General features: G+C 64.4%; 411 protein-coding genes, 3 tRNA genes and 5 pseudogenes (2 of these 419 cut by a window edge). 204 read left to right on the top strand and 215 right to left on the bottom strand.

From position 1 onward, the window contains the following. From qmoC to aprB, 5 genes are all read right to left on the bottom strand, one after another. Positions 1–12, bottom strand: the beginning of a protein-coding gene (gene qmoC / locus AWY79_RS04215; RefSeq protein ID WP_066800722.1) for a quinone-interacting membrane-bound oxidoreductase complex subunit QmoC. Its footprint begins 1,260 nt before the window's first position; the window shows 12 of its 1,272 coding nt (coding positions 1–12); the start codon lies at positions 10–12; its stop codon lies off the left edge, out of view. A gap of 10 nt (positions 13–22) precedes the next feature. Beyond that, on the bottom strand, positions 23–2,305 hold the full coding sequence (locus AWY79_RS04210; protein ID WP_066800719.1) for a hydrogenase iron-sulfur subunit: 2,283 nt from the start codon (positions 2,303–2,305) through the stop codon (positions 23–25). 3 nt (positions 2,306–2,308) lie between these two features. Next, positions 2,309–3,589, bottom strand: a complete 1,281-nt coding sequence (locus AWY79_RS04205; protein ID WP_257721337.1) for a CoB--CoM heterodisulfide reductase iron-sulfur subunit A family protein — start codon at positions 3,587–3,589, stop codon at positions 2,309–2,311. Positions 3,590–3,707: 118 nt separating this feature from the next. After that, a complete protein-coding gene (gene aprA / locus AWY79_RS04200; RefSeq protein WP_066800713.1) occupies positions 3,708–5,705 on the bottom strand; it encodes an adenylyl-sulfate reductase subunit alpha in 1,998 nt (665 codons plus the stop codon). 65 nt (positions 5,706–5,770) lie between these two features. Next, positions 5,771–6,271: an adenylyl-sulfate reductase subunit beta gene (gene aprB, locus AWY79_RS04195; RefSeq protein ID WP_066800710.1), complete on the bottom strand. Its 501-nt coding sequence runs from the start codon at positions 6,269–6,271 to the stop codon at positions 5,771–5,773. 611 nt (positions 6,272–6,882) lie between these two features. Between aprB and sat the strand changes: the two genes are divergently transcribed. The 3 genes from sat (at position 6,883) to AWY79_RS04180 (ending at position 9,951) form a co-directional block, all read left to right on the top strand. Further along, complete coding sequence (sat, locus tag AWY79_RS04190; protein WP_066800708.1) at positions 6,883–8,169, top strand: sulfate adenylyltransferase; 1,287 nt, start codon at positions 6,883–6,885, stop codon at positions 8,167–8,169. A 263-nt stretch (positions 8,170–8,432) separates the two neighbouring features. Next, entirely contained in the window at positions 8,433–9,029 is a 597-nt protein-coding gene (locus tag AWY79_RS04185) for a tetratricopeptide repeat protein (RefSeq protein WP_066800706.1), read from the top strand. Between the two features lie 79 nt (positions 9,030–9,108). Further along, positions 9,109–9,951 (top strand): DMT family transporter, encoded by an 843-nt coding sequence (locus tag AWY79_RS04180; protein ID WP_066800703.1) that lies wholly within the window; start codon positions 9,109–9,111, stop codon positions 9,949–9,951. On the opposite strand, the gene AWY79_RS04175 is transcribed toward AWY79_RS04180, so the two are convergent. Continuing rightward, positions 9,890–12,571, bottom strand: a complete 2,682-nt coding sequence (locus AWY79_RS04175; protein WP_066800701.1) for a chemotaxis protein CheW — start codon at positions 12,569–12,571, stop codon at positions 9,890–9,892. The two genes, AWY79_RS04180 and AWY79_RS04175, sit on opposite strands and share 62 nt — an antisense overlap. A gap of 393 nt (positions 12,572–12,964) precedes the next feature. Further along, positions 12,965–13,402, bottom strand: a complete 438-nt coding sequence (locus AWY79_RS04170) for a glycine zipper domain-containing protein (RefSeq protein WP_066800699.1) — start codon at positions 13,400–13,402, stop codon at positions 12,965–12,967. Between the two features lie 256 nt (positions 13,403–13,658). Here AWY79_RS04170 and AWY79_RS04165 point away from each other — a divergent pair, with 256 nt between their 5' ends. From AWY79_RS04165 to AWY79_RS04150, 4 genes are all read left to right on the top strand, one after another. Then, on the top strand, positions 13,659–15,467 hold the full coding sequence (locus AWY79_RS04165) for a chorismate mutase (RefSeq protein WP_066800697.1): 1,809 nt from the start codon (positions 13,659–13,661) through the stop codon (positions 15,465–15,467). Continuing rightward, positions 15,436–15,741, top strand: coding sequence for a hypothetical protein (locus AWY79_RS04160; protein WP_066800694.1), 306 nt, complete (start codon positions 15,436–15,438; stop codon positions 15,739–15,741). Before AWY79_RS04165 ends, AWY79_RS04160 begins: the two co-directional genes overlap by 32 nt. Positions 15,742–15,874: 133 nt before the next feature. Further along, positions 15,875–17,797: an aconitate hydratase gene (locus tag AWY79_RS04155; RefSeq protein ID WP_066800692.1), complete on the top strand. Its 1,923-nt coding sequence runs from the start codon at positions 15,875–15,877 to the stop codon at positions 17,795–17,797. Between the two features lie 64 nt (positions 17,798–17,861). Further along, complete coding sequence (locus AWY79_RS04150; protein ID WP_066800689.1) at positions 17,862–19,763, top strand: SurA N-terminal domain-containing protein; 1,902 nt, start codon at positions 17,862–17,864, stop codon at positions 19,761–19,763. A 542-nt stretch (positions 19,764–20,305) separates the two neighbouring features. Here AWY79_RS04150 and AWY79_RS04145 read toward each other — a convergent pair. The 6 genes and pseudogenes from AWY79_RS04145 to AWY79_RS04125 form a co-directional block, all read right to left on the bottom strand. Beyond that, a complete protein-coding gene (locus tag AWY79_RS04145) occupies positions 20,306–20,731 on the bottom strand; it encodes a hypothetical protein (protein WP_233490998.1) in 426 nt (141 codons plus the stop codon). Positions 20,732–20,813: 82 nt separating this feature from the next. Then, positions 20,814–21,251: a hypothetical protein gene (locus AWY79_RS18640; protein ID WP_133987252.1), complete on the bottom strand. Its 438-nt coding sequence runs from the start codon at positions 21,249–21,251 to the stop codon at positions 20,814–20,816. 55 nt (positions 21,252–21,306) lie between these two features. Then, positions 21,307–22,584: pseudogene (locus tag AWY79_RS04140) on the bottom strand (RHS repeat domain-containing protein); the annotation flags it as partial. 311 nt (positions 22,585–22,895) lie between these two features. Then, the gene (locus tag AWY79_RS04135) at positions 22,896–23,465 is read right to left on the bottom strand and encodes a class I SAM-dependent methyltransferase (protein WP_078063612.1); all 570 of its coding nucleotides are present in this window, start codon (positions 23,463–23,465) and stop codon (positions 22,896–22,898) included. Between the two features lie 86 nt (positions 23,466–23,551). Then, on the bottom strand, positions 23,552–24,865 hold the full coding sequence (locus AWY79_RS04130) for a trypsin-like peptidase domain-containing protein (RefSeq protein ID WP_066806986.1): 1,314 nt from the start codon (positions 24,863–24,865) through the stop codon (positions 23,552–23,554). Between the two features lie 4 nt (positions 24,866–24,869). Further along, on the bottom strand, positions 24,870–25,718 hold the full coding sequence (locus AWY79_RS04125) for a zinc metalloprotease HtpX (RefSeq protein ID WP_066800681.1): 849 nt from the start codon (positions 25,716–25,718) through the stop codon (positions 24,870–24,872). 218 nt (positions 25,719–25,936) lie between these two features. On the opposite strand from AWY79_RS04125, the gene AWY79_RS04120 reads away from it, so the two are divergent. The 5 genes from AWY79_RS04120 to AWY79_RS04100 all read left to right on the top strand — a co-directional run bounded on the left by AWY79_RS04120 (position 25,937) and on the right by AWY79_RS04100 (position 31,785). After that, positions 25,937–27,268, top strand: coding sequence for an ATP-dependent 6-phosphofructokinase (locus AWY79_RS04120; RefSeq protein ID WP_066800677.1), 1,332 nt, complete (start codon positions 25,937–25,939; stop codon positions 27,266–27,268). Between the two features lie 115 nt (positions 27,269–27,383). Next, positions 27,384–28,697 carry a cytochrome ubiquinol oxidase subunit I gene (locus AWY79_RS04115; RefSeq protein WP_066800675.1) on the top strand — a complete coding sequence of 438 codons (1,314 nt, stop codon included), beginning with the start codon at positions 27,384–27,386 and terminating at the stop codon, positions 28,695–28,697. A gap of 24 nt (positions 28,698–28,721) precedes the next feature. Continuing rightward, positions 28,722–29,771, top strand: coding sequence for a cytochrome d ubiquinol oxidase subunit II (cydB, locus tag AWY79_RS04110; protein WP_078063611.1), 1,050 nt, complete (start codon positions 28,722–28,724; stop codon positions 29,769–29,771). A 205-nt stretch (positions 29,772–29,976) separates the two neighbouring features. Continuing rightward, on the top strand, positions 29,977–30,438 hold the full coding sequence (locus tag AWY79_RS04105) for a LexA family protein (RefSeq protein WP_078063610.1): 462 nt from the start codon (positions 29,977–29,979) through the stop codon (positions 30,436–30,438). A gap of 87 nt (positions 30,439–30,525) precedes the next feature. Next, positions 30,526–31,785 (top strand): Y-family DNA polymerase, encoded by a 1,260-nt coding sequence (locus tag AWY79_RS04100; protein WP_335343130.1) that lies wholly within the window; start codon positions 30,526–30,528, stop codon positions 31,783–31,785. Positions 31,786–32,065: 280 nt separating this feature from the next. Here the strand turns inward: AWY79_RS04100 and AWY79_RS04095 are convergent, their stop codons facing one another. Beyond that, entirely contained in the window at positions 32,066–32,635 is a 570-nt protein-coding gene (locus AWY79_RS04095) for a hypothetical protein (RefSeq protein WP_066800673.1), read from the bottom strand. Positions 32,636–32,943: 308 nt separating this feature from the next. Between AWY79_RS04095 and AWY79_RS04090 the strand changes: the two genes are divergently transcribed. The 6 genes from AWY79_RS04090 (at position 32,944) to AWY79_RS04065 (ending at position 37,181) form a co-directional block, all read left to right on the top strand. Further along, the gene (locus AWY79_RS04090; RefSeq protein ID WP_066800671.1) at positions 32,944–33,969 is read left to right on the top strand and encodes a hypothetical protein; all 1,026 of its coding nucleotides are present in this window, start codon (positions 32,944–32,946) and stop codon (positions 33,967–33,969) included. Positions 33,970–34,007: 38 nt separating this feature from the next. Next, positions 34,008–34,226: a hypothetical protein gene (locus AWY79_RS04085; protein WP_066800669.1), complete on the top strand. Its 219-nt coding sequence runs from the start codon at positions 34,008–34,010 to the stop codon at positions 34,224–34,226. Between the two features lie 20 nt (positions 34,227–34,246). Continuing rightward, a complete protein-coding gene (locus AWY79_RS04080) occupies positions 34,247–35,422 on the top strand; it encodes a THUMP domain-containing class I SAM-dependent RNA methyltransferase (protein WP_066800667.1) in 1,176 nt (391 codons plus the stop codon). 89 nt (positions 35,423–35,511) lie between these two features. Beyond that, positions 35,512–36,396, top strand: coding sequence for a DMT family transporter (locus AWY79_RS04075; RefSeq protein WP_066800663.1), 885 nt, complete (start codon positions 35,512–35,514; stop codon positions 36,394–36,396). A gap of 60 nt (positions 36,397–36,456) precedes the next feature. Beyond that, positions 36,457–36,666 (top strand): SlyX family protein, encoded by a 210-nt coding sequence (locus tag AWY79_RS04070; protein WP_066800661.1) that lies wholly within the window; start codon positions 36,457–36,459, stop codon positions 36,664–36,666. A gap of 8 nt (positions 36,667–36,674) precedes the next feature. Next, entirely contained in the window at positions 36,675–37,181 is a 507-nt protein-coding gene (locus AWY79_RS04065; protein ID WP_066800659.1) for a cupin domain-containing protein, read from the top strand. Positions 37,182–37,264: 83 nt separating this feature from the next. Here AWY79_RS04065 and AWY79_RS19275 read toward each other — a convergent pair whose 3' ends face one another. The 6 genes from AWY79_RS19275 to AWY79_RS04035 all read right to left on the bottom strand — a co-directional run bounded on the left by AWY79_RS19275 (position 37,265) and on the right by AWY79_RS04035 (position 43,048). After that, positions 37,265–37,573, bottom strand: coding sequence for a tail fiber assembly protein (locus AWY79_RS19275; protein WP_233490996.1), 309 nt, complete (start codon positions 37,571–37,573; stop codon positions 37,265–37,267). Between the two features lie 192 nt (positions 37,574–37,765). Further along, positions 37,766–38,659: a hypothetical protein gene (locus tag AWY79_RS04055; RefSeq protein ID WP_158509855.1), complete on the bottom strand. Its 894-nt coding sequence runs from the start codon at positions 38,657–38,659 to the stop codon at positions 37,766–37,768. A gap of 110 nt (positions 38,660–38,769) precedes the next feature. Continuing rightward, on the bottom strand, positions 38,770–39,786 hold the full coding sequence (locus tag AWY79_RS04050) for a hypothetical protein (RefSeq protein ID WP_066800650.1): 1,017 nt from the start codon (positions 39,784–39,786) through the stop codon (positions 38,770–38,772). A 3-nt stretch (positions 39,787–39,789) separates the two neighbouring features. Further along, positions 39,790–40,266, bottom strand: coding sequence for a hypothetical protein (locus AWY79_RS04045; protein WP_133987481.1), 477 nt, complete (start codon positions 40,264–40,266; stop codon positions 39,790–39,792). Positions 40,267–40,300: 34 nt separating this feature from the next. Next, positions 40,301–42,397 carry a phage tail protein gene (locus AWY79_RS04040; protein ID WP_066800644.1) on the bottom strand — a complete coding sequence of 699 codons (2,097 nt, stop codon included), beginning with the start codon at positions 42,395–42,397 and terminating at the stop codon, positions 40,301–40,303. A 393-nt stretch (positions 42,398–42,790) separates the two neighbouring features. Then, the gene (locus AWY79_RS04035; protein WP_066800635.1) at positions 42,791–43,048 is read right to left on the bottom strand and encodes a hypothetical protein; all 258 of its coding nucleotides are present in this window, start codon (positions 43,046–43,048) and stop codon (positions 42,791–42,793) included. 175 nt (positions 43,049–43,223) lie between these two features. Here AWY79_RS04035 and AWY79_RS04030 point away from each other — a divergent pair, with 175 nt between their 5' ends. Both AWY79_RS04030 and AWY79_RS04025 read left to right on the top strand, forming a co-directional pair. Continuing rightward, complete coding sequence (locus AWY79_RS04030) at positions 43,224–44,585, top strand: protoporphyrinogen/coproporphyrinogen oxidase (protein WP_066800632.1); 1,362 nt, start codon at positions 43,224–43,226, stop codon at positions 44,583–44,585. 6 nt (positions 44,586–44,591) lie between these two features. Beyond that, positions 44,592–45,659, top strand: a complete 1,068-nt coding sequence (locus tag AWY79_RS04025) for a M24 family metallopeptidase (RefSeq protein ID WP_066800629.1) — start codon at positions 44,592–44,594, stop codon at positions 45,657–45,659. A gap of 398 nt (positions 45,660–46,057) precedes the next feature. Here the strand turns inward: AWY79_RS04025 and AWY79_RS04020 are convergent, their stop codons facing one another. Beyond that, the gene (locus tag AWY79_RS04020) at positions 46,058–47,941 is read right to left on the bottom strand and encodes a potassium transporter Kup (RefSeq protein WP_066800626.1); all 1,884 of its coding nucleotides are present in this window, start codon (positions 47,939–47,941) and stop codon (positions 46,058–46,060) included. Between the two features lie 172 nt (positions 47,942–48,113). Here AWY79_RS04020 and AWY79_RS04015 point away from each other — a divergent pair, with 172 nt between their 5' ends. Together AWY79_RS04015 and AWY79_RS04010 are read left to right on the top strand one after the other, a co-directional pair. Beyond that, positions 48,114–48,356: a hypothetical protein gene (locus AWY79_RS04015; protein WP_066806975.1), complete on the top strand. Its 243-nt coding sequence runs from the start codon at positions 48,114–48,116 to the stop codon at positions 48,354–48,356. Between the two features lies 1 nt (position 48,357). Then, entirely contained in the window at positions 48,358–48,858 is a 501-nt protein-coding gene (locus AWY79_RS04010) for an acyl-CoA thioesterase (protein WP_066800623.1), read from the top strand. A gap of 582 nt (positions 48,859–49,440) precedes the next feature. Here the strand turns inward: AWY79_RS04010 and AWY79_RS04005 are convergent. From AWY79_RS04005 to AWY79_RS19270, 7 genes and pseudogenes are all read right to left on the bottom strand, one after another. Next, positions 49,441–50,298: a DMT family transporter gene (locus AWY79_RS04005; RefSeq protein ID WP_078063609.1), complete on the bottom strand. Its 858-nt coding sequence runs from the start codon at positions 50,296–50,298 to the stop codon at positions 49,441–49,443. Further along, a complete protein-coding gene (sfsA, locus tag AWY79_RS04000) occupies positions 50,295–51,035 on the bottom strand; it encodes a DNA/RNA nuclease SfsA (protein WP_066800620.1) in 741 nt (246 codons plus the stop codon). The genes AWY79_RS04005 and sfsA overlap by 4 nt, the downstream gene beginning before the upstream one ends. 71 nt (positions 51,036–51,106) lie before the next feature. Next, complete coding sequence (locus tag AWY79_RS03995) at positions 51,107–51,700, bottom strand: VOC family protein (RefSeq protein WP_066800616.1); 594 nt, start codon at positions 51,698–51,700, stop codon at positions 51,107–51,109. An 89-nt stretch (positions 51,701–51,789) separates the two neighbouring features. Next, complete coding sequence (locus tag AWY79_RS03990) at positions 51,790–52,215, bottom strand: hypothetical protein (protein WP_066800613.1); 426 nt, start codon at positions 52,213–52,215, stop codon at positions 51,790–51,792. Positions 52,216–52,278: 63 nt separating this feature from the next. After that, on the bottom strand, positions 52,279–52,653 hold the full coding sequence (locus tag AWY79_RS03985) for a hypothetical protein (protein WP_158509854.1): 375 nt from the start codon (positions 52,651–52,653) through the stop codon (positions 52,279–52,281). 495 nt (positions 52,654–53,148) lie between these two features. Then, positions 53,149–53,577, bottom strand: coding sequence for a hypothetical protein (locus tag AWY79_RS03980; protein ID WP_066800598.1), 429 nt, complete (start codon positions 53,575–53,577; stop codon positions 53,149–53,151). A gap of 242 nt (positions 53,578–53,819) precedes the next feature. Beyond that, positions 53,820–55,130 (bottom strand): annotated as a pseudogene (locus tag AWY79_RS19270) (RHS repeat domain-containing protein); the annotation flags it as partial. A 675-nt stretch (positions 55,131–55,805) separates the two neighbouring features. Between AWY79_RS19270 and AWY79_RS03965 the strand changes: the two are divergent. The 7 genes from AWY79_RS03965 (at position 55,806) to galE (ending at position 61,926) form a co-directional block, all read left to right on the top strand. After that, on the top strand, positions 55,806–56,348 hold the full coding sequence (locus AWY79_RS03965) for an epoxyqueuosine reductase QueH (protein ID WP_066800586.1): 543 nt from the start codon (positions 55,806–55,808) through the stop codon (positions 56,346–56,348). A 2-nt stretch (positions 56,349–56,350) separates the two neighbouring features. After that, the gene (locus tag AWY79_RS03960; RefSeq protein WP_066800583.1) at positions 56,351–56,707 is read left to right on the top strand and encodes a hypothetical protein; all 357 of its coding nucleotides are present in this window, start codon (positions 56,351–56,353) and stop codon (positions 56,705–56,707) included. A 3-nt stretch (positions 56,708–56,710) separates the two neighbouring features. After that, complete coding sequence (gene hemW / locus AWY79_RS03955; protein WP_066800581.1) at positions 56,711–57,940, top strand: radical SAM family heme chaperone HemW; 1,230 nt, start codon at positions 56,711–56,713, stop codon at positions 57,938–57,940. Positions 57,941–57,944: 4 nt separating this feature from the next. Continuing rightward, positions 57,945–58,580 carry a chromate transporter gene (locus AWY79_RS19265; protein WP_233490994.1) on the top strand — a complete coding sequence of 212 codons (636 nt, stop codon included), beginning with the start codon at positions 57,945–57,947 and terminating at the stop codon, positions 58,578–58,580. Beyond that, positions 58,502–59,095, top strand: coding sequence for a chromate transporter (locus tag AWY79_RS19260; protein WP_233490993.1), 594 nt, complete (start codon positions 58,502–58,504; stop codon positions 59,093–59,095). Before AWY79_RS19265 ends, AWY79_RS19260 begins: the two co-directional genes overlap by 79 nt. Positions 59,096–59,261: 166 nt before the next feature. Then, the gene (locus AWY79_RS03945) at positions 59,262–60,896 is read left to right on the top strand and encodes a methyl-accepting chemotaxis protein (RefSeq protein WP_066800578.1); all 1,635 of its coding nucleotides are present in this window, start codon (positions 59,262–59,264) and stop codon (positions 60,894–60,896) included. Between the two features lie 52 nt (positions 60,897–60,948). Further along, entirely contained in the window at positions 60,949–61,926 is a 978-nt protein-coding gene (galE, locus tag AWY79_RS03940; protein WP_066800576.1) for a UDP-glucose 4-epimerase GalE, read from the top strand. Between the two features lie 92 nt (positions 61,927–62,018). Here galE and AWY79_RS03935 read toward each other — a convergent pair whose 3' ends face one another. Continuing rightward, positions 62,019–62,765, bottom strand: a complete 747-nt coding sequence (locus AWY79_RS03935) for an SIR2 family NAD-dependent protein deacylase (RefSeq protein WP_066800571.1) — start codon at positions 62,763–62,765, stop codon at positions 62,019–62,021. 2 nt (positions 62,766–62,767) lie between these two features. After that, positions 62,768–63,220 (bottom strand): hypothetical protein, encoded by a 453-nt coding sequence (locus AWY79_RS03930; protein ID WP_066800569.1) that lies wholly within the window; start codon positions 63,218–63,220, stop codon positions 62,768–62,770. 265 nt (positions 63,221–63,485) lie between these two features. Between AWY79_RS03930 and AWY79_RS03925 the strand changes: the two genes are divergently transcribed. The 5 genes from AWY79_RS03925 (at position 63,486) to AWY79_RS03905 (ending at position 69,562) form a co-directional block, all read left to right on the top strand. Further along, on the top strand, positions 63,486–64,688 hold the full coding sequence (locus AWY79_RS03925) for an ammonium transporter (protein ID WP_066800568.1): 1,203 nt from the start codon (positions 63,486–63,488) through the stop codon (positions 64,686–64,688). Between the two features lie 15 nt (positions 64,689–64,703). Then, positions 64,704–65,042: a P-II family nitrogen regulator gene (locus tag AWY79_RS03920; RefSeq protein ID WP_066800567.1), complete on the top strand. Its 339-nt coding sequence runs from the start codon at positions 64,704–64,706 to the stop codon at positions 65,040–65,042. Between the two features lie 189 nt (positions 65,043–65,231). Further along, complete coding sequence (glnD, locus tag AWY79_RS03915) at positions 65,232–67,847, top strand: [protein-PII] uridylyltransferase (RefSeq protein WP_066800562.1); 2,616 nt, start codon at positions 65,232–65,234, stop codon at positions 67,845–67,847. Between the two features lie 64 nt (positions 67,848–67,911). Then, positions 67,912–68,517, top strand: coding sequence for a DsbA family oxidoreductase (locus AWY79_RS03910; protein WP_158509853.1), 606 nt, complete (start codon positions 67,912–67,914; stop codon positions 68,515–68,517). Between the two features lie 49 nt (positions 68,518–68,566). Further along, positions 68,567–69,562 carry an asparaginase gene (locus tag AWY79_RS03905; RefSeq protein ID WP_066800559.1) on the top strand — a complete coding sequence of 332 codons (996 nt, stop codon included), beginning with the start codon at positions 68,567–68,569 and terminating at the stop codon, positions 69,560–69,562. A 7-nt stretch (positions 69,563–69,569) separates the two neighbouring features. Here the strand turns inward: AWY79_RS03905 and AWY79_RS19255 are convergent, their stop codons facing one another. After that, positions 69,570–70,079 carry an HD-GYP domain-containing protein gene (locus AWY79_RS19255; protein WP_233490991.1) on the bottom strand — a complete coding sequence of 170 codons (510 nt, stop codon included), beginning with the start codon at positions 70,077–70,079 and terminating at the stop codon, positions 69,570–69,572. Between the two features lie 233 nt (positions 70,080–70,312). On the opposite strand from AWY79_RS19255, the gene AWY79_RS19250 reads away from it, so the two are divergent. Further along, positions 70,313–70,612: a hypothetical protein gene (locus AWY79_RS19250; RefSeq protein ID WP_233490990.1), complete on the top strand. Its 300-nt coding sequence runs from the start codon at positions 70,313–70,315 to the stop codon at positions 70,610–70,612. On the opposite strand, the pseudogene AWY79_RS19245 reads toward AWY79_RS19250, so the two are convergent. Further along, positions 70,516–70,761: pseudogene (locus AWY79_RS19245) on the bottom strand (HD domain-containing protein); the annotation flags it as partial. The gene AWY79_RS19250 and the pseudogene AWY79_RS19245 sit on opposite strands and share 97 nt — an antisense overlap. A gap of 405 nt (positions 70,762–71,166) precedes the next feature. On the opposite strand from AWY79_RS19245, the gene AWY79_RS03895 reads away from it, so the two are divergent. After that, positions 71,167–71,754: a phage connector family protein gene (locus AWY79_RS03895; protein WP_066800555.1), complete on the top strand. Its 588-nt coding sequence runs from the start codon at positions 71,167–71,169 to the stop codon at positions 71,752–71,754. 34 nt (positions 71,755–71,788) lie between these two features. Here the strand turns inward: AWY79_RS03895 and AWY79_RS03890 are convergent, their stop codons facing one another. From AWY79_RS03890 to AWY79_RS03880, 3 genes are all read right to left on the bottom strand, one after another. Then, complete coding sequence (locus AWY79_RS03890) at positions 71,789–73,063, bottom strand: transcription antitermination factor NusB (RefSeq protein WP_066800552.1); 1,275 nt, start codon at positions 73,061–73,063, stop codon at positions 71,789–71,791. 126 nt (positions 73,064–73,189) lie between these two features. Continuing rightward, on the bottom strand, positions 73,190–73,369 hold the full coding sequence (locus AWY79_RS03885) for a hypothetical protein (RefSeq protein WP_066800550.1): 180 nt from the start codon (positions 73,367–73,369) through the stop codon (positions 73,190–73,192). A 19-nt stretch (positions 73,370–73,388) separates the two neighbouring features. After that, positions 73,389–75,290: a molybdopterin-dependent oxidoreductase gene (locus tag AWY79_RS03880; protein ID WP_066800547.1), complete on the bottom strand. Its 1,902-nt coding sequence runs from the start codon at positions 75,288–75,290 to the stop codon at positions 73,389–73,391. Between the two features lie 196 nt (positions 75,291–75,486). Here AWY79_RS03880 and hisS point away from each other — a divergent pair, with 196 nt between their 5' ends. The 5 genes from hisS to AWY79_RS03855 all read left to right on the top strand — a co-directional run bounded on the left by hisS (position 75,487) and on the right by AWY79_RS03855 (position 81,481). Next, entirely contained in the window at positions 75,487–76,728 is a 1,242-nt protein-coding gene (gene hisS / locus AWY79_RS03875; protein WP_066800546.1) for a histidine--tRNA ligase, read from the top strand. A 276-nt stretch (positions 76,729–77,004) separates the two neighbouring features. Continuing rightward, the gene (gene aspS, locus AWY79_RS03870) at positions 77,005–78,825 is read left to right on the top strand and encodes an aspartate--tRNA ligase (RefSeq protein WP_066800545.1); all 1,821 of its coding nucleotides are present in this window, start codon (positions 77,005–77,007) and stop codon (positions 78,823–78,825) included. 336 nt (positions 78,826–79,161) lie between these two features. After that, on the top strand, positions 79,162–79,659 hold the full coding sequence (gene def, locus AWY79_RS03865) for a peptide deformylase (protein WP_066800543.1): 498 nt from the start codon (positions 79,162–79,164) through the stop codon (positions 79,657–79,659). After that, complete coding sequence (gene fmt, locus AWY79_RS03860; protein WP_066800541.1) at positions 79,647–80,651, top strand: methionyl-tRNA formyltransferase; 1,005 nt, start codon at positions 79,647–79,649, stop codon at positions 80,649–80,651. Before def ends, fmt begins: the two co-directional genes overlap by 13 nt. Continuing rightward, complete coding sequence (locus tag AWY79_RS03855) at positions 80,642–81,481, top strand: DUF116 domain-containing protein (RefSeq protein WP_066800534.1); 840 nt, start codon at positions 80,642–80,644, stop codon at positions 81,479–81,481. The genes fmt and AWY79_RS03855 overlap by 10 nt, the downstream gene beginning before the upstream one ends. 1,335 nt (positions 81,482–82,816) lie before the next feature. Here AWY79_RS03855 and mobB read toward each other — a convergent pair. Further along, positions 82,817–83,356 (bottom strand): molybdopterin-guanine dinucleotide biosynthesis protein B, encoded by a 540-nt coding sequence (mobB, locus tag AWY79_RS03850; protein ID WP_066800532.1) that lies wholly within the window; start codon positions 83,354–83,356, stop codon positions 82,817–82,819. 183 nt (positions 83,357–83,539) lie between these two features. Between mobB and AWY79_RS03845 the strand changes: the two genes are divergently transcribed. The 4 genes from AWY79_RS03845 to pstA all read left to right on the top strand — a co-directional run bounded on the left by AWY79_RS03845 (position 83,540) and on the right by pstA (position 87,985). After that, positions 83,540–84,751 carry a molybdopterin molybdotransferase MoeA gene (locus AWY79_RS03845; protein WP_066800530.1) on the top strand — a complete coding sequence of 404 codons (1,212 nt, stop codon included), beginning with the start codon at positions 83,540–83,542 and terminating at the stop codon, positions 84,749–84,751. Between the two features lie 466 nt (positions 84,752–85,217). Next, positions 85,218–86,027 carry a PstS family phosphate ABC transporter substrate-binding protein gene (locus AWY79_RS03840; protein ID WP_066800526.1) on the top strand — a complete coding sequence of 270 codons (810 nt, stop codon included), beginning with the start codon at positions 85,218–85,220 and terminating at the stop codon, positions 86,025–86,027. 91 nt (positions 86,028–86,118) lie between these two features. Next, positions 86,119–87,042 (top strand): phosphate ABC transporter permease subunit PstC, encoded by a 924-nt coding sequence (pstC, locus tag AWY79_RS03835; protein ID WP_066800524.1) that lies wholly within the window; start codon positions 86,119–86,121, stop codon positions 87,040–87,042. A gap of 10 nt (positions 87,043–87,052) precedes the next feature. Continuing rightward, complete coding sequence (gene pstA / locus AWY79_RS03830; RefSeq protein ID WP_099093188.1) at positions 87,053–87,985, top strand: phosphate ABC transporter permease PstA; 933 nt, start codon at positions 87,053–87,055, stop codon at positions 87,983–87,985. 69 nt (positions 87,986–88,054) lie between these two features. Here pstA and AWY79_RS03825 read toward each other — a convergent pair whose 3' ends face one another. Continuing rightward, entirely contained in the window at positions 88,055–89,137 is a 1,083-nt protein-coding gene (locus AWY79_RS03825; RefSeq protein ID WP_066800522.1) for a glycosyltransferase, read from the bottom strand. A gap of 6 nt (positions 89,138–89,143) precedes the next feature. After that, on the bottom strand, positions 89,144–91,846 hold the full coding sequence (locus AWY79_RS03820; protein WP_066800520.1) for a bifunctional acetate--CoA ligase family protein/GNAT family N-acetyltransferase: 2,703 nt from the start codon (positions 91,844–91,846) through the stop codon (positions 89,144–89,146). Positions 91,847–92,087: 241 nt separating this feature from the next. On the opposite strand from AWY79_RS03820, the gene AWY79_RS03815 reads away from it, so the two are divergent. Both AWY79_RS03815 and AWY79_RS03810 read left to right on the top strand, forming a co-directional pair. Beyond that, on the top strand, positions 92,088–92,591 hold the full coding sequence (locus AWY79_RS03815) for a hypothetical protein (protein WP_066800518.1): 504 nt from the start codon (positions 92,088–92,090) through the stop codon (positions 92,589–92,591). 531 nt (positions 92,592–93,122) lie between these two features. Beyond that, entirely contained in the window at positions 93,123–94,937 is a 1,815-nt protein-coding gene (locus AWY79_RS03810; protein WP_066800515.1) for a hypothetical protein, read from the top strand. Between the two features lie 57 nt (positions 94,938–94,994). On the opposite strand, the gene AWY79_RS03805 is transcribed toward AWY79_RS03810, so the two are convergent. Together AWY79_RS03805 and AWY79_RS03800 are read right to left on the bottom strand one after the other, a co-directional pair. Beyond that, positions 94,995–95,357 (bottom strand): hypothetical protein, encoded by a 363-nt coding sequence (locus AWY79_RS03805; protein WP_066800510.1) that lies wholly within the window; start codon positions 95,355–95,357, stop codon positions 94,995–94,997. Next, positions 95,338–96,630, bottom strand: coding sequence for a terminase large subunit domain-containing protein (locus AWY79_RS03800; RefSeq protein ID WP_066800507.1), 1,293 nt, complete (start codon positions 96,628–96,630; stop codon positions 95,338–95,340). Before AWY79_RS03800 ends, AWY79_RS03805 begins: the two co-directional genes overlap by 20 nt. A 52-nt stretch (positions 96,631–96,682) precedes the next feature. Here AWY79_RS03800 and AWY79_RS03795 point away from each other — a divergent pair, with 52 nt between their 5' ends. Continuing rightward, positions 96,683–97,603 carry a tetratricopeptide repeat protein gene (locus AWY79_RS03795; RefSeq protein ID WP_066800504.1) on the top strand — a complete coding sequence of 307 codons (921 nt, stop codon included), beginning with the start codon at positions 96,683–96,685 and terminating at the stop codon, positions 97,601–97,603. A 2-nt stretch (positions 97,604–97,605) separates the two neighbouring features. Here the strand turns inward: AWY79_RS03795 and AWY79_RS03790 are convergent, their stop codons facing one another. Both AWY79_RS03790 and AWY79_RS03785 read right to left on the bottom strand, forming a co-directional pair. Further along, on the bottom strand, positions 97,606–97,818 hold the full coding sequence (locus tag AWY79_RS03790) for a hypothetical protein (RefSeq protein ID WP_066800496.1): 213 nt from the start codon (positions 97,816–97,818) through the stop codon (positions 97,606–97,608). After that, positions 97,815–98,222, bottom strand: a complete 408-nt coding sequence (locus AWY79_RS03785) for a hypothetical protein (protein WP_066800494.1) — start codon at positions 98,220–98,222, stop codon at positions 97,815–97,817. The genes AWY79_RS03790 and AWY79_RS03785 overlap by 4 nt, the downstream gene beginning before the upstream one ends. Before the next feature lie 298 nt (positions 98,223–98,520). On the opposite strand from AWY79_RS03785, the gene AWY79_RS03780 reads away from it, so the two are divergent. The 5 genes from AWY79_RS03780 to AWY79_RS03760 all read left to right on the top strand — a co-directional run bounded on the left by AWY79_RS03780 (position 98,521) and on the right by AWY79_RS03760 (position 101,976). After that, the gene (locus tag AWY79_RS03780) at positions 98,521–99,195 is read left to right on the top strand and encodes a CBS and ACT domain-containing protein (RefSeq protein ID WP_066800492.1); all 675 of its coding nucleotides are present in this window, start codon (positions 98,521–98,523) and stop codon (positions 99,193–99,195) included. Positions 99,196–99,489: 294 nt separating this feature from the next. Beyond that, positions 99,490–99,876 (top strand): hypothetical protein, encoded by a 387-nt coding sequence (locus AWY79_RS03775; RefSeq protein WP_066800488.1) that lies wholly within the window; start codon positions 99,490–99,492, stop codon positions 99,874–99,876. Positions 99,877–100,219: 343 nt separating this feature from the next. Then, on the top strand, positions 100,220–101,035 hold the full coding sequence (locus AWY79_RS03770) for a sugar phosphate isomerase/epimerase family protein (RefSeq protein WP_066800484.1): 816 nt from the start codon (positions 100,220–100,222) through the stop codon (positions 101,033–101,035). Between the two features lies 1 nt (position 101,036). Then, a complete protein-coding gene (locus AWY79_RS03765; protein WP_066800481.1) occupies positions 101,037–101,447 on the top strand; it encodes a PaaI family thioesterase in 411 nt (136 codons plus the stop codon). A 94-nt stretch (positions 101,448–101,541) separates the two neighbouring features. Further along, complete coding sequence (locus tag AWY79_RS03760; protein WP_066800479.1) at positions 101,542–101,976, top strand: thioredoxin family protein; 435 nt, start codon at positions 101,542–101,544, stop codon at positions 101,974–101,976. Between the two features lie 74 nt (positions 101,977–102,050). Here the strand turns inward: AWY79_RS03760 and AWY79_RS03755 are convergent, their stop codons facing one another. Then, entirely contained in the window at positions 102,051–102,692 is a 642-nt protein-coding gene (locus AWY79_RS03755) for a TetR/AcrR family transcriptional regulator (protein WP_078063605.1), read from the bottom strand. 127 nt (positions 102,693–102,819) lie between these two features. Here AWY79_RS03755 and AWY79_RS03750 point away from each other — a divergent pair, with 127 nt between their 5' ends. From AWY79_RS03750 to AWY79_RS03720, 7 genes are all read left to right on the top strand, one after another. Further along, positions 102,820–104,073 carry an efflux RND transporter periplasmic adaptor subunit gene (locus AWY79_RS03750; protein WP_099093230.1) on the top strand — a complete coding sequence of 418 codons (1,254 nt, stop codon included), beginning with the start codon at positions 102,820–102,822 and terminating at the stop codon, positions 104,071–104,073. A 7-nt stretch (positions 104,074–104,080) separates the two neighbouring features. Continuing rightward, complete coding sequence (locus AWY79_RS03745; protein WP_066800474.1) at positions 104,081–107,206, top strand: efflux RND transporter permease subunit; 3,126 nt, start codon at positions 104,081–104,083, stop codon at positions 107,204–107,206. 172 nt (positions 107,207–107,378) lie between these two features. Continuing rightward, positions 107,379–108,572, top strand: a complete 1,194-nt coding sequence (locus tag AWY79_RS03740) for a cystathionine gamma-synthase family protein (protein ID WP_066800470.1) — start codon at positions 107,379–107,381, stop codon at positions 108,570–108,572. 40 nt (positions 108,573–108,612) lie between these two features. After that, the gene (locus tag AWY79_RS03735) at positions 108,613–109,671 is read left to right on the top strand and encodes a hypothetical protein (RefSeq protein ID WP_066800467.1); all 1,059 of its coding nucleotides are present in this window, start codon (positions 108,613–108,615) and stop codon (positions 109,669–109,671) included. A gap of 72 nt (positions 109,672–109,743) precedes the next feature. Next, entirely contained in the window at positions 109,744–110,322 is a 579-nt protein-coding gene (locus AWY79_RS03730) for a flavin reductase family protein (RefSeq protein WP_066800464.1), read from the top strand. Between the two features lie 6 nt (positions 110,323–110,328). Continuing rightward, complete coding sequence (locus AWY79_RS03725; protein ID WP_066800456.1) at positions 110,329–111,660, top strand: SH3 domain-containing C40 family peptidase; 1,332 nt, start codon at positions 110,329–110,331, stop codon at positions 111,658–111,660. Positions 111,661–111,774: 114 nt separating this feature from the next. Then, the gene (locus AWY79_RS03720) at positions 111,775–112,551 is read left to right on the top strand and encodes a hypothetical protein (protein ID WP_066800452.1); all 777 of its coding nucleotides are present in this window, start codon (positions 111,775–111,777) and stop codon (positions 112,549–112,551) included. Here AWY79_RS03720 and AWY79_RS03715 read toward each other — a convergent pair. Both AWY79_RS03715 and AWY79_RS03710 read right to left on the bottom strand, forming a co-directional pair. Further along, entirely contained in the window at positions 112,512–112,742 is a 231-nt protein-coding gene (locus tag AWY79_RS03715; RefSeq protein WP_066800450.1) for a helix-turn-helix domain-containing protein, read from the bottom strand. The two genes, AWY79_RS03720 and AWY79_RS03715, sit on opposite strands and share 40 nt — an antisense overlap. A gap of 12 nt (positions 112,743–112,754) precedes the next feature. Then, positions 112,755–113,150 (bottom strand): DUF5675 family protein, encoded by a 396-nt coding sequence (locus AWY79_RS03710; protein ID WP_066800447.1) that lies wholly within the window; start codon positions 113,148–113,150, stop codon positions 112,755–112,757. 156 nt (positions 113,151–113,306) lie between these two features. Between AWY79_RS03710 and AWY79_RS03705 the strand changes: the two genes are divergently transcribed. The 4 genes from AWY79_RS03705 to AWY79_RS03690 all read left to right on the top strand — a co-directional run bounded on the left by AWY79_RS03705 (position 113,307) and on the right by AWY79_RS03690 (position 115,969). Further along, on the top strand, positions 113,307–113,948 hold the full coding sequence (locus AWY79_RS03705) for a S24 family peptidase (protein WP_233490989.1): 642 nt from the start codon (positions 113,307–113,309) through the stop codon (positions 113,946–113,948). A 116-nt stretch (positions 113,949–114,064) separates the two neighbouring features. Then, the gene (locus AWY79_RS03700; protein ID WP_066800444.1) at positions 114,065–115,036 is read left to right on the top strand and encodes a HEAT repeat domain-containing protein; all 972 of its coding nucleotides are present in this window, start codon (positions 114,065–114,067) and stop codon (positions 115,034–115,036) included. Positions 115,037–115,044: 8 nt separating this feature from the next. After that, positions 115,045–115,446: a hypothetical protein gene (locus tag AWY79_RS03695; protein ID WP_066800440.1), complete on the top strand. Its 402-nt coding sequence runs from the start codon at positions 115,045–115,047 to the stop codon at positions 115,444–115,446. A gap of 331 nt (positions 115,447–115,777) precedes the next feature. Further along, the gene (locus AWY79_RS03690) at positions 115,778–115,969 is read left to right on the top strand and encodes a hypothetical protein (protein WP_066800438.1); all 192 of its coding nucleotides are present in this window, start codon (positions 115,778–115,780) and stop codon (positions 115,967–115,969) included. Between the two features lie 77 nt (positions 115,970–116,046). On the opposite strand, the gene AWY79_RS03685 is transcribed toward AWY79_RS03690, so the two are convergent. Then, positions 116,047–116,850, bottom strand: coding sequence for a 2-amino-3,7-dideoxy-D-threo-hept-6-ulosonate synthase (locus AWY79_RS03685; RefSeq protein WP_066800435.1), 804 nt, complete (start codon positions 116,848–116,850; stop codon positions 116,047–116,049). Between the two features lie 225 nt (positions 116,851–117,075). On the opposite strand from AWY79_RS03685, the gene AWY79_RS03680 reads away from it, so the two are divergent. Next, the gene (locus AWY79_RS03680) at positions 117,076–118,323 is read left to right on the top strand and encodes an EAL and HDOD domain-containing protein (protein WP_066800433.1); all 1,248 of its coding nucleotides are present in this window, start codon (positions 117,076–117,078) and stop codon (positions 118,321–118,323) included. A gap of 22 nt (positions 118,324–118,345) precedes the next feature. Beyond that, the gene (locus AWY79_RS03675; RefSeq protein ID WP_066800432.1) at positions 118,346–119,569 is read left to right on the top strand and encodes an amidohydrolase family protein; all 1,224 of its coding nucleotides are present in this window, start codon (positions 118,346–118,348) and stop codon (positions 119,567–119,569) included. A gap of 9 nt (positions 119,570–119,578) precedes the next feature. Here AWY79_RS03675 and AWY79_RS03670 read toward each other — a convergent pair whose 3' ends face one another. Further along, a complete protein-coding gene (locus tag AWY79_RS03670) occupies positions 119,579–120,448 on the bottom strand; it encodes a radical SAM protein (RefSeq protein WP_066800431.1) in 870 nt (289 codons plus the stop codon). Positions 120,449–120,611: 163 nt separating this feature from the next. On the opposite strand from AWY79_RS03670, the gene AWY79_RS03665 reads away from it, so the two are divergent. Beyond that, positions 120,612–123,029, top strand: coding sequence for a PAS domain-containing hybrid sensor histidine kinase/response regulator (locus AWY79_RS03665; protein ID WP_066800430.1), 2,418 nt, complete (start codon positions 120,612–120,614; stop codon positions 123,027–123,029). Positions 123,030–123,064: 35 nt separating this feature from the next. Continuing rightward, positions 123,065–123,433, top strand: a complete 369-nt coding sequence (locus AWY79_RS03660; RefSeq protein ID WP_066800428.1) for a response regulator — start codon at positions 123,065–123,067, stop codon at positions 123,431–123,433. Positions 123,434–124,413: 980 nt separating this feature from the next. Here AWY79_RS03660 and AWY79_RS03650 read toward each other — a convergent pair. Next, on the bottom strand, positions 124,414–125,091 hold the full coding sequence (locus AWY79_RS03650) for a CBS domain-containing protein (protein ID WP_066800422.1): 678 nt from the start codon (positions 125,089–125,091) through the stop codon (positions 124,414–124,416). A 79-nt stretch (positions 125,092–125,170) separates the two neighbouring features. Continuing rightward, a complete protein-coding gene (locus AWY79_RS03645; RefSeq protein ID WP_133987473.1) occupies positions 125,171–128,032 on the bottom strand; it encodes a hybrid sensor histidine kinase/response regulator in 2,862 nt (953 codons plus the stop codon). 279 nt (positions 128,033–128,311) lie between these two features. Here AWY79_RS03645 and AWY79_RS03640 point away from each other — a divergent pair, with 279 nt between their 5' ends. The 5 genes from AWY79_RS03640 to AWY79_RS03620 all read left to right on the top strand — a co-directional run bounded on the left by AWY79_RS03640 (position 128,312) and on the right by AWY79_RS03620 (position 134,541). Next, positions 128,312–129,016 carry a MotA/TolQ/ExbB proton channel family protein gene (locus AWY79_RS03640; protein ID WP_066803793.1) on the top strand — a complete coding sequence of 235 codons (705 nt, stop codon included), beginning with the start codon at positions 128,312–128,314 and terminating at the stop codon, positions 129,014–129,016. Positions 129,017–129,025: 9 nt separating this feature from the next. Beyond that, complete coding sequence (gene tolR / locus AWY79_RS03635; RefSeq protein ID WP_066800416.1) at positions 129,026–129,439, top strand: protein TolR; 414 nt, start codon at positions 129,026–129,028, stop codon at positions 129,437–129,439. 7 nt (positions 129,440–129,446) lie between these two features. Next, on the top strand, positions 129,447–130,895 hold the full coding sequence (locus AWY79_RS03630) for an alpha/beta hydrolase family protein (RefSeq protein ID WP_066800413.1): 1,449 nt from the start codon (positions 129,447–129,449) through the stop codon (positions 130,893–130,895). Between the two features lie 99 nt (positions 130,896–130,994). After that, positions 130,995–133,859: a sensor histidine kinase gene (locus tag AWY79_RS03625; RefSeq protein WP_066800409.1), complete on the top strand. Its 2,865-nt coding sequence runs from the start codon at positions 130,995–130,997 to the stop codon at positions 133,857–133,859. Position 133,860: 1 nt separating this feature from the next. Then, positions 133,861–134,541 (top strand): response regulator, encoded by a 681-nt coding sequence (locus tag AWY79_RS03620; protein ID WP_066800406.1) that lies wholly within the window; start codon positions 133,861–133,863, stop codon positions 134,539–134,541. Between the two features lie 86 nt (positions 134,542–134,627). On the opposite strand, the gene AWY79_RS03615 is transcribed toward AWY79_RS03620, so the two are convergent. The 3 genes from AWY79_RS03615 to AWY79_RS03605 form a co-directional block, all read right to left on the bottom strand. After that, the gene (locus AWY79_RS03615; protein WP_066800403.1) at positions 134,628–134,996 is read right to left on the bottom strand and encodes an Hsp20/alpha crystallin family protein; all 369 of its coding nucleotides are present in this window, start codon (positions 134,994–134,996) and stop codon (positions 134,628–134,630) included. Between the two features lie 10 nt (positions 134,997–135,006). After that, on the bottom strand, positions 135,007–135,420 hold the full coding sequence (locus tag AWY79_RS03610; protein ID WP_066800400.1) for an Hsp20/alpha crystallin family protein: 414 nt from the start codon (positions 135,418–135,420) through the stop codon (positions 135,007–135,009). Positions 135,421–135,552: 132 nt separating this feature from the next. Continuing rightward, positions 135,553–135,741, bottom strand: a complete 189-nt coding sequence (locus AWY79_RS03605) for a Trm112 family protein (RefSeq protein WP_066800397.1) — start codon at positions 135,739–135,741, stop codon at positions 135,553–135,555. 132 nt (positions 135,742–135,873) lie between these two features. Here AWY79_RS03605 and AWY79_RS03600 point away from each other — a divergent pair, with 132 nt between their 5' ends. The 6 genes from AWY79_RS03600 to AWY79_RS03575 all read left to right on the top strand — a co-directional run bounded on the left by AWY79_RS03600 (position 135,874) and on the right by AWY79_RS03575 (position 142,261). Continuing rightward, positions 135,874–136,734: a PHP domain-containing protein gene (locus tag AWY79_RS03600; protein WP_066800387.1), complete on the top strand. Its 861-nt coding sequence runs from the start codon at positions 135,874–135,876 to the stop codon at positions 136,732–136,734. A 37-nt stretch (positions 136,735–136,771) separates the two neighbouring features. Further along, the gene (locus AWY79_RS03595) at positions 136,772–138,178 is read left to right on the top strand and encodes a peptidase U32 family protein (RefSeq protein WP_066800383.1); all 1,407 of its coding nucleotides are present in this window, start codon (positions 136,772–136,774) and stop codon (positions 138,176–138,178) included. Positions 138,179–138,888: 710 nt separating this feature from the next. Beyond that, positions 138,889–139,602 (top strand): DUF429 domain-containing protein, encoded by a 714-nt coding sequence (locus AWY79_RS18955; protein WP_133987335.1) that lies wholly within the window; start codon positions 138,889–138,891, stop codon positions 139,600–139,602. Positions 139,603–139,612: 10 nt separating this feature from the next. Continuing rightward, positions 139,613–140,992 carry a ChaN family lipoprotein gene (locus AWY79_RS03585; RefSeq protein ID WP_078063871.1) on the top strand — a complete coding sequence of 460 codons (1,380 nt, stop codon included), beginning with the start codon at positions 139,613–139,615 and terminating at the stop codon, positions 140,990–140,992. Next, entirely contained in the window at positions 140,993–141,469 is a 477-nt protein-coding gene (locus AWY79_RS03580) for a hypothetical protein (protein WP_066800374.1), read from the top strand. Positions 141,470–141,535: 66 nt separating this feature from the next. Beyond that, entirely contained in the window at positions 141,536–142,261 is a 726-nt protein-coding gene (locus AWY79_RS03575; protein ID WP_066806966.1) for a DUF6125 family protein, read from the top strand. A gap of 308 nt (positions 142,262–142,569) precedes the next feature. Here AWY79_RS03575 and AWY79_RS03570 read toward each other — a convergent pair whose 3' ends face one another. Together AWY79_RS03570 and AWY79_RS03565 are read right to left on the bottom strand one after the other, a co-directional pair. Further along, a complete protein-coding gene (locus AWY79_RS03570) occupies positions 142,570–145,848 on the bottom strand; it encodes an efflux RND transporter permease subunit (RefSeq protein WP_066800371.1) in 3,279 nt (1,092 codons plus the stop codon). After that, on the bottom strand, positions 145,848–146,978 hold the full coding sequence (locus AWY79_RS03565; RefSeq protein ID WP_066800368.1) for an efflux RND transporter periplasmic adaptor subunit: 1,131 nt from the start codon (positions 146,976–146,978) through the stop codon (positions 145,848–145,850). Before AWY79_RS03565 ends, AWY79_RS03570 begins: the two co-directional genes overlap by 1 nt. 128 nt (positions 146,979–147,106) lie before the next feature. Between AWY79_RS03565 and AWY79_RS03560 the strand changes: the two genes are divergently transcribed. Continuing rightward, positions 147,107–148,060: an AEC family transporter gene (locus tag AWY79_RS03560; protein ID WP_066800366.1), complete on the top strand. Its 954-nt coding sequence runs from the start codon at positions 147,107–147,109 to the stop codon at positions 148,058–148,060. Between the two features lie 416 nt (positions 148,061–148,476). Next, the gene (locus tag AWY79_RS03555) at positions 148,477–149,259 is read left to right on the top strand and encodes a nitroreductase family protein (RefSeq protein ID WP_066800364.1); all 783 of its coding nucleotides are present in this window, start codon (positions 148,477–148,479) and stop codon (positions 149,257–149,259) included. A gap of 33 nt (positions 149,260–149,292) precedes the next feature. Here the strand turns inward: AWY79_RS03555 and AWY79_RS03550 are convergent, their stop codons facing one another. From AWY79_RS03550 to AWY79_RS03505, 10 genes are all read right to left on the bottom strand, one after another. After that, positions 149,293–149,958: an ATPase involved in DNA repair-like protein gene (locus tag AWY79_RS03550; RefSeq protein WP_066800361.1), complete on the bottom strand. Its 666-nt coding sequence runs from the start codon at positions 149,956–149,958 to the stop codon at positions 149,293–149,295. Next, entirely contained in the window at positions 149,959–150,234 is a 276-nt protein-coding gene (locus AWY79_RS03545; protein ID WP_233490988.1) for a hypothetical protein, read from the bottom strand. A 37-nt stretch (positions 150,235–150,271) separates the two neighbouring features. After that, positions 150,272–151,231, bottom strand: a complete 960-nt coding sequence (locus AWY79_RS03540; protein ID WP_066800354.1) for a metallophosphoesterase family protein — start codon at positions 151,229–151,231, stop codon at positions 150,272–150,274. Next, entirely contained in the window at positions 151,221–152,579 is a 1,359-nt protein-coding gene (locus tag AWY79_RS03535; RefSeq protein ID WP_066800352.1) for an AAA family ATPase, read from the bottom strand. The genes AWY79_RS03540 and AWY79_RS03535 overlap by 11 nt, the downstream gene beginning before the upstream one ends. Positions 152,580–152,582: 3 nt before the next feature. Continuing rightward, positions 152,583–153,488 (bottom strand): C-GCAxxG-C-C family (seleno)protein, encoded by a 906-nt coding sequence (locus AWY79_RS18130; protein WP_078063870.1) that lies wholly within the window; start codon positions 153,486–153,488, stop codon positions 152,583–152,585. Next, positions 153,488–154,249: a tRNA1(Val) (adenine(37)-N6)-methyltransferase gene (locus AWY79_RS03525; protein WP_066800350.1), complete on the bottom strand. Its 762-nt coding sequence runs from the start codon at positions 154,247–154,249 to the stop codon at positions 153,488–153,490. Before AWY79_RS03525 ends, AWY79_RS18130 begins: the two co-directional genes overlap by 1 nt. Further along, complete coding sequence (gene murJ, locus AWY79_RS03520; RefSeq protein ID WP_066800348.1) at positions 154,246–155,790, bottom strand: murein biosynthesis integral membrane protein MurJ; 1,545 nt, start codon at positions 155,788–155,790, stop codon at positions 154,246–154,248. The genes AWY79_RS03525 and murJ overlap by 4 nt, the downstream gene beginning before the upstream one ends. 249 nt (positions 155,791–156,039) lie before the next feature. Next, a complete protein-coding gene (mutM, locus tag AWY79_RS03515; protein ID WP_066800346.1) occupies positions 156,040–156,858 on the bottom strand; it encodes a bifunctional DNA-formamidopyrimidine glycosylase/DNA-(apurinic or apyrimidinic site) lyase in 819 nt (272 codons plus the stop codon). A gap of 155 nt (positions 156,859–157,013) precedes the next feature. Then, positions 157,014–159,149, bottom strand: a complete 2,136-nt coding sequence (locus AWY79_RS19240; RefSeq protein WP_078063603.1) for a methyl-accepting chemotaxis protein — start codon at positions 159,147–159,149, stop codon at positions 157,014–157,016. A 361-nt stretch (positions 159,150–159,510) separates the two neighbouring features. Continuing rightward, complete coding sequence (locus tag AWY79_RS03505; RefSeq protein ID WP_066800340.1) at positions 159,511–160,776, bottom strand: phenylacetate--CoA ligase family protein; 1,266 nt, start codon at positions 160,774–160,776, stop codon at positions 159,511–159,513. A gap of 199 nt (positions 160,777–160,975) precedes the next feature. Between AWY79_RS03505 and AWY79_RS03500 the strand changes: the two genes are divergently transcribed. Beyond that, positions 160,976–161,051, top strand: a tRNA-Lys gene (locus AWY79_RS03500). A 6-nt stretch (positions 161,052–161,057) separates the two neighbouring features. Next, positions 161,058–161,133: transfer RNA gene (locus AWY79_RS03495), tRNA-Glu, on the top strand. Positions 161,134–161,218: 85 nt separating this feature from the next. Here AWY79_RS03495 and AWY79_RS03490 read toward each other — a convergent pair. The 3 genes from AWY79_RS03490 to AWY79_RS03480 form a co-directional block, all read right to left on the bottom strand. Beyond that, on the bottom strand, positions 161,219–162,304 hold the full coding sequence (locus AWY79_RS03490) for a site-specific integrase (RefSeq protein WP_066800337.1): 1,086 nt from the start codon (positions 162,302–162,304) through the stop codon (positions 161,219–161,221). 28 nt (positions 162,305–162,332) lie between these two features. Further along, entirely contained in the window at positions 162,333–162,605 is a 273-nt protein-coding gene (locus AWY79_RS18945) for a helix-turn-helix domain-containing protein (RefSeq protein WP_158509852.1), read from the bottom strand. A gap of 139 nt (positions 162,606–162,744) precedes the next feature. Continuing rightward, entirely contained in the window at positions 162,745–163,704 is a 960-nt protein-coding gene (locus tag AWY79_RS03480) for an integrase domain-containing protein (RefSeq protein ID WP_066800331.1), read from the bottom strand. 814 nt (positions 163,705–164,518) lie between these two features. On the opposite strand from AWY79_RS03480, the gene AWY79_RS03475 reads away from it, so the two are divergent. The 3 genes from AWY79_RS03475 (at position 164,519) to AWY79_RS03465 (ending at position 166,773) form a co-directional block, all read left to right on the top strand. Continuing rightward, positions 164,519–165,007, top strand: a complete 489-nt coding sequence (locus tag AWY79_RS03475) for a helix-turn-helix domain-containing protein (protein WP_066800328.1) — start codon at positions 164,519–164,521, stop codon at positions 165,005–165,007. Beyond that, positions 165,004–165,732: a DNA-methyltransferase gene (locus AWY79_RS03470; protein WP_066800325.1), complete on the top strand. Its 729-nt coding sequence runs from the start codon at positions 165,004–165,006 to the stop codon at positions 165,730–165,732. Before AWY79_RS03475 ends, AWY79_RS03470 begins: the two co-directional genes overlap by 4 nt. Before the next feature lie 294 nt (positions 165,733–166,026). After that, entirely contained in the window at positions 166,027–166,773 is a 747-nt protein-coding gene (locus AWY79_RS03465) for a hypothetical protein (protein ID WP_158509851.1), read from the top strand. A gap of 85 nt (positions 166,774–166,858) precedes the next feature. Here the strand turns inward: AWY79_RS03465 and AWY79_RS03460 are convergent, their stop codons facing one another. The 12 genes from AWY79_RS03460 to AWY79_RS18625 form a co-directional block, all read right to left on the bottom strand. Then, positions 166,859–167,512, bottom strand: a complete 654-nt coding sequence (locus tag AWY79_RS03460) for a M48 family metallopeptidase (RefSeq protein ID WP_199533837.1) — start codon at positions 167,510–167,512, stop codon at positions 166,859–166,861. A 76-nt stretch (positions 167,513–167,588) separates the two neighbouring features. Continuing rightward, the gene (locus tag AWY79_RS19075) at positions 167,589–167,795 is read right to left on the bottom strand and encodes a hypothetical protein (protein ID WP_199533836.1); all 207 of its coding nucleotides are present in this window, start codon (positions 167,793–167,795) and stop codon (positions 167,589–167,591) included. After that, complete coding sequence (locus AWY79_RS03455; protein ID WP_199533835.1) at positions 167,780–170,761, bottom strand: type I restriction endonuclease subunit R; 2,982 nt, start codon at positions 170,759–170,761, stop codon at positions 167,780–167,782. Before AWY79_RS03455 ends, AWY79_RS19075 begins: the two co-directional genes overlap by 16 nt. Before the next feature lie 10 nt (positions 170,762–170,771). Then, a complete protein-coding gene (locus AWY79_RS03450; protein WP_158509850.1) occupies positions 170,772–171,542 on the bottom strand; it encodes an SMODS domain-containing nucleotidyltransferase in 771 nt (256 codons plus the stop codon). 31 nt (positions 171,543–171,573) lie between these two features. Continuing rightward, positions 171,574–172,095: an SLATT domain-containing protein gene (locus AWY79_RS18630; protein WP_133987325.1), complete on the bottom strand. Its 522-nt coding sequence runs from the start codon at positions 172,093–172,095 to the stop codon at positions 171,574–171,576. Between the two features lie 197 nt (positions 172,096–172,292). After that, the gene (locus AWY79_RS03445) at positions 172,293–172,520 is read right to left on the bottom strand and encodes a DUF2188 domain-containing protein (RefSeq protein WP_014322838.1); all 228 of its coding nucleotides are present in this window, start codon (positions 172,518–172,520) and stop codon (positions 172,293–172,295) included. 49 nt (positions 172,521–172,569) lie between these two features. Beyond that, entirely contained in the window at positions 172,570–173,394 is an 825-nt protein-coding gene (locus AWY79_RS03440; protein ID WP_066800315.1) for an HAD family hydrolase, read from the bottom strand. A 129-nt stretch (positions 173,395–173,523) separates the two neighbouring features. Next, the gene (locus AWY79_RS03435; protein ID WP_078063601.1) at positions 173,524–174,711 is read right to left on the bottom strand and encodes a restriction endonuclease subunit S; all 1,188 of its coding nucleotides are present in this window, start codon (positions 174,709–174,711) and stop codon (positions 173,524–173,526) included. Positions 174,712–174,713: 2 nt separating this feature from the next. Further along, positions 174,714–175,589 (bottom strand): DNA damage-inducible protein D, encoded by an 876-nt coding sequence (gene dinD / locus AWY79_RS03430; RefSeq protein WP_066800313.1) that lies wholly within the window; start codon positions 175,587–175,589, stop codon positions 174,714–174,716. Further along, positions 175,589–177,094 (bottom strand): type I restriction-modification system subunit M, encoded by a 1,506-nt coding sequence (locus tag AWY79_RS03425; RefSeq protein ID WP_066800311.1) that lies wholly within the window; start codon positions 177,092–177,094, stop codon positions 175,589–175,591. The genes dinD and AWY79_RS03425 overlap by 1 nt, the downstream gene beginning before the upstream one ends. A 10-nt stretch (positions 177,095–177,104) precedes the next feature. Beyond that, positions 177,105–177,557, bottom strand: a complete 453-nt coding sequence (locus AWY79_RS03420) for a restriction endonuclease subunit S (RefSeq protein ID WP_158509849.1) — start codon at positions 177,555–177,557, stop codon at positions 177,105–177,107. A gap of 61 nt (positions 177,558–177,618) precedes the next feature. Then, a complete protein-coding gene (locus tag AWY79_RS18625; protein ID WP_133987321.1) occupies positions 177,619–177,912 on the bottom strand; it encodes a hypothetical protein in 294 nt (97 codons plus the stop codon). A gap of 158 nt (positions 177,913–178,070) precedes the next feature. On the opposite strand from AWY79_RS18625, the gene AWY79_RS03415 reads away from it, so the two are divergent. From AWY79_RS03415 to AWY79_RS18620, 3 genes are all read left to right on the top strand, one after another. Further along, entirely contained in the window at positions 178,071–178,412 is a 342-nt protein-coding gene (locus tag AWY79_RS03415) for a helix-turn-helix domain-containing protein (protein WP_066800305.1), read from the top strand. Between the two features lie 8 nt (positions 178,413–178,420). After that, positions 178,421–179,671: a type II toxin-antitoxin system HipA family toxin gene (locus tag AWY79_RS03410; RefSeq protein ID WP_066800302.1), complete on the top strand. Its 1,251-nt coding sequence runs from the start codon at positions 178,421–178,423 to the stop codon at positions 179,669–179,671. Positions 179,672–179,767: 96 nt separating this feature from the next. Continuing rightward, complete coding sequence (locus tag AWY79_RS18620) at positions 179,768–181,885, top strand: hypothetical protein (protein WP_133987319.1); 2,118 nt, start codon at positions 179,768–179,770, stop codon at positions 181,883–181,885. 225 nt (positions 181,886–182,110) lie between these two features. Here AWY79_RS18620 and AWY79_RS18615 read toward each other — a convergent pair whose 3' ends face one another. Continuing rightward, on the bottom strand, positions 182,111–182,827 hold the full coding sequence (locus AWY79_RS18615) for a hypothetical protein (RefSeq protein WP_133987317.1): 717 nt from the start codon (positions 182,825–182,827) through the stop codon (positions 182,111–182,113). A gap of 712 nt (positions 182,828–183,539) precedes the next feature. On the opposite strand from AWY79_RS18615, the gene AWY79_RS03400 reads away from it, so the two are divergent. Both AWY79_RS03400 and AWY79_RS03395 read left to right on the top strand, forming a co-directional pair. After that, positions 183,540–184,523, top strand: coding sequence for a TRAP transporter substrate-binding protein (locus AWY79_RS03400; protein WP_078063600.1), 984 nt, complete (start codon positions 183,540–183,542; stop codon positions 184,521–184,523). 572 nt (positions 184,524–185,095) lie between these two features. Beyond that, complete coding sequence (locus AWY79_RS03395) at positions 185,096–186,163, top strand: linear amide C-N hydrolase (protein WP_158509848.1); 1,068 nt, start codon at positions 185,096–185,098, stop codon at positions 186,161–186,163. 153 nt (positions 186,164–186,316) lie between these two features. Here AWY79_RS03395 and AWY79_RS03390 read toward each other — a convergent pair whose 3' ends face one another. Further along, entirely contained in the window at positions 186,317–187,351 is a 1,035-nt protein-coding gene (locus tag AWY79_RS03390; protein WP_233491040.1) for a zinc-dependent alcohol dehydrogenase family protein, read from the bottom strand. 152 nt (positions 187,352–187,503) lie between these two features. Here AWY79_RS03390 and AWY79_RS03385 point away from each other — a divergent pair, with 152 nt between their 5' ends. Further along, complete coding sequence (locus AWY79_RS03385; protein ID WP_335343129.1) at positions 187,504–187,992, top strand: Lrp/AsnC family transcriptional regulator; 489 nt, start codon at positions 187,504–187,506, stop codon at positions 187,990–187,992. A 109-nt stretch (positions 187,993–188,101) separates the two neighbouring features. On the opposite strand, the gene AWY79_RS03380 is transcribed toward AWY79_RS03385, so the two are convergent. Then, on the bottom strand, positions 188,102–188,509 hold the full coding sequence (locus AWY79_RS03380) for a hypothetical protein (RefSeq protein WP_066800285.1): 408 nt from the start codon (positions 188,507–188,509) through the stop codon (positions 188,102–188,104). A 73-nt stretch (positions 188,510–188,582) separates the two neighbouring features. Between AWY79_RS03380 and AWY79_RS03375 the strand changes: the two genes are divergently transcribed. From AWY79_RS03375 to AWY79_RS03350, 6 genes are all read left to right on the top strand, one after another. Then, on the top strand, positions 188,583–189,917 hold the full coding sequence (locus AWY79_RS03375; RefSeq protein WP_066800282.1) for a LuxR C-terminal-related transcriptional regulator: 1,335 nt from the start codon (positions 188,583–188,585) through the stop codon (positions 189,915–189,917). A 115-nt stretch (positions 189,918–190,032) separates the two neighbouring features. Continuing rightward, a complete protein-coding gene (locus AWY79_RS03370; RefSeq protein WP_066800277.1) occupies positions 190,033–190,584 on the top strand; it encodes a TorD/DmsD family molecular chaperone in 552 nt (183 codons plus the stop codon). Positions 190,585–190,619: 35 nt separating this feature from the next. After that, on the top strand, positions 190,620–192,863 hold the full coding sequence (locus AWY79_RS03365) for a molybdopterin-dependent oxidoreductase (protein ID WP_199533834.1): 2,244 nt from the start codon (positions 190,620–190,622) through the stop codon (positions 192,861–192,863). 11 nt (positions 192,864–192,874) lie between these two features. Then, entirely contained in the window at positions 192,875–193,435 is a 561-nt protein-coding gene (locus tag AWY79_RS03360; RefSeq protein ID WP_066800274.1) for a 4Fe-4S dicluster domain-containing protein, read from the top strand. A gap of 2 nt (positions 193,436–193,437) precedes the next feature. Beyond that, complete coding sequence (locus AWY79_RS03355; RefSeq protein ID WP_066800271.1) at positions 193,438–194,229, top strand: dimethyl sulfoxide reductase anchor subunit family protein; 792 nt, start codon at positions 193,438–193,440, stop codon at positions 194,227–194,229. A 354-nt stretch (positions 194,230–194,583) separates the two neighbouring features. Continuing rightward, on the top strand, positions 194,584–196,593 hold the full coding sequence (locus tag AWY79_RS03350) for a methyl-accepting chemotaxis protein (protein WP_066800263.1): 2,010 nt from the start codon (positions 194,584–194,586) through the stop codon (positions 196,591–196,593). 203 nt (positions 196,594–196,796) lie between these two features. Here AWY79_RS03350 and AWY79_RS03345 read toward each other — a convergent pair whose 3' ends face one another. Next, positions 196,797–198,161, bottom strand: a complete 1,365-nt coding sequence (locus AWY79_RS03345; protein ID WP_066800260.1) for an aminotransferase-like domain-containing protein — start codon at positions 198,159–198,161, stop codon at positions 196,797–196,799. A 100-nt stretch (positions 198,162–198,261) separates the two neighbouring features. Between AWY79_RS03345 and AWY79_RS03340 the strand changes: the two genes are divergently transcribed. Then, complete coding sequence (locus tag AWY79_RS03340) at positions 198,262–198,855, top strand: LysE family translocator (RefSeq protein WP_066800258.1); 594 nt, start codon at positions 198,262–198,264, stop codon at positions 198,853–198,855. On the opposite strand, the gene AWY79_RS03335 is transcribed toward AWY79_RS03340, so the two are convergent. Continuing rightward, on the bottom strand, positions 198,852–200,252 hold the full coding sequence (locus AWY79_RS03335) for a class II fumarate hydratase (RefSeq protein ID WP_066800256.1): 1,401 nt from the start codon (positions 200,250–200,252) through the stop codon (positions 198,852–198,854). The genes AWY79_RS03340 and AWY79_RS03335 overlap by 4 nt on opposite strands. A gap of 26 nt (positions 200,253–200,278) precedes the next feature. Beyond that, complete coding sequence (locus tag AWY79_RS03330; RefSeq protein ID WP_066800253.1) at positions 200,279–200,929, bottom strand: Crp/Fnr family transcriptional regulator; 651 nt, start codon at positions 200,927–200,929, stop codon at positions 200,279–200,281. 103 nt (positions 200,930–201,032) lie between these two features. On the opposite strand from AWY79_RS03330, the gene AWY79_RS03325 reads away from it, so the two are divergent. Together AWY79_RS03325 and AWY79_RS03320 are read left to right on the top strand one after the other, a co-directional pair. Further along, on the top strand, positions 201,033–201,251 hold the full coding sequence (locus AWY79_RS03325; RefSeq protein WP_066800251.1) for a hypothetical protein: 219 nt from the start codon (positions 201,033–201,035) through the stop codon (positions 201,249–201,251). Between the two features lie 17 nt (positions 201,252–201,268). Continuing rightward, positions 201,269–202,270, top strand: coding sequence for an arsenic resistance protein (locus tag AWY79_RS03320; RefSeq protein WP_066800248.1), 1,002 nt, complete (start codon positions 201,269–201,271; stop codon positions 202,268–202,270). A 371-nt stretch (positions 202,271–202,641) separates the two neighbouring features. Here the strand turns inward: AWY79_RS03320 and phnE are convergent, their stop codons facing one another. The 10 genes from phnE to phnG all read right to left on the bottom strand — a co-directional run bounded on the left by phnE (position 202,642) and on the right by phnG (position 211,469). Then, positions 202,642–203,745, bottom strand: coding sequence for a phosphonate ABC transporter, permease protein PhnE (gene phnE, locus AWY79_RS03315; RefSeq protein ID WP_066800246.1), 1,104 nt, complete (start codon positions 203,743–203,745; stop codon positions 202,642–202,644). A gap of 2 nt (positions 203,746–203,747) precedes the next feature. After that, positions 203,748–204,632: a phosphonate ABC transporter substrate-binding protein gene (gene phnD / locus AWY79_RS03310; RefSeq protein ID WP_078063599.1), complete on the bottom strand. Its 885-nt coding sequence runs from the start codon at positions 204,630–204,632 to the stop codon at positions 203,748–203,750. Between the two features lie 63 nt (positions 204,633–204,695). Further along, a complete protein-coding gene (phnC, locus tag AWY79_RS03305; RefSeq protein WP_066800243.1) occupies positions 204,696–205,520 on the bottom strand; it encodes a phosphonate ABC transporter ATP-binding protein in 825 nt (274 codons plus the stop codon). 150 nt (positions 205,521–205,670) lie between these two features. Then, a complete protein-coding gene (locus AWY79_RS03300; RefSeq protein ID WP_066800240.1) occupies positions 205,671–206,831 on the bottom strand; it encodes an alpha-D-ribose 1-methylphosphonate 5-triphosphate diphosphatase in 1,161 nt (386 codons plus the stop codon). Between the two features lie 2 nt (positions 206,832–206,833). Next, positions 206,834–207,532, bottom strand: a complete 699-nt coding sequence (gene phnL, locus AWY79_RS03295) for a phosphonate C-P lyase system protein PhnL (RefSeq protein ID WP_066800238.1) — start codon at positions 207,530–207,532, stop codon at positions 206,834–206,836. 10 nt (positions 207,533–207,542) lie between these two features. Beyond that, positions 207,543–208,325 (bottom strand): phosphonate C-P lyase system protein PhnK, encoded by a 783-nt coding sequence (gene phnK, locus AWY79_RS03290; protein ID WP_066800234.1) that lies wholly within the window; start codon positions 208,323–208,325, stop codon positions 207,543–207,545. Continuing rightward, the gene (locus AWY79_RS03285) at positions 208,322–209,263 is read right to left on the bottom strand and encodes an alpha-D-ribose 1-methylphosphonate 5-phosphate C-P-lyase PhnJ (protein ID WP_066800231.1); all 942 of its coding nucleotides are present in this window, start codon (positions 209,261–209,263) and stop codon (positions 208,322–208,324) included. Before AWY79_RS03285 ends, phnK begins: the two co-directional genes overlap by 4 nt. Continuing rightward, entirely contained in the window at positions 209,260–210,381 is a 1,122-nt protein-coding gene (locus AWY79_RS03280; protein ID WP_066800228.1) for a carbon-phosphorus lyase complex subunit, read from the bottom strand. Before AWY79_RS03280 ends, AWY79_RS03285 begins: the two co-directional genes overlap by 4 nt. A 1-nt stretch (position 210,382) precedes the next feature. Beyond that, positions 210,383–210,979 carry a phosphonate C-P lyase system protein PhnH gene (gene phnH / locus AWY79_RS03275; protein WP_066800225.1) on the bottom strand — a complete coding sequence of 199 codons (597 nt, stop codon included), beginning with the start codon at positions 210,977–210,979 and terminating at the stop codon, positions 210,383–210,385. Positions 210,980–210,989: 10 nt separating this feature from the next. Continuing rightward, on the bottom strand, positions 210,990–211,469 hold the full coding sequence (gene phnG, locus AWY79_RS03270) for a phosphonate C-P lyase system protein PhnG (RefSeq protein WP_066800222.1): 480 nt from the start codon (positions 211,467–211,469) through the stop codon (positions 210,990–210,992). A gap of 85 nt (positions 211,470–211,554) precedes the next feature. On the opposite strand from phnG, the gene phnF reads away from it, so the two are divergent. The 5 genes from phnF (at position 211,555) to AWY79_RS19230 (ending at position 216,574) form a co-directional block, all read left to right on the top strand. Beyond that, entirely contained in the window at positions 211,555–212,274 is a 720-nt protein-coding gene (gene phnF, locus AWY79_RS03265) for a phosphonate metabolism transcriptional regulator PhnF (protein WP_066800219.1), read from the top strand. A 220-nt stretch (positions 212,275–212,494) separates the two neighbouring features. After that, complete coding sequence (locus tag AWY79_RS03260; RefSeq protein WP_066800216.1) at positions 212,495–213,136, top strand: LbetaH domain-containing protein; 642 nt, start codon at positions 212,495–212,497, stop codon at positions 213,134–213,136. Then, positions 213,133–213,843 (top strand): DUF1045 domain-containing protein, encoded by a 711-nt coding sequence (locus tag AWY79_RS03255; RefSeq protein WP_066800213.1) that lies wholly within the window; start codon positions 213,133–213,135, stop codon positions 213,841–213,843. The genes AWY79_RS03260 and AWY79_RS03255 overlap by 4 nt, the downstream gene beginning before the upstream one ends. Beyond that, a complete protein-coding gene (phnN, locus tag AWY79_RS03250) occupies positions 213,840–214,409 on the top strand; it encodes a phosphonate metabolism protein/1,5-bisphosphokinase (PRPP-forming) PhnN (RefSeq protein ID WP_066800210.1) in 570 nt (189 codons plus the stop codon). The genes AWY79_RS03255 and phnN overlap by 4 nt, the downstream gene beginning before the upstream one ends. Positions 214,410–215,464: 1,055 nt before the next feature. After that, positions 215,465–216,574: a DEAD/DEAH box helicase gene (locus tag AWY79_RS19230; protein ID WP_066800207.1), complete on the top strand. Its 1,110-nt coding sequence runs from the start codon at positions 215,465–215,467 to the stop codon at positions 216,572–216,574. A gap of 159 nt (positions 216,575–216,733) precedes the next feature. Here the strand turns inward: AWY79_RS19230 and AWY79_RS19225 are convergent. The 3 genes and pseudogenes from AWY79_RS19225 to AWY79_RS03225 form a co-directional block, all read right to left on the bottom strand. Next, positions 216,734–218,233 (bottom strand): annotated as a pseudogene (locus tag AWY79_RS19225) (PAS domain-containing protein); the annotation flags it as partial. 818 nt (positions 218,234–219,051) lie between these two features. Continuing rightward, positions 219,052–219,693 carry a DUF2959 domain-containing protein gene (locus AWY79_RS03230; RefSeq protein ID WP_066800198.1) on the bottom strand — a complete coding sequence of 214 codons (642 nt, stop codon included), beginning with the start codon at positions 219,691–219,693 and terminating at the stop codon, positions 219,052–219,054. A gap of 65 nt (positions 219,694–219,758) precedes the next feature. Continuing rightward, complete coding sequence (locus AWY79_RS03225) at positions 219,759–220,652, bottom strand: LysR family transcriptional regulator ArgP (protein WP_066800195.1); 894 nt, start codon at positions 220,650–220,652, stop codon at positions 219,759–219,761. 235 nt (positions 220,653–220,887) lie between these two features. Here AWY79_RS03225 and AWY79_RS03220 point away from each other — a divergent pair, with 235 nt between their 5' ends. Continuing rightward, a complete protein-coding gene (locus tag AWY79_RS03220) occupies positions 220,888–221,499 on the top strand; it encodes a LysE/ArgO family amino acid transporter (protein ID WP_066800192.1) in 612 nt (203 codons plus the stop codon). A gap of 80 nt (positions 221,500–221,579) precedes the next feature. Here AWY79_RS03220 and AWY79_RS03215 read toward each other — a convergent pair whose 3' ends face one another. Beyond that, a complete protein-coding gene (locus AWY79_RS03215) occupies positions 221,580–221,891 on the bottom strand; it encodes a hypothetical protein (protein ID WP_133987311.1) in 312 nt (103 codons plus the stop codon). An 88-nt stretch (positions 221,892–221,979) separates the two neighbouring features. Between AWY79_RS03215 and AWY79_RS03210 the strand changes: the two genes are divergently transcribed. The 8 genes from AWY79_RS03210 to AWY79_RS03175 all read left to right on the top strand — a co-directional run bounded on the left by AWY79_RS03210 (position 221,980) and on the right by AWY79_RS03175 (position 226,889). Then, entirely contained in the window at positions 221,980–222,453 is a 474-nt protein-coding gene (locus tag AWY79_RS03210) for a cereblon family protein (RefSeq protein ID WP_066800186.1), read from the top strand. A gap of 42 nt (positions 222,454–222,495) precedes the next feature. Continuing rightward, complete coding sequence (locus AWY79_RS03205; RefSeq protein WP_066800183.1) at positions 222,496–223,281, top strand: HD domain-containing protein; 786 nt, start codon at positions 222,496–222,498, stop codon at positions 223,279–223,281. 31 nt (positions 223,282–223,312) lie between these two features. Then, positions 223,313–223,924, top strand: a complete 612-nt coding sequence (locus tag AWY79_RS03200; RefSeq protein WP_066800181.1) for a YigZ family protein — start codon at positions 223,313–223,315, stop codon at positions 223,922–223,924. Between the two features lie 93 nt (positions 223,925–224,017). Next, positions 224,018–224,464 carry a hypothetical protein gene (locus tag AWY79_RS03195; protein ID WP_066800179.1) on the top strand — a complete coding sequence of 149 codons (447 nt, stop codon included), beginning with the start codon at positions 224,018–224,020 and terminating at the stop codon, positions 224,462–224,464. An 80-nt stretch (positions 224,465–224,544) separates the two neighbouring features. Next, positions 224,545–225,153 carry a LemA family protein gene (locus AWY79_RS03190; RefSeq protein ID WP_066800177.1) on the top strand — a complete coding sequence of 203 codons (609 nt, stop codon included), beginning with the start codon at positions 224,545–224,547 and terminating at the stop codon, positions 225,151–225,153. A gap of 4 nt (positions 225,154–225,157) precedes the next feature. After that, positions 225,158–225,928, top strand: a complete 771-nt coding sequence (locus AWY79_RS03185; RefSeq protein WP_066800175.1) for a TPM domain-containing protein — start codon at positions 225,158–225,160, stop codon at positions 225,926–225,928. A gap of 10 nt (positions 225,929–225,938) precedes the next feature. Continuing rightward, a complete protein-coding gene (locus AWY79_RS03180; RefSeq protein ID WP_066800173.1) occupies positions 225,939–226,571 on the top strand; it encodes a TPM domain-containing protein in 633 nt (210 codons plus the stop codon). A gap of 93 nt (positions 226,572–226,664) precedes the next feature. After that, positions 226,665–226,889, top strand: coding sequence for a hypothetical protein (locus AWY79_RS03175; protein ID WP_066800171.1), 225 nt, complete (start codon positions 226,665–226,667; stop codon positions 226,887–226,889). Positions 226,890–227,264: 375 nt separating this feature from the next. On the opposite strand, the gene AWY79_RS03170 is transcribed toward AWY79_RS03175, so the two are convergent. The 5 genes from AWY79_RS03170 to ilvN all read right to left on the bottom strand — a co-directional run bounded on the left by AWY79_RS03170 (position 227,265) and on the right by ilvN (position 232,009). Next, positions 227,265–228,485 (bottom strand): HDOD domain-containing protein, encoded by a 1,221-nt coding sequence (locus AWY79_RS03170; protein ID WP_078063596.1) that lies wholly within the window; start codon positions 228,483–228,485, stop codon positions 227,265–227,267. Between the two features lie 29 nt (positions 228,486–228,514). Further along, the gene (locus AWY79_RS03165; protein ID WP_066800169.1) at positions 228,515–229,390 is read right to left on the bottom strand and encodes a CheR family methyltransferase; all 876 of its coding nucleotides are present in this window, start codon (positions 229,388–229,390) and stop codon (positions 228,515–228,517) included. 110 nt (positions 229,391–229,500) lie between these two features. Continuing rightward, a complete protein-coding gene (buk, locus tag AWY79_RS03160; protein ID WP_066800168.1) occupies positions 229,501–230,598 on the bottom strand; it encodes a butyrate kinase in 1,098 nt (365 codons plus the stop codon). Then, positions 230,595–231,530 carry a bifunctional enoyl-CoA hydratase/phosphate acetyltransferase gene (locus tag AWY79_RS03155; protein ID WP_066800163.1) on the bottom strand — a complete coding sequence of 312 codons (936 nt, stop codon included), beginning with the start codon at positions 231,528–231,530 and terminating at the stop codon, positions 230,595–230,597. Before AWY79_RS03155 ends, buk begins: the two co-directional genes overlap by 4 nt. After that, the gene (ilvN, locus tag AWY79_RS03150) at positions 231,530–232,009 is read right to left on the bottom strand and encodes an acetolactate synthase small subunit (protein ID WP_066800160.1); all 480 of its coding nucleotides are present in this window, start codon (positions 232,007–232,009) and stop codon (positions 231,530–231,532) included. The genes AWY79_RS03155 and ilvN overlap by 1 nt, the downstream gene beginning before the upstream one ends. 154 nt (positions 232,010–232,163) lie before the next feature. Between ilvN and AWY79_RS03145 the strand changes: the two genes are divergently transcribed. After that, entirely contained in the window at positions 232,164–233,588 is a 1,425-nt protein-coding gene (locus tag AWY79_RS03145; RefSeq protein WP_066800157.1) for an SLC13 family permease, read from the top strand. A gap of 10 nt (positions 233,589–233,598) precedes the next feature. Then, positions 233,599–234,534, top strand: coding sequence for a universal stress protein (locus AWY79_RS03140; protein ID WP_066800154.1), 936 nt, complete (start codon positions 233,599–233,601; stop codon positions 234,532–234,534). Positions 234,535–235,029: 495 nt separating this feature from the next. Here the strand turns inward: AWY79_RS03140 and AWY79_RS03135 are convergent, their stop codons facing one another. Continuing rightward, positions 235,030–235,791, bottom strand: a complete 762-nt coding sequence (locus AWY79_RS03135; protein ID WP_066800151.1) for a TrmH family RNA methyltransferase — start codon at positions 235,789–235,791, stop codon at positions 235,030–235,032. Positions 235,792–236,027: 236 nt separating this feature from the next. On the opposite strand from AWY79_RS03135, the gene AWY79_RS03130 reads away from it, so the two are divergent. Continuing rightward, the gene (locus AWY79_RS03130; protein ID WP_066806949.1) at positions 236,028–237,617 is read left to right on the top strand and encodes a lytic transglycosylase domain-containing protein; all 1,590 of its coding nucleotides are present in this window, start codon (positions 236,028–236,030) and stop codon (positions 237,615–237,617) included. A gap of 173 nt (positions 237,618–237,790) precedes the next feature. Then, the gene (locus AWY79_RS03125; protein WP_199533833.1) at positions 237,791–238,387 is read left to right on the top strand and encodes a hypothetical protein; all 597 of its coding nucleotides are present in this window, start codon (positions 237,791–237,793) and stop codon (positions 238,385–238,387) included. Between the two features lie 579 nt (positions 238,388–238,966). On the opposite strand, the gene AWY79_RS03120 is transcribed toward AWY79_RS03125, so the two are convergent. Beyond that, positions 238,967–239,890: an HD-GYP domain-containing protein gene (locus tag AWY79_RS03120; protein WP_233491038.1), complete on the bottom strand. Its 924-nt coding sequence runs from the start codon at positions 239,888–239,890 to the stop codon at positions 238,967–238,969. Positions 239,891–240,198: 308 nt separating this feature from the next. Between AWY79_RS03120 and AWY79_RS03115 the strand changes: the two genes are divergently transcribed. Next, positions 240,199–240,963 carry a substrate-binding periplasmic protein gene (locus AWY79_RS03115; protein ID WP_066800142.1) on the top strand — a complete coding sequence of 255 codons (765 nt, stop codon included), beginning with the start codon at positions 240,199–240,201 and terminating at the stop codon, positions 240,961–240,963. On the opposite strand, the gene AWY79_RS03110 is transcribed toward AWY79_RS03115, so the two are convergent. From AWY79_RS03110 to AWY79_RS03090, 5 genes are all read right to left on the bottom strand, one after another. Then, the gene (locus tag AWY79_RS03110) at positions 240,960–242,291 is read right to left on the bottom strand and encodes a PAS domain-containing sensor histidine kinase (protein WP_066800139.1); all 1,332 of its coding nucleotides are present in this window, start codon (positions 242,289–242,291) and stop codon (positions 240,960–240,962) included. The genes AWY79_RS03115 and AWY79_RS03110 overlap by 4 nt on opposite strands. Continuing rightward, positions 242,257–243,426 carry an alcohol dehydrogenase-like regulatory protein ErcA gene (gene ercA, locus AWY79_RS03105; protein WP_066800137.1) on the bottom strand — a complete coding sequence of 390 codons (1,170 nt, stop codon included), beginning with the start codon at positions 243,424–243,426 and terminating at the stop codon, positions 242,257–242,259. The genes AWY79_RS03110 and ercA overlap by 35 nt, the downstream gene beginning before the upstream one ends. A gap of 96 nt (positions 243,427–243,522) precedes the next feature. After that, positions 243,523–247,023 (bottom strand): ATP-binding protein, encoded by a 3,501-nt coding sequence (locus tag AWY79_RS03100; RefSeq protein WP_066800134.1) that lies wholly within the window; start codon positions 247,021–247,023, stop codon positions 243,523–243,525. Between the two features lie 100 nt (positions 247,024–247,123). Then, the gene (locus tag AWY79_RS03095; protein WP_066800131.1) at positions 247,124–247,795 is read right to left on the bottom strand and encodes a VOC family protein; all 672 of its coding nucleotides are present in this window, start codon (positions 247,793–247,795) and stop codon (positions 247,124–247,126) included. Between the two features lie 15 nt (positions 247,796–247,810). Next, positions 247,811–248,752: a PhzF family phenazine biosynthesis isomerase gene (locus AWY79_RS03090; RefSeq protein ID WP_066800128.1), complete on the bottom strand. Its 942-nt coding sequence runs from the start codon at positions 248,750–248,752 to the stop codon at positions 247,811–247,813. Positions 248,753–248,936: 184 nt separating this feature from the next. Between AWY79_RS03090 and hcp the strand changes: the two genes are divergently transcribed. The 5 genes from hcp (at position 248,937) to murI (ending at position 255,112) form a co-directional block, all read left to right on the top strand. Next, the gene (gene hcp, locus AWY79_RS03085) at positions 248,937–250,544 is read left to right on the top strand and encodes a hydroxylamine reductase (protein ID WP_066800126.1); all 1,608 of its coding nucleotides are present in this window, start codon (positions 248,937–248,939) and stop codon (positions 250,542–250,544) included. Positions 250,545–250,704: 160 nt separating this feature from the next. Then, the gene (locus AWY79_RS03080; RefSeq protein WP_066800123.1) at positions 250,705–251,943 is read left to right on the top strand and encodes an HD domain-containing phosphohydrolase; all 1,239 of its coding nucleotides are present in this window, start codon (positions 250,705–250,707) and stop codon (positions 251,941–251,943) included. A 4-nt stretch (positions 251,944–251,947) separates the two neighbouring features. Then, positions 251,948–252,850, top strand: a complete 903-nt coding sequence (locus tag AWY79_RS03075) for an HD domain-containing protein (protein ID WP_066800120.1) — start codon at positions 251,948–251,950, stop codon at positions 252,848–252,850. 47 nt (positions 252,851–252,897) lie between these two features. Continuing rightward, complete coding sequence (locus AWY79_RS03070; RefSeq protein ID WP_233490986.1) at positions 252,898–254,154, top strand: EAL and HDOD domain-containing protein; 1,257 nt, start codon at positions 252,898–252,900, stop codon at positions 254,152–254,154. A 118-nt stretch (positions 254,155–254,272) separates the two neighbouring features. Then, positions 254,273–255,112: a glutamate racemase gene (gene murI, locus AWY79_RS03065; protein WP_066800114.1), complete on the top strand. Its 840-nt coding sequence runs from the start codon at positions 254,273–254,275 to the stop codon at positions 255,110–255,112. Between the two features lie 194 nt (positions 255,113–255,306). Here murI and AWY79_RS03060 read toward each other — a convergent pair whose 3' ends face one another. Together AWY79_RS03060 and AWY79_RS03055 are read right to left on the bottom strand one after the other, a co-directional pair. Beyond that, complete coding sequence (locus AWY79_RS03060; RefSeq protein ID WP_066800111.1) at positions 255,307–256,386, bottom strand: tyrosine-type recombinase/integrase; 1,080 nt, start codon at positions 256,384–256,386, stop codon at positions 255,307–255,309. A gap of 448 nt (positions 256,387–256,834) precedes the next feature. Next, the gene (locus AWY79_RS03055; protein ID WP_066800107.1) at positions 256,835–257,791 is read right to left on the bottom strand and encodes an integrase domain-containing protein; all 957 of its coding nucleotides are present in this window, start codon (positions 257,789–257,791) and stop codon (positions 256,835–256,837) included. A gap of 768 nt (positions 257,792–258,559) precedes the next feature. Here AWY79_RS03055 and AWY79_RS03050 point away from each other — a divergent pair. The 5 genes from AWY79_RS03050 to AWY79_RS03030 all read left to right on the top strand — a co-directional run bounded on the left by AWY79_RS03050 (position 258,560) and on the right by AWY79_RS03030 (position 266,221). Beyond that, complete coding sequence (locus AWY79_RS03050; protein WP_158509847.1) at positions 258,560–259,882, top strand: TolC family protein; 1,323 nt, start codon at positions 258,560–258,562, stop codon at positions 259,880–259,882. A 2-nt stretch (positions 259,883–259,884) separates the two neighbouring features. Continuing rightward, complete coding sequence (locus AWY79_RS03045) at positions 259,885–261,045, top strand: efflux RND transporter periplasmic adaptor subunit (RefSeq protein ID WP_066800103.1); 1,161 nt, start codon at positions 259,885–259,887, stop codon at positions 261,043–261,045. Beyond that, the gene (locus AWY79_RS03040; RefSeq protein ID WP_066800100.1) at positions 261,038–264,202 is read left to right on the top strand and encodes an efflux RND transporter permease subunit; all 3,165 of its coding nucleotides are present in this window, start codon (positions 261,038–261,040) and stop codon (positions 264,200–264,202) included. The genes AWY79_RS03045 and AWY79_RS03040 overlap by 8 nt, the downstream gene beginning before the upstream one ends. A gap of 98 nt (positions 264,203–264,300) precedes the next feature. After that, a complete protein-coding gene (locus AWY79_RS03035; RefSeq protein WP_066800096.1) occupies positions 264,301–264,978 on the top strand; it encodes a response regulator transcription factor in 678 nt (225 codons plus the stop codon). Then, positions 264,971–266,221 (top strand): sensor histidine kinase, encoded by a 1,251-nt coding sequence (locus AWY79_RS03030; RefSeq protein WP_066800089.1) that lies wholly within the window; start codon positions 264,971–264,973, stop codon positions 266,219–266,221. Before AWY79_RS03035 ends, AWY79_RS03030 begins: the two co-directional genes overlap by 8 nt. A 953-nt stretch (positions 266,222–267,174) precedes the next feature. Here AWY79_RS03030 and AWY79_RS03025 read toward each other — a convergent pair. Continuing rightward, positions 267,175–267,693, bottom strand: a complete 519-nt coding sequence (locus AWY79_RS03025) for a thermonuclease family protein (protein ID WP_066800086.1) — start codon at positions 267,691–267,693, stop codon at positions 267,175–267,177. Between the two features lie 59 nt (positions 267,694–267,752). Between AWY79_RS03025 and AWY79_RS03020 the strand changes: the two genes are divergently transcribed. Then, positions 267,753–268,583 (top strand): MBL fold metallo-hydrolase, encoded by an 831-nt coding sequence (locus AWY79_RS03020; protein WP_066800083.1) that lies wholly within the window; start codon positions 267,753–267,755, stop codon positions 268,581–268,583. Between the two features lie 63 nt (positions 268,584–268,646). On the opposite strand, the gene AWY79_RS03015 is transcribed toward AWY79_RS03020, so the two are convergent. The 7 genes from AWY79_RS03015 to AWY79_RS02980 all read right to left on the bottom strand — a co-directional run bounded on the left by AWY79_RS03015 (position 268,647) and on the right by AWY79_RS02980 (position 273,060). After that, on the bottom strand, positions 268,647–268,865 hold the full coding sequence (locus AWY79_RS03015; RefSeq protein ID WP_066800080.1) for a hypothetical protein: 219 nt from the start codon (positions 268,863–268,865) through the stop codon (positions 268,647–268,649). Beyond that, positions 268,865–269,134 carry a hypothetical protein gene (locus AWY79_RS03010; protein ID WP_066800077.1) on the bottom strand — a complete coding sequence of 90 codons (270 nt, stop codon included), beginning with the start codon at positions 269,132–269,134 and terminating at the stop codon, positions 268,865–268,867. Before AWY79_RS03010 ends, AWY79_RS03015 begins: the two co-directional genes overlap by 1 nt. 104 nt (positions 269,135–269,238) lie before the next feature. After that, positions 269,239–269,844, bottom strand: a complete 606-nt coding sequence (locus AWY79_RS03005; RefSeq protein WP_158509846.1) for a CPBP family intramembrane glutamic endopeptidase — start codon at positions 269,842–269,844, stop codon at positions 269,239–269,241. Positions 269,845–270,217: 373 nt separating this feature from the next. Further along, complete coding sequence (locus tag AWY79_RS02995) at positions 270,218–270,913, bottom strand: hypothetical protein (RefSeq protein ID WP_066800068.1); 696 nt, start codon at positions 270,911–270,913, stop codon at positions 270,218–270,220. A 49-nt stretch (positions 270,914–270,962) separates the two neighbouring features. Then, positions 270,963–271,484 carry a hypothetical protein gene (locus AWY79_RS02990; protein ID WP_158509845.1) on the bottom strand — a complete coding sequence of 174 codons (522 nt, stop codon included), beginning with the start codon at positions 271,482–271,484 and terminating at the stop codon, positions 270,963–270,965. A gap of 436 nt (positions 271,485–271,920) precedes the next feature. Continuing rightward, complete coding sequence (locus AWY79_RS02985) at positions 271,921–272,166, bottom strand: hypothetical protein (protein WP_066800062.1); 246 nt, start codon at positions 272,164–272,166, stop codon at positions 271,921–271,923. 60 nt (positions 272,167–272,226) lie between these two features. After that, on the bottom strand, positions 272,227–273,060 hold the full coding sequence (locus AWY79_RS02980) for a phage capsid protein (RefSeq protein WP_066800059.1): 834 nt from the start codon (positions 273,058–273,060) through the stop codon (positions 272,227–272,229). A gap of 206 nt (positions 273,061–273,266) precedes the next feature. On the opposite strand from AWY79_RS02980, the gene AWY79_RS02975 reads away from it, so the two are divergent. Continuing rightward, a complete protein-coding gene (locus AWY79_RS02975) occupies positions 273,267–274,361 on the top strand; it encodes a tRNA dihydrouridine synthase (protein ID WP_335343128.1) in 1,095 nt (364 codons plus the stop codon). Positions 274,362–274,372: 11 nt separating this feature from the next. Then, a complete protein-coding gene (locus AWY79_RS02970) occupies positions 274,373–275,008 on the top strand; it encodes a cyclase family protein (protein ID WP_066800056.1) in 636 nt (211 codons plus the stop codon). A 609-nt stretch (positions 275,009–275,617) separates the two neighbouring features. Here the strand turns inward: AWY79_RS02970 and mobA are convergent. After that, positions 275,618–276,223 (bottom strand): molybdenum cofactor guanylyltransferase, encoded by a 606-nt coding sequence (gene mobA / locus AWY79_RS02965; protein WP_066806945.1) that lies wholly within the window; start codon positions 276,221–276,223, stop codon positions 275,618–275,620. A gap of 84 nt (positions 276,224–276,307) precedes the next feature. Here mobA and AWY79_RS02960 point away from each other — a divergent pair, with 84 nt between their 5' ends. The 5 genes from AWY79_RS02960 (at position 276,308) to AWY79_RS02940 (ending at position 280,726) form a co-directional block, all read left to right on the top strand. Beyond that, positions 276,308–277,132 (top strand): alpha/beta hydrolase, encoded by an 825-nt coding sequence (locus tag AWY79_RS02960; protein WP_233490985.1) that lies wholly within the window; start codon positions 276,308–276,310, stop codon positions 277,130–277,132. Continuing rightward, positions 277,129–277,560, top strand: coding sequence for a DUF2784 family protein (locus AWY79_RS02955; RefSeq protein WP_158509844.1), 432 nt, complete (start codon positions 277,129–277,131; stop codon positions 277,558–277,560). The genes AWY79_RS02960 and AWY79_RS02955 overlap by 4 nt, the downstream gene beginning before the upstream one ends. A gap of 77 nt (positions 277,561–277,637) precedes the next feature. Next, the gene (locus AWY79_RS02950) at positions 277,638–277,901 is read left to right on the top strand and encodes a hypothetical protein (protein ID WP_066800046.1); all 264 of its coding nucleotides are present in this window, start codon (positions 277,638–277,640) and stop codon (positions 277,899–277,901) included. 615 nt (positions 277,902–278,516) lie between these two features. After that, the gene (locus AWY79_RS02945; RefSeq protein ID WP_066800043.1) at positions 278,517–279,563 is read left to right on the top strand and encodes a GGDEF domain-containing protein; all 1,047 of its coding nucleotides are present in this window, start codon (positions 278,517–278,519) and stop codon (positions 279,561–279,563) included. 74 nt (positions 279,564–279,637) lie between these two features. Beyond that, positions 279,638–280,726, top strand: a complete 1,089-nt coding sequence (locus tag AWY79_RS02940; RefSeq protein WP_066800040.1) for a hypothetical protein — start codon at positions 279,638–279,640, stop codon at positions 280,724–280,726. Here the strand turns inward: AWY79_RS02940 and AWY79_RS18940 are convergent. From AWY79_RS18940 to AWY79_RS02865, 16 genes are all read right to left on the bottom strand, one after another. Then, positions 280,714–280,878 (bottom strand): hypothetical protein, encoded by a 165-nt coding sequence (locus AWY79_RS18940; RefSeq protein WP_158509843.1) that lies wholly within the window; start codon positions 280,876–280,878, stop codon positions 280,714–280,716. The genes AWY79_RS02940 and AWY79_RS18940 overlap by 13 nt on opposite strands. A gap of 103 nt (positions 280,879–280,981) precedes the next feature. Then, positions 280,982–283,555 (bottom strand): methyl-accepting chemotaxis protein, encoded by a 2,574-nt coding sequence (locus AWY79_RS02935; protein ID WP_066800038.1) that lies wholly within the window; start codon positions 283,553–283,555, stop codon positions 280,982–280,984. Between the two features lie 178 nt (positions 283,556–283,733). Then, positions 283,734–283,961 (bottom strand): competence protein ComEC, encoded by a 228-nt coding sequence (locus AWY79_RS02930; RefSeq protein ID WP_066800035.1) that lies wholly within the window; start codon positions 283,959–283,961, stop codon positions 283,734–283,736. Between the two features lie 14 nt (positions 283,962–283,975). After that, complete coding sequence (locus tag AWY79_RS02925; RefSeq protein ID WP_066800032.1) at positions 283,976–285,400, bottom strand: DNA integrity scanning protein DisA nucleotide-binding domain protein; 1,425 nt, start codon at positions 285,398–285,400, stop codon at positions 283,976–283,978. Between the two features lie 280 nt (positions 285,401–285,680). After that, complete coding sequence (locus tag AWY79_RS18105) at positions 285,681–286,481, bottom strand: HAD hydrolase family protein (protein WP_078063590.1); 801 nt, start codon at positions 286,479–286,481, stop codon at positions 285,681–285,683. A 260-nt stretch (positions 286,482–286,741) separates the two neighbouring features. Then, the gene (locus AWY79_RS02915; RefSeq protein WP_066800029.1) at positions 286,742–289,954 is read right to left on the bottom strand and encodes an efflux RND transporter permease subunit; all 3,213 of its coding nucleotides are present in this window, start codon (positions 289,952–289,954) and stop codon (positions 286,742–286,744) included. A gap of 13 nt (positions 289,955–289,967) precedes the next feature. Beyond that, positions 289,968–291,071, bottom strand: a complete 1,104-nt coding sequence (locus AWY79_RS02910; RefSeq protein ID WP_066800026.1) for an efflux RND transporter periplasmic adaptor subunit — start codon at positions 291,069–291,071, stop codon at positions 289,968–289,970. 12 nt (positions 291,072–291,083) lie between these two features. Then, on the bottom strand, positions 291,084–291,710 hold the full coding sequence (locus tag AWY79_RS02905) for a TetR/AcrR family transcriptional regulator (protein WP_066800023.1): 627 nt from the start codon (positions 291,708–291,710) through the stop codon (positions 291,084–291,086). A 54-nt stretch (positions 291,711–291,764) separates the two neighbouring features. Next, positions 291,765–292,286: a DUF2867 domain-containing protein gene (locus AWY79_RS02900; protein WP_066800020.1), complete on the bottom strand. Its 522-nt coding sequence runs from the start codon at positions 292,284–292,286 to the stop codon at positions 291,765–291,767. Further along, positions 292,279–292,917 (bottom strand): TetR/AcrR family transcriptional regulator, encoded by a 639-nt coding sequence (locus AWY79_RS02895; RefSeq protein WP_066800017.1) that lies wholly within the window; start codon positions 292,915–292,917, stop codon positions 292,279–292,281. Before AWY79_RS02895 ends, AWY79_RS02900 begins: the two co-directional genes overlap by 8 nt. A gap of 208 nt (positions 292,918–293,125) precedes the next feature. Next, complete coding sequence (locus AWY79_RS02890) at positions 293,126–294,346, bottom strand: ABC transporter permease (RefSeq protein ID WP_066800014.1); 1,221 nt, start codon at positions 294,344–294,346, stop codon at positions 293,126–293,128. Next, on the bottom strand, positions 294,334–295,026 hold the full coding sequence (locus AWY79_RS02885; protein ID WP_335343127.1) for a DUF3431 domain-containing protein: 693 nt from the start codon (positions 295,024–295,026) through the stop codon (positions 294,334–294,336). The genes AWY79_RS02890 and AWY79_RS02885 overlap by 13 nt, the downstream gene beginning before the upstream one ends. 13 nt (positions 295,027–295,039) lie before the next feature. Next, positions 295,040–295,795, bottom strand: a complete 756-nt coding sequence (larC, locus tag AWY79_RS02880; RefSeq protein WP_066800011.1) for a nickel pincer cofactor biosynthesis protein LarC — start codon at positions 295,793–295,795, stop codon at positions 295,040–295,042. Then, positions 295,792–296,556, bottom strand: a complete 765-nt coding sequence (gene larB / locus AWY79_RS02875) for a nickel pincer cofactor biosynthesis protein LarB (protein WP_066800009.1) — start codon at positions 296,554–296,556, stop codon at positions 295,792–295,794. Before larB ends, larC begins: the two co-directional genes overlap by 4 nt. Further along, a complete protein-coding gene (gene larE, locus AWY79_RS02870) occupies positions 296,553–297,269 on the bottom strand; it encodes an ATP-dependent sacrificial sulfur transferase LarE (protein WP_066800006.1) in 717 nt (238 codons plus the stop codon). The genes larB and larE overlap by 4 nt, the downstream gene beginning before the upstream one ends. A gap of 76 nt (positions 297,270–297,345) precedes the next feature. Next, positions 297,346–298,743 (bottom strand): MATE family efflux transporter, encoded by a 1,398-nt coding sequence (locus AWY79_RS02865; protein WP_066806940.1) that lies wholly within the window; start codon positions 298,741–298,743, stop codon positions 297,346–297,348. Positions 298,744–298,926: 183 nt separating this feature from the next. Between AWY79_RS02865 and AWY79_RS02860 the strand changes: the two genes are divergently transcribed. The 3 genes from AWY79_RS02860 (at position 298,927) to AWY79_RS02850 (ending at position 300,546) form a co-directional block, all read left to right on the top strand. Next, positions 298,927–299,400 carry a MarR family winged helix-turn-helix transcriptional regulator gene (locus tag AWY79_RS02860; RefSeq protein WP_233490983.1) on the top strand — a complete coding sequence of 158 codons (474 nt, stop codon included), beginning with the start codon at positions 298,927–298,929 and terminating at the stop codon, positions 299,398–299,400. Between the two features lie 479 nt (positions 299,401–299,879). Next, on the top strand, positions 299,880–300,131 hold the full coding sequence (locus AWY79_RS02855; RefSeq protein WP_066800001.1) for a helix-turn-helix domain-containing protein: 252 nt from the start codon (positions 299,880–299,882) through the stop codon (positions 300,129–300,131). Between the two features lie 10 nt (positions 300,132–300,141). Beyond that, positions 300,142–300,546 carry a hypothetical protein gene (locus tag AWY79_RS02850; protein WP_066799998.1) on the top strand — a complete coding sequence of 135 codons (405 nt, stop codon included), beginning with the start codon at positions 300,142–300,144 and terminating at the stop codon, positions 300,544–300,546. A 145-nt stretch (positions 300,547–300,691) separates the two neighbouring features. Here AWY79_RS02850 and AWY79_RS02845 read toward each other — a convergent pair whose 3' ends face one another. The 3 genes from AWY79_RS02845 to AWY79_RS02835 form a co-directional block, all read right to left on the bottom strand. Further along, on the bottom strand, positions 300,692–301,987 hold the full coding sequence (locus AWY79_RS02845) for an ATP-dependent 6-phosphofructokinase (RefSeq protein ID WP_099093227.1): 1,296 nt from the start codon (positions 301,985–301,987) through the stop codon (positions 300,692–300,694). Between the two features lie 26 nt (positions 301,988–302,013). Continuing rightward, positions 302,014–303,027 (bottom strand): D-glycero-beta-D-manno-heptose-7-phosphate kinase, encoded by a 1,014-nt coding sequence (gene rfaE1 / locus AWY79_RS02840; protein WP_066799991.1) that lies wholly within the window; start codon positions 303,025–303,027, stop codon positions 302,014–302,016. Positions 303,028–303,192: 165 nt separating this feature from the next. Further along, complete coding sequence (locus tag AWY79_RS02835) at positions 303,193–304,110, bottom strand: ParB/RepB/Spo0J family partition protein (protein ID WP_066799988.1); 918 nt, start codon at positions 304,108–304,110, stop codon at positions 303,193–303,195. A gap of 93 nt (positions 304,111–304,203) precedes the next feature. Between AWY79_RS02835 and AWY79_RS02830 the strand changes: the two genes are divergently transcribed. Further along, positions 304,204–304,629, top strand: coding sequence for a hypothetical protein (locus tag AWY79_RS02830; RefSeq protein ID WP_066799985.1), 426 nt, complete (start codon positions 304,204–304,206; stop codon positions 304,627–304,629). Positions 304,630–304,689: 60 nt separating this feature from the next. Here AWY79_RS02830 and AWY79_RS02825 read toward each other — a convergent pair whose 3' ends face one another. The 6 genes from AWY79_RS02825 to AWY79_RS02800 all read right to left on the bottom strand — a co-directional run bounded on the left by AWY79_RS02825 (position 304,690) and on the right by AWY79_RS02800 (position 310,208). Next, positions 304,690–305,463 carry a ParA family protein gene (locus tag AWY79_RS02825; RefSeq protein ID WP_066799982.1) on the bottom strand — a complete coding sequence of 258 codons (774 nt, stop codon included), beginning with the start codon at positions 305,461–305,463 and terminating at the stop codon, positions 304,690–304,692. A 226-nt stretch (positions 305,464–305,689) separates the two neighbouring features. Continuing rightward, a complete protein-coding gene (locus tag AWY79_RS02820) occupies positions 305,690–306,694 on the bottom strand; it encodes an NAD-dependent epimerase (protein ID WP_066799979.1) in 1,005 nt (334 codons plus the stop codon). Between the two features lie 399 nt (positions 306,695–307,093). After that, positions 307,094–307,474: a hypothetical protein gene (locus tag AWY79_RS02815; RefSeq protein WP_148651017.1), complete on the bottom strand. Its 381-nt coding sequence runs from the start codon at positions 307,472–307,474 to the stop codon at positions 307,094–307,096. A gap of 310 nt (positions 307,475–307,784) precedes the next feature. After that, positions 307,785–309,011, bottom strand: a complete 1,227-nt coding sequence (coaBC, locus tag AWY79_RS02810; RefSeq protein WP_066799973.1) for a bifunctional phosphopantothenoylcysteine decarboxylase/phosphopantothenate--cysteine ligase CoaBC — start codon at positions 309,009–309,011, stop codon at positions 307,785–307,787. 4 nt (positions 309,012–309,015) lie between these two features. Next, positions 309,016–309,483 (bottom strand): hypothetical protein, encoded by a 468-nt coding sequence (locus AWY79_RS02805; protein ID WP_066799970.1) that lies wholly within the window; start codon positions 309,481–309,483, stop codon positions 309,016–309,018. Positions 309,484–309,533: 50 nt separating this feature from the next. Further along, on the bottom strand, positions 309,534–310,208 hold the full coding sequence (locus AWY79_RS02800) for a hypothetical protein (RefSeq protein WP_066806938.1): 675 nt from the start codon (positions 310,206–310,208) through the stop codon (positions 309,534–309,536). 157 nt (positions 310,209–310,365) lie between these two features. On the opposite strand from AWY79_RS02800, the gene queA reads away from it, so the two are divergent. From queA to AWY79_RS02775, 5 genes are read left to right on the top strand one after another with little or no spacing between them, the layout of a single operon-like run. Then, on the top strand, positions 310,366–311,448 hold the full coding sequence (gene queA, locus AWY79_RS02795; protein ID WP_066799967.1) for a tRNA preQ1(34) S-adenosylmethionine ribosyltransferase-isomerase QueA: 1,083 nt from the start codon (positions 310,366–310,368) through the stop codon (positions 311,446–311,448). A 43-nt stretch (positions 311,449–311,491) separates the two neighbouring features. Further along, positions 311,492–311,725 (top strand): 4Fe-4S binding protein, encoded by a 234-nt coding sequence (locus tag AWY79_RS02790; protein ID WP_066799964.1) that lies wholly within the window; start codon positions 311,492–311,494, stop codon positions 311,723–311,725. A 1-nt stretch (position 311,726) separates the two neighbouring features. After that, a complete protein-coding gene (locus AWY79_RS02785; protein ID WP_066799961.1) occupies positions 311,727–312,797 on the top strand; it encodes a 3-methyl-2-oxobutanoate dehydrogenase subunit VorB in 1,071 nt (356 codons plus the stop codon). After that, positions 312,798–313,568: a thiamine pyrophosphate-dependent enzyme gene (locus AWY79_RS02780; protein WP_066799958.1), complete on the top strand. Its 771-nt coding sequence runs from the start codon at positions 312,798–312,800 to the stop codon at positions 313,566–313,568. It begins immediately after the preceding gene. Continuing rightward, a complete protein-coding gene (locus AWY79_RS02775) occupies positions 313,568–314,110 on the top strand; it encodes a 2-oxoacid:acceptor oxidoreductase family protein (RefSeq protein WP_066799955.1) in 543 nt (180 codons plus the stop codon). Before AWY79_RS02780 ends, AWY79_RS02775 begins: the two co-directional genes overlap by 1 nt. A 323-nt stretch (positions 314,111–314,433) precedes the next feature. On the opposite strand, the gene AWY79_RS02770 is transcribed toward AWY79_RS02775, so the two are convergent. Continuing rightward, positions 314,434–315,603 (bottom strand): homocysteine biosynthesis protein, encoded by a 1,170-nt coding sequence (locus AWY79_RS02770; RefSeq protein WP_066799951.1) that lies wholly within the window; start codon positions 315,601–315,603, stop codon positions 314,434–314,436. Between the two features lie 365 nt (positions 315,604–315,968). Here AWY79_RS02770 and AWY79_RS02765 point away from each other — a divergent pair, with 365 nt between their 5' ends. From AWY79_RS02765 to AWY79_RS02725, 9 genes are all read left to right on the top strand, one after another. Next, the gene (locus AWY79_RS02765) at positions 315,969–317,267 is read left to right on the top strand and encodes a DnaA ATPase domain-containing protein (RefSeq protein ID WP_066799948.1); all 1,299 of its coding nucleotides are present in this window, start codon (positions 315,969–315,971) and stop codon (positions 317,265–317,267) included. Between the two features lie 147 nt (positions 317,268–317,414). After that, positions 317,415–318,584 carry a DNA polymerase III subunit beta gene (gene dnaN, locus AWY79_RS02760; protein WP_066799945.1) on the top strand — a complete coding sequence of 390 codons (1,170 nt, stop codon included), beginning with the start codon at positions 317,415–317,417 and terminating at the stop codon, positions 318,582–318,584. Next, the gene (gyrB, locus tag AWY79_RS02755) at positions 318,585–320,981 is read left to right on the top strand and encodes a DNA topoisomerase (ATP-hydrolyzing) subunit B (RefSeq protein ID WP_066799942.1); all 2,397 of its coding nucleotides are present in this window, start codon (positions 318,585–318,587) and stop codon (positions 320,979–320,981) included. A gap of 280 nt (positions 320,982–321,261) precedes the next feature. Further along, the gene (gene gyrA / locus AWY79_RS02750) at positions 321,262–323,709 is read left to right on the top strand and encodes a DNA gyrase subunit A (RefSeq protein ID WP_066799939.1); all 2,448 of its coding nucleotides are present in this window, start codon (positions 321,262–321,264) and stop codon (positions 323,707–323,709) included. A 7-nt stretch (positions 323,710–323,716) separates the two neighbouring features. Continuing rightward, positions 323,717–324,544, top strand: a complete 828-nt coding sequence (locus tag AWY79_RS02745) for a tetratricopeptide repeat protein (protein WP_066799936.1) — start codon at positions 323,717–323,719, stop codon at positions 324,542–324,544. 21 nt (positions 324,545–324,565) lie between these two features. Then, complete coding sequence (locus AWY79_RS02740) at positions 324,566–325,681, top strand: glycosyltransferase family 4 protein (RefSeq protein ID WP_066799933.1); 1,116 nt, start codon at positions 324,566–324,568, stop codon at positions 325,679–325,681. Further along, the gene (locus AWY79_RS02735; protein WP_066799930.1) at positions 325,678–326,271 is read left to right on the top strand and encodes a histidine phosphatase family protein; all 594 of its coding nucleotides are present in this window, start codon (positions 325,678–325,680) and stop codon (positions 326,269–326,271) included. Before AWY79_RS02740 ends, AWY79_RS02735 begins: the two co-directional genes overlap by 4 nt. After that, complete coding sequence (locus AWY79_RS02730) at positions 326,271–327,458, top strand: glycosyltransferase family protein (protein WP_066799927.1); 1,188 nt, start codon at positions 326,271–326,273, stop codon at positions 327,456–327,458. The genes AWY79_RS02735 and AWY79_RS02730 overlap by 1 nt, the downstream gene beginning before the upstream one ends. A 69-nt stretch (positions 327,459–327,527) precedes the next feature. Beyond that, positions 327,528–328,292 (top strand): enoyl-ACP reductase FabI, encoded by a 765-nt coding sequence (locus AWY79_RS02725; RefSeq protein ID WP_066799924.1) that lies wholly within the window; start codon positions 327,528–327,530, stop codon positions 328,290–328,292. Between the two features lie 596 nt (positions 328,293–328,888). Here the strand turns inward: AWY79_RS02725 and AWY79_RS18935 are convergent. Further along, the gene (locus AWY79_RS18935) at positions 328,889–329,062 is read right to left on the bottom strand and encodes a hypothetical protein (RefSeq protein WP_158509841.1); all 174 of its coding nucleotides are present in this window, start codon (positions 329,060–329,062) and stop codon (positions 328,889–328,891) included. A 424-nt stretch (positions 329,063–329,486) separates the two neighbouring features. Between AWY79_RS18935 and AWY79_RS02720 the strand changes: the two genes are divergently transcribed. Both AWY79_RS02720 and AWY79_RS02715 read left to right on the top strand, forming a co-directional pair. Further along, the gene (locus tag AWY79_RS02720; protein WP_066806936.1) at positions 329,487–330,368 is read left to right on the top strand and encodes a LysR family transcriptional regulator; all 882 of its coding nucleotides are present in this window, start codon (positions 329,487–329,489) and stop codon (positions 330,366–330,368) included. Then, positions 330,368–331,258, top strand: coding sequence for a LysR family transcriptional regulator (locus AWY79_RS02715; RefSeq protein WP_066799921.1), 891 nt, complete (start codon positions 330,368–330,370; stop codon positions 331,256–331,258). Before AWY79_RS02720 ends, AWY79_RS02715 begins: the two co-directional genes overlap by 1 nt. A 3-nt stretch (positions 331,259–331,261) precedes the next feature. Here the strand turns inward: AWY79_RS02715 and AWY79_RS02710 are convergent, their stop codons facing one another. Next, positions 331,262–332,143 carry a LysR family transcriptional regulator gene (locus AWY79_RS02710; RefSeq protein WP_066799918.1) on the bottom strand — a complete coding sequence of 294 codons (882 nt, stop codon included), beginning with the start codon at positions 332,141–332,143 and terminating at the stop codon, positions 331,262–331,264. Between the two features lie 180 nt (positions 332,144–332,323). Here AWY79_RS02710 and AWY79_RS18930 point away from each other — a divergent pair, with 180 nt between their 5' ends. Next, a complete protein-coding gene (locus AWY79_RS18930; protein WP_158509840.1) occupies positions 332,324–332,479 on the top strand; it encodes a hypothetical protein in 156 nt (51 codons plus the stop codon). Positions 332,480–332,945: 466 nt separating this feature from the next. Here the strand turns inward: AWY79_RS18930 and AWY79_RS02705 are convergent, their stop codons facing one another. From AWY79_RS02705 to AWY79_RS02680, 6 genes are all read right to left on the bottom strand, one after another. Then, positions 332,946–333,821: a cell division protein FtsX gene (locus AWY79_RS02705; protein WP_066799916.1), complete on the bottom strand. Its 876-nt coding sequence runs from the start codon at positions 333,819–333,821 to the stop codon at positions 332,946–332,948. Then, positions 333,818–334,528: a cell division ATP-binding protein FtsE gene (gene ftsE, locus AWY79_RS02700; protein ID WP_066806934.1), complete on the bottom strand. Its 711-nt coding sequence runs from the start codon at positions 334,526–334,528 to the stop codon at positions 333,818–333,820. Before ftsE ends, AWY79_RS02705 begins: the two co-directional genes overlap by 4 nt. Before the next feature lie 117 nt (positions 334,529–334,645). Beyond that, positions 334,646–335,146, bottom strand: a complete 501-nt coding sequence (locus tag AWY79_RS02695; protein WP_066799913.1) for a rubrerythrin family protein — start codon at positions 335,144–335,146, stop codon at positions 334,646–334,648. Between the two features lie 179 nt (positions 335,147–335,325). Further along, complete coding sequence (locus tag AWY79_RS02690) at positions 335,326–336,099, bottom strand: aminotransferase class IV (protein WP_066799910.1); 774 nt, start codon at positions 336,097–336,099, stop codon at positions 335,326–335,328. A gap of 64 nt (positions 336,100–336,163) precedes the next feature. After that, positions 336,164–337,162, bottom strand: a complete 999-nt coding sequence (locus tag AWY79_RS02685) for a helix-turn-helix domain-containing protein (protein WP_066799908.1) — start codon at positions 337,160–337,162, stop codon at positions 336,164–336,166. Positions 337,163–337,525: 363 nt separating this feature from the next. Next, positions 337,526–338,074 carry a hypothetical protein gene (locus AWY79_RS02680; protein ID WP_133987366.1) on the bottom strand — a complete coding sequence of 183 codons (549 nt, stop codon included), beginning with the start codon at positions 338,072–338,074 and terminating at the stop codon, positions 337,526–337,528. A 236-nt stretch (positions 338,075–338,310) separates the two neighbouring features. On the opposite strand from AWY79_RS02680, the gene AWY79_RS02675 reads away from it, so the two are divergent. Next, positions 338,311–339,288, top strand: coding sequence for a sensor histidine kinase (locus AWY79_RS02675; protein ID WP_078063588.1), 978 nt, complete (start codon positions 338,311–338,313; stop codon positions 339,286–339,288). A gap of 70 nt (positions 339,289–339,358) precedes the next feature. On the opposite strand, the gene AWY79_RS02670 is transcribed toward AWY79_RS02675, so the two are convergent. From AWY79_RS02670 to AWY79_RS02660, 3 genes are all read right to left on the bottom strand, one after another. Continuing rightward, positions 339,359–341,275: a methyl-accepting chemotaxis protein gene (locus tag AWY79_RS02670; RefSeq protein ID WP_066799894.1), complete on the bottom strand. Its 1,917-nt coding sequence runs from the start codon at positions 341,273–341,275 to the stop codon at positions 339,359–339,361. A 133-nt stretch (positions 341,276–341,408) separates the two neighbouring features. Next, positions 341,409–342,917, bottom strand: coding sequence for an ATP-binding protein (locus AWY79_RS02665; RefSeq protein WP_078063587.1), 1,509 nt, complete (start codon positions 342,915–342,917; stop codon positions 341,409–341,411). 1 nt (position 342,918) lies between these two features. Beyond that, a complete protein-coding gene (locus AWY79_RS02660) occupies positions 342,919–344,097 on the bottom strand; it encodes an MFS transporter (RefSeq protein ID WP_066799889.1) in 1,179 nt (392 codons plus the stop codon). 170 nt (positions 344,098–344,267) lie between these two features. Between AWY79_RS02660 and AWY79_RS02655 the strand changes: the two genes are divergently transcribed. Continuing rightward, positions 344,268–345,797, top strand: a complete 1,530-nt coding sequence (locus AWY79_RS02655; RefSeq protein ID WP_066799887.1) for a YifB family Mg chelatase-like AAA ATPase — start codon at positions 344,268–344,270, stop codon at positions 345,795–345,797. A 15-nt stretch (positions 345,798–345,812) separates the two neighbouring features. Here AWY79_RS02655 and AWY79_RS02650 read toward each other — a convergent pair whose 3' ends face one another. The 4 genes from AWY79_RS02650 to AWY79_RS02635 form a co-directional block, all read right to left on the bottom strand. Beyond that, on the bottom strand, positions 345,813–346,028 hold the full coding sequence (locus AWY79_RS02650) for a helix-turn-helix domain-containing protein (RefSeq protein ID WP_066799884.1): 216 nt from the start codon (positions 346,026–346,028) through the stop codon (positions 345,813–345,815). Between the two features lie 8 nt (positions 346,029–346,036). After that, positions 346,037–346,582: a DUF2975 domain-containing protein gene (locus tag AWY79_RS02645; RefSeq protein ID WP_066799882.1), complete on the bottom strand. Its 546-nt coding sequence runs from the start codon at positions 346,580–346,582 to the stop codon at positions 346,037–346,039. 168 nt (positions 346,583–346,750) lie between these two features. Beyond that, positions 346,751–349,258 carry a cytochrome ubiquinol oxidase subunit I gene (locus AWY79_RS02640; RefSeq protein ID WP_066799879.1) on the bottom strand — a complete coding sequence of 836 codons (2,508 nt, stop codon included), beginning with the start codon at positions 349,256–349,258 and terminating at the stop codon, positions 346,751–346,753. Between the two features lie 3 nt (positions 349,259–349,261). Then, the gene (locus tag AWY79_RS02635) at positions 349,262–350,305 is read right to left on the bottom strand and encodes a hypothetical protein (RefSeq protein WP_066799877.1); all 1,044 of its coding nucleotides are present in this window, start codon (positions 350,303–350,305) and stop codon (positions 349,262–349,264) included. A 188-nt stretch (positions 350,306–350,493) separates the two neighbouring features. Here AWY79_RS02635 and AWY79_RS02630 point away from each other — a divergent pair, with 188 nt between their 5' ends. The 5 genes from AWY79_RS02630 to folD all read left to right on the top strand — a co-directional run bounded on the left by AWY79_RS02630 (position 350,494) and on the right by folD (position 356,461). Further along, positions 350,494–352,698 (top strand): methyl-accepting chemotaxis protein, encoded by a 2,205-nt coding sequence (locus AWY79_RS02630; protein WP_066799875.1) that lies wholly within the window; start codon positions 350,494–350,496, stop codon positions 352,696–352,698. Between the two features lie 103 nt (positions 352,699–352,801). Next, the gene (locus tag AWY79_RS02625; RefSeq protein WP_066799874.1) at positions 352,802–353,572 is read left to right on the top strand and encodes a type III pantothenate kinase; all 771 of its coding nucleotides are present in this window, start codon (positions 352,802–352,804) and stop codon (positions 353,570–353,572) included. Between the two features lie 176 nt (positions 353,573–353,748). Further along, a complete protein-coding gene (gene eno, locus AWY79_RS02620) occupies positions 353,749–355,035 on the top strand; it encodes a phosphopyruvate hydratase (RefSeq protein ID WP_066799872.1) in 1,287 nt (428 codons plus the stop codon). A 68-nt stretch (positions 355,036–355,103) separates the two neighbouring features. Next, entirely contained in the window at positions 355,104–355,511 is a 408-nt protein-coding gene (locus AWY79_RS02615) for a hypothetical protein (RefSeq protein WP_066799863.1), read from the top strand. Between the two features lie 89 nt (positions 355,512–355,600). Beyond that, positions 355,601–356,461, top strand: coding sequence for a bifunctional methylenetetrahydrofolate dehydrogenase/methenyltetrahydrofolate cyclohydrolase FolD (gene folD, locus AWY79_RS02610; RefSeq protein WP_066799860.1), 861 nt, complete (start codon positions 355,601–355,603; stop codon positions 356,459–356,461). A gap of 79 nt (positions 356,462–356,540) precedes the next feature. On the opposite strand, the gene AWY79_RS02605 is transcribed toward folD, so the two are convergent. From AWY79_RS02605 to AWY79_RS02580, 6 genes are all read right to left on the bottom strand, one after another. Further along, positions 356,541–357,413, bottom strand: a complete 873-nt coding sequence (locus AWY79_RS02605; RefSeq protein WP_158509839.1) for a hypothetical protein — start codon at positions 357,411–357,413, stop codon at positions 356,541–356,543. Positions 357,414–357,796: 383 nt separating this feature from the next. Beyond that, the gene (locus AWY79_RS02600; protein ID WP_066799851.1) at positions 357,797–359,131 is read right to left on the bottom strand and encodes an HD domain-containing protein; all 1,335 of its coding nucleotides are present in this window, start codon (positions 359,129–359,131) and stop codon (positions 357,797–357,799) included. Between the two features lie 126 nt (positions 359,132–359,257). Next, a complete protein-coding gene (locus AWY79_RS02595; RefSeq protein ID WP_066799848.1) occupies positions 359,258–360,541 on the bottom strand; it encodes a dihydroorotase in 1,284 nt (427 codons plus the stop codon). 237 nt (positions 360,542–360,778) lie between these two features. Continuing rightward, positions 360,779–361,708, bottom strand: coding sequence for an aspartate carbamoyltransferase catalytic subunit (locus AWY79_RS02590; RefSeq protein WP_066799846.1), 930 nt, complete (start codon positions 361,706–361,708; stop codon positions 360,779–360,781). A 20-nt stretch (positions 361,709–361,728) separates the two neighbouring features. Then, positions 361,729–362,859: an amidohydrolase family protein gene (locus AWY79_RS02585; RefSeq protein ID WP_066799843.1), complete on the bottom strand. Its 1,131-nt coding sequence runs from the start codon at positions 362,857–362,859 to the stop codon at positions 361,729–361,731. 127 nt (positions 362,860–362,986) lie between these two features. Next, positions 362,987–364,009, bottom strand: coding sequence for an elongator complex protein 3 (locus AWY79_RS02580; protein ID WP_066799841.1), 1,023 nt, complete (start codon positions 364,007–364,009; stop codon positions 362,987–362,989). A gap of 65 nt (positions 364,010–364,074) precedes the next feature. Between AWY79_RS02580 and AWY79_RS19600 the strand changes: the two are divergent. The 7 genes and pseudogenes from AWY79_RS19600 to AWY79_RS02550 all read left to right on the top strand — a co-directional run. Further along, positions 364,075–364,845: pseudogene (locus AWY79_RS19600) on the top strand (Gfo/Idh/MocA family protein); the annotation flags it as partial. A 223-nt stretch (positions 364,846–365,068) separates the two neighbouring features. After that, positions 365,069–365,731, top strand: a complete 663-nt coding sequence (locus tag AWY79_RS19565; RefSeq protein ID WP_269465351.1) for an acyltransferase — start codon at positions 365,069–365,071, stop codon at positions 365,729–365,731. A gap of 243 nt (positions 365,732–365,974) precedes the next feature. Continuing rightward, positions 365,975–366,775 (top strand): glycosyltransferase family 2 protein, encoded by an 801-nt coding sequence (locus AWY79_RS02570; protein ID WP_066799839.1) that lies wholly within the window; start codon positions 365,975–365,977, stop codon positions 366,773–366,775. Between the two features lie 52 nt (positions 366,776–366,827). Beyond that, complete coding sequence (locus AWY79_RS02565) at positions 366,828–368,000, top strand: glycosyltransferase family 2 protein (RefSeq protein ID WP_158509838.1); 1,173 nt, start codon at positions 366,828–366,830, stop codon at positions 367,998–368,000. Further along, on the top strand, positions 367,997–368,797 hold the full coding sequence (locus AWY79_RS02560; protein ID WP_066799835.1) for an acylneuraminate cytidylyltransferase family protein: 801 nt from the start codon (positions 367,997–367,999) through the stop codon (positions 368,795–368,797). Before AWY79_RS02565 ends, AWY79_RS02560 begins: the two co-directional genes overlap by 4 nt. Further along, a complete protein-coding gene (locus AWY79_RS02555) occupies positions 368,791–369,570 on the top strand; it encodes a hypothetical protein (protein ID WP_066799833.1) in 780 nt (259 codons plus the stop codon). The genes AWY79_RS02560 and AWY79_RS02555 overlap by 7 nt, the downstream gene beginning before the upstream one ends. Further along, on the top strand, positions 369,567–370,514 hold the full coding sequence (locus AWY79_RS02550) for a sulfotransferase family protein (RefSeq protein WP_066799830.1): 948 nt from the start codon (positions 369,567–369,569) through the stop codon (positions 370,512–370,514). Before AWY79_RS02555 ends, AWY79_RS02550 begins: the two co-directional genes overlap by 4 nt. Positions 370,515–370,536: 22 nt before the next feature. Here AWY79_RS02550 and AWY79_RS02545 read toward each other — a convergent pair whose 3' ends face one another. From AWY79_RS02545 to AWY79_RS02480, 14 genes are all read right to left on the bottom strand, one after another. Beyond that, positions 370,537–371,868 carry a hypothetical protein gene (locus tag AWY79_RS02545; RefSeq protein WP_066799827.1) on the bottom strand — a complete coding sequence of 444 codons (1,332 nt, stop codon included), beginning with the start codon at positions 371,866–371,868 and terminating at the stop codon, positions 370,537–370,539. Positions 371,869–371,953: 85 nt separating this feature from the next. Further along, the gene (locus AWY79_RS02540) at positions 371,954–372,931 is read right to left on the bottom strand and encodes a hypothetical protein (protein WP_066799824.1); all 978 of its coding nucleotides are present in this window, start codon (positions 372,929–372,931) and stop codon (positions 371,954–371,956) included. Continuing rightward, complete coding sequence (locus tag AWY79_RS02535; protein WP_066799819.1) at positions 372,931–373,803, bottom strand: sulfotransferase family protein; 873 nt, start codon at positions 373,801–373,803, stop codon at positions 372,931–372,933. The genes AWY79_RS02540 and AWY79_RS02535 overlap by 1 nt, the downstream gene beginning before the upstream one ends. Positions 373,804–373,806: 3 nt before the next feature. After that, entirely contained in the window at positions 373,807–374,082 is a 276-nt protein-coding gene (locus AWY79_RS02530) for a hypothetical protein (protein ID WP_158509837.1), read from the bottom strand. A 79-nt stretch (positions 374,083–374,161) separates the two neighbouring features. Then, positions 374,162–374,776, bottom strand: coding sequence for a sulfotransferase family 2 domain-containing protein (locus AWY79_RS02525; RefSeq protein WP_066799813.1), 615 nt, complete (start codon positions 374,774–374,776; stop codon positions 374,162–374,164). Between the two features lie 55 nt (positions 374,777–374,831). Then, a complete protein-coding gene (locus tag AWY79_RS02520) occupies positions 374,832–375,827 on the bottom strand; it encodes a glycosyltransferase family 61 protein (RefSeq protein ID WP_158509836.1) in 996 nt (331 codons plus the stop codon). Positions 375,828–376,101: 274 nt separating this feature from the next. Continuing rightward, positions 376,102–376,986 carry a class I SAM-dependent methyltransferase gene (locus tag AWY79_RS02515; RefSeq protein ID WP_066799805.1) on the bottom strand — a complete coding sequence of 295 codons (885 nt, stop codon included), beginning with the start codon at positions 376,984–376,986 and terminating at the stop codon, positions 376,102–376,104. A 47-nt stretch (positions 376,987–377,033) separates the two neighbouring features. Further along, the gene (locus AWY79_RS18925; protein ID WP_066799802.1) at positions 377,034–377,717 is read right to left on the bottom strand and encodes a sulfotransferase family 2 domain-containing protein; all 684 of its coding nucleotides are present in this window, start codon (positions 377,715–377,717) and stop codon (positions 377,034–377,036) included. 32 nt (positions 377,718–377,749) lie between these two features. Continuing rightward, positions 377,750–380,569 carry a glycosyltransferase gene (locus tag AWY79_RS02505; RefSeq protein ID WP_066799799.1) on the bottom strand — a complete coding sequence of 940 codons (2,820 nt, stop codon included), beginning with the start codon at positions 380,567–380,569 and terminating at the stop codon, positions 377,750–377,752. 8 nt (positions 380,570–380,577) lie between these two features. Beyond that, entirely contained in the window at positions 380,578–381,747 is a 1,170-nt protein-coding gene (locus AWY79_RS02500) for a sulfotransferase family protein (protein ID WP_066799796.1), read from the bottom strand. A 46-nt stretch (positions 381,748–381,793) separates the two neighbouring features. Beyond that, the gene (locus AWY79_RS02495) at positions 381,794–384,274 is read right to left on the bottom strand and encodes a glycosyltransferase (protein ID WP_066799794.1); all 2,481 of its coding nucleotides are present in this window, start codon (positions 384,272–384,274) and stop codon (positions 381,794–381,796) included. Then, positions 384,271–385,299: a hypothetical protein gene (locus AWY79_RS02490; RefSeq protein WP_066799792.1), complete on the bottom strand. Its 1,029-nt coding sequence runs from the start codon at positions 385,297–385,299 to the stop codon at positions 384,271–384,273. Before AWY79_RS02490 ends, AWY79_RS02495 begins: the two co-directional genes overlap by 4 nt. Before the next feature lie 4 nt (positions 385,300–385,303). Then, positions 385,304–387,862: a bifunctional glycosyltransferase/CDP-glycerol:glycerophosphate glycerophosphotransferase gene (locus AWY79_RS02485; RefSeq protein ID WP_066799791.1), complete on the bottom strand. Its 2,559-nt coding sequence runs from the start codon at positions 387,860–387,862 to the stop codon at positions 385,304–385,306. Next, entirely contained in the window at positions 387,859–388,941 is a 1,083-nt protein-coding gene (locus AWY79_RS02480; RefSeq protein ID WP_066799790.1) for a glycosyltransferase family protein, read from the bottom strand. The genes AWY79_RS02485 and AWY79_RS02480 overlap by 4 nt, the downstream gene beginning before the upstream one ends. Before the next feature lie 305 nt (positions 388,942–389,246). Here AWY79_RS02480 and AWY79_RS02475 point away from each other — a divergent pair, with 305 nt between their 5' ends. From AWY79_RS02475 to AWY79_RS02460, 4 genes are all read left to right on the top strand, one after another. Continuing rightward, complete coding sequence (locus AWY79_RS02475; protein WP_066799789.1) at positions 389,247–390,902, top strand: NAD+ synthase; 1,656 nt, start codon at positions 389,247–389,249, stop codon at positions 390,900–390,902. Between the two features lie 375 nt (positions 390,903–391,277). After that, positions 391,278–391,763, top strand: a complete 486-nt coding sequence (locus tag AWY79_RS02470; RefSeq protein WP_066799788.1) for a hypothetical protein — start codon at positions 391,278–391,280, stop codon at positions 391,761–391,763. 4 nt (positions 391,764–391,767) lie between these two features. After that, entirely contained in the window at positions 391,768–392,937 is a 1,170-nt protein-coding gene (locus tag AWY79_RS02465) for a geranylgeranyl reductase family protein (RefSeq protein WP_066799786.1), read from the top strand. A gap of 70 nt (positions 392,938–393,007) precedes the next feature. Further along, positions 393,008–394,405: a sigma-54-dependent transcriptional regulator gene (locus AWY79_RS02460; protein WP_066799783.1), complete on the top strand. Its 1,398-nt coding sequence runs from the start codon at positions 393,008–393,010 to the stop codon at positions 394,403–394,405. Positions 394,406–394,884: 479 nt separating this feature from the next. On the opposite strand, the gene AWY79_RS02455 is transcribed toward AWY79_RS02460, so the two are convergent. From AWY79_RS02455 to AWY79_RS19210, 5 genes are read right to left on the bottom strand one after another with little or no spacing between them, the layout of a single operon-like run. Beyond that, positions 394,885–395,244, bottom strand: a complete 360-nt coding sequence (locus tag AWY79_RS02455) for a response regulator (protein ID WP_066799780.1) — start codon at positions 395,242–395,244, stop codon at positions 394,885–394,887. A 2-nt stretch (positions 395,245–395,246) separates the two neighbouring features. After that, entirely contained in the window at positions 395,247–395,621 is a 375-nt protein-coding gene (locus AWY79_RS02450; protein ID WP_066799778.1) for a NifB/NifX family molybdenum-iron cluster-binding protein, read from the bottom strand. Positions 395,622–395,650: 29 nt separating this feature from the next. Beyond that, complete coding sequence (locus AWY79_RS02445; RefSeq protein WP_066799776.1) at positions 395,651–396,520, bottom strand: ATP-binding protein; 870 nt, start codon at positions 396,518–396,520, stop codon at positions 395,651–395,653. After that, positions 396,513–397,376, bottom strand: coding sequence for an ATP-binding protein (locus tag AWY79_RS02440; protein ID WP_066799773.1), 864 nt, complete (start codon positions 397,374–397,376; stop codon positions 396,513–396,515). The genes AWY79_RS02445 and AWY79_RS02440 overlap by 8 nt, the downstream gene beginning before the upstream one ends. Then, entirely contained in the window at positions 397,373–398,314 is a 942-nt protein-coding gene (locus AWY79_RS19210) for a DUF134 domain-containing protein (RefSeq protein WP_233490982.1), read from the bottom strand. Before AWY79_RS19210 ends, AWY79_RS02440 begins: the two co-directional genes overlap by 4 nt. A 157-nt stretch (positions 398,315–398,471) precedes the next feature. On the opposite strand from AWY79_RS19210, the gene AWY79_RS02430 reads away from it, so the two are divergent. Continuing rightward, positions 398,472–399,230 (top strand): substrate-binding periplasmic protein, encoded by a 759-nt coding sequence (locus tag AWY79_RS02430; protein ID WP_233490981.1) that lies wholly within the window; start codon positions 398,472–398,474, stop codon positions 399,228–399,230. Positions 399,231–399,336: 106 nt separating this feature from the next. Beyond that, positions 399,337–399,972, top strand: a complete 636-nt coding sequence (locus tag AWY79_RS02425; protein WP_066799769.1) for a LysE family translocator — start codon at positions 399,337–399,339, stop codon at positions 399,970–399,972. Between the two features lie 418 nt (positions 399,973–400,390). Here AWY79_RS02425 and AWY79_RS02420 read toward each other — a convergent pair whose 3' ends face one another. Beyond that, a complete protein-coding gene (locus AWY79_RS02420) occupies positions 400,391–400,561 on the bottom strand; it encodes a helix-turn-helix domain-containing protein (protein ID WP_066799767.1) in 171 nt (56 codons plus the stop codon). A 164-nt stretch (positions 400,562–400,725) separates the two neighbouring features. Between AWY79_RS02420 and AWY79_RS02415 the strand changes: the two genes are divergently transcribed. Next, positions 400,726–402,144, top strand: coding sequence for an MltF family protein (locus AWY79_RS02415; RefSeq protein WP_078063582.1), 1,419 nt, complete (start codon positions 400,726–400,728; stop codon positions 402,142–402,144). A gap of 63 nt (positions 402,145–402,207) precedes the next feature. On the opposite strand, the gene AWY79_RS02410 is transcribed toward AWY79_RS02415, so the two are convergent. Next, complete coding sequence (locus tag AWY79_RS02410; protein ID WP_066806928.1) at positions 402,208–402,468, bottom strand: RNA recognition motif domain-containing protein; 261 nt, start codon at positions 402,466–402,468, stop codon at positions 402,208–402,210. A gap of 295 nt (positions 402,469–402,763) precedes the next feature. Between AWY79_RS02410 and purD the strand changes: the two genes are divergently transcribed. The 11 genes from purD to AWY79_RS02355 all read left to right on the top strand — a co-directional run bounded on the left by purD (position 402,764) and on the right by AWY79_RS02355 (position 413,332). Continuing rightward, on the top strand, positions 402,764–404,038 hold the full coding sequence (gene purD, locus AWY79_RS02405) for a phosphoribosylamine--glycine ligase (RefSeq protein WP_066799761.1): 1,275 nt from the start codon (positions 402,764–402,766) through the stop codon (positions 404,036–404,038). Positions 404,039–404,358: 320 nt separating this feature from the next. Further along, positions 404,359–404,841, top strand: a complete 483-nt coding sequence (gene purE / locus AWY79_RS02400; RefSeq protein ID WP_066799758.1) for a 5-(carboxyamino)imidazole ribonucleotide mutase — start codon at positions 404,359–404,361, stop codon at positions 404,839–404,841. 128 nt (positions 404,842–404,969) lie between these two features. Further along, positions 404,970–405,497, top strand: a complete 528-nt coding sequence (locus AWY79_RS02395) for a hypothetical protein (RefSeq protein WP_066799755.1) — start codon at positions 404,970–404,972, stop codon at positions 405,495–405,497. 1 nt (position 405,498) lies between these two features. Next, positions 405,499–405,996, top strand: a complete 498-nt coding sequence (locus AWY79_RS02390; RefSeq protein WP_066799752.1) for a hypothetical protein — start codon at positions 405,499–405,501, stop codon at positions 405,994–405,996. A gap of 9 nt (positions 405,997–406,005) precedes the next feature. Then, positions 406,006–406,761, top strand: coding sequence for a hypothetical protein (locus AWY79_RS02385; protein ID WP_066799751.1), 756 nt, complete (start codon positions 406,006–406,008; stop codon positions 406,759–406,761). Positions 406,762–406,794: 33 nt separating this feature from the next. Next, the gene (locus tag AWY79_RS02380) at positions 406,795–407,400 is read left to right on the top strand and encodes a glycosyltransferase (RefSeq protein WP_066799749.1); all 606 of its coding nucleotides are present in this window, start codon (positions 406,795–406,797) and stop codon (positions 407,398–407,400) included. A 100-nt stretch (positions 407,401–407,500) separates the two neighbouring features. Beyond that, complete coding sequence (locus tag AWY79_RS02375) at positions 407,501–407,920, top strand: universal stress protein (protein ID WP_066799742.1); 420 nt, start codon at positions 407,501–407,503, stop codon at positions 407,918–407,920. 22 nt (positions 407,921–407,942) lie between these two features. Continuing rightward, positions 407,943–408,785 (top strand): substrate-binding periplasmic protein, encoded by an 843-nt coding sequence (locus AWY79_RS02370; RefSeq protein ID WP_066799739.1) that lies wholly within the window; start codon positions 407,943–407,945, stop codon positions 408,783–408,785. A gap of 91 nt (positions 408,786–408,876) precedes the next feature. Then, positions 408,877–409,722 carry a DMT family transporter gene (locus AWY79_RS02365; protein WP_066799738.1) on the top strand — a complete coding sequence of 282 codons (846 nt, stop codon included), beginning with the start codon at positions 408,877–408,879 and terminating at the stop codon, positions 409,720–409,722. Between the two features lie 274 nt (positions 409,723–409,996). Next, positions 409,997–411,340 (top strand): glutamine synthetase family protein, encoded by a 1,344-nt coding sequence (locus AWY79_RS02360; protein WP_066799736.1) that lies wholly within the window; start codon positions 409,997–409,999, stop codon positions 411,338–411,340. Positions 411,341–412,132: 792 nt separating this feature from the next. Further along, positions 412,133–413,332, top strand: a complete 1,200-nt coding sequence (locus AWY79_RS02355) for an RHS repeat domain-containing protein (RefSeq protein WP_233490980.1) — start codon at positions 412,133–412,135, stop codon at positions 413,330–413,332. Positions 413,333–414,054: 722 nt separating this feature from the next. Here the strand turns inward: AWY79_RS02355 and AWY79_RS02345 are convergent. The 7 genes from AWY79_RS02345 to AWY79_RS02315 form a co-directional block, all read right to left on the bottom strand. Continuing rightward, positions 414,055–414,753 carry a cytochrome c biogenesis CcdA family protein gene (locus tag AWY79_RS02345; RefSeq protein WP_066799733.1) on the bottom strand — a complete coding sequence of 233 codons (699 nt, stop codon included), beginning with the start codon at positions 414,751–414,753 and terminating at the stop codon, positions 414,055–414,057. Between the two features lie 2 nt (positions 414,754–414,755). Then, a complete protein-coding gene (locus AWY79_RS02340; protein ID WP_078063581.1) occupies positions 414,756–415,160 on the bottom strand; it encodes a thioredoxin family protein in 405 nt (134 codons plus the stop codon). Between the two features lie 4 nt (positions 415,161–415,164). After that, a complete protein-coding gene (locus AWY79_RS02335; RefSeq protein ID WP_066799731.1) occupies positions 415,165–415,539 on the bottom strand; it encodes a putative zinc-binding protein in 375 nt (124 codons plus the stop codon). 22 nt (positions 415,540–415,561) lie between these two features. Next, positions 415,562–415,792, bottom strand: a complete 231-nt coding sequence (locus AWY79_RS02330; protein ID WP_066799729.1) for a thioredoxin family protein — start codon at positions 415,790–415,792, stop codon at positions 415,562–415,564. A gap of 14 nt (positions 415,793–415,806) precedes the next feature. Continuing rightward, positions 415,807–416,883: a permease gene (locus AWY79_RS02325; RefSeq protein WP_066799726.1), complete on the bottom strand. Its 1,077-nt coding sequence runs from the start codon at positions 416,881–416,883 to the stop codon at positions 415,807–415,809. A 71-nt stretch (positions 416,884–416,954) separates the two neighbouring features. Next, positions 416,955–417,257 (bottom strand): ArsR/SmtB family transcription factor, encoded by a 303-nt coding sequence (locus tag AWY79_RS02320; RefSeq protein ID WP_066799724.1) that lies wholly within the window; start codon positions 417,255–417,257, stop codon positions 416,955–416,957. Between the two features lie 87 nt (positions 417,258–417,344). Further along, entirely contained in the window at positions 417,345–417,803 is a 459-nt protein-coding gene (locus AWY79_RS02315; RefSeq protein WP_066799722.1) for a hypothetical protein, read from the bottom strand. A 187-nt stretch (positions 417,804–417,990) separates the two neighbouring features. Here AWY79_RS02315 and AWY79_RS02310 point away from each other — a divergent pair, with 187 nt between their 5' ends. The 3 genes from AWY79_RS02310 (at position 417,991) to AWY79_RS02300 (ending at position 419,944) form a co-directional block, all read left to right on the top strand. Then, positions 417,991–418,422: an MOSC domain-containing protein gene (locus AWY79_RS02310; protein WP_066799720.1), complete on the top strand. Its 432-nt coding sequence runs from the start codon at positions 417,991–417,993 to the stop codon at positions 418,420–418,422. Positions 418,423–418,506: 84 nt separating this feature from the next. Then, positions 418,507–418,968 carry an NfeD family protein gene (locus AWY79_RS02305; RefSeq protein WP_158509834.1) on the top strand — a complete coding sequence of 154 codons (462 nt, stop codon included), beginning with the start codon at positions 418,507–418,509 and terminating at the stop codon, positions 418,966–418,968. A gap of 16 nt (positions 418,969–418,984) precedes the next feature. After that, the gene (locus AWY79_RS02300; protein WP_199533831.1) at positions 418,985–419,944 is read left to right on the top strand and encodes an SPFH domain-containing protein; all 960 of its coding nucleotides are present in this window, start codon (positions 418,985–418,987) and stop codon (positions 419,942–419,944) included. A gap of 77 nt (positions 419,945–420,021) precedes the next feature. Here AWY79_RS02300 and AWY79_RS02295 read toward each other — a convergent pair whose 3' ends face one another. Continuing rightward, positions 420,022–421,974, bottom strand: coding sequence for a hypothetical protein (locus tag AWY79_RS02295; protein WP_133987372.1), 1,953 nt, complete (start codon positions 421,972–421,974; stop codon positions 420,022–420,024). Positions 421,975–422,137: 163 nt separating this feature from the next. Here AWY79_RS02295 and AWY79_RS18600 point away from each other — a divergent pair, with 163 nt between their 5' ends. Beyond that, complete coding sequence (locus tag AWY79_RS18600; protein WP_133987374.1) at positions 422,138–422,446, top strand: hypothetical protein; 309 nt, start codon at positions 422,138–422,140, stop codon at positions 422,444–422,446. 10 nt (positions 422,447–422,456) lie between these two features. Beyond that, positions 422,457–423,083, top strand: a complete 627-nt coding sequence (locus tag AWY79_RS02290; RefSeq protein ID WP_066799714.1) for a chloramphenicol acetyltransferase — start codon at positions 422,457–422,459, stop codon at positions 423,081–423,083. Between the two features lie 528 nt (positions 423,084–423,611). On the opposite strand, the gene AWY79_RS02285 is transcribed toward AWY79_RS02290, so the two are convergent. The 12 genes from AWY79_RS02285 to AWY79_RS02230 all read right to left on the bottom strand — a co-directional run bounded on the left by AWY79_RS02285 (position 423,612) and on the right by AWY79_RS02230 (position 443,558). Continuing rightward, positions 423,612–426,113 (bottom strand): CHAT domain-containing protein, encoded by a 2,502-nt coding sequence (locus AWY79_RS02285; RefSeq protein ID WP_066799712.1) that lies wholly within the window; start codon positions 426,111–426,113, stop codon positions 423,612–423,614. A 524-nt stretch (positions 426,114–426,637) separates the two neighbouring features. Beyond that, positions 426,638–427,861 carry a phosphopentomutase gene (locus AWY79_RS02280; protein WP_233490979.1) on the bottom strand — a complete coding sequence of 408 codons (1,224 nt, stop codon included), beginning with the start codon at positions 427,859–427,861 and terminating at the stop codon, positions 426,638–426,640. Continuing rightward, positions 427,858–429,192, bottom strand: coding sequence for a thymidine phosphorylase (gene deoA / locus AWY79_RS02275; RefSeq protein WP_066799710.1), 1,335 nt, complete (start codon positions 429,190–429,192; stop codon positions 427,858–427,860). Before deoA ends, AWY79_RS02280 begins: the two co-directional genes overlap by 4 nt. Positions 429,193–429,319: 127 nt before the next feature. Continuing rightward, positions 429,320–430,156, bottom strand: a complete 837-nt coding sequence (gene deoC / locus AWY79_RS02270; protein WP_233490978.1) for a deoxyribose-phosphate aldolase — start codon at positions 430,154–430,156, stop codon at positions 429,320–429,322. Between the two features lie 8 nt (positions 430,157–430,164). Then, positions 430,165–430,563, bottom strand: a complete 399-nt coding sequence (locus AWY79_RS02265; protein ID WP_066799708.1) for a cytidine deaminase — start codon at positions 430,561–430,563, stop codon at positions 430,165–430,167. Then, the gene (locus AWY79_RS02260) at positions 430,564–431,538 is read right to left on the bottom strand and encodes an ABC transporter permease (RefSeq protein ID WP_066799706.1); all 975 of its coding nucleotides are present in this window, start codon (positions 431,536–431,538) and stop codon (positions 430,564–430,566) included. Further along, a complete protein-coding gene (locus tag AWY79_RS02255) occupies positions 431,535–432,638 on the bottom strand; it encodes an ABC transporter permease (RefSeq protein ID WP_066799704.1) in 1,104 nt (367 codons plus the stop codon). The genes AWY79_RS02260 and AWY79_RS02255 overlap by 4 nt, the downstream gene beginning before the upstream one ends. Further along, entirely contained in the window at positions 432,638–434,212 is a 1,575-nt protein-coding gene (locus tag AWY79_RS02250) for an ABC transporter ATP-binding protein (protein WP_066799702.1), read from the bottom strand. Before AWY79_RS02250 ends, AWY79_RS02255 begins: the two co-directional genes overlap by 1 nt. A 1-nt stretch (position 434,213) precedes the next feature. Beyond that, positions 434,214–435,212: a BMP family lipoprotein gene (locus tag AWY79_RS02245; RefSeq protein ID WP_066799700.1), complete on the bottom strand. Its 999-nt coding sequence runs from the start codon at positions 435,210–435,212 to the stop codon at positions 434,214–434,216. A 113-nt stretch (positions 435,213–435,325) separates the two neighbouring features. After that, positions 435,326–436,318, bottom strand: coding sequence for a BMP family lipoprotein (locus AWY79_RS02240; RefSeq protein ID WP_066799698.1), 993 nt, complete (start codon positions 436,316–436,318; stop codon positions 435,326–435,328). Between the two features lie 215 nt (positions 436,319–436,533). Continuing rightward, entirely contained in the window at positions 436,534–437,322 is a 789-nt protein-coding gene (locus tag AWY79_RS02235) for a hypothetical protein (protein WP_133987376.1), read from the bottom strand. A gap of 113 nt (positions 437,323–437,435) precedes the next feature. Further along, positions 437,436–443,558 carry a vWA domain-containing protein gene (locus AWY79_RS02230; protein WP_066799694.1) on the bottom strand — a complete coding sequence of 2,041 codons (6,123 nt, stop codon included), beginning with the start codon at positions 443,556–443,558 and terminating at the stop codon, positions 437,436–437,438. Between the two features lie 283 nt (positions 443,559–443,841). Here AWY79_RS02230 and AWY79_RS02225 point away from each other — a divergent pair, with 283 nt between their 5' ends. The 3 genes from AWY79_RS02225 to AWY79_RS02215 all read left to right on the top strand — a co-directional run bounded on the left by AWY79_RS02225 (position 443,842) and on the right by AWY79_RS02215 (position 447,676). Continuing rightward, positions 443,842–445,686 (top strand): adenylate/guanylate cyclase domain-containing protein, encoded by a 1,845-nt coding sequence (locus tag AWY79_RS02225; RefSeq protein ID WP_133987378.1) that lies wholly within the window; start codon positions 443,842–443,844, stop codon positions 445,684–445,686. 27 nt (positions 445,687–445,713) lie between these two features. Then, the gene (locus tag AWY79_RS02220) at positions 445,714–446,127 is read left to right on the top strand and encodes a bacteriohemerythrin (RefSeq protein ID WP_066799690.1); all 414 of its coding nucleotides are present in this window, start codon (positions 445,714–445,716) and stop codon (positions 446,125–446,127) included. Between the two features lie 79 nt (positions 446,128–446,206). After that, complete coding sequence (locus AWY79_RS02215; RefSeq protein WP_066799689.1) at positions 446,207–447,676, top strand: MFS transporter; 1,470 nt, start codon at positions 446,207–446,209, stop codon at positions 447,674–447,676. Positions 447,677–447,840: 164 nt separating this feature from the next. Here AWY79_RS02215 and AWY79_RS02210 read toward each other — a convergent pair. The 4 genes from AWY79_RS02210 to AWY79_RS02195 form a co-directional block, all read right to left on the bottom strand. Beyond that, positions 447,841–447,916, bottom strand: a tRNA-Phe gene (locus AWY79_RS02210). Between the two features lie 75 nt (positions 447,917–447,991). Next, positions 447,992–449,746 (bottom strand): aldehyde ferredoxin oxidoreductase N-terminal domain-containing protein, encoded by a 1,755-nt coding sequence (locus AWY79_RS02205; protein ID WP_066799688.1) that lies wholly within the window; start codon positions 449,744–449,746, stop codon positions 447,992–447,994. After that, positions 449,739–450,170, bottom strand: coding sequence for a 4Fe-4S binding protein (locus tag AWY79_RS02200; RefSeq protein WP_066799687.1), 432 nt, complete (start codon positions 450,168–450,170; stop codon positions 449,739–449,741). Before AWY79_RS02200 ends, AWY79_RS02205 begins: the two co-directional genes overlap by 8 nt. Before the next feature lie 35 nt (positions 450,171–450,205). After that, positions 450,206–451,828 (bottom strand): glycosyltransferase family 4 protein, encoded by a 1,623-nt coding sequence (locus AWY79_RS02195; RefSeq protein WP_066799685.1) that lies wholly within the window; start codon positions 451,826–451,828, stop codon positions 450,206–450,208. A 249-nt stretch (positions 451,829–452,077) separates the two neighbouring features. Between AWY79_RS02195 and AWY79_RS02190 the strand changes: the two genes are divergently transcribed. After that, entirely contained in the window at positions 452,078–453,565 is a 1,488-nt protein-coding gene (locus tag AWY79_RS02190; RefSeq protein ID WP_066799683.1) for a sensor domain-containing diguanylate cyclase, read from the top strand. Between the two features lie 88 nt (positions 453,566–453,653). Here AWY79_RS02190 and AWY79_RS02185 read toward each other — a convergent pair whose 3' ends face one another. Next, positions 453,654–454,538, bottom strand: a complete 885-nt coding sequence (locus AWY79_RS02185; protein ID WP_066799681.1) for a universal stress protein — start codon at positions 454,536–454,538, stop codon at positions 453,654–453,656. 116 nt (positions 454,539–454,654) lie between these two features. On the opposite strand from AWY79_RS02185, the gene AWY79_RS02180 reads away from it, so the two are divergent. From AWY79_RS02180 to AWY79_RS02165, 4 genes are all read left to right on the top strand, one after another. Further along, complete coding sequence (locus AWY79_RS02180; protein WP_066799679.1) at positions 454,655–455,242, top strand: DUF4390 domain-containing protein; 588 nt, start codon at positions 454,655–454,657, stop codon at positions 455,240–455,242. Positions 455,243–455,254: 12 nt separating this feature from the next. Continuing rightward, a complete protein-coding gene (locus AWY79_RS02175) occupies positions 455,255–457,447 on the top strand; it encodes a sensor histidine kinase (RefSeq protein WP_066799677.1) in 2,193 nt (730 codons plus the stop codon). Between the two features lie 138 nt (positions 457,448–457,585). Next, entirely contained in the window at positions 457,586–458,560 is a 975-nt protein-coding gene (locus tag AWY79_RS02170; protein ID WP_158509833.1) for an ABC transporter substrate-binding protein, read from the top strand. Positions 458,561–458,673: 113 nt separating this feature from the next. Beyond that, on the top strand, positions 458,674–458,888 hold the 5' end (the start) of the coding sequence (locus AWY79_RS02165; protein WP_066799675.1) for a TIGR01777 family oxidoreductase. It continues 688 nt past the right edge of the window; 215 of the gene's 903 nt are visible here — the first part of the coding sequence; the start codon lies at positions 458,674–458,676; its stop codon lies beyond the right edge, outside the window.

Raw genomic sequence — 458,888 nt, 5'->3', positions numbered from 1 at the left:
GGTATTAGACATGCCGTACCTCCTAGTAACCCTTGAACGGGTTGGGGCCGAAGTTGGTGGTGATGTTCTCGACGAACTCATCGATCATGGCCGGCACCTTGTCGTACATGTCGATGGAGACCTCGTACTGCTCGACGCGTTCGGGCTCGACACCGAGGCGTCCCAGGGACTCCGCGATGTTTTCCTTGCGGCGGTTGCACAGCTCGGAACCCTTGACGAAGTGGCACTGGTAGTCGTCGCCGTACTTGCAGCCGAGCATCATCACGCCGTCAACGCCCTTGGACATGGCGTCGGCAACCCAGATGGCGTTGACCGAGCCGAGGCAGCGCACCGGCAGGAAGCGGACATACGGGGACCAGGACTTGCCGCGCATGGCAGCCATGTCCAGGGCCGGGTAGGCGTCGTTTTCGCAGCACAGGACGATGATGCGGGGACCGCCGGCGTCCAGGGTGTCGGGAACCTTCACTTCCTTGATGGCCTGGCCGATCTGGCTGATGCCGTAGTTGGCGAAGCTGATGACGCGCTCCGGGCAGGCACCCATGCAGGTACCGCAGCGGCGGCAGCGGGTCGGGTTCGGCAGCGGCGTTCCCTTCTCGTCGTCGTCCAGGGCGCCGAACGGGCATTCCTCGGTGCAGCGCTTGCACTGGGTGCAGCGCATGAAGTTGAACTCGGGGAAGCTCAGGTCGCCGGAGCGGGGATGCACGGCCATGCCGCGGTTGGCGGACTCGATGCACTGGATCGCCTTGAGGGCGGCACCGGCGGCGTCTTCGGCGGCGAGGCCGAGACCCATGGGCTGACGCACGCAACCGGCGGCGTAGACGCCCGTGCGGCGGGTTTCATACGGGAAGCAGATGTAGTTGGAATCGGCAAACCCGTCGAACAGCTCCAGATCCGGGAAGGCCGGGCCCTGGCGGTAGACGAAGTTCATGGTCGGGTTGGCGGCGGTGGTCGGGACGATGGCGGTGGGGACCACGACCATGTCGGCGATCAGCTCGACGTCGGCACCGAGCAGGGTGTTCTTGGCCTTGACGACCACGGCGGAACCGGCCTCGGACACGCCGGTGACGGTGCCCTTGGTCAGCATGACGCCCGGATCGTCCTGGGCGGCCTGGTAGTACTTCTCGTTGATGCCCGGGACCATCATGTGATCGTAGATCACGTAGGCCACGGCGTCGGGAGCCAGCTCGCGCACGTAGTTGGCCTGCTTCAGGGCGACCAGGGAGGTCAGCTCGGAGGAGTAGGCCAGGTGCTTGGCGGATTCCTTGTCGGCGTACTGGAAGGTCTCGCACGCTTCGGCGCATTCGGACTCGTCATCTTCCTTGCACGGCATGTCCTCGGGAGCCTCGCAGGCTTCGCCGCAGGCGCCGTACTTCACGCCCTTCATGAGCAGGGAGGTGTCGACGATGAAGGCCACGGAGGACGGGGTCTTGCCGTCGGCGGTCTTGATGCCGCCGTTGGCGGCCATGGCCTCGAACTCTGCGGCGGTGACCACGTTCTTGATGGTCCCGTAACCCAGCGGGGCCAGGAACTTGGTCTTGCCGGGAACCCAGCCGGTGGCCATGACCACGGCGCCGATCTCGTAGACCTCGCCAGCCACGGTGGCCTTGTACTGGGCCGGAGCGCCGGCCAGGGACTCGATGGTCGCGCCGGTGATGACCTTGATCTTGTCGTTGGCCTCGACCTTGGCGATCAGGTCCTTGATGTTGATTTCCTGCTCGCGGTCCGAGAAGGGAGCGCCCAGCGGGAAGGACTTGTACATGGTGGCAGCCTTGCCGCCCAGGGTGTCGGCCTTTTCAACCAGGATGACCGGGTAGCCGAGGCTGGCGGCGTTGAGCGCCGCGTTCAGGCCGGTGAAGCCGCCGCCCACGACCAGGATGGTCTTGAAGGCGTCGGGCAGTTCCGGCGCGGGAATCCGGCTGTTGGCCAGCTTGATGATTCCCATGTTGCAGTAATCCTTGGCGATGACTTCCATCTGGCCAGGGAATTGGGGATCTTCCTGGTAGGACCACACGCACTGCTCGCGCAGGGACACGCGTTCCACCTGGACTTTGTCGCCGAACTTGAAGACGTCCCACTTGGCGCGGGGGGAACAGGCGCAGCAAACCACGCCGTCCAGGCCCTGTTCAGCGATATCGGCCTCGATCATGGCCTTGCCTTCCGGGCTGCAGAGCACCGGGTTGGACTTGGCCACGGCAACGACGGAGGAGTGTTTGCCGTTGGCAGTGAACGCCGCCAGCGCGTCGACATCGAGATTGGCCCCGATGTCGCAGCCTCCACAGATATATACTCCAAGCTTTTCAGCCATTTGTTACCTCCCTACCACGGTTTGAATCGCCTTCATCGCGGCAGCGGTGCCGGACTGGGCGGTCTTCATGACGTCAAGGGGCTGCTTGGCGCAACCGGCGGCGATGATGCCTTCGCCGTCAATGACGAAACCGTCAGCGTCGATGGAACCGGCCGGGGCCTGCAGGCCTGCGCAGCTGGGCTGCATGCCGGTGGCCAGGACGACCAGGTCGTATTTCTCGTCGGTCTTGATGCCGGTGAGCGCGTTTTCCACGGTGACGATCGGGTTGCCTGCGGCGTCTTCGACGATGCCGGCGACCTTGCCCTTGACCAGGCTGAGCTTGTCGTCAGCCTCGGTGATGGACTTGAACTTGTCGTAGCGGCCGGGGGTGCGCAGATCGATGTAGTAGATCGTTGCGCTGGCGTCGGAACGTTCCCGGACGTAGCGGACATGCTTGAGCGAGGCCATGCAGCAGATGTAGGAACAGTAGTTCAGGTGGTTCTGGTCGCGGGACCCGGCACACTGGACAAAGGCGATCTTCTTGGGCTCGGCGCCGTCGGAAGGACGCTGGATCTTGCCGCCGGTGGGGCCGTTGGGGGCGCACAGACGCTCGAACTGCATGTTGGTGACCACGTTCTTCAGCTTGCCCCCGCCGAGGTTGGTCAGATTCGATGCATCATAGGGCTTCCAGCCGGTGGCCACGACGATGGCGCCGACGGCCAGGTCGATGGTCTTGGGCGCGTCGTCGGTGACGACCGCGTCGTACGGACAGGCGTTCTTGATGGCGGCCAGTTCGGTCTCGGACGCGTTTTCGGCGTCCACCACATAGCGCATGGGGAACATGAACGGATGGGTCTTGTAGGCCAGACCGCGGGTGCCGGTGCCGAAATCGAACTCGGAAGTGACCTTGGTGGAGGTGGCCTTCTCGCATTCGCCGCAGGCGGTACACCGCTCGTTCACGTAACGGGGACGCTGGGTGATCTTCACGTCGTAGTTGCCGGCGGAACCGGACACGGACGCGACGTCAGCCATGGTGATGACTTTGACTTTGGGGTTGTTTTTGATGCGCTGGAACTGAATCTCCAGACCGCAGGAAGGGGGACACAGCTTGGGAAAATACTGATTCAGCTGTGCAACCCGTCCACCGAGGTAGGGATTGGTTTCAACGATGTACACCTCGTAGCCGACTTCGGCGGCTTCGAGGGCGGCGGTGATTCCTGCGAATCCCCCGCCTACGACGAGAATACTGTTATTCGACATTCTCTTAACTCCTCCCGAATAAAGTTGAGGCTCAAGCCAAAAAATGGCCTAAACCCGGACCGGGAGCCCGTTCCCGGCCCGGATTCAGACCATTTTAGCCCCGGAAATTTGAAAGTGTCCGCGGGCCGGGGGCCCGCGGACACGGGGTGATCATTACCTAAGCTTAGGCGTCGGGGATGATCTTGACGTAGGGCTTCTTGAAGATGGTGGTCACGCCAGTGGCGGGATCGTACTTGGAGTTAACGAAGCACTTCCACTTGGAGTCGTCCAGGCCCATGAAGTCGCCGCGGTAGTAGAAGCCCGGGTAACGGGATTCCTCGCGGAACTCGATGTGCTGCATGTGCAGGCGGACGGTCCACAGGCGGTGGAACTGTTCCCAGCAGCGCATCAGTTCGTGCAGGTCACGAGCGGCGAGCTTGTGGGAATCTTCTTCCATCATGCCGAGCAGCCAGAAGCCGGTGTTCAGCAGAGCCTTGGAGGTCATGTACAGGGTGCCGACGCCGCCGCCGTATTCATCGGTGCACTTGATGAGGCGCATCATGAAGTTGTGCGGGGTGATGTAGGCGGGGTTCACGACGGGATCGGTGGAACCACCCTTGTTGGCCTCGTAGGTGTACCAGGGCTGGTAGATTTCCTTGGCCAGGTCGGCAGCGTTTTCCTTCAGGGTCGGGGTGAAGTCCTTGTGGTCGACAACCCAACGGACCATCTGCTTGCCGACGATGCGGCCTTCAGCGTGGGAACCGGAGGAGAACTTGTGGCCGGAAGCGCCGACGCCGTCAGCGCAGGTCCACAGGCCGTTAACGGTGGTCATACGGTTGTAGACCTTGCCGTTGTCGGCTTTGACCTTGTAGGACTCGGGGACCCAGGGCTCGTCCGGACCGGAAACCCAGATGCCGCAGCAACCGGAGTGGGAACCCAGGAGGTAAGGCTCGGTGGGCATGATCTCGGAACCGCGATCCTCGGGAGCGCAGTTGGTGGCGGCCCACAGGTTGGCCTGGCCGACGCACATGTCGAGGAAGTCTTCCCAAGCCTCGGACTCGAGGTGCTTCCACTCGGGACCGGACAGGTCGCCGTTGACGGTGGACAGCAGGGCGGTCTTGGTGTCCATGAAGATCGGGCCGCGGCCTTCACGCATTTCACGGAGCATCATGTGGTTACGCAGGCAGGTGGGGATGATGTGACCCTTGGCGTAGCCGCGATCCTCGTAAGGCTTCAGCATGGCGCGGTTGGTCTCGCAGTAGTCCTCACCCTTGTAGTTGGTGGCTTTGGCCTTGAACAGGAGGAACCAGGCGCCGACCGGGCCGTAACCGTCTTTGAAGCGGGCCGGGACGAAGCGGTTTTCCATCATGGTCATTTCGCCGCCAACCTGGGCAACCATGGTGTAGGTGGAACCAGCGTTCCAAACGGGGTACCAGGCGCGGCCCATGCCCTCACCAGTGGAGCGGGGACGGTACACGTTAACGGCACCACCACAAGCGACAACGGCAGCGTTGCACTTGTAGACGTAGACTTTGTTCTCACGGGTGGAGAAGCCGACGGCACCGGCGATGCGGTTGGGCTCGTTGGCATCCAGGAGCATCTTGACGATGAACACGCGCTCGACGTAGCGGTCTTCACCCAGGGCGTTCTTGGCGGCTTCAGCAACGATGCACTTGTAGGACTCACCGTTGATCATGATCTGCCAGCGGCCGGAGCGGACCGGAGCAGCGCCGTTGCGGATGGCGAGGCCTTCGGCCTTGGCCTTGGCGCCGTCGAGGTTCTTGCCGTCTTTCTTGACCCAAACGGGGAGGCCCCATTCTTCGAAGAGGTGGACGGAATCATCAACGTGGCGGCCCAGGTCGAAGATCAGGTCTTCGCGGACGATGCCCATGAGGTCGGTGCGGACCATGCGGACGTAGTCGTCGACATCGTTGTCACCGCAGTAGGTGTTGATGGCGGACAGACCCTGGGCAACAGCGCCGGAGCGCTCCAGAGCGGCCTTGTCGCAGAGTTCGATCTTGATGGAAGGATCGACCTTGTCGGCCCAACGCACGGCTTCGAAAGCGGCACCGCAGTTACCCATGCCGCCGCCGACCATGAGGATATCAACGGTTTTTTCGATGATTTCCGGCTCGGCGAGAGCAACACCCTTGGAAGCTTCTTTGATGGGAAGCAGAGGCATAATATTTCTCCTAGTATTTTACGTGATTCAAGTAGTCTAAACAGACAAGGTTACGCCGGCTGGTACTAGACCAGGGAGGCGTAGTCTTCCATCTTCCACTCTTTCTTCAGGTCGGCGTCGGTGACGGACGCCTCTTCCATGGCGGTAGCCTTGGGAGCGACCAGCTCGGACTCGGTGAACAGGAGCTCGGAGTCCAGATCGCCGGGTTCGGGCTTGCCGTCGAAGGGCTTGATGGAACCTTCAGCGGTGGTGCGGATGGGGAACTTGAAACGCTTCACGCTGCCATTACGGAATTTGATGGTCCACATGATGTCCTCAGCGGAACGCATCGGGATGGAGGTACCACCCATGGGGGCGAAGTCGGCGTACGGACGGGCTTCAATAGCGCCCTGGGGGCAAATCTTCACGCAAGAGTAACATTCCCAGCAGGCGGACGGTTCCTGGTTGTAGGCGCGCATTTCGGCCGGATCCAGGATCATCAGATCGTTGGGGCAAATGTACATGCAAGCGGTCTTTTCGCCACCCTTGCAGCCGTCACATTTTTCCGGGTTAACAAAGGTCGGCATAACTTCTCCTCCTAAATAGGGTTTTATTATTCACAATAACCGACATCCTCTACCTAAACAAAAATCCTCACCCGTTTAGCGCGGGTGGAAGTTGGGAATTAGCAAGACGAAACACCCTTGTCAACGTGAAAGTGAATTTTTTAACAAGCGCGTATCATCCCCCCTGGGCGGGAGTTTTGGGCCTTTTGCCGCGAAACCGCCGTGAAATGGCGGCTTTTCGCCGAAAATCGGCATTTCCGGCACCGAATATACGCCCAGTAAAACTCCTAAAGTTCTTATGGTAAACGAGCAATTAAATGCAAGCCTTTTTTCATTTATTTATGTTGTAATGGAAGGGTATGCCAACTCATTGAAAAAATTAGTGAATTGATATGTGCAAATGGCCCGATTCTCTAGACTTTTTCAGGATAAAATCTACCCTCCGCCCCCAACGGCAACGCGGTCCAAACTGTTGCGCAGTCGTCGGAAAAAAGCGCTTGACACGACTTTCACAAACGGACATTAAAGGCGGACCCTATAATTGGGAGACAATCATGGTTTTTCAAGTGGCTGACTAGGCTCGCCATGAATTAAGGCAATGGAATCACTGACAAAACATTTAGGAGGCTTACATGTCTAACCTCGTAGCACCTCACGGTGGAAAAGGTCTCGTTTGCTGCCTGCTCAAAGGCGCCGAGCTCGAAGCTGAAACCAAAAAGGCCGCTGGCCTGAAGACCCTCGACATCTCCGATCGCGCCAAGGGCGACCTGATCATGATGGGCATCGGCGGTTTCTCTCCGCTGAACGGCTTCATGGGCAAGGCCGACTGGGCCGGCGTTTGCGAGAAGTTCCTGATGGCCGATGGCACCTTCTGGCCCATCCCCATCACCCTGGACACCAACGATGAAGACGTCAAGGTCGGCGACGAAGTCGCTCTGAAGGCCAAGGACGGCATCGTTTACGCCACCATGAAGGTCGAAGAAAAGTACGAGATGACCGAGGCCGACAAGAAGTGGGAATGCGAGCTCGTCTACAAGGGCGAGGGCGAAGATTCCGCCGATGACAAATTCTGGGAAGTCGCCATGGAAGATCACCCGGGCGTCCAGATGGTCATGGCCCAGGGCAAGTACAACCTGGCCGGCCCGGTCAAGGTCCTGTCCGAGGGCGACTACGCCAAGCGTTTCCCGGGCGTCTACCTGACCCCCGCCCAGATCCGCGAAGAGATGGAGAAGCGCGGCTGGTCCAAGGTTGCCGCTCTGCAGCTCCGCAACCCCATGCACCGCTCCCACGAATTCCTGGCCAAGATCGCCGTGGAAGTCTGCGACGGCGTCGTGATCCACTCCCTGATCGGTAACCTGAAGCCGGGCGACATCCCGGGCGACGTCCGCATCAAGTGCATCCAGACCCTGATCGACAACTACTTCGTGCCCGAGAACGTCATCAACGCCGGTTACCCCCTCGACATGCGTTATGCCGGTCCCCGCGAAGGCCTGATCCACGCCACCTTCCGCCAGAACTACGGCATCAACAACATGCTCATCGGCCGTGACCACGCCGGCGTCGGCGACTTCTACGGCCTGTTCGAAGCTCAGGAAATCTTCAAGAAAATCCCCTACCAGGACGGCTGCTCCGCCGAGCCCGGCAAGGCCCTCCTGTGCCAGCCGATGAACATCGACTGGACCTTCTACTGCTACAAGTGCGACGGCATGGCCTCCATGCGCACCTGCCCGCACACCAAGGAAGACCGCGTCATCCTGTCCGGCACCAAGCTGCGCAAGGCTCTGTCCGAGGGCGCTGAAGTCGTCGACCACTTCGGTCGTGACGAAGTCCTCGAGATCCTCCGCGGCTACTACGCCGGTCTGACCGAGAAGGTCGAAGTCAAGATGCAGAAAGCCGCTTCCGGTCAGGACATGAAGTAAGTCCGCCGGTCGGTTTCCGCTGACCATTCAAGGGGAGGTTGCTCAGGCAACCTCCCCTTTTCGTTGGCCGAGCGGCGGCGCGGGAGAGCGGGCCTGTGCACAGAGGCAGCTCGGGGGCCGCGTCCCCGAAGGCGCTCCCTGGGGAGGGAGGATGAAAGGAAAGGCCTGCTTCCTCATTTCAGGAGGTAGGGAAGTGTTGCGGCCGATTGTCCAGACGGCTATCATTCAATCTATACAACAACTCAACCTCCGCCGAGAATACAATGAAAATACTGATTTTATGCCTGACGCTGTTGTTGCCCTGCTGGGCCACCGCCGGGGATATTCCCCAGGTCTGCCGGGAGGCCGAGGCGCTGTCAGGGATGCCCGATGCAAATGCTGAAAAGGAACTCGGGCTGTACGAGCAATGCCTGAAAACCGAGCTGCCCCCTTTGGTCCGCGCCTCGGCGTTGTTCAACATGGCTGTCATCTATCAGGATATGGGTCAGTGGCGCAAAGCGCTTGAGCACTACGAAGCCTCTGCGCACTCCAACCCGGAAGACTTCCAAGCCTACAGTAACATGGCCTGGATTCTGGCCACCTGCCCCGTCGCGTCCGTACGAGACAGCGAGCGGGCCCTCGCCCTCGCAGGCAAGGCCTGCACCCTCTCCGCAAATTTGGGGACACTGGATACCTACGCCGCTGCCCTGGCACGGGCCGGACAGTTCGATAAGGCCGCCTCCATGCAGCGGAAACTTGTCGATCAGGCTCGACAGGCGGACGGATTCCCGCCGGAGATCACGAAGGAAATGAAAGAACGGCTGGACCTCTACGCTTCGGGCTCACCTTATACGGAGACAATCCCTTCCGCGACCTACTAGCGCTTCGGGAAGGATTTCGACCGGTTCTCCGGATTTCCCGCTTGTCTTCCAAGGGTTTTTCCTGCACCAGGAAACGACCATGCCCGACAAGTCAAAGGCCATATTGCTCATGGCGGCCACGGCGCTGATCTGGAGTTCCGGGGGGCTGGCCATCAAGCTGGTGGAGTGGAACCCCATGGCCATCACCGGGGTGCGTTCCCTGCTGGCGGCCGCGACCCTGGCGGTGCTCTTCCGGGGACGGCTCCGGTTCCGGTTCTCGGGGATCGCCCTCGGCGCGGCGGCCGGGTATGCCGGGCTGCTGATCACCAATGTGGCGGCCACCAAACTGACCACCTCGGCCAACGCCATTCTGCTCGCCTACACCGCCCCGGTCTATGTGGCCCTGCTCGCGCCCCGGCTGCTGGGCGAGAAGACGCGCCGGTCCGACTGGCTGTTCATCCTGGTGACCGTGGGCGGCATGTGTTTGTTCTTCATGGACCGCCTCTCGCCGTCCGGGCTGTGGGGCAACATCATCGCCGTGGGCACCGGCATGTCCTACGCCGCGTTCACCCTGTGCATGCGCGCCCAGAAGGACGCCTCGCCCGTGGAGTCGGTGATCCTCGGCCACCTGCTGACCGGTGTGTGCGGGCTGCCCTTCCTGTTCTCCGCCGCGCCGTCCGGCAGCGGCTGGGCCGGGCTGCTCTATCTCGGGATCATCCAGCAAGGCGTGTCCCTGGCCCTCTATACCTGGGCCATAAAGCGGCTCGGCGCGCTGGAGGCGATTCTGATCATGATGCTGGAGCCGATCCTCAACCCCCTGCTCGTGGCCGTGGGCTACGGCGAGCTGCCGGGCGCGTGGGCGGTGACCGGCGGCATCGTGGTCATCGGCGCGGTGACGTTGCGGGCGGTTGGACCCGCTCTTCGTCTTCCGTCCCGTCCTTGACCCCGTTGCAGATCAGCGACTGGACCAGCCGGGTCGGGTCGATGACCACCAGCAGCTCCTTCTGGTCGCTGTGCAGCTCCGGCTTGATGATGCAATCCACATACCCCTTGCCCGAATCGAGCACCGAGTTGGCCTTGTCCACGCGGTCCATGCAGATCTCCGGGATTTCGCCCAGGGCGTCGACCACGATGCCGATGTGCGCCGAATCCGCCCGGACCACCACGATGGGCGCGTTGCGGTCGAACCGGACCTTGGGCAGCCGCAGCTGCGTGCGGATGTCGATGACCGTGATCAGCTCGTCGTTGTAGACGAACTTGCCGATGACGTAATCGGGGGACCCCGGAATGGTGGTCAACCCCTCGGAGGTCACGGCCTCGTCCACGTGCACGGCGTTGATGCCCAGCCACTTGTCGCCGATGTAGAAGGTGGCCAGCTCGATGCAGTCCGCGCCCGTGGCCCGCTTGTGGCTCACGCCCATGCCGATCTCGCGGCGGCGGACCACGCTCTTCTTGCGCTCCGAGACCTCGGCCAGGGGCACGAAGACCATGCCGAGCACGTCGTTGACGTACCCGTCGTCCACCTTGAACTCGCGATAGCCCGCGCTGACCTTGGCCCCCACCGCGTAGTAGGAGCCGTCGAACTCGATGATCCGCGAGGTCCCCCGGCCGTTGCGCAACCGCAGGAACTCGCCGTTCACGCCCAGGCTGTCCCCGGCCTCGAAGCGCGGGGAAGTGGAACTGATGATCCGCCCCTTGCGGTCCACGAACGCGCCGAAGCACCCGTCAGGGACGTCGCCCTTCTGGTCCCGGGGCAGGGAGTCCAGGAGCATCTCGCGGAACTGCGGCTCGGAGTCGAAGACGATGCCGATGCCGCCGACCACCCGGTCGGGCCGGGCTATGTCCGAGATGGCCGCCCCGTAGACGTAGGTGTGCCGTCCCTCATACAGCGGCGTGGCCTCGAAGGGCGAGACCGCATAGTCCTGGGAGTTGTCGAGCATCAGGGTGTGGTGGCTCAGGTCGTCGGTCAGCATGGTCCCGACCAGGCGCGACTGGGCCGGGTCCGAGACCGCCAGGATCTTGCCGCGCGCGTCGTACACGTAGAGGTTGGTGTACACCGTGTACAGCCCGTTGATGTAGACCAGGATGGAGCCGATGGTCTCGGCGTCCAGGGTGGAAATGTCGCGTTGGGACAGAATCTTGCGAAAGGCCGAGGTGAGCGCCCACCAGCGGCAGTCGTTGGCCCGCTCGTAGAGGTTGCGGTCCATGATGTCCACGGCCAGGGAGGCCTGGAACTCCACGTCGTTGAGGATGCTGCTGACCACGGTCTCGTGCAGGTTGCCGATGGACTGCTCGAAGACCATCTTGGTCCGCGCGCCCGCGTCCGAGATGTTCCACAGCAGGACCTTGGACTGGGCGTCGCTCTCGCGCACGTTGCCGTTCCAGACCGTGCGCTCCAGCTCGCGCTGGATGTGCTCGGCCTGGAGCGGAATGGAGCGCAGCTTCTCCGAGAACAGCCGGGGGTCGTTCATGACCGCCTCCAGGATGGCCGTGTCCACCCGTTGCCGCAGCTCGGTCCCCCCGGACTGGTTGAAGGCGTACTCCAGCGGAATCATCACGTGGCCGTACCAGCCCAGGCCGTGGAAACCCTGATAGCCCTTGGTGGCGCAGGTCTTGGCCAGATACTCCCGCCCGGCGAAACGCATGACCTTGAACCCGGCCTCATGGTCGAAGTCGAGCACCGCGCCCAGCGGGATGTGATACACGTCGCTGCTGGCGATGACCCTCCCGGAGCGGTCCAGGAGGGTGATCACCGACCAGCCGGAATCCCCGCCCAGGTTGCGGAACACCCCTTCCATCTCGTTCTGGAACCGGAAACAGAGGCAGAGCACCCCGAGGGGCGCGGACTCCGGGTCGTTGGACTCGGTCACGCGGTAGGCGTAGATCAGCGAATCGCCCTGCCCCTTGAGCAGGTCGCTTTCGCGGAAGACTTCCACGTACTCCCCGGCGGTGGACAGCGACTCTTCCACCAGCGGGTCGGTCGACCGTCTGATGTCGTTGGCCTGGTCGAGCTGGGCCACCACCTCGCCCTCGGTGTTCATCAGGATGATGTTGAAATACACGGAATACTTGGCCACGTATTCCTGGAACCGGGCCACGATCCGCTCCACCCGGGTGTCGAGCAGCTCCCCGATCTCCACGGCCTGGGCGGACTCCGGCTCCAGCGACGCCAACTGGCCGCCGAGATCGGCCGCCACCCGCAGACAATCCCGGATGTCGTCGTCCGTGGCCAGGAACCCGATGTCCGCAGTACGCTCGAACAGGTTGCGGATGACGATGTCCACCGCCACCTGGGCCTTGCCCGCGATCTCCTGGGTGGTTTTTTTCAAGGTCTCCAGCCCGAGCTGGCTCAACAGCTCGGAGGTCAGCACCTGGAACCCCTTCCGCGTGCCGGTCATGTCCGTGCCGGTCCCGCTCATCTGCCCAAGGATGGTCAGCAAATCCCACTGATTGCCGAGATTATGCAATTCATCCCGATACCCTTCCACATCCGCCATGTGGTTGATCAGGCCGACCAGCTCCGAAGGAATTTCAACATCCTTGTATTGCAATACGTCAGACATGCCACTGTTACCTTGTTTAAATTACAAAAAGGGTAATTTTTACCTTCAAAAATGAATCATCTTATACGCAATTCCCCAAAATAGTAATTCCGTCTAGCACTGTTCATCCATTCAGTCCATGCCCATATAGCTGTTTTGCGCACGGTTTTTCCCGCTGCCGCAGACGGTCTGGCCGGGCGGACCCAGAAAGGGATTCGGAACGAGGAACAGGTGCGGCCAGGACATGGACGCGGCCAGGACATGGACGCAGCCGGGGCGGGACGCGGCCGGGGCGGGACGCAGCCCGTCAGTGGCGAAGGAACCGGCGGGACCGGGAAAAGGGCTGGAGGGACAAAAAAAGGGGAACCGACGCTGTTGCGCGGTTCCCCGTGGGGTTCTTTTCGGATGGGGCGGCTATTCCTTCAGGTGCCAGACGCCCTTGTCGTCACGCCAGGCCTTGGCCATAATCGTGTCGCCGTCCTTTTCGTCCTTGATGTAGACGTCGCGGTAGACCTTGTTCTCGGCCATGTACGGCGGGCTGGGGGTGGCCGAATAGGACGCGCCGGTGTCCGGGTTGGTCCACTTCTGCGGCTGATCGGACTTTCCGGTCTCCAGGGTCCTCTGGACCTGGGCCTCGTCGTGCTTGTCCCATTCGTTGCCCACGATGTAGCCGAAGAGCGTGCCCACGCCCGCGCCCACGGCAGCGCCGAGGAGCTTGTTCTTGAACGTCAGCGCGCCGATGGTCGCGCCGGCCAGGCCGCCCACGGTCGCGCCCTGCTGGGCCTTGGTGGCGCAGCCGTAGCCCGCCGCCACAAAGCAGGTCAACACGGTCGCTATCAACAGTTTACGCATGGCGTACCTCCATGAAATCAGGTGCGTTATCGTCTTTTGCCGGGGCCGCCCGCCTCAACGGACGGTCGCGCGGAAGCGGTATCCGACTCTAGTACTCTGCCCCTTGCCGCCGACAATGTCCAGCGCAACCGCATGGTTCGCGCCATTCCGGGCCGGGAAGCCACGGGCCGCTTGCATATCGCGCGCTTTCGGGCTAGAGAAGCCTTTCCCCGTTTTTTCGGGGACCCATATCATTTATAAGGAAGACGGAAAGACGATGATCAAGATCCGCAAAGACGACAACGGCGGTCCCTACCCGGACCAGCGCCGCGAAGACGGCCGCCCGGCCGCCCGAACCACCTCTCCCGACAACAATGCTCCCGCCCGCCCGGTGCGCGACGACCGGCGCGGCCCGCGCAAGTTCGACAAGCGCGGCCCCAAGCGCGGCGGACGCGACTTCTTCGGCCGTCGGCCCGAGCCGACACAGGTCGACTTCGACGCGCCCGACAAGTCCGAAAAGGTCGCCGGACACCGCTTCGACGACATCTCCGACATCGACAACCAGATTCTCGGCCTGCTGGAGAAGCGCGCCTACCTCATCCGCAAGGAAGGGGCGTGGCGCAAGTCCCGGCAGAAATCCCTGGTGGACCCCAAGCTGGAGAAGCTGCTGCGCGGCTCCTTTGACCAGGCCGCGGGCCGCATGGGCCTGGACGCCAAGCTGTCCAAGCAGCTCTTCACCCTGCTCAACCAGTTCTCCCTGGCCGACATCCGCAAGAAATTCGAAGGCGAGGGCTACAAGCTCGCGCCGCGCGTGGAGCCCGTCAGCGCGGGCATCACCGGGCCGCGCTCCTTCCGCCACACCCGCATGATGCTGGCCATGGCCGCCAGCGCGGGCACGCCCATCACCCTGGCCCCGGTGACCATGAACGCCCCGAACAAGGATCTGGCCAAGGCCCTGAAGCAGGTGGACGCGCCCATCAACTGGGACGACGACTTCATCCGCAACGAGGGCGGCAAGACCCTGGAGTTCGAAGGCAAGATGGTCTTCGTGGGCGAGGACCCGTTCAACTTTTACATGCTGCTCTGCCTGGCCCTCGGCCATGCCGGACGGTGCAAGTTCACCGGCAAGCCCGGCCTGCAGCTCCTGGACGCGTCGGCCCTGAACAAGGTGCTGCCCTCCCTGGGCGCCCGCGTGGTGCCCATGAACCCGAACAACCCCGGCCTGCCCGTGCGCCTCGAATGCGGCGGCGTCATGGAAGAGTCCGTGACCCTGCCCGGCGGCCTGGACCCGGATTTCGCGGCCGCCCTGACCCTGGCCGCGTGGTCCTTCCCCGGCGGACTGACCATCGGCGGCCTGACCCGCGAGTCCCGCTCCCGCGTGGCCGAGGCCGTGGCCGTGCTGAGCGAGTGCGGCATCGAGGCCAAGCTCGGCAAGGACTCGGTCACCGTGCCCGACGGCATCCCGGCCATCGATCCGCAGCCGCTGCTGCCCCTGTCCGTGCGCCTCGGCTCCATGCTCCTGGCCCTGCCCGTGCTGAGCGGCGGCCGGATCAACGTGGACGGCGCTTGGCCCAAGTCCGAGCAGGCCGACGCCGTGCTGGAGCAGCTCCGCGCCCTGGGGCTGCGCGTGGACGTGGCCACCGAGAACCTGATCGCGACCATGGAGGGCGAGCTGCCCGAATCCGCGGACATCACCATCGGCGCCTACCCGGACCTCATGCCCCTGGCCCTGGCCCTGGCCCTCAAGGTCGGCAAAGCCCGGATCACCGGCGCGGACAACGAGGTGGCCCTCGAACTGCTCGACCGCCTGGGTGCGAGCTACGAGGTGGACGGCGACGTGGTGGAGCTGAAGCCCGGCTCCCGGCAGTGGGACGGCACCTGGTTCTCCCCGGACCCGGTCTGGTCCATGGGCTGCGCCCTGGCCGCCTACGCCGTTCCCGGCATCGTCCTGGAGAACCACGGCGAGGTGACCGCCACCTGGCCCGAGTTCTGGAACTTCTACAACTCCCTGCCCACCGGCAAGATGAAACCCAAACCGGAGCGCGAGAAGAAAGATGACACCCGCAGAAGAATCAAAATCCGGTGAAAAACGGCTGAGCGACGACATCAACGTCCTTGAGGCGGAGGTGGCCCAGCTCACCCTGGAACTGGAGCGGACCAAGCTGGCCGTGCGCGAGATGATGGCCGCCGAAGACCCCAAAAACGGCGTCTTCCACCACGAGGAAATCTTCCGGCTGCAGCAGGACAAGCTGCGGCTGGAAGTGGAAATCCAGTTCAGGACCAACAAGATCAACCGCATCAACCTCGGCATCTCGGACATGGAACCGTCCGAGGGCCTCACGAACGGCTTCCTGTTCTGATCAGACTTCGGAACGGCCCGTTTTCGGATAAGGATTGTCCCGCCCGAGGCGGGGTCCGGGGAATGAGAGCCCCGGACCGGAACCGCACGGACGGTCGTTGAGAGAGACCTTATTGCGTATTCCAGGAGAGAGCATGGGCAAGAACATCACCCGCAAGATCATCGAGAAACACCTTGTTTCCGGGGAAATGGTCCCCGGCAGGGAAGTTGGGTTGCGCATCGACCAGACCCTGACCCAGGACGCCACCGGCACCATGGCCTGGCTCCAGTACGAGGCCATCGGCATCGGCCGGGTCCGCACGGACCTGTCCGTCAGCTACGTGGACCACAACACCCTCCAGATGGGTTTCCGCAACCCCGACGACCACCGCTTCCTGCGCACCGTGGCCGCCAAGTCCGGCGCGGTCTTCTCGCCCGCCGGAACCGGCATCTGCCACCAGCTGCACCTGGAGAACTTCGCCAAACCCGGCGCGACGCTCATCGGCTCGGACTCCCACACCCCCACCGCGGGCGGCATCGGGTCCATGGCCATGGGCGCGGGCGGCCTGTCCGTGGCCCTGGCCATGGCGGGCGAGCCGTACTTCATCCCCATGCCCCAGGTGGTCAAGGTCGAACTGACCGGCGAACTGACCGGCTGGGCCCAGGGCAAGGACGTCATCCTCGAGCTGCTCCGCCGACTGACCGTCAAGGGCGGCGTGGGCAAGGTCTTCGAATACGCCGGTCCCGGCGTGGCCTCGCTGTCCGTCCCGGACCGCGCGACCATCACCAACATGGGCGCGGAACTCGGCGCGACCACCTCCATCTTCCCGTCCGACGAGACCACCCGCCTGTTCCTGGCCAAGATGGGCCGCGAAGGGGACTGGATGGAACTGATCGCCGACGCCGACGCCGAATACGACGACGTCATCACCATCGACCTCACCGCCCTGGAGCCGCTGGTGGCCCAGCCGCACATGCCGGACCAGGTCTGCAAGGTGAAGGAGCTGGCGGGCAAGAAGATCGACCAGGTGGCCATCGGCTCGTGCACCAACTCCTCCTACTCCGACCTCAAGAACACCGCCCAGATCCTGTCCGGCAAAATGACCCCGCCCGAGACCGACCTGCTGATCTCCCCCGGCTCCAAACAGGTCATGAAGATGCTCGCCCGCGAAGGGCTCATCGAGCCGCTGCTGGATGCGGGCGCGCGCCTGCTCGAATGTTCCTGCGGCCCGTGCATCGGCATGGGCGGCTCCCCGATCTCGGCGGGCGTGTCCGTGCGCACCTTCAACCGCAATTTCGAAGGCCGCTCCGGCACCCAGGACGGGCAGGTCTACCTGGCCTCCGCCCAGACCGCCGCGCGCCTCGCCCTGGACGGCGAGTTCACCGACCCCGCCACCTGGGGCCCGGCCCCGGAGCGCGTTTCCCTGCCCGAAGACGTGCCGTCCATCCGCGACCTGTTCGTGTTCCCGCCCGAGGACGGCTCCTCGGTCGAGGTCCTGCGCGGACCCAACATCGTGGCCCTGGAGGACTTCGACAAGCTGCCCGGAACCATTGAGGCCAAGGTCCTGCTCAAGGTCGAGGACAACATCACCACCGACCACATCCTGCCCGCCGGCGCGCAGATCACCGCGCTCAGGTCCAACATCCCGGCCATCAGCGAGTACATCTTCTCCCGCGTGGACGAAGGGTTCGTGGGCCGCATGAAGGAGCACGGCAAGGGCGTCATCCTGGGCGGCGAGAACTACGGCCAGGGGTCCAGCCGCGAGCACGCGGCGCTCGGCCCGCGCCACCTCGGCGTCAAGGCGGTCATCGTCAAGTCCCTGGCCCGCATCCACCGCGCCAACCTGGTCAACTTCGGCATCCTGCCGCTGCTGCTGGCCAATCCCGAGGACTACGACCGCATGGAGCTGGGCACCGACCTGACCATCCCGGCCTCGGAGATCACCCCCGGCGGGACCGTGAACCTCGTCACCGGCGACGGCGCAACCGTCCCGGTAACAAATGATTTGACCAAAAAGGAACTGGAGATTATCCAGGCAGGTGGTCTCCTGAACGCCGTTCGGGAAGGCAAGTCCTAACATCGGAACAACGGTGGCTCCCCGGGACGGGGAGCCGCCTTTCATCACAGCTATCGGAGCAGAAATGTTAGAAATAATGCGCGAGAATGCGTCCGGCTGGATCATCAAGATACTCTTCGCCGTCATCATCTTCATCTTCATCTTCGCCTTCGGCATGTCCGGGCTGAACTCCAGCGGCGACCCGGCCCTGGCCACGGTCAACGGCCAGGTCATCACCCGCGCCGAGTTCGAACAGATGTACCAGCGCGCGTCCGAAAACATCCGCCGCTCCAACCCGGACCTGGACCAGGCCCAGATCAAGACCCCCGAGTTCAAGCAGATGATCCTCGGCGAACTGATCAGCCGCAAGCTCCTGCTGGCCGAAGCCGAAAAGCTCGGCATCCGCGCCTCCGACGCCGAAGTCTCGGCGGGCATCGCGGCCCAGCCCATGTTCAAGGACGCCAACGGCGTGTTCAGCAAGGACGTCTACCAGTCGGCCCTGCGCGGCATCCGCATGACCCCTTCCCAGTTCGAGGCCGACTACCGCCAGGAACTGACCATCGACAAGGTCCAGGAAGCCGTGGCCGCCCCGGCCGACGTGTCCGAGGCCCAGGCCCGCCAGCTCTACGACTGGGTCGGCGAGCAGGCCACCATCGACTACGTGGCCGTGGCCCCCGCCGACTACTACGACCAGGTCCAGGTCTCCGACGCCGAGGTCGAGGAATACTTCAAGGCCAACCAGGACAAGTACATGATCCCGCCGCAGGTCACCCTGCGCTACGTGGCCTTCACCCCGGCTGCCCTGGCCAAGTACCAGACCGTTTCCAGTGATGAGATCAAGGCCTATTTCGAGGCCAACAAGGACAAGATGCAGGAGCCGGAGCAGGTCAAGGCCCGCCACATCCTGGTCATGGTCAAGGACTCCGACCCCGCCGAGGTCAAGGAGAAGGCCAAGGAGCGCATCGACAAGATTTACGCCCGAGCCAAGGCGGGCGAAGACTTCGCGGCCCTGGCCGTGGAGAATTCCGACGGCCCCAGCGGCCCCGACGGCGGCGAGCTGGGCTGGTTCGGACGCGGCGCCATGGTGCCCGCCTTCGAAGAGGCCGCCTTCGCCCTGAACAAGGGCGACATCTCCGAGCCGGTCAAGACCCGGTTCGGCTGGCACGTCATCCTGGTCGAGGACAAGAAGGAAGGCACCGTCAAGACCCTGGACGAGGCCAAGGACGAGATCAAGGGCTTGATCGCCGAGGAAAAGGCTTCCGAGAAGATCAACGAGCTGCTCGACCAGTCCATGGACCGCCTCGTGTCCGGCATGGACATCACGGCCATCGCCGCCGAGATCGGCGTGGAGCCGACCACCACCGAGCCCATGCCCGCCCAGTTCCTGGCCCAGATCCTGGGCATGACCCCGGAGGCCGCCAAGTCCGTCGAGGCCCTGGCCCCCGGCGCGGCCCAGAAGAGCCCCGTGGCCATCACCGGCGGCTACATGCTGGTGGAGAAGGTCGAGGACATCCCGTCCACCCTCATGGACCTGGAGCTGGTCAAGCCGTCCATCCTCAACACCCTCAAGGACCAGAAGGGCACCAAGCTGGCCGAGCAGGAGGCCGAGAAGATCGTCGCCGCCCTGACCGGCCCCGACGCCGAGGCAGCGGCCAAGACCTATGCCTCGCGCATCAAGACCTCCGAGCCCTTCGACCGCCAGGGCAACATCCCGGACCTGGGCCGCTCCGTGCCCCTGACCAAGGCCGTGTTCGAGGCCAAGGACACCAGCTGGCTCAAGTTCCCCTACACCATGCCCGGCGGCCTGGTCGTCGTCGCCCGCCTGAACAAGCACATCCCGGCCTCGGACGAGACCTGGAAGGAACAGCGCGAGTTCTGGCTCCAGCAGGCCAACGACAACTACCGCCGCGAAACCCTGGCCGCCTTCATGGACGACCTGAGCAAAAACGCGGACATCAACATCGCCCGCCCCGATCTGCTCCAGTAGCCGGGCGATCGCATACGACAACTAAAAAGGGCGCTCCAAACGGAGCGCCCTTTTTTGTTCACCTCCGGCGGCCAGGGGGGAACCCTTTGAAAATGGTTCCCCCCTGGACCCCCCTCCCAAACTTTTTAGCGCCGCTTGCGCGGGGTCCGCGAACGGACATGCACCCGAGTCCCGCTCGAAGGCCGCGCCACGACCCCGTCCGGGCGAATTTGGCAAGCTTCTGGAAACGCCTTTTTGGGCGATACAAACAACGGAAAAAAGAAAGGGCTGCCGAAGCAGCCCATTCCAACCAGACAAAGAAGGTAAAGCTCCCTCAGCCAGGCTTCAGGGACTTTTGTTTTGATTAGTCACTTTTCGTGCGGGATGGTGAACGGAAGACCCAAGCCAGAATAGGAATCGCAATACCTACCGCTGTCATTGCATAAGCCGCCAGTGGAAACATGGGAATTCCATACAATGTGTAAACCCCCGTTCGAATCATGGAAAGACCATAGAAAACCATGAGGATACTCAGAATCCATTCCCATATTTTTACACGCATTTCATCTCCGATTCTGTTTGTACCAATCATAAATCCCCTTGGTAAAAGCACCTGCGCCGCCGGCTGCACTTTGTGGGGGAGGGCCGTCTACAAGGCCATTGGCAAAGTCCGACGCAGCTTTCGAACCTGCTGCCAGCTTATCCGGATTTCGCATCACTGTCGCCGCACCCGCAGGTGCCGCCTTTGCCGCACCTGCTGCACTGACAATACCGGAATTGATCCCGATCACCTTGCCCATGGCATCATGGACGCCCACGGTGGCGGTCGGTTTGTCCTTGCCGTAATCCTTGTCGGTCTTTTTGCCGAGCCAATCAGTGGCCTTGGCCGCCAAGTATGATCCAGTGGCGCTGATGGCGGTAGCACCGGCCATGCCTGCCGCAAAGGGCAGGAGAAACGGCAACAGCCCCGCCGGGTCTGCCCCGTTCACCGGGTCATCCAGACAATACCCGTACCAGTCCGGGTCACCGCATTTCTCCCCGATGGGGTCGGGCGCGGTCTCATTACATGATTTATTCCAAATGTACCTCTGATGAGAAAAACATCGGTCGTTTCTTGATGCTATGTGCATTCAGCTCCTTGACAAGGTTGTTTTCCCTTGTGCTCAGGAGGTAATAGAAATTCAAAAAACCGGGGAGCACTATAATGACGTTTTTTACCGCCATGTCGGTGTAGCTCGCCTGCCAGACCCTGGCATAGCGAATGTCGTCAAAAGATATTGTCCCTTTTCCAAACAGGGACCGGCATTCAATACAACCGGGTCGATAGTACGTCGGAAGGACGATGCGGACAACAACACGAAATACAAAGAGGCCGACAGGGAAAAAAAGAATTGCAAAAATGGTTGTCGGCAATGAAATCAGCCCAAAGAAAAGACAACTCGCCCCGAAGGCAAAAAGAAATATCCTGAGAAACCACACTGAAAACAGGACGCGAATTCTTTCCTGCATTTGTCCTCCGAAGGCCGGGAGAGCTTTCTCCCGGCCTCTTTTCCTAACGGGTACCTCATTTTGTACCAAAGCGTTCGTCCATCCTTTTCCGAATCTGACCGTCATACCAATCGCCGAATTTTGAAAATGGGTTCCTGATGACGAGGCTTTTTTCTTGTTTTACATGCGTCTCCAGAGGCGGCGACCATCCTGCGCTTACTCCGACACTCGCTGATTTTCCGGTATAGCCTTCCCCCTTGACCGCTTCCCCGCCAATCTCCGGCTTAACTCCCAAAACGGGGGCGGCGATTTTCCCGCCTGCTTTGTTTGAGGTTCCTTCCAACTGGTCTATGTCTGCAGCATTTGTTTGCTGGTGAAAGGCTTCTCCTGACAGGTCCCATCCGGAAGACGCCCCATAGTCCAGGAAGAGTTCGACCCCGGATGCTCCTTTGTCGTCAGTAACATAGGCCGCCCCTCCTCCTATGCTTCCACCGAAGCCATCCAGAGATGCGGATATGCCGCTTCCCTTGGTTTCCAACCCCGCCGGGTCCACCCCGTTCACGGGGTCGTCGAGGCAGTACCCGTACCAGTCCGGGTCACCGCCTTTCTCCCCAATCGGATCAGGCGCGGTCCATCTGCCGGTCTTGACGTCGTAATCTCTCCAGCCGAAGCGGACAAAACCCAGGTCCCGGTCGTGCAGGCCGCCCGCGAAGCCGAGCGGGATGCGGAAGCCCGGGTTGGTGTCCTCGATGATCCCGCCGAACGGGTCGTACACGATTTCCTTTATCACGTTGTCGTGCATGTCCACAACCAGGCGCAGGGAGCCGACCTGGTCGTAAAACAGCCCGGCCACGGTCCCGTCGTCCCGGCGCATGGCAAAGGGGGTGCGCTCGCCGTCGCGGTAGGCGAATTCGTAACCGTGCTGGCCGTCGTGGAACCCGGCCAAGCGCACGAAATCGAGCCACTGGTACGCCTCCGCAAGCTCCCCGTTCAGGTACTTGGCCGTGCGCTGCCCGTCCTCGTCGTGGCGGAAGGTGAAGGCTTTGTCCCGGTCCTCCTCCTCGGCCTTGAGCAGCCGGTAGTCCGGCGCGTACTCGTACAGGGTGTACACGCCCCTGGCCGACCAAATGGACCTGAACCCGCGCTCGTCGTGGGAGTACTGGCCGGAACCCGCGCGCATCTGCCGGTTGTCCTGGGTGTACTGGTACTCCCGGTAGTTGGCCCCGGCGGTGGCGGGCAGGTAGTCCCGCACCCGGCGGCCTTCGCGGTCGTACCAGCACTGGCAGATGAGCCGACCGTCGAGCTGGGCCTTGGTCAGCCGCCCGGCCTCGTCGTACTCGTAGGTCCAGGTGGACTTGCGCTCCCGGACCGTCTCGGTTTACTCGACAATGCGGCCATCCGGGCCGCGCCTGGTTTCACAGAAATATGGCGGAGTCATGTTGACCTCCTCGGTTTCGTTCCCGAAGGTCGTCTCCGGGAATCCGGGCCAGCATGCCTCTGGTTTTCGCCAACACCCCGGTTTGTCGAAAAATGTCGCTTGAAAGCGGGCGATAAGCATAAAAAATCAACTTGACGGGGTGCTTCGTCCGGGGGGACCGCCGGAGGCGAGGGAGAGGAGAGCCGTCGCCGACGCTCCTCCCCAGAATCGTGGTCTGAATCCCACCGTTACGAAGGCATCTTCACCACGGCGTGAAACCCTTCCGAATGGTGCCCGTGCATGGTCTCGAAGATGTCCTCCTCAAAGGACAACGTCTCGAACCCGGAGAACAACGCCTCCATGTGGTTGCGGTCATGGTGCCGCAACACCCCGCCGTCCTCGACGTCGAAAATCCCGTAAATCCCGTACTTCTCCTGCCCGACCTGATAGCGGTCCAGATTCCGCCGGTCGCGGTTGAGCAGGAAGTCGCAGACGTACAGCACGCCGCCGGGCCGAAGCACCCGCTTGAGCTCAAGCAGGGCCTGGGCCTGCATCCGGGTCTCGGTCATGCAGGTGAACACGGCCATCATCAGCGCCGCGTCAAAGGTGTCGTCCGCATAGGGCAGGGGGCCGCCGGGATAGGCGTTCAGGTCCAGGCCGGGGTTCTCGGCCCGACCGCGCGCCACCAGCGGCTCGGAAAAGTCGATGCCGGTCAGGGCGGCGTATCCGGCCCGGTCCAACTCGACCATGACCCGGCCGTAGCCGCAGCCGAAATCCAGAACACGGCTGTTCCTGTCCGGGACGTGCTCGGTGAACACGTCGAGCCTGAACGGGGTGGTGAAGTTCTTGGCCGCGCATTTGTCGGTCCAATATCGTCGTTGGTCTGGGATGACCGGGCTCCTTGCTAGAGGGTCAGCTTGACGGTGTAGAGGTTGCGTCCCCGCTGGACGCGCATCATGACCGTCTTCTGCATGCGGTTGCGCAAAAAGGCGTTGAGCAGGTCGATGCCCATGGCCAGCCTGCGGTTGCCGATCTGGTGGATGATGTCGCCCTGTTGCAGGCCAAGCTTGGCGGCTGCGGAACCGGGGACGATCCGGGTCACTTCCGCGCCCGGCCCCTGGCTCCTGTCGGCCAGCTCGAAGCCCCAGCGGTTGACCACCAGCTTGAGGGCCATGCCCTTGTCCAGAACCTGCGGGCGCAGGTCCAGGGACCGCCGTTCGCCCTCGCGCAGGATGACCAGGGAGATGGACTCGGACTTGGTCACGCTGAACAGCCGGGTCAGGTAGTCGTCCTTGTTGGCCACGCGCTGGCCGTCCAGGGCGAGGACGATGTCCCCCGGCTTGACGCCCGCCTCGGCGGCCGGGGTGCCGGGATGGACCTCGGTGACGAGCATGCCCTTGAGGTCCTTGAGATTGAAATAACGGGCCGCCGTCTGGTCGATGTCCTGGCCGAAGAGGCCGAGCCAGATGGGGGAGACGTGGCCGGAGTCGAGCAGTTCGGCGACCACGTACTTGGCCTTGTTGATGGGGATGGCGAAGCCGATGCCCTCGGCGCGCGCCTGGATGGCGGTGTTGATGCCGATCAGCTCGCCGTTGATGTTCAGCAGCGGGCCGCCGGAGTTGCCGGGGTTGATGGCCGCGTCGGTCTGGATGAAGCTGCCGTAGGCCCCCTTGTCGGTCTTCATTGGCCGGTTCAGGGCCGAAACCACGCCGGTGGTCACGGTGTTGGAGTAGCCGAACGGGTTGCCGATGGCGATGACGGTCTCGCCGATGAAGATCCCGTCGGAGTCGCCCATGGCCACCTGGGGCAGGCCGGAGCCGTTCTCCAGCTTGAGCACGGCCAGGTCGAAGTCCGCGTCCGAGCCCACCAGGTCGGCTTTGAATTCGCGGCCGTCCTTGAGGCGGACCGAGATCTCGCCGCCCGAGGAGACCACGTGGGCGTTGGTCAGGACCAGCGCCTGGGGGCCGTCGATGATCACGCCGGAACCGAGGCTCTGGGTCTGGCGCTGGCGCTGGCCGTAGAACTCGTTGAAGAACTGGTCGAAGAACGGGTCGCTGAACGGCGAGCGCGCGCCCTCGGACTTGGAGACCACGGTGATGTTGACCACCGAGGGGGAGACCGCCTCCACGGCCAGGACCACCGGGGTGCGGCGGTCGGCGGCGTGGGCCGGGGCGGCGGACAGGAGCAGGAACAGGATCAGGAACAGGAGACGTTTCATCATGCTATCTTTCTTGCGCCATGGCGCGCAGCCTGGCGATGCGGTCTTCGATGGGCGGATGGGTGGCGAACAGCGAGGCCGCCCTGCGCCCGCTGAACGGATTGACGATGAACAGGTTCTCGGTGACCGGGTTGCCCTCGAGGGGTACCTGGCGGGAGGCGGAGTCGAGCTTGGACAGCGCGCCCGCCAGGGCCAGGGGATCGGACAGCCGGGCGCCGGTGGCGTCGGCCAGGTATTCGCGCGAGCGGGAGATGGCCATCTGGATCAGGGTGGCGGCCACGGGCGCGAGAAAGGCCATGAGCAGCGCGGCCAGGGGGCTGCCCCCCTCGTCGTCGTCGCGGGAGAAACCGCCGAAGATGGCGGTCCACTGGAGCATGTTGGCGATGAACACGATGGCCCCGGCCAGGACGGCGGCGATGGTCTGGATGAGGATGTCGCGGTTGGCGATGTGGCCCAGTTCGTGGCCGAGCACGCCCTTGAGCTCATTGGGGTCCAGCATGCGCACGATGCCGCGCGTGACCGCGACCACGGCGTTCTCCGGGTTGCGGCCCGTGGCAAAGGCGTTGGGCGCGTCCTGGGGGATGAGCACGATGCGCGGCTTGGGGATGCCCGCCTTTGCGGCCATCTCCTCCACCACCCGGTGGATATGCGGGGCGTCGCCGGGGGAGAGCGGCTGCGCCTTGTACTTGCGCAGGACTATCTTGTCGGAATACCAGTAACTTCCGACGTTCATCACCATGGCCAGGCCAAAGGCGAAGAACAGGCCGGCGCGGCCGCCCATGGCCCCGCCGAGAAGCATCAGCAGCCCGGTGAGCAACCCCAGGAGCAACATGGTTTTAATCTGGCTCGTCATGCAGGTGATTCCTCCACCATTATCAATGGTTCCAAAGGCAGTAGATAGGATTTACCGGGTAAAGGTCAAGACCCCATGCGTCCCTTCCAGGAGAGGGCCAATACCCTTTGGGGGAATGTTATAGTCTTGAGAAAAAACACAGATTCAGTTTGCCCGTGACCGAAAATCGATATAATACTGTGGGCAATGTCCAATCGCAGCAATCCAAGAGGTTCACAATGAAATCGTGCAACGACGATGGCGGAACGCCGAAAAGCACCGCAATTCCCACAGTGGGAACCGCCAAGATCAGCAACCCCATCAAATTCGGACGGTTCGTCGACGATGAAGAAGACGCGGTCCTGGTCAATATCTCCCGGAAAAAGGTGGAAGGGAACGCCAAGACCAAAAAGAAACCGACCCATATCTATTTCGAGCCCGCCGGCCCCCGGGAAAAGATCTACTACGATCCGAGCAAGACCAAATGCGCGGTGGTCACCTGCGGCGGCCTGTGTCCCGGGCTGAACGACGTCATCCGGGCCATCGTCATGGCCGCCCACCACGAATACAGGGTCCCGTCCGTGCTCGGCATCCAGTACGGCCTGGCCGGGTTCGTGCCGGAGCAGGGATACGACGTCATCGAGCTGACCCCGGATTTCGTGTCGCGCATCCACGAGTTCGGCGGCACGGTTCTCGGTTCGTCGCGCGGCCCCCAGGACCCGGAGGTCATCGTGGACGCCCTGGAGCGCATGAACGTCTCCATCCTGTTCATGATCGGCGGCGACGGCACCATGCGCGCCGCATCCAAGGTGGTGGAGGAGATCGAGAAACGCGGGCTGTCCATCTCCGTGGTCGGCCTGCCCAAGACCATCGACAACGACATCAACTACGTCTCGCCGTCCTTCGGCTTCGACACCTCGGTGGAGACGGCGGCCATGGCCATCAGGGGGGCCCACGTGGAGGCCACGGGCGCGCCCTGGGGCGTGGGGCTGGTCAAGGTCATGGGTCGGGACGCGGGATTCATCGCGGCCCAGAGCGCTTTGTCCTGCCAGGAGGTCAACTTCTGCCTGGTCCCGGAAGACCCCTTCGACATCGACGGCGAGAACGGGCTGCTGGCCGCCCTGGACGCGCGCATGAAGCGGCGCGGCAACGCGGTCATCGTGGTGGCCGAAGGCGCGGGCCAGGACATGCTGGAGGAGTCCGGCAAGAAGGACGCCTCGGGCAACGTCAAGCTGAGCGACATCGCCGCCCTGCTCAAGCGGGAGATCGTGGCCCACTTCAAGGCCCAGAACATCGACATCTCGCTCAAGTACATCGACCCGAGCTACATCATCCGCTCGGTCCCGGCCAACGCCAACGACCGCATCTACTGCTCGTTCCTGGGCATCCACGCGGTCCACGCGGGCATGTCCGGCCGCACCGGCCTGGTCATCTCCCGCTGGAACGGGCGGTACGTCCACATCCCCATGGATCTGGTGACCAAGGGCAAGAAGCGGATCAACACCTGCTCCAACTATTGGCGCGCCGTGCTGGAGTCCACGGGACAGCCCGTTTCCATGAAAAACACCTAACAGGAACAATAATTATTCTTGATTTGTTTCAACGACAGGGGTATGCACCTTTCAAGGTTGAGCTTTTTGAAAATAGTTTGAGGTATGTTATGGCAATATCCACAAGGGGGTTTGTATGGATGTGCTGATGCTTTCACGGCTGCAATTCGCTGCGGCCACCATGTTCCACTTCATTTTCGTACCGCTGACGCTGGGGCTTTCGGTCCTCATCGCCTGCATGGAGACGGCCTATGTCCGGACCGGCAACGAGGTTTACCGGAAAATGGCCAAATTCTGGGGCAAGATATTCCTCGTGAACTTCGCCTTGGGCGTGGTCACCGGCATCACCCTGGAATTCCAGTTCGGCACCAACTGGTCCCGGTACTCGGCCTACGTGGGTGACATCTTCGGTTCGCTCCTGGCCATCGAGGCCACGGCCGCGTTCTTCCTGGAGTCCACCTTCATCGGCGTCTGGCACTTCGGCTGGGACAAGCTCTCGCCCAAGGCCCACGCCATCACCGCCTGGCTGGTGGCCGGCGCGTCCAACCTGTCCGCGGTCTGGATTCTCATCGCCAACGGCTTCATGCAGAATCCCGTGGGCTACACCCTGCGCAACGGCAGGGCCGAGCTGACCGACTTCTTCGCGGTCATCACCAACAAATACGCGTGGCTGGAGTTCTTCCACGTGATCCCGGCGTCCCTGCTGCTGGCGGGCTTCTTCATCGTCGGCATCTCCGCCTGGCACCTGCTGCGCAAGAGCAACACCGAGTTCTTCCAGAAGTCCTTCAACCTGGGCATCTCCATCGCCCTGGTCTTCTCCGTGGTCACCGCGGTGGAAGGCCACATCCACGGCAACAACCTGTCCGACACCCAGCCCGCCAAGCTGGCGGCCATGGAATCCCACTGGGAGACCCAGCGGCAGGCGCCCATGTACCTGCTGGTCATCCCGGGCGAGGACGGCAACGCCCTCCAGGCCCTGCCCCTGCCCGGCGTGCTGAGCTTCCTGGCCTACAACGACTTCAACGCCGAAGTGAAGGGCCTCAACGACATTCCCAAGGAGGACAGGCCCCCCGTGGTCCTGAGCTTCCTCTCCTTCCGCCTCATGGTCGGCCTGGGCACCCTGTTCCCGCTGCTGGCCGCGTTCGGCTGGGTCATGCGCAACAAGCTGGACAAGTTCCCGCTCTACCTCAAGGCCATGCCCTACGTGATCCCGCTGCCCTACATCGCCATCTGGGCGGGCTGGACCCTGACCGAGGTGGGCCGCCAGCCGTGGATCGTTTACGGGCTGATGCGCACCAGCGACGCCGTGTCTCCGGTCGGAGCCGGGGAAGTGGGCTTCACCCTGGTGCTGATGACCGTGCTCTACGCCCTGCTCGGCGCCGTCGGCATCTGGCTGATGGTCAAGCTGGCCAAGAAGGGTCCCGAGGACCACACCCCGATCCAGGTCTAACTCAGCGAATAAAGGAGAAAATCTATGGAAACTTTGATGGAAACCGGTTCGCTGCACTACTACCTGGCGATGATTTGGTTCATCCTCTGGGGCGTGCTCTGGGCCGTATACTTCATTCTCGACGGCTTTGACCTGGGCGTGGGCACCCTGCTCCCGTTCCTGGCCAAAAACGAGACGGACAAGCGCGCCATCCTCAACTCCACCGGCCCCTTCTGGGACGGCAACGAGGTCTGGCTGATCGCGGCCGGCGGCGTGACCTTCGCCGCCTTCCCCTATGCCTACGCGCAGATGTTCAGCGGCCTTTACATGGCCCTGATGCTGCTCCTGTTCACCCTGATCGTGCGCGGCGTCTCCTTCGAGTTCCGCTCCAAGGTGGAGAGCGAGAGCTGGAAGAAAATCTGGGACACCGCCCACGCGCTCTGTTCCTTCCTGCCCGCCCTGCTGCTCGGCGTGGCCTTCGGCAACATCTTCCAGGGCATCCCCCTGGACGAGACCGGGTTCTCCCAGGCCGGACTGTTCGGCCTGCTCAACCCCTACGGCATCGCGGGCGGCATCCTGTTCGTGACCATCTTCATGATGCACGGCGCGCTCTGGCTGTGCATCCGCACCACGGGCGAGCTCAAGGCCCGGGCCGAGCGGATGGCCACCAAGCTGTGGCCCGGCGTGGTCGTGCTCACGGTCCTGTTCCTGGCCTACACCGCCGTGGCCACCCAGCTGTTCAGCAACTACATGGTCTACCCGATCCTGTTCGTCATCCTGCTCCTGCCGGTGGCCGGGCTGGTGCTCATGCGCACCTACCTCGGCGCGGGCAAGTACTGGATGGCCTGGGCGTCCAGCTGCCTGTACATCGCGGGCACGGCCCTGTTCGGCGTGGTCGGCATCTTCCCGGCGCTGATCCCGTCCAACCCGAACCCGGCCAACAGCCTGACCATCATGAACTCCGCGTCCAGCCCCCTGACGCTCCAGATCATGCTCGGCGTGGCCCTGGTGTTCGTTCCCATCGTCATCGCGTACCAGTTCTGGGTCTACAAGACCCTGGCCACGCCCCTGACCGAGGACGACCTCCACTACTAGGCCCAACCCGGAAGACTGACCAAGCCCGGCCCGGCATCCGCCCGGCCGGGCTTTTTCACGCCCGCCGTATTCCCCCGGCCCCGCGACTCCCTCGCCGCGCCCTGTCCGCCACGCCGCCATTTTCGCCAATTTGTTTTGTCAAGATTGACAATACCCGCTTTTTCTCGGAAAATGTTTTATCAAGATTAACAAATGAGGGTTATTCATGGATCGGTATGAACATGCGGACCTGCCTGCGCAGGGGTGGGTGAGTCTGGTGGCGCGGGCGGACGGCTTCCTCCGGCTGCCCCTGCCTTTGGCCGGGGAGTCGGTCCCGGCGGGGTTCCCGTCGCCCGCCGACGAATACATGGAACGGCGGCTCGACCTGAACGAGTACCTGGTGGCCCGTCCGGAGGCGACCTATTTCGTGCGCGTGTCCGGCGACTCCATGCTCGGCGCGTCCATCCACCACGGCGACATCCTGGTGGTGGACCGCTCCCTGGCCCCTCGGCCCGGCAACGTGGTCATCGCCCAGGTGGACGGCGAGTTCACGGTGAAACGGCTGCGCAAGACCCCGTCCGGGCTTGAGCTGGCCCCGGAGAACCCGGACTACGCGGTCATCCCCCTGACCGAGGAGACCGACTTCCAGGTCTGGGGCGTTGTCCTCCACGTGGTCCATAAGGTGTGACCTTCGGGCGGGAGAGCCGCTGTCGGATGCCTGCGGCATCCGATTCGCTCCAGGGGGGCGTTTTGGAATGGGGAACGGGAGGATTTCATGACCAGGCAATATGCGCTGATCGACTGCAACAATTTCTACGCCTCCTGCGAGCGGGCGTTCCGGCCGGAGCTGGTCGGCAGGCCGGTGGTGGTCTTGTCGAACAACGACGGGTGCGTGATCGCGCGCTCGGCCGAGGCCAAGGAGCTGGGCATCGAGATGGGAACGCCCTATTTCAAGTGCCGGGCCATGCTGGAGCGACGCGGCGTGGCCGTGTTCTCGTCCAACTACGCCCTGTACGGCGACCTGTCCGCGCGGGTCATGCAGGTGCTGACGCGCTTCTGCCCGTCGGTGGAGGTCTATTCCATCGACGAGGCATTCTGCGACCTGACCGGCGTGCCCGGCGGGGCCGAGGCCTATTCCCGGCGGCTGCGGGCCACGGTGCTCGCCTGGACCGGCATCCCGGTGTCCGTGGGCATCGGCCGGACCAAGACCCTGGCCAAGCTCGCCAACCGGTTCGCCAAGAAGCAGCCACGCAGCCGGGGGGTGTTCGACCTGGCCGCCAGCCCGGACCCGGACCGCGTGCTGCGCTGGACCGACATCGGCGACGTCTGGGGCATCGGCCCGAAGCACGCCAAGCGGCTGCGCGCCATGGGCGTGGCCAACGCACTCCAGTTCCGCGAGCTCGACCGCGACTGGGTGCAGAAGAAGATGACCGTGACCGGGCTGCACACCCTGCTGGAGCTGCGCGGCCTCCCCTGCATCGGCTTCTCCGCCGGGCCGCAGGACAAGAAGACCATCGTCTCGTCGCGCTCCTTCGGCCATCCCGTGACCCTGCGCGAGGACATGCTGGAGGCCGTGTCCCAGTACACCACCCGCGCGGCCGAGAAGCTGCGCCGCCAGCGGTCCGTGACCTCGTCCATCATGGTCTTTCTCCAGACCAACTCCTTCAGGCTCGGCCAGCCGCAGTATTCCAACGCCCTGTCCGTGCCGCTGGTGGTGGCCACCGCGCACACGCCCACGCTGATCCGGGCCGCCAGGGCGGGCATGGAGCGGATCTTCCGCGACGGCTACCAGTACAAGAAGTGCGGGGTCATGCTGGCCGGGCTGGAGCCGGAACAGGGCCGGTGGCTCAATCTTCTGGCCCTGCCCCCGGCCCACCGCCCAAGCGACGAACCGCTCATGCGCACGGTGGACGCCCTGAACAACCGCTGGGGCCGCGACACCGTGTCCTTCGCGGCCTCGGGCATCAAGCGCGGCTGGCGCATGAAACGGGAGATGCGCTCCCCCGGTACACCACGGTCTGGGACGAGCTCCTGACCGTGCAGGCCCGGTAGCCGGGGTGCGATCCGGGACGGGAAGGACGGGCGTACCGCGCCTTCGCCGCCCCGGACCGCGGGGGTTATTGACTGATGAAAAGCAAAAGGAAAGGAACCATGTGCCGCTTCCCCGAATTCCGACCCCGCGAAGCGGCATCAAGAAATTTCGGAAGGGAGAAGGGGTTGGGGGTCCAGGGGGGAAGGGGAAGAGGGAACGCCCTTTTCAACGGGTTTCCCTCTTCCCCTTCCCCCCTGGCGCGCCGCAGGCGCGTCCCGTCGGCCTAATCCAGGGAGACTTCGTCCCCCGCGCCCAGGACCAGGTCCGGCTGGGAGGCCATGGCGGTCCGGCTGAGGCTGAGCGGCCGGGAGTGCCGGGGCTGGGCCTCCAGGAAGGCCATGCGCCGCAGCTCCAACCGCTCGAACTGGACGCGACGCTGGCCGAGAAGGTTCTCGATGCGCTTGCGCCGGGATTCCGCGGACAGGGACATGTCCGCCGGGGTCCCGGGATCGGCGGCCGCCGTCACGTCCGCCTCGGCGACCATGACCGGCGCTTCCGGCCCGGCGGGCTCGGACTGGAGGTAGGCGGGCAGTTCGAACGCCTCGCCGCTGACCACGGCGTCGTACTTGTCTCCGATGACCTTGTCCGGGGTCTTGTCGTTGGCGGCGTACTCATAGGTGAACTCGCCGAGAGTGTACGCGGCGGACACGATCTGCAACGGCGGAAAGGCGATGCCTCCCGCGGTCAGGAGCGGCGAAACAACGGCGCAGCCGGGCAACGCCCCGGCCAGGAAAACCAGCAGAGAAATGGTCGAGACCGCCTTCAGGGAAAGGGTCCGTGCAACCTTTTTCATGGACACTCCAGTAGCAACGTACTGTCCACGCATGCCCCCCAGGCTTGGTAACACGCCGACACCATAAACCATTTTTTCTCGCCAGACAATATTTTCAAAACATTTTGGCAGGTTGGAAACGAACACGTCCGCCTGCCGGGAATTGAAGAATGATTTCAAGAGATTGTCTAGAAAAGCCAGGTGGCGGAAAACGGGCGAAAACGGGCGACAACGAAAAAAAGATGGCCCGGAATCATTGGCAAAACCATTTTTTCCCGGGCCAGAGGCTTCTTTACCTGGGCCAGGCAAAGAGGTATTTGACGGGGCGTATGGAACAGGAACAGCCCACGAACCGGAATCCGTCCAGGCTGGCGGCGGTGCCCCTGGCGGTGGCGTGCGCGGCGGTGCCTCTCGGCAGCCTGCTCGCCCGCTTCACCGGGCCGGGCCACGAAGTCTCGGCATTCCTGCCCTGGCTGCTGCTGGCGGCCCTGGGCACGGTCCGGGCCATCCTGTTCCGGCGGTCCGGATCGCGGCTGCGGCCGAAGCTCTTCCTGGAGCTGGCCCTGTTCGCCGGGCTGGCCTGGCTGATCGGTGTCCGGCACCGCGAACTCCTCTACCAATTGAGCTGGCTGGCCGACCTGACGCCCGAACTGGCCCCGGCGATCATGCTCGGCTTCTGCGGGCTGTGGGCCATTACCTTCGGGCTGCCCGACCGGGCGGATTTCCAGCGCTACGGCGCGATCCTGGGACTTTTGTGCATCGCGGACCTGGCCGTGGAGGGATTCATCTACCGGGCCGCGCCCCCGGTGCGCTGGATCGGGGACATGGACCTGCTGGCCGGGTTGCTGCTGGCCTGCCTCTGCGCCGGACTGAAGCCGGGCCTGCCGGAAGGCGGGCGATACGAGCCCGACCAGGGCCGGACCGTGTACCGCGCCCTGATCCTGGCCGGGATCATGGCCACCCTGTCCCGCACCGGCCTGTTCGGGGCCGGGTGGATATATCTCTGCTTCGGGCGGGGTTCCCGCCTGATCAGGACGGCGGTCGCGCTGGCCTGCTTCGGGCTGCTGGGGTCCTCCTTCCTGCTGCCCATGACCCCGGCGGACCTGGCCCGCTACGTGGACTACTGGCTGTGGGCCAAGTCCCTGGCCCTGTTCACGGCCGACCCGCTGGTGCTGCTCACCGGCCTGCCCGCCGACCAGGCCCTGCCGTTCACCTTCCCGCCGGAGATGATCCCGGTCTGGGACCGGGTCATGGACTCGCCCGCCCTGTTCGGCGCGCACCTGTCCCAAGTCCCGTCCTTCTGGCTGCGGGGCGTGCTCGGCTGGGGACTGCTCCGCCGCCCGCCGCGTTCCTGATCGGCCTGTTCATCCTGCTCTTTCGGCGGCTGACGCGCATGGGCGCGGGCCTGGCCGCCACGATCTTCGTCCAGGGCATGTCCACGCCGCTGCTTTACGACCCGTCCACGGGCGCGGTGGTCGGCCTGGCCCTGCTTCTGGCCCTTTCCGCTCCCGAACACGGCCCGAAGCCCGCCGCGACGCCGCGAACCGAGACGGAAACCCCAACCCCGACAGAGGCGGACCCGGCCCGCGAGTGGGACCTGCGTCCCCTCTAGCCCCGCCAGGCGAGAACCCCATGACCCATTTTTCCGACACCGGACCGATCCTGATCACCTGCCCCCTGGAAATTCCCCGCTACCTGAAGGGGGAGCTCGAAGGCCTGGGCTTTGCCGCCGCCGAGCCCCTGGACGCGGGCGTGGAGGTGCGCGGCACCCTTGACGACTGCATGCGGCTGAACCTCTGGGTGCGCACCGGCCACCGGGTGCTCTTCGAGCTGAAGCGGTTCCGGGCCTTCGACGGGGACGAGCTGTACCGCGAGATCAAGGAGCTGCCGTGGGAGGAATACATCCCCCGGGACGGCTACTTCCGCGTGGACGCCGCCATCCGCGACACCACGGTCAACGACTCCCGGTTCGCCGGGCTGCGGGTCAAGGACGCGGTGGCCGACCGGTTCTCCGAGAAATTCGGCTCCCGCCCGGACTCCGGGCCGGAGACGAGCGGGGTCTGCCTGTTCCTGTACTGGCGCGAGAACCGGGCGACCATCTACCTGGACACCACGGGCGACCCGCTGCCCCGGCGGGGCTACCGCAAGCGGCCCCACAAGGCCCCCATGCAGGAAACCCTGGCCGCGGCCTGCATTCTGGCTTCGGGCTGGCCGGAGCTGGCCCGCAGGGGCGGCCACTTCATCGCCCCCATGTGCGGGGCCGGGACCCTGGCCATCGAGGCCGCGCTCATGGCCATGAACGGCGCGCCCGGCCTGCTGCGCGACGACTTCGCCTTCAAGAAGATCATCGGCTTCGACCCGGCCCGCTGGGACGACCTGGTGGGCGAGGCCGAGGACGCGGAGATCCCGGAGATCAAGGGGCGGATCATCGCCACGGACCACGACCCGGCGGCCATCGAGGCGGCCCGGGACAACGCGCGGCTGGCCGGGGTGGGCGACTTCATCGAGTTCGCGGTCTGCGACTTCACGCAGACCGAGGTCCCGGCCGGGCCGGGCGTGGTCATGCTCAACCCGGAGTACGGCATGCGGCTCGGCGACATCGAAATGCTGCGCGCGGTCTACAGAGGGATCGGCGACTTCTTCAAGCAGCAATGCGGCGGCAAGGCCGGGTTCATCTTCACCGGCAACAGCGAGCTGGCCAAGTCCGTGGGGCTGCGCACCAAGCGGCGGCGCATCTTCTGGAACGCCAAGATCGAATGCCGGCTCCTGGAATACGAACTGTACGAGGGAACCCGGAAGGGGGACTGACCTATTCACCTTCGCCGATGGGGGGCATCGGGAAATCCCGCACCCCCGGGGTTGAAAAATACGACCGGGAGGCGTAAATCCTGCCGACCATGAAGCAATCACTTTCCTACACCTATTTCCTGCTGGTGGTCAGCATGCTGCTGTGGGGCGGGACCTGGGTGGCCGGGCGGGTGCTGGCCCAGTCCATGCACCCCATGTCCGCCGCCTTCCTGCGCTTCGCCCTGGCCTCCGTGATCCTGTTGTTCATGTGCTGGCGGGCCGACGGGCACCTGCCCCGGCTCAAGGCGAACCAGGTGCTGCCCGTGGCCTTTTTGGGCGGCACCGGCGTGTTCGCCTACAGCTATTTCTTCTTCACCGGGCTCCAGACCATCGCCGCCGGGCGCGCCGCGCTCATCGTGGCCTGCATCCCGGTATGCATCGCTGTGCTTTCCGCCATACTCTACCGCGAACGGTTCGGCCCGCTGCGGGTGGTCGGCACCCTGATCTCCCTGGTGGGCGTGTCCGTGGTCATCGCCGACGGCAATCCCCTGGCCCTGCTGGCGGGGGGCGTGAACCCGGGCGATTACATGATCCTCGGCTGCGTGGCCAGCTGGACCGCCTACACCCTGGGCGGACGCTCGGTGATGAAGACCCTGCCGCCGCTCAACTCCGTGGCCTGGTCGAGCTTCATGGGCACGCTGATGCTCCTGCCCGCGGCGCTATCCGGCGGGCTGGCGGGCGACGTGACCGCGGCCCGGCCCGTGGACTGGCTGTGCGTGATCTTCCTCGGCTTCCTGGCCACGGCCCTGGCCTATTTCTGGTACTACCGGGCCATCTCGGTCATCGGCGCATCGCGCGCGGGCATCTTCATCAACACGGTCCCGGTCTTCGCGGTGGTCCTCGGCTTCCTGCTCCTGGGCGAGCCCATCCACCTCTCCCTGGCCCTGGGCGGATTGATGGTCATCTCCGGCGTGTACCTGACCAACCGGCCCTGACCCAGCCATTGCAAAGCGCCCCCTCCGGGCGCATACTCCCCGCAAGGCCAAGGAGGTCCCATGGAAAAACGGCTTGAACGGCTGGAGAGTCTCATCGCCCTCCAGGACCGGACCATAGAGAAACTGAGCGACCAGCTCTACGAACAGCAGAAGCGGATCGACGGGCTGGAGCGATTGGCGGAACGGATGGCCGGGAAGCTCCGCACGCTGGGCGAGCAGGTGGACGCAAGCGGCCCCCTGGACGTGCCCCCGCCCCACTACAACGGCTAGGAGAGACCATGACCACGGCACGGGAGATCATCGACCGTCTCGGCCTGATCCCGCACCCCGAGGAGGGAGGCTGGTTCCTGGAGACCCACCGCGCGGACGAGTCCCTGGCGCGCGAGACGCTGCCGGGCCGCTACGACGGACCGCGCGTCTTCGGCACGGCCATCTTCTACCTGCTCACCCCGGACACATACTCCCACCTGCACCGGCTGGCGTCCGACGAGATTTTCCACTTCTATGCGGGCGGTCCCTGCGAGATGCTCCACCTCCACCCGGACGGCAGGGGCGAGACCGTGCTCTTCGGCGGCGATCTCCTGGCCGGGCAACGGCCCCAGGTAGTGGTCCCCAAACACGTCTGGCAGGGCATGCGGCTGCTGCCGGGCGCGGAGTTCGCGCTCATGGGGTGCACCGTGGCCCCCGGCTTCGAGTACGCGGACTACGTTCACGGCGACCGCGCGCAACTGACCGCCGACTATCCCGATTTCCGGGACCTCATCGAGATTCTGACCGCTCCCTAGAATAAAGAAGAGGGGGGTGCGCCCCCGAAGGAACGCACCCCGTGGGATGGGGAAGGTAGAGGGGATTTGAAAATCTCTGAAATCTACGCCTCCGGGATTGCCGGCCAGGACACGAACTCCGGGAACCCCACCTGCTGGGGAATGTCCCTGAGTTCCTGCCGGTACGCCGCCCAGGCCGCCTTCTCCGTCTCGTCCAGCGGGCAGTCCGCCAGTTGGGTCCAGTCGCTCAGGGCCAGCCGCAGGTCGCGCAGATCGCGCACCTCGCCGGCCAGGGCCGCCGTCTTCGCGCCCTCGTCCACCTCGGCGACGATCACCACCTCACGGTAAATGTGGTCCGCGTCCTTGACCCATTCGGTTCCGTAGGTGGTGTACGGCTCCCGCTCAAGCGGCACGGCGCGGTTATAGCCGAGCGCGTCAAGCGCGGCGTAGCCATCGGGCCGTGCAAGAAGAGCGGCCGTCCTTACGCGGACGAGGCAGCCGCTCCCGTCGCTCAAGGTCCTCGCTTCCTCCACATGGCGGGGCAGCAGCACACGCTGTTCGGGGTCTCCGTCCTTGATCCAGACAAATGTTTCCATGACGTCCTCCTAGGAAGTCGGGGTTGAGGTTGATTGCGTGGCGGTCAGGTCCCAGTGTTGCCCGTTGCCCGATACGTCCTGGCCGAGACCGGCGGGCTTGTACCCAACCCACTTCGTGATGGGCGACCGAAAGGTCCCGGTCATGCTGAAGGCCGTGCCCTGGGTGATGTGATCTCCGGAGCGATACATCCCCTGACCGGCATTCGTGGTCATGGACACGGACCTGGCCGAATAGACGCCGAGATAGTGGCCGTACTGGTTGTTCGGGACGGTCTGGGCGAAGGGAACCGAATGCCATCCTGCGGAGGACGATATGCTCAGGCTCTTGACGTTGACGGGTACGCCGGTGAACGGCCCGGTCTTCCTGTAGATGCAGATCTCGGAATCATCAGTGCCGTATCCGGCGGCCGTGTAGACGGAGGCGCCGGTGACCACCGTTCCGGCCGGGATGATATTGGTGGCGTCCAGGAAGGTGGTGTCGCTGGAGGACGCGTTAAGCACGATGTCGCCTGTGTCCCAACCGCCGGATTTGGCGATTTGGCCCGTGGCGTTCGGGTCGGCGAAGTCGTACCACGCCTTGAGGTTGCCTACCCAGATGTCCATGGAAAGGGGGTCGCGCGGCATGCAGCCGCGACCCGAGCCATACACGAACTTGTCTGAAGCATGCGCTCCGTTCCATACGGTGACGTCTGCCCAGGCCGAATACACCGAGGTGCCGTACAGCTGGTTCAGAGTCCATTTGAAGTTGGTCAACGTCCCGTTGTACAGGTATTCGCCGAGGTCGGTCGACGACTCGTTGTTCACCGTGACGTACACATGGAAGTTGGCCGATCGCACAATCCGCAGATGCACCCATTCGGTTTCCCCCGTGGGCAGGACCCATGCGGAGATGGTGTACGGCATATCGGGCACGGTCGCTTCGCCGCCCGACGAAGCCGATATGATCGCCGAATACGAAATGAGATAATGCGACCCGCCGACGCTGGATTCGGAGAGAGTCAGGGACATGGCCGTTACTCCACGTTTTCCAGAGAGACGACGGTCTGTCGGCCCTGGAATATCTCCAGGACCACCCTGATCTCGGTCGCCGCAGGATCGGGGTCCGGGACCCCGGGGGCGAGCTTGAGAGCGGTCGCGAGGGACAGTTCGTGACCATTGGGATACACGTGAAACACCAGCGTGCCGGTCCATCCGTTCTGCAATGCGTACCCGGCCCCGAACGACATGTCGTTGAACGTGCTGTCGCCGGTCAGCGCCCATTTGATATGATTCTTGGTCACATTGAGCGACAACAGGTCCGTTCCCGTATGTACGTGCAAGCTGCTTCCGAACAGCGCTTGCAGGACGTCCGGCGTGTCCGCCCTGAGGATGTCCGGGTCGGCGGGCTCGGCGCCCATGGTCTCAAGGACCTCGGCGGGCTCGTCGCACCCGGCCACGGTCAGCCCGGCACCGCCGAATCCGAGATTGAAGAGCGCTTCGGTGGGGTTGTCGGCGCCGGTGCCGCCCAGATGCACGGCAACGGGCGTGACCACCGCCCCCAGGTCGGAGACCGCGTAGTTGCCCAGGTCGCCCGCCTCGCCGGTCCAGCCGATGAGCCTTCCGACTCTGGGTTCGGGCATATTCACGCCCGTCACGGCAGAGGAGATGCGGAAGGTCACGGCCCGGTCCAGCTTCTCGGCCAGGGCCTGGCAGATCATGGTCAGCTTGTCCAGGGCCGCCTCGTGGGTGGCCGCCGGAAAGGCGTCGTTCTCCACGTAGTCCACCTCCTGGACCATGGCCGGTTCGCGCCGGATGACCAGGGTCTGCCCCGGCTCGGGCACAGCGGTCATGACGCAGGTCCCCCCGGTCTGCTCGCCCGCCCCGGCCAGTTGGTAGTCGGTGCCTTCGGACTGGAGGTACTCCCCGTCTTCGGCGTCCACGAGCACGACTTCGATGTCCTCGTTGCGCAGGAACATGAACGGGACCGCGAAGGTCGCGGTGGAGCCGTTGCCGCCGTAGATCACTTTTGTTTCCGTCGATGCGATGGTCATGGCTTAGTCCCTCCCGTAGATGCTGGAGCCCAGGGACAGGATGGACCGGTCGCCGGTCCCGCCCCCGTTGATGCGCAGCATGTTGGCCCTGGTGCGGGCATCGCGCAGGGCGCTTTGAGCGTTCATCTCGCCCTCGAAGAGGGTGTCCTCCTCGTCCTCCGTATCCTTGATGCGGCCCGCGTCGCGGACCAGCGCCTTGGACCCGGACATGGCCAGGTTGGAGCCGCCCCACCGGGTGTTGCGCCCGGCGCGGCCCTTTTCCCGTTCTTCGCGCAGCTCTGCGGCGTCCTTGACCGCCCTGCGGCGGATGTCCTTGGCATCGCCTTCGGCGTCGGTCTCCAGCAGCCGGGCCTTGGCCTCGGCGATGCCGGAGGACCGCCCGTTGTCCGACAGGTCGCCGAAGGCGCCTGAAACGTCGTCGAACAGGTCCAGCCCCTGTTGCAGCACGGCCATGGGTTGAAAGAGTGCACTGGTTCCCATCTGTTTCTCCTTTAGGGTCTTTCTGTGTTGAGCGTTATTCGTTGACCACGACCTGCGGCACGATGAGCAGCACCGACATGGGCAGGGGTTGCTCCTGCACGATGGTCAGCAGGCCGTCGCGGTCCCATCCGTTGGGAAAATTCACGATCTTGTCGCCCCGGAACGGGCCGGGAGCCCGGCCCATGGGCGTGGCCGGGGAGCGGAAGTAGACCGGCTCCAGCCGGGTCTCGTCCGGGCCGATGCGCCCGCCCAGGGTGTCGTAAAACCGGGCGGCCACCTTGGTGATCCGCTTGCGCTTGGTCTGGGCCGTGCCGCGCTGGCTGCCGGAATCGAGCCGCATGGGCTGGAGCCGGGAGCGGTAGAGCAGCCCGGCGTGGACGATGGAGGCAGGGCGGTCCAGGGTCAGGGTTCCGTCCGGGGACACCCGCCGGTCGCTCTGCACCGCGCCGTCGGCCAGCACGGACACGGTCCGGCCCGCCAGGTGGGGGAGTATCTGCAGGGTGTCCGAGGGCGCGCCCTCCCAGGTCACGCCGCTGTCCACGTAGAAGGCGTTCTCGATGCGCCCGTCGAACTCCCCTTCCAGGTACTCGACGTACCGACGGGGACGGCCGTTGACCGTGCGCACGACCACCACCCACAGCTCGGTCGCGGTGCGGTCCGGGTCGTAGACCGAGGCGGCCTGCTCCACCACGCCGTCGGTCAGGATGCGCGACCAGGCGACCACCTCCTGATCCGGCACGTAGGTCAGGGCTACCAGCACGCCGTCGGACCGCACCCCGTAGAGGATGGAGTCCGGCTCCTGGACGTAGGCCAGGCCGGTCAGCCCGCCCTCGGTGATGTGCTCGGACAATATGGTCAGGTCCTTGGACACGTAGGCGTCGGACTCGAACCGATAGGACATCTCGCGGATCTTGCGGCCCGCGCGCTGGACGTAGAGGGTGGCGAAACCCACGGCCTCGGGCCGGGTGGAGGACGCGCCGGAGGTCCCCTCGTGGGTGGCCTTGACGTTCTCCGGGGTGAGCGGGTCGCCGGACGAACCGGTCAGGGTCCACTCCCCGCCCGCGGTGCCGATCCACAGGGAGCGGCGCGGGACCACGAACTCGATGGAGTTGGCCTGACGACCCGACAGGGTGACCTCGATGGCGTCGTCGTCCAGGGGAGCGTCCCCGGCCGCCGCGTCGGTGCGGTCCCCGACCTCGAAGCATTCCCAGGCGTTCCCGTTGAGCTGGCCGTAGGGGTTCCAGATGGCTTCGAGCTGGTTGATGCCGGGGCTGTCGGCAAACATCAGGGTCAGGTCCGCGCCGTCGGCCACGTAATTCTTCTTGCCCTTGTACCGGTAGTAGCGGGTGGTTCCGTCCGGGTGCTGACCCTTGAGGGCGTCGCGGGCCTCGAACCCGTCGCCGTCGAGCAGCTTCACGGTGTCCCCGGCCTTGCCGCTGCGCACCCCGTCGTTGTTGCTATCCTTGATCTCGCGGGTCTCCCACCCTTCCAGGGGGACCTCCCGCGTGCGCAGCCGGAAGTCCGTGAACTCGCCCGTGCGGGAGAGCCAGATGGTGGCGGGCTGCTTCGGGGTCCCGGCCAGGACCATGCGCTGCTCGTGAAAGCACACGGAGGAGGGATAGTTTCCGGTGGCCCACTCGTCGGGGCGGCCCTCGAACGACATGGTCACCAGGGACCAGTCGTTGTCCGCCACGCGGGTTATCTCGCGGACGGGGTGGCCCGGATGAACCAGGATGAGCGAGGAGTCCGTCTGGGCGTAGCGCAACTTGTCGAAATTGGCGGCGGTGTACGGGGTGCTCCGGACATACTCCGCCGCCCCGTTCATCACCGCCTTGTGCCGGGTGAAGACGCGCATGCGGCCCTGGCCCGCGTCGTTTTCGCTGAACTCCAGCACATAGGTCCGCTTGGCGCTGAATTCATAGGGAATGAGCAGCACCGGCCTGTCCGGGTTCAGGGCCTCGGCCGCGAACCGGAAGCCGGATCGCCGGGAGGTGCCGCCGTGCGGGTGAACGTGGAAATTCTCCAGGACCCGGCAGCCGTTGAAGTATTTGGAGAGGTCGGTTCTCCCCTCCAGCCGGGGGCTGATCTCCCCGGCGGTGAAGTTGGTGATGGCTGGAGTGGCTATGCTCATGTTCGTTCGGCTCCTTGTGTTTCGGGGACGCGCCCCGGGCTTGCGACGAGCATAGACCCGGTTTTCGGGCCGGGGAGCGATCGGCTGCCGAGCGGAGCCGAGAGGTAGGAAAATACAGCTTGACGGGTTTTCGCGCCCCCGCGCAGGAAAGACCGTTTATCCTGCGAATTCGGCAGGAAGCGACGTTCCTCCGCGGTCGGGGCAGCCCACGCCAAAGGCGGCCCGGGAACGATCGGCTATCGAATGGCTAGCGATCGGCAGGCAACGGCAAACAATGGGGGGGCCGGGAGGCGGCGGGAGAGAAACGGGCCGGAGCCGAAAAAGGCGAAAGCGCCTGTATTCCGGTCCGGGACTCGGAATACAGGCGCTTTTCACGCCGTATGTCGGCCGATCCTAGTTGGCCACGGCCAGCATGGAGGACCGCCCGTCCTTCTCCTTGTTCAGGCGGATGACCTGGGTGGTGAAGGTGGTCTCGTCCGGGACGCAGCCGGGGCAGCCCTCGGACAGGATCACGCACCGTTCATCCAGGGTGGACGGGTCGATCTTGGCCAGTTTGAGCAACTTCGTGGTCATGCCGCGCCGCCAGAGGACAGGCTGGCCGCAGCGGTGACATTCCACATACAAGAGTTCGGGATCGAATTTCCTGGTCATGATTTCAAGGTAAGCCTCGGGCCGGGGATTGGCAAGGGGCCGGGGGGTTATATCGATTATTATCCGGCCCGGCGGGGGAAACCGGACGCCCGCCGGACAGGGGTTGGCCTGGTGGCATCAAACTTGATACAGCCCCCTGAGCAGGCAAGAACTTCCCCACGCAAGAGAGCGCATTGTGAAAACGAAATACCTGATCATCGGCGCCGGTCCCACCGGCCTGGGCGCGGCCCACCGGCTCATGGAGCTGGGCGAGCACGATTTCCTGATCCTGGAGCGCAACCCCCACGCGGGCGGTCTGGCCGCCAGCTTCCGGGACGACAAGGGATTCACCTGGGACATCGGCGGACACGTGGTCTTTTCCCACTACGCGTATTTCGACGACCTCATGGACTCGCTGCTGGGCCTTGATCGGCTGGAGCACGAGCGCGAGTCCTGGGTCCGGTCCAACAGCACCTGGGTCCCCTACCCGTTCCAGAACAATATCCGCCATCTGCCGAAAGACGCGCGCTGGGAGTGCGTGGAGGGGTTGCTGCCGGGCAACCGGCCCGAGGCCCGGCCCGAGAATTTCGGCCAGTGGATAGAGACCGTGTTCGGCCCCGGCATCGCCCGACATTTCATGAACCCATACAACTTCAAGGTCTGGGCCACCCCGCCGGAGCTGATGCAGTACGGCTGGATAGGCGAGCGGGTCTCGGTGGTGGACCTGAAAAAGGTCCTGCGCAACATCATCCTGGAGCGCGACGATGTGGCCTGGGGGCCGAACAACACCTTCAAATTTCCGCTCCACGGCGGCACCGGCGAGATCTTCCGCCGACTGGCCGCGCGCATGGCCGACCGCATCGAGTACGGCCAGTCCGTGGCCGAAATCGACGCCGCCAAGCGCACCGCCACCACCGGGCAGGGGCTGACCGTGGAATACGGGACCCTGCTCAATACCGCGCCCCTGGACCTGCTGGCCGGGAAATGGCTCGTCCAGCGCGACGAAACCATGGTGGACGCGGCCTCCCGCCTGACCCACAACTCGGTCCACGTGGCCGGGATCGGCCTGGACGCTGCCGACGTCTCCGAACGCAACTCCCGGTGCTGGATGTATTTCCCGGAATCGGACTCGCCCTTCTACCGGGTGACCAATTTCCACAACTATTCGCCCAACAACGTCCCCCGGCCCGGCGAGCAGCTGGCCTTCATGTGCGAGACCTCCTTCTCGGCCCACAAGCCGGAAAAAGTGGATGAACTGATGGACCGCACGGTCCGGGGTCTGGTAAACTCCTCCCTGTTGCGCGGGGACCGGGTGGACGACATCCTGACCCGCTGGGAGATCGCCGTGGACTACGGCTATCCCGTGCCGTGCCTGGAACGCGACGGCGCGCTGCGCACCCTCCAGCCGAGGCTGGAATCCATGGGCATCCACTCCAGGGGCCGGTTTGGCGGCTGGAAGTACGAGGTCGCCAACATGGACCACTCGGTCATGCAGGGCGTGGAATGGGCCGAACGCATGGTGCAGGGCACACCCGAAAAAACCTACACCCTGGATTAGAACCATATGAACAACGAAGTCTTCCAGAAACGACGCGAGGAACTCAAGCGGGAGATGGACGCCCGCGACCTGCCCGCCATGCTCGTCTCCCTGGCCGCCAACCGGTATTACCTGAGCGGCTTCGAACTGCACGACGCCCAGTGCAACGAATCGTCCGGCTGGCTGGTCATCACCCCCGGCGACGACTACCTGTTCACCGATCCGCGCTACGTGGATGCGGCCAAAAAGGCCTGGGACGAAAAGAACATCTGCGTGTACGCGGCCAAGAAGCACAAGGAGATCGCCGAATTCCTGAAAGGGCGCGGCGTGGACGCCATGGGCTTCGAACCCAAGGCGTTGCACCTCTTCGACTACGACAAGCTGGCCGAGGACTTTGCCCTCACCCCCACCGAGAACATCGTGGAAAGCCTGCGGATCATCAAGGACGACGAGGAGATCCGGCGTATGGACGAATCCATGCGCCTGAACCACGAGCTGTTCGAGTACATCCAGCCCGAGCTTATCCCCGGCCGCACCGAACGCGAGATCGCCTGGCTGGTGGAGAAATTCTTCCGCGAACACGGAGCCGAAGGGCTGGCCTTCTCGACCATCGTGGGCGTCGGCCCCAACGCGGCCCTGCCCCACGCCATCCCCGGCGACACCAAGCTCCGTGAGAACGAGCTGGTGCTCATCGACACCGGCTGCCGCTACCTGGGCTACAACTCGGACCAGACCCGGACCTTCTGGGTGGGCGACACGCCGTCCGACCGGTTCCGCAAGACCATGGACCAGGTGCGCGCCGCCCAGCAGGCGGCCATCGACATCATCCGCCCCGGCCTGCCCTGCATCGAGGCCTACCGCGCCGCCTGGAAAGTCTTTGAAAAGGACGGCGTGGAAGCCATGTTCACCCACGGCCTGGGCCATGGCGTGGGCCTCGAAACCCACGAGCCGCCGTCCCTGTCCCGCGTGGGCCAGGGCGAACTCAAACCCGGCATGGTCGTCACCGTGGAACCCGGCCTCTACGACCCCGCCTGGGGCGGCATCCGCTGGGAATACCAGATCCTCGTCACCCAAGACGGCTGCCGCGTCATGTAACGCGCCCCGGCATAGACACAACAAAAGGTCCTCGCCCCGCGATTGCGGGGCGAGGACCTTTTTTCATGCCTCCGGCGGCCAGAGGAGGAAACTTTCGAGAAAGTTTCCCCCTCTGGACTCCCCCTTCAAAGCTTTTTATCGCCGCTTCGCGGGGCGGTTCACCGTACTTTCTCCTCGTGTCCCGTCTCTTGCCCCTTCCCTCCCCAAAATGGAGCGATTCGGGTGCTTCAGCACCCGACAGCGGCTCTCCCCCCCCCGCGCTCGGAAGAGGCTTGGGAGAGTGGTGTGGCTGTGCATTTTCTCCGGGCCCCGTTTGACCGCAGCGTAGCCTTCTACGTGAGGATCAAACGGGGCCCGGAAAAATGTGCAGACGCGCCGCTATCCCAAGCCGCCCCCCGTCAAACCCTCAATCTAGCGCCCACTTCGATGACTTGGGTGGAAGGAATGTTGAAGAAGTCGGCGGGGTCCATGCCGTTGCGGGAGAGGAACAGGAAGAGATTGGCACGCCAGCGGGCCATGGCCGGGTCTTCGCCGATGGACAGCTTTTCGCGGCCCAGGAAGAAGCTGGCGTTTTCCGGGTCCACGGTGACGCCCTGGTCGCGGCACAGGGCGAATACGGTACTCACCGTGGGTTCCTCCATGTACCCGAAGTGGGCGATGATCCGAAAGATGCCGGAACCGAGCCGTTCCAGTTCGATCTTCTCGAAGTTGGGCACGCGCGGCAAATCCTCGGTGCGGATGTTCAGGAAGACGACCTCGTTGTGCAGCACCCGGTTGTGGCGCAGGTTCTGGACCATGGCCATGGGTACGATGTTGTGGCTGCGGGTCAGGAACACGGCCTGGCCCGGGATGCGCGTGGGCGGGTCGGCGTGGATGTCGGCCAGGAACCGGTCCAGGGGCAGGGTCAGCCCCTGGGCGCGCTCGGCCAGTATCTCGTTGCCCCGCTCCCAGGTGAGCATCACGGCCAGCACGAGCAGGGCGATGACCAGCGGGAACCACGCGCCGTGGAGTATCTTGGTCATGTTCGCGGCGAAGAAGGAGAAGTCCACGGTGAAGAAGAGCGCGGTGAGCAGCCCGGCCACGGGCAGGGACCAGTTCCATCGCTTGCGCATGACCACGAAGAACAGGGTGGCGGTGACGAGCATGCTGGCGGTGACGGCCACGCCGTAGGCCGCGGCCAGCTTGCTGGACGAGCGGAACCCCAGGACCAGCCCCACGGTGCAGGCCATCAGCACCCAGTTGACCGGGGCCACGTAGATCTGCCCCTTGTGGGTGACCGAGGTATGGGTCACGCGCAGCCTCGGCAGGTAGCCGAGCTGCACGGCCTGGCTGGTCAGGGAGAACGCCCCGGTGATGACCGCCTGGGAGGCCACGATGGTGGCCAGGGTGGCCAGCACGACCATGGGGATGATGGCCCAGGAAGGCACGATGGCGTAAAACGGATGGTAGGCGTCCCCGGGATGGTTGAGCAGATGCGCGCCCTGGCCGAAATAGTTGAGCAACAGGGCGGGCAGGGCCACCAGGAACCAGGTCAGCCGGATGGGACGGCGGCCGAAATGGCCCAGGTCCGCGTAGATGGCCTCGGCCCCGGTGGCCACCAGGAAGACCGCGCCCAGGACCACGAACCCGTGCAGCCGGTTGTGGATCAGGAACTGCAGCCCGTGCCAGGGGTCGATGGCGATGAGCACGGACGGCTCGCGGACCACCTGGACCAGGCCGAGCAGCCCCAGGGCGGTCATCCAGACCAGGATGACCGGGCCGAACAGGCTGCCCACCCGCGCGGTGCCGTGCCGCTGGAGCAGGAACAGGCTGACCAGGATGACCAGGGTGATGTGCACGATGTACGGCTTGAACAGGGGCGTGATGTGGCCCAGCCCCTCCACTGCGCTGAGCACCGAGATGGCCGGGGTGATCATGCCGTCCCCGTAGAGCAGGCAGGCCGCGAACAGCCCGAGGATGACAAGGACCTTGGCCGGGCCGCGCAAGGGGCGCTTCCTGGGCTTCACCAGGGTGGTCAGGGCGAGCACTCCGCCCTCGCCGTCGTGGTCGGCCCGCAGGACCATGGCGAGGTATTTGAAGGAGACGATGAGCATCAGCGCCCAGAAGATCAGGGACAGGACCCCGAGCACGTTGGCCCCGGAGACCTCGATGCCGTACTCGCCGTGGAAGCATTCACGGATGGCGTAGAGCGGGCTGGTGCCGATGTCGCCGAAGACCACGCCCAGGGCCGCCAGGGACAGGGCGGCCAGCCGTTTGCCGGAGAGGTGCTCGGATGCGTCCATCAATGCTCCCGTGGGTTTGGGCGCGCCGCCGGGAGGAGGCGTCCGGGATACCATACCCTCATCCGTTCCCCGATGCCACCCCCGGACGCACCCGGCCGGGAATACGGGTCTTGACCAGCGGGCCACGCTCTGTCATCAATTTGAATGACGCAATGAAAACCGGGGGGTGGACATGAGCAGAAAAGTACGCAGCGTGCGGGTACCCAAGGAACTGGAGACCCTGAATCTTTCGGCGGTCATCGCGGAGTGCGAACGGCACCTGCGCGACATCGAGTCCGCCACCCTGCTCAAGCAGCAGGGCAACCAGGAGGCCGCCGAGGCGCTGGTCAAGACGCGCCAGGCAGACCTGGGCCGCAAGATCGGCAAGCTGGTCTGGGAGGCCCGCGTTCAATACGGAAAATCCAGAGAGGAATAGCATGGAACCGAAATCCGCCGCAGAATCCGAGGTGGTCATGACCCACCTCGTGCTGCCCCAGGACGCCAACCCCGCAGGGAACCTGCACGGCGGCGTCATACTCAAGCACATCGACACCGCGGGCGGCGTGGTGGCCAAACGCCACTCCCGCCGCAACACCGTGACCGTGTCCATCGACCGCATGTCATTCAGGCAGCCCGCCTACATGGGCGAGCTGCTCATCTTCAAGGCGAGCCTGAACCACGTGGGCCGCTCGTCCATGGAGATCGGCGTGCGCGTGGAGGCCGAAAACCTGCGCACCGGGGAAGTCCGCCACACCAACTCCGCCTACCTGACCTACGTGGCCCTGGGCGATGACGGCAAACCCACCCAGGTCCCGCCCCTGAAGCTCGAAACCGCGACCGCCGAACGGCGCTACAAGGAAGCCGAGCTGCGCCGCGAAATGCGCAAAAAGGAACGGGAAATAGAAGAAGGCAAACACGCCCACAAGACGCAGAGCTAGATTCACCTCCGGGCCTCCAGCCGTTGGCGAGTCTTCGAGCCTTACGGGTGAGGACAGCATCAATCGGCCAGAGGGGGAAACTTTCGAGAAAGTTTCCCCCTCTGGACTCCCCCTTCCCAAACTCTTTGTCGCCGCCTTCGGCGGGGCCCATCAACCCAATTTCCCCCTGGAACGCCTTTGAGGCGCAGCCTCAAACAGTGGCTCTCCTACCCCGAAATCCCGCCCGAAGGCCGCTCTTCCATCTCCCTTCGTTCCGCCAAGCGGCACGCAGCGAGCCCTGTTCTGGACGCCTAGAAGCCGACCGCGAAGGGGCGGCGGCTCCGCTCCCGTGGCCCGGAAGTTTGTCTTAAAAGGGGTGCTCTCGTGGAGGCACGGACGATACTTTTGATCGGATGGAGCCGCCCCGAGCGGATCGGATTCTCAGCGGCCAAACTTTGGGCGGGGTGCTACCCCCCAAAGCATTTTTCTTTGGTTCTTTCTTTTTTGCTTTGGAAAAAGAAAGAACCCCGCCGGGAGGGCTCCAAAAAAACATGGAGGAGCGACAGCGACGGCTCTCTTCTCTCTTCTCTTCCCACAAAAAAACTACTTCACCTTCACCCGCGTCCGCGACCCGATATAAATCCCCACCAACGCCAGCCCCACCCCGGAAAGCTCGACAACATCCACCGGCTTCCCGAAGAACAGGATATCCCACACAAAGGACAGCGTGGGTTGCAGCAGCAGCACCAGCCCCACCAGCGCCCCGCGCACGTTCTGAATGCCCCTGGTGATCAGGAACCACCCCACGGCATGGCAGGCCAGGGCCAGGGTCGAGATGGCCGCCAGGGACTTGAGCGTCGGCACCACGAAGGACTGGCCCTCGACCGCCCCGATGGCCCCCATGATCAGCCCGGTGAACAGGGCGGCGGCGGACGCCAGGACCAGGGAATCGGCCTTGTCCTTGGCCAGGGCGTACTTGAGCGAGAGCATGTACAGGGCGTAGAAGAACGCGGTCATCAACCCGAAGAACACGCCCATGCGGTAGTCGGCGGAGAACCCGGACCAACCCACGCCGACCATCAGGTACAGCCCGGCCAGGGCCAGGGGGATGGCCGCGTACATGCGCGGGGGCATGCGCTCCTTGAAGAACAGGGCCGAGACCACGGCCAGGGGGATGACCTGGAAGTTGCCGAGCATGGTGGACAGCCCCGGCCCGACATAGGCGATGGACCGGTGCCAGAAGATGAAGTCGCCGGCAAAGAAGATAGCGGCCACGAACCCCCACTTGAGCACGTTGGGGGTGAACAGCCTGAGCCTGCCCCGACTGGCGAGCACCAGGAGCATGGCCACCCCGCCGCCGGTCAGCCGGTAGAACCCGGTCACCTCCGGCGGCAGCCCGGCCAGGACCACCATGACCGAGGAGAAGCTGATGAGCACCGCTCCGATCAACAGCGCGGTCACGGGCGCACCACCTGGAGCCTGCGGCCGAGGCTGATGCCCGTCCGGTCCACGTCGGCCACATAGGGCCAGGCCTCGACCCCGGCGTCCAGGGCCTCGTAAAACAGCGTTGCATAGTCGGGGTCGATGAAATCCGCCGGGCCGAAGCAATGGCCGTCGGGCCGCTGCACCAGGAAGAACAGGGCCACGCGCGCCCCGGACCCGGCCAGGTCCATGAGCTCGCGGAGGTGCTTCTGGCCGCGCTCGGTCACGGCGTCGGGAAAGCGGGCCACGTCGTCCTCCACCAGGGTCACGTTCTTGCACTCCACCCACAGCTCGCCGCGTTCGCCGGTCAGGTGCGCGTCCAACCGGCTCTGGCCCACCTTGGCCTCTTTCCGGAAATGTTCGTAGCCGTCCAGCTCGGGTACGGCCCCGGCCTTCCAGGCGGCGTGCAGCATGCGGTTGGGGGTCAGGGTGTTGACCCCGACCATGCCCGGGCCCATTGACCCGGCCAGCTCAAGGGCTTCCAGGGTGTACTTGAGCTTGCGGTCCGGGTTGGCGGCGGGCGAGAGCAGGGCGGTGGACCCCGGCCTGAGCAGGCCGAGCATGGACCCGGTGTTGTTGGTGTGGGCCTTGAGGATCGCGCCCCGGTCCGGGCCGTCCAGGGCCTCGGCCTCCACCGTGAACCGCTTGATGCGGCGCACGAAGGCGGCGCTCCGGCAGGGCGCGGGAAAGGGGATGCGGGCGACGGGTCTGGACACGGTGTTTCCTCGAAGCACCGGTCTAGGCCATTTCCTCCCCTTTTGCCAGCGCAAAACCCCGGGTATCGGGGCTACTTCTCCCCTTCCTCCAGGGCTTCGACGACCTTGTGTCCCTCGCCCTCGTAGACCGCCTTGTCCGCTTCCGGGGTCGGGTCGGTCACTTCGGGCCAGACGCCGGGCTGCGGCTCCGGCCCCTTGAGCCCCTCCGCGCTCGGCTCGGAGTCGACCATGACCGGGGTCTTGCGGATGTCCACGCCGGGCACGGTGGAGCTGAACTCGATGGGGATGTTGTTGGGGTCGAAGGCGTAGATGGAGTGGATGAACCCGTGGTCCACCACCTCGGAGCACCAGATGTCGGCGGCCTCCAGCTTGTCCTTGAGTTCCCACAGGTCGTCCTCGGACGCCACCCCGAAGGAGATATGGTCGAAGCCGACCTTGCCCTTGACCGGGAACCCGTGGTCCCGCTCGTCGAGCGGCTCCACGCCGGGCCACTCGAAGAAGGCGATCATGTCGTTGTCGGATATCTCGAAGAAGTAGTGCCGGTAGCCGGGATGCCCCAGTCCCACCACCAGCCGCATGCCGAGCAGGTCGCGCCAGAAGCGCACGGTGGCGTCCATGTCTCCGGTGACCATGGCCAGATGATTGATGCCGGTGTATTTCGCCATGAATGTCCTTTCCTTGTCTGGTTTCCGGTCAGGCTACCATGGGCCAGGATAGGAGAAAAGAAGAACCGGGAGAAAGCGGACCGGGTTCCTCAGTGCGTCTGGTATTTGTCCAGCATGGCGGACAGGTTGTTTTTCTGGTCGCAATAAACAAAATACAGCTGCCACGGCCATTTTCCCATGGCGACAAGTGCTTCCACTCCCGGCTTGCGTATCAGCCAGTTGCCCCCACCGCTGCGCCACAGGATTCGGGCCGTGGTCAGCTCCAGGGAGGACTGCCTCCAAAGATGGTGGAGGGTCAGCCGGGTTCCATCGCGTCCGATGGCCATGACATGGGCGTCCGAAATGAACAGCGCAACAACACCGATAAGCAGGCAAACCATCCAGAACGGGTCGTTGTCGATGTAATCATGATAACAGAACACGGCGGCGATGGCCGCCCACAGGATAAAAAGCAACTTTTCCACATAGAATTTTGTTATCGTAAAACCGGAGTTGTGGAGGAATTCCTCTGCCATCTTCGTTGCTCCTTTCGGGCAGGAGAGAGACGATCCCTCGCCCCTCTCCTGGAAACGGACCAGCTACCACAGGTCCGGATCATACTCTCTCTGTATTTTTGGGACCTTGAAGGTCCATGTCTTTTCGTGTTTCAGGCTACCTTTCACGGGTTTGGCGGGGGAATCGTAATCAGTGAATTGGGGACTCCAGGATAGGTTATGATTTTTCCTTTCATAATCGCTCCCTTTGACGTGCTCCAGCCCTACTCCGACCGAGCCGATCGGGGTGGGGGCCGCCACTTCCCCTCCAACTTTGGAGGATTTACCCTTCAACTGGTCCACGGACTTGGCATCCGTTTTCTGGTAGGTCCCGGTCGCACCGAAACCGAAGTCGTTGCTTGCGCCGTATTCAGCGCTGAACTCCAGGACCCGTTCACCGTTTTCGTCCTCGGAGACCATGGCATTGCCCCCTCCGGTGAGACCGAAACCGGACAGGTCGAAACCGAGCCCCAACCCGTTCGTCCACAGCCCCGCCGGGTCCACCCCGTTCACCGGGTCGTCGGGGACAAGAATCGTTACACTCTATTTCTACTGAAAAGGAGCTTGCCGGGCTGAAAAAAAGTCCGGCAAGCTTGTTCTAATTCAAGGTCAGAATCATAATCACCAAAACCGCACTCAGCGCCTCGTGAATAGTTATCTGCCGGACATTAAGCATTCCCGAGACAAATCGCTCCCAGAACGACCTGACTACCCACACACTGACGATTGCCCCCATGACAAAGAGTACCAGCATGAGCCCCATGCCATGAGGAAATCGTAATCAAAGAGCACGTCGATAAGCATATCCGGTTCGTTTTTATAGGACAAAAGCGACACCGTGAATTTTGAAACAAACCAAATGACGAACAATGCCGTGGTGTATGTCGGAGTTACCGTTTTTTTTGCATTCATGCCTTATTTCGCCTTCCCTTTCTGATTCCAGTCGGAATCCTCATCATCGTAATCGGATATCCCGTCGCCATCAGAATCCGAGGCCATCGAGTCCTTGTCCAGACCTTTACCATTCAGAAATCTGTCCACCCCCCGGAGAAAGGCGTTATCAGGTTTCTCCTCGGCACCCTTTTTACCTGCCGCTTTGATTCCTGCCTTTATTCCCTGGCGAAAGATCGGCTCCACCGCTTTCCCCATTAACCCCGCCGGGTCCACCCCGTTTACCGGGTCATCCAGACAGTAGCCGTACCAGTCCGGGTCACCGCGCCGATCTCCAATCGGATCAGGTGCGGGCCGACAGACCTTGTCACGAAACAACAACAGGCCCCTCTTTTTGGGGCCTGTGTCGTACACTTCATCAAGCTTCGAGTTGTGTGATATGCGTTGCGGCATCTTCTTCGTATCAGTCTGATTCCGGGCCCCTGCCCTTGCGTCCAACCTTGAAAATCAAACACAAGCCTCCGAAAAAGAGGGCGAGTCCCAGTATTGCGGGCAGAACCCACCAAAACGAGACCACGGGCAACCGGCCATATGCGTGATACGTCCCGAAGAAGCCACCAATAATGGCGTCCACGGCCATCCATAATCCACCGATGGTCAGTATGATCTCAAGGCCTTTCCAGAACCATTTCATTTTATTTCTTGCGGTTATAGAGTTGGTCTATCAATTTTGACGCCGCCGCCCCAATGTAGCCGGGCCGAGTCGGCGTAGGGGTGCCTGTCGGCAAAGCGGAACTGACGGCGTCCGTTGCAGCTTGAGCAGGATTTTGGGCAACATCGTTGATAGTTTCGTCAACGAAATCCCTTCCTGTTTCAACTCCCCGCTTTCCCCGCTTCACAAGCTCCTTCGCCACGTTCTTTCCCTGTCGGATCAGAGTCGGAGCCGCTTTGAGCACAGCCGGAGCCGCTTTTGTCGCACCTGCTGCACTGACAATACCGGAATTGATCCCGATCACCTTGCCCATGGCATCATGGACGCCCACAGTGGCGGTCGGTTTGTCCTTGCCGTAATCCTTGTCGGTCTTTTTGCCGAGCCAATCAGTGGCCTTGGCCGCCAAGTATGATCCAGTGGCGCTGATGGCGGTAGCACCGGCCATGCCTGCCGCAAAGGGCAGGAGAAACGGCAACAACCCCGCCGGGTCCACCCCGTTTACCGGGTCATCCAGACAGTAGCCGTACCAGTCCGGGTCGCCGCCTTTCTCTCCAATCGGGTCGGGGGCAGTCCATCTGCCGGTTTTGACGTCGTAATCTCTCCAGCCGAAGCGGACGAAACCCAAATCCCGGTCGTGCAGGCCGCCCGCGAAGCCGAGCGGGATGCGGAAGCCCGGGTTGGTGTCCTCGATGATCCCGCCGAACGGGTCGTACACGATTTCCTTTATCACGTTGTCGTGCATGTCCACAACCAGCCGCAGGGAGCTTACCTGGTCGTAAAACAGCCCGGCCACGGTCCCGTCGTCCCGGCGCAGGGCAAAGGGGGTGCGCTCGCCGTCGCGGTAGGCGAATTCGTAACCGTGCTGGCCGTCGTGGAACCCGGCCAAGCGCACGAAATCGAGCCACTGGTACGCCTCCGCAAGCTCCCCGTTCAGGTACTTGGCCACCCGCTGCCCGTCCTCGTCGTGGCGGAAGGTGAAGGCTTTGTCCCGGTCCTCCTCCTCGGCCTTGAGCAGCCGGTAGTCCGGCGCGTACTCGTACAGGGTGTACACGCCCCTGGCCGACCAAATGGACCTGAACCCGCGCTCGTCGTGGGAGTACTGGCCGGAACCCGCGCGCATCTGCCGGTTGTCCTGGGTGTACTGGTACTCCCGGTAGTTGGCCCCGGCGGTGGCGGGCAGGTAGTCCCGCACCCGGCGGCCTTCGCGGTCGTACCAGCACTGGCAGATGAGCCGACCGTCGAGCTGGGCCTTGGTCAGCCGCCCGGCCTCGTCGTACTCGTAGGTCCAGGTGGACTTGCGCTCCCGGACCGTCTCGGTTTACTCGACAATGCGGCCATCCGGGCCGCGCCTGGTTTCACAGAAATATGGCGGAGTCATGTTGACCTCCTCGGTTTCGTTCCCGAAGGTCGTCTCCGGGAATCCGGGCCAGCATGCCTCTGGTTTTCGCCAACACCCCGGTTTGTCGAAAAATGTCGCTTGAAAGCGGGCGATAAGCATAAAAAATCAACTTGACGGGATGTTTGGGCCGGGGGCGGGCGGAGGCTGGGAAACAGAGCCGTCGCTGGCGCTCCTCCAAGTTGTAACAGCCCTCCCGGCGGGGTTCTTTCTTTTTCCAAAGCAAAAAAGAAAGAACCAAAGAAAACTGCTTTGGGGGGACATCACCGCCCGAGTTTGGCCGCCAAGAATCCGATCCGCTCGGGGCGGCTCCATCTGATCAAAAGTATAGGGACAGTCTCCACGAGAGCGCCCATTATATGGAATACCTCCGGGTCACGGGAGCTGAGCCGCCGCCCCTTCGCGGTCGGCTTCCAGGCGTCCGGAACAGGGCTCGCTCACTGCTGCTTGACGGCACGGCGACGGAAGAAAAGAGGGCCTTCGGGCGGAGTGGCGGGGTAGGAAAGCCGCTCCCCGCCCCTCTCTCCACATACCTTTACAAATCCAGTGAAATCAGAGCAGAATGCGGGTGCTATGCCGAGACTGCTGTTGCACATCTGTTGCGGGCCGTGTTCGATCACCACGCTGAAGGCGCTGCTGGGCGAGGGGTTCGAGGTCACGGGGCTGTTTTACAACCCGAACATCCATCCGCTCACGGAGTACGTGAAGCGGCGGGACGGGTGTCTGGCCGTGGCCGAGCGGCTGGGGATCAAGGTCATCGTCAAGGACGACGAGTACCGGCCACAGGAGTGGTTCCGGGCCGTGGCACACCGCGAGAACAACCGCTGCTTCCACTGCTACGCCATGCGCCTGGAGCGTACGGCGCAGATCGCGCGCAAGGGCGGATTCGACTTCTTCACCACCACCCTGCTCTATTCCAAATACCAGAAGCACGACGAGATCGCGGCCCTGGGGCGCGACCTGGAAACCGCCAAGACCAAGTTCCTGTACCGCGACTTCCGCGAGGGCTGGAAAGAGGGCATCGAGACCTCCAAGGAGTGGGAAATCTACCGCCAGCAGTACTGCGGCTGCCTGTACAGCGAGAACGAGCGGTACAAGCGGGAGTTGATGGGCTAGGCATGCGCGCGCTGCTCGAATTCCTCTTCAACCGCCGCAACGTGCTGCTCGGCTTCCTGCTCATCAAGGCGATCGCCGCCGTGGCCAGCGGGCTGATGGCGGGCACGGCCGAGGTCTGGGTCATCGGCGTGCTGGCCGTGGCGGTCTATGCGGTCATCGCCCGGTTCGCCTATTCGGGCCGGATCATCTCCATCTGGGCCATCACCGTGCTGATGCTCTACGAAGGGGCCGGGGCGCTGCTCCTGGCGTGGTCGAGCCTGGCCTCGGCACCGGGCGTGGCCGTCGTCGCCCTGGCCGTGGCCCTGTACCTCGTCCTCGGGGCGCTGGCGGTCTTTTCCAGCCGCCGGGCGAACGGGTAGGCCATGGGCAAAATCTACGGCGAGAACGTGCCGGTGCGGGCCGCCTTCCCGGAGGTTGCGGGCAAGGGGGCCGGAACCGGCCCCGACGCCAAGGGGCTGCTGCTCTACATCCACGTCCCGTTCTGCGTGTCGCGCTGCCATTACTGCTCCTTCCACTCACAGTCCTTCAACCAGGTGACCTTTTCCTGGTATTTCAACTTGCTGCTCCAGGAAATCGAGCTGTGGGGACGGCGGCTGAAGCGTCCCCTCCTGCGCACGGTCTATTTCGGCGGCGGCACACCGAGCCTGATTCCCCTGGCAAATCTGGACCGGATCATGAAGGCCATCCGCGACGCCTTCGAGCTCGGTCCGGGCGCGGAGACGACCATCGAGGCCAACCCGGACTCGGCCCAGGACGTGAGCTATTTCCGGGGACTCCTGTCCATCGGCTTCAACCGGCTGTCGCTCGGCATGCAGAGCCTCAAGGACGCGGATCTGCAGGTCATGGGCCGCCCGCACTCGGTGGCCATGGCCTACCAGGCGTTCGACCAGGCGCGGCGGGCCGGGTTCGGCAACATCGGCCTGGACCTCATCTGGGGACTGCCCGGCCAGCGGCTGAAGGTCTGGCTGGACCAGCTGCGCATCGTGGCCGAGATGCGCCCGGAACACATCTCCGCATACAACCTGACCCTGGAGGAAGGCACGCTCATGGCCAAGCGGTGCGGCGAGGGCGGCGACCTGACCCTGCCGCTGGACCAGGAACAGGGACGCATGTTCGTGTACGGGGCGGAGTACCTGGAATCCGTGGGTTACCTGCACTACGAGGTCTCGAATTTCGCGCGCATGGGGTTCATGTCCGTGCACAACTCCGGCTACTGGGACGGGTCCGACTACCTGGGGCTGGGGCCGTCGGCGGTCTCCACCCTGGGGCGCAGGCGGTTCACGGTGCCGCGCTACATGGACGAATACGACGCCTATGTGCGCGGCGGGCTGGTGGGCCAGGACTTCGAGGAACTGACCGACGAGGACCTGCTGGCGGAGATGGTCATGCTCTCCCTGCGCACGGGCAAGGGGCTGGATCTCAAGGAGTTCCGCAAACGCGCCGGGTTCGACCTCATCAAGCGCCAGGAACAGCTTATCACCGCCCTGCACCGCGAGAACCTGGTGCGCATCAGCGGCGGCAGGCTGCGGCTGACCAAGAACGGCATGCTGGTGTCCAACGTGATCATCAAACGGCTCGCCTTCGGAGACTGATCCCATGAACCGCCCCGGACTGATCGAACTCTTCCTCTCCTTCCTCCGGCTGGGGCTGACCGCCTTCGGCGGACCGGCCATGGTGCCGTACATCCGGGCCTTGGCAGTGGACCGCAAGCAGTGGATCGGCGAGGATTCCTTCCGGCTGGGCACGGCCCTGACCCAGATTCTGCCGGGGGCCACGGCCATGCAGGTGGCGGCCTACGTGGGGCTGCGCTCGCGCGGCGGCCCCGGCGCGCTGGCCGCCTACGCCGGGTTCTCCCTGCCCGCCTTCCTGCTCATGCTCGGCCTGTCCGTCATCTATTTCGCGGCCCGCGACGTGGCCGCCATCACCGCCGCCTTCGCCGGGCTGCAACTGGTCATCACCGCGCTCATCGCCAACGCCGCCGTGAACTTCGCCCGCCGCTACCTGGACACCCCGGCGGCCTGGCTCCTGGCCGGAGGCGCGGGGCTGTGGCTGGTCTTCAAGGGCAATCCGATCCTGGCCCTTGCCGGGGTCTGCCTGCTGGCGGTCTTCCTGCTGCGCGACGACCAGGACACCGCCCCCTGGGCGAACACGCCGTGGGGCGAGGCCCCCTGCGCTTCGCCGGATGGCTCCTCCTCGGCCTGCTCGCCTTCCTGGCCGCGCTGTACGCGGTGAACCCCGCCCTGTTCCGGCTGGGGCTGCTGATGGTCAAGATCGACTGCTTCGCCTTCGGCGGCGGGTACGTATCCGTGCCGCTCATGCTCCACGAGGTGGTGGAGGTGCGCGGCTGGCTGTCCGGGCCGGAGTTCATGGACGGCATCGCCCTGGGGCAGGTCACCCCCGGCCCCATCGTCATGACCGGCGCGTTCGTGGGCTACGCCGTGGCCGGGCTGGTCGGGGCGGTCGTCGCCGCCGTGACCGTGTTCGCGCCCTCGCTGATCATCCTCTGCGCGGCCACGCCGTTCGCGGACCGGGTGGTCCATTCGGCGGTGGCCCGGCGCGTGCTGCGCGGCAGCCTCATCTCACTGGTCGGGCTGATGGGCGCGGTGGCCGTCCGTTTCGGCCTGGACATCGACTGGTCCGCGGCCCGCGCCGTGCTGGCCCTGGGCGCGTTCTACGCCCTTAACCGCAAGGTGGACATCCTGTGGGTGGTCCTGGCCGGGGCCGGGCTGGGCGCGCTGCTGTTCTGATCCCCCCGAAATCCGGCCCCATCCCCCTTCAGCGCGGAAAAACCCCCGGAACTTCCGCATATTGACAGAATCCGGCTGCGTCCGTACAGAATTTAAAGAATTTCTAGAAAACAGCCCGTTTCAACGGCCGCGTCAATGGCGCGTCCCGGCGGACAAGGGGGGCATCATGATTGATCCGAGGAAAGTTCCCTTCCGTATCAAGCTCATCATCGGCGTGGTGAGCATGGTCTCCCTGACCGCCGTGTTCCTGGCCGGGGCCATCATCTTCATGGCGGACAGCGCCCTGGGCGAGTTGCACATCGATCCCGCAACCCTGGCCGGCGTGGAGCGCCAGCTCCTGCTGGTGGCCGCGCTGGTCGTGGGCGTGGGCGTGGCCGGGTCCATAGCGGGCAGCTTCCTCCTGGTGCGCACCCTGATCAAGCCGCTGCAGCATCTTTCGGCCTACACCCACGAGGTGGCCGCGGGAAACTACAACCTGACCATCGATTACGCGGCCAAGGACGCCATCAGCGAGACCATCGACGCGGTCCGGAACATGACCGGCGAGCTCAAGACCAAGCTCGGCATGGCCCAGGGGCTGCTGACCGGCCTGACCCAGCCGTGCGTGGTGGTGGACACCGACGAAATCATCACCTTCCTGAACCAGGCCGAACTGGACCTGCTCCAGATCGACGAGCCGCCCTCCCGGTTCATCGGCATGCACATGGCCGAGTTCGTGTACGGCGACAAGAGCCGCCCCACCCTGCTCGGCGAGTGCATGCGCAAGGACAAGGTCATCGTGGGCCAGGTCACCGAGGGCAAGGGCCGCAAGGGCCGCCCCTACCACCTGCTGGTGGACATCTCGCCCATCAAGGATTTGGACGGCAAGATCGTGGGCGCGTTCACCATCCTGACCGAGACCACCCAGATCAAGGAGAGCGAGGCCGAGGCCCTGCGCCAGCACGAGATCATGGCCCAGGCCGCGCGCGAGGCCGAGACCATCGCCGGGGAGCTCGACGAGGCCTCCGTGGCCCTGGCCCGCACCGTGGACGAGGCCGGACGCGGGTCCGACATCCAGCGCGACCGCGCCGGGGAGACCGCCACGGCCATGGAGCAGATGAACGCCACGGTGCTGGAAGTGGCCCGCAACGCCTCCGACGCCTCGATCAACGCCGACGACATGCGCAACCTGGCCGACGAGGGCGCGGCTCTGGTCGAGCAGGTGGTCCGGGCCATTCAGGAGGTGGGCGAGCAATCCGAATCCCTCAAGGATTCCATGGCCCATCTCGACGGGCAGACCAAGAATATCGGGACGATCATGCAGGTCATCGACGACATCGCGGACCAGACCAACCTCCTGGCCCTGAACGCGGCCATCGAGGCGGCCCGCGCGGGCGAGGCCGGGCGAGGCTTCGCCGTGGTCGCGGACGAGGTCCGCAAGCTGGCCGAAAAGACCATGACCGCCACCAAGGAGGTGGACGCGGCCATCCGGTCCATTCGGTCCGGCACCCGCGAGAACGTGGTCGCCACCGAGTCCGCCGTGGAAGCCATCCAGGCCTCCACCGAGCTGGCCGGTCGGGCCGGCGAGTCCATCCGCAACATCCAGCAGAGCGTGATCCAGACCGCGGACCAGGTGCGCTCCATCGCCACCGCCGCCGAGGAGCAGTCCGCGTCCAGCGAGCAGGTCACCCGCGCCACCGAGCAGATCAACACCATCTCCAGCGAGACCGCCCACGCCATGGGCGAGGCCCGCGACGACCTGGAGCGGCTGTCCTCCCTGGCCTCCTCCCTCAAGGAGCTGATCGGGCGCATGCAGAGCTGACGCCCGCCCGCCGGGTCTTCTCTTTTGCCCCGGCTTGGAGTATCTTTCCGGGATGAAAAAGACACTCATCACCGGCGGTGCCGGGTATATCGGTTCCCACGCGGCCAAGGCCCTGTCCCGCCTCGGACGCGAGGTCGTGGTCCTCGACTCTCTGGTGGCGGGCCACCGCGACTTTCTCAAATGGGGTGAATTCGAGCACGGCGACCTGGCCGATCCGGCCTTTCTCGAATCCGTGTTCTCCCGGCACGACATCGGCGAGGTCCTGCACTTCGCCGCCTTCATCGCCGTGGGCGAGTCCGTGGAGAAACCGGACCTCTACTACGGCAACAACGTGCGCAACACCCTGAATCTCGTGGACGCCATGCTCAAGGCGGACGTGAAACGCATGGTCTTTTCGTCCACCGCCGCCGTGTACGGCGAACCGCAGACCGAGCTCATCGCCGAGGACCATCCGTTTTCGCCCCTCTCGCCCTACGCCTGGTCCAAGCGGATGATCGAGCAGATCCTGGCGGACTGCGACCGCGCCTACGGCCTGAAGCACGTCTGCCTGCGCTACTTCAACGCCGCCGGGGCCGACCCGGACGGCGAGATCGGCGAGCGGCACCAGCCCGAAACGCACCTCATCCCGCTCATCCTTCAGGCCGCGCTGGGGCTGCGCGACACCATCACCATCTTCGGCACCGACTATCCCACCCCGGACGGCACCTGCCTGCGCGACTACATCCACGTCACCGACCTGGCCGACGCCCACGTCAGGGCGCTGGACCACCTGGAATCCGGCGGCGGGTCCCGCGCCTTCAACCTGGGCAACGGCAACGGGTTCTCCGTGCGCGAGATCATCGACGTGGCCCGCGAGGTGTCGGGAAGGGACATCCCGGTCACCGAGGCCGGACGCCGGGCGGGCGACTCCCCGGCCCTGGTCGCGTCCTCGGCGGCGGCCCGCGACGTCCTGCAATGGACCCCCCGGTTCGACGACGTCCGCGACATCGTCCGCACCGCCTGGAACTGGCACACCAAGGATCTGGCGTAGGCCCGACGACGGGACCGCTGCGGCCCCGAACCAGGCCGCCGGGCGTTCCTCACCGCCGACGGGATCATCCCCGTGGGCACCCGCAAACCGGGCTAGCGCTCCAGGACGGCGCGCACGAGCTTCGGGGTCATGTCCCCGGCCCTGCCCTGGAGAAAGTAGTCCGTGGCGTTGTAGGTGTAGGCGGTATCGTGGAGATTGATCTCGATGAGCACGCCGCCCCGGTTCTTGACGATGTGCGGAATGCGGCAGGCGGGCATGACCTGGCCCCCGGTGCCGATGATCAGACAGACGTCCGCCTGCTTGGCCAGGTCCGTGGCGGCGGCGTGCACGTCGCTGGGGATGCCTTCGCCGAAGAACACGAAATCCGGCTTGAGCAGGCCGCCGCAGGACGGGCAGGGCGGCGGCAGGATGTCGAGGGAGATGGCTCCGGTGTCGAAGAAGGCGCGGCAGGACAGGCACTGCATGCGCCGGGTGGAGCCGTGGTACTCGTGCACGGTCCGGCTCCCGGCGTCCTGGTGCAGTGAATCGATGTTCTGGGTGACGATGCCCGCGAGCATCCCGGCACCTTCGAGTTCGGCCAGGGCGAGGTGCGCGGGATTGGGCCTGGCGCGGCCCAGGGTGTCGTAGAAGATCTCCTTGAGCAGCGGCCAGACCTCTTCGGGATGGCGCTTGAAGTATCCCTTCTCAAACTTGTCGGGATCGTATTTCGCCCACACGCCACCCGGCCCACGGAAGGGCGGGACGCCCGACTCCACCGAGATGCCCGCGCCGGTGAAGGCCATGGCGCAGCGGGCGTTCCTCAGGGCCAGGGCCGCGTTCTCCAGAGCGTGATTGGACATGGCTAGTGGCCGGAATAGGTCAGGTGGAGCCGCCCCGTGCCGTCTCGCTCCAGGGCGAAGATGGCGCTCCAGCGGTCGATGCACTGGTTGTCGGGCATGGCGGGCGGCAGGAGTATCGAGGAGTCCACCGGGATTTCGGCGTTGACCGCGTCGTTCTTCAGCAGCACGAGGCTCCAGGTGCGGTCGTTGGCGGCCTGGAGCCGGTAGGGGCGTCCGAGGATGGTCTTGAACTCCCGTTCGGACCCGGGCAGGACCACGCAGACGTGATCCCAATCGTAGTATTCCATGAAGGCGTCCAGGGAAAAGGACCCGGCCGAGTCCTCGGGCGCGGTCCGGACGGCCTCCAGGAACCGGTCGCCCACGTAGTGGTCCGTGTAGTCAAAGGCGAAGACCACGTAGAAGAGCAGGGCCAGGCCGATGGTCACGACCAGCGCGCTCTTGGTTCTCATCTTCACGGCGACACCCTCCCTGGCCGGCCCCCGGCCCGTTCAGCCACTTCCGTATGGAGCCTAGCGTTTCGGCCAGCTTCGGTCAAACCGGGAGGCCGCCCGCTTTCTCCCGTCCTGATTGGCTACATTTTATTTGCCAATTTTGGCATTTTTTTGCCGTTTTTTCCAGTTTTGTAAATGTAGATTCGAACTTTATTGTAGAAATCCCTGTATTCACGCGGTTTCTCTCTGGCCCCACTTTTGCATATCGAGGGGTTCGGAGGAATGAACAATGAATCTCACTGACAACGCTTTTATCCTGGTCTGCGCTGCCCTGGTCATGTTCATGACCCCGGGACTGGCGCTGTTTTACGGCGGGCTGGTCCGCTCGAAAAACGTGCTGGCAACCATCATGCAATCGTTCATCATGCTCGGGCTCATGTCCGTGCTGTGGGCGGTCATCGGCTACACGCTGTCCTTCGGGTCCGACATCGGCGGACTGATCGGCGGCCTGGACTTCGCCTTCCTCACGGGCGTGGGCATGGACAACGTCGGCTCCCCGGCGGAGAACCTGCCCCACCTGACCTTCATGATCTTCCAGTGCATGTTCGCGGTCATCACCCCCGCGCTCATCACCGGCGCTTTTGCCGAACGGATGAAGTTCGGCGGGTTCATGGTCTTTTCGGCCCTGTGGCTGATCCTGGTCTACGCCCCCATGTGCCACTGGGTCTGGGGCGGCGGCTGGATGGGCCAGATGGGCGCCCTCGACTTCGCGGGCGGGGCCGTGGTCCACATGAGCTCCGGCGCGGCGGCCCTGTGCTGCGCCATCCTCATCGGCAAGCGCAAGGGATACGGCTCCCAGCCCTTCATCCCGCACAACCTGCCCATGACCATCCTCGGCGCGGCCATTCTCTGGTTCGGCTGGTTCGGCTTCAACGCGGGGTCGGCCCTGGCAGCCGACGGGCTGGCCGCCAACGCCTTCGTGACCACCCACATGGCCACGGCCGCCGCGGCCCTGTCCTGGATCGTCGCGGAATGGATGCACGGCGGCAAGGCCACCACCCTGGGCGCAGCCTCCGGCGCGGTCGCCGGCCTGGTCGCCATCACCCCGGCGGCTGGCTTCATCACCCCCATGTGGTCCATCGTGCTCGGCCTGGGCGCTGGCGTGATCTGCTTCGGCGGCATCATGCTCAAGAACAGGCTCGGCTATGACGACGCGCTCGACGTGGTCGGCATCCACGGCGTGGGCGGCACCTACGGCGCGCTGGCCACCGGTGTGCTGGCCACGGTCGGAGCCGAGGGACTGATCGCGGGCAACGCCCACCAGCTGTGGGTCCAGTTCGTCTCCGTGGTCGCCACTTGGGCGTTCTGCTTCGTCATGACCTTCATCATCTTCAAGGTGGTGGACGCGACCATCGGCCTGAAGGCCACCCCCGAGGATCAGGACAAGGGCATGGACATTGCCGAGCATTCCGAGACCGGCTATCAGTGGTAGCAAGGAGTCAGCATCATGAAAAAGATTGAAATCATCACCCGGACCTTCAAGCTCGACGACGTCAAGACCGCCCTCTCCGGCATCGGGGTCAAGGGCATGACCGTCAGCGAGGTCAAGGGTTTCGGCCGCCAGGGCGGCCACAAGGAAGTGTACCGCGGCGCGGAATACCAGGTGGATTTCGTGCCCAAGATCAAGATCGAGGCCGTGGTCGAGGACGACTTCGCTCCGCAGGTGGTGGAGGCCGCGCGCGCGGCCGCCCGGACCGGCGAGGTGGGCGACGGCAAGATCTTCGTGTCCACCGTGGACGAGGTGGTCCGCATCCGCACCGGCGAGACCGGCGAGGAAGCCATCTAGCTCATCCTTTTACAGTCACACCCCCCGGCCCGGTCGTTCCGGGCCGGGTTTTCCGGGCCAGCGAGGAAAGAGAGTCCCTGCCCGCCCGGGCTTTCCAGCCCCATTCCCGGCAGGCGGCGGCCGGTTCACCCACCGGCCGCCGCCCTCCACCCCCTTGCCGGGGACCACGCTCTCCCCTAAAGTCGCACCATGCAGCCAGACAGCCACCTTCCCGAATCCGCCCGCAGGCTGAAACAGGCCAGGGCGCATCTTTGGGAACGCGCCAAGGCAGGTTCGGTGGGCGGATTCGCCTGGGAATACACCCATCTGGTGGACCACTATTTCGAGGACCGCGTCAGGGAGGCCGGGGTGCAGCGGTTCGGCTTCGCCCTGGTGGCCGTGGGCGGTTACGGGCGCGGCAGGCTCTGCCCCGGCTCGGACATCGACGTCCTGCTCCTGTTCCGCAGCCGCATCCCGTCCGGGGCGGACGCCTTCATCAAGGCGCTCCTTTACCCCCTGTGGGACCTGGGGTTGGACCTGGGCCACGGGGTGCGCACCATTACCGACTGCGTGTCCCTGGCGCGCAAGGACTTCCAGGTCCTGGCCTCGCTCATGGACGGACGCCCCCTGGCCGGTGACGCCGACGTCTTCGAGCACTTCCGCGCGACCTTCGAATCCAAGGTGCTGCGCAAATCGGGCGCGACCTTCGCCGAGAGCCTGCGCGAGCACAACGAGACCCGGCTGGTCCAGTACGGCGACGCCACGGGCATGCTCGAGCCGGAGCTCAAGAACGGCCTGGGCGGCCTGCGCGACGGCCAGCAGGTCGCCTGGTTGAGCCGCGTGCTGGCGACCATGGGGCGCGACCCGGTCTTCCTGCCCGAGGAGCTGTCCCGGCTGCGCGACGACCAGGCGTTCCTGAACCGCGTGCGCACCGCCCTGCACCTGTCCGCCGGACGCAAGACCGACCGCCTCTTCTTCGACCTCCAGCCGCCCACGGCGCGGCTCATGGGGTTTGTCCCCCGCACCGACTCCCCCGAGGACCGGGGGCTGGCCGTGGAGTTCTTCCTCTCCAGGCTGCACCAGGCCATGACCCGCATCAAGGCCATGCGCGAGGCGCTCTTCCAGGAGGGGTTCCCGGTGAAGAACGGCCGCGCCCTGCCCACCCCCTCCTACCGCAACGTCGAGGCCGGGCCCGCCGGGCTGTTCTTCCGCAGCCAGTCTGCCGTGACCCCGGACAACGTGCTCGGCGCGTTCCTGGAGTCCGCACGGTCCGGCCTGCCCCTGACCTGGGGCGCGCGGCGCATCGTGCGCAGCAACCCGGGCCGGTTCGCGGGCGGGCTGGTGGACCGGTCCGAGACCCTGTCCATCCTGGTGGAGATCTTCCTGGCCCCGTTCTGCGGGGTGGCCTGCGAAGGGCTGGTGGAGACCCGGCTGCTCCCGGCCATCTTCCCGGAATTCGGCGACGTGGAGCACCTCATCCAATTCAACGACTACCACGTCCACCCCGTGGGCAGGCACACCCTGGCCACGGTGGCGCTACTCTCCTCGTTCATCCGGGGCGACGGCGAGTGGACCGGCGAGATGGCCTCCGGGATCAAGGACCCGGTGCGGCTCATCCTGGCCGGGTTCTTCCACGACCTGGGCAAGGGCCAGCCGCACCATTCACGGACCGGAGCCGAGATCGCCCGCGAGGTCCTGGCCCGCTACGGCCGCAAACCCGAGCTGATCGGGGACGTGGCCTTCCTGGTGGAGCACCACCTGCTCATGCCCAAGGCCGCCACCCGGCACGACCTGTCGGACGAGCGCGTGCCCTCGGACGTGGCCGGGGTGGCCGGAACCCGTGACCGGCTCGATATGCTCTACCTGCTCTCCGTGGCCGACTCCATGGCCACCGGCCCCCGCGCCTGGAACTCCTGGACCCGGTCCCTGCTCGGCGAGCTGTATTTCAAGGCGCGCAAGCTCCTGCAACACGGGCCGCTGGCCGAGCCGGACGCGGCCAGGAAGCTGGCCGACACCCGGCAGGCCGTGCTCGACGCGGCCCGGGTCGACGGGTCCGGCCTGGACCCGGACTTTGCCGAGGCGGGCATGCGGGCCATGCCCACCCGCGCCTTTTTCGCCCTTTCGCCCGAGGCCATCGGGACCCACCTCCGGCTGGTCAAGCGCCTCTGGGACGCCGTGGCCGAGGACCGCATGCGCAAGCCGTCGTCCATCGGCGGCAAGGGGGTCAACCTCATCGAGGCCGCGCCCGGCAAGGCGGAGAACACCTTCGAGCTGACCATCGCCGCCGTGGACCAGCCCTACCTCTTCGCCACCCTGGCCGGAGCTATCTCCCTGCACGGGCTGAACATCCTGGCCGCGGACATCTTCACCTGGAAGGACGGCACCGTGGTGGACGTGTTCACCGTGGCCGAGCCGCCCGAGAACCTCTTTGCCGAGGAGGTCTGGGCGCGCATCTCCCGGTCCGTGCACTACGCCCTGACCGGCAAGCTCGACCTGGCCGCCCGGCTGGAGGAGCGCAGGCTCTCGCCCCTGACCAAAGGGCGCTCCGCCCCGAAACTCCGGCCCCTGGTGACCGTGGACACCGGGTCCAGCGACTTCCACACCATCGTGGAGGTGGCGGCCACGGACCGCACGGGATTCCTTTTCGATATGGCCCGCACCCTGGCCGAGCACTCCCTGTCCATCCATCTGGCCAAGATCACCACCATCAAGGGCCGCGCCGCCGACGTCTTCCACGTCCGCACCCAGGACGGGCAGCGGCTCCTGGACCCGGAACGCATCGAGCGGCTGCGCGCCGACCTGCTCGAAGCCGCCTCGCCCCGGTAAAAGCGCTTTACTTTTCGCCCTCCGCCCTTAGAGTGTGGGGCGAAAGTCGACCAAAGGAAACGCCGTGACCGTACAACTGACCATCTTTTCGGATTTCGCCTGCCCGTTCTGTTTCATCGGCAAGGGCATCGTCGATCACTTCCGGGACGAGTTCGGCCTAGAGGACCTCTGGCTGCCCCACGAGCTGCACCCCGAAACCCCGCCCGAGGGCCGGGACCTCGTGGAACTGTTCGACCGCTTCGACATCGACCAGGTGACCATGACCTGCAACCTGCGCGGCAAGCCCTACGGCATACGGTTCGGGGAGATGACCCGGCTGCCCAATACCCGGCTCGCCCTTGAGGCGGCCGAGTTCGCCCGGGACAAGGGCCGGTTCCGCGAGTTCCACGGACGCATGTACCGGGCGCTCTTCACCGAAGGGCGGGACATCGGCGATCCGGCCGTGATCCTCGCCGTGGCCGAAGCCTCGGGCCTGGACCCGGAGGAGCTGGCCCCGGCCCTGGCCGACCACCGCTTTGCCGCGCGCGTGGCCGAGGGGTCCGAAGCGGCCCGGCGGGCCGGGGTGACGGCCCTGCCCACCTTTGTCATCAAAGGGGGCCGGACCATCACCGGTGCCGTGGACGAGACCCAGTTCCGCAATGCTCTCCAAGAGGCCGCGAACAGCGATTGACCGGCGCGGACAGCAAACAACCGCAACGAACAGCAACAGTGGAGACGATATGACCAAATCTCCTGAAATAGTTATTTTCTTTACCGGTGGAACCATCGGAATGTCGCCGGTGGAAGGCAAGGAGGGGGTGGCTCCCGGAGGGAACTTCGAAGGGCTGCTCAACCAGCTCGCACCGCAGGAGTCCGAGGTCGTCCTGCGACCGGTCCTGTGGTCGGACAAGCCCAGCCCGCACATGACCCCGGCGGACATGTTCCGGCTGGCCCGCGACGTGGAGGAGGCGCTCATGGAGGAGTCGGTCCTCGGCGCGGTGGTCCTGCACGGCACCGATACCCTGGTGGAGACCGCCTACATGTGCGACCTGGTCGTCCACTCGGACAAGCCGGTCATCCTGACCGGGTCCATGCGCTACTACTCCGAGGCCGGGTACGACGGCATCCGCAACCTGGCCAACACGGTCCGCGCCTGCCTGCTTCCCCTGCCCCCGGGCATCGGGGCGTGCATCCTGATGACCGACCGCATCTTCGCCGCGCGCGAGGCGGTCAAGGTCAACTCCCTGAACGTGGACGCCTTCGAATCCCGCGAGGCGGGCGTGGTCGGGTACGTGGCCGGCGAGTCCGTGCTCCTGGCCCGCAGGCACTCCACCCCCAACCCCCGGCGCAAGATTTCCCCCCCGGCCATCGAGCCGAACGTGCCGCTTCTCACCGCGTATACGGGAATTGACCGGTCACTTGTCGATCATGCACGAAGCCGCGGCGCCAAAGGGATTGTTATCGAAGGGTTCGGAGCGGGGAATGTGCCACCAAGCATGGTGGAAGGGATCGAGGCGTGCCTGGAAGCGGGGCTGCCGGTGGTCCTGGCCACGCGCTGCATCGAGGGCGGGGTGTGGCCCATCTACGGCTATCCCGGAGGCGGCGCGGACCTGCACGCCAAGGGCGTCATCCTGTCCGGCAGGCTGGGCGGACCCAAGGCCCGCATCCGGCTGATGTGCGCCCTGGGGCTGACTTCGGACCCAGAGGAAATCCGGGCGCTCTTCGAGGAAGCGTGACCGGCGTCTAGCCGATCCCCCGCGCGAACCGCTCGAACTCCGACAGAGCCCGGCTCTGGACCATGGACCGGACCGCGTCGAGATGGTCGTGGTTGTCGATGACCAGGTCCACGATGTCCGCGTCCAGAAAACCCTTTTCCGCCATGGAGCGAAGCACGGCAAGGGCCTGTTCCCGGCTCATGCCCTTGCGGTAGGGCCGGTCCTCGGTGATGGCCGTGTGCACGTCCGCCACTTGCATGATCCGACTGCCCAGCGACAGTTGATCGGCGGTCAGCCCCAGGGGATACCCCTTGCCGTTGAGCCGCTCGTGGTGCTGGCAGGCCCAGTCCGCCACCTCGCCCAGACCGGGGATGGAGCGCAGCACCTCGGCGCAGACCGTGGCGTGATCCTGGACCCTGACGTACTCGTCCTTTTCCAGCGCGCCCGGCTTGTCCAGCAGCTCGGTGGGCACGGCCAGCTTGCCGATGTCGTGGAGGTTGCCCGCCAGCCGCATGCTCTTCTGCTCCTGTTCGTCCATGCCCGCGAACCGGGCCAGCCGGCTCTGCCACGCCTGTTCGTCCAGTGCCCGCGAACCGGGCCAGCAGGACCGCGCTCTCGGCCACGCCCGCGGTGTGGGTGGCCGTATGGCGGCTCCGGAAGTCGATGATCCGGGTGAAGAACCCGGAGAAGTCGATGAGCTGGTCCGGGGTGATGCGCACGTCCAGAAGCTCGCGGGAGAGCAGGTCCCTGACCGGCATCTCCTGATCCTCCATGAGCGCCCAGAAGATGCCGTTGTCGACCAGCTCGGTAAAGGCCCGCAGGGCTTCGGGGGCGTACATGTCCGAGGAGAACCCGGCCACGGTGCGCTCCACGTCCTTGCGCTCGTATTTTCTGGTCCCCACCCTGCGCAGGATGTCCACCCGGTCGGCCAGGTTGATGATGTTGGCCATGAGCAGGGTCTCGCGGTCGCCCTCCTGGCGGATGACGCGCAGGTCCCGCCAGCTGGTGTGGTGGTACAGGACCGCGCGAGAGGCGCGCTCCAGGAACGGGTGGTCCCGCAGCAGCCGGTAGCCGACCACGGCGTGTTCCTCCAGGTCCGAATCAAACCCCAGCCCGTCCAGGGGCCTGTCCATGGAGAAGGCCCCGATGTCGTGGAGCAGCCCCGCCAGGAGCAGGTCCACCAGGGAGGGCGCGGTGATGCCGAGATGGCTGCCGAACATGACCGAGGCCATGCCCACCCTGCGATGATGCCCGGTCACCGTGGGCGATATGTAATCCAGTGCTGAGGAAATTCCACAGGCCAAATCGATGAGGGAAACGTCTTCCATGACCATTTCAGTACCTTGAGAGCAAATATTTCGACGGCAGTGTCGCACGCCGTTCAATGTTCGGTGCGGCAGCACCCGCCGACAATTATATTTGGCGGGCGAAGGGAAAAATTACCACCCTTTCTCAGGATGTCAACAGACGGTGACAGGACATTTTTCAACCCCGTCAAGATGTTTTTTTAGGCTTTTCAGCCGCTTTTGCCTGCCAATCTCTCCCGTTCGCCGGTTTCGGATAAATCCCGTGGTACGCTCACCCCGAACCGGGTGCCGAACCCCCAACCGAACGAGGTACCGACTATGGCAACAAGCGTCATCGAAATCTGCAACAATGCCCTGCTGGACCTGGGGGAGGACGCCATCATGTCCCTGGGCGACAACTCCAAGGCCGCCGGGTTGTGCAACCACCGCTGGCCCGCCGTGCGCGACGCGGTCCTGCGCGCCCATCCCTGGAACTGCGCCATGGCCCAGGCCGAACTGGCCGCCGGGACCGCCGCCCCGCTGTGGAAATGGGAGTACAAGTACGTCCTGCCCACGGATTTCCTGCGCGTCATCCGGGTGGTGGGCGCGGACGGCACGGAGGTCCTGGAGTGGGAGATCCAGTCCGGGATCATCCTCTGCGACGAGGAACCCCCGCTGTTCATCTCCTACGTCCGCCGCGAGACCGACCCCAAGAAATACGACGCCCTGCTGGCCGAAACGCTCTCGGCCCGCATGGCCGCGACCCTGGCCTATCCCCTGTCCGGGTCCACGGCCTTGGCCCAGTCTTGCTGGAAGACCTATCAGGAAAAACTGACCGAGGCGCGCGGCGTGGACGCCCGCGAGGGCGTTCCCGAGTCCGTGGTTCCGGCCACCTGGCTGGGTGCGAAGATCGGCAGGCCGGCGTAGAGGCGAAGGGTCCGGCCCGCGGCCCGGGCCGGACCTATTCCACGGCCAGGGAGGCGGCGTAGAAGAATTCGTTCAGCACCGAATCCGACGGGGTGGTCCACTCCCGCTTGACCCTGACCTCCGGGTGGTCCTTGATGAACCGGGCCACCAGCCCCTGGTTCTCCTCCGGGTTCAGGGTGCAGGTGATGACCGCGATCAATCCGCCGGGCCGGACCTGGGCCAGCGCGTTCTCAAGGATTTCCCGCTGGAGCAGGGTCAGGTCGCCGAGGTCGGCGGGCCTGCGCTTCCACTTGGTATCGGGCCGCCGGGACAAAACCCCCAGGCCCGAGCACGGCAGGTCCAGCAGAACGGAGCCGGGAACGCGCGGGGGCACGGCCTCGGCCGCATTGGCGGCAAAGGTCTCGACGCCGGGCAGCTCCCGCGAGAGCGCCGCCAGGCGGCCCTTGTGCGGGTCCGAGGCGAACACGTCCAGCCCCTTTTCGAGCAGGATGCGGGTCTTGCCGCCGCGCCCGGAGCACGCGTCCCAGACCGGGCCGGTCCAGGTCTCCGGGTCCAGGGCCTCCACGGCCTGGCGTGCGGCAAAGGACTGGCGCGATATGGGCGGATTCGGTTCGCCCTCGAAGCCGGTCCCCGCAGGCAGGGCGAAGGACATGCCCTCGATGTCGATGAGCTCCGGCCAGGACGCGATCTCGGCGTACAGCTCGTCCGCCTGGGGATGGCCGAACAGGTTGAAACCCAGGGCCGGGGGCCGGATCTGGGCCTCCAGGTAGTCGGTGGCCGTCTTTTCGCCGTATTCGCGCCACCACATGTCCACCAGCCACTGGGGGCAGGAGTACCAGCGGGACAGAAATTCCGGCAGAGAGGCGTCCCTGCGGAAAAAGTCGGGATCGTGGGCCGCGTCGCCCAGCTCGGACACCCGCCTGAGCACGGCGTTGAACAGCCCGGCCAGCCGCGCGCCCGGCTTGGACTTGGAGAACTCCACGGCCCAATCCACCGAGGCGTAGGCCGGGATCTTGTCCAGGAAAAGAATTTCGTAGGCGGCGACGCCCATGGCCAGCCGCATCTTGGGGGTCAGCTTGCCCGGGTCCTTGAGGAACCGCGAAAGGATGTACTCGATGCGCCCCTTGAGGCGCAGGTAGCCGTAACACAGTTCCGTGGCCAGTCCGTGGTCGCGGGGGTCGTCAAGGCCACCGGCCAGGGCGGCGTCCAGGGCGGCCTGGATGTCCTGGCGGTTCATCAGGCAGCGGAACAGGGCTTCTAGGGCCACCCGCCGGGCCGGAGGCAGCGGTTTTGCGGAACTTGCTTGCATGCGTGCATGTTTACCCCCCCCAAACCCCGTTGGCAAGAGGGGTATTCAGAAGTCCCGGCGACAATACGCAAACAGGGGTGCGGCCGGAGCGTTCCGGCCGCACCCCTGGAATCGCCTCGGCGGCTGCTATTCGAAGAGCTTCTTGGCGGCTTCGCCCGCGTCCTTGGCCGCGTCGCCCGCATCCTCCATGGCCTGGTCGGCCTTCTTGCCGGCCTTTTCCATGGGCCCTTCCTCGCTGCATCCGAAGGCGGGCAGCATGACGGCCAGAAGGCAAAACATCACCAAGATCTTCTTCCACATCTGCATCTGAAACTCCTGTGTTCGATTATCGGTTCTCCAGTCTGCACGACTGGCTGTAATACGCGGTCCCGTGGGCCATGTCCGTGACCGACGGCGCGATGATGGCATTGGCCCCGTGGCCGTACTTCATCCATCCGCCCCGGCGCATGATCACCGTCCTCGGGTGCAGATCCTCCACGGTCTCCACCCGGACCTGCATGGCTCCCAGGTCCGTTGTCAGATATACGTCCATGGCCGGGTTCAGGCCACCAAAAGCCGGATTCTGTTTCGATATCCAGACCGTGGGCACCCCGCGCATGTTCTGTTCCGGGATCTGGGAGTGCAGGGACTCGCCGCGCACCAGGGTCAGGAGCTGGAGCGGGTAGTCCGGGTCGCGCGGAGGTTCCGGGTGCAGCGCTTCCGGGAACCGGTACAACCCGTCCAGATGGCCGAAGACCAGGTCCTCGAAGGCCACCACCGGGTGGTTCACGCGGGCGAACCCGTTCTCCTCCAACTCGTCCCAGGAGATGTTCGCGGCCTTGAGCCCCTCGCGCAGGCAGCGCTCCCTGTCCGGGAAGCGGACCGGCCGCCGCAGCCTCGCCCCAAGCTCGGCCATGATGTCGAAATCGTGTCGGGCGTTGCCGCGCGGGGGGACCACCTCGGCGCAGCGGTTCACGTAGTTGTGCACGAAGGAGCCGAGCACGTCCTCGCGCTCGAACATCAGGGCGGGCGGCAGGATGACGTCGGCCCGCATGGCCGTGTCGTTCATCACCGCCTCGACCGCCACCACGAAGGGCGCGGCCAGGGCATCGGCCAGGGCCAGCCCGTCCGGGATCTGGTTGACCACGTTGTGGCCGTCGATCCAGACGAAATCCACGGGCGGGTCCGCCTTGGCCAGCTCCGCGCCCAGGTCCTGAAGGAGCAGCCTGCGCCGCTCGCCCGCCGGGACCCCGCCCTCCACCAGATGCGACCAGTCGCCCAGGTTGCGGCCCGAGGAAATGTTGAAATAGGAGCCGCCGCCCCGGATGCCGATCTGGCCCGAGACCATGGCCACGGCGTTGATGAAGCGGACGTTCTCGCCGCCGTAGACGTGCCGCTGCAACCCCCAGCCCATGACCGTGGCCACCGCGCCCCGGTCCGCGTACCACTCGTAGACCATCTCCGCGTCCCTGGCCGGGACCTCGCAGGCCGCGCACAGGTCGCGGAACTTCAGTCCGTCCACCAGCCCGCGCAGGGCGGGCCAGTTGGCCGTGCGGGTCAGGACCCACGGGTTGAGGTCGCCCGCCTCCAGGAAGAGCTTGAGCACGGCGGCGGCCAGGAAGCGGTCCGTGCCGGGGCGGATCATGACGTTGACGTCGGAGAACTCCGGGGTCCCGTCCCCGCCGGGGGAGATGGTCAGAACCTCGGTGCCGTTCTTGCGCGCCTTCTGGACCAGCGCCAGCTGGTGGATGGAGCAGCGGGTCATGTCCCGGCCCCAGTTGACCACCCTGTCGGCGTTGAGGATGTCCTCGGGGTCGTTGTGGTTGAGCACGCCGAAGTCGCGGATGCACGCCTCGATGCCGGTGTCGTCGCACAGGCAGCCGTAATGGGTGGAAGCGCCGAGCTTCTCGAAAAAGACGGTGCTGGCCTTGCCCAGGATGCCCCGATAGCCGTGGCCGTGGATATGCAGGATGGACTCCGGCACGGAGCGCGCCGCGTCGAGCTTGTCCGCGACCAGGGCCATGGCCTCGTCCCAGGAGACCGGCTCGAACCCGGACCCGCGCCGGACCAGCGGCTCGGTGATCCGGTCCTCGGAGCCGATGCGCTCGAAGTAGCGCCCGCCCTTCTTGCAGCAGAATCCCTTGGTGAACGGGTGCTTCGGGTTGCCCCGGACGGTTTTCTTTTCGGTATCGACCACCAGCGAACAGGCGTCGCCGCAGTCCATGGTGCACGCGGTTGTGATTTTCATGCCCGGTCCTCCGGTCCAGAGAGTGGGGGATTCTACGCCGAGGGTCAAATCAAAAGACGCGATCAGGGGTATCGCCGGGGCCGAAGCCCCCGCCCGGAAGGATGACCCGCGCACAGTTTTTGACAATCATGCCCGTTTGGTCTAACCAGATTCGGTTCCACCGACCCGAGCATAAATTAAGGATATTAAACGCGACATGGCGAAAGTGCAAAAAATAAAGGGATTCGCGGACCTCTTCCCGGAAGAGGCCGCCAAGTACACCTTCATGGAATCGTGCGCCCGTGAGGTCTTCTCCCGCTACGGCTTCGGCGAGCTGCGCACCCCCATCCTGGAAAAGACCGAGCTGTTCCAGAAGTCCATCGGCGAGGACACCGACGTGGTGGGCAAGGAGATGTTCACCTTCCCGGACCGCAAGGACCGCTCCCTGACCATGCGCCCCGAGGCCACGGCGGGCGTGGTCCGGGCGTTCATCGAGTCCAAGACCCACCAGCCCGGCCTCATCTCCAAGTTCTTCACCTTCGGCCCCATGTTCCGGTACGAGCGGCCGCAAAAAGGCCGCCAGCGCCAGTTCCACCAGATCAATGCGGAGGTCTTCGGCGCGCCCGAGGGCCAGGCCGACGCCGAGCTGATCCTGATGCTGACCTCGTTCCTGAACCGCATCGGCCTCAAGAGCCTGACCGTGGAGCTGAACTCCCTGGGCTGCCACGAATGCCGCCCGGCGTACAAGCAGGCCCTGGTGGACTACTACAAGTCCAAGGACAAGGCGAATTTCTGCGAGGACTGCCGCCGCCGCATGGAGACCAACCCCCTGCGGGTGCTGGACTGCAAGGTCCCGACCTGCAAGGAACTGGTCAAGGACGCCCCGCTGATCACCGACCACCTGTGCGCCGACTGCGAGACCCACTTCGCGGACGTGCGGACCATCCTCGACGGGGCCGGGGTGACCTATACCCTCAATCCCCGGCTGGTGCGCGGCCTGGACTACTACGTCCGCACCTGCTTCGAGGTGACGAGCCTGGATATCGGGTCCCAGACCTCGGTGGCGGGCGGCGGCCGGTACGACGGGCTGATCCAGAGCCTGGACGGCCCGGACTGCCCCGGCACCGGCTTCGCCTGCGGCATGGAGCGTCTCGCCCTGCTGCTCGGCGACCGCGAGCTTCCCGGGCCGGACTTCTACCTGGCCGTGGTGGACGACGCGGCGGCCAACGAGGCCATGCTCTTCGCCCAGGCCCTGCGCGACAAGGGGCTGACCGGCGAGGTGAGCTTTTCCGGCGGGTCCATGAAGTCCCGCATGCGCGCGGCCAACAAGTCCGGCGCAAAGACCTGCCTGATCCTGGGCGGGGCCGAACTGGCCGACAAGACCGTCACCGTCAAGGACATGGCCGGCGACAAGGACCAGGAGACCCTGGACCGCGCCGCCTACCTGGCGGGACTGTAGAGATCAGGGGGAAGGGGAAGCCGCTGCGCGGCGGGGTCGGGTGACTTCGCCTCCGGCGGCCAAAGGCCGAGGCCTTTGGAATCCCCCGTGCGGCTTTGCCGCAAAAAAGTGCAATAAGGACCGTCATGGCGCGGACGGCGAATTTCGCCGCAGGCGCGCTAAAAAGTTTTGGAAGATTCTTAAGAAACCTTTTTCAAAAGGTTTCTTAAGCCGCCGGAGGCAAGCCCCCCGCAGGGGGTGCCGGAGGCCAATACATTACGAGACATCGGAGAGACAATGTCTGAGCAAGAGAGAGATTACGACGAGTTCCGCGTCATCGAGGACCTGGCGGGCTGGCGGAGAACCCACCACCTCAACGAACTGACCGCGGCCGACATGGACAAGGACGTCTGCCTCATGGGCTGGGTCCAGTTCCGGCGCGACCACGGCGGCCTGATTTTCCTCGACCTGCGCGACCGCGAGGGGCTGACCCAGGTGGTCTTCAACCCCGAGGACAACGCCGAGGTGCACGAGCGCGCCCACGCCATCCGCCCCGAATACGTGGTCGCCATCAAGGGCCGGGTCCGCCCGCGCCCCGAAGGCATGGCCAATCCGAACATGGTCACCGGCGAGGTCGAGATCGAGGTCACGGACTACAAGCTGCTCAACACCTCCGAGACCCCGCCGTTCCCCATCGAGGACCGCGTGGAGGTGGCCGAGAACCTGCGTCTCAAGTACCGCTTCCTGGACCTCCGCCGCCCCTCCCTGGCGCGCAATTTCATCATCCGCAACAAGGCCGCCCAAAGCGTGCGCCGCTACCTGGACTCCCTGGGCTTCCTCGAAGTGGAGACCCCGGTGCTGACCAAGTCGACCCCCGAAGGGGCGCGCGACTTCCTGGTGCCGAGCCGCGTCAACCAGGGCGAGTTCTACGCCCTGCCGCAGTCCCCGCAGCTGTTCAAGCAGATGCTCATGGTCTCCGGCATGGACCGCTATTTCCAGATCGTCAAATGCTTCCGCGACGAGGACCTGCGCGCCGACCGCCAGCCCGAGTTCACCCAGATCGACATCGAGATGTCCTTCGTGGACGAGGCGCTGATCCAGGACATGGCCGAAGGCATGGTCCGCACCCTGTTCAGGGAGACCATCGGCGTGGAGCTGCCCGACCCGTTCCCCCGCATGTCCTTTGCCGACGCCATGCGCGACTACGGCGTGGACAAGCCGGACCTGCGCTTCGAGCTGAAGCACGTGGACATCACCGACGTGTTCAAGAGCTCCGGGTTCAAGGTCTTCGCCTCCTCCGAGCTGGTCAAGGTCATGGTCGTGCCCGGCGGGGCCGAGCTGTCCCGCAAGGAGATCGACGAATACACCAAGTTCGTGGAGATCTACGGCTCCAAGGGGCTGGCCTGGATCAAGGTCAAGGAGGACGGCGAGTGGCAGTCCCCCATCGTCAAGTTCTTCTCCGAGGAAGAGATCGCCACCCTGCGCGAGCGCACCGGCTGCAAGCCCGGCGACATCCTCTTCTTCCAGGCGGGTCCGGCGGACATCGCCAACGCCGCGCTGGGCAACCTGCGCTGCGAGCTGGGCAAGCGGTTCGGCCTGATCAAGGAGGGCGAGTTCAAGCCCGTCTGGATCACCGACTTCCCGCTGCTCGAATACGACGTGGACGAGAAGCGCTACGTGGCCCGGCACCATCCCTTCACCTCGGCCCGCCCCGAGCAGATGCAGGTCCTCAAGGACGCGCCCGGCGAGGCCATCGCCCGCGCCTATGACCTGGTCATGAACGGCTTCGAGGTCGGCGGGGGCTCCATCCGCATCCACACCCAGGAGCAGCAGACCGCCATGTTCGCGGCGCTGGGCATCGACGAGGGCGAGGCCCGCGAGAAGTTCGGCTTCCTCATGGACGCCCTCAAGTTCGGCGCGCCGCCCCACGGCGGCATCGCCTTCGGCCTGGACCGGCTGATCATGATCCTGACCGGCTCCAAGTCCATCCGCGACGTCATCGCCTTCCCCAAGACCCAGAAGGCCACCTGCCTCATGACCGAGGCCCCGTCCGAAGTGCCCAACAAGCAGCTCCGCGAACTGGGCATCCGTCTGCGCGAGAAGAAGACAGAAGAATAGCAGGAAGATGCGAGAGGGAAACTTTTGAAGAAGTTTCCCTCTCGCGCTCTCCCTTCCAAACTTTTCATCGCCGCTTCGCGGGGGCAACCGTCCGCAAAGAACGGCCTTTGACCTGGCCGGTTTCGCGTAAGGACTGGCCTTTTGAATTTCCATCACTATTAAGATAATAGATCGTATCGATTCCGCCGCAAATCGGACCAAACGCTCCCCTCGATCCTCCCTGCGGCGCGACAAGAAGTTTAGGGAAAGGAGGGGATGGGGGTCTGGGGGAAGGGGAGGAAAACCCCTTTTCTCAAAGGGGTTTTCCTCCCCTTCCCCCAGCCGCCGGAGGCAACAATGAAGCTGGAAATATGTACCTGGCCCGATGAAGTGCTGGCCGCCAAGGCCGAGACGATCACCGAGGTCACCCCCGAGCTCCAGGAGCTCATAGAGAACATGGTCGAGACCATGTACGAGTCCGACGGAGTGGGTCTGGCCGCGCCCCAGGTGGGCGAGTCCATCCGGCTCATCTGCGTGGACCAGACCGGCCCCAAGATCCGGGGCGACCTGCGCGTGCTGATCAACCCGGAGATCACGGAATGCGACGGCGAGGTGGAGAGCGAGGAGGGTTGCCTGAGCTGCCCCGAGTTTAACGCCAAGGTCAAGCGCAAGGAGCGGGTCACGGTCAAGGCCATGGACCGCGAGGGCAAGGGGCTGTGCATCGAGGCCGACGGTTTCCTGTCCATCGTCCTGCAGCATGAGATCGACCACCTGGAAGGCGTCACCCTGGCCGACAGGGCGGGCCGGTTGAAGCAGGCCCTGTACCGAAAGAAGGCGATGCGATGGAAGAGCTAGGCAACACCACCCCCAGCTCCCCGGAATCCTGGGGCGCGGTGGATCTCAAACCGTTGCGCACGGTGTTCATGGGCACCCCGGACTTCGCGGCCGAGGCGCTCAACATCCTGCTCAAGTTCGACGCCGCCGACGTGGTCGCGGTCTACACCCAGCCCGACCGCCCGTGCGGACGCGGTCGGCAGTGCAAGCCGTCGCCGGTCAAGGAAGTGGCCCTTCAGAACGACATCCCGGTGTTCCAGCCGGTGAATTTCAAGGACGCCGCCGATGTGGAGGCCCTGGCCGCCCTCAAACCCGACGTGCTGGTGGTGGCGGCCTACGGGCTGATCCTGCCCCAGAGCGTGCTGGACGTGCCGACCAAGCTGCCGCTGAACATCCACGCCTCGCTGCTGCCCAAGTATCGCGGCGCGGCCCCGATCCAGCGGTCCATCGAGAACGGCGACGTGGTCACCGGCATCTCCATCATGAAGATGGAGGCCGGGCTGGACACCGGTCCGGTCATGGTCCAGCGCGCACTGCGCATCGGCCACAACGACCACGCCGGGACCATTCACGACGAGCTGGCCAAGCTCGGCGGCATCTGCATCTGCGAGGCCCTGGCCCGGCTCCAGACCGGGGCCTATGACCTGAAGCCCCAGGACGACGAGCTGGCCACCTACGCCAAGAAGCTGGAGAAGCAGGAAGGCGAGATCGACTGGAACCGCCCGGCCGAGGCCATCCACAACCAGATCCGCGCCATGTTCCCGTGGCCCGGCGCGTTTTTCGACTGGACCAATGCGGACGGCAAGGCGATCCGGCTGAACGTCGCCCCCGGCGAGGTGTCCGAGGAGTCGGCCCCCAAGGTCGCGCCCGGCACCATCCTGGGCGAGATCGACGGCAGGCTGGCCATCACCACCGCCGACCGCATCTACCTCACCCCGGAGGTCAAGCCCCAGGGCAAGAAAGCCATGGACGCCACGGCCTTTGCCTGCGGGTACATGAAGGAATGCAGATAGCGAACTCCCCGGACCAGCCCCGGTCCCTGCGCAGGGCGCGCAAGCGCCTCTTCGTCGGCCTGATCAGCGTCGCCTGCCTGGTCATGTGCGTGTTCCTGGCGCTCTTGTGGGTGGTGCCGTATATCGGCCTGGACAACATCCATCCAGCGGCCAAGTGGGTCCTGGGCGCGCTGGTCCTGGGGCTGATCGGCCTGGTCTGCGTGGCCTATTGGGGGCTGTTCCTGAACATCGTCACCAAGAAGCCCCTGCCCGGCTCCCGGCGCTTCCGGGGGCTGACCATCAAACTCTTCCTGCCGCTCATGGTCCTGCTGGGCCGCGCCTTCGGCATCGACAAGCAGCACATCATGCTCTCGTTCATCTCGGTGAACAACGAGCTGGTCCTGGCCGAGGCCGGGCAATACGCGCCCGAGGAAATCCTGCTGCTCATGCCGCACTGTTTGCAGAACTCCAAATGCGATCGGCGGCTGACCTACGACATCAACAACTGCGCCCGGTGCGGCAAATGCCCCCTGGCCGGGCTGCTCGGCCTGCACGACAAGTACGGCGTGAACCTGGCCATCGCCACGGGGGGGACCATCGCCCGGCGCATCGTGGTTCAGCTGCGGCCCAAGTTGATCATCGCGGTGGCCTGCCACCGCGATCTGTCCAGCGGCATCCAGGACACCTATCCCCTGCCGGTCTACGGCGTGCTCAACGAGCGGCCCCACGGTCCTTGTCTCGACACCACCGTGGCGCTGGATATCGTGGAGAATATGCTGCTGCGTTTCCTGGACCCCGCCAAGGCGGGCCAGGGAAGGACCATCTCCACCGGCCAGGCGGCCCAGGAATAATCCCTCTTTTCGAACGGATTGGGTCGGGAAAATCGCGGTGGTTTGGGCCGCGCGTCCGCGTCTGATGTACCCCTGTCGTGATGAGTCGTTTTGCGCTCTTACAGCGCCTTACTTTTTGGCTTGCGCCCCAAAAAGTAAGCAAAAAGTGCGCTTGCGGTGCGGCGGCGCGAAAACAGTGGCCAAGAGCCTGTAAGCGCCTTTCGCTGCCCTGACGGCATGTCTGCCGAGGCAGACTCAGTCGGGCTGCGCTTCGGCGCTTGAAACAGGCTCTAGGCCCCGGTTTCCGAATGACCGCTCTCCGGGCGAGGGATTGTCCGAGCGTGGGAGGGATGGTGGAAGAGGGAGGAGCGCGGTGGGTTTGGGCCGCGCGTCCGCGTCTGGGGTTTTTCCTGTTGCGGGAGACCGTTTTGCGCTTTTACAGCGCCTTACTTTTTGGCTTGCGCCCCAAAAAGTAAGCAAAAAGTGCGCTTGCGGTGCGGCGGCGCGGAAACAGTGGCCAAGAGCCTGTAAGCGCCTTTCGCTGCCCTGACGGCATGTCTGCCGAGGCAGACTCAGTCGGGCTCCGCTTCGGCGCTTGAGACAGGCTCTAGGCCCCGGTTTCCGAATGATCGCTCTCCGGGCCGGGATTTTCCGAGCGTGGAAGGCAGGCAGAAGAGGTGGAACGCACCCTGGCCGATTCTACTCCAAACCATCCCCTCTCGCGCCTTTGAGGCGCAGCCTCAAAAAGTCGTCACCCCCAAACCTCAGCCCTTAGCACCCCTGGAGCGCCTTGGGGCGCAGCCCCAACAGCGGCTCTCATCACCCACCCCCCACCCAACGGCCCTCCCATGGAACGCCTTTGAGGCGCAGCCTCAAACAGAGGCTCTTCTACTCCGAAGTCCCGTCCGAAGGCCCCTCTTCCTTCGCCCTTCGTACCGTCAAGCAGCAGGGAGCGAGCCCTGTTCTGGACGCCTAGAAGCCGACCGCGAAGGGGCGGCGGCTCCGCTCCCGTGGCCCCTCGGTATTCCATAAAAGGGGCGTTCCCGTGGAGGCTCGCACGCTACTTTTGATCAGATGGAGCCGCCCCGAGCGGATCGGATTCTCAGCGGCCAAACTCCGGGCGGGGATGTCCCCCCCCGGCGTTTCTTTGGTTCTTTCTTTTCGCCCGGAAAAGAAAGAACCCCGCCGGGAGGGCTCCAAAAAAACACGGAGGAGCGCCAGCGACGGCTCTCCTCTTCCTCTTTCTCTTCTCTTTTCTTTCTCCCCTCATCCCTCCCTCAAAAAGAAAAGAAAAGGAAAGGGGTGCGTTCCTCACCGGACCGCACCCCTCACCATCTCATTCAAAAAATCAAAAAACTAATCGTGCGTTGCCCACATCCCACTATTAACCCACCCAAAATATTTCCTCGCCACATGCGCCGCCACCTCATGGGCGTCGTCCAGCCCGAACTTCGGCACATCCGCATCCACGCCCCGGTCCGTGACCATGGCGATCAGCTTGCGATCGCCCTGGTTCCCCCGATCGCACAACGGCCTGTCATGCGCCTCGCGGCGGTAGACCTCGATCTTCGGATGCGGCGAGTTGAAATATCCCTCGGCCAGGACCAGGTCCTTGTCCCGGAACAGGTCCTCGGCCAGCTCCTCCAGGGTCTGCTCCCGTTTCACGGTCCGGATCATGGCCACGCGCTCGGGCGAGGACACGACCACGGTCTCGGCCCCGGCCTGTTTCAGCCGCCAGGAATCCTTGCCCTCGTGGTCGATCTCGAAGGAGTGAGCATCATGCTTGACCGCGCCCACGGACAGACCGAGCTTTCGCAGCTCCGGCAGGAGCTTCTCCATGAAGGTGGTTTTGCCGGACTTTTTCTTGCCGACGATGCAGAGTATATGCGGTGTCATCACTATTCCCCAAATGGTCTTTGAAAAGGGTTGAACTCGAGCCGCACACCCCCTCCACGGGGCGCGCGGGTCCAGATTCTATCATATATCAAGGGTATTGGACCCGCAATCCTTTACAACATCCCTGGCGGGTGCCAGTATGACGGGATAGAGCAACATTCAGCCCAGGAACCACGGCGCACCATGCCCACGCCCATCTCCCGGACCAAGGCGGTCCGCGATCTCCTTGCCCTGGCCAGACCGGCCGAACCCGTGACCCTCGCGCCCGTGGACGCGGTGGGACTGACGGCGGCCCTGGACGCCGCCGCCCTGTGCGACGTGCCCGAACGCGCCTGCTCGGTGCGCGACGGATACGCCGTTCGCAGTGCGGACGTGGCCGGGGCCAAGCCCCTGCATCCGGTCCGGCTGACGGTTGGCGAATGCATCCGGGCCGAGTCCCCGGACCCCGCCCTGGTTGTCGAGGGGGCGACCGCCCGCGTGCTCACCGGCGGCCTGGTGCCGCCCGGTGCGGATGCGGTGCTGGCCGAGGAGGACGTGGAGACCGACGGTGACGCGATCCTGGTCCGCGAGCCGGTGCGCAAAGGTTGGTTCGTCCGCGCGACGGGCGGTGAAATCCCGTCCGGCACGGTCGTGGCCAGGGAGGGACGGATCATCACCCCCCAGGCCGCCGCGGTCATGACCCGCACCCGCGTGACCGGCGTTTCGGCGCACCCGCGCCCCCTGGCCCGGATCATGGCGCTGGGCAGCGAGCTGACCGCGCCCGGCGGCCGGGAGACCGGCCTGGAGCGCTTCCCGGCGGACAACCTGATCCTGCTCCGGGGGCTGTTCGCCCAGGCGGGCGCGAGCGTGGAGCAGACCGGCGTCATCCCGGACAACTGCGACGAACTCGTCCGCTTCCTGTCCGGTCCGCTGCCCGAAATCGCCATCACCACCGGGGGCACCGGCAACAGCGAACGCGACTTTGCCTTCGAGGCCGCGACCAGAGCCGGGTTCACCGAGGTCTTCAAGCGCATCGACATCCGCCCGGGCCGGAACATGTTCGCCGCCCACCGCGACCGCACCCTGCTCTTCGGCCTGCCCGGCCCGCCCGCTGCGGTTCACGCCTGCTTCCACGCGGTCATCCTCTCGGTCATCCGCCGGTTGCGCGGCCTGCCCGACCAGGCCGAACCGCTCAAGGCGCGGTTCACCCAGCCGATCAACGCCCGCCCCGGCTCCGAATGGCTGGTCCAGTGCGAACTCGCCCTGAACGGCTCCACCCTCTGCGCCACCCCCTACGCGGGCAAAGCCGTGCCCCCCATGTTCGGCCTCTCCCAGGCCAACGGCCTCGCCATCCTCCAAGGCAACACCACCCTCGTTCCCGGGGACGAGGCCGAGATCCTGACGACGTTTTTCTAGCCTCCGGGCCTCCAGCCGTTGGCCAGTTTTCAAGGCTTACGGATGAGGACAGCAGCCTTCCCCCTGGACCCCCACCCCCATCTCCCCCCTCCAAGACTCTTTGTCGCCGCCTTCGGCAGGGCAGGGCAACGGACATCCCGCCCCTGAAGCACCCTGAGGCGCAGGCTCAAACTACCGTCACTCCCAAAGCCCCGCCGGGAGGGCTCCCAAAAAACCTCGAGGCGCGCCAGCAACGGCTCTTCCACGAATATACTTCCCAAAATCCTCCCTTCATGCAGTATCAACCCACACCCCCTCCTCCCTCTCGCTCTCTTCCCCCACCCCCATCTCCACCCTCTACCCCGAATAAACTGTAACTGACCTTTCGAAGTGCCGTCACGAAAACGTAACACGTCAGGACTATCACTAGCTCACACGTTAACGAGGACTGTCTTTTCCTACATAATTTTTAAGGAAGGTACTTCTGATGAAAAAACTGCTGATTGCTTTCGTGACCCTGGCTGTCCTGAGCGTCTCCGCTCTGTCCTTTGCCGCGGAAATCCGCGTCAAGGGCTCCACCACCGTGGACCCGGCCATGAAAAAGCTGGTGGCCGCCTACCAGACCGCCAACCCGGGCGTGAATTTCTCCATCTCCGCCACCGGCTCCGGTGACGGCGCCAAGGCGATCATCAACAAGACCGCCGACATCGGCATGATGTCCCGCGACATGAAGTCCGCCGAGGTCGAAAAGTGCAAGGCCAACGGCATCGAGCCGGTCCAGTTCGTCATCGCCCTGGACTGCCTGGTTCCCATCGTCCACCCCTCCAACCCGGTTTCCGCCGTGACCACCGCCCAGCTCAAGGACATCTACCAGGACAAGATCCGCAACTGGAAGGACGTCGGCGGTAGCGACGGCATGATCGCCCTGTTCTCCCGCGAGACCAACTCCGGCACCTACGAGGTCTGGCACGAGAAGGTCATGGAGAAGGAAGACGAGTTCGACCTGGTCTCCCGCATGCCCTCCAACGCCGCCATGGCCGCCAAGATCGCAGGCAACAGCAAGGGCATCGGCTACGTCGGCCTAGGCTTCCTGAACCCCAAGATCAAGGCCCTGACCGTCAACGGCGTGGTGCCCTCCGTGGCCACCGGCAAGGACGGCTCCTACCCCCTGTCCCGCGGCCTGAACCTGTACACCGGCGGCCAGCCCACCGGCGAGACCGCGAAGTTCATCGACTTCGTCATGTCCCCGGCCGGCCAGAAGATCATCGCCGAAGTCGGCTTCGTGCCCGTCAACTAGAAGAATTGAGAAGACTCAGCTGATTACAATCCTTCCCGCCGGGGCGTTCGACGCCCCGGCGGGATCACGCTTGAAAACGAGGCGCGACTCAATGCTTTCACGCTCCACCAAGGAAAAGGTCATCAGGACGGGCTTTCTGCTCGCCGCCAGTGCGTCCATCATCGCCCTGGGCCTGATCATGTACTTCCTCATCTCCGAGGCCCTGCCGACGTTCACGGGCTTCGACGCCATGGGCGAAAAGTTCCAGGGCATCGGCATCCTGGACTTCATCTTCGGCTCCCAGTGGAAACCGGTGTCCGAGAACCCCCAATGGGGCATCCTGCCCCTGATCATGGGTTCGGTCTGGGTCACCCTGATTTCCTCGATCATCGCCATCCCCCTGGGCATCATGACCGCGGTCTACCTGGCCGAGATCGCCCCCCGGAAGGTGCGCGAGATCATCAAGCCCATGGTCGAGCTGCTGGCCTCCCTGCCCTCGGTCGTCATCGGCTTCTTCGGCATGGCCGTGGTCGCGCCCATCATGCTCTCCCTCTTCGACATCCGGTTCGGCGTGAACATGCTCAACGCCTCGATCATGCTCGCCTTCATGGCCGTGCCGACCATCACCTCCATTGCCGAGGACGCCATCCACTCGGTGCCGGACGACGTGCGCGAGGGGTCCCTGGCCCTGGGAGCCACCCGGTTCGAGACCATCTGGCGCGTGGTTTTGCCCTCATCCCTGTCCGGGTTGTCCACGGCGGTCATCCTGGGCATGTCCCGCTCCATCGGCGAGACCATGGTCGTGCTCATGGTCGCGGGCGGCGCGGCGCGCATCCCGACCTCCATCTTCGACCCGGTCCGGCCCATGCCGGCATCCATCGCGGCGGAGATGGGCGAGACCAGCTTCGGTCTCGAAATGCACTATTTCTCGCTCTTCGCCATCGCCATGGTCCTGTTCCTCATCACCTTCCTCTTCAATCTCCTGGCCGACCACATCGCCCACAAGTACAAGCAGGTCGGCTCGGCCAGCCTCTAGGAAAAAGGACATGTCAGAAATGGTTAGCAACGAAATGGTCATGAACGGCTCCAACATCCCGGACACGCCCGGCATGCGGCTCCGGCGCAAGGCGACCCAGGAATTCTGGTTCACCATGTTCCGCATCGCCGTGGCGATCAACGGCCTGGCGCTGTTCATCATCGTCGGCTACATGGTCTATTACGGATTCCCGGCCATCAGCTGGGACTTCCTCACCGGCCAGCCCACCGAGGGCGGCCTGGCGGGCGGCATCTTCCCCTGCATCGTGGGCACCTTCTACCTGTCCATCGGGTCCATGGGACTGGCTCTGCCGCTCGGCGTGGCCGCGGCCATCTACCTGCATGAATACGCCACCCCCGGACCGTTCATGCGCATCGTCCGGCTATGCATCAACAACCTGGCGGGCGTGCCGTCAGTGGTCTTCGGCCTGTTCGGCATGGCCTTCTTCGTAGCCGCGCGCGATCTCGGCGGCATAGGCCTGGGCGTGTCCATCGCCTCCGGCTGCATGACCCTGGCCGTGCTCATCCTGCCGGTCATCATCGGCACCTCCGAGGAGGCGCTGCGCAGCGTGCCCAACACCTACCGCGAGGCCTCGCTCGGGCTGGGCGCCACCAAGTGGCAGACCATCTTCAAGGTCGTCCTGCCCTCGGCCATGCCCGGCATCCTGACCGGCTCCATCCTGTCCATCTCCCGCGCGGCGGGCGAGACGGCCGCCATCATGTTCACGGCGGCGGCCAGCTACAACCCGACCCTGCCGGGCTCCATCTTCGACGAAGTCATGGCCCTGCCCTACCAGATCTACTCGCTGTCGGTCTCCTCCACCGACCCCGAAGCGACCCTTCCCCTCCAGTACGGCACCTCTCTCGTGCTGGTGGCCCTGGTCCTGGGCATGAACCTCATCGCCATCCTGCTCCGCTCGCATCTGCGCAAGAAGCTGAGCTAGCGGGAACCGAACCGAAAGCCCCCTGCGTCGTCTGGCGCAGGGGGCTTTTCTTGTCTGAAAAGAGGGGAGCTACTGGCCCCGGTAGAGACGCATGTAGCCGGAGACCATGCGGTCCATGGTGAACCGCTTGCGCCCGGACTGGAACGCCTCCTGGCCCATCTGCCGGATCACGGGCCGCCGCGACAGGAGCCACAGGGCGGCCTGGACAAAGGCGTTGCGGTCGCCGGGCCGGACCAGCAGGCCGGTTGCGCGGTCCACGATCTGCTCCGGCACCCCGCCCACGGAATAGGCGACCACGGGCAGTCCCAAGGACATGGCCTCCAGGATCACCAGGGAGTGGTTGTCCGCCTTGGTGGGATAGAGGAGCACGTCCGCCGCGGCCATGAGCTGCGAGAGCTTGTTGCGGTCCACGTAGGGCCACAGGACCAAGTCGTCCTTGCGCTCCTCGCGGTCGCCGCCCACGGCGAAGCAGAGCAGGTCGGGCAGCTTGGCCTTGAGCCGCTGCCAGATGTCCTGCCAGGCGTCGCCGGACTTGTAGGCCGCGTTCATGCCGCCGTGGGCCGCGAACAGGATGACCCGCGCCGCCGGGTTGATCCCCAGCTGCTTGCGGGCCGCGTTCTTGGAGCGCACCGACGGGGGCCAGGGGATGCCGTTTGGGATAATCCGCACGGACCGCAGCAGGTGGAGCTTGGCCAATCGAGCCAGCCAGCGGGACGGGGCGGTGAGCACCGGGTTCAGCCGGATGACCTCGGCCAGCTTGGCCTTGCGCAGGGCTTCGGAGCCCGGGAAATTCCGCGGGCAGGGATCGGCGCAACCCCGGTCCAGGTTGGGGCAGTCCAGGGGATACGGACAGCCGCCGGTGAACAGCTCGCAGTCGTGCAGGGTGATGAAGGTCCGCGTCCCGTCGGGGATGGACGAGAGCAGCGCGGGCCAGTCGCCCGTGCAGTGGATGTGGGCCAGCGCGCCCTCGGGCAGCCTGCGGCCGAACTCCTCCGGCGCGATGGCCGTGCCGTCCGCCCTTTCGGAAAGCTCGAAGGACAGGGACGACTCGATCCGTTGCCGCTTGAGCCCGGCGATCAGGAGCCGGGCCACGCGGGTGGCGCCGCCGCTCATCTCCAGGCCGGTATGGTGAATGACCGGGGGAAGTTGCATTGAGCGCTATCCTTCGGCCTTCTCCAGGTCCAGGACCATGTCCACCAGGTCCGGGTCGTCCGGGTCCGGGGTGATGACGAAGCCGAACTTTTTGGCCAGCCCCTGCATGGCCTTGTTCTCGACCATGGTCTGCCCGGTCAGCTTGGCAGTGCCGCGATCGCGGGTATAGCGGATGCCCTTGTAGAAGAGCATGGACCCGAGTCCTTCGCCCTTCTGGTCGGAGCGGACCACGATGGCGAATTCGGCCTCGGAGTTGTCCGGCCGGGTGTTGGTGCGCATGACGCCGAGGGTCTCGGGGTCGCCGCGCTCGTCGAGCGCCGTGGCGATGAAGGCCATCTCCCGGTCGTAGTCGATCTGGGTGAACCGGGCGATGTCCTTGTGGTCGAACTCCCGCTGGACCACGCCGAAGAACCTGAGCCGCAGGTCCTCGTCCGACAGGTTGGCCAGGAAGGCGCGGTGGGTGTCCTCGTCCTCGGGCCGGATGGGCCTGAGCGTCACCTGGCGGCCCTTCTTGAGGGTCACGCACTCCTCCAGCTCGCGCGGGTAGGGCCGGATGGCCAGCCGCGACTCGCCCTCGCCCTCGAAGGGCGCGAGGTCGATCTTGGCGTCCAGGGCGAGCACCCCTTCGGGGTCGGCGTAGAGCGGGTTGATGTCGATGGAGGTGATCTGCGGCACGTCCACGATGAGCTGGGAAATCTGGATCAGGGTCAGGCAGATGTCGTCGATATCCGCGGCCAGGTGGGACGGGGTCCCCCGGAGCAGGGTGGAGATGCGCGTGCGGCTCACCAGCTCCTTGGCCAGGGACATGGACAGGGGCGGCAGGGTCAGGGCCTGGTCGCGGATCATCTCGCGGGCCATGCCGCCGTGGCCGAAGAGGAGCACCGGCCCGAAGACCGGGTCCAGATGGGCGGACACGGACAGCTCGTGCGCGCCGGGCCTGCGGCCCATCTTCTGGACCGTGAATCCCTCGATATAGGCGTCGGGCCGTTCGCGGGTGCAGCGGGCCAGGATGGAGGCCGCGCCCTCCCAGACGCGTTCGGGCGTCTCCAGGTCCAGGAGCACGCCGCCCACGTCGAAGGGCTGGGGAATCTGCGGGGAGCGGAGCTTGAGGGCCACGGGATAGCCCAGCTCGTCGGCGGCGATGACCGCTTCCTTGGCGGACACGGCGATGCGCGTCTCCACCACCGGGATGCCGTAGGCGGCCAGGATGTCCTTGGCCTCCGGCTCGGTCAGGGCGTCGCGCCCCTGGTCCAGGGCGTTGCGCACGATGTTCCTCGCCCCGGCGGTGTCCGGGAAAAAGTCGGTGGGCAGCGAGTCCGGGGTCTCGATGAGCATCTCCTGGTTGTGCAGGTACTCGGCCATGTACAGGAACGCCTGCACCGCCTGGGTGGGCGTCTCGTAGGTGGGCACGCCCGCGTTGCGGAAGACCTCGCGCGCCTGGCCCGCCTTGCCGGACCCGAGCCAGGCGGTCAGGACCATGCGCTTGACCCGCTTCAGGGCATCGCGGATGGCCTCGGCCACCTCCACGTCGGGCTGGGCGGTCCAGGGCACGTGCATGGCCAGGATGCCGTTGGAATTCTTGTCCTTGAGCAACAGCTTGAGGACATCCGAGTACGCCTTGCCGTCCGCGTTGAACGGGATGTCCACGGGGTTGGCCCGGGACCAGTTCTCCTCGCCGAGCACCTTGTCGATGGACTTGATGGTGTCCTCGTCCAGGGGGGCCAGCTCGCCGCCGCCGACCATCAGCCGGTCGGCCGCCAGGATGCCCGCCGAGGTGCCGTTGGTCAGGATGGCCAGCTTGCGGTCGTAGACCTGGCGGGGCGCGGACAGGGTCTGGGCCGCGTCGAACAGCCCGTCGATGTCCTCCACCCGGAGCATGCCCGCGCGCCTGAAGGCCACGTCGTAGACCTCGTCCATGGAGTAGCCCCACGCCGCCCTGCGCCGGGAGCCGGCCAGCACGGAGTCCAGGGCGTGGCCGGGCCGGATGACCAGCACCGGCTTGTTGCGCGAGGCCGCCCGGGCCGCGGACATGAACTCCCGGGCGTCCTTGATGGACTCCACGTAGAGCATGATGGACCGGGTCAGGGGATCGGAGCCGAGATAGTCCAGGATGTCGGCGAAGGTCACGTCGATGCGGCTGCCCAGGGCGACCATGTGCGAAAAGCCCACGCCCTTGTCGATGGCCCAGTCCAGGACCGTGGCGAAGAGCGAGTCGGACTGGGAAATGAAGGCCACCTTGCCCGGCTCCACCCTGGCGTGGGCCAGGGAGGCGTTCAGGTTCAGGGACGGGACCATGAACCCCAGGGATTTGGGGCCGAGGATGCGGATGTCCGGCGGGTTGGCGATGGACAGGATGGTGGAGCGGATGTCCTGGCTCTCCTCGGCGGTCATGGAGGCGAACCCCGCGCCCATGAGCACCGCCGCCTTCGTGCCGCGCTCCTTCAGGGAGTGAATGACCTCGGGGACTTCGTCCAGAGGGGAGCAGACCACGGCCAGATCCGGGGTCTTGGGAAGGTGCCGGACCGACGGGTAGGTGAGCACGCCCGCGATGGCCTCGGCCTGGGAGGAAACCGGCATGACCGGCCCCAGGAACCCGCCCGCCATGATGTTGCGCATGACGATATTGCCCGCGTTGCGCGGATCATTGGTGGCCCCGATGACCGCTACTGACCGAGGTTTGAACAGGTATTCGAGATTGATGACGCTCATGTGGCTCCTTCGGGCGAGTCGTGACGGGAACTGTTTCGGGCAAAGGATAGCCCGTTTCACCGTCCCGAGGCAACCGCAATCGGCTCGTCAAACGGTTCCGGCCCGGCCCGGGCGAGAGCCGTACCCGGGGTTCGGAATATTTATTTTTGTTAATAATTATTCACAACCATAAAGTTGTCTATGGAACATCCGATAAACAGTTCGAGGGGATGTCCATGACAGCCACAAAGGAGTGCGAACCATGGCAATCGAATCATTGATGCAGCAGGGGGCTGCCTTCGTCGACGCCCTGAGCCTCCGGCACGCGGCCACGGAGACGACCGAAAAGGAGGCCGCGCTCGAAGCCAAGACCCCGGAGCAGAGCGACACCGTGACCATTTCCGAGGAAGGCCGCGCCCTGGCCGCCGTGGAAACCTCCGGCGAATCCGAGAAGTCCGACGAATCCGACAACTCCCGATTGAAGCTGTCCGCCGGACAGGACACGAGCGAGGAAGACGAGATAGACCAGATCATCAGCATGCTCAAGCAGCAGATCGAACGGCTCCAGGAAGAGATCAAGGAGCTGGAGCAGTCCGACCTCCCCGAAAAGATCAAGCAGACCTCGATCCAGGACAAGCAGGTCATGCTCATGGAGCTGAACAAGCAACTCGCCAATGCCATGGAAAACAAGGCGAAGAACATCGGCCAGGCGGACGGCGGCGGCACCCGCGCCAACGGCCCCGGGAACTCGGCCGCGACCTTCTAGTCCGAGCCCGGCCCCCTTTCGCCGGCCCTGTTCCGGCCCCTTCCCTTCACCCGCGCAGGCGGGCGAATATACCCCTTGACGGCTTTTTCCCGCCTCGTATATTGTAGATATACGCCAGAAGGCCCCTTTGCGGGCGATTGCGGACCATGGAAGGCCCGCTCGGCGGGGAGCAAAATCCCATGTCAGTGGGAGTTACAGACTTCATCGTGGCAGGCCCTCCGGGCCAGGTCACCGCAGGCCCGGCAGGCTCGTTCCAGGCCAGGCCGGCCCCCCGGGGCAGGTCTCCATCGGCCAGCCCGGCCACGTCCCCATAGACACCACTCCGGCCCGCGTCATGATCGATACGTCCATGGCGCGCATTCCCTATGCCGCGCCTTCGGGCTCGGCCAGCGCCTTTGCGGGTGCCTCGGGCGCGGGCGGCGGGCTCAGCCCCGGCATGTCCGCCTCGCACATCGGCGGGGGCGGCGGAGGCGGCTCCGTGGGCGGCGGCTCCAGCGCGGCGCACATCGGCGGCGGGGCGGCGGCAGCCCGGTGGGAAGCGGGTCCGGCACCCAGGCCCCCATCGGCGGCGGCGGACCGGCGGGCGTGGGCAAGGACAACCTCGGCGGGGGCGGCGCGGCCCAGGCCACCGGCGGCGGCTCAAGCGGCCAGACCGGCAGCGGCAACCCCATAGACACCAAGACCACGGGCGGCGGCTCGGTCTCGGGCGGGGCCAACGTGCCCATCTCCACCGAGAGCGGCAAGCCCCCCACGGCATCGGCCACGGGCGGCGGCGGGAGCGGCCCCGTGGGCGGCAACCCCATCGAGCGCCCCGGTTCTCCCCCGGTGTCCACCACCGGCAACGTGGCCATCGGCCCGTCCCTGGGCGTGCAGCCCATCTCTCCGGCCGGGTCCGTGCCCATCGCGCCCACCTTCGGCTTTTCCATCCCCACCCTGCCCGGATTCGTGCCCATCACGCCGGGGTCCACGGTCCAGGCGTTCCGCATGACCCAGCCCCACGGCATGTTCTTCGGGCACACCCAGCACTGGCCCAACGACGTCTTCCACCACTCCCGGCATTCGTCCCCCTACGTGCACCCCACCGTGCCCATGGCCCCCTGGGTCCCCACGGCGGACGGCTATGCCGAGCCGTACTCCGCGCCCGAGGTGGATTTCGCCGAGGACATGGGACGCGGCGCGCCCATCGACATGCGCTCCGAGTACTCCATGAACATCGACCAGACCCAGGACATCGAGCAGCTCCGCCAGACCACCAACAACGAGTCCGTGGACCGCTCCCTGGACCAGTCCATGAACTCGGTCATCCACCGCTCGGACCGCTACCTAAACGACACCAGCTTCGACTATTCCACGAGCCGCGACCTGGACATGAGCACGCACCAGAGCAACGAGAACGTCCAGAACCTGACCCAGGTCACCAACCAGAACAACGAGACCAGCTTCGAGACCGACATCTCCAACGACCAGGACAACTCGCGGACCTTCACCAACGAGGAGTCGCGCCAGGTGACCAACGTCACCGAGAACACGGACGTGCGCAACGTGGACGCCGGGCAGACCGTGAACGAGCACCGGAGCACCGAGCAGCGGGACGTGGACAACAGCTCCGTGATCTTTGAAAACCGCCAGGACCTGACCCTGCAAAACGACAACTCCGTGACCCGCAACGAGGACCACTCGACCTCGACCACCAACGTCAGCCAGGCCGACTACAACCAGATCGACAATTCGGTCACCGAGCAGGTGGACAATTCCCGGACCGTGCTGGCGGACGAACGCAACTTCGAGCTGGCCTACAACGACACGCGGGTCAGCGAGGTGGACAACTCGCGCAGCGAGGTGGACAACTCGCGCAGCGAGGTCCAGTCCACCACCTACCACTTCACGGACCAGGACAACTCCGTGCACAACAACACGGACCAGAACATCACCAACCTGAACGAGGAGAGCCATCTCTCGTTCGCCTACAACTTCAGCGCGGAGAACAACTTCGACCAGTCCCGGAACGTGGACCAGTCCACGACCTTCAACTTCGTGGACCAGAACAACGCCCGGACCACCTATGTCAACGACAGCGACACCATCCTGGAGGAGCACCGCGAGGTGACCATGGCCTTCCCGGAGACGCGGCGCATCGAGAACGACAACTCCACCACCCTGAACCTGATCAACAATTTCGAGACCGTGGACCGAGGCGAAACCGTGACCAACATCGTGGACGCCCGGCAGACTTCGTTCGTGACCACCGAGGACCCGACCTACATCTTCGACAACTCCTCGCGCGTGTTCATGAACATCGGCGCGCCGGAGCGCATGGGCGGCGACATCGTGGTCGGCAACGCCTAGCCTGGCCGGAACGGAGAAGAGAACGGCGCGCCCCCGGACGGAGGCGCGCCTTTTTTGTCAATCCACGTTCATGGATGCGGTCTGGAACACGCAGGTCTCGGTGAACCCGAAGAGCCGGGCGAAGCGGAACAGGTTGGGGTCGAACCGCCCCTCGCCGTCGGCGCGCACGCCCATGATCTTCGGCAGCCCCAGCCGCCGGGCCTCGTCCTTGAACCACTCCAGGTCCCGGGCCACGACCCGGCGCACCCCCGGCCCCCAACGGGTCACGGTCAGGTGCAGCTCCAGGTATCCGGCCCGGGGCGCGATCGCGGCCACGCCGTACGGCCCGTTCCCGTCCTCCAGCCCCAGCCAGCGGTAGGTCCCGTCATCAGGAAAGGACGCCATGGGTTCGGGACGCGCATCAAGCTCTCTGACGGCCATGGTCCCTCCCGAACGGGTCGAAGTCGTTGGCCGTGCGCGCGGCCCTCGCGCCGGGCGCGGGCGGGCGGAAGCCCACGGCGAAGTAGCGGAAGCCGTCCGCCGCGTGGCTGGTCCAGTCGTGCACCGGCCGGGTCGAGAAATTGGCCGTGCGGTCGTTGAAGGAGCGGCGGTAGTGGCGCAACGCCTCGATGCCGGGCGCGCACCGCTCCCGGTCGAACCAGCAGCGCGGCAGGATGGTCCGCACCGCGTTGATGCCGTCCTGGATGGGGATGTTGGCCGCGATGTCGAACCGGATGCCCAGCGACCGGGCCACCTCCATGCGCGACTTGCCGGTACCCAGCTCGCGCACGCGGATGTCGTGCGGGGCCACGTGGGTCCCGTACTTGTATCCCTTGCGGTCCAGGACCTTGGCGTAGTGGTCCAGCCCCTCGCCGCTGGCCTCGTAGTAGTCGATGACGGCAAAGGTCCCGCCGGGCCGCGCCTGGACGAACCAGATGGCCGTGGAGTCGGACATGCCCAGGTCCCGGGCGGTGTGCACCGGCATGGACGGGTCGTGGGGAACCCCGGTGATCCGCCCCTCGCGGTCGGCGTCGGCCAGGAGCTGGCCGAAGTACGCGCCCCGGATGGCCGCGGTGAAGGAGCACTCGAACTCCTGCTCGTACTCCTCGGGCGACATCTCCCGGCCGCTGGCCGCCAGCTCCTCCTGCGGGATGATCCCGGTCTCGGAGGCGCGGTACATGGCCGCGAACCAGTCCGGGTCGGCCTGGGCCTTCTCCCATATCTCCCACAGGGCGTTCTTGCCGCGCGGGGTGCCGATGAACAGCGCCCACCCCCTGCGGTCGGACAGGGCGGGCCGGATGACCTCGGTCCAGACGCGCAGGGGCATCTGGGCCACCTCGTCGAAGACCACGCCGTCCAGGTACATGCCGCGCAGGGAGTCCGGGTTGTTGGCCCCGAACAGCCGGATGCGCGCCCCGTTCTCGAAGTCGGCCCGCAGTTCGGTCTCGTTGAACTTCACGGTGCAGTCGTCGCGGCCCAGGCCGCAATACCGCTTCAGCTCGTCCCAGACCACGGTCTTGGCCTGGCGGTAGAGGGGCGCGATGTAGGCCCCGCGCCAGTCGGACCGGCGCGTTCTCCGGGCCCGGCTGATGAGCCGGTTGACGGAGAGCACGGTCTTGCCGAACCGCCGATGGCAGACCAGCACCGAGAACCGGGCCAAACCCGCCTCGATCCTTGCCTGGTGGTCCCTGGGGACGTACAGATCACTGGACATTGTTTCCTCGCTTATGTTGACGGACGGCCCGGCGCGAGGGTATTCCCATGCCATGCGCCGATTCGCCCTGATTCTCTTTCTCGCCCTGACGTTCGCCGCCCCCGGTTGCGCAGGCAAGGACGCACCGCCGCCCGCCCCGCCGACCAAGGCCGAACTGGCCGACCAGGATCGCCGGGCGGACGCGGCAGAGGCCGTGGCCCAGGCCATGCAGCTCTTCTCCGACAACGAGTTCGTGGACCCCGAAGCCGCCCTCGAATACCTGGACAAAGGGCTGGCCCTGGACCCGGAGCTGGCCAACGCCCGCTATTACCGGGCCACCATCCTGCTGGGACAGGGGCGCACGGACCGGGCCCTGGCCGACCTCGACCGGGTCATCCAGGCGCGGCCCGACCACGTCCGGGCGCACTTCGCGCGCGGCACCGCCTACCTGGCCCTCGGCAACTACAAGGACGCGGCCCGCGACTTCACCCAGGTGACCGAAGAGGACCCGACCGTCGCCGAGGCGTTCCTGCGCCGCGGGCTGTGCTACGTGAACCTGAACCGGTCGGACGAGGCCGTGGACGACTTCACCCGCGCCCTGGCCATCAACCCCGCCAATCTCGAGGCCAACTACAACCGGGGCATGGTCCACCTGGCCCGCCAGGAGTACGAGGCCGCCCTCAGCGACCTGACCCAGGCCTATGTCCTGGACTCCGGGAACGTGCAGCTGCTCTCGGCCCGGGGCCAGGCCCTGCTCAAGCTCGGGCGCTTTGATCGGGCCGCCAGGGACTACCGCCGCGCCACCCAGCTGGAGCCGGGCCGGTCGACCCTCTACGGGCTGCTCGCCGAGGCCCTGGCCGGGGCCGGGGACATGGACGGGGCCATCCAGGCCGCCGAAAAGGCGTTCGCCCTGGCCCGCGCCCAGGGGGACGGGTTCCTGACCGGCCAGTACGCCGAGCAGATCCGGCAGTACCGGGACAAGTCCTACCCCTGACCTCATTTGAGGGCCTCGAAGACCACCCGGCCTCCCAGGGCCGCCACCCCCGCCAATCCGCCCCAGGCCAGCCGCTCCAGGAGCCGCAGCTTCTCATGATGGGCGGCGCACCGCCTGCTGTCGTTGATCTCCCGGATGGCCGACTGGATGGCCTTGACCCTCTCGTCGATGCGGACCAGGAGGTCCTGCAGGTCCTGCCGTTCCATGGCCGTCATTTGGAACCTCCCAGGGCGTCCTTCAGGCCGCGCACCGCGCCCGGCAGGTAGTCGCCGATCTTCTTGACCCCCAGCACGGCGGCCACGATCCAGAAGGTGATCTGAAGGAACCAGTCCGGCAGCGCCTCCCAGGAGCGGATGACCTCGCCCGCCCCCTCTGGGTCCAAGCCGGACCAGATGAAGAAGCCGATCCAGGCGAAGAAGAGCACGTCGTCCTTCCAGCCCGTGTTCTCCAGCTGCTTCATCTCCCAATCGTGATTGAACTCCCGGTCGGACCGGGCCAGCCGCATGCGGTTCTCCAGCACCGCCTTGCGCAGCTCCTGTTTGCCCTTGACGTGGTCGGTCACCCCGCCCACCACCGCGGACAGCAATCCTGCCACGGCCCCGATGATCGGTATCGCCATAATAAACACTCCCTTATTTCATGGGGTTGCACAGGCCGCCCCGGTCCGGGAGAGAGTATAGCCCCGGTTTTCGGGCCGCGGCCGAAATGGGCAAGAATGGCAGGGAAAAGCGAACGAGAGGTATGAAAAAACAACTTGACGGGCTGTGGACTCCGGGCTCCCCCGGCGAGCCGCGTCAGGCATCGCGAAAAACGCGGTTCAGGGCTAGCCAAATGGCTCAGGAACCGTTAAGAATAGCTCAGAATATCGATTGTATCCGGCCCCGTTCGGCCGGTTAACCCCAAGGAGGAACCCCCATATGCTGGTAGCGAACTGGATGACCACGGACGTCATCACCATCACCCCTGAGCGTTCCATGATGAAGGCTTCCAAGCTCATGAAGGACAAGGGCATCAGCCGTCTGCCCGTGGTTGACGCCGAAGGCCGCATCCTCGGCATCCTCTCCGACCGGGACATCAAGGACGCCTCGCCCTCCAAGGCCACCACCCTGGACATGCACGAGCTCTACTACCTGCTCTCCGAGATCAAGATTCAGGACATCATGACCAAGAAGGTGGTCACCATCCGCGACACCGAGACCGTGGAAAAGGCGGCCGTGCTCATGCTCGAAGGCAACTTCGGCGGCCTGCCCGTGGTCGACGAGCAGAACAAGGTCGTGGGCATCATCACCGACACCGACATCTTCAAGGTCCTGGTCGAGATATCCGGCATCTACGAGGGCGGCGCCCAGTTCTGCCTGCGGCTGTCCACGGCCCCCGGCAGCCTCCGCCCGGTGCTCGCCTTCCTCAAGGACAACGGCGCGCGCATCATGTCGATCATGACCCACAACGTCCCGGAATCCGAGGGATTCAAGAACGTCTACATCCGCATCCGCGACATGGACAAGCCGGACTTCAAGCGGCTCCAGCAGGGACTGGCCGAGAACTTCGAGGTCCTGTACTGGGCCATCGACTCGGCGCACACCGTGCTGTAACCCCGCAACGGACATGGGGAATCCGGGAAAATGCGACTTTTTTCGTTAAAATAACGATAAGTTTCTTGATCTATATCCCCCTGTAATATACTCATATCTTACCGACGATCTCTACCTATCGCTGTACAGGGAGGCCGCTTCGAAAGGAGCGGCCTCCCCGCGTTTTCGGCGTCCGGCGGCGAACCGCACCGATGCGGCGCGCCGCCGGACGCCCGCAACGCGCCGGTCCGCCTCTTAAGAAATTCCGAAACCGTCCGAAGAGACCGACAACGGGAAACGGAGGAAGGAGCGAGCATGGGAAGCGTGGTAGCGCTGGACGAATTCAGGCAGGCCCTCGGCAGACACGAGCCGAAGGGGGCTGCCGGGCCGCGCCCGGTCATCCGGGGCGGCGACATATGGGGCCGGGACTACACCCAGGTCGAGGCCATGGTCTTCGGTCTGCTCAAGGTCCGGGAGATCGGCCTCTATCACGCCGGAACCGGCGATCCCGAGCTGGACACCCTGTGCCTGGAGGCCCTGGACGCCGCCTACCGGGTGACGGACCTGGGCACGGCGCGGCTCAAGGCGACGATCAAGCCGCTCAAGGAGTGGCTTCTGGCCGCCATGACTGAGGACAACAAGCGGGATATCTCCTGGGCCCTGGTCCTCACCGACCTCATCGAAAAGTCCCCGTTGAAGTAACTTATCGCAAACTTTATTTATTGTTTATCAACACGAATTAAAAGCCACTTGGATCGACGATAGCTCCACATTCCCCCTGCCTGGCCGGTGCGCCGGCAGGGGGTTGTTCTTGGCGGGCCGGGTCCGCCGGGGCGGGCGTTGCCAGGGGGCCGGATAGGGGCCGGGCCGAGGCGCAGGCAAGGAGAGCCTTCCCGGGCCGGACCGGGGGCCGAAAACCGGTCCGCGCGCCATCAGGCAGGGCAAGATGCCGTGTTCGGCCTCGCCGCCTGCCGTTTACCAGCCGGAACATACCCTTCCCCGATTATTTGGTTGCCCCGCCGTCCGTCTGCCCTATGGTAGGATCATGGGAGACGAAGCGCTCGGCCCTGGCGGCCCCCCTATCCTGCTGTCGGCGGGTTGTCTGTTCCACCTGCCGCTCAAGCTCATTGCGCGCATCGGCCGGGAGGCCGGGTTTGCGGGCATGGAGCTGATCATGAACTCGCCCAAGCTCACACCCGAGGCCGGGCTGGAAAAGATCAACGAAATCTTGCCCATCCGTTCGCTCCACGCGCCCTTTCGCGACTGGGCGGCCTGGGGCGGGCACCTCAATTCGTGGAAGGCGACCACCGCCCTGGCCAACTCCCTGCCCCAGGCGGACCACATCACCATGCACCCGCCAGGCTCCAAGCTCGCCAACATGATCCAGAACCGCTGGTTCGAAAAGGCCGTGGACCTGCCGCTGCTCCTGGACGCCAAGGGACGCATCCGCTTCTCGCTGGAGAACATGCCCTGGGCCGAGGGATCGCCCTTCGGCAGGGACCCGCTGGACCGGCTCACGGCCCAGTGCCGGGACAAGAACGTGGGGCTGACCTTCGACGTCTGCCACATGGGGGTGTCCGGCCGCGACGTGCTCCACGCCATCGACAAGGTTCCCGTGGACCTGCTCTACAACGTCCACTTCTCCGACGCCGTTGGATTCACCGAGCACCTCACCCCCGGCGCAGGGGCCCTGCCGCTGGACGACTTCCTCAAGCGCCTTGGCAAACGGGGCTACGACCGCTACATTACCCTCGAACTGGAACCCTCCGCCTTCCCCGACGACATCGACAGGACCATCGAGGTCCTCGTTCGGCTCAGGCAGGATATGGAAACGCAGCTCCAACTCGGACGGGGAGCATGACATGCCCAAAGACTACCTCGACGCGGTCCGCCAGGCGGGCCAGACCGTCAACCCCCTCTTCGCCTTCCTCGGCATGGTCGTGGAGACCATCGAACCGGACCGGGCCGTGCTCAGGCTGCCCTTTCGGCCGGAGTTGATCCAGGGCGGCGGCGTGGTCGCTGGCGGCGTTCTGGCCGCCCTCCTGGACGAGACCATGGCCCACGCCGTGCTCGGCGGCAACAAGCCCGGCCACAAGACCACCACCGTCAACCTCTCCGTGAGTTACCTGCGTCCGGCCGGACCCGGGGCGGACCTGACCTGCGAGGCCCGCGTGATCAAACGCGGCGGGCGGGTCCTGTTCGTGGAGGCCGAGGCCCGCTCCGGGGACCTGGAGGCGGCCCGGGCCACGGCGTCGTTCCTGCTCCTGGCCTGACCCCGCCCGGTCCGGCTCGAACCCGCCCCATGCCCCTTGCCCCTCAGGCAGGGATGATTATCTTTCCTCCCATGTCACCCACGGAGGATATCCCATGACCACCGACAACAAACTCATCGTCTGCCCCAACTGCGGGGCCGTGAACCGCGTGCAGGCTGGCCGCGAGACCGAGGCCACCTGCGGCAAGTGCCGCACCAGGGTGTTCGAGCCCTCGCCCCTGGAGCTGATCGGCTCCACCTTCGACCGCCACGTGAACAAGACCGAAATCCCGATCCTGGTGGACTTCTACTCGCCCACCTGCGGTCCCTGCCTGATGATGGGGCCCCAGTTCGCCGAGGCCGCCAAGACCCTGCATCCCGCCGTCAGGCTGGCCAAGATCGACACCTCGCAGGAACAGACCGTGGCCGCCCGCTACGGCATCCGCGCCGTCCCCACCCTGATCCTGTTCAGAGACGGCCGCGAGATCGCCCGCCAGCCCGGGGCCATGAACGCGACCGATATCGCCGCCTGGGCGCGGCAAAACCTGTGACGCGGGCGCCCGTGCAAATCAAAGAGGGGAGCCTTGCGACAAGGCTCCCCTCTTTTTTTCGGACTGACCCGGAGTCAATGCTGGTCAGGCAGCGCGCCCTTGAGGAAGATATCGATACACTGCCGGAAATGGGCGATGCGCTCCTCGCGGCTGGCCCAACCGAAACCGCCCAGGGCGTCGAAGATGATGGACCCGCCAAAGGTGTCCAAGAGCATGTGCGCCGCCCGGTCCGTGTCCGCGATGGCGAGCCGCCCGTTGGCGCACTGGCGGTCCAGCCAAGCCTTGAGCTCGGCGCGGGCCTTGTACCCGCCCCGGCAGCGCAGGATTTCCTTGAGTTGCGGCTCGCTGAAGGATTCGACGTGGGCGGCGCGAAGGAACGCGGCCCGAAGCTCGTAGTCGCGCTGGTCCAGTTCGATCATGAATATCCTGGCCAGCGCCTGGTCCAGGGGCAGGTCGTCGTACCCGTCGCCGAGGTCGATAATGCGCATGCGGTGTGCATCGACCACGGCCCCGAACAGGTCGGTCTTGCAGGGGAATATGCGGTACAGGGTCTGCTTCGAAATCCTGCACCGGGCCGCGATCTCGCCCGTGGACGTGCCCAGGAACCCCTTGGCCGCGAACAGGACCTCGGCCTCGGCCACGATGGCCGCGCGCCGGGCCTCGTCGGTCATGGTCTTGGGGCGCCCCCGCCGGGGCTTGGTTTTCTCGTCCGCCATAGAGTCGCCTTTAATAAATTTTAACAACAATGATATTGACTACCGAGCCGATCATAAATAAAAGTACTGCCGCGTACCATAAATGACGCCGCATTTGCGCGTCAAGGAGGAATCAGCTTTGCTGAACATGAGATCCCACTCGAAATTCCTGCCGGGTTCCGCCCGGCGTTTAGCCGCCGCAGGGCTGCTCGCCCTGTTGTGCCTGCTGGTCCTGGCCGGTTGCCAGGACAAACAGTCCGAGGCCAAGGCCACCACGCCCCCGCCCGTCGAGGTCGGCGTCATCGCCCTGCACCCGCAGGCCGTGCCGCTGAACACCGAGCTGCCGGGCCGGACCACGGCCTCCCTGGTGGCGGAGGTCCGCCCCCAGGTGGACGGCATCATCCGCGAGCGGCTGTTCCGCGAGGGCAGCGAGGTCCTGGCGGGCGAGGTCCTCTACCGCGTCGCGCCCTCCACCTATCAGGCCGAGTACAGCAACGCCCTGGCCGCCCTGAAGCGCGCCCAGGCCTCCCTGCCCAGCTCCGAGAGCAAGGCCAAGCGCTATGCCGAGCTGATCGAGCAGGGGGCCATCTCCAAGCAGGACTTCCAGGATGCCCAGGCCGTGTACGAAGCCGACCTGGCCGCCGTGGCCTCGGCCAAGGCCGCCCTGGAGAGCGCCAAGATCAGCCTGGACTACACCGAGATCAAGGCCCCCATCTCCGGCCGCGTCGAGATGTCCGACCTGACCCCCGGCGCGCTGGTCACCGCCAACCAGAGCGCGCCCCTGACGACCATCCGCCAGCTCGACCCCATCAACGTGGACCTGACCCAGTCGAGCACCACCATGCTCAACCTGCGCCAGGCCATCGCCGCGGGCACGATCACCGTCGAGGGCAAGGCCATGACCGTCAAGCTCAAGCTCGAAAACGGGACCATTTATCCCTACGAGGGGACCGTGGAGTTTTCCGGGGCCAAGGTAGACGAGTCCACCGGAACCTACACCCTGCGCGCCGAGTTCCCCAACCCGGACCGCCTCCTGCTGCCCGGCATGTACGTCCGGGCCATCGTCCAGGACGGCGTGTTCCAGAACAGCTACCTGGTCCCCCAGCGGGCCGTGGGCCGTACTCCCAAGGGCGAACCCCAGGCCCTGTTCGTGAACAAGGAAGGCAAGGTGGAGAAGCGCATTCTCGACGTGCGCCGCAGCTACGGCCATGCCTGGCTGGTCGGTTCCGGCCTCAGCGACGGCGACCGGCTGGTGGTCCAGGGGTCCCAGTCCGTGCGTCCCGGCCAGTCCGTGACGGTCAAGGAAATGGTCCTGGACGACGCCACCGGCGAGCTCAAGCCCGCCCAGGAACCGGCGGCCGCCCCGGCGGCCCCTGCCGCCGCCGAAGGCAAGGAAGGCTAGACCCCGCATGTCCGATTTCTTCATCCGGCGGCCCATTTTCGCCTGGGTCATCGCCATCGTCATCATGCTCGGCGGCCTGCTGGCCCTGCGGACCCTGTCCATCTCCCAGTACCCCGAGATCGCCCCGACCACGGTCAGCATTACCTGCACCTACCCCGGCGCGGACGCCAAGACCGTGGAAAACTCGGTGACCAAGGTCATCGAGCAGGGCATGACCGGCATCGACTACCTGGACTACATGACCTCCACCTCGACCTCCACGGGCCGGGCGGAGATTTCCCTGACCTTCACCAACGCGGCCGACCCCGACGTGGCCCAGATGCAGGTCCAGAACAAGCTGCAGCAGGTCACCTCCCAGCTGCCCGACGTGGTCCAGTCCAACGGCTTGAGCGTGACCAAGTCCTCGGCCAGCTTCCTGATGGTCCTCGGTTTCGTCTCCATGGACGATACCATGACCTCCACGGACATCGCCGACTTTGTGGACAGCTCCCTGAACGATACCCTCAAGCGAGTGGAGGGCGTGGGCGACACCCGGTTGTTCTCCTCGTCCTACGCCATGCGCATCTGGCTCAACCCCGACCAGCTCAACGAATACTCGCTCATGCCGAGCGACGTGGCCAGGGCCATCGAGGCCCAGAACACCCAGATCTCCGCCGGCCAGCTCGGCGGCCTGCCCGCCGTCCAGGGCCAGCAGCTCAACGCGACCATCACCGCGCGCAGCCGGCTCCAGACGCCCGAGCAGTTCCGGGACATCATCATCAAGAGCTCCACGGACGGCTCGGTGGTCCGCATCCGCGACGTGGCCAGGGTCGAACTCGACGCCGAGAGCTACACCACCAGCACCACCTACAACCAGCACCCCACCGCGGGTCTGGCCATCCAGCTGGCCACCGGGGCCAACGCCATCCAGACCGCCGAGGCCGTGGTAAAGACCATCGACGAGCTGAAGCCCACCTTCCCGACCGGCGTCGAGGTCGTCTATCCGTACGACACCACGCCGTTCGTCAAGCTGTCCATCGAGGACGTGATCGAGACCCTGATCGAGGCCATCATCCTGGTCTTCATCGTCATGCTCCTGTTCCTGCAGAACCTCCGGGCCACGTTCATCCCGACCATCGCCGTGCCCGTGGTCCTGCTCGGCACCTTCGCGGTGCTCTCCGTCATGGGCTACTCCATCAACACCCTGACCATGTTCGCCATGGTCCTGGCCATCGGCCTGCTGGTGGACGACGCCATCGTCGTGGTCGAGAACGTGGAGCGCGTGATGGCCACCGAGGGCCTCGGCCCGCGCGAGGCCACGCGCAAGTCCATGAAGGAGATCTCCGGCGCGCTGGTCGGCATCGCCACGGTCCTGTCCGCCGTCTTCGTGCCCATGGCCTTCTTCGGCGGGTCCGTGGGCGTCATCTACCGCCAGTTCTCGGTGACCATCGTCTCGGCCATGATCCTGTCCGTTGTGGTCGCCCTGATCCTGACCCCGGCCCTGTGCGCGACCATGCTCAAGCCCGCGCACGGCGAAACCAAGAACCGCTTCTTCGCCTGGTTCAACCGGGTTTTCGACCGGGGAACCACCGGCTACCACGACGGCACCGCCTGGATGCTCCGGCGCATGGGCCGCTTCCTGCTGGTCTTCCTGCTCATCACCGGGATCATGGGCTGGATGTTCTACCGACTGCCCAGCTCCTTCCTGCCCTCGGAGGACCAGGGCATCCTGATCGCCATGGTCCAGCTCCCCACGGGCGCGACCCAGGAGCGGACCAAGCGGGTCCTGACCGAGGTCAGCGACCACTTCCTGAACAACGAGAAGGAGGCCGTGGAAGGCGTCCTCACCGTGACCGGGTTCAGCTTCAGCGGCGCGGGCCAGAACGTGGGCATCGGCTTCATCCGGCTCAAGCCCTTCGACGAACGCAAGGACCCGGCCCTTTCGGCCCAGGCCGTTGCCGGGCGGGCCATGGGCGCGTTCTTCAAGAACCGCGAGGCCCGGATATTCTGCCTGGCCCCGCCCGCCATCCACGGCATGGGCAACTCCAACGGCTTCGACTTCTACCTGCGCGACATCAACGGCGCGGGCCACGAGCAGCTGATGGCCGTGCGCAACCAGTTCCTGGGCATGGCCGCCCAGAGCCCGCTGCTGGCCAACACCCGGCCCAACGGCCAGGAGGACGAGCCGCAGTACCATATCGACATCGACCAGGAGAAGGCCAGCGCGCTGGGACTCTCCTTCTCGGACATCAACACCACCCTGTCCACGGCCTGGGGCAGCGACTACGTCAACGACTTCATCGACCGCGGCCGGGTCAAGCCGGTCTACCTCCAGGGCGACATGGACTTCCGCATGCAGCCGGAGGATGTGAACCGCTGGTTCGTGCGCAACGACAAGGGCGGCATGGTTCCCTTCGCCTCCTTTGCCAACGGCCGCTGGACCTACGACTCCCCGCGCCTGGAGCGGTACAACGGCTCCTCCGCCCTGGAGATCCAGGGCCAGGCCGCCCAGGGGGTCAGCTCCGGCGACGCCATGGCCGAGGTCAAACGGCTGGTCGCCCAGCTCCCGCCCGGCTACGCCATGTCCTGGACCGGCCTGTCCGCCCAGGAGGAGCTGTCCGGCAACCAGGCCGCGCCGCTCTACGCCATCTCGGTGCTCGTGGTCTTCCTCTGCCTGGCCGCCCTGTACGAGAGCTGGTCCATCCCGTTCGCGGTCATCATGGCCGTGCCCATCGGCATCTTCGGCGCCCTGCTGGCCGCCACCACCTTCGGCCAGAGCAACGACGTCTACTTCAAGGTCGGCCTGCTCACGACCATCGGCCTGACGGCCAAGAACGCCATCCTCATCGTGGAGTTCGCCGTGGCCGAACAGGCCGCCGGGCTGGGCGTGATCGAGGCCACCCTCAAGGCGGCCCGGCTCCGGCTGCGCCCGATCCTGATGACCTCCTTCGCCTTCATCCTCGGCGTCCTGCCCCTGGCCGTGGCCTCGGGCGCGGGCTCCGGCGCGCAGAACTCCGTGGGCATCGGCGTCATGGGCGGCATGCTCTCGGCCACCGTGCTCGGCGTGTACCTCATCCCGCTGCTCTACGTGGCGCTCAGGAAGGTCTTCAAGTACAAGCCCCCGGTGGAAGACGACGAGACCGGCACGGCCTAACGGACCGGCCGCAAGAACCGAAACCCCACAGGCCATGGCGGACCCCCGCCATGGCCTTTTTTCCGTCTTCGCTCCCGGCCGCCCCCCGCTTCCTTCAAGCCGCGCATCTTGTCCGCGCCCGGGGAGTCTGGTACTCCTCGAGGGACGATTTCAAAACGATCCGGGAGGATATATGGGCCAGGACAGGAAGCGCGCCATGGGGACCGAAGCGGTCTGGGCGGGAGAGGACCGGTTATTCGAGGGCAATGCCACGCAGGTGCCGGTGGTGCACAGCGTTTCCTTCGGCTACGACGACATGGACGAGTGGATGGACGTGGCTCTGGGCAACCGGCCCGGCCACATCTACAGCCGCAACACCAACCCCACGGTCTCGGTCTTCGAGGAGAAGATTCGCGTGCTGGAGGGCGGCGAGGCGGCCACCAGCGCGTCCAGCGGCATGGGCATCATCTCCAACGCCCTGTTCTCGCTCCTGGCCCCCGGCGACCGGGTGGTCTCGGTCAAGGACACCTACGGCGGCACCAACCGGATGTTCACCGAGTTCCTGCCCCGGGTGAAGGTGGACGTGACCCTGTGCGACACCATGGACCATGAGGCCATCGAGGCCGAAGTGGCCAGGGGATGCAAGATCCTCTACCTGGAGACCCCGACCAACCCGACCATCAGGATACTCGACCTGGAGCGGCTGTCCCGCGCGGGCAAGGCGGCGGGCGCGACCGTCCTGGTGGACAACACCTTTGCCACGCCCATCAACCAGAACCCGCTGGCCCTGGGCGCGGACCTGGTCCTGCACAGCGCCACCAAGTACCTGGGCGGCCACGCGGACGCCCTGGGCGGCGTGGCCGTGGGCAGCCGGGAGCTGATCAAGACCGTCTATTCCTACCGCGAGATCGTGGGCAACGTGCTCGATCCCATGGGCGCGTACCTCATCCTGCGCGGCATGAAGACCCTGGCCCTCCGCGTGGAGCGCCAGAACGCCAACGCCCTGGAGATCGCCCGGTTCCTGGAGGGCCACCCCGGCGTGGAGCGGGTCTTTTATCCCGGCCTCGAGTCCCATCCGGGACACGGGATCGCCCGGCGCCAGATGCGCGGCTTCGGCGGTATGCTGAGCTTCGTGGCCAGGGGCGGGACCTACGAGGACGCCTGCCGCATGCTGTCCAGGCTCCGGCTGGCCAAGCGCGCCGCCAACCTCGGCGCGGTGGAGACCATCGCCGGTCCCCCGGCCACCACCAGCCACGTGGAGTGCACCAGGGAGGAGCGGGCGGCCATGGGCATCCCCGAAAGCCTGATCCGCTACTCGGTGGGCATCGAGGACGCTGCGGACCTGATGGCCGACCTGATGGCCGACCTGGACCGCGCCCTGGCCTGAGTCCCTTGACGGGACCCCGCTTCCGGGGCGAAAACAGGCCATGCTGCTCGATGTCCCCTTCCTGCCCCGCGACGAATACGTCGCCTTCCTGCGCGAACGCGCGGACAGGCTCGCCTCGGTCCACTTCTCCCTGGCCGACCCGGCCCTTGCCGACGCCCGCCAGCGGTTGCGCCGCGAACCCCTTGACGACATCATCCGGGGGCTGAACCGGCTGCCGGGCGTGGACAAGTTCCTGCTCGTGAACGCCCGGCTCCACCGGTTCGAGCGGTACTTCGACCCGGACGGATTGCGCCGCGCGGCCACGGCCCTGGACCGGCTGACCCTGGAGGGAGGGCTGACCGGCGTGGTCTTCTCGGACGGCTACTATCTCCAGGCCCTGTCCGACGCCCACCCCGAGACCTGCGCCCGGCTGGAGGCCGTGCCGAGCATCAACACCATGCCGGACTCGCCGGGGAGGGTCTTCGCGCTGCTGGACCTGATCCGGGAGACCGCCTTCCGCGCACCCTCGCGGCTGGTCCCGGACCGCGCCCTGAACCGCGACCCGGCGGGGCTGCGGGCGCTCGTCCGCGCCGTGCGTGAGCGAAATCCGGCCATGCGCTTCCTGCTCATGGCCAACGAGGGGTGCCTGTACCAATGCCCGTACAAGCCCGCCCACGACGCCCAGGTGGCGCTGGTGGTGGAGGGGGTGTGCGGGGACCGGACCTTTGCGGTCAATCGGGAGTTCGGCTGCGTGCGGAGGATGCTCGCCCGGCCCGGGCTGATGCTCGCCTCGCCGTTCATCCGGCCCGAGGACGCCGGGCGGTACGCGGACGTGGTCCACGGCCTGAAGATCTGCGGCCGCAACCGGGGGAAAGCGTTCCTCATGCGCGCCGTGGACGCCTACCTGGACTCCTCGTACCGGGGCAACCTCCTGGACCTGATGGACGCCATGGGCGACCTGGCGGACCGGGTGCGCATCCCCAACGAAGCGCTTCCCGCCGACTTCTTCGACCGCGTGACCGGGTGCGCCAAGGAGTGCGGGCCGTGCGGCTGGTGCGCGGCCCTGGCCGAGCGGCTGGCCACGCGCACCGATCCCGGCCTGGAGCGGTTCGGGGCCTGACCGTTTGCATTCGCCGCGGATTGACGTAGACTGTCCGCCATACGCAAACAACCCGCCATCTCAGGAGATACCATGAAAAAATCCCTCGGCCCCAACACCTTGGCCCAGCCTACGCCCGTCTGGGCGGTGGGTTCCTACGACGAAGAGGGCAAGCCCAACGCCATGATCGCCGCCTGGGGCGGCATCTGCGGCTCGGACCCCGCCTGCCTGACCGTGTCCGTGCGCCCCGGCCGCCACACCTTTGCCGGGATCATGAAGCACCGCGCCTTCACCGTGTCCGTCTGCCCCGCGCCCCTGGCCGCCGAGGCGGACTACCTGGGCATGGTCTCCGGCAAAAAGACCGACAAATTCGCGGACACCGGCCTGACCCCGGTCAAGAGCGACTGCGTGAACGCGCCCTACGTGGACGAGTTCCCGCTGATCATCGAGTGCGAGCTGCGCGAAACCGTGGACCTCGGGGTGCACGTCATGTTCGTGGGCGAGATCCGCGACGTGAAGTGCGACGAGGACAAGCTGGTGGACGGCAAGCACCCGGACCCGGAAAAAATCCTCCCCCTGATCTTCTCCCCCGGCACCCGCGCCTACCACACCGTGGGCCAACAGGTCGCCAAGGGCTTCGACGCGGGCCGGAAGTACCTCAAGAAGGACTAGCCCGAAATGAACCGCGTCCTCCCCGTCCTTCTCCTCGCCCTGGTCCTGATCGGCGCGGGCTGCGCGCGCAGGAGCGCCGGGCCGGCGGAACTTGTTCCCCTGGCCCAGGACGCCGGGGCGTATCACGGGCTTGCGGACGACGCGCGGCTCATGGACGAGGGACGGCAGGCCGTGGCCTGGGAAGCGTTTCTCCAGCGCCTCTTCGATCCGTGGGAGCGGGCCGGGGCCGAGACCCCGGCCGATGACGCCTTCTGGGGGCTGAAGGCGTTCGCGGGCAAGCGGCTGTTCGGCGAGAACAGCCTGCCCGGCGATCCGGCCTGGCTCGACGCCATGGCCGTTGCCTCGCGGGTGGACGACTACCCGTCCCTGAACCGGCGGGCCATCGCCGTGGTCGACACGTCCATGCGCGCGCTGCCCTCGATCCGGCCCGTGTTCTACGACCCCGCCCTGCCCGGCGAGGGGTTCCCCTTCGATTACATGCAGAATTCCCTGGTCCTGGCCGGGACGCCGCTCCTGGCCGTGCACGAGAGCGCCGACAAGGCCTGGGTCCTGGTGGAGTCGCGCTTCACCTACGGATGGGTCCCGGCCACGGACCTCGCCTGGGTGGACGACGAGTTCGCCCACGCCTACCGCAGCGGCCTGTACGCGGCCGTGACCAGGGACCGCGTCCCGGTGGTGGACGAGGGGGGCGTGTTCCGGTTCGAGGCGTCCATCGGCTCCCTGCTGCCCCTGGCGGGCGAGGGGAGCGAGGGCGGCTGGACCGTGCTGGTCGCGGCGCGCGGCGCGGACGGCGAAGCGGTGCTGCGGCGCGCCCGCATCCCGAGCGATGACGCCGAGATTGCGCCCGTTCCGGCCACGGCCGGGAACTTCGCCCGGCTGGCCGACCGCATGCTCGGCCAGCCCTACGGCTGGGGCGGCCTGTACCGCAACCGCGACTGCTCGGCCACGACCATGGACCTCATGGCCGCCTTCGGCATCTTCCTGCCGCGCAATTCGAGCCAGCAGGCCAAGGTCGGCTGGGTGGTGCCCCTGGAGGGCGAGGACGACACGGCCAAGAAGGCGCGCCTCCTGGCCGAGGGCGTGCCGTTCCTGACCCTGGTGCGCAAACCGGGCCACATCATGCTCTACATCGGAAGGACCTCCGGCCCGTCCGGGGACGAGCCCGTGGTCCTGCACACCATCTGGGGGCTGCGGACCAAGGTCGGCGACGCCGTCGGCCGCGCGGTCATCGGGCGCACGGTGATCACCACCCTGGAGCCGGGCGCGGACCTGGAGACCCTGGACCGGCCCGACGGCGTGCTGATCAACGCGGTGCGCTCCTTCAACACCCTGCCCTGACCGGTTTTTGACGCCCCGGCGCAAAAGGGCGCCCCGCCGCGTGCTCAAGGCTTTGCAACGGGCTGATTTCCCGCGCCTTGCCCGTTTGGTAATGGCCCATGCATCAAACCGGGCATGAAACGAATCCCCCTGGCCTCCCTTTCGCTCCTGGCCCTGGCCGCGCTCCTGCCCGGCTGCCTGGCCGCCAACGCCGCCCTCGGCGTCATGGGGCTGTTCGGCCCGCCCGCCGTACAGCTGGTTGGGGCGGCCTATGCCGTGGCCGAGTACTCCTACGAATATTCCGTCAACGACCGCACCCCGGACGAGGTCATCGCCGCCAGGCTTTCGTGGGTCTTCCCGACCGACGACGGGCCGTCCATGACCGAATACGCCTCGGCCTTCCGCCGGACCGTGACCGCGGGCGACCCGCGCATCCCGACGGCGACCCTGCCGCAGGGCGCGACCGAACCCACGCTCACGGCCCTGGCTGCGCCGGAACCCGACCCCGCACCGCTATCCGCCCTGCGGGCCGTTCCCAAGCCCGCCTCAAGGCCGGTCGCCGTCCAAAAACCGGGTCTGCGCAAGTCGCGGACAGTTCCGGCGCAGGTTGCGCAGGCCGCTCGCCCCCAGGTCCGCAGGCCGGTCCTTCACGCCTACGTGGAACGCGCCGCCGATCCGCTCCTCGAACGCCTGCAGCGGATGGAGCAGGGGCTGCGCCAGGCCGAATCCCTGTACCTGGCGGACGGGGACGGCGGGCTGTTGCTGTCTGTCCCGGCCCCGGAGGCGGACCCCAGCGCCCAGGGCGTCAGCGGGTCCTGGTCCATCCGCCACCCGGTCATGAAGACCGTGCCGGGGCCGGTTCTCCGTCCTGTTCAGTCCACGGCGGACTCCAGCCGCTCCCTGAACACGTAGTTGCTGATGTGCCGGTCGCGCTGCTCGCGGATCCACCGCTGCAGATCCTCCGGCAGGGCGCGCCACGACCCCTTGTCGTCCCGCTTCCAGGCGGGCAGCCCCTTGTCCCTGACCAGATCCGTGATGTTGCGGGGGTTCTCCCCCACGGCCTCGCAGATTTCCTTGGCTCCCTTCAGGCAGATGTCCGACATGCGCGCACCCGCCTATTCCGTGATCTCGAATTCAAAGGAAGGGGCGTCCCCGCACAGCGCGAGGAATTCGCCCAGGGCCGCGCGGGAGTCGAGCACCGCCCGGTCGCGCCCCAGCCGACCGAACCGGCTGCCCAACAGTACGCACCCCCTGGTGTCCCCGGCCACGTTGCCCGCGTGGAACAGGATGTGGGACCGGCCCGGCACCCCGGTGATCTCGAAGGTCGACCCGAAGGCGGGCGACTCCACGCGCTCGCACCCGTACCGTCCCGCCGGGATGCAGGACACGTCCGGCCGGTTCCCCCGGTCCGGCGGCTCCATGGTCACACAGACCACCCGCCCCCCGACCCGGAGGACGCCGAAGGTCCCTTCCTCGCCTTTTTCCAAGCGAACAATATCAACTTTTTCCATGAATTATCCCTCCAATTTGCTTTCTGACCATTCCGGTTTCAGCGATTTATAGTCATTTGACTATTTGCAAGTCAACCAATTTTACCATTTCTCTTTAGACATTTGCCAAATTCTATGTATAAGTACGGGCAACCATTGCAGGGAAAAGGGGGAGAAATGGGATTCACCGACGACGTTCGCCGCGCGCTCATCGACCGCATCGGTCCCGGCAGACGCTATCCCAACAACAAACGAATGGCCGACGAACTGGGCGTGGACCCGTCGCAGCTCAACCGGTTCCTGAAACGGGAGCGCGGCCTGAACAGCGACTCCCTGGGACACATCCTGGACCGCGTCGGCGTGACCCTGACCTTCGGGGACGAGCCCGCGGACGCGGCCCGCGAGGTCTGCTTCAGGCCGCCCGGAAGGGCCGTGCCCGGCGGACCTGCCCCCAGGGGGGAAGACTACCTGGCCGTCCCCCTGGCCGAGCCCGCCCTGGTCGCCTCGCGGGGATTGATCCCCGAGGACCGGGTGCAGGGCTGGGTGCTGGTCTGGCGGCACCAGGAGTCCATCCGGTTCCGGACCAACCTGGCCGCCGTTGAGATCGCCAAGGGAGACCTGTCCATGGCCCCGGCGCTGGGTCCAGGCGACATCGTGGTGGTGGACCGCAACGACCGCGATCCCGGCCAGTCCGGCAGGCTGATGCTCGTCTGCCACCCGGACGGCGAGGCCCGCATCCGACGCGTGGGGACCCGGCGGCTCGACGACGACCTGGAGCTGATCTTCTACTCGGACGACAGCAGGGAACACCCCCCGTGACCTACCGCCTGAACCGCGACTACGACGGTGCGGTGGAGCGGGCCATCGGCGGCAGCGCGGTCTGGGCCTGGAGCGACATGACCAGGAAATAGCCGTTTTCACAACAAGGAGACGCCATGTTGGACTTTCGACACATTTTTGCCCGGTTCGCGCGGCTCGCCCCTGTCCTGCCGCTCCTGCTCTGCCTGGCCGTCCCGGCCCGGGCGTCCGGCCCGGACGGCGAGGGCATTGCGGCCCTGCTCGGCAGCCCGGACCCCGCCGAGCGGTCCATGGGGCTGTCCGTTCTTGCCGGTCGCGGCCAGGACGCCCTGCCCGGGCTGATCCGTGCCATGACCGACCCCTCGGCCCGAATCCGGCGCGGAGCGGTCATCGGGGTGGCCCTCCAGCCCGCTCCGGCCCTGGCGGACGACGGGTTGCTGCGCGCCCTGCGCGACGACGACGCCACCGTGCGCAGCCTGGCCGCGCACACCCTGGCGCGCATCGGCGAACCGGTGGCCGGGGATCTGGCCGCGCTCCTGGGCGACCCGGACGACAAGGTCCGCGTGGCCGCCGCCCTCGCCCTGAGCCGCATGGGAACCGGAGCGATCCCGGCCCTGTGCTCCGCCCTCGACTCCCCGGACCCGGCGGTCACGGCCAAGGCGGCCTGGCTCCTCGGCGCACTGGGGTCGGACGGCCTGCCCGCTGTCCCGGCCCTGACCCGGGCCCTGGGGACCAGCGACATGCGGCTGGTCCACGTCCTGGCCGAAACCATCGACCTCATCGGGCCGGCCCCGGCCATGGCCTGCCAGGAGCTGGCCCTGATCGGGCTGCGCACCGGCTGTCCCGTAACCCGCATCGGCGGCGGGGCCGCGCCCACCCTGGTCAAGCTGCTCGCCCGGCCCGGCACGCCGCTGGGCCACATGGCACTCTACGCCCTGGCCCGCATGGGTTCCGAGGCGGAACCCGCCCTGCGCGCGGCGCTGGCCACCGGCACCGAAGGGCAGAAGGCGGCCGCCGCCCTGCTGCTGACCGGCATCGACCCGACTCTGGCCCATTCCCTGCCCGAGGACCTGCGCAAGACGCTGGCCGGGACCATGCACATACAATAGGAGCAACAATGCCTGAACTGATCTATGCCCTGATCTGCTCGGATCTGATCATCGACAAGGAATCCAGCTCGACGTCCTTCATCCGGACCATCGAGCACGCGGTGGTGCCGGAACTTCCGGCCACCCTGCCGTCCATCTATTTCGCCAGCCTGTGGGACCTGGAAAGCGCGGGCGACACGCCCTTTTCCGTCTCCCTGATCCTGGTCCGGCCCAACGGCGAGGACGTCACCCTGGGGGTGCAGGAGATCAAGCCCGGCGGGACAATGCTGCACAAGATGAACTTCCAGCTGCCCGGCCTGCGCGTGGAACAGGAGGGCAAGCATGTCCTGGCCGTGGCCATGAAGACCGACGGCGACTGGGTGACGAAAGCCCGCCTCCCGCTGTACGTTTTCCAGAATCCAGGCACCTAGCCGACCGGAAAATACTTTGCAACAGGCCGCCTCATGCATAATCTACTTATGCATGAGGCGGCCTGTTGCATTTGCTGTTACGCAATTGCATCGCCTTTGCATTACTTTCCAATGCAACTTGCGAGAAAAAACCAATACATCTTGTTCAAAACTAAAACTTATTATTATAATTTAGTGTTTTTTCAAAGTAAAATAGGACATTAGATGCAAAAAATTGTGAGTTTTTACTGGACATTTGGCTTTCCCGTTCCTATCTTTGAATAGTCAATTCTATAGTTATTACATCATCTATTTTTGCCGTTCCGTGCGGTAAAAGGTCCAGGGGGAAGCAATGCGTTTGGTCGTGGTCATGAAGCCCGAAGAGGGGAGCGAGCTGCCCTCGGCGGAGGATCTGCGGCGGGCCGGGTTCGCCGTATCCGGAGCCGTGGGTCCGGCGCGGGAGGAGGGCCCGGCCCCCGGGCCGCACGATGGCCGGGACGAACCCGGCGAGGGCAAGCCCTGCGGCGGGGAGGCGCAGCCGTAACCCGAAGCCGCACCCAAACGACAAAGACCCCGGCGTCCTGGACGCCGGGGTCTTTGTCTGCGGAAAGCCGAAAAAGCCTAGAGGATGTCCTCGTATCCGTCGAGGGCCTGGTCCACCGGGGCGTCTTCGTGAACGATCCGGTTCAGGACCTCGACCAGCCGGGTGGGGTCGCGGTGCTGGAACACGTTGCGACCAACGGAGAGTCCCGCGCCGCCTGCGTCGATGGAGGTGCGGACCATGTCCAGGAAGGCGCGGGTGGAATCCATCTTGGCCCCGCCCGCGATAACCACCGGCACGCAGGCGCATTCCACCACGCGGGCAAAGGATTCGGCGTCGCCGGGGTAGTTGACCTTGACCACGTCCGCGCCCAGCTCGGCGCCCACGCGGGCGCAGTGGGCCACGACCTGCGGGTCGTACTCGTCCTGCACCTTGGGGCCGCGCGCGTAGATCATGGCCAGCAGCGGCATGCCCCATTCCGAAGCCGAGGCCGCGACTTGGCCCAGGTCAGTGAGCATCTGGCCCTCGGTCTCGTCGCCCAGGTTGACGTGGACGCTGACGCCGTCCGCGCCCAGCCGGATGGCCTCCTCCACGGTGGTCACCAACCGCTTGACGTTGGGGAACGGGGAGAGGCAGGTGCCGGCGGAAAGATGGACGATGCAGCCGAAATCGCGGCCCTGCATGCGGTGGCCGAGTTTGACCTGCCCCTTGTGCACCAGTCCGGCGTTGGCTCCGCCCGCCACCATGCTGGTGACCGTGTCGCGCATTTTTTCGAGCCCGGCGATGGGGCCTACGGTCACGCCGTGGTCCATGGGCACGATGATGGTCCGCATGGTGTTGCGGTTGAAAATCCTTTCCAGACGAATGGCTTTACCGATATGCATTGTTCACCTCGCTCCTGGCGGTTTTCGGTCGGATTCCGTGTCACGGTTCACATAATACAGTCGAGACGAAGAGGAAAGCGGAATTCCCGGCTTCGGCCAGGAGGCCGGACCTCCCTTTTGCGCGGAGTTGTTGACGAATGTGCTCCCACGGCCTATCGTCCATATCGTGCCGCCACTTTGCGAAGGGCGTGCCCGCGACCAGATCATCCGCACAAGGGGAGATAGATGAACGACGAGAAAACCTATGAATCCATCTTTGTAGCGCGCCAGCCCATTCTGGACGCCCAGAACTCCACCTGGGGCTACATGATGCTGTTCAGGGACAGCCTGGATGCGGACCGAGCCGTCTTCACCGATAATTCCGAAGCGACCATGAAACTGGTCTCCAACCTCCCCCTGTGCAACACCCCGCACAGCAGCAAGACGCGGTTCCTGATCCACTTCACGCCCGAGGCCGTGGTCCGGGGCATCCCGCACGCCATCCCGTGGAGCAACACCGTCATCATCCTCGAGGAGATCCAGGACCCGGACGAGACCCTGATCGTGGCCCTGGGCGACCTGCTCATTGACGGCTACGAGCTGGCCATCAACAATTTCGAGGGCAAGCCGGGGTGCGAACGGCTGGCGGAGCTGGCCGACACCCTGATCATCGACATGGAAGGCAAGGACGAAGCGGACCTGAACGCCATCGTCACCCGGGGCAAGAAGTTCGGCGCCTCCCGGATGATCGCCAAGCGGGTTGAGGACCTGGACGACCTGAACCGGGCCAAGAACGCCGGGTTCCACCTCTTTCACGGATTCTTCTTCAAGCGCCCCCAGACCGATTCCGGGCGCAAGATCAGCTCGGCCCAGGCCACCCGCGTGAAGCTCTTCGAGATCATCGAGAAGGACGAGCCGGACTTCGACGCCCTGGCCCCGGCCATCGAGGCGGACGTGTCCATCAGCTACCGGCTGCTCAACTTCCTCAACTCCGCCAACTTCAGCTTCGCCACCAAGGTGACCTCCATCAAGCAGGCCGTGGTCCTGACCGGGTGGAAACCCATCCGCAACTGGCTCAGGCTGATCATCCTGACCGACATGACCCCAACGGAAAAGAGCCTGGAGCTGGCCTACGTCTCGGCCCACCGGGCCAAACTCTTCGAGACCGCCGCCCTGGGCAGCGGCTACGAGGACGACTCGGACACCCTGTTCATCGTCGGTCTCTTCTCGCTGCTGGACGCCATGCTCGACACGGACATGAAGGACATCACCGAGCACCTGCCCGTGGACGACGAGGTCAAGGCCACCCTGTGCGGCAAGAAGACCCGGTTCACGCCGTGGCTCGACCTGGCCAAGGCCATCGAGGCGTCCGACTGGGACGAGGTGGGCGAGCGGGCCTCGACCCTGAACCTGCTCCCCGGCACCGTGGCCGTCAGCTACCAGCACGCCTTCACCTGGGCCAACGCCTTCTTCTCCTCCAAGACAAGTACCTAGCCCGCCAAGGGCCGAACCGCATATGCTCTCCCGGCGCGACTTCCTCACGGTCCTCGCCCGGGTCGCGCCGTTCGCCTGGGCACTTTCACCGGCAGGGCCGATTCCCCGCGCACTGGCCGGGCCGGACCGGACATCGCCCGGCGCAATCTTCGCCCTGGCCGGAACCGTGCTGCCCGGACGGGGCGATCCCCTGCCCGGCCACGCCGTGCTGATCCGCCACGGGCGCATCGAGGCTGTGGTCCCGGCCGGCCTCCCGCGGGACCGGCCCGTGGTCGCGCCCCCGGACGCCTGGATACTCCCCGGCGTGATCAACGCCCACTGCCACCACGCTCATACCCCGGAGGACCGGCGCAGGCTGTGGCTCGAATCCGGCGTCACCGCCCTGGGCGACGCGGCCTCTCCCCTGGCCGCCCTGCCGGACCTCCTGCGCTCCCCGGCCGGGACCACGGCCACGGCATCGGCCTGCGGCCCCATGCTGGCCCCGCCCGGCGGCTATCCTTTGAACGCCCACACCCGGGACATGGCCCTGGAGATCAATTCCCCGGCCCGGGGCGAGGATGCGGTCCGCAGGCTGGCCGACCTGGGAGCCGGGTCCGTCAAGATCGCCTTCGAACCGGGTAACGGCCCGGCCCCCCTGCCCCTGTTCGACGCGGCCACGGCGAGGGCCGTCTGCGACACCGCCCGGAGGCTGGGGCTGGGCGTGCGCGCCCACGTGCAGGACCTGTCCGGCCTGGAACCGGCGCTCAATGCCGGGGTGCGGACCATCGAGCACGTGCCGCACGTCCTGCGCACTCCGGACGGCCCGGCCCCGGTCCTCGACAAGTCCGGCGCGGTCCTGCCCGCCTACCGGACCCTGCTCGAACGCATGGCCCGCGACGGGGTGATCCTGACGCCCACCCTGGACGTGCTCTCTCGCACCCCCTGGGGCGGCCCGGCCCTCTTCGAGCCGGTGCGCACCTTCCACGCCATGGGCGGGCGCGTGGCCCTGGGCAACGACTACCCCTACCGGCGCACGGACGCGGGCATGCCCGCGCCGGAGATGCGGCTGCTGGCCGAGGCCGGGCTGCCCCCCGAAGCGGTCGTCGAGGCGGCCACCGCCAACGCGGCCGAGGCGTGCGGACTCCGCGACCGGGGGCTGATCGCGCCGGGCATGGCGGCCGACCTCCTGGTTGTCCGGGGTTTCCCGACGCCGGACGAGCTCCAAGACCCCCTGCACATCGTCAAGGACGGCGTGTTCATCCGCTGAAGGGAAAAATCAGAGACGCCGGGCCGACTCGGGCCTGAGACGCCCCTCGCCGCGCAGGGCACGGTCGAGCTTCGCCAGGGCCTCGCCCTTGCCGGACGGGAGCCGGACCTTGAGGGGCAGGTAGTTGGAGGCGTGATCGGCCAGGAACAGGCCGCGCGTCAGCTCGGTCCCGGCCAGCATCTCGCGCAGTTCGGCCAGGATGCCGTGGGCGTCGGGCAGGACGAACTCGCCGCGTTCGGCCCGCTCGTGCAGCGGGGTGCCGGGGACGAGCATCAGGCTCAGCGCGCCCACCTGGTCCGGGTCCATGGCCGTCAGGGCGCGGGCCGTGGCCCGGGCGTGGGCCAGGGACCGCTCCACCCCGCCCAGTCCGTTCAGGACCGTGACGTTGAGCTTGAGCCCGGCCGCCTTGGCGCGCCGCCCCTGCTTCACGATGCAGGCGGCGTCACCGCTCTTGCCCATGGCCCGAAGGATTTCGTCGTCGCCGGACTCCAGCCCCATGTAGACGATGCCCAGCCCCAGCTCCCGCAGCTCGCGCAGCTCGGCGTCGGTCTTGCGCTTCAGGGACTTGGCGTTGGCATAGGTCCCGACCCGCGTGACCCACGGCAGGTGGGTGCGGATCAGGGAGAGGATCTCGACCAGGCGCGGTTGAGGCAGGATCATGGCGTCGCCGTCGCACAAGAACACGCGCCGCTGGTCCGTGCAGTGCCGGGCCGCAAGCCGGACGTCCGCGAGCACGGTCTCCGGGTCCTTGATGGCGAAGCGCTTGTCCGGATACGCGCCGCAAAAGGCGCACTTGCCGTGGGAGCACCCCAGGGTGACCTGCAGCAAGATGGAACCCGCCTCGCTCGGCGGCCGGATGATCATGCCCTGATGGTCCATGCAACCTCCCTTTGGACAGGGGGACACGATACGGAAACACATGGAAATGGCAAGCCGCGCCACCCCAAATTTATAATAGTCCTGCGGGCGTTTCCCGTTGACCTGCCGGGCCTCGTTTCTTAATTAGAGTGTGACAGGTCAACCATATCACACACGATACTCCATGCCGTTCAAGAAAAAACCCGCCCGCCCCACCTCCTACGTCGCCCTGGACGAGACTTCCAGGGCTCTCATGGATTCGTCGGTGGAGTCCGCCTTCGTCATGGACGTGAGCGGCTACGTGCTGGCGGCCAACGAGGCGGCTGCGAAGCTCTTCGACCTGAAGCCTGGTCAGACCCTCCAGCGGTCCAACATCTACGAGCTGCTGCCCGCCGAGGCCGCCGAATCCCGCCGGGCCAAGATCGAGGAGGCCATCGAATCCGTCCGGTCCGTGCGCTTCGAGGAGGAGATCAACGGGCGGTCCCTGGTCCACTCCATCGTGCCCGTGGCCAACCCCTGGGGCGAGGTGGCGCGGCTGGCCGTGCATACCCTGGACCTGACCAAGCTCAGGCGCACCGACGAGGACCTCCGCCGCGAGCAGCAGCGCCAGATCTTCTTCATGGAGTCCCTGCCCGGCATCGTCTACCACCTCTATCCGGACCAGACCATCCGGTACGCCAACCGCTATTTCCGGCGCTACTTCGGCTCGCCCAGGAACCGCAAGTGCCGCGAGGCCCTGAACTGCTCCGGGACCTCCTGCTCGCTCTGCCCGCCCATGGAGGCCATGAACACGGACCGCGCCGTGGAGTGGGACTGGACCGACGGGCAGGGACGGACCTTCCACCTGCAGTGCAGTCCCATGACCGACTCCAACGGCGAGCGCATGATCATGGTGCTCGGCATCGACATCACGGCCAGGCAGCGGGCCGAGGACGCCCTGAAGAAGGCCCGCGACAAGCTCGAAGACCGGGTCCGCCAACGCACCAAGGAACTGGAAAAGGCGAACATCGCCCTGACCAGCAAATCCCAGCGGCTGGTCACCGCCATGGAGAGGGCCGACGCGGCCACCCGCGCCAAGTCCTCCTTCCTGGCGAACATGAGCCACGAGATCCGGACCCCGCTCAACGCCATCCTCGGCATGTCCGAGCTGGCCATGGCCTCCGGCGAGGAGACCCGCAAGGACCGCTACCTCATGCGCGTCATGGAAGCGGGCAACTCCCTGCTCTCCATCATCAACGACATTCTCGACTTCTCCAAGATCGAGGCCCACAAGCTGACCCTGGAGGAGATCGACTTCGACGTCCGCCGCGCCCTGGACGCGGCCCTGGACCTGCACCTCGTCTCCGCGGAGGACAAGGGACTGTCCCTCAAGGCCACCGTGGACGACGACGTCCCCCCGGCCCTGCTCGGCGACCCCTCGCGGCTGCGCCAGATCATCATCAACCTGGTGGGCAACGCCATCAAGTTCACCGAGACCGGCGGCGTGACCGTTGCCGTGTCCATGACCGAACAACCCGAAAGCACCGAGCCCGGCACCCCGCTCACCCTGCGTTTCGCGGTCAGCGACACCGGCGTGGGCATCCCGGCCAACAAGCAGAAGGACATCTTCCAGTCCTTCCTCCAGGCCGACGACTCCATCACCCGCAAATACGGCGGCACCGGCCTCGGCCTGGCCATCTGCAAGCTGCTCGTGGAGCTCATGGGCGGCGAACTGGGCCTGGATTCCGCCGAGGGCAAGGGATCGACCTTCTTCTTCACCACCCGGCTGCGCGTGGGCGACGTCCGCGCCGTCGAGGCCGAACAGCGCGCGGCCGAGGCCGTCTTCCCGGCAATGGAGCCCATCAACGTGCTGCTGGCCGACGACAACCCGCTCAACCGCGAGCTGGCCTCCACCCTGCTCACCGAGCAGGGGCACTCGGTCCTGGCCGTGAACAACGGCATCGAGGCCCTGAACGCCCTCAAGGAAACCGACTACGACCTGGTGCTCATGGACGTGCAGATGCCCATCATGGACGGCGTGTCCGCCACCAGGGCCATCCGCAACCCCAACTCCGGGGCGCTCAACCCGGGCGTCCCCATCGTCGCCCTCACGGCCCACGCCCTCAAGGGCGACCGCGAGCGGTTCCTCCAGGCCGGGATGAACGACTACATCGCAAAGCCCATCAAGATGCGGGACTTCTACAACACCCTCGCCCGGGTCATGAGCGGCCAGGCCGCCACCCCCGTCGATGTCGACGAGGAGCAGCCCCACGTCGCCGGGGGCCGCCCGTTCGACCGCGAGACCGCCCTGGACATGCTCGGCGGACAGCAGAAGCTGCTCTCCCGCATGGACGAGATTTTCCTCCGCGACGTGCCGTCCGAGATGAACGAGCTGGCCGACTTCTTCCGCCAGGGGGACTGGAGCAACGCCAAGCGGCTGGCCCACTCCATCAAGGGATCGGCGCGCACCGTGGGCGCGCAGCGGCTCGGCGCCATCGCCGAACAGATGGAATATCTCTGCAACCAGAAGGATGTTCCTTCGGCGCAGAAGGAACTTAAAATCCTTGAATCAGACGTGAAGTCCGCGCTAGAGTACATCTCCGGGCTTCGGGAACAGGCCTGAACCGAATCGTCCGTCCAACGCAAAGGAGCCTTGTGATGAAAACCATACTGGTCGTCGACGACGCACCCATGATCCGCGAATTGCTCAAATCCGTCCTCGAAGCCGAAGGGTATCGTGTGCTCGAAGCCGCCGACGGCGAAGAAGCCATCCAGATCTGCCACAACAACGCCATAGACCTGTCCATCATCGATATCTTCCTGCCCAAAAAGGGCGGGCTCCAGGTCATGGGCGAGCTGATCAAGGCCGACAGCTCCCACAAGTTCATCGCCATCTCCGGCGGCGAAGCCTTTAACCCCGAAGCCATCGTCGAACTCGCCAAGGTCTACGACGTGGTCGACACCTTCACCAAGCCCATCGACACCCGTCGCCTCGTGGACGTGGTCCGCACCGCCCTGGCTGATTAGCCGGGGTCCGCCTCCGGGCCTCCAACCGTTGGCGAGTCTTCGAGCCCAACGGCTGAGGGCAGCAGCGATCGGCCAGGGGGAAGGGGAAGAGGGGGGCACCTTTTGCAAAAGGTGCCCCCCTCTTCCCCTTCCCCCTGGACCCCCATCCCCATCTCCCCCCTCCAAAACTCCTTGTCGCCGCTTCGCGGGGGCAGGGCAACGCGCAGGCTGCTCTTCGGAGCGGTTTTTGGCGCTCCACAAGCGGCATACCCAAGCCCCGCCGATAGGCCTTCTTCGGGAACGCCCTTGAGCCGCAGCCTCATACAGCCGTCACCCCCCGCAGCCCCAACAGCGGCTTTCATACCCGGCCAATCCGTCCGAAGGCTCTCTTCGGGAACGCCTTTGAGGCAAAGCCTCAAACAGTGGCTCTCATACCCCGAAGTCCCGTTCAAAGGCCCCTCTTCCTTCGCCCTTCGTACCGTCAAGCAGCAGGGAGCGAGCCCTGTTCTGGACGCCTAGAAGCCGACCGCGAAGGGGCGGCGGCTCCGCTCCCGTGGCCCCTCGGTAATCCATAAAAGGGGTATTCCCGTGGAGGCTCGCACGTTACTTTTCATCAGATGGAGCCGGAAGGCTTCGCAGAGTGGGTCAGCTGTGCATTTTTCGAGGGGGGATTTGACCGCAGCGTAGCAATACTACGTGAGGATCAAATTTCCCCTCGAAAAATGTGCAGATGGCCCGCTATGCGAAGCCGCACCGAGCGGATCGGATTCTTGGCGGTGAAACTCCGGGCGGGGATGCCCCCCCGGCGTTTCTTTGGTTCTTTCTTTTCGCCCGGAAAAGAAAGAACCCCGCCGGGAGGGCTCCAAAAAAACTTGGAGGAGCGCCAGCGACGGCTCTCTCTTCCTCTCCCGCTTCTTCAAAAAAGAAGCCCTCCCGCACTACCGCCGGGAGGGCAAAAAAAGGAGGAGCACCATCAACGGCTCTCCTCTTCTCCAAAAAAATTACACCAGATCGACGGTAACCCCCTCCGCCACATAGAACAAAATCACATATTTTTTCTGAATAATCTCAACCACATCCTCAACACACTTATCCCCCATATCCGCTATGGAGACATAGGCGTTCCGCGCTCCCACGCGCCCCGGGTCAACCGCCGTGAACACGCTGGTGAACAACACTCCCTGCTTGCGCAGGTCGCACAACAAATCCGCCAGCAGGTTGTCGTCGCCGTTCAGCCGGATGCCGAACTGCGCCCCGCCCCGCGCGGACCCCGCCGACGCGCACAGGAACCGCAGCACGTCGGCCTGGGTGATGATGCCCACCAGCTGGCCGCCGTCCACCACGGGCAGCCCGCCCACCTTGTGCTTGACGAGTGTCTCGGCCACTTCGGTCATGGCCGCGTTGGAATGCACGGAGATGGGATCCAGGGTCATGATGTCCCCGGCGGTGAGGGTGTAGAGGCCGCCGCCCCGTTCGACCACGGCGTCGCCGGGAATGAACTTGGAGGGCATGGCGTCGCGGATGTCGCGGTCGGAGACGATGCCCACCAAGTCACCCCGGCTGTCGATGACCGGGAACTGGCGGATGTTCTTCTCATGCAGTATCTCGGCGGCGTCCAGCACGGACGAATTCACTCCCAGGGCGATGACGTTGACCGTCATCCAGTCTCTGACCAGCATCCTCCACCTCCTGTGTCCGGTTCCCGGATTGGAAACCGTCGATAATACCTACTCTGTCAGTCCGTAAAATGCAACGCCCTCAAAGTTTTGCGGCCTCGGCCTCCACCGCCCGGACCAGGCCGTCGAACCGGACCAGCAGCCGGTCGATGTCCCTGCCCGCAGCCTCCAGCTCGCCGCAGAAGCACCGCTTCTCCAGGGCGCGGGCCTCCTGGACCACGTCCATGGCCAGCACATGGCTGGAGATGTTGGTGATGGAATGCAGGGCCATGGCCGTACCCTTGGCGTCCCCGGTCTTTGCCGCCGTGATCAGAGCCTCGCGCTTGTTTTTCGCCTCCATGAGGAAGAGGTCCAGGATGTCCTTGAGCAGCTCCAAGTCGCCTTCGAAACGCGAGGTCAGGGACTTGATGTCCAGCCGCATCTCCTCCTCGGGCGGACCGGACCGGGTCGGCTCCTGGGTGCAGACCAGGCTCTCGCCCTCTTTCCGCCCGGCGGTGCAGCGGACGATGGCCTCGGACAGCTGGTGCATGTCCACCGGCTTGCTGACGTAGTCGTTCATGCCGCTTTCAAGCATCCGCTCCCGGTCGCCCTTCATGGCGTAGGCGGTCAGGGCGATGATCGGGATGTTGCGGTCGTAAAGCCTGCCGTCGGATTCGCGGATGGCGCGGGTGGCCTCTATGCCGCTCATCTCCGGCATCTGCACGTCCATGAGCACCACGTCGATCTCGCGCCCGTTTTCCCGGAGGAGCTCGAGGACCTCAAGGCCGTTCTCGGCGGTGGTCACGGTGTGGCCGAACATGGTCAGGAAGTGCTTCAGGTACTTCCTGTTCATGGGGTTGTCGTCGGCCAGCAGGATGTTCAGGTGCAGGGTGCTCGGCTTCCTGGCCTTGAGCGGGGCGGCTGCCGGGGTCTGGTCCCGGAGCACGCCGAACCAGGCGGTGAAAAAGAAGGTGGACCCCTGGCCCACGGCGGATTCCACGCCGATCTCGCCGCCCATCATGTTGACCATCTGGCGGGAGATGGTCAGTCCCAGGCCGGTCCCCTGGTGCTTCTTGCGCAGGGAGCTGTCCGCCTGGGTGAAGCTGTCGAAGACCGCGTCCAGCTTGTCCGGGGGAATGCCCACGCCGGTGTCCCGGACCTTGAACAGCAGGCAGACGCGGCTCTGCTCGCGGTGGGAAACCTCCACGGTCAGCTCCACCAGGCCTCGCTCGGTGAACTTCAGCGCGTTGCCGATGAGATTCCAGAGCACCTGGCCGAGGCGGTCCGGGTCCCCGTTCAGGCGCACTGGCACCTCGTCGGCCACGGAGTAGCGGAAGGCGAGATTGTTCAGCTCCGCCTGGGGGCCGAAGGAACGCACGCTGGTCTCCAGAGCGGAGCGCAAGGTGAAGTCCTCCAGCTTGAGCTCCATCCGGCCCGCCTCGATCTTGGAGATGTCCAGGATGTCGTTGACGATGTTGAGCAGGGACTTGGCCGCGTCGCGGATCATGTCCGTGTGCTCGCGCTGCTCCTCGGTCAGGCCGGTGGTGATCATCATCTCGGTCATGCCCAGGATGCCGCTGATGGGGGTGCGGATTTCATGGCTCATGTTGGCCAGGAACATGGATTTGGCCATGTTCGCATCCAGGGCGGCGGCCGAGGCCTCCTCGGCGGAGCGGTTGGCCTCGATCAGCTTGCCGCTCATCTCGCCGTAGTGGATGGCCGATCCGAAGAGGTTGGCGGCGAGCATCATGGACTCGATCTCCACCGGCAGCCAGTCGCGCTCGCGCCGGTGCTCGGACAACCCGAGGAACCCCCACCAGGCGTTGCCCGCGAAGACCGGGACGATCATGATCGACTTGGCTCCGGTGGATTCGAAGACCTCACGTTCCTCCTTGCGGAAATGCTTGACGTGGCCCGTGACCACCTTGCGCTTGAGCATGGCCCCGCGCCAGGTGTCGTAGAGAGGCGAGGTAGAGATCTCGAAGCCTTCCGGTCCCTTCGAAAGCGGGAAAAGGCCCTCGGCGGCCCACTCGTTGTGCAGGGTCAGGACCTCCTCGCCGCCGGGCCGGTCGGCCTTGCGGAACAGATAGATGCGGGTCACGTCCGCGACCTTGCCCAGCTTGACCAGGGCGTCGCTCACGCCCTCGTCCCAGTCGATCTTACGCAGGAACCGGCTGGCGAAGCTGGTCAGGACCTGAAGAATGGCGTCCCGGCGGAAGAGCAGCTCCTCGAATTCCTTTTGCAGGGAGACGTCGCGGGCCATGCCGTAGATGCGGACCACGTCCCCGGACGGGCCGAGTTCGACCTCCCGGTTCGCGTGCAGGTGGCGCACCTTGCCGTCCCGGTTCACGACCCGGTATTCGAAATCCAGGGGCCAGCCCCGGTCGAAGGTCGCCTCGTTGGCCCGGTCGAAGACCTCCAGGTCCTCGGGATGGACCATCTCGCGCAGACCGGAGAGCCGGACGCCCGGCACCATATCCTCGCCGAAGATGCGGTTCAGCCCCACGGACCAGCGGATGTCGCCGGTCTCGTCCCGCACCCAGCTGCCGATGGTGTCGGTGCGCTCCATCCAGGCGCGCAGTGCGCGCTCGGCGGCCAGCTCGCGGCGCAGCGCCACCTGCGCCTCCAGATGCCGGGCGCAGCGGTCCATGCACGCCTCGGAGTGCTCGTCGAGCACCCCGCTGTCGAAGGCCCCCAGCTCCAGGGCCCGGTCCACCAATCCGGGCTCGAGGAAGAGCACCGCCACCTGGCGGTCGTATTCTTCCCGGATGCGGTACAGGGCGCGTTCCCAGGTCGCGTCGTCGGGGTCCGGGACGAGCAGGACCAGGTCCGCGTCGTTCTTCTCCAGCCGGTGTACCCCCCGCGAGACCGTGGCGAGCTGCACGAAGGTCCGCTCGTGATCGTGGAAGAACGCATCCATTCTGTCCCCGTCCACTTTCTTGCCCGCCAAGATCAATACCTTCACGCTCGCCTCCGCTTCCCGGTCATGGGATGAGAATGATTTGTATGGGTTGTCGTCAACTCTTACGCCAGAAAGAGGGGGCTGGACAAGTCGTATGACCGGATTCCCCCGGGCCGGCTCGGCCGGAACCCACGCCGAGCGGGCATTGCCAACTGCAACCGTCTGAAAAGACAGTTCTTCCCCTGGCCACCCCCCCTTGCTTTCTCGCCCTTCGGGGTTTACACAGCTTGCAGGGGGATGTTTTCGCGCCCCCTGCCCAACGACAATCCCAAAGGTGCCACCATGAATTTTCTGCCTGACAACGACATCCTGACCCTGCTTTCGGGGGCGACCCTGGCCGTGAAGCTGGTGATGCTCTTCCTGGGCTGCATGTCCCTCTGGAGCTGGACCATCATCTTCATGAAATTCTTCACCATCGGCGCGGCGCGCAAGAAGGTCATGAAGGGCTACGAGGCGTTCATCGCGGCGGGCGATTTGTCCAAGGGGCTCAAGGGGCTGGGCGACAAGGACGACTCCCCCCTGGCCCGGGTCTCGTCCCTGGCGGTCAAGGAATTTCGGCTGCTGGAGAAGGCGGACGTCAACCGCGAGCGCAAGCGGCTGCTGGTCAAGGACACCCTCCGGCGCGTGCTCAAGCAGGGCATTTCCAAGGAGATGCGGTCGCTGACCCGCAACCTGCCGTTTTTGGCCACCTGCGCCAACGCGGCCCCGTTCATCGGGCTGTTCGGCACGGTCTGGGGCATCATGCACTCCTTCCACTCCATCGGCATGGCCCAGTCCGCGGCCCTGGCCACGGTTGCGCCGGGCATCTCCGAGGCGCTCATCGCCACGGCCATCGGTCTGCTGGTGGCCATCCCGGCGACCATTTTCTACAACTATTTCCTGGGCAAGCTGAACGAGGTGGAGACCGGCATGGTGGACTTCGCCGGGGCGTTCCTGAACCGCGCCGAGCGCGAGATCGCCTGGGCCGACAAGCCCGGCCGGGACTAGGGGTCGACCATGGCGATCAAGACCGGCGGCGGCTTCCTGAACGAGATCAACGTCACGCCCTTCGTGGACGTGATGCTGGTGCTGCTGATCATCTTCATGGTCACGGCCCCGCTCATGACCCAGGGGGTGGAGGTGGACCTGCCGACCACGCGCACGGTCAAGAACCTGCCGCAGGACTCCGAGCACCTGGTCCTGACGGTCAAGAAGGACGGCGCGCTGTTCCTGGACGAGTACCAGGTGGGCGAGGACGAGCTTGAGGACCATCTCAAGCGGCTGGTGGCCGGGCAGAAGAAGCAGCTCTTCCTGCGCGCGGACAAGGAGGTCGCCTACGGCACCGTGGTCCGCGTCATGGGCGAAATCAAGGCCGCCGGCATCGACAAGCTCGGCATCGTGGCCGAGCAGCCGCGCGAGGACAGGAAGTAGACGCGACATGAAGCGGGCGCTCAGCTGGACTCTCTCCATCCTCTTCCATGCCGTGGTGGCCGCAGGTCTGCTGTATTCCGTGGACCTGCCCCCGCTGCTGCCCGAGGAGCTGATGCAGGTGGACCTGACCCGCATCGAGGAGCCGCAGGTCATCACGCCCATGCCCGTGCCCGCGCCCGCGCCGCCCCCCGCGCCCGAGCCCCGGGCCGAGCCGGAACCGCTCCCGGCGGGCGCGCCCGCGCTGCCCATGGACAAGACCGTGGTCCTGGACGACAGCCCGCCCCCGCCCGAACCCGCTCCCGAGCCCGAGCCGCTCCCGGAACCCGACGTCGTCGAGATCAGCCCGGTCAAGACCCTGCCGCCCGAAAAGCCCGAGCTGGCCGAGGACGGGCTGCCCAAGAAAATCTACGTGCGCAACGACGGCACCGTGCACCGTGGGGCCGAGGCGCGCTTCGGCCGCGCCCTGATGGGCGACTACTTCTCCTACTCGCCCCAGGAGTTCTCCGGCCAGTTCCGGACGGCCGACGACCGCGTCATCTCCATCATCGACGCCCGCAACACCAAGTACGGGCGGTTCCTGATCTACGACTCCAAGAACAAGACCCTGCGGCGGCTGAAGCAGTCCTTCGGCAAGTACATCTACACCATCGGCCCGTCGGTCTACGCGGACGAGCCGGTGATCGGCACCGTGACCTTCCTGGCCAAGGACGACCGCATCGAGCGGTTCATCCTGGTCACGGACGACGACCGCATGGCCCACTATCCGCGCAAGGTCCACGTCCGCGAGGAGGAGGTCGTCTTCGACGGCCCCACCGGGGAGATCCGCGCCAACCTCTCGCGGCCGCCCTATGACGACGGCCACCCCGGCGCGGTGGTGGTCCACGGGCCGGACTGCGTGGAGCCGGGCATGGTCCAGGCCTTCACCCGCAGCCTGTCCATGCACGACCTGGCCACCCTGTCCTTCCCGCCGCGCGGCTGCATGGGCGAGGACCCGTCGCCCGCCTCCAATGCCGAACTGGTCTGGGACACGGTGTCCGCCTACCGCTACCTGGCCAGACTCCCGGCCATCGATCCCCGCAAGGCGGGCATCTGGGGCAACGGGCCGGGCGTGCCCGCGGCCATCCGCGCCGCCGGGCGGGTCTCCCCCGCCTTCCTGGTCTGCCTGGTCACGGACGGGGTCGCGCCGGGCGACGTGCCGGGCCGCGACCTGCTGGCCGGACTGGACTTCCCGGTGCTCTGGCTGATCACCGGTTCCGAGACCGGGCGCTGGACTCCGCTGATCCGCACCCTGGAAGACCTGCGCGACAACGGCGGGAGGCGGTTCACCGTCATCGTGGCCCCGCGCAGGACGAGCAGCGAGGTCCTCGACGCCGAGGGCGGCCGGTCCTCCTGGGTGGAGCAGGTGGCCGACGACCACGCAGCCCTGGCCATGTCCTGGATCGCCAACCTGAAGTAATCAACCGGACTACGGCTACCCGCTTTTCTTCGCACTGCAAATACGCTATTGTCTGCGCATTGTTGCGGCCCTGCCAGACACTTTCACGACGGACCCGACGTGACGCTCGACCAAGACCTGAACATCGTCCGCCCCGACCCCGAGACCTGCGACCGGCTGATCAACTCCGATCCGGGGCTTTTCCGGCGGCTCGTGGAGGCCTCGGGCATGGCCGTGTCCATCCACGACAAGAACCTCTTTCCCATCTGGGGCAACGAGGCCTACGCACGGCTCTGGGGCTACTCCGTGGACCGCATCCTGGAGCTGGAGCAGCAGATGGTCATGCCCCCGGAGACCGTGGCCATCTACCGCAACGAGGTCATGCCCAAGGTATGCGCCGGTCAACGGTGGGAGGGCGAATACGTGGTCCGCGCCGGAGACGGGTCCCTGCGCACGGTCAAGGGCTGGTTCGACCCCATCCTGGATGAAAGCGGCGAGGTCTCCCACGTCATCGCCATCAAGCAGGACATCTCGGACATCATCCGAACCCGCGAGGAGCTGGGGGTGGCACGGAAAAGCCTGAACTTCATCTCCAAATCAACCAGCGACATCTTTTTCCGGCTGAATCTGAAGACCGGGCTGTACGACTACCTCTCCCCGTCCGTGGAGCGGTTCTCCGGCTATTCCGTGGACGAGTACCAGCAGCACCCCATGCTCGTGCGCGAAATCGTCCACCCCGACTGGCACGGCTACTTCGACGATATCTACGAGGAGCTGATGGCGGGCGTGGTCCGGCCCGAATACGAATTCCAGTTCGTGCACAAATCCGGCGAGGTCCACTGGGCCAACCAGCGGGGCATCCTGATCTTCGACGAGAACGGCGAGCCCATGGCCATGGAGGGCATCGCCACGGACATCACCGCACGCAAGGCGGCCGAGGAACGGCTGCGGGGCAACGAGGAGAAGTACCGGTTTCTGGCCGAAAACATCTCGGACGTGGTCTGGACCGTGGACAACAACTACCTGCTGACCTACGCCACCCCGTCCATGCGGGACCTGCTCGGCTACACCTTGGAGGAACTGCAGGGCAGGAACATCCGCGAGCTGGTGGCGCCGGGTTCCCTGGCCGCCTTTGACCAGGCCTCCGAGCGGCAGCGGGAGGCCGACGCCCGGGGCGATTACGGCTTCATCAACCGGATGGAGCTGGAACATCTGCGCAAGGACGGGACCTCTGCCTGGGCCGAGACCGTGGCCCGGCGGCTTCTGGACGGCAACGGCCGGTCCTGCGGACTCCAGGGCGTGACCCGCGACGTGTCCGTGCGCCGGGAAATCGCGGCCGCCATGGCCGAGAGCGAGGCCCGGTTCCGCACCCTGTTCGAGGACTCCCCCATCTCCCTGTGGGAGGAGGACCTGACCCGGCTCAAGGCGTACTTCGACGAGCTCAAGGCGTCGGGAGTGACCGATTTCCGCACCTATTTCTACGCCCACCCTGACGCCCTGGCCAAATGCGCCACATTGGTCTCGGTGGTGGACGTGAACAAGGCCACCCTGGACCTCCTGGGCGCGTCCTCCAAGGAGGATCTCTTCGGCAACCTGGACCTGGTCCTGACCGAGAGCTCCATGGCCGCCTTCACCGAGGAGATGATCCTCCTGGCCTCGGGCGGGCACGAATACTGCGGCGAGATCACCCACCGGACCCTGGAGGGCGAGACCATCTGGGTCATGGTCCACTTCTTCGTGCCGGACGAATTCAAGGACACCCTGTCCCGGGTCATCGTCTCCCTGCTGGACGTGACCCCCCGCAAAAACGCCGAAGAAGCGCTCATGGACTCCGAGGAGCGGTACCGCGTGCTGGCCGAGAACTCCCAGGAGGGGGTCATCGTCATGCAGGCCGGGGAGGTCCGTTACGTCAACGAGAGCATGATCCGCATCACCGGCTACACCCTGAAGGAAATCGGCCTCCTGGACTTCGCGGCCATGCTCCACCCCGATGACCGCGCCACCCGGTCGGCCCAGCTCACCCGGCTCTCCACGGACGGCATGAACGACCTGATCGGCTCCTTCCGCATCCTCACCCGGAAAGGGGAGGTCAAGTGGGTGAACATGAACGTCAAGCCGATCATGTGGGGCGGACGCGAAGCCCAGATGCTCATCCTCACGGACATCACCCGGTACAAGTCCCTGGAGTCCGAACTGCTCACCGCCCACGCCCAGATGGAGAACCGCGTGCGCAAGCGGACCGCCGAGCTGTCCGAGGCCAACGTCCAGCTCAAGGCCGAGGCCGAGGAGCGGGGCAAGGCCCAGGAGCGCATCCAGACCCTGACCCAGCAGCTCATCCGGGTCCAGGAGGACGAGCGCCAGCGCATCGCCCGCGACCTGCACGACAACGTGGCCCAGGATCTGTCGTCCATCATGCTCAAGATGGAGACCCTGTTTGACGGCCAGGACTGCGTGGCCCAGGAGCTGTCCGCCCGGGGCGCGTCCGTGGCCGAAGTCCTGCGCGGCTGCATTGCCTCGGTCCGGGAGATCGCCTACGGGCTGCGCCCCCCGGCCCTGGACCAATTGGGCCTGGTCAGGGCGCTGCAAAACCTGTCCCAGGACGCCGGGGCCAGGTACGGCTTCGAAGTTGACTTTTTTTCCACAGGAATCGATAATGTTTCCTTGGACTTTGATGTGGAAATCAATCTTTACCGGATGGTCCAGGAGGCGGTCAGGAACATCTGTCGGCACGCCGAGGCGTCCAAGGCGACCGTCCGCCTCATAAAGAGTCATCCGGACATTCTCATCCGCATCGAGGACAACGGCCGGGGTTTTTCCATGGAGGAGAGGCTGGCCAGAGCGGACCAGGACAAGCGCATGGGCTTGCGGAGCATGGAGGAACGGGCGCGCCTCATCGGCGGCGTGATGGACATCCAGTCCCTGCCCGGAACCGGCACGCGCGTGGTCTTCAAGGTCCCGTTCGAAAACGCGAAAAGGCATGAATAAGATGGAAGCGCACACCATGGACGTCATGATCGTCGACGATCACCCCCTGTTCCGGGAAGGGCTCAAGACCATTATCAGCAGAGACGCCAACTTCTCGGTCTGCGCCGAGGCAGGCAACGGGAGCGAGGGCATCGCCCTGGCCCGCGATCTCCACCCGGACATCGTGCTGGTGGACATCTCCATGCCCGACACCAGCGGCATCCAGATGATCCGCGAGCTCAAGGACGACCTGCCCACCACCCGGTTCGTCATCATCTCCATGCACTCCGAGGCCGACTACATCGTCGAGGCCTTCCGGGCCGGAGCCACCGGCTACATCATCAAGGAATCCGCCGCCCACCAGCTCATCAAGGGGCTGAACACCGTGGCCCAGGGCCACCTCTTCCTGGACAGCGCCCTGTCCCAGGAGGTGGTCTTCAAACTGCTCCAGACCAAGACCGACGGCGAGGACGGCAAGGACGACCCGTACTCCACCCTGACCCCGCGCGAGCAGGAGGTCATGCGCATGCTGGCCGAAGGACTGACCGCCAAGGGCGTGGCCGAACAGCTGTTCATCAGCCCCAAGACCGTGGAAAATCACCGCACCAACCTGATGAAGAAGCTCGGCCTGAGGAGCTCGGTGGAGCTGATCCGCTATGCCGCCCGCCTCGGCCTCATCGATATCGAAACCTGGGCCACCTAGCCCGGCGATTCTTCCCCCGCAAAAGGAGAAGCCCCCCTGCACCGTGGTGCCGGGGGGCTTCCTTCATGATGGATCCACTGACAGAACTATTCGGCGGAAATGGTGATCCGCTTGGGCTGGACCTTTTCCACCTTGGGCAGGTACAGCTCCAGGACCCCGTTCTCCAGGGAGGCCTTGATCCGCTCCCGGTCCACGATGTCCGAGATGGAGATGGAGCGCACGTACTCGCAGTCGCCGAACTGCATCTCCACGAACTTCTCGCCGGGGTTGGGGTTGCGGACCGCGCGGCCGGTGATGGTCAATTCGTCCTCTTCGAGGTCGATGGCCATGTCCTCCTTCTTCACGCCGGGCAGGTCCATGTAGATGTGGAACCCGTCCTCGCGTTCCAGGATATCGGTGGCCGGACGGAAGCGGGCCAGTTCCTTTGCGTCCTCTTTCTTCATGACTTCGCTCATGACACCCTCCTTACTGCGCTTCGATGCTGATGGTGCGCGGCTTGATCTCTTCGGACTTGGGCAGGGTCACGGTCAGGACGCCGTCCTTCAGCGAGGCGGTGACCTTGTCCCTGTCCACGGGCACGCCGATGTTGACAACTCTGTGGAAAACGCCCTTGGGACGCTCCTGGCGGAAGTATTTCCCTTCGGGAGCGGTGCGCTCGCCCTTGAGGACCAGGGTCTTGTCGGTCAGGGTCAGCTCCACGTCGTCGATGGCCATTCCGGGCACTTCGGCGCGAACGTAAATGTTCGCTTCATCGTTGCTCAGATTGAGCGGGGGGTAGGCCAGACGCCTGTCGTCGCCCATGGGGGATCTCAGGAATTCCTCGAAGACACGGTCCAGCCGGGACGGGAAATTGTACAGCGTATTGAAATCGATAACCATGAACGGCACCTCCTTTTGATTCGTTCGAAATCAAAAATAGGCACCCTTTTTTCATCGTCAAGACCACCTGTGGAAAAAAATGTCCCGCCCCGGAAAACCGGGGCGGGACGCCTCTCCGACAGGGCCGGAGACCTATTTGGAACCGGTCCACTCCTTGTCCGGGACCGCCTGCTCCACCAGCATGATGGGGATGTCCTCCTTGACCGGATAGACCACGGCGCAGGCCGCACAGGCCAGGCCGTCCCCGGCGGGCAGGAGCTTCAGCCCCCCCTTGCACTTGGGGCAGGCCAGGATGTCGAGCAGTTCTTTCTTCAGGGTCATGGCGCTCTCCTTTGCTGACCGGACACTACCGTTCCGGACCGGAATTGGCAACAGTCCGCCAACCTCCCCCTTTACCTCCGGCGCGCGAGGCTGTACCTTCCGGGGATTGCATACCAACAATCAGGACGTGACATGAGCATAGATCTGCATACCCACACCACCGCCTCTGACGGCACCCTCTCGCCCACGGAACTGGTCAAGCTGGCCAAGGAATCCGGCCTGGACGCCGTGGCCATCACCGACCACGACACCTTCCAGGGCGTGGCGGAGGCGCTCGAAGCCGGAGAGAAATACGGCATCGAGGTCATCCCCGGCACCGAACTGAGCCTCGAATCCCCGGAAGGCGCGGGCTGGATCCACGTGGTCGCCCTGTGGCTGCCCGAACAGGCCGAGGAACTCCAGAAGGCCTTCGACTGGGTCCTGGAAGGCCGCGCCAACCGCAACCACGAGATCGTGGACAAGCTCCGCACCCTGGGCGTGAACATCACCTACGAGGCCGTGGCCGCCCGCGCCAAGGGCACCATCGGCCGTCCCCACTTCGCCCAGGAGCTCCTCGCGCTGGGCGTGTGCTCGTCCATGGACGAGGCGTTCAAGGTCTGGATCGGCGACAACGGGCGGGCCTACGTGCCCAAGCGCAAGCTGACCCCGGAACAGGCGTTCCCCATCCTGAACGACATCGGGGCCACCTCCATCCTGGCCCACCCCTTCGCCCTCAAGCTCAACTACAAGGCCACGGAAAAGGTCGTCCGCGACCTCATGGACCTCGGCCTGGACGGCATGGAAGTCTTCTATTCCGAACACTCCGAGGCCGACACCAAGGCGTACGGCGAGATGGCCGACCGTCTCGGCCTGCTCAAGTCCGGCGGCTCGGACTTCCACGGCGCCAACAAGCCGGAGATCCGGCTCGGCACCGGCCGGGGCAGCCTGGACGTGCCCACCGCGCTGCTCGAAGCCATGAAGCAGGACCGCCGGAGCAAGGGCCTCCCGGTCTAGGGCCGCACGCCCTCCCGAACCCGCCAGGACCGCCGCCATGCCCGAGAACCAACCCTTCCGGCCCGAACTCCTCGCCCCCGCGGGCGACATGGAAAAACTGACCACCGCCATTCTCTACGGCGCGGACGCCGTGTACCTGGGCGGCGAGGGCCTCAACCTGCGGGCGGGCGCGGGCGGCTTCGACCGCCAGGGACTGACCGAAGCCTTTGCCAAGACCGCCAAGGCCGGGGTCAAGGCGTACTACACCCTGAACGTCTACCCCCGGCAGTCGCACATGAAGGAGCTGCACGCCCAGATCGACATGCTCTGCGAACTCAAGCCCGACGCGGTCATCGCCGCCGACCCCGGCGTCATCCGGCTGCTGCGCCGCGAGCTGCCCGAAATCCCGGTCCACATCTCCACCCAGGCCAACACCTCCAACGTCGAGGCCGTGCGCTTCTGGCGCGAGAACGGCGCGCGGCGCGTCAACGTGGCCCGCGAGCTGCGTTCCGCCGAGCTGGGCGAAATGCTCGACGCCTGCCGCAAGCAGATGCCGAACATGGAGCTGGAGGTCTTCGTGCACGGGGCCATGTGCATGGCCGTCTCGGGCCGGTGCTACATGTCCGCCCTGCTCAACGACCGGCCCGGCAACCTCGGCCAGTGCTCCCACCCCTGCCGCTACGAATACCGGCCCACGGCCATCACCTTCGAGGAACGCACCCGGCCCGGCGAAAACCTCTGGGAAATCCGCGAACAGGGCGGCCCCGTCCAGGACCGCCCGGCGGACGAGGAATTCACCTTCGACGCGCCCGAGGAGTTCACCTTCTCCACCCCGGAGGAGGCCGGACAGCAACCGGTCGCGGACCCGGCCCTGTCCGCCGCCCTGGATACCGACGGCTGGACCAAGTTTTTCGCCGCCGAAGACCTCTGCCTGCTCCACTACCTCGAATGGTTCATGCGCCTGAAGGTCGCCTCCATCAAGATCGAGGGGCGAACCAAGAGCTCCGCCTACCTCGCCCAGGTGGTGGACGCCTACAAATCCGCGCTTCTCGCGGCCTCCACCGGCCGGTTCCACCCGGAAATCTTCCTGGCCGAACTGGTCAACGCCGCGTCCCGGCCCCTGACCACCGGGTTCTTCGATCCCCTCAACCGAGGGATCATCGCCCAGCCGCCCGATCCCGAGGAGAAACGGCCCGTCCTCGCCCGGCTCGTCACCCCCATCGCCGCCGGACGCTGGCTCGTCCAGACCAAGGCGCGCTGGGACACCTCCGAACCCGTCGAAGTGCTCATGCCCGGCCTGATCCGGCCCCGCCTCGCCGCCGAAGACTACGGACTCGAAGACGAACGCGGCACCGGAGTCGATATCTCCCACCCCGGACAACGCGGCGTGCTCATCTGCGACCACCCGGAACTCAAACCCGGCATGTTCCTCCGCAAACCCTGGAACCTGGACGACCTGGACTAGACGGCCAGGTCGGTGCGGGAGGGCCTCCGGCACCCCCTTCGGGGAGAGCCCTCGCCGGGCGGCGTCTCCGACGGCCAGGGCGCTGCCCTGGACCCGCTCAAGGCCGAGGGCCTTGAGAATCCCATAGCTCGCTTCGCTCGGGTCCGTGCGGACGCCTCCGCCGTGCCGGTTGGCGATTTGGGGCGGAGATGGCGGGTGAGGAACCGTGCGGCTTAACGCCACATCGCCCGCCGCCATCTCCGCCCCAAATCGCGGGTTTTTATTGGAAGAGTCTGATTCCACTCAGAACAATCTCTTTTGGTGACGCAGTCCTAAAACGCCGCGAAACCGGTTTGTCGTGTTCCGCCAAGCCCTTCCAGCGGCGTTGGGCAACCGTCCCTGAGGGTTCGCGCCGGGCGGCGCTCCGAGGCCCGTGGCCGTCCGGCGCGAACGCTCAGGGACACCGTCTGCCCGCACCCCAACCACCCATCCCGTGCAAACGCACCGACCTCCACTTCCCTTCTCCCCCTCCCGACTCCCCCAACTCCCCCCCCCGCGCCCGCACGCACTTGCCGAAGGCACCCAAAAAGTTTGGAAGGGGAGTCCAGAGGGGAAACTTTTTTAAAAGTTTCCCCTCTGGCCGCCGGAGGCATTCCCTCCCCCACCTCCCGCCATGTGCGGAAAGGTGCAGTTGGTTGCGGGGCGGGGCGGGGGGGCGTATAGGTGCTGGTATGAAGCGATTGGGCGTGGACGGGTGCAGGGGCGGCTGGTTTGCGGCCTGGTCTGACCGGGGGAGCTGGGACTTCGCGTTGTATGCGGATTTCGGCCTCCTTTGGGACGCGCACCGGGACGCGGAGTGCATCCTGGTGGACATGCCCATCGGCCTGGCCCGTGACGCGGTCCGCAGGGCGGACGTGGAGGTCCGCAAGCGGCTCGGTCCGCGCCGGTCAAGCGTCTTCAACTGCCCGGTGCGGGCAGCGGTGCACGCCCCGGACAAGGCCACGGCCAAGGCGCTCAATCGGAAAGCTGTCGGTAAGTCACTTTCCGAACAATCGCTGAATATTATGAAAAAGATACGGGAAATCGATCTGTTCCTCTCCAGCCATCCCGAAGCACAGGACAGACTCTTCGAATCCCACCCGGAACTGTGCTTTGCCATGGCGGCCGGGGGGCCGCTGACCCACCCCAAGCGAAAGGCGGCGGGCGCGGCGGAACGGTGCGAAGTGCTGGGCCGGTTCGTGCCGGAACCGGCCGGACTGGTGGCCCGGGTCCGGGAGGCGTATCCGGCCTCAAGGGTGGCGGGCGACGACGTGCTGGACGCGCTGATGCTGGCCGTGACGGCGGGAGGAGGGGCCGCGAACCTGCGCCCCGTTCCCGACCCCGTGGAAAAAGACGAGACCGGGCTGCCCATGGCCGTCTGGTACAGGGAATTCGACAATGCATGACGAGGACATCATGAATGAACATACCGCTGGAACCGCAACCTTCCGCAAACTGCCGCTCTGTCTGCTCTGCCTGGCGCTCGCGCTGGGCGCATGCGTGCGGACCGCGCCCGTGACCTTGCCCGTGACCGCGCCGGAGCCGGTGGCCACGCCGCCCCTTGCCGTGACTTTCCTTCCGCAAAAGGGCGACTTCATCTCCAAGTACGGTGATCGCGTTGCGCTGGCCGAGATCACGGCAATTGCAAAGGGTTACGATTACATCATCCTCGGCGAAGGGCACCGCAACCCCATTGACCACAAGGTACAGCAAGCCCTTCTGCAAGCCCTGTCCGAGTCCGGCGACGGCCTCTCCCTGGGGCTGGAGATGGTGGCCGTGGACAAGCAGCAGGAGCTGGACGATTTCTGCAAGGGCCAGGTCACCCTGGACGCCCTGCCCGGCGAACTGCAATGGGACGAGAAGTGGGGCTACGACTTCGCCATGTTCCGCGACCACTTCGCCATCGCCAAGCAAAACGGCGTGCCCGTGGCGGGACTGAACGTGCCGTCCGAGGTCACGCGCAAGATTTCGAGAGAGGGTTTGGAGGCGCTGACCGACGAGGAGCGGGCGCTGCTGCCGCGCGAGATCGTCCCGCCGTCCACGGACCAGAAGACGTTTCTGAACGCGATCATGGAGCTGCACCGGGACAGGGACGCGGACGACCCTGCGGCCCGGGAGCGGTTCTACCTGGTGCAGTCCATCTGGGATTCCAAGATGGCCGAGGAGGCCGTGGCCCTGCGCGCGAAGTTCGACTGGCCGGTGCTGGTCGTGGCAGGGTCCGCCCATGCCGAGTACGGCTGGGGCATCGCCAAGCGCATCCGCTGGATGGAGCCCGGGGCGCGGGTCCTGACCATCGTGCCGTGGCGCGGCGGCGGGTTCGACTCCGAAGAAGGCGACTATTTCTTCTACGCGCCCGACTCCTACCGCTCGCGCATGGGTATGACCCTGGCCGGGCAGATCGGCGGCGGCATCGTGGTGGAGTCCGTGGAGCGCGGGTCCCGCGCGGACCGTGCCGGGCTGCGCCCCGGCGATCTCCTGACCGACGCCTCGGGCGTACCCCTGGACGACCTGTACGACCTGCACATGGCCGGGACCAAGGTCCACGACGCGGACGAACCGCTGGTCTTCACGGTCCGGCGCGGCGGCGACACGCTGTCCGTGGACATGGGCAAGCTCGGCCAGGCCAAGCCCGGGACCAAGTCCGAAGAGGACACCCCCTCGCCCGAGATGAAGCCCGATACGGCGACGGAACCCGCTGTGCCCGCCGCGACCGAACCCGCTGTTGCCGAACCCGCTGTTGCCGAACCCGCTCTGGCCGAACCCGCCGGGCCGACTCCCGGCAAGGAGGCCCGCTAAATGCGCCGCCTGCTCCTGACCGCACTGTTCCTGTTCTCGCTCTGTTCCTCGGCCCACGCCGGGGAATTGGCCGGGCTGTTTCCGGAAACCGTGGGCGCCCTGCCGCGCGTGGAGCTGATCGCCGGCCCGGACGCCCAGGCCGAGGTGGACAAGCTGCACGGCAAGGCGCTGGCGGCCGAAGCCTCGGCCATCGCCCGCTACGCCGTCCCCGACTCGCGCCCGGCCGAGGTCTGGGTCTCCAGGGTCAGCTCCGAGGCCGAGGCGCGCCGCCAGACCGGACAGATGGTCCACAAGATGTTCGAAAACCCCAAATCGCCTTTCAAAAATCCCGCCCGCGAGGACCACGACGGCTTGGCCGTATACCGGTTCGACGGCATGGGCCAGGTCCACCTGATCTGGTTCTCCGGCGACCTGGTCTGGTGGGTCAGCTGCGCCCCCGCCGACAAGACGCCGTTCCTGGACGCCTTCGCGCGCTGATCGTTTCACCGCCTTGCCTTGAGGGCCGGTCAACGTGTAGTGGTGGGCCGAAACCGGGAGAACGACGTGGACCAAAGCCGAAACGAACGGGACGCAATACCGGGCCAGGAACTGGCCGAGATCATCCGCCAACTGGCGGCCCACTACGGACTGTGGCTGGCCGAAGCCGTCCATCAACTGGGGCTGGAAGGGGCGCTCGACGCCGAGGCCGAGGCCGGAGACCGGCTGGTCGCCATCCTGAGCGGCAAGCTGGAACGCGCCCTGGGGCGCGAATCCGGGGCCTTGTTTCAAGGCGTGGACCCGGCGGTCCTGGACGCGGCGGCCCAGGCGCTGCGCACGGGCTGGCTGGCCGCGGACGGGGTCTGGTTTCAGGCCGTGGAGCAGCGCGCGGGCATGGACGCGGCCAAGCGGGTCAACGACACCTGCTGGGCGCGGTTCGCGCCCCTTGAGGCGCGCCGGGCCAAGGCGCTCCTGAAGCTGCCGGACAACGGCGGTATCCCGGCCCTCAAGGCGGTCCTGGCCGAGCGCATGTACGGCCGGTTGAACCGCTGGGAGTTCGTCGAGGAGACCGACGCGTCCATTGTCTTCCGCATGACCGACTGCCGGGTCCAGACCGCCCGCAAGCGGCGCGGGCTGCCCGACTACCCGTGCAAGTCCGGCGGGACCACCGAATACACGTCCCTCGCCCGCGAGGTCGATCCCCGGCTGCGCTGCACCTGCGTGGGCTGTCCGCCCGACGACCATCCCGAAGAGTGGGTCTGCGCCTGGCGGTTCACCCTGGACGGGGAGTAGGTCAGGAAAGGGCCTCCGGCGGGCAGGGCGCTGCCCTGCACCCGTCGGGGCTCTGCCCCGAACCCCGCCAGGGAACCCTTTGAAAAGGGTTCCCTGGACCCTCCCAAACTTCTTGTCGCGCCTTCGGCGAGGACGTACGTTCGCGGGAAGGTGGTGTATTTGGAGAGTAAAATGTTTCAAGCCATTTTATTCTTCAAACAGTCCGCCCTCCCGCTTCGGCACGGACTTCGCGCAGCGACCCAAAAAGTTTGGAGAGTCCAGAGAACCTTTTCAAAGGTTCTCTGGCCGCCGGAGGCTTTCCCTTCCGATCAGTTCCGCTTCGCTGCTTCGCCTTGCGCACCCTCTTCCTTGCCGCCGTACAGGGCGTAGTAGCCGCTCGGCACCACCACCAGGGTGAACAGGGTGGAGGCCACCAGCCCGAAGATCAGCGCCCAGGCCAGGCCGGAGAAGATCGGGTCCAGGGTGATGGGCCACGCGCCCAGCGCGGTGGTCAGGGCGGTGAGCACGATGGGCCGCATGCGCACGGCCCCGGACTGGACGATGGCCTCCTTGAGCGGCTTGCCGTCGGCCACCTCGGACTGGATGAACTCGATGAGCACCAGGGAGTTGCGGATGACGATGCCGCCCAGGGCGATCATGCCGATCATGGATGTGGCGGTGAAGAAGACCGGGTCGCCGAACCCGCCCACGGTGCCGCCCGCAACAACGTTGAGCAGCCAGAATCCGGGCAGGATGCCGAGCAGGGTCAGCGGGATGGCGGACATGATCAGGGTGGGCATGACAAAGGAGCCGGTCTGGCCCACCAGCAGGATGAAGATGCCGATGAGCGCGGCCCCGAAGGCCAGGCCGAGGTCGCGGAACACGTCCAGGGTGATCTTCCATTCGCCCTCGCCCGCCCATTCGGCGGTCACGCCCGGCGGCAGCGGGTCGCTCTTGAGCATGGACATGAGGTCGATGACCCCCTCGCCCGGCGGGATGCCCGCCGTCTCTGCATAGACGTAGGCCACGCGCCGCAGGTTCTTGTGATAGATGGGCTGCTCCGCCGGGACCTCGCGGAAGGAACCCAGCTCGGCCAGGGGGACCATGGCCCCGGACGCGGTCTTCATGCGCAGCTCGCCCAGGGTGTCCGGGCCGGTGCGCAGCCGCACGGGCAGGACCACGCGCACGGGCAGGGGCTGGCGCTCGTGGGCCAGGTGCACGGACGCGGGCACCGAGCCGGACAGGGCGAGGCGCAACGTCTCGACCACGGCCGCGGTGGTCACCCCGTGCAGGGCGGCCTTCTCCTTGTCGAGCACGAAGTCATACATGGTCCGGTCGGTTTCGGAGGAGTCATCCAGGTCCACCAGACCCGGCAATTTCCCCATTGTATCCTCTACCTTGCGCGCAGAGTCGATAAGCGTCCGGTAATCCATTCCCGGCTGCCCGTATATCTCGGCGGTGAGGGTCGCGATGACCGGCGGGCCGGGCGGGGTCTCGATGAGCTTCATGCGCACGTGGTTGCGGTCCGCAATGGCCTGGAGGTCGTTGCGCAGCCGCAGGACGATGGCGTGGGACTGCATGTCGCGGTCGGACTTGTCCTTTAGGTTCACGCGGATGTCCGCGAGGTTGGGCTGTTCGCGCCAGTAGTAGTGGCGGACCATGCCGTTGAAGTCCATGGGCGAGGGCGAGCCCGCATAGGTGATGAAGTCGGTCACCTCCGGTACGGTGCGCAGGTAGGATTCGAACTCGCGCACGGCCCGGTCCGTCCGCTCCAGGGTGGTCCCCTCGTCCAGGTCCACGAGAATCTGGAATTCGTTCTTGTTGTCGAAGGGCAGCATCTTGAGCGGCACCAGCCGCAGGAGCACCAGCCCGGCGCACAATCCCAGCCCGGCCAGGATGCCGAGGAACAGGAGCCTGCGGTTGCGCGCCCTTTCCAGGAACGGGGTGATGACCGCGCCGTAGGCTCGGAGCAGCCGGGACGGGACCTTCTTTTCCGCCGCGTCGGAATCGGCGCCGGGGGACGCCTTCTTCGGCCCGCGATTGCGCAGCAGCAGGTAGGCCATCCACGGCACCACGGTCAGGGCGGCCAAGGTGGAAAACGACACGGTCAGCGGCACGTTGGCGGCCATGGGGGCCATGTACGGCCCCATCATGCCGGTGATGAAGAAGAGCGGGGCAAAGGAGACGATGATCGCCAGGGTGGACAGGATCACCGGGGGCAGGACCTCCTTGACGGCGGCCAGGGTGGCCTCCAGCGGGTCGCGCAGCCCCATGCGGATGTGGCGCTGGATGTTGTCCACGTTGGTGATCGGGTCGTCCACCACCAGGCCCAGCGAAAGGATGAGCGCGAACAGGGTCACGCGGTTGATGGTGTACCCCATGAGGTAGTTGACGAACAGGGCCAGGGAGAAGCTCATGGGCACGGCCAGGGCCACCACCAGCGCCTCGCGCCAGCCCAGGGTGAAGGCGAGCAGCGCGATGACCGTGATGATGGCGAAGAACAGAGAGGAAAGCAGGTCGTTGACCTTGGCGTGGGCGGTCTGGCCGTAGTCGCGGGTCACGGTCAGGGTCACGCCCTCGGGCAGCGCGTCGCGTTCGAGTTCATGGGCGCGCTCGATGACCGCTTCGGCCACGCCCACGGCGTTGACGCCCTTCTTCTTGGACAGGCCGATGGTCACGGCGGGCCGGGAGACGTTCTCCGGCTGCGCGCCGCTTCCGGTCATGTGGAGGTCTGAGAACCCGATGCGCGAATAGCTCTCCGGTTCCGCCGGGCCGTCGATGATCTCGGCCACGTCGCGCAGGTAGACCGGCTTGTCGTTGAACACGCCCACCACCAGGGACGCGGCGTCATCGGCGGAGAGCAGGAAGGACTGGCTGACCACCGGGGTCCGGACGTCGCCGGACACGAACGCGCCTGCGGCCAGGGCGCTGTCCGCGCCCTTGAGGGCGGTGAATATCTCCTGGGGCGAGACGTGGAACCCGGCCATGCGGTCGGGCTGGACCTCCACCCGCACCTCGCGCGGGCGGCCCGAATGCAGGGTCACGCGGGACACGTCCTCCACCTCGGCCAGCCGGTGGAACAGCTCCTCGGCCATGCGCCGCAGGTCGAAATCGGAATAGCGGTCCTCGAACCCGTTCGCGGCGTGCAGGGTCAGGTTGACGATGGGCACGTCGTCGATCTCCACCGGCTTGACCACCCACCCGGAGACGATGGCCGGGGCCAGGTCCTGGTTCTTGAGAATGGTGTTGTGGAGCTTGATGAGCGAGTCCTCGCGGTCCTCGCCGACAAAGAAGCGGACGGTCACGGCGGTCCGGTCCTTGGACGAGATGGAATAGACGTACTCCACGCCGTCGATCTGCCACAGGAGCCGCTCCAGCGGCGTGGTCACGAGCTTCTCCACCTCTTCGGCGGAGCTGCCCGGCACCTGGACCAGGACGTCGGCCATGGGCACCACGATCTGCGGCTCTTCCTCGCGCGGGGTGACCAGGATGGCGGCCGCGCCCACCAGGAGCGAGGCGAGCGCCAGGATGACGGACATCTGCGAGGTCAGGAAATAGCGGACGAACGCGGGCAGGACCCCGGTCACCCGGGACGGGTCGGGCTGCATCAGTTCCCTCCGTCACTGGCCAGGGCCACGGTCTCGCCGCCGGACAGGCCGGACAGGATCTCGACCTTGTCGCCCACGGTCTCGCCCGTGCGCACGTAGACCGGCTGCCAGCCCTGCTCGGACCTGACGGTCACGGTTTCAAGCTGGCCCACGCGCCGGACCGCCTCGCGCGGCACCAGCACGGCCTCCTTGTCGCCCAGGGGGACCATCAGCCGCCCGAACATGCCGGGGTAGATGCCGGGCCGCTCCGGCAGCCGGACCTTGACCAGGAAGGTGCGGGTCACGGGGTCGGCCAGGGGCTCGATCTCCTCGACCACGCCGGAGAGCGGTTCCTTTTCGCCCAGCGCAGAGATGTACACGGTCAGCCCGTCGCCGAGCCGCAGCCTGCCGATCAGGGATTCGCGGACCATGGCCTCCAGGTGCATGGACCCGCCGGTGTGCAGGGTGAGCAGCTCCTTGCCGGGGAACGCCAGGTCGCCCGGCTCGGCCAGCCGCTTGGCCACCTCGCCCGGCTCCTGGGCCGTGATGGTGGTGTAGCCCACGTCGATCTCGGCCTCCTGGACCACCTTGCCCGCCTCGCGGGCGCGGGCCTCGGCGGCGGCCACGCCCTGCTCGGCCTGGTTCAGCCCGGCCTTGGCCTGGAGATAGGCGGACTCTGCCTTCTCCACCTCCTCGGCGGTGACCACCTTCTGCTCGAACAACTGGCTCATGCGCTGCCAGGTGGATTCCGCCTTGTTGAAGGCGGCCTGGGCCGAGGCCAGGGCGTCGCGCGCCTGGGCGGTCATGCTCGATGCCGAGGCCTGGGCCTGGCGGGACCGCTCCAGCCGGGTCTGGGAGGCGCGGCTGTCCAGGACCACCATACGGTCGCCCTTGGCCACCTTGTCGCCGGGCCGGACCAGGACTTCCAGCACCCGGCCCGTAACCTGGGCCTCCACCCGGATGTCGGTCTTGGCCTGGACCGTGCCCACGGCGTCGTACAGGCGCGGCAGCACGGTCCGCTCGGCCTGGGCCGTGGCCCGCGGTTCGACGTTCGACGCCCTGCCGCCCGTGGCCGGGGGTTCGGAGCCGCACCCCGCGAGCAGGAGCGCAACCGTGACGAGTGACGATATGTTCAGGAAGAGTTTTCTCATGCCGGTATCGATAGCACGAAAACGGACCGGTCCGCCACGTTCATGTAGCCCGGTCCGGTCCCGCCCGTGTTGCCGCAGGGGCCGAAAGAGGGTATCGGGAAACGACCCCAACCGGCCCGGAGAACGTCATGGAACATTTCGCCGACACCCTGAACCAGGTCCTGCCCATCCTGCTGCTGATCATTCTCGGCAACCGGCTGCGGCGCTACGCCTTCATCTCGGAGCACACGGTGGAGGGGCTGAAGTGGCTGGCCCTGAACGTGGCCCTGCCCTCGGTGCTCTTCGCCTCCTTCCTCAACCTGGAGCTGAAGGTCTCCTACCTGGCGGTCATGGCCGTCATCTTCGGGTTGTGCGTGTTCATGTACGGGCTGGGCAGGCTCACGGCGCGCGTCCTGCGCATCACCCACCCCTATTTCCCGCTGCTGGTCACCGGGTTCGAGTTCGGCATGCTCGGCGTGTCCCTGTTCGGGACCTCCTACGGCATGGAGGCCATCGGGTACATCGCGGTCATCGGGCTGGGGCACGAGTTCTTCATCTGGTTCCCGTTCCTGTCCGTGCTGCTGATCATGCGCGACAACGTCCGGGACCCGCTCAGGCTCGCCGCCGCCTTCGTCAAGGCCCCGCCCATTCTCGCCATCCTGCTCGGCGTGACCCTGAACCTGCTCGGCGCGCGGGAGACCCTGTACACCGGCCCGGTCCTGGGCGGAATCATGGCCACCCTGGACATCCTCGGACGGATGACCATCCCCCTCATCCTGGTCATCGTGGGCTACGGGTTCCGGCTGGAGGCCCACGGCCTCAAGGACGTCGTCGGCACCGTGGCCTTCCGCATGGCCTGCCTCATCCCCCTGGCGCTCCTGCTGAACCGCCTGTTCCTGGGCGACCTGCTCGGCCTGGGCCACCCCTTCCAGGCCGGGCTGTTCACCATGCTCATCCTGCCCCCGCCGTTCATCATCCCCCTGTTCATGAAACCCGAGGACCACGAGGAGCGGCGCTACGTGAACAACGTGCTGACCGTGAACACGGTGGCGTCCCTGGCGGTCTTCGCCGTGTACCTGGCCTTCAATCCCACGCTGAACTAGGCCGGGGCCGGATCAGCCCGCCGCCCGGAAATAGGGCGCAAAAAAAGTGCGCTGTCCGGGTTTCCCGGCAAGCCCTGGCTGACGCCTCGGGGCCTATGCGCACACTACTGTTTTGCGGGTCGCGACTCGATTCGCTGATATATGGCTTTGAGAGGTTTAACGGTTCGCACCCTCCGCTAAGGTTGCTCGTCTTTATGTCATGGGCCGATCCCTTTCAGGTCTCCCTTGTGGCCAATGTCGGCACTATATAGATAAGCATCCCGGACGGGTTGTCCAGAGGGGCGAACGGCGATTCCCGGCGACAGGGGACGGTTTCCCGCAGGGAACCGGGACACCGCCTAGTGCCTTCTTGCCTTGCGCGCGCCAGGTGCTAGGGTGGGGGAAAATCAACAACCCGACACAGGAGACTGTTCTCGATGATCACCATCGATGCCCGAAAATGCGCCCGGGACGGACTCTGCGTCCAGGCCTGCCCCGTCAACCTGATCAGGATGGACGGCGGGGCCGTTCCCGAGGAAATCGGCGGGGCCGCCGACCGCTGCATCCGCTGCGGACACTGCGTGGCCGTCTGCCCCACCAACGCCCTGGACAACGCGTTGACGCCTGCCGAGGATTATCGCCCCGTTCCCGAGGACCGGCCCGATGCCGAGGCCATGGAGAACCTGCTCGTTTCCCGCCGCTCGGCCCGCGCCTTCCGCAACAAGCCCATCGCGCGGGAACAGCTGGAACGGCTGCTGGAAGCGGCCCGGCGGGCGCCCACGGCGTCCAACGCCCAGCAACTGTCCTGGACCATGATCCGGGACCCGCAACGGCTTGACCGCGTCCGGGAACTGTCGATCGAGTGGATGAGCGGCAACCCGGCGCGCTCACACTACGTGGAGACGGCCCGGCAGGGACGGGACGTGATCCTGCGCAACGCCACGGCCCTGGCGGTTGTCCACGGGCCAGCCGACTACCTCTGGACCGCCATCGACGGGACCATCGCCCTGACCTACATGGAGCTGCTGGCCGCGACCATGGGGCTGGGCACCTGCTGGGCCGGGCTGGTGACCGCCGCGAGCGCGGCGATTCCCGACCTGCTCCCGGCCCTGGGCGTGCCCGCGGGCAACAAGGTGGGCGGCGCGATCATGCTGGGACACCCCCGGCTGAAGCACCTTCTCGTTCCGCCCCGGAACGCGGCGCGGGTTACCTGGCTGTAAGAGATAAAACGGAGCGGGCCGCTATCGGGCGGGCTACTTGACGCGCTCGATCCTGGCCCCGGCCTCGCGGTCCGGCACCAGCTCGAAGATGCGGTCCGCGGACCCGGCGAAGAGGTCCAGGGGATGGTGGCTGATGACCAGCAGCTGCAGCTCCAGCCGGGCCGCGATCTCCTGGATCAGCTTCATGAATTTGGGGATCAGGCCGGGCTTGAGCCAGCAGTCCTGCTCGTCCAGGACCAGGAAGGGCCGATGGGACTCGCGGGGCAGCTGGGACAGGGCGATGAGCCGCAGCCCCACGGACAGGATGTTGCAGACCGAGCCGCCCTGGCCGGTCATGATGTCCTCGATCTCGTCCTCGCGCCCCTGGTTGCGGATCATGAAATGGATCTGGAGCCGGTTGGACTTGACCTCGCGCTCGGTGACCACCACCCGGTCCTGTCCCAGTATCTCGCGGATGGCGTGGGTCAGGTTGGCCTCCACCTCGTCCAGGATGCGCCCGAACAGGGTGGTGGACAGCTCCTCCAGGGTATCCCTGGCGCGCGGAGCCAGGTCCAGGAACCCGCGCACCTCGTCGAGCGACCGCCGCACCCGGCCGTGCTCGGCGTGCAGCTGCTCGCCCAGGGCGGACAGCCGGTGCAGCCGGTTTTCGGCCTGCCTGCGCGCGCGGCGCAGCTCCTTCAGTTCTTCGGACAGGGACACCTAATCGCCCTCCACCGCGTTCTCCACCCCGGCGAGGTCCGCCTGGATCTGTTGGATATGCTCGCGGTACGAAGTGACAACCGCTTCGTTTTTCTGTCTTTTTTCTTCAAGGAGTTGTTGAAGTTCCGCCAGGTCGCTGGTCCCGTATTCGGCCTCGGCCTGCTTCTTGAGGGTCTCCAGCTGCTGGGTCAGCTGGGCCACGGCCTCCTCGGCGCGCACCTTGCGGTCGCGCAGCTGCCCGTATTGGCGACGAAGCTCGTTAAGCTCCTGTTCCACCTGGGAATCCCTGCTTGTCCCTGTTTGGTTGGGGTTGTTATTCACCGCTCACGACCTCCTCGTATAAGTTCCAGATGAGCTTACCCTCCGGGGTTTCGCTGCTCAGGTTGTCCGTCAGAAATTGTTTCAGCCCGGTGCCTTCCTGGGTCCGCTGCCAGGCCAGCCGCTCCAGCCCCCTGATGAAATTGGACTCGCCTTCCAGCTCCTGCTCCTCCGGGGGCAGCTCCTGGTCAGGAAAGACCTGGTCAAAGGGCAGGTGCGGGACCACCCACTTGTCCAGCTCCGTGCAGCCCGGCTTCCAGACGGCGGCCGCGGGCTCCCGGACCATGGACCGCCGGGTGAAGGTCAGCCGGGTGATGTTGCCGGGGTTGGCCCAGGTGGTCTGTCCCTTGATCACCGTGGGCTGGGGCCGGTGGATGTGGCCGTTGACCACCCAGTCGATGCCGGGCAGCTCCTTGATTGAATAGGCGCGGTCGATGAACTCCGGGAACCGGATGTTGTGGTGGGTCAGCCAGATCACGGTCTCCGGGTCGCCCTCCGCCCGCTCGTACCCCTTGGGCAGGGGCGAGCCGTCCGGGCTGGCGCAGACCAGAACGTCGCCGTCCGGGGTCTCCAGCACGAACTGCGGGCCGTCCTCCTTCATCAGCACGACCGCGCCCGCGGTCTCCAGGACCGCAAGGGACACGTCGTCCGTGAACCGGGACTGGTACTTGTCGTGGTTGCCCACCAGCACCCGGACCCGTTGCCCGCCGGTTCGGGCCCCGAACAGCCGGATCAGGTCCACAAGCATCTTGTTGGAGTTGTCGCGCGGCCAGTGGAAGAGGTCGCCCAGGATCACCGGGGCCAGGGACAGCTCGTCCGCGCGGTCCAGGCAGGCGGCCAGCTTGTTCATGATCTGCTCAAGATATCCCTGGAGCCGCTGTCCCGGGGGATGGTCCGCCAGGTGCGGGTCCGCGACCATGAGCAGCCCGTTGGCGCGCACCCGCTCAAGCGTCATGGCGGCACCCGTGATCCAGAAATTCGGCGGTGGTCAGGTCGCCCCCGCACAGGGGGCAGCAGCCGAGCGCCCGGATGCGCTCGTCCATGGCGTCCACAACGGACCGCAAATCCTCCTCCAAACCCGAAAGCTCGCCCTGACGGGCCGTGAGGAGCGCGGCCAGGCCGTCCATGTCGGCCACGGCACCGCGGAGCCGGTCCAGGGGCTCCGGCGAGGGCGGTTCCGCAACGGACCGCAGGAGTTGGTCCAAGCGGGCGAACCGGGCGTCCCGGGCGCGCAGGGCGTACCACTCGTCCAGCAGCGCGGCCAGCCGTGCCGTGTTCTCGCACTGGGGCGGCTCGGCCAAACCGGCCAGCGCCCGGCTCCGGACCTCGGCCCCGCGCAGGACCCGCCCGGTTTCCGCCAGTCCCCGGACCGCGCCCTGAAGGGAGCCGGTGTCCTCGACGGCGGGCGGCTCACTCAGCCCGGAGAGCGCCCCGGCGGTGTCCACGGCACGTCCGATGCGCCGGGAAAGTCCTTGCAGCGCGTCCATGCGCGCCTTGAGTCCGGCCACGTCCTCGATCTCCGGGACCGGGGCGGTTTTTTCGAGCACCGCGCCAGCGGCCCGCGCCCGGCGGACCGAACCGGTCAGATGGCGGAACTCGGCCAACGCCGCCTCCAGGGCCGGGATCTCGCGCTCCAGCCGGTCGGCCTCGCGTTCCAGATCCCCGGCGACGTCCATGCGCAGCCCGATGGCGGGCAGGGGGTCAAGGCGGTCCAGCTTCGCTTCGGCCCTGGCCGCCTGCTCCTCCAGCCCGCGCTCCTCGCGCTTGGCGTCGCGCTCCTTGAGCTTCAGGAGGTTCTGCATGGCCAGCAAATGGGCGGACTCGGTGGACGCGGCAAAGAACTCGGCCATGACCGAGTCCGGCTGGTTGAGCAGGAACACCGGGTCGCGCTGGTTGCCGATGTGCACGTCCACGCCGTCCTTACGCGTCTCCAGGGCCACCTGGTCGAGGCGCAGCACGCGGGCCACGTCCTCCGGGACCTGCCGCTGGAGCTTGTGGTACTCCTCCGGCTCCTCGGCCCCCGGCGCCCAAAGCTCGTACTTGGCCCACCGCTTGGCGCGCACCCAGGCCACCCGGGTGCCGTCGTCCAGGACCACCTCCACCCGCGCCTCCTTGGCCCCGTGGCGGATGTACAGGGACGGGTTCGGGTTGCGGTCCGGGTTGGTGGCCAGGCAGCGCAACGCCTCCACCACGGCGGATTTGCCGGTGTTGTTGGAGCCGGTGAGAATGGTCACGCCGGGACCGAGCTCAAGCTCGGTGTGCTCGTGAGCCATGAAGTTATCGATGATGATTTTATTAATCATATCCTAAGGGTATCTCGGCTTATCCTTCACTTTCCGATACCAGGCCGCTGCGCCGCATTCGCGCATCCGGTCGTTGTTGCGCCGCCAGATTTCGGCCAGCGGGCCGGGCAGCCCGTGGGCGGCGCAGGGATACTCCAGACACTCGAAACAGTAGTCCGCGCCGTGGCTGCGCGCGCAGTCCGCAATGGTGCAGGCCTGAAACAGGCAGCCCTGTTCGCGGCAGCCGGTGCACGACCCTTGGGCCAGGAAGCCGAGCAGCTCGGCAAAGGCCGGGTAGTGGACGAAGACCGGGTTCATGGGCTCGAACCGGGCGGCGTACTCGGCGAAATTCTCGCCCAGCTCCCGGCGCAGCGTCTCGGCCGCACGCCGGATGGGACCGTCCGCAAAGGCCGCGCATTTGCCGCAGACCAGGCCGCAGGGCGCCAGGCGCGACTTGACGTGATCCGCCTCCTCCGCAAGGTAGCCGTGTTCTCGGAGAATGGAAAGGGCGGTCTCGGCGGCGAAGACCGCCATGCGGTAGCACTCCAGCCGCAGGTTTTCCTCGCGGTAGCGGGCCTTGTCCTCCGGCACGGTGAAGTCGCACTCGATGAGGTCATAGCAGTTGATGGCCCCGTACCGGTCGTAGAACCGGTCCAGGAACTCCTGCACCATGGCGTAGGGGACCTCGTGGTCCTCGCCCTCCTCCGCGCGCCCGGCGTACAGGCCGATGCCCATGATCGCGCCGGTCACGACCCCGCACTGGCCGCGCGTGCGCGACACGCCGCTGCAAAACCCGGTGGCGGCCCGGACCACGTCCGCGCATTCCCTGCCGCCCGCCTCGGCCACCACCCGGACCACGGTCTCGGCGCACAGGAACTTGTTGTCCCCGAACAGCGCCAGGACCCGGTCCCTGACAAATTCGCTCGCCATCATTCTCCCTCTTTGGGGTTACAGGCCAGATACGGGCAGAACGCCAACGCCTGCCCGGTGAGCCGGGTGTCCCGGCCCTCGCCTTCGTGCAATACCAGGGGCGGCTCGACCTTCAGCCCAGCGCCCGCAGCCTTGACCGATTCCAGGAGCACCATCCGCGCCTCCTGGTCCGCGCGGCCATGGACCAGCCGCATCCGCTTGGGGGTCAGCCCGGCCCCCTCCAGTTCGGCCAGCAGCTCGGGCAGCCGCTCCGGCAGATGGACCACCGAGAACCGCCCGCGCGTCTTGAGGGCCACCGCCGCGCACCGGGCGAACCGTGCGAAGGTCCCGGACTCCTCGAAGCGGGCCGTCAGGCGGTCCTCGCCCCGGCTCGCCCGCCCCTGGCCGAGCTTCCGGTACGGCGGGTTGGCGACCACGAAATCCACCACCCGGCCGGGCCGCCAGAGGGCCACGTCAGCCCCCTCAATCGTCAACTTATCGGTAAGATTTAAATTGGCCGCGTTTTCTGCCGCCGCCTCGACGGAACGGGGGTTCAGCTCCACGCCGGTGATCCTCAGGTCAGGCTGACGAAGGAGCATTCCCAGTCCCACGACCCCGCAGCCGCACCCCAGGTCGGCCCCGATCTGTCCGCGCGTGGCGCGGGCGAAGCAGGCCAGCAGCAGGGAGTCCAGGGAAAAGCGGTAGCCCCCCTCGGGCTGGACCAGGCCGCGCGGGAAATACTCCCGCCGCTCCCGCACGGTTCGGGGTTGCGCGAAGGTCATCGCCCCTTCCCGAGCCTGCGCCGCGCCCTGGACCGGAGCATGTCCGCGAAGAGCCGGGCTTCTTTGAGGTTCACGGCCAGGGCCAGGGCAAAATACACGGCCACCCAGGCCGGAATGAGCACCACCCACCACCAGCCCCAGCCCGCGCTGGCGTAAGCCCCGCCGCCGATGAGGGCGGACAGGACGAGCATCTTCAGGCAACCCCCGGCGGGCAGGATGGCGGTCCCGCGCCTGCGGGCCAGGAACCAGTGCAGGCAGACGAAATTGAGCAGGGAGGACAGGGACACGGCCAGGGCCAGCCCCACGTGGGCCAGGGGCCGCATGAGCAGCACGCCCAGGCCGATGTTCGCCACCAGGCAGAGCACCGCGATCTTGACCGGGGTGCGGGTGTCCTCCAGGGCGTAGAACCCGGCCACCAGGGGGCGCGACAGGGCGATGAACGGCAGCCCCACGGAATAGGCCACCAGGGCGTCCGCCGTGGCCCGGACCGCCTCCGGGGTGAACGCCCCGCGCTGGAAGAGCAGCCCGATGACCGGCTCGGCCAGGCCGATGAGCCCCGCAGCCGCCGGCAGGGCGATGAACAGGGTCAGCCCCATGGACGCGGACAACGCCTCGTCGTACTCGCCCATCTCGCCCTTGGCCGCCAGCCGGGCCAGGGACGGCAGGGCCGCCGTGGAGACCGCGATGCCGAACACGCCCAGCGGGAACTGGACCAGCCGGTCCGCGTAATACAGATAGGAGACCGACCCCACGGGCAGGAACGAGGCGAGCAGCGTGCCGAGCAGGATGTTCAGCTGGTACACGGCGGCCCCGAAGACCGTGGGCAGCATGAGCAGCCCCATGCGCGCCACGCCCGCATTGCGCCAGGACCACGGCCCGCGCCAGGAGAACCCGGCCTTGGCCAGGAACGGCTGCTGGAGCAGCCACTGGAACGCGCCGCCCACGAGCACCCCGTAGGCCATGCAGTAGGCCACGTTCAGCCCGAACAGGTAGCCGAACAGGGCCGCGCCGATGAGCGCCAGGTTCAGGGCCACCGGGGCCAGGGCCGGGGCCAGGAAATGGTTGCGGGAGTTCAGGATGCCCATGCACAGCGCCACCCCGCAGATGAGGATGACGTAGGGGAAGCAGATGCGCACCAGGTCCACGGTCACCGCGAACTGCTCGGCGTTGTCCAGGAATCCCGGTGCGATGGCCATGGTCAGCGGCCTGGCCAACAGTTCCACCGCCACGGTGATGCCGATCAGGATCGCGGCCAGCCAGATGGCCGCCGACCGGGCCATGGCCTGGGCCGCCTCCTCGCCCTCCTCCTCGCGGATGCGCGAGTGGATGGGGATGAAGGCCATGGTCAGCGACCCCTCGCCGAACAGCCGCCTGAGCAGGTTCGGAATGCGGAACGCCACGAAGAAGGCATCGGCGAACAACCCCGCGCCCAGGGCAAAGGCCACGATGATGTCTCTAACGAACCCCAATATCCTTGAGATCAGGGTCGCCCCGGCCACCACCGCCGCGTTTCTCGCTATGCTCCTGCCGTGTTCGGTCACGCTCTCTCCGCCTGAATCCGGCCCCGGATGGTTGTTTTATTCCACAAGACAATATCTAGAAATTCTTGAGAAAACGACTGCGACCACTGAATTCATTGACTCTTTTATCCAGCACACGGAACAGCCTTGAATCGTTGCCGTTGCGGGCCCTTTTCCACCGACATCGCGCCCCCGGTCCGGCCGCGTGATCACGGATGTTCATCACCTGCCCACCTTTTCCGCAACGAACTCCCGCGAACGGTGTCCACCTCACCGCTTGCGCTGGCACTTGGGACAGAAGGTGGAGGTCCGCCCGGCCACGGTCACGGCCTGCAGCTTCTCCCCACACCGCTTGCACGGCTCGCCCTTGCGGCCGTACACGTTGAAGCTGTTCTGGAACGCCCCGGCATCGCCGTGCGCGTTCACATAGTCCGAGATGGAACTGCCGTTCTCCTCGATGGCCTGCCCAAGCACGGACTGCAACTCCGCAAACAGCCGCACCGCCCGGTCCCGGCCCACCCGGTCACCCCTGGTCATGGGGTTGACGGACGCCCGAAACAGCGACTCGTCCGCATAGATATTGCCCACCCCGGCCACCACGGACTGGTTCAGCAGCAACGCCTTGATCGCGCACCGTCGGCCCGCGATCCGCTCGGCCAGCACCTCCGGCGCGGTCTCAAGCGGCTCCGGCCCGGCCTTGGCCAGGAAATCCCAGCACTCCAGCTCGCCCGGCGCAAAGGACCGCACATAGCCGAACTTGCGCATGTCCGCAAAGAACAACAACGAACCGTCATCGAGCGCGAACAGGATCCGGTCGTGCTTGCCCGGCCCGCGCATGGGACCGTGCACCACCCGGCCCGTCATCTTCAGATGAAAGGCCAGCGTGGTCCCGTCGTCCAGCTCCATGAGCAGGACCTTGGCGCGGCGATAGACCCTGACCACGGTCCGGCCCACCACCCTCGGCACCAGCGATTCGGCGGGCTCGCTCAACCGCGTCAGCCCCGGAACCGTGACGGACTCGATGGTCCGCCCGGCCAGGGTCGCGTCCAAACCGCGCGCAATCACTTCCACTTCAGGCAGTTCCGGCATGACTTGGTGAGTACCCGAAAACCGGGGAACTGAAAAGGACCGGGTGGGGTCTGGAACCCCTTCCGCAAGCAGCGCGGGACCCGCGCCAGGGAAAAGAAAAGGAGGGGAGAAGCGAACTTCCCCCCTCCGGTCATGCATCTGTTTCGGACGCCGGGCTAGAACCGCTCGAATTCGCCCGCATCGCCCGCGTCGTAGCCTATGGCCTGGGGGGACACCCCCTTACCATTGGGCAGGGCGGCGGGCCTGCTCCGCACCACGCGGGTGCTCGCGGCCTGGGCGCGGGTGTTGCCCACGTGGAAGAAGGCCATGACCTCCTGCAGGTGCCTTGCCTGCTGCGACAGCTCCTCGCTGGTCGAGGCCATTTCCTCGGAGGCCGAGGCGTTGCGCTGAATGACCGTGTCCAGCTGGCCGATGGCGGAGTTGATCTGCCGCGCTCCGGCGTTCTGTTCGTTGCTCGCGGCGGTGATCTCCTGGACCAGGGCCGCGGTCTTCTCGATGTCCGGGACCAGCCGGACCAGCATGCCGCCCGCCTTCTCGGCCACGTCCACGCTGCTGCTCGACAGCTCGCTGATCTCGGCGGCGGCGGTGCCGCTGCGTTCGGCCAGCTTGCGGACCTCGGCCGCGACCACGGCAAAGCCCTTGCCGTGCTCTCCGGCCCGGGCCGCCTCGATGGCGGCGTTCAGCGCCAGCAGGTTGGTCTGCCGCGCGATCTCCTCGACGATGGATATCTTCTCGGCAATGCTGCGCATGGACTCCACCGTCATCTCCACCGCGCCGCCGCACTCGCGGGCGTCGGCGGCGGCCTTGGTGGCCAGGGTGTCCGTCTGCTGTGAATTTTCGGCGTTCTGATCGATATTGGCGGCCATTTCGTCCATGGAGGAGGTCACTTCCTCGATGGAGGCCGCCTGCTCGGTGGCTCCCTCGGAGACCATCTGGGCCGAGGAGGAAAGCTCCCCGCTGCCGGAGGCCACGTTTTCGGACACGTCCTGGACCTCCAGGACCACCTTCTTGAGCTGCTCGGCCATGTCGGCCAGGGTCGCGGCCAGCACGCCGACCTCGTCCTTCTGGTTCACGTCGAGGCTGTTGTCCACGAAATCGCCCTTGGCCAGCTTCTCGGAAAAGGCCATGGCCTTGCGGACCGGAGCCACGATGGAGCCCGCCAGGAACCAGAGGACCACGGAGGCGGCCAGGGTCGCGATGAGGCTCGCCACGATGCCGATGAGCAGATTCTGCTGGGCGTTCTCATGCAGATACTCTTCGAGCTGGTTCACTTCTGCAAACACGATGTCCCGCTCCACCTCGATGAAGATGGACCACGGCGTACCCGTCCGGCCCAACTCCACCGGGGCGAGGACGCCGATCAGTTCGGCCCCCTCCTCCATGGCCACGAAGGAGGAACCGTCCTTGGTGCTGCTTGCGATCTTCTGCCAGTCGCCCTTGTAGACGTCCTTGAGCGGCTTGCCCACAAAGTCCGGGTTCTCGCTGTTGGCCACGACGATGCCCATGTTACTGATGACCCAGACCTTGGCCGCGCCGCCATACAGGGACTTGGCCACGGTCTGGCTCAGCTCCTGAAGGAAGTCGAGCCTGAGATCGGCGCCGCCGATGCCCAGAAATTTGCCGTCGATCTCGATGGGGGAGGACATGGTGGTGAGCCACTCCTGCCGCCCCTGGACGATATACGGGAAGGGGTCCTGGATGTTATCCTTGCGCCGCTCCCGGGGGAACAGGTACCAGCCGCCCTTGGTCACGCCGTTGGGGTGCGTTGACGCGTCCTCGTAGCCGACCAGGGCCTGGCGGGCCATGTTGCCATTCTTGTCGCGGTTCCAGTACGGGACGAACCGGCCGGTCTCGTCATATCCGTCCGCCTCGTCACCGGCGTATTGCGCATCCTTGCCGTCCAGTGCGTTGGGTTCCCAGGCGCTGTAGGTGCCGAGAAAATCGGGGTTGTCCTTGAGAATGGCGACCAGGATGTCATTGAAGGCCGTGCGCATGTCCAGCGAGGCCGCCGTTGCAGGATTCCCGCGCAACGCCTTGAAGGTCTGGCCGATGGTCCGGGCAAGGTCGAGATTGATCTCGAGCTTGGAGCGGATGAAGCCCGCTTCGCGCTGGGCCACGGCGAGCAGGCGCTGTTCGGTCTGGTTCGTGACCAACTGGCCGACCTGGGCCGTCACGTAGGTCTCGGACTTTCCCTGCGTGTAGGCCTGAATGAGCATCAGCACCAGCACGGTTGCCACCAGGCACAATCCGGCCATAACCACGATCTTCGTTTTGATAGACTTAAACTGCATGGGATCTCCCTTGATCACAATAATACCAAATCATTGACTGTCGCCACTCGCACAGGCCCCTGGGAAGGCCCATGCATCTCCTGTTGGACAACGTCTGGCGGGCAGCCTCGCGTTTTCCCTCGCATCGCCGACCTGAGGTTTCCGTGCCGACGATATCTCAGGAAGCAAAAATATGTAGCACTGTAATTATTGCCTATTATTATTTGGCATTTTTTACACCAGAAGTGAAAATACTAATTGGTCGTAATGAAAGGACAACCGATACGCGGTTGCGCCCGCCTGGGCGGCCGCCTTGCCGCGGCCGATAAAAAAAGCCCCGGTTCGGCGGATGCCGGACCGGGGCCTGCGGAGTGCGTGAGGGCTAATCCCAGGTGCGCTTGTCTTCGATGGGCCGGATCTGCGGAGGCAGGGTGCCGGGCGCGAGGACCTTGAGGATGGGGCGCAGCTTGATCTTTTCCCGGAAGAGGTGGAGCAGCTCGTCTTCCTGGTTGAACTGACCCGCCTCGATGGAGAGGATCATTTCGTCGATGCCGCCGGGGTTGGTGACTTCGATCTGCCAGCGCTTGACCTCTTCGAACCGGGCCATGACCTGCTCGACCTGGTGCGGGTAGACGAACATGCCCTTGATGCGCGCGGTGGTGTCCACGCGGCCGACGATGCCGCCGAGTCGCGGGGAGGTGCGGCCGCAGGCGCAGGGAGAGCGGTCGAGATAGCCGAGGTCGCCGGTGGCCAGGCGGATGAGCGGATAGGTGCGGTTGAACGCGGTGACCACGATCTCGCCGACCTCGCCGTCCTTGAGCGGGATGCCGGTATCGGGATGGCAGATCTCGACAAAGGCGCGGTTGGACAGGTGCAGGCCGGACTTGTGGAAGCATTCGTAGCCGATGCAGCCCACGTCGGCGGTGCCGTAACCCTGGCGCATGATGCAGTCGAACTTCTTTTCCAGGGTGGAGCGCATCTTCTCGGAGAATTTCTCGCCGGTGACGAAGGCGACTTCGAGGAACAGGTCCTTGCGCAGGGAGAGACCGGTTTCCTCGGCCTTCTGGGCCAGGTGCATGAGGTAGCTGGGCGTGCCGACGTAGCCGGTGACGCGCAGCTTCTGCATGATCTCGATCTGCGAGTTGGTGTTGCCGGGACCGGCGGGCACCACGGCACAGGCGAGGTTGCGCAGGGGTTCCTCGAACATCAGGCCCGCGGGGGCGAGGTGATAGTTGAAGGTGATCTGGGCCAGGTCGCCGGAACGGAAGCCCGCGGCGTAGAAACCCTCGGTCCAGCCCCAGTAGTCCTCGGAGCGGTCCTCGGGATCGAAGATCGGGCCGGGGGAGAGGAACACGCGCTGGAGTTCGCCCAGGTCCTTGGTCAGCAGCCCGCCGAGGCGGGGTCCCATGGACTGGAGGAAGATGAGCTCCTTCTTCTTGATGATGGGGATATGTTTGAGGTCGTTCAGAGTGCGGAACTTGTCCACGTTGAACTGGGCGCGGTCGAACCGCTTCTTGACGTCCTCGGAGTAGCGGTAGGCATAGGAGAGCAACTCCTTGAGCTGAAGCTGGCAGTATTGCCGGCGTTCGGACTCGTCGAGCACCTCGCGGCGGGAATAGATCCCTTCGGTACGGTCTTTTCGTGTCATATCTTGCTCCTTGGTGGCAAATTTCCGTTATTCACGGGGAGCGGGAGTATAGCACGAAGGAATTTTTTTGCAAGAAAAAGTTTAATTTTACCGATATTCCAAGCGCTTGGGGAGCGATTTTTGCAATAAAAGGAAGATTCAAAATGTGCTTGACAGCATCACCCCAAATCGATAGTTCTACCTTCCCTGATGGGTCATTGGGTCGTTAACTCAGTTGGTAGAGTATCTGCCTTTTAAGCAGAGAGTCACTGGTTCGAGCCCAGTACGACCCACCAGAATGCGTCCCCATCGTCTAGTGGCCTAGGACTCCGGCCTCTCACGCCGGCAACAGGGGTTCAAACCCCCTTGGGGACGCCAAGACAAATCAACGGGTTACGGTGAATGCCGTAACCCGTTTCTTGTTTGCGTGGCTCGTCCGCGTGGCTCGAGTGCCACGTCAGCATCACCGGACCAACTTCAGGGCGGGCGGTTCCCTGTCCCCGTCATCACGCCAGGCCGCGTCCAGGGCATCCACCGCGCCGGTGCTTTTCTTGACCTTGTGGATGTACCGCTGGGTCGTCGCAATGGACTTGTGACGCAGCAACTGCTGCACTTCCACGATAGTCGCCCCGTTATGGATGGCGATGCTGGCGGACAGGTGGCGGATTCCGTGATAACCGAAGTTCCTCACGCCAACATCGGCGCACAGCCGCCGCAGCCAGCGGTTATTGATGTCCAGAAGGCCTTCGAACCGGCTTCCGAACACCAGTTCCTCATCCCTGGATATCAACTTCCATTCGGCAAGGTGCGCCCTGAGCATGCCCGAGATGGGCAACTCATCGAACTCGGCATTCCCGCTTCTGCGCTTGTTGGTCCAGAAACCGATCATGCCCGTGGCCAGATTGACTTCCGACCACTTGAGCTTCCACAATTCGCCCCGGCGGGCAGCCGTGTGGAACGCCAGCAGAAGCAGTTGCCGTTGCAAGGGCGTTGCCACATCCACGACCTTGCGGAAGTCCTCAAGGGGCGGAACCCACCTCGGGTGGCGCTGCTCGGGGAACTTGTCCACGGACCGGAACGGATTCGTCTTGTCCATTTCCAGATACCGCGCACCCCACTTCCAGGCGGCGGCAAGGTTTTTCCTGTCCCGATTGGCCGTGTTCCCCGTGGTCTGCTTCTTGAGTCGGCTCAGATGGTTCAGGGCCACCACAGGGCTGATCTCATGAACCAGCTGTGTCGGCCTTGCCGTCATTTCGAACAAACGCCGAAAGGCAAGGCGCTTGTCCGAGCAACTTCCCTTGGACCATGTGGCCGTGGCGTAATCCATGTAGGCATTCGCCCAATCCCCGACCAGGACTTCCAGGCCCACGCGATGCATGTCCTTTCGTTTTTCCGCATCGGCGAGCTCCAAGGCTTCTCGGGTCTTGTTTTCCCATTTTTCCGCGTCTTTCATCTTGTCAAAGAGCTGGGTGCGCCTGATTTGAGGCGAACCGTCGGTGGGCGTAAAGCGCACGGCCCCACGCCACCGTTTTCCTTCCTTGTAAGGCATTGTCTTTTCTCCTTATAGGGAAGACCGCTTACCGGGATTCACGCTGCCATAGCTTGTGTTTGTCGGTCAAATTCTTCCGCTGCCGTTTTCTGGCCACAGGAACATCGGCTGGCTGATCTGAGGCTCCCACGGTGTTCAGTTCCTGGTAAGCTTCCACGTTTTCCCGGAGAAACCGGATTCCACGCGTTCCGACAATGAAGGCCTTCAAACGAACCTTCATATCGCGACGCCTTACAAGGCTTTCGGAAATTCCAAAAAGCTGGGCAACTTGTTTAACCGTCAACACATCATCCACGTTCACAACCTTCAACCGGTTTCGTCGAGCCGGACATCCTGACGCCCAACACACCAGTTCAACACTCCCGGCATGTGCAAAGTCAAACGGCTGGAGGGGGAAAAGAATAAAAAAACGACCCCGCCGGGAAATGGCGGGGCCGCATCTAATAGGAACTGCCCAGGTAGGCGTTCGATATGTCACGGCGACCGGGGGAATGCCCTGCCGCTTCCTCAATGGCGTCTCGCGCTTCGTTGTCGAGCCGGGGCCATTCGTCCCCGGCCGTTGCCTGGGCTGCCTCCTGGAACGCCTGCGCGCTCTCGTGCTGGTTGGGCGGTTCAAAGCCCGCGTGATTCAAATACATTTGATGAAACCTTTCGTGTCGAAGGCCGTGCAGGGTTCCTCCGGCATTTTTGCCCGCAAGGCCGTGTTTCCTGGCCGCATAATCCAGCCGGTGCAGCCATTCGTCGCCCATGCCCTCGGGCATGAGGTTGTGGAGACCCTTCCTGTCGGAGGGAGACACGTATTCCCCGGCCCGCTCAAGAGCCGCTTCCTGTTGCCGGGACAGACCATGCAGGGTCCGAGGCCTGCCGCCCTTTGTCCCGTACTGAACGAGCAGACTATGGTTTTCCCGGTCCCAATCGTTGGGCAGGTCCAGCTTGGCCGATTCTTCCCGGCGCAGCCCGAGCTCATACATCAGCTCGATCTGAACCGCCGCCCGGCCGGCATGCCGGAACGACGCGTCGTTCCGCATGCTGGCCAGGGATTCTTGAAAGGCTTCCGGGGCGACCGCGCGGGACGTCGCATTGGCGATGGACCCACGCCGCACCCCGAAGGTCGCGTTGCTATTGCTGATATTGTCGTTCTCGTAGGCACGGCAGACGTGGCGGGCAGCGGTGAAGACTTCGGCAATCCTGCCGTCGCCCACGCCGTCCGCACGCATGGTGTCCGCCACGCTCTGGAAGTGCCTGTTTGTCACCTTGGTCCACTTCTCGACCCCCATGTTCGCCTGGCGCAAAACATCGACGAAATGGCGGGCCGTCTGGCGGATTCGGTGTTGTTTCGATTTTGGCCCGGACAAGGTTGCCCGGTTCGCCGCAAACTTGAGGCTGTCGGATTTTCCCATTGGAATTCTCCTTCCGTTAAAGGTTCGGGGCAGCGCCCCGGGGCCAAGCAGGTTGGACTTTTCCCGTCATCCGGGAAAGACCTGCCTGTGGCGGTAAACCCGCCACGCATCACCAGCTAAGGGAAGAATGAATGCCCGTTTCCCATTGGAAGAAGATTCCGGAAGACCCAGTCAATAAGGGGTGCTGCCCCGCAAGCGCGAGTCTTGCGGATTGGATGGCAGCCGTAGGGGAAGTGCGGCAATGACAAGCGTAGATACTTGCCATTCCACCATCGGCGGGTGCTGCGTTACAGCCTGCGTTTGGATTTTGAAAAGGCCGTTTGTTTGGAAAACGGCGCGCGGATCGTTGAAGCCCTAGGCTTCTTCATGCGTCATCAGTTCAGACTAACGTCGTGAACTTATGACGCGCGGTAAGTGCGTTTCACCTCCTTTTGGTTACGGAATTATCCGGTGGATATGCCCCACTATATGACGCCGCAAAATCTTCGCGCAAGCTCCGGCGGCACGATTTCCTCCCCTCCCGCCGATTTTCCGCGAGCGTGACACAAGCAGCCGCCGGGGCAAGGCCAAGCCCTTCGGGCGCCCGGCTTGCCGGGCGGCCTTGCCCCGACGACTTTGCTTGCGTCGTGATTACCGCAGGCGACGGCGAGAGGGATGGCGGTTTCGACTCCGGCTCAAGGGATATCCTCAGGTCCCTGCTCACGCATCCACCTCAAAAAAAGCAACAAACCCCTTGCCAATGATTATCAACTTATTTATTAACAGAGTTAAACAATTAGTTGCTTAACCATGTTAATAAGGTAGTTGATTAACCATGGCTGAAGATGACGACGTTGACCTCACCCCTGTGAAGACCCCGGAACAATTGCTGAAGGAAGAAGTCGGGCTTTATCTGAAGATTGTCCGGGAGACTCAGGGCAAGCCCCTCAGATGGGTCGCCCAGAAGTTGGGGTGCACCAGCTCGTTTATATCCCAGATCGAAAAAGGGAACGCTTCGATTCCACTGGATCGGGTACTGGACTTTTCCCTTGCCTATGATCTTCCTGTGTCGGAGTTCGTTCGAATCGTTCTCGTCACCATGCACAACGACACGTATCGGGCGCTGATGAGCATACTGGAGAATGACCCGGAAATGGCTAATGCCGCCAGCAGTTGCCACACGACTGCAAATCCCAAAGAACGGGCCAAGCGGCGCAAAGCTCTCAACCCTGGGTTGAGTTCAAAATCGCTTAAACGAATGCGGGAATTCATCTTGGAAAACGAAAAGCCGGCTTATGGGGAACCGGTGGCAGGTGACTCGTGATTGATTTACGGAAACAAGACCATCTTGGGGCAACCTCGTCGTCTAAAGATGGCGACATTCACAACAATGACGCATTTCTATTTTTGGGGAATTGCCCTGCTCACAGGTACGAGGCCATAATCACAGACCCACCTTACGAGATCGGAATTGCCGGCAAGGATTGGGATTGCAAAAAGCTGCGGATCGACGTTCTGGCTTATCAATTCCATCGTGTTCTGAAACCTGGCGGCAATGTCTTTGTATTTTGCTCGGATTTTCAATTCGGCGATTGGTATCGGGAGCTTTCGCGCTACTTCCCTAAACTGCGCAAGTTTGCCTGGTGCAAGCCCGACTCTGTCGGGTTCAACAAGGGTATGTTTCAGGAGAGCTTCGAACTTGGGTTGCATGCGTGCTCGGAAGACTCATTTTTCGATGATCAAAAATACTACAAAAATCATATGGTCACTGGGAAAACATCGGGGAAAGAACGGCTGATGCCTGACCCCGACGAAGAGTGGTCAGAGAAAAAAGGCGAAAAAGCCCTTCATCCCACACAAAAACCACTGAAAGTGGTCGAAGATCTGGTTGCCGCATTGAGCAAAGAAGGCGACACCATTCTTGATCCCTTCGCTGGCACCGGAACGCTTGGGGTTGCAGCCAAAAAAATGGGCAGGAAATTCGAGATGGTCGAGTACGGATTCCGAAACCACATTGCAGCATGGGACAGGATTCTAGGGGAAAAGTAAATATTCTTGGACCATTTCTTCATGACCGGGCACAGCCATTGACTTGGATCTATTATTACGACTAACTGGTACTAATTTATGTTTCACGTGCCTCAGATTTGAGCGACACTCGCTATCGCCAATCGTCGGAAAGCCAATCTATTGCATTTTTGTGAGGGACCTATGGGAATGTTCTCCGATCTCTGGGATGGGATCAAAACGATCGGATCAGCAGTCAAGAAAGTCGTAAAAAAAGTCTACGAAATAATCTCTGATGAGAGAACTGTAATCGTATACGACCGATTAAAAAGGGTCATGGACGACTGCAGTGGGGACCCAAATAGCGATGCGTGTGCCCCTGATTTTGTCAACCTTCCCTCTGTCGACATGGAATCCAGACTATCTGAGCATGACGAAAGAATTGAAAAGAACGCAAAAAGTATTCGTGAATCCTACCAGTTGTTAGCTGTTCAAAGCGAAATAAACCGGATGAGGTTGTCTGCTGAAATCATCGATTCGTCAATGCGTAATGTTAAAATTCATGCTTCAAGCCTTTCCACCCATTACCAAAATATGCGCAATATTAATGGGCTCGTTAACGATGGGAATGCTATGCGATATGCATTGAAAAAACTTATGAGTGTGGTGAACTACAATGCCAACTTGATCGCAAATGGTGGGAATAATCCCATGAAAATAGAAGGGGTTGATATTGATAAAAAGGATGGCGCTGTCTCTATAGTGGCTGCTTTTGATGCGTTCGACCGGACAAGAGAGTTGCTGACGGATGAAGTTGTTTCTCTTTGTAACCTCTCAGAAGCTCACCTTCAGGACATCAAAAAATTGAAACGGGACGTGTCCGGCCTCAAGGGGGAAATTAAGCATAAAACAATTCAATTCCTCGAAAACATGGTGGAACCCAAATTCAAAGATGTTCACAGAGCTGCGAGAGAACTGCAATCAGAAGTGGCGCAGCTACCAGCCGGCGTTCGTGAACCGGATGGAAAATTTGTATTCGAAAACAATCAAATAAAAATGTACGTCCCTGGAGACAACTCCTAGGGATTAGACCATTAGGTAGTGCGATCTTTTCTACAACAACTGGGCACCTATTCGATATGTTAAATAGCGATCCGAATATTCTGCATCAATATTCGAGACGAAGCTCAACTGCCCGATTCAACTTCATCCTAAGGTGTTCCCATTTTGGGACGACTCGGGACAACAGCCTATAAAACGCTGCCGAGTGGTTCCTGACACGCAAATGGCAAAGTTCGTGGGAAATCACGTACTCGATGCAATCCTTCGGCGCTGCGACGAGCTCGGGGTTCAGGATGATCGTACCGCTATTGGTACAGCTTCCCCAACGCTTCAGCATCCGAAGCATTCGCCACTCTGGAACGGTTTTCATGCCAACCCCAGAGGCCCTTTCCACACACGATCCCATCAGGGAATGGAAAATCGCATCCGCCCGATCACGAAGCCACGCATCTACCAGTTTTTTGGCTACATCTGCGCCATCCTGGGCCAGGAGGGTCACTTCCAGATGCGCTCCTTTGAGCTTGGCCGAACGTTCGAGACCAACCAATAGCTTCAACCGATATTGTCGTCCCAGATACCTGACTTCCTCGCCGGAGATATATCGCCGGGCCGGGATGGCCGGGGGATAAGCCGCGAATATCCTCTGCTGCTTGAGGACCCAAGCTCCCCGGCTTTTTACCTTGGCCGCTATCTCATCGACAGTTGCCGTCCGAGGCGCATCCGTGACGACGGAACCATCAGGGAAGACATGGATGGCCAAGGTCTTCCTGGTCGCTGGCCGGATGGAGTAATCGATTCTGGTGGTCCCGTAATGCACGGAACCGCGGGCGGGCAAATCAGGCAAGGTCACGTCTCTTGGCAACAAGAATCAATTTGTCGATGACAGCATCTATCACTTCGCCGGGGAATGTCACACCGGATGATTCCGAAGCGTCATACAAAACGTCTTCAATATCGTTCTTCATTTCGTTTACAATATCAATATTGTCGCTCCAATCCCTGATTTTCCTGGATGTTACGGCATCATCTATGGATATCGCCATCTGGGGCAAGGAAGCTTCGGCGATCTGCCCTTCCAGCATTTCCCCAGAATCCCGAAGTAGACGGCGGCTTCGTCTCTGCCCTTGAGGGACGGAGGCAAGTTGCCACGTTCCCCCTGTTGCAAGTCATCCAGCAGCCCCCGCATCTTGCCGAGATATTCGGCATCGGAAAGCCGGTGCGCACGATGGCTGCTGATGGTTTCGTTGATAATTTCCGACAGGCGTTTGAAGAGGACCGGGTCCTCGTCCATCCGGACGGTGATCGTTTTCTTCACCCGGGCAGCGATGTGGTCGGCCTTGGCGGCATCCCCCTGGATCAGCTCCAACTGTTGCTCGAAGGCGTCTACGGCAAAGATATCCACCGGGGCGACCACCTCCTGCACGGCATCCGCTCCGATGTGCTTGCTGACCATGTTCTTGAGCTGCTGCTCGTAGGCCGAGTAATCCACGGCCTCGCCGAACCGATGCTTGACGGCGTTGCGAAGGTTCAGGAAATCCTTCAAATCGGCCTTGTACCGGTGGATCGTCTTTTCGGGCGTATTGTCGAGAAACCGCGCGCTGCTCAGTGCCAGTTGCAGGGTGTTGGCAAAGAGGCGCAGGGCGTCGTAAAACCGCTCCCGGATGTCTTCCGGTTCCAAGGCCAGTTGCATGGCTTCGATATCCGCCTTGTTGCCGACTTCCTTGAAAATTTCCCAGACATTGGCATGCCTGGCCTTGAGTTGTTCGATTTCGCCGCTGACGTCCAGAATGGTGTTCTCAATGTCGGCCCGGTCGAACCCTTCCTTCTCCAGGGCGGCATAGGTGTCGATGGCTTCATTCAAGGCTCCGAAGATGCCCCGGTAATCCACCACCAGGCCGTAATCTTTGCCGTCCCACAAACGGTTCACCCGAGCGATGGCCTGAAGGATGTTGTGCTCCTTGAGGTTCTTGTCCAGGTATAAAACGCTATTCCGGGGCGCATCGAACCCGGTGAGAAGCTTGTCGATGACGATCAGGATTTCGGGATCGTCATTATGGTTGAAGGCGTTGATGATGCTTTCGAGATACTGCTTCTCGTTGCCATACCGGCGCATCATGTCGTTCCAGAACACCTGCACCTCGGGTATCTTGGATTCATCGGTGGAGGTGTTGCCTTCTCGGCTGTCGGGGGAAGACATGACCACGGCCACGGAGACTTCGTCCTGTTCCTCGAAACACCGAAGGTAGGCCAGAGCCGCTGGGCGGCTGGCAACCGCGAACTGAGCTTTCTTGCCGGTTCCCTTGCAAAACTGCTTGAAATGCTGGGCGATGTCATAGGCGACTTCGGCGATACGCGACTCGGCGGAAAAGAGCTGCTCGGCCTGCCTGAACTTCTTTTTGAGGTCGCGTTTCTGCTCGGGGGTCAGCCCCTCGGTGATGCGGTCAAACCACTTGTCCAGTTCGGCATCGTCCCCGTGCAGCTCGCTCATGCGTCCTTCGTACCTGAGCGGGGCCACGGCCCGGTCCTGGACCGCCTGGTTCATGGTGTACTTGTGGATGAAGCCGCCGAACTGGTCGGCCGTGCTCTTCTCCTTCTTCAGGAGTGGTGTACCCGTGAAGCCGATATAGCAGGCGTTGGGGAAGACCACGCGCATTTTGGCATGGCTCTGGCCGTATTGGCTGCGATGGCTTTCGTCCACCAGCACGAAGATGTTCCGGTCTTCGTCCTTGGTGCGCTTGTTGGCCACGGTCTCGAATTTGTCGATGATGGTGGTGACGATGGAGGCGCGTTCCCCGGCAATGAGCTTGAGCAGGTGTTCCCCGGTCCGGGCCTGGACCACGTCCTTGCCGCACGCCTTGAAAGTCTTGGAAATCTGGTTGTCCAGGTCGATGCGGTCGGTGACGATGACCACCTTGGGATTCTTGATGCGGGGATCGAGCGCCAAAGCCTTGGCGAGCATGACCATGGTCAGGGACTTACCCGACCCCGTGGTGTGCCAGATGACCCCGCCCCGGCGGCGGCTGTCGCCCTTGGCGTCGGTGACCCGATCCACCGTGGCCTTGACCGCGAAATATTGCTGGTAGCGGGCGATTTTCTTGATGCGGCTGTCGTAGATGATGAAACCGTATATGAGTTCCAGAAGCCGCTCCGGGCGCAGGAGGGAATGCAGGGTCTTGTCCTGTGGCGTGGGGGTGCGGTGCCCGGAAGCAAGGATGCGCATCAGGACTTCCCGCTGTTCGTCCGTGGCCTCGGCCATGAGCCGGGACCGTTGCGCTTCGGCCAAAGGCGCGTTGACGATGGCGTCCAGGGCTTCATTTTGGCCGTCAGCGTCCTCTTCCTTCCAGATCGACCAGAACTTTGCATCCGTGTCCGTGGTGGCGTACATGGCCCGATTCTGGCTGATTGAAAGCAATATCTGGCTGTAGATGTACAGCTCCGGGATTTCCGTGACCCGCTGATTGCGCAGGTGTTGGCTGATGCCTTCCTTGATGGCCCCGCGCTGGTCAGGCCGCTTGCACTCGATAATGGTCACGGGAATGCCGTTGACGAACAGCACTATGTCCGGCCGGCGCACGGCATCGGAATGGCGCCGCTCAAACTCGAACTCGTCGCACATGTGGTAGACGTTGTTTTCCGGGTGTTCCCAATCGATGTATTTCAGGGAATGGCTTTTCACGGACCCGTCGATGGTTTGTTCCAGGCTGATGCCGAGGGTGAGCAGGTCATAGACCTGTTCGCTGGTGGCGATCAGGCTGTCGAACGGCACCTGCGCGATTTCCCGCACGGCCCGTGCGATATTGGCATCCGAGAACTCGTCCTCCTGCCCCTTGAAGGTGATGGAATTCATCTCCCGCAACCGGGTTTCCAGCACGTCCAGCAGGACCGGCATGGACTTGCGCCCCCCGCGCATAGACAAGGCCTTGGTGGGCGGAACGTACTCGTAACCGAGTTGTTCCAACAGAATCAGGGCGGGGGCATGGGATGCGGCGTATTCTTTAAACTCAGGCATTGTGACAGCCCTATCCGTTGATTGGAGGGATAACCTTCTTTATTTCTTTCAAAGCAAGCATGTCGTTACCAAGACCGTCGTATGCTTTGGCTTCCCTTATGTGATTTTGGGCACGCTCAAGAGCGTACCTACTTCTAACTGAGGAGGATAAACCTAAATCGAGTTCCCCAAATGCTGAATAAACATATTCTTTTACGTTTCTCGGTGAATTCCAAAAAAAGAACATGTCCACCACTTGTTTCTCAAGTTCAAAGGATTCAAAAGGATAGCCATTTTGCGCATTCCAATACTTCAGCAAACGAATAGTAGGCTTGGTCAAATTGGAATACATTTGATTTCGAGAAGTCAGGTCATCATTGAAATCATTTGGATCAGTTCCAATCCAATCTTCATAGTCAGTGGCCTTGGCTGGAATGTCATATCCAGACCAAAAGTGTTCAACGGCAGGGACAAGCTCAAATTTGATGTGGTTCATGTTCAACACGATTGTCGGGTGAGACTGATGAACCCTAGAAGCCTTATAGGTGTCCGCAACAAACCGTCGTAAACGATCTAGATATGTTTGAGGCCTATAACCACCGTTTGAAAACACAATCATGTAGTCAATGTCTGACCTTTCATCCAACCTTCTTGGCAATATTGTCCCGCGAGTTGACGAGCCGAACTGAAACTGCGCTTTGATCTCGTTGCCAAAATACTTCTTTAACTTGAGTTTAATAAACCCGATGGACCGCTGGATTTTCTCCTTTTCGGCTTCAGGCAATACTGCAACCCGAGACATGAACCGCAAATAATTAAGCGAAGACATGGCTTCAGCAGCCCTTCCCTACGTCAGCCCTGTGTAGACTTTCCCCCGCCTCAATAGCCTCTTTTGCATCTCGGTAAGCACTATTTGGAATGCTAGGGCTGATCGCATTCAGTTGATCGCGTTTCTTCGCAAATTCCTTGATCCGCTCCGTTGCAACTCCTAGGTTATCCATTTGAGGTAATTCCACTTCACGAAAGAGCCGTGTTTGGTTTCGAAGCGCAAGGAATTGATCGCCTGAAGACTTATGGCTTTCAGACTTCCTGCTTGGATTAAGGAAAGTTGCTACCGTTCCAAAGCCAGTGGATAATATGGCGAGGATGCCTGCAACCAGGGAAAAGTCTTTGAATGCAGAGCCGCTGGCAAGAGCTGCCAAAACAGCAGCCGGAATGCCAATCCATAGATGTCGTCGACTCCAGCTTGAACAAGCATTGTAATGACCTTTGCCGGAGTACTCTGCATCTTCTTCGATTCGTTTTGCTTCTTTCTCGATAGAAAGCCTAAGCTTTTCGTCTGCTAACTGTGCCATTTGTTCCCATTGTACCTAACATGAGCCGTCTTGAACTATACCGGACCGTTGTGTATGCTCCGCGTACGCTTACGGCGGAGGTCCGATGAACCTGCAACGGCTCGTATTCGAGCAGGTTGACCTCAAGGGCGGTCTGATGGTTCCAGCATCAGGCCGCTTTTCTTGTGGACTTCAATCATTTTCCTTCTCCTAGCCTGCTACCCTTTGGGCGGGTATGGGTCGTTGCCGTAGCTGTTTTTTTCACGGATTCTTCCATCCTTTCCGTGAATGCTGACCTCAAGACCTTCCCGTTTCCCCTGGTCAATGGCTCGTTCCCGAGCTTCGGCCTGGGTTTCGGCTTTGAAGGAAGCGCGCTTTGCGCCACCTTTCTTACCCTGCCAGCCGCCATCAGGATGGGGCGTGACATGCATGTCTTTACCACTCATTGATCTCACCTCCTTTGGTGCTCATTTTCCGGTTGCCCGGGTGCGTAATTTACAACTTCTTTGCCGCCCAATATGCCGCCACCTTGTCGATGATGGCATGAGCGATCTTGTCCATGTGCTTCCCTTTCGAATAGTCCGCCGGGGCCACATAATGAACCCGGCCTTCGCTCCTCAACTGCTCGGCAAGCTCCTTCGAAGTCTTCGGTTTATACACAGCGATGGAATGTCCCCCCTGCGCTTTGACAAGCCGCATACACGGGACATCCGTCGCCCCATCACCGATGAAAATCATATTGGTGAACGGCACTTCTCGTTGATCGGCCTCGATATACTGGTTGATTTTCTTGTTGTCGCAGATGTCCCGAACTCCCTTGTTGATCCGAAACAGGAACTGCGTCTTGGTCGTATAGTTGACGGCAAGCCCGGGAGCCTCGGCGACGCCATGTTGGTCGTACATAAACGACGAAGCGAACACGTCGGTAAATTTGTTGGCAATGCTCGTTCCCAAAAGCATTTCCCGTATGCCGGAGGAGATGATGTAATGTTGGGGAATCAGCCCTTTCTCTTTGGCGTAGTCGTCAACTCGGTCAAACCACCCCGATACCCCGGGGAACATCTCGATCCCCTTGGCGTATTGCTTGAAATCCTGCCGCGTGACCCTCATGTCATTTTCCCTGGCCTTTCGAAGCATGAGATACATGTAGGCAAGGATTTCATCCGCCTGCTGATCCTTGGCGCGCCTTTTTACCTCATTCCAGAACGTTTTACTGGTCAGCTTGAGTTTCGGGATGAAGTCGTATTCCTGCATATTACCGGGGGCAAGCGTGCCGTCGAAGTCGTAGACAAATGCAATTCTCTGTTTGCGAAAGCTCATGCGGCCCCCTTCAGAATTGTTTTTAGATTTTTTCTAGACTTCAAAATATACCCTCTTCGGTCGCCGAAGCCAAGCCTTCACGCTCTACGAACGCAACTGCCTTTTATGGTTGATTTTAATTTGTACGCGTTAAGATTTTACTCGCACTTTCCCGGTCAACAGCTGCTGCATGAGGCCCTTTTTCTGTTCCTTGAGGGCGGCGAGCTGGTTGCGGTGCTCGTCTATTTCCGCGACGGCGGCATTGAGGACTTTGGCGATTGCCTCTTGTTCCCTGGGCGATGGACACGGAACGTTAATCTTGAAAAAATCCTTCTTGTTCAGGTTCAAGAGACCGTCCGAGCGGGCTCCGCTTGTGATGTACCGCTTCAATTCCCTGGCGTGGTAATCGGCGACGAAGAAATGCTCATAGAAATCAGCCGAGACTTTATCGGACTTGGGACGAAAACTGATGAAGACATTCGGGACGGAAATCTCGTCCTGATCGCGCAAGAGGTAAGCGCAGCCGCATTGGTATTTCTTCGAATTGCCCTTGTTGTAGGCAAACTCGCCCTTCCGTAAATGGGTGTAGCTGGCATATTGCCGACCGGCGATATCCTTGCCCCATTTTTCGCGCTGAGAGACAAAACCGATTCCGGCGGAAATGCTATAGGGAGGAATATCCTTGTCGCCCACGGTATCCGTGACCGGTTCAAACAAAGTGCCCAAGGGAACTTCCTTCCATGCTTCCCCGGCAAATTCCCCGAACCGCACCTTGCCCGTCAGGAGCCGCTGCATGAGTCCTGCTTTCCGCCGCTCCTTGGCTGCGATGAGGGCCACGGTTTTCTCGATGGCACGGTCCCAGGTGGAAAGAGTCTGACTGATAGCCTGCTGTTCATCTAAGGTCGGAACAGGGACGACCTGATCTGCTATGTCGGCCTTTTTCACATGCAACAGGCTTGATTTAAACCCGTGTGCGCTGGCTTCTATCTTTGAAGTAATTACGCGAAGGGTAGAGTAAAGCCAGAAAGGATCTACTCCTTTTCGAGGCGTAATCTTATAAATATGCTGGTTTAATAGCCCCTTGGGGCCACTCCAAATTTTGGGACCAAACGAGACTCCCTTAACCCCAGCCCAAGCGAAAAGAAGTTCTCCGGGATTGACCACTATTTGTTCTCGGGGAGGAGGGCCGTCAAAATAGTTAAATTCACGAACCCCGTTGAGATTCTGAATGCGGATAATCGGCAGACCTCTCTCGCTCCAGTCCGAAGCCTTAAAACCATATCCGTTCCCAAAATCACACAATTCTCCAATCGGCTTACGGTCCCACTTGGCAAGCATAATTACTCCCCACCTTCCTTCTTCGCCCCAAGCGCTTTCTTCTCCGCGGCCTTCACGCGCCGAGCGACCTTCGCCAGATCTTCATCCGGCACGGGCAGTTCCTCGGGCATGGTTCCGCCCAGTTCCTTGATGGTCTGGCGGACCTTCTTGCCGACCTCGAAATGGGTCTGGTTGGCCGCTTGTTTGCCCCGGATGTTCTCGCGCCGGAGTTTCTCCTCGGTCTGCGTGGCGCGGAACAGGTTGGCGGCGAGTTCGGTGCTGCCCATGTTGTCGAGAATGTTCTGACTCTTTTTCAGCCCCTTGTGCCGATGGATGGCCTTGGCGTCGAGGCCACCGTACAAACCCTTGTAGCCGTGGTTCTGGAAGATGGCGAAATCAAGGCCGGATTCGACCCCGGCCTGCTGGGCTGCCTTCACCAGCTGCTTGTTGTGCTCCTTCATCTCCTCGCGCAAGAACAGCCGCTTCTCTTCTTCCTTGAGCTGCTGAAACGACTCGTCATCCGCCAGTTCCTGCCGACGGGTCTGGATGGCAAAATAGGTCTGCCCATTGGCGATGACCGGCTTCGAGGGATCGGCATTCTGCACGATCAGGTAACAGGCGTAGCGGCTGAGGGCATACGACTCCATGGCCCTCTGCCCCCCCTTGCCCAGGGCGATCATCTCGTGGACCTCCACGAAATGATCGGACACAGGCTGGCCGCTGTTTTCACAGCTCGTCTTGGCCTTCTCTATGACGGGAAGGAAGTTGCGGTATTCCCCGTAGCCAAGCACTTTCGATAACTGGCGGGCCAGCCAGAAATCATTCCCGTTCTCGTCCTGAAGCTTCAGTTCTTCAAAGGTCAGGTGGTGCGCCTTCTCGACGCTTCGTTCCCTGGTCATTACAGCACCCCCAATTCTTTCAGGTATCCGGCCATTTCCTTGCGGACTTCGGCCAGCTCCTTTTCCAGTCCTTCGATCTCGCCCTGCACCTTGGCGATGTCCACTTCTTCCTCTTCCTCGAAGGTGTCCACATAGCGGGGGATGTTCAGGTTGAAATCGTTCTCCTTGAGTTCATCCAACCCGGCCGCATAGGCATACTTGTCCACGAACTCGCGGGCCTTGTACGTGTCCACGATCTTCCGGACATCCTCGGGGCGCAGCTTGTTCTGGTTCTTGGCGTCGGCGTATTCCCGACTGGCGTCGATGAACAGGACATCCTTGTCGGGCCGGTTGCGCTTGAACACCAGGATGGCCGCCGGGATGCCCGTACCGAAGAACAGGTTGGCGGGCAGGCCGATGACGGCATCCAGAAGATTCTCCTCGATGAGCTGCTGCCGGATCTTGCCTTCCGCGCCGCCCCGGAAAAGAACACCGTGCGGCACGACCACGCCGACCCGCCCGGATTCCAGGGTGGTGGTCTCGATCATGTGCGAGATGAAGGCATAATCCGCCTTGGACTTGGGCGGCAGGCCGCGGTGGAACCGATTATGCGGATCGCTCTGGGCCGACTTGTAGCCCCACTTGTCCAGCGAGAAGGGCGGATTGGCCACCACCACCTCGAACTTCATGGTGGTGTCGTCCTCGATCAGCTTGGGTTCACGCAAGGTGTCGCCCCATTCGACCCTGGCCCGGTCCATGCCGTGCAGAAACATGTTCATCTTGGCGAGCGCCCAGGTCTCGCCGTTGATTTCCTGACCATACAGGGAAAAATCCTCGGACGTCCGGCGGACCCGATTGCCGCACTTGATGAGCAGCGAGCCGGAACCGCAGGCGGGATCGCAGATGCGCTCGCCCGGCCGGGGATCGACCAGTTCCGCGATCAGCTCCGAAACCTCCGGTGGGGTGTAGAATTCCCCGGCTTTCTTGCCCGCGCCGGCGGCGAAGTTGGCGATGAGGTATTCGTAGGCGTTGCCAATAACATCCAGATTGCCCACCCGCGACGGCCGCAGGTCCAGGCGAGGGTCGTTGAGGTCCTCCAGGAACTTCTTCAGACGGCGGTTGCGGTCCTTGGTCTTGCCGAGATTCGCCTCGGAATTGTAGTCGATATTACGGAAGACGCCCTGCAACTTGGCACGGTTCGCATCTTCGATCTTCTCGAAGGTGGTGTTGATGACCTCGCCCACATTGGTAGCGTTGCGCTGATCGAAAAGGTCATAGAAAGTGCACCCTTCCGGCATGACGAAACGCTCCCTGGCCAGACGGCGTCCGATGCGTTCCTTGTCACCCTTGAACTGCTGGCTCAGCTCGTCATACCGCTCGCGGTAGACGTCCGAGAGATACTTCACGAAAAGCATCGCCAGGATATAATCCTTGTACTGGCTTGCGTTGAGGATTCCCCGGAAGGTGTCGCACGCCTTGAAAAGGATATCGTTGATCTCTTTCTGGTTCACTTTGTTGGCGGTCATATTTTCTCCGTTAATTTTTCTCTTGTGATGCGGCATCCAGTATCTCGGACAACAGCAGTTCCCGCTGCTCCATGACCCGTTCCGTCAGAATTTTTTCTCGCAAAGCACATTGGTAGACCTTGGCTATCAGTGCTTGCCTTTCGAGAGACGGCACCGGAACCGGAAGCGCCTCCAACGTCCTTCGGGTGATATGCGGCAAGGCCGTCCCCGCCGCGCATTGCCCATAATATCGCTGGGCCTCCTTGCCGTTCAGGAACCAGGCCAGATAATCCGGGCGCACCAACGCGGGGTTGGCCTTGATAATGAAAAAATGCGGTGCGGCCACGGCTTTCTCGAGCGGCTTGTCGACCAGCGCTCCGAAAAACCGCATCCCCCGATTCACGAAAAGGATATCCCCTTCCTCCAGAAAGGTCGGGCGGCGGCGACCAGTCGGCACGACCTTGGGCAACCGTTTCTCGTTCACACCCAGGACAGGGTCCACATTCTTAAGCTGGACCACGGATATTGTACCTACCGGATCGTGCTCAATCCTGCCCCGAAATGGATGCCCGGCAAACAATTTCGCTACGCGCTTCAAGGGTGCCGATTGACATTTTGAGTGCACCAAGTTGTTTGTTTTTTCTCGAATCATGTGTTTCGATATAAGCAAGCGGGATCGGCTCGTCAAGTGCAGTTTGTGTTTTGATGCAAAAAATATTTCGGGGGTGCTTCGGAAAACCGAGCGAGGCTCCCATACCCCAGTTTGAGGCGTTAACCCATTGGTCGTTTCGCCGCGCAACAACACTGGGGCTCTCATCATCTCTGGACTTGTTTTCCACCCCAGAGATATTTCTAACCTCTTGCCGCCCCCCCTCGTGAAAGACCTTTTCACTTGGACAACGCTCTTTCCATTTTCAACTTGCACACTCGCAAAAACTAACATATATATTAGTCAAAACGATTTAAGCTAATATGTACGTTATCAAGCGAGGTGCATATGGGAAACACATCACTCGCAAGCAAAGCGTTGTCTCCCGATGCTGCAGAGATGTTGAAACGGTTGGGGGCGAACATCAAGGAAGCGCGTGTACGCCGGGGGATGACGCAAGTCGAACTGGCTACGCGGGCATCGACCAGTCACGCCGCTCTTGGGCGGCTGGAACGCGGCGAGCCGTCGGTGGGCATCGGCATTCTGGTGCAGGTCCTGGACGTGCTGGGGTTGGCCGCAGGACTTGGCCAAGTGGCCGACCCGGACATGGACGAAGTCGGGAAGTCACTCCAGCAGTTGAAGAGTCCGAAACGGGTCCGCGCCAAGAAGCGTGACGACCTTGATTTTTAGGAGGCCGCATGCCCACGGACAAAACCTACGTCTATATCCATCTTGGCGGCGAATTCGTCCCGGCGGGACTGCTGACCATGCACCAGGACGGTCGGGAGGTGGTCTCCGCCTTCGCTTATGGCCGCCGCTACCTGGAACGAAGGGACGCCGCACCCGTTGATCCGCTCCAGTTGCCGCTGGGGCAGGCCGAATATCATGCCGGAGGCGTGTTCCGGGCCTTCCAGGACGCCAGCCCGGACGGATGGGGCCGCCACCTACTGGATCGGGCTGCAGAACGGGACGGGGTCGTCCCCTCGGAATTCGACTACCTGACCGTCCTGAACCAGGAAGACCGCATCGGCGCGCTCGCCTTCGGCCCGGATTTGAATGGCCCGCGCCCGGCGACGCCTGTCTGGCGACCCGAGGAAATCCCCGGCGACCGCCTTAACCTGGCCTCCATGCTCCGGGACGTGGATGCGGTCCTCAACCACGAGGCCCTGCCCTCCGACCAGCGCCGCTTCCTGATCCGCGGCTCGTCCGTGGGCGGCGCACAGCCTAAGGCGGCCGTGGAGTACGAGGGTCGGCTCTGGATCGCCAAGTTTTCGCGGGAGCTGGAACAGTGGCCGACCTGCCGCATCGAGTTAGCGGCCATGCGGCTGGCCGCGCAATGCGGCATCCGGGTTCCCGAATGCCGGGTGGTGGACGTGGGCGGACGGGACGTCTTCCTGGCCGCCCGGTTCGACCGGGGCGGGAACCCGCCCATGCGCCACCACTTCCTGTCAGCCATGACGCTCACCGGGTCCGACGACATGACGGACGGAACCTACGGTGACATCGCCCTGGCCATCCGCCGATTCGGGGTGGCGGACCACCTCAAGGCCGACCTTGAGGAGCTGTTCCGCCGCATGGTCTTCAACATCCTGTGCAACAACTGGGACGACCACCTCAAGAACCACGGCTTCCTCTACGACACCTCAAGCGGCAAATGGCGGCTCTCACCTGCCTACGACATCGTGCCGCAACCCCAGCGCGACGGCGACGACGCCAGCCGCTTGACCCTGGGCATCGGCCAGCAGGGCCGGGTCGCCACGCTCGACAACGCGTTGTCACGGTGTGCTGATTTCGATCTCGATTTGCCCAAGGCCCGGGAAATCGCCCAGGGCATGACCGCATTGGTGCGCGAAAACTGGCGGGGGGAGAATGAGATGGCGGGTGTGCCGGAGGTGAAAATCCGGCTGATCGAGGAGGCGTACCGGTTCGCCATTGCAGGGAAGGAATAGACCCTGTTAGCTTAGGACTTTTATGAATGCATTGAGGTGATTCTCAACGCCTTTCTTCGTCTACACAATGTAGCTTACTTCAAGTATACAAATCGCATGGCTGGAAGCAATCAACACTATATTCCCCAATTCTTCCAAAAGGGATTCGCAGTCGCTGGCAGCGATGAGACCAAAATATGGAAAATAACTACAGCGAAGTGGTTGCCAACCAAACCCGGTCCAATCAAAAGTACGGCCTCCGATGATTCATTTTATTCCCGAACTGTTGACGATGAAATAACCAATCAAGAAAATGAGATGGCGAGAATTGTTCGGGAGCTTAGGGAGAAGCCTGTTGGAACAGAGGTTGATCCAGAAGTCGCAGCTGGGGTTTTAGCCCATTTTTCCCCTCGTACAGCGCACATAAGAGATGTTTTTGAATGGGGAATGCGGGAGGTTGTGACCGGAGCCGAACGGTTGTTCTCAGATGGCGAACAGGTAAAACGTCTGGCTGGCATCGACCAGCGTGAACCCAATGACGCGTTTCGCACTAATGTAATGAATTTGTTACGTGAAAACGAAATGTTTGCTTCGTTGCCATTGCCGAATTTCGTTGTCGAACGAATCGCATTTTATCTCGCCAAGGAACAATTCGAGACAAATTTCAACAACAATTTGCCTTCAATGAAAGGTGCCATTTCTCAACTTCTCGATAACGCCGGAGAAGCGGCAAGAAGTGGTCACAATAAAGCGTTGGCCAACCTGGATGGGCCAAACAAACGGCGTGCATTTTTAGAATCATTGAGCTGGAAAATTGTCGCAGGACCGCCAGAGGGCACCATACTGCCGGATTGCGTCGCCTTGGCTCTGGATCATACTGGAACTGTGACATCCTTCATGCTGGCCAAATTTGACGATTGCCTTGCTGTCATGATGCCGCTTGATAAAGACGTGTTGTTGCTCGGGACCAGCGAGGAAGGGGGCCTGCCATCAACGTTTGATTTCAATAAAGAAGCGGCTCGCGCAAGCCATAGCTTTTTTCTTTCATCAACAAAAAGCGATAGGATTGAAGCTCTTTGGCCCTTAATTGGTGAACGATCTACATGTATTGTGGATGAGGCGGTAAAATCTGGATTGGAGAGACACACTACCTCTCCCCTTGCTGCCGATTCAGAAGAAGACGGGGCAAGGGTGGCGCCAGGAAGTGACATTCAGCCGGCGACAACGCCTTCAAGGAGTTACCAGGTATCATTTATTGGCTGTGCCGATGAGACTACCGCCAAAATGATCGCAAGGGAGACGGAACAACTCGTCAAAGAGCTTGGGCGCTTTCTACCTCTTAACCGGTTGGACGGCATTACCTTTGCCGCAGACTATCCCGAAGCGTTGCAAAAAATCGATCGTGGAAAGCCTGGGCTGAAACAGCCAACAACGATTGATAGGGATGTTGGGATCGGATTTGGGCAGAATGTCTTGGTGGTTCGAGATGAAGTGGTCATGGGCCGAATAGTGACGGATTCCTCCATTGGCAATGCTATTATTTCCAAAAATGAACAGCAAGTTCTGTGGGCGATTGGCTTGATGTCAAAACTACTAGTCAATGTCGCTTTGACGGAAATGATCGATGTTGCTTTGCAAGGCCTTCTGCTCCAGCCAATTCCAGACCATGAAAACAATACATTTTACACCACTGTCGATGGCGTTGCCGAAGAATATATTTCGACCTATATGTGTGCGACGCTCGGTAATTCCAATGAAAAAACTGACGATCATCGTCAACTCCTCACTGAAGCCTTAATCGGGATGCGTGAAACGGTGCTGTCGGCTCGTCACGCCTATCGCTACGATGGCGATCTGGATATTTTATTGGAGATTACCCTATCGAAGATTCGGCATGTTCTATTTTTTGCTGCGGGGCTACTCGGACACACTGGAGGCCTTGGGGTCGAGGCTGTGCCTCCTAGAAGCGAGCTCGAGGATGCCTTGGTCAAGACGGGGCTGAAGTTATGGCTGCCGATCTATAAAGAGGATCTTGAAAAATTCAGGCTCAGGCTGGGGCGCTGGGAGTCATTTAATGAATTCGCGGCTTTTAATGTGCATATTGAGAGATTGATGTGGCAACTCGGAATGATCCCTTGGAAAACCGATGAAGGGATGCGAGTTGAAATCCCAATTGGGAGTGATGCCGAGGTGCTTATGGCCGATCTCACCGCATCTGGGCTCAAGGGGAAATAACGGATCAGAGGTGTGACCCAAAATGGTCAAATATCAAACGCGAAGCCACCCATTTCCCGTGGCTCCATATGTGCCAAACGTGCTTTTCGTGGCGTTTGCAACTGACTGAAACCACGTAGGCAAGCGGCCTTCCGTGGTTTTCAGTATCCCCCCTGAACCGCCATTCCTTGGGAGTTCAAATGCCTCACACACGAACAAGTTGTCCCCGTCTCGGCCCAGGCAAAATCAATTTGAATACTTGATGCTGTAATCGTTCAGCATCCTGGCAAACCGGGGAAAGTTCTCTTTTTTCCATTCCATGCACAAAAAGTATTTCCCCAAGGCGTCCTTATAATAACGCCGCCGTCCGTTGGCATCAAAAACCTTGAAGGGATCTGTCGTCAAAACCGGATGCCCCAAACCCAATACTTTTCGACAAAAGACATGGTCCTGCAAAAGACCAATATCCTTTGGTGAAAGTTTTTGAACCAACACACCCATGACACGAAACAAATAATCTTTACTTGTTTCATTGCACAAAGCAGTTGGCAACCTTATTCCCTTTATCTGAACATAAGGCTTTATTCTGCTTTTCCTGTAAATAGCGTGATTGACCTTGGAAACGGTTTCTTCATATTCATTATCATACTTCCCATGGCACTCCTTACACAAAAATGCACATGTTTCTGATATTGGATAATGTGACACCTCTATCAGATGAACCGTTTCCTCGATTTCTATAGAATATTCGGAACCTACTTTTTCAGAACGCTCCAAACATTCTTTTATGATATCATTTCTTTTTCTGGTCATCAGATGAGCAGATTGCAACGATCTTCCTTTCCCGCAACAATCACAAACGGCATGTTTCTTATATGGCCGGGTAGTTTCCTTGATATTATTACGTACCTTGGGACCCAAGAAAGACACAAAATCGTCATGAGAAATGGTGCAGGTGGCCATGTTAACCTCTTTTCTTTTATATTACAGTAGCATAAAGAATAAATGTCGTCAACAATTATTTGAAAGCCGATGGCCACGGCTGAGGTTGCAGGGGAGACCCATTTCCCGTGGCTCGTCCGTGGCTCCATACGTGCCAAACGTGCTTTTCGTGGCGTTGGCGGCGTTTGCAACTGGCTGAAATCACGTAGGTAAGCGGCCTCCCGTGGTTTTCAGTATACCCTCTCACGCCGGCAACAGGGGTTCAAACCCCCTTGGGGACGCCACAAGAAAAACAGGCACTTACGAAGTAATTCGCAAGTACCTTTTCTTTTTCTAATCTCATTTTCCAACCGTATTTCCAACCCTCAGAGCATTCTCCGTGCTCTCCACATACTGCAGTTGGTTGTTTTGCGCGTTCCTCTACAAATAGTACCTGTCTCGATTGATTACGTGAACAGAGGCTGTTAGGTTGAAGCCACCTAAATAGTCGGTCTTAATATTACGCCCGCAAAAACCTTATGAACTGTAAAGTGCCCGTCAAATAGGTCCATTGCAAAGTAGAGACTTCTGCCCCAAACTACGCCCAGGAGTTTCGTATGCGCTAATCGGGATTCAGCGAGCACCAGACCGTACGGATTCTGAAGTCCGTGGAAGGCGGACGGGCGGTCAAGGACGTCTGCCGGGAGCCCGGGCCCTCCTCACCGCAACCTCAAGCCGAAGGAAATGACATACCATGCGCGCATTGTTAGCTTGCCTCATTTTGGCCGTTGTCTGCTTCATCCAGTCCCCCGCCGATGCGCAGCCCCCAAAATATCTGATCGAGTTCGGACACGACCTCAATGACGACAGCCCGCAGAACCAGGCGATCACTTGGCTCAAATCAACCCTTGAAAGGCAGAGCCACCGCGAGATCGAGGTCGAAATCTACTCCGCCCAAAAGCTCGGCACCGGCCCCGAGATGGTCGAGAAGCTCCGGAACAACACCATCCAGATGGTGGCCGTACATACCTCAAACCTCCAATCCCTCCAGCCGGGCATGCAGGTCCTCGATCTGCCGTACCTGTTCCCCGACCGCATGAAGCTTCTTGCCAAACTCAACGGCCCTCTGGGCGAGGCCCTCTATAGTCCCTTGAAGGCAAAGGGCATCATCGGCCTGGCCTTCTGGGACGGCGGCGTCAAGGTAATCACCTGCGGCAAGACGATCCAAAGACCGACCGACCTCAAGGGCGTGAAGATCGGCATCATGCCGTCGCAGGTCATACGCGAGCAATACCTGGCAGTCGGCGCCAACCCTGTCCCCATCGACCAGCAGGGATTGTATACCGCGTTGCAGCGCGGGGAGCTGGACGGCGTGGAGACCTCGCCCATGAACATCGCAAGCATGCGTATCCACGAGGTGCAGCACTTCGTCACACCGACCAATCACGCCTGGCTCGGCTACGCGGTCATGGTCGGCAAGGAATTCTACGATTCCCTGCCGCCGGAATATCAGGAGCTGCTGAAGAAGACCGTCTCGGAGGCCACCCGGCAGCAATGGAGCGAAGCCGCCGCGCAGGAGGGCCGGGGGCGGGAAAAAGTCACGACTCTTTTCCAGATATACACCCCGCTGACTGCCGCTCAGACCGCTGAGTTCAGGGACGCCTTTGCCCCGGCTTACGACTGGTTCGTCAAGAACGTCGAGGACGGCCGGAAGTATCTCGACCTCGCCAAGGACTGACCTCATCCGGGAACACGAACGGACGCCTGGTTCTTGCCGTTGGAAGCCTTGTTCCCGGACCAAGGATTCCTGTTCACGGCAAGGCCGCCTTGTGATCTGAAATCGTCTTGAATCAGCTCACATTTGCCGTACCTGATTGTCGGGCAACCATGCCCGTCGACGAAACCGCAGCTCCGCCCGCCCAGTATGGTTTCCGCGACTTCCGCTTTCCGCATAGAGGCGCTTGTTCGCAAGAGTTCGGCGCGGCAATCGTGGAAGTCCTGTTTATTCTCACAACATTCGACAACCACATGACCCTCTCGAACTTCCATCGGCATCGGCCGCCCGTGGGGACTCGGGGATGATTATTGACGGGAGGCAATGGCACCGTTCGCGAAGCATGGAAATTTTCCATACGATGCCGGGCATGTTTTCTTGCCTTGTTCATAATATGCCGTAGTTTACTATTTTATGGACGGCGTCCCCGGATGCCGGGACATGCGCGGATGTTCACGGATGCCCGGGGGGTTCCGCCCGGGGCAAACTCTTTCTGCTGAAAAGGAAAGCAAATGAAAATCAGACCTCTTGCAATCTTGCTTGTTATTGCGACCGTCATGCTGGCGACGCCCTCGGCGCAGGCCTGCACCGGCATAACCCTGAAAGCGGAGGACGGGAGCGTCGTCAGGGGCCGCACCGGTGAATTCGGCACCCCGCTCGACATACGGCTCATCGTCATTCCCAAGGGGCTCCCGCTGGACGGCGGGGCCGTCAACGGCGCTCGGGCCAAGACCTGGACATCCAAGCATGCCGTGGCGGGCGTCAACGCCCTTGGCGGGTCCTACGCGCTTGACGGCCTCAATGATGCGGGCCTGTCGGTCGGTGCCTTCTACTTCCCCGACTATGCCGAATATTCAGAAGTTTCCGGTGCGGATGACGGGAACGTGGTCAGCCCCCTGTACTTCGTGAATTACGCCCTCACCCAGTTCGCCACCGTGGACGAAGTGCGCAAGGCGGTCGGCGACATCAAGGTCGCGGGCGCAAAGGAGAAGGAGTGGGGCGGAATGGTGCCGCCCTTTCACTGGGTCGTCTCGGACAGGTCCGGTGCATCGATCGTCATCGAACCCGTCGGCGGCGAGCTGGTCGTTCACGACAATCCCCTGGGCGTGATAACCAACTCGCCGACGTTCGACTGGCACATGACCAATATCCGCAACTTCATTTACCTGAACCCGCTCAACGTGCCGCCTGTGAAGCTGAACAAGGTCGAGTTCAAATCGCTGGGCCAGGGTTCGGGGCTTGCCGGCATGCCCGGCGACTTTACGCCCCCCTCGCGGTTTGTCCGGGCGGTCGTCTTCTCGCAGTCGGTGTTTCCCCTGGCGACCGGCCATGACGCCGTGTTGCAGACCTTCCACATCCTGAACCAGTTCGACATCCCCCGTGGCGCGGCCGCGGGAATGGTCGGGGGCAAGCGGGAGGCGGACATCACCCAGGCCACCGTGGCTGCTGACCTCAAGAGCCTCAAATACTATGTCACCAATTACAGCAGCCGCCGGATCAAGATGATCGACCTCAACCGCATCGATCCCGACCGCCGCGAGATCATCCAGATCGACCTTCCGAAGCGGGAAACCATCGATGATCTGACCCCGATCAAGGAATAGGGACGTCGCGGGCATCCGCGCGGATGCCGACCACGCTCCCCCCTATCGGACGCAAAATCAGGCACTTGCGAACTCTTCGCAAGTGCCTTTTTCGTCTCTCGCACGCAGCCGACACGCATTCCGGGCGCAGGGCCCTTGGGGAGCGGGAGGGCGTCAGATGTTGGGATCGATGACGGTGATGCCCGTTGCCGTGAAATTGTCCATATCCGTGAGCGCCGCCGCGCCCTGCTCCAGGTTGACGGTCTTTCCGACCAGCTTCCTCGGGTCCAGCCTGCCGTGCTCGATCATGCTCCACATGGCATCGTACCGATGGGCCTGGATGCCGTGGCTGCCGTATATCTCCAGTTCGTTGGCGATGACGCTGGACATGGGGATTTGCGGAGTGGCCTGCTCCCCGAGCATGAGCCCAACCTGCACGTGCCTGCCCCGTTTGCGCAGGTTCGCGACGGAGTTGAAACAGGTGGCCGGATTCCCCAGGGCGTCAATGGACACATGCGCGCCGCCGCCGGAGATATTCTTCACGGCCTCGACCGTGTCTTCCACCTTGGTGCTGTTGACGACCGCGACCGCGCCGAGTTCCCGGGCGAGCTTCAGCTTGTCTTCACCGATATCGATGCCGATGACGTTGGCTCCCAGGGCGTTGGCGATCATGATGGCCGACAGCCCGACACCGCCGCAGCCGTGCACCGCGACCCACTGTCCGGCGGAGGTCCGGGCCTGATCGACCACGGCCCGAAACGAGGTCACGAACCGGCAGCCGAGGCTCGCGGCGGTCGCGTAATCCAGGGACTCCGGCAGCCGCACCAGGTTCACGTCCGCGTATCGGATCGCCACATACTCGGCGAAAGAGCCCCAGTGGGTGAAGCCGGGCTGAAACTGATGGTCGCACACCTGGTGGTTGCCGCTGTCGCACTGGGGGCACCCTCCGCACCCGCAGACGAACGGGACGGTGACCCGGTCGCCTTCCTTCCACCGGGTGACGTTCCTTCCGGTCGCCACGACGACGCCCGCCAGCTCATGGCCCGGCACGTGCGGGAGCGCGATATCCGGATCATGCCCCATCCAGCCATGCCAGTCGCTCCGGCACAGCCCGGTGGCCATGACCTTGACGACCACCCCGCCGTCATCCGGCGTCGGGTCGGGAAGGTCGGTGATGACGGGTGTCTGCCCGAAGGCTTCGTAGTACATGGCGCGCACGGCAACTCCTCCTGGTTATCAAGGTCAACAGGCGTCTTGGGCGTTCATCGCCCAATGGATTGGATGATAGTCCCATACGGCCTGAATTGTCCTTGCAATTTTATCTGAAACGCCGAACAAAAGGGAAGAATCTTTCAATATTAATGAAAAAGCGAGTGAACATGTCGGTGAAAACACTGGATGAGAAAGATATTGGTGTTCTGCGGTTGCTGCAGGAGGACGGCAGGATGGCCAACGCCAAGCTGGCCGAACAGCTCGCCATGAGCGAAGCCTCCTGCTGGCGCAGGTTGAAACGGCTCTTGGACGACGGGGTCATAAAGGGCTTTCAGGCCCTGCTCAATCGCAAGGCGTTGGGATTCGGCGTGCTTTCCTTTGTCCAGCTGAGCTGCAGTCGGCACTCGGAAAAGACGACGAAGATCTTCGAGAACATCATCAAGGCGTCCCCGAATGTCCTTTCCTGCCACAACACCACGGGCGACGACGACTTTCTGCTGCAGGTCGTGGCCAAGGACATGGACGATTACAGCGACTTCATCGAGGGCGTCATCCGAAAGATCCCCGGCGTGGTGAACATACGCTCCAATATCTCGCTCCGAGAGATCAAGGCGTCGAGCCGGTTGCCTTTGGGATAGCGGATTTCCGGGCCAGGCGGAGACGGACAGCAGTCCCGGCCCGTTTGCCTTCGGTCCGCACGCGGTCCTCACCCGGGGAGGCCGCAGCCCTCTCCCCGCCCGCGACGGGCTATTCCGCAATCCGCAACTTCACCTCTTTCTCCAGGAGCGTCTTGGCGTTGACGCCGCCGCAGCTTGGCTTGCTGACCTCGTTGAGGATGAAGACCATGGCGTAGTCGCCGGGGCCGGGGAAGGTCAGGAGGGTCTCGGGATAGCCGGTCCGCACCCGGGGTTCCGGGCCGTCCGGGCGCTTGGTGAAGCGGACGTTGACCGAGGCGTAGGCCCCGGAGGGGAGGACATAGCCCTTGAGGTCGAAGAACGCCCGCACCGGGGTGCCCGCGCGCAGCTCGCCGGTGATGGCCAGTTCGGCGTCCGGGACCGCGCCGCCCGCAAAGGACGGGGCGGCGAGCAGGAGAAGCCAGAGGGCGGCGGCCAGCCCGAGCAGGGCCTGGCGCGCGTGGGGGTTGCTCGTCTTCATGCCTTGATCATAGGCCCGATGGCGTATATTGCAAGACATGGGTATCCATTGGGTAGATCGCTAAGGGGGAGCCATGAAGAGCCGTTCCGGGCAGCAGAAACACTATTGGGGCATGATCGGGGCCATGGAGAGCGAGGAGGAATACTTCCTCGAACGCTGGTCCGTGCGCATGGAGCAGGCGGGCTATCTGGAGCACACCACGGCCAAGCGGGCCGACTGCCTGATGGCGCTGAGCGACTTCCTCTCGCCCATGCGCCTGCACTGGAACAAGGGGCTGACCGATCCCGCCTTCTCCTGGCTCATCCGGCACGAGGACGACTGGGGCGGCCCCCAGATCGAATCGGCGCGCCGCCACCGCATGCGCGGCATCACGGCGGACATGTACCTCGGCTGTTTCAAGACCTTCATCCACAGCCTGGTGGACGTCATCGAGATCATGGACGGGTCTTACGAGAGCAAAGTCCAGGCCCGGCGGCACGTCAAGCTGTACGGCGACGCCCTGGAGGTCCTCTTCGTGCGCGACTGGACCCGAACCCTGCCGGACATCGCGGCCCGCAAGCTGGACGAGGCCAACCGGCTGCTGACCCTGGAAAAGTGCCGCTACGAGAACATTCTGGATTCCACTTCGGACCTCATCCTGGTGGTGGACAGCGGCGGCCTGGTCACCAAGGAGAACAAGGCGGTGCGGGCCGTGACCGGGAAGCGGAACCTGGTCGGGCTGCCCGTCTGGGAGGTCCTGGACATGGAGGGCCAGTCCATCGGGGACCTGCTCAAGTACTATCCGGTGGGAATCTCCTGCGAGACCAGCCCGTTCGACAACGGCTCGGTCTACCGCATGCAGATCACGCCCATCGGCAACGTGAGCATGGCCAGCGACGAGTACATGATCATGCTGACCAACGTCACGGCCCACGCCACCCAGCGCGAGGCCCTGGAGCGGGTGGTGTCCGACCGGACCGAAGCGCTGCGCAAGGAAAAGGAACAGCTCGAGGAGATGAACATCACCCTGCGCAACGTCCTGCAAAGCATCGACAGGGAGCGCGAGGAGCTGCTCCGGGAGGTCTCGGCCAAGGTCAACAACCAGGTGCTCCCCGCCCTGGACCGCATCGAGAGCGAGGAGGACCCGGCCATCCGCAAGGGGTACGTCACCGTGGCCAAGGACCAGCTGGCCCGCCTGGCCCCGGGCAGCTCGGCCACCGACCCGCTGCTCCTCAAGCTGACCCACATGGAGACCCGCGTCTGCCAGTTCATCCAGGCCGGGTATCCCTCCAAGGAGATCGCGGCCAGCCTGAACATCTCCATCGAAACCGTGCAGACGCACAGGAAAAACATCCGCCGCAAGCTCGGCCTGCACGGCAGGAGCATGAGCCTCTACGCCCACCTCAAGACCCAGGGGGTCCCCCTCTGACCGGGTAGAACCATCTACCCATTCTATCCCCTTTTTCCCGTCTGTAGTCTCCCCTCCCGACCGTAATACTGTGTCATCGTCGAATCAGTATCACGGCATCAGGAGGTGCCCGCCTATGGACAACACCCTTTTCACCGAACAGGCGCCCGCGCTCCGGGACTTCTTCGCGTCCGTGGACGCCAAGGACCTGCGCGAGGCCGCCGGCCGGATCAGCGCCCGTTTCGGCCTTCCCCTGGACCGGGAGACCGACTGGGTGGAGGTCGAGTACGACTTCAACCGGCTGTTCGTCGGTCCGGCCGCCGTCCCGGCCCCGCCCTATGCCTCGGCCTACCAGCCGGAACCGACCCTGATGGGCGAACCCGCCTTGGAGGTCCGGGAAGCGTACCGCGCCCTGGGACTGGAGGTCCCGGACCGCAACGCCACGCCCGACGACCACCTGGCGTACGAGCTGGACGCCGTGGCCGCCCTGGGCGGCGCGGAGGGCGACCCAACGGCTTCACAGGTCCGGGACTGGTTCATCAACGACCACATGCATGGCTGGATTCCCCGGTTCGCGGCCGCCGTCCGCGAGCAGCCCGTTGTCAGCGGCCCGATCCGCATGGCGGTGGACGCCCTGACGGCCTGGCTCGCATCGGCAAGGACCGAAACGGGAATCGATCAATCCTAGAGGGGTCTCTTAACCGAGACCGAGAGGAGAAGGATATGGCTTCCAAAAAACTGTTGAGCAGGCGTCGCTTCCTGCAAGGGGTCACGGCGGCAACCGCGGCCTCCATGCTGCCCTGTCGCCTGCTGGTGCCGGGAACGGCACAGGCGGCGGGCTTCGACCAGAACGAATTTCAGGTGTTCCGCAACGCCTGTCCCCGCAACTGCTACGACACGTGCAGCATCAAGACCTACGTCAAGGACGGGGTGATCCAGTTCATCGAGGGCGCGCCCGAGTCCACCTACACGGACGGCGGGCTGTGCGTGAAGGGATATTCCTACACCCGCCGCCCCTACAGCCCGGACCGCATCAAGTATCCCATGGTCCAGGACGGCCGCCGCACCGGCAAGTGGCGGCGCGTGTCCTGGGATGAGGCCATGGACCGCATCGCCGGGAAGATCATGGAGCTCAAGGAGCGGGACGGCAGCCTGCTCGGCTTGGGCATGACCAAATATTCCGGCAATTTCGGCATTACCAACTACGGCGTCGAGGGGCTCATGTCCTCCCTCGGCTACACCACCCGGTTCGTGGGCACCCCGTGCTGGCCCGCGGGCATCGACGCACAGAACTACGACCTGGGCAACATGTGGTGCAACGACCCGGAGGACATGGTCAAGGCCAGGTACGTCATCATCTGGGGCGCCAATCCGGCGTGGTGTTCGGTGCACTCCATGAAATACATCATGGAGGCCAAGCGGCGCGGGGCCAAGATCCTGGTCATCGACCCGGTCTTCACCCAGACCGCGGCCAAGGGCGACGTCTTCTGGCAGCCCAAGACCGCCAGCGACGGCGCGCTCGCCCTGGGCATGGCCCGGCACATCCTGGACAAGGGGCTGGTGGACCGCGCCTTCGTGGAAAACAACGCCCAGGGATTCGAGGAGTTCGCCGCCTACCTGCGGGAGAACGTCACCGTGGAATGGGCCGCCGAACAATCCGGCATCCCGGCCGAGGAAATCCGGGAAGTGGCCGAGGAATTCGCCCAGGCCGACCCGGCCACCATCTGGATCGGCTACGGCATGCAGCGCCACACCAACGGCGGCGCGTCCGTGCGCTCCATCGACGCCCTGGTGGCCATGACCGGCAACGTGGGCAAGGAAGGGGGCGGCGCACGTTACGGCCACCTCCAGACCTGGGGCTTCAACTACAACGCCTTCATCCAGAAGCAGCCCGAAGGGTCCGTGGGCTTCACCGGCCCGGCGGCCAAGGGCGAGTTCGACCTGACCGAGGGCAGGCAGGCCAGCTACTCCGACCGCACGGTGAACATCAACAAGACCGCACAGGCCATCCTGGACACCAAGGACCCTGCCATCCGCATGCTCTGGGTCTCCTGCAAGAACCCGTTCGCCCAGGACTTCGACCGGCCCAAGCTGGAAAAGGCGTTCGACACCCTGGAAATGGTCGTCTCCGTGGAGCAGTTCTTCACCGAGACCGTGGCCAACTCGGACATCGTCCTGCCGGTCACCACCCTGTTCGAGGAGTGGACCGTGAACGCCTCCTACTGGCACTACTGGCTGTCCATCAACGAGCAGGCCATCAAGCCCCTGCACGAGGCCAAGTCCAACCTGGAGATCGGGGCCGCGCTGTCCAGGAAGATGAACGAGCTGGCCCCCGGCTCCTGCACCCTGCCCACCGAGATCGACACCCGCGAGTGGACGGCCAAGGAGTTCAACCAGGGCATCTACGACCTCTTCGGCATCAACGACTGGACCGACCTCAAGAACGGCCCGGTCAAGGCCAAGCTGGCCTCCTCGGCGGCCTGGCACGACATGAAGTTCGGCACCCCGTCGGGCAAGTACGAGTTCCGCTCGGACCTGTGCGCCGAGCACGGCCACAAGGCGCTGCCGGAGTTCAAGAAGGGCCGCGAGAGTTACGACAAGTTCCGGCTGCTCACGCCCCACACCAAGTTCGGCATCCACTCCCAGTTCGTGAACCTGGACTGGATGAAGGAGTACAACAAGGAGCCCTTCGTCTACATGCACCCCAAGGCCGCCGCCGGAAAGGGCATCAACGATCTCGACATGGTCCGCGTGTTCAACAAGGTGGGCGAGCAGAAGGCCCGGGTCAAGCTGACCGACAACGTGACCGAGGACTGTTTGCTCATCTACGAGGCGTGGTTCGGGAAGGGGACGACCTTCAACGTCCAGAACCTGGTGGACGACGAGTCCGCCGACATGGGCGCGTACAAGGCCGGTGCGCCGGGCGTGGCCATCCATGACCAGTTCGCCGACATCGAAAGGGCGTAAGGAGCATGACAATGAAAAAGCAATACGCGTTTCTGGTCGATTCCGAGCGGTGCATCGGGTGCTTCACCTGCGCCATGGCCTGCCGGAACTACTACCATCAGGAAGAGGGCGTGGTCTGGCGGCAGGTTTATCCCCTGTCCGAGGAGATCTACCCCCACCGCGAGCGCGCCTTCCTCTCGCTGGCGTGCAACCACTGCGAAGACCCGGCCTGCCTCAACGTCTGCCCGGTCAACGCCTACACCAAGCGCGAGGAGGACGGCGTGGTCGTCCACCACCAGGAGAAGTGCATCGGCTGCGGCAACTGCATCCGGTCCTGTCCCTACGGCGCGCCCAAGTACAACCCGGTGGAGAAGCGGGCCGAGAAGTGCAGCTTCTGCCACGAACGGCTGGACGCCGGGCTGAAGCCCGCCTGCGTGCAGTCCTGTCCGACCAAGGCCCTGCAACTGGTCGACCTGGCCGAGATGCAGCAGACCAACCAGGTCCAATATCCGGCGGGATACCCGAAGATGGAGAAGCTCAATCCGTCCACCCGCTTCATCCTGCCCAAAACGCCGAAGATGGTGAGGAGGTAGACATGCAGTCCATGGAATTCCCGCTCGTCCTTTTCACCGTCCTGTCCCAGGCCGCCATCGGCCTGACCCTGATGCGCGCGGTGCGCACCACCTCCGGCGGCGAGGAAGCCGCCGGGCGCACGGAGTGGCTGCTCATCGCCGGGCTGATGGTCGCGGGGCTGCTCGGCTCCCTGTTCCATCTCGGCCATCCCCTGAGCGCGCCCATGGCCCTGACCCATCTCGGCACGGCGTGGCTCAGCCGCGAGGTCCTGTTCGCCGGGCTGTTCATGGGCGTGGCCGCCCTGGCCGTGGTGGCCGGGAACGTGGCCGGAAAACCGGCCCTGGCCTGGCTCGGCACGGCCCTGGGGCTGGGCGTGATCCTGTCCGCGGGCATGACCTACGCGCCCCCGGCCCTGCCCGCCCTGAACAACGCCCTGCCCGCCGCCTTCTTCCTGACCTCCGCCGTCCTCCTCGGCGCCGGGTTCGGCAGCTGGTTCGCGGACGAGGGGCTCAGGCCGCTCATGGTCCGCATCTTCACCGGTGCGGTGGTCGTGGGGCTGGTCCTCTACCTGGTGGCCCCCTGCGTCTGGCTGTCCGGCGGCGAGGTCATGCGCATGACCGGCCAGGCGTGGCTCGCGTCCGGCTTCTACTGGGCGCACCTCGGCGTGCTGGCGGTCGCGCTGGCCGTGGCCTGGAAGACCAGGGACATCCCGGCCTGGCTGCCGGTCCTGGTCCTCATCGGAGAATTGGTCGGCCGCGCCGGGTTCTTCGCCGACACGGTGCACACCGCAGCCAACATGGGCGGGCTGTACTAGCCGTCCCTTATCCCCCACCCTTTGGAACGGGCCGCAAGGCCCGTTCCTTTTTTCCGGCTGAAAACCCACCCCGAGCCCCCAATGCCCTGCGCCGACCCGAAGCGGTCATGGCCAACCAGATCGTCAACAGCGGCAGGCCCATCCGGGCCTGCCGCGCAATTTTCCGGACGGCCGGTTGCGCTGCCGCGAGCCCAGTTTCAAAATAGACTAACGACATTTATAACGTAACTATAATACCTCGCTCCTTATCCTGTGGCTACGCTTCCTGCGTGGGTATACGACAGCCCCGGCACGGGCCGGGCCGGGACCGCAGTGTCGGGACCGCAATCACTCAAGCGCTTTCGTGGAGGCAATATGTTCAAGAATCTGAAGTTGGGGCTGAAGCTCGGATTGGGGTTCGGGTGTCTCATTCTCATCGCCTGCGTGCTCGGAGGCGTGGCCATCTACGACATGCTCATGGTGAGCACCGATTCGCGGGAACTGGCCGAGGAATATCTCCCGGAGGTGGCCATGGCCAACGACCTTGAGCGCGCCGCCCTGCTGACCATGTACGCCATCAGGGGGTATTCCCTGAGCGAGGAGGAACGGTTCTGGAACGACGGCAAGAAGAGCCTGGACGAAACCCTGGCGAATCTCCGCCGGGCCAGGGAGCACGCCGACGCCCACCCCCGCCTGGTCCAGCTGAAAAAGGACGTCGAGGCCGCCTCGACGCGCCTTGACAATTACGCGTCCCTGGTGGCCGAAACCAACCGGATCATAGCCTCCATGGCCGCCATCCGTGGGAACATGGACGCGGCGGCCGGGAAATTCATGAAGAACTGCGAAGAGTTCCTGATCTCGCAGAACGAGGCCCTGGACCGCGAAATCCGACAGGGGAATTCCATGGAACGGCTCGTGGAGCGGCATCGGAAGATCACCCTGATCAACGAGATCATCGCCCTGGGCAACGCGAGCCGCATCGGCAACTTCAAGTCCCAGGCCACCCGCGACACGGCCATCATGCAGGAGGCGCTGGACAACTTCCCGCAGATCCGGGAGCGGGAGGACGCCCTGCGGGCCATCACCCGACAGCCCGCCAACATCGCCCAGCTGCAGGCCATCCGCGAGGCGGGCGACGGCTACGCGGGGGCCATGCAGAATTTCCTGAACAACTTCAAGGAACTGAATGATCTGAACAGGCAGCGCAACGACGTCGGCCAATCCGTGCTCGATGCGGCCAACAGCACGGCGCAGGCCGGGCTGGGAGCCACGCAGCAGCGGGCCAACGAGGCGGTGAGCGCCCTCGGCACCGCTTCCCTGATCATGGTCGTGGGCCTGGCTACGGCATTCCTCGTCGGCGTCCTCATCGCCTGGGGATTGACCCGGATGATCACCCGCCCGGTGCTTGAGGGCGTGGATTTTGCCCGGCGCATGAGCGAGGGCGACTTCACCCGGACGCTGGCCATAGACCAGCGCGACGAGATAGGCATCCTGGCCGGGGCATTGAACAACATGGTCATCAAGCTCCAGTCCGTGGTGTCCGACGTGGATTCCGCAACCAACAACGTGGCGGGCGGCAGCGCCGAGCTTTCGGCCTCTTCCCAGGCCCTGTCACAGGGGGCCACGGAGCAGGCCGCGTCCATCGAGGAGGTCTCCTCCTCCATGGAGCAAATGGCCTCGAACATCAGCCAGAACGCCGAGAACGCCAGGGAGACCGAAACGCTTGCCACCAAGGCCGCCAACGACGCCAAGGAGACCGGAGAGGCCGTGGGCCAGACCGTGGAGGCCATGAAGCAGATCGCCGAGAAGATCTCGATCATCGAGGAGATCGCAAGGCAGACCAATCTGCTGGCGCTGAACGCGGCCATCGAGGCGGCCCGCGCCGGAGAGCACGGCAAGGGATTCGCGGTGGTCGCGGCCGAGGTCCGCAAGCTGGCCGAGCGGTCGGGCACGGCCGCCGGAGAGATCAGCGACCTGTCCGTGTCCAGCGTGGAAGTGGCCGACAAGGCGGGTCGGATGCTGGGCCAGCTGGTGCCGGACATCGAGCGCACCGCTGCCCTGGTCCAGGAAATCACCGCGGCCTCCAACGAACAGAACGCCGGGGCCTCGCAGATCAACACGGCCATCGGCCAGCTGGACACGGTCATCCAGCAGAACGCCTCGGCGTCCGAGGAGATGGCCTCCACCAGCGAGGAACTGTCCAGCCAGAGCCGCCAGCTCCAGGAGACCATGTCCTTCTTCAACGTGGGCAACAACGGGTCGTCCGCCAAGAGGGTCCGGGTCAGCCAATCCCCGCGCGCGGCCCTGCCCGCCGGGTCCCCGGCCCCGGCCTCCGGCGGCCTGGACCTGAACATGGACGAAGGGGCCGACTTCGAACGGTTCTGACCCCCCGACACCAACACCAACAACAAAGGGCGTCTTCCAACCGAAGACGCCCTTTGTACATTCACACATCCCCATTCCCGCCCCGCGCTCCCCGCGAAGCGGCAACAAAAAGTTTTGGGAAAGGGAGGGAAGGGGGTCTGGGGAAGGGAGGGAAAAACCTTTCTCAAAAGGGTTTTCCCTCCCTTCCCCCAGCGCCGCCCCCCCTACGGCGTGCCGGCGAGGGTGTCGCGCAGGACGAGCAGTCCCTGGCGGAGCTGCTCCTGGGACTCGGTCCCGGTGAGGGAGATGCGCACGGCCCGTGGGGCCGGGCTTTCGCCGACCACGAACTTTTCCGCGCCGAAGACGTTCACGCCGCGTGCGGCGCAGGCCCGTTCCAGCGCATTGCCGGTCCAGGGCTCGGGCAGCTCGCACCACAGGTAGAAACCGCTGGCCTTGCCCCGGAAGCGCAGCCCGTCAAGCAGGTCACAGGCGAGCATGTAGCGGCGGGCGGCCTCGGCGCGCTTGGCCTCCACCACCCGGTCGGCGGTGCCGTCGTTGATCCACATGGCGGTCAGCTCCACGTTCAGCGGCGGGGCCATCCAGATGGTGTTCAGCACGGCCTGGGCCAGGGGCTTGATCAGGGGCGTGGGGGCGACAACGAAGGCCACGCGCAGCCCGGCGGCCAGGGACTTGGACATGCCCGCGATGTAGACGCGCCGATGCGGGGCGCGGTTGCCCACCGGCTCGATGCGCCCGGGGTCGGTCAGGTCGTAGGCGTCGTCCTCGATGATCAGGAAATCGTGGCGGTCGGCCAGCCGGGCGATCTCTTCGCGGCGGCCCTCGGGCAGGGTCACGGTGGTCGGGTTGTGCACCCCGGGCATGAGGTACACGCCCCGGATGTCGTCGCGGCGGCAGGCGGCGTCCAGTCCGTCGGGGATCATGCCCCGGTCGTCCATGGGGACCGGCACGAGCCGGATGCCGAGCATGGCGGCCAGGGTCTTCATGCCGGGATAGGTCAGGGCGTCCACGGCCAGCCTGTCGCCGGGCCGGAACAACCCGCTCAGCACGCAGGTCAGGGCGTGCTGCGAACCGGCGCAGACCACCACGTCCGAGGGATCGGCACCAACCCCGAACCGCTCGGCCCAGAGCGCGCCCGCCTTGCGGTGCTCGGCCTGGCCGCGCGGGTCGGAATAGCGCAGCAGCGAGGACGGGTCCCTGCGCCGGGCGATGCGCCGGAACCCATCGGCCACGTCCGGGTCCAGGTGATCCAGGGGCGAGACCAGCCCCAGCTCGATCATGCCCGGCACGCACGGCTCGAAGGAGACCAGCGAGGTGGAGGTGGCCGCGTCGGACGAGACAAAGGTCCCGCGCCCCACCGTGCCGGACACCAGCCCGCGCTTCCCGGCCTCGCGGTAGGCGCGCGTCACCGTGGACACGTTCAGCCCCAGGGCGTCGGCCAGGTCGCGGTGGGTGGGCAGCCGCTCGCCGGGCCGCAGGTTCCCGGCAGCCACGTCGCGTTCGATGGCGTCGGCCAACTCCTTGTACAGGGGACCGTCTCCCCGGACCATGACGGGCGCATATATTGTCATGCAGACAATATATTCATTGACTCCACACAATGTCAACCGTACCCCTCAATGACCGAAACCTTTCAGCGGGCCGCCAACGGTGCGGCCGGGGGATACCGCCATGAACATGGAAACATACGCCGCCTTCGTCCTTTTCGTCGTCGTCATGACCGGCACGCCCGGCGCGGGCAACCTGACCATGATGGGCATCGGCCAGACCACCGGGTTCCGGTCCGCGATCCCGTTCCTGGCGGGGACCACCGTAGGCATGGTCGCGCTGAACGTCCTGGTCTGCTTCGGGCTGGGGGGATTGTTCCTGGCCTCGCCGAACCTGGCCCTGGGCATGAAGGTCGTGGGCATGGGGTACATTCTCTACCTGGGCTGGAAACTGCTCTCCATGACCCTGGCCGAGCGCAGGGTGGACCGCCGGTTCACCTTTGGCGAGGGGGTCATCCTGCACCCCCTGAACCCCAAGAGCTGGGCCATGTCCGTGGTCGGGTTCAGCATGCTCGCCGACCCGTCGATCCCGCTGTGGCGGGAGATGGTCGTGTTCGTGCCCACCTTCCTGTTCTTCCAGGTCCTCTTCCACTCCACCTGGGGCGCGGCGGGCGCGGTGATCATGCGCACCCTGCGGTCCAGAGCCGTGCTCACCGGGGTGAACTGCGTGCTGGTGGCGGTCATGGTCGGGGCGACCATGTACGCGCTGTTCGTCTAGCCGTCGTCCCTGGGGCGGATCATCTTTTCCGGCACCACCACGCGGTCGAACTCCTCGGCCGAGACCAGCTCCAGCTCAAGGGCCGCCTGGCGCAGGGTCAGCCCCTCGGCGTGGGCGTGGTGGGCGATCTTGGCCGCGTTGTCGTAGCCGATGACCCGCGCCAGCGGCGTGACCAGCATGAGCGAATGGCTGACGTGGGCCGCGATCCGTTCCCGGTCAGGGGTCAGCCCGTCCAGAAGGTGGGTGGTGAAGCTGCGCATGCCGTCGGACAGAATCCGTATGGAGTGCAGCAGGTTGCGGATAATCAGCGGTTTGTAGGCGTTCATCTCCAACGCGCCGGAGGTGTTGCCCAGGGCCACGGCCTGGTCGTTGGCCATGGCCTGGAGCGAGACCATGGTCAGGGCCTCGCACTGGGTGGGGTTGACCTTGCCCGGCATGATGGACGACCCCGGCTCGTTGGCCGGGATGACCAGTTCACCAAGCCCCGCGCGGGGGCCGCAGGCCAGCAGCCGGATGTCGCAGCCGATCTTGTTCAGGGACCCGGCCAAGGTCTTCAGCGCGCCGGACAGCCCGGCCAGGGCGTCGTGGCTGCCCTGGGCCGCGAACCGGTTGGGAGCCGGAACGAACGGCAGCCCGGTGAGGTCCGCGATGGCCCGGACCGAGGCCTCGGCAAACCCCGGCCAGCTGTTCACGCCCGTGCCCACGGCGGTGCCGCCGAGCGGCAGCCGGTAGACCTGCTCCAATGCCGAGCGCAACCGCTCCTCGCCGTCGGCGAGCATGGCCGCGTACCCGGAAAACTCCTGGCCGAGGGTCAGGGGCGTGGCGTCCTGCATGTGCGTGCGCCCGATCTTGACGATGTCCATCCACGCTCCGGCCTGGGCCTCCAGCCGCTCCCGCATGGCTTGCAGCGACGGGATAAGCTTGAAAACAACTTCATGTGCTCCGGCCATATACATGGCTGACGGAAAGTTATCGTTAGTTGATTGACTCAAGTTGACGTGGTCGTTGGGATGGACCGGCCGCTTGGACCCCAGCGGCTCGCCCGCCAGTTGGGAACAGCGGTTGGCGATGACCTCGTTGACGTTCATGTTGAACTGGGTGCCGGACCCGGAGATCCACACCGGCAGGGGAAACATGTCCGCATGCTCGCCGTCCAGGATCTCGTCGCACGCCCGGATGATCAGGTCGCGCCGATCCGGGTCGAGCTTGCCCGCCCCGCCGTTGGCCAGGGCGCACCCCTTCTTGAGCACGGCGTAGGCCCGGATCAGCTCGCGCGGCATCAACTCCGCGTCGATGGTGAAGAGCTCCAGCGCCCGCTGGGTCTGCGCGCCCCACAGGACCGTCCCTTTCACCCGGACCTCGCCCATGCTGTCGGATTCCATGCGGTATTCAGCCATGATTCCTCCTGTTCCCGATACGATGATTACGCGCCCTCGCGGCGCAACAGCACGATGTCCCCGTCCTCCATGCGGATGTCCCCGTCGTCGGTCATCTTCCGCAGGGTGCGCGACAGCGCCTCCGGGGTGATGCCGATGATCTTGGCCAGCTCGCGGTGGGACAGGTCCAGGGTGATGCGGCCCTCCTGGTGGCGGCTCTCGAAATAGGCCATCAGCCTCGACGGAACCTGCTTCAGCGACAGGGAGTCGATCATGTCCATGGCCTCCTTCAGCCGCCGGGACATGACCCGCATCATGGTCAGCAGGATGGACGGGTCCTCCCGCACCAGCCGCTCGTACTCCTCGGGCCGGATAAACAGCACCCGGCTGTCCTCCAGCGCGCCCATGTTGGCGGGCAGCCTGCCGTCCGAAAAGGACGAGCACAGGCAGAACGGCTCGCCCGGCCCGAACACGAAGATGGTCTGCTCCTTGCCGTCCTCGCCCAGCTTGAAGAGCTTGACCCGCCCTTCGAGCAGCACGTGCAGCCCCTGGGCCGAGTTGTCCTCGCTGAAGAACAGCGACCGCCGGGGAAAGGCCAGGACCTCGGCCCGCTCCGCCAGCCGGTCCAGCTGCGCTTCCTCAAGCTTCGCGAACAGGGGGAACGCCCCGATCCGCCGCTTCAATTCCGTCTTTTCCATGAATATCCCGAAAAAATCCGTTTGTGTTGATCGAGATCAATGTGCCGCGCCGCCCCGAACCCTATGTTGGAGGCGAAAACGGGAAACCAACAAGGAGGCGGACATGAGCGCAACCATCCAATGCCCCTACTGCAACGCGCCCCGCATCACGGGCGGGTTCGACAACTACAGCCCCTTTTACGTCAATTGCCCGGAATGTTCCAGGCGGTACATCGTCGAGCCGGTGCGCAACGGGGTGGTCGTCTACCGCGACGGCGAAGCCCCCTGCTGCTCGGACCCGGACTGCCGGGCCACGGAAATGGCCGGATCGGGCCAGGAATAAGCCACCAAGGAGCCATCATGTTCAGACTGCTCGGAATGCTCACCAGAAACCTGATCTACGCCATCCCGGCCATGATGCTGGCCGGGTTCGCCTACGGGCTGCTGGCCGACACCGCCTGGCTCAAAGCCATGATCGTGCCGTTCACCTTCCTCATGGTCTACCCCATGATGGTCACCCTCAAGGTCCGCAAGGTATTCGAGGGGGGCGACGCCAAGGCGCAAATACTGACTCAGCTCATCAACTTCGGGCTGACTCCCTTCCTCGCCTTCGGCGTCGGCCTCCTCTTCTTCCGCCACAACCCGTACATGGCGCTGGGGTTGCTCCTGGCCGGGCTGGTCCCCACCTCGGGCATGACCATCTCCTGGACCGGATTCGCCAAGGGCAACATGTCCGCGGCCATCAAGATGACCGTCATCGGCCTGGTGGCCGGGTCCCTGGCCACCCCGTTCTACGTGGAGGCGCTCATGGGCGCGGCCATCCCGATGCAGCTCTCCGCCGTCATCAAGCAGATCGCGGTCATCGTGTTCCTGCCCATGGCCCTCGGCTACCTCACCCAGCGCTGGCTCGTGAGCCGCTACGGACAACAGCGGTTCCAGCGCGATCTCGGACCCAAGTTCCCCGGCCTGTCCACCGTGGGCGTGCTCGGCATCGTGTTCGTGGCCCTGGCCCTCAAGGCCCGCACCATCGCCGCCGCACCCGGCCTGCTGCTGGAAATCCTGCTCCCGCTCCTGCTCCTCTACGGGGTCAACTTCTTCGTCTCCACCGTCATCGGCAAGGCCCTGCTGCCGCGCGGCGACGCCATCGCCCTGGTCTACGGCTCGGTCATGCGCAACCTGTCCATCGCCCTGGCCATCGCCATCAACGCCTTCGGCACCCAAGGCTCGGACGCCGCCCTGGTCATCGCCATGGCCTACATCGTCCAGGTCCAGTCCGCCGCCTGGTACGTCCGCTTCACCCCCAAGGTCTTCGGCCTGCCCGAACCCGAGCCGGAGTCCAAGCAGGCCCCCCAGCCCGCCTGACGGCGGGCCGAGGAAGCCTCCGGCGGCCGGGGGAAGGGGAGGAAAAACCCTTTGAAAAGGGTTGTTTCCTCCCCTTCCCCCGGACCCCCATCCCCTCCTTTTCCCAAACTTTTTGACGCCGCTTCGCGGGGAGGGCAGCGGGAGGGGTTGCTTCTTGACTGAAATCATCACTGGTCGGGAAACCCGTAGATCAAGCAAGACAAACCCTCCGCAACCCTCGGACCCCGCGAAGCGGCGACAAAAAGCTTTGAAGGGGGAGTCCAGAGGGGGAAACTTTCTCGAAAGTTTCCCCCTCTGGCCGCCGGAGGCATTCAACACGAAAGGGGTGCGCGTGCGCACCCCTTTCGTGTTTGCAATGGCCCTTCGCTCGGCTAGACGAAGCGGCGGCGGAGGATGCCGCAGAGGTAGTCGATGATGGTGACGGAGACGATGACCATGATCATCATGGTACAGACTTCGCGGTAGAGGTAGCCGTTGATCTTGTCGAACATGAGGAAGCCGATGCCGCCCGCGCCCACGAAGCCGAGGATGGTGGCGGAGCGGACGTTGGATTCGAAGCGCAGCAGGGTATAGCTGACGATGAGCGGCATGACCTGGGGGATGACGGAGAAGGCCATGATCTGGGCAGGTCCCGCGCCGGACGCGGTGACGGCCTCCACCTGGCCGGGTTCGATCTGTTCGATGGCCTCGGAGAAGACCTTGCCGAGGATGCCGAAGGTGTGGATGGCGAGCGCCAGCACGCCCGCGTAGGGGCCGAGCCCGATGACGGCCACGAAGATCAGGGCCATGACGAACTCGTTGAAGCCGCGACAGAAGTCGAGCATGCGGCGGGCCGCGAACTGGCCGAACCAGCGGATGACGCGCTGGTGCACGCCGTCGCCCTGGACCATGAGTTCCAGGGTGTTCTTGGCCGCGAACATGGCCATGGGGATGGCGGCGACAAAGGCGATGAGGGTGCCCCAGATGGCGATGGCCACGGTCTCGATGAGCGCCTTGGTGTATTCCTTGAGGTGCGACCAGGCGGTTTCGGGCGGGAAGTATCCCCCGGCCCGCTCGTCGGCGATGCGGTCGTATTCGCTTTGGACCACGGCTTCGAGTTCGGCCGGGGTCATGTTCTTGAGGACGATGTCCGCCCGTTTGCGGGCCTCGCGCTGCATGGCCACGGGGTCGGTCTCGCGCCCGGTGGCGACGTATTCGGCCTTGACCTCCTGGTACGCCTCCTCGAAGGCGATGATCTCCGGCAGCCGCGCGGCCTGGTCCATGGCGGCCTGTTTGTCCGTTTCGCTCAGCTCCCGCCCGAAGAGGTATTCGAAGGCGTTCTGGCGCTTGTCGTAGAGCTTGAACGGGTCGATGTCCGTGGAGATGTAGGAGGCCACGAGCACCGCGAGGATGACGGCCAGCAGGCCCCCCAGGGCGAGCTTCTCGAGGAAGCTCTTCCTGGGAGTGACCTGTTCGAGTGTCAGATCATGGGACATCGTTACTTCTTCTTGGCCAGTTCAGCCTTGAGCCGCTTGAGATAGCGGATCATGTCGTAGTCTTTGTCGTTGGTGTGGCGGTAGCCGCCGTTCTGAAGGACTTGCAGGGCCTCGGGGTCGTCGTTGATGTTCAGCAGGGAGCCGGCGATGGCGACCTTCAGGCTGGCGGGCAGGTCCTTGCGCACGGCGATGGGCGCGCCGGGGATGAGGTCGGACCGCTTGATGACGTTGAAGTCGTCCAGGGAGGCGGAACCCTTCTCGATCATGCGGTCGAGGTCGATGTTGTTGGTGGCGGCCACTTCCACGGAACCGTTCTTGACGGCCAGGATGGACGCGCCGTGGGAGCCGGAGAACCGGATTTCCTTGAAGTACTTTTCGGGGTCGACCTTCATGTCGCGGGCGAAGATGACGTTGGGCACCAGGTAGCCGGAGGTGGAGTTGGGGTCGGTGAAGGCGAAGGTCTTGCCCTTGGCCTTTTCCATGTCGGTGATGCCGGAATCCTTCCTGGTGATGATGAGGCCGGTGTAGCCGGGCTGGCCGTCCTTGTTCAGCTCCATGACCACGGCGTCCGCATTGGCCTTCTCGGAGGCCTCCACGTAGCTCTTGGGACCGTAGTAGGCCAGGTCGATGTGGCCGTTGGCCATGGCGGTGATGATGCCGTTGTAGTCGGAGGCGGTGAAGACCTCGACCTTGACGCCCAGATCCTTCTCAAGCTGCTTGGCGATGGGCTGTGCGCGCTTGGCGGAGTCGGCGGCGCCTTCGGTGGGAATGAAGCCGAGCTTCAGCGTGGTGGGCCATTCCTTGGGACCGGCGTTGGCCACGCCGGGCAGGGCCAGGGCCAGCACCAGGGCGGCCGCGAGAAGCACTTTGGTCAGTTTGCCGAACATGTTCGAATCTCCTGTGGTTGTTGTGGTTGGTTGTGGTTCCGGGACCGGAAGGCTGAGACCGGGTTACGCGGCGGAGAGTTCCTCCAGGGCCTCTTCCGCCTTGTCGCCGTAGATGCACGACACGGTCTCCGGATCCAGGTCGCGGGCCGTGCCGTCGAAAATCAGTTCGCCCTTGGACATGCCCAGGATGCGCTTGCCGTAGCGCTGGGCGAAGTCGATGTGGTGGAGGTTGACCAGCACCGGGATGCCCTTGTCTTCATGGATCTGCGAAAGGATCTGCATGACCGTCTCGGAGCTGCGGGGGTCCAGCGAGGCGATGGGCTCGTCGGCCAGGAAGACCTCCGGCTCCTGGGCCAGGGCCCGGGCGATGGCCACCCGCTGCTGCTGCTGGCCGCCGGACAGGGCGTCGGCCCTGCGGAAGGCGAGGTCCGCGATGCCCACCTGTTGCAGGCAGTCGAAGGCGAATTCCCGCTCGCGGCGGGAGAACTGGCGGAACATGGACATGCACCGCTTCACCGGGTGGGCGTTGAAGCGCAGCCTGCCGACCAGCACGTTGTCCAGCACGGTCAGGCGGCGCACCAGGTTGAACTGCTGGAAGATCATGCCCACGCGGCGGCGCACCTGCCGCAGCTGGCCGCCGTTGACGCGGGTCACGTCCTCGCCGAACAGGGCCACGGACCCGGCCGTGGGCCGGATGAGCCGGTTCATGCACCGCAGCAGGGTGGACTTGCCCGCGCCGGACAGCCCGATGATGACGCAGAAGTCGCTGGAATTGACGGCCACGGACACGCCCTTGAGGGCCACGGTCCCGTTGGGGTAGACCTTGCTCAGTCCCGAGGTGCTGATCGCCTCGCGGTTCTTGCGGTTGCGAATGTCGATGGATTTCATTGGAGCCTCCCGATTCCGACCTGATTTCGGGGGGCGCGACGGAAGAACGTCCGCAGTTGCCCCCAACATCAACGGTCTACTCCACCCCTGCAACAGGGGTATTGTGACCGGGTGACGGTTTTACGAAATCAACCCTCGCGGCTGTAACATTCAGGCCGCGTTTTTCTCCGTTATTTCAGCATTCCCGGAACATCCCACGGACCAGGTCCGTAACACGGCGGGCACGCCTTCGATCTCCCGCACCCGGACCAGGTCCGCGCGCTTTCCCACCGCGATCTCGCCCCGGTCGGTCAGCCCCACGGCCAGCGCCGGGTTCAGGCTGATCTTGGCCACGGCCTCGGCCAGGGAGACGCCGAGGGTGCGGTGCAGGGTGAACGCCCCGGACGCCAGGCTCCCCGGCACGTAATCCGAGGAGAGCACGTCGAGGAGCCCTTCCCCGGCCAGCTCGCGGGCCGAGACGTTGCCGGAGTGGGACGCCCCGCGCACCAGGTTGGGGCCGCCCATGACGATGCGGATGCCCGCCCGCCGGGCGAGCCGCGCGGCCGCCAGGGTGGTCGGGAACTCGGAGATGGCGATGCCCTCGGCCACGGCCTGGGCCACGTGCTCCGGGGTGGTGTCGTCGTGGCTGGCCATGGGCAGGGAGCGCTCGCGGCACAGCTCGATGATCCGGCAACGGTTGTCGGCGGCGCACGCCTCCTGGGTGGCGAGCATGCGTTGCGAAAGTTCGGCGAACTCCTCGTCGCTCCATCCCTTCTTGTAATATTTTCGGTACTTGTCCGTGTCGGTGAACTGCCGCTGGCCCGGGGTATGGTCCATGAGCGAGACGAGCATGAGCACGGGATCATCGACGTGCGGCAGGAGCATGTCCACGACCTTGGGGTCCGAGAACTCGCAGCGCAGGTGCAGCCGGTGGTCCGCCTTGAGCACCCCGGTGGCGCGCGCCCGGTTGAGGGCCCGGATGGACAGGTCCATGATCTTCGAGCGGCTGGGGCCGTCGTGGTATTCGCCCAGTGACACCGCGTCGAGCACGGTGGTGATGCCCGCGCCCGCCATGGTGTTGTCGTGGGCCAGGACCGACGCGATGGGGTCGGGCCAGAACACGCCGGGTCGCGGCTCCAGCTCCTGCTCCAGGTTGTCGGTGTGCAGCTCCACAAAGCCGGGCAGCAGGTAGTCGCCGCCCAGGTCCTTCGCGTTGGTCACGTTGCACGGGCCGGAATCCACCGAAACCACGGTCCCGCCGGAGATCCGGACCGAGCCGGTGACGACCTCGTCCCGGAGCACCAGCCGCGCGTTCTTGAGCACGATATCCATAACTATGCGGCCTCCTTGAAGCTGCGCATCTCGAACAGTCTGTCGGCCACCAGGTCGCGGACCTCCTCGTCGTGGAAGATCCCGACCACGGCGGTGCCGCGGGCCTTGGCCTCGTTGATGAGTCTGACCACCACCCGCCGGTTCTCCGCGTCCAGGGACGCGGTGGGCTCGTCCAGCAGGAGGACGGGGTATTCCACGCTGAAGCCGCGGGCGATGTTCACCCGCTGCTGTTCGCCGCCGGAGAAGGTCGCCGGGGGCAGGTTCCACAGGGCGGACGGGATGTTCAGCCGCCGCAGGAGAAAGGTCGCCCGGTCGCGGGCCGAAGTGGCGTCGCCGGTCAGGGCCACCAGCGGCTCGGCCACCACATCCAGGGCGCCGACCCTCGGCACCACGCGCAGGAACTGACTGACGTAGCCCATGGTCCGGGCGCGGATGTCCAGCACCTGGCGCGGGGTGGCGGTCACGATGTCGACCATCTCCCCCTGGTGGCGGACGGACACGGCCCCGGACTGGGGCCGGTAGTTGCCGTACAGTGAGCAGATGAGCGAGGACTTGCCCGAGCCGGAGGACCCGGCCAGGGCCACGCACTCGCCCGCGCGCACGTCGAGGTTCAGGCCGGAAAAGACCGGGATGACCGTGCCGCCCTGGGTGTGCAGGGTGAAGGTCTTGTCCAGGTCGCGAACGGAGATCATGATCGTCATCAAGCGGCTCCTAGGCTTGCAGGATGGAAGAGACGAGCAGTTGGGTGTACGGGTGCTGTGGGTCGTCCAGGACCTGGTCGGTGAGCCCGGTCTCCACCACCTCGCCGCGCTTCATGACCATGAGCCGGTGGGCCAGGAGCCTCGCCACGGCCAGGTCGTGGGTGACGATGATCACGGACAGCCCCAGCCGGGCCACCAGGTTGCGCAGCAGGTCGAGCAGCCGGGCCTGCACGGACACGTCCAGGCCGCCGGTGGGCTCGTCCATGAACACGATGCGGGGCGAGGTGATCAGGTTGCAGGCGATCTGCAGCCGCTGCTGCATGCCGCCGGAAAAGGTCTTGGGGAAATGGTCGATGCGCTCGGCCTCGATCTCCACCTCGGCCAGCCACTTGAGGGCCTCGGCGCGGATGTTGCCGTAGTGGCGGGCGCCCACGGACATGAGCCGCTCGCCCAGGTTGGCCCCGGCGGTGACGCCGAGCCTGAGCCCGTCGCGCGGGTTCTGGTGGACCACGCCCAGCTCGGTGCGCAGCAGCTTGCGCCGGACCGGCTCGGGGCAGCCGTGGACGTCGATGGCGCCGAACTCGCGGGACAGGTAGCCGACCTCGCCCCCGGTGGGGTCGAGCCTGCCGGACAAACAGCCGAGCAGGGTGGACTTGCCGGACCCGGACTCGCCCACGATGCCCATGACCTCGCCGGGCCAGAGGTCGAAGGAGATGTCGCGGCAGCCGTACATCCCGCCGTATTTCTTGGTCAGGTTCCGGGCGCGGATCATCGGTTTCGGGGTCTGGTTCATGCCTCGTCCTCCCTGTGGGCGCGGGGTGTCCCCGCCAGCTCGGCGAATTCGTCGCGCCCGGCCATGGGGCCGAGATGCCCCTGTTCGCGGCGGGTGGCGCAGTAGTCGGTGTCCGAGCAGACGAACATGCGCTCGCCCGCGTCATTCAGGATGACCTCGTCCAGGTAGCTGTCCTCGGCCCCGCACAGGGCGCAGCACTGGTCCCAGGTCTCCACGGTGAACGGGAAGTCCTCGAAATCCAGGCTCCTGACCTCGGTGTAGGGCGGGATGGCGTAGATCCGCTTCTCGCGCCCCGCGCCGAAGACGTGCAGGGCCGGAGAGTTGTCGAGCTTGGGGTTGTCGAATTTGGGGATGGGCGACGGGGACATGATGTACCGGCCGTTAACCTTCACCGGGTACATGAAGTTGGTGGCGATGCGCCCGTGGCGGGCGATGTCCTCGTAGAGCTGGACGTGCATCACGCCGTACTCCTCCAGGGCGTGCATCGTGCGCGTCTCGGTCTCGCGCGGCTCCACCCAGCGCAGGGGTTCCGGGATGGGCACCTGGTAGACCATGATCTGGCCCTCGTTGAGCGGGAGCTCCGGAATGCGGTGGCGGGTCTGGATGACCGTGGCCTCGGCCGTGCGTTCGGTGGTCTTGACCCCGGTGACGCGGGCGAAGAACTTGCGGATGGAGACCGCATTGGTGGTGTCGTCCGCGCCCTGGTCGATGACCTTGAACACGTCTTCCGAGCCGAGGATGGAGGCCGAGAGCTGGATGCCGCCCGTGCCCCAGCCGTAGGGCATGGGCATCTCGCGCCCGGCGAACGGCACCTGATAGCCGGGGATGGCCACGGCCTTGAGGATGGCCCGCCGGATCATGCGCTTGGTCTGCTCGTTGAGGTAGCCGTAGTTGTAGCCGGTCTCGGCGGTGTTCGCGGCGGCGTTGACGGCGGTCATGCGGCCTCCTCGGTCTCGGTCTTGTCGTCCCCGGCGCGGGCGAGGATCTCCTCGCGCATGGCCCGGACCATGACCAGATCGGCCTGAAAGTCCACGTAATGCGGCAACTTGAGATGCTGGACGAACCCCTGGGCCTCCACATTGTCGCTGTGGGAGAGCACGAATTCCTCGTCCTGGGACGGGGCCGTGATCTCCTCGCCCAGCTCGCGGGCCTGGAGGGAGCGGTCCACCAGCGACATGGCCATGACCTTGCGCTCGTTGTAGCCGAAGGACAGGCCGTAACCGCGCGTGAACCGGGGCAGCTCGTCCTTGGACCCCTTGAAGCTGGTGACCATCTCGCATTCGGAGACGGTTATGTCGCCTATTTCGATTTCAAAACCGACTTCATCCGGTATGACGGAAACCGCCACCTCGCCCATGCGGATCTCGCCCGCAAAGGGGTGGTTGTCGCCGAACCCGCGCTGGGAGGAGTAGCCCAGCGCCAGCAGGAATCCCTCGTCGCCGCGCGCCAGGTTCTGGAGGCGCACGTCCCGGCTCGCGGGATAGAGCATGGGGTCCTTGGTGATGTCGCCCACGTCCGCGCCGGGGTCGTCCTCCGGCCGGTCCACCAGCCCTTCCCCGGCCAGCAGGTCCATGACCCGCGCCATGCCTGGGCGCTCGTTCCCGTCGCCATCCGCGAGGTCGGCCACGGCGGCGGGTTCGGGGCTCCCCTCGGCGGCCAGGGCGAAGTCCAGGAGCCGATGGGTGTAGTCAAAGGTCGGTCCCAGCACCTGTCCGCCGGGAATGTCCTTGAAGGTCGCGGAGATGCGGCGACGAACCTCCATGGCCGTGGTGTCGATGGGCTGGGTGTCGCAGAGCCGGGGCAGGGTGGTCCGGTAGGCCCGGAGCAGGAAGACCGCCTCCACCAGGTCGCCGCGCGCCTGCTTCACGGCCAGGGCCGCGAGCCAGGGGTCGTACAGCGCGCCCTCGCTCATGACCCGGTCCACGGACAGCCGCATCTGTTGAAGAATCTGATCCACGGTCAGTTCCGGGACGGTCTCGTCGCCCCGCCGCTCCTCGGCCATGAGCCGGTGGGCGTTGTCGATGGCCTGTTCGCCACCCTTGACGGCTACGTACACGTTATATCCCCACCCGGACCGTCCGCGGCAGCGAGACGATCTCCGTTTTGGTTGCCAGAATGACGTCATAGCCGAGCGGGAACCGCCGGCCGTTGCGTTGCAGGGCCAGCCAGAAATCGGCGTTCAGCCCGTCCACGTGGAGCCTGGTCTCGCCCTGGATGCCCGGCCCGCTCAGCCGGATGCCCCGTCCCACGTCCATGGACCGCACCTGGATGATCAGGGTGGCGGACCGGTCCGGGTATTCGAGGTCGCCGGGGTTGAACGCGTCCAGGTCGGGCAGTTCGAACCCGTCCAGGACCAGGCCGAAGGCCGCGTTCACGGGCTTGCGGGCAATGGCGCACCCGCAGTGGAAGCGGAGATAGGTCTGGATATCCAGGGGCGCGGCCGCGCCCGTCCACAGCGGCGTGTCCATGTCCACCAGGGCGAGGCAGACCGCGGCGGCGGCCGGGTGCAGCCCCTTGGGCGGCTTGGGCCAGTTGCCGAGCACCGTGACCGTGCCGGGGTGCGACATGGTCAGCAGGATGGCGCGGAAGATCCGCTGGTTGTCGTGGGCCGGGTCCCTGGGGTCCCTGGCCGTGTCCATTGCGTGTCCTTGCATGGTGTATCCCCTAGTCTTCGCCGCGGACCATGGTGAAGAAGTTCACCCTGGTGGCTGCGGTTTTGGCCGCCCGCTCGGCCCGGCTCCGGGCCAGCTCGCGGGCGATCGGGTCGATGACGGATCGGTACAGGGCGGGACCGTTCTGCGGGTCCTGGAGCAGGGCGTCGAACAGGGCCGCCAGTTCGGCGTGCCGCCGGTCGCGACCGGCCACGTACCCGTGGCCCACGCCGCCCCCCGCCAACCGGACGGAGCAGCGCGACAGGGTCATCTCGCCGAGGTTGAACCGCTCGCCCCTGGCCTCGGCCCTGGCGCGGACCATGGCCATGCCGATCTCGGGCGGGCGCAGGTGCAGGTACTCGGGACGGGGGTCGAGCGATTGGTAGGCCGTCTCCAGCCGGTCGGTCTCGGCGCGGGCGAGAATCCCCATCCAGTACTTTCTGGCCTCGGTTTGCCCGTCCTTGGGGGCCGTCATGTCACTATCGGGTTTCATTTCTGTGAAATCCTCGGAAGTTGTCTAGACAACCGCGGTTGCCTGTGGTCTCGGTGCTCGAAACAGGGGAAAAACGGAGGCGCGCATGCTCACGCGGGGAACCGGGGTCGCCCTGTGGCGACAGATCCACGACAGGCTGGAACGGGAGATCGCGTCCGGGCGCTACGGCCCCGGCGACCGGTTGCCGTCCGAAAGCAGGCTGTCCGCCGAGTACGGCGTGAACCGCCACACCATCCGCCGCGCCCTGTCCGGGCTGGAGGAGGACGGGCTGATCCGCGTGGAGCAGGGACGCGGCTCCTTCGTGCGCGAGCCGGTCATCCACTATCCGGTGTCCCGGCGCACCCGGTTCAGCGAGAACCTGTCCCGCCAGCGCCGCGAGCCGGGCAACGTCCTGCTCCTGGCCGTGGAGGCGGAGGCGGACCCGCGCGTGGCCGAGGCCCTGGCCATCGAGCCGGGCGACGTGGTGGCCCGGATCACCAGCGCGGGCGAGGCGGACGGGCGGCGCATCAGCTACTCCACTTCCTTTTTCCCCCGCACCCTGTTTCCGGGCATGGTCCGCGCCTACCGCGAATTCGGCTCCGTGACCCGCGCGCTCAAGCACTTCGGGGTGGCGGACTACTCCCGAAAGCGGACCCGGATCATCGCCCGCATGCCCACCACCGAGGAGGCCGAGGAGCTTCGCCAGCCCAGGACCCGCCCGGTGCTGGTCACCGAGAGCGTCAATGTCGACGGAGCGGGCGTCCCGGTGGAGTTCGGGGTCTGCCTGTTCGCCAGCGACTGGGTGCAAATTCTGGTGGAGCCTTGATGTACGCATGTCCTTGTCCCGTTTTCCGCGTCCGGCGAAGCTGCCGGCGCGACCATGGACAGGTGGTAGGGCAAGGCGCGCGGAGAGGCACTAGACAAGTTCGCGACTTGTCCATTTTGCCCCGTGATTTCAAATTGTTGTAACATAAGCGTCGCATTCGTCTCACAATTGATGCGCTTCCGTGCTTTTTCAAAACCGCGCCGCCTGTAAGTCAGAAGCCATGCACACGGACGAATCCAACGACCTGCGCCTGGGGGAGACGCCCCTGGTCCACCCCTCCGCCGACATCCGCGACTCCGTCCTGGGACGCTACACCGAGGTCCAGGAGAACTGCGCCCTGCTGGAGTCCTCCCTGGGCGACTACGCCTACCTCTCCCCCGGCTGCGACGTGGCCTACGCGGACATCGGCAAGTTCGCGTCCGTGGCCGCGCAGGTCCGCATCGGGCCGACCAACCATCCCATGTGGCGCGCCTCCCAGCACCATTTCACCTACCGCAGCGCGCGGTACGGGTTCGGGCCGGACGATCCGGGGCTGTTCGAATGGCGGCGCACCCAGCGGACCGTCGTCGGCTGCGACGTCTGGCTCGGCCACGCGGCCATCGCCCTGCCGGGCGTGACCGTGGGCCACGGCGCGGTGGTCGGGGCCGGGGCCGTGGTCAGCAGGGACGTGGAGCCGTACGCCATAGTGGGCGGGGTTCCGGCCAGGCCGATCCGGTACCGGTTCCCGGCCCCGGTGCGCGAGCGGTTGCTGCGCCTGGCCTGGTGGGACTGGCCTCACCATCGCCTGCGCCGGGCGCTGCCGGACTTCCGCGACCTGGATATCGAAGCTTTCCTGAACAAGTACGAGGGGGCCGGGCAATGAGCCTCGGACGGTACGGCGTGTATTACGCGCCCCCGCGCTGGAGCGATTTCGAGCGGTTCGGCACGGCCTGGCTCGGGCGCGACGCCGAGACCGGCGAACCGGTGACCCAGCCCGACCTGCCCGGTCTGGGCCGCGACGTGCTGCGCGAACTGACCGTGGAGCCGCGCAGATACGGATTTCACGGGACCCTGATGGCCCCGTTCGAGCCTGCGGAGGGGATCGGCGAGGCCACTGTCCTCGAACGGCTGGACCGGTTGGCCGCCACCCTTGCCCCGCTGCACATGGAACCCCTCGCCGTACGGGCCATAGGCTCGTTCCTGGCCCTGGTCCCGGCCTACCAGGACGGCCCGGCGGAGCTGGCCGAAGCGGTCCTGCGGGCCATGCACCCCCTGCGCGCGCCGGTCACGGAGGCGGACAGGGCGCGCCGCCGCGCCAACGGGCTGACCCCGGCCCAGGACCGGCTGCTGGAGCGATGGGGCTACCCCTACGTGCTCGGCGAATTCCGCTTCCACATCACCCTGACCGGCAGGGTGGCCGACCCCGGCCTGCGCGAGCGTATCGCGGGGCTGGCCCGCTGCCATGCGGCCACGGTCACCGGGCGGCCCCATCCGGTGCGCGAACTCTGCCTCTTTCACCAGCCGGACCGGGAGACCTCGTTCCGGCTCATACACCGGGCCAGGCTCGGCAACACATCGGAGACCTCATGACCCCAGGCACCCTGATCTACGTCATCGGCCCTTCCGGCTGCGGCAAGGACTCGCTCATGAACTACGCGCGCAGCCGCTGCCCCGGCGGCGAGGCCGCCTTCGCCCACCGCTACATCACCCGGGCCGCCGACGCCGGGGGCGAAAACCACGTTGCCCTGCTGCCCGACGAATACCAGGGGCGCCTCGACAGCGGGCTGTTCGCCCTGGCCTGGGACAGCCACGGTTGCCGCTACGGCGTGGGCGCGGAGATCGACCAGTGGATGGAGGCGGGGCTGAACGTGGTGGTCAACGGGTCCAGGGCCTACCTGCCCGAAGCGGCCCGCCGCTACCCCGGCATGCTCCCGGTGCTGGTCACCCTGGACCTCGACATCCTGCGCCAGCGGCTCATCCTGCGGGGCCGGGAGACCATGGATGAAATCGAGGCCCGGCTGGACCGCGCCGGGGCGTACTCGGTCTCGCACCCCGCCCTGGTCCGGCTGGACAACAGCGGCGAGCTCTCCGACGGGGGACGCAGGCTCCTGGAACTGGTCCGGCGCAGGCCCGCGCGCATGCGCCGGGCGGTCTGACCGGGCCGTCCGAAGGGACGGCCGAATCGCCGACCTTGACAATCCGGGAGCTTGGACTATGCTGTAAAAGCAACAACGTGAACTTCCACCGCTTCGCGGGAGCCCGGCCGCTCAGGCAAGGCAACCCCCCGAAGCCGGTTCAAGAGGGAACACGAACAGGCATCATCCCTTCCGGTCGACCAGCCCGGAGAGCCCAAGCCGCTCCTCCGCCAGACCGGTTCCACGCCGCATTCGACCCACGGTCGAAACCTTGTCCACCGGCTCCGGCAAGCACCGGCCCGTCCTCACCGGGTCCCCTGCCGCACCGGGACAAGTCCGCGCACCGCGGACCCCATGCCGCAATACCGGCCAGCGTGAAACGGATGCCTGTCCACCAAGCTCAAGGGGCGACGCCCCGACGCTTCCCGCCGAATGGCGACGGGAGGAAAGAGCACGCACAGGGCTACACCCGAGTCGAACCCGTCGCGGACCGTTCCGCAAGCCGTTCGACCCGCCCTCGGGCCGAGGCCACTCCGGCGCAAGCCGGACGCGACCGCCCGACATGCAACGCAACATTCATTGACTCGATCCCGGCCATCCCGCCCGGGGTCTTGCCGCATCACGGAGGTATCCCCATGGAATACGAATGTAAAAATTGTGACTGGTCCGGAACCTGGGACGAAATGATCCACGAAACCCTCTGCCCCTCCTGCCGCTCGGCCACACAGCCCGTGGACACCGAGGCGCACCCCCGCGTGGCCCCCGTCGTCCGCCTCTGCCCTCCTGACGCGCCGGGGGAATAGACAGCCCTGCCCGGCAGCCCCCCCATGCCGGGGGGGCTGGCCCGGTCCCTTGAAAATAACCCTTTACTTTCCCCGGCCGATGGACCATAGGTGGGGACTGCTCAGCGTGACTGGACGCACGATTACTTCTTGGCCCCACTTGGGCCGCACACGTTCCACACCTGTCGAACCAAGATTTACTCCCGTACCAGAGCACATCCGAAACACCCGGGAAACCGGACCCCGACCGCTGTCGCGCGCCGTCGAACAAACATCCTTCTACCAAAGGTTTATATGACTTTTTCCAACTTTTCCCTTGATTCCCGCATCGTCGCCGGAATCAAGGACTGCGGCTATGAAACCCCCACTCCGATCCAGCAGCAGGCCATTCCCCTGGTCCTGCAAGGGCATGACGTCATGGGCCTGGCCCAGACCGGCACCGGCAAGACCGCCGCGTTCGCCCTGCCCATCCTGCAACGGCTGCTGACCGGCAACAAATCCGAGCGGGCCATCCCCCGCGTCCTGGTCCTGGCCCCCACCCGCGAACTCGCCCTCCAGATCCTCGAAAACTTCCGGGACCTGGGCAAGCACGCCCGCGTGCGCTCCGCCGCGGTCATCGGCGGCGTGGCCATGAACCCGCAGATCCAGGCCTTCGGCCACAGCCAGGTGATCGTGGCCTGCCCCGGCCGGTTGGTCCGGCTCCTGAGCAAGGGCGCCGTCAACCTCAACCACATCGACACCCTGGTGCTGGACGAGGCCGACCGCATGCTCGACATGGGCTTCATGCCGGACATCAAGCGCATCCTGGCCAAGCTGCCCGCCCGCAGGCAGAACCTGCTCTTTTCGGCCACCATGCCCGCGGACATCCGCAAGCTCGCCGACAAGATCCTGAACAACCCCAAGACCGTGCAGGTGGCCAACACCAAGCCGGTGGAGAGCGTTGAGCACCGGTTCCTGAACACCCAGGGACACCTCAAGGGCGAGGTCCTGGGCAAGCTGCTCAAGACCATCGACCACCAGAGCGTGCTCATCTTCACCCGCACCAAGCACAAGGCCAAGAACCTGGCCCGCAAGCTCGCGGGCGCGGGCCACGCCTCGACCTTCCTGCAGGGCAACATGAGCCAGAACCAGCGCCAGCGGGCCCTCGACGGCTTCCGCGACGGGAAATTCTCCATCATGGTGGCCACGGACATCGCGGCGCGCGGCATCGACTGCGACCGCATCTCCCACGTCATCAACTTCGACATGCCCGACACCGTGGAGACCTACACCCACCGCATCGGGCGCACCGGCCGCGCCGGGCGCTCCGGCCAGGCCGTCAGCCTGGTGACCAGCGAAGACAAGACCCAGGTGCGCGACATCGAGCGCGTCATGCGCGTCAAGCTGCACCAGGACGTGATCTAGCCCCGCCGACCCCACGCAACGACAAGGGCCGCAGCTTCGAGCTGCGGCCCTTTTTTCGTCCGATACATCGGGGACCCCTGGATCAGAGGGGGGATTACCGCGCGGCAGGGTCACGCGGACCACGGTGCCGGTCTCGCCGGTATCCATGTCGATGGTCCCGCCGTGGGCCTCCACGGCCAGCCGGGCGCTGTAGGTCCCGAGCCCGGTGCCGCTGCCCTTGCCCGCCGTGGAATACTTGTCGAAAAAGTTCTGCCGGACCTCCGGGGGAACCGGTTGGCTATTGCGGATTTCCAGCACGCAGGGATCGCCGCTGCGCAGGTCCGCGCGGACCGGCTCGCCGCCGGACGCCTCCACCGCGTTCTTGAGCAGGTTGGCGACCATGCCGTAAAGCAAAGTCCCCTCGCCCTGGATGATCAGTTCCCGGCCGTCCCCGGCCTCGGCCCCGTCCAGGGTGACCTCCACCGGGCAGGCGGGTTCGCGCTGCATGCCGGTATCCCGCGCCGCGCGCCGGATGATGCCCAGCCAGTCCACGGGTACGGGCTGATGGTTGTAGGTGCCGGATTCGAGCTTGTACAGGGTCAGGGACTGGTTGATGAGGTCCATCATCTGCATGCCCGCCTCCTCGACCACCCGGAGCATCTCCTTCTGGCGGTCGGTGAGGTTCTCTTCCTCGCGCATCAGCCGGGGCAGGCCGATGATCCCCATGAGCGGCGACTTGAGGTCGTGACGGACGATGCGCTCCACGTCCTCCTTCAGCTTTTCCGCCGCCTTGCGCGCCGTGACGTCGACCCCGACGCACAGGATGCCGGACGGCCTGCCCATCTCGTTCACCAGGACCGAGATGGCCAGGGAGAGAAAGGCCTTGGTCTCGTTGCGGCGGAGCACCTCCACCTCGGTGAAAGTGTGGCCCTCGCCCTTTTCGGCCAGCCCCGCGAACCGGGCGCGCAGACCGCCCCCTTCCACGTCCTCCTCCGGCAACAGGAGACCGACCGCCTCGCGCCCCTTCAACTCCTCCGGGGCCGCGCCATAGAACCCCTGGCCGAACCGGTTTATGAAGAGCACCCGCCCCTCAAGGTCGGTCTCCAGGACGATGAAATGCGATTGCTCCACCAGGTCGCGGTACAGCCTGCGGCTCTCCCGCAGCCGGTTTTCGGCCTCCACCCGCTGGTCGATGATCCGGTTGGAGGCGCGGGTTCCCAAGAACTCGCCCCGGTCGTTGGTCACCGGCACGCAGCGATGGGATAGCCAGTGCTCCACCCCGTCCTTGGACACGATGCGGAAATCCATGGACACCGAGTCCGCGCCCTTGCGCTCCTGCATCAGGTGCGCGCGGATCAGTTGACGGTCCTCGGGATGAACCAGCTTGGTCAACAGGTGGGGGTCTTCCATGAATGCGGTCCGGGGATAGCCGGTGATGCGCAGGCAGGACGGGGAGGTGTATACGAACTTGCCCTCGGGGTCGCGCCAGTACTCCCAGTCATAGGTGAAGTCGGACACCGTGCGGAACCGCTCCTCGCTCCGGGCCAGCTCCTCGTTGGCCGCCTTCAACCGGCGAAATATGGGCCTTATCTGCAGGATGCCGAGCAGGATGATGATCGAGACCAGAAGCCCGATCAGCTCGAAGGCCAGGTCCGGCACGACCGCGCCCTGCCAGGACATGTACAGGGTGTGGACCCGGCGGTGGACCATGCCCACCAGACCGGCGGCGATGAGAATCCAGGACAGCCTGCGGCCCGTCTCGGGAATCAGGAAAAGCGCCAGGACCGCAGCCGCGAGCTGCAAGGCGATGGAGGCGATGATGATCAGGTCCATGCGTACCCCTGCGGTTGCAGTACAACCTCTTGGGTTACACCCTACCCCCGAATTGATCGATTGTGCAAACAGGAGTTCCGGGATGCCTCCGAGCCTCCGGCGGCCAGGGGGGAAAGGGGAAGAGGGGGACCTTTTGGAAAAGGTCCCCCTCTTCCCCTTTCCCCCCTGGACCCCCCAATCCCCATCTCCCCTCCAAAACTTTGTATGTCGCTTCGCGAGGCTCGAGGGTTAAATGAAAGCCTCTTCCTCTCCAAGTCCCGACACGCCGCCCTTGCAATTCCCCTTATCCCCCAAACTGCCCGGCGGCGTGGGCAACCGTCCCGAAGGGTTCGCGCCGGGCGGCTGACCGCGCGCCGCAGACGTCCGGCGCGAACCCTTCGGGACACCGCATTCCCGCCCCCGGCCAATCCCTCCGCGAAGCCGCACATACCTTCGCCCTCCTTCCCCTTCCCCAACACACACCCTCCCGCGCCCGCACGGACCTGCCGAAGGCACCCAAAAAGTTTGGGAGGGTCCAGGGAACCCTTTTTAAAGGGTTCCCTGGCCGCCGGAGGCGCCCGCCCGGCGAGGGCATCCGGCAAGGTAGTTCGGAGCGGAGCGGCGAAGCGCCCAAAAAAAGCGCCTGCGGGATTCCCGCAGGCGCTTGGAAGGCGAATGGCCGGCGGTTATTCCAGGGTCTTGATGAAGGCGTCGGCCTCGGCGATGGATTTGTCCATCTCCTTGATGAGGGAGTCCACGTCGGTGCGGATGGAGGACAGCTCGCCTTCGAGTGCGGCGATGGCCTTGGCGTTGAGGTTGTGCTTGAGGTAGAGGACCTGGTCCTCGAACGCCTCGAGCACGGGGTACATCTTCTTCTCGGCGTTGCGCATGGCCCTGATCAGACCGTTGTAGCGGCTCTTGGTGGCGGTCAGTTTCTGCTGGCTGGAGCGGCGCAGCTTGTCGCTGGAGTAGAGCTTGATCTCGTCGCTCCACTCGTCGAACAGGGCTTCGGCCACGTCCTCCACGGAGTCGATGCGGCTCTTCACTTCGTCCGCCTGGTCCTTGCAGTCCTCGTACTCGGCGTCGAGCTTCTCGTAGACTTCCTGAAGCTTGCCGCCGTCGAAATCGACCACGGACTTGAACTGTTCCAGGGCCGAGGCGAATTCTTCCTTGGCCTCCTCCTGGGACATGCGCGCCTTTTCCACGCGGTCGGACAGGATTTCACGCTTGTCGTAACCCATGGACTCCATGGTGGAATAGTAGGCCTTGGAGCAGCCGAGGGTGAAGAGGAGGGAAAGGGCGGACAGGGCCAGGACAAACGGTTTCATGCACAACTCCTTGGGGTGACGCGATTTTCGGCTTGAATACAACAAAGGGATTGGATGGGCAAACGCTAAGGCCGCTGGATCAGGAGCGAACGCGCCCCCCTGACTATGGCTTCGGTGAACCCGGCAAGCCGCCCTGAATCGAGATTCCAGCAATGCCAGTGCAAGCGCACGGTGAAGACGTGCCCGGGCAGGAGGTCGACGAACTCGCCCCGTTCGAGGTGCGGCGCGGCCTGCTGGTCCGGGAGCATGCCCGCCACCCGCCCGGTGGCGATGGTCGGCGCGAACCGCTCCGAAGACGGCAGGTAGAACCCGTTGCGCAGCTCCGGCCTCGCGCCCAGGGCCCGGCCCAGCAACACCTCGTGCATGACGTCCTTGCGGTTGAAGATCAGGATCGGGGCGGCCTCAGCCGCTTCCAACGTCTTGCCGTCACGGTAATATTTCATTTTGTATGACTTAGTCGCATACAATCTGTAATCCATATCCCCGAGATATGCGGCGCGGCATCCCTGGACCGGTTCGGCGCGGTCGGACACGCAGCCCAGAACCTCGCCCGCCTTGAGCAGTCCGAGAGTGGCGGCCTGGTCGTCCACGCTGAGATCGAGGAGTACGGCATGCGCGTCCAGGAAGGGGTCCACGGCCGGGAAGAACCAGGTGGCCAGGGAGTCGGCGTTGACGCCCACGGCCAGGGTGTCGAACCCCTGGCCGGGGGAGCCGAGCCCTTGGCCAAGGTCCGCTTCCAGCCGCTTCACCTGCCGGAAATGCTTGAGCATCTCCTGTCCCGCCGGGGTGGGCACGGGCGGCGTGGAGCGGACCAGCAGCACGCACCCGGCCTGCTCCTCCAGCAGCTTGACCCGCTGGGACACGGCCCCCTGGGAGAGATGCAGCGCCCGCGCCGCCTTCTCGAACCCCCCTTGGCCCAGAACCGAGGCGAACGCCTCCACCAACTTGTAATCGAGCATGCACAATCATTAGCAAATCTAATTAACCATGAAAACAATTAGTTTTACACCAACATCACCCCCCCGCTACAACCCTCCCCAACATCAACGACACCAACCCCCTTTCCCCCTCCCCGCGAAGCGGCAACAAAAAGTTTGGGAAAAGGAGGGGATGGGGGTCCGGGGGAAGGGGAGGAAAGAACCCTTTCCAAAGGGTTTTTCCTCCCCTTCCCCCGGCCGCCGGAGGCAAACACATATGACACCATTCATTCAGGGATACGCCATGGGCGGCGGGCTGATCGTGGCCATCGGTGCGCAGAACGCGTTCGTGCTGGCCCAGGGCGTGCGGCGCAACCATCATCTGGCCGTGGCCGCGTTGTGCATCCTGTGCGACGGACTGCTGATCGGGCTGGGCGTGACGGGCGTGGGGACCATGGTCGCGGCGAACCCGACGCTGGGGATGATCGCGGCCTGGGGCGGGGCGGCCTTCCTGAGCTGGTACGGGCTGACCGCGCTGCTGGCGGCCATGCGCGGCGGGTCGCTCACGGCCCGCAACGGGACGGAGCGGGACCTGCGCAAGACCCTGATCCTGACCCTGGCCGTGACCCTGCTCAACCCGCACGTGTATCTGGACACCGTGGTCCTCATGGGCTCGGTCTCGGGCCAGTTCCAGGGCGAACTGCGCTACCTGTTCGGGCTGGGCGCGTTCGCGGCCTCCGCCACCTGGTTCCTGGCCCTGAGCCTGGGCGGCCAGGCCCTGGCCCCGCTGTTTTCCCGCGACGTCACCTGGCGCGTCCTGGACGGCGCGGTCTGCCTGACCATGTGGTCCATCGCCGCGTCCCTGATCCACCGCACCCTGACCGCCTAGCCTGTCTCGAACCCTCCAAAACCCGTCGCATAGCTGGCTATATGAATATCTATCTTATCGGATTATAAGCATCTTCCAGATCAGCCCTTTTTCGGGTCGTCCGGCCTGCCGTGGAGGAAGAGGCGCTCCCAATCGAGCGGGACGAGGCTGCGGGCATTGCGCCATTGGAGGTAGGCCCAACCCTCGGCGGGGATGGTCCGGACCAGGACCTTGTTGACGAACTGTCTGCCGTCGTCGCCGCAACACTTGCAGGCCCAGCCGCAGATGTCGCAGGTGCAGCCGCCGGTCTTGATCATCTCCTTGTTGGTCCCGGAGTTGTCGCAACAGGCGTCGCACAGGCGCAGATGGGCGGGGCCGGGGCCGGGTGCGGAGGCGGGTATCGAAGGGCTCATCCAGATTAGGTAGGGACGCGGTCCGGCCCGGTCAACCCCGGCTTCCTTTTACGCGCCGGGCGGGGTAGGGTCCGGGCAGGAGCAAGCCATGACCGTGTGCAAGACCAAGCCGATCCGCGCCCTGCGCGAAGACACGGGCCGGACCCCGCCGCCGGGCCAAGGCTCGGACGGGAACGGCAGCGGGCCTGGGACGGAACGCGAGGGAACGGGCGACCGGCCGGAAACCGTGGCCGATGAGCCCGGCGGGGTGCTTGTCTGCCGGGGATGCCGGACCAAGATCACCAGCCCCTCCCTGGCCATGGCCGTGGACGGCAAACACCGCCACGTCTTCTTCAACCCCTACGGGCTGGTCTTCGAGCTGGGCTGCTTCGCCTCGGCCAGGAACCTGGTCGCGGAAGGGGTGCCCGTGGCGGAGTTCACCTGGTTTCCGGGGTACCGCTGGCAGCCCGTGACCTGTTCCGGGTGCCGTGCGCAGCTGGGCTGGAAATACCTGGGCGCGGACAGCGGTTTCTTCGGCCTGATCCTCAAGAACCTCCTGGACGCGCGCGGAACCTGGCCCTGATCCCCCTGGCAAGCGGTTGGACGATGGCGTACACTGCGCCGCATGGAACCGATTGAACGACACTGCCTCGAATGGCTGCTGGCCTTTGCCCGCGAACACCGCGACCGGACCGGCGGCGAGCTGCGCGGCCTCATCCAGCGCAAGATCACCCACACCATGCGCGTGCTGGCCCACGCCCGGCGCATCCTCGACGAGCTGCAACCGGCCCCCGAGCTGCGGCGCGCCGCCGAGATCGCGGCCATCCTGCACGACACGGCCCGCTTCCCGCAGCTGGAGCGCAGGGCGACCTTCGACGACCATGCCGGGTACAACCACGCCGTGGAGGGCGCGCGCATCCTGGCCGGGACCGACCTGCTGGCCCCGCTGGGCGAGAAGTGGCGCGCAGTGGTGCTGACCGCGGTCAGGCTGCACAACCTCGGCGTCCTGCCCGACGACCTGACCGGGGAGGAGCGGACCGTGACCGAACTGTTGCGCGACGCGGACAAGCTCGACGCCATCCGCAACAACCTGCGCCACATGGACCCCAAGACCCTGCACGGCAAGGCGCTCAAGAGCGGGCTGACCTGGCACGAGACCGAGGTCTCCCCGGAGGTGGTCCGGCTGACCCTGGACCGGCAGCTCATCCCGTTCCAGTCCATCAAGTGGTCCAATGATTTCATCCTGTTCCTGTGCAACTGGCTCCACGACCTGCACTTCCCCTATCCCTACCGGCACCTGGACCGGACCGGCCGGTTCGAGGAGCTGCTCGGCTGGCTGCCGGACAGCGGCCCGTTCCCGGAGATCAAGGCGCTGCTGCGCGCGGACCTTGCGCGGGCCGCGCGGGGTTGACCCCCTCCCGACCGCAGGGCTACACCGGACCATGGCCGACCGATACCCCATCCCCGCGAGCTTCCACCGGGTGGAAGAGACCATCAAGCGCAGCCGGTTCATCACCTCGCTGGGGCACGCCCCGGACCTGGAATCCGCCCGCGCCTTCGTGGCCGCCGTCAAAGAGGAATTTCCCGACGCCACCCACAACTGCTGGGCCTTCAACGCGGGGCCGCCTGGCGATACCGCGTTCGTGGGGCTGAGCGACGACGGCGAGCCGAGCGGCACCGCCGGCAAGCCCATGCTGACCGCACTGCTCCACTCCGGGGTGGGCGAGATCGCGGCGGTGGTCACCCGCTATTTCGGCGGCACCAAGCTCGGCACCGGCGGGCTGGTCCGCGCCTACACCTCCATGGTCAACCTCGGCCTGGAGACCCTGCCGACCAGGGACATGGTGATCACCGTGCGGCGCGCCCTGTCCATCCCCTATCCCGCCGTGACCCTGTTCAAACGGATGCTCCCGGAGTTCGAGGCCGAGGTGGCGGAGGAGACCTTTGCCGAGGACGCCGGTTTTCTGGTGGAGCTGCCCGAGGAGCGGGCCTCGGCATTCGCCGACGCCGTGACCCAGCTCACGGACGGACGGGCCGTTATCCGCGAAAAATGATGGGGCGACCGGTTGCGGTCGGCCCCGAAAATACGCTAGCCTAAAGTAGACTATTGATAATCCGGGGTAACAGCAAGGCTCAAAGCAGGTTCCATGTCCACACAGAAATTGCGCGCGATCTACAAGCAACTCAACGATAAGATTGACGATTCCAAAGAGAAAGCCCTGTTCGAGATCAAGGAGCTGAAGAACGACCTCAACGAACTCCAACGACATCTCTCCGGGCGCAAGAAGGAAACGGATATCCAGCCCGAGGACCTCATGCGCTCCGTTTTCGAGCTCGCCCAGCATCTGCGCGACGCCAAAAAGCGGGAAGAGGTCGTGGCCGACATGGAGTTCGTGGCCGCCGAGGCCGAGGCCGAGGAATACCTGCTCTCCAGGGGGGCCAAGCTCCTGACCCGCCCGGCGGGCTGGCATTTCCAGACCGCCAAGGAGCGATTCCTGCTCCACGAGTCCGACCCGGTGGAGGCCGCCGCCGAGCTGCGCAAGCTCCTGGCAGCGGGCAAACGGCTCAAGCGGCCCAAGAAGAAAAAGAGCTGAACCCTCCCCCTCCCCTTGACTTTTCGGGGATGGGCCGCATTTCTAAGCAGTTGCCAACCCCAACCAACGGGAACCAAACCATGCTCAAACGTATCGTCCCGGCCTTCCTGGCCCTAATCATGCTCCTGTCCCTCTCCGGCTGCGGCTACAACGCCATGCAGCAACAGGAAGAGGAAGTGTACGCCGCCTGGGCCAACCTCGAATCGGCCCTGCAACGCCGCGCGGACCTCATCCCCAACCTGGTGGAGACGGTCAAGGGCGCGGCCGCCCATGAACAGGGCACCCTGACCGCCGTGGTCGAGGCGCGCGCCAAGGCCACCCAGACCACCCTGTCCCCGGAAATGCTCACCGACAAGGCCGCCCTGGCCAACTTCCAGGCTGCCCAGGGCCAGCTGTCCTCGGCCCTGTCCCGGCTGATGGTCGTGGTGGAGCGGTACCCGGACCTCAAGGCCAACCAGAATTTCCTGGCTCTGCAACACCAGCTGGAAGGGACCGAGAACCGCATCAACGTGGCCCGCACGCGCTACAACGACGCGGTCAAGACCTTCAACTTCTCCATCCGCAAGTTCCCCAACTCCTTGACCAACTCCCTCCTGCTCCACCTGGAGCGCAAGGAGTTCTTCGAGGCCGATCCGGGCGCGAAGACCGCTCCCAAGGTCAACTTCGGAACCGAGGCCAAGGCGGAGTAGCCCGGTGCGCGCTTCCCTCTCCCGGCTGGCGGGCGCGGCCCTGGCGCTGCTCCTGATCCTGGGCGCACCCCTCTGGGCCTCGGCCCTGGACGTGCCGCCCTACACCACGCGGGTCAACGACCTGGCCAAGATGATGTCCCCGGCCACGCGCCAGGACATCGAGGCCCGGCTCGCCGACCTGGAGGCCACGGACTCCACCCAGGTGGCGGTGCTCACCGTGCCGTCCCTCGAGGGCGACTCCATCGAGGACTTCTCCATCCGCGTGGCCGAGGCCTGGAAGGTGGGCCGCAAGGACTTCGACAACGGCGTCATCCTGCTGGTCTCCAAGCAGGACCGCAAGATCCGCATCGAGGTCGGCTACGGCCTCGAAGGACGGCTGACCGACGTGCTCTCCGGGCGGATCATCGACAACGTCATCACCCCGCAGTTCAAGGCGGGCGACTTCGACCGCGGATTCAGCGACGGCGTGGCCGCCATCTGCGGCGCGGTGCGCGGCGAATACACCGCCCCGCAACCCAAACCCAAGAGCAAGATCAACATCCTGGCCATCCTCATCGGCCCCATGATCTTCATGATCCTGTTCACCGAGAAGTTCGGACGCCGCAGGTCCGACGTCACCGGCAAGGCCAACTCCGTGCGCCGCTCCGGCTCCGGCTTCATCTTCCTGCCCGGCCCGCGCATCGGCGGAGGCGGAGGATTCGGCGGCGGTGGCGGCGGGTTCGGCGGATTCGGCGGCGGCGGGTTCGGCGGCGGCGGCGCGTCGGGCGGCTGGTAGGAGCACAACCATGAGCAGCAAAGCGGAATCCTTCCTCACCCCGGCGGAGCAGAAGACCCTGGTCGATTGCGTCCGCGAGGCCGAGGCGCACACCTCCGGCGAGATCGTCCCGGTCATCGCGACCATAAGCCACGACTACCCGCGCGGCGGGCTGCTCGGCGCCATGGTCTGCGCGTCCCTCACCGCCCTCCTCCTGACCCTGACCCTCGGCCGCGACGACATGTGGGTCTTCCTCGGCCTGTTCCTCGCCCTGTACCTCTGCTTTTCCCGGCTGTTCGACGCCTTCCCGGCGCTCAAGCGCCCGTTCATCGCCAAACGGGAAATGGCCGAAGAGGTCGAAGAGGCCGCCTTCACCGCCTTCTACCGCCACGGGCTGCACGAAACCCGCGACCAGACCGGCATCATCATCTACGTCTCCATCTACGAGCGGTCCGTCCAGGTCCTGGCCGACAAGGGCATCAACGACCTCGTGGACCCCAAGGTCTGGAACGAGGTCGTCTCCCTGGTCACCTACGGCATCCGCAACAACAAGCCGGGCGAAGGGCTGTGCTCCGGCGTCAGGCGGTGCGGCGAAATCCTGGCCGAACAGTTCCCCATCAAACCCGACGACACCGACGAACTGCCCAACCTGATCATCGAATAGCCCGAAACGGCCCGATTTCACCCAAGGGTCACCTGTTCTCAATACTCCCGTAACAACGGTCTGATCTCCTGCAGTAACCCAAGGAGGTCCGTCATGTGCGCCGCCGTACCCGTGGCCGTGCTGCTGCTCGTCATCTTCGCCGCCCTGACCATCGTCAGGCTGACCGGCACCGGCTCCCCCAATGCCGACCTGCTGGCCGGTTTGCTCGGGGGTTGCGCCTGCGGCGCCCGGGGGGAAGGGGAGAGAGGGAACCCTTTGGGAAAGGGCTTCCCTCTCTCCCCCTCCCCCCGGCCCCCCCATCCCCTCTCACCCTCCTAAACTTTGTGTCGCCGCTTCGCGGGGCGGAGCGCGCGGGCACAGAACGCTTCTCGGAGGGATTGGCCGGGAGCGAACAAACGGAACGCAATAGCCTGATTGTGCGATTTTTTCCTACACCCTCCCAACCAAATTCAGCCCCTTCCGAACAACACCCCGCGATTTCGGACGGAAAAAACGGCGTGCCTCGTCCGATGAAGAGGCACGCCGTACCGTCCGTTCTTTCCGCCCGAAATCGCCCATCCGCACGCCTTCGAGCGAAGCGAGCGCCAAAAAGTTTTGGAGATTCTTAAGAACCTTTTTCAAAAGGTTCTTAAGCGGGTGCAGGGCAGCGCCCTGCCCGCCGGAGGCCTCTTTCGACCGCAACCCGTCCCTTCGCTAGAAGAACGCCCCCATGACGATATCGATCTGTTCGGCGTACTTGTTGACGATATTTTCCAGGGCGGATTCGGGGTCGAGACCGAGGAGGTTCCAGGCGTTCTCGTCGAGCCCGGGCATGACGTACATGCCGCCTTTGGCGATCTCCACGGCGTTGGTCAAGTTGTCCGCCACGTGGATGACGGCCGGCTCCAGGGGGTTGGGGAACTCCATGGGGTTGTGGTGGTAGTTGATCATGTTGGAGAGCCCTTCGGGGAACTTCCAGGCGGTGAGCAGCGGCTTGCTGATGTCGGTATGGCAAAATTCCATGACGGACATTTCGGCCTCGACCAGGGGGATGCAGTTTTCGCGGGCGAAGAGCATGGCCTCGGTGGAGGCGTAGGGCAGTTTCTTGAACAGGATGAGCCTGCCGACGTCGTGGAGCAGGCCGCCGATGAAGAACCGTTCAGGGGACAGTCCGGTCTGTGTGGCGGCGAGCATCTTGGCGAAGATGCCGCAGGTGATGGAGTGCCGCCAGAAGCTCTGCATGTCCACGAGTTCGGGCGGGATGTCCTTGAAGTAGTTGATGGCGGAGATGCCCAGGGCGAGGGTGGAGAGCTCCTTGCCGCCCACCAGGGCCACGGCGCGGGTGATGGAGTCGATGGTCTGGGGGAAGCCGTAGAGCGGGCTGTTGACGAGCTTGATGAGCTTGGCGGACAGGCTCATGTCGGTGCTGACGACCTTGGCGATGCGGTCGGCGGAGGCGGCCCCGTCTTCGAGGACCTCCTTGATGCGGAAGAAGATGTCCGGGAAGCTGGCCAGTTCGGTCTCGTGCTTGACGATGGTTCCGGGCGAGCCCATGCCCCGGATGAAGATGTCTTCGAGGTGTTCGACGCTGGTGGCGCGGCGCCGGTCGAGGTCGGGCAGTTCCCACCCCCCGGCCACGGCGCGGGCGGTGAGTTCCAGGGCGATGCGGTACATTTCGATGACCGGCGCGGAGTCCGGGTTGGCGTAGAGGAAGAATTCCCGGACGTATTCCTCGATTTCGCGCAGGGTGTCCTCGCTCAACTCGTCGAGGCCCGCTTCCACGTCGGCCTGGTTCACGCCCACGCGTTTGAGCAAGGCCAAATGACGCTCTTCGAGTTCGGTGCCGCCCTTGAAGAGCAGCCTGCCGTCCTTGGAGACCAGATCCGAGGCCAGGACCATGCCCGCCTTCAGCTCATCAAAGCCCTTGATACCCAAAACAACATCCTCCGATAGCGGGGTCTTCCCTACTCTTCCTTCTTGTATGCGATGGCGCCTGCGTGGTGAACCGGCTTGAACGTCTGGGAAACCTTGTGCAGGGACTCCGAATGGCCCACGAGCAGGTAGCCGCCGGGGAGCAGGTTGTCGTAGAACGCCTGCACCACCTTGCGCTTCATGGCATCGTCGAAATAGATGATCACGTTTCGGCAGAAGACGATGTGCGACCTCGGCACCCGTTTCAGGGCCAGGGGGTCGTTGAGATTCATCTGGGTGAAGTTGACCAGCCGCTTGAGCCGGGGGTCGATCTCCCAGCCCGCCGGGACCGGCTTGAAGTACCGTGACCGGATCTCTTCCGGGGTGGTCTTGAAGGCGTATTCGCCGTAGACGCCGCTTCGGGCGCGGTTGATCATCTCCTCGGAGAGGTCCACGGCGGTGATGTTGATCCGCCACCGGGCGTATTCCATCTTGAGGGTCTCCAGCAGGAGGATGGCCAGGGTATAGGGCTCCTCGCCGGAAGAGCACCCCGCGGACCAGATGTTCAGTTCATACCGTCCGGCCCTGCGCTGCTCTTCCAGCTTTTCCTTGAGGATGACCTCCTGGAAGGCGGAGAGCTGCTTCATGTCCCGGCAGAAACTGGTCTCGTTGGTGGTGACCAGTTCGAAGAGCTGCTTGAGTTCCTGGTTCTGGCGGTCGAGCTTGAGATACTTGACGTAGTCGGAAAAGCTGGTCAGCCCCAGCTCTCCAAGCCGTTTGGAGAACCGGTTCTCGAACAGGTACTTACGCTTGACGTCAACGAAAATGCCGCTCTTTTCATAGATGAAGTCGCGCAGCTCGACAAACTCTTCATCCGTGATCCGAACGCTTTTCCGCAACGTCGAGGATTTGGAAAACAAAGAACCCATGCAATCTTGTCCTTAAAAGATATATCCACCGCCCGTCACGCCCCTGAAACACTCCCCCTGGGCGGTTCACGGCACGCTAGCCCGATATGTTACAAATAACAACTGATTGCCTAGTCAATAACGTAGGCCTGAAGAGGGAGCCTCCCGGACAGGACACGAATCGCCCCGCCGGCCAGGGCGGCCATTTCGGCCTCGCCGGGGATGACCTCGATGGGCGCGAGCCAGGACAGGCGGCGGGTCAGGTCGTCCACCAGGGTCCGGCTGCGCGCCAGGCCGCCCGTCAGGACCACGGCGGCCAGGTCGAGCCCGCCTTGGTCGCCCGCCAGGGCGGGTCCCATGGACGCGATGCACCGGGCGATGTTGTAGCCCATGCTGCGGTAGACCAGCTCCGCCCGTTCGTCGCCGTCCTCCACCCGGGCCAGGACCTCGCGCAGGTCGTTGGTTCCCAGATGGGCGATCAGCCCGCCGTGACGCAGGATGGTCTCCTTGAGCTCCGCCGGGGTGCGCTCGCCGCGCGCGATCATGTCCAGGACCGGCACCAGGGGCAGGGAGCCGGTCCGCTCCGGCGAGAACGGACCCTCGCCGTCCAGGGCGTTGATCACATCCACCACCCGGCCGTGTCGGTGCGCGCCGATGGAGATGCCGCCCCCAATGTGACAGACGATGAAGTTCGCGTCCTCGTACTCGATACCGAGCCTGCGTGCAACCAGCCGTGCCGTACCCCGCTGGTTCAGGGCGTGGAACAGGCTGCGCCGGTTCAGCCCCGGCATGCCGGTCAGCCGCGCCTCGTCCATGAGCTCGTCCGTGACCACCGGGTCCACCACGAAGGCGGGCGCTCCCCACTTGCGGGACAGGGCCAGGCCGAGCATCCCGCCGAGGTTGCAGGCGTGCTCGCCATACGTTGCGTTCGCCAGGTCGTGGACCATTTCGTCGGACACTTCGTAAACACCGCCCGGCAGGGCGCGCAGCAGGCCACCGCGCACGGACAAGGCCTCGATGTCGCCGGTGTCCACCCCCTCGCGGTCGAGGAAGGCGGTCACGTCGCGCAAACGCAGGTCGAACTGGTCCGCCACCCGCTCGAACGGGGCCAGCTCCTCGCGCAGGTGCTGGACCTCGGCCAGGGCCAAAGGCTCGCCCACGGGCAGGGAATTCTCGAATAATGCCAGCTTGGTGGAGGTGGAACCGGGGTTGATGACCAGGATGCTCATGCATTCCTCCGGGCCAGGACCGAGGCCAGGGCGATGGAGTGGAACTTGGACGCATCCGAATCGCCGCGCGACGGGACCACCACCGGCACCCGGCTGCCCACCACCACGGCGGCCATGGTGCAGCCGCACAGGGTGGACAGCGCCTTGTAGAGCACGTTGCCCGCCTCGATGTCCGGGGTCACCAGGATGTCCGCGTTGCCGGCCACCGGGCTGTCGAACCGCTTGGTGGCCGCCACCTCGCGGGACACGGCCAGGTCCAGGGACAGGGGGCCGAGCACCCGGGCGTCGCCGAACTCGCCCTGGCGGGCCATCTTGGTCAGGATATCCCCATCCAGAGTGGCGGGCATGGCGGGATAATTGATTTTCTCCGTTGCCGCCAGGATGGCGCAACGCGGTTCGCGCAGGCCCAGCGTCCGGGCCACGTCCAGAGCGTTCTTGAGGATGTCCACCTTGCGTTGCAGGGTGGGGGCGATGTTCACCCCGGGGTCGGTCATGAGCATCAGCCGCTTGTCCACGGGCGATTCGAAGACCGAGACGTGGCTCAGGATGCGCGAGGGGTGCGGCACGCCGGTCTCCTTGTTGAGCACCGCCTTGAGCAGGGTGGCCGTGGAGACCAGCCCCTTCATGATCAGCTGGGCCTCGCCTTCGCGAAACAGCCGGACCGCCTCGAACACGGCCCCGGCGTCGTCGGTGACGTGGATCTGCCGGAACGGGGAGATGTCCAGCCCGCGCTCGTCCGCGATGCGCCGGGTCTCGTCCATGTCGCCGATGAGGATCGGCTCGGCCACGCCGCGCGCATGGGCGTCCAGCCCGGCCCGGAGCACGAACCCCTCGGCGGACCGGGCGATGGCCACCTTGGGCATGGGGCCGTCGTGGTCCAGGGCGGCCTCCACCAGCTCGTGCAGGCTGGCTATGGGTTTGAAATCGGCCACTATTCGTCCCCGCGCTTGAGAGCGATCATCCCGGACCGGCACATGGACTTGATGCCGTAGGGGATGAGCATCTTGATCAGCCCGTCCACGCGCTCCTGGTCGCCGGACAGCTCCACGGTGACGGTCTCCTGGCCCATGCCCACCACGTTGGCCCGGAAAACCTCGAAGATCTGCATCAACTGGCCGGTCCGGGCCGGGTCCGTGGCCACCTTGATCATGACCAGCTCGCGGTCCACGAAATCCTTGCGCGACAGGTCGTCGAGCTGGATGACCGCGTCCAGGGACGCCAGGTAGCGCCCGATCTCGTCGATGGCCCCGTCGTCGCCGTCCACGCAGAGCACGATGCGCGAAACCTCGGGGTTCTCCGTCTCCCCGGCGGCCAGGGAAAGGATGTTGGCGTCATATTTGCCGCATTCCATGGCCATCATGGCCAGGACGCCCGGCTCGTTCCTGCAAAGGGCGGACAGTGTGCGTTTCAAGGGATCGCTCCTCGTTTCGGTGTCGGAAGTGCGGGCAGTGCCGCGACGCGAACGATACCCTATCCGCGTCCCGTTGCAAACCGGGGTATTGTTCCGTCCGGGCCGCGCTTTCGGCTGGCAACAATCCGCGCAGGCGTGTATAGTCTCCGGTATCGTGATTCACTATCTACGCGAAAAACGCTGGTTTTTCTTCACCTTGGCCATCCAGGCCGCAATGATGCTCCTGCCCGCCCCGGAAGGGGTCACGCCGGAGGGCTGGCGCGTGCTCGTCATGACCGTGGGCGCGACCATCCTGTTCATTACCGAGCCCATCCCCCTGCCCGCCGTGGCCCTGCTCATCATCCTGGGCCAGGTCTTCCTCCTCGGCCTGGACTCCTCGCTGGTGGCCAAGTCGCTGATGAAGGACTCGGTCCTGTTCATCATGGGCTCGCTCATGCTCGCCGTGGCCCTGGTCAAACAGAAGCTGGACAAGCGGCTGGCCCTGCTCATCGTCTCGGTCACCGGCAACAACGCCTACTCCATCGCCTTCGGGCTCTCCATCTTCTCCGGCCTGCTCGCCTCGTTCATCGGCGAACACACCGTGGCCGCCATGATGCTGCCCGTGGCCCTGTCGCTCATCCAGCTGGCCACCGACGACGAGAACCAGCGGCGCGCCCTGGCCGTGCTCTTCCTGTTTTCCATCTCCTACGCCTGCGCCATGGCGGGCATAGGCACCCCGTCCGGCGGCGCGCGCAACGCCATCATGATCGACTACCTGCGCGATTTCTTCTACGCGCCCGACGACCCGGCCACCTACGGCTATTCCGTGTCCTACCTGCACTGGATGATCTACGCCTACCCCATCTTCCTCATCCAGCTGCCGCTCATGCACGTCATCCTGCGCTTCACCTTCAAGACCGACGTCACGAACCTCGGCTCCGCCGTGGACCAGCTCAAGGAGCAGGTGGGCAGCGAAGGCGCGCTCACCGGCCGCCACTACGTGGCCATCTTCCTCTTTCTCCTGACCCTGGTCGGCTGGGTGGGGTTCTCGTCCAAGGTGGGCATGGGCACCATCGCCCTGCTCGGGGCGGTCCTCTTCCTGGTCACCGGCCTGGTCCGCTGGCAGGACCTCAACTCCGGCGTGAACTGGGGCGTGGTCCTGCTCTATGCCGCAGCCATCTCACTGGGCGTCCAGATGCGCGACACCGGCGCGGCCGCCTGGGTGGCGGGCATGTTCATGGACGGCCTGGCACCGCTGGGCATGGACTCCGGCCTCGGCCTGCTGGCCGCGGTCATGCTCCTGACCACCTTCATCACCAACACCATGAGCAACGGCGCGGCCGTGGCCGTGCTCGGCCCCATCGTCCTGGCCATCGCCATGGGCACGGAGACCAACCCCCTGGCCGTGGGCATGGTCACCGCCATCTCCAGCGCGTTTGCCTACTTCACGGTCATCGGCACCCCGGCCTCGACCATCGTCTACTCGTCCGGCTACCTGCGCCCCTCCGACTTCATGAAAGTGGGCTGGCGCATGGCGCTCATGTCCTTTATCGTGCTCCTGGCGGCATCGAAACTGTACTGGCCCCTTATCGGGCTGTAAGGAGATAAACATGACTCCGGACGACGGCAGACTGCGCATCCTCATCTCCATCGGCGGCGGCCCCGAGGCCTACACCGGGCTGCGCTACGCCGTGCGTCTCAGCAAGCAGACCTGCGCCCACATCGCCCTGCTCTACGTCCGGCCCCTGGACAGCGGCCTCAACTCCGGCGGCCTGGAAGTCCGCGTGGCCCGCGAAAACATCCTGGACTGGGGGCTGGAACTGCCCGGGCTGCGCCAGCTCAAACGCGGCCGCGACATCCTGGTGGAGCTGGGCGAGATCGCACCCGGCACCAGCCAGGAATGGAAACACCGCGAACTGTCCGGCGACCCTGCCGGGGAATACGTCCGCGAATACGTCAACCCTTGCGGCGGGACCATCTCCCTGCGGCTGCGCACCGCCTCGGACGTGACCACCGCCGTGACCGACGAGGCCGAACGGTTCAACGCCGACATCGTCATCGTGGGCGCATCGCCCGAACCCATGACCGGGCTGAAGAAATTCTTCTCCCGCAAACCCCTGGCACTCAAGATCGCGGCCCACGCCAAATGCTCGGTCATCGTCGCCCGGCACCTCGACCCCGGTCGCGGACACATCGTCTGCGTCCAGGATACCGACCAGTCCCGGGACATGCTGCCCGAAGCCGTGCGCCATGCCCAGGCCTGCCAATGCCCGGTCACCATCCTTTCCGTGGCCCCCACCCGCGAAGGACTGCCCTCGGCGCACAACGCCGCGGACCACGCCGCCGCCTTCTTCCGCGAACACGGCATCAACCCCGTGGAAACCATCGTCGAAACCGGCGACATCGTCGAAACCATCATCACCATCGGCTACGACTACTCCCTCATCGTCGCCTCCGAATCCCTCAAACCCTGGTTCGCCAAAGGATTCAGCGTGTCCCACGAAGTCGCGGAAAAAGCCCGCAACTCCGTCATGATCGTGAAATAGGGATAATGAATGATGAATGATGCCTCCGGCGGTCGGGGGAAGGGGAGAGGGGAAACTTTTGGAAAAGTTTCCCCTCTCCCCTTCCCCCGAACCCCCAACCCCTCTCCTCTTCAAAACTTTTTGGGTGCCTTCGGCAGGTCCGTGCGGGAGCGGCAGGGCGAGTGTCGGAGGGGGGCTAAAGGTTGTTGGTCTTTGCGGCCTTTTCGGGCTCTGTCCTGGTGAGAAGCTCTGCTAACCGAGTTCAGACTCTTCCAATAAAAACCCGCGATTTGGGGCGGAAAAAACGGCGTGCCTCGTTCCGTGAAGCGGCACGTCGTGTGGTCCGTTTTTTCCGCCCCAAATCGCCAACCGGCACGGCGGAAGGCGTCCCGCGCGGCCCTTCCGCGCCGCACGCACCCGAGCGAAGCGAGCGATGGGATTCTCAAGGCCCTCGGCCTTGAGCGGGTCCAGGGCAGCGCCCTGGTCTCCCCGAAGGGGCCGCCGGAGGCTTTCCCCTTAGCCGAGTCGCCGCGCGAACTCCGACACGATGATGGCCCCGGCCTGGGCGACGTTGAGGGAGTCGAATTCGCGTTGAAAGGGGATGTGGAGGGAGTGGTGGGCGAACTTGGCGACGCCGGGGCGGACGCCTTTTTCCTCGTTGCCGAGGATGAGCACGGCGGGGGTTTCGAGGTCGGCGGTATAGACATTGTCGGAATCGGAGGTCATGCGGGCGCAGTAGAGGGTATAGTCGTAGTTGACGCAGTCCTTCATGGCATTGGCGAGGTTGCCGACCTTGGCCACGGGCAGTTGGGTGAGCGCCCCGGCGGAGGAGCGCACGGCCCCGGCCCCGATGTAGGCTCCGTGGTGCTGGCAGACGATGAGTCCGGCCCCGCCCAGGGCGTGGACGGTGCGGGCGAGCACGCCGACGTTGCCGGTATCCTGGACCTGGTCCAGGGCCACGATGAGCGGCAGGGGCGCTTCGGTTGCGATTTCGAGCAGTTTTTCGAGCGGCACGTAGTCCAGCGCGGCGCAGCGCGCGGCCACGCCCTGGTGGTTGCCCCGGTACATGTAGTCCAGGTCCTTGGGTCCCACGGACTTGTAGGGCACGTTTTGGGTCCGGCACAGCTCCAGGATTTCTTCCATGGCCTGGTCGCGGCGTCCCTTTCGGAAGGCGACAAAATCCACCTTCTGTGGACTATCCAGCAGGAGTTCCTTGACCGGCTTGTTGCCAACTACGTATATTTTCCCGTCTTTCTTGTCGCGGTCGTGATCTTGCATGAACTCGTCCTTGTGGGTATCACGGCAAAAAGTTGCACATGGTTGCGTTTGCCAAGGCGCTCTAGTAGGCGTTTATCGCTCCTATTGCAATCTATGGCAAGGTACGCTAGCTGAAGTTCACGCACGAGTACGGGTTGAGATTTTTTCTAGACTTTTCAATCTGAAACTAATCTGATAATGGTGTGCGGAAGTCGGAGGATGGCTTGAAAGCAATCAACTACGCAAAATTACTCGTGATGGGTCTGTTCATCGCGATGTTGGCCGCGGGCTGCTCGACCAAGACGGCGCCCGTGGACCCGGCTCCCGTCGAGGAGCAGGTTTCCGAGAACCAGGTGCCGGAGGATGCCGAGGCGCTTGAACCGGAGATCGCGGCCGCCCCGGAGGTGGCCCCCGGCGAGGACCTGACCCAGACCGAGCAGGCGGTGCTGAACCAGCGGTTCGGCCTGTTGTTCGACCTGGAGCCCCATGAGAATGAAGAGGTGGAACTCTTCTTCACCTATTACAACCACAAGGCGCGCAAGACCATGGCGCGGTGGCTGGAACGTTCCCAGCCCTACCTGCCCTATGTGCGCCGCGTCTTCACCCAGTACGGGCTGCCCCAGGACCTGGTCCTGCTGCCCTTTGTCGAATCCGGGTACAACGTCAAGGCCTATTCCTGGGCCGGGGCGGGCGGCATGTGGCAGTTCATGCGCGGCACGGGCCGCCTGTACGGACTGAAGTCCGACTGGTGGATCGACGAGCGCCGCGACCCCTACAAGGCCACGGACGCCGCCGCACGCCACCTGAAGGACCTGTACGACAAATTCGGCGACTGGTACCTGGCGCTGGCCGCCTACAACGCGGGCGAAGGCAAGATTTCCCGCGCCCTGAAGCAGGCCGGATGCGACGACTTCTTCGAGCTGACCGAGAAGAACCGCAAGCTGTCGCGGCGCATCCGGCTGAAGCAGGAGACCCGGCACTACGTTCCCAAGTTCATCGCCATTTCCAAGATCTTCCAGAACCTTGACACCCTCGGCTTCGAGCCGGTGTCCTGGGACATGGAAGACGAGGTCACCGAGGTCAAGGTGCCCGGCGGCACCGATCTCCTGGCCCTGGCCCGCGCGGGCAACATGTCCTGGAAGGAATTCCACGACCTGAACCCCGCCTTCCGCCGCCAGGTCAGCCCGCCGCACATGGAGGCCGTGGCCTACCTGCCCGCGGACAAGGCGGACAAGATGATCGCCTACCTGGCCGAGCCCGGCTCCCGGCCCTATGCGGGCTACACCCGCTACCGCGTGCGCTCCGGCGACTCCTGGTGGCGCATCTCCCGGCGCTACGGCGTGCCCATCAACGTGCTCAAGTCCGTGAACAACACCCGTTCCAACACCCTGCGCCCCGGCCAGTACGTGATGGTCCCGGGCAACGGCTCCAAGACCAGCGTGGCCGAGGCGTCCATGGTGTCCACCTCCACGGCCAAGACCAGGGCCATCGCCAACGAGCGCGGCAACTACGTGGTCCGTTCCGGCGACACCCTGTGGACCATCTCCCAGTCCTTCGGGACCACGGTGAACACCCTCAAGAAGGCCAACGGGCTGCGCTCCAGCCGCCTCAAGGTCGGCCAGAAGTTGTACATCCCCAACAGCTCCAACGCCGCCACCAAGCAGGCGGTCAAGGAAGCCGAGATGGTCAAGGCCCAGCTGGTCCACTACAAGGTCCGCCGGGGCGACAACCTGTACTCCATCTCCCGCAAGTTCGGAGTCAAGGTCTCCGACCTCTGCCGCTGGAACTCCCTCTCGGCCAAGGCCACCATCTACGCCGGGCAGAAGCTCAAGGTCTACGTCCAGTAGCCCGCCGACAAGACTACCCAAAAGGGGCGCTCCTGCTGAGCGCCCCTTTTTTTTGCCTCCGGGTCCCCATCGTCCCTCCCAAACTCTTTGTCGCCGCTTCGCGGGGCCGGTTGCGTATTGTTTGATGGGGGAAGAGCGGGTAGGGTACGGGAAAAGTGAACCGGGAGGGTGTGGTGGCCAAATATCCGCGTGTTTCCTGTACGTTGCTGTCCGGTGACGAGCCCATACAGATGGAGGGGCGTGCGTCCGGCCTGACCCTTCTCGACTTCTGGCGCTGGCAGGGCTCGCGTCTCCCGGACAACGCCCTTCGCGGATTGCTGGCCGAGTTCTTCGTCGCCCGGAGCCTGGGCTGTGCAGACCAGCCGAGGCTGGAGTGGGACAGCTGCGACTGCAGAACGGAAACCGGAGCCAGGGTCGAAGTCAAATCCGCCGCCTATTTCCAATCCTGGGACCAGGAGAAGCCCGCCGCCATCACGTTCGGCATCAAGCCCCGACGATCCTGGGAAGCCGCCACCAACACGCTCTCCGAGGCCGCTTCCCGCAATGCCGACGTCTACGTCTTCTGCCTGCTCTCCCACCGGGACAAATCCACCATAAACCCCCTGGACCTGGATCAATGGGATTTCTATGTGGTCGCCACCAAGCGCCTGGACACGGAGATCCTGAACCAGCAAACCATCACCCTGGCATCCCTGTTGAACCGCTTCGCGCCCCAACGCCTCGCGTACAAGGACCTGAAACAGGCCATCCTCGCGGCGGCCGACGAATAACCCCCTCTGTCCCGCCACGGAGCGTCATCGCCCTTTCTTTCGAAGCGTCTTTAGGGCGCGCCCCAAACAGCTGCTTTCATACCCCGCAGCCCCATCTGAAGGCCCTCTCCGGGAACGTCTTTGAGGCAAAGCCTCAAACAGAGGCTCTCCTACCCCGAAGTCCCGTACGAAGGCCCCTCTTCTTTCGCCCTTCGTACCGTCAAACAGCAGGGAGCGAGCCCTGTTCCGGACGCCTAGAAGCCGACCGCGAAGGGGCGGCGGCTCCGCTCCCGTGGCCCGAAGGTATTCCATAAAAGGTCCGTTCCCGTGGAGACTCGCGCTCTACTTTTGATCGGATGGAGCCGCCCCGAGCGGATCGGATTCTCAGCGGCCAAACCCGGGCGGTGGGCTCCCCCCAAGGCGTTTCTTTGGTTCTTTCTTTTCGCCCGGAAAAGAAAGAACCCCGCCGGGAGGGCTCCAAAAGACTCGGAGGAGCGACAGCGACGGCTCTCTCTTCCTCTTCCTTTTGACCAAAAAAAAGCGCCCTACAGGCGCATCGCAACAAAAAAAATCAAAAAAGCGGGCGCGGCCCGCCGGCCGCTAAATGATCTCCGCCCCGCTCAACACCGCCACAAACCGCTTGAAAATGTTCATATCCACATTCTCCCGCATTTCGTTGCGGATCAGCGACAACGCCTCATACGGCTGCATGGCCTCGGCGTACGGCCGCTCCGAAGTCAGCGCGTCATAGATGTCGGACAGGGAAATGATCCGCACCGGCATGGGCACGTTGTCCCCCTTGATCCCGGCGGGATATCCGGCCCCGTCCAGCGTCTCGTGGTGGAACAGGATGCAGTTGATGGTGTTCTGGGTCATGGGCAGGTGCGCGCACATGGACACCCCGTGCACCGGATGCTCCTTGATGATCTCGCGTTCCGCCTGGGTCAGCGGCCCGCGCTTGTTCAGGATGCGCTTGGGGATCTTGGCCTTGCCCACGTCGTGCAGCAGCGCGCCCAGCCCGTACTCGAAGACCTCGGTCTCGGTCATCTCGTAGGTGTGGAACAGGGCCACGGAATACACGAACACGTGCATGCAGTGGGTGTAAGTCTTGTAGTCGTGGGAGATGAACGGGGCCACGGCGGACAGGGAGTTGTCCTTGGCCAGGAACCGGATGGAGCTCTTGACGATGTCGGTGATGCGGTCGAAATGGCGGGCGCGAAGGGCGCTGGGCAGCTTGCGGTCGAACACGTCCTGCATGACCACGGTGGACGCTTCGAAGAAGATGCGCGACCGAACGTCGATGGGCAGGTTTTCGTCCAGCAGGATCTTGCCCAGGTTGTTCTCGATGTATTTTTCGTACTGGGCGCGCTCGGAGCCGAGGACATACACCTCCTTGACCCCGTTCTTGTACAGGGTCTGCCGGTGGCGCGAAGTGAATCGTTGGCCCGACGAGGTGTAGAGGACAAAGTCCCCTCCCTGCCAGAGGTAGACGGAGAAGTTCCCCAACGCCTCCGGGAAAAGCATCACCGGAGAGACGGGAAAGTAGGACGCCGGCCTCCCGGCGTGGGTATTCGCATCCATCACCCGAACCCATATAGTATTACCATGCGGAACGCTAGTAAAAATCGTGATATTGTCTAGAAGATAGAGAAAAACAACAGACTTGCGGTCGGTTGCGGATGGTTGCGGTCGGAATTTCCACCGTTCCGGGTCGCTCGGTTCACGCAACCGGCAGCGGGACGAACGCCCACGGTTCGAACGGAAGGACGCGCCGATTTCTTGAACAAAGGATGCAAACGGGTTAGGGTCCGCCATACCCGGAGGAGGGTCCCATGAAACGCATCCTGTTGAGCTGCCTGCTGGTGTTGGTCGCGGTCGTTCCCGCGTGGGCCGGAGAGTCCCTGCTCTTCTTGACGGACCAGGATTTCGCGCCCTATTCCATGATCGTGGCCGGCCAGCCGTCGGGCATCGACGTGGACGTCCTGAGCGAGGCGGCCAAGCGGTCCGGGCTGGACCTGACCATCAAGGCCGTGCCGCTCAAGTCCATGCTCGACGCGATCCGGAACGGAAGCTGCGACGGGGCGGTCTCCCTGTTCCGCTCCCCGGACCGGGAGCAGTTCGCCCTGTTCATGGAGGCGGTGCCGGTCCACCTGAGCGACTACGTGCTCTTCACCAAGGTGGGCAACCGCATTCCCTTTGCCGAATACCAGGACCTCAAGGGCAAGGTAATCGGGTACGTCGGCGGCGTGGACCTGGGACCGGATTTCGAGGCCGCCCGCAAGCAGGGCGACATGCTCGTCAAGGAATACAGGGACCTGCGGGACATGGTGGCCGGACTGCTCGGCGGCGAAATAGACGCCTTTGCCGGGAACATCGACGTCACCTACTACCGGCTCAAGGACATGGGGCTGACCAGCACCATCGTCTATCTGCCGCGCAAGATCCTGACCGGCAAGCCTTCCTACGCGGTCCTGTCCCGCGCCTCCGCGCTGAAGGGAAAGGACTCGGTGGCCCAGAAGCTGGAGAAGGCGCTGGACGACATGCACAAGGACGGGACCTACAACACCCTGGCCCGACACTACCTGATCCGTTTCTAGGAGGACTTCGGTCCCTGCACCCGTTGCACGGCCCCGAGGGCGGGCAGGGTGAAGATGAACTTGCTTCCCCGATCCACGCGGCGCTCGGCCCAGATGTGCCCGCCGTGGCCTTCGATGATGTGCTTGCAGATGGGCAGCCCCAGCCCGGTCCCCCTGGGCCGGTCGGACAGCCCGTCGCTGACCTGGGTGAACTCCTCGAAAACGGACTCCAACATCTCTTTCGGGATGCCGACCCCGGTATCGGCCACGCTGACGCGCACGCTGTTCCCCACCCTGCGGGCGGAGCAGGTGACCATCCCCTTGCTGGTAAACTTCACGGCGTTGGAGAAGAGGTTGACCATGACCTGGATGAGCCGGTCCATGTCCGCCAGCACAAGGGGCAGGTCCGGCTCCACGTCCAGCAGCAACACCAGCCGGGCGTCCTCGAACAGGGAAGAGGTGGCGTCCACGGACTTGGTGATGAACTCCTCGGGGCGGACCTCGACCTTGGCGTATTTGATCTTGTTGGCCTCCATCTTGGCCAGGTCCAGGACGTCGTTGATCAGGGAGGTCAGCCGCTGGCCTTCGCTGGCGATAATCTCCAGGTTCTTGCCGATGACCTCCATTTCACGGCCGAGCTTCTCGTCTTCGTTGCCCTGCAGGGCCGGGAACACGGTATCGGTGAGCTTTTTGCGGATGATCTTGGCGAACCCGAGGACCGCGGTCAGCGGGGTGCGCAGCTCATGGGAGACGATGGACAGAAATTCGGACTTGGCCCGGTTGGCCCGGTCCAGCTCCTTTGTCCGCTCGCGCACCCGCAGCTCCAGCAGGTCGTGGGACTGCTTCAGGGCCAGCTCGTTGCGTTTGCGCTCGCTGATGTTCCTGGCCACGATGATCGCCTGACGCTCGTCGCGGAAGGAGACCAGGGAGAGGGTCATGTCCACCGGGACGGGAATCCCGCCCTTGTCGCCCGGGCAGCGGAATTCGGTTTCCAGCCGGATGGTCTTGCTCTCGTTGTTGAACAGGTTGTCGGCGTGCCGCCGGATGTGATCGGGCAGGATGTCCTTGAACTGCATGCCCCGGATGGCGTCGCCGCTGCACCGCAGCAGGGTGTCCGCCGCCCCGGAGATGTCGATGACCCGTCCGGAATCGACGTCCACGACGAAGATGGCGTCGTTGACCCGGTCCAGAAGCGCGCGAAAGTGCTCAAGCTCGTCCAGGCGGCTCTTGAGCTCCGGGTAATAGCTCTTGCTGATGGACCGTTTGCCCAGGCCGATGAGCTTCTCGCGCTCGGAGGCCGGGTCCGGCTGCCGGTCAGCAGCTTTGCTTGAATATTTCGATGACGTCATCTGCGGTCGGTTGTTTCGGGTTGGTCAGCATGCAGGCGTCGGCCAGGGCGTTCCGCGCCAGCACCGGCAGATCCTCGTCGGTCATGCCCAGTTCGCAGAGGCCGACCGTCACGCCCGCCTCCCGCTTGAGCGTCCTGACGGCCTCGAGGGTCTTTGCCTTGACCAGGGCGGGGTCGTCTTCCGCACGGATGTCCGCGCCCAGGAGGCTCCCCAGGCGGGCGTATTTCATCGGTTCGGCATCGTAGTTGTACTCGATGACGTGATCCAGGAGGATGGCGTTGCACAGCCCGTGGGGCATGTCGAGCAGCCCGCCCAGGCTGTGGGCCATGGCGTGGACCGCGCCCAGGATGGCGTTGGAGAAGGCCAGCCCCGCATAGGTCGAGGCGAGCATCATGCCGGTCCGCGCTTCCATATTGTCCGGTTCGCGGACCGCGCGGAGCAGATGGAGCCGGATGAGGCGCATGGCCTCCACGGCGTTGAGGTCCGTGATAGCCGAGGACGCGTTGGAAGCAAAGGCCTCTGCGGCGTGGGTCAGGGCGTCCAGCCCGGTGTGGGCGGTCAGCTCCTCGCCCATGGTCAGGGTCAGCAGCGGGTCGATCAGGGCCAGGTCCGGGACCATGGTCTTGGACACGATGGCGATCTTCACCTTGCGGTCGGTGTCGTTGATGATGGCGAACTGAGAGATGTCAGCGGCGGTTCCGGCGGTGGTCGGGATGCAAATCAACGGCGGGCCGGGCCGTTCGACCCGGTCCACGCCCTCGAACTCGAGCACGTGGCGTTCGTTGGTGCAGACGATGCCGATGGCCTTGGCGCAGTCCATAGGCGAACCGCCGCCCACGGCCACCAGGGCGTCGCATCCCTCGCGGCGGAAGAGCTCAGCCCCGGCCATGACCTCGGCGTGGCGGGGGTTGGGGGAGACGTCGGAAAACACGGTGCAGGCCACCCCTTCGCGCCGCAGACTGTCCGCAACCATGCCGGGGAACCCCAAGGTCTCCAGCACCGGCCCGGTGACCACCAGGGCCTTCTTGATGGACAGGTTGGCGGCGTATTGCCCGGCGAGCATGGCCGCGCCCGCCCCGAAAACGAATTCCGGGGCCACGAATTTCCTGAGTTCGGAATAGTCCTGATCCTGCATGGACTTCCTCCCTGCTTTGGGGAGAATCCGCCCGGCGGCCTTCCCTCCGCGCGATTTTCACCTCATCTATCCGGCAGCTTAGAGCCGCAACTTATCTCAGTCCATGATTTTTCTCAGGGACTCCATCTCCTCGCGAACCCGATTCAGGGCGGGCGCGGGATCGTCCGCGCCGGAACAGGCCGCGACCAGGGCGGCGGCGGCCAGGGCGGCGGTGTTGGCCCCGATGGCCTTGCACACGGACATGACGGTGTCCGCAAGCTCCCCGACCAGAGCCCGGTTCTCTGCTGCGTGGGCCTGCTCCAGTTCGCCGATCAGGAGTTCCAGCTCGTTGCGCGAGGTTACCAGGAAATCGGCAAAGATGCCCTCGTCCACTCCCAGGTGCTCCATGGCCGCTTCCGGGGTGTAGGCGGGGACGGCGTCGGCGGGTAACGGCTCCGCCGCCTGGTCCGGCTCGGGTTCGGGCCGTACCGCGGGCTGCGGGATGGCCCCGATGAGCCGGTTGATGATCACGGCCAGCTCATGGAAGTCCACGGGTTTGGCCACGTAGTCGTCCATGCCCGCGTCCAGGCTCCTGTCCCGAAACTCCTTCAGGGCGTGGGCCGTGACCCCGATGATCGGGATTGACGGGTCCGGGATGGGGCCGCCCGGCACGGCGGCGCGGATCGCCTTGGTGGTGGAAATGCCGTCCAGCACGGGCATCTCGATGTCCATGAGGATGAGATCGAACCGCTCGCGCTTGAGCAGGTCGAGGACCTCCAGCCCGGTCTTGGCCACGGCGTAGGTGTAGCCCAGGTCCTCCAGCTTGAGGGTAGTGACCATGACGTTGACGTCGTTGTCCTCGGCCACCAGCACGCGCACGGGCCGCGACGGGCCTTCGGGCAGCTTTCGGCAGTCCTCTTCCGGGATGGGGCAGGAAAAGCCCGGCTCGAACCACACGGTGAAGGAGAAGACGCTCCCCTTGCCCACGGTGGAGTCCACCCGGATGTCGCCGTCCATGAGATTGATGAGCTGCTTGCAGATGGCCAGCCCCAGGCCGGTGCCGCCAAAGGCGCGGGTGGACTGGGAGAAGCTCTGGAAAATGGTGTCCAGGAAGTCGCGCGGGATGCCGATGCCGGTGTCCTCCACCTCGAAGCTCACGCCCACGGTGCGGGATTCCCCGGCCTGGCGGACGTTGCGATGGGCGGGCAGCACGCGGATGGAGATGGCCCCCCGGTGGGTGAACTTGATGGCGTTGCCCACCAGGTTGACAAGCACCTGGCGCAGGGACAGGGGATCGCCCCGCACGCAGCTCTGCACCGCGGGATCGATCTCAAGGACCATGTCCAGTCCCTTCTGCCGGGCCTGGACCTCCAGCCCCTTGATGGTGGTCCCCACGTGGAAGGGCAGGTCGAAGTCCACGTTGTCCAGCTCCAGCTTGCGGGCCTCGATCTTGGACAGGTCCAGGATGTCGTTGATGATCGACAGCAGATGCTGGGCCGAATCCTTGACGGTCCGCAGGTAGTCGCGCTGCTCCTCGTTCAGGTCGGTCTGCAGGGTGATGTCGGTCATGCCCACGATGGCGTTCATGGGGGTCCGGATCTCGTGGCTCATGGCGGCCAGGAACTCCGACTTGGCGCGGTTGGCGGCCTCGGCGTCCTCGCGGGTGCGCAGCAGGTCCTCCTGGGCCAGCCGGATGTCGGTGATGTCGTCCCAGGCCCAGATGACGCCCCGGTCCAGGTCGGCGGGGTCCACGGCCTTGGCGTACATCCGGCACCAGACCGTGGAGCCGGACTTGCTCCGAAACGCCTGCTCGGTGTCGAACTCGCCGCGCTCGGCCAGGGAAGTCTTGGCGGCCAGCACGAACTCGTCTTCGGTCTGATAGTGCCCGAGGAGCAGATCCAGCCCGCTGTTCAGGATCTCCTCCGGGGCGTAGCCGAATATCTCCGCGCCGCGCCGGTTGATGGTCACGATCCTGCGGCCCACGGACATGGCGATGCCCATCAGGGTGTTTTCCAGGATGGCCTCGAACTTGATGAGATCCTGGCGGATGGCGTTCTCGGACTCCTTGCGCGTGGAGATGTCGCGGATGTTGGCCAGCACGGCCTGTTCGCCCCGGTAGAGGATGCGGGTCAGGTGGACCTCCACGTCGAACTCGTTGCCGGTGAGGTAATGGCGGCCCCGCCACTCCAGGTGCTGCGGCCTGCCCGCCAGGGCCTCGGCCGTGATCGGGGGCATGGTGTCCAAGGGGCACCCCTGGCCCGAGAGGTCGTCGGCCAGGGACACGGTGACGGGGTCCACGTCCTCCAGCCCGAACATCTCCACCGTGCGCCGGTTGACCTCCAGGATGCGCCCGAGGGCGTCGTAGATGATGCTGGCGTCGTAGGAAAAATCGAAAATGTTGCGCAGGGTCTCCTCGGAGTCCCGCAGCTCGCTGGTGCGCTCCCGGACCCGCTCCTCCAGGGTCCGCTGGACGGTGCGCAGCTCCTTCTCGGCGTGCCTCCTGCGGCCGATGTTCAGGATCAGGGCGAGGATGATCAGGGTCTGCACGGTGGCGAGAGCGGCCACGGACAGGATGATGGCGGAATGCTCGCGGTAGAAGGAATCGGGCCGGTTGATGACCACGCTGTCCTCGGGCAGGTCGGCCAGGCGGATGCCGAACATTTTGAGCCTGAGGTAGTCGAACATGGGTTCGATGCCGGCGTCGGTCTGGATCGGAATGTTCTCCGGGTTGCGCCCGGCCAGGACGTGCAGGGCGATCTGGGCCATGGCCTGACCCTGGGAGTACGCCTTGGTCAGCAGGCCGCCGACGATGCCGTGGCCCAGGTCGGTCTCCATCAGGCCGTAGACCGGGACCCCGGACCGGACGGCCAGGGCCGAGGCCATTTCCGCCTTGTCGAAGAACTGCCCGCTGCGGTCGCGATTGAAGACGCTGAGCAGGATCAGGGAGTCCTTGGGCAGCGTTTCGGCCCGGGCAAGCACCTCCTGCACGTCCTCGTGGCCGGAGAAGACGATCTCTATGGCCGGGTCCAGCTCGTCCAGCTGGGTGCGGATGGTCTCGTGCACGGCCCGCCCGGTGGGTGTGTAGTCGTTGACCACGTAGATGCGCCGGGTCCCGGGATGGAGCTTCAGGGCGCACTGCACCGTGCCCCAGGCGTCCACGGTCTCGGCCACCCCGGTGAACAGCGGCAGCGGCCGGATCTGTTCGGCCTTGAAGAAGGAGACCCCGCCGAAGACCACGGGCACGCCGGGAAAGAGCTGGGCGTGGTTGCGACGCAGGAAATCGTAGGCGTTGTTGTCCAGGGCCAGGATCAGGTCCAGCCCGGCTTTCGAATATTTGTGCGCGTAGACGTTCAGGAGCTGGCGTTCGTACCGGTCGTTGAACTCCACGCGCTTGGTGTCCATGTACTCCACGTGCATGGTGATGCCGGTCTGGCGCGGACGCAGCACGTCCATCAGCCCCCGGGTCTCCTCTTCGCTCCAGGCGAACCCCTGGTGGTAGGAGTTGAAGAGCAGGATCTGCTTCTTTTCCCCAGACGCACGCGCGCCGGGAGGCGCCAGCAGCGCAAGCAGGACAAGGATGGACGCCAGCGCCCCGGGGAGGAACTTCGAAACAGCCATGGCAACACCTGATGGGAGAAGTTGTTCGTTCTCTATCAGATGGTTACGGATAAATAAAGGAAATACGGCGCTTTTCCCGCCCGTCCCCGGGAGACTCCGGTCAGCACGCCCCCGCGCCCGGCATGGACTCCAGCAATCGGACGCCTTCCGGGGTGTCGATGCGCGCGGTCATGCGCGGCAGCTCAAGCGGCGGCAGGGGATGCACCCGGACCAAATCCACCGAGCCGATGGCGTCCAGCCCCTCGCCCAGCCATTCGGGATAGGGATGGTGGATGTCCAGGGAGAGCAACCGGCAGCCGAGGTCCGGCATGGCCCGGGCCGGATGGTGCGGAGTGTCCCACTGGATGGCGTAGGGCAGCATGCCCCCGGCCAGGAGCCGACCGTCCGAGGGCAGGGCGAACCGCCAGCGCAGGTCTCCCCGGGTGACCGGGGTGGCGCGCCCCCAGGACATGGGCGCGGAGGCGAGCAGCCCGTCCATGTCGTCGGTGTTGACCACCCAGGCCAGGAAGGCCGGGGACCGGTCCAGCCGCGCCCGGACCGACGGGTCATCCAGGCCGAACCAGCGCGGCTTCAGGGGCGGCGGGCCGTCCGGGTTGATGGCGATGACCTCCAGAAACAGTTCCTCGCCCAGCCGCATGACGTGGTTGTGGGTGCCCATGGTCGTGTGCACCCCGCCGCGCGGCACCAGCACGCCCAGCGCCTTCTCGGCCCATTGCACGCCGCGCGCGATGTCCGTGGCCGCTATCACCAGATGGTCCACTCTCGTCCGCATTTCCCGCTCCCTGCTTTAGATTTCCCTCGCCGTGACCGTACCGCCGACCTCGTTCAGTTCGATCTCCATGCGCCCGGCCTCCACGGCCGTGCCGCCCACCTGCACCCGCACCGGCCCGGACTCGTCGCGGGCCACGGTGACCTCGATGACGCCTTCCCGGCCCATGGCCACGCCCTGCCTGCCCCGGTAGGCGAAGACAGGCTCCGGCGGCAGCACCCCGTACCGGGAGAGGTACGCGCCGCACGGGCCGTTGCCGTTGCCCGTGACCGGGTCCTCGTCGATGCCTATGGCCGGGGCGAACATCCGGCCGCTGGTCAGGCAGGGGTCGTCCGGCCCGTTCACGACGAAGACGAAATACCCGTTGCAGCCGATCCGTTCGCTCAACACGGCCAGCGCGCCCATGTCCGGGGCGAGCCGGTCCAGGGTCCGCACCGACCGGATCGGGACCATGACCTTGGAATGGCCGGTGGACACCTCCTGCACGGGCAGCCCGTCAGCCAGGTCGGCCGGGGCGAGGCCCAGGGCGGCAAGCAACGTTGCCCTCTCGGCCGGAGCCAGGGGCGGTTCGAAGGAGAGCGCGCCCTGGGTCATGATCACCTTCAGCCCGTCCGGCGAGGTCTCGACGTCCACGGGCAGGATGCCCGCGCCGGTCAGGATGCGGACCCGCCCCTCGGTCATGCCCAGCGACGTAGCGCGCAGGTGGTGGGAGGCGATGGTGGCGTGGCCGCAGGTGGGGACCTCGGCGGCGGGAGTGAAGTAGCGCTGCACCAGGTCGTACTCCGCGCCCGGAGGTGCGGGAGCCAGGAAGGCGGTCTCCGAGACGTTGACCAGGGCGGCCACGGCCTGCATGGCCGCCGGGGACAGGCCGGACGCGTCGAGGACCACTCCGGCGCGGTTGCCCTTGCCGGGGGTGGCGGTGAAGGCGTCGGCCAGTAAAACCGTAATTGTTCGCGTCATGCCGGGAGGATAGCCCCTCCTGCAAAGGACCGCAAGGCGCGGGCGCAGGGACGGCGGCGAGTTATTAATTCAAAAAAATACTCCACTTTTGTCGCCGTTTTTGACCCAAGTCATATTGGCGGGTCCAGGTTCCGTCTATACCGGACCAACCGAATCGAACAACACCGAAACAAAGGAGTGACCAATGTTTTGTTATCAATGTGAACAGACCGCCAAAGGCGGTTGCACCAAGATCGGCGTGTGCGGCAAGACCGATTCCACCGCTTCCCTCCAGGACCTGCTGCTCTACCTGTCCAAGGGGCTGTCCCAGGTGGCCTGCGCCGCCCGCGAACAGGGCATCGAGGACCCCGAGGTGAACCTCTTCACCGTCAAGGCCGTGTTCTCCACCTTGACCAACGTGAATTTCGACGACGCCCGGTTCGTCGCCCTGATCAACCGCTGCGTCGCCCTGCGCGACCGCCTCAAGGCCAAGGTCTCCGGCGTGGAGTTCGACGGCCCGACCGTGCTCATGCCCGCCCTGGACATCCCCGGCATGGTCGCCCAGGGGCGCGAGTTCGGGATCGAGAACGACCCCGAGCCGGACGCCGACGTCAAGTCCCTGAAGCAGACCCTGACTTACGGGCTCAAGGGCGTCTGCGCCTACGCCGACCACGCCGCCATCCTCGGCAAGGAGGACAACGAGCTGTACGCCAAGGTCCAGACCCTGCTGGCCGCCACCCTGGCCCAGGGGCTGACCGTGCCGCAGTGCGTGGAGGCGGGACTGGAATGCGGCCGCATCAACATCCGGGCCATGGAGCTGCTGGACGACGCCAACACCTCCACCTACGGCCACCCGGTGCCCACCGAGGTCAAGCTCGGACCCACCGCCGGCAAGGCGATCCTGGTTTCCGGCCACGATCTCAAGGACCTCGAGACCCTGCTCAGGCAGACCGAGGGCAAGGGCATCAACATCTACACCCACGGCGAGATGCTCCCGTGCCACGGCTACCCGGAGCTGCACAAGTACCCGCACCTGGCCGGTCACTACGGCACCGCCTGGCAGAACCAGAAAAAGGAATTCGCCGAGTTCCCCGGCGCCATCCTGATGACCACCAACTGCATCCAGGACCCCAAGAAATACATCGAGAACATCTTCACCACCGGCCTGGTCGGCTGGCCCGGCGCGGTCCACGTGCAGAACGACGACTTCACGCCCGTCATCGAGAAAGCGCTTGAGCTGCCCGGCTTTGCAGAGACTGTCGATAAGGGATCGGTAACTACCGGATTCGCCCGCAACGCGGTCATGTCCGTGGCCGGAACGGTCATCGACGCGGTCAAGTCCGGCGACATCCGCCACTTCTTCCTGGTGGGCGGCTGCGACGGCGCCAAGCCGGGCCGCAACTACTACACCGAGTTCGTGGAGCAGGCCCCGGCGGACACCGTCATCCTGACCCTGGCCTGCGGCAAGTTCCGGTTCTTCGACAAGAAGCTCGGCGACATCGGCGGCATCCCCCGCCTGCTGGACGTGGGCCAGTGCAACGACGCCTACTCCGCGGTCCAGATCGCCCTGGCCCTGGCCAAGGCCTTCGACTGCGGCGTCAACGACCTGCCCCTCTCCCTGGTCCTGTCCTGGTACGAGCAGAAGGCCGTGGCCATCCTCCTCTCCCTGCTGGCCCTGGGTATCAAAAACATCAAGCTGGGCCCCTCCCTGCCCGCGTTCATCACCCCCAACGTCCTCGACTACCTGGTCGAGAACTACAACATCGCCCCCATCTCCACCCCGGAGGCGGACCTCGCCGAGATCCTCGGCTAAAGGCAACCCAGGCCCGCCGGCAATCGTCGGCGGGCCTTTTTCCCACCCCCGCGCCGACCCGGCAGCGCGCCGCCCGTCGCCCCCGTCCGCCCCGAGACCATGTTGATTGATTTTTCTATTTGTTTGGGCGATATTTATTCATTAACCAAAGGGGGCGAACATGGGCTCGGCCAGGATATCCGACAGCGGGGAAGCGGTCCTCACGATTCTCAAGATCACCGAAGAGGTCAACCAGCTCAAGGACGTGGACACCATCCTTGACAAGATTCTCCACGAATCCAGAAAGTTCTCAGGGGCCGACGCGGGGTCCATCTTCCTGGTGGAGGACGACAAGCTGATCTTCAGCTACGTCCAGAACGACACCCTGTTCAAGAAGGAGACCGCCAACGCCGCCCTGTACCAGAATTTCGGCATCCCCATCAGCGAGCAGTCCATCGTCGGCTACGTGGCCAAGACCCGCCAGAGCCTGTCCATCGACGACGCCTACGAGCTGGACCCGACCCTGCCCTTCTCCTTCAACAAGTCCTTTGACCAGAAGTCCGGCTTCCGGACCACCAGCATGCTGACCATCCCGCTCATCGCCCAGGAGTCGCGGCTGGTGGGCGTCATGCAGCTGATCAACGCCAAGAGCGATTCGGGCGCGGTGGTCCCGTTCTCGGAAGCGGCCAAGACCTTCATCCCCCTGTTCTGCAACAACGCCTCGGTGGCCATCGAACGCGGCATCATGAACCGCGAGCTGATCCTGCGCATGATGCAGATGGCCGAGCTGCGCGACCCCTCGGAGACCGGGGCGCACGTCCAGCGCGTGGGGGCCTATTGCGCCGAGATCTACGGCACCTGGGCCGCGCGCCGGAACCACAGCGCCAAGGACATCAAGCGGACCCGCGACAATCTGCGCCTGGCCGCCATGCTGCACGACGTGGGCAAGGTCGGCATCTCCGACGCCATCCTCAAGAAACCGGCCAAACTCACGGACGAGGAATACTCGATCATGAAATGGCATACGATCTACGGCGCGAGGCTCTTCAGGAACCAGACGTCGGAGCTGGACCGCATGTCCATGGAGATCGCCCTGTGCCACCACGAGAAATGGGCGGGCGGCGGCTACCCGGCCGTGCCCCTGGCCAACGTCTGGGACGAGGACCCGGGCCTGGGCGGGTACGCCATGAACGGCGAGATCATCCCGCTCTCGGCGCGCATCTGCGCCGTGGCCGACGTTTACGACGCCCTGGCCTCGCCCCGCTCCTACAAGGACCCGTTCCCGGACGAAAAATGCCTCGGCATCCTGGAAAAGGATGCCGGGACCCATTTCGACCCCGAGGTTGTCGAGATATTCATGGAAATCTTCGACGTCATCAAAGCCATCCGCGACAAGTGGACCGAATCCTCCGGAAAGTAGCCGTATGAAGCCCATAGAAACGCAACTCTACGACTGCCTGGACCCGCTGGATTCCGAATGCGTTCGCCGCGAAACCGAGGACGTGCTGCGGGAGTTCTTCCCCGACTACGACGGAACACTCTTCCGCAAGGCCTTCGAGGACGTGGAGAAGCTCTTCAACGGCCGCTACCCGGGCTTCCGGGCGAGCAATACCCGGTACCACAACTTCGAGCACACCTGCTCAGTGGTCCTGGCCATGGTCCGCCTGATCTACGGCGGCATGGTCCGGGGCGACACCTTCACCGAGCACGACTGCCGCAAGGGGCTGCTCTCGGCCCTGTTCCACGACGTGGGGCTGATCCAGGACGTGGACGACACGCAGGGCACCGGGGCCAAGCACACCGTGGGCCACGAGGAGCGCTCCATCCAGTTCATGCGCTGCGACCTCGAAGGCCAGCTGTCCGATGAGGACATCGACGACATCGCGGACTGCATCCGCTGCACCATCCTGGCCATGTCCCCCTCCAAGGTGGCCTTCCGCACCGAGGCCATGCGCAAGATGGGCTACTTCCTGGGCAGCGCCGACCTCCTCGCCCAGATCGCGGACCGCTACTACCTGGAAAAGCTCCTCCTGCTCTTCGAGGAATTTCAGGAGGCCAAGCTGCCCGGCTACGACAACGCCTTCGACCTGGTCCTCAAGACCCGCAACTTCTACCAGGACGTGGCCCGGAAACGGCTCGACAACGAGTTCCGGGGGGCCGACAGCAACATGCTGTATTATTTCAGCAAACGCCGTGGGATTGACAAGGATCTCTACCGGGTGGCCATCGAGCGGAACCTCTCCTACCTGGACAAGATCCTGGCCGAATGCGGCGAGGACCTGGATATGCTCATGGCCAAGCTCCGGCGCGGCAACGTCCTCGAATAACGATAACATGCCAAGCCGCCCCGGCGGCCGACATCCCAGGAGTCCCTTTGGCCCCGCACAAGAGAATGCCCCTGTTCGAGGCGGTCTTCATTGCCCGGCAGCCCATCTTCCGCCCGGATGAATCCGTCTGGGGCTACGAGCTGCTCTTCCGCTCCGACGAGACCAACGTGGCCCACATCGACGACGAGGCCCTGGCCACGGCCTCGGTGGTTGCCGACGGCCTGGTCCTGGCGACGGAGGGCATGGACGCCAACGCCAGGATCCTCATCAACTTCCCGGAAAAACTGCTCATGGAGGACGGCGGGTTCGCCCTGCCCAAGGACCGGTGCGTCATCGAGATCCTCGAGAACGTCCGGCCCGGCGCCGAGGCCCTGGCCGCGGTCCGGCGGCTCAAGGACGCGGGCTACACCATCGCCGTGGACGACTACTTCGGCCAGAAGGATCTGTTGCCCTTCGTGGAGATGGCGGACATCATCAAACTCGACGTCCTGGCCATGGACAACGACATGGACCGCGTGGAGCGGGCGTTCCGGTCCCTGCCCGCAGGGGTCATCCCCCTGGCCGAAAAGGTCGAGCAAAACGAGACCTTCCGCCGGCTCCGCGACATGGGCTTCGCCCTGTTCCAGGGATTCTTCTTCAGCCAGCCGGAAATCATCCCCGGCCGCAAGCTCTCAACATCCGAAACCACCAAGCTCCAGCTCCTGGCCGAGCTGGCCAAGGCGGAACTCGATTCCAATAGGCTGGGGCTCATCCTCCAGTCGGACCCGTCCCTGACCTACCGCCTGTTCCGCTACGTCAACTCCGCGGGCATGGGCCTCAGGGAAAAGGTCAAGTCCGCCAAGCGGGCCATCGACATGATCGGCATGATCCACGTCAAGCAATGGCTCCGCAGTGCGCTCATCGCGGACCTCAACCCGTCTCCCAAGGCGGGCGAGCTGGCCTACCTGGCCGTGCACCGGGCCAAGTTCCTGGAATCCATCTGCTCCAGCTCCAACCGGACCGTCTGCGAACCGGATACCCTGTTCATGACCGGCCTCTTCTCCCTGCTCGACGCCATGCTCGGCCAGGAGATGCAGCGCATCCTCGAACTCCTCCCCCTGGAGAAGCCGGTCACCGATGCGCTCCGGGGCCAAGGCGAGCACTACGACCTCCTGCGGCTGGCCACCAGCTACGAGCGCGGCCAATGGGGCGAGACCGCGCAGCGGCTCCAGCGGCTCGGTCTCGACTCCTTCCAGGCGGAACTGCTCTATCTCCAGGCCCGCAGTTGGGCCCAGAAGATGCTCGGCTATTCCAAGGCCGAATAGGCCGCCGCCCCCCCCTCCGCCGGAGTCTAGACTCCCGGCGAATAGTTTAGACATTTTCTGGAAAATGTGTTGATTTCGGGGCGCGCGCTCCGTTGGGCCGCGCAAGGAGCCAGAAACGATGAAGAAAGAAGCGAAGCTGCCCATCGGCATGTTCGATTCGGGCGTGGGCGGGCTGACCGTGCTCAAGGCGTTGCGCGAGCGCATGCCCTGCGAAGACGTGGTCTATCTCGGCGATACCGCGCGGCTGCCCTACGGCACCAAGTCGCCCCAGACCGTCACCCGGTACGGGGTGCAGTGCGGCGCGGAGCTCATCCGCCGGGGCATCAAGCTGCTCGTGGTTGCCTGCAACACCGCCTCGGCCGTGGCCCTCGACGCCCTGCGCGAGGCCTACCCCGACGTGCCGGTCATCGGCGTGGTCGACCCCGGCGCGCGCGCCGCCTGCGCCGCCTCCCGCAACCGCGCCATCGCCGTCATCGCCACCGAATCGACCATCGCGCGCGGGGCCTACCAGCGCGCCATCCACGCCATCGATCCCCAAACGCGCATCATCGGCCACCCCTGCCCGCTCTTCGTGGCCCTGGCCGAGGAAGGCTGGACCGACGGACAGGTGCCCGAAGCCGTGGCCGCCCGCTACCTCGACCCGGTCTTCAAACCCGCATCCGGCACCGGACACCCCGACGTGCCCGACACCCTCGTCCTCGGCTGCACCCACTTCCCGCTGCTCGCACCCGCCATCCGCAACGTGGTGCCCGCCGGGACCACCATCGTGGACTCCGCCGCCACCACCGCGGAAACCGTCCATCAACAACTCCAGGAACTCCAACTCGCCCGGCCCGAAAACGGCTGCGGCGCCACCCGCTACCTGACCACCGACGACGCCGCACGCTTCGCCCGCACCGGCTCCCGCTTCCTCGGCACTCCCATCGCCGAGCACGACGTGGAACTCGTCGACCTGTAGGGGGGAGGAATGCCTCCGGCGGCCCCTTCGGGGAGACCAGGGTGCTGCCCTGGACCCGCTTAAGGCCGAGGGCCTTAAGAATAGTCACGTTCCTTGTGTGTGACTACCCGGTCTTTCTTTTAGTTTTCAGCGGTTTGCAGGTGGGCACCCGCAAGCCGCCTTGTCGGTGTGTGTGAACCGTATGTGTGAAGTTGTCAGGCGACCTTGTCATCATCCTTGCGGCTTTCCCTTTCGTAGACGTCCATGGCGTCTCGTTCCACGTCACGGAGTTTTTCCAGATAGATTTCCGTGCTCCGCCGGTCCGCGTGGCCAAGGATATGCTGGATGCCCGGAAGCAGGGCCCCGCTATTGTCCATCACGGATGCGCCCGATGCCCGGAAGCGGTGGAAGGTGTAGTAATCCACCCCGGCATCCCGACAGACCTTCTTGAGCATGGAATACCGACCCCGCTTGTAGGGGCCTTCTTCCATCCTGCCGGTCTTGGCGTTGTAGCTCCGAGTCCAGAACACCCATTCCTTGCCGGGATCGCGGTTGGCGTACTGGTCCGAAAGGACTTCGTACAGCTTGTCCGTCATCGGCACCTGGCGCAGCACCGGTTCCCGTTTTTTGTTCTTGCGTGTTTCCAGTTCGACATACCGTTCCTCGAAGTTGACCCGATTCCAGGTGAGTCGGTGGACCTCGATGCTCCGCGCCAAGGTTTCCCTGAGCACCCACAGGTAGGGGCGGTGCTTGGGCTGGGCTGCTTCGATCATCCGGTCCAGTTCGTCGACCCTGGGGGTCTTCTTCCGTTCGCTGGGCTTGTCGCTGGGGAACGTTTCCAGCCCCGCAAAGGGATTGTCCTGGATGAACCGTTGCCCCCGCTTCATGCCCCAGGAGAAAGCCGCTCGAAGCACCTTGAGGTCGTTGTTGCCAGCGACCGGGGTGCGTTCCTTGACCACGGCCATCAGGAATTCGTCGGCCTTCAGGCGGGTGATGGCGGAACACGGCACCTTGCCGAAGTAGTCCAGCAACCGCTTGGCCGCGAGCTTGGTCTTCTTGTAGTGCGACTCCGAGTACGCACGGTCCAGCAGGTAATCCAGCCGCAGGTTGAGCAGATCAAGCAAGGCCATGTCGCCCGTCGCTTCCATTTCCTGTTTCTTTTCGACGTCCTCCCTTCTTTTGACCTCGGCCGTTTTTGCGGCCTGCTTCCCCTTGAACCACGCCTTGGTGTAGCGCTTGCCCTTTACCATGAAATCGTACCGGTACCCTTTCCCGGCCTTGAAATAGACGGTCATAGATGTCTTCCTCGTTCGGAAAGAACCATGACCCACCACGTTTGACGCCGCCGACGTCTTCGGCATGGTCGTAGACCCAGTCCACGCTTTTGCCCAGGAACGCGGCAACGTCCTGGGCGCATAATACGCGGGTCTTCAGTTTGGTGTCAAAAGTCATGTGCCTTCCGGATTGTCTTCGTTCCCCATGGGGCGGTCTCCGAACCGCCCGCCAACTCGGCCAACCCTTAAGTCTGATCACGCCGGCACCTTTGACCTCAAGGAATCGAGATAGGGTATTTTCACTATTTTCGACTCGTTGCTCATGAAGGGCAACCGTCCTCTCTGCCCATCGGCCACAAGCCGATGGGCGGCGAGGACGGTTGCCTGGAGCTGAATCGCCTGAGCGATTCAGCTCCAGGCAACCTCACGCCCAAAAAGGGAAGCCCCGCCGAAAATGGCGGGGCTTCTTCTAACGGGAACTGCCAAGGTAGGCATCGGACACGTCACGGCGGCCAGGGGAATGGCCGGCAGTGACTTCGATGTCGTCACGGGCTTCGGCGTCGAGCCGAGGCCATTCGTCCCCAGTGATGTCCCGCGCGGCCTTCTGGAAGGATTCCACGGAAACATGCTGGTTGGGCGGCTGAAAACCGGTGTGCTCGACGTACATGCGATGGAACCGCTCATGACGATTGCTGTGCAGCGTCCACCCGCTTTCCTTTTTGGTGAAACCGCACAACCTGGCCGCGTAGGACAACTTTTCTTGCCATTTGTCCCCCATACCTTCAGGCATCAGGTTGTGGATCCCCGGCCTGTCGGATTGGCTGACATAGGGCAGAGCTCTCTCAAGAGCTTCCTGCTGCCGATCGGACAGATTGTGCAACGTCCGGGGGCGACCACCCTTCGTCCCATATTGGACATGAAGGGTGCGCCCTTCGCGGTCCCAATCGCTGACCAGATCGACTTTGGCCGATTCTTCCCGGCGCAACCCCAGTTCCCATTGCAGACGGATCTGAGCGGCACACCGGGGACCGTATTCATACCCATGCTCGTTTTCCAGCTTGTCGATTGCCCCCTGCACGAAACCGGGGGCAACCGCTTTGCTGCTGGCATTGGCTATGGTTCCACGGCGCACCCCGAACACGTCATTGGTAGGGCTGATGCTGTCGTTGCCATAGGTCTCACATAGGGTACGGGCCGCCGAAAAGACTTCGGCAATGCGCCCGTCCCCTACATTTTCGTCTTTCATTTGCTTGGCGACTTCCGCGAAATGTCTGTTGGAAATCTTGGCCCATTTCTGAACGCCAAACCCCGCGCGGCGAAGCCGCTTTGCAAAGGCTCGGGCGTTCTGGCGGACCCGATGTTGTTTGGAGCGCGGACCGGACAAAGTTGCCTTGTTCGCCCCCCATACCAGACTGATGGATTTCATATGGAATCTCCTTCCTGAAGTTCGGGGCAGCGCCCCGGGACAAAGCGAACCCACGGGTCCGCCTATGGCGCGAATGCGCCACACAACAACCGACACGGGACAAATCAATGTCCGTTTCCCACAGAAGGAAAAATCCTGAGAATCCATTCAATAAGGGGTGCCACCACGCAGACTCATTCGTCCTGCGCATAAAGCGGTGGCCGTGGGGGAATTTCGACAACGGCAGATTTCTAGATACCTGTCGTTTGTCCGGCGGGGGTGCTGTGCTTCAGCCTGGCGTTTGGATGTGAATGCGTGCCGTTTGGAAATGAACGGCAGCGAAGTGTTTGGTGTTACGGCACGTTAGTGCCAATTTAAGCGTTCATCAGTTTAGACTGCCGTCAAAACTTATGAACGCGCCTTGGGTACGTTTTACCTCCTTCTGGTTACTCAACCTGACTGGTTATGCCCTGTCGTATCACCCCGAGAAATCGCCGCGCAAGGTTCGGCGGAGGGGTTTCTGTCCTCCCGCCGATTTCCCCGCGAGCATGACGCAAGCAGCCGCCACGGCGAGAGGGATGGCGGTATCGACTCCGGCTCAAGGGATGGTGGAGCACTGCGACCTTTTCGTACAATCGCATGAAAACCTTCCTTCGTTAACAAACGTTAACCTTTTCTTAACCCCCGGTTCGATACTTGGGGGTCATGACAATACTCAATTCTGTTTCTGTTGCGCGGTTGGCGGCTGTCTCGGCCCTAACCCTTGTGCTTGTCGGGTGTGCCGCTCGCATGGATCTGACAGCCAAGAAAGCGGAGATTGAAGAGATGATGCCCGGTGCGTGGCAGACGCCTGCTTCCGACTCCGAGGTGGCGAAGGATATCTCCGGACTTATCGATACTCCCCAAATGCGGGCTCTTATAGCTGAGGCCCTGTCTGCCAATCCGGACCTTACGGCTACGGCCTATCGACTCAAGGCGGCAGGGTTGCTGTTAAGCGTAACATCCTCTGCCCGTCTTCCTGAATTGACTGTGGGAGGGAGTGGGGCCCGAACCAATTCTTCGGGGCGTCAGACGGCTTCTTTCTCTGTCCGGTCCGACGTCAGTTGGGAGGTGGATCTATGGCAGCGGTTGGCGGATCTCAATGATGCTGACGCGTTGGATGTGAAAGCCAAAAGCGGAGACTACATGCTTGCACGAAATGCTTTGGCGGCTCGGGTTGTTCGGGCCTGGATTGAACTCGCGGCCAATAGTCGGGCCGTGGCGATTGAGCGACGCCGCATTAAGGCTCTGGTTGATACCGAAGAGATCATTCTTGAGCGGTACAACATGGGTATTGGCAATCTGACCGATCTGGACGCGGCACGTACCAAGTCTGAAGCTGCACGGGAAGTGCTGGCCGGACGCGAGTTGGATTTGACCAAAGCCCGCCGCGTGTTGGAACTCCTACTCGGCCGGTATCCGTCCGGAACCATTGCCGGAGATGTGGAACTCCCCTCGGTCGCTCATCCTCTGGTCGGAATACCATCCGAAGTCTTGGCGGATCGCATTGATATTCAGGCCGCTTGGGATCGGGTTCGAAAGTCGGATTTGGACGTTGCCGCTGCCAACAAAGCGATGCTGCCGTCCTTCAAGATTACTGCCGACATTTCGAATACTTCCAAAACCATACACGATCTGACAACTGGGCAGGCCATTTGGAATCTCGTAGGGGCTTTGACTCAGCCCGTATTCATGGGAGGCCGCCTCAAGGACACGGCTGCCGCCAAATCCGAGGAGAGCAAGGCCGCATGGGAAGATTACCGCAAGGTTGTTCTTGAGGCCATGCAGGAAGTTGAAAACGGTCTGGACACTGAACGCGGATTGGCCCGCAGGCGGGAGCACTTGGAAAAGTCCCTGAGTCACGCCACGCAGAGCCGCATCAATTACGAACAACGCTACCGTGAAGGGCTTTCGGACATCATCGATTTGCTGACCGCAAAGGAAACCGAATTGAACACGGAAATCCAACTGCTGCAGGTCCGCGCCCTTCAACTGGGCAATCGCGCGCAGCTTGCGCTGGCCTCTGGCCTGAATGCCAATTTGAACACGGCAAAACTGACGACTGAGAAGTAACCATGAAAAAATATCTGCATATCATTTTAGCCTCATCGGTTTTGGGTGTGGCCATCCTCATTGCCTTTTGGCTGTTTTCCCAGCCGGTCACGGCCAGTGTGGAAAAGAAGGCCCGTATCGACATGCCGGTTTCCGTTGAGCCGGTGAAGGCCGGGACATATACTGCTTCGATTCAGGCTTTCGGCAAGGCTGTGCCGTACTGGAAAACGGACATCGTGTCCGCTGTGTCAGGCCGCCTTGTCGAACTGGCCCCGGCGTTTGATGCCGGACGAATTGTCCCCAAAGGGGACTTGCTCGCCAGGGTGGAAGATGTGGGATACCGCTCGGAGCTTGCGGCGCGCGAGAGGGAATTGGCCGATGCAAAGCTTGCGTATGTTCAGGAGCAACACCGAGTGAAGCAGGCGGAAAAAGACTGGAAACGAATGGGACAGGCCCGGCACCCCGCATCACCGCTGGTGTTGCGCAAGCCACAACTTGAAGCGGCCCTTGCGCAGGTGAAGGCAGCCGAAGGCGCGGTTGCCAAGGCTCGGAATGACTTTCAGAACACGTTGATCGTGGCTCCTTACGATGCGGCTGTTATCGAACGCAAGGTTGCTCTGGGAACATATGTGACTGCGGGTACAGTGGTTGGCAGTGTGTACGGGGCGGATCGGGTTGAAGTGCGTTTTCCCTTGACCGAACAACAGTGCTCATTGCTCAACCTCGACGCAATGGGCGAAGGATCTCGTTTTGGTGCCAAGGTCCCCATGACCTCGGTCACGGATTCGCGCGATACATGGGTGGGCACCCTTACGGGACTGGAATTGCAAATATCCGACACAACACGTCAACGCATAGCCATCGTCATGGTGGAGAATCCGTTGGATGGTAGCCAGCCTCTTTTGCCCGGCACTTTTGTGCGGGCCGAGGTCCCCGGTGCAATGGTAAAGGACACTTTTGCGGTGCCGGAAAGCTCTCTGACTCAGGCCGGTGATATTTGGTATACGGACAATGGGAACTCACTTCGTCGCATCAAACCTGAAGTCCGCTTCCGCCGAAACGGTAAAGTATTCATTCGGGCACCGGAGGACTTGAAAGCCATGAATGTCGTGGTCCGGCCATTGAATTCCTACCTGGAAGGCACTTCGGTCAGCCCCAAACAAAGCGAGCTGTCCCATGAATAAGAAAAATATGGGCGGCATGATCGCATGGTTCGTCCAGAACCCCATCGCAGCCAATTTGTTGATGTTGCTGGTGCTGTTTGGTGGCGTGTTCACATCCATGGATCGCCCCCTGCAGGCTTTTCCTCCGTTTCCGCCAAAAAAAGTAACCATCTCCACGGCATACCCCAGCAGCTCTGCCGAAGTGGTGGAAAGAGGCGTGACCGTTAAGATCGAGGAAGCGGTCAATGGTTTGACCGGCATCAAGGAGATCACCAGCACTTCGGATCGGAACGGCTCCACCGTCGTGGTAGAAACGAAACAAGGGTACTCGCTTGATAAAATGATGCGGGACGTCAAACGCAAGGTCGACGCCATTGCCACTCTGCCGAGCCTTGCCGAAAAACCGGTCATCTCGCAGGAAGAGTGGAACGAACATGTCATGTACGTCAGCATATATGGTCAGGTCAGGCATGATACGCTTCGTCAGTTGGCCGACAAGGTTCGGCAAAAGCTTCTTGCGCAGGGCAGCATCAACAAAGTCGAGTATATCGGGCGACGGGTTCGTGAGATCGCCATTGAGATTGATGAAGCCTCGTTGCAGGCATACGGATTGACCTTGCGGGACGTGGCAACGGGCATTGCCAAAGAGTCGATAAGCGATTCCGGTGGTGAACTGCGGACAAACATGTCGACCATTACCCTGCGGGCAGACCGTCAAGCATATGGTGAAGATGAATTCCGTAATATTGTCATCCTGACCACTGCGGACGGCGCGAATCTCACATTGGGCGATATAGCAACCGTCAGGGATACTTTTGAAGAAGACCTCGTCCGGACGAGGTTTCAAGGACAACCCGCTATTACACTTCAGATAGTGGACGCGGGCGGCACAGACGTGACCAAAGCGGCTATCGAGGCCCGGGAGGTGGTGCAGGGATTGGTGGACTCCGGCCAAATTCCGCAAGGGGTTGGGATCAAGCCCTGGTACGATCAAAGCCAATATATTCAGGACCGTGTTTCCCTGCTCTTCAGCAATGGCTTGAGCGGTATCCTGTTCATTGTTGCCATACTGGCCCTGTTCCTCAATCTTCGTCTGGCTCTCTGGGTCTCTTTGGGCATACCCATCTCCATTGCAGGGACGCTCATCATGATGGGAGATAGTTTCCTTAACTATACCATCAACGAAATGACGACCTTCGGTTTCATCGTGGTGCTTGGTATACTGGTAGATGATGCTGTCGTCATCGGCGAGAATATCTTCACCACTCGAAAACGGGAGGGAGATACCACGGCAGCGACCATCGCAGGGGTGTCTGAAGTGGCTACGCCTGCGACCTTCGGCGTGTTGACAACGGTTGCGGCGTTTATGCCTCTGGCGTTCATCAAAGGGGAGTTCGGCCAGATTTTCGGCCAGTTTGCTGTGGTGGTCGTTGTGGCTCTCTGTTTTTCGTTGCTGGAGTCGAAGTTCATCCTGCCTGCACACTTGAACCACGTGAACGTGAATTCTACGGCAAAACCTAATGTGTTGGTGCGCCCGCTGGCAAAACTCCAGGGGTGGGTGGCCCACGGGCTCGATCTGTTCAATGAAAGAATATACGTCCCGTTCATGCAGCGGGTGTTGAATATGCCCGGAGTGGCGCTGGCTGTATTTCTCGGTTTGCTCATTTGCGTCTTTGCCCTCGTTGGCAGCGGCAGAGTGCGTTCTGTCTTTTTCCCCAACATTCCAGGGACCCTGTTGACCGCATCCATCACAATGGATCAGGAAGCTGGCGAGGCCCTGGCAATGAGTAACGCCTTGCATATCGAGTCCGAACTCGTTCGCCTCAATGAGGAGTGGAAGGAAAAATATGGCATGGAGTCCGCACCTGTTACGGACATACAGACCAACCTCAGCAGCGCGACTTCCTTCACCGTAACCGGGAAACTCGATCTCGAGCCGGAGTCGGAGATCACGGCTGTGGACATGATCAAAGAGTGGAGCACGGCCGTTGGGCCTTTGGAAGGCGTGGATGTCTTTAACTACAACTCCACCGGCTGGGACATGGAAGATATCTCCATCAACATCAGCGGGCGTGAACAGGCTACGCTTCAGGCTGCCGCAACCAGATTGAAGGAACGGCTTCGTCAATACTCCGGCGTCAACAACGTCAGGGATGACAATAAGCCGAACCAGCCGCAGATTCGTTTTACCCTCAAGCCCGAAGCCCGCAATCTCGGCGTCACGCTCGACGATCTGACCTCGCAGTTGCGAGGAGGGTTCCAGGGGTACGAGGCGCAACGTTTCCAACAGGGACGCGACGAGGTCAAGGTACAGGTGCGCTATCCTGCGGACCAGCGTCGGTATATCGAAGACCTGAAGCGGACGCGTATCCGTACCGCTGCCGGTGCGCTTGTTCCCTTGAGCGTGGTTGCGGAACTCGAGCCCGGCTACGCGGCGGTGGAGATTCATCGTCGTGACGGCAACCGGGTTACCACCGTAGTGGCAGATACGGACAAGACCGTGACTTCTCCCAGTCAGGTGTTGGCAGATTTGCAGGAAAAACTATTCCCTCAGCTCCGCCGGGAGTTCCCGGATATCGGTTTTGCCTTCTCCGGCGAAGTACAGGAAGAGTCCGAAGCTTCATCATCCCTGTGGGGGGCGTTTGTCCTGACCATGGGCGTGATTTATGCCTTGCTTGCCGTGCCGCTCAAGTCCTACACCAAGCCACTGTTCATAATGGCAGCCATTCCGTTCGGGTTTATCGGTGCCGTCGGCGGGCATTGGCTTTTGGGCTACCCGCTTAGCCTGCTGTCTTTTTTTGGCCTTCTCGCCCTGTGCGGAGTCGTGGTGAACGACAGTCTGTTGCTTGTTACGGAGTATGGGGCTCAGCGTGAACGGGGACTTGGCGTGAATGAAGCCCTCCTTGCCGCGGGTGTGCGGCGCATGCGTTCCATCTTCCTGACATCCATTACCACCTTTCTAGGTTTGGTCCCGCTTCTGGCGGAATCTTCGGAGCAGGCTCAATATCTGAAGCCTGCCGCGGTTTCCATGGCTTACGGTATCCTGTTCGCCACGGTTATCACGTTGATTCTCATTCCCGCGCTCATCCGTTTCTCGGCCAACGTGAAGCGTACGGTCATAGGTAAAAGAGAAGATCGCACGCCCGCCGCTACCGTCCCGGTGATGAATGAGAACTAGGCCGGGGGGGGGGTTAATCATGGTGAAATCTACCCAAGAAAAGTTAGTAAAGCCCCATGGAGTCCATGGGACTTTTTACAATACGGAAGGATACTGAAATGTCTCTGACAACACTCTTGGTCGAGGACGACATGGACCTCGCCGCATCGTTGATCGATTATCTGGAGTTGGAGTCCATAAACTGTGATCATGCCTTCAATGGACTTCACGGCGTGGAACTTGCCTTGGAGAACGCCTATGACGTCATTTTACTGGACATCATGGTCCCCGGACTGGATGGCCTTGGGGTGTGCGAGAAGCTGCGCAGGGAAGGGATTGATACACCTATCCTGATGCTTACCGCGCGGGACACTCTTGATGATAAGGTCGCGGGATTCTCTGCCGGGACGGATGATTATCTCGTCAAACCGTTTGCCATGAAGGAACTCTTATTTCGCATCCGGGCTTTGGCTAAACGAAGAAGCAGTCAGGTGAAAATTTTTACGGTGGAAGATCTGGAAATTGACCTTCATGCCCATGAGGTGCGCCGAGGAGGGGCTGTTATTCATCTGACGCCTACCGAGTGGGAATTGATCAAGGAATTGGTCTCCAAGAGCCCGGAGATTGTGTCACGCCGATCCTTGGAGCGTGCTTTGTGGGGGGATGACGTACCGGAAAGCAACAGCCTGAATGTGCACCTTCACAAGTTACGGCAAAAAATAGATGGCTCTGCATCAGTGCAACTTATTCATACCGCGCCCGGAGTGGGAGTTTCATTGAGAGGCAGCGATGGATAACAAAAAAAGCATCAAGAAGACGATCATCGTGTTTGTGGTGAGTGCGAGTGGATTGCTCGTTTTTTTGTATTCTTTCTTATTGGACGATTATTTCATGACCGGATTGGATGTATCTGTTCAGTCTCGGATGCAATCTGAGGCGAGGGTTTACCAAGATGCTTACTTGGAGGATCCGGATACCCCTCTGCCGAGGTCGGCAAATTTTCGTGTTTATGTCGAGTGGGAGGGTGTCCCGGAATCGGTGCGTGAAAGATTCGTAGGAGTGGAATTGGTCGAAGGCGTTGCCGAATACAGTGAGTGGCGGGATGACGAAACGAACTATTGCATACTCCCCTGGAGTCGATCTGATGGTAACATGCTCTACTTTGTGCTCGAGATTAGTGATGATTTTGCGTCGTCGAACATAGACAGAATGTTCAGATGGCGCATGTATTTCCTCGTGATATCCGGAGTGGCAATCTTTGTCGGCATGGTCGGGATGTCGTTTTTTCTGTTTCGCCGGATCGTGTTGCCTGTCGAGGGCATCAGCCGATGGGCAGGTGAGTTGGACAAGGACAATCTGGATGCGCCGGTGGATTTTACCTATCGGGAATTGAATGAACTGGCTTTTCTCTTTCGGGATACCCTTCGCCGTCAGATGGCGGGGATTGAACGCGAACAAACCTTTCTCCGCAATGCGAGTCACGAGCTTCGCACACCGGTTGCCGTGTTGCAGAACAGTCTGGAGTTGCTTGAACGCCTCGGCGCGGACGATGATTCGCGTTTCAAGACTTCGATGGGCCGCATGAACAATGCCGTGACCAACATGCGTAACTTGATTACGACTTTGCTATGGGTCAGCCGGGAGCAGTCGGATCAATTGGAAAGCAACCACGTGGAGATCGAAAGGTTGGTTTCTTCGATAATCGAGGAGAACGCCTATCTGCTTAAAGGCAAGGGAAACCGGGTCCAGCAGGACTTGGCTTCCGTGTCGCTGGATGCGCCGGAAACCCCGCTGCGTATTGTTTTGAACAACATTATCCGCAATGCGTTTCAGTACACCTTTAGCGGTGTTATTCATATCCGTCTGACCGAGAGTGAATTCTCTGTCGTGAACGACACCCATGCCGAGAATGGCGGGCGGGCCCATAAAGGACATGGGGTCGGGCTGATGCTCATATCACAGCTTGTGGATAAGCTTGGCTGGGATTTGTTCATCGAGGAACAGGAGAAACTCTTTTCGGTCAGATTGAGTCTGAAATAAGCATACCCATGTAAAGTCCCCCATCTTAGGGCCAACTAATAATAGAGACTTCCTGCCGATGGAGATACCCTTTTTTTAGTTTCAGACCTAAGGATGTATTCCTCCAGGCCACCCGTCCCTTACCGCACAGCCGAAAAACCAGGACTTCCGGGCCTTCTCTTCGGCACCATTGAAATTTTTTCCTTACCTTACTTAAGCTGATAGTATTTGTTAATAGCACTATAAGTATCTGAAAAATTGGTGTATTTTTGACTCGACGTGTGTGAATAAATGTGTGATTTCCATTCCGAAATCACCGCAAGACCTCGAAGAACACCAGCTGCCAGCCAAAAGTAACCCCCTGCCATGTTTGAAAAACAAGGCAGAGGGTTACTTTTCAGAAACGTGGTGGGTACTTTTAAGAATCCCCTAGCTCGCTTCGCTCGGGTGCGTGCGGCGCGGAAGGGGCCGTGCGGGACACGTTCCGCCGTGCCGGTTGGCGATTTGGGGCGGAAAAAACGGACAACACAACGTGCCGCGTCACAGAACGAACCAAGCCGTTTTTTCCGCCCCAAATCGCGGGTTTTTTATTGGAATAGTCAGGACTCGATTAGACAAATTTCTCACCGGGACGCAGTCAGAAAACGCTGCAAAGCCAGCTTGTTGCGTACAACCCTCCCGCCCTGCGGCGTTGGGCCACCGTCCCGGAGGGTTCGCGCCGGGCGGCTGACCGCGCGCCGCTGCCGTCCGGCGCGAACACTTCGGAACACCGCCTGTCTGCCCCCCCAATCCCACCGCATAGACCCTCAACGTTCCGCAATCTCCCTCCTCCGTCAACACTCGTCCTCCCGCTCCCGCACGCCCTTCGCGCAGCGACCCAAAAAGTTTGGGAGATTCTTAAGAACCTTTTCCAAAAGGTTCTTAAGCCGTCGGAGACGCCCGCCCGGCGAGGGCATTCCCCCCGCCGGAGGCCACTATTTCCTGGGGTGTGTCTTCCGCCATTGGGCGGGGGTCATGTCGAGGCCGCCTTTGATCCAGAAGCCCCGGCGGTTTTCGCGGGCGTCTTTTTCGGCCTCAAGGAATTGTTCGAAGTATCGGGTATTGGGTTTGACGCGGATGGGGATGGCCAGACCGGCGCGGACGAGTTCCCGGTTGAGCATCCGCCCGTTGTGGTAGACGTAGGCGAGGTGCCGTCCGTAACGGTCCTTGCGTTCCTTGTCGTATTCGAGTTGCAGTGTCTTGTTGAAGCAGAAGCGGACGGTGAATTCCTTGGCTTTTCGGCTGTATTCCTGCTTGTATTCGGGCGCATCCACGCCGATGAGCCGGACTTCGAGGGTGCCGCCCTGGTAGACGACGCGCAGGGAGTCGCCGTCCAGCGCGCCGAGGAATCGGGCGGAGATGGTTTCGGCGGCGGAGGCGGGCGCGGCGCAGAGCAGCGCGAGCAGGAAAAGTCCGAAAAGGCGTTGGGGGGTCAGGGGGTTGCGGTGGCGCATGGAAAGAGCATAGACTGTTTCTTCGAGGGATACCAGCAAGACCGGCCGGGAGGCGCGACATGCAACTGACATTTCTGGTGGACAACAACGCCATGGTGGGCAGCCAATTCCTGGCCGAGGCGGGGTTGTCGATGTTCATCGAGGCGGACGGCAAGCGGGTGCTGTTCGACACGGGCTATTCCGACGCCTTCCTGGTCAACGCCCGGCGCAAGGGCGTGGATCTGCTCGACCTGGACTGGATCGCCCTGTCCCACGGCCATTTCGACCACACCTGGGGGCTGGACATGTTGCTGCGCCTGTATTGCGAATCCCCGGACCGGGAGGTGCGGCGGGCGAGGCTGGTGGCGCACCCCAAGGCGGTGGAGACCAAGCGGCATCGGGGCATCCCGGAGTTCGGCCCGTTGCTGTCGCCGGACAAGCTGGCGAGCTATTTCGATCTGGAGCTGACGGACCGGCCCATGTGGCTGACGGATTCGCTGGCGGCGCTGGGGCAGATCGAGCGGGTCATGGATTTCGAAAGACCGGCGACCTTGGGCGAGCGGCTGGAGGGCGGGGAGTTCGTGCCGGACGACATCCCGGACGACACGGCCCTGGCCTGCGTCACGGACGCGGGGCTGGTGGTCATTGCGGGTTGCGCCCACACGGGCATCTGCAACACGGTGGAACAGGCCCGGCGGGTGACGGGCGTGGACCGGGTGCGCGCGGTGCTGGGCGGGTTCCACTTGCAGAAGGCGGGCCCGGAACGGCTCGGCCCCACGGCGGACTATCTGGCGGCGCTGGACCTGGAGGGGCTGTGGTGCTGCCACTGCACGGACCTGGCCGCCAAGATCGGCCTGGCCGCGAAATGTCCGGTCAGGGAAGTGGGCTCCGGCCTGACCCTGACGTTCTAGGCGGGACCGGCCCGACTTTGCTGTTTTCAGGGCAAGGGACGCACGAAAACGCCCCTTGCCGCATCAATCCTTGTCCTTCACGTCCTTCTGGTATTCGGGGTTGCGGCGGAGGGCGAAGTAGGTGTTGGAGGAATTGTGAATTGTGCCGGCTAGCACCACGAGCCAAGCCAACGCCGCCAGTTCCCAGCTATCAAAAAACCAGAAGAGGCCTCCAGCTACAAGCGTTGCGACAAGAACATCCACAACACAGTGCCAAAGTATGGTGTACGTGAGTTTTGTCATCACCAAGCGTCCTTAGGGCTGGTCAAGATATCCAGTATCGGCCCGACCCTCCCCAATCCTTGTCCCACAGATCTGAGCCCTTTCACTTTGCTGTCTTTCATTAAGCTCCCCAAGATCTCACTCCCCACCGATTCTCCAGCCGGATGGGTCACGCCCTGCACCTTTTGCGCCGGGGTTTTCGCCTTGTCGGCCCAGGGAGGGTTGTTCTTCATCGTGTGAATCCAGCCCGCATACTCCTTGAGATTGCGAACCTGCTCGGCCTTGCCCATCTGCGCCGCGTCCCTGGACGCGGACGGCGGGCGGTTTTCGTGGCCCGAACCCTGGTTGGGGTCGATGCCCTGGCCGCGTTCCTGCCCTCACTTGCCGTTCAGCATTAGGCCAATAAATAGTAATCCAACAAAAAATGAACGACCGTCGCGGGGGCAATGCTCCGTACCCGCATGGTGACCGCCATGAAAATCATCCCGTAAACGAAACAGTCGAGGATATTTCTTACTCCTGTGGACCAATGGATCAGGGCGAAGACAAAGGCCGACGCCAGGGCGATGACGACCGGGTTGCGGGTATACGCCTTGAGGGCGGACAGGGCCAGCCCCCGAAAGATGATCTCCTCGCTCACGGCGACAAGGGCCAGGCCGAAGGTCATGTCCACAAGAAAAATCGCCGACTCCCGGTCGTATTCCACAACGGGCGCTGACCACAGCCCATCCAGCGGTTTGAGAAGGACTTCGCTCACCAGGCAATAGGCCATGGTCATGCCCGCCAGAATCAGCGTCCAGAAAACCAGAGGCCCCTTCCCGTCCAAGGACAGCCCCAGATCCCCGGGCTTCAGGCGTCTTTTGAAGACCAGCACCCCCAGGAACAGGAGAGAAGCCATTCGGCAGGCATAGTCCACCAGCACCCACTGCTCGTAAGAGGAAGCATGGATGTTGGAAAAATCGTTCAAAAAAAAGGGGATGACCGCGATCAGATAGATCATCCCCTTATGGTTGACTGCATTCATGCTTGAACAACTCATGCGCGGCTATCCGCGAGGACCGGAGGCCCCGCTTCGCGGCTTGTCATCATTATCATTCATACCCCACTCACGGAGCAACCTGGTTACTCCCCTGAGGAACTGAACGCCCGTGCTTGCGGGCTTTCTAAACTCTTCTTCCGCCTTCAGCTTCTCCGCATCCTGTGCCGTACTCCGCGATTTCGTGGGAGTCGGTTCTTGTGCGGTCTCTTGCCCCTGGCCACCTTCAGGACCGGAGACTTCCTGTTCACTCTTGCCCGCCCCGCTCTCCTTGGCCGCCTGCGCGCCAACCGGATGGAGCATAGCCTGTCCCTTTTAGACAGGTAAGATATGTGCTCTATCCCTCGGCATGACGCTTATCCCGTATTGTCAACCCGGCGTACAGAATGACAAACACCGCAGGGAAAACGAGAAATACATTGAGTGAACCACTTTGTCCGTGAATCACTACTGTATATCCTATTATATAACACACGGAAAACACACACAGCAAATGAACAATGAACGCTATGACCTTTTTCAAAAATACAGAAATAGCCATTAACAACAATATGAGACTGAATAACAGGCTGACCTCATTTGCGGGCCCGTCGCTTTCTATCATTTTCCCCACCAAAAGACTTCCCGGCAAATAGGTTGAAAAGAAAAGGACAGGCAAAAACCGATCGCGCCAACCGTGCAAAGCGGCGGCGGCAACAGGTGGGGAAGCCAGCAGGAACAACGCCCCGCCAACAAAGCACAAGGCAAACAAAATCACACTCGAATTGCCGGACTTCACTGCGGCAAGCCCCGATAGGAACAACACCGACAACGGGTATATTCCATGTGCAAGGAACAGCCAGCCAAGAATTTTCTGAAGTCTTCCCCCTGACCTGGCGAACAACAGAAATGCACAACTGGTTTCCAGGGAAAACAAAATGATACAATACACTGAAACCCAGTAGGCATTGGGGCTGGCAGAAAGGGATACCGCCTGAAGGCAACTCAGTCCCAACACGATCACGACACACACTTTCGTCAGATAGTTTAGCATGACATTGTCCTGACCGGGCAGCGACGAACCGCTGCCCGGTCATTCGAGGTTATTTCCCGTTCTTTTTTCGCTGATCGCCCCATATTTGAATCGGGGTAACTATCTTGTCCGGAAACCCGGTAAAAGGACCCGCCCACTCTTCGAGCTCCTTTTTAAGCCCTTCTTTGGCCCATTTCTTTTCCGGGTGGCCGTCCTGTTTCCACAGCGGAGGGACGAGGTTCCTGTACGCCCAAGACTCTTCATCGGCCCCGTGTCCTTTCGCTCCAGCCTCTGAAGCGCTCTGCCCCTTGCCCGCCCCGCTCTCCTTGGCCGCCTGCGCGCCCATGGCGAGCAGGGTGCGGGCCGGACCGACGGGCCGTTTCCCGGCGGGCGCAGGCGGGGTCGCGGACTTGGCCGCCTGTTTGCCCGCAGGCTGGTCCGGGCGGCCGTAGTCGTGGTTCAGGGAGACCTTCCTCCCCTCCTCCGCCGGGTCCCAGCCCAGCGGCTTTTCCACGGTCCACCAGTCCAGGGCGCGCTTGTTGCCGTGGAACTTCCTGCCCAGGCTGCCCTCCCTGCGCACCGGCTCCATCACCCACAGGCTGTTGAAAAACGGCGATCTGCTGCGTTGCTGCAAAAAGTTCAAACCCTCGCGTACAGGGAGTACGCTTCGGTCTTGAACTTTTTTTGCGCCTTGCATCTCACCATTTTTGAACAGCCTGTAATTTTGATTCTTCTACGCCTAGAGAACGTGACCTTTCTTGTACGGGTGAATACGTCGGCTTTCAACAAATCGCTCATATCGGTTCTCCTTTTCGTATCGCAAAAACCCTAGAAAACCAACCTTCAGGCTGTCGGGAAATGGTCGGATGCTAGGCGCAAGAACCATCCAGGGCCGAAGCGTATCAAGACATACGCGAGGGGCTGGATGGTTCGCGGCAACGACGCAGACGGCCGTTTCCCGGCAGTCTGAAGGGGCCTCCCCGAAGGGAGGCCCAAGGAAGCTCCATGACTGTTCGGTTGCCGCCCTCCTAGGCGGTGGTCACGGTGACCGTGCCGTCGGTGTTGGCGGCCACCATCAGGTCGATGGCCCCGGCCATGTCCGCGCCGGTGCAGGCGATCACGATGTCGCCGGTATCCAGGTTGTAGTCCTCCACCGCCTGGTCGAAGTAGCCGGACCCGGCCACGGTGGCCGCGTCGTCCTCGGAGCGGTAGATGAACAGCTGCTGGCCGGGGACGCCGCCCATGAGCCGCATGTCTTCACTGATGTATGCCATGTCTGTTTTCTCCTTTTGGGGTTGCTTAAGGTCGGTTGCTGTCGGTTGCGGTCGCCGTCCCTAGAGGATGGCCGCGTCGTCGTCGCACTGGATCTCGACCACGCCGTCCGGGTCGATGAGACAGGCCCCGGCGGACAGCATGTGGTCCACCAGGTGGGCGGCCTTTTCCGGCACCCAGTCCACGAACGCCTGGACCTTCTGGCCCTCGGCCAGACCCGCGGCGTTGCGGTGGTAGACGTAGCACTTGCGCATGCCCGCCTCGTCCAGCGGCAGGCCGGTGTGGAACATCCAGGTGATGCCCAGCCAGGTGCGGGACTCGGTGCCCTTGAGCCAGGCGTACTGCTCGCCCGCGTAGTCGCTGGACTTGAATTCCTGGATGTTCAAGAGCTCGTTCCACTGGTGCGGGCCGACCACGGCAAACCGGTGGCCGTCGTCCGGCACGTCGTTGGCGTTCAGGGTGCCGAAGGCCTGGAGGATCTTGTCCTTGGTCAGGCCGGTGGCGGTCTCGGCGACCACGTTGGTGGCGCCGGTCAGCTTGGTGATGATCAACTCGTCGATCTTGCGGCCCAGCGCCCAGGCGCCCGCGTTGGCGGCCACCTGCTTCTCGTCGCTCTTGTCCTTCAGCTCGTCGAGCTTGTCGATGTACTCGGCGGCGTACCAGTCGGACAGGGTGCAGGAGACGTTGGAATGGTTGAGGTTCATGAGCGGCACGTTGCCGTGGCGGGTCTTTTTCCCGGCCGCGCCCTTGCCGACCTTCTGGAAGACGCACTTGGACCCTTCCACCTCGGTCTGGAGGCGCACGGTGTTGCGCATTTTGGAGCCCTGGGCCTGATAGGCCTGGTGCACCATCTCCACATACTGGGAGACGAAGGCATTGCTGACGGTAGTGGACATCGGTTCTTCTCCTTGTCCGTAACAGGTTCATACGGGCCGGGTGTCCGAATCGCCTTCGCCTGCGGGTGTCCGGGAGCGGGGGCGAACCGTTCGCCCACGCCGCCGGGCCGGGTGCTAGACCTCCGGGCCGGATGGCGAACCGTACCACCGGTTTTTCGCAAACCCCGGTTTTGTCGAAGAATGTCAGGGAAAAGGATTCGAGAAGCGTGAAAAAGCAACTTGACAGGGCCCCGGAACCGGGCCAATCCCTGCCCATGCAGACCCTGGACGAAACGCGCCGCAAGGAGCTGGACGACCGCCTCAACCAACCCCTGGCCGTCGGCGGCAGGACCGTATCCACCCGGCTGTGGCTCGCGCCCCTGGCCGGGCTGGGCAACGCCGCCTACCGCCAGGTGCTCGGCGAATACGGCGGCTGCGGCCTGACCTTCACCGAGATGTGCGGGGCCAAGAGCGTGCCCACCGAAAACCCGCGCGTCTCGTCCGTGTTCCGCTGGTCCGAGGGGGAGCTGCCGCACCTGGTCTGCCAGGTGGCGGGCGCGACCCCGGAGGAGATGATCCCCGCCGCCCGGCGGGTGCAGGAATGCGGCTTCTTCGGCTTCGACATCAACATGGGGTGCTCGGTCTCCGGCATCGTCAAGAAGAACGCCGGGGCCGGACTGCTGCGCGACCCTGACGCGGCCCTGCGCGTGGTCGAGGCCGTGCGCAGGACCATCTCCATCCCCCTGTTCATCAAGTTCCGCACCGGCTGGTCACCGGACATCGAACCCGCCGCCAAGCTCGCGAAACAGTTCGAGAACGCGGGCGCGGACTGCCTGGTCTTCCACCCCCGCGTGGCCCCGGACAAGCGCACCCGCCCCCCGGTCCGCCACCACATCAAGGCCATCGTGGACGCGGTTTCCATCCCGGTCTTCGGCAACGGCGACGTGATCACCGACCGGGACTGCCTGGAGATGCTCGAAACCACCGGCTGCGCCGGGGTCTCCGTGGGCCGCATGGCCATCGCCCAGCCCTGGCTGTTCCGTGAATGGACCTCGGATTACGCACCGCCCGCCGACCGCTTCCAGGACTACGCCCTGCGCCTGGCCGACGCCCTGGACCAGCACTTCGACCCGGTGCGCGCTCTTAAGCGGTTCAAGCTGTTCACCATCTACTTCGCGGCCAACTTCACCTTCGGCCACGCCCTGCAAAGCCGCTTCCTGGGCGCGAAATCCATGGACGACATACGAAACGTGGCCCGAAACCATGTCCATCCCGGCATGCAGATGGTAAAACGGCCCAACATGAACATGTACAATATCTGACGAGGGACGCCATGAAGACCATTGACCTGAGCCACGTCATCCGCACCGGCATGCCGGTCTATCCCGGCGACGAAACGCCCAGCCTGCGGCGCACCCACTTCATCAGGAAACACGGCTTCGCCCAGACCGGGCTGGCCCTCTCCACCCATGTCGGCACCCACGTGGACACCGCCGCACACCTGTTCACCGAAGCGCCCACCCTCGACCAACTCGGGCCCGACAACTTCACCGGCTGGGGAGCCGTCCTCGACCTGACCAGCCTGGCCGCCCCCGTCATCCAGCAACCCGACCTCGCGCCGCTGGCCGACATAGACAACCTCGACTTCGCCCTGCTCCGCACCGGCTGGGACCAGCACTGGCAAACCGACCGCTATTACAGGGACTTTCCCACCCTGTCCGAAACCGCGGCCCGGTTCCTGGCCGGGCTGGGCCTCAAGGGCGTCGGCCTCGACACCCCCTCGCCCGACCCCGTGGACTCCGCCTCCCTGCCCACGCACCAGACCCTGCTCAACCACGGCCTCGTCATCGTCGAAAACCTCACCCGGCTGGGCGGCCTGCCCGCCGAATCCTTTGTCTTCTGCTGCCTGCCCCTGCGCCTCCTCGACGGCGAAGCCTCACCCTGCCGGGCCGTGGGGATTACGTTCTAGGGGAGGCCTCCGGCGGCCGGGGCGCTGCCCCGGACCCCGCCAGAGAACCTTTTGAAAAAGGTTCTCTGGACTCTCCCAAACTTTTTGGCGCTCGCTTCGCTTCGCTCGGGGCCGTGCGGGGGCGGAAGGGACCGCGCGGGACGCCCTGCCGCTTGGCCCGGCAATGTCTGCCGCCATCTCCGCCCCAGCTCGCGGTTTTTTTGTTGGAATAGTCTGAAATCGTTTAAAATAAATCCATTTCTGGACGGTGTTCAAAAACGCCGCGAAGCCAGGCTGTTGCGTTCAGCCCCTCCGTGCCAGCGGCGTTGGGCCACCGTTCCGGAGGGTTCGCGCCGGGCGGCTGACCGCGCGCCGCAGCCGTCCGGCGCGAACGCTCCGGGACACCGCCTGCCCGCACACCACCACCCATACCGCAAAGCCGCACCCACTCACCGCAATTCACCCTCCCCCAACTTCCAACACTCGCCACCCCGCTCCCGCACGTCCTTCGCGCAGCGACCCAAAAAGTTTGGGAGATTCTTAAGAACCTTTTCCAAAAGGTTCTTAAGCCGTCGGAGACGCCCGCCCGGCGAGGGCCCGCCGGAGGCCTCTTCTCCTGCTGCCAGCCCCTTACACGCCGAGTTCGCGGGAGAGGGCTTCGGCCTGTCGGAGGTCGTCGGGTGAGTTGACGTTGAAGAAGGAGAGCTGGTGCGGGTCGGCCTGGCGGAGCAGGGAGACCGGGACGTGTTGGACGTTGACCTTGTCGAAGAAGGAGATGATGCGGAAGTTTTGGTTTTCGAGCTGGGTCTCGATGTGGGGCAGGCACCGTTTGGAGTAGATGGCGCAAAGCGGCTCGACGTAGCCGTCGTCCTTGAGGGGGATGACCACGTCGGCTTCGGGAGTGGCGTGTTCGAGCAGGATGCGGACGAGTCCGGCCTGGAGGAACGGGGCGTCGCAGGCGGCCATGAACCCGTGCGGGGCGCGCATGGCGGCGAGTCCGGCGTGGATGCCGGTGAGGGAGGAACGGGCCTCGAACAGGTCGGGCGCGACGGGGTACGGGTAGTCGGCGTAATCGGCGGGTTCGCGCGCCGAGAGGAGGATTTCCGGGAACAGCGGGCGGTAGACGTCGAGCAGCCGGTCGAGGGTCGTGCGGCCGTTGATGGTCATGAACGCCTTCTTGACGTGGCCCATGCGGGTGCCGAGTCCTCCGGCAAGGATGATGCCTGCGATCTGCATGGAGGAAAGGTAGATCAAGGCGGTCGAAATGGAAAGGGTGTACAACGGCGGGCGACGGTGTATTGTCCACCCATGTGGACGGTGATGAAACTGTTGCTCGGCATGTGCGCGGGGTATGCGCTGCTGGCTGCGTGGATTTATTTTTCGCAGCGCGGGATGGTCTATTGCCCCCGGCGCGAGCTGGTGGCCACGCCCGGCGAGATCGGCCTTGAGTACGAGGACGTCCGGCTGCGGAACCGGCTGGGCACGGATATCCACGGCTGGTGGCTGCCCTGCGGGCGAGCGCGGCTGACGCTGCTGTTCTGCCACGGCAACGGGGGCAATATCTCACACCGGCTGGAGTCGTTGCGCATCTTTCACGACCTGGGGCTGTCGGTCCTGCTCTTCGATTATTCGGGATACGGCCAAAGCGGCGGCGAGCCGTCCGAGGCGGGGACGTACGCGGACGCGCGCGCCTGTTGGGACCGGCTGATGGACAGGGGGACCGACCCCGGTTCCGTGGTCCTGTTCGGGCGCAGCCTGGGCGGCGGCGTGGCGGCGCGGCTGGCGCGGGAGCTGGCGGACGAGGGGATCGCCCCTGCCGGGATCATCCTGGAATCCACTTTCACCTCGGTGCCGGACATGGGCGCATATATGTACCCATGGCTCCCGGTGCGCCGGTTGTCCCGGTTCCGGTACGACAGCGCGGCGGCCCTTGCGGGGCTGGACCTGCCGGGGCTGTTCCTGCACAGCCCGGACGATGACGTGGTGCCGTATGCCCTGGGAAAAAGACTGTATGAAGGGTACGCGGGACAAAAGACGTTCTTCGAGCTGACGGGCGACCACAACAAGGGATTCCTGGACACCGGCGAACCGTACGCCAACGCCCTGGCCCGGTTCCTGTCCGGGTTGGGCGGCCAGTGCCGGTGACGGACGGGACCCTTCTCTTCCTGGCCGACGCGGTCCTGGTCCTCCATTTCTGCATAGCGGCCTTCAACGCGCTGAGCCTGCCGGTCATCTGGATCGGGGCTGCGGCGGGGGTCCGGTTCGTGCGCAACCCGTGGTTCCGCTGGTCCCATGTGGCGTTGATGGGCTTTGTCCTGGCCGAGACCGTGGCCGGGCGGCTCTGCCCGCTGACCGAGTGGGAGGCGGCCCTGCGCCGGGCCGCGGGCCGGGGGGACGGCGGTGGCCGGTCGTTCGTGGGGTATTGGCTGGACCGGCTGCTGTTTCTCGATCTCGACCCTGCCTGGTTCACGGTGGGCTACGCGGCGTTCTTCGGGCTCATCGTCCTGACCCTGTTCCTGGTCCCGGTCCGGAGGGGGAAAAAGCTGCCGCCCGCCAGGGACGTGAAATCCTAACAAGCTGAAATACGGACAATTTTCTATTACAGCACGGGTTTTGCTTTGCTTTCTCCAGCCTGCAAGGAGGACACACTATGCCCGCTATCGATCCGATCCGGACGCGCGACCCGTTGGAAAGCGCCCTTGATCGCATACAGGAACTCAAGGCCCGCACCACCGAAAAACTGGACGAGGCCATGTCCGTGGTTTCCCGGAACCTGGGCCGCGAAGAAGCGGTCGAAGCCGAGAATGGGGTCAGGGACCTGGGGCTGGCCCTTTCCGGCCAGGACGCGGCCGTGCACCGGCTGGACCACTCCAGGGTCCTGGACCTGATCAGCGATCCCTTTGAGGACGCCTAGGCGGATTTTTCCACCCCGCACCTGATGGCGGAAGCACCCTTTCGGGGGTGTTTCCGCCTTTTCTCTTGCCTTTCGCGCGCGAGGGTAATACATTGTCATAATTGCATCTTCATCCTTTTCCCTGTCTCTTCCCGGTGACTCGTCACCCCCCTGAAACAAAATGCATTTTTATCTTCAACCCTGTCCGAGGGTTGCACGCAAAGTGGACGGAAAACCCCCGCCCCCCCTTGCCTACGGTTTTGGGGGGGCGTATATTTTAATCAACGGCAAGGGACACCCGACAGCGGGTTTTTACAGGGATTCATGACGGAGGATGGGAGGAAATAGACACCGATTTCTTCGAAAACACATTTGGCGAATCGAGTCGCCCCGCTCCCCCCAAGAGCACCGTGCGCCATCAATAAACGCATCAGGCCGTCATAAAATACAATTTTGAAATGTCTGGCCCTAATGCAAAGCCGGATAACCCGGCCCGGCGCACACTTCTTTTCTTTGTTTGAATCAGGTTTTCCTCTTGAAGCTGCCCGTGAATTGGTGCTATCCAACCACAATACATTATTCTTCCTTCCATATCGTTCGCCCTGCGGTGGGGATCAAACTCGGAAAGGCTGCACCATGAGCAACACCTGCAACGACATTGATCTATTCTTCAAAACCCTGCGCGAATCCGCGCCCAAAAGGGAAAGCGACTGGCGCGCCATCGTCCTGTTCGTCCGCAATCTCCTCCCCCGGTTGACCATCTATGACGACGACAAGAAGTCCGAAATCCAGTTCGAGATCTGCGAGCAGCTGATCGAAAACGACTTTTCCGAAGAGCGGTTGGAAGCCCTGCTGGCCATGCTCGACATGTACCTGATGCAGACCATCGGCGCCCTGGAGCTGGAGGAGGCCCTTGCCCAGGAGAAGCGCACCGCCGCCGTGCTCATGAACGAGATGAACGAGATGATCTCGACCATGCACGGCAACACCGCCCGCCAGGACAAGCGGCTGACCAACTTCCAGAACGAGACCGTTGAGGCCATCCAGGACGGCAGCCGCAAGTCGCTCATCGTCTCCAAGGTGCGCGGCATGTTCCAGGAGATCATCGAGGAGTTCCGGGAGGAGGCGCGCGTGCTCAACGCCAAGGCCGAGCACTTCCGCATGACCGCCGACTTCGACCCCCTGCTCACCGAACTGCACAACCGTCGCGCCCTGGACGCCTTCCTCCGGGAGGCCACCGAGACCTTCGCCCGGACCGGCGCCCCCCTCTCCCTGATGATGATCGACGTGGACCACTTCAAGAAGGTCAACGACACCTACGGCCACCAGGCGGGTGACGACGTGCTCCGCGCCCTGGCCCGCCTCGTCAGCACCCACGCCATCCAGTACGACGGCTTTTCGGCCCGCTACGGCGGCGAGGAGCTGGTAGTGGTCATGCCGGGCATGGACCTGGACCGCGCCGCGGTCAAGGCCGAGGCGCTCCGGGCCGACGTGGAACGGTACGACTTTCGGGTGCGGACCAACGGCCAGCTCTCGGAAACGCCGCTCAAGTTCACCGTGTCCGTGGGCGTGGCCCGGATGAAGGTGGGCTGGAACTCCGGCGACCTGATCGGCGCTGCGGACGGCGCCCTGTATCAGGCCAAGAACAGCGGCCGGAACCGCGCCTGCTCCGCCCCGAAGTGAGCTGCCGGGAGACCGGCTTTATCGGCGCTTGCCGATAACTTTCCTATGTAAAACCTTAGCGAGAAGAGAGAGTTATGCATTTCCGATTGCTGGCCATACTCCCCCTGCTCTGCCTGTTGTGCGCGCCCGCCCTGGCCGCGCCCGCTCAGGTCGCGCTGCTCCATTCAGACCGCTCCTCCACGCCCTGGACCGATGCCGTGGCCGCCGGCCTCGCCGAGGGACTGGGCACGGACGGTGAGGTGCGCCGGATCTTCGTCCGGCCCGAGTCCGAGTCCGAGGATGCCTATGACGACATGTTCGAGGCGCTGTCCGCCGAACTGGCCGGGTACTCCGCGCAGTACGTGGTGGCCGACGGGGAGATCGCCTTCGCCTTTGCGCGCAAGTACGGCCCCCTCCTCTTCCCGAACGCGCCGGTGGTGGCCTGCTCCCTGCCCGAGGCGGACGCCGGGGACATGGCCCTGTGCACCGACTGCGCGGCCATCCCCATGGGCTACGACATCCCCGCCAGTGTGGACCTCATCTTCGCCATGCGGCCCGCCACCCGGCTTGTGGTGGCCGTGGCCGACAACGCCGAGGAGTCCCGCCCGCTCATGGACGCCGCGAACAAGGCCATGGGCAAGTACGCGGACCGCGCCCAGGTGCTCTTCCCCGGCTTCGAGCCGGGCAACGACCGCAAGCTGGACCTCGACCTGCTGGGCGAGACCCTGGCCAGCGTGCCGTCGGACGGCGTGGTGCTGTTGCTGGATTATTCGGAGGAACCGGACGAGACCCCGGTGAGCGACGGCCAGCTGGAAGCGCTGTTCCGCGAGAAGATCGCCTCGCCGGTGTTCGTCATGCGCGACGCCTGGCCCGATTCCGGCGTGGTCGGCGGGCTGATGATTTCGGGCGTGGACGCGGGACGCGACGCCGCAGGCCTGGTGCGCCGGGCCCTGGGCGGCGAACCGGTCAGGGAAATGCTCCCCCGGCCCACGGCTCCGTCCCTGCGCTTCGACGGCACGGCCCTGGCCCGGTTCGGGTTGCAGGTCCCGGAACAGGCGGGCGTGGTCAACACCCCGCAGGCGGTGGAGGAAAGCCCCGCCCTGCCCGTCACCGGGCTGGCCTGGGGGTTCGGGCTGGCCGCCGTGGTCGGCCTGTTCGTCTACCTGCGCCGCTACAGGCCGTAGATCACGCCGACGTTGGCTGCGGTCATGACCAGCAGTGCCGCCCCGGCCACCAGCGTCATGAACCGGGTGCCCTGCCGCGCCAGCCGAACCATATCGGCGAGACCGGCTGCGTAGAACTCGGCCGTATACTTCTTGTGCGAAAACCAGATCATGGCGATACTCCCTGTTTCGTGGAGAGTACCGCTCACACCTGCCCGTACATGACCGCTCCGTAACGATTTCCCGAAGGTTGCGAGTCGCGGCCCGGGAACCCGCCTAGACCCGCTCCCCGGCCTGGGTCCCGTGCCGGACGTCCACGGCCAGCAGGGAGAGAATATTCCCCTCCCTGTCCTTCACGGGCGTGGCCACGGTCAGGCAGTAATCCTCTATGGTGTCGGAATAATAGATATTCGAGATGAAGCTCTCACCGGTGCGCATGGGTTCGCGGAACCAGTCGCGGTCGGACCAGTTGGCCCCGGGGCCGCCGATGCCCCCCGGAACCACGCCGTGGGCCGTGGCGTACTCCGTGACCTGAATGCCGCGCGTGTCGGTGATCCAGGCCATCTCCAGGCTGGGGTTGTCGCGCACCACCTTGGCCAGCAGGGCGAGCTGCTGCGACGGCCTGCCCTGGATCAGGTCCGGGGCCTTGGCCAACGACTCCACCTGGCGCTGCACCGTGCCTTCGCCCAGGAGCATGAACAGCCCGTAGAGCTTGGACAGGGTCTCGATCTGACCGGTCAGCTCGGTGATCGCCCCGCCGGTCTGGGCCACGGCGGCGGCGGTGCGCGAGGAGACCTCGTCCACTTCGCTCACCGCCCTGTTGATCTCCTCGCCCACCTGTGACTGCTGGGTGGACGCGGCCGCGATGGCCTCCACCTGGCGCGAGGTGGTCTCGAAAAACTCCATGATCTCGTTCAGGGCCGCGCCGGATTCCCCGGCCAGCCGGTTGGCCACCTCGACCTTGCCGGCCGCGCTGTCCATGCCCTTGATGTTCTCGCGCACGTCGGACTGGATGGCGGAGATGGACCCGCCCACCTCGCGGGTGGCGTCCATGGTCTTTTCGGCCAGCTTGCGGACCTCGTCCGCGACCACGGCGAAGCCGCGACCGGCCTCGCCCGCGCGGGCCGCCTCGATGGCCGCGTTCAACGCCAGGAGGTTTGTCTGGTCCGCGATGTCGGAAATGACGTTCATGACCTTGCCGATGGAGTCCGCCTTGGACCCCAGGCTGGCCACCTGCTTCTTGAGCGCTTCGGTGATGGTGTGGACCTCGGCGATGGACTCCACGGTCCGGCGGACCACCTCGGACCCCTCGCGGGCGCGCTCGTGGGCGTGCCCGGCGTCCCTGGACGCGGTCTCGGCGTTTTCGGCCACCTCGCGGATGGACCCGGCCAGCTGCTCCATGGAGGTGGCGGTGGACTCCACCCGCGCGCTCAGGCTGTTGGCCCCGGCCATGATGCTGTCCGACTCCTTGTTCACCGTGGACGATGCCTCGCGCATGCCGGACACCACGCTCTCCAGCATGCCCGCGGCCTGGAGCATGCCCTCGCGCTGGGCGCGGGCCGCGTCCGTGCGCGCCTTGCGCTCGCCGTCGGCCCGGACCATGGCCGCCTCGGCCTCGGCGGCGCGGCTGCTCGCCAGCCTGGAGGCCTCCTCGGCCTCCTGCATCTTCTCGCCCAGGTTGCGGACCATGCGCTCGATGGCCTCGGACACCTGCCCCAGCTCGCCCCTGAACACGCCCTCGGGCCGGGCGTCCAGATCCCCTTCGGCCACGCGCACCGCGTACTGGCGGAGGCCGTCCAGGGGCTTGAGCAGGGTAAAGCGCAGGAACACCAGGGTCACCAGGATGATGGCCGCCACGGACCCGCCGCCCACGACCATGGCCGCGTTGCGCAGCCGACGCACCGGGTCCAGGGCCTCGTCCGCGTCGATCTTGCCCACCAGGCCCCAGGCGGTGTCGCCCACCGGGATCGGGGAATAGGCGGCCAGCACCTCGCGGCCTCGATAATCCATGCCCTGCATGCGCCCGCTCTGTCCCCTGAGGGCCAGTTCCGCCGCCTCGGAGCGCATGGCCCCCCGGCGGGGATCGGCAAAGGAGGCGACCACGCTGTGCGCCACGGGGTCGGAATGGAGGTCCGAGCGCATCAGGGAGTCCGGGCCGACCAGGTAGGCCTCGCCCGTCTCGCCCAGCCCGGCGCGGGTGTGCATGACCTTGTTCACGGAATCGATGGGGATGCGCAGCATGGCCACGCCCTCGATCTCCTGGCCGTGCCGCCGGATGGGAGCGGCGATGAACGCGCAGGGCAGCCCGTCCAGGGGAGCGTAGGGATGAAAATCGACGAACACGGTCTCGCCCTTGAGGGCGCGTTGCCAGGCCCCGACCAACCGGCTCCCCGAGAGCGGCCCCTTGGCGATGTCCTCGCCCAGCTCCTTGCCCTTGGCCAGGGAGAAGACGATGCGCCCGGTGTCGTCCAGGACCAGGGCGTCGGCATACCCGCGCACCTTGACCCACGGCTCGAAATCCGGGGCGACCATGCGCAGGGCGTGGGCGTATTCCTCGTCGGAAACGTCCATGCGGACCCCGGGCTTGGCCGCGTAAAAAACGATGTCGCGCAGCCGGACCAGGGCGCTGTACACGTACTTGGCCTCGGAATACATGACGATGTCCCGATTCCAGGTGTCGGTCAGCCCCTCCAGTTCGTGGGACTTGGCCTCCTGCAACGACACGAGCTTGCTGAAGGACTGCTCCTCCAGGCTCACGGACGCGGTGCGCAAACTGTAGCCGGCCATGCCCGCCAGCGGGACGATCCCCACCAACAGGCAGAACAGCAATATCTTGATGCTGAGTCTCATGGTCTCCCCTCTTCCGAACCGACGCCGCCGCGCCGTTTACAATCTGGTGAGGGGAAACCGTAACCGCGCAAGCCGTTTTGAATAGCCCGATTTGTTACAGGAGAGTAACGGTCGCGTTAAATGAGCACGACGTTTGTGTTACATCGAGAATCATAATGATTACCAACAGGTGCAACCGTCAGGAAGTGTAGACCACGGAGAGGGCGGCGAGGAGCCAGAGCAGGCCGCAGAGGGCCGAGGTGGCGGGGATCATCCACCACTTGAGCTGCACCGCGCGGCCCCTAAGCTTGAAGGCCGCGCAGCAGCGGAACAGGGAGAGGACCATCTGGACCAGCAGGCCGGACGCGGCCAGGGCGGGCAGGGCCAGGGCCAGGAACAGCGGGTCGGTGAGCCAGTCGGTGCGCATGTGCCGGGAGCGCCCTAGTTCATGAGCCACTCGGCCAGCAGCGGCGGGCGGCGCAGGCCGCAGATCTGCTGGAAGTGGCAAAGGGCGGTCAGCTCCACGCCGTTCTTGATGATCGAGACGGGCCGGTCGGCGGAGACCACCACGACCACCAGGTCGTCGTGCTCGGCGGTGAAGCGCAGGGCGGAGTTGAAGCGCGCGCCCCTGGCCCGGTTCTCGCCCGGCACGCTGCGCCCGTCCATGAGGCAGCCGAAGCCGTGCAACCGCAGGTCGCGGCCGATGTGCAGCGCCCCGTCCAGCTTGGCCAGGGAGCAGGCGAGCTTGAGCTGGCTGCTGTCCCGCAGGTCCGGGGGCTCCACGAAATGCTGGCCGGACATCTCCAATGATTCGCGGCCCATGTCCACCACCAACGTGCAGCCGTGCTTGCGGTCGCGCACCCGGTTGACGATCTTGGTCACGATCTTGAACAGGTCGTTCTGCTTCTGCATGGTCATGTCCGTCTCCAGCAGCTGCTCCTCGAACTGGACCAGGTTGGCCAGCAGGTTGCCGGAATGGAACCGGCCGTTGGAGAAGCTGCAGACCATGTCCTCGCGGATCCACAGGAACCCGTGGGTGCCGGAGAACTGGGCGGCCAGGTACGCCCCGGGCATGGGGCCCACGGCGATGCCGTGCACCGAGGTCCCGTCCGAGACCAGCACCCGGCCCGAGTCCTCCACGGCCTGCAAGAGCTTGCGCACGTGCTTGATGTTCACCAGCTGCGGCTGCTCGTTCTGCGGGAACCGGCAGACGAACCGGACCTCCCCCAGCTGGCTCGGCTCGACCACCACGATGCGCCCGCGCGGCCAGGCCCCTTCCTCCTTGGTCGAGGAGACCCCGATGATCGCGTCCAGGAAGGGATAGACCCGGATGTGGGTGTCCAGCCAACCCAGCCGCGAACGCTCGTCCACGATGAAGTCGCGGACCGCGTGGATGGCGCAGTGCTGGAGCAGGAAACCGGCGGTGTCCAGCCCCTGGACACTGCCCGAGGCGAACCCCTGGGAGAGCATCTCGGCGGCGTACTCCAGCCAGCAGCGGGTGGGGCCGAGGGAGCACATGTCCGGGTGCTCCTCCGTGAACCACATCTGGTAGGCCACGGCGGGAGAGCGCGCGCCCAGGGTGATCAGGCCCGACAGGTCCAGCCCGGCCTCGTCCTGCGGGATGACCCGCATTCCGTCGGTGGGGAGCTTCTTGCCGCGCCAGCGGCTGGAATAGAGATAGTAGTCCCGGAGCTTGGGCTCGTGGCCTTCGAGGAGGCCCTGGGGGTCGCAGATACGCGGGGGCGAGTCCGGGCGCACGGCGTAGACCACGGCCGCGCGGCTCGGCGGGGAGAAATGGGAGAGGCCCTCCCGCAATCCGTCGAGGATGTGGAAGATGCAGATGTTTTCGTATGATGATTCAGACATGTCCGGCTCCTGCAGTGATCCTGCGCCCCCTTCGTTCATTTTTTCACATAGACCGATCGTTTTGAAAAAGTCCAGAGAATGATGAGGGGGTGGGGGCGGGCTGCGGCCCGCAGGCGCTTTTTGGGGGGGTATGGGGGAGGAAGGAGTGCAGGAGTGCAGAAGAGAAGAGGGCCTTGGGGTGAGACGTCGGGGTAAGCGGGAGCCACTGTTTGAGGCTGCGCCTCAACAACGTTCCAGGGGAGGGCCTTCGGACAGGAGGGCGGGGTGTGAAAGCCGCCTCCTAAGTAGCCCGCCCCCTGGCGGCGGTAAGGACGTCTGCGAGTTCGCGGACCACGCCGTGGCCGCCGGGGGCGGTGGTGACGTAGTCGGCCAGGGCGAGGATGGCGGGGTGGGCGTCGGCGGGGGCCACCTTGAAGCCCGCATAGCCCATGGCGTCGGCGTCGTTGACGTCGTTGCCGATGAACAGCACCTCGCTCAGGGAGATGTGGTGTTTTTCGGCGAGGTTGAGCAGGGCGGACCCCTTGTCGCGGATGCCGTGGACGGCTTCGAGGCCGATCTTGTCGGCCCGGGCCTTGACCACGGGATTGACCTCGGTGGAGAGGATGACCTGTTCGATGCCGAGGTCGCGGATCAGGTTCACGCCCAGCCCGTCGCTGCGATTGGCGCGCACGGATTCGTTCCCTGCCTGGTCGGTGATGACCCGGTTGTCGGTCATGACCCCGTCGAAATCGTAGACCACGAGCCTGACCCGTTCCGCGCCGGGCAGGCCGCGCCCGGCCAGGGCGAGCATCTCGCCGTCCGGGCCGAGGTAGAGGGGGCGGTCGCCCAGGAGCTTTTCGGCCCGGCCGCCGCCGTTGTCCAGGATACCGTTCACGGCCCGGTCCACGTCCACCACCTCCAGGGTGACGACCACGCACCCGCCGGACGTGGCTTCGCGGGCCTCGGCCAACCGCAGGGACTGGCCGTACGGCCCCATGAGCAGCCCGTTCCAGGCCAGCTCGAACCCCAGGGCCTTTGCGTAGAACGCGGCGGATTTCTCGATGTTTCGGACCAGCAGGGTGACGGGCGGGAAAGCGGCCATGTCGGCTCCTTGGCTATGCTGTTTGGCCCACAGACTATCCTGACCCGCACAACCACGCAACATCGGAGGGCACAACCGGCGGGCAACCCCGTTTTTGCCTTCAGAAATGCCTGGAAACGCATTTTCCGATCCGAACCGGGCCCACGGACCCGGCTGGCGGCGAAAAGGGGCCAGACGCGATTTCCGGCGCAGCACGGAAAGGCCGCACCTCCCGTCTGACGGGAGGTGCGGCTGGTTTCTAGAATATATCTAGACTTTTTCTAGTTTTCATTTCCTGCCGCGACCGGTCCGGCAGCAGGGCGCCTTTTGGCCTCCTTGCGTTCCCGGCGGCGCATGAGCAGGTTCCACATGATGGGCATGACCAGCAGGGTCATGGTGGTGGCCACGCACAGGCCGGTGACGAAGGTCGTGGCCATGGTTCCCCAGACCACGGAGTAGTAGGGGATGCCGAGCGCCATGGGCAGCAGCCCGAGGGTGGTGGTCAGGGTGGTCAGCAGGATGGGCCGCAGCCGGACCCGGACCCCCTCGCGCACGGCCTCGGACCGGGAATAGCCCTGGGCGTAGAGCCGGTTGATGAAGTCGATGAGCACCAGGGAGTCGTTGACCACCACGCCGGCCACGCCCACGGTGGCGATGAAGCTGTTGACCGTGAACAGGGAGCGGGTCAGGAAGGTGCCGAAGACCACGCCGATCAGGGCGAAGGCCACGGCGGACAGGATGATCACCGGCTGGACGTAGGATTGGAACTGGCAGGCCAGGATCGTGTACATGACCAGGATGGCGATGAGGAAGGCGTACATCAGCGAGGTGAAGGAGCGGCCCGTGGACTCGTACTCCCCGGCGAAGCTGATGGTGGCCCCGGGGTACCGGTCCTGGATGGACTCGTAGTACGCCTTGACGTCGTGGACCACCATGGCCGCGCTGACCGGCGCGCCCTCGCGGATGTTGGCGGTCAGGGTCACGGCGCGCTGGCCCTGGAACCGGTTGAGCTGGCCCGGCTCGCGGTAGGTCTCCACGCGCACCAGGTCGCCCACGCGCACCGGCCCGGAGGCGTTCTCCAGCACCGGGATGTCCAGGGCGTCCTCGGGTTCGCGCAGGAACCGCTTGTCGATCTTCATCCGCAGGTCCACGTCCTCGTCCGCGGCCCGGAACTTGCCCACGAACCGGCCGTCCAGCAGGCCGCCGGCCAGGGCCACCACCTGGGCGGGCGTCAGCCCGTACTCGGCGATGCGCTCCTGGTTGGGGATGAACCGGAAGACCCGGTTGTCCGTGCCCGTGTCCGTGGCCAGGTCGATGAGATGCGGGGCGAGCTTCGGGTTCGCCTTGATCCAGCTGAAGACGTTGCTCTCCAGGGCCAGGACCGCGTCCTGGTCCGGGCCGAGCACCCGGATGTTCACGTCCTTGCCCGACGGCGGGCCGCCCTGCTCGGGCCAGACGCGCAGCCGCCAGCCGCCCTGGGCGAACGGTTCGAGTTTGCGCCGGATGACGTCGAGCAGGAGCTGCGGATCATTGTCCGGGTTTTCCACGAATTGCTGTTCCCCCTGGCGGGGCAGCTCCACGATGGTGATGGCCCGGTTGGAGCCGAACACGTTTTCGTAGTCCTCGTTGATGTCCATGCCGCCCAGGCTGGAGCACGCCTTGGTGGTCCCGGGGCCGAGCGCCAGCAGCGCCTTGGAGACCTCCTTGGCCTTGGCCGACGAGGCCTGGACGTCCGTGCCCACCGGCCCTTCCATGGACACGTAGTAGAGGGTGTATTCGTCGGGGAAGAACTTGATGCGCAAGAGCGGCATGACCCCGGCCACGGACACGCCGAGCATGACCACGGCCACCACGAAGGCGAGGCCGACCACGCTGAGCGTTTTCCACTTGTGGCGCATGGAGAGTTGCAGGGTGGCGTCGGTCCAGCGCTTCAGGGCGGTCAGGAACCGGGGATCGCGCGCCTTGAGGTGCGCCTCGGCCTGCTCGCGCAGCCTGTTCGCGCCCGGCCAGTCCAGAAAGTGGGGCGGCAGGATGAACAGGCACTCGATGAGCGAGGCAATGATGGCAAAGGAGACCGCCTTGGGCACCAGGGCGAAGAACTCCCCGGTGGACCCGGTCATGATCAACATGGGCAGAAACGCGGCCACGGTGGTGGAGGTGGCGGCCAGGACCGGCAGGAAGACCTCGGCGGTGCCGTCCACCACGGCGTCCTTGAGGTCCTTGCCGTCCTGCACGTGGCGGTAGACGTTCTCGACCACCACGATGGCGTCGTCCACGATGATGCCGCTGACCAGGACAAAGGAAAAGAGGGTGATCTCGTTGATGGAGTTGCCGGTGATCCACATGATGATCATGGTCACCAGGAAGGAGAACGGCACGCCCACGGTGGTCAGCATGGCGTTGCGGAACCCCATGACCAGCCAGATGCAGCCGCAGACCAGGATGATGCCCACCAGCAGGTTGGAGCCCAGCGTGTTGATGTTCTCGCGGATGTTGATCCGCTGGTCCTGGGTGAACACGGCCTGGACCCCTTCCTTGTCCAGCACCGGCTTGAAGGCGGCGACCACCTTCTCGACCTCGGCCCCGATGTCCAGGGCGTTGCCCTCCGGGGTCTTGAGGACCTTGATCGAAACCGCGTCCATGCCGTTGACCGAGGAGATCACGAACGGGTCGCGGTAGTTCATGCCCGCCTCGCTGAGCACGTCGCGCACGGTCACGAAGGAGCCGTCCAGGTCGCGCCGCACGATGGTCCGGGCGACCTCCTCGCGGGACCGGAACTTCTGGTCCACCACGATGACGTATTCACCGGAATCGCTGATGAAATCGCCCGCCGGGACCGATACGTTGGCCCCTTGCAGCGCCTGGCCCACCTGGTCGAAGGTCACGCCGAGGCGCATCATCTTGGCCGGGTCCAGGGCCACGTGGAACTCGCGCGAATACTCGCCGTCCACCTGCACTTCCTTGACCCCCGGGATGGACTGCAACGGCAGCTTCAACTCGTCGGCCATGAGGCTCAGGGCGCGGTTGGAGCGATCGCCGAGCAGGTTCACGGACAGGACCGGAAGCCACTCCGAGACCCGAATGACGGTGAAGGTCGGGGGGTCCATGTCCTCGGGCAGGTCGTTCTGGATGGACAGCACCTTGAAGCGCAGTTCGTCGTACAGTCTGTCGTAGTCCGTGTCGTCCAGGAACTTGACCATGATGGAGCAGCGCTGGCGGAAGGAGCGGGAGCGGATGAACTCCACGTTCTCCAGGTCCTCCAGGGCGTCCTCGATCTTGCGGGTGACCAGGGTCTCGACCTCGTCCGGGCTGGCGCCGGGCAGGAAGCCGGAGATGACCACCTTGCCCATGCGCACGTCCGGATAGCGCTCCACGGGCAGGTCCAAGACGCAGAACACGCCCACGACCATGAGCAGGACGAACATCAGGTTGACGAAGACCTTCTGCCCCAGAGTCAACCCTATGAGGCGCTGGACCGGCGTTTTGTCTGACATGGCGGCTCCGGTCCTAGGGGTTGAGCAGGAAGACGTCGCCGGGGCGGACGTCCGGTCCGGTCACCCGGCGCAGGTCGTCGTCCGCGCCGAGCAGGACCACCCGCACCCGCTGGTTGTCCGGGGTCATCAGGAAGTATTCCTCGTACGCCTTGACCAGCGCGGACTGCGGCACGAGCACCGCACCGCCCGGATCGGGCAGGCCGATGTCCAACTCGGTGCGGATGCCGCCCCGGAACTCGAAGTCGCCCTCGGCTATCTCCAGGTCCACGTTGATCTTGCGCGTCTGGGCGTCGAAACCGGGCGAGACGCGGGCCACCTTGGCCCGGACCGTACCGCCCAGGTCGGTGAGGCGCAGGGTCAGGGTATCGCCCATGTCCTTGAGGGCGCGGTATTCCTCGCTGGTCAGGGCGAACGGCACGAGCAGCACGTCGTACCGGCCCAGCTCGGCCACCTGCTCGCCCTTGGTGATCCACTCGCCCGGCTCGATGTACCGGGTGACGACCTTCCAGCCCGCCGGGCCGAAGAGGTCGCACCGCTTGAGCCGCTCCAGCAGCACCCGCTCCTCCACCTGCTTGGCCCGCAGCTGTTGCAGGGCGGCCTGGTGGGCGCGGACGTTGGAGTCCAGGGTGGACTGGGGCGCGGTGCCGTTCTTGACCAGCGCCTCGTAGCGGTCCATCTCCTTCTTGTTGTAATCCAGGTCGGACTTGAGCCGCTCCTGGTCCGCGCGGTTGGCGGCCAGGTCCAACTCGATGAAGGTGGTGTCCAGCTCGGCGAACAGCCCGGTCGGGTCCAGGGTATCGCCCACGTCGGCCAGTACGCGCCGCACCCGGCCGGATTCCTCGCTGACCAGGGTCATGGCATTGCGGGCGCGGGTGAACCCGGTCAGGGACGAACGCCGGGCCGCGGAACGGGCCACGAAGGTCTCGGTGGAGCCAGGGGCGGGCGGGCGGGGCGGGGTGACCACCTCGGCCTGGGCCGCTTCGGCCAGGGCCGAACCCGGCAGGGAGCTCCCGGCGGAACCGTCCGCCTCGGGACGGTCGTTGCCGCACCCGGCCACAAGGACCGCCGTGAGGATCAGCGCCGCGAGAAAGAGCAGGGGTGCGCATATCCGTTTCATGATTCTCAACCTTTATTCCTTGATCGGCGTCCCCGCGCCGGGGCGCAGCCAGAAGCCGATGATGTTGTCCAACAGGGTGTCCAGGTCCGCTTCACGGCTCAGGACCGACACCTGGCCGGTCGCAATGAGGTTCACCAGTCCGTGCAGCTGGGACCACAGGGCGAAGACCAGGACGTCGCTGTCCACTTCCCCGAACCAGCCGGTGGCCACGCATTCGACCACGTTGGCGCGGTGGATTTCGAAGGAGCGCATGGCGCTCTCGGCCCATTCACCGTCCAGGTCCACTTCGTCGCAGGAGGCCCCGAACATGAGGTGGTAGTGGTCCGGCTCGCTCAGGGCGAACCGGATGTATTCCCTTGACCCGGCCCGCAACCGTTCCATGGGGTCCGGATACTGTTCGCGCCCCTTTTCCTGGCGCTCCACGAAGCGCGCGAACGCCTCCTCGCGCAGCACCGACAATATCTCGCGCTTGTTGCGGAAATAGCGGTACAGGGCGGCGGGGCTGTACTCGATCTTGGTGGCGATGCGCCGCATGGACACGTTGTCGTACCCCTCGCGCACGAAGAGCTGCTTGGCCGCGTCCAGAATGCGGCGGCGCATCCTGTCCTTGTCCCGTTCACGACGGTTCCTGATTGTCATGGCCCTCGGCTAGCAAACTCCGTTCACTTTGTAAACAGTGTTCACAGGATCGTTTCATTGGTCACCGTTCCGACCCCGGCGCAGGGCTGCGCGCAAGGCGGAGTCGACCACCAGATGATGGAACGGCCGGATGACGTTGAAATAGATGCGCCCGGCCGGATTGCGGTAGCGGACCACGGTGACCACATGGAACCGGCTGCGTCCGCCCGCCAGCGGCTCGGCGACCACCCCGACCTCGGCGTCCAGGTGGCTCTCCCCCGCCCCGGCCACCCAGTGGCTCTCGCCGTCGGACCGGATCACGGTCAGGAAGCTCGCCTTGTCTCCCACCGACTTGGGGAGGGTCGCGCCGGTCAGGCGGGCCGGTTCGGGCACGATGCGGCCGCCCTGGCCGAGCAGCCGGAGCAGGACCGTGCGCACCTTCCACAAAAAGACCATCCACCCGGGCCGGTGGGAGAGCAGGGCGGCCGCCACGTCCGCGACCGAGCCGGTCCCCTCCATGGTGTGCACGTCCACGTGGTCCGCGCCCTGGGTCAGCCCCGCCATGCCCGGCAGCCGTTCAACATCCCGTCTATCCATGTTCGCCTCCTTGGGACGGTTCGGCCAGCACCCCGACCAGAACCACGTCGAGGAGCGGGGCCACCCGGGCCACCTGCGCCTCTGCGTCAAAGGTTTCACGGTTGAGCCCGTCGATCAGGCCGTTGGCGTACAGCGCCCAGCAGACCATGGCCACATCCGCGCCGGACGCCCCGCGCCGGACCTCTCCGGTCGCCTTGCGCGCCTCGATCAGCTCCGCCACCTGGCCGACCACCTCGACGAGCTGGCAATCGAACCGGGCCCGCCATTCGCCCGTGGCGAAAAGCGCCTCCTTGACCACAGACCGCAGGAACAGGGTGTGCTCGCCGTAGTAGCCGTACATGACCCGGAGCAGATGCAGGAAGATGGCGCGCAGGGAACCGTCCCGGGGGGCGGTGGACACGGCCCGCTGGGAGACCGCCCCGATCTCGTCGAAGAAGGTGGAGAAGAGCAGCGACGTCTTGTCCGAGAAGTGCAGGGCGATGGTCCCGACCCCGACCCCGGCCTCGCGGGCCAGCCCGCGCATGGTCGTCCCCTCGAACCCGCGCTCGGTGATCAGCTTTCGGGCCGCGGCCTGAATCCGGTCCCGCGTCTCCCGCTTGCGCCGCTCGCGCAGGGTGGTCTCCTCGCTCATGTGGCCTCCTTGTTGAACACGTTCACTTACTGAACATGTTCATTATTCGCGCCCCGACGGAAAGTCAAGCCCGTCCGCAAGAGGACGCCGAAGGGCAACCCGGCAGGACGGCCCGTTGAGCGCGCACCCTTCTTCTCAGCGGGCTATTCATCGATTGTTAGCCCGCTATGTATTATGATAATATATTGGAATAAAAGGGAAATCGGGATCAGGACTTGAGAACGTCGAGGATCTCGATATTGGCGGCCTGCCAGGCCGGGTAGGCCCCGGCGGCGACCCCCAGGAGGCAGGAGCCGAACAGGGTCACGGCCAGGCTGACCGGGTCGATGATCAGCGGCAGCTTGGCGAGAGAGCACCCGACCACCACCAGGATCACGGTCACGACCACGCCCAGCCCGCCGCCCAGACCGGCCATCAGCCCGGACTCGAACAGGAACTGGCGGACGATGTCCCTGCGCCGCCCGCCCACGGCGCGGCGCACCCCGATCTCCACGCGGCGGGAGCGGACCACCAGGATCATGATGGACAGGATGCCCATGCCGCCCACGGCAAAGGAGATGGTCGAGGAGATCCCGCCCAAGGTGGTCATCAGGTCCAGGGCCTGGCGCTGCAATTCGATGGCGTCGGCCGCGGACAGGGCCGTGAAGTCGTCGTCCTCGCCCGGGCCGATGCCGTGGCGCTCGCGCATGACCGCGTTGACCGCCGCCGTGACCGCTTCCACCCCGGCGTCCTTGTCCAACTGGAGGAACACCCCGGAAATCCATTGCTGGTTGCTGGCCCGCCGCATGTAGGTGGTGATGGGCAGGAGCATGACCTCGTCCTGGTCCTGCCCGGAAACGTCGCGGCCCTTGGTCTCCATGACCCCGAGCACGCGGAAGCCCGCCCGGAACATGTAGACGTCCTTGCCCACGGCCAGCTCCGGCTTGCCGAACAGCCGCTCGGCGGTCTTTCGGCCCAGGACACAGACCTTGGCCCGGGCCTCGACCTCGCGCCAGTCGAAGAACCGCCCGATGTCGGCCCGGAAGCTGCGGATCTGCTGGTAATTGGGCCAGCAGGCCATGACCTGGGTGTTCACGGCCGCAGCGTCGCCGCGCACGGGCATGGTCGCGGTGATGAACGGCGTCCCGGCCAGCACGCCGGGCACGGTATCGATGATCGCCTGGGCGTCGGAGAGTAAAAAGTTGCGGGAGCCGCCCGACTGGCGCATGCCGCCGCCACGGGTGAAGCGTACGGACCCGGCCATAACCGAGAACAGATTCGGGCCGAGTTTCTCGGTCTCGATCTCGGACTGCCGGACCATGATCTTGGAGACGTGCTGCACCCCGGTGAAGGCCAGCGCCCCCAGGAAGACCCCGAGCATGGCCAGCACGGCCCGCAGCTTGTGCGCGGAGAGCGACGACAGGGCGATGTTCAAGTTCAGGGGCAGCATGACGTCCTCCCGGAGCTATTCGTACCGTTCGCGGTTCCAGCCGGTATTGCCGTTGAAGATGTGTTGCCAGAGCCGTTCGAAGGCGTGCCCGGTGTTGCGCTCGTCTTGGGGATCGGCCTCCACCAGGCGGAGGCAGTATTGGTAGAATGCGCGGGGCGGGTGCGGATGCGCTCCGCCGTGACGCAGAAATTGCCCGTGGGTGCGCGGCAGATAATCTGGGTCGGCATGGGCACCCCGAACAGCCGCTCGAAGAGCTCGCCCACCGGGATGTCCCGACCCCAACCCGCCCAGCGGCCCTTGTTCTCGGGCTTGTCCAGATCGTGGGGACGCCCCAGCGCGTCGCTCTTCAGTTTGAACCACGCCAGCCCCTTGAACGGAACGCGGTGATCCGCAATATCCGCAAGACGGTTCCGCAAGGTCTCCACAATGGCCCGGCCATGATCATCCAAATGATCAAAGGGGTCGCCCTGGAGGAAGACGTTCATGGGTGCCAGCCGGTCGTACTCGGCCACGATGTGGGAGAAATAGGTGTGGGCTTCCCGCCCGATGTTCGGCAGTGGCCGGGCGTTTTGTACCGGATCGCCGCTCTTGTCGTAGACCACGTGATCAAAGCCCAGCTCGTCCGCCCAGGACACGTCCTCGCGGTAGCGGGCGATGATCACCATGAGGTCGTCACGCACTTTCCCGCTCCCGTCACCGACCGGTTTCCGCAACCCGCTCCAAGACCATGGCCCGGACATAGGTGGGTTGCTCGTCAGAGGACCGCCCGCCGGACCCGTATCCCACCCCGAGAAGGGTTCCCATGGGCAGGGGACCGAACTCATCCGCAACAGTCCGCAAGATGGCCAGGCCGGTGGGGGTGGCGCGCTCCATGGCGCAGTCCGAGCCGAAGGTGATCAGCCCCTTGGCCAGCTCTGCGCAAGCAGGTGCCGGAACTGGCAAAACGCCGTGCGCGCAGTGCACGAAACCGGACCCAAGATCGACCGGCCCGACGACCACGTCCCCGGCCTCCAGCGCGTCCAGAAGGAGCATTGCTCCACAAATATCCGCAAGGGTATCCACAGCGCCGATTTCGTGGAAATGAACCGCTTCCAGTTCCACGCCGTGGACCTTGGCCTCGGCCTCGCCCAGAAGGCGCAGGGCGCGCACGGATCTCTCCCCGGCCCGGGCGGGCATGCCGCTGTTCTCGATGATCGCGCGCAGGTCCGTGTAGTGGCGAAGGGGCTGGTCCAGGGTCGAAATCACGTCCACGTGCTGGGTGCGGATGCCCGCAATCCGCTTTTCCGACCATGCGAGCCGAAACCCTTCCAGCTTCAGGGATGCCAATGCCTTGTCGAGAAAGGCGAAACCGGCTCCCGGCCCGCGCCATTCCTCCAGGGCGTGGCTCAGGGCCGCCAGCAGCATGTCGCCGCTCACGCCGGTGGAACAATCCAGAAATACCGTGCTCACGCGCGCTCCGTCCGTTGTCCGCCCCCAAGGGCGAGCATGTTTATCTTGTGCGCCAGGTAGCCGGCGCCGAATCCGTTGTCGATGTTCACCACGCCCACGCCGGGCGCGCACGAGTTCATCATGGTCAGCAGGGGAGCCAGCCCCTGGAAATTCGCCCCGTAGCCCACGCTGGTCGGCACGGCCACGATGGGCGGCAGGGCCAGCCCGCCGATGACCGAGGGAAGCGCCCCTTCCATGCCCGCCACGGCGATGATCACGGAGGCGTCGTTGATTTCGCCCATGACCGAGAACAGCCGGTGGATGCCCGCCACGCCGCAGTCGAAGTGCCGGACGACAAAACTCCCCAGGAATTCGGCGGTACCGGCGGCCTCCTCGGCCACGGGCGTGTCCGAAGTCCCGGCCGACACGACCACTACCTTGCCTTCCAGGTCGACCGCCGATGATCCGGCCGTGATCAACCGCGAAACCGGATCGAAACGCGCGTTATCCAGGCCGCTCACGGCCTCGAAATGTTCGCGACCGGCGCGGGTTCCCAGCACCCGGCCGTTGGCGCGCAGCAACCGATCAAAGATCACGGCCACCTGATCGGGGCTCTTGCCTTCGCAATAGACCACCTCTGGACCGCCCGTACGTTCGGCCCGGTGATGATCGAGTTTGGCGCAACCAACGTCGATGAAGGCGCTGCCCGACATCTCCCGCTTGAGCTGTTCCCTGGTGATGCGGCCCGCCTCGAAATCGTCGAGCAAACGGTCAAGACTCATCCCCGCCACTCCTTGAAGAGGCATGATCTCAACCCTAAGCGGCGCGCCTGCGCCACGATATTATCACGATTTGTTTCCATAATTTCAGAGTATTGTGGTTCAAACTCCACGGTTGCCACCAGATTATCAATGCGCACCCTGGCCGTGTGGACACCGAACTCGTCGAGCCGGCTCTCCATGGCCTCGATGCCGGTCAGGATCTCCACCGAGAGCTCCTGCCCCTCCCTGACGCGGGTGGCCAGGCAGCTCTCGGAGTGGGCGTCCCAGTTGGGCAACCCGATTTCCCGCGCCAGCCTGCGAACGTCGGCCTTGCGCAGCCCGCTCTTCTTGAGCCCGGAAAAAACCCCGAATTCGAGGGCGGCCTTCATGCCCGGCCGGGCCGGATCGTCCTCGTCATTGGTCCCGTCCAAGAGCAGCGCCGAATCGCCCACCGCCTCCTGAATGGTACGAAAGACCAGCTGTTTGCAGTGGTAGCAGCGATCGGACTGGTTTCGCCGCACACCGGCCACGGCCAGGGCGGAGACCGGCAGCTCGATGTGCCGTATGCCGATGGCCGCGGCGGCCTCGGAAGCCCGCAACAGATCGCGCCCCGTGGTCAACTCGCTGACCACGGTGCAGGCAACTGCCCGATGGCCCAGAGCTCTCTGCGTTGCGGCAGCAACGAGGGCGCTGTCCACGCCCCCGGAAAATGCCACCGCCCCCTGCCGCTCCATGCCCGCCAGATTCCGGATGCTGAAAACAAGGCTTTCAAGTGTCATACGGTTAAGTTAGCCCACGGCCTTGAGAGGTTCAACCTCTTTCGGGCTTCGCGTTCCTTCCTATGAGGTCGATGCGCCGCCAAGGCCCCTTGCGGAACCGGACCGCGAAGGCGGTCGCCAGGACCATGACGTACAGCAGCAGACAGATCCAGGGTCCGTGGATGGAGGTCAGGCCCAGATGGTGCAGGACGATCAGCGGCCCGACGATGCACGCCAGGGACGCGCAGCCCATGACCAGCATGGTGTACCGGGTGTCGCCCGCGCCCTTGAGCCCGCCCACGTAGACGATGGCCACGGCGTCGATGAGCGTGAACACCGCGCAGTAGCGCATGAGGACCACGCCCATCCGCAGCACCGCGTCGAAATCGCCCACGTCGTTCCGGGACCGGAACAGGTTCATGAGCATGTCCGGGAAGCACACGAACAGCAGGGCCATCACCCCCATGTAGCCCATGGCCAGGTGGAGCACGGAATGGGTGGCAAAGGCCGCCCGGTCCGGCTGGCGGTCGCCCATGGCCTGCCCGACCATGATCGAGGCCGCCACGTGCAGACCGAGGGTCGGCAGGAAGGCCAGGTTGTAGATGGAGAAGACCGCGTTGGTCGAGGCCAGCTCCACCGGCCCGAACCGCCCGATCATGAAGACGAAGAAGGAGATGGCGAAGATATCGAGAAAGAACTCAACCCCACCCGGCAAGCCGTAGTACAGAAACCGGCCGAACAGATCGCGGTCGAACCGCCAGGCGGACAGGACCCGGAACTGCTTCTCGTTCTCGCGGGTGAAGATCAGCACCGAATAGACGACCATGGGCAGAGTGAACCCGACCACGGTGGCGATGCCCGCCCCGGCGATGCCCAGCTCGGGGAACGGCCCAACGCCGTTGATCAGACAGTAATCCAGCGGGATATTGATGATCACCGAGCAGATGCTGATGAGCATGACCGGCTTGGTCAACCCGCGCCCGGCAAAGAAGTTGGACAGGCACACGCCGAGCAGGAACGGCCCGCTGCCCACGGTCAGGATCTGGAAATAGATCACCTCCAGCCGCTGGACCTCCGCCGGATGGCCGCCGAGCCGGAACAGGGGATCGGCCACCAAACAGAGCAGGGCCAGGAAGATGCCGGACGGGATGGCGAACCAGATGCCCTGCCACAGCGCCCGCCCCACGTCGTGGTGTCGGCACGAACCGGTGTACTGGGCGATGAAGACGTTCACGTACTCGCTCACGCCCATGAAGAAGGAGAGGAACAGGAACGCGGCGATGCTGGCCGGGACCGATGCCGCCAGCGACTCCAACGAATAATTTCCCAGGAAAATACGGTCGGTGAAGGTCATCACCGTATTGGAGATCATGCTGATTACCAGGGGCAGGCCAATTTGCAGGGCCTCCCGGTAGCCGGCTCGCGCACTCCAGCGCTTCTTTAAACTCATCATGATAGTTGATCCTTGGCCCTCGGGCCAAACCTAGTTGGAGGCAAGGGTTCATACCCCCAGTGCAACCTATACCGCCTCATTCCGGAGGTAAAGCGGATTCAGCCAAAACTTGGCGCTTGAGATACGGCCTACAGCCTGCTATATATTTTCCTGCACCAAACCAAAATCCTAGGGAAAAACGTGGATTACAACGCGGAACATCAGTTCGCTTCCTCCATGGCCAAGTTCAACCGCCTCTATGCGCGGGCCTTGGCCAATCGGCTCCAACCGCACGGGGTCCTGCCCGGCTATCTGGATATTCTTTTCCGATTGTGGGCAAAGGACGGCGTGACCCAGAAGGCGCTGCACGGCCTGCTCGACGTGGAGCAGGCCACGCTGTCCAATTCCCTGGCCCGCATGGAACGGGACGGGCTCTTGACCAGAACCCGAAACCCCAAGGACCGGAGACAGACCGTTATCCGCCTCACGCAACAGGGCAGGGGGCTGCAAAAAATCGTGCTGGCCGCCATCGACGACCTCCAGTCCGTGGTCAACCAGGGGCTGACCATCAATGACCGAAAATACTTCCGCAGAATTCTTAAACAAATGACCGGACGCCTCGAAGACGACCTTCAGGAAACCGTGCTCGTCCTCCTGGACGAAGTAGACCACTGACCTTACCCCTCTCCACAACCATCCGCAAAAGCTTCTCCAAGCAATGCATTCCACTATATTCAGTCTGTGCCGGGAGTTGGCTCTTCACGCTCGAACCCTGTTCTTCAACCGCCTCCAAGCAAGATGCACGGGTTTTGTTCCCGGATCCAGTCCGCATAGAGCCGTTTAAACAACACTCTAAAATTCCTCTATAATTTATTCAAACTTCCATTTGACCGGACGGGTCTATCCGTGTAGTTCTTTCCGTCCGCGTGCGGTAACCCGGCCGTAAAGAAAAAGTCTGATTTGTGGCTTTTCCCCATTATTTTTTGGCCGGAAATCTGATATGCCTTCCGTAATTAACAACAACTTCCCGTAATATCGTTCTTTAGGTCGTTGTCTAGATTTTTTCTAGAGATTGTTGCACAGCGTTGTACTTTGTTGACAATCTTTGACACCTTATGTCAATGAATGAACATCGTAGGTAAGATTGTGACATTATGGACAGCAGAGATGTTCCCAAGCCGCCCAAACTCCTCACCGTGCGTGAGGTCGCGGACTATTTGCGGGTCCATCAGCGGACTGCCTACAGGTTGATCACGGGCGGCGACATCAAGGCCGTGAAGATCGGGTCCCAATGGCGGGTACCGGAACAAAGCTTGATGGAATTCATCGAGAGTGGAATGAATGCGCCTGTTCCAACGGGCAAAAAGGAACGGGAGCCGGATCAGTTCAAACTCCCACTGGATTAAGGAGAGAGGCATGTCGAAAAGAATGGTAGGCGGTCACGACGGAAACGACCCTATCCTCAACGTGAACCTTCCCAATGATTTCGGCCAGGACATCGACGTCACCGGCCATCTCATCGGCGAAGAGATGTATTTCGACGACGGCACCGGCATGTTGACCATGGAGAAGCTGTACAGGGGCGAGGACGGAAAGCTCGCCTACGGCATCATCTCCGCCATCGGTCATGCCCGCGAGCGCCGTGCGTACCGCGTTGAGGAGCGCGAGGAGTCCTGCATCGTGACCAACGGCAGCCTCAGCCTCGAATTCAGTTATGACCAGCTCTTCGAGCTCCTGGCCGTGGCCATGGAGTCCGAAAAGGAGAGCACTGGCAGCCAGGTTTCCGAGCAGGTCCGCCGCCGCCTCGCCGCAAACGAATAGTTTTCACCGCCATCGACATGCAAAAGGGGGCTTCGCGCCCCCTTTTTTTGTACTTTTTTCCGGCCGCACACCGGGTGCACCGTCACCCCACAATCTTATGTATCCCATTGGTATCCTTTGAAGGGAGAGCGGGTAGGTAGCTGAGCTACTTCATGTACTCGCGCTGACCCGTGGCCTCCATGACGGAGCACCACCAGTCGGAGTTGGTATTGATGCGCCGCCGCTTCACGGCCACCAGGTCCAGCGGCAGGTGGACCATGCTCGACTTGAGCCGGGTGATGACCATGCCGGTCTTTCCGGCCATGGCCGCGTGCATGGCGTTCTGACCGAGGAATCCGCAATAGACCCGGTCGCTGGCATTGGCCGGGACAGAACGGATCAAATAGCTGGGATCAATGAATTTCAGGTTGATCTCCTGGCCCTTGTCGTTGAAATGGTTCTTGAGGCTCTGCTGGATCAGGCCGCAGATGTCGCCCAGCTTGGGGTTGCCGGACGGATCACGCTCCGGTTCGCCGCCCACCAGGTCCTGACCGGCGCCCTCGGCGCAGACGATCAGCGAGTGCTTGCGCTCCTTCAGCCGCTTTTCAACGGCCTCCAGCAAACCGCCTTGGCCTTCCAGGGTGAAGGGGACCTCCGGGACCAGGAGGAAGTTGACCTCCTGCATGGCCAGGGTGGCCTGGGCCGCGATGAACCCGGCCTCGCGGCCCATGAGCTTGACCAGGCCGACGCCCATGTCCACGCCCGTGGCCTCGACGTGGGCGCACTGAATGACCTCCGCCCCCTTTTCCACCGCGGTGTCGAAGCCGAAGGAGCGGGTGATGAAGTTGATGTCGTTGTCGATGGTCTTGGGGATGCCGATGACCGCGATCTTCCGCTTGCGCTGTGAAACTTCCTCGACGATGGATTTGGCGGCGCGCATGGCCCCGTCGCCGCCGATGACGAAGAGGATGTTGACGTTGAGCCGCTCCAGGGAGTCAACGATCTCCTCGGCCTCCTGCAACCCGCGCGACGAGCCGAGGATGGTTCCGCCGAACTGGTGGATGTGGGACACGACCTCAGGGGTCAGCGACTTCACGTCGTAGCCGTACTCTGGGATGAACCCGCGCAGCCCGTTGGTGATGCCGAGTACGTGGCGGATGCCGTAGCGGTGGTGGGCCTCCATGACGATGGCCCTGATGACGTCGTTGATGCCCGGGCAGATGCCGCCGCAGGTGACGATGGCGCACTTGACCTTGGACGGGTCGAAATAGATGTGCTCGCGCGGCCCGGCCTTCTCGAAGTCCTTTTGGAGAACATCGGCATCCAGCTCCGTCAGCTCGCCGGAGGTGAGCATGAGGGTCACGGGCGAACCCTCATCCACGAACCGCACGTTACCCAGCGGGCTCTTGATGTTCGGTTTGCCGAGATGGTCTATCCGAGTGGCGAAATCGAGTTCCTTCATGGCGTTGGCTCCGTGGCGCGAACCGGTCATTCCTTCCAGTACGTCACCTTTGGTTCAGGCAATTCTTCTATGGTTTCCTTGAGATCGGCAGGGGAGGCCGTGGCCGCGCCCACCTGGGCCACGACCACGCCGGCCGCGTAGTTGGCCAGGGTGCAGGCGGTCAGCAGGTCCATGCCCGAGGCCAGCCCCAGGGCGGTGGTGGCGATCACCGTGTCCCCGGCTCCGGTGACGTCGAAGACCTTGCGGGCGAAGGTCGGGATATGGCGGATGGTGTCGGTTCCCTCGAACAGCGCCATGCCGTCCGGGCCGAGGGTGATGAGCAGGTTGCGGCAATTGAGCCGCTTGAAGATGGCCCGGCCAGCCTCGATGACCGACTCTCGCCCGGTCACGACCATGGACGCGCCCTCGCCGGCCTCCTTGGTGTTGGGGGTCAGCAGGTCCACGCCCTGGTACAGGTCGTAGTTCACGGTCTTGGGGTCCACCAGTACCTTGGGCGGGGTGGGCATGCCCTTGATCATGGGCAGGAACCGGTCCATGAACTCCCTGCAAATGAACCCCTTGCCGTAATCGGACAGGATGATCACCGCGTAATCGTCAAGGGTGGATTCGAGCAGCTCGAAGAGGCGGTCCATTCCGTCCGGGGAGAGGGGGGCGACCCGTTCCTGGTCCACGCGCACCACCTGCTGGTTGTGGGCGATGATCCGGGTCTTGACCGTGGTCGGACGGTCGCCGTCGTGGATGAGCCGGGTGGTCAGCCCTGCCTGGGTGCAGAGATTTTCGAGGACCCCGCCGTTCTGGTCCCGGCCCACGGTGCCGATGAGCAGCGGCAGGCCGCCGAGATCGGCGATGTTCCGGGCCACGTTGCCCGCCCCGCCCAGCAGGAAGGATTCCTTTTCCACGCGGACCACGGGGACCGGGGCTTCGGGAGAAATGCGCTCCACCTCGCCCATGAGGTAATGATCGAGCATCAGATCACCGATGATCATGACCTTGTGCCCCTTCAGGGACTCGACCGCCGCCAGCATCATTTCATGTGACATATCGTAAACAACCAATGTTTTCTTGCCGTTGGTTTAAGTGGTTTTCAAGTTGTCATCACCCTTGCCGAGAAGGGCGTTATTGCCGTAACACGACCGATGATCAGGCCCGCTCACGATGAGGGCGGGGTTGCGCCCAAAGACCGCTCCGGGGAAGGCGGCAGGGGTTTACGCGAACTCGCCGCCGAGCTTTTCCGCAACAGACCGCAAATCATCTTCAGCAGTATAACTTACCGTCACCTTGCCCTTTTCTGTCGATCCGGAAATCTTGACCGTAAGCCCCAACAAATCAGAAAGCTGGGCCTGGAGAGACTCCAGACGCGGGTCCAGGGGCTTGGGCTCCGGTTTGGCTTCCGAAGGGGAGGCGGGGGTGCCGATTTCGTCCGCGCCGGGCAGCCGCTTGTTCTGCTTGAAGAAGGACGCCTGGGCTTCGGCCTGGCGCACGGTGAGCCCGTTTTCGGCGATGCGGCGGTGCAGCTCGGCCTGCGGTTCGGCATCAACAATCGCCATGATCGCCCGGCCATGCCCCGCGCTCAGGACGCCCTGCTGGATGTCCGCCTGAACCGGGGCGGGCAGGTTGAGCAGCCGCAGGGCATTGGCCACCGCGGAGCGGCTCTTGCCCACCTGGCGGCCCAGTTCATCCTGGCTCAGGCCGAACTCCTGCTGCAACCGCTGGTAGCCGAGCGCCTCCTCAATGGCGTTCAGGTCCTCGCGTTGCAGGTTCTCGATCAGGGCGATGGCCAGGCTTTCCTGGTCGGTCATCTCCCTGACCAGGGAGGGGATTTCGGTCAGCCCGGCCAGCTTGGAAGCGCGCAGCCGCCGCTCGCCCGCCACCAACTCGAAGTTCCGGCCCCCCAGAGGGCGGACCAGGATCGGCTGGAGCACGCCGCGCGTGCCTATGGAGGCGGCCAGGTCGTTCAGCCCCTCCTCGGAAAACTCGCGCCGGGGCTGGTGCGGGTTGGGGGAGATGGAATCCACCGGAATCTGGAGTACCTCTGCAGCGTCGGAAGTGATCTTCTCGTCTTCGCGCACGCCGCCGAGCAGCGCATCCAACCCTCGTCCAAGTCCCCTGTTACCTAATGCCATATAAGACGCTCCTCGCGCTTGAAATTTCATCCTTGCCCTAAAAGGCCGTAGTGCCTATAACGCCCCGAAGCATATCCTAACCCCGGAGCACACATGTCTGACCACATCACCGAACTCTTCGACAAAGACGGCAACCTCATCGGAGCCCTGCTCACGGCCCCGGCCTGGACCGCTGTTCGCGATCAGGTCATGAACTGCCTGGGCATCCGGGACACCCCGGCCGAGGCCGAAAAGCCCGAGCCGCTGGCCGACTGGGAAACCCTGCAGCAGTACTGGGATTTTCCCTATCCGGTGGACACCGACGTGGCCTGCGAGCACTGCGGCAACAGCACCGAAGACTGGGCCGCGGACGATCCTCGCAAATTCCGCCTGACCAGCGCCAACCTGGCCGGTCTCGTCTCCTTCAAGTGCATGAGCTGCCGGGCCAAGGTGGTCAAGAAGCACTTCAAGGACAAGATCTCCACCGAATGCACCCCCTTCATCGAGGCCAAGAACGCCTCCAAGGAAGGGCGGTACTGATAATCAGCCGACCGAGCCGCCGCTCCCATCCGGGACGGCGGCTTTTCTTCAAAGACCAGCCTAGCCGTGCACCGTGGAGCTGCGCTCCACTTCCTGGGCCAGGGCGAGATACGCCTCGGCGCCCCTCGACTTGATATCGTAATCGATCACCGGCTTGCCGAAGCTCGGCGCCTCGGACAAGCGCACGTTTCGCGGAATGATCGTCTCGAACAGGTGCTGCGGAAAGGCCTTGCGCACCTCATTCTTCACCTGCCAGGACAGCCTGTTTCTGGAATCGTACATGGTCAGGACCACGCCCAGGATATCGAGACCGGGATTGAGCCGCTTGCGCACCAGTTCGTAGGTCATGAGCAACTGCGCGATGCCCTCCAATGCGTAATACTCGCACTGCAACGGGACCAGCAGTTCCGTAGCGGCGCACAGGGCATTGACGGTCAGAAGCCCCAGGGAAGGGGGGCAGTCGATGAGGATGAAATCGTATTCATTGTCCACCTGATCGACCAGATCACGCACGTAATATTCGCGCCCGAACTTGTCCACCAGTTCGATTTCGGCACCCACCAGATCCTGTGTTCCCGGCAGGATGTCCAGGAAGGGGATTCCGGTGTGGTAAATGGCCTTGTGAATCTTCTTGGGATCGAACAGGACGGTGTAGACATTTTCCCGCTTGTCGCCGGGGTAGTAACCCAACCCGCTGGAGGCGTTGCCCTGGGGATCGCAGTCCACCAGCAGCACTTTTTTTTCCATTACGGCCAGGGACGCCGCCAGATTGATGGCGGTCGTGGTTTTGCCGACCCCGCCTTTCTGATTCGCAATCACGATTTTTCTCGCCACAGGCCCCTCGCTTTCAAGCTCATTTTGGTGCGTTCGAGATTCCGTCGCCTGTTTCACGTGAAACAATCAGCCTCGAAAGGGGGGTGTTTCACGTGAAACAATGTCCACTGTCTGCTTTGAATGTCGTAGGCTGAAAGAAAAACAAACGCAAGCGGCACTGCGTGAAAATGGAGTAAAAAAAAGGGGTGGCTCTCGCCACCCCTTGCTCACGAAATCATCGCAGTGATCAGCCGTAATATTCCTGGTACCACTCGATGAAGTTGCGGATGCCGACCTCGATAGTGGTGTCGGGCTTGAAGCCGACGTCTGCCTGGAGGTCGGACACGTCCGCCTCGGTGGCGGGAACATCGCCGGCCTGCATGGGCATGTAGTTGTAGATGGCCTTTTTGCCGACCACTTCCTCGATCACCTCGATGTAGCGGGACAGCTCGACCACGGAATTGTTGCCGATGTTGTAGACCCGGAAGGGCACCGAGCTGGTGCACGGGTCCGGCTTGTCGCCGTCCCAGTTCGGGTTCGGGGCGGCGGTGTTCTTCAGCACTCGGACCACGCCTTCGACGATGTCGTCGATGTAGGTAAAATCACGGCGCATCTTGCCGTAGTTGAAGACGTTGATGGGCTTGCCCTCGATGATGTTCTTGGTGAACAGGAACAGCGCCATGTCCGGGCGGCCCCACGGCCCATAGACCGTAAAGAAGCGCAACCCGGTGGTGGGCAGGTCGTAGAGGCTCGAGTAGGAGTGGGCCATCATTTCGTTGGCCTTCTTGGTGGCCGCATACAGGCTCATGGGATGATCAACGCCCTCGTGCGGATTCAGCGGCATCTTGGTGTTCAGGCCGTACACCGAGGAACTGGAGGCATAGACCAGGTGCTCCACGCCATTGTGGCGGCAACCTTCGAGAATATTGAGAAATCCGACTACGTTGGAGTCGATGTAGGATTTGGGGTTCTCGATGGAGTAGCGCACGCCCGCCTGGGCGGCCAGGTTGACCACATGGCTGAACTTCTCGGCGGCAAACAGCTCCTTCATGGGCTGATCGTCCTGCAGCGAGATGTTCACATGCTTGAAAAGGGGAGACTCCTCAAGAATCTTGAGCCGCGCCTTCTTGAGGTTCACGTCGTAGTAGTCGTTCAAGTTGTCGAGGCCGACGACCTCGTGGCCCTCGGCGGTCAGCCGCCGGGAAAGGTGGAATCCGATGAAGCCTGCGGCTCCGGTCACAAGTATCTTCATATGTAATGTCCTTGTCCCTGGTTTGTTGTCAGGTCACTCTCGTGTAGGGAAGCGGCATGGTACATCCTGTTCGATTTCAGTCAAGGAATGGATGCCGCACACAGCTCATACTCCACACCATGCCTCAAGGGCAAGTTTGCCATTTGCACCCGCATGCACCACCAGCTCCAAAAAACGGCCGATGTGTACACTTCATGTGGCCTATTCCGTGCTCAGCCGCCGGGTCCGCCCTGTGGGGAGCCCGGAAACCGTTGGTATCCGTGCGTTTGCGGGGGCTTCGCTCGAAATTGTGCGCATTCGCGATTTTTCGGGAATTTTGGGCACGGGTGGGAGCCGGACGATAAAATGCGCCACAAGTCGATTTTGAGCGAAATTCGGGGAATACGAAAAAAACGTGGATCACAGACGGATGTTGGCCACGGAATCCACGGCCATCTGCTGCTCGTGGGGGAGCAGACCCACCAGCTGGCCGATGGGAGGCAGCTTGTGGACGATGACGTTTTCCAGCAGATGGGTGGTGGTGCCCGGGTCGGCGTCGGGCAGGATGACGCGCAACGCCTCGTCGCCGAAACAGATGACGTGCGGGGCGTGCCAGAGTTCCCACCCGCGCCAGAAAAGGGCGGTGTCCGGCTGAAGCGTGCCGTTTACCAGGGCGGCCACCGGCCAGAAGTTGATGGTCCCGGGGGGCCATTTCAAATGGGCCTGGAGATTCTTGAGCACGGCGCGGCGGCGGGGGTCGGACTGACCGCCAAGGTCGAGCCCCAGCTCCATGTAGGTCATGACCACCCGGGCGTCGGGCTTGGTGAACCGCAGGAAGGAATTCCACGGTTCGGGAAAATTCGCGCCCGAGGGAGCCTGTTGCGCGCGGGGGGCGGTGCGGGCCGTGCCTGTACTTGCGGTTCTCGCGCCTGCGGAGCGGGTCGCCCGGGCGCGGACGGTGCCGAGGGTGCGGCGGGTTGAACGGGATGGGCGGCAGGCGAGGCCGACGACCGCGTTAGATCGCCGTCACGCTCCTCGACGACCAGGCCGCCGGGAGCGTAGACGAACTCCAGTCCGGACTCGATCCAGGGTCTCAGGTTCTCGCGGACGTTCAGTCGAGCAGAAGGTGATCCCATAATCTCCACGCCACTTCGGTCTTGGGCAGTTGCGGCCATTGTTCCTTGCGGCCCTTGCTGTCGAGCACAAACATCTCGTTGGTGGCGACGCCGAAGCCGCTGCCTGCGCGCGAAATGTCGTTGGCCGCGATGAGGTCCAGGTTCTTGGTCTCGAGCTTGCGGGCCGCCTCTTCGCGCAGGTTGCCGGTCTCGGCGGCGAAGCCCATGAGCTTCTGTCCCTCGCGCTTGCTCTGGCCGAGGGTTTTGAGGATATCCGGGTTGGTCTCGAACTCCACGGTGATGCCGGAACCCGCCGAGGTATTCTTCTTGAACTTGGTCTCACCAAAGGGAACGGGCCGGTAGTCGGCCACGGCGGCGGTCAGGCAGCCCATGTCCATATCCGGCCACAGGTCGGTGCACGCCTCATACATCTGGCGGGCGCTCCGGACCGGGACCACGCCCATGTCGCAGGGAAAGGTCAGCGCGGTGGGTCCGGCGACCACGGTCACGTCGGCCCCGCGCAGATAGGCGGCCATGGCCATGCACGCGCCCATGGTGCCGCTGGACGGATTGGACCAGAACCGGACCGCGTCCCATTGCTCGCGCGTGGGGCCGAGGGTGATCAGCACCTTGCGTCCCTCCAGGTCCTTGGGCGCGAGCGCGCGCAGGGTCTGGATCAGAATCTCGTCCACGGGTGCAAGCCGCCCGGAGCCGACGTCGCCGCAGGCCACGGACCCGGAGTCGGGGCTGATGCGGATATACCCGAGGTCGCCGAGCATGTCCCAGTTGCGCCGGGTGGCGGGGGCCTCCCACATGCGCGGATTCATGGCCGGAGCCACGAGCTTGGGACCGGGGAATGCGAGGGCCTGGCAGGAGAGCATGTCGTCCGCCAGCCCGTGGGCGAGACGCGCGATGGTCGATGCGGTGGCGGGCGCGATGACCATGACGTCCGCGACCTGGCCCGGTTCCAGATGGCCGAAGGCGGTGTCCGCGTCCGGGGTGGCCGCGAACATGGCGGAGTACACCGGGGACGCGCCCAGGGCCTCGAAGGAGAGGGGCTGCACGAAACGGCAGGCGGAATCGGTCAGCGTCGCCGAGACCATGCAATCGGCCTGGAGCAGGGAGCGCAACAGGTCGATGGCCTTGAACGCGGCGATGGAGCCGGTCACGCCCAGATGGACGCGCTTGCCCATGAAACCGGCAAACCCGTAATGCGGCTGCATGGAGCTACTTGCCCTTGAGCTCGCCGTCCTTGACCTCTACCGCGAAGATGGTGGTGGTCGAAGTGGCGAAGCTGTCGTTGATCTGGATCACGCAGCTCTTGTTGAACTTCTCGAAGTTCAGCACGTGGACCGTGGCTGCCTTGTTGTTGGAGACGAGCTTCCAGTTGTCCTTGGCCATGTTGTTCAGGAAGTACTGGACCAGTTCGAGGATCTCGACGCGGCCCTTGAACTTCATGATGGCGGCCCGGAACTTGGTGTTGTCGAGCTTGTAGGACTCGTCGTTGATATAGCTGATCTCCTTGGGGATCATGATGTCGTCGAAATCGAGGTAATAGTCCGGTTCCTGATACTGTGTCTCGGCGGTCTGGCCCGCGCCGTCGCCGCTGGGCGCGGGACTGGTCCGGGTCGCGTTACAGGCGGCCAGGAGACCGACGAGCAGAAGCGGAAGAAGGGTTTTGATGAATGTACGCATGATTGTCTCCCTAGACCGTATCGCGCGGATACGGGAATTTTGGTTCTTCTTCAGGACGCGGACTCCTTGAGCCGGTCGATCTTGTCCTGGAGGTATTTTTCCATCTCCCGCCTGTCCTTGCGAAGGCGCACCAGCTCGCTCTCGAGTATCTGCAGCTTGGCCTTGATGTCCGAGGTGTCGAAGGTCAGCTTCACGGCCATCTCCTCGATCTCGGCGTCCTTTGCCTCCAGCGCCCTGGTCTGCTCCACGATGTCCGCGGGCAGGGCCAGGAGGTCGGAGGCGGGCAGCTGCTTGATCCGCTTCTGGCTGCGGGCCAGGAGGACGAACGCGGTCTTGAGCTTGCGGATGTCCTCCTGCTGGCTGTCGATGATCGCCTTCTGGTTGGCGATGACCTCCATGCATCCCGCCACACGGGAGAGTACGTCGTTGAAGGTGGACGCCATGTCGGCGAACCCTTCCACGGGCGCTGAAGCCGGGCGGTGCTCCACGTCGATGGTCCGGGGAAATTCGCTGTGCAGCCGCTCCTCGATCTCGCTGGTGACGAAACCCTCGCCGTACAATCGCGAGATGCGCTCGAAGACGACCACGGAATCTTCCGGATACTTGGTGACGCGACCGATCTTGCGGCCCCCCAGGAAGTCCTTGAACAGGGCTGCGTACCGGCGGGCGGTCGGCGCGGGGATGCGGGTGAGTTTGGCTATCTCAGCCACGGAAAGCCAATTCATGTACATGGAATACCATGAATACCGCCAATATCAAGCCCCTTGCATAAAATACGGTCGCAGGGGCATAGCTGACTGATTTAATTAGAAAAGAAAAAGATTCCGTTGAAATTCCAGGTGTTGTAGAACAGGGGTCTCAGCACGAACCGGACATATATTTATGGAAATACCCGAGGATTACAGACTCTCCAGCTACGACTACGACCTGCCCGAGGATCGCATCGCCCAGGAACCCGCCGAAAAACGCGACGGTTCCCGGCTGCTGGTGCTCGACCGCAAGGCCGGGACCAGGACGCCCGTCCCCTTTGCCGATCTGCTCGACCACCTGCCGGACAACTGCCTGTTGGTGGCCAACAACTCGCGCGTCATCCCGGCTCGCGTCTTCGGCACCAAGCCCACGGGCGGCCAGGTGGAGTTCCTGCTGCTCACGCCCCTGCCGCTCATCGAACCGGCGGAGAAGGGGGGTTGGTTCTCGGCCCGGGCCGAGGGGCTGCTGCGCGCCTCCAAGGGGCCGAAACCGGGGACCACGGTCTCCTTTGCCGACGACTTCTCCCTGATCGCGCTGGAGCCGGGCGAGTTCGGGCGCTGGAAGGTCGAGCTGCGCTGGCGGGGCGACCTCAAGACGCTTTTCGACACCCTGGGCCATCTGCCGCTGCCGCCGTACATCAAGCGCCCGGATGGGGCCGCCGACCGCGAGCGGTACCAGACCACCTATTCCGACAAATCCAAGACCGGGTCCGTGGCCGCGCCCACCGCCGGGCTGCACTTCACGCCCGAGCTGCGCAAGCGGATCGCGGACAAGGGCATCGAATGGGCCGAGGTCACGCTCTACGTGGGCTACGGCACCTTCAGCCCGGTGCGCTGCCCGGACATCCGCGACCACCGCATGCACGCGGAATACATCGAGGTCCCGGTCCATACGGCCGAGGCCGTGCTGCGGGCCAAGGCCGAGGGACGGCCCGTCATCGCCGTGGGCACCACCAGCGCGCGGACTCTGGAGGGCATGGTCCGCGAGGCCGGGGAAATCCGCGAATTCCGTGGGGAAACAGACATTTTCATATCGCCGGGCTATACTTTCAAGGTGATCGACGGTATTCTGACGAACTTCCATTTGCCAGAATCGTCGCTCATCATTATGATCTCGGCTCTTGCTGGCAGAAACACCATTCTGGATGCATACGCCCTCGCCCTGGAACAGGGGTTCCGCTTCTTTTCCTACGGCGACGCCATGCTCATCCTTTGAAATTGGCTAACCTCTAACCATTTCAAACGAACTGGAGCAATTCATGTCTCGAATCGAGGTCCAGGAAGACCGGTGCAAGGGGTGCCTGCTCTGTACCACCGTCTGTCCCGTCGACATCATCGTCCAGTCTGACCGGTTCAACGTCAGCGGCTACAAGGTCGCCGAGGTTCCCGAGGCCGACAAGGACAAATGTACCGGCTGCGCATCCTGCGCCCAGATCTGCCCGGACGTGGCGATCAAAGTGTACAGGACCCCAAAGAAGAAAGAGGGGAAGTAGCATGAGCAAGAAACCGGAACGTATTTTCGTCAAGGGCAACGAGGCCATCGCGCGCGGCGCACTGGCCGCCAAGTGCAAGTGCTTCTTCGGCTACCCGATCACCCCGCAGAACGACATCCCCGAATTCATGTCCTCCGAGATGATCAAGGCCGGCGGCGACTTCGTCCAGGCCGAATCCGAAGTGGCCGCCGCCAACATGCTGCTCGGCGCAGGCGCCGCCGGCGTGCGCGCCATGACCTCTTCCTCCTCGCCCGGCATGTCCCTGAAGCAGGAAGCCATCTCCTACATGGCGGGATCCGAAATCCCCGCCGTGGTCGTGAACATGAACCGCGGCGGCCCGGGCCTGGGTGACATCGGCCCGGCGCAGGGCGACTACTACCAGTCCACCCGGGGCGGCGGACACGGCGACTACCGCCACTTCACCCTGGGACCCGGCACCGTGCAGGAGGCCTACGATCTGACCATCCGCGCCTTTGACATCGCCTTCAAGCACCGCACCCCGGTGCTCATCCTCGGCGACGCCATCCTCGGCCAGATGAAGGAACCGATCACCCCCTGGACCCCGGAAAACGTGGACGAGGAAGGGGGCCGCGACTGGGCCATCACCGGCCGCGACAACGGCCGTGAAAAGCGCCTCATCAAGTCCCTGTTCCTGGAAGAGGGTGCCCTTGCGGGCCAGAACCAGCACCTCCAGGCCAAATACGACTCCTGGAAGGACCTGGCCGAGGCCGAGCAGTTCGAAACCGAGGACGCGGACCTCATCGTCTGCGCCTACGGCTCCATCGGCCGCATCGCCAAGTCCGCTGTGCGCAAGTTCCGCGCCGAGGGCAAGAAGGTCGGCCTGTTCCGGCCCATCACCCTGTACCCGTTCCCGTCCGACGACCTCCTGGCCCTGGCCAAGCAGGGCAAGCGGTTCCTGACCATCGAACACAACCTCGGCCAGATGGTCGACGACGTGCGCCTGGCCATCCGGACCGTGGCGGACTCCGACTTCTACGCCATCTACCCCGGCAACCTGCCCACCCCGGACGAACTCGAGGAGCCGATCCTCAACTGCCTGGAGGGTAAATAAATGTCCGAAATGAATGAAAAACTTGTCTTTGACCGGCCCGAGAGCGTCATCGACCGGGCGACCCACTACTGCCCGGGCTGCCACCACGGCATCGCCCACCGGCTCATCGGCGAGCTGCTCGACGAGATGAACCTGGCCGAGAAGACTCTCATGACCACCTCCATCGGCTGCTCGGTCTTCCTCTACAACTATCTGAACGTGGACGCCGTCGAAGCGCCCCACGGCCGCGCCCCGGCGGTGGCCACCGGCGTCAAGCGCTCTCGGCCCGACCACTTCGTCTTCACCTACCAGGGCGACGGCGACCTGGCCTCCATCGGCATGGCCGAGATCATGCACGCCGCCAACCGCGGCGAGAAGATGTGCGTGGTCTTCGTCAACAACACCGTGTACGGCATGACCGGCGGCCAGATGGCCCCGACCACCCTCATCGGCCAGCGCACGACCACCACCCCGGCCGGCCGCTGCCAGACCCACGAGGGCGCGCCCATCCGCATGACCGAGATCATCGCCTCCCTGGGCGGCGTGGCCTTTGCCGCGCGCGGTGCGCTCAACACCGTGGCCAACATCAAGAAGGCCAAGAAATACCTGAAAAAGGCCTTCGAGTTCCAGCTGAACAACACCGGCTTCGGGTTCGTGGAGCTGCTCTCCGGCTGCCCCACCAACTGGAAGATGACCCCGCTGGCGGCCAACGAGCGGATCACCAATGAAATGATCCCGTACTTCCCGCTGGGCGTCTACAAGGACGTGTCCGAGGAAGGAGGTGTCTGCTAATGCGCTACATCGACTCCATCATCGCCGGATTCGGCGGCCAGGGCGTCATGCTCATCGGCAACCTGCTGGCCTACGCGGGCATGAAGGACGGCCTGAACGTCACCTACATCCCGGTCTACGGCCCGGAGATGCGCGGCGGCACCGCCAACTGCACGGTGGTGCTCTCCGAAGAAGACATCGGCTCGCCCATCATCCACCGGCCCAAATCCCTCATCGCCATGAACCGCCCGTCGCTCGACAAGTTCCAGCCGCGCGTGGTGGACGGCGGCATCCACATCATCAACTCCTCGCTCATCGACATGGAGCTGGCCGATACGGACCGCCTCAAGTGCTACGGGGTTCCCTGCAACGAGATCGCCGACGAGCTGGGCAATACCCGCATGGCCAACATGGTCGCCATCGGCGCCTTCGTCCAGGCCTCCGGGATCATCTCCCTGGATGCCGTCATCGGGTCCCTCGAAAACGTCATCTCCCCGCACTACCACAAGCTCATCCCGGCCAATACCAAGGCCATCGAAGCCGGCGCCAAACACGTCGCCTAGTCGCGGGATAGGCACCAATAAAAGGGTCCTGTCAGCTGACGCTGACAGGACCCTTTTTTGATGCCCCCAGCCCCCCATCCCCACCTTTTCCCAAACTTTTTGGAGCCGCTTCGCGGGGTGGGTTGAGGATGGTTTGGCAATTCGGACAATTCGTTCAAAGAGTGCGCACAATGGGCATGAAAAAAGGCCTGTCCCCTAACAGAAACAGACCTTGAAACACAGGCCCCGCACGCACTTGCCGAAGGCACACAAAAAGTTTGGAAAGGGGGTCCAGGGGGGAAACTTTTCAAAAGTTTCCCCCCTGGCCGCCGGAGGCATTCTTCTTAATAACTCGGGATGTCGTCCTGTTTTTCGGTCAGGAGGAAATCTCCCTTGAGTATCCATTCCTTGAGTTTGTCGGCCACTTCCAGGGACATGGTGTAGGACGTAACCGGGACGGTGGCGGTTTTCTTGCCGTTGACGGTGACCTCGCCGGACTTGAGCTCCGCGAAGGTCACGCGGGCCAGTTCGCGGGGGATGCCGTTGGGGTAGTCGTATCCGTAGTCCTTGACCGGCATGGTGATGTCCTCGTCGCTGACGCCGGTGAACCAGGCGATCTCCTCGTTGAGGATGGGGATGGGGATGCCCACGCCGAGCGCCAGGGACGGGCCGTAGCCCACCAGGGACTGGGCGCGCACGTAGCGGACGTCCATCTTCTTGAAATCGCCCTTGAGCATGAGCGTGCCGGACCCGTTCTCCGGGATGCCGCGCTCGTTGCGCTTGGGTTTCTGCACGTGCTGGGTGCCTTCGCCGATGACGTAGCCGATGCCGCCGCCCAGGAAGATGCGCGTCCCCATGCCGATGGTCTTGAAGTAGGGATCGTTGAAGGCGGGGGAGAGCTGCCCGGCGGTGGCGAAGTTGACGTTGGAGCAGTTGGCCTTGAGCGGTCCCATGTAGGTATAGATGGTGCGGCTGGTCAGGTTCACGGCCGCGTTGTAGTTCTGGTAGCAGTTGCGCGGATTGAGCATCACGGCGTTGGGCAGGTCAGCCAGGGTGATGTCCTTGTCCAGCTCGCGCCGGGGGTAGCAGTCCGTGCCGTAGGCCTCGGCCCGCAGGTGCACGGCCTTGCCGCGCAGCAGGTCCTCCATGACATGCGCTCCGCCGTACGCGAAGCGGCCGGGGTGGACCTTGTTCAGGGGATCGTCCTCGGACGGCTCGGTGGCGCCGATATAGGCGTCCACGGCGGCAATGCCGCAGTAGCAGGGCACGTTGTTCAGCCAGAGCTTGGAGACCTTCATCACCGGCGGTTGCTGGCCGATGTTGAAGAGCAGCCCCGAGGAGCACATGGGCGAGAAGGTGCCGGTGGTGACCACGTCGACCTGTTCGGCGGCCCGGACCTTGCCTTCGCGGCGCACGATCTCGATCATCTCCTCGGCGTTGACCACCACGGCCTTGCCCTTGCGGATGCGTTCGTTGATCTCGCCTACCGTCTTGTTCACTTTGAAATCTGCCATTCCTATCTGCCTCCGCCCCCGGCGGACAGATCCGCGGGGGTGTTGTTCCATTCTCGAAGTCCACCACTTGTAATCCAATTTCGCGCGAAGGAAAACAGGCTTGTTTTCCTCGTGCCGGACCGGCTGTGAAAAACTCTCCCGAAAGAGGAAAACTTTCCGTTTCAGGCATGTTTTCAACAACTGCGGCGCGCGTCTGGGAAAAACCCGCTTGCGCGCTCGGCAGGGCGGAAAATTTGGCGGAAATGCTTGGCTTTGGGGCCATTTTGGGGTATAGAATCACATGAATTTCGGGAGTTTTTTTAGACTGCGAAATTGATTTTTTAAACACTGTAAATTCAATCAGTTGGGATTATCCAAATCACACCGTGAAAGAATCATTTCGCCAACACCTGCTCCAGACCTGCACGGATGAGGAACTCAAGCGCTGGTTCGACCCGCTGACGTTCGATTATTCCGATGACAACAAGCGGCTGACCGTGGGTTTTCCCCATGCGTTTTTTGCCAAATGGTTCGAGTCGGACATCCAGGACAAGTTCGAGGCCCAGCTGAACATGTTCCTCGGAAACGGCTATCTGGTGAGCTACAAGGACACCGAGACCCCGGAACGTTCCAAGGGTGTCCAGGTGGCCGACGTGGTCAAGCGCATCGATTTTCCCTTTGGCCAGGAATTCACCTTCGAGACCTTTCTGATCAACAAGAAGAACTATTTTCCCATCGCCTCGGCCAAAGAGGTGGCCAAGCAGTCCGGTTCCCTGTTCAATCCGTTCATCATCTGCGGGCCGGGCGGGTCGGGCAAGACCCACCTGCTCAAGTCCGTGGCCAACGAGATCAGCAAGAAGCACGACTACTCGACCATATTCATCGGCTCCCTGGATGAGCTCAACTCCCTGTACTCCATCCGCTTCAAGGGCGACCCGTTCAAGGCGCGAAACTACCTGTTCGAATATGAATTCCTGTTTATCGACGACTTCCACAAGATCAAGGAACACCCCCATTTCCAGCAGGAACTGGTCAATATCTTCAACCACTTCTACGACAACAAGAAGCAGATGGTCCTGGCCTGCCGGGAAAAGGTCACCAGCTACGACTTCCTGGACGACAACCTCCAGTCCCGCCTGGGCTGGGGATTGATCGTCACCCTGAAGGAGCCGGACCTGGAGATCAGGGTGGGGTACATCCAGCGCCAGGCGCGCGCCAAGCGGCTCTCCCTGAACAAGGAGCAGATCCTGACCCTGGCCCAGCGGTTCACCGACTTCCGCTATCTCCAGGGCATCCTGCTCAAGCTGTTCGCCTTCAAGGAGCTGGTCAAACAGGACCTCTCCCAGAAGGATTTCGAACACATCCTGGCCAACACCGAGGAAAAGACCACCGACGATCTGACGCCCAAGAAGATCCTCAGCGTGGTGGCCGAGCATTTCAGCGTCCACGTCAAGGACCTGACCGGCACCAAGCGGCACCAGCACATCGCCCACGCCCGCCAGGTGGCCATGTACCTGTGCCGCCAGATGCTGAACACGTCCTACCCGGCCCTGGGTCGCGCCTTCGGCGGCAAGGACCACTCCACGGTCCTGTACTCGGTCAAAAAAATCGATCAATTACAAGAAGATGACTTCGAACTGAAACAACTGTTGAAAACGTTGAAGAATAAATGTCGCATGTCGTGATCCAAGTCGAATCCAGGTACTTTTGGCATATCCCGTTCGCAACTCGTGACAATGGGTGTGCTTTAAAAAATGAATAAAACCAGGTTCTTAGGTTAGAAAGGAACAAAGGAACCGAGGTAATAAATCTCAATCAAGGAGATATTTTTTATGTTTCTGAAAGTGAACAGAGATGAAATCATTGAAGGACTCCAGAAGTCGGCGAACATCATCCCGGCCAAAACGGGCGCCGCCTTCCTCCGGACCATCTGGCTGCAGTGCGAGAACGGGAGCCTCAATGTCATGAGCACGGATTCCAACCTGGAATTCATGGGCTCCTATCCGGCGGCCCTGGAGGGCGAGGGATTGGCAGGCGTGCAGGGCAGGGCGTTCTATGACCTGGTCAAGCAGCTCAGGTCCGACCAGGGCGAGCTGACCATCCGCACGGACGAAGCCAACCAGAACGTGCTGGTGGAGCAGAAGGCCCGCAAGTACAAGTTCCCGGTGAACGACCCCGAGTGGTTCCAGAAGTTCTCCACCTTCCCGGAGGACAACACGGTCTACTGGTCCGGCGACTTCCTGCATGAAATCATCGAGAAGATTTCCTTCTGCATCTCCGACGAGGACTCCATGGAGGCCATCGCCTGCATCTACTTCGTCCCCCGCGAGAAGGACGGCGTGAACACCGTGGAGGTCTGCGGCCTGAACGGCCACCAGTTCGCCATGCTCAACTTCGTCAACGACGACATCCACTCCATGCTTCCCGAAGAGGGCGTGCTGATCCAGAAGAAGTACCTCGCCGAACTGAAGAAATGGCTCACCGCCGACGAGATCGAGCTGGCCATCTCCAACAAGCGGCTCTTCTTCCGCACCGGCGACAAGCGCGAGACCTTCACCCTGCCGCTGTCCTACTACCAGTATCCCAACTACAACAATTTCCTGTCCCGGCTGAACGACGACAACGTCTCCACCCTTGAGGTCAACCGCCTCGACCTGGTGGACGCGCTCTCCCGCGTGGCCCTGTTCAACACCGACTCCAACCGCTGCGCCTACTTCACCTTCGGCGAGGGCGAGGTGACGATCTCGGCCCAGGGCCAGGAGACGGGCACGGCCCGGGAGTCCATTGACGCCGGGTTCTCCGGCGACATGGCGCGCATCGCCTTCCCCACCCGGAACCTGATCGAGATCCTGAACCACTTCAACTCCGCCACCGTGAAGTTCACCCTGACCGGCACCGAGGCCCCGTGCGGGGTGACCGGTCCCGACGACAAGGACTACCAGGTCATCGTCATGCCGATGATGATCCAGGAAGAGACCTACTATACCGAGGAAAACGCATAAATGAGCGAAAAGAAGTACACAGCCGAGTCCATTACGGTACTCGAGGGACTCGAGGCCGTTCGAAAACGGCCCGCCATGTATATCGGGTCCACGGACATCCGTGGCCTGCACCATCTGGTCTACGAGGTCATCGACAACTCCATCGACGAGGCCATGGCCGGGTATTGCGACAAGATCAAGGTCACCCTGCACATGGACAACTCCTGCACGGTCACCGACAACGGCCGCGGCATCCCGGTTGAGATCCACCCCAAGGAAGGCATTCCGGCGGTCCAGCTGGCCATGACCACCCTGCATGCGGGCGGCAAGTTCGACAACGACTCCTACAAGGTGTCCGGCGGCCTGCACGGCGTGGGTGTGTCCTGCGTCAACGCCCTGTCCGAGTTCATGGAGACCACGGTCAAGCGCGACGGCAAGACCTACCGCATGAAGTTCGAGCGCGGCCACGTGACCAAGGAGCTGGAGGAGATCGGCCCGGCCGATTCCACCGGCACCAGCCAGCGGTTCCGGCCCGACGAGGAAATCTTCGAGGTCAACCAGTTCGAATACGATGTGCTGCGCAAGCGGTTCAAGGAGCTGGCCTACCTCAACTCCGGTCTTGAGATCGAGTTCCGCGACGAGCGCAACCCCGAGGCCAAGCCCGAGGTGTTCAAGTTCGAGGGCGGCATCAAGCAGTACGTCAAGGACATCAACTCGAACCTGACCACCATCGGCGAGATCGTCTACGGCGAGGGCGAGTCCGAGAACATGATCGTGGAGTTCGCCCTGCAGTATACGGCGAGCTACAAGGAAAACACCTACACCTTCGCCAACAACATCCGGACCATCGAGGGCGGCACCCACCTGGCGGGCTACAAGACCGCGCTGACCAGGGCCATCAACAACTACGTCCAGAACGCGGACCTGCCCAAGAAGCTCATCCAGAAGCTCACCGGCGACGACGTGCGCGAAGGACTGACCTCGGTCATCTCGGTCAAGCTGCCGGACCCCCAGTTCGAAGGCCAGACCAAGACCAAGCTCGGCAACTCCGAGGCCGCCGGCCTGGTGGCGGGCGTGATCTACGAGAAGCTGAACGTCTTCTTCGAGGAGAACCCCAAGGAAGCGCGGTTCATCATCGAGAAGGTCGTGGACGCGGCCCGGGCGCGCGAGGCGGCCCGCAAGGCGCGCGACCTGGTTCGGCGCAAGGGCGCGCTGTCCGACAACGCCCTGCCGGGCAAGCTGGCGGACTGCCAGTCCAAGCGCCCCGAGGACTCCGAAATCTTCATCGTCGAGGGTGACTCCGCAGGCGGCTCGGCCAAGCAGGGCCGGGACCCCAAGATCCAGGCCATCCTTCCCCTGCGCGGCAAGATCCTGAACGTCGAGAAGACGCGCATGGACAAGATGCTCGGGAACAAGGAAATCCGGGCCATGATCACGGCCTTCGGCATCGGCATCGGCCAGGACGAGGAAAAGGACTACGACAAGCTGCGCTACCACAAGATCGTCATCATGACCGATGCCGACGTGGATGGCTCGCACATCCGCACCCTGCTGCTGACCTTCTTCTTCCGGCAGTACGAGGAGCTGATCAACCGCGGGCACATCTACATCGCGCAGCCGCCGCTCTTCCGGGCCAGCAAGGGCAAATTCGAGCGGTTCATCAAGGACGAGATCGAGCTGGACAACTTCCTGCTCGACCGCGTGGGCAGCGACCTGGCCGTGAAATCGACCACGGGCAAGGTCTTCGAGGGCGAGGATCTCATGGGAATCATGGACAAGATCCGCTTCCTGCGGACCCGGTTCAACGAAGCCGAGACCGTGGGCATCGAGCCGACCCTGTACCGGAAACTCCTCGACTACCCGGAGCGCATCTCCTTCACCTATTTCGAGGAGCACAGCCCCGAGGACTTCAAGCGCGACTTCGAGACCAACGGCTACCGCGTGGACATCGACACCGAGCACGATCAGGAGCTGGAAAAGGACCGCACCTACCTGGTGTTCGAGAACGAGAACGGCCACCGCACCCGGTTGGCCATGGAGTTCTTCTATTCCAAGCTCTACAAGACCGCCTACAAGACCTATGGCGAGCTCAAGGAGACCTTCGGCGGGTTCGAGTTCACCCTGGACCTGAAAGAGAGCGAGAAGCCCGTTTCCGGCCTTTTCGACCTGTATAACTCGGTCATCGACGAGGCCCATCGCGGCTGGTCCATCCAGCGCTACAAGGGTCTGGGCGAAATGAACCCGGAACAGCTCTGGGAAACGACCATGAACCCGGAAAACCGGATCATGCTCAAGGTGACCATCGAAGACGCGGCCGCGGCCAACGACATCTTCATGGACCTCATGGGCGACAACGTGGAACCGCGCCGGGAATTCATCGAAAAGAACGCCCTGGCCGTGCAGGATCTGGATATCTAAGTTTCGGGAGGAAGACCGGGGGAAACCTCTTGAAAGAGGTTTCCCCCGGACCCCCTTCCAGAACTTTTTATCGCCCGCCCTTGGCGGGGAAGACCGAAAATAGCGTAAGTTTTTTAAATAAATAAGAACCAACGCCGCCAGGACGTGACGGGGCTCACAGACCGAAAACCGGCGGCGACACAAAAAGTTTAGGAGATTCTCAAGAACCCTTTCCAAAGGGTTCTTGAGCCGCCGGAGGCACCCATCACGCGGACCCGGCATCCTAGGAGGCAAGTAAGGAATGAGTGATACGATCACCATCGAAAGCGAACTCAAGAAAAGCTACCTTGAGTACTCCCTGTCCGTCATCATCGGGCGCGCCATTCCGGACGTGCGCGACGGGCTCAAGCCCGTCCACCGGCGTATTCTCTACGCCATGCACGACCTGGGCAACTACCACAACCGGGCCTACAAGAAGTCCGCGCGCGTGGTCGGTGACGTCATCGGTAAATACCATCCGCACGGCGACTCCGCGGTCTATGACGCCCTGGTGCGCATGGCCCAGGACTTCTCCATGCGGGACATGCTGGTGGACGGCCAGGGTAACTTCGGCTCCATCGACGGCGACTCCGCGGCCGCCATGCGTTACACCGAAGTGCGCATGGCCCGGCTCTGCTCGGAGTTCCTCGGTGACATCGAGAAGAACACGGTCGATTTCACCCCCAACTACGACAACACCATGCAGGAACCGTCGGTCCTGCCCACCAAGGTCCCGAACCTGCTGCTTAACGGCACCACGGGCATCGCGGTCGGCATGGCCACGAACATCCCGCCCCACAACCTGGGCGAGCTGATCGACGGGTCCATCCACCTGCTGGACGATCCCGCCTGTTCCATCGAGTCGCTCATGGAGCTGGTCAAGGGACCGGACTTCCCCACGGGCGGCACGGTCTTCGGCGGCCAGGGGCTGGTGGACGCCTATACCACCGGGCGCGGCTCCATCAAGATCCGCGGCGTGGTCGAGGTCGAGGAGGCGCGCAAGGGCCACAAGGAATCCATCGTCATCCGCGAGATTCCCTACGCCCTGAACAAGTCCTCCCTGGTGGAGAAGATCGCGGCCCTGGTCCACGAGAAGAAGATCGAGGGCGTGGCCGACCTGCGCGACGAGTCCGACCGCAAGGGCATCCGCATCGTCATCGAGCTCAAGCGCGGGGCCATCGCGGACATCATCATCAATTCGCTCTACAAGTTCACGCCCCTGGAGACGAGCTTCGGCATCAACATGATGGCCGTGGTCGGCAAGCGGCCCATGCTGCTGAACCTGAAGGAAGTCCTGAACCACTTCCTGGACCACCGGCGCGAGGTCATCACCCGGCGCACCCGGTTCGATCTCGACAAGTGCGAGAAGCGCGTCCACATCCTGGAAGGGTTGCGCATCGCGCTGGACAACATCGACGAAGTGGTCAAGCTGATCCGCGCGTCCAAGTCCCCGGACGAGGCGCGCGTGGCGTTGATGACCCGGTTCGAGCTGTCCGAGATCCAGGCCAAGGCCATTCTCGACATGCGCTTGCAGAAGCTGACCGGTCTGGAGCACGACAAGCTGCTCGAAGAGCTGGCCGAGCTGATGAAGAAGATCGAATACTTCAAGTCCATCCTGGAGAACGAGGAAGTGCTGAAGAGCGTCATCCGCGAGGAGCTGCGCGAGATCAAGGAGAACTACTCCACCCCGCGCAAGTCCGAGCTGCTCAAGGCGGACCTCGATTCCATCGACATCGAGGACCTGATCCCGGACGAGGAGACGGTCATCACCCTGAGCCGCCGGGGCTACATCAAGCGCACCCCGCTGTCCAACTACACGGCGCAAAAGCGCGGCGGAAAGGGCATCGCGGGCGTGCAGACCGGCGACGGCGACTTCATCCACACCTTCATGCTGACCACCAACCATCAGCATCTGGTGCTGTTCACCAACTTCGGCAAGATGTTCAAGATCAAGGTCCACCAGGTGCCAGAGGGGTCGCGCTACGCCAAGGGCGGGCACGTCAACAACCTGCTGCCGCTGGACAAGGACGAGAACATCGCCACCTGCCTGTCCCTGCGCGAGTTCGCGGACGACCGGTTCTTCCTGTTCGTGACCCGCAAGGGCATGATCAAGCGGTCCTCCATCGGGCTGTACGGCAACTGCCGGACCACCGGCATCCGCGCCGTGAACCTGCGCGACGGCGACGAGCTGATGACCGTGCGCGAGATCGAGCCGGATGTGGATTGCATCCTGGCCAGCCGCGACGGCTCGGCCATCCGCTTCAACATCAACGACGCCCGGCCCATGGGCCGCGCCACCGCCGGCGTGAAGGGCATGGCCCTGCGGCCCAACGACGAGGTCGTGGCCTGCGTGGTCACCGGCGATACCGAGCGCGACCAGCTGCTGACCGTCTCCGAGGGCGGCTTCGGCAAGCGCACCTCCATCGACCAGTACCGGGTCCAGTCGCGCGGCGGCAAGGGCATCCTGAACATGCGCCTCACCAACAAGACCGGCATGGTCGTGGGCGCGCGCATGGTCAACGAGTCCGACGACGTGATCCTGCTGACCTCCCAGAACAAGGTCATCCGCATGTCCGTGTCCGAGGTCAGCCAGACCAGGGGCCGCGCCACCCAGGGCGTGCGCCTGGTGCGCATGGACGACGCCAACAAGGTGGTCGGGTTCGACCTTGTCATGGACGATGACGAGGATATCGCGGAGACCCAGTCCTAGGGACGCCATGCGACGCATACTGACGCTGATACTGCTGGCCGCGGCGATGTGCATCGCCGCGGCCTGCTCGTCCCCGTCGTCCCCCGGCCAGGAGGACATCGAGCGGGCGCGCGAATCCTATTCCAAGGGATTCTACCTGGAGGCCGAGAAGGACTACGAGCGGTATCTCCAGGTGGAGCCGCAGGGCAAGTTCCGCAAGGAGGCGTGGGACCGGCTGGCCGAGATCGCCGTGACCATCAAGGGCGACTTCGACCGGGCCGTGGTCCTGCTGGAGGCCATGTACCTGGAGCTGGGCGAGGACCGCGACACGGCCTGGAAGATCATGTTCCAGCTGGGCGAGGTCTATTCCGAGCTGGGCAACACCTCAAAGGCCATCGAGGCGTTCGAGAAGTGCCTGATCCACGCCCAGGGCAACCCGGATCACATCTACCGGACCCAGCTGCGCATGGCCCGGCTGTACCGGAACATGGGCAGTTACGATCTGGTGGCCGCCACCCTGGAGAACTGCGCGGACTCGGCCCGCGACAACGAGGCCAAGGCCAAATGCCTCTACGAGCTGGCCCAGAGCTACAGCTTCATCTCCAGCTGGTCCCAGGCGGTCAAGACCCTGGACTCCCTCCTGGCCCTCAAGGACGTGTCCGACGAGACGCGCGCCCTTGGGACCTTCCTGCTGGCCGACATCTATGAGAACGACCGCGAGTACGCCAAGGCCCGCGCCCTCCTGGAGTCCATCCTGACCACCTACCCGAATCCCAAGGTGGTGGAGACCAGGCTGGCCAACCTGCCCGAGGTGGAGCCGGAGCCACTGCCTCTGGTGCCGCCGCCGTCCCAGTGACCCCGCTCCTGGGAGAGAGCCGTGAAGATAGCCCTGTGCACCCCGTTCAAGCCCCTTGATCACACCACCGTTTCCGGTGACGTGACCATTGTCCGCGACCTGGCGGCGGCCCTGCGCGAACTGGGCAGCGAGGTAATCCCGCTGCCGCACTTCTCGGCCAAGGAAATCTGGAAGCACCCGTCGCGCTGGTTCCCGGCGCGGCGCGCCCTGGACCGCATGGTCGAGGCCGCGCGCGGGGCGGACCTCTGGCTGACCTACGGCTCCTATTACAAGGTCCCGGACGTGTTCGGGCCCGACGGTGCGGCCCGGCTGGACGTTCCCTATTGCCTGGTCCAGGCGAGCTACGCCCCCAAACGGGGCAAAAAGCTCGCCACCTGGCCGGGATTCCGGCTCAACAGGCGGGCCATGCTCCGGGCGGACCACCTCTTCTGCAACCGGCTCAACGACCTCCGGGGTTGCTCCTGGCTGTTGCCGTCCGATCGCTATACGCACATCCGCCCGGGCCTGCCCGCCGGATTGCTGACCCGAGACGAGGAGGGCGGCCGGCGGCTGCGCGAGTCCTGGAACACGGGCGGCGCAAAGGTCGTGGCCACGGCGGCAATGATGCGCGCCGGGGTCAAGGCCGAGGGGCTGCGCTGGGTCTTCCGGACCTGCGCGGACCTGCTCTCGCGGCGGCGCGACCTGTTCCTGGCCGTGGCCGGGGACGGCCCGCTGCGCCGGGAGCTGGAAGGGGAGGCCGGGGAGCTGCTCGGCGACCGGGTGGTCTTCACCGGGATGGTCCGGCGGGAGAAACTGGGGGAATTTTTCGCGGCCGCCGATTTCTTCGCCTTTCCGGGCTTGAAGGAGAGCGTGGGCATGGTCTATCTGGAGGCCCAGCAATGCGGGTTGCCCGTGGTGGCCACCGACGACGAGGGCGCGCCCCAGGTGGTGGCCCACGACCGCACCGGCCTGATCACCGGGGCGAACCTGGAGGCGTTCACCCAGGGGGTGGACGCCCTGGTGCGCGATCCGGGTCTGTGCGCCCGGCTGGCCAAGGCGGCCCCCGGCTATGTGGCCGAGGAGCACGACGCCCGCAGGAACTACGACAGGATGAACGAAATCATGCGCCTACTGGTGTCCCGGAGGACCCGATCATGACCACCTATTTCTGCATGCGGCACGGTCTCACCGACTGGAACCGCGACCGCCGCATCCAGGGCAACACCGATATCCCGCTCAACGAGGAGGGACGCGGCATGGCCCGCGCCTGGGCCGGGTCCCTGGCCGGGGGCGGCCTGGACTGCATCCTGACCAGCGCGCTGTCCCGCGCCCGCGAGACGGCGGCGATCATCAACGAAACGCTCGGGTTGCCGGTCTTCGAGGACCCGCGCCTCGGCGAACAGGACTGGGGCGACTGGACCGGACTGACCAAGCCGGAGCTCAAGGAGCTGCGCAAGAAGGTCGGGCGCGAGGAATACCGGGGCTTCGGCTTCCGGCCCCAAGGGGGCGAGAGCCGCGACGAGGTGCTCATGCGGGCCTGCGACGCGCTCATCGACTTCTCGGTCGCGCACCCCGGCGAGTCCGTGCTCGTGGTCACCCACAACGGGGTGCTCAAGTGTCTGACCTACGCCCTGTCCGGCCTGGAGTTCATGCCCTCGGACCCCGTCCCCTTCAAGCCGTACCGGCTGCACCGCATCGAATGCCTGGACAACGAACTCGCCCTGGGCGAACTCAATATGGAGCTGTAATGCGCATCGTCTTCTACTGCCAGCACGTGCTCGGCGTGGGCCACATGTTCCGGTCCCTGGAAATCGTCAAGGCCCTCAAGGACCACGAGATCATCCTGGTCACCGGCGGGGCCGAGGTGGATTTCGAGCCGCCAGCCAACATGACCCGCATCCAGCTGCCCGGCCTGATGATGGACGCCAAGTTCACCCGGTTCATCCCCTTGGAAGAGGGTGCCGAGGTGGACGAGGTCCTGATCCGCCGCCTGAAATTGTTCAAGGAAATCATGGCCGAATACCAGCCCGATATCTTCATGGTCGAGCTCTTCCCCTTCGGGCGCAAGAAGTTCCGGTTCGAGCTGCTGCCCATCCTGAAGAAGGTCCGCAAGGGCGAATACGGCAAGTGCCGGGCGGTCTGCTCCGTGCGCGACATCCTGGTGGAGAAGAAGGACATGCAGCGCCAGGTGGAGCGCGTCCACGGCTACCTGAACCCGAATTTCGACCACGTCCTGGTCCACTCGGACCCCAACCTGGTGCGCCTTGACGAGACCTTCCCCGGCGTGGAGGGCATCGTGCCCGAGGTCCACTACACCGGGTACGTGGCCCGCAAGCCCGACCCCGCCGGAACCGCTGCCCTGGCCGCCGAGCTGAACCTCGGCGACACCCCGCTGGTGGTCGCGTCCGTGGGCGGCGGGCACATCGGCCGCGACCTGCTGCGCGGCGTCATGGCCGCTTCCCCCGTGCTCAACGAGACCCACCCGCACCGGATGATGGTCTTTGCCGGTCCCTACGCCGAGGAGGACGAGTTCCTCCGCCTGCAGGCCGAGGCCGAAGCCCACCCGCACATCACCGTGAAGCGGTTCACCAAGCGGTTCCTGGCCTACCTCGACCTGGCCGCGCTCTCGGTTTCCCTGGGCGGCTACAACACCACCATGAACCTGCTGGCCACCAACACCTTCGGGCTCATGTACCCGTTCCTCCAGAACCGGGAGCAGAACATGCGCGCCCGGCGGATCGAGGAAAAGGGCGGCCTCAAGGTCATCACCGAGGAGGACCTCGGTCCCGAACGCCTGGTGCCGCTCATGCGCGAAGGGTTGGACCGCAAGGCCGCGCCCCTGCACCTGGACCTGGACGGGGCCGAGAACTCCGCCCGCATCCTGGAAAAGGTCTACCTAAATATGCAGACCGGTGACATGCAGGCCGGGGACTGAGCCCGGACAAATTTTTCGTCGCACTGAATCCCCGGGCGCGGTACACTCCTTCCAACCAAAGGAGTCATCATGCTGCTCAAGGATAAGAAGGCCCTGATCTTCGGCGTGGTCAACGACCGGTCCATCGCCTACGGCATTGCCCGGCAGTTCAAGGAACACGGCGCGCGGCTGGCGTTCAGCTACGCCGCCGACCCCATAGAGCGCCGCCTTGCCCCTATCAGCGAGGAGCTGAACGGCGAGTTCATGTTCAAATGCGACGTCACCTCGGACCAGGAGATCGCGACCGGCGCGGACCTGGTGCGCGAGAAATGGGGCAACGTGGACATCCTCGTCCACTCCATCGCCTATGCCAACCGCGACGACCTCAAGGGACGGTTCATCGACACCAGCCGCGAGGGGTACAAGGTCGCCCTGGACGTTTCCTCCTACTCCCTGGTCGCCCTGTGCCGCGCCTTCGAACCGCTCTTCTCGCCCGGCTCCTCCGTCCTGACCCTCAGCTACTACGGGGCGGGCAAGGTCGTGGCCAACTACAACGCCATGGGCGTGGCCAAGGCCGCCCTGGAGGCGTGCGTGCGCTACCTGTCCGTGGACCTGGGCGAAAACGGCATCCGCATCAACGCCATCTCCGCCGGGCCGGTCAAGACCATGGCCGCCTCCGGCATCTCCGGGTTCAAGACCATACTCGGCCGCATCGAGGAAAAAGCGCCCCTGCACAGAAACATCACCATCGACGACGTGGGCAAATGCGCCCTCTACCTCGCCTCCGACCTCTCCACCGGCACCACCGGAGACGTCGTCTTCGTGGACTCCGGCTATAACATCATGGGCGTGTAGGAGGAGAAGAATGCCTCCGGCGGCCAGAGGGGGAAACTTTGATGCTGGCCGTCCATGGCCCGCACCCCTTCGGGGTCGCGCCCCAAAGAGGGCGCGGTCCAAATCCGCTGTCCTGCGGATTTGTCGAGAAAGTTTCCCCCTCTGGACTCCCCCTTCAAAGCTTTTTATCGCTCGCTTCGCTCGGGTTCGTCGGGAGCGGGAGGGGAGTGGTTTGTCTGGTGATTGGGGGTGGATTGTGTGGGTTGTTGAAGGAGGGGACGGCGGACCGGGCGACGGACAGGGAAAAGAGTCTGAGCGGCGTGTCGGGACTTTGGGTGAAGAGAGTTGTTTATTCCTGTCAGCCCAACCTCGCGAAGCGACCCAAAAAGTTTTGGAAGGGAGAGGGGATGGGGGTCCGGGGGAAGGGGAGAGGGAAACCTTTTCCAAAAGGTTTCCCTCTCCCCTTCCCCCGGCCGCCGGAGGCGCCTCCCGCGCAAAAAATAAACAACAGCCGGGTTCCGGGACGAATCCTGGGGAACCCGGCTGTTGCCGGAGAGGACCTCAAAAGGTCATATATGGGCCGGCGTTCTAAGCGGGGGGAGCCGGCCTGAAAAGAGTTAGACGAGTTGGCTGATGCCCATGCTGACGACCATGGACACGGAAACCCAGAGCATCACCTTGACGATGCCGAGCGGGCTGTTGGCGGTCCTGCGCACGGATTCGTCCCAGGGCATGCCGGTGGAGTCTTCGGGGTACACCAGGTACAGCCAGCCGTTGTAGTTCTTCTTCATCCTGTCCTCCTCGGGTGGAAGCCGTTGATCGGGCAATGTCTGGCTCCCTCCTATGCAAAGGGCGCGGGCCGGTCCAATAATGATGCGTGACGGCGGACATAAGGAAATCTGATGGATCGCGTCAGGCCAACTGGCCGAGCCCGAGCCCGAGGAGGATGGAGATGCTCAGCCAGAAGAGGGCCTTGGCGGCTTGCCTCAGGCAGGGGGCGGCGGGCCGGCCCCAAGGAGCGCCGGTTTCCTCGGGGTTGAGGAGATAGCGCCAAAAGCTGCATGGGTGCATGATCGGCTCCTTTGGTCCTGCGGTTTTCTGATCGATACCGGGACAAATGCGCTGAAATGCGGCGCGCGGTCCAATTGGAAGGGGCGAGGCCCGGTATAAGGAATAGCGATTGCTCCTTTGGTGGCGGGCGAGTATGAAGGGGGCATGGAACTCTATCAGCTCAGGACGTTCGTGGCCGTGGCCGAGGAAGGGAACTTCACCCGTGCGGGCAAGCGCGTGCACGCCACCCAGCCCGCGGTCTCGGCGCACATCAAGGCGCTGGAGGAGGAGCTGGGGGTCCGGCTGTTCGACCGCGCGTCTCGCGGCGTGGAGCTGACCCCGGCGGGGGCCGAGCTGGTCCAGGACGCCATCGAGGTCCTGGCCTCGGCCAACACCCTCAAGGCGCGGGCCGTGACGCTCGGCGGCGAGGTGGCGGGCCAGGTGGCGCTGGGGCTGTGCACGGACCCCGCGTTCCTGAAGGCCACGAGCCTCATCGACCTGTTGAGCGAGCGGTTCCCCAAGCTGAATCTGAAGCTCATCCAGTCCCCCTCCGGGGTGATCCTGAGCGAGATCCGGGCCAGGAACCTGGACGCGGGCTTCGTGTTCGCGGGCAACCCGTACCGCGACCTGGAGGCCATCAAGCTGGCCGAGCCGACCTATTCGATCATGGGCGCGGCGGCCTGGGGCGAGGCGCTGGCCAAGGCCGACGCGGCGGCGCTCTCGGCCTACACCTGGGTCATGCCCGCGAGCCACAGCCCGTTCCGGGAGTTGCAGCTGGAGCTGTTCAACCGGTTCGGCATCGTCCCGGCGCGGACCATCGGCGCGGACTCCGAGGAGGTCATCCGGCCGCTGGTGGTGGAGGGCAAGGCGTTGGCCCTGGTCCGCGAGGACGAGGTGGCGGCCATGCTCGCGTCAGGCCAGGCCGCGGAGTGCGTCCTGGTGGGGCGGCATCCGGTGGAAGTGAATTTCGTGTACCGCAAGGGTGACGGCGACCTGCCGTCCATGGGCGCGCTCATCGAGCTGGTGCGGCGCACCTGGGAGGGATGATGGAACTGTATCAGCTCAGGACGTTCGTGGCCGTGGCCGAGGAGGGCAACCTGACCAAGGCCGCCGAGCGCATTTTCGCCAGCCAGCCCGCGGTGAGCGGGCACGTCAAGGCTTTGGAGGAGGAGCTGGGGCTGCCCCTGTTCGTGCGCACCCCGCGCGGCATGCAGCTGACCGAGGCGGGCGCCGGGCTGAAGCTCAAGGCGGACTCGGTGCTGCTGGCGGCCTCGGACATGGCCAACCTGGCGGCCTCCTACCGCGAGGAGCTGACCGGATCGCTGACCATCGCCCTGAATACGGACACCGCGTTCCTGCGCGTGGCCGAGCTGTCGGCGGCCATGGCCGCGAGCCATCCCAAGCTCCGGCTCAAGTTCCAGCAGGGCAACTCCGGGTCCATCCTGCGCGACGTGCGCGACCGGCGCATCGACGCGGGGTTCTCGTTCTTCGACAATCCCTATCCCGAGGTCCTGGGCATTCCGCTGAAGGAGATTCCGGTGCGGGTGGTGGCCCCGGCGGCGTGGTCCGCGCGGGTGCAGGGCATGGCGCTCGACCAGTTGGCGGCCCTGCCGTGGGTCCGGCCGGACCGGGAGTGCCCGTTCATGAAGGTCCTGGACGGCGTGTTCGAGGGGTCGGGCATCGAGATCACCGACTATATCGAGGCGGACTCCGAGGACGTGATCCGCGAGCTGGTGGCCGCGGGCAAGGGCGTGTCCCTGCTCAAGGAGACCGATGCGGACGCCATGGTCCGGGACGGGGTCGCCGTGATCTGCGAGACCGGGCCGCTGCTCTCCCTGAACATCACCTTCGCCCATCCCAAGAGCCGGGAGAACGACCCGTCCATCCGCGCCCTGGCGGACGTGGTCCGCTCCCTGTGGCCGGAAGAGGGTTGCTGATCCCTATTCCAGTTCCCAGCACCGCTTGACGTGTTCGATGACCGCCCGCATGACCGGGTCCTCGTCGTGCCGCTTGAGATAGACGAAGTTGGCCTGAATGGACAGTTCGTCGAAGGACAGGGCGTGCACGGGCTGGCCGATGCGGTTGGCGGCCAGGACCTCGTTCCGGCGCAGGAACGAGACCCCTTTTCCGGCGGCCACGAGCACGCGGATGACCTCGTCGCCGTCCACCTCCAGCTGGTTCGAGGGCTTGATCCCGTGTGACTTGAAGAACGGCTCGATGAGCTTTTGCAGCGGGTTGTCCGACGGGTCCATGATCCAGGGCAGGTCGGCCAGGGCCACCAGCCCCTGCTCCATCTTGTCCTTCCAGATGTCCGGCACGGCGACAAAAAAGCGGGTGTCTTCCAGGTGGATGGCGTTCAGCTCGGAGTGGCGCGGCTCGCCGAAGATGAACCCGCAGTCCAGCTCGCCCGCGCGGATCGCGCCCTGTACCGAGGTCGAGGCGCGCTGCTGTATCTGGAGCGTGATCTTGGGATGGTCCGCGGCCAGGGCGGTCAGCAGGGGCACGATGCGCAGGTATTCCGCATCGGTGTTCAGCCCGAGCGACAGGTCGCCCACCAGCTCGTCGCCCATGTTCCGCGCCTCCAGCCGCAGCTCGTGCGCGGCCCGGAGCACGTTTTCGGCCTTGGTTTTGAGCCGCTCGCCCGCCTCGGTCAGGCGCATCCCCTTGGGCGTGCGGATGAAGAGCATGGTCTCCAGCTCCTCCTCCAGCGCCTTGATGTGCGCGGAAACCGAGGGCTGGCTGGTGTGCAGCCGTACCGAGGCGCGGGTCAGATGGCCTTCCTCGGCCACCACCACAAAGGTCTTCAACTGGTAGAGTTCCATGCGCGATCACCCTCCCTGATCTTGGGTATAATCATATCTGATTAAGATTGGAATTGTCATCAGAAATACTGAACAACTGCATCAAACAAAACAATTGGATTGATTACGGCACCATCCGTAATTGTGCAGTCATGGGAATCCGCCCAGATGGTGACAAGTGAAAGGAGCAGGAAGATGAGCATGGATAACGATACCCGACTGGCCATGATGCATATGCGCAATGACGCCAACCGCACCGATGCCGCCCGTCCGCGCCGCAACAACCGCGCGCGCATCCGCACGGTCTCCTCGACCGTGGCCGCCTTCGCCCTGACGCTGTTCACGCGCGGGTTCTAGATTTCGGGAGCCGCAAGGTTCCCAGTCACCATGCGGGTATGAGCCGCTCTTGCCGGGATTGTCATCCTTTCCCCCGGCAAGAGCGGCTCTTTTTTTCGGCTTTGGATAGCGGGCCATCCGCACATTTCTTCAAGGGGGATTTGATCCTCACGTAGAAGGCTACGCTGCGGTCAAATCCCCCTTGAAGAAATGCACGGCTGACCCACTCTCCAAAGCCTCACGGGAGTTGGGTGCGTGGGGGTGCCTTGTCCGGATGGACGTGCGGGGGCGAGAGCCGCTGTTTGGGGCTTTGCCCCAAAAACGCTCCATAGAAGAATTAGTGCTGTAAACTGCCCCGCCGAAGGCGGCTATAAAAAGTTTCGGAGGGGAGATGGGGTTGGGGGGTCCAGGGGGGAAGGGGAAGAGGGGAAGCCCTTTACAAAGGGTTCCCCTCTTCCCCTTCCCCCCTGGCCGCCGGAGGCGCGCCTTACTTTATGGCCACCCAGCTGGAGATGATGGAGACGAGGGTGACCGATCCGGCCAGGATCAGGACCTGTTCGATGGGGATGAACTGGATCTGGATCATGAAGGGTGGGAAGTTGAGGGCTTCTTCGATGAAGGAGTGGACGATAGCCAGCAGGCCGATGCCCAGGCCGGAGCCGATGAGGCCCTGGAACAGGCCGCCGGTGAGCAGGGGCCAGCGGATGTAGGCGGGGCTGGCCCCGACCAGGGAGAGGATTTCGACCTCGTCCATGCGGGTCAGGAGCGAGAGCTTGATGGTATTGTGGACCACCAGGGCGACCACCAGGCCGAGGAAGCCGATGATCGGCCAGACCACGAGCTGGGCCAGGGTGCGCCAGCCTTGGGCCAGGTCCGCCTGGAACGGGGCGTAGTTGACCTTGTCCACGCCGGGCAGGGACTTGAGGTCCGTGAGCAGCCGGGTGGCCCATCCCTCCTGCTGGGCCTCGGGCGGCACGGCAAAGAAGGCCAGGCCGGAGTAGGGCAGCGGGTTGTTGTCCGCGAGCCAGGAGAAATCGCCGGTCTCGCCGAGGGTGGAGGCCAGCTCGGTCAGGGCGTTGTCCGGGGTGAAGGTCTTGAAGGACCGGAGATGGTCGAGCTTGCGCACGGCGTCCCAGTCCTTGACCACCTGGTCCGCATCGGCGGTGGCCTTCCAGTAGATCTGGAATTCCACCTGGCCGCGCGTCTTGAGCAGCTCCAGGTTGACGTTGTGCATGGCCAGGAGGATGAGGCCCGTGAGCAGGGTGACCATGCCCACGGCGAGCAGGGTGAGCAGCTGGGCGAAGGGGTGCAGCCGAAGGTCGGCCACGCCGCGCAGGGTGAGGCGCAGGAACTGGCCGATCACAGGGAGACCTCCCCGAATTCGGCGTCGTCAGGGGTGTCCGGCGGGGAGTCGCCGTTTTCGGTGATCCGTCCGTCCTGAAGGTGCAGGATGCGCGCGTTGGGCACGCACTCGAGGACCTCGGTGGAGTGGGTGGCCATGATGACCGAGGTGCCGTAGGTATGGAACTGCTTGAAGATTTCCATCAGGTGCAGGGTCAGGTCCACATCCAGGTTGCCGGTGGGCTCGTCGGCCAGGATGAGTTCCGGGTTGGCGACCATTGACCGGGCGATGGCCACGCGCTGCTGTTCGCCGCCGGACAGCCGCCGGCATTGGGAATAGCTCTTGGTCTCCAGGCCGAGGGCGCGGATGATGGCGCGCACGCGGCGTTCCAGGTGGGTGCGGTCCATGCCGCGCACCTCCAGCGCCATGGCCACGTTGTCGAAGACCGTGCGTTCCGGGAGGATCTTGAAGTCCTGGAAGACCACGCCGACCTTGCGGCGCAGCCGGGGGATGTCGCGGCGGCGCAGGTTGTTGAGCTGGAATCCGGCCACGCTGGCCCTTCCCCGGTTCACGGGGAGTGCGCCGTAGAGCAGCCGCAGGAGGGTGGTCTTGCCCGCCCCGGAGTGGCCGGTGAGGAAGAGGAACTCCCCCCGGTCCAGGGTGAAGGAGATGTCCTTCAGCGCCCAATAGGCGCCGAAGTTGTAGGACAGATGTTCGACATTGACCATCATGCCGTCCTGTGTACCTTTCCTGTCCCGCTTTGTACAGGGCGCACGGGCGGAAAGAACAACGCCGCCCCGTTCCGGCGAGGAGCGGGGCGGCGCGGAAAAGGGCGGTGGACGGGGCTAGGCGTCGACTTTCTTGTACGCCTTGGCGGCCGCGCCGCAGATGGGGCACTTGTCGTGGGGCTCGCCGTCCTGGGTGTGGCCGCACACGGAACAGATGTAGAACTCGGCGTCGGCGAAGACGTCGGACTCGGCCTCCAGGGCCTCGGTGTACAGGGCGGCGTGGATCTTCTCGGCCTCGTTGGCGAAACCGAAGTAGCGCAGGATGGCGTTCTCGCCCTCGGCCTTGGCGTCCTCCATCATCTCCGGATACATCTTCTCGAACTCGTAGGTCTCGCCGGAGATGGCGGCCTTGAGGTTCTCCTCGGTGGTGCCGACGCCCTTCATCAGCCGCAGGTGGGCGTGGGCGTGGATGGTCTCGGCGGCGGCGGCGGCGCGGAACAGCTTGGCCACGCCCGGTTTGCCGTCGGCCTCGGCCTTGTCGGCAAAGGCGAGATATTTGCGGTTGGCTTGGGATTCCCCGGCAAAGGCGGCCTTGAGGTTGTCCATGGTCTTGGTCATCGGTCTTCTCCTTATGGTTTGGTTTTCATTCGGCTCGCGGGCCGATCGTGTACAGTCGCTATTTAGTAATGATTCCTAAAAAGAATTGCAAGCACAAAGTGTACATTAAGGGCGTACCCTTTTGAAACGCCGGTTGGCAACGGTTTTCGGGGCGGGCGGAAACGGCGGAACGGAGTCGGTCAGGAGGCGGGAGTGAGGAGTACGGCCTCCGACACCCTGTTGCAGGCGTCGGCGTCGGGAACGAACCCGGTCTCACCCAGAGAGACCACCGGACGCATGCCGATGAGGGAGTTGAGGATGTAGGCGTGGCGGAAGTCGGGCAGCTCGTCCTGGGGAATGCGCAAGGGCAGGATGTCGAGGACCCGGCGGGCGATGTCCAGGGCGATGGACGGCTGCCGGTAGGGGGAGTCCACGCAGGCGAAGACGCCCTGCTTTTCGAAGACGAGCGCGCCGCGCGTGGCCTCCAGGAGGTTGTCCTCCATGTCGAAGAGGGCCGCGTCGTCGAAGCCGCGGGCGCGGGCCCGCTGCCGGGCCAGATGGTGGAACAGCCCGTTGGCGGTCCGGTGTCCGGCCAGGGCCGAAAGGTGGCGCTCCTCGCAGAAACACAGCCGGTAGGCCTTGTACGGCTTGGGCTCATGGGGCCGGGCGGTGACCACAGGGGTGGCCGTGCCGGAGTCCAGGGGATAGAGGATGTCCACGCGCGCGGGTTGGCCGCGCAGCCCGTTGCGGTCGAGAAGTTCGGTGACCACGTCATGGAAATCCACGGTTTCGTACGGCACGCCGTAGGAGCGTAGGGCGTGCAGCAGCCGGTCCAGATGGAGGTCCAGGTGGCACAGCTCCCAGCCGTTGTGGTACAGGATCTCGCCGAACCCGGCCCCGTGGAGCAGGGCGGGCGAGGTCGCGCCCAGCCGGACGCCGTCCCGCGCATAGGTTCCCTTTTGGTAGTGGATCATTGCATCCCCCGATCTGCGGCGGTCCGGTCCCGCTCCCCTTTGTCGGGTCCGGGCCGGAGGGCCGTCAGGCCTTGTCCTTCACCTGGCGGAAGAATTCCTGGAGGAACTGGGGCGAGGTCCGGCTGCCGTTCAGGTCGAGGTGTTCGAGGAGCACCACGAGATTGCCGCGCGGGGTGGTGGTGGAAACGAAGTGCAGGGCGTGGGAGTTGCCGTCCGGGGCGTCCATGGTGAAGACCCAGGCATCCTCCTGTCGCGTCCAGAAGGTGCGCACCGAGCCGGTCTCCTCGGCATCGCGGGTGAGGATGGCGACGAACCCGGACAGGGCCAGCCTGCCGGGCACGCCGAGAAACTCGCCCTGGTCGTTGCGGATGACGATGGGGGTGTTCAGGAAGGCGTCGGACGGGTGTTCCATGGACGGCCCGGCGTTGTCCTGCTCCAGGGCGTAGGAATCGACCCCGCCGTCCTCTCCGCGCACGTTGACGATCTTGCGGGCGCGCACCCGCTGTTCCGGCGCGGGGGTCGGCGCGACCGCCGGTTCGGCGACGGGTTCGGCCTCGGGCGCGGGACCCGCCTGGTCCCGGTCCAGCAGCCGGGCGAAGAGCGCCTTGTTTTCGGTCTCGATCTCCACCAGCTTCTCCAGGGCAGCCTCGACCTTGCGCAGCCGCTGCTCGGACCGGGCCTGGGCCGTGGCCAGCCCTGCCATGCCCTGCATCATCTGCCCGGCGGTGGCGAAGAACTTCTCCAGATAGTCGGCGGAGACCCCGGCGGGAGCGGAGGCGGGCTGGGCGGCCGCACCCTGGGCGGGGGCGGACCTGCGGCGCGCGGAAGGCTCTTCCTTAAAGTTTTCCTTTAAGACCTTGTAGGTCTCGTTCACGGACATGCCCTTGGCGAAGCAGTCGCGGATCTTGAGGCAGACCTGGCCCGCTTCGGGCTTGAAGCGGATGGGCTTGCCCTTGGTCATCACCGGTATGAAGCCGGGAAACTTGCGCCGGTAGCTCTTGATGGTGGTCTCGGAGACTCCGCAGAGTCCGGCCAGGTCCTTATGCGTATAGGTATCTGCCATGGTAGCTGTTCATCCTGGGGTTGACGAGGGCGGTGGAGCGGGTGGCCAGGTTCAGCCGCCGGGGGCGGCGATTGAGCCTGCTGTCCCAGATGCAGGAAACCGCCTTCGGGCGCGGTGCGTTGTTACGGGTGAGGGTGTTCGTTTTGCCAAGCCTGACAACCACTTTGCGGGGTACGGAGCCAAACGAGAGTCGGATCACCTTTCCTCCTTGCGCGGAATCGTCACCAATCGTCACCCTTGAAAAATAATACAATACAAAGAACGAAACTTACCGATCTACTATCTAGAAAAGCTCTAGACGTCAAGGGAGGCGGCCGTGATTTCCCGGCCCGTCGCACGCAGTCGCGGGGCGGGGCCGTTGCGCTATTTGAAGGTGATGATGGCGATCTCGTTTTTGGGGATCTCGACCGGGACCACGTCGTACCGGGTGTTGAGGGTCTTGAAGGCGTACATGCCTGGCTTGTCCGTGCCCAGGTACAGGGCGGCGTCCTCGAACGACCATTCCTTGCCCTTCTTGTTGGTGACGACGAAGGTGCGCGGGTCCTTGAAGACGATGGAGCTCCACTTCTGGAGGTCGCGGAAGCGGGTCAGGCTGACCACGGTGGAGGAGCGGCCGTTGAGCTTGCCGGAGATGTACAGGTAGTAGTCTCCCAGCTTGATCAGCTCGGTCAGCTCCATGGTGCTGCCGTTGGTCAGTTGCACGGTCCCCGCGGGCCCTTCCGGGACGACGTCCCTGACGGTATTGGTGGACACGGGGCCATTGCTCGCCTTCGCCGGGGGGGCCTCGGCGGACGCGGTGTCCGGGGCTTCGGCCTGGGGCGCTTCGGGAACGGGCTGTTGGACGCCCTCGTCCTTGGCGGAGCAGGCGACCAGGGTCAGCACGAGCATCAGGGCAAGCAATAAGTTCCGCATGAATCCTCCATGGGTTGTCGTGGCGGTCTGGTTTTAACAGGTAACGGACCGGGAATCCAGGGTTGGTTGCGCCGCTCCAACGGCCGGAACATATGCCGACGTTATAAATCGCAACTGGGGGTAAAACAAATTTATTACGTGATTACGGGATATTGAATTGATTAAGGGGGCTATCCTTCGGGCAATGCCCCGTATACCGGCCTTGCTTCGCTTGGGAGCTGTGCTAGCTTCGCGCCATGATAGCAGCCAGAAAGCATGCCTGGGAGTTGCTCCTGTATTGCGCCATATTGGTTCTCGGAACCGGGCTGTTCATCCACATGGACGCCTACGAGTCCTTTATGGTCTTCTCCAGGAGCCACGAGGGGTGGGAGTTGGACGAGATGGCCATGATGCTGCCCGCCGTCCTCATCTGCCTCGTCATCTTCTCCCTGAACCGGATGCGTGAGCTGCGCCGCCGGGCAAGGCTGCTGGAGGAGTCCCGCCGCCAGCTGGCCGTGGTCCACGAGGAGCTGCGCGCCCTCGCCGACTCCAAGGAAGAGTTTCTGACCACCGCCTGCCACGAGTTGAAGAGCCCGCTGGTGGGCATCGTGGACGCCCTGCAACTCATAGAGCTGACCCGGGACCCGGTGGAACGGCAGGAGCTCGTCGGGCTGGCCGAGGCCTCGGCCAGGCGGCTGGGCGTGCTGGTGGAGAATGTCCTCGAATATTCCCGCCAGGACTCCCTGGGTCCTGCCCGCAATCGTTTTTCCCCCGAAGCGCTCCTGGAGTCCGTCCGGGAGATCGCCGCGCCCCTGACCCTGAACCAGGGCGTGGCCCTTTGCGTGGACCTGGACCGGGACGTGCCCGGGGCCGTGCTGGGGGCCGAAAACGCCCTGCGGCTCATTGCCCTCAACCTGGTGGGCAACGCCATGAAGCACACCGAGGCCGGAGAGGTCCGGGTAGGGCTGGAGTACCGGACAGAACCCGAGGCGCTGGTCCTGACCGTGGCGGACTCGGGCAGCGGCATAGCCGCCGAGGACCTGCCCACCATCTTCGAACCCTTCCGCCAGGGGGCCTACGGCAACCCGCCCAAGGTCTCCGGGCTCGGCATCGGGCTGTCCATCGTCAAGCGCAGCGTGGAGTTCAACCGGGGGACCATCTCGGTGGAGAGCTCGCTCGGCAGGGGGTCGCGGTTTATCGTGACCCTCCCGGTGGAATCCCTGCCCCAGGAATAAGGGTATCCGATCAATGAAGAGGCCCCCCGCACGCCATGCGTGCGGGGGGCCCTTTTTCGTCCGCGTCCCGCTAATAGCGGTCCAGGCACTGGCCGTCGTCCAGCTGGAAATGGCTGATGGCCTGGTGCAGGCTCCTGGAGCTTTCGGACAGGGCGGAAGCGGCTCCGGACACCACCTGGGCGGTGGAGGCGTTGGCCTGGACCACTGATTCCGATTCCTGGATGGCCTTGGACACCTGCTCGATGCCCAGGTTCTGTTCGTTGGAGGCCGCCGATATCTCCTGGATCAGTTCGGCGGTGCTCTTGATGTCCGGGACCATGCGCTTGAGCAGCTCCCCGGCCTCCTCGGCCACGGCCACGCTGCTGGAGGACAGTTCGCTGATGCCCGCCGCCGCGGTGCCGCTGCGTTCGGCCAGCTTGCGCACCTCGGCCGCGACAACGGCAAAGCCCTTGCCCGCCTCGCCCGCGCGGGCGGCCTCGATGGCCGCGTTCAGGGCCAGCAGGTTGGTCTGCCGGGCGATCTCCTCGATAATCCCGATCTCGTCGGCGATTCTCTTCATGGCCGAAACGGTCCGGTCCACGGCCTGTCCGCCGGTCTCGGCGTCCCTGGCCGCCTTGGTCGCGAGGGTCTCGGTGCGGTGGGCGATGTCGGCCGTATGCCGGGTGCTGCCGGACATCTCCTCCAGGCTGGCGGCCACTTCCTCGATGCCCGCGGCCTGGCGCGAAGCGCCTTCGGACAGGGAATTGCTCGCGTCCGAGAGCTCCTGGCAGCCGTCGGCCACGTCGCCGGAGATGGTCTGGATCTGTTGGATGGTATCGGAGAGGTGGGCGTTCATGTCGGTCATGGCCGAGAGGATGACGCCCATCTCGTCGGAGCGGGTCTCGCAGGCCACGCTCTTGAGGTCGCCCTGGGCGATGCGCGAGGCCATGTCGGCGCACTTGGCGATGGGCGCCTTGATGGAGCGCTGGACCACCCAGAAGATGATCAAGAGGGGGACCACGACCACCAGGAGGAGGCCCAGGCCGACCATCCAGACCACGGTGGAGATGAGGGCCTGCTGGTCGGAGATGTCCATGGACAGGACGATGGTGCCGATGGCGTCGCCCTTGTAGTCCTTGACCGGGAAGGCGGCCAGGCCGTTGTGGCCCAGGACCTCGATGATCTCGCCCTGCATGCCCGCGGTCAGCAGCTCGCCGCCGGCCAGCTCGCGCAGGTCGGCGTTGTCCTGGCCGAAGATGAGCACGTACTTGCCGTCCCTGACCGGGTTCTTGGCCGGGTCGCGCAGCTGGGTGGTCACCGGCAGCAGCCCTGCGTCCATGTACAGGAGCGCCTGGAGGTTGCTCGTGGTCTCCATGGTCTTGAGGATGGAATCGAACCCCTGGAGCACCTCCACCGAGCCGAGGTGGGTGCCGTCGGGCGCGGTCACCGGGGCCAGCCCGCGGATGGTGAACCCGCCCCGGCCCGGCTCGATGCCCAGCACGGGCTTGCGGTTCCTGTTCACGTCGATGACCGTGTTGCGGAATCCGGAGAGATCGTCGGAAACGTCCACCCACTTGCCGTCGCGCTTGGCCTGCTTGTCGCGCCAGGCCCGCAGCAGGCTGCGCGCGGTGGGCAGGTGGAAATGGACCTGGAATTTCTGCCCCAGGTTATCCTTGTACCCCTTGAGTACCGGGGCCAGGGATGCGCGGAGCTGGTCCCTCGCCTCCTGGAGCCGGGGGTCGGCCTCGTCCTCCATGTTGCCCTCGTTGGCCGTGGCGTATGCCTCGATCACGGCGGGCATGCGGCTGAACAGCGCGGCCTGTTGCAGCGCGCCGGAGGACATCTGCGAGATGGATTCGCGGAGGTCCTCGATCTTGCCCTGCATGATCAGGGAGACAAAGGATTGCTCCAGTTTGGTGAACTGGGAATTGAGGCTGAGATATCCGCCGACGAGCATGACCAGGGCCATGGCCAGCAGGGGAAGAAAGAGCTTAGAGCGGATGCCCATTGGTCACTCCTTTGGTAATATACTGAGCATTATGGCTCAGAGTAGTCTTGTTTCTCCCCTCCTGTTGCGCAATTATTATTCGTCTTCCCGTATGCACGCCTTGTTCGGGATGCCCCGCCGGGCGGCCGAGGGGTTATCTCTGGCTCCGCACCCGTTCCTGTTCGCTCATGACGTAGGACTTCAGCTGGCGGGACATGTCCCCGTATATCCTGATTGCGTCGAAATCGATCGGTATGTCCACGAATTGGAGCAGCACGCGGTCCTGTCCGCCGTGGACGTGCGGCATGACCCCGGCGAGGAAGAAGCCCATTTTCTCGCATCGGTCCACCAGAAAAGGGGAGGCGGGCACGTCGGCGGGCAGGAAGAGATAGACGGCATCCTTTCGCTCCGCTCGGCACTGCTGCAATCCTTCCGACACCTCCCTCTCGGAGTCCTTGCCGATGGCGTGCACGACGATGAAGGCGACATTCAGTTCGTCCGGCAGGGGGAACACGCTGACCGAGGATTCGCCCTCGGGAGCCCGCGTCTCGGAGTGGCCGAACTCCCGCGGGACGTCCATCCACCGGTATATGTCTTCGGCCATGGCCCTGTGGCGTTCGGGGATGAAGATCGTTTTGGGCGAACGGTCAATGGCGAAGTAGTGGTTCATCACCGACCCTTTTTCCTGCTTCGATGTCGCCAGTTCCCGCGCCTGCATGCCCGAAGCGGCGATGCCCAGCATGAGGCAGCAGGGTCTTGACCCCATTTCCTGCATGGCTTTTTGCGAGAACGTGTGCGTGGTCACGGAGCAGTCGAAAATGCCCCGGTCCCCTTCGGCAATGGCCCTGTCGTACAGGAACCGGGCCATTTTCAGGGGCAGGCCGGGGGAGCGGTAGGCCGGATCGACGAACGCCAGTCCCAGTTCGGGGACCTTGACCGAGGGGTCGTGGTACTTGAAGCCCTCGTGGCCGATCAGGGCGCCGCTCTCCGGGTCGACGGCGATGACGGATTTGAATTCGCCGCTCTCGACCTTGCGGGTGAGCGCCTCAAGGTCGTAGAGGAGCTCCTCCTGGGTGAAGCCGTAGCACCGCCAGGCGAGGCGGCAGACTTCGGACAGGTCCTCGACCCGGGCCAGCCGGATCTCCGGATCGGCGACCGTGGGCCGTTTCTCCCTGCGCCTGATCGGCCTGGTGCCCAGCAGATCGGCGGGGATGGCTCCATAGCGCAGTTTTTTCGTCAGGCGGACCTCCTTCCCTTGCCGCCCGTGGACGAAGAGTTCCACCGAATCCATGGCGTTGAGCATGAGCAGCGACCCCAGGCCCGGCTTGTTGGCGCTCTCCAGGTCGCCGGGCGTGAAGCGTTCCGCCCGGCTCTGGTCGAAGGGTATCCCTTTCTCCCGGATGGAGACGACCAGGCTGTCCCCCTCCACGTAAAATTCGAGATGCACCTGTTCGTCGTCGGGGGAACCGGAGAAATGGTCGACGGCGTTGCTGAATGCTTCGTCCACGGCCAGTTTGACGGCAAAGGTCTCCTTGCTGTCGAAGGAGAGCGTCCGGGCCACCTGGTTCGCGCATTCAACGGCGGTTCGGACCATGAGCTTGCGAACCGGGAGACTCAGTTTGGCGAGGAAGATTCGGACGGGGGTTTCTGCTGGATGATGCATGTCATTGGGGGTTGGAGTTTCTGAGCAGGCCCATCAGGCCGGCGGAAAGGAACAGGGCTGCAACGCAACCGGCCAGAATCGGCGTGACGCCGAGTCCTGCGGCCAGGGCCAGGCCGCACGCCGCAGGGCCGAGGAAGAATCCCGCATCGACCATTTCGAGCATGAGGTTGGTATTCAGGCCGCGATACTGCGGTTGGGAGATGGTGAACATCAGGCCGTTCATGAGCGGAGTGGCCGAGCCCACCCCCGCCCCGTAGACGATGGCCGCGGCGTAAAAAACGGCCAGGGAGTTCATGGCGGCGAGCATCAGGACGCCTGCGGCGAACAGGAGCAGGCTGACGGCGGCCAGGATTCCCTTGTCCAACTTGTCGAAGAGAGGGCCGAGAAAGAATCGGACGGCAATCATCACCGCTGTCGCACAGGTGAAGAAGAGGCCGGGGTCGCCAAGGCCGGACATGGCGCAGAAGGTCTTGAGAAAGAAGAACATCGAAGAAAAGACGCAGAAGACCAGTCCGTTGGCTGCCAGCAACATGAGGACTTTCGGCTGCCGGAGGTTGATCCACAGGCTCCCTTTGGGCATGGCCCCCCCGCTTTCGGGCAGCCTGGACCGGGCTGAACGCACCCGCCTCGAAAGCGGCAGGAGCAGGCAGGCCGGGGGGATCATCAGCAGTGCCGTATAGGTATAGACCCTGCCGATCGGCACGCCGGACAGCCCATGCTCCAGCACGTAGGGAATCACCGCGTAGGGAAACAGGGTCATGATGGTGATGATGCCGAAACCCTGGCCGCTCTTCTCCGGCGGCATGAAGACCATGAGCAGGGTCACCGAAGCCGACATCATGGTGACGTACGCCGCGCCGTGCAGCATCCGCAGCAGCAGCATGGGAACCAGGGAGACGACGTGCGCATAGAGCAGCAGTGAGACCACCGTCAGCATCAGGCCGACGCCGATGGCCCCGGCGGCGTTGTCGGCCGAAAGCCGGGCGCTGATGACGGGCCGGATGACCAGGGCGCTGGCCGAGAAAGCGCCGATGAGCACGCCGTACCATTGGGAGGGGATGGGCAGCTGCGAGAGGAAACCGTAGAAATTGAAAAAGACCGCCAGGTTGCTGAAAGCGAACAGGACGAGGAGGTTGAGTGCAATGAAGCCGAAATTGCAGAGTGAGCGTGAGGTGGTCATGGTTTATGGCTCGGATACTCCATGCGGAGGAAAGCCACAATAGCGGTTTGGAGGTTTTACTCAATCTGTGCCAAAAGAAGTGAAACGAAATGGGTGTTTACAGGGCAATGCATATCCGTGTATAGCTGTCGATATTTGCTTCCCGAACCGTCAAGCAGGACTGAAGAACCATGATCGCCAACATCGCCTGCGCCGCCCTCATGGGCATCGACGCCTTCAAGGTAGAGCTCGAAGTGGACCTGTCCCGCTCGGGCATGCCCGCGTTCACCATGGTCGGCCTGGCAGAGGGCGCGGTGCGCGAGTCCAAGGAGCGCGTCTTCGCGGCCCTCAAGAACTGCGGGTTCAAGGTGCCGCCCGCGCGGATCACCGTGAACCTCGCCCCGGCGGACGTGCGCAAGGAGGGCAGCGGCTACGACCTGCCCCTGGCCGTGGGCATCCTCGCCGCCATGGGCGTGATCCCGCCCGAGAACGTGGACGGCTGGTTCATGGCGGGCGAGCTTTCCCTGTCCGGGGACCTCAAGGCCGTGCCCGGCGTGCTGCCCCTGTCTCTGGCCGCGCGGCGCGACGGCGGCAGGGGGATCATCGTCCCCCGGGCCAACGGGCGCGAGGGCGCGGTGGCCGGGGACCTGACCGTCATCGGCGCGGACAGCCTCTCGAATGTGGTGCGCATGCTGCTGGGCGAGGAGGAGATCGAGCCCGCCAGCGTGGACATCGACACCCTGTGGAACGAGCGGACCACCCACCTGTGCGACTTCGGCGAGGTCAAGGGCCAGGAGCACGCCAAGCGGGCCGTGGAGATCGCGGCGGCGGGCGGCCACAACCTGCTGTTCATCGGCCCTCCGGGCTCGGGCAAGACCATGCTCGCCAAGCGCATCCCCACGGTCCTGCCGCCCCTCTCCTTTGACGAGGCCCTGGAGGTGACCAAGATCTATTCCGTGGCCGGACTGCTCCCCGCTGACCAGGCCCTGATGGTCACCCGGCCCTTCCGCACCCCGCACCACACCATCTCGGACGTGGGGCTGGTGGGCGGCGGGCGCTATCCGCAGCCCGGGGAGACCTCCCTGGCCCACCGGGGCGTGCTCTTCCTGGACGAGATGCCGGAGTTCAAGAAGGCCGTGCTGGAGGTCCTGCGCCAGCCCCTGGAGGACGGCGAGGTGTCCATCTCCCGGTCGCTCATGACCCTGCGCTATCCGGCGGACGTCATGCTCGTGGCCGCCATGAACCCCTGCCCGTGCGGCTATCTGTCGGACGCCACCCACCCGTGCACCTGCTCTCCGCTGGCCGTGCAGCGCTACCGGGGGCGCATCTCCGGGCCGCTGCTGGACCGGATCGACCTGCACGTGGACGTGCCCGCCGTGCCCTACGAGGACCTGCGCCAGGCGCGCAGCGAGATCGACTCCGCGTCCATGCGCGGCCGCATCCTCGCGGCCCGGAAGGTCCAGGCCGAACGGTACGCGGGCCGCCATTTCTCCCTCAACGCCGAGCTGGACGGCTCCGCCCTGGAGGAATTCTGCGCGCTGGGCAGGGGCGAGCACGACTTCCTGCGCCGGGCCGTGGAGAAGCTGGGGCTGTCCGCCCGGGCCTATACCCGCGTCCTGCGCATCAGCCGGACCATCGCCGACCTGGCCGGGGCGGCGACCATCGGCCCGGACCATCTGGCCGAGGCCATCAACTACCGGTCCATGGACAGGGAAGGGTGACCCCCGACACGGTGCCTACTCCTCAACGTCTTGCTCATATTGAAGAATATCGCCCGGTTGGCAATCCAGATGGCTGCATATGGCATTCAAGGTGGAGAAGCGGACAGCCTTTGCCTTGCCCGTCTTGAGAATGGAAAGGTTCTGTTGCGTTATCCCGATGGCTTCAGCCAATTCCTTGGAGCTGACCTTCCGTTTCGCAAGCATCATGTCGAGATTGATGAGTATCGCCATGGCTGTCCTTAAACGGTGAGGCTTTGTTCTTCCTGGATTTTGCGGCCTTCATCCATGATCCTGGAGATAAGGATGATCATGAGCCCCACGACAATAAGGGAAACATTGGCGTCGTCGAAACCCACGGAGAGCATCCTCTGCCCTTCGGGATTGCGGATGGTCAGCAAGAGCGTCTGCACTGTTTCCTCCACGACGAACAGGAATTGCTGGGCAATGAGTCCGTAGGCGATCGAGCGGTAGCAGGACACGTTTTCCTTTCCGAAGAACACGCCGCGACCGTACAGGCCGAACAGCCGGGAAAGGGCCAGATATACATACATGATCGCCGTGCCGGGAAGCATCGCCACGCCGAAACAGGCAATGCGCTGCCAGGTGTCGATATCGGGAACGGTGCCGTTTTCCGATAGGATGCTCAGCGTCTTGAAGCCCAGCCACCCCGTGCTGTCGGTGGGGTCGAAAGACATCCAGAAGACGAACAGTATGACAGGGTGGATATAAAAGAGGGCTCGAAAGAGAATGGCAAAACGCCTGCTCGGCTTCGTTATTGTGTCCATGGATGGCTCCTTATTGTTTGACGATGATTAATCATTGTTAAACGATAATTGTTGGGCCTGTCAATGAGGGGGAAATACAAAAAGAGGCCTGATCCGCAATCCGTTTCGCATGCAAAAGGGGCCGGCGCGTCATTGCGCCGGCCCCTTTGGTTTCGTGTGTGGTCCGTTCTACTCCAACCCCATGCCGGGATGATGGGCCGGGTAGTCCATGGATTCGCGGTGGCAGACCGTGCAGTTGCCGTTGGCCCCCAGGGGCTGGGCCTGGTCCATGTACTGGAGCGGCATGACGTTGTCCCTGGCGGTGGCCGGGTAGATGGCGTGGGGCGAGCCGTGGCACGCACCGCAGTGCATGGCGTCCATGTCGTCGCGGCGGGCCGCGAAGAGCTGGTCCGGTCCCTCGGTCCAGGCGTTGAACGCGGAGTCCGTCTCGGGCGGCGAGAAGTCCACGTGGCAGGTCAGGCAGTCGGGCTCGTTGAGCCACGGCCGGCGAGGATTGATGGCCTCCTTGTTGGTCATGGTCCTGGGCGTCAGCCGGGCCAGGATGCGGCCCGCGCCGGGAACGCCCCGGATCACTTCGGCCTTGAGCAGGGAGATGGCCAGGTCCTCGATCATGCCGTGGCAGTCGGTGCACACGAAGCCGACCGCCTCGTGCTGGCCGCGCAGGGTGGAGTTGGGGTGGCACTTCAGGCAGGACCCCTCGGCCTCGCGGCCTTCCATGTAGATGGCGTGCACGCCGTGGATGGCGGCGGACAGGTTGGGCTTGTCCGCGTTGCCCTCGGCGTTCTGGATCGGGTCGTCGTGGCAGGCCGTGCATTCCACCACGCCCTGGGTCTGGGCGAGCCTGGTGGAGTTCATGCGGTCGTGGGTGGCCAGGATGTTTTCCACCGTTGCCGTGGCGATGCCGGAACCGTCGCGGTCCCAGTCGCCGCTGTGGCAGTTGCGGCAGCCCATCTGGTCCGAGGTGGGCGCGGCGAGCTTGGCCGTGGCCAGCACGTTGCCGTCCGCGTCCTTGGCGGTCAGGGTGACGATGGGCAGGGGGTTGTACCCCTCCGTGGAATAGGGCGGGATGGCGACCTGGGCCTCGAACCGGCCCGCGTCGTCCCTGTAGGCCAGCTCCCCGGTCAGGTTCGGGTCCTCCTGGTCGGATTCGATGGCGTAGCCGATGGTCACGTCGTCGGCGACCCGCTCGGGCGAGGGATCGCGCCGCACCAGCTGGGCGCGGATGACGTTCATGGGCGGCAGCAGGGTCCACTTGTCGTTTTGGGAGAAGAAGCCCATGCCGCGCGAGCACCAGGCCACCAGGGTGTACTCGGAGGTCTCGGTGTCAAACGGCGCGGGCGCGGTCTCGGCCATCTCCGGGGCGGCGCCCGCGGTCACCGGGGCGTGGCCGTTCAGGTCCTCGGCGATGTACCGGGCCAGGGCCATGCGCTCCTCGGGGGTACCGATGAAGGGCGGCATGTAGCGGTTCAGCTTGCCCATGCCGGTCAGGAAGGCGTCCATGCCCCCCACGTCATATTGCGCGGTGCGCTTGGTGATTTCGTTCATGGGGCCGTGGATGGAGTGGCAGGCCGAGCATTCGAGCTGGAACAGGAACGCGCCCGCGGTCTTGACGTTGTCCTCGGTGATGCCGTTTCTGACCTCGGGCGGGGCCCACTTGGCCGAGGCCAGGACGCCGTTCTGGTTGAGCACCGGCACCTGCGCCTTGACGATGGACGAGGAGTAGACCGTGTCCCAGATGAGGTACGGCTTGCGCCCGGCCTCGCGGATGAACTCGAAGGAGCCGAACAGCCCCTGGCCCACCACCAGGACCACCAGGGCGAGGACAAAGGACATGCGCCGGGGCGTCTTCACGGCCAGCAGCAGGCCGCCCACCAGGGTGGCGATGCCGAAGATCCAGAAGTACTGCATGAAGTTGAGGACCCGGATGGACTTGAGCACGATCATCTCGTGCTGCTCGGGCGGCATGGCCGCCACATACCACCAGCCGGACAGGAACACGGCCAGCACGCCGAGCACGGTCCAGGCCGAGCAGGTGCGGACCGTGGACAGCCGCGTCTTCTCGTCCTCGATGCGCGTGGCCGTGACGAACCCGAACAGCCCGGCGCAGACCGCCGAGAAGAAGGTCCGGAAGACCAGCGAGGGCCAGAACGACGGGTTGAAGAAGCCGTCCCAGAAGCTGCGGGTCTCCAGCCATTGGCCGGGGGTCAGCATGAAGCCGATGATCCCGTTGATCAGGAACAGGGACAGCCAGCCGAACAGGAAGTAGAGCCAGCCCACGATCATGTGGTCCCGGCGCTCCATGGAGTCCCAGGTGTAGTAGTAGATGATCAGGGCCACGATCTCGCCCAGGAAGCAGACCCACTCCGCGGCCCAGCCGAACACGAACTGATGGATGAGGGTGATGGTCGCCTGGGGCGCGAGCAGGGCCACGGTCAGCCAGATGGCCACGCCGGACACGCCGCCGAAGGCCATGGTCAGGAGCAGGAAGAACCGGGAGTGCTTGCGCGCGTACTTGAGCAGATGCGGGTTGCCGGACTTGTAGGCCGCCCGCTCGGTGAGCACCAGGAACAGGCCGCCGCCCACGGCGAAGTGGGCCACGTAGACGTGGAGGGTGGCGATGAGCGCGATCCAGAAGCCGCCGCCGAGGGTGGTCAGTTGCCAGATGGGATAATCCATGATCTACGCCCTCCCCTGCCTGGATTTGAAATAGAGTTTGAGCATGTAGGCGATGATCGCGCCTCCCGCGACCAGGAAGCCGACGAACAGGTAGAAGGACCCGTACCGGTTGGTCACGGGCAGGGATTCGATGGTGAACCACGGCGCGAGGTACAGGGCGCGCACCCAGTGGCGGACGCAGGCCATGAGGAACACGGTGGCCACGGCCCAGCCTGCGGTCTGCCGGGGTTGGCCCTTGAAGCCCGCGTAGAGCGCGCCGCCCACGGCCAGCAGGGCCGCGACCAGGGTCAGGGTGGCCGGGAGGTTGCCGCCCATGAGCGCGGTCAGCACCTCGTTGGGCAGGGCCATGAGGAACCACACGCCCACGGCCAGGTTGGCCAGGGTGGTCCGGGTGAACCACCACATGCCGGTGGTCACCATGTCGTCCTTGCCCCGGACCTGGCCGAGCAGGGCCACGAACAGCCCGCCCACGGCCCCGGCCCCGAGCATCATGTGCAGGAACCGGGGATAGAGGGCCGGGTCGGACCAGTTGAGGAACCCGGCGGTGGTCTCGAAATACCGGGTCCACGCCTCGGGCCGGAGCATCAGGGTCATGTTGTTGGAGAACATGAAGCCCACGTAGAACAATCCCAGAAGCGAGGTTCCGAAGAGCAGGGTGCGCAGTCTCGGCCCCATTGTGTCGTATTTGAACTTGTAGGCGTAGAACCCGTAGTAGGAGTAGAGGAGGACCGCGATGACCGCCAGCCACCAGCCGCCCATGAGCACGGAGCTGACGTAGTCGAAATTGCCGTAGTTGACCTGCAGGAAGAGCAGGGGTGCAACGCCCATGTTGATGGTCAGCGCCAGCAGGGGGGGGAGCTTCTTGCCCGCCTCGCGGATGATCCCGCCGTCGCCGCGCAGGGCGTGGGCCAGCCCGATGACCGCGGAGCCGAGCAGGGCGTTCATGAACAGCACGTGGGCCGCGAAGGTGGCTATGAGCAGGATGTCGAACCAAGCCCAGTGGATAGGTATCGGCTCTGCCAGCGGGATGAGGGAAGCTGGATTCACGGGTCACTCCTTGTGGCGTTGCGGGTATAATTGCCGTCTTATAGAATAATTGAACGGACGACACAACAAAGACGGACTCCTGTTAGAATATACACCTCTTTAATCTTTGGCGAATTATAATTGCGTCCGGGTCGGATTGTGTTAGGGTATGGTTAAAGACACCCAACCGGAATTCCAGGGAGAAAGACATGAAGATAGGTCCCAAGCTCACCGTGCTGGGTACAGTCCTGGTCGGCCTGACTGCGGCAGGCATCCTCGGCATCCTCCTGTGGCAGAGCTCCAAGGTCTCCAGGACCCTGACCAAGCATTTCAATATCCAGGCCCAGAAGGAAATGACCCTGGCCGTGGACGACGCCCGAAACCTGCTCGACACCCAGCACGCCACCCTGACCAAGCAGTTGGAGAACGACATGCGGGTGGTCCTGGACATCGTGGAGCGCGGCGGCGGGCTGGGCCTCCTGGACGGCGACGTGGAGTGGAAGGCGGTCAACCAGATCACCAAGGAAGGGACCAGCGTGAACCTTCCGGAGATGGCCCTGGGCACCGAGTGGCTGGGCCAGAACGCCGACCCGAACAAGCCCACGCCCCTGGTGGACGAGATAATGAAGCTCACGGGGACCACCTGTACGGTGTTCCAGACCATGAATAGCTCCGGCGACCTCCTGCGGGTGGCCACCAACATCCTCAAGACCGACGGCAAGCGCGCCGTGGGCACCTACATCCCCAGTTCCTCGGCCGTGGCCCAGTCCATCAAGGCCGGGGAGACCTTCCGGGGCACGGCCTTCGTGGTCAACGCCTGGTACCTGACCCAGTACCGGCCCATCAAGGACGGATCGGGCAAGGTCATCGGCTGTCTGTACGTGGGCATCCTCCAGGAGGGCGTGGAGCAGCTGCGCCGGGGATTCAAGTCCGTGCAGCTGGGCGCGTCCGGGGCATTGACCGTGTTCGGCGGGTCCGGCTCTTCCGAAGGCGTGATCAAGATCCACAAGGACACCGGCAGGGAGGGGCAGTCCATCTTTGACGAGAAGGACGTTTCCGGCGCGGACGTCTATCGGGAACTGGCCAGGCAGGCCAAGGAAGCGGACGGCAAGGTGGTGACCATCGAGACCGATCTGCCCATGGCGGGCGACGCGCGCACCGCCATCCTGAGCGCCGTGTATTTCAAGCCCTGGGACTGGGTGATTCTCGGCACCGGCTATCTCGACGAGTTCATGGAGGGCCAGCGGGCCACGGACAGCGCCCTGCAGTCCACCAAGTGGTGGACCGTGGGCATCGGCGCGGCCATGCTCCTGGTGGGCGTGGTCTGCTTCATCTTCTTCGCCCGCAAGATGAGCCTTGCCATCGGCACCACGGTGACGGTCATGGCCGACATCAACCAGGGCGACCTGGACGTGCCGAAGCTCGCCGTCCGCAAGGGGGGCATGCGCGACGAGATGGACGACCTGGGCGAAGCGGTCAACGCCATGGGCGAGAAGCTTCGCGAGGTGGTCTCCAACGTCCAGGCGGCGGCGGAATCCGTGACCATGGGCAGCGCGGAGCTGACCAACACCTCCACGGCCCTGGCCGAAGGCGCGTCCAACCAGGCCAGCGCGGTGGAAGAGGTCTCCGCCTCCATGGAGGAGATGACCGCCAACATCGAGCAGAACACGGACAACGCCCGGCAGACCGAGGAGATCGCCCGTCAGGCGGCGGGCGACGCCGAAGAGGGCGGCCGGTCCGTGACCCAGACCGTGGAGGCCATGCGCCTGATTGCGGACAAGATCGCCATCATCGAGGAGATCGCGCGCCAGACCAACCTGCTGGCGCTCAACGCGGCCATCGAGGCGGCCCGCGCGGGCGAGCACGGCAAGGGATTCGCCGTGGTCGCCGCCGAGGTCCGCAAGCTGGCCGAGCGCAGCGGCGTGGCCGCGGCCGAGATCAGCGAGCTGTCCGCCAACTCCGTGGCCATCGCGGAACAGGCCGGGACCATGCTCGACAAGATGGTCCCGGATATCACCCGCACGGCGGAGCTGATCCGCGAGATATCCGTGAGCAGCGAGGAGCAGAGCACGGGCGCGTCCCAGATCAAGAACGCCGTCCTGGAACTGGACCGCGTGGTCCAGCAGAACGCTGCCGAGTCCGAGCACGTGGCCGCCGCCTCCGAGACCCTGTCGTCCCACGCCCTGCAACTGCAGCAGATCATCGGCTATTTCCGGCTGGAAGGGAGCGCCCGCATGGCGCAGCCGCCCAGGACGAAGCGGGTCGTGGCCTCCGCCGGGCCTTCCCGGGCCAAGGCGCTGCCCCAGGCCGCGCCCAAGGCGTCGCCCAAGGACGGACCCAAGGCCGCGCCCAAGTCCCCGGGCGGAGGCCTGGACCTGGACATGGGCGACGACACCGAGTTTGAACGATTCTGATTCCTTACTCCTCCTTAGTGCGGGCCCGCGTCATGCCGTTGCATGGCGCGGGCCTTGTCTTTTGCGCCGAAAAGGGTAGAAATGCTGCCAAGGAGAGACCGCCATGGGCAAGACGCTGCTGTTCGACGCCGGAAACACCAACACCAAACTCTGCCTGGCCGACGAGCAGGGACTCCACGAGAGCTACACCCTGCCGACCCGCCCGGCCAACACCGACGACGACTGGGGACTCAAGATCGAGTCCATCCTCCTGCGCGAAGGGATCGAACCCACGGAGATCGAGGCGTGCGTCATCTCCTCGGTGGTCCCGCCGCTGGACCCGCTCATAGCCGGCATGGCCGCCCGGTTCCTGGAATGCGACGCGGTTTTCGCGGGCCGGGACCTGCAGATCGACATCGACAACGAATACGTGCACCCGGAACAGGTGGGCGCGGACGTCCTGGTGGGCTGCTATTCCGCACGCATGACCTACGACGAAGACAACCTCATCGTGGTCGACTTCGGCACGGCCACCACCTGCGCCTGCGTGCAGGGCAACGCCTTCAAGGGCGGGCTCATCTGTCCCGGCCTGCTCTCGTCGGCCTCGGCCCTGGCCTCGGGCACGGCCAAGCTCCCCAAGGTGGACCTGGAGCTGCAAAGCCCGACCCTGCGGTGGGGCCAGAGCACTGCCGAGTGCCTGAACCAGGGCTTCATCTTCGGGTTCGCGTCCATGATCGACGGCCTGGTCGAAAAACTTTCCCTGCAGCTCCCGGACCCCTTCGTGGTGGCCACCGGCGGCCTGGCCCGGACCATCGCCCAGGTCTCGGAGTCCATCAACGAACTCCGCCCCGACCTGGTCATGGAAGGGCTGTGGATGGCGTATTACAACCGCTAGCGGCGAGGCCCGAAGGCGGCCGCCGTCTCCGGGATGTGCGGGCATCGTCACGAAATAATAACTGCCCATCGGCGCGCATACGTAGTATGCAATTGAGCATCCGGCAGAAATCATCTAGAATTCCCGCCATTCAACGGGATACGACCTGTCTTCAATTCTGAGTAAGGAGAAGTATAATGAGCATCATCACCGGCGTCTGGGCGCGCGAGATCCTCGATTCGCGCGGCAACCCCACTGTAGAGTGCGAAGTGATCCTGGAATCCGGCGACATCGGCCGGGCAGCCGTGCCTTCCGGCGCATCCACCGGGTCCCGCGAGGCCCTGGAGCTGCGCGACAAGGAAGAGCGCTACGGCGGCAAGGGCGTCATGCAGGCCGTGGAGAACGTGCGCGGCGAGATCGCCGGGGCCGTCATCGGCATGGACGCCGTGCGCCAGCTGACCCTGGACAACGCGCTCATCGACCTGGACGGCACCGAGAACAAGGACCGCCTGGGCGCCAACGCCCTGCTCGGCGTGTCCATGGCCACCGCCCGCGCGGCCGCCAAATTCATGGGCATGCCCCTCTACCAGTACCTCGGCGGGACCAACGCCAAGCTCCTGCCCGTGCCGCTCATGAACATCATCAACGGCGGCGAGCACGCCCCCAACAACCTGGACATCCAGGAGTTCATGATCATGCCCGTGGGCGCGGACACCTTTGCCGAGGCGTTGCGCATGGGTGCCGAAATCTTCCACAAGCTGAAATCCATCCTGGCCAAGGACGGACACGTCACCTCCGTGGGCGACGAGGGCGGCTTCGCCCCCAACCTGAAGTCCCATGCCGAGGCGTTCCAGTACATCATCCGCGCCTGCGAGGCCGCCGGGTACGAGCCGGGCCGCGAAGTGGGCCTGGCCATCGACGCCGCCGCCTCCGAGTTCTACAAGGACGGCAAGTACGTCCTGGCGGGCGAGAACAAGACCTTCTCCGCCGACGAACTGATCGACTTCTACGACGACCTGGTCTCCCGGTTCCCGCTCATCTCCATTGAGGACGGGCTGGCCGAGGGCGACTGGGACGGCTGGGCGGCCATGACCGACAAGATGGGCGACCGCATCCAGCTGGTGGGCGACGACCTGTTCGTCACCAACCCGGACATCCTGGCCGAAGGCATCGACCGGGGCGTGTGCAACTCCATCCTGATCAAGCTGAACCAGATCGGCACGGTCACCGAGACGCTCGACACCATCGAGCTGGCCAAGACCGCGGGGTACACCAACGTGGTCTCCCACCGCTCCGGCGAGACCGGCGACCACTTCATCGCCGACCTGGCCGTGGCCGTGAACGCGGGCCAGATCAAGACCGGCTCCCTGTGCCGCTCCGACCGGCTGGAGAAGTACAACCAGCTGCTGCGCATCGAAGAGGACCTGGGAGACGACGGCGTCTACTACGGCCCCATTCTCGGCGGCAGCTTCTTCGAAGAATAACGGTTTGCCAAGGGCCGCTCCTCACGGGGCGGCCCTTTTTTTTCACCCTGCAACACCGGAGGCCGACGATGAAAAAGCTGTTCTTTCCCCTGTTTCTGATCGCGATCCTCTCCGCCGTTCCGGCCCTGGCCGGGGACGCCCCGAACCTCGAGGGCGCGTGGGTCTGCCAGTCCACCACCGTGGCGGGCATCAAGGCGGGCATCTACGAGAACAAGGAGGCGGGCTCCACCCTGGTCATCGAGGACCAGAAGGGCCGCGTCTTCACGGGCTACAAGCGGTGGACCCTCAAGGGCGAGACCTTCACCGAGAAGATCGTGGGCGGCATCGCGGCCGACGGCGAGCTGTACATCGCCGAGGAGAACGACGGCACCCTCCACGGCGACTACGACGAGGCGGGCGGGCGCATGCTGCTCTTCTACGTGGAGAGCGGCCCGGACGCCAAAGTCCTCCAGGGCGTGTACAAGAAGGCCCAATAAAGCGCCCCGGCGCGGACTTGACGGAATGGGCGGTTCGTGAGAAGCGACCCGCATCCATTCACCGCACCAAACCGACAGAGAGGACGCACATGATTCTGCTGGACGGAAAGGAAACGGCCGCGACCATCCGGGCCGAGATCAAGGTAGAGGTCAGCGAACTGGAGGCCAAGTACGGTCGCAAACCCGGACTGGCCGTGGTCCTGGTGGGTGAGGACCCCGCCAGCCAGGTCTACGTCCGCAACAAGGAGCGCGCCTGCGAGGACTGCGGCATCCGCTCCATCCCTCACCGTCTGGAGACGGCCAGCCAGCTGGAGCTGGAAGGGCTGATCCAGGAACTCAACCGCGACGTGAACGTGGACGGCATCCTGGTCCAGTTGCCCCTGCCCAAGGGGCTGGACTCCCAGAAGATTCTCGACCTGATCGACCCGAACAAGGACGTGGACGGCTTCCACCCGGTGAACGTGGGCAAGATGTCGCTGGGGTTGCCCGGCTTCAAGCCCTGCACCCCGGCCGGCGTCATCAACCTGCTCAAGCGGTACGGCCTGGACCCCGCCTGCAAGAAGGCCGTGGTCATCGGCCGGTCCAACATCGTGGGCAAGCCCCTGGCCATGATGCTCTCCCAGAGCGGCCCGTGCGCCAACGCCACCGTGACCCTGTGCCACTCCCGCACCGCCGACCTCAAGGCCGAATGTCTGGAAGCGGACTACATCTTCGCGGCCATCGGCATGCCGAACTTCGTGACCGCCGACATGGTCAAGGAAGGCGCGGTGGTCGTGGACGTGGGCATCAACCGCACCGACGAGGGGCTGGTGGGCGACTGCGATTTCGACGCCCTCAAGGACAAGGTCCACGCCATCACCCCGGTGCCGGGCGGTGTCGGCCCCATGACCATCGCCCAGCTCATGGTCAACACCCTGGAGGCGTTCAAGCTCCACGTGGGCGCGGCGTAACCCCCCGCCTGCACCGATCGTTCAAAAGCAAAGAGGCCGGATCAAGTCCGGCCTCTTTTTTTGCATCCGCGGCAATATCCTAGACGGTCACGCTGGCGAACTGCGGCTCCACGCTTTGGGCCGGGGCCTGGTAAGCCTCAAGCGCCTTGCTCACGCTCGCCTTGGCCGGGTTGAAGTCGGCCTCCAGCTTGGAGGTCAGGTCCTGGAGCTGGGCGATGTTGTCCAGCTCGCCCCTCAGCTCCTCGAGGATGTCGTTCAGCTCGTCCAGGGAGTCGGCCGCGCCGGAGTCGGCAGACTGGGCCGTATGGGCAAAGAAGCGGGCGGTCAGGTCCTGGGTGGCCGAGACCCCGTCCGTGCTCCCGGCGTCGAAGAACAGCTCGTTCAGGCCGTTGTCGAAAAAGTTGTTCAGGGCGTTGTTGATCCCGGAATTGAACCGGGCCATGGCCTCGTCACCGGCGGCGATGCCGAAGTTGCGGTCGATGAACTTGAGGACGTTGAGCATGCCCTCGCCTAGGGTATCCTCGGTCACGCCCGAAGCGGTGGACTGAATGATCATGCCCGCAGCGGCGGAAGCCGTTTCGTCCCCGAACCGCTCGCGCAGCCAGTCCATGGTGGACGCCAGCTCGTCGCGCAGCTCGCCGGAATCCCTGGGCTCGCCGTTCTCGTCCGTGACCTCGCCCATGCGCCGGACGATCTCGTTGGCAAAGGTCTCGCCCAGGGTGCGCGGGAAATCGGCGGGCAGCTTGTCCGCCTGGCCCGGCGCCTTGGCCAGGGCCGTGGCCGCCGGGGTCAGCCCGTCCTTGGCCGGGTTGAGCACCGCGATCTGGCCCAGGCGCAACCCGTTGGAATCATCCAGCAACGACGCCGCGTCCCCAAGGTCCTGGCCCTGGTTCTGCCGCTCCTTGAGCTGCTGCATGAAGCCGTAATTCATGTGCGCGCCTGAGATTCTCATGCTCACTTTATCGGACGACCCGAATGTTTCTTTATACTCCATGTCTCATAAATGTTTGTACGGTGCCTCCGGGCCTCCAGCCGTTGGCGAGTGTCGGGGGGGGGCGCGGCGGGCAGGGCGGAGGACAAGGGAAGGTGTCAGGGGGCGTGTTGGAGCATGGGTGAAGAAAACCGGCCTCTCTCGACCCGCCACCCCTCGCGAAGCGACCCAAAAAGTTTGGGAGGGGAGAAGGGGATTGGGGGGTCCAGGGGGGAAAGGGGAAGAGGGGGACCTTTTCCAAAAGGTCCCCCTCTTCCCCTTTCCCCCCTGGCCGCCGGAGGCGCAAAAAAAAGTCCCGCCCGGCGGGTGCCGGGCGGGGCTTTTGATTGCGATCGCAAACCGCGTTAGTACATGCGGTTTTCTTCGATGTAGGCGAGGACGAAGGCTTCGGCGTCTTCCACGGTGGAGACGTCGTCGCGGACCTGCGCCTGGAGCAGCTGGTCGCGGATCTTGCCGATGGCCGGTCCGGGCTTGAGTTTGGCCAGTTCCATGATCCGGTTGCCGTCGAGCAGCGGTTCCAGTTCGAGGTCCGGGATATCGGCGCGTTCGGCCATCTTGAGGTTGTGGTTGAACTCGCGCCAGGACCCGTCGCGCGCCTTGATGTCGGCGCGGACCATCTCCATGATGCGCGGGTATTCGTCCAGGCCGCGCAGCCGCCGGATGCCCTTGTCGGTGAGCATGAAGTGCGGGCGCATGTGGTTCTGGACGAGGTCGCAGATGAGGTCGATGTCCTGCTCTTCGAAGTGAAGCCGTTTCAGGACCTTGCGGGTAACCTTGGCGCCCACGCGGTGGTGCTGCAGGAAATTCCAGCGGCCTTCGTAGTATTCGGCGGTGTAGAGTTTGCCGATGTCGTGGAACAGGCAGGCCACGGTGCCGAACCAGTCGAAGGGCAGCTCTTCGGGGTACGTCTTCATGACGTCCAGGGTGTGTTCCAGGACGGTCTCTTCGGTGCCTTCTTCCGGGTTCTTGATCTGGGTGACGCGGGACAGGGCCGCGATCTCCGGGATCAGGCCGTGCAGGAGCATGGAGTCGAAGAGCAGGCGGAAGAACTTGTGCATGGACTCGGCCTCGACCTTGCGCCATTCGTCCAGGAACTGGGACATGGGCACGTAGTCGAGCACGCGCCGGGAGCAGCGCACGATGGCGGCCCAGGAGTTGGCCTCGATCTCCTTGTCGAAGTTGGCCGCGAAGCGCAGGGCGCGATAGGCCAGGGAGTAGTCCTTCTTGAGGGCCTGGTCGGGCATGCCCTTGAAGCGGATCTTGCCTTCGGCGAAGTCCGCGAAGTCGGCGTAGGTCTCCTTGGCGCGCGGGATGAAGGGGCAGACCGCGGACAGGGGGATGTCGCCGCGCTGTTCCAGCCGCTTGAGCAGCCGGGGGGTCATGGTGGACACGGCCTCGTCGGTGTAGGCGGCTTCCTCGGTGGAGGCGGGGTAGAAGTAGTAGGTGACTCCGCCCTCGACCAGGGTGCCGACAACGCCCTTGTCCTTGGACTCTTCCATGTTGGGGAAATATTTCTTCAATTCCTCGAATCCGGCTTCGGTGCAGATGTCGAGTTCCTTTTCGCTGCCCGTCTGGTCCAGGGTCAGGGCCTGGAGCCGGACGTTGATGATATAGGCGTCAAAGCCGTTACGCATGATGGTTTTGCAAAAGCCGACAGCGTCTTTGAAGGGCTGGCTCATATCTCTCCTTTCTCGGCGCGCCGCATCCGTCCGGGCGGGCGCCCTCTTGGTGATTCATTTGCCCGCCGGGAGGGCGTTTTCGCTCCCGGAGGGGCCGGGACCAGGGTCGGTCACCGGGAATCCCTGCTATACAATCTTTTTTCCCGCAATGAAATGGGTTTTTACCCGCCCTTTCAGGACGGAACCGAGCAGCGGCGTGTTTTTTCCCTTGGAATGCAGGGCCTGCGGCGTGACGGTCCATTCCTCGTCCTCGTCGAACAGGAAGAAGTCCGCCGGGTCGCCGGGCGCGAAGGTGTTCACCGGCAGGTTGAAGACCGTGCACGGGGCCGTGGTCCAGGCGCGGACAAAGGTTTCGCGGGTCAGGACGCCGTCGCGCACCAGCCCCCAGGTCACGGACAGGGCCGTGTCCAGGCCGGTGATGCCGCAGGGCGCCACGTCGAACTCGGTCTCCTTCTCGTAGCCCGCGTGGGGCGCGTGGTCCGTGGCCAGGCAGTCGATGGTCCCGTCGTTCAGCGCCTCGATCATGGCCAGCCGGTCGTCCTCGGTGCGCAGGGGCGGATTGACCTTGGCCAGGGTGGAGTACTCGGTGGCTTCGGCCTCCAGCACGTCCTCGGTCATGGTCAGGTAGTGGGGCGTGGTCTCGGCCGTGATCCTGACCCCGCGCGCCTTGGCGAAGCGGATGAGGTCGACGGACTTGCGGCAGGAGATGTGGGCCAGGTGGATGGGCAGGTCCAGGTATTCGGAGAGCAGCACGTCGCGGGCCACCTGGAGCGCCTCGGCCACGTCGGGCTGGCCGGGCAATCCCAGGCGGCTGGAGACCTCGCCCTCGTTCACGCCCGCGGCCACGCCCAGGTACGGGTCCTCGCAGTGGTCGATGACCACGCGGTCCCAGTCCGAGGCGTATTCCACGGCCAACCGGAAAATCTTGGTGGACTCCACGGGCACGCCGTCGTTGGAGAAGGCCGCGCAGCCCGCCTTGGCCAGCTCGGCCATGGGCGCCAGCTCCTGCCCCTTGAGTCCCTTGGTCAGCGCGCCGATGGGGAACAGGCGCGGCCCCTTGGGCCAGTATTTGCGGGCCTTTTCGAGCATCATTTCGGTCACGGATTCGCAGTCGTTGACCGGCTTGGTGTTGGCCATGCACATGATGTTGCCGAACCCGCCCCAGGCGGCGGCGCGCAGGCCGGACTCCACGTCCTCCTTGTACTCGAACCCCGGTTCGCGCAAGTGCACGTGCACGTCGGTCAGGGACGGCAGGAGCGTCAGGCCGTAGGCTTCCTCCACGCGCGCCTCCCCGGTGTCCAGCGACTTGGCCGAGGGTTTCACCTCGACGATCCTGCCCCTGGACACGAACACGTCCACTTCCTTGCCGTCCAACCTGGCGCGCCTGACGATCAAATCTATCTTTGCCATGGTGTCCTCCTGGTATGCCTCCGGCGGCCCTGCCGGGGGCCTTAAGAACCTTTTGAAAAAGGTTCTTAAGAATCTCCAAAACTTTATAGTGCGCTTCGCGGCGTTTGCCGTTCGCGAGAGTATTCCTCTAAATAATCACCTTCGCCGGAGGCGACATCGGGATTGCAAAGGGTTGGCCCTTTGCCCGCCGGAGGCGAAATCACCCGACAACGCCGCCGCAGGCGGCTTCCCCTGTTCCTATTCCTCGCCCTTCCGGGTCATGTACAGGAAGAGCAGGGCCATGCGCACGACCACGCCGCTGGCGACCTGGTCGAGGATCAGGGAGTTGGCGGTGTCGGCCAGCTCGGAGTTGATCTCCACGCCCCGGTTCAGGGGGCCGGGGTGCAGGATGCGCACGTCCGGGTTGGCCAGCTCCACGTGTTTCAGCCCCAGGCCGAAGGTCCGGGCGTATTCGCGCAGGTCGGGCAGCAGCCCGTCCTTCTGGCGTTCCAGCTGGAGGCGCAGGCACATGACCGCGTCCACGCCCTTGACGGCCTCGCTCAGGTCCGAGAAGACCTTGACCGGCCAGGTGTTCAGGGCCGGGGGGAGCAGGGTGCGCGGGCCGCAGATGCGCACGTTCGCGCCGAGCTTGCGCAGCAGGATGACGTTGGAGCGGGCCACGCGCGAGTGGGCGATGTCGCCCAGGATGAGCACGGTCTTGCCGGTCAGGTCGCCCCACTCCTGGTGCAGGGTGAAGGAGTCGAGCAGCGCCTGGGTGGGGTGGGCGTGGCGGCCGTCGCCCGCGTTGATCACCGAGCACTCCAGCCGGTCGGCCAGGAACCGGGCCGCGCCCGAGCACCAATGGCGGATGACGATGGCGTCCGGGGCCATGGCCTGGAGCGTCAGGGCGGTGTCCTTGAGGGATTCGCCCTTGGTCAGGCTGGAGGAGCTGGTGGCCAGGGAGAAGGTGTCGGCGGACAGCCGCTTTCCGGCCACGTCGAAGCTCGTCTTGGTGCGCGTGGACGGCTCGGCGAAGAAGAGGATCACGCTGCGCCCCTTGAGGGTCGGCACCTTCTTGACCGGCCGTTCCTGCAACTCCTGGAACCGCCCTGCGGTCTCGAAGATCGCCATGACCTCCGAGCGGGAAAGCTGGGACACGTCCAACAAGTCTTTATGTAACCATTTCATACGTTTACGCCTCCGCCATCCTAAAATAGCGATTGTATCGATTCCGGAACCAGGGCGAAGGCTGCGGCCTTGCCCGGTTCCAACGTGCCGAGGGTATGGCCCGCGCCCAGGATGCGGGCCGGGTTCCGGGTGAGCATGGCGAGCAGGTCGGTGAGCGGCAGCTCGCCGTGGAAATGTTCCTTGAGGTAGCGGGCCTCGTTCCACAGGTCGAGGTCGGTGTTCGAGGCCAGGGAGTCGGTGCCGAGGCAGAGCGGGGTGCCGGACGCGAACCATTTTTCCCACGGCGCGCGGCCCACGCCGATGAACTCGTTGGAGCGCGGGCAGAGGCAGACCGTGGCCCCGGACGCGCGCACGGTCTCGATGTCCTCGTCCGTGACCTTGACGCAGTGCACGGCCAGGGTGGACTCGTCGAGCAGCCCCAGCTCGGCGGCGCGCTGCACCGGACGCTTTTTCGGCGGGGTGAAGTCCATGAGCCGCCCGCGTGCCTGGAGCAGGTCCAGGAACGCGCTCGGCTCGCCCGCCATGATCGCCGACTCGTCGTCGTGTTCGGCCAGGTGCAGGGAGAAGGGCAGCCCCTTGTCCAGGGTCTCCTTCTTGGCGGCGCGCAGGACATCCGCGTGGGTGGTGTACAGGGCGTGGCCCGCCACGGACAGGAACCCGGACCGGAACTCGCCGGACGGGATGAAGGTCCGCTTGGGCACGGTCTCGCCGATGGCCTCGCAGAAGACCGCGAAAAAAAGGCCGGAAGCTTCGAGTGCTCCGGCCATCTCCTTGGCGAAACGGGTGGCGATGTCTCCCACCATTACGGTGCCGGTTCGCTTCAACTCGTCCACGGCCTCCGCGAGCGCGTCCGGCTCCAGGTCGAAGATGGGTTGGCGCAGCAGATCCTCGACCCAGGTGACGAACCCTTTTCCGGCCGGGCATTTGCCCTTCAGGTGGGCCAGTTCGAGATGGGAATGGGCGTTGATCAGGCCGGGGCAGACGAACTTGTCGCCGAGGTCCAGAATCTCTCCGGAATGGTCTTTGGCGAGGTCGGAAAAGGTCCCGACTTCCTTGATGATCCCCTGGCTGACGAGGATTCCGGCGTCCTTCATGACGGGTGCGCCGGGGGTCATGGTCGCGGCCTTGGCCGCACGAACGAGTTCAACCATCCGGTTTCGTCTGCTCCCCTGCTGTCGGTTGTCTGTCTCTGGTGAAGTGCCCGCGCACGGGCTGAGAATATTTCGTAGTATGTTTTGGTGCCGGGGTAAAGGAAAGAATGGGCGCAAACTGCCTGTTTCAGGCCCGGCGAAGGACGAAATCCGGCCCGTCGGCAAAGCGGACGGCGGTCTCGGGCAGCCCGAGCTCGAAATAGGCCGGTTTGAGCTCCCCGGCGTGGCCGTACAGCTCGCCGGAGTAGCGGCGGGGCACGGTCAGGGAGACGGGTTTGCCCCCCAGTTCCCGGACCTTTTCGCGCACCAGGGAGAGCAGGGCCAGGCCGCGCGCGGACTGCCCCAGGGCCGGGTGATGCGGTCCGGCCAGGACGCTTTCGTCCAGGGTCTCCTCCGGGGCCAGCCCCATGCGGATGACCCGCACCCTTCGCGCCCAGAGCACGCGCAGCGCCTCGGCCAGCTCGGTCACGGCCCGCTCCGTGGTCCAGGGGACGTATTCGCCGCGCTCCCAGGCCCGCGCCAGGGGGGTCCCGCGCACCACCAGGCAGGGATAGAGCCGGGCGGTCTCGGGTTCCAGGTCCGCCGCCAGCCGGATGTCCTCCCGGAACAGGCCGGGTCGGTCGCCGGGCAGTCCGGGCAGGAGCTGGATGCCGAGCGCCAGGCCCGCCTCCCGGACCAGCGCGCACCCCTTTTTCGCGGCCTCGCCGGAGTACCCCCGGCCCGAGGCCTCCAGGGCCAGGTCGTCAAAGGACTGGATGCCCAGCTCCACCAGGTCCAACCCCAGCGCCCGGAGCCGGGAGAGGGTGTCCGGGGCCACGCAGTCGGGCCGGGTGGAGCAGCGCACGCGGGTGACCAGCCCGGCCTCGCGGAAGCGGGCGGCCAGGGAGAGGAAGGTCTCGGGATAGGGCGTGGGCAGGGCCGTGAACGTGCCGCCGTAGAAGGCCAGCTCGTAGGGGCCGCGTCCCTGGTCCAGCGCGTCCCGGAGGTCCGATTCCAGCGCGTGCAGGATCGCGTCCAGGTCCGTGGCCGTGCGCCCGGTCTGCTTGTCCTGGGCGCAGAACAGGCAGCGGTGCGGGCAACCCGCAAAGGGCAGGAAGACCGGCCAGACGCGGACGGTCGAGGGGGCGGGTTCCGGGTGGGTGTAGCGCATGGGCGCAGGATAGCCGTTTCCGCGCCGCTTTGCACGGCTTCTCGCGGTCCGCCGGAAACGAGCCCATGCCGGGCGCAGAAAAAACGTGCACTCCCGGCGGGGAATCGGTTAGGGAAGGAGAACCGTCCACCCTCAGCCGTTTCGGAGTCCGCATGCAGCCGTCCCCATTCCGCGCCGTTCCCCTGGGCCGCACACCCCGTGTGGGCGTGATCGGGGCCGGATATTGGGGGCGCAACGTGGTCCGCGTGCTCCATGAACTGGGCGCGCTGGCCGTTGTCTGCGACCCGGACGGGGAGGCGTTGGCCGAGGCCGGAAAGCTCTGCCCGGGCGTGCGGCTGTGCCGGGACCGCGCCGAGCTGCTGGCCGACCCTGCCGTGGACGCCGTGGCCGTGGCCGCGCCCGCCGCCGACCACTACCGGCTGGCGCGGGAGGCGCTCCTGGCCGGGAAGCGGGTCTTCGTGGAGAAGCCGCTGACCCTGGCCGAGGCCGGGGCCGCCGAGTTGACGGCCCTGGCGCGGGCGCGCGGGCTGACCCTGATGGTCGGCCATCTCATGCGTCATCATCCGGGGTTCGAGCGTCTCCTTGAGCTGGCTCGCGAGGGCGGGCTGGGGCGCATCGACTACGTCTACTCCAACCGCCTCAACCTGGGGAAGGTCCGGCGGGAGGAGAACTCCCTGTGGTCCTTCGCGCCCCACGACATCTCCATGATCCTGGCCCTGGCCGGGGAAGAGCCGTGCCGGGTTACGGCCACGGGCGGCAATTACCTGCGCGCGGACGTGGCGGACGTGACCACCACCCACCTGGAGTTTCCCTCGGGCATGAAGGCGCATGTCTTCGTGTCCTGGCTGCACCCGTTCAAGGAGCAGAAGCTGGTGGTGGTGGGCGACCGCAAGATGGCGGTCTTTGACGACACCCTGTCCCAGGCCGACAAGCTGCGGCTCTACCCGCACCGCATCGACAACGGCCACGGCGCGGTGCGCACGGAAAAGGGCGAGCCGGAGCGGGTGGAGATCTCCGCTGCCGAGCCGCTCAAGGTGGAGCTGTCCCGGTTCCTCGACTGTGTGCGGACCGCGCGCGGTCCCGGTCACGGACGGGGACGAGGGCGTGCGCGTGTTGCGCGTGCTCAACGAGGCCCAGCGGTGCCTGGATTCCGAGGACCGGACTCCGGCCCCGGGCCGGTGCGGGGCCGTGAGCGTGGAGCCCGGGGCCGAGGTGGGCGAGGGCACGACCCTCTGGCACAACTCGCGCATTTTGTCCGGCACCCGGGTGGGGCGAGACTGCCGCATCGGCCAGAACGTGGTGGCCGGGCCGGACGCGGTCATCGGGAACGGCTGCAAGATCCAGAACAACGTCTCGGTGTTCAAGGGCGTGACCCTGGAGGACGGCGTGTTCTGCGGGCCGTCCATGACCTTCACCAACGTGCGCACCCCGCGCGCCCACATCCCGCGCATGGACGAGCTGCTGCCGACCCTGGTCCGCAAGGGGGCCACCCTGGGCGGCAACTGCACCGTGGTCTGCGGCAACACCGTGGGGCGCTTTGCCTTTGTCGGGGCCGGAGCCGTGGTCACCCGCGACGTGCCGGACCACGCCCTGGTGGTCGGCAATCCGGCCCGGCGCACGGGCTGGGTCTGCGAGTGCGGGGTGAAGCTGGACGGCGCCCTGTGCTGCCCGGCCTGCGGCCTCGGCTACGAGACGGCAGGAGAAGGGCTGGCCCGGAAGTGATCCCGGTTCCGGAGGACGGCTTCCCGTCAAGGAAAAATCACTTACCAACCGAATGATTTTCCCGTAAGAACGGGATATGCAAAGTGGCCCGCCGGACACCGCCGATGGACCGGACGGCAGAGTGAACTCCCCGTCGGGCCGGTGCAAAGCGGGCGGGGGCAAGGCACGTGGTATCGGTTTGCGGCACCCATCTTGCAGTCTGAAAACATTCGGCAACCGAGCAATTTTTTCCGGAGCAGGAGCATGAACCGCATTTCCGTCGTCGTCCCCAGCTACAACCACGCCGGGTATATCGAAGCCTGTCTGGACTCCATTTATTTCCAGGATTACGAGGAGATGGAGATCATCATCGTGGACGACTGCTCCACGGACGGCTCGGCGGAGATCATCGAGCAGTGGCTGGCGGGGGTGGAGACGGACACCGCGTCGTACGTTGCCGACCATGACGAAACTGCCGGGCGGCTGATCCGCGCGGAGCACAAGCGGTACGAAAAAAACCGGGCCATCACCTTCCTGCGCAACGAGCGCAACCTCGGCTCCACCGCGACCTACAACCGGGGTTTTCGCGCCGCGACCGGCGAGTACTGCGCCTTCGTGGCCTCGGACGACCTCTGCCATCCGCAGCTCTTTTCCACCCTGGCCCGCCCCCTAAACCGGGGCGAGGCGGACTTCGCCTACGCCGACATGTTCGTGGTGGACGACGCCCTGCGCATCCTGCGGGAATTCAAGCTCCCGGACTACGACTTCGAAACGTGCTTCTGCCGCTGGTATCTGTGCGGGGTCGCCACCCTCTACCGGCGCGAGCTGCACGAGCGGCTCGGCTACTACGACGAGACGTGCAAGGCGGACGACCACGAGCTGCACCTGCGGTTCGCCATGAACGGCGCGCGGTTCGCGCACGTCCCCAAGACGCTCTACAGCGTGCGCTCCCACCAGGGGCGGGAAGTGGGCCTGCACGCGCCGGACCGGTTCGACGCGTTGCTTGAAGCGTCCAAGGCGCTGACCCTGAAGGCGCGGCAGTGGCTGGAGGCGCAGAGGGGATGAGGCCGTCTTTCCTTGGGACCGAACCCGTTCACGGCGTGAGACAATGATGAACATGGACACCAGCGCATCCACCCCGGCGGCCAGCGTCGTCATCCCGCTGTTCAACCGCGTCGAACTGACTGCGGCCTGCTGGGAATCCCTTGTCGCGCACACCGGGACCGCCGAAGTGGAGGTCGTGTTCGTGGACAACGGCTCCGCCGACGGCACCGCCGCGTTCCTTCGGGGCGTGGCCGGTTCCGCGGCCCTGCCCGTGACCGTGCTGACCAATGCGGACAACCAGGGGTTCGCCAAGGCGTGCAACCAGGGCGCGCGCGCCGCGCGGGGCGGGGTGGTCGTGTTCCTGAACAACGACACCGTGGTCCACGAAAACTGGCTCGCCCCCCTGGCGGCGGAGCTGGCCGACCACCCGGAGACCGGCGTGGCCGGGGCCAAGCTCCTCTACCCGGACGGCACGGTCCAGCACGCGGGCGTGTGCGTCAACCGCTGGAACATCCCCTATCACGTCTTTCTCGGCGCAGCGCCGGACGACCCCCTGGTCAGCGGGCGGCGCGCCTTCCCCATGGTCACCGGGGCGTGCATGGCCGTTCGCAGGGAGGAGTTCCTGGCGCTCGGCGGGTTCGACGAGGGGTACGTCAACGGCCACGAGGACGTGGACCTCTGCCTGCGCTACGCCGAGGCCGGGTTGCGGTCGGTCTACCGCCCGGACAGCGTGGTCACCCACCATGAGAGCCAGTCCGAGGGACGCATGGCCCACTGCCGGGCCAACACGCAGCGGACCCTGGACCGCTGGCTGGACCGGCTGGTCCAGGACGACTTCAATTACGATTTCCCGGAGTCCGAGCGGTTGATCGCGAGCGACCCGCTGTCCATCGTCCTCAAGATTCCGGCCGAGGACAAGCGCGCCGCGCCGCCGCCTGCGACCCTCCGGGCCGAAGGGCTGGCCCGCGAGCTGTGCCGCCGGGGCCACCGGGTCCGCATCCACGCCGTCCCGGACTGGGACAGGACCATGGACGGGTGCGACCTGGTGCTGGCCGTTCCCGGCCCGCGCCGGTACGTCCCAAAGCCCGGTCCGCCGTGCGCGCTGCTCACCGACGGGACGCGGGACGGTGCATCGGGCGCGGGCTACGCCGCCGCGCTCTCCCTGGCCGACCCCTTTACCCGGCGGGATTTCGACGAGTTCGAGACATCGCTGCGCGCGCTGGCCCGCGCCGGAGGGTGTTCATGAGCGCCACGACCACCACGACTGCCACGAGCACCCTGGCAACGCTCCCCTTGGCCACCTTCGAGGACGTCAGGGACCGCTTCTTTCCCGGCACGCCGGTTTCGTATGCGGAGAATTTCACGGACAACGCGGTCCACGACAAGCTGGTGGTCCACATCGGGGCGCGGGCCGGGTCCACCCGCATCCGGGACAAGAACGTGCGCAGGTTGGGCGGCATCCCCCTGATCGGGTACACCATCCTGGCGGCCAGGGCGCTCGGCGCGGACCGGGTCATCCTGAACACCGACAGCGAGGAATATTGTCGGATCGGAGAGGCGTTCGGCGCGGAATGCCCCTTTATCCGGCCCGGGGAGCTGGCCCGCCCGGACGTCTCTCCGGGGCTGGCGTCCTACTACGCGGCCAGGAAGGTCCTTCAGGAGGGGTATCCCGCGGGCTATTGGGTGGAGATGTATCCCACCTCGCCCTTCCGCAACGGTGCGACCCTCAGGCGGTATGTTGAGGTCCTGCGCGGGGCGGGCAGCTGCGTGGCGGTCAACCGGATCACCCCGCCGCCGGGCCGGGTCTACGCGCCGGGCGGGCGGTCCGTCTCCCTGGACCGGGATCAGGGGCTGGTCTTCTACAAGGCCACGGGCACGTTCCTGGGCTACGCCCTGGACGCGGACAAACGGTTCTGGCGGCACCACGAGATCATCCGCAACCCCGTGGAGCTCATCGACATCGACACGGACCGCGACTGGGAGCTGGCCGAATCGATCCTGGCCGCAGGGGCCTACGACTTCGGGATGGAGCTGCCATGCTGACCGCCCATGTTTCCTTTGCGGCGGACACCGCCCGCGAGCAGGAGCTGCTGCGCTGCGAACCCATCGGCCGGTTCGCCCTGGAGTACGCCGTGGAGCTGATCCGATCCGCGCCCATGCTCGGGCCGGGCGCGGTCCTCGCCGCCCACGACTATCCGTTCCTGGACGCCCGAGGCCGGATGAGCCTGCGCCGACTGTTGGCGGGCGACCGGGACCGGGCCGAGCGGGACGCCCTGCGCCCGTCGGAAGGCGAGAGACAGGGCGCGAGCGGCTGGCAGGTAATCCTGCGCCCGCTCAAGGGCAGGATTTCCGCCGAGAGGCTGCTCGGCTTCTGCCGGGGGCTGGCGCTTCTCGACCCTGCCGTCCAAGGCGGTGCGTGGTCCGCCGTGCCGTTCACCACCCTGACCCATCCGCTCTGGCAGTGCCGGGCCGTGGATGTCGCACGCCTGTGCGGCTCGTCCATACGCCTGGACGCCTGTTCCGGCCAACGGGAGTCGGTGGACGGGCGGATCTACCGGGACACCCCCGGCCTGGACCGGGCCAAACCCGCCGGGTCCCAGGACGTGGCCGAGCTGCTCCACTGTGACGGCGCGCTCCGGGCGGTTCCCGCCGGCCTCGCCGGTCCGGAAGAAGCCGTGCTCTTTGCCTCGGAGACGGAATACCTCGCGGACCTGCCCCCATTCTTCCAGTTGCCGCTCTTCGACATGGGCGAGAGCGTTCCCCCGGACATTGGCGCCATCGCCGGGCTGGCCCGGATCGGGAGGCGTTGGCCATGACAAACCCGAAGACCATAGCGCTCGTGGCGGGCATGCACCGCTCGGGCACCAGCGTGGCGGCCAGGGCGGTCCTGTCCCTGGGGCTCCACTTCGGCGACGACCTCATGGAGGAGAGTCCGGACAACCCGCGCGGGTATTTCGAGGACATGGCCATCGTGGACCACAACCGGGCCATGCTGGAGGCGTTGACCGGGGACTCCGCCTTCGGGCGGCTGCGGCCCGAGGGGTTCACCCCGGCCCCGGCCCTCGCGTACGCGGAAAATCACTGCGCGGACGTGGTCCGGGAAAAGTTCGTGGAGTCCGGCGTCACCGGCTGCAAGGACCCGCGCTTCTGCCTGACCTACCCGCTCTGGCGGGAGGCCTTCGAGGCGCACAACGTCATTCCGTCGGTCATCGTCCCGTTCCGCAATCCCCTGGAGGCCGCGCGGTCCCTGAACGGCATCCACCAGGTTCCGGTGGAGCTGGGCCTGAAGCTGTGGTTCGCCCACAACCACGCCGTGCTGCGCAACCTCGCGGACCGGGGAATGCTGCTCCTTTCCTTTGAAAGCATCCTGGCCGACCCGCTCGGCACCCTCGATGTCCTTCGGGGATTCCTGGGCTTGGACGGCGACGGCTCGGGCGAGGAGTTCGCCGCCCAATTCCTGAGCCGCGATCTCAAGCACTACACCCTGTCCCCGGACGACCTGAAGGACGCCTGCGCGGACTGCCCCGAGGTGGCCGAGCTCTATCGCACCCTGACCGACTACGGCCACGGGACCGTAATATCTTCCAGCGACGCCCGCGCAATAGCCGAACGCACGGACCCCGGCGGACGCGCGGATGCCGGTCCTTTCGGGCTGGGGTTGCTGCCTTACGCGCCGGAAGCGCAGAAGAACGTGTTGAATGGAGTAGGGACCGAAGAGGGGAACGGAGACCCGGGAGGGGCGCGGGAACAAACGGGCTAGGCAGGGGCCGACGACGGATTTCTCAAGGGATTGCTTCGGCGGCGGACTCCAGCCACGGCTCGTAGTGGGGGCCTGCCAATTCTCGGTAGAGGTTTTCCAACCCCATGTTCTCGATCATTGCCTTGAGGTAGATTTCTTTCCATGTCAGCCCGTACCAGGGCTCGTCCAGGAGCCAGGCCAGCAGCGCCTGTCCGAAATCCAGGAGCAAGGACCGGGGATACTTCGGGAACAACCGGAAAATCAGCCAGCACGCCAGGGAGCCGCCGCAGTGGAAGAGGACCACGGGGGGGTGTTTGCGCCCGGACTTTTCGTCCAGAAACGCCCGTATTCTTCGCAGGATGTCGAACCGGGCCGCGAAGCTGTCCGTGTGCGCTATGCGGATGAGCGTGAAATCGGCGAGTCTCATCCGGCTGCCCAGGGAGGAGAACCAGACCGGGCCGACCACGGCCACCGGGTTGTCCCTGATCCAGGTCGGGAATTCCTTTATTCCCCCGCTGACCACCCAGCGCTTCATGACTGTCCCGTCGATCAGCTCCTCGGAGGGAGCTATGCATTCGGCGAAGGCGTCCAGCTGCTGCCTGCAGATGTCGTTGTTCTCGGCATCCTGGTCGGGGAAGACGAACAGCCGCCCGTCCAGAGTCGGGTAGCCTTTGAAGGCCACGCCCCGCCAGACATTGCCGCGTAGGGGGGAGCGGACGTATCCGGCGAGGTCGTGCATGAAGTTATGGATGAAGAGATTCCTGAACGGGGTGTTCTCCAGCAGCTGCCAGGCGAGCCGGGCCGCACCGTTGCACAGTTCCCGCTCGGAGACGGTGTTGGTCCCGAGCCGTTCCCTCAACTCGTGCATGGCTTTGTTCAGGATGCGCATGCAGGTCCAGAACCCGTGAGGGTGCTTGTAGAAGACGAACCCCTCCCCGGACAGGATCCTGTCTCGGAATGCCTCGGCGGGCGGAGCCTTCAGCTCGTATCTGTTCCCGTTGTGCGCAAAGGAGACGGTCTCGGCCAGGGCGAAGCGGCGAGACTGTTTGGTGGTGCAGGCGTCGTGCTCCGACAGGTTGGAGTCGCTTTTCGACGCATGGTACGGGTGGAGGTCCAGGCCCGGAAACAGGCTCGACAGCGGCGGCGGCAAGGTCGTACCCGGGCGGGCGGCGAAATGGCGGACCGGGTCGAGATCCGAAAAGTCCGTTTCCGGGTGGGCGAGGATGTAGGACAGCGGGTCGAAGTCGGGGTGGGGCATCGGCCCCATGGACCGGACCTCGCCCTGGGAAGATCCCCGGCCGCGGAGTTCCCGCCCGAGATCGTCGCCCGATCGGGGGCGGTGGATATCGCCGTCGAACGGTTTGTTCTTTTGCATGTCGTGCTTCAATGTTTTCTGTATTTACAACGGATAACCCGACACACGCCTGCAAGTCGAGGGATTAACACTCCCGGATTCATATTCAAGTCAGGGTCGACAGGATGGACGAAACCCTGTTCAGCCCCATGTGGAACCGCCCGGCGTGCAGGGTCCCCTCCCTGGCGATGGCGGCGCGGGTCTCTTCCTGGTTGCGAAGCAGGTCCACCGCCGCGGCCAGCGCCTCCAGGACCGACTGCTCGCTGAAGGCGTCGAAGAGGTAGGCGTGGCGCAGGTGCTCGATACGGTTCTCGAAGGGCAGGACCGGCCGGTCGAGAAAGGCCATTCCCTGTCCGGCCAGGGCCTCCCAGGTCCTCGAATCGCCGTCCCAGTCGTTGGGCAGCACGGTGAAGACGATCTTGGACGCGTTCAGGGCCCGGTAGTACGCGGCCCAGGGGGAATCGTCCGCCGCCTTGGTGATGGACCGGCGCCCGATCCCGCCGTCGGTGGTGGTCACGCCCATGTTCACGCGCAGGTCACCGAAATCGTAGTCGGCGATGATGTCTCTGACCGCCTTGCGCTTTCCCTTCACGTTCTCAGGGAACATGTAGGAGATGTCGAAGGCGAACTCCCCGGACCGGAAGCCGGGGTTGAAATACGACTTCAGCGCGCCGTAGGCGATGGGGTGGACCGTATGCTTGCCGATGCGGATGAACCGGGCGTTGGGCGGGACCTCGCGGGGCCACGACCGCTTGAAGTAGCGATGGGACCGGGCGAGCTTGTCCATCTCGATTCGCGGGCTGTCCTTGAAGTCCAGGTACACGAGCTTGCGGTACAGGTCCCGCTCCCGGATGAACGCCTTGATATCCTCGTCGAAGAAGTGCTCGTCCTCGAACTGGAAGATGTAGTCGCAGGTTTCCAGCGCGGCATGGATGTCCGGGGCGGCCTCGGTCACTGTTTTGCCCATGACGGATTCCGCCCGGTTGAAGGAGAGGTCGAGCTCTCGATGCGCCAGAAGGCCCTCGGTGATAAGGATGCGCTCCCTCGCGTTGGCCTGTTCGCTGGTCAGGAGGACGATGTGCATCACAACCCGCCGTAATAGTCGAAGACCTTCACCTGGTCGGGGGCCACCGGCATGTGTCTGAGCTGCTCGTACACGTCGGTCTTCTTCCACTTGTCCAGGTTGTGCGGCTGGATCGCCTTCAGCTCGCCTCGGATGCCGGGCGAGGCCGTCAGGTCCACGTCCATGAAGGCCGAGAGGTCCCCCATGACGCGTCCTGTATCCAGCAGGAACTCCTCGTAGCGGATCACGAACCGGTTCTCGGCCGGGATCAGCTCGTGGTTCTCGATCCAGACGCGGTTCCAGTCGAACCACTGGTCCCAGCAGTCCTTGAGGGTGAAGCGCATGCCGCCCGCCACCCGGTCCCTGGGGTTGAGGTGCCGGACCAGGGATTCGGCCACGGCATAGGGGTTGCGGATGACGAAGACGAACCGCGCCTCGGGGAACAGGTCCACGAGTTCGGGGATCTGGAACACGTATTCCGGGTACTTGTCCCCCCAGTAGGCCACCTCGGACGCGCCGAGGGTCATGGTGTCGTAGGACAGCGCCTGGAGAAATTCCCGCTTTTGGCCCTTGTCCGCCCATGCCTCGAGACGCCCGTCGTTGAAGTAGCCGAGGAGCGTCCGCTCGAAGCTGGCCAGGATCTTCTCCCCCTGCGCGTCGATGGGCATGCCGCGCGGGGCCTTGAGCATGTGGAGGACCTCCATGAACCTGGGCTGGCGGAAGGACCCCCGGTCACGGATGTAGTTCCAGAAGAACAGGACCATGTACCGGAACACCGTGGCCTCGCTCCAGAAGAAGCCCTTCTCGTGGAGGCCGAGGACCTTGGCCAGGTACGTGGTGCCGGAACGCTGGCATCCCAGCATGATGACGGGGCGCTGTGTGATGTCGCTCATGTATCAATCCTCCCGTGAATCCAGATAGGCCAGCGTGTCCAGCCCGTGGTGGTGCAGCTGGTAGCCATGGGCCCGCAGCAGCCGCTCGCACAGCTGCTTCTGCTCCCCCAGCTTGCCGCGTTCGAAATCGATCATCTTGATGATGTTGAAGTCATACCCTTCGACATCGATGGAGAACATGTCCACCCTGGCCATCCCGTCGTTTGCCCCGATGACCACGAAGCTGAAATCGGGGATGGCCCGGGCGAAGCGGTCCACTATCTCGTTGAATGTCTGCATCATCGTTCTCCTGTATCGTCGGCTGCCCGGCTTTCCCGCACTCCCTGCAGGGACGTGCGCGGCTTCTTCGCGCCGCGGCCTAGGCGTATTCGAAAAGTGCGAAGTCCTCTTTGTAGAATTCCCGTATCCTGTCCGCGGTGGAGGGTTCCGGCACAACGTCGTCGACGGTGACGTTGTCGATCTTCTTCCGCACCAGCGAGCTCTGCACCCGGGCGATGAGCGGGAATCCGATACGCTCCGCGATGTCCTCGGCCCAGACGTCGTCGTACCGGTCCTCCTGCCGGTATATGATGGCCGACTCTAGGTAATATGCGGACTGCGGACGGATGTGGTTGTCGAACAGGTAGTTGTTCTCCCCGTATTTTTTCAGGGTGTCGTCCACCCAGTCGTCGAAGCCCATTTTCACCCGTCCACGATTACGCATCAGGTATTCGCTCTTCATCCGGTTCATGGGATTGCGCACCGTCGTGAATATGAAGGAAAATTTCGAGAAATCGAAAATCCGGGCCAGGTCCGCGCAGTGGAGGTGCTGGGGGGAACAATGGGTGACCTTGTTGATGGTCCCCGGCTCGCCGGTATCGAGATACTTGATGTCGAATCCGTTTCTCTTGAAGAAGCTGACGATGGTCGATCCCCCCGTCTTCGGCACGTGGAGATAGAGCACGTACATGTTGTCCTTTATGAAAACCGGCATGGTACAGCCTCCGACCTGTTGTTGCGTTTTCACCGCCACGCCGCCGCGCGGGCGGTCATGCGAAATCCCGGCAGGTGAGCGCTTCCTTGAGCGCCCTCGGATCAATCGTCCATGGTGCGACGTGGGCCTCGGCCGGGGTCACGGAACCCAGTTTCAAGCCCTTGGCCACGTCATCGTTCAACCGTCCCTTGAGAAGCCGGAAATGGAGCGCCTTGGTCTCGGCCACGGCGTGGTGTATCTCGTTTTCGCGCAGGGGCGACATGAGACAAATCAACGTCGATCCGGGCTTGCTCCAAATGGCGTTGTGCAGGGCGCTGCCGTCCTCGCCCGCAATGATGCCAGCGTGATAGAACAGGGCGACCTGGTCCGGGAAGGGGAGCTTTTCCGGCTGCACGCAGGCGAACCCGAGCTGGCTGAAGATTCCTTCCACCTGGGCCGCGTTGATCATCCTCCGCTTCGCCTTGTTCGGCTCGGCCTGGTGAAAGGCGGTCCGGCTGATGAATACCCTGTCCGCCCTGACCGCGGGCGTTTTCGTCGCCATGGATAGGAGCTGGTCGTAGACTTCACCCCGGCTACGGTCCAGGTAGGTGTTGTTGCGCGCACAGGTTGCCGCATACAGGGTGCCAACCCGCAGGCAGTCCTCCAGTTCGTGCCGAGGTCCCATTGGGGGCATTTCCCTCAAGAGCCGTTTTTCGGGGATGCCGATGCGCTCAAGCAGGCGGACGGCATACTCCGGTATGTTCCTGCGGACCAGAAAAGGGACGTCCGGGGGCAGGTTGTCGCGCCCGACCACGGCCTGCGGCAGGAGATCCAGCAGCCAATGCCCGTAGATGCTGTCGCCGGCCTGGGCCAGCATGAACGCCTTGGGTAGGCGGCGGAAATCCTGTTTGTGGGGGATCACTTCCGCAGCGCCGGCCAACAGCTTGTTTTCGTTGTTCACGTCATGGATCAACGACGTGCCGACCACGGCCCGCCCCTGCGCCGTCAGAATGGCGCTTCTGCCGGTGACAATGGCGTCTTCGATCCCGAGCAGCGTCGGCGGGGTGGTCATTCTCTGGTTCCTCGCGGGAAGGGGCTCCCAGCGGGGGCTTTGAAGCGTCATGTCGAGGACCTTGCCGGACGCCCATCGTCCGGTCGGTACGCTTTTTCCCAGCACTTGAATGTCGACGTCGTCGGGCCTGGGCAGACCCTGTATGACGATGGTGTCTATATCCACTACCGGCAATCCGTGTTTCCGTTGCATCGATGCATTCCTTCGAGGGGCCGATCCCGCTCGCCGGGATGGCCCTTGATTCCTTGTATGACGTTCTTGCGCCTGCGGTCCGTCAGCGCCGGGCCACCAGGGTGAAGATCCCGGAAAACCCGCCGCCGGCCACCGCGTGGGCCAGCGAGGTCTCGTAGACCATCTCCGCGGAGGAGAACCCGCTCGCCCTGGCGCGCCTCAAGATGTTCCAGCCGGGAATCTCGAAGACCAGGCTGCCCTTGGGGTCCACGGGATTGCCGTGGTACTGGGGTTCGTCCAGGTACTCGATCCCGTCCTCGGTCAGCCGCGCCTTGATGAGGGACTCCGGATTGCCCATGGCGAAGGGGAAGGTGGTGATCAGCGCGCCGCCGGGGCGCAGCACCCTGGCCACCTCGCTCAGGCAGAGGTCCACGTCGGGGACGTGTTCCAGCACGTCGTTGACCACCACAGCGTCGAATGCGCCGTCGGGAAAGCTGAGCTTCTGCAGGTTCTCGTGGCGGATGGGATAGAGGGCGGCCTGGTCCTCGGGCGACGGGGCGTACTCCGAGCCGATGAACTTCACGTAACGGCCCCGCAGCAGCAGGGCGAAATCGGTGACGGCCTCCGGGGCGTATATCCGCATCTCCCTGTCGGGCCGTTCCCCCTGGAAGCGGCTCAGTTCGAGCCAGACCGCGCGTTGGCGGCTGTTCAGCCCGCCGTGGCAAATGCCCTCGCGGTAGTTGGAGCCGAACTGGATTTCGTCCGGGGCGACATGGCGGAGATGGAAGGGGCAGTGGAACCCCTGACGCCGGATGACGTCGACGAGGGCGCCGAGATACTGCGGCGTATTGATGAACTTGTTTTGGGTGAAATAGGATTTCCAGAGTTCAAAGCTGGAAATTCTGGCATATATTTCCGCTGGGTATTCAGTCCCGGGGAGCGTCGCGGCGCTGTGCAGGATCTGGTTTTCCTTGAGTTGGGTCGGCATGTTTCCTCCGAATACGCCGTGTCGGCAATTGTCCTGACCGACCGACATCACATCACGTACCGACCGTAGTCGGTGTCATAGCCGAAGAAATCGAAATCAATGGCATAGTGTAGACGTATCATCTTGAGACATTTTGCAGGCAGCATGTTTTTTTCGCAGGTGGTTATCCTGTTTAGTTTCGGGATAGTCCCTCCTTTTTTCCTGTCCACCCCGAGCAGACCGCAGACTCTGTCGATTTCAACATTCATGTTTTCAACCTTGCAGACATGATCGACGCCGATGAGGGGCCCATTGCCTCTCTCTCTCAACCAGCTGACCTGGGGCAGAAAAAGCTGATCCGGTCCCATGTCGGTCTTCCACTCCCCCGATTCCACGAATTCCGCGTATGACTTGTACTTCCTGAACGTGTCGTATCCGTCCCACTGGGACCATTTTCGCAAGAATTTGTAGGCTGAAAACAGCCTGTCATACGGATTCCTCACGAAAACGAACGTCTTGTAACCCGCGAAACGCTCCACACCCATGACCGTCTGGATTTCGTGCACTGTGGAATGCTTCCTGAGCTTGAACCGCTTGTAGTATTCGAGCTGAAGCGCTTCGCCCAGATACGTGGCCCCGACCTCCAGGTCGCAATACCGGCTGTAATTGGAGAAGAACATGGCGACGGACGTCCCGGCGGCCTTTGGGATATGTATAAAGATGACTTTCTTAGTGTTGTTGATGATGCACACGACCAACCTCCATTTCGGTATGTGGCTGTTTGCTAGAACGTCCGGACCTGGACGTTGCCCTGTCCCGCGCTCCTGCGGGCCAGTCCGTCCAGTGCGCCGAAGACCTCGGCGAGCCAGTCGGGGACGGCTTCGGGCCGGGCGCGGTGCAGGTGGTATTCGCGGCTGCTGATGGGGCCGAGACGGCCCACGCGCATGCCCGTCAGGCGCAGCACCGGGGCCAGGTCGCGCAGCTCCTCCGGGGTGGGCTGGGCCAATTCGGCCGCCGGGGGCAGGGCCTGGGCGATGAGTTCGCCCATCTTGACGTCCAGGGCGTGGAATCCCTGGAGCTCGTTGATGTCGATGTACATCTGGCTGACGGCGGAGAGCTGCTCCAGCGCGCCGTGCACGTCGCCCAGCGCGACCTTGACCTCGGCCAGGGCGGTGCGTAGCCGCACTCTGGTGGACATGTCGTTTTCGAGGGTCAGGGCGCGTTCCAGGCTCTGTTGCGCCTCCTCCCTTCCTCCGGCCGCGAATTGCAGGGTACCCAACTCCTCCATGAAGAAGACGTCGAACAGGTCCCTGGACGCCAGGTCGTTGAGCAGCTTGAGCGCGATGCCCTTCCTGCCGAAGGCGAGCAGGCAGCGCGCCTGGGTGATGGTGAATTCCTGTCTGCCGGTCTCGCTCTCCGGGGTCCGGGCGATGGTGGCCTGGGCCTCCCTGGCCTTGCCCTGCGCGAGATAGGCCCTAGCCAGCCCGATGTAGCCTTCGCCCGCGTCGGGGTAAAGCTCGATGACCTTGCGGAATTCCGACTGGGCCTCGGCCTGCCGGCCGCTTTCGAGACGCACGTACCCTCCGGCCACGAGGTCGAAGAAGCGCATGTCCCGGACCTGGCGGAACTCGGCGATGGTCTCGGTCGGAAACATGGTGCTCAGCAGAATCCTGCTGACGCTTTCCCGCGAGTGGCGCTCCCGGATGTGCTCATATCCGTTGCGGGACAGCCGCTCCCACAGCTCCCGGTCGTTGTAGAGCCGGGCGATGGCCTTGGCGAAGGACGCCGGGTCGTCGGCCAGGAGCACGTTCTTCTCGTGGGTCAGGCCGATGCCCTCCGCGCCCACGGTGGTGGACACGTTGGGGGTGCCGTAGCCCATGGCCCGGCAGAGCTTGCCCTTGATGCCCGCGCCGTAGTTGATGGGCACCAGGCCCACGCGCATCTTGCTCAGATACGGTTCGAGCTTGGGGACCCAACCGGTGATGACGGTGTGCTCGTCCGCCAGCTTCTTGAGGGAGTCCGGCGGCCCGTCGCCCACCAGGTACAGGGGCACATCGCCCAGCTCCTTGCGGATGTGGGGCAGAATCTCGCTCATCAGGTACATGGCCGCGTCCAGGTTCGGGGCGTGGCGGAAACCGGCCAGGAAGACCAGCCCCTCGCGTTCGTCGAAGCCGGGAACGTCTCTGGACAGCGGGAAGGTGTCCGGGACGTAGGCCGCCTGGCGGATGCCCAGGCCGCGTTGCAGAAAATCGCTCTCCTCGGCGGTGGCGGTGAACACGCAGTCGGTCTGGCGGTAGGTGGCGAGTTCCTGGGCCTTGCCCTCGGCGTAGTCCACCCAGCGGGACGGGGACCCGCCGGAGCGGCGGCACTCGCGCCCCTTGCGCAGGAAATGCAGGTCCACGGAGTCCATGAAGATGCGCATGCGCAGCCCCAGGGCCTTGATGTGGTTCAGGACGAACCCGCCCTCGCGGTGGCTGAACAGGAGCGCGGCCTCGAAGTCGTGCCCGGTCAGCACCCTCTGGATGGGCGGCAGGGGCTGGGACACGTCCATCTTGGAGGGCTGGAAGGCGTTGAGGCCGTGCACGACCACGCCCATGCGCCGGAGCCGCTCCACGTAGGGGACCAGCGAGACGTCCGGCGGACGCTCGGTGACGTTGCGGGCCAGGTAGGTAACCTGGTGGCCGGACTCAACGAGATATTGCAGGAAATGGTAGAAGCGCAGCGCACCGCCCTGGCGGTCGTACTGGGGCGGTTCGTCTGCCGCGGCCAGGACCTGGGGTTTGCCCCGGAACCTGCGGTCGATGAGCGCGCGGACGTTTGCGCCTGTCTTGGGCCCGGGCGCGGGCTGCTTCCTGAGTTCGGCAGCCCACTTCTCGATGAATTTCTCGCGGTTGATCTCCTGGAACCGCTTGAACCCCTTGGTCACGTCCGTTCCTGCGGTCTTGCCCTCGTGGTGCACGACCACGCTGCGCGGCTCGTAGAAGACCTTGAGCCCCTTCTCGCGGACGGTAAAGCAGAGGTCGGTGTCCTCGTAGTAGGCGGGCTGGTAACGGGCGTCGAAGCCGCCCAACTCGCGAAAGAGGTCCGTGCGGACCATGAGGGCTGCGCCCGAGCAGTAGTCCACTTCGCGGAAGGAGCAGTATTCCGGGTGGTTGGGGTTGTCGAACTTGCCGAAATTGTTACCGGTGGCGTCGGAGTAGATGATCCCTCCTGCCTCTTGAAGCGTGCCGTCGGGGTAGACCAGCTTGCAGCCTGCCGCGCCCGCTCCTGGTTCGGCCATGGTCTCCACCAGGGGCGGGAGCCAGCCGGGCTGAACTTCGGTGTCGTTGTTCAAAAAGATGACGTACTCGCCTTCCACGCTGCCAAGGGCGCAATTGTTGCCGCCCACGAATCCGAGGTTCTCCTCGTTGCGGATGACCTTGACGTTGGGATGGCTTGCGGCGAACTCGGCGAGCATGTCCGGTGTGGAGTCGCTGGAGGCGTTGTCCACGACGATGAGCTCGAAGCGGCTCGTGTCCGTGTTGGCATAGAGCGCCCTAAGGCACTGTTTTGTATACGCTACCTTGTTGTAGCAAAGGACGATTATGCTGACCGGGGTCGCCATGGGGCACCTCACTTTTGCAGGGGGGCGACGGGTTGCTCCACAACCTGAAGCCCGCTGACATTGACTGACAGAATTCTGGGATCGGGACCGATTCCGGCGGCGCAGGGCGACGAGGCGAAGCTGCTGCGGAGCGTCAGGGTCAGGGTCCTTTGCCCGGTTTGAGGCAATCCAAGCAAGATTTGTTCCGGCTTGTCGCCGGTCACGGTCACCGAGGTCTCGCCGTGGCCGTCCAGGGAGATGTTCAGGGAGAGCTGCCCCGTCGGGGACGAGCCGAGCAGGGTGGACCGTGCGTTGAAGGAAAGGACGAGGGTTCCGGTGGCCTTGGAGCCGTCCACGAGGATGGTCCCCTGTCGTCCCATCCAGGCCCCCTGGTTCTTGACGACTTCGAACCCCGCGCCCAGGGCGGCCAGGGGCTCGCGAGCGGAAAGGGTCGTGCAGCCCGGACCGGACCGATCCAGGAATCGGGAATAGAGGTCCGCGCCGCGCTCGGACAGGCCGTGCGCCCTGGCGGCGAGCAGGCTGTAGCCGCTGTCCGCCGAGGCCGGTCGGATCATGGCCAACGCCTCCCGGACCTGATCGGGGGAGGCTTCCAGTCCGAAGCCGTGGAGCAGCCGCGTGAGCTCGCCCTGGGGATCGCGGCGCAGGACGTCGAAGTGGACGGCCATGTCCATGGCCGGGTCGAAGTCGCGCTCGATGTGTTCATAATACCGCTGCCACAGGGCCAGCCCGGCGGTGATGGAGCTGCCGGAGCGCCGTTGCAGCGACAAGGCCACGTCCAGGGGATTGCGCAGGCAGACCAGGAACCGCGCGCCGGGGAACAGCGAGCGCCAGAACCCCATGAACAGGCTCGCCCTGGGGTCCTTGAACCCCCAGGTATCGTGCCCCCGGTACCGCGAGGCGGTCATGCGGGCGTCCTCGGCTAAGGCCACGGACCGGTCCCAGGCCGGGGCGGGCTCGGCGTCCGGCGGGGCGTCCCACCCGAACCCGGCGCGGACCAGCGCGTTCTCGTGCATGTTCACGATTTCGTGGTTCTCGTAGAACCCGGTGGGGTTGTCGTCCTGGTGCAGCATGAGCAGGCTCTCCGGGCTGACGTCGAGTCCGCAGGCGGAGAGCAGGCCAGCCACCAGCGAGGTGCCGGAACGGTGCATTCCGCAGATGATCAGGGGGGGGGTATTCATATCGCCGCTCCTTTCTTGTTCCTTGGCGTTCAGTCGGGGCCTGCTGTCAGACCGTCCGCGCGATCAGCTCGTTCCAGGCGGACAGCTGCCTGTCCACGTTGAACAGGTCCATGGCGGTCAGGCGGGCATTGCGGCTGATCTCGCGCCGTTCGGCGTCGTGCTCCAGGAGCCAACGGACGCGTTCCGCCAGTTCCTCGGCGCTGTCGCCGCAGAACCCGTTCACCCCGTTTTCGATGAATCGGTCCGCGTCGTGGTTGCGCAGGGTGACCGGGACGGTCCCGGCCATCATCGCCTCGGCCCGGATCAGGGGCATGGGCAGATGGACGGTGGGGTTGAGAAAAACTTTGTAATCGCCGACGTAGGCGGCGCGGTTCTGGAACCGGGCCACGCTCCATTCCGGGCTGTCCAGGACATAGCCGGAATGCGCCTCGGGCGGGGCCGCGCATTCCACGGCGCAGATCCCGTCGAGCAGCGATTCCACCCGGCGGCGCACCGCGTCTCCGTGGACCAGGGGCTGGTCGTCGAAATCGGCGCGCGGCAGGGTCAGGCAATCCCCGGCGTGGCGGCCCGGAGCGTACTCCACGGGAGAGAGGCCGGGGTGGATGACGGTGCAGTCGGCGAACCCCCACTCCTCGCGGGCCTGATGCGAGGCGCAGACCACGGGGATTTGACTCAGGAGTTTCCGCAGGGATTCCAGCCCGGACGGGACGACCGCTCCCGGCGCGAGCCCGGCGTTCGGGGGTTCGCCTTCATATATCGGCACCGCGCCGTGGCACAGGCCGATCCTCGGGATGTCCCGGGTCAGTTCCAGCATGGTCAAAAAGGTCCTTGCCCGCTGTTCCGGGCAGGACCGGCAGTATTCCGGGGAGAGCACGTACCCGTCAAAGGGCAGGATGGCCAGGTCGAACTCTTTGGGGTCGATGGTCTCAAGGGCGGCGAACCGGGCGTTGCGGGGCAGGGGGCGCTGCGCAAAGGCCCACCGTGCGTCCGGGCCTTCGGTGACCAGGGTGAAGCGGTGGTTGAGCTTGAAGAGTTCGTACAGGTAGGGGACGTCCCAGCCGTAGGTCAGGACCCTGAGCGGTTGCAGTTCGCGGATCGTGATGTTGGCGCGGGTCGGCTCCTTGTAGCGTCCGAGGGCTTCGCGGAACTCCGGGGCCTCCTTGAGGCTGGAAATCCGCCGGAGCATGTCCGCGGTCTTGTTCTGGAAGAACTGCCGTTCCACCAGCGCCAGGTCCGGGTATTTGGCCAGGAGCTTGTTCCAGTTGCGCAGGGCGGCGATGGTCTTGTTCTCGCTGTAGGAGTTGTCGCTGTGGCGCATGTGGATGAACACGGACCTGTCCAGGTAGCGGATGTTCTTCCCGTTGAAATAGAGGCGCGCGCCCATCTCGATGTCTTCGCAGGCATAGCCGGAATCCTTCTTGGTGGAGTAGGCGAAGTCCTCGTCGAAGTACTCTCCGTCGAGGGCCTCCTTCCTGAAGGAGACGCCGCGGGTGACGAAGTTCAGGTACCCGTTCAGCGGCGTGAGCAGGGCCTTGAAGCTGAGCGGCGTGGGCTGGAGGAGGCGGGTCTTGACGATGGCCTCGTTGATCTCGCAGGAGGTCAGCCAGCTGTTGGCGGTCTCGTAGTTGATGTCGAAAAGGGAAAAACCGATGACCGCGTCGCAGTCCCCGAACCGGTAGGCCAGGGCGTGTTCACTGAGGCTGGCGGTGCTGAAGAGCACGTCGCCGTCCGAGATGACGATGATCGGCGCCAGGGCCGCCTCGATCCCCCGGTTGCGGGACACGCAGTTGCCGGAGTTGACCTCGTTGCGCAGGATCTGCACGCGCATGTGGCGGTTCATGCGGTTCGCCAAGCGCTTCTCCTCCAGCCAGCTCTCTATCCGGGCCACGGTGTCGTCCGGTGAGGCGTCGTCCACCAGGATGACCTCGTAGGGCCGGGCCAGGTCCTGCCGGTTGATGGCCTCCAGGAAAGCCATCATCTCCACCGGCTTCTTGTAGATGATGCTGACAACGCTGATGACCGGACGGGCCGGGTCGTCCTCGCAAGGCCGGGCGAAGCGGCGCAGGGAGAATTCCCCCTTTGCTGTCAGCTTGGACAGCACCGCGTCCATCACCGGCAGGGAATCGCTCCTGTCCTCGAAGGGGTGGTAGAGCAGCCGGAGGGGGGCTTCGGCCTCCTGCCAGCGGAGGAACCCCTCGTAGTCCCAGGTCAGAGCGCAGATCCGGGTCAGGGGAAGGACGTCCTGGGCGAGGAGCCCGCGCAGGTCGCGGTGCGGATCGCCGCCGAGGTAGACAAGGGTCGCGTTGTTCCGGGCAAGGGCGGACAAGCGGTCGCCGTCCAGACGAGCCAGGGCGGACGCACCGACCACGAAGCCGTCGAAGCCGGTTTCCCCGCCGGTCCACTCCGCCACCGGGATCGGGGTGGCGCAGCCGTTCTCCCTCTCGGCGCAGCGCGCGGAGAACAGCTCCCACGCCGACCGCTCCCCGTCATCCGGGTCGCCGACAAAGGCCAGCCGCCCTCCGGTCATATCCAGGTATTTCCGGCTGAAGAAGCCGCCCGCCCGGGGGAGGGGGACCGGCCCTCGACCGAGCCGTGGTTGACGAAATGCCGGTAGGCCGAGACCCCGGCCTCCAGGACGTCGTCGTTGTCCTTCAGGTAGAACGGAACGTCCAGGTCCGGCCCCGGATTGAGCCGCATGGCCTCGCCGTAGCGCACGAAATGTTCAAGAGGGCTGTAGCGCAGCATGCGCACGCAGGGATAGTTCTCGGAGTAGTACGCGTCGTCGAACAGACGGCAGGGCGAACAGCCCCGGGGCTCCATCAGGTAGTGCTTGAGGCAGTCCCGGCAGCCCGCACCGTTGTCCGGCAGTTGGGAGCGGTACAGGGGCTCGTCGAAGAGCCCGGACTCGGCGATGTTCCGATAGGCGATGCCGCGCAGCTCGAAGGAGACGGCCCGGTGGATGTCCGCCAGGACCGGGTCGGTCTCGAGACGGTCGAAGATGCCCGCGAAGGCCGTGCAGTAATGAAGAATCCTGTCGTCCGCCCAGGAATTCAGGTCGTTCACAGTCTTGTCCACCTGCCCGATGAGGCGCGCGGCCTCCTTGAGCTCGGCCTTCTGGTTTTGCAGCACCAGGTCGGGGGACAGGGCCGCGGTCATCTTTTCGGTGTCCGCGCCGGTGCCCCGCAGCCGCTGCTTCAGGGCCTGCATCAGCCGGGGAAAGTCGCTGTAGCGGACGATGGATTCTGCGGCGGCGAAGTCCGCGTCCACGTCCCTGCGCAGAACGGAAAGCTCGTCGAGCAGGGGGCGCAACGCGGCCAGGGCCTGCCCGGCTTGGGCCGCGGGCTCCTCCCAGCCGCGCTCCAGGGCCAGGGCCCTGCGCTTCTCCGTCTTTTCCTCGCCCGCGCGCAGGGCTGCGCGCAGGTCTTCACCGCGCTCCTGGAGCATGATCAGGGCGAACTGGGGGAGCGGCTTCAGGCGGAGGTCCAGGAGGGTCCGGCCCAGCGTGCTCAACAGGGTGAATACCCCTCGAAGACTGCCGTTGTTGTCGGACATGACGCTACCCCTCGAAATGGTGTTTGGAGTCCGCCCTGATCGCATCGAAGACGCGCTGACAGGAGTTCCTGTCGTGGTGGGCAAAGGTGTTCTGTTCGCGCTCTGCGTACTCCGGGGCCGGGACGCCCCCGGCGCGCAGGGCGTCTTCCAGGGCCGCGATGAGCGCATCCCTGTCGCGGCAGACCGGGCCGAATCCCATGGTCGAATAGTGGAAGAAGCCGGTCTTCCGGTTCTGCCTGCGGGCATACCCCGCCTCGTCCTCGGGCTGGTAGTAGAGCACGGACCGCTTGGCGTGCGCCATGTCGAAGGCGACCGAGGAAAAATCCGTGATCATCACCCTGGATCGCTTCATCAGCTCCATCAGCGAGCCGTGCCGCTTGGACCGCTTGTCCACGTAGGCGGGGAAGGGCATCCCGTCCAGGTACTCCTCGAAGCCGGGGTGGGCGAAGAAGACGACGTTGTAGTCGTACTTGTCGAGCAGGGCCTTGAGGCGCGGGTCGTCGAAGACGTCCTTCCACGTCGCCACGTAGCTCGACGAATAAAAGGCTTCGTTGCGCTCCCGGCGCTGCCCCTTGCCGTCCCACTCGCCCACCAGATCGGACCGCCAGGTGGGCATCACGAGCAGGGTGTTCTCCTGTTCCACGGGTTCCAGCAGCTTGTCGAACCGTGGGAAGCTCGTCAGCCGGACCTCCTTTTCGGTCATGATGTAGGCGGTCCCGTCCGAGACGATGGAGGCGTATTCGGCAGGGCTGGCCGTGACGAACAGGTCGATGGGCACGGGATTCAGCCAGGAGGAGATGTCCTCCTTGGTCACGCCGTGCTGCAGGCAGATGAATTTCGGCCGTTGGAAATCGCTGTAGTACCGTTCCTCCAGGGGGGCGTAGATGTAGACGTCCATCTGGCTGGAGACGAGTTTGCTCGCCGACAGGAACAGTGCGAAATGTTCCATGGTGCCGTGGGGCACGAGGCGGAACCCTTCCGCCTGGAGCCTCGGCCAGTCGTGGGACTCCTGGTTGAGCACGAACCAGGCGTTGACCTCGGGGTGCTCGCGACGCACCCAGCGGTAGAGATGCTCCGCGTTGTCGTCGGCCTCGTTGTCCCTGTCGATGAACAGCCAGGCGTCCCTGAATTTTTCCCGGACGGCGGGGGATGCGGCCAGCCGGCGCAGGGCGCGGACGTCCGGGGGGAAGCCCGCGTCGTTCAGGGGCCTGGGCGCAAAGGCGGCGCGGAGCTGGGACGCGGTGTGGTTCAGTCCCGAATCCTGCCCGCCCACGGTCAGGGCGATGCGCTCGTCCCCGTCGGGCGGAAGCGGCAGCCAGAGGATGCGCTCGAAAATCACGTACCCGTTGCCGGTGTGCACGGTGCGGTTCTTGGCGTAAGCCGGTTGGGCGTCCCTGCCGCCGGAGACGAACCGCTCCTCGGGGCCGCTGTCGCAGAACAGGTAGCGCCCCCGGACCAGCCCGGCCTCGCGGTCGAGCTTGTCGAAGGAGACCTGGCGGCTCCAACCGGCGGCGCGCACCCCCTCGAACCGCTTTTCCTCCATCAGCCGGTTGAACACCCGCTGGGACTCCACCAGCCGCAGCAGGGCGGACTGGTTGTCGCTCTGCAGCACGGCCATCAGGCGGCACAGCCCGGCGTAGTGGGCCGGGTTCCTGCGCAGGACCTCGGCGCAGCGGGCGAAGACCGCGTACCGCTCGGCGATGCGTGCCGTGGCCGCGATCAGCTTCTGCGCGTCCAGCTCGTCGCTCGCGCCCTGGGCGGCCTGGGCCAGGAGGTGGCCCGGATACAGGGCCAGGTAGCCGTCGAAGAACTGGTCGGCCAGCTCCATGCGCCGGTGTTTGCCCGCCTCGCGGTAGAACACGTCGCAGCATTGGAAGTAGTTCTCGTAGTGTTCCGCCGTGTAGCGCGTGGTGGACAGGGACTCCTCGTGCTTCATCCAGAGGTAGACCGTGTCCGGTATCCAGACCATGCGCTTGATGTGGAAAAACAGCTTGTTGAGCAGGACGATGTCCTCGGCGGTGCGCATGTCCTCGCCGTTGAATATCTTGTGGCGGCGCAGCAGCTCGGTGGGGAAAAGCCAGGTCCAGTGGGCGCACAGGAACGGGTTCACGCCCACGCGCTCGGCCTCGTCCACGGGCGAGAACAGCTCGGGAAGCCGGTCGGGCCGGGTCTCGTGGTTGCGCATGGACCCGTCGTCCCCGATCTCGTCGTGGCAGGCGCGGACAATGGCGTTGTGGTGCTTGTAGGCCGTATAGCGGACCTCCAGGGAGGTCTCGGGCAGCAGGTCGTCGGGGTCGGCGAAGCACAGGGTCTCGCCCCTGGCCTCCATGATGCCGGTGTTGCGGGCCGTACCCGCGCCGGAGTTGACCGGCAGCCGCACCAGCCGGAACCGGGGATCGGCCTCGGCCGTCTTCTCGATCAGGGCGGCGCTTTGGTCCGTGGACGCGTCGTCCACCATGACGACCTCGAAATCCCGGAGCGTCTGCCGTTGCAGGGACGCGAAAAAGCGGTCCAGCCAGGGCTGCGCGTTGTAGACGGCGACGACGACGGAAACGGCGGTCATACGGATTTGCTCTCCGGGTCTTGCGGGTTGTGGTTGGCGGCGCGGGCGGGCCGCTTTTGCGGGCGCTGCGCCGGGGATTTGCCGTCCCCCCGCGCACCCCAGAGGTACAGTTCCCTGGAGCGGGCGTCGGTCACCTCCGCGCCCCAGTGCAGGTAGAGCAGGCGCAGGTACTTGTCCCGGATCATGTCGGCCTGGGCCAGCCGCTCGCGGACCACCGCCTCCCGGTCCAGTCCCTCGATGCGGTCGAGGATGGTCCGCACCCTGTTGCGGCGGCGGTGGTGGGCGTCGACCTCGGCCAATCCGGCCAGCCCGACACGCTCGCACAGCTCGGGGTGCGCAAGCAGCCGGTTCGCCTTGCGGGCCGCGTCCCGGGGGTCGTTGAGCTCGTAGGTGAACAGGTGCACGCCGTCCTCGAACAATTGGTCCTGGCCGTTGCCCACGCGCGGGGTCAGCAGGCAGGACCCGGTGGCCAGGGCCTCGAACACGCGGAAATTCAGGTCGCCCCGCTCGGCGATGTTGAGCACGATCCGGGCCTTGGGGAACAGGTTGGCGAAGGTCCCTTCGCGGACTTCGAAATTGTCCACCTCGGTGGCGAACTCGCGCAGGAACTTCGCCCGGACGGGCGATGTCTCCGGGTCCACGCGGCCCACGAACAGGACGTCCCAGATGCGCTGGGGCGCGACCTTGGGCGGGCGCTCGCCCCGGATGGGGAACGGCGGCAGCCAGAAGACCCGGTCCGGCCCGAGGCGCAGGGTCATGCGCGGCAGGTGGTCCAGGAGGCTGACCGCGCACAGGTCGAAGGCCTGGGCGTAGAACGGGTACCACTCGTGGATGTGGGAATCCACGCAGTAGAACAGGGTCGGGCAGGGGAACCGCTCCAGCCCCACCAGGGGCGGCGGCAGGCTGGCGTCGGCATAGACCACGAAGTCCGGCTCGCGGCCGGTCTCGCGGCAGACCGCGTCCCAGTCCAGGACGCGGGGCGCGGACAGCGCCACGCGCCGCACGTCGTATCCGCATTCCGCGAATTGGGGATGGAGGTAGCCTCCGCCTATCCAGGCAATGGTGGGTCCAGCCGACATGGGTCCGTTCAACTTCCTTGTTGTTTTGTCCCGTCAACAGCAGGGCGGGCGTGGACGGGAATGCCCGCGCCGACCTTCGTAATTTGCCGCCCGGCAACGGTCAGACAGCGTCTTTTTGACGTCCGGGCAATGGTCTAACCGTTTGTAACTGCGTACAGTTTTGCCAGTATTGACGCAAGGGGCGAAATCATTCGGTAACCAAGCAATTAATATGCCAGAAAACCTTGCCTACCTGGGCCCGGCAAGTGCGGGTTGCGGTGCGCCGCGTGTTGCCCCCGGCCCGGGTTTGGCGTAACTAGCTGCCCATGAAAATCGGCGTCCTGCAACTCAACCCCGTGGTCGGGGACATCGACGGCAACGCGGCGAAGATCGTGGCGGCCTACCGGCGCGCAACGGCGCTCGGCGCGGACCTGTGCATGACCCCCGAGATGGCCCTGACCGGCTATCCGCCCAGGGACCTGCTGCTCTATGCGCGGTTCGTGGAGCGGGTGGGCGAACGCGCCCTGGCCCTGGCCCGCGAGCTGGCCGACGGCCCGCCCCTGCTGCTCGGCGCGGTGGAGCCCAACCCCGGCACCGGCAAGCAGGTCTTCAACTGCGCCCTGTGGTGCGAGGCGGGCGCGATCCGCAAGTCCGTGCGCAAGACCCTGCTGCCCACCTACGACGTGTTCGACGAGGCGCGCTATTTCGAGCCCGCGCCCGAAGGGAACGAGCGGGCCAACATCGTGGAGTTCAACGGCCGGACCCTGGCCGTGTCCATCTGCGAGGACGCCTGGAACGACAAGGACTACTGGGACGCCCGGACCTATTCCCGCGACCCCCTGGAGGAGGCCGCCGCCTTCGGCCCGGACGCCATCCTGAACCTCTCGGCCTCGCCCCTGTTCCTGGGCAAGCAGCGGCTTCGGGAGGACATGCTCGGGGCCGTGGCCCGCAAGTACGGCGTGCCCATGGTCTACGCCAACCAGACGGGCGGCAACGACGACCTGGTCTTCGAGGGGCGGTCCTGCGCCTTTGGCCCGGACGGTCGGCTCGTGGCCCGCGCCGCCGGGTTTACCGAGGACGTGCTCCTGGTGGACCTGGACGATTTTTCGGCCAACGCGGTGGCGGACGACGACTTTGCGCCCGAGGCCGAGACCTGGCGCGCCCTGGTGCTCGGCACCCGCGACTACGTGCGCAAGTCCGGCTTCTCCACCGCCCTGGTGGGGCTGTCCGGGGGCATCGACTCCGCGGTCACGGCCTGCGTGGCCGCCGAGGCCCTGGGGCCGGAGAACGTGACCTGCGTGCTCATGCCCTCGCCCTATTCCAGCCGGGGGTCGGTGGACGACTCCCTGGCCCTGGCCGAAAACCTGGGCGTGGAGACCCTGACCCTGCCCATCGAGCCGATCATGCGTTCCTTCGAGACAACCCTGGCCGAGCCCTTTGCCGGGCTGGCCCCGGACACCACCGAGGAGAACATCCAGTCGCGCATCCGGGGCAACCTGCTCATGGCCCTGTCCAACAAGCGGGGCTCCCTGCTGCTGACCACGGGCAACAAGTCCGAGCTGGCCGTGGGCTACTGCACCATCTACGGCGACATGTCGGGCGGGTTCGCGGTCATCTCGGACGTGGACAAGAGTTCGGTCTTCCGGCTGGCCCGCTGGTACAACGAGCACGTGGGGCCGAACATCCCGGAGCCGATCATCACCAAGCCGCCGTCCGCCGAGCTTCGGCCCAACCAGAAGGACCAGGACTCCCTGCCGGACTACGCGGTCCTGGACGCCATCCTGGCCCTGCACGTGGAGCACCACAAATCGCGCCGGGAGATCATCGCCGAAGGGTTCGACGAACCCACCGTGAACCGAATCCTGGACCTGGTCCGGTTCGCCGAGTTCAAGCGCCGCCAGGCCGCGCCCGGCATCAAGCTGACCCCGCGCTCCTTCGGCACCGGCTGGCGCATGCCGCTGGCCTGCCGCCGCGATCTGTAGAAGGCTGTTGAAAAACAGCGATCTGCGGCGTTAAGTGAATTGTAGGCGAGTTTCCGAGCCGTACAAGATCTTATGACTTTGTTATGCTGCAAAAGAGCCAAACCCTCGCGTACAGGGAGTACGCTTCGGCCTTGACTCTTTTTTGCGCCTATCGCTGCTGTCCGCATCCGTAAGGCTCGCGCGGGACCGCTCGCCTAACGGCTGAGGCTGCATCTCACTATTTTTGAACAGCCTTCATGCTGGCCGTTAATTGCAGTCCGGGTTTCGTCAGGATAACCGGGAGGCTCCGTCCGCGGGGCCGGTTCCGGACTTTTTTCTTGGCCGGTTTCATAGTATAGGGGCCCCACGCACCTCACATCCACCACGGGAGCAGGCATGCAGAGCAAGAGGCGACACAGCCGGACGGCGGAGTGGACCAGGAACATCCTGCTGATCCTGGCCGCGGCCGCCGTGATCTTCATCTTTTTCAACCTCGACATCGTGCGCAAGGGAGAGTCCGTCTTTTCCCAGTCCGCGGACAAGAAGCTCAAGTTTGCGGGCGAGCTGCACCGCCGGGACTACGTACCCAAGGAGGTACAGCGGCTCCTGGACTACATCAAGGTGCGCAACAAGCTCATCGAGGAAGTCAGGATCGAGGCCTCGCCCCAGGACCGCTACCGGGAAATCGGCCCGAACACGGCCATCCTGTTCGAGGTCCACGTCACCCTGTCCGACGACTTCACCTTTTCCACCCCGGTGCGCCGCACGCGGCGGGGCGAACTGGTCACATCCGTGCTGGCCAAGCTGGACAAGGACATCCAGGCGTATCTCGACCTGAAGAAGCAGGGCAAGAACCCCTCATCCATGATCAACACCATGTAACGCCATGACCAAGACGTTCGACGCACTCGTCTGCGGCGGCTCCCTGGCCGGGAGCGCGGCCGCCCTGGTCCTGGCCCGGCAGGGGCGGTCCGTGGCCGTCCTGGACCGCGCCGTCTTTCCCCGGCCCAAGCTGTGCGGCGGGCTGCTGACCTGGAAGACCGTCCGGCTGCTGGAGACCCTGTTCGGCGAGACCCCGGCCTCCCTGGCCGAGGCGGGCGCCGTGAACCATGCCTCGGACCGCTACGTCATCCGCACCCCGAACCGGCTCCTGGCCGAAGGGGCCCTGTCGTTTCCTTTCCACTTCTCGGATCGGGCCGTACTCGACGCGCTGCTTCTCGACCACGCCCGGCGCGCCGGGGCCGAAGTCTTCGAGGGGGCCGAGGTCGCAACCTGCGACCCGCGCAACGGCGAAGCCACGCTCAAGACCGGCGAGACCTTCCGGGGACGTTTTCTCATCGGCGCGGACGGGGCCAACTCCGTGGTCCGCAAGTCCTTCCCGAATTACGACCGCGAGAGATGGCGAGAACTGACCGCCCCGACCATCGAGATACAACTCGACGCCGACCGCCTTCCAAGGGTGGTGGAGCACCCCGAATTGTATATCGGCCAGCTGGAGGCGGGCTATGGCTGGGTCTTTCCCAACCCGGGGAAGGCGGTTTTGGGAATCTGCGGCCTTCGTCGCGGAAACGTCAACTTTTCCAGGCTGTTTAGAGAATATCTAGAGATTCTTGAGATCGATCCGAACACGGTTTCCGAGCGCCGGGGGCATCCTTTGCCCTACGGAAACTACCTGGAGGAGCCGGTCTGCGGGGCGACGCTCCTGGCGGGCGACGCGGGCGGGTTCGTGGAGCCGCTGTTCGGTGAGGGCATCTTCTTTGCCCTGTGCACAGGGCGGTACGCGGGCGAGGCCGTGGCCGCGGCCCTGGCCGGGGGGACCGACCCCGGCCCGCGCTACGTGGACCGGCTGCGCCGCTACGTCCTGCCCGAGCTCAGGGGCTCGGACCGGTTGCGCTGGACCCTGTTCCGGTCCATGGGGCTGTTCGGGCCGCGCTCCCTGTCCTGGTTCGTCAAGCTCCTGGGCGGGCCTCTGGGCGACATGGTCCACGGCAAACGATCCTACGCCAGGCTGCGCAAAAAGACCTGGGATTTCCCCACGCCCGCCCGTCCCGCTTGAATCATCGCCCCGGGTCATCTATAAGGGGGGACGGCGGACCCGCGCCGCACCACCACGCAAGGGAGCACTCATGGCCGCAAAGATCCTGATCATCGACGACGAAGAGTCCATCCGTCTTTCCCTGCGCGGCATCCTGGAGGACGAGGGGCTCTCCGTGGTCGAAGCGGAATCCGGCGAACAGGGGCTGGAACTCCTCGGCACCGACATCCCGGACCTCGTATTCCTCGACATCTGGCTGCCCGGCATGGACGGCCTGGAGGCCCTGGAGACCATCTCCCGTGACTACGAGGGGCTGCCCGTGATCATGATCTCCGGGCACGGAACCATCGAGACCGCGGTCAAGGCGCTCAAGAAAGGGGCCTTCGACTTCATCGAGAAACCCCTGTCCCTGGAAAAGGTCGTGGTCTCCGCCCGCAACGGGTTGGAGTTCTCCCGGCTGCGCCAGGAAAACCAGGCGCTCAAGACCCGCATCTCCTCGGAACAGCCCGTCACCCTGACCGGCGAGTCCGCGCCCATCGCCAACCTCCGCGAGGTCATCGGCAGGGTCGCGCCCACCGAATCCTGGGTGCTCATCACCGGCGCGAACGGCACCGGCAAGGAGATCGTGGCCCGGTCCATCCACAACCAGTCCTCCCGCGCCGACAAGCCGCTGGTGGCCGTCAACTGCGCCGCCATCCCCGAGGAACTCATCGAATCCGAACTCTTCGGCCACGAAAAGGGCGCGTTCACCGGGGCGGAAAAGGCCCAGATCGGCAAGTTCGAGCTGGCCGACGGGTCCACCCTGTTCCTGGACGAGATCGGCGACATGTCCCTCAAGACCCAGGCCAAGATCCTGCGCATCCTCCAGGAGCAGGCCTTCGAACACGTGGGCGGGCGCAAGACCATCAAGGTCGACGTGCGCGTCATCGCCGCCACCAACAAGGATTTGCCCCGCGAGATCAAGGCCGGCAACTTCCGCGAAGACCTCTACTACCGGCTCAAGGTCTTCCCCCTGGAACTGCCGCCCCTGCGCGACCGCGTGGAAGACATCCCCCTGCTCATCAACGATTTCATGGATACCCTCGTGCGCCAGCACGGGTTCAAGCCCATCGCCTTCGCCCCCGAATCCATCGACGTCCTCAGCCGCTACCCCTGGCCCGGCAACGTCCGCGAACTCAAGAACTTCGTGGAGCGCATGTTCATCATGTACGCGGGCGAAACCGTCACCCCGGACCGGCTGCCGCCCGAGTTCAAGCCCGCCCGCCCCGCGCCCGAGCCCGGCGAAACCGTACCCGCCGCGCCCATGGACGGCCTGATCAACGACGGGCCCGCCGACCTCAAACAGGCCCGCGCCGACTTCGAAGCCCGGTTCCTCGAAGCAAAGCTCAAGGAATTCGACGGCAATATCTCCCAGCTCGCCAAGGCCATCGGCCTGGAACGCAGCTCCCTGTACCGCAAGCTCAAGGCCTACAACATCCAGGCCGACTAGCGGCCGTCGAGGAATGCCTCCGGCGGCTGGGGGAAGGGAGGGAAAAACCTTTTGAGAAAGGTTTTTCCCTCCCTTCCCCCAGACCCCCATCCCTCCCTTTTCCAAAACTTTTTGTCGCTCGCTTCGCTCGGGTCCGTGCGGGCGCGGGTGGGTGTTGTTTGTGTGGTGGTTGGGGAGGTGTTTGTGTGGGGTGTTGGATGGAGGATGGTCGGTGGCGGACAGGCGGTGTCCCGAAGGGGGCGCGCCGGGCGGCGTGCAGGGACCTCGAAAGGAGGGGGCTTCCTTGTAATCCTCGAACCTCGCGAAGCGACCCAAAAAGTTTGGGAGGGGAGATGGGGTTGGGGGGTCCAGGGGGGAAGGGGAAGAGGGGAATCCCTTTTCAAAGGGTTCCCCTCTTCCCCTTCCCCCCTGGCCGCCGGAGGCAACAAAAGTCCCGCACGGCAAGCCGTGCGGGACTTTTGATGGTTGTCTCTCGGGGCCTAGACTTCGGACAGGCGTTTGGCGAGTTCGGTGCCGTCGGCTGCGGTGGGGTTGGTGGGCAGTGCCATGAGCACGCCGTATCCTTCGCTGGCTTCGTGGAAGTCGTCTTCGGACAGGGCGGTGATCACGGCGGTGAGGGTCATGGCCGAGACCATGAGGATTTCGCGCACCAGGTCCAGGGGTTTTTGATCAGGCAGTCCTTCGTCGATGACCACCAGCACCGGGGATTTGGTGGCGACCCATTCCAGGGTTTGCGCCCCGGACGGGGCCACGCCGATCTCATGGCCGGTCTGTTCTGTCAGGGCCTTGAGGAACGGGGCCAGTTGTTCCGGTCGGTTTGTGGCCGCCACGATGGACATGGCTAGTGACCGCCGCCGCAGGTCTGGTCCACGGTGAACACGGGCAGGGAGTCGCGCAGGAACGCCTCGATGGCCACGCTCACGGTGGGTGCGCCCGAGCCGTGGTAGACCTGGATGCCGACCTGGTTGAAGCCCATGAGCGGGCGCATGCCCATGCCGCCGGAGATGAGCGCCTGGACCTTGTTGTCGGCCAGGTAGTTGACCGGGGCCATGCAGCCGCCCTGGACGTGCGGGCAGGAGGGGACGACCGAGACCTCTTTCACGGCGCCGTCCTCCACGTCCACCAGGGTGTACATGGCGCAATGGCCGAAGTGGGCGTCGATGGCGGCGTCCATGCCGCCGGGGGCGGCCGAGGGGATCGCAATACGGGTATTCATCACAAAGACTCCTTGTAAATCGGTTGGTTTCAACTATCGAGCAGGGCCAGAATCCCGGCCCAGGATCGTTCGAGAAGGGGCGTGAGGTCCGACCCGGTCTCGGTGACCGCCTTGCGTTCAAGCATGGCGTCCACCACGGCCCGGTCGTGGGGGATGCGTCCTGCCAGGGTGTAGCCCCGGCCCGTGGACCACGACTCGATCTCTTCGGTCAGGTCCGGGTTGATGTCCCACTTGTTGACCAGCACCGCGACCTTGGTCCTGAACCGGTCGCACAGTTCGGCCACGCGCTTGAGGTCGTGCAGGCCGGACGGGGTGGGTTCGGTGACGATCACGGCCAGGTTCGTACCCGCCATGGAGCTGATGACCGGGCAGCCGATGCCGGGCGCGCCGTCGCACAGGACCAGGTCCAGACCCTGTTCCTCGGCAATGGCCCGTGCCTTCTGCTTGAGCAGGGTGACGAGCCGCCCCGAGTTCTCCTCGCCGGGGAAGAGCTGGGCGTGGACCATGGTCCCGAACCGGGTGTCCGAGACGTACCACTGGCCGCAGTGCTTCTGCGGGAAGTCGATGGCCTGTTCAGGGCAGAGCGCCACGCAGACCTTGCATCCCTCGCAGGCCAGCGGGTCGATGCGGTAGCCGTCCGCGTCCTCGCGAACGGCGTTGTAGCGGCAGAGTTCGGCGCATTGGCCGCAACCGATGCAGCGGTCCGGGTCGATGACCGCCTCGTTGCCGGAGAGGAAGGATTCCTCGGTCTTGATTTGCGGGCTGAGGAGCAGGTGGAGGTCCGGGGCGTCCACATCCAGGTCGCAGAGAATGGCGTTATCCGCGAGATGGGCGAACGCCCCGGTCATGGACGTCTTGCCCGCTCCGCCCTTGCCGGAGATGACCACTATCTCACGCATGGGTGGCCTCCTTTCGGGCGGCGGCCCGCATCCGGTCGCGCAGGGTGGTGAAGACCGGCTCCAACCCCTTGAGCATGGTGGCGATGATCTCGCCGCGCGAGTACGCCTGGGCGATGTCGCGGGAGTAGGGGATCTCGGCCCAGACCGGAATGTTGTTGTCGCGGCAGAAGTCGGTCACCTGGGAGTCGCCCAGGTCCGCGCGGTTGATGACCGCGCCCATGGGCTTGCCCAGCGGGGTGAACGCCTCCCACGCGAGTTTGAAATCATGGAAGCCGAAGGGCGTCGGCTCGGTCACGAGCACGATGCAGTCGGCGTCGGCCACGGCGTTGATGGCCGGGCAGCTCACGCCCGGGGGGGCGTCGATGAGGATGTCGCCGTCCTTGGCCAGGGCCGGGAACAGCTCGCGGATCTGGCGCATGAGCGGCGGGGACATGGCCTCGCCCACGCGGAGCCTGCCCATGACGAACCGGTGGCGGCCCGCCGTGCCCTTGCATATCTCGCCCAGCTCGCGGCGGCCCGGAAAGAGCGCGCCCTCGGGGCAGACGGCAAGGCAGCCGCCGCACCCGTGGCACATCTCCGGGAACACGAGCAGGGTGTCGGCCATGACGGTGATGGCCTTGAACTGGCACAGGTCGGCGCATGCGCGGCAGCGGGTGCATTTGTCCTCGTCCGCTTCCGGGACCTCGATCCACGCCTTTTCCACGGAGCTCAGGTCCGGGTTGAGGAAGAGGTGGAGGTTCGGTTCCTCCACGTCGAGGTCCACCAGCGCGGCGGGCGCGTCCCAAAGGGCGGCCAGGGACGAAGACACCGTGGTCTTGCCCGTGCCGCCCTTGCCGCTGGCCACGGCGTAGATCACTTGTTGCCTCCGGCCTGGGCGTTGGGGGCGTCGGCCATGTTCACGCGGCCCGCCTTGTATTGTTCCACGGCCTCGCGCACGGTCAGGTTATCCACGTCCTGCCCGATGCCGATTCCGGCGGCCTGCAAAGCCGCAAAGGCCTTGGGGCCGACATAGCCCGTCAGCAGCACGGTTGCGCCCGCGTTGGCCACGTTTTCCGCGGCTTGGATTCCGGCGCCCTGCGCCAGGGCCTGCGAACCGCCGTTGTCCACGTAGCTGACCACGGTCATGGTTTCCGGGTCCACGATGGCGAAGCCTGCGGCCCGGCCGAACCGAGGGTCCACGCGGTCTTCCAGGGTCGGTCCTTCGGTGGTCACTGCGATCTTGCCCATTGTCATATCCTTGGATTGCTGAGTTGCGGAGCCGGTCTCGGCTCCCATGCCCTGGCCGCCCATGCGGCGTCCCTGGCCCATTCCTTGGCCCTGGCCGCCCATTCCGCGTCCCTGGCCCATTCCCTGGCCTCGGCCCATTCCTCGGCCGCGACCGCCCATGCACCGCCCGCCGCCTCCGGCGCGCGGACCTTTTCCGTCCATTCCGGGCATAATTTCATCTCCCGTTGTTTCGGACTCCTGGTCCGGTGAGAGTTCGGGGCATTCCCAGGCCTCTTCGGCCAGGGTGTAGTGGCCGCCCTCGATGCGGATGGCGTGCCCCTCGGCCAGCGCCGAGGCCACGATGGCCCGCGCCGCGCCCAGCACACGGCCGAAGGTGGCCCTGGAAACGCCCATGACCTGCGCCCCCTCTTCCTGAGTGAACCCTTCGGCGTCGGCAAGCCGTAGCGCCTCCAGCTCCTCGAAGGTCAGGGTCGCGTTTTGCAGTTCGCGCATGGGGATGCCCTGGGGTTTGTAGTATGTAACCCCCGGCTCCCGTTGCACCGTCCGCCTGATCTTGCGTCTTCCCATCCAGCCCTCTCTTATGAACAGCTCTTCAGGTGAAGATACGCTCAGACTTTCCGGAGTCAAGGGGAATTGAGCATATTCTCAAAAAAAGTCAGCGGAGCGATATTGGGCCAAGGGTATAATAATTGACTTCCGGATGGATTCGGAACAAACAGTTCTGGTGAAAAGAATAGTTTTTTTCTGCACGGTGCTGTGCACTCTTCTTTTTTCCCCGCCCGCCCATGCCGACGGAAAGCCCGGCAAGGTGACCGAAGTCATTTCAGCGGGACCGTCGTGGGAATCCTTTACCAATGCGGACGGGACCGGCCTGTACCACGAGGTGCTGGAAGCGGTGTTCGCCCTCTATGGGATCAAGGTCCGGCATGAATACGTGCCGTCCGATCGGGCCGACGAACTGGTGCGCCTCGGGTGGGTGGACATGATGATCTGCGACGACCGGGCCGAACCGCCGTTGCGGCTGGCCCGCTATCCCCTCTACGCCAACGACTATTACGTGCTCTACGACAAGGACCGCGTCGGCGAGTGGAGGGGCGGCGAGACCCTCCGGGACAAGGAGATCGCGGCCCAGAAAGGGTTCTATCATCAATGGGATTTCCCGGTGCCGGTGCGCATCCGGGAGATGGCCTCCGGGGTCAAGTGCCTGGAGATGGTCCTGCTCGGCCGGTCCGACTTCTACGTGGACGACATGGCCTTCATCGAGGAATCCATCCGGGCGTCCGGTGCGCGCCCGGACCGCTCCCGCTACCTGGCGCGCAAGGCCGGAAACCGCTCCTACCACCCGGTGTTCAACACCACCCCGCGCTCCGACATGGTCATCAAGATGTACGACGACGGCATGCTCAGGCTGCACAAGAGCGGGGCGCTCGAACCCATCTACGAGAAATGGGGACACGTCTACCCCGACTTCGACGCCTTCTGATCCACCGTGGACAACCCGGCCCCCGCGGGTGTATGCACCCGCCATGCGCTCCCGCACCGGCCCGGCACCGCCGCCGGACCGCAACCGCAACCGCAGGTGATCACCCATGCTCGGCGTCCATGATTTCGCCCTCTTCGTCCTCTCCGGCCTGCTCCTGAACATCACTCCCGGACAGGACGTCTTCTACATCGTCAGCCGGGGCGCGTCTCACGGCTGGAAACTCGGCTCCATCGCCGCGCTGGGCGTCGGCACCGGCTGCTTCGTCCACGTCTTCGCCGCCGCCCTCGGCCTGTCCGCCATCCTCGCCACCTCGGCCACGGCCTTCACCATCGTCAAGTTCGCCGGAGCCGCCTACCTCATCTGGGTCGGCATCTCCATGTGGCGCAAGAACGGCAACGGCCAGGACCGCCAAAACGGCGGCGACTGCCGCGTCCAGGCACGGAAAATCTACTCCCAGGGGTTCTGGACCAATGCCCTCAACCCCAAGGTCGCCCTCTTCTTCATGGCCTTCCTGCCCCAGTTCGTGTCCGTGGACGCGCCCAACAAGCCGTTGGCCTTCCTCTTCCTCGGCGTGGTCTTCACCATCAACGGGACCTTCGTGAACCTCGCCTACGCCTGGTCCGCCGCCCGCGTCTCCCAAAAACTCGGCAAGAACGGCTCCTTCAACACCTGGGCCAAACGCGCCGCCGGAACCCTGTTCCTCGGCCTCGGCATCCGGCTCGCCCTGTCCGACAGGGTCTAAGTTCTGGGAATGCCTCCGGCGGCCAGAGGGGAAACTTTTGAAAAAGTTTCCCCTCTGGACTCCCCTTCAAAACTTCTTGTCGCTCGCTTCGCTCGGGTTCGTGCCGGGGCGGGGCGCTTTGCGTTTTGTGTATGGGGAGGGATGGCGTGCTGTTTGACGGGGTAAGGGTGGACTTAAAGGCGGCGTGTCGGAACCTGTGTGAAGAAACTCGTCTCGACTCGACCCGCCCATCCTCGCGAAGCGACCCAAAAAGTTTTGAAGGGGAGAGGGGAAACTTTTCCAAAAGTTTTCCCTCTCCCCTTCCCCCAGCCGCCGGAGGCCTCTTTCTGCCCCCCAAAAGGGGTGCCCCCCGGACTCGGGGGCTGGAGTCCGGGGGGCGGCATTGGAGGAGGTAAGGGTGTGTGTGACTGTCGGTTATCTAGGCGGGCTCGTAGTAGCACCGTTTGGGCGAGACCACGGCCCCTTCATCCTTGAGGATCTTGATGGCTTTGGAAACTTCTTTGCTGTCCGCGTTCAGGGCTTTGGCGACATCGCCGGGCCGCACCGGTTTTCCGGCTTCACGCATGGCTTTCAGGACGGTATCTTTCATGTTTGGCTCCCTTGGTTGTTTCAATAATAAGAACTATTACTAAAGATGAATCCGGTGTCAACAGGAAAGTTGCCCTGTTGCCCTCAAGGGTCCGAGAGGCTAGAAAAGGGCCGGGCAGAAGCGTTGCGGCGCTTTGAGTGGAGTCGAACGAGAGAGGAGGTCCGATGCCCCGAATTCGCCCGATGCTGTCGTGTCTGATGTTGGCGATGCTGTTGTTGCCGTTGCAGTCGCCCCCGGCCGCCGTTGCCCAGGACGCGGCCGATCGGGTGCAGCGCGAGTGGAAGGGGGACCTGGGCGAGATGCTCGAACAGCGTCGGCCCATCCGCGTGCTGGTGGTATACAACCGGACCAACTTCTTTATTGAGGAGGGGGTGGTTCGAGGCCTTGAGGCGGACATGATGCGCGCCTGGGAGGAGTGGCTGGGCAAGCGGCACGCAAAGGAGCTGGTCCGGCTGGTCTTCGTGCCCGTGACCTTTGCCGATCTGGTCCCGGCCCTGCTGGACGGGCGCGGGGACGTGATCGCCGCCGGGCTGACCGTGACCGCCGAGCGCAGCAAGGAGGTGGCCTTTGCCGCCCCGTACCGCACCGGGGTGACGGCGGTGGCGGTGGGCGGTCCCCGGAGCCGCGCGCTGAAGACGGCGGACGAGCTGTCAGGGCGCAAGGTCTCGGTGGTGGAGGGCACCAGTTACGCCGAGCACCTGGCGGACCTGAGCGGCGCGTTGAAGCGCAAGGGGCTTGCCCCGGTCAAGATCGTCAAGGCGGACCCGGTGCTGGCCACCGAGGACCTGCTGGAGATGGCCTCCAAGGGCATGATCGAATACACGGCGGCGGACGTGTTCATGGCCGAGGCCTGGACCAAGGCGTTTCCCAAGCTGCGGCTGTTCCCGGACGCGGTCATCCATGCGGACGGCCGGCTCGCCTGGGGCGTGCGTCCCGACTGCCCGGAGCTGAAGGCGAGCCTGTCGGAATTCGCGGCCACGGTGCGCCAGGGGACCCTGTTGGGGAACATGTTTTTCAAGCGCTATTACGTGAACGAGGATTTCGTCGCCAACCCCACGGATTCCGGGGAGATCGGCAAGCTCAGGCCGCTGGCCGAGCTGTTCCGCAAGTACGGCAGGGAATACGGCTTCGACTGGCTCAAGATCGCGGCCATGGCCTATCAGGAGTCGCGTTTCGACATGAACCGCAAGAGTTCGGCGGGCGCGGTGGGGATCATGCAGATCAAGCCGTCCACGGCGGCGGAGATGGGGGTCAAGGACATCTCCACCCCGGACGGCAACGTCCACGCCGGGGTGGCCTACCTGCGCTACCTGTGCGACCGGTATTTTTCGGACGTGGACGAAGACGCAAAGATGGACTTCGCCCTGGCGGCCTACAACGCGGGGCCGGCCAGGATTACCCAGGTGCGCAAGAAGGCGCGCGAGATGGGCCTGGACCCCGACCGCTGGTTCGGCAATGCGGAGTGGGCGGCCTTTGCCCTTATCGGGCGGGAGACCACGGCCTACGTGGCCCACGTCCAGATGTACTATGCCGCGTACAAGGCTTCCGAGGACATCCTGCTCAAGCGCCGCGATGCCATGTGACCGGGCGCAGGATCAGACTCCGGGCGGCGGACCGTCCGGCCTGGAAAACTCTTTCCGTGCGGATCAGTATCTGGGACGGGGGGCGCGCGGCTTGGCTTCGTTGACCTTCAGGGGCCGTCCGGACATGTCCTGTCCGTCCAGGGCCTCGATGGCCGCCAGCGCGCCCTCGTCGTCCATCTCCACGAACCCGAAACCGCGGAAGCGGCCGGTCTCGCGGTCCTCGATGAGTTTCACGGATGAGACGTTGCCATACGCGCCGAACATGTCGCGGATGTCGTTCTCGGTTGCGCTGAAGGGAATGTTGCCGACGTAAATGCTTTTCATGGTGAGGGGCTCCAACAATAATGATCCAGATGGCGGGCGGCTCCGGCATCGGCCCGTGGCCGTGGGGCGGCTCCTTCCCGCAACATTTCCACCCCCGAACTCCCGGGTATTGGGATTCGGGATTACCAAGCCATTACGACGAGTTGCAAATTTCGTCAACCGGGTGGGCGAAAAAGTCTGCCGGGGGGGGCGCGGGGCCCGACCGTCCGCCGCGGAACCACGCCCCATTGTCCTTGAAAAAACGCGGGATATTCCTTACACCGTCTACATCCCGAAAACAGACTGGAGGGGAACGATGAAGATTCTTGTAGTCGGCTCCGGCGGACGTGAACACGCCCTGTGCTGGAAGCTCGCCCAGAACCCCCGGGTGGAGACCATTCTCTGCGCGCCCGGCAACGGCGGCACCGCCCAGGTGGGGTTGAACGTGCCCGTGAAGGATGACGACATTCCGGGCCTGGTGGCCCTGGCCAGGGACGAGGAAGTGGACCTGGTGGTCGCAGGTCCCGAGCTGCCGCTGGTGCTCGGCCTGGAAAACGCGCTCCGTCAGGAGGGCATCCCCTGCTTCGGCCCCAACGCCTTTGCCGCGAACCTCGAAGGGTCCAAGGCGTTCTCCAAGAACATCATGGCCGAGGCGGGCGTCCCCACCGCGCCGTTCCGCGTGTTCGACGAATACGAAGACGCCGTGGCCTTCATCAAGGAAAAGGGCGCGCCCCTGGTGGTCAAGGCCGACGGCCTGGCCGCGGGCAAGGGCGTGGTCGTGGCCACCTCCACCGAGGAGGCCCTGGAGGCCGTGGAGCAGATGATGGTCAGGAAGGTCTTCGGCTCGGCGGGCGACCGCGTGGTGGTCGAGGAGACCCTCAAGGGCGAGGAAGCCTCCTTCCTCTGCTTCTGCGACGGCGTCAACTACGCCATGCTGCCTTCCGCCCAGGACCACAAGGCCGCCTATGACGGCGACACCGGCCCCAACACCGGCGGCATGGGCGCCTATTCCCCGGCCCCGATTCTGCCCAAGGAGCAATACGCCGAGACCGCCGAGCTGTGCATCAAGCCCATCCTGCGCCACCTGGCCGCCAAGGGCGAGCCGTTCAAGGGCGTGCTCTACGCCGGACTGATGTACACCGAGAACGGCCCCAGCGTGCTGGAATACAACGTCCGCTTCGGCGATCCCGAATGCCAGCCCCTGCTCATGCGCCTGGAGACCGACCTGCTGGAGATCATGTTCGCCTGCATCGACGGCAAGCTCGACCAGATCGAGGTCAAATCCACCCCGCAGACCGCCTGCGGCGTGGTCATGGCCGCCGAGGGCTACCCCGGCTCCTACCCCAAGGGCATGGAGGTCACCGGGCTGGACCAGGCCGACGCCATGGAAGGGGTCAAGGTCTTTCAGGCCGGGACCAAGGTGGACGGCGACCGCATCGTCACCTCCGGCGGCCGCGTGCTCTGCGTCACCGCGCTCGGCGACGATCTGGCCGCAGCCCGCAAAAAGGCCTACGAAGCCGTGGAAAAGGTCCACTTCGACAAGTCCTTCTACCGCCGCGACATCGCCGACAAGGGGCTGAAGCGGAGCTAATAGTTCGATGAAGATGCGAGAGGGAAACTTTTGAAAAAGTTTCCCTCTCGCGCTCTCCCTTCCGAACTTTTTGGCGCTGCGCCGCCGGGGAAGGGCAGGGAAACCGGATGTCCGACAGGGCGGCGCGGGGGTGCGAACCCCGAACGGCGTCTTTCATATACAAATCAGGCCTCCCGCCTCCCTTCGCGAAGCGACCCGAAAAGTTTGGGAAGGGAGAGGGGATGGGGGTCCGGGGGAAGGGGAGAGGGAAACCTTTTCCAAAAGGTTTCCCTCTCCCCTTCCCCCGGCCGCCGGAGGCGCCTCTTCACCAAGGAGCGAGCATGCCGCAGGTTGTGATTTTCATGGGGTCGATTTCGGACGAGGGCACGATGCGTCCGTGTTCCGATCTGTTGACCGAGTTGGGCGTGGACCACGTGTTCACGGTTTCTTCGGCCCACCGCACGCCGGAGCGCACGGCCCGGCTGGTGGCCGAGTACGAGGCGGACGGCTGCCAGGTGTTCATCTGTGCGGCGGGCCTGGCCGCCCATCTGGCCGGGGCCGTGGCCGCCAAGACCACGAAGCCGGTCCTGGGCGTGCCGCTGACCGCCTCGCCCCTGGGCGGCATGGACGCCCTGCTGGCCACGGTACAGATGCCTCCGGGCTTCCCGGTGGGCACCCTGGCGCTGGACAAGGTGGGCGCGAAGAACGCCGCCTGGCTGGCCGCCCAGATCCTGGCCCTGCACGACGAGTCCCTGGCGGCCCGCATCCGCGCGGCTCGCGACGGGTTCAAGGAATCCGTGGAAAGGGCCGCCGCGAGCCTGTAGCCCGCGTCCGCGCGACGGCCGCGGTCCGTGCGGCTTCGCCATCGACATTGTCCGGCCCCCTCGCGCCCCGCGCCCGGGGGCCGTCTTGCCCGTGACCGGGGTTTCGCGTATCAACCGGGGTCAGAACCATGACGCATTCCAAAACGCAACAGGGCGCCGAATCCGGGGTGCCGCGATACCGGTCCGGCAAGGCCTCCAGACGGTTCCTCCGCAACCTTGTCTGGGTCCTGGTGGTGGGCGGCCTGTTCCTGGCGGGGCAGGCCATGCGTTACTCCCTCAACCGCGCGCAGCTCCTGGAGATTCGGGAGGCGACCGACAACCTCTACCGTTCGGTGCTCGGCCCGGACATCGGCGGTTCGCCCTTTGGGCGGCTGCAGTTCGAGCACGGCAAGCTGACCGCCGCGAGCCGCATCGGGCTGGACCCGTTGTCCGTGCTGGCGGCCCTGAGCCGTCCGGCAGGGGAGCGGGTGCGGCTGGACGGCGTGACCCTGACCGGGACCACGGGCCGGGTCCGGGGGTTCTTCAGCGGCCCGGAAGAGGGATTCATGGACTATCTGGAGCGGCTTTCCGACGACGACCGGTACCTGTTCTCCGTGTACAGGAGCGACCCGCTGGACGACGGCGTGCTCTTTACCCTGACCGTGGAGCCCAAGTAGCATGGCCTCGAAGCGCATGACCTATTTCTGGAGCGACTGGCCTCCGGCCTCGCAGGAGCGGCTGTTCAAGTTCGTCCTGACCGGGGTGGCCGGGCTGTGCTTCGCGGTCCTGGTGGGGCTGAACCTGTTCACCGGGGCGCTCGGCCAGCAGATCGCGGCGGTCAAGCAGGAGTACGGGCTGGTCGTGCCGCTGGTCCAGGAGATCACCACCCTGCGCGCGCAGCAGGGCGACCTGGCCGGACTGGTCCCGGAGGAGGCGGTGCGGCGCATCGTCGAGGACCGCGTGCTGGGCGACTACGTGCAGTCCCTGCGCTCCTCGCGCATCGGCGAGAACCGGGACGGGGTCCAGGTGACCTTTGCCGGGCTGACCCTGATCATGCTGACCGATTTTCTGCAGGACGTGCGCGACCGGGCAAGCCTCCAGGCCCCGGAGTTCACCCTGACCCGCAACCCGGACGATCCGCGCCTGGCGGACGTGCACATGGTTTTGGCCAGGTAGGGGTCGGGCATGGCCGAGAGGAAACGCACCAAGCCGTCGTCCCTGCCGGGGCGCATCCTGGCCCGGTTGTTCCTGGTGGTTCTGGGGTTCGCGGTGGGCGTCGTGCTCTTCACCCCCTGGAACAAGATCTGGGCCAACGCCCTGACCCGGCTGGACGCCAGCCAGCCCGCCGTGGGGCTGACCTGGGGGGCCATCGACCGCGACGGCCCGCTGGGGTTCCGGCTGCGCGACTTCAAGATTTCCGTGGCCCAGACGCCGGGCCGGTTGCATTTCAAGCAGGCCTACGTGTCCGTGGGGTTCTCCCCCCTGGCCACGGTGCGGCTGGACACGGGCGGTCCCCAATGTCGGCTGGAGCTGTTTTCCAACGGCGTGTTCGATTTCGAGGGCGACCTGGACCTGACCTACCTGCTCGGCGACAGCGATCTCAAGGGGGTGCTGCGCGCCTCCGGCAGCCTGTTCCTGCCCGAGGGGGCGCGGCTGCCCAAAAACGGCTGGGTGGACGTCCGCTCCCAGCAACTGGTCCTGCCCGGCGACAAGGTGGTCGAGGACCTGGCCTTCACCGCCGAGATCGAGAACGAGCACATGGCCGTGCGCGATTTCTCCATCCGTCTGCCCCTGACCTACAAGTCGTCCGGCACGGCGGTCCTGGACCCGGACAACCTCTTCCGCACCCGGTTCAACCTCAAGGGCGACATGACCGTGGGCCGCGAGGTCTTCGCCTATGAAATGAACGGGACCCTGGGCGACGCCATGGCGGCCCGTTAAACAGTCGATCCGCCTTCAGTTAAAGGAAAGTTCATGAAGATCGCCGTCATACATGCGAACGCCGCCGACCTGCTCGCGGACTACGGCTCCCTGCTGGCGGCCATGGCCGGGCTGGACCACCAGGTCAACGCCGTGGCCCCCGCCCACGGCCCGGAGGCCGGGGCCGGGTTCGACGCCCTGGGCGTGGAGTACGCCATGTACCCCCTGACCCCGCGCGGGTTCACCCCGTTCGCCGACATCACGACCCTGCTGCACCTCAAGCAAGTCCTGTTCCGCATCCGGCCGCAGCTGATCCTGTCCATCGGCTCCAAGCCCATGGTCTACGGCTCCCTGGCCGCGCGCATGGCCTGGGTGGGCGAGCAGAAGCGGGTCTACTCCCTGGTCACCGGACCGGGATACGCCTTTACCGGCGAGTCCGGCCTGAAGCGGCGGCTGCTCTACTCAGTGGCCAAGTCCATGTTCCGGGCCGGGTTCAAGTCCTGTGACGGCATTCTCTTCCGCACCGCCGAGGAGGAAACCTTCTACCGCGCCATGGGCGTGCTCCAGGCCGACGCGCGCACGGCGGTGGCGGACGGCCCGGACACGGCGGACAGGGACGGCTCCATCCTCGCCTTCACGGGGCTGATTACAGCCGATTGATCGGACAATCGGGTTGGCAATACCGCTTCCCATGGTGTAAACTGGGGTCGCATGCTCCCAAAAGCGGGGCGTGCCGAACGGCAACCAAAGGAGCGGACTCATGAACATCACCCGAATTCTTCTCCCCGTGGACGGGTCCCGGCTGTCCGATGCAGCCGCCGACATGGCCATCGAACTGGCCGCCGAAAGCGGCTCCATCGTCCTGCTCAACGTGCGCAGGACCGTCCCCACCGGCCTGGGCCAGCCCAATGCGGGCGAGCTGCTCGAATACCTGAACAAGAACGCCGAGGCGATCATGGCCCACTACCGGGCCAAGCTGACCAACGCCAAGACGGATTTCCAGGAGCTGGTCGTCGGCGGCGACGTGGCCGACGTCATCAGCAACGTGGCCGACAACGAGAAGTGCGACCTCATCGTCATGGGTTCCAAGGGCAAGTCCGACCTGGAAGGGCTGTTCCTGGGCTCGGTGACCCACAAGGTCCTGCAGACCACGTCCAAGCCGGTCCTCGTGGTCAAGTAGCCATCAGGCGCTTCCCGTGCCGATGACCACCGCATACTTCGAACGGCTGCGCGCCCGCGTCGCAATCCTTCTGCTGGCTGCGGCCGTGGGCGTGGCCCTGAGCGTGGTGTCGTCCCCCGCCCCCTGCGCGGCCCAGGAGCGTTTGCTCGTGGTCGCGGACCGCCGGATGCCCTACAACGGCGAGCCGGGCGACCCGCGCGAGGGATACGCCGTGGAGATCCTGCGCGCCGTGTTCGAGCGCAAGGGGTACGAGGTGGAGTACGCCCTGCTGCCGTGGAAGCGGGCGGTCCAGGACGTGCGCACGGGCAGCGCGGACATTCTCATCGGCGCAGTGCGCGAGGAGATGCCGGACCTGATCTACCCCAAGCAGTCCCTGGGCCGGGCCGACCTCTGCTTCTACTCCACGGACAAGGACTGGCGCTTCACCGGCCCGGATTCCCTGGGCGGCGTGGTCACCGGGTTCGTGCCGGGCCACAGCTACCCGGACTGGTTTCTCCAGGCCTTCAAGGACCAGCCGACCCGTTTCCACGCGCTGCACGGCGGCGACGCCTTCTCGCGCATGCTGGCCATGCTCGTCGAGGGCCGCGTCCAGGTCATCCCCGGCAGCCGCGCCGTGGCCGACTACTACATCCGCACCGGCCAGTTCCAGGAGCAGGTCTTTTTCGGCGGGTGCAGCGACGGCGACACCCGCGACCTGTTCTTCGCCCTGTCGCCCGCCAACATGCCGCGCGCCTCGCTCCTGGCCGACGCCCTGGACAGCGGGGTGGACACCCTGCGCAATACCGGCCAGCTGAACCATCTGCTCATCAAGTACGGCCTCAAGGACTGGCTCGGCCTGGGCCAGGCGGCCGGTCCCGGCAATTGACACCGGCCCGCCTCCACTCTACCCTTTCGCACGATCCGGCGCGGAGTCATCCGAGACCCCGGCGCAACCTCAACCTCCTCCCGGTGCCCCCATGTCTGTTACGGTGATGCTCGTTGTTCTCCTGGCGGCCCTGTTTCACGCGACCTGGAACCTGTTCGTCAAGAACACGGCGGACAAGCACCTGTCCATGACCGCCGTGGTCCTGGGCCACGTCCCCTTCGGGGCGGGCGCGCTCCTGGTCGCGCCGCTGCCCGACGCCGCCTCCCTGGGCTACATCCTGGCCGGGGCGCTGCTCCACGTGGGCTATCAGCTCTTCCTGCTCAACTCCTACCGGCACGGCGACCTGAGCCAGGTCTATCCCCTGGCGCGCGGCGTGGCCCCGCTCCTGGTGGCCGGGGCGTCCGTGCTCCTGCTCGGCGAGCGGCTGTCCGTCACGGAGACCCTGGCCGTTGCCGCCATCGCGCTGGGCATCATGAGCCTGACCCTGGTCCGGCGCAGGGACGGGCTGCGCAACGGCAAGGGGGCGTTTCTGGCCCTGGGGACGGGCGGGTTCATCGCGGCCTATTCCCTGGTGGACGGCACCGGGGCGCGTCTGGCCGGGACCGCCCTCGGCTTCTACGGCTGCCTGACCATCATCAACGGGGCGGTGCTGGCTTTGATCATGCGCGCCACCCGGCCCGGCGTGGTCACCGCCGCGTTGACCCGCAACCTGCGCTTCACCCTGGTGGGCGGCGGGGCGTCGTTCCTGGCCTACGCCCTGGTCACCTGGGCCTTCACCATGGCCCCCATCCCCCTGGTCACGGCCCTGCGCGAGACGAGCATCATCTTCGCCCTGATCCTCGGCGTGGTGGTGCTCAAGGAGCGGCTCGACCTGATGAAGGTCGCGGCCACGGCCTGCACCCTGGCCGGGGCGTGTTTGCTGCGCTTCGGGCGCTAGGCCGTGAACTCGGTATTTCGGCCCGACGGACCCGATTCAAACCGAACCCGGCGGAAAACCGGGATGATTTCCGGCCGATTCCCGGCAGCCGCCGCCCGTCGCCGCACCAGTCACCGTATTTTTACCTTTTTTCTGTTGTCCCGGCCCTTGCCGAACTGGTATCGTGCAACCCTTGCCGCAGCACAAACCGGTCAAGGGAACGGCCCCGGCAACAGTCGCCGCGAGGCCGAGAGCGATACATTTTGCTGATCAACCAAACCCATCGGAGGGACACATGAGCATCCCGGTATTCAACTGCAAAAACGCGGACGACGTGATGAAGGCCGTCAAGGACTACAACGTCAGCTTCATCCAGTACTGGTTCCTGGACATTCTCGGCACCCTGAAGAGCTTCCAGATCACTCCCAGCGAGCTGGAGGCGTCCTTTGAGGAGGGCATGGGCTTCGACGGCTCGTCCATCCTCGGCTTCTGCCGCATCGACGAGTCCGACATGGTCGCCATGCCCGACCCGACCACCTTCCAGATCTGCTCCTGGAGGCCGTCCGAGAAACCCGTGGCCCGCATGTTCTGCGACGTGGTCAACCCCGACGGCTCGCCGTTCGAGGCCGATTCGCGCTACGTGCTCAAGAAGGTCATGGCCCAGGCCGCCGAGAAGGGCTACACCTTCTACGTCGGCCCCGAGCTCGAATTCTTCCTGTTCGCCGACGACCAGGACACCGAGACCCTGGACGCGGGCGGCTATTTCGACGCCCCGCCGCTGGACCTGGGCAACAACATCCGCCGCGACATCATCTTCGCCCTGGGCGCCATGGGCATCCAGGTGGAGTACTCCCACCACGAGGTGGCCCCGTCCCAGCACGAGATCGACCTGCGCTACCAGGAAGGCATGAAGATGGCCGACACGGCCATGACCTACCGGGTGGTGGTCAAGGAGACCGCCCGCAAGTTCGGCTGCTACGCGACCTTCATGCCCAAGCCGATCTTCGGCGAGAACGGGTCCGGCATGCACGTCCACCAGTCCCTGTTCAAGAACGGGCGCAACGTGTTCTACGACGCCAACGACGAGTACCACCTGTCCGCCGAGGGCAAGGCGTACATCGCGGGCATCCTCAAGCACGCCCCGGAGTTCGTCTGCGTGACCAACCAGTGGGTCAACTCCTACAAGCGGCTGGTGCCCGGCTACGAGGCCCCGGTGTACATCGCCTGGGCGCGGCGCAACCGCTCGGCCCTGGTGCGCGTGCCCATGTACAAGCCCGGCAAGGAGAACGCCACCCGCATGGAGCTGCGCTGCCCGGACCCGGCGGCCAACCCGTACCTCTGCTTCGCGGTCCAGCTGGCCGCGGGCCTCAAGGGCATCGAGGAGAACTACGTCCTGGCCGATCCGGTGGAAGAGGACATCTTCGCCATGAACGACCGCCAGCTCAAGCGCAACAAGATCAAGGCGCTGCCCGGTTCCCTGTACGAGGCCGCCATGAACCTGGAAAAGTCCGCGTTCATGAAGGAGGTCCTCGGCGACCACCTGCACGCCGCCCTGGTCGAGAACAAGCTGGCCGAGTGGGACGAATACCGCACCCAGGTTACCGAATACGAATTGGACAAGTACCTTCCTATTCTGTAGGGGCGCGCAAGTCGCAAAAATACGGCCCGCTGCATGCGCAGCGGGCCTTTTTTTGCTCTTGCGCGCAGGGGCGCGGCTTCCGATAGCGGGCCATCCGCACATTTTTTCCGGCCGGGCCAATCCTCACGTAGACAGCTACGCTGCGGTTGCCCCGGCCGGAAGAAAATGCACGGCTGACCCACCCGATTCGCTTCATTCAAGAGAGAAATACCAATCCCGTCCGAAGGCCCTCCCCTGGAACGCCTTTGAGGCGCAGCCTCAAACAGTGGCTTTCATACCCCGCCAAGCCTTACGAAGGCCCTTCTTCCTTCGCTCTTAGTACCGCCAAGCCGCACGCAGCGAGCCCTGTTCTGGACGCCTAGAAGCCGACCGCGAAGGGGCGGCGGCTCTGCTCCCGTGGCCCGGAGGTATTCCATAAAAGGGGCGCTCCCGTGGAGACTGTCCCTATACTTTTGATCAGATGGAGCCGCCCCGAGCAGATCGGATTCTTGGCGTCCAAACTCGGGCGGGGCCGCCCACCAAAGCATTTTTCTTTGGTTCTTTCTTTTTTGCTTTGGAAAAAGAAAGAACCCCGCCGGGAGGGCTGTTACAACTTGGAGGAGCGCCAGCGACGGCTCTGTTTCCCAGCCTCCGCCCGCCCCCGGCCCAAACATCCCGTCAAGTTGATTTTTTATGCTTATCGCCCGCTTTCAAGCGACATTCTTCGACAAACCGGGGTGTTGGCGAAAACCAGAGGTATGCTGGCCCGGATTCCCGGAGACGACCTTCGGGAACGAAACCGAGGAGGTCAACATGACTCCGCCATATCTCTGTGAAGCCAGGCGCGGCCCGGATGGTCGCATTATCGAGAAAACCGAGACGGTTCGGGGGCGCAAATCCACCTGGAGCTACGAGTACGACGAGGCCGGGAGGCTGACCAAGGCCCAGCTCGACGGTCGGCTCATCTGCCAGTGCTGGTACGACCGCGAAGGCCGCCGGGTGCGGGACTATCTGCCCGCCACCGCCGGGGCCAACTACCGGGAGTACCAGTATACCCAGGACAACCGGCTGATGCGCGCGGGTTCCGGCCAGTACTCCCACGACGAGCGCGGGTTCAGGTCCATTTGGTCGGCCAGGGGTGTGTATACCCTGTATGAGTACGCGCCGGACTACCGGCTGCTCAAGGCCGAGGAGGAGGACCGGGACAAAGCCTTCACCTTCCGCCACGACGAGGACGGCCAGCGCACGGCCAAATACCTGAACGGGGAGCTTGTGGAGGCGTACCAGTGGCTCGATTTCGTCCGCCTGGCCGGGTTTCACGACGGGCAGCACGGTCACGAATTCGCCTACCGCGACGGCGAGCGCACCCCCTTTGCCATGCGCCGGGACGACGGGACCGTGGCCGGGCTGTTTTACGACCAAGTCGGCTCCCTGCGCCTGGTTGTGGACATGCACGACAACGTGATAAAGGAAATCGTGTACGACCCGTTCGGCGGGATCATCGAGGACACCAACCCGGCCCAGCGCATCCCGCTCGGCTTCGCGGGCGGCCTGCACGACCGGGATTTAGGCTTCGTCCGCTTCGGCTGGCGCGACTACGACGTCAAGACCGGCAGATGGACCGCGCCCGATCCCATCGGGGAGAAAGGCGGTGACCCGGACTGGTACGGCTACTGTCTGGATGACCCGGTGAACGCGGTGGACCCGGCGGGGCTGTGGACCAATGAACATGGCGAGGAAATCTCGAAAGGGCGACCTATAACCGAATATTTCCCCGGTATAGGAACACCCTTTTCCGCAATGGGCACTAAACGGAATGTCCAAAAAGGATTGCGAGACAAGAAAGCGGATTATTCGGATGAGAATGATTGGGAGATGCGGAAAAATCTTGAAACGGAGGCCGAAGGCTTTGGTTTTTGGGACGCGGTTCTCGGCACATATCGGTTCAAAACCGATGACGGTGCTGTCGAACATTATGTCGGCAAGGCTAAAAGTACGATCGGTAAAAATTAACCTTTTGGGGAAGGCTGCGCAGAGCCCGCGCAGCCTTCCAGCGGGGGGTGTGTGAGAAAAATAACATTATTCATGATAGTTATGAGTTATGTTGCGCCTTCGGCACTCAAGCTGATCACATTCATTCAGGATGGACGCCCCGTTTTCTGGGTGGCGTTACCCATCTTGAGTTCTGCGCTTCTTGTCATTCTTGGCGTCTTGACTTTTAAGGGGAGTCTCATTTCAAAATACCTCATGTGCGGTTTCCTCATGCTGTGCGGTCTCTTGATGGTCCCGTATTATTTTTCTCCGGCAATTGAGGCAGTGCCTATGCGCCTCTTTTTGGGCTCTTACGGATTGGGGTGGATTGTCTCATCTATTTGGATTTTCAAAGTTTATCCGACAGAGTGACGTACTAAAACAACAAGCCCTTCCGGTCGGCTCCCACGCCCGGGACCTCGGTTCAATCCGCTTCGGCTGGCGGGACAAATCCGCAGGACGGCGGATTTGGCATTGGCTCTGTGGCCGAGTCCGCTCGGTCTTGGAGCTAACGACAGCAGCGATGACGTTGCGGTCTTTCCGCCACGCACCGAAGGGGTGAGGGCCATGGGCGGCCCGAATCACTACGACGTCAAGACCGGCAGATGGACCGCGCCTGATCGGATTGGAGATCGGCGCGGCGACCCGGATTGGTAAGGGTGCCTCGATGACCCGGCGAACGGGGTGGACCCGTCCTGGGCAACTCAGAGGAACGGCTGGAGGATGAAATACAGGCCGAGAAGCCCTATCACCCCCCCGGAGACGCGGCGGAACAACCTGCCGCCCCGTTGCCAGGCCGAGTTTTCCAGCACTCTCCTGACCAGGGCGGCGGACCCGCCTGCCACGGCGATGGGGATGCAGTGGCCGATGCCGAACAGCACGATGAAGGCCGCGCCGGTGAAGAATTCCCGCTGCACGGTGATGATCGCCAGGATGGGGGCGATGAAGCCGAAGGTGCACGACCCCGAGAGCACGCCGTAGGCCAGCCCCAGCACGAACGCTCCGGCCATGCCCCTGACCTTGAGCCGGGAGAGCAGCCCTCCGGACAGGGAGCATCCGGCCACGCCGAGCATGTCGAGCGCCACCCAGATGAGCACCGCGCCGACCAGGATGGTCCAGTACGGGCCCAGGTCGCCCAGCATGCGGCCCAGCAGGGAGCAGACGATGCCCACGGCCGCGATGGTCAGGAACAGCCCGGCGGTGAACACGACCGCGTAGCCGGTCGCCCGGCGTCCTTCGACGATCCTGTCCTGCCCGGCCACATACCCGACGATGAGCGGGATGGAGGCCAGGTGGCAGGGGCTGAACAGCACGCTGACCATGCCCCAGAGGAAGCACCCCAACGCCCCGAACAGCACCCCGCCGGTCATCCACTGGTTGATGAGAATGAACAGCTGGTCCATGCTCAATCCGCAGCGCCGAGCTCGGTCAGCTTGGCCTTGATGCTCTCCTTGTCCATGAACCCGATGTGCCGGAATCGCTCCTTGCCCCGGGCGTCGTAGAATATCTGGGTGGGGATCGCCCTGATGCCGTATTTGGCGACCTCGTCATGGTGTTTCCAGACGTCGATGAAGGCGATGGCAACCTTCCCCTCATACTCCCTGGACAGCTCCTCTATGATCGGCGTCATCATCTTGCAGGGAATGCAGGCGTGGGCGCCGAGGTCCACCATGGTGACCCGTCCCGGCACCGGCAGCGCCTGGGGCGCGCCGGAGATCAGGTCCGCGGCCGTGGGCTCCCCGGCCCGGGCGGTTTGGGACAGGAACGTCAGGGCCAGGCAGAGAAGCAGGGCGGTTATCAGTTTACGCACGGGGTCATCCTTGGAGTCGTTGAGAGACCGCCCGGACCACGGTTTCGATGTTTTCGGGGGTGGCCGGGGATTCGCCTTTCTTGAGCCCCAGGCCGTCCAGCTGGAAGTGCTCGAATTCGGTGAATCCGGCTTCCTCCAGGGTCTTTTTGGCGCAGTTCAGCGGGCAGCCGTCAATGGCCACCACCCGCTGGGCCGCTTCGGTGGACTTGACGATGCCGGACACCCTGCCGCCGATCCCGGCCAGGCAGAACATCTTCAGCGCGCCTTGGCGGGAGAGGGCGCGGGCCGCCTGATCCGCCACCTCGCCCACGTCGGCCGCTCCGGAGCAGGCGAACACGAATATCGGGGCCGCACCACACGCACAACCACAATCGGACATGATCCACTTCCTTGTTTCGAGGTTACTTCAACCAGCCCAGGACTTCTTTCTTGGACGGGGCCTTGCCCACCACCTTGACCTCGCCGTCGATGACCACCGCCGGGGTGGCGAACACGCCGTGCTTGGCGATCTCCTGGAAATCCTTGACCTTCTCGATGTCCGCTTCGACGCCCGCTTCGGCAACGGCCTCGCGCACGGTCTTTTCGGCCTGTTCGCACTTGGGACAGCCGGGGCCCATGACCAGAATTTTCATGTGTAACTCCTTGGTTAGATAATGGCGTTGAAAAGATAGCCCACAACGAGGATGCCGCAGCCGACCACCAGGATGAACGCCCCGATGAGCCTCGGCTTGAGCACCTTGCGCAGGATGACCATCTCCGGGAAGGAGAGGGCGATGACCGACATCATGAAGGCCAGCGTGGTGCCGAGCGCCGCGCCCTTGCCGAGCAGCGCCTCGACCACCGGGATGACGCCCGCCGCGTTGGTGTACATGGGGATGCCGAGCAGCACGGACAGGGGCACGGACCACCACGCCTCGCTGCCCATGATCCCGGCCAGCTGGCCCTCGGGCACGTAGCCGTGGATGGCCGCGCCCGCCGCGATGCCCAGGATGACGAACTTCCAGACCCGGCCCACGATGTCGCGCACGGAGTCGAGCGCGTAGGCGAAGCGGTCCTTCCAGGTCATGGACGGGTCGTCCGCGGCCTGGCCCGCGCGGATCTCGCGCACCCAGTCCTCGACGTAGGGCTCAAGGCGCATGCGGCCCATGACCCAGCCCGCCACGATGGCGATTCCTATGCCCGTGGCGAAATAGAGCGCCGCGATCTTCCAGCCGAGCAGCCCGTAGAGCAGGACCAGGGCGATCTCGTTGACCATGGGCGCGGCGATGAGGAAGGAGAAGGTCACGCCCAGCGGGATGCCCGCGGTCATGAACCCGATGAACAGCGGCACGGCCGAGCAGGAGCAGAACGGGGTGACCACGCCGAGCAGCGCGGCCATGACGTTGCCCGCCGACTCCCGTTTTCCGGCCAGGAAGGAGCGAGTCCAGTTGACGGTCACGAAGGAGCGCAGGATGCCCACGCCGTAGACCACCAGCAGCAGGAGCATGAGCACCTTGGGCGTGTCGTAGACGAAGAACTGGACGGCGGAGCCAAGATGGCTCGCAGGGTCGAGCCCGAGCAGGGCATAGGCGAACCACTCGGAAAAGGGCAGCAGCTGCGAATAGAGCGCGTACCACGCGCCCAGCGCCAGCAGTTGCAGGAGCAGGATGCGGCCCAGCCCGGCACCGCCCGCCTTGCGCGGTTCGGCCCCGCAACTACAGGAAATGTTGTCTGACTTGTTCATGATCCCCTCGATTGGCAAATTCGCCAAGTGTTGTTCCAAAAAAAAAGCGGTTCGCCGGGCAGGGGCGTCCCCTATTTGCGGCCGGCCTCGATAACGGACTCGATGCAGTGGAAGAAATTGATCACGCAGGGCACGCGCAGCCGGTAGTAGATCTGCTTGCCGCGCCGCTCGTCCTCCACGATGCCCGCGCGCTTGAGCACGGAGAGGTGCTTGGACACCGTGGACAGGTCCGCGCCCACCAGGTCGCGCAGGTCGCAGACGCACCGCTCCCCGCGCGAGAGCTCGTCGATCACCATCAGCCGGGACGGGTGGGCCATTGCCTTGACCACCTTGGCCCGCTCTTCGAATCGGTCGGCCAGCAGAATGTCTTCCATCGGTTCCTCCATGGTCTACATTTGGCAATATAGCCAAGCGTCAGCCGAAGTCAAGTCCCGGTCCGGGAAAAGGACGAAAAAAAGGGATCAGTCGCGGGGCAGGATGGACGCCTTGCCGTGGGCGTAGGTCAGCCGGTGCGGCTCGTTGCGCACCACGTGGTCCAGGGCGGCGGAGATGGGGGTCAGGCTGGTGATGGCCCCGCCGTTGGAGGTCACGGTGACGAACACCTTCTGGCCCGGCTTGGGGTTGAAGTAGACCATGCCCTCGGCCCGTTTCTGCCAGTTGCTCTCCAGGGTCTTGCACCCGCCGACAAAGGTCTGGGGCACGTAGGGCGTGATGGCGTACACGTTCTTGAAGGTCACGTTCTTGAGGGTGCCGTCGGCGTTGTTGCCCATGACCTGCACCCGGCTCACGGTGGCGATGGCCTTGATCTCGGACTCCTGGGCCATCATGGACAGGTAGTCCCGGTCCTGGGCCTGCGCGGGGAGGGCGGACAGCCCGAGCGTCAGGAGGATGAATGCTGCGAGGATTATGTGGAGTTTCATGCTTTTCGATGGGTTCGGATCTGTTTGGTGAAACGAATGCACCCTAGCCCAGACCCCTGGTCAGCGCAATACCGCTTTTTGCACATCCTGTGCGGAATGCAGGGCAAACGGCCGGGGGTTGCCTTTTCCCTCCCGATGAATACTATTCATACCGTTAAGGTATGGAATAAAACCCTAGGAGGACCCCATGGGAACCGTACAGGCGGTCAACATCAGCGACCGGAAAGGCGAGAAGAAGCACGAAGTCGAATCCATCACCCTGGTGGAGGATCACGGCGTGGAGAACGACGCCCACGGCGGCAGCGAGCGGCAGGTCAGCCTGCTGGCGTTCGAGCGTATCGAGGACATGAAAAAGGAGCTGGCCACTCTCAAGGCCGGGGATTTCGCCGAGAACATAACAACCACCGGGATCGCGGCGTCGGAGCTTGCGCCCGGCATGCGCCTGGCCGTGGGCGGGGCCGAGCTGGAGATCACCCAGATCGGCAAGACCTGCCACCACGGGTGCGCCATCCGCAAGCAGGTAGGCTATTGCATCATGCCCAAGGAGGGCGTGTTCGGGCGGGTGGTCCGAGGCGGCGAGGTCCGTCCGGGGGACCGGATCGAGATCCTCGGCGGCTAGGAGGCGCATTCGCGGGCCAAGCGTTCGTCCGTATCGACAAAACCGGACGAACCCGGTAGTTTCATGACTGAACCTGGAGGTCCCATGGAACAACTCTTGTCGGCGGAAAACATGCAGTGGCTCATCTGGCTCGGCATCGGCGTGGTCTTCATCCTCGCCGAGCTGGTGGTGCCCGCCTTCATCATCATCTTCTTCGGCATCGGCGCGCTCATCGCCGGGGGCACGGCCTTTTTCGGGGCCTCGGTCCCGGTGCAGCTCGTGGTCTTCGGGGTCTCCTCCGTGGTCCTCATCGTCCTGCTCCGGCGGGTCATGGCCTCGACCTTCTCCGGCCAGGAGGCCGGGGACGAGGACGCGGGCGCGGACCCGGCGGGCTCCCTGGCCGAGGTCAGCGAAGCCATCTCGCCCAGCCGGCCCGGCAGGATCAAGTTCCAGGGGTCGTTCTGGACCGCCCGGAGCGCGGAATCCGTGGAGGCCGGCTCCATGGTCCGCATCGTCAAGCGCGACGAAAAGGACGCCAACACCTTCGTGGTGGAAAAGGAGCTTTAATATGGATCCCGCAACCATGACATCCCTGATAACCGCACTGGCCTTTGTTCTGGTGCTGGTTGTCCTGATCATCAAGACCGCCGTGGTCGTGCCCCAGAAGAGCCACTTCGTGATCGAGCGGCTGGGCAAGTATTCGAAAACCATCGGGGCCGGGCTGCATATCCTCATCCCCTTCATCGACAAGATCGCCTACAAGCGGAGCCTCAAGGAAGAGGTCATGGACGTCCCGGCCCAGACCTGCATCACCCGCGACAACGTGTCCGTGACCATCGACGGCGTGCTCTACATCCGGGTCGTCGACGCCATGATGTCCTCCTACGGCATCGAGAACTACTACATCGCGGCCTCCCAGCTGGCCCAGACTTCCCTGCGCTCGGCCATCGGCAAGATCGACCTGGACAAGACCTTCGAGGAACGCGAGACCATCAACGCCTCGGTGGTCCAGGCCGTGGACGAGGCGGCCCAGGAGTGGGGCGTCAAGGTCATGCGCTACGAGATCAAGGACATCACCCCGCCCTCCACGGTCATGAACGCCATGGAGCAGCAGATGAAGGCCGAACGCGAGAAGCGCGCCGAGATTGCCCTTTCCGAGGGCGACCGCCAGTCCCGCATCAACCGCTCCGAGGGCATCCGGCAGGAATCGGTGCTCGTCTCCGAGGGCGAGAAGCAGAAGCGGATCAACGAGGCCGAGGGCCGCGCCCGCGAGATCACCCTGGTGGCCGAAGCCACGGCCGAAGGCATCCGCAGAGTGGCCGAGGCGGTCACCCTGCCGGGCGGCGACGAGGCCATGCGGCTCAAGGTCGCCCAGCAGTACATCGAGGAATTCGGCAGGTTGGCCAAGACCAACAACACCATGATCATCCCGGCGGACATGGCCGACATGGGCGGCATGGTCGCCGCGGCCACCGAGATCATCAAGAACACCTCCCGGCGTTGCCAAGGCAAGGGCCAAGGGCCCGCCGTCCCCGCCGAGTAGCCGCACGCGGCAGCAGACAAACGGCCCCGCCCGGACAATCCGGGCGGGGCCGCTTCGTTTGCGAAAAAGAACCGGGATCAGGCCAGCAGGGCCGCGCCGCCGGAGTCGATGATCTGCTGGACCTGGTCGTCGAGGATGTCCGCCTCGGGGCCGGTGACCAGGAACTTGTCCAGGGAGGTCGGGGCCAGCCCCAGCAGGGTGACCTCCACTGAGGCGGTCCCGTCGCCCACCAGCAGGTGCATGCCGTCGCCGCCGTAGGTGGCCGGGCCGAGCACGGACAGGCCGTCGGCCAGGAAGAGCTGGTCCGCCGTCCCCTGCCCCGAGCCGGGGTCGAACCCCTCCACCACCAGGGTCTCGCCGTTCACCAGCGCCTCTCGGTTGAGGAGGATGGCGTCGTCGCCGTCGCCCAGCCGGATGTAGTCGTTGCCGCTGCCGGGCAGGATCAGGTTCACGCCCACGCCGGAGTCCATGTCCTGAGACTCCTCCATGCCGTGGGTCAGGGGTCGCCCGGCCACGATGAAGTCGTCGCCCTCGCCGCCGGACAGGACGGTCAGGAAGTTTTGCCCCCCGTACAGGGCGTCGTCGCCGTCCCCGCCGTCGATGACCTCGGCAAAGGAGATGCCGGTTTCGGTGCCGTCCACCACCCCGCGCGGCGAACCGAACAGGGCGTCGTCGCCGTCGGTCCCGGCCAGGAACTCGAGCCCCTCCTGGGAGTCGCCCACCACGTAGGAATCGAAACCGCGCTCCACGCTCACGGAGTCCAGCAGGGTGCCGTACCCGTCGTTGTGGTCCGCGTACTCGCTGAAGGTCAGCTCGGCGTGGTCCCGGTCGGCGGTCAGGTTGAAGGAGAGCCGGGTCCAGTCCGTGGCCGCGTCGTCGGACCCGTCCACATACCCGTCATTGGTGAAATGGAAGTCCCGGTCCGAGCCGTCCGAGGTGGTCACGCCGTGGCCCAGAGTGACCAGCCACGCCCCGTCGCCGAAGTCGGCGTCCCAGGTCACGGCGGCCACCAGCTGGTCGCCCAGGGTGACCTTGAAGTCGTTGGAGGAGAGCCCGGACTCGCCGTCCTCGCCCGCGCGCGGGGTGAAGCTGAAGGTGACCGTGACCGACTGACCCGCCTGAGTGGCCACGGCCTGGGTCAGGGTGTCGTCCGCGCCGGACCTGGCGTCCAGCTCCATGAGCCGAACGCCCTCCTCGGGTTTCTGGTCCATGTCCGTTCCCCAGGTCTTCATGGCGCCGTCGTCTTGGGCGGGGGGGCATCTGAGGGCCGATGTCTTGGGGCTGAAAAAGAATTGCGGAGAGAGCTGATTGTCCACGTCGCCAAGGTTGCGCCAGTTGCCCAGGTCGTCCACATAGCCCCAGGTGGACCCCCTGTATCCGGAGGCCTCGAACCCGGGGTTGAGCAGGATCTGCACGTCCATCTGTTCCTCGAATACGGGGCCGCCGCCATGGTTGCCCGGAGGCCCGCCGTCCGTCGATCCACCGTCCGTCGATCCGCCGTCCGTCGATCCACCGTCCGTCGATCCGCCGTCCGTCGGCCCGGCCTCGGTCTCCGTGCCGAGGGGCGAGTCTATCGCGCCCAGCGGCGAGATCCCCTGGACCAGGGGAGGCGCTGCGTGGGGCGAATAGGCGTCGCCCTGGCCGCCCACGGCGTTCAGCCCGTCGGCCAGCGAGCCGGGATCGTCGGCGTACTCGCCGGACCCGGACCCCGTGGCCGCGCCGTCGGCCTTGGTCTCCAGTTCGGGTTCCGGGCCCATGTCGGGCGCGAACGCGAAAAGATAGGTCTCGCCCGGCACCCGCTCGCCGTTGAGCAGCTCGAACACGGGCAGCTCGCCCTCGGAGGCCAGAACCAGATACTCCCGGAGCACCACACAGCCGCCATCCGGGCAACCGATGACCAGGTCGTCGCCCGAGGCGGCAAAGACCGCTCCGGACAGGTCGAAGTCGAACCGCACCGGAATGCCGGGGGTCAAACCATAGGAATTCGATGCGCCTGGCCCGGGCTGCGCCACTCTGAGGGTATCCGCCACTGCCGCCTCCTGGGTGGATTGGGGAAAACAATACGAGAGAAGCCATACTAAGGGGCGTCTTTTATTTTTGTCAAATTACATTGTTTGTTTAAAACCAGATGGTTATACTGTTGAAAAGTTGCGATAACAGATGTTTTGCCTTACGCCGTGGCCGGATGGAAAAATGTCGGTAGCCCATGAATATATCGTTAGGAAATACTTATTCACATCGGCCATGTTAAAAAAAATTCAATGCGATCTGATTGATCCACAGGAAATCAGGGAGATTGTATTTTTAACGTCCTGTAATAAAAGGCAGTATTTTTTCCAAAGAAAATTCGGTGTTCATCCTGCCCGGCCGGGCACGGCTCTGCTGGGCGATAGTTGCTCGACCATCCGGCGATTTTCAGCCGTTCAGCCTGGTAACCATCCGATATCATGCGGTTTCGACAATTGGCCACAGGCGCTTTACAGCGGCCCCGCACTGCCGTAGACCGGTGGGTATGAGGACAATCGATCAGCGCAATTGGCCCAGGAAAAGCCTGTACGACTATTTCCGGTCGCTGCCGTCGCCGCATTTCTCCATCACCGCCGACGCGGACGTGACCCGGCTCGTGACCCGCGCCAAGCCGCGCGGGGTGTCCGTGTTCAACGGCGTGCTCTACGCCGTGCTGCACGCGGCCAACCGCATCCCGGAGTTCCGCCAGCGGCTGCGCGGGGATCAGGTGGTCGAGCACGACTCCGTGCATCCCGCGCCCACCGTACCCATCGAGGGCGACCGGTTCGCCTTCTGCTATTTCGACTACGCGCCCCTCTGGGACGACTTCGACCGCGCCTGCGCCCGCGCTGTGGAGAACGCCAAGCGGCAGACCGAACTCGCGGACGGGTCCGCCGACCGCGACGACCTCGTCTTCACCACCTGCCTTCCCTGGCTCGCCTTCACCTCCATGCACCACCCGGTCCAGGGGCCCGACGACGCCTTCCCGCGCATCGCCTGGGGCAAGTTCACCGAACGCCAGGGCCGCTGGACCATGCCCGTCAATGTCCAGCTCCACCACGCCCTCGCCGACGGCCTGCATGCCGCCCGCTTCTACCAATACACCCAGGAAACCCTCGATTTGTTTGAGTAAAAGTGGGGGGATGCCTCCGGCGGCTGGGGGAAGGGAGGAAAAACCTTTTGAGAAAGGTTTTTCCTCCCTTCCCCCAGACCCCCATCCCTCCGTTTCCAAAACTTTTTGCGTGCCTTCGGCAAGGGCGTCCGGGAGCGGAAGGGTGAGTGTTGGGGGAGGGGTTGGGGTGGACGCGGGAGAATTGGCGGAACGCGCCAAGCTGGCTTTGCGGCGTTTTCGGGCTGTGTCCTGAAAAGAACCTGTTCTGAACGAATCCAGACTCTTCCAATAAGAATCCGCCCCCTGTCTTGTTTTCCAAGTATGGCAGCGGGTTACATTTTGGTGATTTGGGAAGAATTTTTACACAACCATCCACACACGCCAGTTCAATTTTCAACCATTATTCCAGCTGGATATAGTGAATAGATCAGAGATTGTAAGTCGAAAGGCTTTCTGCTGTGGTGCAGGCTTTTCGACTACGTATTTTTTTGCTCCCGTTCTTCGCAATGGGTTTGCCCGATCTTTTCCCCGGAATTCCGTCGCCGGTCCTCACAGTCCGGTGTAATAAAACCCAGCCCAGAAGTATGGGTGCGGGTATCTTTTCAAGGCATTTACCTGTGCTTCCTGAAGAGCCAACGGCGTGGGCTCCCGGCGCAGATTCGCGTAGAAATCCACCATCAGCTTTTCCGTGGCGTCATCGGATATTTTCCAAAGGCTTGAAACAAGGGAGCCTGCACCTGCGTAAAGGAACGCTCTGTTCAGCCCGATGACATCGTCTCCGGCCATGATAGTCCCGATCCCGGTCTCGCAGGCGGACAAAACCACCAGCCGAGCCTTGGTCCTCATCGCATAGATTTCACCGGCGGTCAGATGTCCGTCCTCTTTCTTCCCCGGGCTGAGCAGCACGGAAGAGGCGAACGGCGTCTTTGCGTCGTATGTGCCGTGCGCCGCCAGGTGAACGATGTCCGCTTCGCCGATCAACTCCTTCAGGGTGGATTCGGAGGCCTGGTCGCGAAGCAGGAGTTGCGACCGGGGTACCAATCTGCTGATTGCCCTAGCCTCCCGCTCGGTGCCGGGCAAATCGAGCTGCTTGTTCCCGAGATTCGGGTTTCCAAAGACGACGGCAGTAGTAAGATTGTCCTCTTTCCCTTGTTGCTTCAGGTACCGGGTTATGCTGGAGCTTGGAAGCTGGCGCAGGGTCGTCCTTTCACAGAGAAATTGATGTCCGTCGCTCAGGGCGGCGAAGGGAATGTGATGCAATATGCCGTGAGGAACGATGATCGTGTTTCGTCTGAGCTCGATATTCGAGAAGAGCCGATCGTACAACATCTTGGAATGCATTTCGTAATCAGCTGATTGAGTCAGGATGGCGTCGCGCAGTTTTTTGACATGCTCGTCCAGTCCCTCCGCGCTTCGAACAACCACGCTCACACGGGAACTACTGACGGTAAAAATGTATAATGAATCTCGAAAAATGTAGAATTCCAAGAGGTTGGTCCCTTGAGGCAATTTGCTCCGGATGGCGTCGGCAGAGCATGTTTTGCCTCCGATCAGTTCGGAAATCATCGGGTTCGATGCGTGGAGTTTGGTCTGTATGACTGTGATGGACCGCCTTTTTCCGTTTTGGAAATCTGGATCATTGTTCAACTCGGATGCTTTAAAGTCCGCTTCCAGGGAATCCAATTGGGCCATCAGCCCCGCGAGCTCTTGATGTGGAGCGGCATTTGCGTTTTTGTCGCTCCTCAGGAGGTCGACAAGCGCTCGGGATTTGCCACGTTCAACATATTCCAAGGCCTTTTGAGGCTCTCCGGATTTCACCAGGCATTCGACGGCTATTCCGTAGGCCGCCTCCTTGTCCTGAATGAAATATATCTTGGACATTTCCTTGCCGATCGTGTTTCGCTGACCTTCGAGCGCATCGCAGGCCGCAGAGCTGTGGGCAAAGGCTCCGCTGATGTCGCCTTCGTCCAACGCAATCCGCGCCCGGTCTATATTCGCCGCGACCAGCACCAGGCCGAGTCCCTTTGTGGCTTTGTCTTTGAGGACGGCGTCCAGCAGCTCCTTGGCCGCCTTCGGCTCATGCATCTCCAACAGGCATTTTGCTAACATGAATTGTTCCAGGATTAGCTGGTCGTTCTGCGCGTTGAAATCCCCAGTGACGATTTCCGCGGCCTGTCCCGACATTCCCAGGGGGGCGAGGGCAAGCCCAAAGAGTCCTGCGAAAATGATCTTTTCGGGAGTGAGTCCCGTATATTTTTCCAGATAAATACGGGAGTTGGCGTATTCTTCCAGTGAAAAGTAGATACAGGCTATCCAGTAGTACAACTCATGCCTTAAGGCCGAGGAGGCAAGGGAAGTGTATATTCCCTCCCTACCAGCCAGGCTGGCCAAAATATCTCTTGCAATATACTCGCGATTCGTTCGTATGTAGTAAATCGACAGGATTCCGTATGCCCGTATCCTGTCGATTTCGTCGGTATCTGTATTGCCAGCGTCATCTATACTTTTGTTGATCTTAACAGTTTTCCAAATGGCATCGGCAATGCCTTCCGCCCCGTCCAGTTCATTGAATTCCAGGGCGATACTCATGTCATCAATGAAAATCGGAAGCATTCTTTTCAACTGGTTCTCACCGACCTTATTATAGGAGGCGTGATTCTCGTATGTCGGTTTGTACAGGCGATCCAGATTATCCCTATCCCACAGGGCATCGATTTTGCGGTAGTATTTTCTTAATGGCGCGTCGTACTTAATTGCATTTATCTCTCTGCATCTCTTGTAGTAAGTGGAAAAATTTGTTTGACACAGCAGCCAAAGCTCTTTTTCGGAACACAACGAATAGGTCTTGTAGTCCTTTATCTTATAATAGGCATCGCATATCTCCGGAGTGAAGTCGGCGTCCTCAGTGTTCGGGTATGCCTTTTTATGCAGTTGAACGGATTCATAGTATTCTCCGTTTATACTTGCTCTGTGCGCTTTCTTCAGGGGGGTGCCACATGCCGCTACTAAAAGCAATGTCGCTATAATGGCTGTGTTTTTTATGGTCGTCATAGCATTCGCAACTAATTGTATGTGGTAGTGTTTCAACGGTGATGGCAAAATGTCAGCAGGAGTTTATTAAAAATAAGTTTTGTTATCATTTCTGTAAACGCTTTTTTTTTAATAGGTCTAGGTTGGAACAGGATCTGGTTTTTCGGTAATAGGTCAATTATGCCGGTAAAAAACAAGTACGCAAATCGTTCAAAAATTGCGGAAGCCAAAACCAGAGAGCTGGCCAGGTCATTTTGCTACGATTTGGACGCAACTCAGATAAGCAAGGTGGCGAGAATAAAATGAAATACCGTCAATCGGTATTTGCAAGCCATCAGGACGCGAATCGCTGAGTTTTGTGAGGCTCAATCCCCCTCACTAGGACGATTGAGGTCAATGATAGTTTCATTGGCCCGTGTCGACAGAAGGGACATGTACGAGGTCCTCCTGAAGATACTCCGGAAGAATCCTCTGTTCTAGTCTAGACCTTTTTCAAAAGGTTCTTAAGCGGGTGCAGGGCAGCGCCCCGGCCGCCGGAGGCATCCCTATCGCAACTCGATGGGCTCCCCGCACTCAAGCGGGTCGATGCCCAGGTGTCGGGCCACGGTCTGGCCCACGTCGGCGAAAGTTTCGCGCATGCCTGCGCAGCCGGGCAGCGCGGCGGGGCCGAAGAGCAGGACGGGCACGCATTCCCGGGTATGGTCCGTGCCTTTCCAGGTGGGATCGCAGCCATGGTCGGCGGTGACCACGGCGAGGTCGCCGGGCCGAAGCTTGGGGATGAACGCGGTGAGGCGGGGGTCGAGGTGTTCGAGGGCGGCGGCGTAGCCCGGCACGTCGCGGCGGTGGCCCCATTCGGAGTCGAACTCCACGAAATTGGCGAAGGTCAGGGAGCCGTCGGGCGCGGCCGCGACTTCGGTTTCGACCAGGTCGAACAGGGCGTCGGAGCTGGGTCCCTTGACGGACTTGGTCATGCCCCGGTGAGCGAAGATGTCGCTGATCTTGCCCACGGCGATGACCTCGCGCCCGGCCGCCTTGAGACGGTCGAGGAGCGTTTCGGCGGGCGGCTCCAGGGAATAGTCGCGCCGGTTGGCGGTGCGCGTGAAGTTGCCCGGCTCGCCCATGAACGGGCGGGCGATGACCCTGCCGATGTTGTATCCTTCGAGCAGTTGCCGGGCCAGTTCGCAGAGCGCGAGCAGCCGGTCCAGGCCGAAGGTCTCCTCGTGGGCCGCGATCTGGAAGACCGAGTCCGCCGAGGTGTAGCAGATGGGCTTGCCCGTGGTCATGTGCTCGGCCCCCAGTTCGGCGATGATCTCGGTGCCGGAGGCGTGTTTGTCGCCAAGGATGCCGGGCAGCCCGGCGCGTTGGATGAGGGCGTCGGTCAGCTCCTTGGGGAAGGTCGGCACGGTGTCGGGAAAATACCCCCAGTCGAAGGTCACGGGCGCTCCGGCCATTTCCCAGTGGCCGCTGGGCGTGTCCTTGCCCCGGCTGATCTCCCGGGCCGCCGCGAACCGCCCGCGCAGCACCGGCGAGCCGAGGTTGGGGGGCACGGTGCCGGTGACCAGCTGGGCGGCCAGGCCGATGCCCAGCGAACTGAGGCACGGCAGGTTCAGGGGCCCGGCGCGCAGCCCTTGGCGGTCGCCCTTGCCGCGCGCGCAGGTTTCCGCGATGTGGCCCAGGGTGTCGGCCCCGGCGTCGCCGAACCGGTCGGCGTCGGGTGCCCAGCCGATACCCAGGGAATCCAGGACCAGGATGAAGGCGCGGCCGATCATGACTGTTCTCCGGTGATGCGTTCGCGGATGACGGGCCTGGATGCCGGGCGGTCCGGGGTGACGGTCACGGCGGCCAGGATGCGCGCGGCGGTCTCGGCGGCCTGGGTCTCGCTCCGGGCGTGAACCAGGCAGAGCGGGCGGTCCGGGCCGGTCTCGTCGCCGACGTGCAGGAAATCGGTCATGCCCACCGCGTGGTCGATGGCCTGGTCCGCGCGGGTGCGGCCCCCGCCCATGGTCACCAGGGCCAGGCCCACGGCGCGGCTGTCCATCCCGGTCAGAAAACCAGCGTTCGGCGGGGTCACGGCCAGGGTCACCTCCGGTTCGGGCAGGTAGGAATCCATGCGCTCCACGAAATCGGTCGGCCCGCCCAGCCCGCCGACCATGCGCCCGAAGGTCTCCGCCGCCCGGCCAGTGTCCAGGGCCTCGCGCATGCGGACCCCGGCCTCGTCCAGGTCACGGGTAACGCCCGCCAGCACGAGCATCTCGCCGGTCAGGGCCAGGGTGATTTCCGCAAGTCTTGGTTCGCGCGTCTTGCCGGTCAGGAATTCCACGGCCTCGCGCATTTCGGTCGCGTTGCCCACGCTGTGGCCCAGGACCTCGTTCATGTCCGTGAGCAGGGCAGTGGTCGGCACGCCCGCGCCCGTGGCCACGCGGGCGATGGACTGCGCCAGCTCAAGGGCGTCTTCGTACTTCGCCATGAACGCGCCGGAGCCGAACTTGACGTCCATGACCAGCCCCTGGAGCCCGGCGGCCAGCTTCTTGGACAGGATGGAGGCGGTGATCAGGTCGATGGACTCCACCGTGGCGGTGACGTCGCGCACCGCGTACAGCCGCCGGTCCGCCGGGGCCAGGTCCGGGGTCTGGCCGATGATGGCGCAGCCGGTCTCGCGGACCACGCGGGCAAAGGTCGTGAGGTCCGGCGCGGTGTCGTAGCCGGGGATGGCGTCGAATTTGTCGAGCGTGCCGCCGGTGTGGCCCAGGCCTCGCCCGGAGATCATGGGTACGGACGCGCCGCACGCCGCGGCCAGCGGGCCGAGGATCAGGCTGACCTTGTCGCCCACGCCGCCGGTGGAGTGCTTGTCCACCACGCCGTGCTCCACGCCCAGCGCGGGCCAGTCGAGCACCCGTCCCGAGTCGCGCATGGCCTCGGTCAGGACGATGCGCTCCTCCATGGTCATGCCCCGGAAGAACACCGCCATGGCGAACGCCGCCACCTGGCCCTCGGACACCGAGCCGTCCGTGATGCCGCGCACCATGGCCCCTATCTCGGCCCGGTCCAGAACCAGACCGTCCCGCTTCCTGCGAATCACTTCCTGCGGCATGAACGTCATGATGATAGCCTCCGGCGGCTGGGGGAAGGGGAGGAAAAACCCTTTGAAAAGGGTTCTTTCCTCCCCTTCCCCCAGACCCCCATCCCCTCCTTTTCCCAAACTTTTTGGGTCGCTTCGCGAAGGGGGGTTAGTAGGTTGTGGGCTGGGCCGGGGTCGGGGCCAGGCCGAGGTGGGCGAGGACGTCGTCGAGCAAGCCGCTGGCGCCGAAGCGCAGGGTCTCGGGCGTGGCCCACCCCTCGCCCATGATCAGGTCCGCCAGGTACAGGTAGCCCGCCGCGTCGGCCACGGTGCGGATGCCGCCCGACGGCTTGAACCCGAGGGGCCGCTTGAGCTGCGGCTGCATCTCGCGGATCACCTTGAGCATCACCGCCGCAACCTCCAGGTCCGCGCCGCCCGGCACCTTGCCCGTGGAGGTCTTGATGAAGTCCGCGCCCGCGTCGATGGCGTCGCGGCTCGCCTCCTCCGTGATCTTCAGGGACTGGAGCTGGCTGGTCTCCAGGATGACCTTCATCTTCACCCTGTGGCCGCACGCCTCGCGCACCTGGTGGAGCAGGGCGATGGCCTGGTCGCGGTGGCCCGCCTTGTACCGCTTGTACGGCAGGACCACGTCCACCTCGTCGGCCCCGGCGGCAACCTGGGCGCGCGCCTCGGCCCTGGCCGCGACCGCGTCCGGCAGTCCGTGCGGGAAGTTGCAGACCGTGGCCACCTTGACCCCGGTCCCGGCCAGCAGGTCCTTGGCCAGCGGCACGAAGGGATCGTATATGCAGACGGCGGCCACATGGCCCCTGTCCGTGACCGCGCGACCGCACAGGGCGCGGATGGTCTCGCTGTTGTCGTCCTCGTTCAGCGAGGTCAGGTCCATGGAGGCCAGGGCGCGCAGGGCGTAGGCCTCATTGGCCTGGACCTTGGCGGCTTCGCCGATCAGTGCTTTGAGTGCGTCGTTCATCTCTTCCTTTTGATGCATGGTTTGGGTCATTTCAGGTTTTCCGGCCCGAAGGAGACGGGCAGAAGTTCGCCCGGGGTCATGGTCAGCAACACCCCGCGCTCGTTGCAGGCGTGGACCAGGGTGTCCGGTCCGGCGAACTCGCGGATGCGCTGGCGGCAGCCGCCGCACGGGGTGCAGGGCGCATCGGTCGGGCCGACGACCACGAGCTCGCGGATGGTCCGCCCGCCGCCCAGGACCATGGCCGCGATGGCCGACTGCTCGGCGCAGGACCCCAGCGGATAGGCCGCGTTCTCCACGTTGCAGCCGGTGAAGATGTCGCCCGCGTCCGTGATCAGGGCCGCGCCCACCGGATGGTTGGAGTAGGGGGCGTAGGCCGCGTCCCGGGCCTCGGTCGCCAGTCTGATGAGTTCGGAAATGTCGGTCATTTAGCGCTCCTTCACATAGGGGATGCCGTCCGCCTTGGGGGCCACCACCTTGCCCACGAACCCGGCCAGCAGGACCACGGTCAGGGCATAGGGCAGCATGATGATGAACTGGACCGGGATTTCGCCCACCAGGGGCAGCTCCACGCCCTGCAACCGCGCCTGGAGTGCGTCGGTGAAGGCGAAGAGCAGGCAGGCGGTCACGGTCAGTCCGGGCCGCCATTTGCCGAAGATCATGGCCGCCAGGGCCAGGTAGCCCTTTCCGGCGGTCATGTCGCGGATGAAGCTCGCGCCCAGCGCCGTGGACAGGCTTGCCCCGGCCAGGCCGCACAGCGCGCCCGCGATGAGCACCGCCCGGTAGCGCAGCCATTCCACGGAAATGCCCGCCGTGTCCACGGCTTCGGGGTTCTCGCCCACGGCCCGCAGCCTGAGCCCGAACCGGGTCTTGTAGAGCATGAACGAGACGGCCGGGATCAGGGCGAAGGTCAGGTAGGTCAGCAGGGTGTGGCCGCTGAGGAGTTCGGAATACAGGGAGCCGAGGACCGGTACGTCCCGGACCAGGTCCGCGCCGGGCAGGGTCAGGGGGGTGAACCGCGCGCCCGAGGGCAGGGGCGGGGTGTCGCCGTTGATATGGAAGATGGCGTGGCCCAGCGTCGGGGCCAGCCCGGCCACCACGATGTTGATGGCCATGCCCGAGACCACCTGGTTGCCCTTGTGGGTGATGCAGGCGAAGCCGTGCAGCAGGGCCAGCCCCAGGCAGGCCAGGACCGCGCATATGAGGCCCAGCCAGGCCGAGCCGGTCAGGTAGCTGACCGTGGCCGCCGTGAACGCGCCGCCGAGCATCTTGCCCTCCAGCCCGATGTCGATGACCGCCGCCCGCTCCGAGCACAGCCCGGCCAGGGCCGCCAGGATCAGCGGGGTGGAGATGCGCAGGGTGGCGTCCGCCGTGAGCACCAGCTGGGTCAGCAGTTCGGTCATGGTGCGACCTCCGCTTCCCCGCGCCCGAAGATGCGCTCCAGCCGGGGACGGTACAAATGTTCCAGCGCGCCGGTGAACAGGATCACGAACCCCTGGATGGTCCAGATCATGTCGCGGGTGATGGTTGGCATTTCAAAGGCCAGCTCGGCCCCGCCCTGGAACAGCGCGCCCATGAGCAGGGAGGCGAGGACGATGCCGAGCGGGTGGTTGCGGCCCATGAGCGCGATGGCGATGCCCACGAACCCGCACCCGTTGGTGAAGTTGATGATCACCCGGTGCTGCACGCCCATCAGCTCGTTGAGGCCCATCAGCCCGGCCAGCGCCCCGGACAGGAGCATGGAGACCATGATCGCCTTTGCCGGGGAGATGCCGCCGTAGACGGCTGCCTCCGGGTTTTTGCCTACGGCCCGCATTTCGTAGCCCCAGCGGGTGCGCCAGATGAACAGCCAGACGCCCACGCAGCAGAGCAGGGCGATGAGCAGGGACAGGTTCACGGGCGAGCGGGCCAGGTCCAGGCCGAACTGCGCGGCCAGCTCGTGGACCTTGGGCATCCAGGTCTGCTCCGGGAAATGGGAGGTCTCGGGCAGCTGGGAGCCGGGCCGTTTGAGCCGGTCCACCAGCAGCCAGGTCATGACCGACGAGCCGATGAAGTTGAACATGATGGTGGTGATGACGATGTGCGAGCCGCGCCTGGCCTGGAGATAGGCCGGGACCGCGGCCCAGGCCGCGCCGAACAGCGCCCCGCCCAGAACGGTCAGGGGCAGCACGGCCCAGAACGGCAGGTCGCCCAGGTACAGGCAGACCAGGCCGATGCCCAGCCCGCCGAGATACGCCTGGCCCTCGCCGCCGATGTTGAACAAATAGCAGTGGAAGGCCACGGCCACGGCCAGGCCGGTAAAGATGAAGTTGGTGGCGTAGAACAGGGTGTAGCCCACGGCCTCGCCGTAGCCGAACGCCCCGTAGATGAGGTAGCCGAAGGCGGTCATCGGGTTCTCGCCCATGGCCAGGATGACCAGGCCGGACACGGCGAAGGCGGTCAGCAGGTTGAGCGCCGGGATCAGCCCCGCGTTGACCCATCCGGGCAGCTTGGCCTGGGCCATTACGCCTCCCCTCCCGCAGCCTTGGCGCAGCCCGCCATCATCAGGCCGAGGGTCCGCTCGTCCGCGTCCTGTGCATTCACCTCGCCCACGATCCGCCCGCCGAACATGACCAGGATGCGGTCGGCCAGGGACAGGATCTCGTCCAGCTCCACCGAGACCAGGAGCACGCCCTTGCCGTGGTCGCGCAGCTCGATGAGGCTCTTGTGGATGAACTCGATGGCCCCGATGTCCACCCCGCGCGTGGGCTGGCCCACCAGGAGCAGGTCCGGGTCGCGTTCGATCTCGCGGGCCAGGACGATCTTCTGCTGGTTGCCGCCCGAAAACCCGGTGGCCGGGAGGTGCGGGTCCACGGGGCGGACGTCGAATTTCTCCATGTACCGGCGGCACAGGTCGTCCACCCGGCCCAGGTCCATGAGCACCGGCCCGTTGACGTCCGGCCCGGTGTGGTAGCCGAGGATCATGTTCTCGGCAGCGGAAAAGTCCATGACCATGGCCGTGCGGTGGCGGTCTTCGGCCACGTGGCCCACGCCCAGCCGGTGCATGGCCAGCGGGTCGGTGCGCCGGTTGAGTCCGGCGATGACCTCGCCCTTGTAGGACACGGTCCCCTCGCTGACCCCGGTCACCCCGGAGAGCACCTCCAGCAGCTCGGACTGGCCGTTGCCGGACACCCCGGCGATGCCGAGAATCTCGCCCCGGCGCAGGGTGAAGGAGACGTCCTTCAGCCGGTCCACCCCCGCATTGTCGGTCAGGCCCACGCGGTCCAGTTCGAGCAGCGGCTCGCCCGGCTCCGCCGCGCCCTTTTCCACGCGCAGCAGCACCTTGCGCCCGACCATCAGCTCGGCCAGTTCCTCCTTGCTGGTGTCGGCGGTGCTCCGGTGGGCGACCATGGTCCCCCGGCGCATGACCGACACGCTGTCGGTCGCGGCCATGATTTCGCGCAGCTTGTGGGTGATCAGGATGACGGTCCGCCCCTGTTGGCGCAGGCCGTCGAGCATGCGGAACAGCTGGTCCGCCTCCTGGGGGGTGAGCACGCCGGTGGGCTCGTCCAGGATCAGGGTCTCGGCCCCCCGGTAGAGGGCCTTGAGGATCTCCACCCGCTGCTGCAGGCCAACGGGCAGGTCGCCGACCACCGCGTCCGGGTCCACCTCCAGGCCGTACTCCGCGCCCAGCCGCTTGAGCTCCCGCCGGGCGTGGCCCAGGGCGTTCCCGATCAGCCCGCCATCCTCGGCCCCGAGAATGACGTTCTCCAGCACCGTGAACGGCTCGACCAGCATGAAGTGCTGGTGGACCATGCCGATGCCCTGGCTGATGGCGTGGGCCGGGCTGGTGATTCGCACGTCCCGGCCGTGGATGCGGATGCGCCCGGAGTCCGCCTGGTAGAAGCCGTAGAGCATGCCCATGAGCGTGGACTTGCCCGCCCCGTTCTCGCCCACGATGCCGTGGACCGTGCCGGACGCCACGGCCATGGACACGTCGCGGTTGGCGCGGACCGGTCCGAAGGATTTGTTCAGGCCGATGAGTTCGACCGCCGGCGGGACCCCCTCCGGTCCCAGTGTGGCGTGGTCGCTGACCATGCTACTTGTCCATGATGTCGAAATAGTCGGTGACCTTGATCCGGCCCGCGATGATGTCCGCCCGGGCCGCCTCCACCCGCTCGCGCATGGCCGGGGTGATCAGGGATTCGTTGTATTTGTCGAGGGAATAGCCCACGCCGCCCTCGGCCAGCCCCAGGACCCGCACGCCGGGCTTCCAGGACCCGTCGTTCGCGGCCAGCAGGGCCTCGAACACGGCCAGGTCCACGCGCTTGACCATGGAGGTCAGCACCGAGCCGGGGTGCAGGTAGTTCTGGTTGGCGTCGGTGCCGATGGAAAATTTGCCGAGGTCCGCCGCGGTTTGGAGCACGCCCAGCCCCGAGCTTCCGGCGGCCTGGTAGACCACGTCCGCACCCCGGTCGAACTGGGAGCGGGCCAGCTCGCCCGCCTTGATGGGATCGCCCCAGGCGGCCGGGGTGGTCCCGGTCATGTTGCGGAAGACCTCGATGTCGGGGTCGACAAACCGCGCGCCCTCCTCGTAGCCCAGCGCGAACTTGCGGATCAGCGGGATGTCCATGCCGCCCACGAACCCGACCTTGCCGGTCTCGGACTTCATGGCCGCGATCATGCCCACCAGGAAGGACCCCTCATGCTCCTTGAAGACCACGGACTGCACGTTGGGCTGGTCCACGACCATGTCCACGATGACGAAGCGGACGTCGGGAAATTCCGGGGCGAGCTTTTCCAGCACCGAGGCGTAGGAGAAGCCCACGACCACGATCATGTCGTAGCCGCGTTCCGCGAACCGGCGCACGGCCTGGTCGTACTGGGACTCGTTGGTCGGGGTGAATTCTCGGTACGGCACGCCGGTCTCCCCGGTGAACCGTTCCGCGCCCCGGAAGGCGGCCTCGTTGAACGAGCGGTCGGACTTGCCCACCTGGTCGTAGATCACGGCGGGCTTGAAGGCCAGGGCGTTGCCGGCCCCGGACAGGGGGGAGAGCAGGCAGAAGAGGAAGAGGGCGGGCAAGAGCTTGCGGAACATGCATACTCCACGGGTTTGGCGGAAACCGGGGGCTTCCGTTGTCTCGTCGGAACGGGCGGGGCGGCCCGGCGGCGGGGTGTCCCGCCGCCGGAGACCGGTCCTGGAAAGCCGTCCTATTTGTCCATGATGTCGAAGTAGTCGGTGACCTTGAGCTTGCCCGCGATGATGTCCGCCTTGGCACCCTCCACCCGGGCCTTCATCTCGTCGGAGATCAGGGAGGCGTTGTACTTGTCGAGGGCGTAGTCCACGCCGCCCTCGGCCAGCCCCAGGACCCGCACGCCGGGCTTCCAGGTCCCGTTCAGGGCGTTCTCCATGGCGCTGGCCACGGCCAGGTCCACGCGCTTGACCATGGAGGTCAGCACCGAGCCGGGAAAGAGGTAGTTCTGGTTGGAGTCCACGCCGATGGAGTATTTCTTGAGGTCGGCCGCGGCCTGGAGCACGCCCATGCCCGAGCCCCCGGCGGCGGTGAAGATGACGTCCGCACCCCGGTCGAACTGGGAGCGGGCCAGCTCGCCCGCCTTGATCGGATCGCCCCAGGCGGCCGGGGTGGTCCCGGTCATGTTCTGGAAGACCTCGATGTCCTTGTTCACGTACTGCGCGCCTTCCTTGTAGCCCAGCGCGAACTTGCGGATCAGCGGGACGTCCATGCCGCCCACGAACCCGACCTTGCCGGTCTTGGACTTCATGGCCGCGATCATGCCCACCAGGAAGGACCCCTCGTGCTCCTTGAAGATCACGGACTGCACGTTGGGCTGGTCCACGACCATGTCGATGATCACGAACTTGGTGTCCGGGAATTCCGGGGCGATCTTCTCCAGGGCCGAGGCGAAGGAGAAGCCCACGACCACGATCAGGTCGCTGCCCCTGGACGCGAACCGGCGCATGGCCTGCTCGTACTGGGACTCGTTGGTGGGCTCGAAATCGCGGTAGGCGACGCCGCTCTCCTTGGAGAACTGCTCGGCACCCATGTGCGCGGCCTGATTGAAGGATTTGTCGAATTTCCCGCCCATGTCGTAGATCACGGCGGGGTTCAGGGCCAGGGCGTTGCCGGCGAAGAGCGCCAGAACCAGGGCAACGAGGGCGGGAAGGATGAGCTTGCGGGACATGCAGCCTCCGGGGGTTTCGCGGAAACAAGGTTCCCGCAAGGTTGACGACATCCGGACCGGGCCGGTTCGTGCCCGTTCCCGCGCTACGCGCGCGCGGTGTCGAAGAGCATAGTCCATCCGGGCCGGAACGCCAAGTTGTTCGCGAGTTGGCCGGTCGGAAAAAGGCCCGCGGGTGGAGACTCGCGGGCCGTGTTCATTGAGGTTTCGGCGGGCGGTTAGTTGAACAGGTCGCTGATGGCGTCGCGGATGCCGCCCTTGATCTCGTCCTTGGTGGCTTCCTTGGCGTCGTACCCGATCTCCTTGGCGTCGTTGCCCAGCCCCATGTCGCTGTTGCCCTGCTGCTGCGGGGGGTGGGGCATCTGGGCCTGCTGCGCGTTGGAGGGCAGGGCGTAGTAGGCGAGGTCGAGGTTCTTGACCGTGAGCTTGGTCAGCCGCATCTCGTTGCCGTAGCGCAGGACGCCGCCGAACCCCTTCTTTTCCGCCTCGTCCAGGGCGTCCTGGAAGGACCGGCCCATGGTCTGGGTCATGGCTTCGGCCATGGCCATCCAGGCCTCGGTGATCTTCTTGATGTTGGAGTGGGTGGACAGGACCATCTCCTCGCGGTTGACCACCTTGCCGTCCTCCTTGATGATCGCCTCGTAGACCGTACCCTTGTACCCGGCCAGGGTCTCGGTGCGGCCCGTCTTCTTGTACTCGACCTCGTATTCCGGTTCGGAACCGCCGCCGAACATGGAGGTGAAGCCGGACCCCATGGAGCTGCTCATGGCCCCCAGGTCATAGACCTGGCACTGGCCGGAGTCGCAGTTCACCGAATACACCTTTTTCCCGGAGAGCAGGGTGTAGGCGGTGGGCGAGGTGTCCATGCGGACGTGCTGGCTGTCCCTGGTGCACAGGGTGACCATGGTGCCGTCGCTGTATTTGTACGTGGCGATGATATCCGAGGCCGCTTGCGCGCTCAGCGGCAGGGCCAGGGCAAGACAGAGAAAAAACAGGAATCTACGCATCATCATACTCCTCACGGTTCCCCCGATGTTGTTCAACCGCCCCGCGCGGCCCCACGCCGCTTGGGAAAACGTTAATCACAAATAGAGAATTGTTTCAATGCAGGAATGCATATCTATCCTCCGGCCCGCGAAAAATAGAAATTCACCCCGTCCTTGAAACCGCCCTCGAAGCCGCCGAGGTCGATCTTCGGTTCCTTGATCTTGTCGTACCAGCCCTTGGCCGACTTGGCCGCGCCCACGGCTCCGGCCCCGGTTCCGGTGTAGCCGGTCTCGATGGCCGGGGAGCCCACCTTGCCCTTGAACTCGAAGTCGCCCACCTTGACCGAGGCCGAGAAGTTGTCGGCCAGCCCCAGGGCGAACTTCCTTGCCTCCTTCATGATCTCCTTGTAGTCGTCGAGGACCAGGGAGAAGGCGGACACCGACCAGATGGAGGACGAGATGCCCACCAGCCCGCCGGTGACGTAGTCCAGCCCCTGCTTCCACAGGTCGCTGAAGACGCGCTCCACCATGCCGCCGCGCTCGCCGGTGTCCAGGACCGCGATGGTCCGGTAGCTGTCCGGGTCCACCTCCAGCCACGCCCAGCGCGGCCGCCCGCCGACATCGGCCGGGCGGTCCGGGAACAGGACCACGGCCCGGCTCTCGGAGAGCAGCCTGAAGACCCGCTCCGGCACCGCCTTTTGCAGCTCCTCGCCCATGGCGTACCGCGCGTCCGGGGTCAGCCACAGGAAGTTCGTGCCCTCCGGGTAATGGGGGAGCAGCTGGTAGAACCCCATGCCGCCCTCGGGCAGGACCTTGGCCTCCAGTTGGGAGGCGAACAGCCCGGTCATGATGTTGAAGCCGCGCACGGCCTCGGGCCTGGTACCCGGCGCGGGCTGCACCTGGTTGGCCGCCCGGCGCAGGTCCAGGGAGGTGCGCACCTTCCCCTCCGGGCCGGTCCGCGAGACCGTGGCCACGATGCAGCGCGGCTCGGTGGCGCGGCCCACGGTGAGCGCCAGCGTCCGGGCCAGGTCGCGCTCGTACTCGCTCTGGGCGCAGACGAAGCGGTAGATCAGGTTGCGCCCGTACCAGCGAAGGGCGGACAGGTTGTCCGGCGCGTCCGCCTTGCCGTGGACTTCCTTGAGGGTCTTGTCCAGGGCGCGGGCCGCGTCCATGTCCATGTCCGGCAGGTTGAGCCCCAGGCAGTGGTAGCGGTCGGTGACGGACTCGCCCTCGGCCACGTCCCGGTCCACGACCAGGGTCTTGCTGTTCAGGGTGATGCGCAGCCGCTCGCCCACGATCTCGTAGTCGCCGGTGTCGATCCCGTCGCTGCCGACGACCCGGCCGCCCTCGCCGTCGAAGACCGCCTTGATCACCGGGCCGTTGCCGTACCCGGCCACGGTGTAGCCGAGGTCCGCGGCCCCGCGCGACAGCTCGGGCAGCGAGGGGTTGGCCGTGAGCAGGTGGATCTCCTCGGGCGCGCCCGCGTCCGACTCGCCGGACAGGGCGTCGGACAGCTCGCGTCCGGCCCTGGCCCGGCCCGCCTGCACCGGCCTGGCCAGCAGGAAGACCGAGACCGAAGCGGTCATGGGATCGGGCGAGGCCTCGTCCGCGTTCACCCGGCGGATCAGCCCCGGCAGCCGGCTCGCGTCCTCCATGAACGGGCAGACCAGGACGTGCAGGTTGCCCGGTTCGTCCCGGTACTCCAGCGCGGGCAGGGAATAGACGTCGGTCCGCTCCAGCCGGGCCAGCTCGGCCAGCCGCGCGCGTCCCTTGTCGGTCAGGTCCACGGTCACGCGCCGGGCGCGCACGCCCTGGCGGGCCAAGATCAGCTCGGCCATGCGCGCGAAATCGGCCTGGGAGCCCCAGTTCTGGACCAGCACGGCCTCGGGCGCGAAGAGGTGGTTCCACCCGCCCAGGTCGGCGGGCAGGCAGCGCACGGTCCCAAGGCGCTTCTTCAGCTCGGCCAGGGTCTTGAGCTCGGCAAAGGACGCCGTGGCCGGGTCGGTGATCTCGGGCACGGGCACGTTCCGGGCCGGGGGCGCACCGCCGTCGAGGTCCGTCTGCCTGGGGGCCACGTGGCCGGGCTTTTCGTACCGCCGGGCCGCGCGCTCGCGGGCCAGCTCGGCCACGGCCAGGTTGAACTCCTCCATGGCCGAGCCGCCGAAGGGCAGCTCCACGTCGAGCCGCCGGACCAGCAGCCGTTCCCCGTCATAGTGATCGGACTCGATCTCCCGCTTGAGGTCCGGGAACAGCGGCGAGGTCAGCTCCCACCGGGCGGGATCGTTGTCGTCGTGGGGCAGGCTGAAGAGGATCAGCCCGCGCAGGCTGCCGCCGTCCGGGATCACGGTCTGGTCGGTGATGCCGAAGATCAGGTCCTCGGTCTCCGGGGCCGGGGTCATGGTCCCGGCGGGAACGATGGCGTTGCCCGAGGCGAATCCGGCCAACCCCTTGCTCCTGGTCCAGTCCAGCGGCGGCGGCTCGAACCCCGGTCCGGGCTCGAATCCCTTGCGCTTGAGGATGAACCCGCCCGCCAGCTGGGTGGCCCGGCCGTCCCGATCGTCGAACAGGGTCAGGTCGGCCACGTACACGTTGCCGCGCTCGGGCAGGGCGGCCACCCGGTTCACGGTCAGGCGCACCCCGTCTCCCTTGAGGGCGTCGCCGGGGACCTTGACCGTGGGGGCCTTGGCCGCGCGGTCGTCCAGGGGGATGACCACGCCGCCGCCCTTGACGTCGGCCACCAGCTCGCCCAGTCCGGCCTCGTCGGCCATGGCCCGGGGTACGCGGAAGGCGAAGCGCACGCGGTTGCCCGATCCCGGCGAGAGCAGGGTCGGGGTGTAGAACCCCATGGGCAGGAGGGCGGTGGCCTCGTGCAGCCGCACGGGCAGTTCGCCCTCCCCGGTCCGCAGCCGCAGGGAGAACCGCTCGGCGGGCTTGACGTCGAGCAGGGCCTGGACGTTGGACACGAAGTCCGCCTCCACGATGCGGAACACGCACCCGTCCCCCGCGTCCACGGACCCGGCGCGCTCCGCGTCGCGGACCTCGCGCACGGCCAGGGAAAAGGCGTCCGAGAGCCTGGCCGGGGGCTTGGCGGGCAGCTCGCTCAACCGGTCCGCGCCCGTGGGCATGGCCCCCACCAGGGGAATCTCGGCGTGGCCGTAGTTGGTGTCGTAGTAGTGCAGGGAGAGCTGGCGCATGTTCCCGTCGGGCACCAGGAAGATGGCCGTGCCCCGGACTTTTTGGCCCGGCTCCACGGCCACGGCGGACTCCTCCGGGAGCATGAGCGGGGTCTGGGCCAGCCAGGTGGCCGGGGAGACCGGGGTCATGACCTCGTTGTTCCAGCGCAGGAACAGGTGCCGCTTGAGGTCCGGGATGAGGTAGGTCGGGACCCTCTCCACGACCGTGCCCCTGGTGGCCTTGTCGTTGCCCACCCAGGCCGCCGGATGGTTGGCCCCGTCCGGGTAGACCACCACCTTCTGCTTGGGCAGGACGTTCTCCACGTCCACGGCCAGGGCCAGGAACCGGTAGCGGTCCGGCGCGTTCAAGCCCCGGATGCGGTTCAGGAACCAGGCGGACTCCACCGTGAATCGGGCCGCCCGGTTTCCGCCCGTGACGCGGATGGGAATGCGCTTGGTGATCCGGGCGTCGCGCACGGGCATGGAGTCGCCGGTCAGCAGGGCCGAGACGTCCGGGTCGTACCGCTCCTTGAGCTTGGCCGCGGTGTGCGTCACCGAGGCCGGGACCTCGATGGCCCCGTCCGCCTTGACCGGCGGCAGCGGGGCCTGGTCCGCCCCGGCAAAGGTCAGGTTGCGCCCGCTCGGTTCGCGGTGGCGCACGGTCAGCTCGATCATGGTCCGGACGTCGCCGGACCGTTCCACGGGCTTGCGGATCTCGGCGGCCATCTCGGCGAACGTTTCGGCCAGCCGGTCCGGGTCCTCGGTCATGACGAAGGCCCCGCCCGAGAGCTCGGCGGCCCGGCGGAAGGGCGCGTCGTCCAGGCCGCCGATGCCGACCCACAGGCAGGACACGCCCTCGTCCCGCAGCTTGGCCAGGGTGGTCTCGAAGCGGACCCGGTCGTCCCCCTCCACGGCCAGGGCCGCGTCGGTGACGAACAGCAGATAGCGCCGGGTGGAGGGGATGGCCCGCTGGGTCTCCAGCGCGGCCGCCACGGCCCCGGCGATGTCGGTGCCGCCGTCCGCGTACATGTCGTTCATGGCGGCCATCATCTCGCCCATGTTGGCGGTGGTCACCTGGTCGATGAAGTTCTCGTCCGAAAAGGTCATGCCCTGGGTCAGGATCTCGTCCGGCAGGGCCGTGAAAAAGTCGTGCAGGATCGCCTTGACCTTGTCGATGCGGTAATCGCAGCCGTCGTAGTCCGGGGTCATGTTCATGGACCCGGACACGTCCACCATGCAGGTCACCACCGGCACGTCGGACGGCCGTCCCCCGGCGGGCCGCTTGTATTCGGCGGTGAAGGTGTTGGCGATGTTGGCGTTGATCACGGCGAACGCCTTGCTCAAAGCCTCGGGGTCGCTGGCCGGGTAGTAGCGCCCGCCCGACAGGGAGGCCAGGCGGTCCAGGGTGTTCACGTCGTGACCCTTGCCGAAGCCGATGGTGAAGACCGGCACCCCGCCCGCGTTGACCGCTTCCAGGACCTCGTCCTTGGTGGCCTGGGAGCCGGGGCCGGTGTCGTTGTGGTTGGCGTCGAACCCGTCGGTGAAGAGCAGCAGGGCGGGCCGGTCCGCCCCGGCCAGCTTTTGGAGCCCGAGGATGACCGCGTCGTTCAGGCAGGTGGCCCCGTTGGCCTTGATGGTCGCCAGCCCCTTGAGGGCCGCCGCCTTGTCCCCGCCGGGCAGAACCTTGGCTTTGGTGTCGAAGTCCACCAGGGTGACGCGCGCGTCCCCGGGCAGCCCCTCGATGAACGTCCGCGTGGCGGCAAGGGCGTTGTGCATCTGGCCCTTCATGGACCCGGAGGAGTCCACCAGCAGGACGATGTCGAGCGGGACCTTGGTCCGCCTGACCGACAGGACCTTGGCCGCGCCGCCGCCCTCCTTCACCGCCAGGGTCTCCGGGGTGGGGACCATGCCCTCGGCGTCCGGCCCGTACAGGGAAAAGGTCGCGGCCACGGTGTCGCCCCTGGGCTGCACCGAGTTCAGGACCAGCCCGTTGCCGCCCTCGGAGCCGAACACCGAGGTCATGGCCAGGGGCCACTCCAGCACGGTCTCCCGGCCCGCGTGGACCGGCACGAACCGGGCGCGCACCGCGTTGGCGGTCTTCAGGGAGGTGGGCAGGACCTCCACCTGCCACAGCCCGGCGGGCATCAGGAAATAGGCGTCGCCCTCGGGGGTCACGTCCCCGTTCTCGAACCCGGTGCCGTCCGGGAACTCCGGGTGCAGGGCGCGGACCATGCCGTACCGGCTGTCGGTCCGGATGCGGGCCAGCCCGTAGGGCACGTTGCGGATGCGCAGGGCGCCGAGCTTCTCGCCCATCTCCACCTTGGGCACGGGGTAGGGGTGCTCGTTCAGGGTCAGGGTGACCTCGGTCGCTTCGGTGTCCGCGTTGGTGGACAGGGTGAACAGGCAGATCCCGGCCTCCTGGGGCAGGGCGTCGACGGCGAACCGCGTGGACCGGCCCGCGTCCATCTCCCACTTGGACCGGAGCTCGCGGCGGTACGCCCCGGCGCGGATGACCTCCTCGGCCTCCAGGGTGAACTCGCCGGACGGCAGGTTCACGCTCAGGGTGCGGTATCTGCCGCCTGGGTTGTCCATGAAGAAGCGGACCTCGCTGCGGCCGTCGCCGCCCATGGCGAAGGCCAACGGCTTGCCGGGGTCCATGCGCAGGGTTCGGATCACGGCCAGGTCCATGCCGTTGTCGAACCGCGCCCGGCACCACCAGACGGTGCCGTCGCCCGCGTCCCGGCGCAGGAGCGCGCCCGTTTCGTCGAAGCGCAGGGTCTCGACCCCGCCCGACCCGGCGAACGTTTTCAGTGCCTCGACCAGGGCCGGGGTCTCGTCCAGGGAGCCGGTATAGTACCAGGTGTCGCCCTGGATTTCGCGGGTCCGCACGCCGCCGCCCGCCGGGATGGCCACCTCGGTCTCCGTATTCTCGGAGAAGGAGGACGGTTCCCGCCCGGCCAGGGGATCGAAGACCGGACCGTCCGCCAAGGCCGGGACCGAAAGGAAGGCCAGGACGGCGACGGCCAGGAGGACGCACGGCGACATGGTGGGGGAAGGACACGGTCGGACGGCGTTGCGGGACATGGGGACCTCTTTGGCAAAAGGTTATACTGCCGTTTCTATAGCCCCTCAGGTCTTTTCCGGCAAACATGTGACGAAGGCATATCGATTCCGTATATGGCCGAGCGTTTTCCTTAGGATGATGAGTGCAGTAATTATTCTCATCTAACTTTAATCTATTATAAATTTTATCGCTCCATTGACTCGTGCCCGGATTTTCTTCCATGGTTGTATGGTTGGAAAGCGGTGGCGTTCGCCAACGTCTTTGAAAGGGGGGCGCATGGTTCAAGGCAGGATTACCGTCAAAGTGCTGAAAGGAGGCTTGAAGCTGGGCCTGCCCTTCGTGCTGGTCGTCGCCCTGGCCGGCGCGTATTTCTATTTCACGGGCGTTTCGCGCATCGAGAAGGGGCTCGCCGATGAGGTCGGGACCAGCGTCGAGGGGCTGGAATCGACCCTGACCGGCGGCGTCCTCGAAGCGGTCATGGACATGCGCCTCCTGGCCTCGCTGGCTTCTTCCCGGAATATTGAAGATCCGTCCGGGGCATCCAGCCTGGAGCTGTGCCGCTGGTTTCTGAGCCACAAGGCGGGGTTCGACCGCCTCTGCTACCTGACCGGGACCGGGGCCAGGCTCTTCTGCCTGGAACGGCAGCCCGGGGGCGCGGTGCGGGTGACCGGCGAATCCGACGGGACCGGCGCGGTCTCCGATTGCGCCGCGGACATGGCCAAGCTGTGGCCCGGCAACATCCACATCGGCACCGGGGAGCAGGGCGATCCGGTGGTCAAGTTCGCCGTTTCCCTCGGCAACGAGGACGGCGAGCCGGTCAACATCCTGATCCTCTGCTGCCCGGTGGAGCGGCTGCTGCACCGGCTCGCGGACGGGCAGGGAGACTCGGGCCGCGTCCGGGCCATGGTCCTGGACGGCAACGGCCGCCGACTGGATGCGTTCGCCCCGGGCACGCCTCTGTACCGGCAGGCCCACGCAACGGAGTGGGCGGCCCTGTCCCGCGGGGATCGCGGCTCCTTCCGGTCCGGGTCCGGGATTTACGCCTACGCCACGGTGGACCCCGTGCATGTGGTGGACCGGGCATTCATGCCCGGCACCGGCCAGGGCGACGAGCGCTGGCGGGTCGTGGCCCGGATTCCGCCCGCCGAGCTCGGGGCCGCCAAGACCAGGCTGGCCTGGAACCTGATGCTTTTCTTCCTCCCCCTGGCCGCGTTCCTCGTCGCCGGGTCGCTGGTCCTGTCGCTGCTGTCCGAGCAGAACCGGCTGGGCCGAGACCGGCTCCTGGCCCAGCACGTCTCCAGGGAGCGGTTCGTGCCGAGCGAGTTCCTGGCCCTGCTGGGCAAGGAGCACCTGAGCGACGTGGACCTGTCGAGCAGCGTGCAGCGGGAGATGACCATCCTCTTCAGCGACATCCGCTCCTACACCAAGCTCTCCGAGCATCTGGCTCCGGCCCAGGTGTTCGAGCTGCTGAACGACTACTTTTCGAGCATCGACACGGCCATCACGGCCCGCCACGGGTTCATCGACAAGTTCATCGGCGACGCGGTCATGGCCCTGTTCACCGGATCGGCCGAGGACGCCCTGCGCGCGGCCATCGCCATGCGCGGGCGCATCGACAAGTTCAACCGGAAACAGCGCGAGGCGGGCAGGCCGGAGATCCTCACCGGGGTCGGCCTGCACCGGGGCGAGGTCACGCTGGGGTCCGTGGGGACCATGCGGAGGATGCAGACCACGGCCATCGGCGACGCCGTGAACCTGGCCGCGCGGCTGGAGTCGGCCACCAAGATATTCCAGGTGGCGATCATCCTCTCGGACTCCCTGTACGACCAGCTGGCGGACCCGTCGCAATTCCGGCTGCGGCACATCGACACGGTCCGGGTCAAGGGCAAGGACAGGCCGGTGCGCATCTACGAGTCGTACGACGCGGACGGCGACGGGCTGGCCGAATGCAAGAACGCCACCCTGGAGCGGTTCGAGCGGGCCATGACGCTCTATGCGCAGGGCGACTTCGACGCGGCGCTTGAGCTGTTCTCCCTGTGCGCCGAGGCCTGTCCCGAGGACACCATCCCGCCTATCTACATCAAACGCTGCAACACCATGAAGCGGGTCCCGCCGGGCGACGGCTGGACCGGCATAAGCACCCTGTAGGACAATCCGGAAGCAAAAGGGGGAACCATGGCCTTCATCCAGTGGTCCAAGAAAAACTGCATCGGCGTCCCGGTGGTGGACGAACAGCACCAAAAGCTGTTCGACATCCTCAACCGGCTCCACGAATCCGTGGTGGAAGGGCTGGAGCAGTCCGCCGTCTTTTCCATCCTGGACGAGCTCATCGACTACACCGTCTACCACTTCAACACCGAGGAGGAGTACTTCGGGAAGTACGGGTACGAGGGGCTGAAGGTCCACAAGGAGGAGCACGACCGGCTTACGGCCCAGGCCCTGGACCTCCAGGCCAAGCTGCGCGAAGGCAGCGCGACCGTGACCTTCGAGATTCTCGATTTCCTCCACGGCTGGCTCATGGACCACACCACCGGGCTGGACATGGAGTTCGGCGACTTCATCCGAGAGAAGGGCATCACCATAGGATGACCGCCGGGCCGCCTTGACGGGCGAACCCATTTCAGGGAAACAATGGTCCATTGCGTTTCCCATTCATCCAGGAGAGGACATGGCCCCAGCCCGCGACGTTCACCAGGCCAGGACGGTTCAGGAATACATCGACGAGATCCCGGCCTGGGCGGACGGCACCCCCGCCTCGGGCGCGCCCATGACCCCCATGCAGTGGCGCATCTGGGCCCTGGCCTCGGCGGGCAAGTTCTTCGAGGGGTTGGTGGTCTTCATGACCGGCGTGGCCCTGCCGCTCATCGTCCGCGAGTTCAACCTGGGGGCCATGGAAAAGGGCGCGGTCTCGGCCATGCCCCTGTTCGGCATCCTCATCGGGGCCACGGCCCTGGGCGGGCTGGCCGACCGGTTCGGGCGCAAGGCCATGTTCATCGCGGAGATGGCCCTGTTTACCCTGAGCCTGGCTTTGCTCGTGGTCAGCCCCAACTACCAGTACCTGCTGGCCGTGCTCTTCGTCATGGGCCTCTCCCTGGGGTGCGACTATCCCACGGCGCACATGGTTATTTCCGAATCCATCCCCAGCGCGAGCCGGGGGCGGCTGGTGCTGGCCGCCTTCGGGTTCCAGGCCGTGGGGGCGCTGGTCGGCACGGGCGTGGGATTCGTCATCCTGGCCAACACCCCGGACCTCCCGGCCTGGCGCTGGATGTACGGCTCGGCCGTGATCCCGGCCCTGCTGGTGGTCCTGGCGCGGTTCACGGTCACCGACTCCGCGCCGTGGCTGGCCGCGCGCGGTAGGCTGGGCGAGGCCGAGCGCGAGACCGCCCGGCTGCTGCGCCGCAGGCCGCCCTATCCGTCCAGGGTCCGGCTGCGCAGGCCCGACCAGACGGCGGGAGAGGGAGGCGACGGGGGGGACCGGCTGTTCAGCCGCCGCTACCTGCGCCCCCTGGTCCTGGCCTCGGTCCCCTGGTTCCTGCAGGACCTCGGGACCTACGGCATCGGCATCTTCACGCCCACCATCCTGGCCTCGGTGGTCGGGGCGCAACCCAAGTACGTCCGCAACCTGGCGGACCTGATCCACGGCGACATGCTGGCCGCCAAGGGCGCGGCGCTCATCGACGTCCTGCTCCTGGTGGGCATCGTGGCCGCGGTCCTGCTGGTGGACCGTGTGGGCCGCATCCGGCTCCAGGTGGTCGGGTTCATCGGCTGCGCCGCAGGGCTCGGGCTGGCCGCCCTGTCCCTGACCCTGGACGGATCGGGCGAGACCCTGGCCCTGTTCGCCGGGTTCATGCTCTTCAGCTTCATGACCAACCTCGGCCCCAACGCCATGACCTACCTCATCGCGGGCGAGGTCTTCCCCACCCGCGTGCGCGGCCTGGGCGCGGGCATCGCCGCCTCGGCGGCCAAGGTCGGTGCCGCGGCCACGGCCTTCCTCTTCCCGGTCCTGCTGGCCGGGCTGGGCACCCGCGCCATCCTCCTGGCTCTGGTCGGCACCTCCCTCCTGGGTGCCGCCATCACCTGGTTCATGCGCATCGAGACCACCGGCGTGGATCTGGACTCCATCGACTACGGCCCGTAACCGACGGTCGCTCCGGCGCGCCCGGATTCGCCCATTCCGGAGTAAAGTCGGCCGCAAGACGCCTGACCGCCGCTCCCTTGGGTACGCCGAAACGACCCGGGGACCGACCAACACAACAGAAAAAGGCTCACAAACCCTGAGGTCTGTGAGCCTTTGCTATCAAGTGGTGCTCGGGGACAGAATTGAACTGCCGACACGGGGATTTTCAGTCCCCTGCTCTACCGACTGAGCTACCCGAGCAACCGGTCGAGAAGTTGGGGTTTACCGAAATGGTCGGCGGTTGGCAACCCCTTTTTTCAATCAGGTGACGATATTTCAGGAGTCGGCCTCTTCGGGCGCGCCCATTTCGAGGATGCGCGCGGCGTAGGCACGGCGCAGGGCGTCCATGTAGTCCGTATCCAGCGGGCCTTTCCAGGTGGTTATTTCGGTGTACCGCTTGGGGATCTCGACCTTGTCCGGGCGGTAGCCCATCTCCAGGCGCAGCCGCCAGCGCATGCGCTGGACCCGGTGGCCGATTTCCGTGATGGAGCCGTTCAGCTCGCCGTAACCCACCGACTCCATGGCCTCGGCCAGGAGCTCGTCCTTGTACACCCCGCGCGAGAACAGGCAGCCCACCATGCAGTTGAGCACGATGCGCTCGCGGCCGTCCTTGATCAGGAAGTCCAGGGCCTTCTGCACGTCCTTGTCCTCGTGCTTCTGGTCGTAGGCGTAGCCGCCGGAGTCCAGGTGGGAGTGGCGGAAGCCCAGCCCCTCGGACACGAAGAAGACCTCGCCCGTGGCGTAGCCCGCCATCTCCTGGCCGAGCACGCAGGCGAAGTCCTCGCCGCCGTATGCCTTGGCGCACTTCATGGTTCCCTGGGCCAGCAGCTTGTAGAAGTCGTTGACCGGGCGGCCGAGCATCTCCACGGCCTGCATGTAGGTTTCGGAGTCGCCCCACTTGAGCGGGACCACGGTCTCGCTCTCGGAGATCACCCCGCGCTCCAGCGCCTCGGTGGCCCAGGCCAGGGCCACGCCCGTGGACATGCAGTCCAGCCCCTCCTTCTCGATGACGTCGAGGATGCGCAGCACCTCGGGCGCCTCGGTGACCTCCAGCATGCCGCCGCAGGCGAAGATCGGCTCGTAGTCGTAGCCCACCTGGCGGTAGAGGTACTGGTTGTTGGTCTGGAACTGCTCGCGCACGAACCCCACGTGGATGCAGCCCACCGGGCAGCCCGCGCAGGCCGCGTTGCGCAGCAGGGTATCGTCCGCAAAGGTCTCGCCCGAGATGTTCTCCGCCTCGGGGCTCGAGGTCTGCTGCAGGTTCTTCCACGGCAGGCTCTGCAGGGCGTTGAGCGGGTTGATGTTCACCGCGGTGCCCAGGCCGTGGTACTTGGCCATCATCTCGGTGGTGGTCAGCTGCTGGAAGATGTGCTTGTAGAGCTTGGGGTACGCCTTGCCCTCGGGCAGGTCGAAGCCCCGGTCGCCCAGGATGCAGATCGCCTTGAGGTTCTTGGACCCCATGACCGCGCCGCCGCCCATGCGCCCGAAGTGGCGGAAGGTGTCCACGTTGATGCAGGCGTAGGCGGAAAGGTTCTCGCCCGCCGGCCCGATGCGCAGGATGGACCGCCGGCCCGAGCCGGGGAAGATCTTGCGCAGCACGCGGCCGGTCTGGATGGCGTCGAAGCCGCGCATGTATTCCACGTCGCGGGTCTCCATGCGGCGCGAGCCCACGCACAGGGCGGTCAGCCGCCTGGCCTTGCCGGTGATGACCAGGGCGTCGAGGTCCGCGAAGCGCAGGGACAGGGCGGATTTACCGCCCGCGTAGCTCTCGGTGTACTGGTTGTGGTAGGGCGAGCGGAAGGCGCAGCAGGTCTTGCTCATGAGCGGGAAATAGCCGGTCAGCGGCCCGATGGCGAAGATCAGGGGCTGCTCGGGATCGTCCCAGTCGCGGTCGATGTGGCCGTACTTGCGGAACAGGTGCGCGGCCAGGCCGGTGCCGCCCAGGACCTCGCCCCGTCCGGGCAGGTCCTCGATATTGGTCTTGCCGGTGGTCAGGTTGACCACCATGACGCGGAAGAAGTCCCTAATCATCGCTGCCTCCTTCCCGTTCCCTGGCGGGCAGATCGACCAGCTCCAGACAGTCGTGGGGGCAGAAGTCCACGCACTGGCCGCAGTGGATGCAGACGTAGGGGTTCACCTGGTGGTCCAGGAAGATGGCGTCCACCGGGCAGGCCTCGGCGCATTTGCCGCAGCGGATGCACAGCTTCTTCTTCTGCATCACGCCGCCGTCCCGGCGCTGGGAGAGGGAGCCGGTGGGGCAGGCCTCGGCGCAGGGGGCCGGATGGCAGGCCAGGCAGACCCGCGCCTCGAACCCGGTGGACAATCCGCCCGCCGAGGAGATGCGGATGCCCGCCTTGTTCCAGGAGAGCACCTTGTGGACCTGCCTCGCGCAGGCCAGTGAACAGGAATGGCAGCCGATGCATCGTTCCATGCGGGCTGCTCTGAGAGCTTTCATCGTGACGCCTCCGGGCGGATTGGTCGGGTTGGGAATTACTCCGTTCGTTCCAGGATATCCTGCTTGAGCGCCCACAGGACATGATTTTCGATTTCGGTATTATTCAGGTGGCGCGCAATGGACGATACTTTCCGTATCAAGGTGGCGCTGTCAACCGCGCTGCGCGCGAAAAAGACCAGCTTGCGGACGACGTCCAGGTCGATGGCGTAGCGGATCCCCTCGTACAGGTTGGGAAAATCCTTGTTCCGGTAGAAGGCCTGGCCCGTGCGCCCGGCCTTGAGCAGGGTCCCGTCCTCCAGGACCCGGCTGGTGTAGTGGCCGAACAGCGCGCCGTACTCCGGGGCCAGGGGATGGGGGACGTCGCGCAGGGGCTCGGGGTCCGCCGGTTCCCGCCACAATTCTTCCCACAGGGCCAGATGGGCGTCGATGATGCCGGGCCAGGAGAATTCCGTCTCCACCCGCCTGCGGGCCGCCGCGCCCATGGTCCGGCGCAGCTCGGGGTCGCGGATCAGCCGCCCCAGGGCGTCCGCCAGGGCGGGGATTTCCACCGCCGTGGCCTGGGCCAGCCGCAGGTGGTAGTGGGAGTCGAAGGTCAGCGGGGCCTCCAGGTCGATCTCCGGGGTGGTTGCCGGGCCGATGGTCGGCACCAGCAGGCCGGTCTCGCCGTGGACCACGATGTCCTTGTACCCGTCGTAGTCCGAAGCCACCACGGGCAGCCCGAACGCCCCGGCCTCCACCAGGGTGATTCCGAAGGTCTCCTGGGGGTTGTCCGCCACGGACACGAGGATGTCCGCTTCGCTGAAGAGCTTGTGCTTGCGGGGTTCGTTGGGCCGGAGCACCGTGGTCAGCCGGATGCCGGTGTTGGCCGCCAGGTTCTCCAGGGTCTCGAGGGTCTGGTTGTCCTTGTCTCCCCAACCCGCCAGGATCAGCTCCACCGAGGCGGGGTCCATGCCGTCCCGCACCAGCCGGTGCAGGGCGCGGATCAGCGGCACCAGGTCCATCTTGGAATGGTGGGAGATGCGCCCGAAGGCCAGGATCTTGACCGGAAGGGCGCCGGACCGCTCGCACGGCCGGTAGGCCGTCACGTTGACCCCCAGGGGGATGCGCGCAAGCCTCGGCGCGGGGTGCGTGTCCTCGCCCAGCCCGAACCCCCGGCGCAGCTGGTCGAAGAATCCCTCCACCGCCCGCCGGCCCGCCGTGGAAGTGCAGACGATGGCGTCGCGCCGGGTGGTCCCGGGCCACAGGTGCTGGAGGAACGACCGGGTGAAGTGGGCGTAGCTCAGGGAGTGGATAGGCCCGGTGACGGGGAACAGCTCCGCGCTCAGCCGGTTGCGCATGCGCGAGACAAAGGGCTGGCAGGTGATGCAGTCCGAGAGATGGAAACAGTAATAGGACACCCGGCCGAGCATGCCGGCCAGGTCGCTGCGGCGCAGGAGGCGCACGCGGTTCTGCTCCAGCAGGGCGGGCGCGGTCTTCTCCAGGTGCTTGCGCAACGGGTCCGCGGCCCACTTGCCGGGCAGGAAGAAATGATACTCGTCAAAGGGATCGCGCCGCAACAGCTCGATCAGGAACCGGCTGTTGGCAACGGTCCGGCCCAGGACCGGGCCGCCTTCGTAGAAAGGGTCCAGGGTCCCCCAGATGCGTTTTTCACTGGTCATATCATGGTCAAAACCGTTCCCGCCCCGTTTGTCAATGGGCAGCCGGCTTCCCGACCGGCAGACTTTGCCCGGTCCACGGGCGCTCCGCCGCAGGGCGGGCCAAAAATCCATCGTAAAATCGGTCCGTTGTGATGGGGTCGTCGTTCCAGGCGGCACTCGTTCTCACTTTGGCCCCGATCTTGCTCAATCTCCAATGCGGGCCGGATGCCCGCCAAAGTTTTGACGTTGTTGAAGGAGATTGGTGGAGACATGCCAAGACAGACCATGAAGCGCGGCAGGCGGCCCGAACTCATGTGGGGGTTCGCCCTCGATGATTCGATCATGGAACAGATCGAGCAGGGCGTCGGCCCCGGTTTTCACATCCGCAACTTTCCGGCCGGGGCCTATCCCGCGGCCAGGGAGTTGTCGCAGGACGAGAAGCCCGCAGCGGCCTGGATTCCGTGGTCCGTGTGGAGCTCCCTGGCCGAGCACCGGCGGGACGAGTACCGCAGCCAGGAAGACACCCAGCGCATCCTGATCCAGGACGGGGACGAGGAATTGCAGATGGACCGGGTCCTTTCCGAGGGATTCCTGACCGTGGTGCGCCCGCCCCTGACCCGGCCCAAGGTCCAGGACGTCATGTTCCGCGCCCGCGAGGTGAAGTCCCTCTATTCCGACATCTACCGGATGACCGAGGAAATCATGCTCGAGCGCGAGCTCCTGGCCCGCAAGACCGACCAGCTCATGTTCCTGAACAAGCTGCTGACCTCGGCCACCGAATCCCTGGAGGCCGCCACCATCCTGGCCAACGCCAAGAGCTCGCTGGGCCTCGTGCTGCCCGTGAAGATGCTCCACGCCGCCTTCTGGAACTCCGGCGCGGACGCCGCCGACGTGGAGATCCTGCTCAACGGCAAGATGGCCCCGGCCGTCGAATCCGCCTGGGTCGAACGGATCATGGGGGCGGCCGCCAACATGGGCGCCGGCTCGGTCAACGGATTCCAGGTCGGCTACACGGACCCGGCGCGGCGGCCCGAATATTCCCTGTCCCCGGACGAGGGGCGGCTCGTGACCATGCCCCTGACCGCCGGGCACCAGACCTTCGGCTGTCTCGTGCTGCTCTGCGAGCCCGGCTACCGGCTCGGCAAGGACCAGGTAGAGACCCTGCGCTCAGCCGTGAACCACGTGGGCCTGGCCCTGCGCAACGCCATGACCTTCAAGGAGGTCAAGCTGCGCGCCGACCGGGACGGGCTGACCCGCATCTACAACCGCCAGTCCTTCGACGAGCGGCTGGTCTACGAGATCAAGCGCCGCGCGCGCTACCGCCACGACCTCTCCCTGCTCATGGTGGACCTCGATCATTTCAAGTCCGTGAACGACACCTACGGGCACAAGGCGGGGGACATGGTCCTGCGCCGGGTCGGCGAGATCCTGACCTCGGTGTTCCGCACCACCGACCTCTGCGCCCGCTACGGCGGCGAGGAGTTCGTGGTCCTGCTGCCCCACACCTCGGAGGAGGCCGCCTGGAAGCTGGCCGAGCGCGTGCGCACGGCCATCGAGGGGTGCAGCTTCCACTTCGACGGCAAGGACTTCGCCATCACCGCCTCCATCGGCGTGGCCTCGGTGGAGGGGTCCTCCCTGACCACCGACGACGACCTGGTCATCAAGGCGGACAAGGCGCTGTACCAGGCCAAGAACAACGGCCGGAACATGGTCGTGGTCTCCGGGCACGACGCCGCCACCCGCAACGCCGTGCAGTAGAGCGTTTCCGAAGTCGATGAAAAGACCCCCGTCCGGCCATGCCGGGCGGGGGTTTTTCATGGGCCACCGCAGCGGTTGGCCGGGCGGCCTATTTGCTGATCCAGAGCGCGGTCTCCTGGAGCTGGCGCAGGAGGTTGACGGACACGGTGCTGGGGAAGAGGTTCTCCATGCGGGTCTTGGAGCCGGTGCCGCGCCTGCCCACGCCCACGGCGGAGTAGTTGCCGTCGCGGGCCTCCTTGAGGATGGCCTTGACCGGGTTCCCGGCGTTGACGATCTTGAGCTCCACGCGCTCCTCGTCGATACCGTGCTCGGCGAGCACGGCCAGCGCGGCCTGGAACAGGGGCCCCGCGTTGCTGGCGGCGTAGCCGTCCTGGGCCACGTGGAACAGGGTGAAGGTGTGGCGGGTCTCCTCGGCGAGCATGTACCCGGCGTGGTCGACCATGCGCAGGGAGGCGTCGGACCCGTCCAGGCAGAGGAGCACGTCGTGGCGCTTGGTCTCCGAGGGCCGCTTGCAGACCCAGATGGGAAAGTCGATGTCCTGCCAGAGCAGCTCGTGGCACACGGAGTTCTCGAAGATCTCCTCGAACCAGGTGAACCCCTTGCGCCCGAGGATGAGGGCGTCGTAGAGGCCCTCCCGCGCTTCCTGGATGAGCTCGCGGGCGGTCCCCACCCTGGAGTGGACCACCTTGGTGCGCACGTTGGAGCCGTCGCAGCCAGCGATGTCGACGATCCATTTCCGGGCGTCGTCCAGGGCCTTCTGGCCCCGGCTCTTCTTGTGGGCGATCATCTCTTCCAGGGCGGCGTCGGACGGGGGCAGCCCGGCGTCCTGGCGGTCCCAGAGCGCGGAGCGCGGCGCGGCATAGAAGAGGGTCAGGCCGAGGTCGCAGAAGTTCTCGAACGTTTCCTTGAGAAAACGGAGGTTGTAGGAGGCGGCGCGGTCGTCTCCGATGGCGAGGAGCAGTTCTTTTTTCACGGGGAGTCTCCTTGGGGTCGGTTCCGAATTGAATCAAGACTTAACGCGCCGGACGGGGAAAAGACAAGGCCCGGCTCTTGTCCTTTAAATCGGGTACTGCTACATCCTCAGGAATAATGCGCATTCAACACCGGAACCGGGCCAAATTCCCTGCGGGGATCATGCTGGCCGTACTCTTCCTGGCCCTGCTCGCGTCCGCCGGACCGGCCCTGGCCCAGAGCCTGAGCCTGACCCCGCCGTCCCTGGCCAACGTGGACGGGCGGGTCACGGCGCGGTTCGGCGTGGTGGTCGAGGAGAAGCCGATCCTCAAGGGCGAGCTCATGGACGGCGCGGTGCTGGTGCTCAAATGCGCGGTGCGGCTGGTGGAGCCGAGCGACTACTGGTTCGACCGCGAGATCGCGGAAGGCGAGTTCGTCAGCCGCATCAACTTCGACGCCCTGACCCGGGAGTTCGTGCTGACCCTGCCGGGCGGCCGGGCCACCCTGCGCGACGAGGACCTGAGCAAGGTCCTGGACGAGGGATGGGGCTCCATCGAGACCCCGCTCGGGGCGTGGTCCCAGCTGGAGCACGGCAAAAAGTACTCCCTGAAGCTGTCCACCTCCATGAACCAGGAGGACGCGCCCGAGGGCGTCATGCGGTTCATCTATTTCTGGTCCTGGGACGCCGGGGCCAACAACACCTTCCAGCTGGACTTCACCTTCTAGGGGGCTTTCGTCGTGTCGCCCGATCCGATCCGCATAAGCTCCACCACCCGCAGGGACGAAAGACGGCATCGGCGGGAGTACATCCTGGCCCTGGTCTTCGTGGTGCTCATCGCGGGGCTGACCTGGGCCGAGCTGAAGTACCTGAGCGGCGACTACTACCTCATCCTGAACCTGCTCATCCTGAACGTGGTCTTCCTGGTGGCCATGCTCTTCTACGTGGCGCGCAACGCGGTCCGGCTGATCCTGGAGCGCCGCCGCAGGGTGCTCGGTTCCAAGCTGCGCACGCGGCTGGTCCTGGCCTTCATCTCCCTGTCCCTGATCCCCACGGCGCTCATCTACCTGGTCTCGGTGAAGTTCGTGCAGACCTCGGTGGACTACTGGTTCAAGGGCCAGGTGGAGGAGTCCATGGAGCAGGCCCTGGAGCTGGGGCGCGCCTTCTACGGCTCGGCCCAGGACCGGCTGGAGCGGCGCGGCTCGGTCATGATCAAGGAGATCATCGAGTCCAAGTTCGCCTGGGGCGGCAAGGGCATGGACAACTACCTGAACAAGAAGTTCGACGAATACGACCTGAGCCTGGTGGGCGTCATCAACCCCGAAGGCAACGAGCAGAACACCCACGCCACGGCCCAGTGGAGCCAGGCGTGGCCCGAGATCAAGGAGAAGATCGACTGGCAGTCCCTGCGCGCCGACCCGCGCTCCTGGACCACGATCATCCCCAAGCCCGGCTCGGACCTGGTGCTGGGCGTGACCCCGGTGGACGAGGGCCGCACGGGCTATCTGGTGCTCGGCGAGACCGTGGGCCAGGGGCTGCTGCACCGGCTGGACCAGATCGTGCGCGGCCTGGACGAGTACAAGAAGCTCAAGACGCGCAAGTACCCGTGGAAAATGAATTTATATCTGACCCTCGGGGTCATGGCCCTGCTCATCATCCTGGGGGCCATCTGGTTCGGGTTCCGGCTGGCCAAGGAGCTGTCCGCCCCGGTCCAGGCGTTGGCCGCAGGCACCGAGCGCATCGGGCGCGGCGACCTGTCCGTGCGCCTGGAGGACCGTTCGGACGACGAGCTGGGCTTCCTGGTCCAGTCCTTCAACCGCATGGCCGAGGACCTGGAGCAGAGCCAGGATTCGGTGCACCAGGCCAACGAGCGGCTGGCCCAGCAGAACCAGGAGCTGGAGCGGCGCGGCCAGTACATCGAGGCCGTGCTGAACAACATCACCTCCGGGGTCATCTCCATGGACTCCGAGGGGCGCATCGGCACCGTGAACACCGCGGCCGAGAACATCCTCGGCATCCCCGGCGAATTCCTCATCGGCAAGGTCCCGTTCCAGTTCCTGTCCGGCGATTTCGCGGACATGGTCCAGGAGGCCCTGGCCCAGCTCTCCACCAAGCCGGGCGGCGTTTGGCAGCGCCAGCTCGACCTGCCGGTGCGCGGCAAGCTGATCAAGGTCCTGGTCAACGTGGTCTCGCTCAAGAACGTGGGCGGGCGCGTGGGGGGCCACGTGGCCGTGTTCGAGGACATCACCGAGCTGGAGAAGATCCAGCGGCTGGCGGCCTGGCGCGAGGTGGCCCGGCGCATCGCCCACGAGATCAAGAACCCGCTCACGCCCATCAAGCTCTCGGCCCAACGGCTCCAGCGCAAGTACGGCGGGCGCATCGGCGAGGACACCTTCAACGAGTGCACCGACCTGATCGTCAAGCAGGTGGAGCGGCTCCAGAACATGGTCACCGAGTTCTCGGCCTACGCCAAGCTGCCCGAGGTGCAGCCCCGGCCCGACCAGCTCGGCCCGCTGCTGGAAGAGGTCACCGCCATGTTCGCCAACACCCACCGGGACATCCGCTGGGACCTCTCCTTCTCCACGCCCATCGGCGAGTTCCCCTTTGACCGCGAGGGCATCCGCAAGGTGCTCATCAACCTGCTGACCAACGCGGCCGAGGCGCTCAAGGGCATGCGCGGCGGCGAGGTCCAGATCTCCGCCACCCACGACACCGATTCCGGCACCGTGACCATCTCCGTGGCCGACAACGGCCCCGGCCTGCCCAAGGACTCCTCGCGCATGTTCGAGCCGTACTACACCAAGAAGCGGGGCGGCACGGGCCTCGGGCTGACCATCGTCCGGTCCATCATCTCCGACCATGGCGGCATGGTCCGCGCGGCCTCCAACCATCCCAAGGGAACGGTCTTCATCGTCGAGCTGCACGACGCCTGATCCACGCAACCGACTGTCAGGCATCATATAATCATTGTTCGCTACAGGAGGCTGTGTTAGTTGTTGGCGGTGCGTCCTCCCGAATCCACGGGGGGACGAAGCCGACAAGGACCCATCGTGCGCATCCCGTGGTTGCCTTTGTTGTGCCTCCTCCTGCTCATCCCCGCCGCGGTCGCGGCCGGAGACTATCGGATCGTGGTCATCAACAGCTACCACGCCGAGCACCCTTGGGTGCGGGCGCACAACGACGCCCTGAGCGCGCGTCTCGCGGGCCGGGCGGACCTGGACATCCGCTATCTGGACACCAAGCGCACCACCCCGGCGCAGTATGCGGAATTGGCCGGCCGGTTCCTGGCCGAGATCATCGCCGACCCGCCCGACGTGGTGGTCCTGACCGACGACAACGCGGTCAAGCTGCTCGGCAGGCCGCTCATGGACCGCCACATCCCGGTGGTCTTCCTCGGCGTGAACGAGAACCCCCGCAAGTACCTGGGCGAGATGGAGATGGCCACCGGCGTGCTGGAGCGGCCACTGTACAAGCGCTCCCTCCTCTTTCTCAACGAGATCATGGGGCCGAGGCTCAAGCACTGCCTTATCCTCTTCGATTCCAGCGCGACCTCCGAGGTCATCTTCGACTCCGTTTTCCGGGGGCACAAGCGCATGATCCTCGGCAACACCGGCGTCGAGCTGGAGCTGATCGAGACCTTTGCCCAGTGGAAGGAACGTGTCCTGTCCGCCCGGCAGCGGGGGTTCGACGCCATCTTCGTGGGCCTTTACCACACCCTGACCGACGGGGAGGGCAACCACGTGGAAAGCGACGAGGTCCTGGGATGGACTTCGGCCAACTCGCCCTTGCCGGTCTTCGCCTACTGGGACTTTACGGTGGGCAAGGGCAAGGCCGTTGGCGGTCTGGTCAATTCCGGCGGGCCTCAGGGCGAGGCCGCCGCCGACCTGGTCCTGGACATCCTGGCCGGACAGGCGCCCGGCTCCATCTATCCGGTCACGCCCAAGGAAGGCCAGTTCCTGTTCAGCCGCTTCGAGCTGGACCGGTGGAACATCACCCTGCCCGCCACCCTGGCCGGGGAGGGCGGGACCATCCTCTACGTGGAATAGTCCGCAAGGACCGCAAAAAGGCAATCGCGTGTGGCATTGCGCGCCTGCGCGTGCTAAACTGGAGCCGTCGCATGCCCTCCGCCTGCGGCAAAGAAATTCCAAGGATACGACGAGTGCGCGCTATCATCGCCGGAGGAACCGGCTTCATAGGCAGGGAACTGGCCAGGGAACTCAAGGATAACGGCTGGGATATCGTGGTCCTTTCCCGTAATCCGGGCAAGGTCGCCGACGTGTTCGGCGGCGGCGTCATCGGCATGCCCTGGGACAACGGCGACTGGCCCGATCTGCTCGGACCGGACACCGCCGTGGTCAACCTCGCCGGGGCCAA

This window comes from Pseudodesulfovibrio indicus (assembly GCF_001563225.1).
In the GTDB taxonomy this organism is placed as follows: Bacteria; Desulfobacterota; Desulfovibrionia; order Desulfovibrionales; family Desulfovibrionaceae; genus Pseudodesulfovibrio; species Pseudodesulfovibrio indicus.
Note: the sequence above shows the minus strand (reverse complement) of the source record. Positions and strands in the feature narration are given on the sequence as shown.

Excerpts from the sequence above, each read along its gene's own strand:
- AWY79_RS04210 (WP_066800719.1), bottom strand. The coding sequence starts at position 2,305 with ATGGCTGAAAAGCTTGGAGTATATATCTGTGGAGGCTGCGACATCGGG.
- aprA (WP_066800713.1), bottom strand. The coding sequence starts at position 5,705 with ATGCCTCTGCTTCCCATCAAAGAAGCTTCCAAGGGTGTTGCTCTCGCC.
- aprB (WP_066800710.1), bottom strand. The coding sequence starts at position 6,271 with ATGCCGACCTTTGTTAACCCGGAAAAATGTGACGGCTGCAAGGGTGGC.
- sat (WP_066800708.1), top strand. The coding sequence starts at position 6,883 with ATGTCTAACCTCGTAGCACCTCACGGTGGAAAAGGTCTCGTTTGCTGC.
- AWY79_RS04185 (WP_066800706.1), top strand. The coding sequence starts at position 8,433 with ATGAAAATACTGATTTTATGCCTGACGCTGTTGTTGCCCTGCTGGGCC.
- AWY79_RS04180 (WP_066800703.1), top strand. The coding sequence starts at position 9,109 with ATGCCCGACAAGTCAAAGGCCATATTGCTCATGGCGGCCACGGCGCTG.
- AWY79_RS04175 (WP_066800701.1), bottom strand. The coding sequence starts at position 12,571 with ATGTCTGACGTATTGCAATACAAGGATGTTGAAATTCCTTCGGAGCTG.
- AWY79_RS04170 (WP_066800699.1), bottom strand. The coding sequence starts at position 13,402 with ATGCGTAAACTGTTGATAGCGACCGTGTTGACCTGCTTTGTGGCGGCG.
- AWY79_RS04165 (WP_066800697.1), top strand. The coding sequence starts at position 13,659 with ATGATCAAGATCCGCAAAGACGACAACGGCGGTCCCTACCCGGACCAG.
- AWY79_RS04160 (WP_066800694.1), top strand. The coding sequence starts at position 15,436 with ATGACACCCGCAGAAGAATCAAAATCCGGTGAAAAACGGCTGAGCGAC.
- AWY79_RS04155 (WP_066800692.1), top strand. The coding sequence starts at position 15,875 with ATGGGCAAGAACATCACCCGCAAGATCATCGAGAAACACCTTGTTTCC.
- AWY79_RS04150 (WP_066800689.1), top strand. The coding sequence starts at position 17,862 with ATGTTAGAAATAATGCGCGAGAATGCGTCCGGCTGGATCATCAAGATA.
- AWY79_RS18640 (WP_133987252.1), bottom strand. The coding sequence starts at position 21,251 with ATGCAGGAAAGAATTCGCGTCCTGTTTTCAGTGTGGTTTCTCAGGATA.
- AWY79_RS04130 (WP_066806986.1), bottom strand. The coding sequence starts at position 24,865 with ATGAAACGTCTCCTGTTCCTGATCCTGTTCCTGCTCCTGTCCGCCGCC.
- AWY79_RS04125 (WP_066800681.1), bottom strand. The coding sequence starts at position 25,718 with ATGACGAGCCAGATTAAAACCATGTTGCTCCTGGGGTTGCTCACCGGG.
- AWY79_RS04120 (WP_066800677.1), top strand. The coding sequence starts at position 25,937 with ATGAAATCGTGCAACGACGATGGCGGAACGCCGAAAAGCACCGCAATT.
- AWY79_RS04115 (WP_066800675.1), top strand. The coding sequence starts at position 27,384 with ATGGATGTGCTGATGCTTTCACGGCTGCAATTCGCTGCGGCCACCATG.
- cydB (WP_078063611.1), top strand. The coding sequence starts at position 28,722 with ATGGAAACTTTGATGGAAACCGGTTCGCTGCACTACTACCTGGCGATG.
- AWY79_RS04105 (WP_078063610.1), top strand. The coding sequence starts at position 29,977 with ATGGATCGGTATGAACATGCGGACCTGCCTGCGCAGGGGTGGGTGAGT.
- AWY79_RS04100 (WP_335343130.1), top strand. The coding sequence starts at position 30,526 with ATGACCAGGCAATATGCGCTGATCGACTGCAACAATTTCTACGCCTCC.
- AWY79_RS04095 (WP_066800673.1), bottom strand. The coding sequence starts at position 32,635 with ATGAAAAAGGTTGCACGGACCCTTTCCCTGAAGGCGGTCTCGACCATT.
- AWY79_RS04090 (WP_066800671.1), top strand. The coding sequence starts at position 32,944 with ATGGAACAGGAACAGCCCACGAACCGGAATCCGTCCAGGCTGGCGGCG.
- AWY79_RS04085 (WP_066800669.1), top strand. The coding sequence starts at position 34,008 with ATGGGCGCGGGCCTGGCCGCCACGATCTTCGTCCAGGGCATGTCCACG.
- AWY79_RS04080 (WP_066800667.1), top strand. The coding sequence starts at position 34,247 with ATGACCCATTTTTCCGACACCGGACCGATCCTGATCACCTGCCCCCTG.
- AWY79_RS04075 (WP_066800663.1), top strand. The coding sequence starts at position 35,512 with ATGAAGCAATCACTTTCCTACACCTATTTCCTGCTGGTGGTCAGCATG.
- AWY79_RS04070 (WP_066800661.1), top strand. The coding sequence starts at position 36,457 with ATGGAAAAACGGCTTGAACGGCTGGAGAGTCTCATCGCCCTCCAGGAC.
- AWY79_RS04065 (WP_066800659.1), top strand. The coding sequence starts at position 36,675 with ATGACCACGGCACGGGAGATCATCGACCGTCTCGGCCTGATCCCGCAC.
- AWY79_RS04055 (WP_158509855.1), bottom strand. The coding sequence starts at position 38,659 with ATGCCGTACACCATCTCCGCATGGGTCCTGCCCACGGGGGAAACCGAA.
- AWY79_RS04050 (WP_066800650.1), bottom strand. The coding sequence starts at position 39,786 with ATGACCATCGCATCGACGGAAACAAAAGTGATCTACGGCGGCAACGGC.
- AWY79_RS04045 (WP_133987481.1), bottom strand. The coding sequence starts at position 40,266 with ATGGGAACCAGTGCACTCTTTCAACCCATGGCCGTGCTGCAACAGGGG.
- AWY79_RS04040 (WP_066800644.1), bottom strand. The coding sequence starts at position 42,397 with ATGAGCATAGCCACTCCAGCCATCACCAACTTCACCGCCGGGGAGATC.
- AWY79_RS04035 (WP_066800635.1), bottom strand. The coding sequence starts at position 43,048 with ATGACCAGGAAATTCGATCCCGAACTCTTGTATGTGGAATGTCACCGC.
- AWY79_RS04025 (WP_066800629.1), top strand. The coding sequence starts at position 44,592 with ATGAACAACGAAGTCTTCCAGAAACGACGCGAGGAACTCAAGCGGGAG.
- AWY79_RS04020 (WP_066800626.1), bottom strand. The coding sequence starts at position 47,941 with ATGGACGCATCCGAGCACCTCTCCGGCAAACGGCTGGCCGCCCTGTCC.
- AWY79_RS04015 (WP_066806975.1), top strand. The coding sequence starts at position 48,114 with ATGAGCAGAAAAGTACGCAGCGTGCGGGTACCCAAGGAACTGGAGACC.
- AWY79_RS04010 (WP_066800623.1), top strand. The coding sequence starts at position 48,358 with ATGGAACCGAAATCCGCCGCAGAATCCGAGGTGGTCATGACCCACCTC.
- AWY79_RS03995 (WP_066800616.1), bottom strand. The coding sequence starts at position 51,700 with ATGGCGAAATACACCGGCATCAATCATCTGGCCATGGTCACCGGAGAC.
- AWY79_RS03990 (WP_066800613.1), bottom strand. The coding sequence starts at position 52,215 with ATGGCAGAGGAATTCCTCCACAACTCCGGTTTTACGATAACAAAATTC.
- AWY79_RS03985 (WP_158509854.1), bottom strand. The coding sequence starts at position 52,653 with ATGGTCTCCGAGGACGAAAACGGTGAACGGGTCCTGGAGTTCAGCGCT.
- AWY79_RS03980 (WP_066800598.1), bottom strand. The coding sequence starts at position 53,577 with ATGCCGCAACGCATATCACACAACTCGAAGCTTGATGAAGTGTACGAC.
- AWY79_RS03965 (WP_066800586.1), top strand. The coding sequence starts at position 55,806 with ATGCCGAGACTGCTGTTGCACATCTGTTGCGGGCCGTGTTCGATCACC.
- AWY79_RS03960 (WP_066800583.1), top strand. The coding sequence starts at position 56,351 with ATGCGCGCGCTGCTCGAATTCCTCTTCAACCGCCGCAACGTGCTGCTC.
- hemW (WP_066800581.1), top strand. The coding sequence starts at position 56,711 with ATGGGCAAAATCTACGGCGAGAACGTGCCGGTGCGGGCCGCCTTCCCG.
- AWY79_RS19265 (WP_233490994.1), top strand. The coding sequence starts at position 57,945 with ATGAACCGCCCCGGACTGATCGAACTCTTCCTCTCCTTCCTCCGGCTG.
- AWY79_RS03945 (WP_066800578.1), top strand. The coding sequence starts at position 59,262 with ATGATTGATCCGAGGAAAGTTCCCTTCCGTATCAAGCTCATCATCGGC.
- galE (WP_066800576.1), top strand. The coding sequence starts at position 60,949 with ATGAAAAAGACACTCATCACCGGCGGTGCCGGGTATATCGGTTCCCAC.
- AWY79_RS03935 (WP_066800571.1), bottom strand. The coding sequence starts at position 62,765 with ATGTCCAATCACGCTCTGGAGAACGCGGCCCTGGCCCTGAGGAACGCC.
- AWY79_RS03925 (WP_066800568.1), top strand. The coding sequence starts at position 63,486 with ATGAATCTCACTGACAACGCTTTTATCCTGGTCTGCGCTGCCCTGGTC.
- AWY79_RS03920 (WP_066800567.1), top strand. The coding sequence starts at position 64,704 with ATGAAAAAGATTGAAATCATCACCCGGACCTTCAAGCTCGACGACGTC.
- glnD (WP_066800562.1), top strand. The coding sequence starts at position 65,232 with ATGCAGCCAGACAGCCACCTTCCCGAATCCGCCCGCAGGCTGAAACAG.
- AWY79_RS03905 (WP_066800559.1), top strand. The coding sequence starts at position 68,567 with ATGACCAAATCTCCTGAAATAGTTATTTTCTTTACCGGTGGAACCATC.
- AWY79_RS19255 (WP_233490991.1), bottom strand. The coding sequence starts at position 70,079 with ATGGACGAACAGGAGCAGAAGAGCATGCGGCTGGCGGGCAACCTCCAC.
- AWY79_RS19250 (WP_233490990.1), top strand. The coding sequence starts at position 70,313 with ATGAGCGCCCAGAAGATGCCGTTGTCGACCAGCTCGGTAAAGGCCCGC.
- AWY79_RS03895 (WP_066800555.1), top strand. The coding sequence starts at position 71,167 with ATGGCAACAAGCGTCATCGAAATCTGCAACAATGCCCTGCTGGACCTG.
- AWY79_RS03890 (WP_066800552.1), bottom strand. The coding sequence starts at position 73,063 with ATGCAAGCAAGTTCCGCAAAACCGCTGCCTCCGGCCCGGCGGGTGGCC.
- AWY79_RS03885 (WP_066800550.1), bottom strand. The coding sequence starts at position 73,369 with ATGCAGATGTGGAAGAAGATCTTGGTGATGTTTTGCCTTCTGGCCGTC.
- AWY79_RS03880 (WP_066800547.1), bottom strand. The coding sequence starts at position 75,290 with ATGAAAATCACAACCGCGTGCACCATGGACTGCGGCGACGCCTGTTCG.
- hisS (WP_066800546.1), top strand. The coding sequence starts at position 75,487 with ATGGCGAAAGTGCAAAAAATAAAGGGATTCGCGGACCTCTTCCCGGAA.
- aspS (WP_066800545.1), top strand. The coding sequence starts at position 77,005 with ATGTCTGAGCAAGAGAGAGATTACGACGAGTTCCGCGTCATCGAGGAC.
- def (WP_066800543.1), top strand. The coding sequence starts at position 79,162 with ATGAAGCTGGAAATATGTACCTGGCCCGATGAAGTGCTGGCCGCCAAG.
- fmt (WP_066800541.1), top strand. The coding sequence starts at position 79,647 with ATGGAAGAGCTAGGCAACACCACCCCCAGCTCCCCGGAATCCTGGGGC.
- AWY79_RS03855 (WP_066800534.1), top strand. The coding sequence starts at position 80,642 with ATGCAGATAGCGAACTCCCCGGACCAGCCCCGGTCCCTGCGCAGGGCG.
- mobB (WP_066800532.1), bottom strand. The coding sequence starts at position 83,356 with ATGACACCGCATATACTCTGCATCGTCGGCAAGAAAAAGTCCGGCAAA.
- AWY79_RS03845 (WP_066800530.1), top strand. The coding sequence starts at position 83,540 with ATGCCCACGCCCATCTCCCGGACCAAGGCGGTCCGCGATCTCCTTGCC.
- AWY79_RS03840 (WP_066800526.1), top strand. The coding sequence starts at position 85,218 with ATGAAAAAACTGCTGATTGCTTTCGTGACCCTGGCTGTCCTGAGCGTC.
- pstC (WP_066800524.1), top strand. The coding sequence starts at position 86,119 with ATGCTTTCACGCTCCACCAAGGAAAAGGTCATCAGGACGGGCTTTCTG.
- pstA (WP_099093188.1), top strand. The coding sequence starts at position 87,053 with ATGTCAGAAATGGTTAGCAACGAAATGGTCATGAACGGCTCCAACATC.
- AWY79_RS03825 (WP_066800522.1), bottom strand. The coding sequence starts at position 89,137 with ATGCAACTTCCCCCGGTCATTCACCATACCGGCCTGGAGATGAGCGGC.
- AWY79_RS03820 (WP_066800520.1), bottom strand. The coding sequence starts at position 91,846 with ATGAGCGTCATCAATCTCGAATACCTGTTCAAACCTCGGTCAGTAGCG.
- AWY79_RS03815 (WP_066800518.1), top strand. The coding sequence starts at position 92,088 with ATGGCAATCGAATCATTGATGCAGCAGGGGGCTGCCTTCGTCGACGCC.
- AWY79_RS03805 (WP_066800510.1), bottom strand. The coding sequence starts at position 95,357 with ATGGCCGTCAGAGAGCTTGATGCGCGTCCCGAACCCATGGCGTCCTTT.
- AWY79_RS03800 (WP_066800507.1), bottom strand. The coding sequence starts at position 96,630 with ATGTCCAGTGATCTGTACGTCCCCAGGGACCACCAGGCAAGGATCGAG.
- AWY79_RS03795 (WP_066800504.1), top strand. The coding sequence starts at position 96,683 with ATGCGCCGATTCGCCCTGATTCTCTTTCTCGCCCTGACGTTCGCCGCC.
- AWY79_RS03790 (WP_066800496.1), bottom strand. The coding sequence starts at position 97,818 with ATGACGGCCATGGAACGGCAGGACCTGCAGGACCTCCTGGTCCGCATC.
- AWY79_RS03785 (WP_066800494.1), bottom strand. The coding sequence starts at position 98,222 with ATGGCGATACCGATCATCGGGGCCGTGGCAGGATTGCTGTCCGCGGTG.
- AWY79_RS03780 (WP_066800492.1), top strand. The coding sequence starts at position 98,521 with ATGCTGGTAGCGAACTGGATGACCACGGACGTCATCACCATCACCCCT.
- AWY79_RS03775 (WP_066800488.1), top strand. The coding sequence starts at position 99,490 with ATGGGAAGCGTGGTAGCGCTGGACGAATTCAGGCAGGCCCTCGGCAGA.
- AWY79_RS03770 (WP_066800484.1), top strand. The coding sequence starts at position 100,220 with ATGGGAGACGAAGCGCTCGGCCCTGGCGGCCCCCCTATCCTGCTGTCG.
- AWY79_RS03765 (WP_066800481.1), top strand. The coding sequence starts at position 101,037 with ATGCCCAAAGACTACCTCGACGCGGTCCGCCAGGCGGGCCAGACCGTC.
- AWY79_RS03760 (WP_066800479.1), top strand. The coding sequence starts at position 101,542 with ATGACCACCGACAACAAACTCATCGTCTGCCCCAACTGCGGGGCCGTG.
- AWY79_RS03755 (WP_078063605.1), bottom strand. The coding sequence starts at position 102,692 with ATGGCGGACGAGAAAACCAAGCCCCGGCGGGGGCGCCCCAAGACCATG.
- AWY79_RS03750 (WP_099093230.1), top strand. The coding sequence starts at position 102,820 with ATGAGATCCCACTCGAAATTCCTGCCGGGTTCCGCCCGGCGTTTAGCC.
- AWY79_RS03745 (WP_066800474.1), top strand. The coding sequence starts at position 104,081 with ATGTCCGATTTCTTCATCCGGCGGCCCATTTTCGCCTGGGTCATCGCC.
- AWY79_RS03740 (WP_066800470.1), top strand. The coding sequence starts at position 107,379 with ATGGGCCAGGACAGGAAGCGCGCCATGGGGACCGAAGCGGTCTGGGCG.
- AWY79_RS03735 (WP_066800467.1), top strand. The coding sequence starts at position 108,613 with ATGCTGCTCGATGTCCCCTTCCTGCCCCGCGACGAATACGTCGCCTTC.
- AWY79_RS03730 (WP_066800464.1), top strand. The coding sequence starts at position 109,744 with ATGAAAAAATCCCTCGGCCCCAACACCTTGGCCCAGCCTACGCCCGTC.
- AWY79_RS03725 (WP_066800456.1), top strand. The coding sequence starts at position 110,329 with ATGAACCGCGTCCTCCCCGTCCTTCTCCTCGCCCTGGTCCTGATCGGC.
- AWY79_RS03720 (WP_066800452.1), top strand. The coding sequence starts at position 111,775 with ATGAAACGAATCCCCCTGGCCTCCCTTTCGCTCCTGGCCCTGGCCGCG.
- AWY79_RS03715 (WP_066800450.1), bottom strand. The coding sequence starts at position 112,742 with ATGTCGGACATCTGCCTGAAGGGAGCCAAGGAAATCTGCGAGGCCGTG.
- AWY79_RS03710 (WP_066800447.1), bottom strand. The coding sequence starts at position 113,150 with ATGGAAAAAGTTGATATTGTTCGCTTGGAAAAAGGCGAGGAAGGGACC.
- AWY79_RS03705 (WP_233490989.1), top strand. The coding sequence starts at position 113,307 with ATGGGATTCACCGACGACGTTCGCCGCGCGCTCATCGACCGCATCGGT.
- AWY79_RS03700 (WP_066800444.1), top strand. The coding sequence starts at position 114,065 with ATGTTGGACTTTCGACACATTTTTGCCCGGTTCGCGCGGCTCGCCCCT.
- AWY79_RS03695 (WP_066800440.1), top strand. The coding sequence starts at position 115,045 with ATGCCTGAACTGATCTATGCCCTGATCTGCTCGGATCTGATCATCGAC.
- AWY79_RS03690 (WP_066800438.1), top strand. The coding sequence starts at position 115,778 with ATGCGTTTGGTCGTGGTCATGAAGCCCGAAGAGGGGAGCGAGCTGCCC.
- AWY79_RS03685 (WP_066800435.1), bottom strand. The coding sequence starts at position 116,850 with ATGCATATCGGTAAAGCCATTCGTCTGGAAAGGATTTTCAACCGCAAC.
- AWY79_RS03680 (WP_066800433.1), top strand. The coding sequence starts at position 117,076 with ATGAACGACGAGAAAACCTATGAATCCATCTTTGTAGCGCGCCAGCCC.
- AWY79_RS03675 (WP_066800432.1), top strand. The coding sequence starts at position 118,346 with ATGCTCTCCCGGCGCGACTTCCTCACGGTCCTCGCCCGGGTCGCGCCG.
- AWY79_RS03670 (WP_066800431.1), bottom strand. The coding sequence starts at position 120,448 with ATGGACCATCAGGGCATGATCATCCGGCCGCCGAGCGAGGCGGGTTCC.
- AWY79_RS03665 (WP_066800430.1), top strand. The coding sequence starts at position 120,612 with ATGCCGTTCAAGAAAAAACCCGCCCGCCCCACCTCCTACGTCGCCCTG.
- AWY79_RS03660 (WP_066800428.1), top strand. The coding sequence starts at position 123,065 with ATGAAAACCATACTGGTCGTCGACGACGCACCCATGATCCGCGAATTG.
- AWY79_RS03650 (WP_066800422.1), bottom strand. The coding sequence starts at position 125,091 with ATGCTGGTCAGAGACTGGATGACGGTCAACGTCATCGCCCTGGGAGTG.
- AWY79_RS03640 (WP_066803793.1), top strand. The coding sequence starts at position 128,312 with ATGAATTTTCTGCCTGACAACGACATCCTGACCCTGCTTTCGGGGGCG.
- tolR (WP_066800416.1), top strand. The coding sequence starts at position 129,026 with ATGGCGATCAAGACCGGCGGCGGCTTCCTGAACGAGATCAACGTCACG.
- AWY79_RS03630 (WP_066800413.1), top strand. The coding sequence starts at position 129,447 with ATGAAGCGGGCGCTCAGCTGGACTCTCTCCATCCTCTTCCATGCCGTG.
- AWY79_RS03620 (WP_066800406.1), top strand. The coding sequence starts at position 133,861 with ATGGAAGCGCACACCATGGACGTCATGATCGTCGACGATCACCCCCTG.
- AWY79_RS03615 (WP_066800403.1), bottom strand. The coding sequence starts at position 134,996 with ATGAGCGAAGTCATGAAGAAAGAGGACGCAAAGGAACTGGCCCGCTTC.
- AWY79_RS03610 (WP_066800400.1), bottom strand. The coding sequence starts at position 135,420 with ATGGTTATCGATTTCAATACGCTGTACAATTTCCCGTCCCGGCTGGAC.
- AWY79_RS03605 (WP_066800397.1), bottom strand. The coding sequence starts at position 135,741 with ATGACCCTGAAGAAAGAACTGCTCGACATCCTGGCCTGCCCCAAGTGC.
- AWY79_RS03600 (WP_066800387.1), top strand. The coding sequence starts at position 135,874 with ATGAGCATAGATCTGCATACCCACACCACCGCCTCTGACGGCACCCTC.
- AWY79_RS03595 (WP_066800383.1), top strand. The coding sequence starts at position 136,772 with ATGCCCGAGAACCAACCCTTCCGGCCCGAACTCCTCGCCCCCGCGGGC.
- AWY79_RS18955 (WP_133987335.1), top strand. The coding sequence starts at position 138,889 with ATGAAGCGATTGGGCGTGGACGGGTGCAGGGGCGGCTGGTTTGCGGCC.
- AWY79_RS03585 (WP_078063871.1), top strand. The coding sequence starts at position 139,613 with ATGAATGAACATACCGCTGGAACCGCAACCTTCCGCAAACTGCCGCTC.
- AWY79_RS03580 (WP_066800374.1), top strand. The coding sequence starts at position 140,993 with ATGCGCCGCCTGCTCCTGACCGCACTGTTCCTGTTCTCGCTCTGTTCC.
- AWY79_RS03570 (WP_066800371.1), bottom strand. The coding sequence starts at position 145,848 with ATGCAGCCCGACCCGTCCCGGGTGACCGGGGTCCTGCCCGCGTTCGTC.
- AWY79_RS03565 (WP_066800368.1), bottom strand. The coding sequence starts at position 146,978 with ATGAGAAAACTCTTCCTGAACATATCGTCACTCGTCACGGTTGCGCTC.
- AWY79_RS03560 (WP_066800366.1), top strand. The coding sequence starts at position 147,107 with ATGGAACATTTCGCCGACACCCTGAACCAGGTCCTGCCCATCCTGCTG.
- AWY79_RS03555 (WP_066800364.1), top strand. The coding sequence starts at position 148,477 with ATGATCACCATCGATGCCCGAAAATGCGCCCGGGACGGACTCTGCGTC.
- AWY79_RS03540 (WP_066800354.1), bottom strand. The coding sequence starts at position 151,231 with ATGACGCTTGAGCGGGTGCGCGCCAACGGGCTGCTCATGGTCGCGGAC.
- AWY79_RS03535 (WP_066800352.1), bottom strand. The coding sequence starts at position 152,579 with ATGATTAATAAAATCATCATCGATAACTTCATGGCTCACGAGCACACC.
- AWY79_RS18130 (WP_078063870.1), bottom strand. The coding sequence starts at position 153,488 with ATGGCGAGCGAATTTGTCAGGGACCGGGTCCTGGCGCTGTTCGGGGAC.
- AWY79_RS03525 (WP_066800350.1), bottom strand. The coding sequence starts at position 154,249 with ATGACCTTCGCGCAACCCCGAACCGTGCGGGAGCGGCGGGAGTATTTC.
- mutM (WP_066800346.1), bottom strand. The coding sequence starts at position 156,858 with ATGCCGGAACTGCCTGAAGTGGAAGTGATTGCGCGCGGTTTGGACGCG.
- AWY79_RS19240 (WP_078063603.1), bottom strand. The coding sequence starts at position 159,149 with ATGCAGTTTAAGTCTATCAAAACGAAGATCGTGGTTATGGCCGGATTG.
- AWY79_RS03505 (WP_066800340.1), bottom strand. The coding sequence starts at position 160,776 with ATGACACGAAAAGACCGTACCGAAGGGATCTATTCCCGCCGCGAGGTG.
- AWY79_RS03490 (WP_066800337.1), bottom strand. The coding sequence starts at position 162,304 with ATGCCTTACAAGGAAGGAAAACGGTGGCGTGGGGCCGTGCGCTTTACG.
- AWY79_RS03480 (WP_066800331.1), bottom strand. The coding sequence starts at position 163,704 with ATGGGAAAATCCGACAGCCTCAAGTTTGCGGCGAACCGGGCAACCTTG.
- AWY79_RS03475 (WP_066800328.1), top strand. The coding sequence starts at position 164,519 with ATGGCTGAAGATGACGACGTTGACCTCACCCCTGTGAAGACCCCGGAA.
- AWY79_RS03465 (WP_158509851.1), top strand. The coding sequence starts at position 166,027 with ATGGACGACTGCAGTGGGGACCCAAATAGCGATGCGTGTGCCCCTGAT.
- AWY79_RS19075 (WP_199533836.1), bottom strand. The coding sequence starts at position 167,795 with ATGGCGATATCCATAGATGATGCCGTAACATCCAGGAAAATCAGGGAT.
- AWY79_RS03455 (WP_199533835.1), bottom strand. The coding sequence starts at position 170,761 with ATGCCTGAGTTTAAAGAATACGCCGCATCCCATGCCCCCGCCCTGATT.
- AWY79_RS03450 (WP_158509850.1), bottom strand. The coding sequence starts at position 171,542 with ATGTCTCGGGTTGCAGTATTGCCTGAAGCCGAAAAGGAGAAAATCCAG.
- AWY79_RS18630 (WP_133987325.1), bottom strand. The coding sequence starts at position 172,095 with ATGGCACAGTTAGCAGACGAAAAGCTTAGGCTTTCTATCGAGAAAGAA.
- AWY79_RS03445 (WP_014322838.1), bottom strand. The coding sequence starts at position 172,520 with ATGAGTGGTAAAGACATGCATGTCACGCCCCATCCTGATGGCGGCTGG.
- AWY79_RS03440 (WP_066800315.1), bottom strand. The coding sequence starts at position 173,394 with ATGAGCTTTCGCAAACAGAGAATTGCATTTGTCTACGACTTCGACGGC.
- AWY79_RS03435 (WP_078063601.1), bottom strand. The coding sequence starts at position 174,711 with ATGCTTGCCAAGTGGGACCGTAAGCCGATTGGAGAATTGTGTGATTTT.
- dinD (WP_066800313.1), bottom strand. The coding sequence starts at position 175,589 with ATGACCAGGGAACGAAGCGTCGAGAAGGCGCACCACCTGACCTTTGAA.
- AWY79_RS03425 (WP_066800311.1), bottom strand. The coding sequence starts at position 177,094 with ATGACCGCCAACAAAGTGAACCAGAAAGAGATCAACGATATCCTTTTC.
- AWY79_RS03415 (WP_066800305.1), top strand. The coding sequence starts at position 178,071 with ATGGGAAACACATCACTCGCAAGCAAAGCGTTGTCTCCCGATGCTGCA.
- AWY79_RS03410 (WP_066800302.1), top strand. The coding sequence starts at position 178,421 with ATGCCCACGGACAAAACCTACGTCTATATCCATCTTGGCGGCGAATTC.
- AWY79_RS18620 (WP_133987319.1), top strand. The coding sequence starts at position 179,768 with ATGGCTGGAAGCAATCAACACTATATTCCCCAATTCTTCCAAAAGGGA.
- AWY79_RS18615 (WP_133987317.1), bottom strand. The coding sequence starts at position 182,827 with ATGGCCACCTGCACCATTTCTCATGACGATTTTGTGTCTTTCTTGGGT.
- AWY79_RS03400 (WP_078063600.1), top strand. The coding sequence starts at position 183,540 with ATGCGCGCATTGTTAGCTTGCCTCATTTTGGCCGTTGTCTGCTTCATC.
- AWY79_RS03390 (WP_233491040.1), bottom strand. The coding sequence starts at position 187,351 with ATGTACTACGAAGCCTTCGGGCAGACACCCGTCATCACCGACCTTCCC.
- AWY79_RS03385 (WP_335343129.1), top strand. The coding sequence starts at position 187,504 with ATGAAAAAGCGAGTGAACATGTCGGTGAAAACACTGGATGAGAAAGAT.
- AWY79_RS03380 (WP_066800285.1), bottom strand. The coding sequence starts at position 188,509 with ATGAAGACGAGCAACCCCCACGCGCGCCAGGCCCTGCTCGGGCTGGCC.
- AWY79_RS03375 (WP_066800282.1), top strand. The coding sequence starts at position 188,583 with ATGAAGAGCCGTTCCGGGCAGCAGAAACACTATTGGGGCATGATCGGG.
- AWY79_RS03370 (WP_066800277.1), top strand. The coding sequence starts at position 190,033 with ATGGACAACACCCTTTTCACCGAACAGGCGCCCGCGCTCCGGGACTTC.
- AWY79_RS03365 (WP_199533834.1), top strand. The coding sequence starts at position 190,620 with ATGGCTTCCAAAAAACTGTTGAGCAGGCGTCGCTTCCTGCAAGGGGTC.
- AWY79_RS03360 (WP_066800274.1), top strand. The coding sequence starts at position 192,875 with ATGAAAAAGCAATACGCGTTTCTGGTCGATTCCGAGCGGTGCATCGGG.
- AWY79_RS03355 (WP_066800271.1), top strand. The coding sequence starts at position 193,438 with ATGCAGTCCATGGAATTCCCGCTCGTCCTTTTCACCGTCCTGTCCCAG.
- AWY79_RS03350 (WP_066800263.1), top strand. The coding sequence starts at position 194,584 with ATGTTCAAGAATCTGAAGTTGGGGCTGAAGCTCGGATTGGGGTTCGGG.
- AWY79_RS03345 (WP_066800260.1), bottom strand. The coding sequence starts at position 198,161 with ATGACAATATATGCGCCCGTCATGGTCCGGGGAGACGGTCCCCTGTAC.
- AWY79_RS03340 (WP_066800258.1), top strand. The coding sequence starts at position 198,262 with ATGAACATGGAAACATACGCCGCCTTCGTCCTTTTCGTCGTCGTCATG.
- AWY79_RS03335 (WP_066800256.1), bottom strand. The coding sequence starts at position 200,252 with ATGGCTGAATACCGCATGGAATCCGACAGCATGGGCGAGGTCCGGGTG.
- AWY79_RS03330 (WP_066800253.1), bottom strand. The coding sequence starts at position 200,929 with ATGGAAAAGACGGAATTGAAGCGGCGGATCGGGGCGTTCCCCCTGTTC.
- AWY79_RS03325 (WP_066800251.1), top strand. The coding sequence starts at position 201,033 with ATGAGCGCAACCATCCAATGCCCCTACTGCAACGCGCCCCGCATCACG.
- AWY79_RS03320 (WP_066800248.1), top strand. The coding sequence starts at position 201,269 with ATGTTCAGACTGCTCGGAATGCTCACCAGAAACCTGATCTACGCCATC.
- phnE (WP_066800246.1), bottom strand. The coding sequence starts at position 203,745 with ATGTCCCATGATCTGACACTCGAACAGGTCACTCCCAGGAAGAGCTTC.
- phnD (WP_078063599.1), bottom strand. The coding sequence starts at position 204,632 with ATGTTCGGCAAACTGACCAAAGTGCTTCTCGCGGCCGCCCTGGTGCTG.
- phnC (WP_066800243.1), bottom strand. The coding sequence starts at position 205,520 with ATGAAATCCATCGACATTCGCAACCGCAAGAACCGCGAGGCGATCAGC.
- AWY79_RS03300 (WP_066800240.1), bottom strand. The coding sequence starts at position 206,831 with ATGGATATCGTGCTCAAGAACGCGCGGCTGGTGCTCCGGGACGAGGTC.
- phnL (WP_066800238.1), bottom strand. The coding sequence starts at position 207,532 with ATGACGATCATGATCTCCGTTCGCGACCTGGACAAGACCTTCACCCTG.
- phnK (WP_066800234.1), bottom strand. The coding sequence starts at position 208,325 with ATGAACCAGACCCCGAAACCGATGATCCGCGCCCGGAACCTGACCAAG.
- AWY79_RS03285 (WP_066800231.1), bottom strand. The coding sequence starts at position 209,263 with ATGACCGCCGTCAACGCCGCCGCGAACACCGCCGAGACCGGCTACAAC.
- phnH (WP_066800225.1), bottom strand. The coding sequence starts at position 210,979 with ATGCAAGGACACGCAATGGACACGGCCAGGGACCCCAGGGACCCGGCC.
- phnG (WP_066800222.1), bottom strand. The coding sequence starts at position 211,469 with ATGAAACCCGATAGTGACATGACGGCCCCCAAGGACGGGCAAACCGAG.
- phnF (WP_066800219.1), top strand. The coding sequence starts at position 211,555 with ATGCTCACGCGGGGAACCGGGGTCGCCCTGTGGCGACAGATCCACGAC.
- AWY79_RS03260 (WP_066800216.1), top strand. The coding sequence starts at position 212,495 with ATGCACACGGACGAATCCAACGACCTGCGCCTGGGGGAGACGCCCCTG.
- AWY79_RS03255 (WP_066800213.1), top strand. The coding sequence starts at position 213,133 with ATGAGCCTCGGACGGTACGGCGTGTATTACGCGCCCCCGCGCTGGAGC.
- phnN (WP_066800210.1), top strand. The coding sequence starts at position 213,840 with ATGACCCCAGGCACCCTGATCTACGTCATCGGCCCTTCCGGCTGCGGC.
- AWY79_RS19230 (WP_066800207.1), top strand. The coding sequence starts at position 215,465 with ATGACTTTTTCCAACTTTTCCCTTGATTCCCGCATCGTCGCCGGAATC.
- AWY79_RS03230 (WP_066800198.1), bottom strand. The coding sequence starts at position 219,693 with ATGAAACCGTTTGTCCTGGCCCTGTCCGCCCTTTCCCTCCTCTTCACC.
- AWY79_RS03225 (WP_066800195.1), bottom strand. The coding sequence starts at position 220,652 with ATGCTCGATTACAAGTTGGTGGAGGCGTTCGCCTCGGTTCTGGGCCAA.
- AWY79_RS03220 (WP_066800192.1), top strand. The coding sequence starts at position 220,888 with ATGACACCATTCATTCAGGGATACGCCATGGGCGGCGGGCTGATCGTG.
- AWY79_RS03215 (WP_133987311.1), bottom strand. The coding sequence starts at position 221,891 with ATGAGCCCTTCGATACCCGCCTCCGCACCCGGCCCCGGCCCCGCCCAT.
- AWY79_RS03210 (WP_066800186.1), top strand. The coding sequence starts at position 221,980 with ATGACCGTGTGCAAGACCAAGCCGATCCGCGCCCTGCGCGAAGACACG.
- AWY79_RS03205 (WP_066800183.1), top strand. The coding sequence starts at position 222,496 with ATGGAACCGATTGAACGACACTGCCTCGAATGGCTGCTGGCCTTTGCC.
- AWY79_RS03200 (WP_066800181.1), top strand. The coding sequence starts at position 223,313 with ATGGCCGACCGATACCCCATCCCCGCGAGCTTCCACCGGGTGGAAGAG.
- AWY79_RS03195 (WP_066800179.1), top strand. The coding sequence starts at position 224,018 with ATGTCCACACAGAAATTGCGCGCGATCTACAAGCAACTCAACGATAAG.
- AWY79_RS03190 (WP_066800177.1), top strand. The coding sequence starts at position 224,545 with ATGCTCAAACGTATCGTCCCGGCCTTCCTGGCCCTAATCATGCTCCTG.
- AWY79_RS03180 (WP_066800173.1), top strand. The coding sequence starts at position 225,939 with ATGAGCAGCAAAGCGGAATCCTTCCTCACCCCGGCGGAGCAGAAGACC.
- AWY79_RS03175 (WP_066800171.1), top strand. The coding sequence starts at position 226,665 with ATGTGCGCCGCCGTACCCGTGGCCGTGCTGCTGCTCGTCATCTTCGCC.
- AWY79_RS03165 (WP_066800169.1), bottom strand. The coding sequence starts at position 229,390 with ATGGGTTCTTTGTTTTCCAAATCCTCGACGTTGCGGAAAAGCGTTCGG.
- buk (WP_066800168.1), bottom strand. The coding sequence starts at position 230,598 with ATGAGCATCCTGGTCATCAACCCCGGTTCCACCTCCACCAAGCTGGCA.
- AWY79_RS03140 (WP_066800154.1), top strand. The coding sequence starts at position 233,599 with ATGACTCCGGACGACGGCAGACTGCGCATCCTCATCTCCATCGGCGGC.
- AWY79_RS03135 (WP_066800151.1), bottom strand. The coding sequence starts at position 235,791 with ATGCAAGATCACGACCGCGACAAGAAAGACGGGAAAATATACGTAGTT.
- AWY79_RS03130 (WP_066806949.1), top strand. The coding sequence starts at position 236,028 with ATGGGTCTGTTCATCGCGATGTTGGCCGCGGGCTGCTCGACCAAGACG.
- AWY79_RS03120 (WP_233491038.1), bottom strand. The coding sequence starts at position 239,890 with ATGCTTTTCCCGGAGGCGTTGGGGAACTTCTCCGTCTACCTCTGGCAG.
- AWY79_RS03115 (WP_066800142.1), top strand. The coding sequence starts at position 240,199 with ATGAAACGCATCCTGTTGAGCTGCCTGCTGGTGTTGGTCGCGGTCGTT.
- AWY79_RS03110 (WP_066800139.1), bottom strand. The coding sequence starts at position 242,291 with ATGACGTCATCGAAATATTCAAGCAAAGCTGCTGACCGGCAGCCGGAC.
- ercA (WP_066800137.1), bottom strand. The coding sequence starts at position 243,426 with ATGCAGGATCAGGACTATTCCGAACTCAGGAAATTCGTGGCCCCGGAA.
- AWY79_RS03100 (WP_066800134.1), bottom strand. The coding sequence starts at position 247,023 with ATGGCTGTTTCGAAGTTCCTCCCCGGGGCGCTGGCGTCCATCCTTGTC.
- AWY79_RS03095 (WP_066800131.1), bottom strand. The coding sequence starts at position 247,795 with ATGCGGACGAGAGTGGACCATCTGGTGATAGCGGCCACGGACATCGCG.
- AWY79_RS03090 (WP_066800128.1), bottom strand. The coding sequence starts at position 248,752 with ATGACGCGAACAATTACGGTTTTACTGGCCGACGCCTTCACCGCCACC.
- hcp (WP_066800126.1), top strand. The coding sequence starts at position 248,937 with ATGTTTTGTTATCAATGTGAACAGACCGCCAAAGGCGGTTGCACCAAG.
- AWY79_RS03080 (WP_066800123.1), top strand. The coding sequence starts at position 250,705 with ATGGGCTCGGCCAGGATATCCGACAGCGGGGAAGCGGTCCTCACGATT.
- AWY79_RS03075 (WP_066800120.1), top strand. The coding sequence starts at position 251,948 with ATGAAGCCCATAGAAACGCAACTCTACGACTGCCTGGACCCGCTGGAT.
- murI (WP_066800114.1), top strand. The coding sequence starts at position 254,273 with ATGAAGAAAGAAGCGAAGCTGCCCATCGGCATGTTCGATTCGGGCGTG.
- AWY79_RS03060 (WP_066800111.1), bottom strand. The coding sequence starts at position 256,386 with ATGACCGTCTATTTCAAGGCCGGGAAAGGGTACCGGTACGATTTCATG.
- AWY79_RS03055 (WP_066800107.1), bottom strand. The coding sequence starts at position 257,791 with ATGAAATCCATCAGTCTGGTATGGGGGGCGAACAAGGCAACTTTGTCC.
- AWY79_RS03050 (WP_158509847.1), top strand. The coding sequence starts at position 258,560 with ATGGATCTGACAGCCAAGAAAGCGGAGATTGAAGAGATGATGCCCGGT.
- AWY79_RS03045 (WP_066800103.1), top strand. The coding sequence starts at position 259,885 with ATGAAAAAATATCTGCATATCATTTTAGCCTCATCGGTTTTGGGTGTG.
- AWY79_RS03040 (WP_066800100.1), top strand. The coding sequence starts at position 261,038 with ATGAATAAGAAAAATATGGGCGGCATGATCGCATGGTTCGTCCAGAAC.
- AWY79_RS03035 (WP_066800096.1), top strand. The coding sequence starts at position 264,301 with ATGTCTCTGACAACACTCTTGGTCGAGGACGACATGGACCTCGCCGCA.
- AWY79_RS03030 (WP_066800089.1), top strand. The coding sequence starts at position 264,971 with ATGGATAACAAAAAAAGCATCAAGAAGACGATCATCGTGTTTGTGGTG.
- AWY79_RS03025 (WP_066800086.1), bottom strand. The coding sequence starts at position 267,693 with ATGCGCCACCGCAACCCCCTGACCCCCCAACGCCTTTTCGGACTTTTC.
- AWY79_RS03020 (WP_066800083.1), top strand. The coding sequence starts at position 267,753 with ATGCAACTGACATTTCTGGTGGACAACAACGCCATGGTGGGCAGCCAA.
- AWY79_RS03015 (WP_066800080.1), bottom strand. The coding sequence starts at position 268,865 with ATGACAAAACTCACGTACACCATACTTTGGCACTGTGTTGTGGATGTT.
- AWY79_RS03010 (WP_066800077.1), bottom strand. The coding sequence starts at position 269,134 with ATGGGCAAGGCCGAGCAGGTTCGCAATCTCAAGGAGTATGCGGGCTGG.
- AWY79_RS03005 (WP_158509846.1), bottom strand. The coding sequence starts at position 269,844 with ATGATCTATCTGATCGCGGTCATCCCCTTTTTTTTGAACGATTTTTCC.
- AWY79_RS02995 (WP_066800068.1), bottom strand. The coding sequence starts at position 270,913 with ATGCTAAACTATCTGACGAAAGTGTGTGTCGTGATCGTGTTGGGACTG.
- AWY79_RS02985 (WP_066800062.1), bottom strand. The coding sequence starts at position 272,166 with ATGGCATACATCAGTGAAGACATGCGGCTCATGGGCGGCGTCCCCGGC.
- AWY79_RS02980 (WP_066800059.1), bottom strand. The coding sequence starts at position 273,060 with ATGTCCACTACCGTCAGCAATGCCTTCGTCTCCCAGTATGTGGAGATG.
- AWY79_RS02970 (WP_066800056.1), top strand. The coding sequence starts at position 274,373 with ATGAAGACCATTGACCTGAGCCACGTCATCCGCACCGGCATGCCGGTC.
- mobA (WP_066806945.1), bottom strand. The coding sequence starts at position 276,223 with ATGCAGATCGCAGGCATCATCCTTGCCGGAGGACTCGGCACCCGCATG.
- AWY79_RS02960 (WP_233490985.1), top strand. The coding sequence starts at position 276,308 with ATGAAACTGTTGCTCGGCATGTGCGCGGGGTATGCGCTGCTGGCTGCG.
- AWY79_RS02950 (WP_066800046.1), top strand. The coding sequence starts at position 277,638 with ATGCCCGCTATCGATCCGATCCGGACGCGCGACCCGTTGGAAAGCGCC.
- AWY79_RS02945 (WP_066800043.1), top strand. The coding sequence starts at position 278,517 with ATGAGCAACACCTGCAACGACATTGATCTATTCTTCAAAACCCTGCGC.
- AWY79_RS02940 (WP_066800040.1), top strand. The coding sequence starts at position 279,638 with ATGCATTTCCGATTGCTGGCCATACTCCCCCTGCTCTGCCTGTTGTGC.
- AWY79_RS18940 (WP_158509843.1), bottom strand. The coding sequence starts at position 280,878 with ATGATCTGGTTTTCGCACAAGAAGTATACGGCCGAGTTCTACGCAGCC.
- AWY79_RS02935 (WP_066800038.1), bottom strand. The coding sequence starts at position 283,555 with ATGAGACTCAGCATCAAGATATTGCTGTTCTGCCTGTTGGTGGGGATC.
- AWY79_RS02930 (WP_066800035.1), bottom strand. The coding sequence starts at position 283,961 with ATGCGCACCGACTGGCTCACCGACCCGCTGTTCCTGGCCCTGGCCCTG.
- AWY79_RS02925 (WP_066800032.1), bottom strand. The coding sequence starts at position 285,400 with ATGTCTGAATCATCATACGAAAACATCTGCATCTTCCACATCCTCGAC.
- AWY79_RS18105 (WP_078063590.1), bottom strand. The coding sequence starts at position 286,481 with ATGGCCGCTTTCCCGCCCGTCACCCTGCTGGTCCGAAACATCGAGAAA.
- AWY79_RS02915 (WP_066800029.1), bottom strand. The coding sequence starts at position 289,954 with ATGTCAGACAAAACGCCGGTCCAGCGCCTCATAGGGTTGACTCTGGGG.
- AWY79_RS02910 (WP_066800026.1), bottom strand. The coding sequence starts at position 291,071 with ATGAAACGGATATGCGCACCCCTGCTCTTTCTCGCGGCGCTGATCCTC.
- AWY79_RS02905 (WP_066800023.1), bottom strand. The coding sequence starts at position 291,710 with ATGACAATCAGGAACCGTCGTGAACGGGACAAGGACAGGATGCGCCGC.
- AWY79_RS02900 (WP_066800020.1), bottom strand. The coding sequence starts at position 292,286 with ATGGATAGACGGGATGTTGAACGGCTGCCGGGCATGGCGGGGCTGACC.
- AWY79_RS02895 (WP_066800017.1), bottom strand. The coding sequence starts at position 292,917 with ATGAGCGAGGAGACCACCCTGCGCGAGCGGCGCAAGCGGGAGACGCGG.
- AWY79_RS02890 (WP_066800014.1), bottom strand. The coding sequence starts at position 294,346 with ATGCTGCCCCTGAACTTGAACATCGCCCTGTCGTCGCTCTCCGCGCAC.
- larB (WP_066800009.1), bottom strand. The coding sequence starts at position 296,556 with ATGAGTCTTGACCGTTTGCTCGACGATTTCGAGGCGGGCCGCATCACC.
- larE (WP_066800006.1), bottom strand. The coding sequence starts at position 297,269 with ATGGAGCGGCAGGGGGCGGTGGCATTTTCCGGGGGCGTGGACAGCGCC.
- AWY79_RS02865 (WP_066806940.1), bottom strand. The coding sequence starts at position 298,743 with ATGAGTTTAAAGAAGCGCTGGAGTGCGCGAGCCGGCTACCGGGAGGCC.
- AWY79_RS02855 (WP_066800001.1), top strand. The coding sequence starts at position 299,880 with ATGGACAGCAGAGATGTTCCCAAGCCGCCCAAACTCCTCACCGTGCGT.
- AWY79_RS02850 (WP_066799998.1), top strand. The coding sequence starts at position 300,142 with ATGTCGAAAAGAATGGTAGGCGGTCACGACGGAAACGACCCTATCCTC.
- AWY79_RS02845 (WP_099093227.1), bottom strand. The coding sequence starts at position 301,987 with ATGAAGGAACTCGATTTCGCCACTCGGATAGACCATCTCGGCAAACCG.
- rfaE1 (WP_066799991.1), bottom strand. The coding sequence starts at position 303,027 with ATGTCACATGAAATGATGCTGGCGGCGGTCGAGTCCCTGAAGGGGCAC.
- AWY79_RS02835 (WP_066799988.1), bottom strand. The coding sequence starts at position 304,110 with ATGGCATTAGGTAACAGGGGACTTGGACGAGGGTTGGATGCGCTGCTC.
- AWY79_RS02830 (WP_066799985.1), top strand. The coding sequence starts at position 304,204 with ATGTCTGACCACATCACCGAACTCTTCGACAAAGACGGCAACCTCATC.
- AWY79_RS02820 (WP_066799979.1), bottom strand. The coding sequence starts at position 306,694 with ATGAAGATACTTGTGACCGGAGCCGCAGGCTTCATCGGATTCCACCTT.
- AWY79_RS02815 (WP_148651017.1), bottom strand. The coding sequence starts at position 307,474 with ATGACCTACATGGAGCTGGGGCTCGACCTTGGCGGTCAGTCCGACCCC.
- coaBC (WP_066799973.1), bottom strand. The coding sequence starts at position 309,011 with ATGCAGCCGCATTACGGGTTTGCCGGTTTCATGGGCAAGCGCGTCCAT.
- AWY79_RS02805 (WP_066799970.1), bottom strand. The coding sequence starts at position 309,483 with ATGCGTACATTCATCAAAACCCTTCTTCCGCTTCTGCTCGTCGGTCTC.
- AWY79_RS02800 (WP_066806938.1), bottom strand. The coding sequence starts at position 310,208 with ATGAATTGGCTTTCCGTGGCTGAGATAGCCAAACTCACCCGCATCCCC.
- queA (WP_066799967.1), top strand. The coding sequence starts at position 310,366 with ATGGAAATACCCGAGGATTACAGACTCTCCAGCTACGACTACGACCTG.
- AWY79_RS02790 (WP_066799964.1), top strand. The coding sequence starts at position 311,492 with ATGTCTCGAATCGAGGTCCAGGAAGACCGGTGCAAGGGGTGCCTGCTC.
- AWY79_RS02785 (WP_066799961.1), top strand. The coding sequence starts at position 311,727 with ATGAGCAAGAAACCGGAACGTATTTTCGTCAAGGGCAACGAGGCCATC.
- AWY79_RS02780 (WP_066799958.1), top strand. The coding sequence starts at position 312,798 with ATGTCCGAAATGAATGAAAAACTTGTCTTTGACCGGCCCGAGAGCGTC.
- AWY79_RS02775 (WP_066799955.1), top strand. The coding sequence starts at position 313,568 with ATGCGCTACATCGACTCCATCATCGCCGGATTCGGCGGCCAGGGCGTC.
- AWY79_RS02770 (WP_066799951.1), bottom strand. The coding sequence starts at position 315,603 with ATGGCAGATTTCAAAGTGAACAAGACGGTAGGCGAGATCAACGAACGC.
- dnaN (WP_066799945.1), top strand. The coding sequence starts at position 317,415 with ATGTTTCTGAAAGTGAACAGAGATGAAATCATTGAAGGACTCCAGAAG.
- gyrB (WP_066799942.1), top strand. The coding sequence starts at position 318,585 with ATGAGCGAAAAGAAGTACACAGCCGAGTCCATTACGGTACTCGAGGGA.
- gyrA (WP_066799939.1), top strand. The coding sequence starts at position 321,262 with ATGAGTGATACGATCACCATCGAAAGCGAACTCAAGAAAAGCTACCTT.
- AWY79_RS02745 (WP_066799936.1), top strand. The coding sequence starts at position 323,717 with ATGCGACGCATACTGACGCTGATACTGCTGGCCGCGGCGATGTGCATC.
- AWY79_RS02735 (WP_066799930.1), top strand. The coding sequence starts at position 325,678 with ATGACCACCTATTTCTGCATGCGGCACGGTCTCACCGACTGGAACCGC.
- AWY79_RS02730 (WP_066799927.1), top strand. The coding sequence starts at position 326,271 with ATGCGCATCGTCTTCTACTGCCAGCACGTGCTCGGCGTGGGCCACATG.
- AWY79_RS02725 (WP_066799924.1), top strand. The coding sequence starts at position 327,528 with ATGCTGCTCAAGGATAAGAAGGCCCTGATCTTCGGCGTGGTCAACGAC.
- AWY79_RS18935 (WP_158509841.1), bottom strand. The coding sequence starts at position 329,062 with ATGAAGAAGAACTACAACGGCTGGCTGTACCTGGTGTACCCCGAAGAC.
- AWY79_RS02720 (WP_066806936.1), top strand. The coding sequence starts at position 329,487 with ATGGAACTCTATCAGCTCAGGACGTTCGTGGCCGTGGCCGAGGAAGGG.
- AWY79_RS02715 (WP_066799921.1), top strand. The coding sequence starts at position 330,368 with ATGGAACTGTATCAGCTCAGGACGTTCGTGGCCGTGGCCGAGGAGGGC.
- AWY79_RS02710 (WP_066799918.1), bottom strand. The coding sequence starts at position 332,143 with ATGGAACTCTACCAGTTGAAGACCTTTGTGGTGGTGGCCGAGGAAGGC.
- AWY79_RS18930 (WP_158509840.1), top strand. The coding sequence starts at position 332,324 with ATGGATAACGATACCCGACTGGCCATGATGCATATGCGCAATGACGCC.
- ftsE (WP_066806934.1), bottom strand. The coding sequence starts at position 334,528 with ATGGTCAATGTCGAACATCTGTCCTACAACTTCGGCGCCTATTGGGCG.
- AWY79_RS02695 (WP_066799913.1), bottom strand. The coding sequence starts at position 335,146 with ATGACCAAGACCATGGACAACCTCAAGGCCGCCTTTGCCGGGGAATCC.
- AWY79_RS02690 (WP_066799910.1), bottom strand. The coding sequence starts at position 336,099 with ATGATCCACTACCAAAAGGGAACCTATGCGCGGGACGGCGTCCGGCTG.
- AWY79_RS02685 (WP_066799908.1), bottom strand. The coding sequence starts at position 337,162 with ATGGCAGATACCTATACGCATAAGGACCTGGCCGGACTCTGCGGAGTC.
- AWY79_RS02680 (WP_133987366.1), bottom strand. The coding sequence starts at position 338,074 with ATGCGGAACTTATTGCTTGCCCTGATGCTCGTGCTGACCCTGGTCGCC.
- AWY79_RS02675 (WP_078063588.1), top strand. The coding sequence starts at position 338,311 with ATGATAGCAGCCAGAAAGCATGCCTGGGAGTTGCTCCTGTATTGCGCC.
- AWY79_RS02670 (WP_066799894.1), bottom strand. The coding sequence starts at position 341,275 with ATGGGCATCCGCTCTAAGCTCTTTCTTCCCCTGCTGGCCATGGCCCTG.
- AWY79_RS02665 (WP_078063587.1), bottom strand. The coding sequence starts at position 342,917 with ATGCATCATCCAGCAGAAACCCCCGTCCGAATCTTCCTCGCCAAACTG.
- AWY79_RS02660 (WP_066799889.1), bottom strand. The coding sequence starts at position 344,097 with ATGACCACCTCACGCTCACTCTGCAATTTCGGCTTCATTGCACTCAAC.
- AWY79_RS02655 (WP_066799887.1), top strand. The coding sequence starts at position 344,268 with ATGATCGCCAACATCGCCTGCGCCGCCCTCATGGGCATCGACGCCTTC.
- AWY79_RS02650 (WP_066799884.1), bottom strand. The coding sequence starts at position 346,028 with ATGGCGATACTCATCAATCTCGACATGATGCTTGCGAAACGGAAGGTC.
- AWY79_RS02645 (WP_066799882.1), bottom strand. The coding sequence starts at position 346,582 with ATGGACACAATAACGAAGCCGAGCAGGCGTTTTGCCATTCTCTTTCGA.
- AWY79_RS02640 (WP_066799879.1), bottom strand. The coding sequence starts at position 349,258 with ATGGATTATCCCATCTGGCAACTGACCACCCTCGGCGGCGGCTTCTGG.
- AWY79_RS02630 (WP_066799875.1), top strand. The coding sequence starts at position 350,494 with ATGAAGATAGGTCCCAAGCTCACCGTGCTGGGTACAGTCCTGGTCGGC.
- AWY79_RS02625 (WP_066799874.1), top strand. The coding sequence starts at position 352,802 with ATGGGCAAGACGCTGCTGTTCGACGCCGGAAACACCAACACCAAACTC.
- eno (WP_066799872.1), top strand. The coding sequence starts at position 353,749 with ATGAGCATCATCACCGGCGTCTGGGCGCGCGAGATCCTCGATTCGCGC.
- AWY79_RS02615 (WP_066799863.1), top strand. The coding sequence starts at position 355,104 with ATGAAAAAGCTGTTCTTTCCCCTGTTTCTGATCGCGATCCTCTCCGCC.
- folD (WP_066799860.1), top strand. The coding sequence starts at position 355,601 with ATGATTCTGCTGGACGGAAAGGAAACGGCCGCGACCATCCGGGCCGAG.
- AWY79_RS02605 (WP_158509839.1), bottom strand. The coding sequence starts at position 357,413 with ATGAGAATCTCAGGCGCGCACATGAATTACGGCTTCATGCAGCAGCTC.
- AWY79_RS02600 (WP_066799851.1), bottom strand. The coding sequence starts at position 359,131 with ATGAGCCAGCCCTTCAAAGACGCTGTCGGCTTTTGCAAAACCATCATG.
- AWY79_RS02595 (WP_066799848.1), bottom strand. The coding sequence starts at position 360,541 with ATGGCAAAGATAGATTTGATCGTCAGGCGCGCCAGGTTGGACGGCAAG.
- AWY79_RS02590 (WP_066799846.1), bottom strand. The coding sequence starts at position 361,708 with ATGAAATGGTTACATAAAGACTTGTTGGACGTGTCCCAGCTTTCCCGC.
- AWY79_RS02585 (WP_066799843.1), bottom strand. The coding sequence starts at position 362,859 with ATGGTTGAACTCGTTCGTGCGGCCAAGGCCGCGACCATGACCCCCGGC.
- AWY79_RS02580 (WP_066799841.1), bottom strand. The coding sequence starts at position 364,009 with ATGCGCTACACCCACCCGGAACCCGCCCCCTCGACCGTCCGCGTCTGG.
- AWY79_RS02570 (WP_066799839.1), top strand. The coding sequence starts at position 365,975 with ATGAACCGCATTTCCGTCGTCGTCCCCAGCTACAACCACGCCGGGTAT.
- AWY79_RS02565 (WP_158509838.1), top strand. The coding sequence starts at position 366,828 with ATGGACACCAGCGCATCCACCCCGGCGGCCAGCGTCGTCATCCCGCTG.
- AWY79_RS02560 (WP_066799835.1), top strand. The coding sequence starts at position 367,997 with ATGAGCGCCACGACCACCACGACTGCCACGAGCACCCTGGCAACGCTC.
- AWY79_RS02555 (WP_066799833.1), top strand. The coding sequence starts at position 368,791 with ATGCTGACCGCCCATGTTTCCTTTGCGGCGGACACCGCCCGCGAGCAG.
- AWY79_RS02550 (WP_066799830.1), top strand. The coding sequence starts at position 369,567 with ATGACAAACCCGAAGACCATAGCGCTCGTGGCGGGCATGCACCGCTCG.
- AWY79_RS02545 (WP_066799827.1), bottom strand. The coding sequence starts at position 371,868 with ATGCAAAAGAACAAACCGTTCGACGGCGATATCCACCGCCCCCGATCG.
- AWY79_RS02540 (WP_066799824.1), bottom strand. The coding sequence starts at position 372,931 with ATGCACATCGTCCTCCTGACCAGCGAACAGGCCAACGCGAGGGAGCGC.
- AWY79_RS02535 (WP_066799819.1), bottom strand. The coding sequence starts at position 373,803 with ATGAGCGACATCACACAGCGCCCCGTCATCATGCTGGGATGCCAGCGT.
- AWY79_RS02530 (WP_158509837.1), bottom strand. The coding sequence starts at position 374,082 with ATGCAGACATTCAACGAGATAGTGGACCGCTTCGCCCGGGCCATCCCC.
- AWY79_RS02525 (WP_066799813.1), bottom strand. The coding sequence starts at position 374,776 with ATGCCGGTTTTCATAAAGGACAACATGTACGTGCTCTATCTCCACGTG.
- AWY79_RS02520 (WP_158509836.1), bottom strand. The coding sequence starts at position 375,827 with ATGACCACCCCGCCGACGCTGCTCGGGATCGAAGACGCCATTGTCACC.
- AWY79_RS02515 (WP_066799805.1), bottom strand. The coding sequence starts at position 376,986 with ATGCCGACCCAACTCAAGGAAAACCAGATCCTGCACAGCGCCGCGACG.
- AWY79_RS02505 (WP_066799799.1), bottom strand. The coding sequence starts at position 380,569 with ATGGCGACCCCGGTCAGCATAATCGTCCTTTGCTACAACAAGGTAGCG.
- AWY79_RS02500 (WP_066799796.1), bottom strand. The coding sequence starts at position 381,747 with ATGAATACCCCCCCCCTGATCATCTGCGGAATGCACCGTTCCGGCACC.
- AWY79_RS02495 (WP_066799794.1), bottom strand. The coding sequence starts at position 384,274 with ATGACCGGAGGGCGGCTGGCCTTTGTCGGCGACCCGGATGACGGGGAG.
- AWY79_RS02490 (WP_066799792.1), bottom strand. The coding sequence starts at position 385,299 with ATGTCCGACAACAACGGCAGTCTTCGAGGGGTATTCACCCTGTTGAGC.
- AWY79_RS02485 (WP_066799791.1), bottom strand. The coding sequence starts at position 387,862 with ATGACCGCCGTTTCCGTCGTCGTCGCCGTCTACAACGCGCAGCCCTGG.
- AWY79_RS02480 (WP_066799790.1), bottom strand. The coding sequence starts at position 388,941 with ATGTCGGCTGGACCCACCATTGCCTGGATAGGCGGAGGCTACCTCCAT.
- AWY79_RS02475 (WP_066799789.1), top strand. The coding sequence starts at position 389,247 with ATGAAAATCGGCGTCCTGCAACTCAACCCCGTGGTCGGGGACATCGAC.
- AWY79_RS02470 (WP_066799788.1), top strand. The coding sequence starts at position 391,278 with ATGCAGAGCAAGAGGCGACACAGCCGGACGGCGGAGTGGACCAGGAAC.
- AWY79_RS02465 (WP_066799786.1), top strand. The coding sequence starts at position 391,768 with ATGACCAAGACGTTCGACGCACTCGTCTGCGGCGGCTCCCTGGCCGGG.
- AWY79_RS02460 (WP_066799783.1), top strand. The coding sequence starts at position 393,008 with ATGGCCGCAAAGATCCTGATCATCGACGACGAAGAGTCCATCCGTCTT.
- AWY79_RS02455 (WP_066799780.1), bottom strand. The coding sequence starts at position 395,244 with ATGTCCATCGTGGCGGCCACAAACCGACCGGAACAACTGGCCCCGTTC.
- AWY79_RS02450 (WP_066799778.1), bottom strand. The coding sequence starts at position 395,621 with ATGAATACCCGTATTGCGATCCCCTCGGCCGCCCCCGGCGGCATGGAC.
- AWY79_RS02445 (WP_066799776.1), bottom strand. The coding sequence starts at position 396,520 with ATGCGTGAGATAGTGGTCATCTCCGGCAAGGGCGGAGCGGGCAAGACG.
- AWY79_RS19210 (WP_233490982.1), bottom strand. The coding sequence starts at position 398,314 with ATGGGAAGACGCAAGATCAGGCGGACGGTGCAACGGGAGCCGGGGGTT.
- AWY79_RS02425 (WP_066799769.1), top strand. The coding sequence starts at position 399,337 with ATGCTCGGCGTCCATGATTTCGCCCTCTTCGTCCTCTCCGGCCTGCTC.
- AWY79_RS02420 (WP_066799767.1), bottom strand. The coding sequence starts at position 400,561 with ATGAAAGATACCGTCCTGAAAGCCATGCGTGAAGCCGGAAAACCGGTG.
- AWY79_RS02415 (WP_078063582.1), top strand. The coding sequence starts at position 400,726 with ATGCCCCGAATTCGCCCGATGCTGTCGTGTCTGATGTTGGCGATGCTG.
- AWY79_RS02410 (WP_066806928.1), bottom strand. The coding sequence starts at position 402,468 with ATGAAAAGCATTTACGTCGGCAACATTCCCTTCAGCGCAACCGAGAAC.
- purD (WP_066799761.1), top strand. The coding sequence starts at position 402,764 with ATGAAGATTCTTGTAGTCGGCTCCGGCGGACGTGAACACGCCCTGTGC.
- purE (WP_066799758.1), top strand. The coding sequence starts at position 404,359 with ATGCCGCAGGTTGTGATTTTCATGGGGTCGATTTCGGACGAGGGCACG.
- AWY79_RS02395 (WP_066799755.1), top strand. The coding sequence starts at position 404,970 with ATGACGCATTCCAAAACGCAACAGGGCGCCGAATCCGGGGTGCCGCGA.
- AWY79_RS02390 (WP_066799752.1), top strand. The coding sequence starts at position 405,499 with ATGGCCTCGAAGCGCATGACCTATTTCTGGAGCGACTGGCCTCCGGCC.
- AWY79_RS02385 (WP_066799751.1), top strand. The coding sequence starts at position 406,006 with ATGGCCGAGAGGAAACGCACCAAGCCGTCGTCCCTGCCGGGGCGCATC.
- AWY79_RS02380 (WP_066799749.1), top strand. The coding sequence starts at position 406,795 with ATGAAGATCGCCGTCATACATGCGAACGCCGCCGACCTGCTCGCGGAC.
- AWY79_RS02375 (WP_066799742.1), top strand. The coding sequence starts at position 407,501 with ATGAACATCACCCGAATTCTTCTCCCCGTGGACGGGTCCCGGCTGTCC.
- AWY79_RS02370 (WP_066799739.1), top strand. The coding sequence starts at position 407,943 with ATGACCACCGCATACTTCGAACGGCTGCGCGCCCGCGTCGCAATCCTT.
- AWY79_RS02365 (WP_066799738.1), top strand. The coding sequence starts at position 408,877 with ATGTCTGTTACGGTGATGCTCGTTGTTCTCCTGGCGGCCCTGTTTCAC.
- AWY79_RS02360 (WP_066799736.1), top strand. The coding sequence starts at position 409,997 with ATGAGCATCCCGGTATTCAACTGCAAAAACGCGGACGACGTGATGAAG.
- AWY79_RS02355 (WP_233490980.1), top strand. The coding sequence starts at position 412,133 with ATGACTCCGCCATATCTCTGTGAAGCCAGGCGCGGCCCGGATGGTCGC.
- AWY79_RS02345 (WP_066799733.1), bottom strand. The coding sequence starts at position 414,753 with ATGGACCAGCTGTTCATTCTCATCAACCAGTGGATGACCGGCGGGGTG.
- AWY79_RS02335 (WP_066799731.1), bottom strand. The coding sequence starts at position 415,539 with ATGTCCGATTGTGGTTGTGCGTGTGGTGCGGCCCCGATATTCGTGTTC.
- AWY79_RS02330 (WP_066799729.1), bottom strand. The coding sequence starts at position 415,792 with ATGAAAATTCTGGTCATGGGCCCCGGCTGTCCCAAGTGCGAACAGGCC.
- AWY79_RS02325 (WP_066799726.1), bottom strand. The coding sequence starts at position 416,883 with ATGAACAAGTCAGACAACATTTCCTGTAGTTGCGGGGCCGAACCGCGC.
- AWY79_RS02320 (WP_066799724.1), bottom strand. The coding sequence starts at position 417,257 with ATGGAAGACATTCTGCTGGCCGACCGATTCGAAGAGCGGGCCAAGGTG.
- AWY79_RS02315 (WP_066799722.1), bottom strand. The coding sequence starts at position 417,803 with ATGAAACTCCACATAATCCTCGCAGCATTCATCCTCCTGACGCTCGGG.
- AWY79_RS02310 (WP_066799720.1), top strand. The coding sequence starts at position 417,991 with ATGGGAACCGTACAGGCGGTCAACATCAGCGACCGGAAAGGCGAGAAG.
- AWY79_RS02305 (WP_158509834.1), top strand. The coding sequence starts at position 418,507 with ATGGAACAACTCTTGTCGGCGGAAAACATGCAGTGGCTCATCTGGCTC.
- AWY79_RS02300 (WP_199533831.1), top strand. The coding sequence starts at position 418,985 with ATGACATCCCTGATAACCGCACTGGCCTTTGTTCTGGTGCTGGTTGTC.
- AWY79_RS18600 (WP_133987374.1), top strand. The coding sequence starts at position 422,138 with ATGTCGGTAGCCCATGAATATATCGTTAGGAAATACTTATTCACATCG.
- AWY79_RS02290 (WP_066799714.1), top strand. The coding sequence starts at position 422,457 with ATGAGGACAATCGATCAGCGCAATTGGCCCAGGAAAAGCCTGTACGAC.
- AWY79_RS02285 (WP_066799712.1), bottom strand. The coding sequence starts at position 426,113 with ATGACGACCATAAAAAACACAGCCATTATAGCGACATTGCTTTTAGTA.
- AWY79_RS02280 (WP_233490979.1), bottom strand. The coding sequence starts at position 427,861 with ATGATCGGCCGCGCCTTCATCCTGGTCCTGGATTCCCTGGGTATCGGC.
- deoA (WP_066799710.1), bottom strand. The coding sequence starts at position 429,192 with ATGACGTTCATGCCGCAGGAAGTGATTCGCAGGAAGCGGGACGGTCTG.
- deoC (WP_233490978.1), bottom strand. The coding sequence starts at position 430,156 with ATGCATCAAAAGGAAGAGATGAACGACGCACTCAAAGCACTGATCGGC.
- AWY79_RS02265 (WP_066799708.1), bottom strand. The coding sequence starts at position 430,563 with ATGACCGACATTTCCGAACTCATCAGACTGGCGACCGAGGCCCGGGAC.
- AWY79_RS02260 (WP_066799706.1), bottom strand. The coding sequence starts at position 431,538 with ATGACCGAACTGCTGACCCAGCTGGTGCTCACGGCGGACGCCACCCTG.
- AWY79_RS02255 (WP_066799704.1), bottom strand. The coding sequence starts at position 432,638 with ATGGCCCAGGCCAAGCTGCCCGGATGGGTCAACGCGGGGCTGATCCCG.
- AWY79_RS02250 (WP_066799702.1), bottom strand. The coding sequence starts at position 434,212 with ATGGTCAGCGACCACGCCACACTGGGACCGGAGGGGGTCCCGCCGGCG.
- AWY79_RS02245 (WP_066799700.1), bottom strand. The coding sequence starts at position 435,212 with ATGTTCCGCAAGCTCTTGCCCGCCCTCTTCCTCTTCTGCCTGCTCTCC.
- AWY79_RS02240 (WP_066799698.1), bottom strand. The coding sequence starts at position 436,318 with ATGTCCCGCAAGCTCATCCTTCCCGCCCTCGTTGCCCTGGTTCTGGCG.
- AWY79_RS02235 (WP_133987376.1), bottom strand. The coding sequence starts at position 437,322 with ATGCGTAGATTCCTGTTTTTTCTCTGTCTTGCCCTGGCCCTGCCGCTG.
- AWY79_RS02230 (WP_066799694.1), bottom strand. The coding sequence starts at position 443,558 with ATGTCCCGCAACGCCGTCCGACCGTGTCCTTCCCCCACCATGTCGCCG.
- AWY79_RS02220 (WP_066799690.1), top strand. The coding sequence starts at position 445,714 with ATGGCCTTCATCCAGTGGTCCAAGAAAAACTGCATCGGCGTCCCGGTG.
- AWY79_RS02215 (WP_066799689.1), top strand. The coding sequence starts at position 446,207 with ATGGCCCCAGCCCGCGACGTTCACCAGGCCAGGACGGTTCAGGAATAC.
- AWY79_RS02205 (WP_066799688.1), bottom strand. The coding sequence starts at position 449,746 with ATGATTAGGGACTTCTTCCGCGTCATGGTGGTCAACCTGACCACCGGC.
- AWY79_RS02200 (WP_066799687.1), bottom strand. The coding sequence starts at position 450,170 with ATGAAAGCTCTCAGAGCAGCCCGCATGGAACGATGCATCGGCTGCCAT.
- AWY79_RS02195 (WP_066799685.1), bottom strand. The coding sequence starts at position 451,828 with ATGACCAGTGAAAAACGCATCTGGGGGACCCTGGACCCTTTCTACGAA.
- AWY79_RS02190 (WP_066799683.1), top strand. The coding sequence starts at position 452,078 with ATGCCAAGACAGACCATGAAGCGCGGCAGGCGGCCCGAACTCATGTGG.
- AWY79_RS02180 (WP_066799679.1), top strand. The coding sequence starts at position 454,655 with ATGCGCATTCAACACCGGAACCGGGCCAAATTCCCTGCGGGGATCATG.